Genomic DNA, 452,304 nt, shown 5'->3' with positions numbered 1-452,304 from the left:
TGGCCCATTCCGGCCGACTGGCTGCTGGCCCGCTGGTGGAGCGCCGCGAGTTCGCCCTCCAGCGTGCGTCCCAGCCACGCCTTCAACGCTTCACGCTCTGCGTGGATCGCGCCGGGGTCGGCGACCAGCAGCTGCTCGGAAAGGTAGGTCTGGCTCGGCAGCATCATCAGCTCGCCGCGCATCGCATCGTCGAGTTCGGGATCGGTCAGGATGGCGCTCAGGGCGCCCCCGATCGCCTGCCGCGCCTCGATGCGAGCGGCATCGGTAAGGCCGCCGCCAATCGCGCTCACCAGGTGGCCGACGATCAGTTCCTGCATCGCTTCATACCGGGCGAAGGCATCGTCGTCATGTCGGGCGAGAAAGACCAGGTCGTCAGGCTCGACCGTTCGCTCGATCGCCACCGGCGCGGAAAAGCCGCGGTTGATCGACAGCACCGGCTTCTCGGCAAAGCCTGCGAAGCGCACAACTGATTCAACCTCGCTCAGAACGACCAGCTGTTCGCCACTGTGGCGGCCGGTGGCGCGGTCGAACAGCGCCAGCCGCAAAGGGATCGGCACGGGCAGCTTAGTCCGCTGGTCCGGCGTGGGGGGCACCATCTGGCGCAGCGTCAGAGTGGCGGTCTCGCCATCATGTTCCAGCACCGCTTCGACTTTCGGCGTTCCGGCTTGCGCATACCACAAGCGGAACTGCGTCAGGTCGAGACCTGCTCCGTCCTCGATGGCGCGGATGAAATCCTCGCACGTCGCCGCCTCGCCATCGTGGCGCTCGAAATACAGGTCGGTACCCTGCCGAAACCGCTCGGGGCCCGCCATGGTGCGCATCATGCGGATGACTTCGGCACCCTTGTTGTAGATCGTGGGGGTGTAGAAGTTGCCGATCTCTCGGAAGCTGTCGGGGCGGATGGGATGCGCTAGCGGCCCCGAATCTTCCGGGAACTGCACGCTGCGCAACAGGCGCACATCCTCGATCCGCTTAACCGCCGCCCCGCGCATGCCCTCGCTGAACAGCTGGTCGCGCAGCACGGTGAAGCCTTCTTTCAGGCTGAGCTGGAACCAGTCGCGGCAGGTGACCCGGTTGCCCGACCAGTTGTGGAAGTATTCGTGCGCGATGACGCCCTCGACCCCGTCATAGTCGCCGTCGGTGGCGGTTTCGGGATCAGCCAGCACGTACTTGGTGTTGAAGACGTTGAGGCCCTTGTTCTCCATCGCCCCCATGTTGAAATCGCCCACCGCGACGATGTTGAACTGATCGAGATCGTATTCGCGGCCGAACACCTCCTCGTCCCAGCGCATGGACCTGATCAGCGACTCCATCGCGTGTTCGGTGCGGTCGAGGTCTTCGGCCCGGACCCAGATCGCGAGGTCGACGGTACGCCCGCTCATGGTGGTGAAGGTATCGCGCCGGGCGACCAGATCGCCGGCGACCAGCGCGAACAGGTACGATGGCTTGGGCCAGGGATCGTGCCATTCGGCCCAATGTCCGCTGCTGTCCTCTCCCTGCGCCACCAGGTTGCCGTTCGACAGCAGCACCGGAAACGCCTGGCGCTCGCCGCTCATCCGCACGGTATAGGTGCTGAGGACATCGGGCCGGTCGGGGAAGAAGGCAATCCGGCGGAACCCCTCCGCCTCGCACTGGGTGCACAGCATCCCGTTCGACGCGTAAAGACCCATGAGCTGCGAATTGGCCGCGGGATCGATCTCCGTCACCAGGCGGATCTCGTGCGCTTCGCCGGCAAGCGGGAGGATCAGGTCATTGCCATCCATCCGCCAGCTGTTTGACGCCTGCCCATCGACCGCTACCTCGAGCGGGGTCAGTCCGTCGCCATTGAGGCGGATCTCGCCTGCCTGCTCGCCGGCCGGATTGCGCGCGACCGACAGCGTGGCGGTGACGCGGGTGCTCTCCACGCCCAGCGCGAAATCGAGGCGGGTCTGCGGCACCAGCCAGTCGAACGGCTTGTAATCCTCTCGCCGGATCAGCGGGGGATCGACCGGCTCTGGCGGCGCATCGGCCATTTGGTAATTGCCGTCGGGGGTCGAAGGGGTGCGGGCGATATCCATGGCTTTCGCACTAAGCGCTTTCGTGCGCGCGTCCAGCCGCTAGAAGCCGCGCCATGCGGCTGTTCGTGTTTGGGCTGGGATACACCGCGCGGGCGATCGCCGCGCAACTTGAGGGCTGGTCGGTCGAGGCGACGGGCGCGCATGGCACCGTGGCTTTTGATGACGATGACGCGGTGCGCGGGCGGCTGTCGCGGGCCATGCACGTGCTGTCCTCGGTCCCGCCCGATGCCGCAGGCGACCCGGTACTTGCCCGTTATGGCGATGCGCTGGCGGGCCGCTGGCTCGGCTACCTTTCGTCCACCGGGGTCTATGGCGATACCGGCGGGGCGTGGGTGGACGAAAGCGCACCTGTCGGCAGTGGCCGCCGCACCGCGCGCAGCGACGCGGACGCGGCATGGCTCGCCCTCGGCGCGCGGGTCCTGCGGCTCCCCGGTATCTACGGCCCCGGCCGCAGCCCGCTCGACCGCGTGCGCGAAGGCCACGCGCACCGTATCGACCTGCCCGGCCACGTGTTCAGCCGGGTGCATGTTGAGGATATCGCCCGCGGCTGCGCGCTAGCGTTCGACGCTCCGCCGGGCGCGTACAACCTGGCTGACGATCTGCCGGCGAGCGGCGCTGCGGTCACCGCGGAAGCATGCCGGCTGCTGGGCGTCGAACCGCCGCCCTTGCAGACGCTGGACCAGGCGGCCCTGTCACCCGCCGCGCGCGGGTTTTATGCCGAGAGCCGCCGGGTCGCCAACGGCAAGGCCAAGCGGGTGCTCGGCTGGCGGCTGCGCTTTCCAGCGTATCGCGAAGGGCTGGCGAGCCTGCGCTAGACCTGCCGGGCGCGCAGGGCGACGATCATGCCCAGGGTGCCAAGCGTCGCCCCTGCGACCGCCAGCAGCGACCATTCGTAGCCTTCGATGAAGGTCGAGATGACCATCGCGACCACGATCACCAGCACGCCGTTGTAAGCCGCCCGGCCCGGTCCGATCTCGCGCACGATCCGCCAGTACAACGGAAAGGTGACCACCGATCCGGCGAACGCCAGCCACGCGGTGCCCGCCCAGAATGCAGACGCGGTGGGCACCACCGGCGGTCCCGCAACCGCCCAGGCGATCGCGGCATCGATCAGCGTTCCATACAGCATGGCGAAGGTGAGCAGCGCCATCATCGGCTGGGCGCGCCCGGTCGCGGTCGCCTGGCTGACGTTGGCGATCGACGCTGACAAGATGCCGCCAAGCGCCAGCGCCACGCCGAGAGCAACGTTTCCGCCCAGTCGCGCGACCTGCGCTTCGTGGATCAGCAACAGGGCGATTCCGGCGATGGCGATGGCGCTACCGGCCAGGAACCGCGGCGTCACCTGCTGCCCAAGCCACCAGCGGGCGAGCAGCGCGTTGGGGACCATCAGCATGCCGAACATCACCGCGACCACGCCGGACGTCAGGTGTTCTTCGGCACGGTAGACGAAGTTGAAGTTGCCGCAGAACTGCGTCGCGCCCAGCAGCAGGGCCAGCGCGTGACCTGACCGGCTCATCACCAGCGACTGCCGCATCGCCAGCACGACCACGAACATCGCCGGCGTCGCCAGCGCGAAGCGGTACACCACCGACCAGCTGGGCGGCACGTCGGCGATTTGCCCGGTGATGACGTACCAGGTGGATCCCCAGATCAGCGCCACCAGCACGAACGGCAGCGCGATGCGCGGCCGCAGCAGCGCGTGCGGCGGGGCGTGGCCCGGCGCTTCGCTCACAGCGCGGCGATAGCCTTGGCCAGTGCCATCGCATCGTCTGCACGGGTGTTCCAGGCGGTAACGAAGCGGGCTGCGTCCGCACCCCAGTCATAGAACCCGAAACCTTGTGTCCGGAGCGCCTCGCGCTCAGTCGGGGAGAGGCGCACGAACAGCTCGTTGGCCTCGACCGCGTGCAGCAGCCGGTCGCCGCAGGCTCCGGCGATCTCGGCAGCGGCGGCATTGGCGGCCCGGCCGTTTGCCAGCCACAGATCGTCGTCCAGCATCGCGTGGAGCTGCGCGGCGAGAAAACGGCCTTTCGATTGCAGGTGCCCCGCTCGCTTGCGGCGGTAACGCGCCAGCGCGGCGAGCGCCCCATCGAAGAACACGATCGCCTCGGCATTCATGCCGCCGTTTTTCACGCAGCCGAAACTCAGCGCATCGCATGGTCCAGCGGCTGCCGCGGGCGGGCAGCCAAGGAACGCGGCGGCGTTCGCGAACCGCGCGCCGTCGACGTGGAAGCCCAGCGAGCGCTCCCTGGCGAGCGCACCCAGCGCCGCGAGCTCGGCCGGGCGATACGCACGTCCGTACTCGCTCGTCTGGGTGACGCTGAGCGCGTGGGGCTGGACCTGGTGCACGTCGTCGCGGATCGGATCGATCACGGCGCGCACGCCTTCGGGCGTGAGCTTGGCGCCCTCCCCCTCGGCCAGCAGCAGCTTGGCGCCGTGGAGATAGAACCCCGGCGCGCCGGCTTCATCCACCTCGATATGCGCCTCCCGGTGGCACACCACCCCGCCGTGCGGCGGACACAGCGTGGCCAGCGCCAGGCAGTTGGCGGCAGTGCCGGTGGCGACCCACAGGACATGCGCCTCCCGCCCGAACAGCGCCGAAAACCGCTCGTCGAGCGACTGCGACAGCGCGTCGTTGTCATAGGGCGCGCGCGCCTCGTCGGCGGCGCGCAGCGCGTCCCACACACGGGGGTGAACCGCCGCGGCGTTGTCGGACAGGAACTGGGCGGCCCCGGAGGCAGTGTCGGTCATCGCGGAACGGCCCTAGCGGCGCCCGCGTTGAGCGCAAGAAGGAGACACCTCACATGGCCATCGACGGCATCAAGATCACCAGCCAGGGAAACGCGGCCCGCGGCGAATACCGCGCCGAAGTGCCCGGTAGCGAGGCGGTCGGCCGCCTTACCTGGATCGCGCGTGGAGAAGCCCGCATCGCTGACCACACCCTGGTGCCGCCCGAAATCGGCGGCCAAGGCGTCGCCGCGGCCTTGGTCAATGCGCTGGTCGCTGATGCCCAGCGCGAGAATTTCACCATCGTGCCGCAGTGCAGTTATGTCGAGGCGCAGTTCAAGCGCCATCCCGAATGGTCGGATCTGCTGGCCGCCACCCCAAGCTGACCGGACCGTGCAGGAAGTGCGAAAGGGCTAGTTGCCCCCGGCCGGCTGTCCGGTCTGGATGCCAAGGTTCTGCAGCAGTTCAATCAGAGACGCGGTCGGGTCCGTTTCCGCCGGAAGTGGCTGGGCCGGCGCTTCGGGAGCGCCGAGATAGACTGCGGCCAGTTCCTGATTGCTTTCCAGGTCCGCGTCGGGTTCGCCGGTGGTCGCCAGCCGCAAGCGCATCGCGCTCGAACTGCGGGCCAGCCGATCGTCCGAATCGCGCAGTTCGCCCAGCAGGCGCTGTTCCGGGCTGAGTATGGCGGGACCCGGCGCGCTGTGGCCACCGAAGCTGATCGTGCCGCTTTCCTGCGGGTTTTCGCCGAAGATTGCGTTGACGATCTGCGAGGAGAGGGCCGACAACAGGCGCGACTGCAACTGACGGGCGAAAATATCCGCCTGCGAGCTGTTGGTCGTCGCCGCCGGGTCTTTGTAGTCGTTCTGCGCGTTGGCTATGCCAAGCAGGTGCGCCGAATTGAATGGATTGCCGCCGAAGCTGGGGTCGATCGGTTGGTAAGTGATGTCTTGCGCGACCGCCGGCGTCACCATCAGCGCCGCCGATATGGCGGAGACCTGCGCTGCTCGCGCCCAAAACTGACCCATTTGAAGCATCCCCCTTAAGAGCGGGGGTTAATTGCCCCGCCCCGTAAACCCTGCGCTTTAAGCGGCTGGGTTAACTGCACGTTATGTCCGGGCTAACCGATTCGCATCCCCAATCGAGGGGAGATTAGCGAAAGATTCGGCTGATCCGCCGGCTGCGTCCCGCGATGAAACAACCCCGTCAGCAATTCTCAACATGCACAGAAACCCCTGACGAGTTGCGTCAGCTGAACCGCTGACTCCACTCCCGCCTTGGAGTGGATCTGCTTCAGATGGCTGCGCACGGTGCTGAGCGATATAGCCATTTGCTGGGCGATCTCGCGCGGACTGTATAGCCGGGCAAAGTGATCGAGCACGCGGGTTTCCGTGGCTGTCAGCCGGAGCGCGCGGGCCAGTCCGCTGTCCTGGACGCCGCGATGCGGGATGGACAGGTTCATCAGCAGGCACACGAGATCGGTATCGTCCGGCAAGCTCCAGCCGATCACCATGGCCCAGTGGCGGGTGTTGCGGCCGCGCAGAAGCACGCTGTCGCACGAACCGCTGGCGGCCTCCACGAAGTCTGCCAGCGCGGCATTTGCCGATGGGTCGTCAACCGCAAGCGCCCCGTTCTCGATATGGAGGGGGGACGGCGGGACGAGCAGGCGGGTCGCATTGTCACTGCACCAAACCAGCCCGCAGTCACGGTCGAGCACGAGACGCGGCCTCGCGTCCAGAGCGCCGAGCATCTTTTCGAACTGCAATTCGAAGTCGCGCCCAACCGCGGGCGCGATTTTGCGCCCTAGCGCCCCCTGCACCGGAATACTTGCCTCCTGCCCCCAAAGACCCGGCAGCCTGGCCGCGAGTTCTTACCCACCCCGGTTAACGAGCTAATTTTTCGGTGAATAGGACAAAAGCGACAACGAGCCGGCAACCTGATCCGATCTGGATCAGATGCGCCGTACCTGGCCGGTGTCGCGCCACTGCTGATGAGGGGTGAAGTTAAGCGATGGTGCTGCTGGAGAGGATTGAACTCTCGGCCTCACCCTTACCAAGGGTGTGCTCTACCACTGAGCTACAGCAGCTTGAACCATCGGATCGCCCCACGCGGCAATGCCGGGCCGGGAGCGGGCGCGCCTTACAACGCGCCCGCCCCTTGTCAATCATTTCCGCCGCGGGCAAGCATTCGCGCGATGCCCGAGCACAAGCCTTCTCGCGAGGAACGATTGGCTGCCAAGCTGCGCGAAAACCTGCGCCTGCGCAAAGCCCAGGCCCGCGCGCTGGACCCCTGCCCAACCGATCCGGCCCACCGCGCACTTCCCAACGGCGAGGACGGCGGCTAGAGGACGCGGCCTTGGGGGGCAGGCGCTCCGTTCACTCGCGGGAGCGCGCACTTTGCCCACGCTGATCCTGGTCCGCCACGGCCAAAGCCAATGGAATCTGGAAAACCGTTTCACCGGCTGGTGGGACGTGGACCTGACCGAACAGGGCGTTGCCGAAGCGACCGCGGCCGGCGCGTTGCTGGCCGACAAGCGGCTGCTGCCGACGGTCGCCTTCACCTCGCTGCAGACCCGCGCGATCAAGACGCTGCATCTGGCGCTGGAGGCGTGCGGCCGGCTGTGGATTCCCGAAACCAAGGACTGGCGCCTTAACGAGCGGCATTATGGCGGCCTTACCGGGCTGGACAAGCAGGAGACCCGCGACCGCCACGGCGCGGAACAGGTCCACATCTGGCGCCGCAGCTTCGACATCCCGCCGCCCGCCATGGCCGAGGGAAGCGCATTCGATCTGGCGGCCGACCCGCGCTATGCCGATGTCGAGGTGCCGCGCGCCGAAAGCCTCAAGCTGACGATCGACCGCGTGCTGCCGTACTGGGAACGGGCGATCCTGCCGCAGCTGGCGCGTGACGAAACGGTGATCGTGTCGGCCCACGGCAACAGCCTGCGCGCGCTGGTGAAACATCTGTCGGGCATATCCGATGCGGACATCACCGACCTGGAGATTCCCACCGGCCAGCCGATCGTCTACCACTTCGATGATCAGCTCACGCCAGGCGAACGGCGTTACCTCAAGGACCTGTAATGGCCGCCAGCGTGCCGCAAGTCGCGATCGTGATGGGAAGCCAGTCCGACTGGCAGACGATGCGCTGCGCCGCCGACGTGCTCGACGAACTCGGCGTCGGATACACCGCCAGCATCGTGTCCGCGCACCGCACGCCCGACCGTCTCCACCGGTTCGGCAAGACTGCGCACGAGGCCGGTTTCAAGGTCATCGTCGCCGGTGCGGGCGGCGCGGCGCATTTGCCGGGAATGCTGGCCGCTCTCACGCATCTGCCGGTGCTCGGTGTGCCGGTGCAGTCGAAAGCGCTGAACGGACTGGATAGCCTGCTGTCGATCGTCCAGATGCCCGCCGGCGTGCCGACCGGCACTTTGGCGATCGGCGAACCCGGCGCGACCAACGCCGGTCTGCTGGCGGCGGCGATCCTTGCCCTGGGAGATGAAGGCCTGTCGCAGCGGCTGCAGGACTGGCGGGCTGCGCGGACCGCGGCGGTTGGCGAGGCGCCCGAAGACTGATGCTGCACGCAGGCGGCACCATCGGCATCCTGGGCGGGGGCCAGCTTGGGCGCATGCTCGCCCTCGCCGCAGCGCAACTCGGCTACCGGACGCACATCTACACGCCCGAACGAGACAGCGTCGCCGCCGAAGTGGCGAGTGAGGCGACCATCGCGCCATTCACCGATCCGTTGGCGCTGGGCCGCTTTGCACAAAGTTGTGACGCGGTGACGTTCGAGTTCGAGAACGTGCCCGCCACCCCGCTGGGGTTCCTGGCGGAGCGTCTTGCACCGGGCCTCCGCGCGCTCGAGACGGCGCAGGACCGGGTGAAGGAAAAGCGTTTCGCCGAAAGCCTCGGCGGCCGGACCGCACCGTTCGCCGCGGTGGAAACGCCTGACGATCTGGCCCGCGCAGTAGACCGCATCGGCGCCCCGGGAATCCTCAAGACCGCGCGCGAAGGTTATGACGGCAAGGGCCAGTGGAGGCTCGAATCCGCTCGCGACGCCGATTCGATCCGTCTGCCGCACACGACCTGCGTGTACGAAGGTCTGGTGCAGTTCACCGCCGAGTTCTCGGTCATCCTGGTGCGCGGCCATGATGGCGAAGTGCGGTTCTGGGATTCAACCGAGAACCGTCACGTCGATGGCATCCTTGCCGAATCGATCTGGCCGCCGTCGGACGCGATTGCCGGCCAGGTCGCGGACGCGCGCGGACTGACCCGCCGGATCGCCGACGCGCTGCAATACGTCGGGGTGTTGACGGCGGAATTCTTCGCGACTGCTGCCGGTCCGGTGTTCAACGAGATGGCGCCGCGGGTGCACAATTCCGGCCACTGGACGATCGAAGGTGCGACGACGAGCCAGTTCGAAAACCACATCCGCGCGGTCGCCGGACTGCCCTTGGGAGACACCGCCACCACCGCGGCGCGACTGGCGATGACCAACCTGATCGGAGCGGACGCGCTGTCGGCCCACCAGCAGTTGTCCGACCCGGCCGCGCACCTCCACCTCTACGGCAAGCGCGAGGCGCGGCCAGGGCGCAAGATGGGGCACGTAACGCGCGTGTGGCACGCCACTTGAACGGCGGTGCTTCGGGCAGCATCGTGGCGGCGATCCTCGCCCGCGCCGACAATGGCATCATTGGCCGCGATGGCGCCCTGCCCTGGCGTATCCCGGCCGACCTCAAGCGGTTCAAGGCGCTGACGCTGGGGACGCCGATGATCATGGGGCGCAAGACGTTCGACAGCCTTGGCCGTCCGCTTCCCGGCCGCAGGCATATCGTGCTCACCCGCAATGGAGAGTGGGCTGCCGAGGGTGCCGAAGTGGCCCGTTCGGCAGACGAAGCCCTCGCGCTGGCGGGCGGCGGGGCGTCGGTGATCGGCGGGGCGGAGGTATACCGGCTGATGCTGCCGTTCACCGCGCGCATCGAACTCACCGAGGTGCACGGCGATTTCGCCGGCGATACCGAGATGCCTTACCCGGGCGAAGACTTCGGCGAAGTGGCGCGGGTCGACCATCCGGCGTCAGGCGACGTGCCGGCATTCTCGTTTGTGACCCTGGAGCGCACGCGATGAAAAAGGCGGCCTGGGGGCTGATCGTCCTGTTGCTGGTGGCGCTGGTCGGGTTCTTCGCGCTCGGTCCGGGCGTGGTCGAGCGGTCGATGAACCGGATCGACGGCCAGCCGCTGATCCCGGTGTCCGCGCAGGCCAAGGCGCTGCACCAGACGCTCACCATCGTCGATCTGCATTCCGACACCCTCATGTGGAAGCGCAGCCTGCTGTCGGCGGGCAAAGGCGGTCACGAGGATCTGGGCCGGCTGGAACAAGGCAACGTGGCGCTGCAGGTGTTTTCCAGCGTCACCAAGACTCCCAAGGGTCAGAATTACGATTCCAATTCAGCTGAGACCGACAACATCACGCTGCTGACCGTGGCGCAGCTGCAACCGGTGCGGACCTGGACGTCGCTGCTCGAACGATCGTTGTGGCACGCCGAAAAGCTGCACCGCGTCGCAGACAAGGCGGGGGGGCGGCTGGTCGCGGTCGAAAGGTCATCTGACATTGGCGGACTGCTGGGGCGGCGCGAGATCAAGGGCCGCGGGGTCGGCGCGATGCTCAGCATCGAAGGCCTGCAGAACCTTGAAGGCGATCTCGGCAACCTCGACCGGCTGCACGCTGCGGGCTTCCGCATGGCGGGGCTGACGCATTTCTTCGACAATGACCTCGCAGGATCCATGCACGGAGAGCGCAAGGGCGGCCTGACCCCCAAGGGACGCGAGGCGGTGCGGCGGATGGAACGGCTCGGCATGATTGTGGACGTCGCGCACTGCAGCCATGCCTGCGTGGCCGATATCCTCGCCATGGCCAAGCGGCCGGTGGTCTCCAGCCACGGCGGGGTGCAGGCAACCTGCAAGGTCAACCGCAACCTGACCGACGATGAAATCCGCGGGGTCGCGCGCACCGGCGGCGTCATCGGCATCGGATACTGGGACGCGGCGATCTGCGGCACGAGCCCACGCGACGCCGCACGGGCGATGAAGCACGTGCGCGACCTAGTGGGCATCGACCACGTGGCGCTGGGCAGCGACTACGACGGCGCCACCACCGTCCGGTTCGACACCAGCCAGCTGACGCAGGTTACCCAGGCGCTGCTGGACGAAGGTTTCTCCGAAAGCGAGATCCGCCAGACGATGGGCGAGAACGCCTTGCGGGTGATTCGCCAAGGCATCGTCGCTCGATGACCTGGCTCGACCACCGCACGCCGGTGCCCGATCCCTTGCGCGGTGCAATCGTTGCGCTGGGCAATTTCGACGGCTTCCACCTCGGCCACCAGGCGGTGGTGGGGGAGGCGATTCGCTGGGCCCGCGCGGAGGGTCGGCCAAGCATCGTCGCCACGTTCGATCCGCACCCGGTGCGCCATTTCCAGCCCGATGCCGCGCCCTTTCGCCTGACCACGCTCGAACAGCGGCAGGAACTGTTCCTCGCCGCCGGTGCCAGCGCGATGCTGGTGTTCCACTTCGACGGCGAGCTCGCGGCCACCACGGCGGAGGATTTCGTGAAGGTGCTGCTGCGCGAGCAAATCGGCGCGGCGGGCGTGGTGACCGGGGAGGACTTCACCTTCGGCAAGGCGCGCGGCGGCAACCGCACGGTGCTGGAGGCGCTGGGCCGCGAGTGCGGGATCGCGGCGCGGGCGGTGGCACCGGTGCTGGAGGGCGGCGCGCCCGTATCGTCCAGCCGCATCCGTCAGGCGCTGCAGAACGGGGATTGCGAAACCGCCGCCCGCCTCCTCACGCGCCCGTTCGCCATCCGCGGCACGGTCCAGCACGGCGACAAGGTGGGTCGCACGATCGGCTACCCGACGGCTAACCTCGCCTTGGGCAATTACCTGCGTCCGCGCTACGGCATCTATGCCGTGACCGGGCGGGTCCTCTCGTCGGGCGAGGAATTGAAGGGCGCCGCCAACGTGGGCGTGCGCCCGACCTTCGATCCGCCGAAAGAGCTGCTGGAGCCGTATTTCTTCGACTTCGCGGGCGATCTCTACGGAAAGGAGATCGAAGTGGCGTTTCACCACTTCCTGCGGCCGGAGGCGAAGTTCGCCGGGCTGGAGGAACTGCAGGCGCAGATGGCGGAGGATTGTGCCCGCGCACGGGAGCTTCTAAGCGCCGCCGCGTAATGAGCGACGCCGAACCCACTCCTCCGCGCGATTATCGCGCCACCGTGTTCCTGCCGAAGACCGACTTCCCGATGAAGGCCGGCCTGCCGCAGAAGGAGCCGGGCATCGCGGCGAAGTGGGAGGCGGAGGGGCTCTATCGCCAGTTGCGCGATGCGCGAGCCGGGCGCGAGAAGTTCATGTACCATGACGGCCCGCCCTACGCGAACGGCGACATGCACATCGGCCACGCGCTGAACCACACGATCAAGGACATGGTCTGCCGCACGCAGAACCTGCTGGGCCGTGACGCGCCTTACGTGCCCGGGTGGGACTGCCACGGCCTGCCGATCGAGTGGAAGGTCGAGGAACAGTACCGCAAGGCCAAGCGCGACAAGGACAGCGTGCCCTTGCTCGAATTCCGCGCCGAGTGCCGCGCCTATGCCCAGCACTGGGTCGACGTGCAGCGCGAGCAGCTGAAACGCCTCGGCGTGATGGCCGACTGGGACAACCCCTACCTGACCATGCAGCCGGAGAGCGAGGCGACCATCGTCGCCGAACTGCTGAAGTTCGCCACCAGCGGGCAACTGTATCGCGGGGCCAAGCCGGTGATGTGGTCCCCGGTCGAAAAGACCGCGCTGGCCGAGGCCGAGGTCGAGTACGAGGACGTCGTCTCGACCCAGATCGACGTGGCGTTCGAGATCGTCGAGAGCCCGATCCCCGAACTGGTCGGCGCGCACGCGGTGATCTGGACCACCACGCCGTGGACCATCCCGGTCAACCAGGCGATCGCCTATGGCCCGGAGATTGAGTACTGCATTCTCGAGGGTGACGAGGGGAAGAAGTTCCTAGTCGCCAATGCACTGGTTGAAGAGTTCGGCGTGCGGATGGCCAATGCGTTTGGCGACACCTCTGTTTTCTCCACCGGTTGGGAAGGCAAAGGCTCCGACCTCACCGGTACCGTCGCCCGCCACCCGATGCACCACCTCGGCGGCTTCTTCGCCGAGCCGCGGCCGTTCCTGCCGGGCGATTTCGTCACCACCGACACCGGCACCGGCCTCGTCCACATGGCGCCCGACCACGGCGAGGACGATTTCGAGTTGTGCAAGGCCTATGGCCTGACCCCGAAGTTCGCGGTCGAGGGCGACGGCAAGTACCGCGAAGACTGGGGCTGGCTCGGCGGACAGGGCTCGGTCATCAACCCCAAGTTCAACGCGCCCGACGGGCCGATCTGCTCGGACCTGCGCGAAGCCGGCGCGCTGCTGGCGGCGAGCGCGGACTACAAGCACTCCTACCCGCACTCGTGGCGCTCGAAAGCCAAGGTGATCTTCCGCTGCACGCCGCAGTGGTTCGTGCCGATGGACCAGCCGCTCGGCAGCGGACAGACGCTGCGCGAAACCGCGCTGGGCGAGATCCAACGCGTCAAGTTCATCCCGGAAAAGGGCCGCAACCGGATCGGCTCGATGGTCGAGGGGCGGCCCGACTGGGTGCTCAGCCGCCAGCGCGCCTGGGGCGTGCCGATGACGCTGTTCGTCAACCGCGCGACCGGCGAATACCTGGTGGACGAGGCGGTCAACGCGCGGATCGTCGCGGCGGTGCGCGAACACGGCATCGACGCCTGGACGCCGGAGACGGCGCACTCCTTCCTGGGCGACGACTACGTGTCCGACGAGTGGGAAGCGGTCAGCGACATCCTCGACGTGTGGTTCGATTCCGGCACCAGCCACGCTTATGTGCTCGACAGCGGGCGCTGGCCCGACCTGTCGTGGCCGGCGGACATCTATGTCGAGGGATCCGACCAGCATCGCGGCTGGTTCCAGTCATCGCTGCTGGAATCCTGCGCCACCCGCGGCCGCGCGCCTTACGACCAGATCCTCACCCACGGCTTCACGATGGACGCCAAGGGCATGAAGATGTCGAAGTCGCTCGGCAACACGGTCGATCCGATCAAGGTGATGGAGACCTACGGCGCGGACATCATCCGGCTGTGGGCGCTGAGCGTCGATTTCACCGAGGACCACCGCATCGGCGATGAGATCCTGAAAGGGGTGGCCGACCAGTACCGCAAACTGCGCAACACCTTCCGCTACCTGCTCGGCGCGCTCGATGGGTTCGAGTGGGAGAGCGAGCACGTCGGTTACGACGAGATGCCGCCGCTCGAACGCTACGTGCTTGCGCGGCTGGCACAGCTCGATGCGACGATCCGCGGCGCGATCGCTGCCTACGACTTCAACGAATATGTCCGGGCGTTGATCGAGTTCTGCAACGAGGACCTGTCGGCGTTCTATTTCGATGTCCGCAAGGACCGCCTGTATTGCGACGACGCCAATTCGCTCGAACGGCGGGCGACCCGCACCGTGCTCGACATCCTGTTCCAGGCGCTGGTCCGCTATGCCGCGCCGGTGCTGGTGTTCACCGCCGAAGAGGTGTGGGGCACCCGCTTCCCGGACCGCGGTAGCGTCCACCTGCTTGAAGCGCACCCGCTGCCGCCTGAATTCGCTGACGAGGCGCTGGTCGCGCAGTACGCCGCGCTGCTCGAACTGCGCGAACACGTGACCGAAGCGATCGAACCCCTGCGGCGCGAGAAGATCATCCGCTCGGGCCTCGAGGCCGAAGTGACCGTGCCCGCGAGCGCGGTGCCGACAGGCTTCAGCGATGCCGACCTTGCCGAACTGTTCATCACCGCGACAGTGCGCCGGAGCGATGACGAAACGGTGACCGTCACCCGCACCGCCGACGAGAAGTGCGGCCGCTGCTGGCGGCTGCTGCCGGAAGTGCCGGTGGACGGCGCGCTGTGCGCTCGCTGCGGAGACGTGGTGGGCGAGGAGGAGCTGGCGTGAACCCGGTCACCCGCAACCGCCTGATCGGCCTTGCCATCGCGGTCGTGCTGTTCGCTGTCGATCAGGCGAGCAAGGCTTATGTCCTCAACACCCTGCAGCTCCAACTGGGCGAAACGCACTATCTGGTGCCGTTCTTCCAGTTCACCATAACGCACAATTACGGCGTGTCGCTGGGCATGTTCACCGCGCAGTCGGACTCGCAGCGGTGGATGCTGGTCGCGGTGACGGGGGTGATCGCGGCCGTCGTCACCGTGTGGCTGCTGCGCGAGCGCAAGCTGGGCGACATCCTGGGGCTGGCGCTCATCCTCGGCGGGGCGCTCGGCAACATCAAGGACCGCTACGAGCTGGGCTATGTGGTCGATTTCCTCGACCTGCACTTTGGCGAATGGCGCCCGTTCCTGATCTTCAACGTGGCCGACGCCGCGATCACCATCGGCGTCGTCATCATCCTTGCCCGATCGCTGCTTATCCGCGAAAAGGCGCCCGACAATCCGGCCGATACGGTCGTGGAGAGCTGACAACCATGCGCAAGACCCTTCCCTTCGTGCTTCTCGCGACCGTCGCGCTGGCGGGCTGCGGCTCGACCGGCCTGCTCAACCGCGAGCGGCCCGATGAATTCGCCGTGCAGCGCCAGGCGCCGCTGGTGGTGCCGCCCGATTTCAGCCTCACCCCGCCCGCTCCCGGCGCGCCGCGCCCGGCCGAAGGCACCGCGTCCAGCCAGGCGCTCGACGCGCTGTTTGGCGGTCCGGCTCCGCGCAGCCAGGTCGAAACCAGCGCGCTCGATCGTGCCGGCACGGCCGAGCCGGGCATCCGCACCTCGGTCGGCGATCCGCAGACCAACACCGTCGCCAAGGGCGGCGTCACGCGCGACATCATCGCCGCGCCCGAAGGCGATGGAGCCGGGGCGTCGGCGGTCATTCCCGGCTGATTTGGTTGCGACCCCGCCTCGGCGGGGTCGTCCTCCGCGGAAGCGCGGTCACAAACAAACGGCGAGCAACTTGTCGATTTTGCGCCCGTCCATGTCGATCACTTCGATGCGCCAGCCCTGATCGACGAAGCTTTCACCCTCTTCGGGTAGCTTCTTTAGGCTCCACAGCACATAGCCGGCGGCTGTCGCGAACTCGCGGTCTTCCGGCAAGTCGATGCACAGCCGGTCAGCCAGCTGGTCGGCCGGCAGCGCGCCTGAGATCAGCAGGCTGCCGTCTTCCCGCTCGGTGATCGTGGGCGCCTCGCCCAGGTCCTGATCGCTGGCGAAGTTGCCGACGATGGCGGTCAGCAGATCGACCGGCGTGACGATCCCTTCAAGGTGGCCGTATTCGTCGTGCACCATCGCCATCGCGACTTCGGCCTGCTGCAGGCTGCGCAGCGCGTCCATCGCGTCGAGCTGGTCGGGCACCACGTCAGGTTTCTTCATGAGCGCGCTCAAATCGACCGGCTGACCGGCGAGCAGCACGCGGAGCACCTCGCGCGCCTTGACCACCCCGACGACGCGGTCGGGCGAGCCATCGGCCACCGGCAGCACCGAGTGCGGGCTGGCGTCGATCCGCGCGCGCAGATCCACCTCGGGCGCGTTGAGATCGAGCCAGTCGAGTTCGGTGCGCGGAGTCATCAGTTCGCGCACGGGCCGCTCGGCCAGGCGAACCACCCCGGCCAGAATCTGGCTCTGGCCCTTTTCGATCACGCCGGAATGAGTCGCCTCGGTGAAGATCATGTGCAGTTCTTCCGACGTGACCGTGCCCTGCCCTGCCGCGCGCACGCCGAGCAGGCGGATCAGCAGCGAAGACGAGGTGTCGAGCAGCCAGACCACCGGCATCGCCACCCGCGACAGCAACGCCATCGGCTGCGCGGCGATCAGCGCGATGGGCACGGCGGCGCGCAGCGCGATCTGCTTGGGCACCAGTTCGCCCACGACGACGCTGAAATACGTGGTGATCGCGATCACCAGCGCAAAGCCAGCTTCGGGTGCATATTCCGCCGGAATGCCGAGCGCGGCCAGACGCTCACCCACTGGACCGCCCAGGCTGGATCCCGAATAGGCGCCGGCGACGATTCCGACCATGGTGATCCCGATCTGCACGGTCGAGAGGAATTTTCCGGGATCCCCGGCCAGGGCCTGGGCCACTTTGGCCCCCTTGCTGCCGCGGTCGGCGATCGCCTTGAGGCGCGAGGGCTTGGCCGAAACGATGGCCAGCTCGCTCATGGCGAACACCCCGTTGAGCAGGAGCAAGCCGGCGATGATCAGGACGTCGGTCCAGGGAAACGGTGTCACGCGACCCGCGCTAGCACAAAACCGCCCCGCTGCCAGCGGGAACCGCCGTGCGCGCGCGTTCGTTGAGGGGCTGGAGGCGCGGGTAGGGCGCGCCCGCCTCGGCGTGCGGCAAATGCTTCACGCGGCGGACGAACGATAGAAAAAGGGGATTACCCAATGAAGACTTCGCGCAAGTTCACCGCGGCCATCGCCGCGGTTTCGCTGGTGGGCGTTTCGGCCTGCGTCACCGATCCCAACACCGGCGAGCAGAAGATCTCCCGCGCGGCGATCGGCGGCGTGCTCGGCGCGGGCGGCGGCGCGTTGCTGGGCGGCCTGATCGGCGGCCGGACCGCACGTATCGCCGGGGCAGTCGCGGGCGGTGCGCTGGGCGGCTACGCCGGCTACCGGATGGACAACCAGATCCGCGAACTGAAGGATCAGACCGCCGGTTCGGGAATCGATGTGAACGAAGTCGATGGCGGCCAGGCGATCCTCGTCAATCTGCCTGAGGGCGTGACCTTCACCACCGGCAGCTATCAGATCAACTCGGGCTTCCAGACCCTGCTCGATCGGGTCGCTGCGAGCCTGCAACAGTACCCCAACAGCCTGGTGGACGTGTACGGCTACACCGATACCGTCGGGTCGGCGACCTCGAACCAGCGCCTGTCCGAACAGCGCGCGCAGGCGGTTGCGAACTACCTGATCAGCCGCGGGGTCAGCTCGTCGCGCATCCGCTGGCTGGGCTTTGGCGAAACCAACCTCAAGGTGCAGACCGGGGACAACGTCAACGAGCCGGCCAATCGCCGGGTCGAGGTGAAGATCATCCCGATCAGCCAGGCCGAGGCGAACGCCGCCAACTGACGCACGATACCGCGCGGTCGCACGCGGAAAGGGCCGGCTCCGTCAGGGGCCGGCCCTTTTTATGTATGTTTGCGTTCCGTCCGCCGGCCCCAGCCGCTCGGCAATCAGGTTTGCGCGCGGGTCAGCTCGCTTACCCGGCGAGCGAGCTCGCCAAGCTCGAACGGCTTGGTCAGCAGGTGCATCCCGCCGTCCAGCGGAGCGTCGCCGAACACCGTGTTCTCCGCGTATCCGGTGATGAACAGCACGTTGAGATCGGGCCTGCGCGTGCGCGCCGCGTCGGCCAGCTGCCGGCCATTAAGGCCGTTCGGCAGCCCCACGTCGGTAATCAGCAGGTCGATGCCAGAGGCATCGCCGATCATGCCGAGTGCCTGGACGCCGTCGCTGGCCTGGATTGTCCGGTAGCCCAGCTCCTCCAGCGATTCGGCAACCAGCGTGCGGATCAGCACCTCGTCATCCACGATCATCACCGTCTCCCCGCGGTTCGGCTGATCGCGCCGCTCCTGCCGGGAAGGCGCGGTCGCGATCGCTTCGCGATGCTCCGAACGCGGGAAGTAGAGATGGACCGCGGTCCCCTCGCCCACTTGCGATTCGATCCGCACATGACCACCCGACTGGCGCACGAAGCCATAGACCATCGACAGGCCCAGGCCGGTACCCTCACCCAGCGGCTTGGTGGTGTAGAACGGGTCGAACGCGCGCTCGATGATGTCCGCCGCCATGCCGGTGCCGGTGTCGCTCACCGTGATGCGGACATAATCGCCGGGTTCAGGCGCGTCGGCGGCGCTACCCGTCTGATCGACGGTGCGGTTTTCCGTTTCGATAACGATTTCGCCGCCATCAGGCATCGCATCGCGCGCGTTAATGCACAGGTTGAGCAGCGCGTTCTCGAACTGGTTCTGGTCGATCAATGTGGGCCACAGCGTCATCTGATGCTGCACCGTAACGGAGATCGACGGACCGACCGACCGTTGCAGAAAGTCCGCCAGGTTGGCGACCACGGACTTGAGATCAGTCGGCTTGGGATCGAGGGTCTGCCGGCGGGAGAACGCCAGCAACCTGTGCGTCAGGCCGGCCGCGCGCGCGATGCCGCCTTCCGCCATTTCGAGATACTTGGGAATCTCTGCGAACCGTTCCTGCTTCGCGCGCCGCCCGATCAGGTCCAGCGCGCCGGACACCCCCATCAGCAAGTTGTTGAAATCGTGCGCCAGCCCCCCGGTCAGCTGCCCCACGGCCTCCATCTTCTGGGATTGGCGCAATTGCTCCTGCGCGGCCTCGCTTTCGCGCGTGCGCTCGTCGACTTGCTGCTCGAGATTCTCCGCCAGACTGGCGAGGGCTTGTTCGGCCACGCGCCGTTCCACCGCGGCGTGCGTTCGGTCCGCCACATCGCGGACGAACGCCAGTTCGGCCGGGGTCCACTCGCGGACATGCTCGTGATTGAGAAATAGCAGCGCCACGAAATTGTTGTGGTCGATCAGCGGCATGTTGATGAATGATCGGGCGTGGATCGCTTCCAGTTCACTCGCGGTGTCCGCGGTCCGGGGATCGAGCCGGGCATCCGCGACGACGACGGTCTCTCCCCTCTTAAGCTCCTCGATGTACGATCCGTAATCGCGGAACTGCAGCACGCCTGCGATGGACCGGGTGCCCGGCTGGTTCCAGTCCCGCTCGATCGTGATGGTCTCGGCGGCCGGATCGATGATGCCGTATCCCGCGCGGCTGACCCCTAGCGTCGTGCTCAGGATTTCTGCGGCGAGGAAAGTCATTTCGGTCGGTTCGAGCTTGTTGCGCAAGCCGTCACCCAGGGCGAGCAACGCGGCCCGGCGGTGCTCAGTGGCACGGGCGGACGTAACATCCTGGCTGACCCCCACAATGCGTACCGCGACGTCCGCGGCGTCGCGTTCGATCCGGCCATTGATCTTGACCCGGTGAAGCGAGCGATCCGGCCAGATGCAGCGGTACTCGATATCCAGGTCACGCCCCGATTCGACGCTGCCGGCCACCGCCTGTTCCCAGCGCGGCAGATCATCGGGATGGATGGCATCACGCAGGTCTTCGAGGGTCAGCGGTTCATCGGGCGCACGACCATAATGTGCCTTCCCCTCAGGAGAGGTGGTGAGATCGCCGGTCGCGAGGTGGAACGACCACGAACCCAGCCGGCCGGCGCTGAGCGCCAGGCTCATCCGCTCCTGCCCCTCGCGGATTTCCTCGAGCCGGCGGCGCGCTTCGTACTGGCGGAGCCGTGCCCGCCGGGCCGAACGCGCGAGGCTGACCAGCGAGGTTGGGTGAAACGGCCGCTCCAGAAAGGTGACGTTGCCCAGCATCTCGAGCAGTCGTGACGCCGCCGGGTTCCGCTCGATCCCGCCGCCGCGCGCGGTCAGGACGATGAACGGGAAATCGGACCATTCGGCCTGTTCAGCGAGAAATTCCGCCACCGCCCGCAGATCGGAGCCCCGCAACGCGTCTTCCGTGACGATCGCGAACCCAGCGCCCTCGCGCAAGGCGGCGACGAACCCGGGCACGTCGGCGACCGCGGCGGCATCGAGCCCCGCCTCCGCCAGCACCGCCGTCGCGACCGCGGCATCGCGGCCTAAAGGGGCGAGGACGATCGCCCGTTCGGACAGGGTACGGTTCAATGGATGCTCACGCCGTGGACGTATCCAGCAGTCCGACCGGGTCACCCACCAGGTCGGGCACCCCGCGCAGGACGCCCTGGAAACCAACCAGCGGCTCACCCAGCGTGATTCCGCTGGGGCCGATCATATATTCGCGAATGGTGTCCTCGTGCGGACCGGTACGCTTCTTGACCACCGAAATGGCTCGGCGAACCCGGCCCAACGCCTCGAAATAGCGCAACAGGATCACCGTGTCGGCCAGATAGGTCACGTCGACTGGTGATTTCATGTCGCCCACCAGCCCATGCTGCGCGACGGTCAGGAAAGTCGTGGCGCCCTGCCGGTTCAGATACTGCAGCAGTTCGTGCATATGCAGGATCAGGGCCTGTTCTTCCGGCATCGCGGCCTGGAAGCCGTTGAGACTGTCGATGACGACCGTGCGCGCGCCGTACTTTTCGACGCACCGCCTGACCCGCTCGGAGAACTCGCCGGGGGTCAGCTCGGCTGCATCGATCTGTTCGATGATCAGGCGTCCGGCGTCGACCTTTGCCTGAAGGTCGATGCCCATCCCCTTGGCGCGTTCGAACAGCAATCCGAGTTCCTCGTCGAACACGAACATCGCCGCATTCTCACCCCGCTCGACGGCTGCCTGGATGAAAGTCAGCGTAAGCAGCGACTTGCCGGTACCGGCAGGGCCCAGGATCAGGTTGCTCGCGCCGCGCGGCAGCCCCCCGCCCAGCAAGTCGTTCAACGCGGTATTCAGCACCGGGACGGTTTCCCGCTTGAAGGAAGCGCGATGCTCCGCCGAAATCAGGCGTGGGAACACTCGGGTGCCGCCGGTGTCGATCACGAAATCGTGGTAGCCGCCGCGATAGCGTCGCCCGCGATACTTGAGCACCCGCAGGCGCCGGCGCTCGGCGCCATAGGTTGGCGACAGTTCCTCCAGCCGGATCACCGCGTGGGCGACGCTGTGGACCGTCTTGTCGAGCGCCTCTGCCGTAAGATCGTCCAGCATCATCACGGTAGCGGAATTCTTCGCGAAGTAGTGCTTGAGCGCGAGAATCTGCCGCCGGTACCGCAACGAGCTTTGCGCCAGCAGCCGAATCTCCGACAGGCTGTCGAGCACCACCCGCGATGGCTTCACCCGTTCGAACGCTTCGAAGATGCGCCGGGTCGTCTCGCCCAGCTCCAGGTCGGATGAATAGAGCAGGCTCTGCTCCTGCTGGTCGTTCAGCAGACTTTCCGGCGGCGCGAGTTCGAAGATCTCGAACTTCGGATCGAACGCCCAGCCGTGGGAGGCAGCGCCGGCGCGCAGTTCCTCCTCGGTCTCGGACAAAGTGATGTAAAGGCCGGTCTCGCCGTTCCGGGCCCCTTCCATGAGGAACTGGCTCGCCAGGGTGGTCTTGCCCGTACCGGGGCTTCCCTCCACCAGATACAGCCGCCCCCTGAACAGGCCGCCTGCCAATATCTCGTCGAGACCGGGCACGCCGGTCGCACAATTATCCATCAACGCAAACTTTCGCAGTTGCCGTCGTTTTTTTGAACGGTGGCTCTACTCCGTCAAGTCGCGCGCGAAGCTGTGGTTCCGGTCAGCCGGCGATCGCCGCCGCCCGATCCGCCAGTCGCCCGACCGCAGCAGAGTGGATGGCCGGGGCACTGATCAACAAGCCGAAGGCGCGCGGATCGCGCTTGTTGTAATTCAGCGCGCGCCCCAAGGCGTCAGTCACGGCGGCCCCGGCTTCGCGGGCGATCAGGGCCGCGGCGCCGATGTCCCACTCGTAACCCCAGCGCAGCGTTGCCAGAAGGTCGGCGTCTCCGCTGGCCACCATCGCGGCGCGCAGGGCGATCGAGTTGGGCTTGTCGACCATCACCAGGTCACGATCTTCCCTAGGCAGCGAATCGGCCGGCACGCGGGCGCCGGCGAACTCCGTCCGCTGCGACACCGCCAGCGGCTCCCCGTTGCGCCATGCTCCCTGGCCCGACACCCCGCTCCAGAACTCATCGCGTGCCGGTGCCGACAGGAAACCCATCAGCGGCCGGCCTTCGCTGATCAGCGCGACCGAGACCGCCCAGCCCGGGCGCCCGCGGATGAAGTCGCGCGTGCCGTCCACCGGATCGACCAGCCAGATCAGCCCCTTTGCAAGCCGTGCGGGATCGTCGGCGGTCTCCTCACTCAGCCAGCCGGCCGCCGGCAGCAAGCGCCCCAGTTCGCGCTTCAGGAAAGCATCCACCTCGATATCGGCCGCGCATACCGGATTGCCCGGGCTCTTCTCCCACGCATCCAGCGCGTGACCCGCGCCGGGCCACTGGCCAAAGGCAATCCGCCCGGCCTCCCGGACGATCGCTTCCAGACGTTGTGCATCGATCATCAACCGGCCTTGCAGCGGCACCGCGCCCTTTTCAAGCGCACCGATCCATGCTTAGGCCCCGGCCTACTTGCCCATCACACAGGAAGCTGCGCCAGCGATGAACATCCACGAATACCAGGCGAAGGAACTGCTCGCACAGCATGGCATCGCGGTGCCCGCGGGTCATGCGGCATTGAGCGTCGAGGAAGCGGTCGCGGCGGCGAAGCAGCTTCCCGGGCCGCTCTACGTCGTCAAGGCGCAGATTCACGCCGGCGGCCGCGGCAAGGGCAAGTTCACCGAACTAGGCCCCGATGCCAAGGGCGGCGTCCGGCTGGCGAAGTCGATCGAAGAGGTTGAGGCGAACGCCCGCGAGATGCTCGGCAACACGCTGGTGACGATCCAGACCGGCGACGCCGGCAAGGAAGTGCAGCGCCTCTACATCACCGACGGCGTCGATATCGAAAGCGAATTCTACCTCTCGCTGCTGGTCGACCGGGCGACGGGCCGGGTGGCGTTCGTGGTTTCGACCGAAGGCGGAATGGACATCGAGGCGGTCGCGCACGACACGCCCGAGCGGATCACGACCTTCTCCATCGATCCCGCCGAAGGGTTCCAGCCGCACCATGGCCGCGCCGTGGCGTTCGCGCTGAAGCTGAAGGGCGATCTGAACAAGCAGGCCCAGAAGCTCAGCCGGCAGCTGTACGATGCCTTCATGGCCACCGACTGCTCGATGCTCGAGATCAACCCGCTGGTAGTGACCGAAGACCAGCGGCTGCTGGTGCTCGACGCCAAGATGAGCTTCGATACCAACGCACTCTACCGCCACCCCGAAATCGAGGCGCTGCGCGACAAGACCGAAGAAGACCCGGCCGAAGTCGAAGCGAGCGAATACGACCTCGCGTACATCAAGCTGGACGGCAACATCGGCTGCATGGTGAACGGTGCCGGTCTGGCGATGGCGACGATGGACATCATCAAGCTGAACGGTGCGTTCCCGGCCAACTTCCTCGACGTCGGTGGCGGCGCTTCGAAGGAAAAGGTCACCGCGGCGTTCAAGATCATACTGAAGGACCCGGCCGTGAAGGGGATCCTGGTCAACATCTTCGGCGGGATCATGAAATGCGACATCATCGCTGACGGGATCGTCGCCGCAGCCAAGGATGTGAACCTGTCGGTCCCGCTGGTCGTTCGGCTGGAGGGCACCAACGTGGAGCAGGGCAAGGCCATCCTCGACAATTCGGGCCTGGCGATCGTCAGCGCCGATGATCTCGGCGATGCGGCCCGCAAGATCGTCGCCGAGGTCAAGCAGGCCGCCTGATCGCGGCAGGGCGTCGGTTGACGCTTACGTAAAGGTTATCTAGATGCGCCACGCAAAGCTTAGGAGCGCGATGACATGAAGATCCTCGTCCCCGTGAAGCGGGTAATCGACTACAACGTGAAGCCGCGGGTCAAGGCCGACGGTAGCGGGGTCGATCTTGCGAACGTCAAGATGAGCATGAACCCGTTCGACGAGATCGCGGTCGAAGAAGCGCTGCGCCTGAAGGAAAAGGGCGCCGCTACCGAGGTCGTGGTGGTTAGCATCGGTCCGGCAAAGGCCACTGAAACGCTGCGCACCGGCCTTGCCATGGGCGCTGACCGGGCGATCCTGGTTCAGTCCGACGACGAGGTCGAGCCGCTGGCGGTCGCCAAGATCCTGAAAGCCATCGCCGACGCCGAACAGCCCGGCCTGGTGATCCTGGGCAAGCAGGCGATCGACGACGATTCGAACCAGACCGGCCAGATGCTCGCCGCGCTGATGGGTCGGCCCCAGGGCACTTTCGCGAACGAGGTCACCGTCGAAGGCGATCACGTCACCGTGAAGCGCGAGATCGACGGTGGACTGGAGACGGTCAAGCTGGCGATGCCTGCGATCGTCACCACCGACCTGCGCCTCAACGAGCCGCGCTACGCCTCGCTGCCCAACATCATGAAGGCCAAGTCCAAGCCGCTCGAGACCAAGAGCCCGGCCGACTACGGCGTCGACACCGCGCCGCGGATCAAGACCGTCAAGGTCGCGGAGCCGCCGGTCCGCCAGGCCGGTATCAAGGTCGCCGACGTCGACGAGCTGGTCGCCAAGATGAAGGCGCTGGGCATCGCGTAAGAATTCCCGCTGGGAAAGGTTGAAGACATGAAGACTCTCGTTCTGGTCGAACACGACAACACCTCGGTAAAAGACGCGACGCTGGCGGTGGTCACCGCGGCCTCGAAGCTCGGCGAAGTGCATTTGCTCGTCGCCGGCAGCGGCTGTGGAGCCGCGGCCGAGGCTGCCGCCAGGATCGCTGGCGTGGGCAAGGTTCACGTGGCCGACGATGCGGCTTACGAAAACCAGCTGGCGGAAAACGTCGCGCCGCTGGTGGTCGACCTGATGGGCCACCACGACGCGTTCCTGGCCGCGGCCACCACCAACGGCAAGAACATCGCCCCGCGCGTGGCCGCGCTGCTCGACGTGATGCAGCTGAGCGAGATCACCGGGATCGAGGGTGAGCGCACGTTTGTTCGCCCGATCTATGCCGGCAACGCCATCGCCACGGTGGAAACGAGCGATGCCAAGCTGGTCATCACCGTGCGCGGGACCGCGTTCGACAAGGCGGCCAGCGAGGGCGGCAATGGCATCATCGAGGCTGTCAGCGGAACGGGTGACGCCGGCCTGTCGAGCTTCGTCGGCAGCGAGCTTGCCAAGAGCGAACGTCCCGAGCTGACCAGCGCCAAGGTCATCGTGTCCGGCGGCCGCGCGCTGAAGGACGGCGAAACGTTCAAGGAACTGATCTTCCCGCTGGCCGACAAGCTGAACGCCGGCGTCGGCGCAAGCCGCGCAGCGGTGGACGCGGGCTATGTGCCCAACGATTTCCAGGTCGGTCAGACCGGCAAGATCGTCGCGCCCGAAGTGTACATCGCGGTCGGCATTTCCGGCGCGATCCAGCACCTTGCCGGGATGAAGGATTCCAAGACCATCATCGCCATCAACAAGGACGAGGACGCGCCGATCTTCCAGGTCGCCGACATCGGTCTGGTGGGCGACCTGTTCAAGCTGGTGCCGGAGCTGACCCAGAAGCTCTGACGTGAGCATCCCGGCGGGCGAGCAGCGTCTGGAGGCTAGCCGCCGAGGCGGGGCGTTCGCCGGGGTCGGCAAGAAGGGACATGGCCGCGCGGCGACAATCGCCGCGATCGCGCGCGATGCCCGCCTGACCCGCGGCTATCTGCTGCAGATCGTCCTATCGACGGCAATCGCCCATCTTGGCTTGCTGATGGATTCGGCCCCGGTGGTGATCGGTGCCATGCTGATCTCGCCGCTGCTGGCGCCGATCATGGGCTTCGGGTTCGCGTTGGCGACCTTCGACGGACGGCTGCTGCGGCGTTCGCTGCAGACGCTTGGCATCGGCACCGGCGCGGCGATCCTCGTCGCGCTGCTGCTGACCGTGCTGTCGCCGATCACCGATGCGACCCCCGCCCTGCTCGCGCGCGTGCGGCCCAGCCTGCTCGACCTGATGGTCGCGATCTTCGGCGGGGTCGCGGGGGCCTATGCGCTGCTGCGCAAGTTCTCCGCCACCCTCGTGGGCGTCGCCATCGCCACCGCCCTGATCCCTCCTCTGGCGACCGTGGGCTGGGGTCTGGCGTTGGGGCGATATGAATATGCCGGCGGCGCGCTTCTGCTCTACATCACCAACACCGCCGCGATCGCGTTCATGGCGACGGTCGTGGCGCGCTTCAACGGCTTCGGCACCGGGCTGTCTCCGCGCCAGACCTGGATCCAGAGCGGAGGCATCCTGGCCGCCCTCGCGATCCTGGCGATCCCGCTCGCCTTCAGCCTGTCCGCCATCGTGCGCGAGGCGCGCACCACCACGGTGTTGCGGGATTCGCTTGAGAAGATGATCGGCCCCGCGGCAACGATCGATCGCTTCGATGTCGATTACCAATCTCGCAGGCCAGGAGTGACTGCGGTGGTGATCGCGCCCGCTTTTGCCCCTGGCCTCGAAAAGTCGTTTGGCAAGCTCGCCCGCGACGAGCTGGGGAACAGCACCCGCGTGTCGGTCATCCAGCTGCGCAACGGTACCGCTGAAGCGGAAAGCCAGCGCCTTGCACAGGCAGCAGCCGCGCGCGAAAATGCTCTGACCGCCCGTGAGGCGCAGCGGGTGCGCGCCGCACTGGCGGTGTCCTTTGCCATCGACCCGGCGGAGGTGCTGATTGACGCCGAGCGCCGGGATGCCGCCGTACGGCTCACACCCGGCGATGAGGACGAGGAACGGGACAGCGGCGCCGCCGACCCAGCTGCGGCGGTGCGCGCTGCCTATCCCGACTGGTCGATCGAGGTAGTGCGGCCGATACCCGCGCCTCAACCGAGCGCCGCCCCCGCACCTGCACGCGAGACTACCCCCCAGGCGCCCGCTGGAACAATTGCACGTCCTCAGCAGTAGCCGGCAGCTGCGCCAGTCGCGTAGGCACGAAACCCAGCTTCCCGGCCAAACGGATCGACGGGACGTTGGCGGGCGCAATCATGGCGACGACCTCTCGCGGACCCTGCGTGTGATCGAACCATTCGAGGATGGCCGCCATGGCTTCGTGCGCGATGCCTTGGCCAAAGTAGGCCTCGCCCACGATCCAGCCGGCCTCGGGCCGGTCGTCGAAGTCCTCGCCCAACCCCCGCCACGAATAGAACACGCCGCAATTGCCGATGAGGGGCTGCTGGTCCCGCAGGCGCACGGCGAACGAGCCGTAGCCATGCAAGGGCCAGGAACCGGCGTTGCGCAGGAACCGGGTGACATGGTCCGCGCGCTCGGCTGGCCGACCGAAATGGCGCCACGCCAGGCGCCTGCATCAGGGCGAACAGCTCCGGCTCATCGGATGCTTGCGGTTGCCATAGCTCCAGCCGGTCGGTGACCAGTACGGGGCGATCCGTCACAGCAGCACGTCGGCGGCGTGGATCGCCACTCCCGCCAGTCCGCCCACGATGGTCCCGTTCAGACGAATGAACTGGAGGTCGCGGCCCACCGCCCCTTCGATCCGGTCGGTCACCGTGCGTGCATCCCACCGGCGGACTGTCTCCGACACCAGACGCACGATCTGCCCGCCATAACGTGTGGCAACGCCGACGGCGGTGCGGCGCGCGAAGCGGTTGAGCTGCAGCTGCATGCGCGGATCGTCCCGCAGCACCTTGCCGAGCTCCGCCAGGCTCTGGGTCAGTTGCCCGCCAAGCCCGCCGCCGGGTTCGCGCGCGGTCTTGATCAGGCTGGTGCGGATCCGCTCCCACACTCCGATCCACCAGGTCGATACCGCCGGGTTGTCGAGCAGCTCGTTCTTCATCCGCTCGATCTTCTCGCGGGTCTCGGCGTCGTGGAGAAGGTCGTGCGCGAGCTTGGCGAGCCCTTCGTCAAGCTTTCCGCGCAGCGGATGCGCCGGATCGATCAGGACTTCGGCAAGCAGCTTGTACAGCCCGTCGAGCACGGCGTTCGCCAGCCGCTCGTCGAGGCCGGTCCAGCGGACCAGGCCGTTGGCCTTGTCGTGGATCATCGCGCGGATGAGCCCTTCGTTGGCTTCGATCGTCAGCCCGGCCCAGCGGATGGCCGAATCCATCAGCGGCAGGTGGCGCTTGTCGGCAATGGCCGCGGTCAGCATCTGGCCCAGCAGCGGCGCGACCTCGACCTTCGCAGCCAGCGCCTTAAGCCCGCCGCGCACCTGCGTACCCAGCCGTTCGGGATCGAGCGATTCGAGAAACTCGGCCAGCAGTTCACCCGCCCCCGCGCGCAGGCGGGCGCCGGTTTCGCCCTGCGATGGCGCCGCCAGGTATTCGCCAGCGGCGCGCGCGAGGTTCATGTCCTGCATCCGCCGCGCCACCACTGCGGGGGTCAGGAAGTTGTCCTGCAGGAACGACGCCATCGTATCGGCGATGCGGTCCTTGTTTTCCGGGATGATCGCCGTGTGCGGGATCGGCAGGCCAAGCGGGCGGCGAAACAGCGCCGTCACCGCGAACCAGTCGGCAAGGCCGCCGATCATCGCCGCTTCCGCAAAGGCGCGCACGAAGCCCCAGGCGGGGTGCACCTCAACCCACTGGCCCGAAATGACGAACAGCGCCGCCATCGCTACCAGCAGGCCGGTGGCGGTGCGGCGCATGATCCGCGCGCGATCGGGTGTGGTCGGGATGCCCCCCATCCTCCGCCAACGCAGGGGAGCCGGGGGAGTTTCGCCGGTCACTCGGCGGGCAGGCCTTCCACGCCGGCCCGGGGCGGGGTGATCTGGTTCTCGTCCCCCGGCTTGTACGTCAGGAACCGGGTCCGCAGCCACGGGCCAACCCGCTTCTCAAACCCGTCAGCCAGGCTGAAGCCGGCTGGGATCAGGACGAGAGTGAGCAACGTCGACAGGATCAGGCCGCCGATCACCACCACGCCCATCGGGGCGCGCCACGCGCCGTCGCCCGATAGCGACAGCGCGGTGGGCACCATGCCGGCGGTCATCGCGACGGTGGTCATCACGATCGGCTGCGCGCGCTTGTGTCCGGCGTCGATGATCGCCGCGCGCTTGGGCACCCCGTGGGCCATCTCCTCGATCGCGAAGTCGATCAGCAGGATGGAGTTCTTGGCGACGATCCCCAGCAGCATCAGCAGCCCGATGTACACCGGCATCGAGATCGGCTCGCCATACAGGGCCAGCGCCAGCACCCCGCCGAGCGGCGCCAGCAGCAGCGAGGTCATGTTGACGAGCGGCGATACGAAGCGCTTGTACAGCAGCACCAGCACCGCGAAGACCAGGAAGATGCCGCTGACCACCGCGATGGCGAAATTGGTCAGCATCTCCATCATGAACTTGTCCTCGCCGACCGGCGCGTTGGACACGCCCTGCGGCAGGTTCTGCATGATCGGCAGCTTCTGGATCGCCTGGCTGACCGGCCCCTTCACCACGCCTTCGCCCAGATCGGCGCCGACGAACACGCGGCGCGACTGGTTGAACCGCTGGATCTGCGTCGGCCCAGCGCCAAAGCGGATCTCCGCCACCCGGCTAAGCGGCACGTAGCCGCCCGATGTGGTCGGGACGGGCAGGTTCTCGATCGTCGAGAGGTCCTGCCGCGAAGCGCGCGGCAGCTTCACCCGGATCGGCACCTGGCGATCCGACAGCGAGAACTTGGCTGCGTTCTGGTCGATTTCGCCCAAGGTGGCGATGCGGATCGTCTGGCTGAGCGCCGCCGTGGTGACCCCCAGCTGGGCCGCGAGGTCCAGCCGCGGGACCACGACCAGCTCAGGCCGCTGCAAATCGGCCGCGATGCGCGGCGCCAGCACGCCCGGCACCGTGCGCATCTGCTCGACCAGGGTCTGCGCGGTGCTTTCCAGGAGTTCGGTGTTGGAACCCGACAGCATGATCGACACGTCGCGGCCCGAGCCACCACCACCGCCGCCGTTGTTGGGCGACTGGAAGCTCACTCGCGCGTCGGCGATCGTCTGCAACTTGGGTGCTAGGCGCCGTTCGAAGTCCGTGCTGGTCGCCTCGCGTTCGGTGGCATCGACCAGCGCGGCGAACAGCGTGGCGTTACCCTCGCGGACGCTCTCCATGACCCGCTCGACCTCAGGTTGCGCTTCGAGGATGGCGGTGACCTTGTCCGCGACGACCAGCGTCTGTTCCAGCGTAGTCCCCGGGACCATCTCGATCGTGACCCGGCTGGTGTCCTGGTTTTCGTTTGGCTGGAACTGCTGCGGCAGGGTCGCGAGCATGCCGAAGGTGACCACCAGCGCGTAAACCCCCAACAGGAAGGCGAAGAACCGGTGATCGCGCATGCGGGCGCCGAAGCGATCGACCAGGACTCGGTACCAGTCGCCGAACCTGCCGAACCATCCGATGCCGATCTGCAGCAACCGGCCGGTCAGATATGCCGCCCCAAAGGCGACGAAAGGTGCGATCAGGATTGCCAGGATCGTCGGGATGACGGGTGACAGCAGCTGTACCGTGAAGAACCCGGCGACCGCGCCCGCGAGCAGGACGATCAGGATCGGCAGGATCGCGGCCGTGCCGTACCACCACTTGCCGGGAACCCGCTGGATGCGCGAACGCAGTTCCTGGCTCCGCCGGCCGTCGAGAGTCCAGCGCAGGACCTTCATGTACCAGTCCATCGCCCGGCCTTCGCCGTGCTCGGCCGCGCCGTGCGCCTTCAGGAAATAAGCCGCGACCATCGGGGTAATCAGGCGCGCGACGGCCAGGCTCATCAGCACCGCGACCACGACCGTGAGGCCGAATGCCTTGAAGAACTGCCCCGAGACGCCCGGCATCAGCCCGACAGGGAGGAACACAGCGACGATCGAGAAGGTGGTGGCGACCACCGCCAGCCCGATCTCGTCGGCGGCGTCGATCGATGCCTGATAGGCGCTTTTGCCCATGCGCATGTGGCGCACGATGTTCTCGATCTCCACGATCGCGTCGTCGACCAGCACCCCTGCGACCAGGCTGAGAGCCAGCAGGGAGAGGAAGTTGAGCGTGAAGCCCATCAGGTCCATGAACCAGAACGTGGGAATTGCCGACAGCGGAATGGCAATCGCGCTGATCAGCGTGGCCCGCCAGTCGCGCAGGAACAGGAACACCACCACGATCGCCAGCACCGCGCCTTCGACCAGAGCCTCCATCGAGCTGGCGTACTGCCCCTTGGTGTAGTTCACTTCCGTATAGAGGCGCGTGAAGTGAATCTGCGGGTTCGCCTTCTCGATCGCCTCCAGCTTCTTCATCGATTCGTCGTAGACGGTCACATCGGACGCGCCCCGCGACCGCTCGAAGCCGAAGGTGACGACTTCGCGCCCCTTCAGTTTGGCGGTCCGCGTCTTTTCAGAGAAGCCATCGGTCACGGTCGCGACGTCGGACAGCTTGACCGTGCGCCCGTTGCCGAGGTTGATCCGCGTGTTCGACAGATCGAATGCTGTCTTGGCGTTGCCGAGGACGCGGACCGACTGGCGCGAGCCGCCGATCTCGGCCTGACCGCCCGCCGCGTCGGTATTGGTGGCGCGCAGTGCATTGTTGAGATCGCGCGCGGTGACCCCGAGCGACTGCATGCGCGCAGGGTCGAGCACGACGCTGATCTCGCGATCCACGCCGCCCGCCCGGCTGACCGTCGCGACGCCTTCGACCGCCAGCAGTTCCTTTGCCACGGTATCGTCGATGAACCAGCTCAGCTGCTCGATGGTCATGTCGTCGGCACTGACCGCGAAGTACGCGATCGAGCCGCCGCCGCCGGCTTCCACCTTGAACACGCGCGGCTCGAGGATTCCTTCGGGAAGGTCGCTGCGGATCTGGTCGATCGCGTTCTTGACCTCGTTGACCGCCTCGTCGACGTCCTCGCCGATCTCGAACTGGACCAGGGTCTGCGAATTGCCTTCCGACGCGGTGGAGGAGATTTCCTCCACCCCGCTGATCGAGCGCGCGGCGGCTTCCACCTTCTGGGTGATCTGGGTCTCGATCTCGCTCGGCGCGGCGCCAGGCTGCGAGATGGTGACGATGACGCCCGGAAACTCGACATCCGGCATCTGGTTCACGTCCATGCGGATGAACGACACGATGCCGGCGATGCACAGCCCGATGAACAGCACGATCGGGATGACCGGATTGCGAATCGACCAGGCTGAGATGTTGCGCATGCTTGTTGGGTATCCCGCTGCTCAGCTGGCGCGCTGCGGCTTGACCTTGTCGCCATCGGCCAGGAACCCGCCCGCGCGCAGGACCACCCGCTCGTTGCCACTCAGGCCTTCGGTGATGGCCACGCCGTCCGCCGTGACGATGCCGGTCCTGACCGCACGCCGGCGGACCTGGTTCTTGTTGTCGACGACATAGACGAAGCGCCCCTTGTCATCCGACTGAATCGCCGATTCAGGCAGGAGCGGGGCGACGACCGTGCCGCTGTTGAGCACGGCCGAGGCGAAGCCGCCAGGCCGCAATCCCGGCGCATAGGCCAGCGCGATACGCGCCTCGCCCTGGCGGCTCTGCTCGCTGATGGTCGGGCTGATCTGCCAGATCTGCCCGGTGAAGCTATTGTCGCTCGAGACCGGGGTCACGACGGCGGATTGGCCGACAGCCACCCGCGCCAGGTCTTCTTCGCTCAACAGCGCGGCCAGTTCCATTTCCCCGCCCTGCGCGATGGTGAACAGCGGCGTGCCGCCTGCGCCGACAGTCTGCCCCGGTTCCACGGCGCGCGTCAGGATGAGGCCCGAAGCGGGTGCATAGATGTTGAGCCGCGCGGTGCGCGCCTGCAGTTCGCCCAGGGTCGCCCGGGCGACGGACACGCGCGCACGGGCCGCATCGCGGGTCGCCGTCAACCGATCGACATCCGCGCGCGAGATGAACCCGCGGTCGACCAGCTTGAGCGCGCGGTCGAGATTGGCCTGGGCCAGATTGAGATCGGCCTGCGCCACGCCGATCTGGGCGCGCGCACCCTCGATCTGCTGGACCTGCACCGAGCGGTCGATCGACACGAGCACCTGGCCCTGGCGCACCCACTGACCTTCGTCGACCGGGACGGAGACCACGCGGCCCCCTTCGCCCACGGAGCCGACCGGCAGCTCGCGCCGGGCAGACAGCGTTCCTGTCGCCTGGATCGTGCCCGCGATGGTCGCCCGTCCGGGTGTCACCACGCTGACCAGCGGAACCTGGCCTGCGTCGGCCACGGCGAAAGGATCCTCCTCCTCGCCGCCGCTGAGCAGGAAGAACGCCGCGACCAGCGCAATCGCCAGGACGATCGCGATGACCGCGTACTTGCGGCGGCCCGGAGCCGCATCCTCGCCCGGCACTGCCGAGAGATCGGCGTCGCCTTCGAGCGGGTAGCGCTCCCCATCCTGCGCTTCGAGGGTCGTCTCGTAGTTCATCCCACCATGCCTAAAGGGCTCACGTGTGTATTGCGCGCATTCGGTCTCTGCGCGCGAGTTGGAGCCCGTCGCCCATAGACTGCGCGCATGATGAGGGCAATCGCAGGCTCGACCGGGGTGCCAATGCACCCGACGAAAGGTGTGGCTCAGCCGGTCATCGCGGTAGCGAGCAAAAACGCCGGGGCGGCCGGCACGAGCGCGAACACCACGCTGCCGTAGCCGAGCGCGCGCTTTGCGGGGCGCCGGACCCGCCGCACGCGGCGAAGCCATTCGCGCACCTGCCAGCCGAGCGGGATGGCGGCCAGTGCTCCCGCTACCGCGCCGGCGCGCGAATCGAAGATGCTGATGACGAACGCCGCGGACAGCAGAACCGCATACTGCAGCCACCACCCGCGCAGCCAGCTTGACGCGCGGCCGGCCATTTTGGTCGCCGCCCAGATCGCGATCGCTGGCGGAAGAACCATCTGGACGACCGTCGGGATCGGTTGCTGCCAGATCGGGAGGGCGGAATCCGGACCATTGGCGAGGCACTGCGGAGCCATTTGCGACACGATCGCCAACGCCCCGCCAACGACCAGCGTAAATCCAGTGCTCACGATCAAGCGCGGCTGCGGGCCCAGCGCGGAACAGACGGTCACGACCGCCGCCCCCCATGCAAACATGGCCAGATGCATCAGCGAGATGGCGTTGCAGGCGGCGATGACATCGGGCGCCCCCCCGCCGAGCAGGAGGAGGACCGCAGTGGAAGCCGCCAGGGCCTGCAGGGAGCTGACCAGCCATTGGCGTTCGGCCCGGTTGCCCAGCCAGCGCCCCGCCAGAACTCCCAGCACCGCGACGGCCAGCGGCAGCCCCTCGATCGAAAACGACAGTCCGAGCGCAAGCGCACTGCCGACCAGCCAACCGCCGACTCGCGCCGAGCGGGCCATCAGTCCGTTCATGGCGAGCAGGACACAGGCGATCTGACCGCCATAATGGTCGATCTGCATAGGCCGGAAATGCTCGATCACGGGAACGCAGAATGCAAACGCCAGGCACGCGAGCAGGGCGACTTCATCGCCCATGATGCGCCCGGCGATCCGCCCGATCAGCATCAGGCACGCAAACAGCAGGATCAACGGCGCCAGGATGAGCGCCGCCGAAGTGGCGACGGAGGAGCCGAGCAGCGGACGCAGCGCAGCGATCAAGCGCACGCTTTCACCAGCAGCGGGGGTGTCATGCGCCAGGATGCCGGGCAGGTTGGTGACCAGCAACAGGGCAGCGATCATCGTCCAGGCGAGGGTCACGCGCGCAGTCAGCTCGGCGGAAAACATCGGCCGGCGCCGCTCGACGAACAGGCTCATGCCGCGCTCCGCAAGTACCAGCGCGCGGCTGGGTTCGCGGTGATGATGGTCACTTTGCTCGGTTGCACCGAAATCCCCCCGGTTCGATTGGCCGAGGATGAAGTTTAATGGTTACCGGGCGGTAAACGCAGTCCCGTCCCGCGCCGCCTTGGGTTTAGCGGCGCAGCGCGGCCGCGCAGGCTGGCTGGGCGAGCAGGGCCGGTGCCTGCACTCCCGCCGCAAAAGCGGCCAGTTGGCTGAGGGTGAAGGTATCGTCGAACACCAGGCCGTATTCGCGCTTGCTGCGCCAGCGAACCCGCGCCCGGACTTCGGGCAGCAGCCCAGAACACAGGCGCAGCGGCTGGTCGAGCGCCAGCAGGGTGTCGCACTCGATGCGGGCGCCCTGCTGAGACAGGTTGATCACATCGGCCCGGACCCGCCCCCCGAGAAACGCCAGTTCGACCTCCAACCCGATGTTGAGGCGCAGCCGCCGCTTGGGATAGCGCCCAGCCTCGGCGATCAGCGTGGCGACATCGACCGCGCTGGCGAAGCGGTACCCGGCCTCCAGACCCCGGCTCCAGACCGGCTCGATGGCGTAGCGCTCGCCGGTTTGCAGTTCTAGCCAGTGGGGGCCATTTTCGGGCAACGCGTGAAAGCCGCGGAGCGACACGCCGCTTTGCGAAACATCGCGGATCACGCAGATGAATTCGCCGGCGGGCGTGACCACCTTGGCCGCGCGGATGAGCAGCGTGAAGCGCGGCGCCGTGCGTTCTTCACACACCGGCTCGCACGCCGTGGGTGCCCCCTCCTGCGGCACGCTGATACGCCCCTGCTCCATTGCTCATCCCCCTGGCGCGGCACCCCTGCCGCGGCGGTCCCGGCGTGACCGGAACCGTGCCGCGTCATTGCTCTGGCACGGGTAAAGAGCAGGTTAGCGGAAGCCTGCGCACTCACCCTCAACAGGGAGGCAAACGTTCTGGGGTGGTGCGGGCGGTGGGACTCGAACCCACACGAGCAAGGCTCAGGGGATTTTAAGTCCCCGGCGTCTACCATTCCGCCACGCCCGCGCAGCGTGTGCGCTAGCGCGGCACGGGCGCAGGAGCAATTCGCGGCGGCGAAGTTGTCAGTCGTCGTTGACGACGCGGCGCATTTCCTTGCCCGGCTTGAAGTACGGAACCTTCTTCGCGGGCACTTCCACCGCTTCTCCGGTGCGCGGATTGCGGCCCTTGCGGGCGCCGCGCTCACGGGTGGAGAAGGCGCCGAACCCGCGCAATTCCACCCGGCCGCCTTCGGCCAGGCGCTTGGCGATTTCGTCAAAGAAGGTGTCGACCACCTGTTCGACCTCTTCCGCTCGCAGATCGGGATTTTCCCGACCCAGCGCCTGCAGCAGCTCCGACCTGATCATGTGCGCATCTCCCGAGCCAGTCACCGAGCGCGACGAGCTCGAACCAATTCCCGCAATCTGGCAGAGGCACGCCGGCTGCGCAACGGACAGTTTGCAGCCGGTCAGGCGTCCGCCAGCAACTGCGCCGCGTCCAGACCGAGCCGGCGCATCCGCGCCATCAGTTCGGGCCACTCCTCGTCAAGAAAGCGCGACCGCTCCGCGCTCCGCAGCCTGTCCGCCGCGCCTGCCGCGACATACATTCCAACGCCCCGCTGCACCTCGATCAGCCCATCCGCCTGGAACTGCTGGTACGCCTTGGCGACCGTGAGGGGATTGGCCCCCTGTTCAGCGGCCAAAGCGCGTACCGACGGCAGCATTTCACCTTCGCGATAGCGTCCGTCCATGATCGCGGCCGCGACCAGGTCACGCAGCCTCAGGTACACCGGTCGGCTCTGCTGAGTCATGAGACATCCTCGATTTCCAGGTGCGTCAGTGACATAATACAGCACAGCGCGTCAAGTTCCCCGCCTAGCGGCGAGAGCGGTTGCGGGTGAAACAATTGCTTCACATGAGCGAGCAAGCCGCTAGGCTAGGTCATCTTTTTCGGGCGGTCAGCGGCGACAGATCGCGCTCCGCCAGGGTACATGAGGGCAAGCTATAGATGGCTACACAGCAGCTTCCGCACGGCGATAGCGCCGGCACGTTTCTGGGGCATCCGAAGGGCCTGTTCATGCTCTTCTTCGCCGAGATGTGGGAACGGTTCTCCTACTACGGCATGCGCGCGCTGCTGATCTTCTACCTGACCAAGCACTGGCTCTATTCCGACAGCGAAGCCGGCGTCATCTACGGCGCCTACACCGCGTTGGTCTACATTACCCCGGTGGTGGGCGGCTATCTGGCCGACCGGTACCTAGGGCAACGCAAGGCGGTGCAGTTCGGTGCGGTCCTGCTGACGCTGGGCCACTTCTTCATGGCCTTCGAAGGCGAGGCTGGCGCGGGTCACACCGACAATCCGGTCATCAGCGTGTTCTGGCTTGCGCTGGCGCTGATCATCGTGGGCTCGGGCTTCCTCAAGGCGAACATCTCGGTGATCGTCGGCCAGCTGTATCCGCGCACCGACGTGCGGCGCGACGGTGCCTACACGATCTTCTACATGGGCATTAACCTAGGCGCGGCGCTCGGCTCGCTGCTGTGCGGCTACATCGGTGAAACCTATGGCTGGTCGTACGGCTTCGGCCTGGCCGGGATCGGCATGCTCGCCGGCCTGATCGTGTTCGTGCTCGGCCGCGGCCTGCTGCTGGGCCGGGGCGAGCCTCCCAAGGCGCTGGCCAAGAGCCGCGAATGGTCGATGTACGGTGTCGGTCTGGCGCTGGTCGCACTGGCCTGGGTGCTCGTGCAGAACCAGTCGGTCGTGGGCTGGCTGCTGGGCATCTTCGGCGGCTTGCTGGTGCTGTACGTATTGTTCACGGCCGTCACCAAGCTTGAACCCCATGATCGCGACCGGATCTTCGCGGCCATGTTCCTGATCCTGGCGTCGATCATCTTCTGGGCGCTGTTCGAACAGGCGGGATCGAGCCTCAACCTGTTCACCGACCGTCACGTTGATCGCGGCGGGGTGCCGGCATCGGTATTCCAGTCGATCAACGCGATCTACATCATCCTCCTCGCGCCCGTCTTCGCGACGGTATGGACCGTGCTTGGCCGCAAGGGGTTGGAGCCGTCCACTCCGTTCAAGTTCGGCCTCGGCGTGATCCAGGTCGGGCTCGGCTTCCTGGTGCTCGTGTGGGGCGCCAGCTCGGTGGGCATCGACGTGCCGACGCCGGTGATCTTCATCTTCCTGATCTACCTGCTCCACACCACCGGAGAGCTGTGCCTTAGCCCGGTCGGCCTGTCGGCGATGAACCGGCTGGCGCCCGCGCACATGGCGTCGTTGATCATGGGCACCTGGTTCTTCGCCTCGGCCACCGGCAACTTTGCCGCCGGCCTGATCGCGTCGGCCACTGGCGCCGAAGGCGTGGGCGAGGAAGCGGGCAAGACCGTGGTGCTCGATGTTTACTCGACCGTCGGGTGGGTCGCGGTCGGCGTTGGCGTCGGCGTGCTGCTGATCAGCCCGCTCATCAAGCGGTTGATGCATCTCGACACGCTGCGCGACGACAATGTCGGCGATGACCTTGAAGGACAGAGCCAGGCCGGGGTCGAGCCGCAAGAAGCCGGGATCCATCCGGCGACCCGCAACACCTGATCAGACGATATCCCGGCGCGGCCGCTCCACTGCGGCCGCGCCGGACTTCAACGGGGGAAGTATGACACTCTGGCGAACGACGTGCGCGGCCCTGGGCGCGCTGGCGCTGACCGCTTGCGCGACCACGGGCGGTGGCAACGATAACTCCAGCGCGTCAACGGCGATCGACGAGAATCCCTATCCGTCGACCTATCGCGCGTATCCTGGCGCGCCCACCGCACTGGTCGGCGCCACGGTGTTCGACGGCGCGGGCGGTCGGATCGACGGCGGCACGGTGCTGTTCGCCGATGGCAAGGTTGTTGGTGTGGGCGGGGCCGACCTAGCCATCCCGGCCGGCTACACCCGGATCGACGGCACCGGCAAATTCGTCACGCCCGGCATCATCGACATCCACTCGCATCTCGGTGCGTATCCGTCGCCCGGGATCGCGGCTTTGTCCGATGGCAACGAGGCGACCAACCCGACCACGCCGGACGTTTGGGTCGAACATTCGGTGTGGCCGCAGGACCCCGGGTTCAGCCGCGCGCTGGCCAACGGCGGCGTCACCTCGCTGATGATTTTGCCCGGTTCGGCGAACCTGGTCGGCGGCCGCTCGGTCACGCTCAAGAACGTCCCGTCGCGCACGATGCAGGGCATGAAGTTCCCCGACGCGCCCTATGGCATGAAGATGGCGTGCGGCGAGAACCCCAAGCGGGTCTATGGCAGCAAGGGGCGTCAGCCATCTACCCGGATGGGCAACATCGCGGTCGACCGGCAGACCTGGATCGATGCCCGCAAGTGGATGGATGATGGGCGCAAGACGCGCGACCTCGCCAAGGAAACGCTTGCGGGCGTGCTCGACGGCAAGATCCTGGTCCAGAACCACTGTTACCGCGCCGACGAGATGGCCGTCGTGCTCGACATGGCAAAGGAAGCCGGGTACAAGGTCACCGCGTTCCACCACGCGGTCGAAAGCTACAAGGTCGCCGATCTGCTGCGCGAGAATGGCGTCTGCTCGGCGGTGTGGGCCGACTGGTTCGGTTTCAAGATGGAAAGCTACGACGGCATTCCCGAGAACGCCGCGCTGATCCATAATGCGGGTGCCTGCGCCATCATCCACTCGGATGACGAAAACGGCATCCAGCGGCTCAATCAGGAAGCCGCCAAGGCGCAGACCGCGGGCCGGCGGGCGGGCATCACGATCCCCGATGAAACCGTGATCCGCTGGCTGACCCTCAACCCCGCGACCGCCATGGGCATCGCGGAGAAGACCGGCAGCCTTGCGAGCGGCAAGATGGCCGACGTGGTGCTTTGGAACGGCAACCCGTTGTCCGTCTATTCGCGCCCCGAGAAGGTGTGGATCGACGGCGCCCTGATGTTCGACGCTTTCGATCCGAAGCGCCGTCCGGTGAGCGATTTCGAGCTTGGCCAGCCCGGTGAAGGAGACGTGAAATGATCGCCCGTCTCGCGCTTGGGGCGGCGCTGCTCGCCCTCGCGGTTCCTGCCGCTGCGCAGGACTTCGCCATCACCAACGCCACCGTCGCGACCGGCGACGGATCGGCGCCAGTGCAGGGCGCAACAGTCGTCGTGCGCGGGGGTAAGGTTGTCGCTGCGGGCCAAGGAGTGGCGATACCGGCCGGGGTCGAGACGATCGACGGAACCGGGAAGTGGGTCACCCCCGGGCTGTTCGCCGCCATGACCGCGCTCGGCCTCTCGGACGCGGACGGCATCGGCGAATCGAACGACGTCGGTGCGCGCAATTCGCCATTCAGCGCCGCGCTCGACGTGATGCCCGCGCTCAACCCGGCATCCCAGCACGTCGCCGTCGCGCGCAATAACGGGATCACGCGGGCCAGCGTTTCGCCCGCTCCGGCCAGTTCCATCTTCGGCGGGCAAGGCGCGGTGGTCGACTTGGGTGCGGACCCCGCCATGATCGTGCGTCCTCGCGCTTTTCAGGTGGTTGCGCTGGGCGAATACGGTGCGCAACTGGCCGGCGGCAGCCGGGTAAGCGCCCACGCGGTGCTTCGGAACGCGCTGCGCGAGGCGCGGCAATACGGCAGCGATAGCCGGATCACCGGCGGCGGGGGTCCGCGCCAGGTATCCACCGGCGATGACATTCCCATCGACAGCCGCCTGATCGACAACAATGCCGAGCGGGATGACGTGCTGCTGACGCGGTTCGACGCGGCGGCGCTGGTGCCGGTGGTGAGCGGGCAGCAGCCGCTCTACGTCGGCGTCGAGCGCGCATCCGACATCCGCGCGGTGCTGGCGCTGCGCAGCGAATTCCCCAACCTCAAGCTGGTGCTGGTCGGCGTCAGCGAAGGGTGGCGCGTGGCGAGCGACATCGCCGCTGCCGGGGTGCCGGTGATCGCCGATCCGGTGGATGACCTGCCCTCCCGGTTCGAGCAGCTGGCCGCGACGCAAAGCAACATCGGCCGCATGGCTGCCGCCGGGGTGAAGGTGGCGCTGGGCGGGCTGTCGGGCTCGACCGGCGATCAGCCGCGCAATCTCAAGCAATACGCCGGCAACCTGGTGGCCCTGACCAGGCTTCCCGGGGCAAGCGGCCTCACCTGGGCACAGGCGTTTGCCGCAATCACATCGGTCCCGGCGGAAATCTCGGGTCAGGGAGGCCGCGCGGGCGTGCTCGCCCCGGGCGCGGTTGGCGATGTGGTGATCTGGGACGGCGATCCGCTGGAACTGTCGAGCACTGCCGAACGAGTGTTCATCGATGGCGTGGAACAACCGCGCGACGATCACCAGACCCGGCTGAAGGACCGCTACCGTGATCTGGACGACCGGGACCAGCCGAAAGCCTACGACTGGTGAGGCTGCGGTTCGCAGGCGAAAGCGGCGCCACGCTGGCGCTCGGCGCGGCCCTGATCGCAGGTGCGGCAGCGATCGCGCAGCCGGTCACTGCGCCGACTGATCGCAGCCAGGATATCGGCTGGATGAATGCCCAGCAGACGGCGCTGGCCACGCGCGCGGCGCAGCCGGGCTGGCAGGCGCTGGATGGCGGGGTGTTGTGGCGGCGAGTGGCGGGGGACGGGGCTGGCGTGCATCCCCGGCCGACCGACGTCGTCACGGTCCACTACACCGGCACCTTCGTCGACGGCAGCACCTTCGATTCGTCCGAAGGTGGGGATCCGGCTACGTTTCCGCTCAACAAGCTGATTCCGGCGTGGACTCTGGCGATCCCGCAGATGGGGGTGGGCGATACCATCGAGATCGCGGCACCAGCCACCAGCGCCTATGGCGTGAAGGGCAAAGGGCCGATCCCGGGAGGCGCCACCTTGCTGTTTACCGTTCGGCTGCTCGATGTCGGTGAGGGCGATTAGCAAGCTCATTGCAATCAACGTCTGACGTGCTACCCATGTTGACACCGTTCACATGGGGAGATCGACGGTGGACCCTGCGCTGCTGATACTGACTGCCGCAAGCATTGCGTTCGTCGGCACACACTTCGCCTTGTCGCACCCGCTGCGGCCTCCGCTGGTTGCGCGGCTGGGAGAGCGGGGGTTCCTGCCGCTGTATTCCCTGGTCGCGTTCGCCGCCCTTGGCTGGATGATCGTCGCTTTTCGCGACGCCCCGCCCGCGGACCTGCCGGGCTCCGGGGAGATCGGCTGGATCGCGGCGACGCTGCTGACGATCCCTGCTCTGCTGCTGTTCTTCGGCTCATTGCGCGGCAACCCGGCCCTCCCCAACCCCACCAGGACAAGACCAGTCATCCGCGCACCTGCGGGGGTGTTCGCCGTCACGCGCCATCCGATGATGTGGGGTTTCGCGCTATGGGCGCTCTCGCACATCGTCCTGTGGTGGAGCTGGCGGACGGTGATCGTGGGCGTGACGATCCTGTTCCTGGCACTGGTCGGCGCCCACCTGCAGGACCGCAAGAAGGCCGCGCTGCTGGGCGACGCGTGGACCGCGTGGGAAGCGCAGACGAGCTACTGGCCGCGCTGGGGCCGCATCTTCGAAGCTAGCGCGATGCTCTGGCTGGTCGCGGTTGCACTGTGGCTGGCGATAACATGGGCACACCTGCCGACCGCCGGCATCCCTGCAGGCGCGTGGCGCTGGCTTGGCTAGAGCGGGGATCGAGGCGTGAGCGAACCGTTCGGCACGATCTCAGCCATCTTACGGCGCCATGCGACCGGCCTCATCGCAGAGGTCGATACCGCCGATCACCTGCAACTCACTCGTCCGGCGGCAGCCGACCGGAAGCCGGCGTTCGTGGCTTCGGTGAAAATTGCCAAGCGCTACGTCGCGTTGCACCTGATGCCGCTCTACTGTCACCCCGAACTGGTGGAGGCGATGCCGCAAGCGCTGCGCCCGCACATGCACGGCAAGTCCTGCCTTAACTTCAAGCCTGGGAAACCGGTGCCGGAAAGCGACCTGGACACCCTGATCGCCGCCGCGATGGCCGCTGAACTGGACTAGGCCCGCGCCTCTTCCACCCCCGCGCTGTTGTGGCGTAGCGCTTTCAGCACCGTCTCCACGATATGCGGCGCGTTGAGGCCCGCCGCGTCGTACTGTTTCACCGGATCGTCGTGGTCCTGGAATACGTCGGGCAGGCGCATGGTGCGGATCTTGAGGCCCCCGCTTACACCATCGGAGTCGAGCAGCCCGGCGTCGCTCGCATGGGTGAGCACGTGCGCGCCCAGACCGCCGATCGCCGCTTCCTCCACGGTCACCACCACTTCGTGAGTCCGCATCAGCCGATCGATCAACCCGGTGTCGAGCGGCTTGGCGAAGCGCAGGTCCGCGACCGTGGTCGACAGCCCCTTGGCTTCAAGTGCGTCGGCCGCCTTCAGTGCCTCCGCCAGACGGGTGCCGAGCGACAGCAGCGCGACCTTAGTTCCTTCGCGGACCACCCGTCCCTTGCCGATCTCCAGCAACTGCGGCGTATCGGGCAGGGCTACCCCGGTGCCGTTACCGCGCGGATAGCGGAAGGCGATCGGGCCCGCGTCGTACTGCGCGGCGGTGTAGGTCATGTGGACCAGCTCGGCCTCGTCGGCGGCGGCCATCACCACCATGTTGGGCAATGTCGCGAGATAGGTGACGTCAAACGATCCGGCGTGCGTCGCCCCATCGGCGCCGACCAGGCCCGCCCGGTCGATCGCGAACCGCACCGGCAGGTTCTGGATGGCCACGTCGTGCACCACCTGGTCGAACGCGCGCTGGAGAAAGGTCGAGTAGATCGCGCAGAACGGACGCATGCCCTGCGCCGCGAGCCCGGCGGCAAACGTCACCCCATGCTGTTCGGCAATGCCGACATCGAAGCTGCGGTCGGGGTGCGCCTTGGCGAAACGATCGATTCCGGTGCCGCTCGGCATGGCCGCGGTGATGGCGACGATCCGGTCGTCGTCGTGGGCCAGCTTCGCCAGCGTGTCGCCGAACACGTTCTGATAGGCGGGCGGACCGCCGGCGCTTTTCTTCTGTTCGCCGGTGATGACATCGAACTTCTGGACGCCATGGTACTTGTCGGCGGAGTTCTCCGCCGGAGCATACCCTTTGCCCTTCTTGGTGACGACATGGACCAGGATCGGCCCCTGCTCGCTGTCGCGCACGTTTTCGAGCACCGGGATGAGGTGCTCCAGATTGTGCCCGTCGATCGGCCCCACGTAATAGAACCCCAATTCCTCGAACAGGGTGCCTCCGGTCACCATTCCGCGGGTGAACTCCTCAGCCTTTTCCAAGCCGTGGTTCAGCCGCCGGCTGAGCTTGGCGGACAGCCGCTTGGCGAGGCTGCGCAGGCCGAGGTACTCGCTGGAGGACACCATTCGCGCAAGATAGGCCGACAGCCCGCCCACCGGCGGCGCGATCGACATATCGTTGTCGTTGAGGATCACCACCAGCCGGTTGCCCGCGGCCTCGGCGTTGTTCATCGCCTCGTACGCCATGCCGGCGCTCATCGCGCCGTCGCCGATCACCGCGATGCCGCGGCCGGGTTCGCCTTTCAGCTTGCTGGCGATGGCAAACCCGAGCGCAGCCGAGATCGAAGTGCTCGAATGGGCAGCGCCGAAGGGGTCGTATTCGCTCTCGCTGCGCTTGGTGAAGCCGCTAAGGCCGCCGCCCTGGCGCAGCGTGCGAATGCGGTCGCGCCGGCCAGTCAGGATCTTGTGCGGGTACGCCTGGTGACCGACGTCCCACACCAGCTTGTCGGTGGGCGTATCGAATACATAGTGAACCGCCACCGTCAGTTCGACCACGCCGAGGCCGGAGCCGAGGTGCCCCCCGGTGGAGCCCACCGCGCTGATCATCTCGGTGCGCAGCTCGTCGGCCAGCTGGCGCAAGTCTTCCGGCTTGAGCCGGCGGAGGTCGGCGGGGGTGTCGACAGTGTCGAGCAGGGGCGTCACGGGGCGCGATGTCATGGCAGGCGTCCTACACTCACGCGGCGGGGCTGTCGATGAAGGCGCGGTGAGAGATGCATGAGGATTGCGTGACGGACGTCAACGGCAGTCGGCACACAATCCGCGGATCTCGATCACCGGGCGCTCGGGCTTGAAGTTGGCCCGCTCCGCCAGGCCGCGGACCGAACCGGTCAGCGCGTCATCATCGATGTGCGTGGCTTCGCCGCATTCGTCGCACACCAGAAAGATGCAGTCGTGCAGGCAACCCGGGTGGTTGTTTGCGAGGTACGCGTTGCTGCTTTCCACCCTCAGCGCGAGGTTGTTGGCCACAAACACGTCGAGGATTCGGTAGATCGAGTTAGGGGCGATCCGCTTGCCGCGCCGGGCGGATACCTCGTCTGCGATATCGTATGCGCTGGCTGGCGTGGCGTGGGTGGCAAGCGCATCGAACACCTCGGCGCGCAGTTCTGTCCACTGCTCGCCGGCGGCGATCAGCGCGTCGCGCGCGGCGGGGGCGAGGCTGACGCCCGAGTGTTCACGGTGATCATGAGCGGACATGGCAACCATGTAGTGCGCCCCGGCGCGGCGCGCCAGCCCGGGGTCAGTTCCGCACGAAGCCGGTCTGCCACACCCCGGGGTACATCGCTTTCAGCGCAGCGACTTTGGGCGCATCCCACCGCACGATGTAGCCGTGCCGGGGATTTTTCAGCGCGAAATCCTGATGATATGCCTCGGCCGGGTAGAACGCCCCGCTCTCGATCGTCGTGACGATCGGCGCCTTCCACAGCTTGGCCCCGGAAAGCTGTGTAACATAGGCCTTGGCGACCCTGGTCTGCTCGGCGCTCTGCGGGAAGAGCGCTGTGCGGTACTGGCTGCCGGTGTCGGGCCCCTGCCGGTTCTTCAGCGTCGGATCGGCGATCACCGAGAAGTAAATCCGCAGCAGCTGGTCATAGCGAATGACGGCGGGATCGTAGGTCACCCTGACCGCCTCGGCATGATCGGTGACGCCGCTGGACACGGCATCGTAGTTCGCGACTCCCTTGGTGCCGCCGGCATAGCCGCTGACCGCGCTCTTCACGCCCTTCACATGGCTGAACACCGCCTCGACGCCCCAGAAGCAGCCCCCGGCGAACACTGCCGTCTTGAGACCTTTTTCGGCCGCCTCGCGCTGCGCCATCGGCGCGGACACGGCGGTTTCGCCGGCATGGGCCGCGCTCTGGCAGCCTGAGAGCACCAGGCCGGCCGCAACGATCAGGACCGCGCCGCGTCTCACTGAGCGGTGGCCTCCAGCGTCGCCGCCTGAGCCTGCGAGATCAGACCGTTGTCGCCCTGCGGCATCTGGAACACCGCGATGGCGGCACCGATGACGAAACCGATGCCGAGGTTGCGATAGAGGTCGGACTTGAACAGACGCATGCGAAATTTCCTTTGGCTCGCCGATATGGCTAGCGAGCGCGCAATTGCGAGATGCTTAATGGCAAGGTTGCGCGGGGTTCAGGAAGCTGAGCCTTACCCGGAGCCCGATCAGCAGGGCACAGTAACGTCGCGTAAGCTGAGCGACCGCGCGGCGGACGGGTCAGTGGCGGAAGTGACGCATCCCGGTAAAGACCATCGCGAGGCCCGCTTCGTCCGCGGCGCGGATCACCTCGTCGTCGCGGATCGAGCCGCCCGGCTGGATCACCGCGGTGGCGCCGGCTTCCGCTGCCGCCAGCAAACCATCGGCAAACGGGAAGAACGCGTCCGATGCGACCGCGCTGCCGACGGTGCGCGGGTGTTCCCAGCCGAATTTACCGGCGGCTTCGGCTGCCTTCATCGCCGCGATGCGTGACGAATCGCGCCGGTTCATCTGGCCTGCGCCGATGCCCGCGGTGACGCCGTCCTTGGCATAGACGATCGCGTTCGATTTCACGTGGCGTGCGACGGTCCACGCGAACAGGCAATCCTTCAGTTCCTGTGGAGTCGGCGCGCGCCGGGTGACCACTTTGAGATCCGCTTCGGTGACCGCACCGTTGTCGCGGTCCTGCACCAGGATGCCCCCGGCGATCACCGCCAGCGTCTGACCCGGGCGCCGCGGATCGGGGAGATCGTCGGTCAGCAACAGGCGCAGGTTCTTCTTGCGGGCGAAGGCAGCGCGGGCGGCGTCATCGGCACCGGGCGCGACCACCACTTCGGTGAAAATCTGGCAGATCGCCTCGGCGGTGGGGCCATCAAGGGGCACATTGGTGGCGACGATCCCGCCGAACGCGGACACGTCGTCGCAGGCCAGCGCACCCTGCCATGCCTCCAGCAACGTCCCCGCCTGGGCGACCCCGCACGGGTTGGCATGCTTGACGATCACCACCACGGGGTCCTGCCCCCGGAACTCGGCGACGAGCTCCAGCGCGGCGTTGGCGTCGTTGTAGTTGTTGTACGACAGCTCCTTGCCCTGCACCTGTTCGGCCTGCGGCAACCCGCGCGTATGCGGTCCGGCGGGCAGGTACAGCGCTGCCTGCTGGTGCGGGTTTTCGCCATAGCGCAGCGAGCCCGCGAGCACCCGCGTCATGCTGACGGAAGGCGGAAACCGCTCTCCTTGGTCGGCAAAAGCGAACCACTGGCTGATCATGCTGTCATACGCGGCGGTGGCGGCGAATGCCTTGGCCGCCATGCGCTGGCGAAAGGCAAGCGTCGTCGCGCCGTCGTTGGCACCCAACTCGGCCAGCAATTCGTCGTAATCGGCCGGATCGGTGATGATCGTGACATAGCGATGGTTCTTGGCGGCCGACCGCACCATCGACGGCCCACCGATGTCGATGTTCTCGATAATCTCGTCGCGCGGGGCGCCGCGCATCACCGTCGCTTCGAACGGATAGAGATTGACGACCACCAGATCGATCGCGCCAATCTCGTGAGCCTCCATCGCGGCGGCGTGCTCCGGGTTGTCGCGCACCGCCAGCAGCCCTCCGTGGACCATCGGGTGCAGCGTCTTGACCCGCCCGTCCATCATCTCGGGAAAATCGGTCAGGTCCGATACGTCGCGCACCATCAGTCCCGCATCGCGCAGCGCCCGGGCGGTGCCGCCGGTGGAGACCAGCTCGATCCCCGCGTCACCCAAAGTCGAACCCAGGGCGGCGAGCCCGTCCTTGTCGGACACAGACAGCAGCGCCCGCTTGATCGATACGTTGGTCACGGAAAAAAGCTTATCCCATTCTCTTGAACAGCCACGAGACTGTGGCCCCGCCGCGCGGTACCAGCCCCTGTATCACCAGTTGCTCGATCGGCTGTGGCCGACCCTGGCCGTCCACCCACATACTTTCTTCGACCGACAAGGTCACGCCTTCGCCCAGTTCCCCGCAGCGAAACTGCCAGTAACTTCCATCCGGCAGGGCCAGACCGGCACCACGGCCGTTTTCCGCCAGGCCAAGCTCGATCCCCGGTCCGATGTGAAATCGGATCGTGAGCGCGATCTTGCCGCGCTTGCCCTTCTTGCCGGCTGGAACCAGCAGATCGTCCCCGCGCAGTTCGCGCCCGTCATCGCGCAAGGTAAGGATGCGGCGATGGATAATCCCGTGCCGCGCGACATAGCCATCGTGGCTTGCCTCCAGCCGGGTCGCCCCGCCGTTTTCCAGCGCGAGCATGCGGCGATCGATCTCCACCTCGCCCACCCCGGCGCCGAGCTTGCCGTGGAGGAGCACGGCGGTCGAGTTGGTGTCGCCCAGCGACAGCGTCGAATGGGCCGCGGTGCCGCGTAGGCCCTGCTCGATGCGGGCGGGCACCTGTCCCCCGGCGAACGCCGCGCCGCCGCAGTTGACCACGATCCGCTGCGGCCCGTGGCTGAGTTCGAACGCCAGGGTGGAGGCGCAACCGCTGCGCGCGTGCCGGGCCAGCGGCGGCGGGGCGGCATCGAACTGCAGCACCGCCTTGCCGCCGGTGGCGCGTTGATAACCCCACTGCCGTGCATCCTTCAGCGGGCGCGTGCGCACCCCGCTGGCCGAGATCAGCGCAGCGATCCGCTCGGCCGTTACCGCGCCGGCCCCTTGCCATGAACCCAGCCCGCCATCGCCGTGAGTCAGGCCCAGCAGCGGTGGCACCAGCATCGCCAGCATCGCTTCGATCGCAGAGGGAGGCTCGCGCCGCACGGCGCGGTAGCACGCGCGCAGTTCGATCAGGAGTGCGATCGCTTCGGCCTGGGCGAGCGGGCTGCGCGACAGTACCCCGCCATCGTCGCCCACCAGTTCACCCAGCGCACGCACCAGGCCCGCTTCGCCAAACAGCCGCCGCGGCTTGCCGTCGGGCAGCAGCAGTCCGGCCGCGACGATTGCGCTCCATCCGGCGACCTGGGCCAACCCGTCGGGCGCCTTGCCGGCGTGACGGTCCAGCCAGCGGGCGGTGTCCTCCATCGCGGCCAGGGTCCGGCTGCGCAGCCGGGCGTTGTCACCCGACAGGATCAGCGGCGCGTGGACCAGCCAGCCGAGCAAGCGCCGTCCGGCGTTCTCGACGGTCCAGGCGGCGCCCTTCCCGCCCGTCTTCGGAGTGGCCCCGAGCCATGCCGTCAGCACCCGCTCGGCAGTCGCGGTGCACTGCTCGCGCGGAGCCGAAGCGCACAAGTCACGCAGCCACATGAAGCCGTGCACCGTTCGCTCGAACGGCGGGGTCAGCCGGGCGGAGGGGGTGAAATCGATCTGCGTGATCGGCGCCTTGACCCCGTAAACCAGGAAGTGCCCCGCTCTCAGCGCCATGCCCACTGCACGGTCGCCCGAGATCGGACTGTCCACGGTGGCCAGAAGGCGCGGCCGGGCCGGCTTGCCGAACGGTCGCGCCAGCGTCGAACCGGAAACGCCCATGCGATAGGCCAGGCGGATCAGCGCCTCCCCCGGCCCCACCGAGGGCGGAGCGAAATCAGCCAGCGCCAGCGCGCGGCCGGGTTCGATGACTTCGCTTGGCGGCTCGACGACTTGCGGTTCGTCGCGCTGGTTCAAGGGGATCGCAGGCCCACCACTCAGGCCGGCATCGCTCAGGCTGGCGGCCTGTCTGGCGGCGCGTTTCCCGGTAACCGCCGCGCCGTCCATCACTCGCCCTTCAGCGCGGCAATGTTGGCGGCGTAGCTCGCTGGCCCGCCCTTGAAGCTGGCGGAGCCCGCAACCAGGACGTTCGCACCGGCTTCGACGCACTGCCGCGCGGTCACCGCGTCGACCCCGCCATCGACTTCGAGGTCGATTGCCCGGCCCGATCTGTCGATCATCTTGCGCACCGCCTCGATCTTCTTGAGCTGACTGGCGATGAAGCTCTGCCCGCCGAAGCCGGGGTTGACGCTCATCACCAGCACGAGGTCGATCTCGTCGATCAGATAGTCGAGCATCTTGGCCGGAGTTGCGGGGTTGAGGCTGATGCCAGCCTTCTTCCCCAGCGCCTTGATCGCCTGCACGGTGCGGTGGACGTGAGGCCCCGCCTCCGGATGCACGGTGATGATATCGGCGCCAGCGTCAGCGAACGGCTGCAGCCAGAGGTCCACCGGACTGACCATCAGGTGCACGTCGAACGGCAGGTCAGAGTGGGGACGCAGCGCCTTGACCACCGCCGGGCCGATGGTGAGGTTCGGCACGAAATGCCCGTCCATCACGTCGACGTGAATCCAGTCGGCGCCGGCCTCGTCGATGGCGCGCACTTCTTCACCGAGCCGGGCGAAATCGGCAGACAGGATCGACGGGCTGATCAGCGGGCGGGCCATGGCGGTCGCCTTTGGGCTCCTTGAGATACCTTTCAAGTGCTTAACCATCGGTTCCGGAGCCGCACAAGCGATTCAACCTGCCTTTTCCACATGGCCCCGGCCCGAATGCGGCGACTGTCCCGATTAAGGGCAAATTCAGCCCGCCCCCGGTAGTGGCCGCGGCGATCCCGGGCTGCCACCATGCGCACCGCCGGCTTGAGCCGTGTCGACCCGCCCGCCATATGGATATGCACATGACTTCGACGACCTCCCGCCTTTCCATCAGCACGGTCGCGCTCGGCGCGCTGGCGATGAGCCTCGCGGTGCCGGCGCAGGCGCAGTACCGGCAGACGATCGGCAACAACCTGAACCAGTGCCGCAGCGGGGATGGGCCCGCCGTGCTGGTGACGGTTGACGGGATCAAGGAGTCGCGGGGGAAGATCCGCGTGCAAAGCTACCGCGCGACGGCGGCGGACTGGCTGAAGAAAGGCCGCTGGATCAACCGCATCGAAGCGTCCGCCCGGGCCGGCACGATGACCTTTTGCGTCCCCGTTCCGGCGGCGGGCAGCTATGGCATCGCCGTCCGCCACGATCTCAACGGCAATGGTGACACCGATCTGTCGAGCGATGGCGGCGGCATGTCGAACAATCCGTCGATCAACATCTTCAACCTGGGCAAGCCGAGCCACACCAAGACGGCGTTCGCGGTCGGCAGCGGAGTGAAATCGATCCGCATCGGCATGCGCTACATGTAACTCAGCGCCGGCTGCGCCACACGCGCCACAGCACGGCGGGGGCGGCGAGCACCGGATGCTTTTCGCGCCACGGGGTGATCGCGATCGGCACGCCGGTGTGCCGCTCGATCTTCCAAGCGGCATAGCGGGCCGCGCCGTCGAAGGTGGTGCTCGCCTTGACCAGCCGCAGGAGGTTGAACGGTTTGCCGAGCCGGGCACGAGTGCGCCACCATCGTTCGATGCGGGCGCGCTCCCGGACGCCCAGCCGCGGGCGCAGATCCGATCCATCCCGGTCGAATGCGATCCCCGCCGCTTCCCACGCGATCGGCAGCAGACCGGCGAAGTGGCCGGCGTTCACTGACAGGATGTCGTTTTCGCGTCCCGGCTTCTCGACCCGGAATTCGGCCCGGTAGGTCGCGCGAAACAGCGCCCGCCAGTACGCCTCGGCGGTTCCCTGCACAGGCCCGAGGGCCGCCGCGAGCCGCGCCGCGGTCACCGCCGCACCCGCCACCGCCGCGACCACCTCGGCCCGCGCCGCCTCGTCCGCCGCCCACGCAAGTCCCGCCGGCTGGACGAAGCGCGCCCAGATCGTGGTATCGCGCGATTGCCCCCCGGCGGCGCGGGCGAAGGTTTCCAAGGACAGAGTCGCGATCTTGGCTCGCAAGGTCACCCCATCCGCCGGCGACTCCCGGTACGACACCCGCGGCCAGATCTTCTCGACCTGCCGGCCAGGCAGCAGGACATAGAAATCGAGCACTCCGTCGAGCGATCCGGTGCGCAGGTTAGAGCCGTAGAACAGCACCGCCCGCGCACCCGCCTCGTGGCCGAGCGCCGCCGCGATCGCCCGCACTTCAGGCGCGATCGGCGCGTCCAGCGCCGCCACGACCCGTTGTTCCAGCGCCGGGGTCACGGCACCACGAAGCGCAGCGGCGGTCCCGGCGTGAGTTCGTACGATCCTTCGGGAAATGCCTCTCCATCAAGGATGAACCGGCCACCGAGGTCGAGCAGGATGCGGTCGGTCTCGCAGCGGTGCAGCCCCAGCCTGGCGAGCAGCGGCCGGTCCCATCCGGCAGCAATCATCGGGATCAGCGCCATCAGCCGCCGGCGCGGGTGGTCGATCACGCCAAGTTTCAGGCCGGTGCGCGCGCCAAACGGCTTCATGCCGAACGAGAACCCCTCGATGGTGGACGCCAGCAGCAGCGCGCGCCGCTGCGGATCGCCCTTGGCGGCATGCGGCAACTCGCGCCCGTCCTGCCCCAGACGCACGCGCATCGGCGCCCCCCGGCGCCACACGTTGCGGTCGGACCCGAACAGTGTCTGCAACAGACCCCAGCCCGCGGTCGCGCCGATCGCCAGGCTGTCGAACGCGCCCAGCCGGTGGGCATCCTGCCCGGCGTTGATAGCGACGGTGAACAGTCCCGCGCCGAACACGAAGCCGACCAGTTCACCTCCATCGCCAAGGTCGCGGACCACCAGCGGGCGCCGCACCACCTGGCGCCCGTCGGCGATCGCGGCGATCACCCCTTCCAGCGTCCAGTTCTTCGGCGCGCCGAGATCGACGTTGAGCGCGTTGGTCTTGCCGGTCGGCAGCACCGCGAGCAGCGGCCAGTCGGCGCCGAACAGCGGCATCCCGGCGGTCAGCACGTCGCGCACCGTCCCGTCGCCGCCGCTGATGACGATGCAGTCCACCCCGCGCTCGGCGAAGTCGGCCAGCACGCCGCGCAGTTCGCCCCGCATCGCGGGCGAGGCGACGACCACGCCCGGCAGCGCCTCGGCCGCGGCGCGGCTGGTGCGGTTGCGATGGCTGCGGGGATTGAAGATGACCCCGACCTTCGGCGACGCAGGTGGTGCGGACGGGGAAAGCGGCATGAGCGGCGCGTCTTTAGACCGGGCAGGCGCAGCGCTGATACACTTTTCTTGCGTGCGCGGGGCCGAAGCGGAGTAGCCTGCCGCCATGCTGCACCCTGACCTGCTCGATTCGGCGCGCGCGATCTCCGACCGGATCGTGTCCCTGCGCCGCGCCATCCACGCCGAACCCGAACTGGGCCTCAACACCCCCAAGACACTGGCCAAAGTGCGCGCGGCGCTGGCTCACCTGCCGCTCGAGTGGCGCGAAGGCGGCAGCACGACGGGCGCGGTGGCGACGCTCAAGGGCGGCAAACCGGGTGTCGAAGGACATGGCCGGGTCCTGTTGCGCGGCGACATGGACGCGCTGCCGATGGACGAACACACCGGGCTGGAATTCGCCTCCACCACCCCCGGCCGGATGCATTCGTGCGGCCACGATACCCATACCGCGATGCTGGCGGGCGCCGCCGAGCTGCTGTGCGCGCGTCGCGAGGAAATCGCCGGTGAGGTCCAGTTCATGTTCCAGCCGGGCGAGGAAGGGTTTCACGGCGCCCGGCACATGCTTGACGACGGGCTGATCGCCCCCATGCCGCAAGCGGCGTTCGCGCTGCACATCATGCCCAACGCGCGCCACGGCGCGTTCGCCGGCCGCGCGGGCGCGCTGATGGCGAGTGCCGACCAGATCGAGATCGTGGTCGAGGGCCGTGGCGGGCACGCCTCGATGCCGCACGACACGCTCGATCCGGTCCCCGCCGCCTGCGCGGTCGTCACCGCGCTGCAGGCGATGGTCACCCGCCGCTTCAACGCCGCCGACGCGGTGGTGGTGACGGTGACGATGATCGAGGCCGGCACCGCGCACAACGTGATCCCCGACCGGGTGACCTTGCGCGGCACGCTCCGCACGCTCACCCCTCGCAACCGCGAACGCGCGCACGAGCTGGTGGCCGAAACCGCCCGGGGCATTGCCGCCGGATATGGCCTGTCCGCCAGCGTCACGGTCACCCCGGGCTTCCCGGTCACCATGTGCGACGAGCGGGCGGTTGCGCTGGGCCGCGGCGTGACCGGCGAATTGTTCGGGGAGGGGGACTGGATTACCCTGCCGGCGCCGATCATGGGCGCGGAGGATTTCTCCTATGTCCTGGAGCAGGTACCGGGCGCGATGTTCTTCCTGGGAGTGGCGCGCGAAGGCGACGACTGGCGCAGCGCCTGTTCGATCCACAGCCCGCGCATGTACGTCGACGAGACGGCCCTGCCGCGCGGTTCGGCGCTGCTCGCGGGGTGCGCCTTGCGCTTCCTGGAGCGGGGGTTCGACTAAGCCGCTTGCGATAACGGGTTTCCCGACGCAACCTGTCTTCCGGATTGACCGCCAAAGGCGGCCCGAGAGGAGAGGTTGATGGATTTTCCCGACAAGTCGCGGACCCTGGGCGATGCGCTGGCGCAGTGGGCGGCAGAGACCCCCGATGGGGTCGCCCTGCGCCACAACGACGTGACGGTGGACTGGCGCACTTACGATCGCCACGCCACGCAGGTCGCCAATGGCCTCGCCGCGATGGGCCTCAAGCCCGGCGCGCGCATCGCCTATCTCGGCAAGAATTCGTTTCGCGCGTGCGAGCTGGTGCTGGGCGCGGCGCGCGCCGGCATGGTGCTGGTGCCGATCATCTGGCGCCTCGCGCCGGCCGAGATCGAATTCATCCTGCGCGATGCTGAGGCCGGCGCGTTGTTCGTCGAGCCGTTGTTCGAAAATCAGGCGTTCGACGGCGAGCGGGTGATGATGGACGAGCGGTTCGATGCCTGGCGCGATGCGCAGTCCGCCGCCCCGGTGCAGACGCCGGTCGATCGCGGGGACGTGTTCCTGCAGCTCTACACCTCCGGCACCACCGGGATGCCCAAGGGGGTGATGCTCACTCACCGCAACGCCACCGTGCTGCGGCCGATCATGCAGGAGCAGGGGATCGGCTGGTTCAGCTCGCAGCCCGGCGACACGCTGATCCACGCGATGCCGTTCGGCCATATCGCCGGGGTCGGCTCCGTCACCGGGGCGGTGAACGGCGGACAGGAACTGATCATCCATACCGAATTCGATCCCGCGCTGATCCTGCACGACATCCAGCGCTACAAGGCCAAGTGGGCTTTCCTGGTGCCCGCCGCGCTGGCCATGATGCTCGACCATCCCGACGCCCAGGGTGCCGATTTCTCGAACCTGGAAGGCATGGCCTACGGCGCCAGCCCGATCCCGCTCGACCTGCTGCAGCGCGGGGTGGACAAGCTCGGCTGCGACTTTGCGCAGATGTACGGCATGACCGAAACGTACGGCACTGTCGTCAGCCTGCCGCCCGAGGATCACCGGCCCGGGCGCGAGGGCGTGATGCGCTCGGCCGGCAAGGCGCTGCCGGCGTGCGAGATCCGCATTCTCGATGCCGAGGGCAACATCCTGCCACCGGGCGAGATCGGCGAAGTGGCGATCTGGAGCCCGACCACGATGAAGGGGTACTGGAATCGGCCGGAAGAAACCGCGCGGGTGCTCTCGCCCGACGGCTGGTTGCGCACCGGCGATGCGGGCATCCTCGACGAGGACGGCTACCTATTCATCCAGGACCGCATCAAGGACATGATCATCACCGGCGGCGAGAACGTCTATCCCGCCGAGGTGGAAAGCGCGATCTACGGCCACCCGGATATCGCCGACGTCGCGGTGATCGGCGTGCCCGACGACAAGTGGGGCGAGGCGGTGAAAGCAGTGGTCGTTCGCCGCCCGGGCGTGCAGCTCGAGGCTGACGGAGTGATCGGCTACGCGCGGGAGAAGATCGCCGGGTTCAAGTGCCCCAAGACGGTCGACTTCATCGATGCCCTGCCCCGCAACCCATCGGGCAAAATCCTGCGCCGCGAATTACGCGCACCGTACTGGGAAGGCCGCGAGCGGCAGGTGAACTGAGCGCGGGAGGGCTCGCGCACTTGGGGCCAAGCTGAATCTTGGCCCAGGCTTGCGTGGCCTCCGCCGCTGTTCGCTCCACGATTAGTCACGAAGGCATCGCGCGCAGGCCGGTCACCCCAAGGCTGATAGGATTCGACTCTGCCCGCGTTCCGGGACACGATCCAAGCTTAACCGGAAGTAAACGTGAGGTTTATGCACTAGTTAGCGGGGGAAAAAGTCGTGTTAGAACAATCTGTGATTGTAGCGCATGAAAATGCGCTGTCACGGGTCGGAATAAAAACGATAATAGAAAATTCTTGCGACAAGGTTTCCGTTTCGACCGTCGGTTCATTCGAAGCCTTGTTGATGCCATCCACCAGCGGACCGATTCGCTGTTGATTGTGGACGTTGATCTTCCCGGGATGAGCGGGATGACGGGCCTTGGCACAGTGCTGCGCGAACACCATCCGCCCAGAACGTGCCTGGCCGTGCCCGCGGTCTCTCGTGACCTCGTCTCGAGATGCATCGCCGTAGGGGCGTTGGCCTGCATCGATCACGACCATATCGCCGACGAGGTATGCGACGTGATCGCCGCGCTTGCCGATGGGCGGCCCTATTTCTCGCGGCTTTGCGGCGATCCGGCCGTCACCCCCTGCAAGACCACCGCCGCGTTGACGCAGCAACAGCTGAACGTGTTGCACGTCCTGGCGCAAGGGAAGTCGAACAAGCAGATCGGCCGCGAGCTGGGCATTTGCGAAGGGACGGTCAAGGTCCACCTGAACGCCGCGTACCGCGCGCTCGGCGTGGTCAACCGGGTATCGGCCGTCACGAAGCTGCAAGACCTCAGCCGAACGAAGGATGCCGGCGCCTCCGCGGCCGCAGTCCGCTACCACCACTAGACATTTCTTCGACGGATTGCCCTGCGCGAAAGCGCGGGGGCTGTCCGTTCGTCCTGCGCGCTTTCTATAACCAACGCTATAGAACGAAAGGCTAACGGGTTAGTCAATTAGGCAAAAGGTTAGCCCTTGGGACTAATCCGTCAGGAGAATAGACCAGAACATCCCCCGTCAATCATTGTTCCTACTCTATCCACGAGTCGGGAAACACCCGGCGACATTGAAGAATAACCCATGCGCGGCCAGCGGCTGCTGTTCGAAGCCCGGCGCGCGTCGATGTCCAACGAACGCGACCTTCTGGGTCAGCGCACCCGCCAGCAATCCGAACAGATCGGCGGGTATCGCGAGCAGATCCATTACAATCGCGAACAGAGCCGGCTCATCAACGAAGAGCTGTCGGGTCTGCGCGAACTGGCGGATCGGGGCTTCGTCTCCAAGTCGCAGATCCGGGCGACCGAACGCGCCGCAGCCGAACTGAACGGCAGCTTCGGCGCCCTTCAGGCCGAGGTCGCGCGAACGTCCGAAGGGATCGGCGAGACACGCCTGCGCACGGTGTCGCTGGACCGCGAAATGATGGAACAGGTGGCCGACGACCTGCGCGCCGTGCAGGTCCGCCTGAGCGAGATCACCCCGCGCCTCCATGCCGCCCGCGAGCAGATCGAACGCTCCAAGATCCGCGCGCCGGCAGGCGGACGGGTCGTGGGGCTCAAGGTGTTCACCGTCGGGGGCGTCATCTCACCGGGGGAAACGCTGATGGAGATCGTGCCGCAGGACCGCCGGCTGCTGATCGAGGCCAAGGCTTCGCCAAGCGACGCCGACGATCTGGCGGTCGGCATGGCCACCCAGATCCGCTTCCCCGCCCTCCAGGAACGCAACATTCCCATCCTCGAAGGGCGGCTGGCGAACGTGTCGGCGGACAGTTTCGAGGACGAACGCAGCGGCGCCCGGTTTTTCCGGATGGAGGTGCCGCGCGAACAGCTGGCGGTGATCAGCGAGTTCCGCGCGCGCGGAGGACTGAAGCCCGGCCTGCCGGCCGAGGTGCTCATTCCTCTACGCAAGCGCAGTGCCCTGTCCTACCTCACCGAACCGTTGACGCAGACGCTGTGGCGAGCCGGGCGCGAACATTGACGGTTGGAAAGCAATGCTCCGGCTGGTTTGAGCCCGCCTGACACGGCGGGGGCTTGCACCGCGCAACGCGCAAGCACGAGCGGCCTGAACCTTGATCGGCGAGAATTGCGAAAGTTGGTGCACCCGACAGGATTCGAACCTGTGACCTCTGCCTTCGGAGGGCAGCGCTCTATCCAGCTGAGCTACGGGTGCTGACCGGACAAGCCCGGAAGGCGCGCGCTTAGCAAAGCGGGTTCGGGGTGGCCAGAGACTTTGCACCGTCTTTGCACGCCGCGCATTAGCGATTTGGCAAGCGAAGCCAGGTTAACGACCGCGTCACGATGAACGCCATCCCCACCGACTTCGCGACAGCGATTCGCCACGACGGCTCCGCCGCGCGCGGACCGAGCGCGATGAGCATCCAGTGGGCCGCGTTGCAGGATGCGGCCGCCGCGGTGGCGTCGATGGCCGGACTGGCGGCGGAAAAACCCAGCGCTCAGGTCCGCAACTTCCCGGCGCTGATCAAGGACGCCGGCGGCTGGCGGCTGGAACTTGCCGCCACCGGCGTGGCCGACATCGCCGCGATGATGACGCCCGGAGTCAAGGCGCTGCTCGCGGTTGCGGCGCGGGGGCAGGATCCCACGCCCGCCGCGCTCAGCCTGTGGCGCGAATACCATCAGGCGCGCGGCGCCCTTTTGGAACTGGTACCCGAGCAGGGTCACATGGGGCCGCTGCGCAAAGCGTGAGAGGCCAAGGTCGCGCTAGAGCTTGACCAGGTTCGCGTTTCGTTCCAATCCGCATGGATGCCCGATTTACCTGCGCTGTCGCTCGCCGCTGAAAACCCGTGTGCCCAATCGGTGGCCCGCGGGATCTGCCGGTTGTTTGCGCGCAACGACATCTGGTGCCTGTCCGAAATGCCGCTGCGCAACGGGCGGCGGGCGGATCTGATGGGCGTCGATCCGAAGGGCCGGATCGTGATTGTCGAGATCAAGGTCAGCCGCGCCGACCTGATGGGCGACGGCAAGTGGCCCGACTATCTCGATTTCTGCGACCGGTTCTACTGGGGCATCCCGCCGGCGATCGACAGCGCGCTGCTTGATGCGCTGGATTTCAGGCCGGATTGCTGCGGGGTGATCGTCGCCGACGGCTACGACGCGGAGATCATCCGCCCCGCCCCCAGCCACCCCCTGGCGCCCGCCCGGCGCAAGGTGGAGGTGGAGCGTCTCGCCCGCGCGTCGTTGCGGCGCCAGATCGTGGCGGGCGATCCGCATTGCGCGCCATGGGGCCAGGGGTTGTAGCGCGCACCGATAAGCGCGCATAAGCACCACCGTGCTGCTCGCCATCATCCTGTCCGCGCTGGCGATGACCGCGATCGTCGCGGCGCGCTACTTCGCGTCCAGCGGGCTGTTCGCGTTGGCCACGCGGCGCGTGCGACCCGGCCATTACGACGGTCTCGACGCGCAGATCAGGCGCGAAGTGCTGTGGTCGCTGGCATCCGCGGCGATCTATGGCATCCCCGCCGGGATCGTCGCGTGGGGCTGGCAGGAGCGCGGCTGGACCCGGATTTACACCGGCTGGACCGATTGGCCGCTGTGGTATCTGCCGCTGGCTCCGCTGCTCTACCTCGTGCTGCACGACACGTGGTTTTACTGGACTCACCGCTGGATGCACCGGCCGCGCGCCTTTCGCATCGCGCACGCGGTTCATCACGCCAGCCGCCCGCCGACCGCCTGGGCGGCGATGAGCTTTCACCCGATCGAGGCGCTGACCGGCGCGATCGTGATCCCGGCGTTAGTGTTCCTGATCCCGATTCACGTGGCGATGCTGGGGCTCGTCCTCACCGTCATGACGGTGATGGGAGTGACGAATCATATGGGGTGGGAGATGTTTCCCCGCTGGTTGGTTCATTCCCCCGCAGGTAATTGGCTGATAACGGCGAGCCACCATCAACGGCATCACGATCGCTACACATGCAACTATGGCCTCTACTTCCGGTTCTGGGACAAGCTGTGCGGCACCGACCGCGGCCTCGCCACGCCCTGATCCTGGCGATCTCGGCCAGCATGCTGGGGGGTGCGGCAAGTCCGGGCGGCAGCGTCAGCCTGACGGTGACCGGCCTGCGCTCCGCCAAGGGGCAGGTGCTGGTATGTCTCACGCGCGAAGAAGACCGGTTCCCTAACTGCAAGGGCAGCACCACCGCGCGCACCGCCAAGCTGCCGGCGAACCACGCGATGGTCAGCTTCGGCCAGTTGCCGCAAGGCAAATACGCGATTTCGGTGCTGCACGATGAGAACGGCAACGGCAAAGCCGATCGCACGCTGGGCCTGATCCCGCGCGAAGGGTTCGGCTTCTCGCGCGACGCCCCAGTGAAGATGGGTCCGCCGAAGTTCGGCCAGGCGGCCTTTCCGGTCGGTTCGCGCGATGTCAGCGAAACGATCCGGATGCGCTATCTGATGTGACTGCCGCCGCCGCTGACGAAAGTCGCGGCGCAACTTAACGGTATGTTTACCACGCCGCGCCACAACGCTCCCCATCGCTATTCAGAGGGGCAGCGGCGAGCAGATGGACACCTTGCGCGGACATTTCGGTCTGGCCGATTACGACGAAGCGCTCGACCTGGCGCCGGCCGATGACGATTTCAGCAGCGAACCACCGCCCAGCCCCGTCGGGCAGGACGAGCGCCGGATGCAGGTGCGCGCCTACAATCACTGGGCCAGCCTGCTGTCGGACAAGAACCTGCCGTCGATCGAGGATCTGGAGCCGGCCGATCTGCCCGACTTCGGCCCCTATTCGGTGCTGCTCGATTTCACCAACGGGATCGAGAATCCTGCGGTACGCTATCTGGGCACCGCGCTGGCGGCCGAATGTGATACCCCTGCCGGGATCACGCAACTGGCCGACGTGCCCGCCCGCTCGCTGCTGAGCCGGATTACTGACCACTACATGCAGATCCTCGCCAACCAGGCGCCGATCGGGTTCGAGGCGGAATTCGTCAACCAGCGCGGCAGCACCATCCTCTACCGCGGGATCCTGCTGCCGTATTCAAGCGACGACGACATGATCGATTTCATCTTTGGCGTGATCAACTGGAAAGAAATGGCTGACCAACTGACCAGTGACGAGCTGCTGCTCGAAATCGACCAGGCGCTGGAGACCAGCGACGAGCCGGCGCCCGACCGCCGCAGTCCCGACCCGGTGACCGACTGGGCCGATGGACCCGGCACATTCGAGAGCGCACCGGCGCCGCATCCTTCGCGCCGTGCACCGGCGTCCGCCGACCCCTTCCCGCTGCCCGCGTTCGGCGCGAACGATTACGATGACGAGGACGAAGGCGACGATGATTCGGCCGACCTCTACGAAGCGATCGAGGCCGTCGATGACGAGCCGGCCGGGCTGACCCGCTTTGCGTCGTTGCTGTCCCTCGGCGGGTCCAAGCTGGGCCGGGAGCCGCTCGATCTTGGCGAAGCCGATGAATTCGGCGCCGATGACGAGGACGAGGCCGACGAATACGACTATGCCGACCAGGATGCCGCGCTGGCTGCGTGGCAGAACCCGACCCCTGTCGAACTGCTTCCCGAGCCGGCCCTGGAGCCAGCCCCCGAGCCAGTCGAAGAGCCGGTCGCCGAACTGGCGCACCCGGTGTCGCTGGTGCCCGCACCCGTGCAGTCGACGGCGCTCGTCCCGGCGGAACCCGCCGGCGAAGAAGGCCTGTTCGATTGCCTCGCCGAAGCACGCGAACTGGCGTTGGCGGCCCGCAGTTGCGAGGATCGCAGCCGCAGCGCGCTGTATGCCGCGGTCGGCCGCGCCTATGATTTCAGCCTCGCCGCCGCGAGCGAACCCGATGCATTTGCCGAACTGGTCGCCGACAGTGGCCTGACGGTCCAGGAACGCGCGCCGATGACGCCGGTGGTCAAGCTGGTGTTCGGCGCCGATTACGACAAGACGCGCCTGACCGAATATGCCGCCGTCCTCAGCCATGCGCACCGCATGGGCGTGGAGCGTGGCACCCTCGCCCGCTTGCTGGGCGAGGCCGAGGGCGGGCTCAAGGGCGTGGTGCAGGCCGAACGCGACTATCGCCGCGCCGACAACGGCGACGTGGCGGTCCGTGAAACCCCGCGTGAGGCGCTGGCGCGCAAGCTGCGGGCGATCGCCCCGCTGGGGTTCGAGGATATTGCGGCCGAAGGCGAGGAATTCGCACTGGTGATGATCCGCCGGGTCGACGGCAACGTGGTGGTGCTGGGCGAAGTCGCCGACCTGCCGTTGGTGGAAAAGGTCGGCAAGAAGCTCGTCGCCTGAACTGAACGCTCACTAGGTCCGGGGCTGTCCTTTGCGCCCTGGTGCCGCTAGCGCAGGCAGCGATGCCGTTGTTCGACCGTGCTTCCATCCGTTTGCAGCCGTACTTCGGCTATCGCAGCGAAACACGCCTGACGATCGCCGCTCGCGCCTTGCGGGCGGGAACGCCGCGCGGGGACGTGTTCGCGCCCCGCGGCCGGCTCCAGGCGATGCGCACAATGCTCGCGCAGTTCGCCTCGCGCGAGGTGCCGGGCCTTGCGGTCCGACTGGAACTCAAGCGGCCCGATGGCGCCACGATTGAGCGTGAGGGCGTCACCGACCAGGAAGGCTACGTCCGGTTCGATGTGCCGCTCGACCCCGCCTGGCCGCTGGCGCGTGACCCCGCGTGGGAAGTCGTCTGCTTTCACTGGCTGACCGCGGCGGGGCCCCAGTGCGCCGAAGGTTTCGTGCTGGCCCCGGGAAGCACCACGCAGCTCGCCGTAATCTCCGACATCGACGACACGATCGTGGAGACCGGGATCACCGGCGGGCCGCGCGCGATGCTGCGCAACTGGCGCCGCGTCCTGGCCGAACTGCCGGACGAGCGGATCGCGGTGCCAAGCGCCGATGTATTCTTCGGCGCGCTCGGCGGCGGCGCGGTGTTGGCGAAGCCGGAGGTGGTCGGGGCGCGGTATGCGGCGACGCACCGGCCGTTCTTCTATGTGTCCTCCAGCCCGTGGAACCTGTTCTCTTATCTCGTCGCGTTCCAGCAGAGCCGCAATCTGCCGCTCGGGCCGCTGCTGCTGCGCGACTGGGGGCTCAACCGTGCGACCCTGGGGTCGGAAAGCCACGGAGCCCACAAGCGCGCCGCGCTGGATGCCCTGCTGGGGTTCTATCCCCACATGCGCTTCGCACTGATCGGCGACGATACGCAAGGCGACTTGCCCGCATACGCAGACACGGTGCTGGGCCACCCCGGCCGGATCGCCGCGGTGTTCATCCGGACCGGGGCCGGTCCGCTGTCGCCGCAGGAGATCGCCGGCCGCTCGACGATCGAGGCTGCCGGAGTGCCGCTGTGGCTGGGTGACGATTACGCCACGGGCGACGCATTCCTGCGCGCGAACGGGATTTCCACCGGCGGCGAGACCGCGCAGATCGTCCACACCATCCAGGACAAGGGAACTGCGAAGTGACGCGCAGCAGGGGAAGGCGCTGGCTCATGGTGACGCTGATCGTGCTCGCGGTGCTGGGCCTGGGCGCTTTTGGCCTGTGGCGTTGGGCGGTCGCGCAAGGTTCGGCCGGAACGCTCGAATGGATCGACGCGCGTTTTGCCCGCGACGTGCCGGCGCGGCTGGCGGCGCAGGGCCGTTATGGCCCGGCCGACCAGCAGAACGCGGAACTGTGGACCCCGGCGGGCAAGGCGCCGGCCGGCGGGTGGCCGCTCGTGGTGTTCATCTATGGCGGCGGGTGGCACTCGGGCGATACGCCCGAATACCGCTTTGTCGCCCGCACGCTGGCCGAGCGCGGCTATGCCACCGCGCTGGTGGGTTACCGACTGGTGCCCGAAGGCCGCTTTCCCGCGATGCTGAAGGACAGCGCCGCCGGGGTGCGGTGGGCGCGCGATCACGCCGCGGCGGCGCAGGTCAGCGCCGACAAGCTGGTGCTCGCGGGCCATTCGGCGGGGGCCTACAACGTGCTGATGCTGACGCTGGACCCGCAGTGGCTGGCGGAGGCGGGGGTGCCCGAACGCGCCATCGCCGGGACGGTGAGCCTGGCGGGACCGGCCGATTTCTATCCTTTCACCAGCGATTCGGCCCGCAACGCGATGGCCGGCGTGACCGATCCGCGCACGACCCAGCCCATCAACTTCGCCCGCGCCGATGCGCCCCCGATCCTGTTGCTGCACGGTACCGACGACACCGTCGTGCGCGTGCGCAACTCCCGGCGCCTCGCGAGCGCCCTCAAGTCCGCGGGCGGTCGGGTGCAGGAGGTGGAGTTCGAGGGCATGGGCCACGCCGGCATCATCATGGCGCTGTCGAAGCCGTTCGCGCAGGGCGGCAAGGTGCTGGACCCGTTGCTCGCCTTCGCTGCGCAGGCGCGCGGGGCTTCAGTTCCGGTTCAGCGCGAAAATCGCTAGCGTTCGCGCCATGCGCATCCTGCCCCGCCTTTTCGCGATCGTCGCGGCGCTGTCGCTGCTGACTCAGCCGGCGAGCGCCCAGTCGGTCCTGCGCGATGCGGAGACCGAAGCCCTGCTGAACGACATGGCCGCGCCGCTGGTGGCCGCCGCCGGTCTCTCACCCGGCAATGTCGAGATCGTCATGATCAACGATCGATCGGTCAACGCCTTCGTCGCGGGCGGGCAGGCGGTCTACATCCATTCCGGCCTGATCGAGAAAGCCGACACCGCGGCCGAGGTTCAGGGCGTCATCGCGCACGAACTGGGGCACATCACCGGCGGGCATGTGATCACCTCGTCGCAAGGTTATGCCAAGGCCAGCCGGATCTCGATCCTGTCGATGCTGCTGGGCGTCGCGGCCGCGGTCGCCGGCGCGGGGGATGCCGCGATGGGGGTGATGATGGCCGGCCAGCAGGCGGCGATGGGCAAATTCCTGGCGTTCAGCCGCGTGCAGGAAAGCGCCGCCGACGCCGCCGGCGCGCAGTATCTGTCCAAGGCGGGCATGTCGGGCCGGGGCAGCCTGGCGTTCTTCAAGAAGCTTCAGAGCATGGAGTTCCGCTATGGCGTGAGCCAGAGCGACGATGCGGGCTATGGCTCGACGCACCCGATGTCGGGGGATCGGATCGCCCGCCTGACCCGCGATTACGAGGCGGATCCCGCCTGGGCCAAGCCCGACGACGCGCAGCTTCAGGCGCGATTCGAACGGGTCAAGGCCAAGCTCGCGGGCTATATCCAGGAACCGGCGCAGACCCTGCGGCAGTATCCCGAAACCGACACCACCGCTCCGGCGCGTTATGCTCGGGCCTATGCGTTTCACAAACAGGCGTTGATGGACAAGGCGCTTAGCGAGACCGATGCGCTGCTGAAAATCGATCCGGACGATCCGTATTTCCTGGAACTGGAAGGTCAGGTGCTGCTGGAATCCGGGCGCCCGGCGGATGCGATCGAACCGCTGCGCGAGGCGACGGCGCTGACCAGCAACCAGCCGCTGATCGCTTCACTGTTCGGCCACGCGCTGATCGCGACCGAGGACAAAAGCCACTACGCGGAAGCCGAGCAGGTGCTGCGGGCGGCGGTGGCGCGCGATCGGCTGAACCCGTTCGCGTGGTATCAGCTGGGGGTGATCTATGCCGCGAACGGCGACATGCCACGCGCGCGCCTCGCCAGTGCCGAGCAACAGGTGATGAGCGGGCAGTATACCGAAGCGCTACGCAGCGCGCAGGCGGCCGAAGCCGGCCTTGAGACCGGCACCCCTGACTGGCTGCGCGCGCAGGATATCGCGATGCAGGCGCGGGGCGAGCTTGAACGCGGCAAGAAGCGCAAGTAGCCGCTCCTGATGAAACGGACCATCATGACCGCGCTGGCGGCACTGATATGCGGCTTCGCGGGCGCCTGGCTGTTTTCGGTCAGCGGCCTGCAGGACCGCGCGACCGAGCGCTGGCTGCTGGCCAATCCCGAAGTGCTGCCCAAGATGGCGGAGCGACTGCAGCAGAACGAAGGGCGGAAGCGCGTGGCGTCTGTCTCGGCGGATGTCGCCAAGCCGTTCCCCGGCGCTGTGCTGGGCAATCCGCAAGGCTCGGTTACGCTGGTCGAATTCACCGATTATGGCTGCACATTCTGTCGCCAGTCGGTCGCCGATGTGCAGGCGCTGATCGCCGACAACCCGAACCTGCGGGTGGTGGTGCGCGAATGGCCCATCTTCGAAGGCAGCGATGGAGCTGCCCGGATGGCGCTCGCCGCCGCGAACCAGGGCAAGTATGCCGCCTTTCACGACCTGATGTTCGCGCAAGGCCCGCCCAGCCCGGCTTCGGTCGAGCGCGCGGCCACGGGTGCCGGGCTCGACATGGCGGCTGCCCGCGCATTCGCTGCATCTCCCGCGGTGGAGCTTGAACTCAGGACCAACTACGAACTGGCGCGCAAGCTTGGGTTCGAGGGGACGCCGAGTTGGGTGATCGGCGACCAGGCGTTCTCCGGCGCTGTCGGGCGCGACAAGCTGGCCGAGGCGATCGCGGCGGCGGCCGACGGCGGGGCGTGACGCGCGCCCCGGCTCGCCTGCTGGCAGTGGCCGCGGCGCTGGCGCTGATGCCTGGCGCGGTCAAGGCCGGGGTGGCGGAAGACCGGGCCGCGCTCGCCAGCTTGCAGGCGGATGACCTGCGGCTCCAATCGATCGGCTGGCGCCTGGCCACCGGCAACGCGGCGTTCTGCGATGCCGTCCCCGCGATCGGGATGTTGCTGCAAGACATGACTAACTATGCCCGGCCCGCGCGGATGCGCGCGGCAGCGGGCATCGCGGGCGATATCGCTGTCGAGGCAGCGGTGCCGGGCTCTCCGGCCGCGCTGGCCGGCCTTGCCGCGAATCACGAGATCGTCGCGCTGGACGGTCAGCCGATGGCGAACCTGCCGGCAGCGCCCGCCAACGATTGGCGGCGCCTTGCCGGCCTGCATGATGTGATCGACGCTGCACTGAAGCGCGACGGCGCGGTGCGCATCGCCTGGCGCGGACCTGATGGAGCGATTCGCGAAGCGACCATCGCCGGCGTACCTGCGTGCCCCACGCGGTTCGAACTGCTCGATGGCGGCGGGCGGGCGCTGGCCGATGGCAAGCGGGTGGTGTTCGGCCGCAAGTTCGCGGGCTTTGGCCTCGCCGAAGACGAGATCGCCGCCGCGACCGCGCACGAATTCGCGCACAACCTCCTCGCTCACCGCGCGTGGCTGACGGGCCGCCGCAGCGCCAGGAACATCCGCGTCACCGAGCGCGAGGCCGACCGGCTGATGCCCTGGCTGCTGGCAAACGCGGGCTACGAACCCGCGGCCGCGGTGCGATTCTTCCGCAAATGGGGCCCGGGCAACGACGGCTGGATCTTCCGCGCGCCGACGCATGACGGGTGGGACGAGCGCGCCGCGTCGGTTGCCGGAGAATTGGCCCAGATCGCCGGACTGGCCGCCGCCGGAGCGCCCGCCGACTGGCGCACGCATTTCCGGCGGGATACGACCGCGCGCTAAGCTGCCTTGGCTTCGGCCACCTTGGCGTAAAGCGAGTTGATCGGCCGCGCCATCACCCGGCGCACCATCGGCTCGAAGAATTCCAGGCGCTCGCACTCGTAGGCCGGATCGAACGCCGCCTGATCGTATTTCTCGCAGAATTCCGCGCAGGCGTCGAAGAACGGATTGTCGCGGAACTGCTCGCGCGAATGCTGGTCCATGCCGAGGTAGTGGAAGTAGTAGTAGCCCTGGAAATGCCCGTGGTTCTGGCAGATCCAGTGCACTTCTTCGGACACGAACGGCTTGATGATCGAGGCGGCGACTTCGGGATGATTGAAGGTGCCTAGCGTGTCGCCGATGTCGTGCAGCAGCGCCATCACCACGTATGCCTCATCGCGCCCGTCGCGGTGCGCGCGGGTGGCGGTCTGCAGCGAGTGTTCGAGCCGGCAGATCGGAAAGCCGCCGAAATCGCCTTCCAGCAGCTTCAGGTGGGCGAGCACGCGATCGGGCAGCCCTTGCGCAAACGCCATGTATTCGCCGCCGATGAGGGCCCAGTCTTCCTGGGTCCCTTCCTTCATTTCGCGGAACTTGGCGCGCTCGGCGGCGCCGTGGAGGGTGTCTGCGGTCACGTCCATCGGGTCTCTCCTTGCGTGCCGTATAACGCATCCCGCGGGTCGTTGCCAAAACTTGTCTGACGGCCAGACGAGATTAGGTTAAGGCCAACGCGAATGGTCAAGCTGCCTTTCCGCCCGGCGCCGTTCTTCGACAACAAGAACGCAGCCTTCTGGAACCTGCAGTTCGCGGGCTGGGGCGGTGTGTTCGCGCTGCGCGCGGTGTCCGCGTTCGCTAACGAGGCGCCGTGGGACCTGCTGCTGATCATCCTGGTGCAGGTGGTCACCGGGTTCGCGATCAGCCTGGTCCTGTCGGTGATCTATCGCCACCTGATGCAGCGTACAGCGCTGGTCACTTGGGGGATGACGGCAGTCACCCTGGCGGTAGCGGTCGGGTTCTACGCCGCGGTCGACGCCTGGCTGCAGGGAATCTATTTTTCGGGCAGCCGCGAGACAACCTTCGCCCAGCGGATCGTCGGCCTGGCGTTCCTCGACGGCACGCTGATCGGCGCCTGGTCGGCGCTGTATTATGCCATCAACTTCTTCCTGACCGTGGAGGAACAGGCTGACCGACTGGAGCGGCTGGAAGCCCAGGCGACGAGCGCGCAGCTCGCCATGCTGCGCTACCAGCTGAACCCGCACTTCCTGTTCAATACGCTGAATTCGATTTCCACGCTGGTGCTGCTCAAACAGACCGAGCCGGCGAACGCGATGCTCACCCGCCTGAGCGCGTTCCTGCGCCATACGCTGGTCAGCGAGCCGGGCAGCAAGGTAACCATCGCGCAGGAAGTGGAGACCCTGAACCTCTATCTCGGCATCGAGCGGATGCGATTCGAAGAACGCCTGCGCACCGATTTCCAGATCGAGCCGGAGGCGGCGAACGCCTGCCTGCCGTCGATGCTGCTGCAACCGCTGGTGGAGAACGCGATCAAGTACGCGGTCAGCCCGCAGGAAGAAGGCGCCTCGATCTCGCTCACCGCGCAACTCGTCGGACGGCGGCTGCGGGTCGCCGTGTCCGACAGCGGGCCGGGATTGCGCGAAGGCGGCGGCGGAGCCAGCGTGGCCTCGCTCGCCGGAGTGGGCCGGACCGTGTCGACCGGCGTCGGCCTGGCCAACATCCGCGACCGCCTGCAACAAGCCTATGGCGAGGATCACCGCTTCGAAATCCGCAATCCGCCGGAAGGCGGTTTCACCGTCATCATCGAAATTCCCTACGAACCCGCTCACCGCCGCGAATCCCAGGCGGTCGAACGGCCGTCTGCCGCCCCCGCCGCGCTCGCCCCTGAGCCGCCGGCGCTTTCGATTGGAAACACTGCCGCATGACCATCCGCACCCTGCTCGTCGATGACGAGAAGCTGGCCATCCAGGGCCTGCAGCTGCGCCTCGACAAGTTCGACGATGTCGAGGTGATCGGCACCTGCGCCAACGGGCGCGAGGCGATCCGCTCGATCAAGACCGAGAAACCCGACCTCGTTTTCCTCGATATCCAGATGCCCGGCTTCGACGGGTTCAGCGTGGTGAAGGGCGTGATGGAGATCGAGCCGCCGCTGTTCGTGTTCGTGACCGCGTTCGAGGAACACGCGATCCGCGCTTTCGAGGCGAACGCGGTCAATTACCTGATGAAGCCGGTGGACGAGGACAAGCTGGCCGATACGATCGAGCGGGTGCGCCAGCGGCTGGCCGAAAAGCGCAGCGCGGAAGAAGCCGAAAAGCTCAAGAACGTGCTGAGCGAAGTGGCGCCCGACGCGGCGGAGGAATTCGCCGCCGGCGACGAGGCCCCGGCTGACAGCGCCGACCGCTACGAAAAGCTGATCAACATCAAGGACCGCGGGCAGATCTTCCGGGTGGAGATCGATTCCATCGAACATATCGAGGCTGCCGGCGACTACATGTGCATCTACACCGGCGACAACAGCTTGATCCTGCGCGAAACGATGAAGGACCTGGAGCGCCGGCTCGATCCGCGCACCTTCCAGCGCGTCCACCGCTCCACCATCGTGAACCTCAACCTCGTCCGCCAGGTGAAGCCGCACACCAATGGCGAATGCTTCCTGGTGCTCGACAGCGGCGCGGAAGTGAAAGTAAGCCGGTCCTACCGCGACGTGGTGGCGCGCTTTGTCCACTGATGCCTGGTCGCTTCCCGGCTTCGACCTCGACCGTTTCGTCCGCGAGACGCTGGCGGAGGATCTGGGCCTAGGGCTGCCGGGCGGCGGGCGCGATGTCACCAGCGAAAGCGTGATCCCGGCCGATGCGCGCTTTGCCGGCGTCATGGACAGCCGCGATCCGATCGTCGTCGCCGGGTTGCCGTTGGCCGAGGCGTTCTTCCGCGCGCTCGACCCCCGAATGATCGTCGAACGGCTGGTAGAAGACGGGCAGGACGTCTCCCCCGGCACCGACCTGCTGCGGCTGGAAGGAAACGCCCGGGCGATGCTGACCGCCGAACGCAGCGCGCTCAATATCGTGCAGCACCTGTCCGGGGTCGCCACGCTGACCCGCGCCTACGTGCGCGCGATGGACAATCCCCACTGCACCCTGCTCGATACGCGCAAGACCATTCCGGGCCTGCGTCACCTTGAAAAGTACGCGGTGCGGATGGGCGGCGGCGCCAACCACCGCATGGGCCTGTGGGATGCGGCGATGATCAAGGACAACCATGTACTGGTCGCCGGCAGCGTGGGTGATGCGGTGCGCCGCGCGGTCGCCGCCGGGGTGCGCGAGATCATCTGCGAGGTCGACCGGGTCGAGCAGATCGAGCCGGCGCTGGCAGCCGGGGCCACTCGCCTGCTGCTCGACAACATGGCGCCGGCCACCTTGCGCGAAGCCGTGCGCATCGTCGCTGGCCGCGTGCCCACCGAAGCGAGCGGCGGGATCAACCTCGACACCATCAAGGCAAAAGCGGCGACCGGCGTGGATTTCGTTTCCGTCGGGCGGCTGACCCAGAGCGCGCCCGCGGCGGACATCGGGCTCGATTTCACCGCGTTGTGAGGTGGCGCCAGGGCCCACGGCCGGGGGCGATCCGGGCGTTCGCGGTCATATACCTCGGCGCGGCCCTGCTGATCTTTGCCCACGGGCTTATGGCCCTTGAGGAAACCCGAGTGGCATTGGCGACGCGTCTGCCAGGCTTTGCCGTCTCGTCCGACACAGCGATCGTTGTGCTGTCCGCGCAACTCTCGATCGCTGCGATCACCCTGTTCCTGGTGTGGTTTGTCGCGGCTCGGTTTGCCCGTTGGCTGCTCCTGGCCATGGCTCTGGTGAACGCGTGGGGCATCCTGTCCGCGGTTTCGCGCTTGCCCGGCGCGGACGTCGACTTTGCCGCCACCATGCTCGCCCGGCTCGCGGCACTGGTCGCGGTCGGGTGCCTGTTTCTCCCCGGCGCGCGGCGCTGGTTCGACCATTCGAGGGGGCGCTATGCGGCATCTGGCGGTTAGCGCGGTCCTCTGTGTGGCGGTGAGCCCGTTTCCGGCGGCCGCGCAGGCGTATCAGTGTCGTGTTCCCGCCAGGTTAGCGGTTCCGGACGTGCGGCCCGATGGCCCTGCGCGCCGGATGCCGGTGACCGGTTATGTCCTGGCGCTGAGCTGGGCGCCCGAGTTCTGCAAGGGGCGCGAACGGCGGGCGGCCGACGCGGTCCAGTGCTCCGGCGCCAACGGCCGCTTCGGCTTGGTGGTGCACGGGCTGTGGCCGCAGGGGCGCAGCAGCTGGCCGCAGTGGTGTCCCACGTCGCGCAAGCCGACCCCCACGGACATCCGCGCCAATCTGTGCATCAGCCCATCGGCGCGGCTGCAGGGGCGGCAATGGGCCAAACACGGTGCGTGCATGGTCCGCACCCCGGCCGCCTATGCCAAAGTCACCCGGATACTCTATCAGGGGCTGCGGCTGCCCGATTTCGATCAGTTGTCCAAGGACCCCGAACTGAACGTTGGCCTGATCCGCCGCCGTTTCGCCGCCGCCAACCCGGGCTGGCGCGCTGATGCCGTGGGGGTGAAGCTCAACCAGCGCGGCTGGCTGGAAGAATTGCGGCTGTGTTACGACAGGCGCTTCATGCCGGCGCCCTGCGGCGGCCGCCTGGGCCCGCCAGACCGCGCGCCGGTCAGGATCTGGCGCGGGCTTTAGCGGCGGGCGCGGAAGAATTCGCGCAACAGGCCCGCCGCCTCGCCCTCGCCGATCCCGCAGACCACCTCCGGCCGGTGCAGGCACTGGGGATGATCGAACACTCGCGCCCCATGAGCGACCGCGCCGCCCTTGGGATCGGGCGCGGCGTAGGTCACCCGCCCCAGCCGCGCATGGACGATCGCGCCGGCGCACATCGCACACGGCTCCAGCGTGACGAACAGCTCGCAGGCCGTCAGCCGTTCGTCGCCGAGCGTCCGCGCGGCAGCGCGGATCGCCACGATCTCTGCATGCGCGGTCGGGTCATGGTCGCCGCGCGGCGCGTTGCGTCCTTCGCCGATCACCCGCCCGTCCTTGACCACGACCGCACCGATCGGCACTTCACCGGCGTCCGCCGCTTCCCGCGCAAGGGCGAGCGCGCGCTTCATCGGGTCAGGCAAGGGCCACCGGTTCATTGCGCCTGCCTAGGGATACGCTTGACGATTCGCGAGGGCTTAGCTAAGCGCGCGCCTTTCCCGGCACCGCCGAACCCATTCTTGCGAAGAGATTTGTCATGTCGCGTATTTGCGAACTCACCGGCAAAGGCCGTCAGGTCGGCCACAATGTGAGCCACGCCAACAACAAGACCAAGAAGACCTTTCTGCCGAACCTGCAGAACGTGACGCTGATGAGCGAGAAGCTCGACCGCAGCTTCAAGTTCCGCGTGTCGACGCACGGTCTGCGTTCGGTGGAGCACAACGGCGGGCTCGATGCCTGGCTGCTCAAGACCAGCGACGAGAAGCTGTCGACCACCGCGTTGAAGGTGAAGCGCGAACTGAAAAAGGCCGCGCAAGCCGCCGCCTGATCCTTCGAGGATTTCGAAAATGCGCGCTGGAGCTTCGGCTTCGGCGCGCTTTTTCGTGCGCGTCAGCGAGGCGGCAGGAACAGCAGCGGATCAAGCCGCGCGTCGCGCCACTTGATCGACCAGTGGAGGTGCGGCCCCGTCGCGCGACCGGTGGCGCCGACAGTGCCGAGCAGCTGGCCCTGCTTGACGGATTGTCCTTCACTCACCGCCAGGCTCTGCGAATGCAGGAACGCGCTGTTGAGGCCCATGCCGTGGTCGATGATCAGCAGGTTGCCCTCCAGCGAGAAGGGCGATTGCGCTGCCAGCACCACCACCCCGTCCGCCGGCGCGACATAAGCCGCGCCCGCACCGGGGGCGATGTCTAGCCCGGAATGATACGCCGCCGGCTCGCCGCGATAAATCCGCTGCGAGCCGAACCGGCCGGAGATGCGGCCCTGAACCGGCCAGATGAAGCTCTGCCGCCAGCCGTCGCTGGGGCTGTTGCGCTCCCTTGCCGCCCCGATCCGGGCCAGTTCCGGGCGGCGCCTCGCCAGAAAAGCCTCGGTCGCCCCGCCGGGCGCGCGGGCCACGTTGACCCGTTCGATCTGCCATTCGCGCGGCGCGATCGAGAGCGGGCTGGTCACCACCCGGCCATCGGCCAGCCGCGCCGACAGGACCGCGCTCGATCCTGCATCGCGGTCGAACGCGGCGAAGAAGCGACCTTGCGCATCGACTGCCAGCGGTTCGCCATTCAGCGCTGCGCTGCGCGTCCCACCGGGCGCTTGCCCGCGAATCCAGCCGCCCTGGGTCAGCTGACCGTCGAACACGAAGGTGGCCGGACCGCTGATCACCGGCGCGGCAGCTGGCGCGGACGTGCGGACGGGCTGGACGGCGGGGGTAGACGCGGGCGCGGCGTTTCTGGGCGCGGTATCGCTAGCGGTGCAAGCTGTCAGCGTCAGCGCCGCCGCGAGAGAGGGGGCGGCGCGGATCACTTCAGCAGACGGCGGGTGGCCACTTCCGGGTTGGCGTAGGCTTCCTGCCGCTCGACGCTCCAGTACCGCAGTCCTTCGAGCGGGATCGCCTCGCCGGTGACCGCGCAGACCACGTGACTGCCGGGGCGCATCACCCTGAATCCGTTGGGTCCGTAGATCAGTTGCGCGGCCTGTTCGCCCGATTTCATCAGCATGCCTGGCGTCCTATCACTTAGCCTTCACCCGAACAAATCGTCTTGCGCGCTGGATGCCACTGACCGTTTCGCCGGCGCGACGGGGCGCGGCTTGCGCTGCATGCCGCTCAGCGGAGCGACCTCGAGCGTGCCGTCCGCGAACTCCACGGCGAGGGCGGGCGAGCGTGCGGCTTCGTCCTTTGACCGCAGCAGCTTGCCGTCCGCATCCCGCACCAGCGCAAAGCCCCGCGTAAGCGGCGCGCGGGGATCGAAGGATGCCAGCAGCCTGCCCGAAGCGACGACCTGTGCTTGCTCGCGGTCCATCCTGGTGGTGAGCAAGGCGGGCGACAGACGCGCGTGTGCCAGTCGCGTTTGCGCATCGCGCGCCGCGCGATCGAGCACGGAGCGGTTTAGCGGCAGGCGCGCCAGCCGCTCGCGACCATGTGCCGCCCGGTCGCGCAATCCGCGCCGGAGCCGATCCGCGAGATCGTCGAGCTTCTGCGCTTGAGGTGCGAGCAGCACCTGTGGCTGCGGCAGGCGCTTGGCGCGCGCTTCCAGCCGCTCGCGCCCCAAATCGACCGGGCGCAGCGCACAGCGCTGCTTGCGGTGGGCGAAATCGGCCAGCGTGGCGCTCAGTTCGCGCAATACCGGCACCGCGATCTCGGCCGCGGCGGTCGGCGTGGGGGCGCGGCGGTCGGCGGCGTGATCGGCCAGCGTGGTATCGGTCTCGTGCCCCACCGCGCTGATGGTCGGTATGGAGCATTCCGCGATGGCCCGCACGACCGCTTCTTCGTTGAAACTCCACAAGTCCTCGATCGAACCGCCCCCACGCGCGACGATCACCAGGTCGGGCCGCAGTGCGTGACCTTCCGGCAGGGCGGAAAACCCGCGCACCGCGGTGGCCACCTGTTCGGCCGCACCCTGCCCCTGGACGAGCACCGGCCATACCAGCACCCGGCTGGGGAAGCGGTCGGCAAGGCGGTGGAGAATGTCGCGGATCACCGCTCCGGTGGGGGACGTGACCACGCCGATGGTGGCGGGCAAAAACGGCAGCGGCCGCTTGCGCTCGGGCGCGAACAACCCCTCCGCCGCCAGCCGCAAACGCAATTTCTCCAGCAGCGCGAGCAGCGCGCCCTCGCCGGCCAGTTCCAGCTTCTCGATCACCACCTGATACTTGGAGCGGCCCGGGTACGTCGTCAGCTTGCCACTGGCGACCACCTCCAACCCGTCCTCTGGCCGGAACGCCAGCGCGGCAGCGGGACCGCGCCACATCACGCCGTCGATCACCGCGCTCTCGTCCTTTAGGCAGCAATATAGGTGGCCCGAGGCGGCGCGCTTCACCCCCGACAGCTCGCCGCGCAGGCGGACGAAACCGAAGCGGTCCTCCACCGTGCGCTTGAGCATGCCGGCGAGTTCGCTGACCGACAACGGCTCGGCGTTGTCCCCGGCCCGGCCCTTCGCTACCAGCCCACCACTTTCTTCAAGGAAATCGGGAGCGGGCATGAACATCCTTCTGCTGGGCGGCGGCGGACGCGAACATGCGCTGGCCTGGAAGCTGGCCCAATCACGCCTGCTCGCCGGCCCTGAAGATAGGCTCTACGCCGCGCCGGGCAACCCGGGGATCGCCGAGCACGCAGAGCTGGTCGAACTGCTGCTCACGGATCACGCGAGCGTGGTGGGCTTCTGCGACGACAAGCGCATCGGGCTGGTGGTGATCGGCCCCGAAGCGCCGCTGGTCGATGGCTTGGCCGATACGTTGCGCGCTGCGGGCGTGGCGGTGTTCGGTCCGTCTGCGCAAGCGGCACGGCTGGAGGGGAGCAAGAGCTTCACCAAGGAACTGTGCCGACGGGCAGGCATTCCCACCGCCGGGTACGTGCACGCCCGCTCGCTCGACGAAGCTCGCGCCGCGCTGGACGGCTTCGCGCCGCCGTTCGTGCTCAAGGCCGATGGTCTGGCCGCGGGCAAGGGCGTGGTGATCGCCGAAAGCCGCGCCGACGCCGAGGACGCGCTTGCCGACATGTTCGGCGGACAGTTCGGCACCGCGGGCGCGGAAGTGGTGATCGAGGAGTTCATGACCGGCGAGGAAGTAAGCTTCTTTGCGCTGACCGACGGCGCATCGGTGCTCTCGTTCGGCAGCGCGCAGGACCATAAGCGCGTGGGCGATGGCGATACCGGCCCCAACACCGGCGGCATGGGGGCTTACAGCCCGACGCGTGTGCTCACCCCGTTGCTGGAGGGCGAGGTGCTGGAGCGGATCATCCTGCCGACGGTCCGCGCGATGGCCGACATCGGGTCGCCCTATTCGGGCGTGCTGTTCGCCGGGCTGATGCTGACGAGCGAGGGGCCCAAGCTCATCGAGTACAACTGCCGGTTCGGCGATCCCGAATGCCAGGTGCTGATGATGCGGCTGGAGGATGATCTGGGCGAACTGCTGCTCGCCTGCGCCGAGAACCGGCTGGCGGCTGCGCCCTCGGTGAACATGGCGCCGGACGTGGCCCTGACGGTGGTCATGGCAGCCAACGGTTACCCCGGCGCGCCCACCAGGGGCGGCGCGATCAAGCTGGGCGACGCCGAGGCGGAGGGTGCCAAGGTTTTCCACGCCGGCACCGCGCTGCAGGACGGCGCGCTTGTCGCCAGCGGCGGCCGGGTCCTCAACGTCACCGCCACTGGGTCCACTGTGGTGGAGGCGCAAGCCCGTGCCTATTCCGCGATCGGCGCGGTCGACGCACCCAATCTGTTCTGCCGCCGCGACATCGGCTGGCGCGAAGTGGAACGCGAGAAGACCGACTGATCCGGAGCAAAGCGGCTCTGCCAGGATTGGGTCACGTAATCCGGACGCACAGCAGGATCGGATCAAGCGTTGCACACCATCACCCACGGCGAAGGACGGTCGCTCCTGCTGGTCCACGGGCTTGGCAGCAACCACACGACCTGGCGGAAGATCGTGCCGTCGCTCGCCGCCGAGCGAAAGGTGATCGCAATCGACCTTCCAGGACACGGGCAGACCCCCGTCACGCCCGGCAGCGACACGTTCGCCGGCTTGGCTAACAGTCTGGCGGAGTACCTGGTGAGCCAGGGCTTTCAGTCGGTGGATATGGTCGGCAGTTCGCTGGGTGGCCGGCTGGTGCTGGAAATGGCGCGGCGCGGTCATGCGGGAGCGGTGGTGGCGCTCGATCCCGGCGGCTTCTGGATGGGGTGGGAGCGACATTACCTGCAGACCACGCTGCTCGCCTCCGTGTACTTGCTGCGGGGTCTGGGCGGGACGCGGAAGCCGATGGCGCATAGCCCTGTCACCCGCTCGATGCTGCTGGCCCAACTGTCCGCGCACCCTTGGGAGCTCGACGGTGAAATGGTCGCTGACGAGCTCGACAGCTACGCCAGCACTCGCACGTTCACGCAGCTCGTCAACGATCTCGCCGCAGCGCCGATGCAAGAAGGTCCGGCGTCGTCCAGCAGCGGCGCGATCACGATCGGCTGGGGCCGCCACGATCGCCTGTGCTGGCCCGGTCAGGCCGAGCGGGCGCTGACGGCTTTCCCTTCAGCGCGGCTTCACTGGTTCGAGCATAGCGGACACTTCCCGCTATGGGACGAACCGGAGGAAACTGTCCGAGTGATCCTGGAGACCACCACCGCGTGACGCCCTAGCCCAGCTGCTCCGTCATCAGCGCCTTGAGATTAGCCTCGGGCCGGGCGCCGTAGTGGCTGATGATCTCCGCCGCGCAGATCGCGCCGCGCTGCAGGCAGCGTTCCAGCGGCTCACCGTTCACATGGCCGTAGAGGAAGCCGGAAGCGAACAGGTCGCCCGCGCCGGTGGTGTCGACGATCGTGGTGGCGACTGATGGCACCTGCGCCCGTTCGCCACCCTTGAGCGCGACCGCACCTTCGGCGCCGCAGGTCACGACCAGCGTCGGCACCTTGTCCTGCAGCGCGGCCAGTCCGGCTTCCAACTCGCTCTCGCCGGTCAGCGCGGCGAGTTCGGTGTGGTTGGCGAACAGTACGTCGATCAGCCCATCGGCGATCAGGCTGCGGAAATCGTCACCGTGGCGGTCGATCACGAACACCTCGCTCAAGGTGAAGGCAACCTCGCGTCCGGCCGAACGCGCGGCGTCGATCGCCCGGCGCATCGCCGCGCGGGGTTCTTCGGGATCCCATAGGTACCCTTCGAGATACAGCACCTTCGCCGCCGCGATGGCCGCCTCGTCGAGCGCGGCCGCGGGCAGGAACTGGCTCGCGCCCAGGAACGTGTTCATGGTCCGCTGGGCATCGGGCGTGACGAAGATCAGGCACTGTGCGGTGGGGGGCTCGGCCTCGCGCGCAGGAGTGTCGAACGCGATTCCGCCCGCGCGGATGTCGTGTGCGAACACCCGGCCAAACTGATCGTCGGCGACTTGCCCGATGAACGCGCATTGCGCGCCGAGCGCCGCCAGCCCGGCCAGGGTGTTGGCCGCGCTGCCGCCCGATATCTCGCGCGCCGGGCCCATCGCCTCGTACAGCCGCCGCGCGCCATCAGCGTCGACCAACGTCATCCCGCCCTTGTTGAGCGACAGCCGCTCGATCGTCGCATCGTCGCTCGGCGCCATGATGTCGACGATGGCGTTGCCGATGGCGATCACGTCGTAACGGGTTTCAGACACTTCAATTCCTTCGCGTTCTCGGTCGCCGCGCGACTAGCGGGTGGCGGCCCTCGCGCCAAGCGCTATGGGCGGGGACGGCAAGGGTCTGAGGCTGCAGCACTTGCTCTCAAGCAGCGAAGCGGTAGGGCAGGCAGCGATGATCGGCGTCCCTTCAGCCTTCGCCCGCGCGCTGGGGCAGATCGGCGACCGCCGGGTGCTCGCGGTGCTGGCGAAAAGCATGGCGATAACGCTGGCGATCTTCGCCGCGTTCGCCGTGGCCGCGTGGCGCGGCGCCGTCACCCTGATCGAGAATTACGCGGCGGGTTATGGTGAGATCGGCGGGCTGATCGGCATTGTCCTGGCGATCATCGGCGGCTGGCTGCTGTTCCGCGTCGTGGCCTTGGCGGTCTTGCAGTTCTTCGCCGATGAAGTGGTCCTGGCGGTCGAAGCCCGATACTACCCCGATGCGGCGAGGACCGCGCGCCAGCTGTCGTTTGCCCAAGACGCCCGCAACGCGGCATCGGGTTTGATCCGCGCGATCCTGATCAACCTGATGGCCCTGCCGGTCGCGCTGCTGCTGCTGGTGACGGGTGTCGGCACCGCCCTGCTGTTCTGGGCGGTCAACGCCTGGCTCCTCGGGCGCGAACTGATGGACATGGTATGGCTGCGCCATCAGCCGAGTGCCGCCACCGCCCCGCCGCTCGGCGCCTTGACACGCCTGGCGCTCGGCGGGATCGTCGCGGGCATGCTGCTTATCCCGTTCGCCAATCTGCTCGCGCCCGTCATCGGTGCCGCCGCCGCCACGCATCTCGTACATGGGCGGAGGATGCGCGGATGAAAGCCTGGCCGCTACTGGCGATCGCGGCGCTCGGCGCGTGTGCCCCCACCACTGGGGCGAGAGTGTCCACCGCTCCCGCCGCCGCGCCGGCGCGAGCCGCAGCGGTGCCCGCAACGCGGCCGGCGGCGCCGGCCACAGGCGGCTTCCGCCCGGCACGGGTGATGAACCTGCCTGGCCTGGAAGGGGTGATCGGCGCCGACAGCGCGGGGCTTCAGCGCCAGTTCGGCGTCCCGCGGCTCGATGTCTGGGAAGGCGACGCGCGCAAGCTGCAATTCGGCAGCGAAGCCTGCGTGCTCGACGTCTATCTCTACCCGCCCGCCCCCGGAGCCGCACCTAAGGCAACGTACGTCGATGCGCGCCGCTCTAGCGACGGGCTCGATGTCGACCGGGCGGCGTGCGTCAAAGCGTTGAAGCGCTAGTCGCCGAACTCGAGCGGGGCGCTGCGCTATGATTCCGGTCCGGCATAGGGTCGGGACGCGGCCCCGGCAGATTACACCATGAAGCTTTCGCCGCACCCGCACGCGCCCTTGGCGTTGGGGTTGGCGAACTGGAAGCCGGCGGTGAAATCGTCCTCCACCCAGTCCATCGTGCTGCCGATCAGATACAGCACGCTGGCTCCGTCAATGTAGAACGTGCCGCCGGGGGTAACGATCTTCTCGTCGAACTTGGCTTCTTCGGTAACATAGTCGACCGAGTAGGCGAGGCCCGAGCATCCCCGGCGCGGGGTCGACAGCTTCACCCCGATCGCGTCGACTGGCGCCTTGCTCATCAGCTCAGCGATCCGGGCCTCGGCGGCGGGGGTCAGCAGGACCGCGGCGGGTCGTTCGCGCAACGTCGTGGTCATCACAGCATCCCCAGTTCAAGCCGCGCCTCGTCGGTCATTTTGTCCGGGCCCCACGGCGGGTCCCACACCAGCAGCACTTCGGCATCGCGCACTCCGGGCACCGCACCGACGCGCAGCTCGACTTCGCCCGGCATGGTTTCGGCAACCGGACAGTGCGGGGTGGTGAGCGTCATCGTCACCTTGGCCTCGCCGTCGGCGGTCACATCGACGCCGTAGATCAGGCCCAGGTCATAGATGTTCACCGGGATTTCCGGGTCGTAGATTTCCTTCAGGGCCTCGACGACGTTCTCGTACAGGTCGCCGCCAGGCTCTCCGGCATGCGCCACCTGTGGTTTCTGCGCGAGGAAGCCTTCGAGATAATCCCGCTTGCGCTCGAAGGTGTCGCGCGGGGTTTCGGCGTCTTCGACCGAGGCGCGCGGCGGGGCGGGGACGGCATCCACTTCCTCGATTTCGAACTTGGGCTGGTCGGTCATGCGAAGATCCTGAGTCATGCGAAAATGCGCCGGGCCCGCTCGATCCCTCGAACCAGGGCAGCGACATCGGCCTGGTCACTGTAAAGCCCGAAGCTTGCCCGGGCCGTGGCGGGCACGCCGAGCGTATCCATCAACGGCTGCGCGCAGTGGTGCCCGGCGCGGATAGCGACGTTTTCCTCATCCAATATTGTGCCGAGATCGTGCGGATGCACCCCTTGAAGCGCGAAACTGACGATGCCGGCGCTGTCTTCGGGCCCGAACAGGGTGACGTCGCTCATGGGCGCGAGCGCACCGCGCAAGGCCGCCACCAGGTCCGCTTCGTGCCGTACAATCGATGCAACCTCGATCGAATCGACATAATCGCACGCCGCGGCGAATCCGATCGCCTCGACGATCGCCGGTGTTCCGGCTTCGAACCGCTGCGGCGGGAGGGCATAGGTGGTGCGTTCGAACGTGACCCGGTCGATCATCGACCCGCCGCCCTGCCACGGCGGCAGCGCATCGAGCAGTTCGGCCCGACCCCACAGTGCGCCGATCCCGGTCGGGCCATAAAGCTTGTGCGCCGAGAACGCGTAGAAGTCGCAGTCGAGCGCGGCGACATCGACCGGCATCCGCGGCACCGCCTGGCACCCGTCGAGCAGCAGCTTCGCGCCGACCGAGTGCGCGAGGTCGGCCGCGCGCCGCGCATCGAGAACGCTACCAAGCACGTTGGAGACATGCGCCAGCGCGACCATCGTGTGATCGGGGGTCAGCATGGCTTCTGCCGCGTCGAGATCGATCCGGCCATCGGCGGTCAGCGGGCAGACGTCGACCTGCCAACCGGCGAGCTGCCAGGGCACGATGTTGGAGTGATGCTCCAACTGGCTGAGCAGCACCCGGCGCTTGTCGGGGTAGCTGTAGGCGACAAGGTTGATCGCCTCGGTCGCGCCGCGGGTGAACACCAGTTCGTCGTCCCGCCCACCGATGAACGCGGCCACCCGGCGCCGGGCCGCTTCGTAGCCCAGCGTCATCTGCGCCGAGCGGGAGTACACGCCGCGGTGAACCGTAGCGTAGTCGGCCCCCAGCGCGCGGCTCATCGCGTCGATCACCACTTGCGGCTTCTGCGCGGTGGCGGCGGTATCGAGGTAGTGCCACGGCTGGCCGTCCGCGCCGAGGAGGCCGGGAAACTCCGACTTGCGGCTGATGGTGCTCATCACGTTCATCGCGCGTCTCCTCCCGAAGCCGCGAGCGCGCCCAATGCCGCATCGAGCAGCGCGTCGGATTCGGCCCGCGCCACGAAGGCGTCGGCGACGAACGCCTGCACCAGCAGCTTGCGCGCCAGTTCGGGCGGCAGCCCGCGCGCAGCCATGTAATAGGCCGCTGCCTGGTCGAGCTGTCCGATCGCGGCGCCGTGGGCGCACTTCACGTCGTCGGCGAAGATCTCCAGCTCGGGCTTGGCATTGGCGCTCGCGCCGCGGGTGAGCAGCAGCGCCTTGAAGCTTTGCGCGGCATCGGTCTTCTGCGCATCGCGGGCGACCATCAGCCGGCCGAGGAAGTTGCCGGTGGCGGCGTCCCAGTGCACGGCGCGCACCACCTGGTTGCTGGTCGCGTTGGGATGCGCGTGGTTCACGCGGGTGACGATCTCGCGCACCACGTTGCCGCCGCCGATGGTCACTCCGCCCAGCTCGAAATGCGCGCCTTCGGCCAGCGTCACCTCGACTTCCAGCCGGGTGTAGGCAGACGCCGACAGCACCGCGAACAGCTCGGCCCGCGCGCCCGCGCCGACGTGCAGGCGGACGCGGTGGATGCCGGGATGCGCATCATCCAGGATCAGGTCCTTGCCCCGCACCTCGCCCGGCGCCAGCGTGGTGTCGTGCCAGGCGTCGAGCACGGCCGGTTCCAGCGCCGCGAGCTCGCCCGCATCGGCATAGCGCCAGTCCTCGTCGCGGGTGGTGGGACGCACGGCGAGCGTCATCCCCGCCCCCGCTTCACCGCCAGTTCGGCGATACCGTGACCGCGGTGTTCGCGCATGCACGGCTGCAGGGTAGCGAGTTTCTCGCCCATCCGACGCTGCTTGTCGGCTTCGGTGCCCGCGCCATCGGCGATCGCCTTGAGCGCCGGCAATTCGGTCTTCACGCAGGCGATCGTCGAGGCGCAGCCGAGCGCGTCGATTTCCTCGTCGCCGCTCGACCGGGTGGTCCGGCACGCGAGCTTGCTGCCGACCACGCCCCAGGTGCCCTGCCAATGTTCCAGCTTCCCGGCGATGATCGGCACTTGCGCCGCGACCTTGGGGTCGATCTCCCGCGGAGTTGGCGCCGGCGCAGCCGCTGCGGTAGCCTGCGCCGCGATCAGCAGGAGGGGTGCGAGCCAGCTCATGCCGCCACCGCCCCGGCCACGCTTTCGTAGCCTTGGCTTTCGAGCTGGTGCGCCAGTTCCGGTCCGCCCGAGGCGACGATCCGCCCCCGGGCGAGCACGTGGACCCGGTCCGGCTTCACGTAATCGAGCAGCCGCTGGTAGTGGGTGATCAGCAGCACGCCCTTGCCGGGCGCGCGCATGATGGCATTGATCCCGTCGCCGACGATCCGCAGCGCATCGATGTCGAGCCCGCTGTCGGTTTCGTCGAGCACAGCGAACGCGGGATCGAGGATGCCCATCTGGACCATCTCGGCGCGCTTCTTCTCGCCGCCCGAAAAGCCGACGTTCACCGGCCGCTTCAGCATGTCCATGTCCATCCGCAGCAGGCCGGCCTTTTCTTTCGCCAGCTTCAGGAACTCGCCGCCGGTCAGCGGCTCTTCCCCGCGCGCGGCGCGCTGGGCATTGAGCGCCTCGCGCAGGAACTGGACATTGCTGACGCCCGGGATCTCGACCGGGTACTGGAAACCCAGGAACAGGCCCGCGGCGGCGCGTTCGTGCGGTTCAAGGGCAAGCAGGTCCTGGCCCTGGAACGTCACCGATCCGCTGGTCACCTCATAGCCGGGCCGCCCGCCGAGCGTATAGGCGAGCGTGGACTTGCCCGCGCCGTTGGGCCCCATGATCGCGTGCACCTCGCCCGCGCCCACTTCGAGGCTGAGCCCCCGCAGGATCGGCTTGTCGGCGACGGTGGCGTGGAGATTGTCGATCTTGAGCATGTCAGGGTGTCAGTCCGGTGAAGTTGGCGACCGCCTGCGCGATCTCGGTGTTCAAGTCGCGGATCGCGCGGGTCTTGGCCGCTTGCGCGTCATTGCCTGAAAGACCGCGCGTGGCAGCGGCGATGCGCAGCGCCTGCACGCGGCCGATCTGGGCGCCGCAGTACGCCCGGGTCTGGATCACTGCGGCTTCAAGCTGGGTCTGCCCGGTGCCCGACGCGCCCGCCAGCAGGCACCCGCGCAGGCGCGATTCGGCAAGCTTGTCGCCCAGCGCGTCCTGCGCCGTTACGGGCGCCGAAAGGGCGAGGGCGAGCGCCGCGACAGCGAACAACCGGATCATCGCGGCTTCCGGTCGTCGCGAGGTCCGCGCGAAGGTGCCCGGGCAGGGCGCGACCAGTCCTGATCGGGATTGGCGGCGGCGTGCTCGCGCGCACGGGTCCGCTTGTCATTCATGCGCATCTTCATGCCGGCGGTGATCCGCGCGAGCACGGCGTCCATGTCTTCGAGGATGTCGCTCGCCTTGATCCGCATCACGCGGATGCCGACCGCGTTGAGGCTCTTGTCGCGGCGCTGGGCGATGGCGGGGTCCACCCCCTCCTCGTCGATCGACACCGCCATGCCGAGCATCGGGCAGCCGAAATCGACGATCGCGCTGCCGATCACCGCGTGGCGGGTGAACTTGTATTTGCCGAGGTCGGCCTTGGCGAACCGTTCGGCCAGCGCCTTGTGCGCCGGGGTCGAGTGCCGCCGCATGTCGCGCGCGCGGTCGTGCAGCGCATCGAGCCGCTTGTCGGAAATCTCCCACCCGCGGCCCTTCTTCTTGATGACGGGCGCGGCGTCGGCGGATTCTTCCGGCGAGCGAAGCTGGAGGGTCTTGCGGTCGGTCATCCCACGCTCCCCTCAAGCGAGATCGCCAGCAGCTTCTGCGCCTCGACCGCGAACTCCATCGGCAGTTGCTTCATCACGTCCTTGGCAAAGCCGTTGACGATCAGCGCCACCGCTTCTTCCGTGCCGAGGCCGCGCTGCTGCGCGTAGAACAGCTGGTCGTCGCTGATCTTGCTGGTGGTCGCCTCGTGCTCGATCTGCGCGGTGGGGTTCTTGACCTCGATGTAGGGCACGGTGTGCGCGCCGCTGAGGCTGCCGAGCAGGAGCGAATCGCACTGGGTGAAGTTGCGCGCGTTCTCCGCATTCGGGCCCATGCGGACGAGACCGCGATAGGTGTTATTGCTCTTGCCCGCCGAAATGCCCTTGGAGATGATCGTCGAGCGGGTGTTCGCCCCGTTGTGGATCATCTTGGTCCCGGTGTCGGCCTGCTGGAAGTTGTTGGTCACCGCGACCGAGTAGAACTCGCCCACGCTGCCCTCGCCGTTGAGCACGCAGCTCGGATACTTCCAGGTCACCGCGCTGCCGGTCTCGACCTGGGTCCAGCTGATCTTGCTGCGCGCGCCCTGGCACAGCCCGCGCTTGGTGACGAAGTTGTAGATCCCGCCCACGCCCTCGGCGTTGCCGGGGTACCAGTTCTGCACGGTCGAATACTTGATCTCGGCATCGTCCATCGCGACCAGCTCGACCACCGCGGCGTGGAGCTGGTTCTCGTCGCGCATCGGCGCGGTACAGCCTTCGAGATAGCTGACGTAGCTGCCCTTTTCGGCGATGATCAGCGTGCGTTCGAACTGGCCGGTGTTCTCCGCATTGATGCGGAAATAGGTCGACAGCTCCATCGGGCAGCGCACGCCTTCGGGGATGTAGACGAACGTCCCGTCGGAAAAGACCGCGCTGTTCAGGGTGGCGAAGTAGTTGTCGCGCTGCGGCACCACCTTGCCGAGCCACTTCCTGACCTGATCGGGATATTCGCGGATCGCCTCGCTGATCGAGCGGAAGATGACGCCCGCGCGCTCCAGTTCGGCGCGGAAGCTGGTCGCCACGCTGACGCTATCGAACACCGCGTCGACCGCCACCTTGCGCACCCCGGCGAGCACTTCCTGCTCGCCGATCGGGATGCCGAGCTTGTCGTAGACCGCCTTGATCTCGGGATCGAGCTCATCGAGCGATTCCAGCTCCGGCTTCTTCTTCGGCGCGGCGTAGTAATACGCGTCCTGGTAGTCGATCGGCGGGTAGCCGAGCTTTGCCCAGTCGGGCTCCGCCATCGTCTGCCACAACCGGAACGCCTTCAGCCGCCAGTCGAGCATCCATTCGGGCTCGTCCTTCTTGGCGGAGATATAGCGGACGGTGTCTTCGCTCAGTCCCTTGGGCGCGAATTCGGTCTCGATGTCGGCCGACCAGCCGTGCTCGTAGTCCGCCGCGCGGGCGGCTGCGTCGTGCGCGGCCTGATCCTGGAGAAGCACGTTGTCGCTCATGCCGCCGGCTCCCGGCTCAGTTGGACGAGGCTGACGCTGGCGAGCGCGCCGCGCAGCGCCTGGTTGACCACCGGCCAATGGGGCCGCACCGCGCAGGTCTGGTCGATCGCGCACTCGCCGCCGTCGCTGCAGGCGCTCAATGCGATCGGCCCCTCGACCGCCTCGACGATGTCGGCCAGCGTGATCGCCGCCGCCGGGCGCGCGAGCTGCAGGCCGCCGCCCGCTCCGCGCACCGAGCGCAGCAGGCCCGCCGCGCTCAGCCGGCTGACCAGCTTGGCGACGGTCGGCGCGGGCAGCCCGGTCTCGGCGGCGAGTTCGGCCGCGCTGGTGCGCCCGCCGCCGCAATGGCGCGCCGCGGCGCCCATCGTAACGACGGCGTAATCGGCAAGATTGGACAGGCGCATGAAGCGGCGAGAACCTCTAATCGGACGGGATTGCTCCGATTACCTAGGCCTGCCGGCCAAGTCTTTCAACACACGTCGCTTTCTTGCGAGTCGTTCGCAGTGAATCATCGGAACGGGGTGCGGAAGGTGGCGTTGGCCAAGTACATTCAGGAGACTCACGATGGCCGATCTCGACCGCGACGCAAATCCGCTGATGATGCTGCTGGCAGGCGGTGCCGGGCTGATGCTGGGCCTGCTCGCTAACCCCGCGCGCAAGCTGGCGGTGCAGGCGCCGACCATGCTCAAGGGCGAATGGGACGAAGCGCTCGCCGCCGAGCACAAGGCGACGCTGGCGGTGTTCGACCTGCTGGAGAAAACGTCCAGTGACGACACCGCGCGCCGCTCGTTCCACCTGATGCAGATCAAGCACATGATCGGCAAACACGCGTTCCAGGAAGAGAACGTGGTGTATGCCGCGATGCGCCAGCGCGGCCTGCTGGAGCAGGCGCAGCACCTCAACGAGGATCACGGCGTCGTGAAGCAACTGCTGTTCGACCTGACGATGATGCCCAAGGACGACGCCCGCTGGCTGGAGACCGCCCGCACGCTGCGCGGCAACCTCGAAACGCACATGGCCGAAGAGGAGAACGACACTTTCCCCAAGCTGCGCGCCGCCCTTAGCGAGCAGGAGAACGCGGAGCTTGCCAAGGCGATGAACAAGGAGGGCCTCAAGCTCGCCTGACGCGTCAGGCGCCGCACGAAAAAGCGGCCCCGACTGGTGCCGGAGCCGCCTTGAAGTCAAGGAACTCGTCGCTCGCAAGCTTCGAGCCCTTCGGGTCGCGCCCGCTGCCTAGCCGATTCCCCATCGGCGGGATTGTATAAAAGCGACAGCCGCCGCGCCCGCTGGTCCGGACGATTGCCGGGCGCTCGACAGCCCATGCCGCCCGCGCCATAGCCTCCGGCGTGTTCTATCGCCTCGCCGCCCCCGCGCTGTTCGCGCTCGAGCCCGAAACCGCCCACCGGCTGACGATCGCGGCGCTGCGGCTGGCCCCGGACCGCGCGCCGCCGGCTGACGGCCCGCTGGGGTCGGAGATCGCGGGCGTACGGTTCCCCAACCCGGTCGGCCTGGCGGCGGGTTTCGACAAGAACGCCGAGGTGCCCGACGCGATGCTGGGGCTGGGCTTCGGCTTTGTCGAGGTGGGTTCGGTCACTCCCTTCCCGCAGCCCGGCAACCCCCGCCCCCGCCTGTTCCGGCTGACGCAGGATCGCGGGGTCATCAACCGGATGGGATTCAACAACGCCGGGGCGCAGGCGGCGGTGGCGCGGCTCGCCCGGCGGCGCCGGGTGGGGGTGGTCGGCGTCAACGTGGGCGCGAACAAGGATACGCCCGACCGCATCGCCGATTACGTGGCCGGCATCCGCACGTTCGCGCCGCTGGCCGATTACCTGACCATCAACATCAGCTCCCCCAACACGCCGGGTCTGCGCGACCTGCAGGCGGAAGGGGAACTGGCCGCGCTCCTCTCCGCCATTGCGGGCGAGCGGCGCGCGGGCGATCCGCCGGTGTTCCTGAAGGTCGCGCCCGATCTGACAGGCGGCGATCACGAACGGATCGTCCGCGCCGCGCTGGACCACGGCATCGCCGCGCTGATCGTCGCCAATACCACGGTGTCCCGGCCCACCCTGTCGTCGCGTGACGCCGGCGAGACCGGCGGGCTGTCGGGCGCTCCGCTGCACGACCTGGCGCTGGCGCAGATGCGCCGCTTCCGCGCCATCGCGGGCGCCGAGCTGCCGCTGATCGGCGTCGGCGGAATCGCCAGCGCGGAGCAGGCCTGGCAGCGCATTCGCGCCGGGGGCAGCCTGGTGCAGCTTTACAGCGCGCTGGTGTACGAAGGTCCCGGCCTCGCCCGCCGCATGACCCGGGGTCTGGAACACCTGATGCGCCGCGACGGATTCGCTTCGATTGCGGAGGCGGTCGGGACGGAGTAGCGCTGCCAGCCATGCTGCGCCGCTTTATCCCGATGCTCGCCGCGCTGCCGCTGCTCGCGGCCTGCGCCACCCTTCCCGCCCCCCAGGCTGCCGCTCCGTTGGCGCCCGACGTCGGCCTGGTATCCGCCGCCGATCCGCGCGCGGTCGAAGCCGGCATGGTGATGCTGCGCCAGGGCGGCAGCGCAACCGACGCGGCGATCGCCACGATGCTGGCGCTGACGGTGGTCGAGCCGCAAAGCTCGGGCATCGGCGGCGGCGGATTCTATGTGCACGGCAACGCGGCGGGCGAGGTGGAGACCATTGACGGCCGCGAGAAAGCCCCCGCGGGCGCGACCGGTGACTGGTTCCTTGGCCCCGATGGCAAGCCGCTGCCGTTCGGCCAGGCGCAGGCGAGCGGGCTGTCCGTGGGCGTTCCCGGCAATCTTCGCCTGGCCGAACTGGCGCACCGGGAACACGGTCGGCTTGGCTGGGCGAAGCTGTTCGCGCCGGCGATCGCGTTGTCGCGCGACGGTTTCCAGATCACCGAACGATTCCGCGAAGCACTTGCCTCCGGCCGCGCCACCGGTGCCCGCGATGCCGATGGCCGGGCGCTGTTCTATGGCGCCGACGGACAGCCGCTGGCGGTTGGTACCACCGTGCGCAACCCGGCGCTCGCCGCCACGCTGGAGCGGCTGGCGAAAGCGGGCGCGGACAGCTTCTACCAGGGGCCGGCAGCCGCCGCGCTCGCCGCCGAGGTGGCCGCCGATACCCCGCGCCCGCGCCCGCTGAATGCCGGCGACCTCGCCGCGTACGAGGCGAAGGAGCGCCCGCCGGTGTGCGGCACCTATCGTACGTATCGCATCTGCGGGATGGGCCCGCCTTCGTCCGGCGCGACCACGGTCTATGCGATTCTCAAGCAGCTCGAGCGGTTTGATCTGGCCGCGCTTGGCCCCGACAGCCCGACCTTCTGGCACCTGTTCGCCGAATCGCAGCGGCTCGCCTACGCCGACCGCGAGAAGTTCAGCGCCGACAGCGACTTCATCCCCGTGCCCGTGACCGGCATGACCGATCCGGCATACCTGGCCGCGCGCGGCGCGCTGATTGCGCCCGATCGCACGATGCCGACGCCCCCCGCAGGTCCGGTGCCCGGCGCGCTGGCCCTGGCCGATGGCGACGAGCCCGAAGAGAACGGCACCTCGCACTTCGTCGCCCTGGACCGGTGGGGGAACGCGGTCAGCTATACCTCCACGATCGAAAGCGGGTTCGGCTCGGGGCTGGTGTTCGGCGGCTTCTACCTCAACAACGAGCTGACCGATTTCAGCATGACTCCGGCGAAGAACGGCGTGATGGTCGCTAACCGGGTGGAAGGCGGCAAACGGCCACGCAGCTCGATGAGCCCGACGCTGGTGTACGATGCGCAGGGGCGCCTGCTGATCGCGGTTGGCGCGGCGGGGGGCGCGACGATCCCGGTGCAGACCGCCAAGAACCTGATCGCGATGCTCGATTTTGGCATGGAGCCGCAACCGGCGCTGGCGCTGCCGGTGCTGTTCAGCCCCGGCGACACGGTTTATCTGGAACAGGGCACCGCACTCGCCGGCATGGCCGATCAGCTCCATGCGCTGGGGCACACCGTCGCGGTGCGCCCGCCCGGTTTCAAGGCCAACGCCGCCAAGCGGGTGGGCGGCCGCTGGATCGGCGCGGCCGATCCGCGCAGCGAGGGTTCGTGGACAGCGGAGTGAGGCGGCTTGTCGGTCGTGCAGGCCCGGCTTAAGCCGGCAGTTTATCCGGCGGCAGACCGGGATTGGGAGCGAATGCCTTGCTGCTGAGCGATATCGATTCGGCCAACAATCTCGTGGAGCTGTTCCTGAAGCGCGCGGACGCGCGTGCGGGGCAGCCGTTCCTGGGCGCCAAGATCGGCGGCGAATGGCGCACGCAGACCTGGGGAGAGGTCGCGGACAAGGTGTGCCTGCTGGCGGAAAGCCTGCGCCGACTGGGCCTGAACGATGGCGACCGCGTGGCGCTGGTGTCGGAGAACCGCCCGGAATGGTGCATCGCCGACCTTGCCATCATGTCCGCCGGCTGCGTCACGGTGCCGGCCTATGTCACCAACACCGAGCGCGATCACCAGCACATCCTGGATAATTCGGGCGCGCGGGCTGTGATCGTCTCGACGCAGAAGCTGTCGGTGCCGCTGATCCCCGCGATGATGCGCAGCGGCATGGCGGAAATCCTCGTCCCGATCGATGGCGTGGTCCAGTATCAGGGCGGGCAGATCGCGTGCCATCCGTGGAGTTCGCTGCTCGAAGGCGACCCGGCCGAGGCCCGCCGCGCGGTGCAGGCGCGCATCGCCTCCATCGGACGCGGCGACACCGCCTGCATCATCTACACCAGCGGCACCGGCGGCGCCCCGCGCGGCGTGCTGCAGCACCACGGCGCGATCCTGTGCAACGTCGCCGGCGCGGGCGAAGTGCTGGAGGTCGATTTCGGCCTCAGCGAGGAGGAACGGTTCCTCTCGTTCCTGCCCCTGAGCCATGCGTACGAGCATACCGGGGGGCAGTACCTTCCGATCGCCGCCGGGGCGCAGATCTATTATGCCGAAGGGCTGGAGAAGCTCGCCAGCAATATCGAGGAGACCAGCCCGACGCTGATGGTGGTCGTCCCGCGACTGTTCGAGGTGCTGCGCGCGCGCATCATGAAAGTGGTCGAGAAGCAGGGCAAGGTGCCAAGCTACCTGATGACCCGCGCGCTGGAGATCGCCGCCCAGCCCAAGCCGCGCTTGCGCGATCGCCCGATCGAACTCGTCATCGACAAGCTGCTGCGCCCCAAGATCCGTGCGCGCTTTGGCGGGCGGATGAAGGCGATGGTTTCGGGCGGCGCCCCGCTCAACCCGGAAGTCGGCACCTTTTTCACCGCGATGGGCCTCACCCTGTTGCAGGGATATGGCCAGACCGAAGCGGGCCCGGTGATCAGCTGCAACCGGCCCCGGGCCGGCATCAAGATGGACACGGTCGGCCCGCCGCTGCGCGGGGTGGAAGTGCGGATCGCCGACGATGGCGAGATCCTGGTGCGCGGGGAACTCGTGATGCACGGGTACTGGCGCAACAAGGCGGAGACCGACAAGGCGCTGCAGCCCGATGCGCAGGACCCCGCGGGCGGCGTCTGGCTGCACACGGGGGACATCGGCCATCTCGATGTAGGCGGACGGATCGTGATCACCGACCGCAAGAAGGACATGATCGTCAACGATAAGGGCGACAACGTCGCGCCGCAGAAAGTCGAGGGCATGCTGACGCTGCAGCCGGAGATCGCGCAGGCGATGGTCAGCGGCGACAAGCGCCCATACCTCGTCGGCCTGATCGTACCCGACGCTGAATGGACGATGGAGTGGGCCAAGGCCAACGGCGAGAAGTTCGACTTCAAGGCGCTGCAGGACCTCCCCGCGTTTCGCAGCGCGGTGCGCGCCGCGGTCGATCGCACCAACAAGGAGCTGTCGGTGATCGAAAAGGTCCGCCAGTTCGCCTTCGCCGACGAGCCGTTCACCACCGATAACGAGGAAATGACCCCCAGCCTAAAGATCCGCCGCCACAAGATCCGCGAACGCTACGGCGCGCGGCTGGATGGGTTGTACAAGGGTTAGGTCGCAGGGTTCGCGCAGAGCTTGTTGATCTCGCCGAGCTGACTTCCCAGGACTGTCTTCAAGCGATCGAGTTCGCCGAGCTTCGCAAGCATCTGCGTTGGCAGGATCTGGATGTGCTTGGTTACGCGCTTGCCGTTCTCATGCGCGATCCAATGGAGTGACACGGACTTTGCTGCGGGCTTGAACCGTCCGTGGCAGAGCGCGTTCCGTTCACTCCAGAGTGTGAGGACCGTCTTCAGCGAGTCGCGAGCAGGTTTCGCTTTTGCCGCCAGTCTGGGGTGGTTCAGTGCTTTGAGCAGTGTTTTGCACCGGTGACTCGGCAAAGTCGCTTCAGCTTCGGTCTCGTTGATGGTTGCTGCGGCTACGCAACAAGCCAGTGTGCGATCGATGAGGAACTCGATCTGCGCGAAGCGGTCGATCATCGCGCCGCGCCAAAGCGTGGCAGTGATGATGATCGGATCATCGCGCTTGATGCCGAACACGGTCTGCGGAATGGGTGCACTCACCTAACAAGCTTGACACCGAAAGGTTAAACGACTGTCTCAAGCCGCCTCGCGCTCGATGTATTCCGGGTAGAAGCTCGGCGCGCGGTTGCTCCAGGCGGGGGCGGTCGCGGCGGCTTCACTCAGCGACTGCAGCAGCATCTTGCGCCGCTCGGGGCGGATCTGCGGCAGCGCGCTCGCGGCGCAGAACGCGCTGGGCAGCCACGGCCGCGCCTCGGCGCCCAGCAGGCGCTCATACAGGAACCGGAACGCGGAAAAGCAGTCGATCCGCTCCTGCCCAAGGTCAAACGCGGCCACACGGGTCAGCTTGCCGATGAAGCTTTCCACCGCCTCGAATGCCGTTTCGCACGGCACCCGGGTGCGCAGCAGCTTCAGATCCTGATACACGACGTACTGGCTGCGGATGGCGGCGCATTCGTCGGCGCTCCGCGCCCATAGCTTGAAGGCGTCCTGGCGCCCCAGCCCGATGTCGAGACTGCGGCGAATGTAACGCTGTTCGCTCGCGGTGAAGCTGGCGAATTCGCGCATTTCCGAAATGGTCAGCGAAGCGGCATTCGTGACAGCCATGGCTGCAATCCCCCTGTAACGATCGAAGGATCGCCCAAGGTGGTTAATTTCGCGTTAGCCATGCCGCGGCAATTGTCCGTTGCGCTGCCACGCGCCGCCTATACGCTGAGCCGATGAGCGTTGCCGCGAGCCAGAGCGAACACCTGTGCGTTGCTTGCGGCATCTGCTGCTCGGGCACGCTGTTCAACCGGGCAGTGGTATATGAGGGCGAGCACGAGCGCCTGTGGCCCTGGGGTTTTCGGTGGCGGAGGTCGACGGTGACCGGGTCTTTCCCCTGCGGTGCGTCCAGCTTAGCGGCACGTTGTGCACCGTCTATCCCGACCGGCCGCTCGCCTGCCGCACTTACCGCTGCGCCACGTTGCGCGCGTTCGAGGCGCTGGACATCGATCGCCCCGAAGCGGATCGCCGGGTGGTTACAACGAAGGCGGCGATCGCCGATCTGCACGTCACGCTGGGCGACGGATCGATTGCCGAGCTGAAGCAGCAGCTGACCGCCGGCACACCGGTCGCGCCCGAACTCAAGCTGCAACTGGGCATCGTCGAGCTGCTGCTGGGCCGCTATTTCAAATTGCCCGACGATCACCCGGATTCGGGCGTGACCGACTTGGCCAGGGCGTAGCCTGCGAACGCGGGTCAGATCAGTCCGGCGAGCGGGCTGGACGGATCGGCATACTTCCGGGTCGCCATCCGGCCGGCAAGATAGGCCTCGCGCCCGCCCTCGACCGCCAGCTTCATCGCCCGCGCCATGCGCAAGGGGTCCTTCGCCTCGGCGATCGCGGTGTTCATCAGCACCCCGGTGCAGCCCAGTTCCATCGCCACGGCAGCGTCGCTGGCGGTGCCGACGCCCGCATCCACGAGCACCGGCACGCTGGCACCTTCGACGATCAGCCGGATCGTGACCCGGTTCTGGATGCCCAGCCCCGATCCGATCGGCGCGCCCAGCGGCATGACCGCCACGGCGCCCGCATCCTCCAGCTGTTTCGCCGCGATGGGATCGTCGGTGCAATAGACCATCGGCAGGAAGCCCTCGCGGCTGAGCACTTCGGTCGCTTTCAGCGTTTCGCGCATGTCGGGGTAGAGCGTGCGCGCCTCGCCCAGCACCTCCAGCTTGACCAGGTCCCAGCCGCCCGCCTCGCGCGCCAGGCGGAGCGTGCGGATCGCCTCGTCGGCGGTGAAGCATCCCGCGGTGTTGGGCAGGTAGGTGATCTTTTTCGGATCGATGAAGTCCGTCAGCATCGGCGCGTTCGGATCGCTGACGTTGACCCGGCGCACCGCCACCGTGACGATTTCCGCCCCGCTCGCTTCCAGCGCGGCCGCGTTCTGGGCGAAGTCCTTGTACTTCCCGGTGCCGACGATCAGCCGGGAGGTGAAACGGCGGCCGGCGACTTCCCAGCCGTCCGACCCCGTTCCCGCGTGATGGTCGCCCCCGCCGACAAAGTGGACGATCTCCAGCACGTCGCCATCGGCCAGGGCCAGTTCGGCAAGCCGCGAGCGCGGGGCGATCTCGCCATTGCGCTCGACGGCGACCTTTTCAGGCGCCAGGCCCAGTTCGCAGACGAGATCGGCGATGGTGGCGGCGGCGGTGCGGCGGCTTTCGCCGTTAACGGTCAGTGTCAGCGGTGCAGGCATGCTCACCAGATAGCGAGCAGCGGCACGCGCGCAAGTTGAGGATGTGCCCCAGCGACACCAGGCCGACGCCGATGATCGTCAGCAGCGCCTCTTCCGCGCCATGCGGCACCGCCAGCGCGCCGCCCATGAACGAGAGGCCGGTCATCGCAGTCACGAACGGCACCGCCCGCCGGTGACGCAGCGCGCCGATCCCAATCGCGACCGCGGCGATGATCATCGCCAGCGCCAGCCCGATTTCGTGGATCAGCGGATTACCCAGTAACTCTCCGCCGATTCCGAGCGTGGACACCAGCACCACCGTCGCCAGGCAGTGCACGGCGCACAGCGCGGATAGGGTAATCCCGGCGCGGTCGATGGAGGTCCGAATCGAGGAGATGAAAGCGTTGGCCATGGTCTGCGCCGGCTATCTATGTAACGCTGTATCGTTACGCAAGCGCCGCGCGGTCATGGGCCTTGCGATTCGCGTCCGTCCGCCGCACATGCGCGGTCAATGGACGCTACCGCTCCCGCTCCCGCCTTCTCTCTCCCATCCGCTCACCACGCGCCGCGGGCGATCGCGCGCTGGCTGCTGTTTGTGGCGGCGCTGGTCACCGCGATGGTCGTGGTCGGCGGGATCACCCGCCTTACCGAATCGGGCCTGTCGATCACCGAATGGAAGCCGGTCACCGGCACGCTGCCGCCGCTGAGCGAAGCGCAGTGGCAGGCCGAGTTCGCCGCGTATCAACAGATCGGCGAGTATCGCCAGGTCACTGGTCCGGCCGGGATGACGCTGGCGGACTACAAGTTCATCTACTTCTGGGAATGGTTCCACCGCCTGCTCGGCCGGGTAATCGGGCTCGCGTTCGCGCTGCCGCTGGCGTGGTTCTGGCTGCGGCGGCAGATCCCGGCGGGCTACAAGCCGCGGCTGCTCGCGCTGCTGGCGCTCGGCGGGCTGCAGGGGGCGTTCGGCTGGTTCATGGTGCGGTCCGGCATCAACGAAACCGCGACCGACGTCAGCCATTTCTGGCTGTCGATCCACCTGTTGACGGCGCTCTTCACGCTGGCCGGCCTGGTATGGACCGCGCTCGACCTGCTGGCGCATGAGCGCAACCCGACTGCAAGGCGGGCGCGCCTGACGGGACTTGGCTGGCTGGTCACCGTGGTGCTGTTCATCCAGCTGCTGCTGGGCGCCTGGGTGGCGGGGCTCGACGCCGGGCTCGCGTCGGACACCTGGCCGCTGATGCAAGGCCGCGTCGTGCCCGAATACGATGGCAGCCGCGGCCTGGGCTGGGCGGCGACGCACGACCCCTTCCTGATCCATTTCCTGCACCGGTGGTGGGCCTGGGCGGCGGTTGCCGTGCTGATCGTGCTGGCGCGCAAGGTGCGCCCGATCGAGCGGCGCGCGTCGATCGCGATCCACTCCACGTTCGGCACGCAGATCATCCTCGGCATCGCCACCGTCCTTACGGGCGTGGCGCTGTGGCTCGCCGTGCTGCACCAGTTCGTCGGGGCGCTGGTGGTGATCGCGACCGCGTGGGGAGCGCACATCATCGGACGGCGAGACTGACCGGCAAACCGACGCGGTATCATTTTACCACCTCGGAAACCCGCGCTTTTGCTTGACTTCCGCAGGCCCGATCGTCAGAGGGCGCGTCTTCGCACGGGTATTCCGTGCGCGCCAATTGCATTATTCAAGGACCAGCCATGAAGGCTCTCAGCAAGGTCACCCGGTCGGTCAAGCCGGCCGAGGTCGACAAGAAATGGCACGTGATCGATGCCGACGGCCTCGTCGTCGGCCGACTCGCCTCGATCGTCGCCAACATCCTGCGCGGCAAGCACAAGCCGATCTACACCCCCCACGTCGATTGCGGCGATCACGTGATCGTGATCAACGCCGACAAGGTGCGGTTCACCGGCAACAAGCTGACCGACAAGAAGTACTACAAGCACACCGGCTACATCGGCGGCATCAAGGAAACGACCCCGGCCAAGGTGCTGGAAGGCCGCTTTCCCGAGCGCGTGCTGGAAAAGGCGGTTGAGCGCATGGTCCCCCGCGGGCCGCTCGGTCGCCAGCAGATGAAGGCGCTGCACCTCTATGCCGGCACCGAACATCCGCACGCCGGCAACCAGCCCGAGACGCTCGACGTCGCTTCGATGAACCGCAAGAACAAGGTCACCGCGTAATGGCCCCGGAAGACACTGGCGCAGATACTGGCGCGACGAACACCGTGTCGGATCTGGCCGACCTCAAGAACCTGGCGAACACCGGCGAAGCCGCGGCGGCTAGCGACACGCAGGACGAAGCGCCTGCCGTCTTCACGCCTGTCGTCAGCAATGCTCCGCTGCGTGAGCAGGAACTCGACAAGCAGGGCCGTGCGTACGCTACCGGCCGCCGCAAGGATGCGGTTGCCCGCGTCTGGCTCAAGCCCGGCAGCGGCAAGATCGTGGTCAATGGCCGTGATCAGGAAGTGTACTTCGCCCGGCCGACGCTGCGCCTCGTGATCAACCAGGTGTTCGGCCTGACCGAGCGCACCGGCCAGTACGATGTCATCGCCACCGTCAAGGGCGGCGGACTGTCTGGCCAGGCCGGCGCGGTCAAGCACGGCATCGCCCAGGCGTTGTCGAAGTACGAGCCGACCCTGCGCGCCACGGTCAAGGCCGCCGGCTTCCTGACGCGCGATCCGCGCGTGGTCGAGCGCAAGAAGTACGGCCGCGCCAAGGCGCGCCGCAGCTTCCAGTTCTCGAAGCGCTAGAACCCACACCAGCTTTCCGCGACGGCGGATTGGAAGGGCGGCTCCGCAAGGGGTCGCCCTTTTCCTTTGCGGCGCAGGTTTTTAGTGGACCGGCGGGTCGGTCCGCGGAACCGCGCCCACGGGAGCGACCGGCTCGTCCGCCTCGCGCGGCGGCATCGCATCTTCCGGCACCGCATCGATCTTCATTGCCTCGGTCGGCACGTCCTGCAGGTTGCGCGCCTCCACGCACAGGCGGCCGTCAGGCTCGAAGCGCAATTCGTTGAAGCTTTGCGGGGTCGAACGAATACGCTGCGACAGCGTGCCGGCGCCGATCATCCGCACCGGCCCGTTCACGGTGTCCTGCTGCATATCGAACGGGTCGTGGACATGACCCGACAGGACCGCGGTGATGTTGCGCTTGGCCAGTTCGGCCAGCGCGCGGGTTCCGCCGTGAGTCAGCGCGGTCCCGCGCGTGCCCACCTCGACCAGCGGGTGGTGGACCGTAACCAGCACCTTCTTGCCCGCCGGCAGCGCGTCGATCGCGGCGAGGCACTTCGCCAGCGCGGCGTCACTGACCCAGCCTTTCGACCAGTCGAGGCGGGGCTGCGCGCGCATCGTCGTCTTCAGCGAAACGATGGCGATGTCGGGCAACTGCAACTCCCGCTCGACCACCGACTCCATGCCGCGGAACTTCTTGTATGGATTGAAGAACCGCTGGATCAGATTGAAATACGGCAGGTCGTGATTGCCGACCTCCACCGTCACCGGCGTCGGCAACGCCGTGATCCAGTTCTGCGCGGCAGCGAATTCGTGGCTGCGTGCGCGCATCGTCAAGTCGCCGGTGATGAGCACCGCGGCAGGCTTGCGGGTGGCCACCTCGTGCGCGACCCAGTCCAGCGCGCGGTTATGCTCGAGCCCGAAATGAATGTCGGACAGGTGGAACAGGAGGGTGCTATCGCTCATCCGCCGGCCCCAGCAGATCGCAATCGAGCGTGTCGAGCGAAAAGATCAGTTGGCTGCCGCCTTCGCTGCGTTCGCCGTCCACCATCAGCGGCACCGGTGCCCCGTCCAGCGATCGGCATGAGACCCGCGGCGCCAGGCCCAGCGCGTCATGCGGGCCTTCGCGGAAGTCGCGCTTGAGGATGGCAATGCCCTGCTGGAGGTAGTCGCCCAGCCCTTCGGCCGCGTATCCTTCGATCTCGATACCCTGCGCCGTGGGGCAGAGCCGCAGCCCGGCGTAGCCATCCTCTCGCCCCGACGGGGGTTCGGCCAGCGCCACCATCGGGCCAACCGTGCTGGTCGCCGCCGCGTCCCATCCCTTCGCAATGACTTCCGTAAGATTGGCCTCGCGCATTTCCTCTCGGACGTCGGCCCATTTCGCGCCCGGACCGGCAAGCAATTCGGACAGCGCCAGCACGCCTTCGCCGCGGATGCAGGTCCGCCGACGCGTCGTCAGTCCGCCGCTGCCCAGGAGATCGACGATCTCCAGCGGGTCGCGCTCGCCAAAGATCTCACGGGCAAGCAGGTTGAAGGTACCGCCCGGCAACGGCAGCACCGCGCCGCCGAACCCCTCCAGCTTGCCGATGGTCCGGCTGAGGGTTCCGTCACCGCCATGAATGACGATCAGCGAGAGACCGGCGGCGTTCGCCGCGGTCGCGTCAGGCGTATCATCCTTGCAATCGATGACCCGCGCGGGCGGGCGTCCTGCCGCTGCCAGCCCTTCGACAAGGGCCTCCAAACGCGCTTCGTCATGACTGCCGCTGGCGCCATTGTAGATCAGCCAGGTATCGCCCGTCCCTATCATGGTGAGGTAAGCCCGCGGACGCCAGGACGTTCCCCGACGTCCGCTACACCCGACCGGTCAGGATCAGCCACGCACCGATCGCATTGAGCCCGGTATAGGCCGCATAGGCCCAGCCCAGCCACAGCCAGCCTTGCGCCGCCAGTAGTAGCGCGGCCAGCAACAGCAGGAACTCGGTGATCAGCGTCACCTTGCCGCCCAGTAGATGCACGTACCACGCCGAGTGACCGAGCAGACGGTGCCCGCTGTCCAGCACCGCGCGATGTAACGCGAAGTTGCCGACCCCCAGCAGGAAGATGATCACAAGCGTCATCGCATCATGTCATGTGGGCGCCGTTGGTCGGTTCGCAAGCGCACTTGATCCGGCGAAATGCGACAGTCATCCGCCGCCGCTGCCCCAATCGGAGCGCCGATGGCGGTCGTCGACCTGTTGGTGATCGTGCGACCGGACCCCCCTATTTCGATGATCAGGCGGTTGCCCGAGTCCCCATTGGGGCAACCGCCGCCACAGAAAGGGAGATTGAAAATGCGCAAGAATCTGATCGGCCTGGCGGCCGCATCGCTCGCCATCGCTACCCCGGCCATGGCCAAGGATTTCGTGGTTCAGCACGACGACCTCAACCTGGCGACGGCCAAGGGCCAGAAAATGCTGGATCGGCGGATCGATGCCGCGGCGCGCGATTATTGCGGCATGAACCAGGTCCAGGTCGGCACGCGCATCCGCTCGGCTGGCAAGACCGTATGCTACAATGATGCGCGCAATGCGGCCCGCGAACAGATGGCTTCGCTGGTGGCACAGCAGACCCGGCAGACCCAGCTGGGCGGCTGACGCCAACCTACCGACCGACAGCAACGATGCGGCGCGGTCTCCCGGCGAGGCCGCGCTGCCTGTATCAGCGGCCGGTCATCGCCTTCACCTTGGCCAGATACGTGCGGCCGATGCGCAAGACCTCGCCGTCGCCCAGTTCGATCGACCACACGCCCAGTCCATCGTGGCGCAGGCCGCGGATGCAGTCGCGCCGCAGGATGGTGGAGCGATGGATGCGGATGAAACGCGACGGGTCGAGCCGGGATTCGAGCCCGGCGATGGTCTGCAGCAACAGATAACTGCGCGCGCCCTCCCCCTCGCCGACGTGGAGCCGCACGTAGTCGCGCTCCGCGTCGATCCGGCCCACTTGCGCGACTTCGATCCGGAGCAGCTCGGACCGGTGCGGCACCCACAACTCCTGCAGCCAGCCGCCATCGGACGCGCCGACATCGGCTTCCTTGCGGGTCAGCGCCCGCCCGATCGCGCGCCGCAGCCGATCGGGCGCGACCGGCTTCAGGACGTAATCCACCGCATCGAGATCGAAGGCCTCGACGGCGAAATGCTCGTGCGCGGTCACGAAGATCACCGCCGGGCGCCGGCTCAGCTTGGTGAGCTTGCGCGCCACGGCGAGGCCATCCACTTCGGGCATCGTCAGGTCGAGCAGGACCAGCTCGGGCGACAGCGCCTCGATCAGGCGCAGCGCGGCGGCACCATCGCTGGCGGTACCGACCACCTGCAATTCGGGCAGGCGCGCGCAGATGACCTGCATCCGTTCGACCGCGAGCGGTTCGTCATCGACGATGAGAGTGCGCAGCGGAGCGCTGGTGCCTTCAGTCATGGCGCACCAGCGGCAGGCGCAGTTCGGTGCGATACCCCCCTTCGATCTCGCCTGAAACGATCATCGCATCTCCCCCGAAGCGGGCGGCAAGGCGGTCGCGCACATTGGCAAGACCGATGCCGAACCCGTGTTTTCCGCTACCCTGTGCGCCAGGCCCGTCATCGCTCACCGTGATGACCAGCCGCCCGAATTCCTCCCGCGCGGCGATCGTGATCGTCACCGGGCGACTGACCGGCGCCACCGCATATTTCACCGAGTTTTCCACCAGCGGCTGAAGGATCATGCCGGGAATCCGCGCACTGGCGAGCTCGTCGGGCAAATCGATCGCGGTTCGCAGCCGGTCGGGAAAGCGCAGCGCCTCCACCGCCAGGTAATCACGCTGCAGCGCGATCTCGTCGGCCAGTTCCGCGTCGCCGGTGGGATCGTCGGCCAGGCTCTGGCGATAGAAGCTAGACAGCCCCTGGATCATCTCTTCGGCCCGATCGCTCTTCCCCGTCATCACGAGCGAGGACAGCGAATTGAGCGCGTTGAACAGGAAGTGCGGATTGACCTGGTACCGCAGGCTCCGCAGCTCGGCCGCGCGGGCGGCGTTGCGGAAGCGGGTCTCGCGCCGTTCGGCGGCACGGGTGCGTTGGCCGGCCAGCAGGGTGAAATAGAGCGCGGCCCAAGCCAGGATCAGGAAATACCGGCTCAGCGCGAGGTCGATCAGGGCCACCACCCGCGATCCCGGCTGGTTCACCCCCGGCAGCAGCAGCCGCGCGCGCGGCGCTTCGCTTCCCAGTGGATCGGTGCCCGCGGCGGACTCAATTCCGCTGGCCGGCGCCGGACCCTCGATCACCAGGTTGCCCGCCTGGTCGCGCCGCAGGGCGTAACCCTGCCGCTCGACGATCTTGGCGCTCACCCGTTCCTGCACGTCGGCGAACACCCGCTCGTTGGTCAGCGCGATGAGCCCCGCCGCCGGCATCGCCAGCACCAGCGCCGCGGCGATCTGGAGCCACAACCGCCGGCGATCGAACAGGCGCAGCACCAGCCACATGACCAGCGTGATCGCGATGCCGGCCAGGCAGACCAGCGCGCGGCGCCACAGGAGTTCGCCCTGCAGTTCCAGCCCGATCGCCGAGCGGATCGAGGTCAGCACGAAATAGCACAGCCACAGGCCGGCGATCGAGGCAACGACGGCGGGCAGGGGAACCCGGACAGGCTCGTCGAACGCAGTTTCGCTCATTGTCCCGGCAATAGCCGCAGGCGGATGCCGCTCGCCAGCGCGGGTGTCGGAGCGATTCGGCACTTCGTCGAGCGATCAGGCGGCAGGGTTCAGCGCGCCCGCGGCGATGCGCGCGCGCCATTCGGCCGGGGCCAGCGTATGGACATTGGCGCCGGAGGCATCGACCGCGACCGTCACCGGCATGTCCTCGACCCGGAATTCGTAGATCGCCTCCATGCCGAGGTCCTCAAACGCGACCACTTTCGCCTCGCGGATCGCGCGGGCGACCAGATAGGCCGCCCCGCCGACCGCCATCAGGTACGCCACCTTGTGCCGGGCGATCTCCTGCACCGCGCCCTGCCCGCGTTCGGCCTTGCCGATCATCGCCAGCAGGCCGAGGTCGAGCATGGTATCGGTGAACTTGTCCATCCGGGTGGCGGTGGTCGGTCCGGCCGGCCCGACCACTTCGCCCAGCACCGGATCGACCGGACCGACGTAGTAGATCGCGCGGCCCTTGAAGTTGACCGGCAGCTCTTCACCCTTGGCGAGCATGTCGGCGATCCGCTTGTGCGCCGCATCGCGCCCGGTCAGCATTGTCCCGTTAAGCAACAGGCGGTCGCCGGCCTGCCAGCTCTGCACTTCTTCCGGCGTGAGGTGATCGAGGTCCACGCGCTTTGCCGCCGCGTCGGGCTGCCACTGCACTTGCGGCCAGTCGGACAGCCTGGGGGTTTCCAGGAAGCTCGGGCCCGAACCGTCGAGCGTGAAATGCGCGTGGCGGGTGGCCGCGCAGTTCGGGATCATCGCCACCGGCTTGCCCGCGGCGTGGCACGGCCAGTCGAGGATCTTCACATCGAGGATGGTGGCAAGCCCGCCCAGACCCTGCGCCCCGATGCCGAGCGCGTTGACCTTGTCGAAGATCTCGATCCGCAGCGCTTCGAGGTCGGTCTGGGCGCCGCGGGCCTTCAGCTGGGCCATGTCGATCGGCTCCATCAAGCTCTGCTTGGCGAGCTTCACGCAGTGTTCCGCCGTGCCGCCGATGCCGATCCCGAGCATGCCCGGCGGGCACCACCCGGCACCCATCTGCGGCAGCATCTCGAGCACCCAGTCGACGATCGAATCGCTGGGGTTCATCATCTTGAACTTCGACTTGTTCTCGCTGCCCCCGCCCTTGGCGGCAACGTCGATCGAAACGGTGCGTCCCGGGACCATCTCGACCGACAGCACGCAGGGCGTGTTGTCGCGCGTGTTGCGGCGGGTGAATGCCGGATCGGCGAGCACCGACGCGCGCAGCTTGTTCTCCGGGTGGTTGTAGGCGCGGCGGACGCCTTCATCGACCACGTCCTGCAAGCTGCGGGCGGATTCGAGCCGGCAGTCCTGCCCCCAGCGGACGAATACGTTCACGATGCCGGTGTCCTGGCAGATCGGCCGATGGCCTTCGGCGCACATCCGGCTGTTGGTCAGGATCTGCGCGATGGCGTCCTTCGCCGCCGGGCCCTGCTCAGCCTCATAAGCATCGCCCAGCGCGCGGATATAGTCCATCGGGTGGTAGTAGCTGATGAACTGCAGCGCATCCGCGACGCTGTCGATCAGGTCCGCCTCGCGGATCACCACCGCGTCCGCCCATGTGAAGTCGCTCATCGATACTTATCCCTTGCCCGTAGATATGTCACAGCGCGATAGCGTTCGCCCGGTCAAGCCCTCAAAGCGCTTGGACGACTTTCACCATGCGCGTAAAAGCAGGCTCTCACCCAGCTGTGTCATTCGATTAGTACAGGTATCGTGATAATGGCTTCAGCCGCCCCTTCGATTTCCAGTTCAGATGCCACCCGCCGGGCGATGATCGACAGTCAGCTGCGTGCCAGCGGCGTGACCGAACCGTCGGTGCTGGCCCGCTTCGCCGCCGTGCCGCGCGAACAGTACGTGCCGGCCAGCGCGCGTGCGGCCGCCTATACCGATCGCGCGGTGCCGCTGGATGGCGACGGGATGCTGCCGGCTCCGGTCGTGCATGGGCTGATGCTGTCGGAGGCCGGACCGCGAATGACCGACCGCGCGCTGATCGTGGACGGTGGCAGCGGATACCTGCCGGCCTTGCTGGAAGGCCTCGTCGGATCGATCGCCGTCATCACACCCGCAGAAGCGCTGCAAGGCGGCGAGGCGGGCGATTTCACGCTGCTGCTGATCGATGGCGCGGTCGAACGCCTGCCCGACACGCTGGTCGAGCGGCTGGCGGACGACGCCCGCGTCGCGACGGGGATCGTCGACGACGGCGTCACCCGGCTGGCGATCGGCCGCAAGATCACAGGGTCGGTCGCGCTGCTGCCGGTAGCCGAGATCGGGATCCCGCGCCTCGCCGTGTTCGACGCGCCCAAGGCGTGGAGCTTCTGACCGTGAATCGGGCGAAGGTAGTGCGCGCGCTCCTGAGCGGAGCGGCAGCGGGCGCGGTGTGCTTCGCGCCGCAAGCGATGGCCGATACGCTGCGTGACGCGCTCAATGGCGCGTATCGCACCAATCCCAACCTGCAGGCAGCGCGTGCCCAGCAGCGCGCGATCGACGAGACCGTGCCGCTTGAGAAGGCAGCGGGCCGGCCGAGCGCCACCGCCGGGGTGAGCTACGTCGAGTTCGTCAAGGCCAGCAATTCGAGCCAGAACGGGCCCGATCGTTCGCTGGGCGTCAATCTCGACCTGGGCGTGCCGATCTACAGCGGGGGCGCGGTCAAGAACGCGGTGCGCGCGGCGGAACGGCGCGTCGAGGCCGGCCAGGCCGATCTTCGCGCCACCGAATCGGCGATCTTCTCGCAAACCGTTGCTGCTTACATGGACGTGATCAGGGGCGAGGCACTGGTCGGCCTCAACGCCAACCAGGTCGAAGTGCTGCGGGTCAACACCCAGGCGACCAGCGACCGGTTCGAGATCGGTGACCTGACCCGCACCGACGTGGCCCAGTCGCAATCCCGCCTGGCATTGGCGCAGGGCGACTTGCGCAGCGCGCAGGCGAACCTGATCGCCGCGCGCGAGGATTACATCCGCCTGACCGGCCTCGCGCCGGACGAACTGCAACCGCCGCCGCCGTTGCCGGGTCTGCCCGCGAGCGTCGAGGATGCGGTCGCGACCGCGCTCGACAACAACCCCGACATCATCGCCGCGCAGGAACGAGCCCAGGCATCGGGTTTCGACATCGACGTCGCGGGTGCCTCGCGCCTGCCGCGGGTGTCGGTGTTCACCGGCAGCGATTACAGCAACACGCTCGGCTCGCTCGACATCCCCGGCTCTCCAGTGTCGGTCTCGCAATCGGGCCTGGGGGTCCAGGCGGGCGTGCAGGTCAGCGTGCCGCTGTTCCAGGGCGGGCGACCGGCCGCGCTGCAGCGGCAGGCGCAGGCGCGCTCGGCGGCGGCGCTTGAAACAATCATCGCCGTCGAGCGGGATGTGATCGCGCAGGTTCGCTCCGCTTATTCGAGCTGGCAGGCGGCCACCCAGATCATCATCAGCACCCAAAGCGCGGTCGATGCCGCGGCCCTGAGCCTCGAGGGCGTGCGGGCCGAGAACACCGTCGGCAACCGGACCATCCTCGATATCCTGAATGCCGAGCAGGAACTGGTGATCGCCCGCTCGCAGTTGGTCACCGCGCGCCGCAACGCCTATGTGGCCGGGTTCACCCTGCTGGCCGCGATGGGCCGCGCCGAAGCACGCGATCTGGGCCTCGGCGACGATGGCCCGCTGTACGATCCGCAGGTGAATTACGAGCGGGTGCGCGACAAGTGGTGGGATTGGGACCGCGAGCCCGACCCGGTCGTCCAGTCGACCCGCACCGTTGACATCCCGGCCGCCGACGCTGAAACTCCTGTTAACGATGATTCGGGCGTCGCCAGCGGCGCTTACTGAGACGGGGGTCCAGCAACTATGCGCCAGGATGGCGAAGCGTCGGTCGAGGAAATCCTCGAATCGATCAAGAAAGTGATCGCGCGCGACAACCGCACCAGCGCTTTCGATACGCGTCGTCGGCGCGAGAACGAGGGCGTGGCGGAAGCCGCGCCGGAACCGGCTGACGAGGAAGAAGCAGAAGAGGTCCTCGATCTGGCCGCGGCCGAGTTCGTCGAACAGGCGCCGGAAGACGACCTTGAGGACCACGAACCCGTTCACGCAGACGAGCCCGAAGCTCCGCTGGTGACCGAAGCCGCGCGGGTGTCGATGCGCGAGAACCTCGCCGCGCTGGCCCTGTTGGCCGAGCCCGGCGTCCCGCCGCAGATCGTGCGATCGGGGGAGACTTCGCTGGAAGGGCTGACGCGCGATTTGCTGCGTCCGATGCTCAGCCAGTGGCTCGACCAGAACCTGCCCAGCATGGTCGAACGGATGGTCAAGGACGAGATCGCGCGGATCGCCGGCAAGCGCGGCTAAAGCGCTTTCCACGCTTTGGCGGGCGCGCTAGTCCCGCTTCCATGAACATCAGCGCGACCAAAATCAGTCTCACTCGAACCAGCCCGTCACGCTTGGGCGGGCGCCTGGTGGCTCTTGTCGCACTGTGCGCGGTTCCGGCCGTTCCGGCCATGGCCCAGTCCCGTGCTGCCGCCGCAGACACGCGGGCGCCGATGACCGCGCAGGACCTCGTCACCCTCCCACGGCTTGGCGCAGCGGTAGTGAGCGGTGACGGCACGCTGGCCGTGTACGCGGTGACTAAAACCGATCCGGCCAGCTATCAACGCACCACCGCATTTTACGCTCGCAGCCTGCGCGACACCCGCGCGCCCGCAATCCGCTTGGATCTTGGCGGCAGCGCCAGCAGCGCTGCGTTCGCGGATGACGGGTGGCTCTACTTCCTGTCCGATCGCGGCGAGGGGGGGACCGATCAGGTCTGGCGGGCGCGGGTTTCGGCAACGGGAACGGTCAGCGACATCGCGCAGGTCACCGCGCTAAAAGCCGCGGTCGGCGGGTTCGCCGTCGCGCCCGACGCGACGAAGATTGCCGTCTGGGGCGACATCGGCCGCGAATGCGCCAGCTTCGGATGCGATCCTGATGGGTCGACGCATCTGCCCGGCCCCGGCACTGGCCGGCTGTACGACGCGGAGGTCGGCTTCGTACGCCACTGGGACCAGTGGGAGACGCCGGGCGTCTATGGCCGCGCGTTCGCGTTCCCGCTGACCGGCGGCAAGGCGAGCGGCAACGGGGTTCCGCTCGACGGGCCGCCGGGCAAGAGCGCGTTGGTCGGCGACACCCCGACCAAACCGTTCGGCGGCAACGAGGAGATCGCCTGGGCGGCCGACGGGCACGGGCTGTTCTTCGCCGCGCGCAAGTCCGACGCCGCCGAACCCCGCTCCACCAACGTGGACTTGTGGTTCAACGACCTGTCCGGCCGCGCGCCGATCAATCTGACCGAAAGCAACGAGGCGACCGACACGCTGCCAGCGCCCTCGCCCGACGGCAAGTACCTCGCCTACGCTGCGATGGCCCGACCGGGGTATGAAGCCGACAAGCTGACGGTCATGTTGCGCGATCTCGCCACCGGCCAGGTGCGTGCGCTCACGACAGACTGGGACCGCTCGGTCGGCTCGCTGACGTGGACCCCGGATTCGAAGTTCATCGTCGCCACCGCCCAGGACGTGCTGGACACCCCGGCATTCCGCATTGATCCGGTGACCGGCAAGGTCGACAGGCTCGATCTGATGGCAGGGACCGAGGCGCACATCGGCGATGTCGTGCCGCTTGCTGATGGCGATCTGGTGTTCACCCGCGCCTCGATCGGCGCTCCGAACGAGCTCTATTTGGCGCGCAAGTGGGGCCAGGCGATGCCGCTCACCGACGTGGCGACCTCGACGCTGGGCAAGCGGGCGCCGATAGTCACCCGCCGCTTCAGCTTCACCGGCGCGAATGGCGATACCGTGTGGGGCCAGATCACGAAGCTCGACGGCCGGAAGGGGCCCATGCCGGCGATCCTCTATGTCCATGGCGGACCCCAGGGCAGCTTCAACGATGCCTGGTCGACCCGGTGGAATCCGCGCGTGGTGGCGAGCCAGGGTTACGCGGTGGTGTCGATCGATTTCCACGGTTCGACCGGCTACGGCCAGGCCTTTACCGACAGCATCACCAACGACTGGGGCGGCAAGCCGCTCGAGGATCTTCAAAAGGGGTTCGCAGCGGCTGGCGCGCTCGATGCCCAGATCGATACCGACAACGCCTGCGCCATGGGCGCCAGTTATGGCGGGTACATGATGAACTGGATCGCGGGCCGCTGGCCGGACAAGTTCAAGTGCCTGGTCCAGCACGACGGCGTGTTCGATGCGCGCGCCATGGCGTACGAGACCGAAGAGCTGTGGTTCGACACCTGGGAGCATGGCGGCAAGACCTATTTCGAGGATCCCGCCGCCTACGAGAAGTGGAACCCGGTGAACCACGTCGATCAGTGGAAGACGCCGATGCTGGTGATCACCGGCGAGAAGGACTTCCGTATCCCGTACACCCAGGGGCTGGCCTCGTTCACCGCGCTGCAGATGAAGAACATCCCGGCGCAGCTGCTGGTCTTTCCAGATGAGAACCACTGGGTGCTCAAGCCCAAGAACTCGCTCCAGTGGCACAACACGGTGTTCGGCTGGCTCGACCGGTGGCTCAAACCGGCAAGCAAGTGACCGACTCGCTCGACCTGACGAAGGCGCGCGTCGCGCTCGCCAAGATCGGGGGCGAACGGGTCCAGCGCCAGATCTTTCTGTGCGCGCTGTCTGACAAGCAGGCGTGTTGCTCGCGCGAGCAGGGCGCGCGGTCGTGGAATTACCTCAAGCGGCGGCTGAAGGAGCTGGGACTCGTCTGCCAGACGGTGCAGCGGACCAAGGCCGGTTGTCTGCAGGTGTGCGATGCAGGACCGATCGCGGTCGTGTGGCCCGATCAGGTGTGGTATCATTCGTGCGACGAAGCGGCACTCGAGAAGATCATCCAGCAGCACCTGATCGGCGGCGAGCCGGTGGAGGAACTGCGCCTGCGCGCGGCGCCTGTCGGCTGATCAATCCCGCCGGTCGTGCGGATCCGAAATCGATTCATCGTGGCCGGTGCCGTTCGACATGAACACCAGCCCCATCAGCGCGCTCATCAGCAGCATCGACAGACCCACGCCCAGCGCAGTGGCGATGTAGAAGTGGATCGAAACCTCCGGCACCGTGGCCCACAGGTACAATAGCACCCCGACGACGGTGACCGCGGTGAAACCGCCCATCAGCCACATCATCCGCTTCCACCTCGCCCAGGCGAACGCGGCCTTGTCGGGATCGTCGAGCGGAGAGGGCCGGGACATGGCGGGGTAGATGGGCGCCCCGCCCCCGCCTGGCAATGGCCGCGCTGGCCATCCTTGCGAAATCGTGGCATCCTGATCGTCCCGTTGGAGAGAAGGGAGAGTCCCCATGGACGTCGCCCACTTGCTATCGCGCCGTCAAAGCGCAGCATCTGGCGCAGGGCCTGGCGCCGAGATCGTCACCTGCGATGTCGCCATGACCATGCGCGATGCGCTGTCGATCCTCGCCACCCGCCGCATCGGCGCCCTGCCGGTCATGCAACACGGACAGGTGGTCGGCGTGTTTTCCGAACGCGACGTCATCTACTGCCTGGAGCGCGAGGGCGAGGCGAGCCTGGACAAGCCGGTCGGCGAAGTGATGACCGCGCCGGCGATCACCATCGAACCCGCGACCCGCATCGATGACGCGCTGGAAATGATGACCCGGCGGCGCGTCCGGCATTTGCCGGTCGTCCAGAACGGCGGAATGTGCGGCTTCGTGTCGATCGGCGATCTGGTGAAGGCGCAGATCGATGAAATCGCCGGCGAGGCGGAGGCGATGCGGGTTTACATCCAGACCGCTTGAGCGGCGGCCGGATCGATCCCATATACCGCTCATGTCCGAACCGCTGATCCTGACCACCAACGCCGCCCGGCGCGTCGCGGCGATCGCCGACAAGCAGGGCAAGCCCGCGATCCTGAGGCTGGCGGTCGAGGGCGGCGGATGCTCGGGCTTCCAGTACAAGTTCGATCTGGCCGAAGCGGCCGAGAGCGACGATTCGGTCAGCGAAACCGATGGGGTGAAGCTGCTGGTGGATCCCGTCAGCCTGGACCTGATTGCGGGCAGCACCGTGGACTTCGTCGAATCGCTTGGCGGAGCCGCGTTCAAGGTCGAGAATCCGCAAGCGGCCGCGGGTTGCGGTTGCGGATCGAGCTTCGGCATCTAAAGCTTCGCGGATGCGGATTGCGTCCTTCAACATCAACGGCATCAAGGCGCGCCTGCCGCGTCTCCTCGAATGGCTGGAGGAACGCCGCCCGGCGGTCGCCTGCCTGCAGGAGATCAAGAGCCAGGACGAAGGCTTCCCGTACGAAGAGTTCGAGAAGATCGGTTACCACGCCATCTGGCACGGTCAGAAGGGCTTCAACGGGGTCGCGATCTTGGCCGACGGGCTGAAGCCTACGGAAGTCCAGCGCACCCTGCCCGGCGACCCGCTCGACGAGCACGCCCGCTACATCGAGGCAGACGTCAGCGGCGTGCGCATCGCCTGCCTGTACCTGCCCAACGGCAACCCGGTCCCCGGACCCAAGTTCGATTACAAGCTGGCGTGGATGGAACGCCTCGACGCCCGCATGCGGGAGCTATGGGCGCTGGAATTGCCGGTGGTCGTGCTGGGCGATTACAACGTCATCCCGGAGGACAAGGACGTGTGGTCCCCGACCGCCATGGCCCGCGATGCGTTGATGCAGCCGGAATCGCGCGATGCCTATGCCCGGCTTCTTGCCCAGGGCTGGACTGACGCGCTCGGCACCCTCAACCCGCGCGGGGGCGTGTGGACGTTCTGGGACTATCAGGCGGGAGCCTGGCAGCGCGACCACGGCTTCCGGATCGACCACCTGCTCCTCAGCCCCGAGGCCGCCGACCGAATGACCGCCGCCGGCGTGGACAAGGAGTACCGCGGGCGGGAAAAGGCCAGCGACCACGTGCCGGTGTGGGTGGAGCTGGCCGACCCGGCCTGAACGACCGGTAGCTGGTTCACCGATAGAAGATGTGACTGTCGATCGTCGCCCGGGCGATCTTGGTGCGGCTCCAGCTCGGCTTCACATAGCGGGCGTGGAAATAAAGCGAGTCGCCCGCCTGGCTATCCCACAATCCTTCGTGAGCGATGCGGGCAATGGCGCTGGCCCGTTTCCAGGCGGCCGAACCACGGTCGATCCGCGGCATGGTGCCGCCGCGAATGAACGAGAACTGCGCCCGCTGGTAGACGACGCCGCAGTAATCTGACGGGAAGACACCCGATTCGCTGCGGTTGATGATCACCTGGCCGACGGCCAACTGACCCGCGAGGGGCTCGCCGCGCGATTCGAAATAGATGGCTCCGGCAAGACATTCCATCTCGCGAGAGAGCGTGCCGGATGCGGGCATGGCCGAAACGAGTTCGGTCAACGAACCGGCGCTGGCCTCGAACGGTCGTTCGCTGGCAGTTTGCGTGGTCGGCTGAACCACTTCCTGCGAAACGAACGCTACCGGAGTATCGGGCGTGGTCGCTTCGGGCACCGTTTCGTCAGTCAGGGCGATCGTCTGAGCGACCTGGGTCTTGCTGATTTCAGCATTGGCGCCGGAACCCTCGGCGGCGAAGAACGTAAGAAAAGCAGTCGCGGCAAGCGCCGCGAGAGTTGCGCGATGAAATTGCATTGATCCGTCGGTTTAGGCGGTGGACGGGCACTGTCGCAGGCGAGGTTCGCGCTGGCGGACATATCCACCATGCGAAACCGAGTATTCTAACGCCTGCCGGCCGTCCCCCGTCTACGCGCTGACTGTCCGACCCCGTGTCGTTCAAGCCGCCTGCGTCCGTGAAGGTGTCGCCCAGATAATTGCTGCACCTGCGAAGTCAAATTTTCACGGCAAAGCTGCGGCGAACCGTGAGATATCCGGGACGTCCACCTCAATTAACCAAATATCCGGGTCACGTTCTAGCTTTTTCCGAATTGCCTCGGAAAAAAGATCCTCGTTTTCAGTAGTTTGCACGAGAGATGTAACGAAAGGACGGTTCCCGTCGAGCTGGGGCATGCGTTCAATAAGCCTGGCTTCCTTACCGCGACACATGATTACCAAAGCGATGGTTCCGGCGTCTCGATCGCCCTTTGCCAACACCGTCGCGAACCCGCCCTGCGATTCGGCCAGCCGGCGGATCGCGCTCACTTCCAGATGCGAAGGCAGACGCGAATCCACCGATCAGCGGCGGTCGGCGTAGCCGGGCAGCCCCGACAGCGCGATGCGAGAGCGCATGAACGTTCCGGTACCTCGGCCGATCTCGTCCCCATCGGCGTCCACCAGCCGCGATTCGGCCACCAGCACCCGCTTGCGGCCGCTCACCCACCTTCCTTCCGCGATGACCTCGCCCTCTCGGACCGGCTTGGTGAAGTGCAGATTGAAGGAGGTGGTCAGCAGGAACCGGTCGGTGACCAGTGTATTCGCGGCATAGAACGCAGCGTCGTCCAGCATCTTGAAATACACCGTTCCGTGCGCTGCGCCCGCGGCGTGAAACACGGCGCGTTCGACCTGAAAAATCAGCCGCGCCCGCCCTTCGCCCGGTATCTCGAGCCGCGAGGGGAACAGCGTGTTGACCGGAGCCGCCTCATACAGTCTTTCCAGCGCGCGATAATGGGATGCCGCCCCGGCGGGCTCGTCAGGCGGCGTCACGGTCAGCCGCATTCGTGAGCAGCGCATAGAGCGTCTCGGTGTCGGTTGCGCTGGTGAGGGCCCTGTGCATCACTTCGTCCCGGACCATGCGCGACAACGCCGCCAGCGCATGCAAGTGCGTCGCGCCCGCGTTCACGGGTGACAGCAAACCGATCACGAGATCCACCGGCAACCGGTCCGCGGCCGCGAAATCGACCGGGGCCGACAGCTTAAGCAGGGCTGCCACCGGGCGCGTCAGGCCGTCGATACGCGCGTGGGGCAGGGCCACGCCGCGCCCGAAACCGGTGCTGCCCAGGGCCTCGCGTTCATTGAGCGCGTCCAACACCTTTTGACGGTCCAACAGGTAAACCGACGCGAACCGCTCTGCTATCGCTGCCAGGATTGCTGGCTTGTCGCTTCGATCATCGACCCAGACGGCTTCCGGCAGCAGCTTGAAGAGCACGTTCATCGTCATTTTGGTTTCGCAAGCTGGCGCGCGTTGCAGGAAAGATGGCGACGCCCCCGGCCGACCTCAGCCAGGATGGCGCCTCAGGTGGCGGGTTCAGCGCGCGGTTCGACCCAACCGACCGAGCCATCGCGGCGGCGATAGACCATATTGTGCCGACCGGTGCCAGCGTTCTTGAACAGCATCGCGTTGGTGTCGCGCAGATCCAGCATCATCACCGCGTCAGCGACGCTCGCTTCAGGGATGTCGGCAGTGGTTTCGGCAATGATCATCGGCGTGTCGGCGATGTCGACCTCGTCAGCCTCGGCATCGGGCGCCGCGATGATGGTATAAGCGGCCTCTTCCTGCTCGGCGGTGAAGGCCGTCTGCTGATGACGGTCCTGCAACCGGCGCTTGTAGCGGCGGAGCTGTTTCTCGATCTTCTCGGCCGCTTGGTCGAACGCCTGGTGCGCGTCGTGCGCCGCGCCGTGCGACTTCAGTATCAGCCCGTGCATCACATGGGTGACGATATCGCAGCTGAACGCACCTGCAGGCGCCTTGCCGAAGGTGACCTGACTGGAAATCGCGCGGCTGAAATACTTCTCGACGGCAGTGGAGAGGCGCTCCTCCACATGCTCCTGCAGGGCAGCGCCGGTTTCAATCTGGTGGCCCGAGACGCGAATATCCATCGACGGTCTAACTCCTGTTAAATGTGCAGCCTTCAGGACAGAAACGTTACGCGGCCCAGATCGCTCCCTCGATCCGACCGATGAATGCGGCATGCCGTGCCAATTCGTCAGCCGAGGGGTGATGCGGACGCGGGGCGCGGAATGGCCGTTCGCGCACGACGATACCCGGCATCTCGATCACCGAGGCGCCGGCGCGGTCGCCGGCCAGCTCCAGCCCGATCTGGCGGCCCCCGGTCAGCTCCACATAAACCTGCGCCAACAACTCCGCATCGAGCAGGGCGCCGTGCTTGACCCGGTGACTGCGATCGATGCCGTAGCGGGTGCACAGGGCATCGAGCGACAGCTTGGCGCCCGGGTGCCGGCGCTTGGCGAGCGCAACGGTGTCGATCATCCGCGACAGGCAGACGATCTCCAGCCCGCACAGCTCAAGCTCGTGGTTGAGGAAGGCGAAGTCGAACCCCGCGTTGTGCGCGACAAGCGGTGCGTCCGCGATGAATTCGAGCAGGTCGTGACAGCGGTCAGGGAAACGCGGCTTGTCCGCCAGGAACGCCGCTGACAGCCCGTGCACTGCTTCCGCCCCCGCGGGCATGTCGCGGTCGGGATTGAAATAGGCGTGAAAGTGCGCCCCGGTCGGCACGCGGTTCACCAGTTCGATACAGCCGATCTCGACCATTCGGTCGCCCGTCCGGGGATCGAGGCCGGTGGTTTCAGTATCGAACACGATTTCGCGCATGAGACCGTTTCTATCGGCCGCTCAGGTCGGCCTGACAAGAGGGGAGCGTTCGGTCAGCCGGGCGATCAGCCGAACGATCTCGGCCTCCGTCTGGTAAATCGAGGTGCCGGTGTCGATGACATAATCGGCCCGGGCGCGCTTGTCGGCGTCCGGCACCTGGAGCGACAGGATGTGCGCGAACTTCTCCGGCGTCATGCCGGGACGGGCGAGCACGCGCTGGCGCTGGATTTCCGCCGGAGCAGATACCACCGCCACCGCGTCCACGCTCTCCCAGCCGCCTTTTTCGAACAGCAGCGGAATATCGAACACCACCAGCGGCTGGCCCGCGTGCTCGATCATGAACGCGTGACGCTCGGCCGCCACGGCGGGGTGGACGATGGCCTCTAGCCGAGCGAGCGCGTCGCGGTCGGCAAAGACCTGCGCGCCCAGTTGTTCGCGCAGCACGCCCTCCGGTCCGGTCGAGCCGGGAAATGCCTGCTCGATCGCCGGCACCAGCGCGCCGCCCGCGCCCTGCAGCCGCCGCACCGTGGCATCGGCATCGAACACCGGCACGCCGGCCGCTTCGAACATCGCGGCGACGGTCGATTTGCCCATCCCAATTGAGCCGGTCAGGCCAACGATGAACGGGCGGCTCATGGCACCAGCAGCGCGCGCAATTCGGCGTCATGCTCGCGCGGAGGGGGGCAGCCGAAAAAGCGCTCGAATGCCAGCGACGCCTGACCGATCAGCATGGCCAGTCCGTCAATTGTGCGATGTCCCGCCGCGCGCGCGCCGGACAGGAAGGGCGTGGCCACCGGATCGGTCACGATATCATACGCGATCGCCCCGGGCGGTGCATGGCTCCAGTCGAACACCAGCGGCGGCTGGCCGCGCATCCCGAGCGGGCTCGCGTTCACGACAAGGTCGAGGCAGCCCTCACGGTCGTCGAAGGCGAATTCGGTCGGGTCGGCGAAATGGGCGAGATCGACCGCGTGATGCTCACCGCCCGGATCCAGTTCATCCAGGATGCCGCGCGCCTTGTGCGGATCGCGCCCGGCAAGCACGATGATGAACTTTTCCGCCGTCAGCGCCGCCACGATCGCCCGCGCCGCCCCGCCGGTGCCGAGCACCCGCGCCATCCGAAAATAGTGCGTCGATCCGAGGTGTTGCCGGAGCGGCTCCAGGAACCCGCCCGCATCGGTGTTGCTGCCTACCAGCGCGTCGCCCTCACGCACGACGGTGTTCACCGCGCCGATGCGGGCGGCCAGCGGATCGAGCCGGTCCACCAGCGGGACGACGGCCTGCTTATGCGGCATCGTGACGTTACACCCGCACCACGCAGGGTCCCCGCGCGCCACGGCCAGATAGGACGCGAGCGCGTCTGCGGGGACGTGATGCGGTCGATAACTTGCGGCAAGGCCCAGCTTGCCGAGCCAGAAACCGTGGATCGCCGGCGACTTGGATTGGGCGATCGGATCGCCGATCACTTCGGCATACGCGGTCATGCGGGCAGCTCCCCCGACTCGCGCAAGGCATCGAGAACCAACAGCAAGGGCATGCCAAGGACCGTGAAATGATCGCCGTCGATAGCGCTGAACAACTGCACGCCGCGCGCTTCGATACGGAAGACGCCCACGCACGCGGCGACGGCGGGCCACTCGGCATCGAGGTATGATTCGATGAACGAACCGGACAGCGGCCTAACCGTCAGGCGGGCGACCTCGGCGCCGCGCCAGACGACCGCCCCCGTCCGCGTCAGCGCGGCTGCGCTATGGAGTTCGATCGTCCGTCCGGAAAACCATTCCAAATGGCGCGCGGCATCTTCGCGGCTGGCGGGTTTGTCGAACCTGCGCCCGCCGCACACCACCAGCGAATCGCTTCCCAGCACGAGATCGCCGGGCCGGTCCCGCGACACCGCCAGCGCCTTGGCCTCGGCGAGCGCCAGCGCAATCTCCTGTGGCGCGGCGCCGGCGAGGCCGGCTTCGACTGCGCGTTCGTCGATCGCGGCGGCGGCGACTTCGAACGCCAGTCCGGCTGCCGCCAGCATCTCCCGCCGCGAGGCGCTCTGGGACGCAAGAACCAGGGTCACGGCAGGCCCGGCCGGCCCATCCCCGGCACGTCGCGCGCGTCGCGTTCGGTCAGCAGGCGGATCACCGCAGCGGCGGTTTCCTCGATCGAGCGGCGGGTGACGTCGATCACCGGCCAGCCGTTGTCGGCGAACAGCCGGCGGGCGAACTTGACCTCGGCGGCGACCCGTTCCGCATCGACGTAGTCGCTCTCGCGCCCTTCGGCGATCGTCAGCAGGCGATTGCGGCGGATCTGGATCAGCCGGTCCGGCGCGGTCGTCAGTCCGACGATCAGGGGGTGGCGCAGGGTGAACAAGGCCGACGGCGGCGGGCTCTCCACCACCAGCGGGATGTTGGCGACCTTGTAACCGCGGTTCGCCAGGTAGATGCTGGTGGGCGTCTTGGAACTGCGTGACACGCCGGCGAGCAGGATGTCGGCCTCTTCCCATTCCTCCCAGGCGATCCCGTCGTCGTGCGCGATAGTGTATTGAATCGCATCGACCCGCGCGAAATACGCCGCGTCCATCGAGTGCTGTCGGCCCGGACGACCGTGCGCCTCCTGCCCCAGGTGGCTCTCCAGCGCTTCGGTGACCGCATCGAGCACCGGCACTGCGGGCAGGCCAATCGTGCGGCAATGTTCTTCCAGCCGGGTGCGCGTTTCGGGGTTCACTAGGGTGAACAGCACCAGCCCCGGATGCGCGGCGATATCGGGCACGATCCGGTCGATGTGCTGCCGGCTGCGGACCATCGGCCAAAAGTGGCGCTGGACATCGGCTTCGTCGAACTGCGCGAGTGCCGCCTTCGCGATCATCTCCAGCGTTTCGCCGGTGGAATCCGACAGCAGATGGAGGTGGATGCGCGGCATGGCGGGACGTCGTCGCTCCGGTCGGCGGCCTGTGGAGAAGGTGCGGCATAAACCACGGGAGGAAACCGCGGACAAGCGATCTGCGCGATTCCATGCCCACTGCCAGCCGGGAACCGGGCCGCTTGTGGACATGGCGACAAGCTTCTCGACAGGCTGGTGATAGCGGGGACAACGAACCGTTGACGCGGGAATCCCATGATTCGATGGCGCTGGAAACCTGTTCAGAGCGGGAGAAATCGGGCAGGGCGCCGCAATCCCCGCTTTCCACAGGGCCAACAGACTCCTTCATCTTTCTATAGAATCTTATTGAATTGGATTAGAGACGCATGCCGGGCTCGTTACTCGACACTCTGAATGGCCATCGGGGCGGGCGGGTGCCGCTGTGGCTGATGCGCCAGGCAGGCCGCTATCTGCCCGAATATCGCGCCTTGCGAGCGGAGAAGGGCGGCTTCCTCGCGCTGGTGTACGACAGCGAGGCGGCGGCCGAAGTGACTCTGCAGCCGATCCGCCGGTTCGGCTTCGACGGCGCGATCCTGTTTTCCGACATTCTGATCGTGCCGTACGCCATGGGGCAGGACCTGACGTTCGGCGCAGGGGAGGGACCACGACTGTCCCCGCCGCTGGTTGATAGCGCGCTGGAGGCCCTCCAGAGCGTGCCTGAGCGCCTTCAGCCGATCTACCGGACGGTGGAACGGGTGCGCGCCGCCCTGGGCCCTGAGACCACTCTGCTGGGCTTTGCGGGAAGTCCGTGGACCGTCGCCACCTACATGGTCGCGGGCGAAGGGTCGAAGGACCATCACGCGGCGCGGGCGATGGCTTACCGCGACCCGGCCGGCTTCGCCGCGATCATCGCCGCCATCGAGGCGGTGACGGTCGAATATCTGGTCGGCCAGATCGAAGCAGGAGCCGAGGCGGTCCAGCTGTTCGATTCCTGGGCCGGAAGTCTCGCGCCAGAGCAGTTCGAGCGCTGGGTGATCGCGCCCAACGCCCGCATCACCGCGGCGGTCCATGTACACTGCCCCGGGGTGCCGGTGATCGGCTTTCCCAAGGGAGCCGGGGCCAAGCTCGCCGCTTACGCACGCGAGACCGGCGTCGATGCCGTGGGGGTCGACGAGACGATCGATCCCGCATGGGCCGCGCGCGAACTGCCCGCGGGCATGCCGGTGCAGGGCAACCTCGATCCGCTGCTGCTGCTGGCCGGCGGGGCGGCGCTGGAGGAGCGCACTCACGCCATCTTGCGCGCGTTCGCCGATCGCCCGCATGTGTTCAATCTCGGCCACGGCATCGGCCAGCACACCCCGATCGAACATGTCGAGCGCTTGCGCGACACGGTGCGTCAGTGGCAGGGGTGACAGATGCCTCGGCAATTTCCTAGAAGCCTCCCATGCAAAGCGCGCTCGCGGTGACGTATCTCTGGCTGAAAGCCGGCCACGTGATCTTTGTCATCTTCTGGATGGCCGGCCTGTTCATGCTCCCGCGCTATCTGGTCTATCACCAGGAGGCTGAACCCGGCTCGGCCGAGGCGGCGGTGTGGGCCGATCGTGAGCGCAAGCTGCTCAAGATCATCCTGTTGCCATCGATCGTCGTGGTGTGGGTGCTCGGCATCCTGCTGGCCACCACGCAGAACCTGTGGGGCGAGGGCTGGCTGCACGCGAAGCTGCTGTTCGTGCTGCTGTTGTCCGGGTATCACGGCTATATGGCCGGCTATTCCAGGAAACTGGCGCAGGGGCATCGCCCGCTCACCGGCAAGCAGCTGCGACTGCTCAACGAGGTGCCCGGAGTGGCCGCGGCACTGATCGTCATCCTGGTGATCGTCCGCCCGTTCTGAGCCTGCCGACCTGAAAAGCAGGACGAGCTGAAGTGGCGCTCGATTGACGGCGTGCGGCGCGGCGCTTATTTCACCCGCATCACCCGGCGCTTTCCGGCCTGGCGCGCAACGCCTAGGCCCGGTCTGCTTTCCCCAAGCCCATACGACCGGCCGGCCGCTTCCAAGTATCGGATACTACAGTTATGCATCTCAAAGAATTGAAGAAAAAAGCCCCGGCCGAGCTCGTCGAGATGGCCGAGGATCTTGGCGTCGAAGGCGCCAGCACCATGCGCCGGCAAGACCTCATGTTCTGCATCCTACGCGAGCTGGCGGAAGACGAGGAATACGTCGAGCCGATCATGGGCGTCGGCACCATCGAGGTGCTGCAGGACGGATTCGGCTTCCTGCGTAGTCCTGAAGCGAACTATCTGGCCGGCCCGGACGACATCTACGTATCGCCCAACCAGGTCCGCCGCTGGGGCCTGCGCACCGGCGACACCGTCGAAGGCGAAATCCGCGCGCCCAAGGACGGCGAGCGCTATTTCGCGCTGACCAGCCTCAAGAGCGTGAATTTCGAGGATCCCGACCAGGTCCGCCACCGGACCAACTTCGACAACCTGACGCCGCTGTATCCGGAATCGAAGCTGATCCTCGATGCCGTGGACCCGACGGTGAAGGATAAATCGGCGCGGGTGATCGATATCATCAGCCCCCAGGGCAAGGGCCAGCGCGCCCTGATCGTCGCGCCGCCGCGCACGGGCAAGACCGTGCTGCTGCAGAACATCGCCAAGGCGATCACCGACAATCACCCGGAAGTATTCCTCATCGTCCTCTTGGTTGACGAGCGGCCCGAGGAAGTCACCGACATGCAGCGTTCGGTGAAGGGTGAGGTCATCTCATCGACCTTCGACGAACCCGCCACCCGCCACGTGCAAGTCGCCGAAATGGTGATCGAAAAGGCCAAGCGTTTGGTCGAGCACAAGAAGGACGTGGTGATCCTGCTCGATTCGATCACCCGCCTCGGCCGCGCCTACAACACCGTCGTGCCCAGTTCGGGCAAGGTGCTGACCGGCGGTGTCGATGCGAACGCCCTGCAGCGGCCCAAGCGGTTCTTCGGCGCGGCGCGCAACATCGAGGAGGGCGGGTCGCTGTCCATCATCGCCACCGCGCTGATCGACACCGGCAGCCGAATGGACGAGGTCATCTTCGAAGAGTTCAAGGGCACCGGCAACTCGGAAATCGTCCTCGACCGCAAGGTTGCCGACAAGCGCATCTTCCCGGCGCTCGACGTGGGCAAGAGCGGCACTCGCAAGGAAGAGCTGCTGGTCGAGAAGGACAAGCTGTCGAAGATGTGGGTCCTGCGCCGCATCCTCATGCAGATGGGCACCATCGACGCGATGGAGTTCCTGCTCGACAAGATGAAGGATTCCAAAACCAACGAAGACTTCTTCGCGACGATGAACCAGTAAGCGGAATACTGCGAGCGGGCGGGGCCGGGCGGCGTCCGGCACCGTTTCGCTGAACGTCCGCAGCTTGCTCGATACAGGGTCCAATCAGGCGAGGGTCGCATGCGCCGCATAGTTTATATCAGCACCGCGACGGGGCTGCCCGCTGCGGAAGTCGATCGCATTGTCGCTGCCGCCGAGCAGGGCAATTTCGAACGGCAGATCACCGGCTTTTTGATCTACAACGGCCGCAACTTCCTGCAGCTGATCGAAGGCGAGCAGGCCGTGCTGATGAGCCTGATGGCGAAGTTGGCGCGGGACCCGCGACATTCGGGAATTCTCCGGCTGATCGATGAGCCGATCACTGAGCGCAGCTGCGCGGGCTGGTCGATGCACCGCATGCGGCTTGGTTCCGATCTGGCCGGCCGTCGCGCCGCCATCGCGGCCGAGTTGCCCGGAATGATGTCGCCCGGTTCGCGCCAGCTGGTGGAGAACTTCGCCGCATTGAATTAGCTATCGGGCTGTGGCCAGCCGCGGGGGGCCGGACAGGCGCAGATAATCTTCGGTTAGCTTCCGGCGGTCGCCGCCAGCTGGGCACCCATCATTTCCCACACCTTGTTGATCGCCTTCAGCGGGCGGACCATCACCTTGAAGTCGGCGATCAGTCCCGCATCGTCGAAGGTAATCAGGTCGATGCCGTTGATCTGGATGCCATCGAGCTCGGTCACGAATTCGAGCAGCGCCTGATTGCCGTCGCTGAATTCGCGCACGTACCGGAACGCCTCGGTATTGAGCACCACCCCCGCGGCGGCGAGATACCCGACCACTTTGGCGCGGCCCGTTTGCGGGGTGTGCACCACCGGGGAGTGAAACACCGCATCTTCGCGGATGATTTCGGCGAGCGCGGCGGGATCGCTGCCGCCGTCGAGGACGCGGTGCCAATTCTTCAGACCCATTTCCGCGCTCATCGCATCTTCCCCTCAGTTTGCCCGCGCGAAACTGTTCGCCTGGGCCATCCGCCAGTAGCGGGCATACTGCGTGGCGTCCGGATCGTCGAGCAATGCTCCTTCCTCGAGGAACCCATAAATCTCGTCGACCGGCGCGGCGCGGGCGCTGTCGAGCCGCTCGTTGATATGGCACGAGGTGATCTGCCACGGATTGTCGAGCCCCATGGCGACCACCATCTCGCGCAAGCCGTGCAGCGTTTGCCGTTGGAACCGGGCGACCCGCTCGGCCTTTTCCGGCACCACCAGTCCGTATTGCCGCGTGGCATCCTGCGTGGTGATCCCGGTAGGGCAGGTGTCCTCATGACAGCGCATCGATTGCACGCAGCCCAGCGCGAACATGAAGGCGCGGGCCGCGTTGCACCAGTCCGCACCAAGGCCGAAATTCATCGCCATACCGGCGCCTGAGTGGACCTTGCCCGCGGCGGCGAGCTTGATCTCGTGCTTCAGATCGGCCCCTACCAGGGCGTTCCGCATCAGGACCAATCCTTCGCGCAACGGGCTGCCCACGCGATTGGAGAATTCGACCGGAGAGGCGCCGGTGCCGCCCTCCGCCCCATCGACGACGATGTAATCCACCCGGATGCCCGTCTCGAGCATCGCCTTCACCAGCGCGAACACCTCGTGGGGCTGCCCGACGCACAGCTTGAGGCCGACCGGCTTGCCGCCCGACAGTTCGCGCAGCTGTGCCGCCCATTCGAGCAGTTCGACCGGCGTCGAGAAGGTCGAATGCGCGGCCGGGGAGACGCAATCCTTGCCCTGCGGCACCCCGCGCGCCGCGGCGATCTCCGCGCTCACCTTGGATCCCGGCAGAACCCCGCCGTGCCCGGGCTTGGCACCCTGGCTCAGCTTGATCTCGACCATCTTCACCTGATCGATCTGCGCGGTATCGGCAAACTTGGCGGGATCGAACTTGCCCCACCCGTCGCGGCAGCCGAAATAGCCGCTGCCGATTTCCCACACCAGGTGACCGCCGTGCTCACGGTGGTAGCGCGACAAGCCGCCTTCGCCGGTGTCATGATAGAAACCGCCGGCTGCGGCCCCCTTGTTGAGCGCCAGAATGGCCTTGGCTGACAGCGAGCCGAAACTCATGGCCGAGATATTGAGCAATGCGGCGGAATAGGGCCTGGTGCATTGCGAGCTACCGACGTCGACTCGCCATTCCAGAGGGGCTTGTTCGTTCGGGACCATCGAGTGCGCGAGCCACTCGTATTCATCGGAATATACGTCGAGTTCGGTGCCGAACGGATGCGAGTCGAGCTCACCCTTGGCCCGCGCATAGACCAGCGAGCGTTCATCGTGGTTGAACGGGCGCCCCTCCAGGTCGCCTTCGACGACATAGGCCTGCGCGAAGGGCCGCAAATCCTCCATGATCCATCTGAACCGCGCCAGCAGCGGGTAGTTGCGCCGCAGGGTATGTTCGCGCTGGAGGAAGTCCCATGCCGCGACCGCCAGGAGCGGCAGGCTGACGAACAGGCCCCACCGCCACCACAGGGCGAACGCGACACTGAGCACCAGCACCCCCAGCGGCAGGCCATAGCGGGTCGCCGTGTGGGCCGACCAGCGCCACCGGGCGCGGTTGATCATGCGGCCAGATGCTCCGCGAAGAACGCCTCAGTGCGGCGGTCGGCGAGCTGGGCGCCCTGTTCGTCGCGGCGCTGGCCTATCTCTGCGGCAAACCCGTGATCTAGGCCGGGGTAGTCGTGCAGAGTCACCCGGGGATGGCCATCCAATGCCTGATGGATCGCCGTTTGCGCGTCAGCCGTGACGAAGTGATCCGCGCCTGCAATGTGCAGCATCAGGGGGTTGGCGATCGCCTGCGCCTCGCCCAGATGCTGGTCGATCGACACGCCGTAATAGCCGACAGATGCATCGATGTCGGTGCGGGCGGCGGCGGTGTAGGCGACGAATCCACCGAGGCAGAAACCGACCAGGCCCACCTTCGAGCAGTTACCCTCTCGCTTGAGATGGTGGATCAGCGCCTCGATATCCCGCATACAGGAGTCGAGGTCGAACTGGCCCATATTTTTCAGTGCCTTGTCGAACTGGTCTGGCACATCGGGATCAAGCTCTTCCCCTTCTGCAAAGCGCCAGAAGATGTCGGGCGCGACTGCCAGATAACCCAGCTTTGCCCATGCATCGCACTTCGCGCGGATTCCGGGATTGATCCCGAAGATTTCGGGAATGACGATGATCGCAGCGGTTGCCCCGGCAGCGGGTTCGGCGCGGTAGACTGGAAAGGTCTGGTCGCCCTCAAGAGTCCCGATCCGTCGCAATTCGCCCATTTTTCATCTCCCTTGCAGCCCAGGTGCGCTTAACCTGCGGCGGTGGACTTTGCCAAACCTGTGTGACAGGTGTTCGTCCCCAGAACGCAGGAGCCGGCGATGAAGGTCCACATCGAGATCGATTGCACCCCGGAAGAGGCGCGCAGCTTCATGGGCTTGCCCGATGTCGGCAAGGCGAACGAAGTGTACGTCGACCTTATGGCCAAGGCGATGAAGGGCGTCGGCAGCATCGACAAGCTGCAGGAGGTCGCGGGACAGATGGCACCGATGGGGCAGATCGGCATGAAGCTGTTCCAGAACTTCATCGAAGGCGCCGCGGCGGCGGGCAAGGGATCCGGCACCACGCCGAAAGGCAATCCGGACGCGTAACCGCCGGGCGAACCAGCGCACAAGAGGTTCAACCTCGTCCCATGGAGACCATTTTCGCCCTGTCGAGCGGCGCGCCGCCGGCCGGCATCGCGGTCGTGCGGGTGAGCGGCCCCGAAGCGGGCGTAGTCCTTACCGCGTTGGCCGGGCGGCTGCCGCAGCCGCGCCGGGCCATGGCGGCCGTGTTGCGCGATCAGGCAGCGGAGGAACTCGACCGGGCTCTGGTACTATGGCTACCGGGGCCGGGGACCGCGACCGGCGAGGATGTAGCCGAACTGCACCTCCATGGCGGGCGGGCGGTGGTGGCATCGGTTGAGGTAGCGCTGCAATCGTTTCCCCGGGTCCGCAAGGCGGAGGCGGGGGAGTTCACCCGGCGGGCCTTCATCAACGGGCGGATCGACCTTGCGCAGGCGGAGGGACTGGCGGACCTGCTCGCCGCCGAAACCGAGTTGCAGCGACGCGCGGCGCTGGCCTTGGCCGGAGGTGCCCTCTCACGCCAGGTCGACCGTTGGCGTGATCGGCTCCTGGGCTTGTCGGCACAGGTCGAGGCTGTGCTGGATTTCGGAGACGAGGAAGACGTTTCGGAGCTCCCCCCTTCATTCCAGGAGAGCGTCTCCGCCTTTGCCGCGGAGTTGCAGGAATGGTTGGCGCGCCCGCTGGTCGAGCCCCTCCGCGAAGGCTTCAGGGTTGTCCTGGCGGGTCCGCCAAACGCCGGGAAATCCACCCTTTTCAACGCCTTGATTGAAGACGAGGCGGCGATCACCGCCCCGACGCCGGGGACCACCCGCGATTTGCTTGAGCGGCCCGTGGCGATCGACGGCGTACCATTCACATTCGTCGACACCGCCGGATTGCGGGAAGCATCGTCGGACCCGATCGAGCTACAGGGCATCGATCGGGCCAGAAACGCGCTGCTGCGGGCTGACGTGATCTTGTGGCTGGGGCCGGAAGGGGATGGGCCGCCCGACGCGTGGGAGATCGACGCCAAGGCCGATTTGGGCGTTCACAAGTCCAGTGCTCGTGCTGGGGTATCGGCGGTGACAGGTGACGGGATGCGCGAGCTTAAATGCGCGTTGGTTAGTCACGCGCGGGAGCTGCTCCCCGCCGGTGGTGCGATCGCGCTCACGCGCCGGCAGCATGCTCTGTTAGAAGACGCTCTCTCCGCCCTGACGATCAACGATTCCGATCCGCTAATCATCGCGGAACGGCTCAGACTGGCGCGGACGGCGTTCGACCGGATCACCGGGCGCGCCTCCACCGAGCATATGCTCGATGCGCTGTTCGGACGCTTTTGCATCGGCAAGTGATGTTCCACGTGGAACAGCCGCTTTGACCCTGTGCGTTCGTTGCCATATTGGCAGCGCATGAAAGATTTCGACGTTCTGGTGGTGGGCGGCGGTCACGCCGGGGTGGAAGCTGCAGCGGCTGCGGCCCGGATGGGTGCACGGGTCGGTCTGGTGACCTTTGATCTCGACACCATCGGCGCGATGAGCTGCAACCCGGCGATTGGCGGACTGGGCAAGGGGCACCTCGTGCGGGAGGTGGATGCGCTCGACGGCATCATCGCACGGGCGGCTGATGCGGCGGCGATTCACTATCGGATGCTCAACCGTTCCAAAGGGAGCGCCGTCTGGGGTCCACGGGTCCAGGCGGACCGGCAATTGTTCAAGGCTGCGGTCCAGGCCGCGTTGCGCGAACAGAGTGCGATCACGCAGATCGCTGGTGAAGCGCAGGCGCTTGAGATCAGTAATGGTCGCGTGACTGGGCTCATGCTGGCCGACGGCACCACACTATCTGCGCAGGCGGTGATCCTGTGCACTGGCACATTCCTTGGCGGAACGCTGTTTCGCGGCGAGGAGCGACTTGCAGGTGGCCGCATTGGGGAGCAATCCGCCAGGCGCTTGGCGGAGCAATTGCGGGATGCGGCTTTGCCGATGGCGCGGCTGAAGACCGGAACACCGCCGCGACTGGACGGGCGGACGATAGATTGGGCTCGGCTGGAGGTGCAGCCTTCGGACGCCGACGAGTGGACCATGTCGCCATTGACGGTGGGCCGCCGCAATCCGCAGCTGGCCTGCGCCATTACCCGAACCAATAACGCAACCCACGACGTGATCCGGTCGAACCTTGCCCGGTCACCTCTGTTTAGCGGCGCCATCGGTGCGCAGGGGCCGCGCTATTGCCCGTCTATCGAGGACAAGGTCCATCGGTTTGGCGACCGCGACGGGCATCAGGTGTTCCTTGAACCCGAGGGTCTTCGCACCGCGATGGTCTATCCCAACGGCATCAGCACCTCGCTGCCCGCCGATGTTCAGCTTGCAATGTTGCAGACGATGCCGGGTTTGGAATCGGTCGAGATGGCGGTTTCGGGCTACGCTGTGGAATACGACCACGTCGATCCGCGCAGTCTCGATAGCGGTCTGCAGATGCGCGCGCTTCGCGGGTTGTATTGTGCGGGGCAGATCAACGGGACCACCGGTTACGAGGAAGCCGCGGCGCAAGGTCTGGTCGCAGGCGCTCACGCGGCCGCAGCTGTCCTGGGGCGGGAGGCGCCAGCGCTGGACCGGGCCAACTCCTACATTGCCGTGATGGTCGACGATCTGACCCTGCAGGGCGTGAGCGAACCATACCGGATGCTTACAGCCCGCGCGGAGTATCGCCTGCGCCTGCGCGCGAGCAACGCGAGTACGCGGCTAACGCCGGTCGGGATCGCCGCGGGCCTTGTTGGCGAACAACGACAGGAGTGGTTTGACCGGCGGGACGCCCAGCGCATCGTTTGGGATACCGCGCTCGATCGGCGGCTAACGTCGCGAGAGGTGGCAGGCGCTCGCCCCGACGCGCCGCCCCGTACGCTGCGTGAATGGCTCACCTACGATGGGGTTGCGCAGGATTCTCTGGTCACGCATTTGCCAGAGGGATTTATAAGCGACGACGTGGGTCTCGAATTGACTGAGGACGCAGCTTACGCGCCGTATCTGGCACGTCAGGAAGCGGAGCTGCGCGATCTCCGCGCAAGTGAAACATTGGCTATCCCGGACGGCTTTCGGTTTCGCGATGTTCCGGGCCTATCCAACGAGATGATTGAACGGCTACACGCGGCGCAACCTGGCACATTGGCTGCCGCCGGCCGTGTGCCTGGAATCACACCTGCTGCCTTGGCAGCACTGTTGGTTCACACACGCCGCGCACAGGCTCTAGCGTGATTTCTGGCGAGGACGCCGCGCGGGCGTTCGTGGCGGATCGCTGCGACGCCCAGGCAATGGCCCGCCTTGACCGATTGAGCGATATGCTTCGTCTGGAGAACAGCCAACAGAACCTGGTGGCCCAGAATACGCTGTCGATAGCCTGGAGCCGCCACTTCGCCGACAGCGCCCAGCTGTTGGACCATGTTTCACGCGAAACCCCCCGCTGGCTGGATCTGGGCACCGGGGCAGGATTTCCCGGGCTCGTCATCGCGGCGATGCGCCCACATTGGCCGGTGACCCTCGTCGAGTCGCGCGCATTACGTGTCTCGTGGTTATGTCATGTCTCGACCCTACTGCATCTCACAGATTGTCGGGTTATCGGGCGGCGATTGGAGGACGTTCCGACGGAACCATTCGACGTAATATCTGCCAGAGCTTTCGCACCGCTCGCGAAGCTCCTTAAGCTGGCGCGTCGCTTTTCCACAGACCACACCCGTTGGTTATTGCCGAAAGGAAGGTCAGCAGCGCAAGAAGTAGCTAGTCTGCCGCGCGACCTCCAAACGGCGTTCCACGTGGAACAATCAGCGACTGATCCAGATTCGGGGATAGTAGTCGGTCAATTCAATTCAGGACAAAGCTCGTGATCGTTATCGCCATTGCCAATCAGAAAGGAGGAGTCGGCAAGACCACTACGGCGATCAATATCGCCACGGCGATGGCTGCAACTGGTTGGAAAACCTTGCTAATTGACCTCGATCCGCAGGGCAATGCATCGACCGGCATGGGCATCGGTACGGAAGACCGGGTCAGCTCGACTTATGAGCTGCTGGTTGATGGAGCGGACTTGTCGGATTGCATCCAGGGCACGTCCATTCCTGGCCTCGACATCGTACCGGCGACGGTCGATCTGTCGGGTGCGGAAATTGAGCTGGTCTCAGTAGAGAACCGCACGTCGCGTCTATCTCGCGCGTTGAGCGGGCACACCGCCCACGACATCGCCTTTATCGACTGCCCGCCGTCGCTCGGTCTATTGACCCTCAACGCACTGGGCGCGGCCGATACGCTGCTGGTGCCGCTGCAATGCGAATTCTTCGCGCTCGAAGGTCTATCGCAGTTGTTGCAGACCGTGGAGCGGGTTCAGCAGCGCTTCAACGCCAACCTCGGCATCATCGGGGTGGTGTTGACCATGTTCGACCGCCGCAACCGCCTGACGGACCAGGTGGCCGATGACGTCCGGTCATGCCTGGGGCCGCTGGTGTTCGAATCGGTCATCCCGCGGAACGTGCGCCTGTCGGAGGCGCCGAGCCACGGCCTGCCGGCACTGGTCTATGATCACAACTGCACCGGCAGCCGCGCGTACATCGCCCTGGCGCGCGAACTGATCGGGCGCCTGCCCGCCGAAAGGAAGGCCGCGTGAACAACCCCGCCGATCCGATTCGATTCTCGATCCCCGAGCGGCCGAAGAACGATACTCGCAAGAAACTTGGGCGCGGTCTTGGTGCGTTGATGGGTGAAACCCGGCGCGAAGAACCGCTGGTGGTGCGAAATCCCGACGATCCTTCAATCGATCAAACGGGAGCGCCCCAGGGTCAGGGAATGGCGAGTATCCCGGTCGGCGCGATCGAACCTCTTCCGGGTCAACCGCGCCAGCATTTCGATGAGGCGGCGCTGGAGGAACTCGCGCGGTCGATTGCCCAGCGCGGGGTGATCCAGCCCGTCATCGTGACGCCGCTGGGGCAGGGCCGGTATCGGCTGGTCGCGGGTGAGCGGCGCTGGCGCGCGGCGCAAAAGGCGCGGCTGCACGAAATACCCGCGCTGGTGCGCGAACTCGACAACCGCGAAGTCATGGCGCTGGCGTTGGTCGAGAACCTGCAGCGAGAGGATCTGAATCCCGTCGAAGAGGGGCGGGCCTACCAGCGCCTGGCCGACGACGAGGGGATGACGCAGGCGGACATAGCCAAGCTGGTCGAAAAGTCGCGCAGTCATGTGGCGAACCTCCAGCGGCTGCTGCAGCTGCCTGAAAAGGTGCTCGATGCTGTCGAGGGCGGCACCCTGTCCATGGGTCACGCGCGCGCCCTGATCGGGTTCGACGATGCCGAAGGACTGGCCCAGCGCGCGGTGAGCGAGGGGTTGACCGTGCGCGATGTCGAGCGGATCGTTCGCCGCGCGGGTGAGGGCGACACCACCCGCCGGGTTGCCCGGGTGGCGCGCGATCCGGTGAAGGACGCCGACATCGCCGCGGTCCAGCGCCACTTGGAAGAGTTCCTCGGCCTTAACGTCCAGATCAAGACGGGCACCGATCCGCGGTCGGGCGAAGTGACCATCAAGTATCGCACGCTCGATCAACTTGATCTTATTTGTCAGAGACTTACCGGCGGAGACATCTAGCGCCGACGGGTGTCGTCGGTGGCGGTTATTGTTTCCGGGCCGTTTACCTTCCCCTAATGCAAATCCGCTAGTCCCCGTTCCTGGATCGTTAGGGGACGAGTGTGCAGGGGCGGCTTCGCCATGCCATTGCAGGAGCAGGTGCCGCGGCCGTTCTGGCCAGCGGCACCCCCGCGCTCGCCGGGACCACCACCAACACTCTGCCCGTTCGCGTCCAGGTGACGGTGGGATGCACGCTGCAGACCCGTCCGCTGATGTTCGATGCCACGACGATCTCGAACCAGAACATCGATTCGACGACGACCATCACGGTCCGCTGCACGCCGAACACCGATTTCACCGTCGAAATCGACAAGGGTCTGTATGCCAACGGCATCAACCGGCGCATGTTCAGCACCGAGGCTAACGGCTACGTTACCTACGACGTGTACCGCGACAGCCCCCGCAACAATGTATGGGGCACTGGGCAGACCAAGAACGTGACGGCCAACTCCGGGTCGGGCCTGCCGCTTGAGATCACGCTGTTCGGCCGAATCACCAAGCCGGGGACGATCAAGGCGGGCGACTATAAAGACACCCTGCTGGTGACCCTCAACTTCTGAGGCGAACACGCGCTCGCGCACCGATTGGTTAACTGTTTACTCCGAATTAACCATCGCGCCCTAGGTATTCTCCCATATGGGGTAAATAAACCGCTGAACACAGTTAGCGAATTGGTAGGCAATTCTACGTATTAGCCGCCTCGGCTTTGAATGCCGATCGTTAGGGGAATACACATGCGTAAGATTGCTTTCGGGATCGCCGCCGTCGCGGCCGTGGTTTCGGCACCGGCCCTGGCTGGTACTGCTACCGGCACTGTCCAGGTTTCGCTCAATGTCAGCTCTTCGTGCAGCGTCACGGCTCAGCCGCTCGACTTCGGCACGACCAATTCGTTCGCGACCGCGATCGATTCCAGCTCCGCCACCACCGTGAAGTGCACGCCGCTGGCGCCGTATTCGGTGTTCGTGAGCTATGGCGCGAACGCCAACGGCACCCAGCGCCAGCTCGCGTCGACCACCGACGCGACCAAGGTCGTCAAGTATGACGTCTATTCCGACGCCAGCCGCAGCACTGCCTGGACCCCGACCGTGGGCACCACCGGCGTGGGCGACGGCAACGAAAAGGCGACCACGCTGTATGGCCGCGTGCCGGTCCAGACCGCGGTTGCCGCTGGCGACTACAAGGACACCGTGACCGTCACGGTCAGCTACTGAGCAAACTTCGAACGAGAGACATCGCATGATCCGCTGCACTACATCCTTGCGCGCCCTGGCCGCACTGACGGTCGGCGGATCGTTTCTCTTCGGTATTGCACTGACGAGCCCCGCGCCGGCCGCCGATCCCGGCGAGTACGGCGCGGGCCTCGCCATCAGCCCGCTGCGAATCGAAATCGACGATGCCGCACGCGGCGCCACGGTCATGCTGACGAACACCTCGTCACGCCCGTTGCCGGTACAGTCGCGCCTGTTCGCCTGGTCCCAGACCGGCGGCGAGGATGTGTACGAACCCAGCAGCGAACTGACCATTTCTCCGTCCATTGCCTCCATCCCGCCGGGTGAAACGCAAATCGTGCGCGTGTTGCGCAGCGGTGCCGCGTCGCCGGGCGAGAAACGTTACCGGTTGGTCGTCGACCAGCTGCCCGATCCTTCGGCCGCCCGCGCGGGCGCTGCCGAGGCACGCATCCGCTTCACTGTCCCGATGTTCCTTGATCGGACCAAGAGCACCCCTGCCGAGTTGACCTGGCAGATTGGTGCGAATGGCATCGAACTGGCGAACACCGGCGGGGCGACTGCGCGAATCATGCAGCTGGACGTCAAGACAGCGAGCGGCACCGCGGTGCCGGTCGAGCGCAATTCACTGCGTTACGTCCTTGGCGGATCGAGCATTGCCTGGCCGGTGGAGAATGCCTGCTCGCTCGGACCGGTGACCGTCACCGTCTCGATCGACGGCCGGACGGTCGATGCCCAGCCTCGCTCGACGTGCGGTTAACCCCACATATGCGTTAGTCGCGGCGCTCGCCGCGTTCGGCGGTTCTCCGCTGGCGGCGCAAAGCGATCCGTTCGAACTTCCCGCCGGGGTGACCGCGCAGAGCGTGCGCCCGGACGATGGCCCCCGCCTGTCCGAAATTGCGGTCGATGGCCGGACCCGGGGGCGCATGGTCACGGTCGCGGGCAGCGGCCGCGAACTGACCATCGATGCCGATGAAGCGCGCGCGGCCGGCTTGCCGGTGCCCGAGGGCGCGAGCGGCCCGATCAAGTTGTCAGCGCTTCGCCTTTATGAATGGAACTTCGACAGCTTGCGCCAGCGCCTGGCGGTCAAGCTGTTCCGCGAAGGCGAAGGCGCCAACCTCAAGGACTTCGCGGCCACCGCGCAAGGGGCCAGCGAAAGCCGGCCGCTGCTGGCGCTGCGGGTCGATTACGATCTGACCGCCACGATCGCGCAGCGCCGTTCAAGCGCGGGCGGGCTCGTGTCCGCGACGCTGGTCTATGGCAACTTCGCGCTGAACAGCAGCGCGCGCGCGACCTCGGATCCACAGGTCGGCTCGCCCGCGCTGCTGCGGCTCGACACCGCCGCCCGGCTGGCCGTTCCGGAGCGGGGCATGGCCGCCACGCTCGGCGATTTCGTCAGCGCGGGAAGCCAGGGCCAGCGCGCGGTGCGGATGGCCGGGGTTCAACTGGCATCCGACTTTGACCTGCGGCCCGATCTGGTAACGGTCCCCTTGCCCGGCTTTGCCGGCAGCGTGGCGGTGCCCACCACCATCGATGTCCTGACCAACGACCAGCGGTACCAGCTCGGCGAAATCGAGCCGGGCGAATTCACTGTGCGCAACGTGCCGAGCCAGCCCGGTCGGGGTGAAGCGTCGGTCATCCTGCTTGATGCGCTGGGCCGGGAAGTGGTGCAGACCGCCCGCTTCTATGTCTCCAGCGCGCTGCTGGCGCCGGGTACTACCGGCTATGCGGTGAATGCCGGATTCGTCCGACGACGATACGGTTTTGCGAGCACCGATTACGGACAGTTCGCAGCCACCGCCTATCTCAGGCGGGGGCTTTCGCCGTTTCTGACGGTGGAAGCGAGCGGCGAGTGGACGCATGGCGTCAGTAACGGCGGCGTCCGGGGCGACTATGTCCTCGCAAAAGTCGCGCTGGCGACGATCGAAGCGCGGATCAGCCGCGATTCCGGCGCAGGCACCGGCACGCTGGTCCACGCAGCGCTGGAATCGATCGGGCGGAAGTTGGGCGGATCCATCCGCGCGACTTTGCCGAGCGCCAATTACCGCGATGTCGCCACCAGGTTGGGCGACGATCCACCGCCGCGCGAATACGCCGCGCAGTTCTTTTACCGGTTCACCCCCGATACCGATGTCCAGCTGTCGTATGCGCGGCAGGAATACCGCAGCTTGCGCCCTGAACGGGTGCAGGACCGGATCAGCGAGGTGCTCAACGCCAACTTCCGCACCCGGTTGTCGTCTCGCGCGACTTTTTTTGCAGGCGGCGGCATTCGGCGGGGGAACAGCGGCACGGCGCTGTCCGCCGCGCTGGGCCTTTCGCTCAGCCTTGGCGGGCGGACCAACGCCGGCGCGTATGCCAGCTACGATGACGGACGCCTCGCCGGCGGCGCGACTTACGCGCGCGACGCACAGCAGGATGGTGAGATCGGCTATCGCGGGGCGGTCAACCTGACCGAGACCAGCCAGCGCCTGTCTGCCGGGGCCACCTGGCGCAACCGACGGATCCTGCTCGATGGGCAGATTGAGGAAGTGGACGGAGTGTTCGCCGGCCGCGCGAACGCGCGCGGTACTTTGCTGGTCGCGGGCGGCACGGTATTCGCGCGCAATCAGACCGGTGGCAGCTACGCGCTTGTTCGCACCGGGAAGGTGGGCGGCATCCCGATCACCCGCGAGAACGTGGAGGTTGGCGTGACCAGCGACAACGGACTGCTGCTGGTGCAGGACATTCCCGCGCAGGCCACGATCAAGATCGACGTGAAGGCGGACAAGCTGCCCGCCGACGCGTTGGTGCGGGAAACCACGCACTTCATCCGCGTCCCGCGCCGGGCCGTGTCGCTGGTGGAGATCGAGACGCTGCGCTTCCGTCCGGTGCTGCGCAAGCTGGTGAATGCGGCGGGCGTGCCGCTGGAGGCCGGGTTGCCGGTGCGGGCGTTGCCTTCGGGTGAAACGACGATCGTGGGCTTCGACGGGATGGCCGAGATCAACGCAGGCGCGGATGACGCGCGGCTGACGGTGGGGCACCCGGGCCGCACCTGCGCGGTCGAACTCACCGGAGTGCCGCTCGAAGATCGTAGCGATGCGCCGCTTACCTGCCGCGCGTTCGTGATCGCGGCGAGCGATGCGGAATCCGTAGAGCCCGCCAGCCGGACGAAGTCGCGCCAGCGGCGGCGCGGCGCGGCGGTGGCGCTCAGTTCCCCTTGATCAGCTTGACCCGCTTGTCGCCGGCGGGCGCGGCGTGGTGCCGGCGGGGCGGGATCGAGCGGGTGCGGACCGGCTCGTCGATCCACTCCTCGGTCACAATCTCGCGGACGACCCGGCGCTGCGGCACTGCCACCAGCACCGGCACCAGCGCATAGCCCGCAGGCCCGTAACCGTATCCCGGATGGGCGTAGCCGGCATAACCCGGGTAGCCGCCCGGATACGCCTGGCTCATGTAGCGGTCGAGATACCAGGCGCATTCGTCGTCCGCCCGGCGATCGCTGGCCGCGCCGATCGCGGAGCCGACCGCCAGTCCAGCCAGCGCGCCCACTCCGCCGCCGAGCAGCGTTCCGGCAAGGCGCTCCGCGCCCCAGGCCCGGTTGCCGATGACCCCGCCGGTGATAGCGCCCAGCAGACCACCGATCACGCCGCCCCGCTCCTGCCGTGAAACCCCGCGGATGCGGTCGCGGCAGTCATCCAGCCAGCGGTCGCGATCGAAGCCGACCGGCGCTGCATGTGCATAACCGGGCAGCGGATAGGGTTGCGGCGCGTAACCGGGCGCAACCGGATAGGCCACTCCGGGTGTATGGTAGGCCGATGGCGCATAAGCGGTCGGAGCGTAGGGGGGCGGCACGGGCACGGGGGCCGCGGCGATGATCGGCGGCGGGACCGCTGCGGGGGCCGCCGGGATCGGAGGCACGGTGCCCGGCGGCAGGGGCGGGACGGGGATCTCGGTCGCTTCGGTCTCCACTGCCAGCGGGGGGAGTGCGGGCAGGTCCTGCACCACTGGATCGCTGTGGAACACGACCTCGCCCTGCGGCGCAGGCTTGGCGTATTCGTACGGCCCGTCGGGTTGAGCCAGCGCGGGACCTGCGGCCACCAGCGCGCCGGCGGCGGCGGATAGGGCGAGCAAGCGGCGGGTGGCTGGCATGCGCATCGAGTATTCCCCTGCTCGCGCACCGGACTCGGCGCGCGTTGCCGGAAAATTAGCATCGCCGGACGCCTCCGCCCAACCCGGCGCGGCGTGTGTCCCGAAACGGGCCGATTAGATGCGCGTAGCCAGCATTGCCGCGAGCGCCTCCACGCCGGCGGCGTCCTCGCTGTCGAAACGGGCGAGGAGCGGGCTGTCGAGGTCGATCACCGCGATGACCGCCCCGTCACGCGCCACCGGGACGACGAGTTCGGACCGGCTCGCCGCATCGCAGGCGATATGGCCGGGAAACGCGTGGACGTCAGGCACTAGCTGGGTCGTGCCGCTCGCCGCGGCGGCGCCGCACACTCCCTGGCCCAGAGGGATGCGGATGCACGCCGGACGGCCGGCGAAGGGGCCCAGCACCAGTTCACCATCGACGACGCGGTAGAACCCCGCCCAGTTGAGGTCGGGCAGGTACTCCCACATCAGCGCAGCGACGTTCGCCATGTTGGCGATGCCATCGCGCTCGCCTTCGGTCAGCGCGGCGGCGGCGGCGATCAACTGGCGGTATAGTTCGGCCTTGGGCAAGGCGGCGTCGGGGCGGAAATCGTACATCGCGCGCGCTGTAACGCCGCGCGCCGTTGCCGCAAGCCGCGGCGCACCCTATCGTGGCGCGCATGACCACTCGCCGGAAAATCCTCATCGGTGCGCTCGTCGTGATCCTGGCGATCATCGGCCTGGCCGCATACCTCTTCACCCCCGACCGCGCCCAGGTGCCGCTGGCCGCTTTGACCGGTGCCAAGCCGGAGTTGACCGAGCCGCGCGCCGAAAGCTTCCCCACCGTCGGCATTGCGGAGCCGGTTGGCTGGCGAGCCAACGAGGTTCCGGTGGCGGCGCAAGGGCTGGCGGTGACGCGCTTTGCCGACGGGCTCGACCATCCGCGCACGATGCTGGTGCTGCCCAATGGCGATGTGCTGGTGGCGCTCACGAACCGCCCGCCCAGCGAAGGGTCGGGCGGCCTACAGGGTATGGTCGAGAAGTTCTTGTTCCGCAAAGCCGGCGCGGGAGAACCGAGTGCCGACCAGATCGCGCTGCTGCGCGACACCGATGGCGACGGGAAGGCCGAGCAGCGCGCGATCCTGAGCAACGCGGCGCTCGCCTCGCCCTCCGGCATGGCGTGGGCCGATGGCACGCTGTACGTCGCCAATCACAACGCGGTGCTGGCGTTTCCGTATGACCTGGGCGCGACCACCCTCGATGCCAAGCCGGTCAAGCTGATGGACCTGCCAGCGGCGGGCAATCACTGGATGCGTAATCTGGTGATCTCGCCGGACGGCACGGACCTCTACATCGCCGTCGGGTCGGCCTCGAACATCGCGGAAAAGGGCATCGAGCGCGAGGAAGGCCGCGCCGCAATCTGGAACTACAATCTGGAAACGAAGCGCCAGCGGGTCTTCGCAAGGGGCCTGCGCAATCCCAACGGGCTTGATTTCAGTCCATGGAGCGGAGAGCTGTGGACCACGGTCAACGAACGCGACATGCTCGGATCGGACCTCGTGCCGGATTATCTCACCAACGTGCCGATCGGCGCCGACTACGGCTGGCCGTGGGTCTGGTGGCGGCACAACTTCGATGAACGGGTCACCGCGTTCCAGCCCGCCGGCTTCAACCCCGATTACGTCCGTATTCCCGAATACGCGCTCGGCCCGCACGTTGCGGCGCTGGGCCTCGCGTTCACCGGCAGCGGCAGCACGCTGGGCGATCGGTTCGATTCGGGTGCGGTAATCGCGCGCCACGGCTCGTGGAACCGGTCGCCCAAGTCTGGCTACGACGTGATCTACGTGCCGTTCGATGCGCGCGGCAATCCCGTCGGAAAGCCCGTGCCGGTGCTCACCGGGTTCCTGTCCAAGGACGGCAAGACGACGCGCGGACGGCCGACCTGGGTCGCCTTTGCGCAGGATGGCGCGCTGCTGGTGACTGACGACACCGCCGGGATCGTCTGGCGAGTGACCGCCCCCGGGGCCGCGCCCGCCCCGGCGATCGAGCGGGTCAGCGGGGAGCGTCTGCCGCCCCAACGCGAGCTGCGCGGTCAGGAGGCGAGCTTCGGCGCGGACTTCGCCCGCGAGACGCCGGAATAACGGCTAGGTCGGCCGTCCCGCCCGGCCGGCAAGCTCGGTGACGAACTGCCACGCGGTGCGGCCCGACCGCGCTCCGCGGCGCTTGGCCCATTCGAGCGCGTCGGCCTCGTCCCAGGCGAGCGCAAGCGGCGCGGCGTGGGCAGCGATCATCGCGAGATATTCGTCCTGGCTGGCGTTGTGGAACCCGATCGCCAGGCCGAACCGGTCTGCCAGCGCCTGCAGGTCGTCGAGCGCGTCGCGCGGATTGAGCGGATCGTCCTGCTCGCCAGCGTGGCGCGGCACGATCGCGCGGCGGTTGCTAGTGACTGCCAGGCGGACGTTGGCCGGCCTCGCCTCCACCCCGCCCTCCAGCCAGCTGCGCAGATGGCGCGGGCCGCCGGTATCGACTTCCGCGAAGCCGAGATCGTCAAGGTAAACCAGGAAGTTGCGCCGCTCCGATGCGAGCTGCAAAAACAGGGCCGGCAGGCTGGCCAAGGCATCAGCGGCGACCTGCACCAGCGCAAGCGATCCGCCGTTCTGCTGTCCGGCCACCGCGGCGGCGCGAACCAGGGCGCTCTTGCCCATGCCGCGCGCGCCCCACAGCAGCATGTCATGCGCCGCGTGACCCCGCGCCAACCGGGCGACATTGGCCGTCACCAGATCCTTTTGCCGATCGATGCCAATCAGCTGTGCCAGCGCGGGCGCCTCGATCCGGTCCACCCCGCGCGCCGTGCGTCCGTCCCACACGTACGCCGGGTGCGCGTGCCAGTCGGGCGGCGTGAGCGGAGCCGGTGCTAGCCGCTCCAGCGCGGCGGCGATCCGCTCCAGCGGATCGGTCACGCGATCAGCGCCTCGGTCGGCAGCGCATAGAGCACCTCCGCCCCGCCGCGCGCAGACGAGGCGAGACCGAGCGCTTCGGGCACGATCTGCTCAAGGAAATAGCGCGCGGTCACCGGCTTGCTCGTGCTGAGCGACGGCGCGGCGCCGCCTGCCACGGCGCGCGCCTGCCGCCCCAACTGCCACCCGGCGACCGCGACGGCGCTCATCGTGGTGAACGCCACGCTGCCCGCGAGCCGGTCGTCGATCGAGGCGGTCTCGCGCATCCACCGGGCGAGGTCGCGGCATTCAGCGGCGAGGCGTGCCAGCCGCGGATGTTCGTCGGTGGCGATCTCGGCGAACAACGCATCGAGCACTTCGCCGTTCTCCAGCCCCAGCTTGCGGGTGACGAGATCGGCGGCCTGGATGCCGTTGGTGCCTTCATAGATCGGCGCGATGCGCGCGTCGCGGTAATGCTGTGCGGCGCCGGTTTCCTCGACGAAGCCCATTCCGCCGTGGACCTGGACCCCCAGGCTGGCGACCTCCACCCCCACATCGGTGCCCCATGCCTTGAGCATCGGCACCAGGCATTCGGCCCGCGCGGCGGCGGCAGCGTTACCCAACGTTCCGCGATCGACCTGCCCGGCGGTGTAATAGAGTAGTGCGCGTACGCCTTCGGTCAGTGCTTTCATCCGCAGTAGCATCCGGCGCACGTCGGGATGTTCGATGATCGCCACCGCGTTGCGATCGGCCGCGCCCGCCCGCACGGACTGCACCCGGTCGCGGGCATAGGCGGCCGCCGCCTGCAAGGCGCGCTCACCGATCTGCACGCCCTGGTTGCCGACATTGATCCGCGCGTTGTTCATCATGGTGAACATCGCCATCAGTCCGCGGTGGGGCTGGCCGACCAGTTCGCCGATGCAGTCGCCGCTGTCGCCATAGCTCATCACGCAGGTGGGCGAGGCGTGGATGCCCAGCTTATGTTCCAGGCTCACCGCGCGCAGGTCGTTGCGCGGGCCCAGCGATCCGTCCGGGTTCACCAAGTACTTGGGCACCACGAACAGCGAGATGCCGCGGCTCCCCTCGGGTGCATCGGGCAGGCGGGCGAGCACCAGGTGAATGACGTTCTCCGCCAGCTCGTGGTCGCCCCAGGTGATGAAGATCTTGGTCCCGGCGATGCGGTACTTGCCGGCGTGCTCGCCGTCCTTGATCGGGGTGGCGACCGTGCGCAGGGCGCCGAGGTCGCTGCCCGCCTGCGGTTCGGTCAGGTTCATCGTCCCCGACCATTCGCCGCTGATCATCTTGGGTAGGAAGAGCGCTTTCTGCGCGTCCGACCCATGCTGTTCGAGCGCGTCGATCGCCCCGGTGGTGAGCATCGGCAGCAGGTTGAACGCGAAGTTCGCGCTGCCAAGATTTTCGAGCACGTTGCAGCCCAGCGCGAACGGCAGCCCCTGCCCGCCGTGTTCGGCGGGGGCGGCGATCGCATTCCAGCCCTGCTCGACGTAGTGGTGGTAGGCATCCGCGAAGCCGTCGGGCAAGCGGACCACGCCGTTCTCCAGCAGTGCGCCTTCCAGATCGCCCACCCGGTTGAGCGGCGCCCATTCACCGGCGGCAAACGCGCCGATGCCTTCGACGATCGCCTCCACCATGTCGGGTTCGGCGGCCGCGAATCGGTCCGACCGGGCGAGCTCCTCGATCCCGGCGCACACCTTGAGCGCGAGCAGCTGGTCGGCGGTGGCGGGGCGATACACGGGGCGGTTCTCCTTGGGCGAATAGTCGACTGCGCTTATAGCGCGGGGCGATGGGCGACAAGCACACCGAGCGGCTGCACGCGGACGACACGGGAATCGCGCGGGCGGCTGAGCTGCTTGCAGCGGGCGGACTCGTCGCGCTGCCGACCGAGACGGTCTATGGCCTGGCTGCGCGCGCCGACAGTACGGAAGCGGTGGCGGCGATCTATCGCGCCAAGGAGCGGCCCGATTTCAATCCCTTGATCGTGCATGTGCCGGATCTGGCGGCGGCCGAGGCGCTGGCGGAGTTCGATCCCCGTGCGCGGATGCTGGCCGAGCGGTTCTGGCCCGGCCCGCTCACGCTCGTGCTGCCGTTGCGGGCCGAACCTGCGGTCACCGCGGCGGTCACCGCCGGCCTTCCCACGATCGCGTTGCGGTGTCCGGCGCATCCGATCATGCAAGCGGTGCTCCAGCGCAGTAGGGTGCCGGTTGCCGCGCCATCCGCCAATCGTAGCGGGACGGTCAGCCCCACTACTGCAGATCACGTGCGGGCGACGTTGGACAGGCGGATCGATGCGGTGCTCGATGGCGGACCATGCGGGCGGGGGCTGGAATCAACCATCGTGGCGGTGCGGGCGGTGGGGTGGCAGCTGCTGCGCGCGGGTCCGGTCGCCGAACGCGAACTGATCGCGCTGCTGGGCGCGCCGCTCGAGGTGACCACCGCGCGGGTGGAGGCGCCGGGGCAGCTCGCGCAGCATTATTCTCCCGGCAAGCCGGTGCGGTTGAACGCGACCGCCGCCGATCCCGGCGAATTCCTGATCGGGTTCGGGACGGTGACGGGGGACTGCAGCCTGTCGGCCACCGGCGATCCGGCCGAAGCGGCGGCGCGGCTCTACGCCTGCCTTCACCTCGCGGCTGCGTCGGGTGAGCCGCGCGTGGCGGTCGCACCGGTGCCGGAAAGCGGCATCGGCGCGGCGATCAACGATCGGTTGCGGCGCGCCGCGGCCTAGCGGCGGCGCGGATCTTCGGGTTCGGCGGGCACCGACGGCATCAGCAGCTGGATTTCCGCATAAGTGACTTGCGCATTACTGCAAGCCGCGCGCTTGCCGTCGTGACACTCCTTGAGCTGCCTTTCGTAAGTGCGCTGCAGTTTGCCGAGGCGCTCCTCACGCTGGCGGATTTCGCGCCCGCGCTTCTGATCGGCCTCCGCCTGGCTGGTGGTGGCGAGATCGACGGCCTTCGATGCCACGCGCACCGGGGCGGTGGCGACATTGAAGGCGGTCTTGGCAAGACAACCGGACAGCGCGAGCGGCGCAACCGCCAGCAGGGCAAGACGAGGACCGCGCATCGAAAATTCCCTTTCGTTGCGCGGTCCTTTAGCGGTCGCGGCGTTGCAGCGCGATGAATTAAGCGGCGGGCGCATCCGGCTGGCTGGCGCCGCCTGCCTCAGTCGCCTGAGCGGCCGGGGAAGGCGCGGCGTCCGCGGCGCCCTCAGCCTGGCAGTGCAGCTTGCCCGATCCCATCGACTGGATGGTGCACTTGGCCCGGCCCGTCACCGTCACGTTGCCCGATCCCATGACTGTGGCATCAACCGTCCCGTCGGAAGCGAAGCTGGCATCGCCCGAGCCGGCAATGGTCACCTCGGCCTTGTCGACCTTGAGCCCGGCCATCCGGGCAGTGCCGGATCCCGCGACGGTCAAGTCAAGCGACCGGGCGCGGCCCGCGGCATCAAGGGTGCCCGATCCGGCGATGGTCACCTCCAGCTTGTCGGCGTCCACCCCGGTAACCCGCGCGGTACCGCTGCCCGCGACCACCAGTTCGGTCGCGCCGGTGACACTGTCGGCCTCCACCGTGCCCGAACCCGCGAGGGTCAGCTTGGACAACTGCGGAAGGGTGACCCGCACGATTGCCTTGCCCGGCCCTTCCCAGCCGTTCTCGCGCATGATCCCGAGCGCTTCGTCGTCGAGGGTGAACCGCATGGCGCCGGACACCTCGGCGTCGCCCTCTACATCGATGGACAGTTTGTCGCCCTTGGTGACGATCACCGTGTCAGGGCCAGCGAGCACCAGTTCGGTCGGCGCGTTGCCGGTCAGGTCCAGTTCCGACAGCGGAACGCCCTCGTTCCCGTTGACCGAGATCTTGCCGTTGCAACCAGCCAGGCCGGCGACGAGAGCCAGCGCCAGAACCGGAGCGGCGGTCTTCAGTATCTTGTGCAGCATGACCAATTGATCCTTGCGATATGATCCAGTCCGTGTTGCCGATGTAATACAGCAAGCAAATCGGCGCAATCGGTAGCGGGCTTGGGCCGGGGTCCGCGGCGGGCGTCCGTCGATCCTGCAAGGATGTTGGTCGATCAGCCTCCGCAGCGCAGTTTCCCCGAGCCGATCCGGCTCTGGCGGCAGGCGGCGCGGCCGGCCACCGCGACATCGCCGCTGCCGCTGATCTGCGCCGCGACCGTTCCATCCGAATGAACCGCCACTCCGCCTGAGCCGGCGACGGTCGAGCTCACGCGGTCGGCGTGGAGGGCTCTGCCATGGACGCGCCCGCTGCCGGCGACGGTCAGGTTGGCGCGCTCGGCGCGGCCCGCGATTCGCAGATTGCCCGAGCCGGCGACGGTGCCGGTCAGCGCCTTTGTCGTGACCGCGCCGACCGTCAGGTCGCCCGCGCCCGCTACTGTCGCTGAAACCGCGGCCCCGCTCAGGCGGTCGACGTTCAGGGTCCCTGACCCGGCGAGCGTGGCAGCGCGGATCGCTGGTGCGGTGACGTGAATGGTCGCAGCCGGAAGCTTGCTATCATCGCCCGAACGGCGGCCCACCAGCAGGCTGTCCTGCCTGACGACGAACCGTAGCCGGTCAAGCGTGCGCGGATCACCCTCGGCACGCACCTGCCACTGGGTACCCGTGGAAAAGCGGACGTGATCGGGACCAAGCGCGCTCAGCCCGGCGAATTCCCCGGTTTCGACCCATTCGCGTGCGAGCGGGCGTCCGTCGTCCAGCGGATTGTTCTGACGATCGGCGGCAGCAGGACCGGCGACGTTGAGTGCAGCGACGCTGAGCGCGGCGACGGAAACTGCGACGAACGGGCGCATGACAATCTCCTTGGTAAGTCACGCGATCCTATCGTGCGACGTTCGCGCGGTCCAAGAAGTTCGTCGACAAATGTAATCGGTTCGGAGATAGGCGCAAAAAAGGCCGCTGCCCGGCGGGGAGCGGCCTTTTTGCGGAGCGGCTGAGTGGTCAGGCCTCTTCGGCGGTCTCGTAGTACTTGGGCGCGTGTTCGCGCAGCACGTCGAGGATTTTGTTGAGCGCGGCGGGCTCGTCGGTCTTCTCCATCGCGGCAAGCTCGCGCGCGAGCCGGCTGGAGGCGGCTTCGAAAATCTGGCGTTCCGAATAGCTCTGTTCGGGCTGGTCTTCGGGGCGGAACAGGTCGCGGGTCACCTCGGCGATCGAGACCAGGTCGCCCGAATTGATCTTGGCTTCGTATTCCTGCGCCCGGCGGCTCCACATCGTGCGCTTGACCTTGGGCTTGCCCTTCAGGGTTTCCATCGCTTCCTTCAGGGTCTTGTCGCTCGACAGCTTGCGCATGCCGATCGATTCGATCTTGTTCATCGGCACGCGAAGGGTCATCCGTTCCTTCTCGAAGCGCAGCACATAGAGGTCGAGCTTCATGCCGGCGATTTCCTCGCTCTGCAGCTCGACCACCCGGCCCACGCCGTGCTTGGGATAGACTACATAGTCGCCGACGTCGAAAGCGGTGGGGGCCTGACTAGCCATCAAGTATCCTTTCGTGCGGGCAGGCCGGCGGCGAAACGTCCAAGGCACTCCATCGACCGCGCACTCACGCGGTCGTCCGAAGCCCTGTCATTTCGAGAGTGCGGCGTGCCTTCCTGACTGTAAGCATCACCGCCGGGAATCCAGCCCCGGCGTGCTTGACGGATTATATAGCACGGCCGCACGAAAATTTCCACCCCGGGCAGCATCCGGGGCGCGGTGCCGGGCGGAACCGGTCAAACCGGGGCGATCAATCGCCCTCGCCGGGTTCCGGAGAGAAGAACTTCTCGTACTTGCCCTCTTCGCCCTTATGCTCGTCGGCGTCCGCCGGCGGGTCCTTCTTCTGGGTGATGTTGGGCCATTCGGCGGACAGCTTGGTGTTGAGCTCCAGCCACTGCTCGAGGTTGTCCTCGGTATCGGGCAGGATCGCTTCGGCCGGACATTCGGGCTCGCACACGCCGCAGTCGATGCATTCGCTGGGGTTGATGACGAGCATGTTCTCGCCTTCATAGAAGCAGTCGACCGGGCAGACCTCGACGCAGTCGGTGTACTTGCACTTGATGCATGCGTCGGTGACGACGTAGGTCATTGCGGCGGGCCCCTTCCAGGCGTTGTCGGTTCTGCGGGTGCTATGGCGGGAATCGCGTTCGGGTCAAGCGCGCGGTAGCAGGCTTGCGCTTCGGCGGGCGGACCGCGCCGTGCCGGCAAGGCGAGCAGTTCGATCACCCGCACCCCGCCGGGCAGCGGCAGCGTCAGCGTATCGCCTTGCACCACATCCTGGCTGGCGCGCAGGACGCGCGCGCCGTTGCGCCTGACATGGCCTTGCAGAACGAGCGCCTGGGCAAGGCCGCGGGTCTTGGTGAAGCGCAACTGCCACAGCAGCTTGTCGATCCTCATTCGCGGCCCGCGCTCAAGGCCGCACGAGATCCGCCAGCGCGGCAAACGCATTGCCCTGACGCGCGGCGGCGGCGGGGGAGGGCGCGGGAGGAGCGGGCCGCGCCGGACGCCAGGTCCATCTATCGGGCGCCGGCGGGCCGAACGCACCCTGCGCCAGGGCACGCGAACGCTGCACCTTGAACCCTGCGGCGCCGAGCAAGCGCGCCCAGCTGTGCGGCTTGAGCCCGGTCGAGGTGGCGAGCGCCGGATCGAGCGTGAAGTGGCGCGCGCGCCCCGCCTTCACCCGCGCATCGTGAGCGGCGCGCACCAGCTTTTCGGCGACATCGACCCGCACCGCTTGGTCCCCTGCCGGGCGGTAACCGGCAGGCAGCTGCCGGCTTGCGGCCAACACCGGCGGCATCTCGCCCGCCACAGGTCGGCGGTCGATCCCGGTCGCGTGAAGCGCCCGCCGTGCCGCGGGCTTGAGCAGGGCAGGCGCGAACACGTCGAGCGCGCCGAATGTGACGCCAAGGCGGCGCAGCAACGGGCGCGCTTCGCGCGGCAGATGCTCGGTCCCGGCCCGATCGCGCGGGATCGCACCGTGACCGCCCACCAGCGCCAGCAGCAGTGCGCGCGCTTCGCTGCCGACACCAGGGTCGCGGGTCGCCGCCTCCAGCCCGGTCAGCGGGGCGAGAGGCGACAGTCGCGCGGCCAACCAGCGCTCGACAGCCGTCAGCAGCGCCTGCCGGTCTGTGTCGGGCACGATGGCGAGATCGCGCGACGGCACGATCCGTGGCCGGGTGGCGGAAGGGCCAGAACCGAGGTGCGCCAGCGGCTTTCCCTGCCAGCGGATTTCGCCCTGGGCCAATTCCAGCGCAGACGGATCGGCCGCGAGACTCCGCGCGCGCTCCCCCAGCAATCGCGGCAGCGCTTTCTCGGCGGCGGCCAGCAGCATCCGCCGGTCAGCGTGGTTCGCCTGGTGATCGACCACGAACCGAAACGCCTCCAGATGGCCGATCGGCTCGTCCTCCACCGTCACGACGTCACCTTCGCCGAGGGCGACGGGCAACAGGGCGGCGTCGGTGCCGATGCTTTTCATCAGGATCGTGGTCCTCCGGTTGACGAACCGCTCGGTCAGCCGCGCGTGGAGCGCATCGGACAGCCGGGCCTCGACCGCGCGGGCGCGGGCCGCCATCTCGTCGCGCGCCAGCACCCAATCGGGGCGCTGTGCGATATAAGCCCAGCTGCGGATGGCGGCGATCCGCCCCTGCAAGGTGTCGATATCGCCCTGTGGCCGGTCGAGTTCGGCGATCCGCGCCGCGACATAGTCCGCGCCCAGATGGCCCTGCCGCAGGTCCTGCCACAGCCGCGCGACGAAGCGCGCATGGGTGTCCGGCCCGCTCTGGCGAAAGTCGGGCAGGCTGGCCGCCTCCCACAGGCGGCGCACCATCCCGTGCCCGCGCACGTCCGCGATCGCCCGATCTTCCGCCAGCCGCTTGAGCACGGCAAGATCGACCGCTTCGGGCGCCCGCGCCAATCCGGGTTCGGGCGGCGGCGATTCGAGATCAGCGATCAGGGTGGCGACGGTGTCGAACCGCGGCTCCGCCTCGCGCCAGTAGAGCGAGGTCAGCGGGGCGAAGCGGTGCTCCTCGATCGCATAGACTTCCTCGTCAGTGAACTCGGGCCCGCCTTCGCGCGTGCCGGAGCCCGACAGCGTGCCGAAGCTGCCGTCCTGCTGGTGCCGCCCGGCGCGCCCGGCGATCTGCGCCATTTCCGCCGGGGTCAGCCGCCGCTGGCGCACCCCGTCGAACTTGCTGAGGCCGGCAAAGGCCACGTGCGTGACATCGAGGTTGAGGCCCATGCCGATCGCGTCGGTGGCGACGATGTAATCGACCTCGCCCGACTGGAACAGCGCGACCTGCCGGTTGCGGGTTTCGGGGCTGAGGCCGCCCATCACCACCGCCGCGCCGCCGCGAAAGCGGCGCAGCATCTCGGCCATCGCGTAAACCTGCTCGGTCGAGAACGCGACGATCGCGCTGCGCGGCGGCAGGCGCGACAGCTTGCGCGCGCCGGCATAGGTCAGCGTGGAAAACCGTGGGCGCGTGACGATCTCGGCCTTGGGGATCAGCGCCTTGATCATCGGTTCGAGCGTGGAGGAGCCGAGCAGCATCGTCTCCTCGCGGCCCCGCGCGTTGAGCAATCGGTCGGTGAACACGTGGCCCCGCTCGCGGTCGGCCGACAGCTGCGCTTCGTCCAGCGCCACGAACGCGTGCCCGCCGCCCAGCCGCGGCATCGCTTCCGCCGTGCAGCAAAAATAACGCGCGTCCCTGGGCTCGATCCGCTCTTCGCCGGTGATCAGCGCGACCGATTTCTCGCCCTTGATCCGAACCACCCGGTCGTACACCTCGCGCGCCAGCAGGCGCAGCGGAAAGCCGATCGCGCCCGATGAATGGCCGCACATCCGCTCGATGGCGAGGTGGGTCTTGCCGGTGTTGGTGGGCCCGAGGACCGCCTTGATCGTCACGCCCGGCAATGTGGCACCGCAGTCCGCCTGCCGCAACCGCGCTTGGCGACCCGCCGAACCGACCGGATTAGGCGGCTGTTAACTTCGTTCGGGCAGGAAACCGGCCGGGACGCGGCGAGCGCTGGCTTCGCTGCGATGATGGAGGGCGCGGGTGTTTCAATCGCGCGAGATCGATGCGCCGGGGCACGGCCCCGCCGACGGTTCGCCGGGCTGGCGCGCCGCTGCGCTGACTCACGCGCAGATCGAGCCCGCCCCCATTCCCGATCTTCTCAAGCGCGTGCATCTGCTGGGCCAGCGATGGGATGCGTGGCGCTGGCAGGCCGAAGAGCGCCTCGCCCGCGTCGATCTCGCGCCCGACCTGGCGGAAGCGATCGGCAGCCGCCGGTGGTTCCGCGGCCTTGGCACGTTCATCGGCCTCAGCGCGGTCAGTCTCGCGTTCTGGCCCGGCTTCGCGCCATTGGAAGCCGCGCCCGCCACCCGGGTCGACGATGCGGTGCGCGATGAATTCCGCAGCCAGATGATCATGCCGCTGGCGCTGGGCGCCGATAGTGGGCGTCACATGGGCGCGACCCGTGCGGTGGTACCGCTGCGCGCGGCGCCCGAGCGACCAACCGTGGAATTCGTCGCCACCCTGGTGCGCGGGGACAGCTTCGGCCGGATGCTGCAGCGTGCGGGGATCGGGGCGGGCGATGCTGCCCGGGTCGAGAGCTTGATCTCGCAGACCGTTCGCTTGGGCGATATTGCTCCGGGCACGCAGGTCGACGTGACCCTGGGACGCCGACCGGGCGAGGGCCAGCCGCGTCCGCTGGATGCGCTGTCCTTCCGCGCGCGGTTCGACCTGGCGCTCTCGATCGAACGGAGCGGCGGCGGGCTGGCGCTGGAGCGCAAGCCGATCCGGGTGGACGCCACTCCGCTGCGCATCCGCGGGGTTGCGGGTACGAGCCTCTACCGGTCGATGCGGGCCGCCGGCGCTCCGGCGAGCGCGGTGCAGCAGTACTTGCGCGAACTCGGCAGTCAGGTGGACCTCGACAACGGGGTCCTGCCGACCGACACCTTCGACCTGATCGTGTCCTACCGCCGCGCCGCGACAGGCGAGCGGCAGGCGGGCCATCTGCTCTATGCCGGGATCGAACGCGCCGGGAAGCCGCGCACCCAGTTGATGCGATGGGGCCCCGGCGGCCAGTTCTACGAGGCATCGGGCGTGGGTGAGCAGACCAGCGGACTGCTGCAGCCGGTGCCGGGGCGGATCACCTCCAATTTCGGCATGCGGCGGCACCCGATCCTGGGCTACCTGCGCCGCCATGCGGGGATGGATTTCAAGGGCGGCTATGGCCAGCCGATCGTCGCGGTCACCGATGGCTACGTGCTGTCGGCGGGGCGCGCGGGCGGGTGCGGCAACGCGGTGAAGCTGCAGCACGCCGCCGGACTTGCCACCCGCTATTGCCACATGAGCCGTATGGCGGTTTCGGGCGGGCAGCAGGTCCGGCGCGGGCAAGTCATCGGCTATGTCGGCAGCACCGGCCTGTCGACCGGGCCGCACCTGCATTACGAAATGTACCGCAACGGGCAGGCCATCAATCCGGCGAGCGTCGCCTACGTCACCCGCGCGCTGCTTTCGGGAGAAAGCCTTGCCCGCTTCCGCGCGGTGCTGGCGCAGCTCAAGACCGTCCCGACCGGCGCAGCGCTGGCGGACATCGGCGCGGGGCGGCAGGAAACCGCTTCCGCCGAACCGGCGCGCGAGATCGACCGGCTGGAGCCGAAGTAGCGCCGATTGCGCGAAGTGGCCGATTGCGGCAACAGCATCGGCCATGACTGGCGCTTATCCCAATCTCCGCCTCCGCCGCACCCGGGCCAGCGGGTGGAGTCGCGCGCTCCACCGCGAGACCGTGCTCACGCCGGCGGACCTGATCTGGCCACTGTTCGTCACCGGTGGATCGGGCGTCGAGGAGCCGATCGGCTCGCTGCCCGGCGTATCGCGCTGGTCGGTCGATGGCATCGCGGCACGCGCCCGCGAAGCGGCTGCTCTCGGCATTCCGTGCGTGGCGCTGTTTCCCAACACGCAGGGCCACCTGCGTAGCGACGACGGTGCGGAAGCGTTCAACCCCGACAACCTGATGTGCCGGGCGATCAAGGCGATCAAGGATGCGTGCGGCGGCGACATCGGGGTGCTGACCGACGTCGCACTCGATCCATATACCAGCCACGGCCAGGACGGGCTGCTCGACGCGAGCGGCTATGTCGTCAACGATGACACCGTGGCGGTGCTGGTCGATCAGGCGATCAACCAGGCCGAAGCCGGCGCCGACGTGATCGCCCCGTCCGACATGATGGACGGCCGGGTGCGCGCGATCCGCATGGCGCTGGAGATGAGCGGGCACCACAACGTCCAGATCATGGCCTACGCCGCCAAGTACGCGAGCGCGTTCTACGGCCCGTTCCGCGATGCGGTCGGTTCGGGCGGCCTGCTCAAGGGCGACAAGAAAAGCTACCAGATGGATCCCGCCAATGCCGAGGAAGCCTTGCGCGAAGTGGCGCTGGACCTGGCCGAGGGTGCCGACAGCGTGATGGTCAAGCCGGGCTTGCCCTACCTCGACATCGTGCGGCGCGTGAAGGAGCGGTTCGCGGTGCCCGTGTTCGCCTATCAGGTGAGCGGGGAATACGCGATGATCGAGGCGGCCGCGGCGGCGGGTGCAGGGGACCGCGACGCGCTGGTGCTGGAAACGCTGATGGCGTTCAAGCGCGCCGGGTGTTCAGGCGTGCTGACATACCATGCCGCCCATGCGGCGCGGCTGCTCGGCGCATGATCGAGACCGACCGCCTGATCCTCCGCGAGTGGCGCGAGGCGGACTGGCCGCGCTTCTGGGCCGGGACCAATACGCCTGCGGTGATGCGCTGGCTCGGCGGGGTGCTCGACGAAGATGGCATGGCCGCCACCCGCGCGCGGGTGGAGAACTGCCAGGCCGCCAACGGGTTCTGCTTCTGGGTGGTGGAGCGGAAATCCCATGACGACGTACTCGGATTCTGCGGTCTGAAGCGCGCCGATGCGCCGGGCTCGTCGGTGACCGGGGCGGTGGAAATCGGCTGGCGGCTGCGCGAGGACGCGTGGGGTCAGGGTTACGCGCGCGAAGCCGCCTCCGCCGCGCTCGGCGCGGCGTTCACCCGCTTTGGCGCGGACGAGGTGGTCGCGCTCACCGTTCCAGGCAACGCGGCGAGTTGGGGCCTGATGAAGCGGCTGGGGATGCAGCGGCGCGCGGAACTCGACTACGTCGATCCGCGCTTCGGCGAAGAGCTCAACCCCTCGATCGTCTATTCGCTTCGCCGCGACCAATGGGAGACTGCCACGTGATCGACCGCCCCGGTGTCCGCCTCATCTCGATCCACGGCAAGAGCCCCCGGATCGACGACAGCGCCTTCATCGCCCCCGGCGTGACGATCATCGGGGACGTGACGATCGGGCCCGATTCCAGCGTGTGGTACAACTGCGTCCTGCGCGCGGATGTCAGCCGCATCGTGATCGGCGCGCGGACCAACATCCAGGACGGCAGCATCCTGCACTGCGATCCCGAGCGGCCGGGCGATCCCGAGGGCAGTCCGCTGATCATTGGCGACGATGTGCTGGTGGGGCACCTGGTGATGCTGCACGGCTGCCGGGTCGAGGATCGCGGATTCGTCGGCCTGGGCGCGATCGCGATGAACAAGGCGGTGATCGCATCCGACGCGATGCTCGCGGCGGGAGCGATGCTGACCGAAGGTAAGGTGATGGCCCCGCGCGAGCTGTGGGGCGGGCGCCCCGCGCGCAAGATGCGCGACCTCGATGACATGGCTATCGCCGGCATGCGCATGGGCGTCGCGCACTATGTCGAGAACGGCCGCGCCCACGCCGCGGCGATTCTGGCGGATGTTGCGTAGCGCGACTTAGCTGGCGCTGGCGGGGGGCTGGCGCAGGTACCTGAACATGTAGCCGACGTAGTCCGCCTTACCCAGCGGCACCCCGGCGGTGCGCAGGATCGCATAGGCGGTCATCAGGTGAAAATAGAACTGCGGCAGCGCCCAATCGCGCACGTAGCCGGCGGTATCGAGATCGAATGTCATGCCGTTGGCGAGGCTCAGCTCGACCGCCGCATCGTCCCCGCCGAAAGGGGTCTTGCGCCAGCCCTGAATCAGCGCGCGGGTCGCGGCGATCCGCTCCCGCGCGGCGGTCAGAGTCTCGTCGTCGATGTCGCTGGAAGAATAGGCCACGCCCGCGGCGCCGGCCATCGTCTCGCCAGGCAGATTGCAGCAGAACCGGACCTGGCGCGACAACGGAAACATGTCGTCGGTCAGCCGGCGCTCCAACAGCGCATCGCCCCCGTGGTCGGCCGCTTTGCCCAGCCACCCGTCGAGCGAGCCGAGCATGTTGTCGTACGTGGTGAGAAGCGTTTCGGCGGTGTGCATCGCGGTCGCGTAGTCGCGGGTCAGTCCTTGATCAACGCCTTCAGCGCATCCAGCCGGTCGGCTTCGTGCGGCGGCTTGTCCCACCGCACCCGGTGGACCCGCGGGAAGCGCATCGCGAGGCCTGACTTGTGGCGCTTGCTCTCGTGCACCGAATCGAACGCCAGTTCGAACACCAGGCTGCGGTCGGTCTCGCGGACGGGGCCGAAGCGGTTCACCGTGTGAGTGCGCACGTGGCGGTCGATTTTCTTCAGCTCCTCGTCGGTGAAGCCGGAATAGGCCTTCCCCACCGGCAGCAGCTCGGCGCCCGCATCGGGGTCGCCGTCCCAGCAGCCGAAGGTATAGTCCGAATAGAAGCTCGATCGCTTCCCGCTGCCGCGCTGGGCGTACATCAGCACCGCGTCGATCAGCAGCGGGTCGCGCTTCCACTTGTACCACAAACCCACCTTGCGCCCGGCGATGTAGGGCGAATCGCGGCGCTTGAGCATCAGCCCTTCGATCGCCTCGTCGCGCGTGCCGGCGCGGATCTGGCCGAGCTGTTTGAAGTCGGTGGCCTCGATCACCTGGCTGAGATCGAAGTGCGAGACCGGCAGGCGCGGCATCAGCGCCTCGAGCGCCTCGCGCCGTTCGGCCCACGGACGCTCGCGCAAGTCCTGTCCTTCCAGGATCAGCACGTCGTACAGCCGCACGAACGCCGGGTATTCGCTGAGCATTTTCTTGGCGACGACCTTGCGCCCCAGCCGCTGCTGCAGCGCGTTGAAGCTGGCCGCGCCGCCTTCCTCGCCGCCCTGGTGGCTCCCGCGCACCAGCAGTTCGCCGTCGAGCACCGCGTCTATCGGCAGGATGTCGAGCAGTTCGGGGAAGGTGCCCGAAATGTCGTCCCCGCCGCGCGAATAGAGCCGCGTTTCGCCCCCCATCCGGACGAGTTGGACCCGGATGCCGTCCCACTTCCACTCCGCGGCATAGTCGGCCAGATCGACCACGGTTTCCTCGAGCGGGTGCGCCAGCATGAATGGCCGAAAGGTCGGCATGTTCGCGGTGTCGGGCGCGGCATGGCCGTGTGCGCCCCAGTTGAACAACGGCTCGGACGGCGGGGTGAGGCCGTGCCAGTGCTCCTCGACCTCCTCCACCGTCACATCGAAGGCCTGAGCGAAGGCGACCTTGGCGAGCCGGCTGGAGATGCCGATCCGCATCGCCCCCGTCGCAAGCTTGAGCAGTGCATAGCGGCCCGAAGGATCGAGCCGGTCGAGCAGCGCGGGCAATTCGCTCAGCACCGACTTGCGGGTCATGGCCGTCAGCAGCTCTACCGCCTCGGTGACGGTCGGCGGGGAAGAGGGTACCTCGGGCGCGGGCCACAGCAGGCTGGCGGTCTCCGCGGTATCGCCGACAAAGTCGCGGCTCAGAGTCCACAGCACCGGATCGACCCGCTCCATCAGCAGGTTGCGGATCGTGCTAGACTTGACCGCGGGAAAATCGAGCCCGTCAGTCAGCGCGGCCAGCGCCCAGCCGCGGTCGGGGTCGGGCGCGGCGCGCAGGTACTCGGCGATCAGCCGCAGTTTCTCGTTGCGGCTGCGGGTATAGACCAGCGCATCGATCAGGGCGGCGAGTTCTTCCATCTAGGCAGCCGCGCCCCGGCGCGGTAATGTCGGCGCAAATCCCGGCGACCGTCGCGCGGGGCCGATTTCAGAGGATTTCCTGATATGCGCATGCTTCTCGCCGCCGCCGCCCTGATGCTTGCTCCCGCCGCCGCGCACGCGGACGACGCGGCGCCGACTGCCGAGACGGCTACCGCGCGGCTTAATCTCGACACCCCGGTCGAGACGATCGTGGCCGATCCGGCGGGCAAGGCGGCGCTCGATGCCAATCTGCCGGGGCTGACCACGCACCAGCATTACGAGCATCTCAAGGGCATGAGCCTGCGGATGATCGCGTCGATGGCGCCCGACCAGCTCACGGCGGAGATGCTGGCGAAAGCCGAAGCGAGCCTCGCCGCGATCAAGTGATCCCGCCGGGATCGACGCGGGGGCTGCGGCCTCAGTCATCCTCGTCCTCATAGCCGACCAGTGCCAGCGCCCGCGCGCGGCGCTGGTGGAGCTGGTGCCAGCGCAGCAGCGCTTCCTCGCGCCCATGGGTGATCCAGGTCTCCTGCGGGTTCACCTCCTGCACGGTGCGGGTAAGCTCGCCCCAGTCAGCGTGGTCGGAGATCACCAGCGGCAGCTCCACGTTCCGTTGCCGCGCGCGCTGGCGCACCCGCATCCAGCCCGATGCCATCGAGGTGATCGGATCGGGTAGCCGCCGGCTCCACCGGTCGTTGAGCGCGCCCGGTGGGCACATGACCACGTGGCCGCGCATCTCATCCTTGGTCGCCTCGCTGACCAGCTTGAGCTCGCCCAGATCGACGCCGAATTCTTCGTAGAGGCGGCACATGTTGACCAGCGCGCCGTGGAGATAGATCGGCGCGTGATGCCCGGCGGCGCGCAGTTCGGCGATCACCCGCTGCGCCTTGCCCAACGCGTACGCGCCGACCAGCACGCAGCGGTCGGGATGCGCCGCCAGGCGGCCCAGCAGCTTGGCCATCTCCTCGCCGATCGGCGGGTGGCAGAACAGCGGCAGGCCGAAGGTCGCCTCGGTGATGAAGATATCGCACGGGGTAACTTCGAACGGCGGGCAGGTGGGGTCCGGCCGCCGCTTGTAATCGCCGGTCACCACCACCCGCTCGCCGGCATGTTCGAGCAGGATCTGCGCGCTGCCGAGGACGTGTCCGGCCGGCACGTAGGTCGCGTCGACTCCGCCGGGCAGGCGGATGGTTTCGCCATAAGCGACCGGGGTGGCGCCATCGCGCGTGGCATAGCGCAGGTCCATGATCGCCAGTGTCTCAGGGGTCGCGACGGTCTGCCCATGCCCGCCGCGCGCATGATCGGCGTGGCCGTGCGTGACCAGCGCGCGATCGACCGCGCGCGAGGGGTCGATCCACGCATCCGCCGGCACGACATGAATGCCCCACGGTTCGGGCCTGATCCAGGAAAACGGCGGGGGCACGCCCGATTCAAGCGCGGGCGCGCCAACCCGTTCCCGCGCTTCGTATCGGGCGGTCTATTCCGTCGTGGGCCGCAGCCGCTCCATCAGCATTTTGAGGCCCGGCTTCTGTCCTTGCGCGAGCAGGCTGGCGCGGAACAGGCGGCCGAGGAAGATCACCTCCAGCGCGATGAACGCGGTCAGCACCACGCCTGCGCCGATCAGCTCGGCGGTGGGAATGCCCATGCCCAGCCGCGCGAGCACCGCGAACGGGGTCCAGATCGGCACCCATGTCAGGACCTGCACCATCGGCCCTGAATTGCCGGCGATGATCGCCTGCATCAGGAACGTGACCGGCAGCAGGATCGCGAGCAGCACCGGCATCAGGAAACCTTGCGCTTCGCTCATCGTGTCGGCCATCGCGCCGATCGCGACGAACACGATCGAGATCGCGATGTAGCCGGCGATGAAGAAGAAGATCAGCGTGGCGATCGCGCCGGGAGACGTAACCGGGGCGAGCGCGGGGCGGATCAGGTCGGCGATGGCGCCATGGGTGGCGAACGCCACCACCGCGCCGGTGCCCAGCCACACGGCGAGCATCGACAGCCCGATCGCCAGCGCGCCCAGCAGCTTGCCGTACATCAGCTCTTCCGGCGTGATGCACGCGAGGATCGATTCGAGCAGCTTCTTCGACCGTTCCTCGATCGAACCCTGCAGCATCCAGCTGCCCGACAGCATCAGCCCCATCATCAGGATATAGGCGAGCGCCAGCGGCACGATCGAGCGTACCAGCATCGCCTCCTTGCCCCCGCCCCCGGGCGGCGGCGTCGTGACGGCGATCGCCGGCGCTGCGGCCTGCACCGCCGCGGCGGCTTGCGCAGACATCCCGCCATCGGTCAGCAACCGCTGACGCAGATCGGCGGTGAGGGTGTCCTGCAGCGAGGTGACGAAATCGGTATCGGGCCGCTCGTTGGCCCATAACCGGACGGTCGGGTCCGCGGGGTACTGCGATCCCACCAGCACGACCAGGTCGGCGTGGTCGGTAGTGCTGTCGTCAGCCTCCAGCGCGCGGTCCACCGCGGCCTGGAGCTGCGGCCCCTGCGCCGCCGCCAGCGAGGCAGGCGGAGCGACGAAGGCATAACGCGGCGGATCGGCCTCGAATGCCGGAGTGTCCTCGGCCTTTACCCGATCGATGCTGGCGATCGCGGCATCCACGCCGCCGGCAGCGCGGAACGCGGCGACGTCGACGGGCGTGTACCACCGGTCGTGCGCCGCCCACGGCGCCTGCGGGTCGGCCTTCTCAAGCCCGTGGCGGCGAACGTAACGCGACAGCGCGGCGAGCACCTCGCGATCATGCTCGACCGCGAACCGCTGCTCCAGCGCGGTGCGCGCGGTGCCGCCGGCGCGGTCGATCATCATCACCTTCATCGGATCGCGGTCTTCCAGCCGCTCGCCCAGGATCGGCCCCAGCGCCAGCGCCGCGGGGATCAGCAGCAGGGTGAGCCAGAAGCTCTTGAGCTGGACGACTTGGTGGAACTCGCGCCCGGCGACGAGCAGGATGTTGCGGATCATTGCGCGCGCTCCCCGGCGGTTTCATCGGTCCCGCCGACCAGATGGACGAACACGTCGTGCAAGGTCGCGCGGCGTTCCTCGAACCGCCGCAGCGGCAGGCCGCTGGCGGTGCAGCGCTGCAGCACGTCGGCGGCGTCGACCCCGGGATCGAGGTGCAGCGAGTATTCGTTCCAGCCGTTGCCGAGATCGGCGCCCGCGCGCGCCTCGGCCACCCCTTCGATCCCGCTAATGCCGCCCGGCGCCACCGCGTCGATCCGGGCCGGCAAGGTGCCGCGCGCGTCGTCGATCGTGCCTTCGAATCGCTTGCGCCCCTTGCGCAGCAGCAGGATGCGGTCGCACAATCGCTCGGCGTGCTGCATCACGTGGGTGGAAAAAATCACCGCCGCGCCGCCCTTGGCCGCGTTGACGATCTCGTCCTCCAGCAGCTGCTGGTTGACCGGGTCGAGGCCCGAGAACGGCTCGTCCAGGATCAGCAATTGCGGGCGGTTGACGATCGCGGTGGCGAGCTGGACCTTCTGCGCCATGCCTTTCGACATTTCGGAGATTTTCGCTTTCGCCCGGTCGCCCAGGTCGAACCGCTGGAGCAGCTCGAGACCATGCGCCTTAGCCTCGGCCGCCGGCATCTGCTTCATGCGCCCGAAATAGGTGATCGCGTCGATCGCGCTCATGTTGCCATAGAGCCCGCGCTCTTCGGGCAGGAAGCCGATGGCGGCGGTGTTGCGCCGGTCGGGCGCGCCGCCCAGTACCTCGATCCGTCCGCTGGTCGGGCGGATGATGTCGAGCACCATGCGCAAGGTGGTGGTCTTGCCGGCGCCATTACCGCCTAGGAAGCCGTAGATCTCCCCCGGTTCGACCGCGAAGCTGAGGTCATCGACCGCCAGCACGTCGGCGAAACGCTTGGTCAGCGCCTCGACCTTCAGAACACTCGTCATCGTCCGACCCCCCACCTATCAGGTGCAGGGGGTAAAGGATCAAGCGCGACATGCCAATCGCGCCCGACCGCCGGCCGACCTCAGCCGACCGGCGTCATGCGGGATCAGTTGTTCTCGCCGGCCTCTTCGCTATCGCTGGTCTCGTCAGCGGGCTTGTCCTTGGCAGCAGGCTTGCCCTTGCCGGGTTTCGCCTTTGCGGGCTTGGCCTTGGGCGGGGCGGGCGTGAGTTCAAACGCCGGCTGGTTGTCCTTCAGGCTTACGTGCACTTCGCCGCCATCCGACAGCTTGCCGAACAGCAGTTCCTCGGCGAGCGGCTGCTTGATCTTCTCCTGGATCAGGCGCGCCATGGGGCGAGCACCGTACAGCTTGTCGTACCCCTTGTCGGCCAGCCATGCGCGCGCATCGCTGTCGAACTGGATGTGGACGTTCTGGTCGGCCAGCTGCAGCTCCAGTTGGAGGATGAACTTGTCGACCACCCGCGCCACCGTCTCGCGGCCGAGATAGGTGAACGGCACGATCGCATCGAGGCGGTTGCGGAATTCGGGTGAGAACATCTTCTTCACCGCGTCTTCCTGCGCGTCTTCCTTGCTGACATCGCCGAACCCGATGCCCTGACGCGCCATGTCGGACGCGCCGGCATTGGTGGTCATGATCAGCACCACGTTGCGGAAATCGACCGTCTTGCCGTGATGGTCGGTCAGGCGGCCGTTATCCATCACCTGCAACAGGATGTTGAACAGGTCGGGGTGCGCCTTCTCGATTTCGTCCAGCAGCAGGATGCTGTGCGGCTGCTGGTCGACCGCATCGGTCAGCAGGCCGCCCTGATCGTAGCCGACATAGCCCGGAGGCGCGCCGATCAGGCGGCTGACGCTGTGGCGCTCCATGTATTCCGACATGTCGAACCGCTGCAGCGGGATGCCCATGATGCTGGCGAGCTGGCGCGCGACCTCGGTCTTGCCGACGCCGGTGGGGCCGGAGAACAGGAACGAGCCGATCGGCTTGTCCGGGTCGCGTAGGCCGGCGCGGGACAGCTTCATCGCGGTCGACAGCTTCTTCACCGCGGCGTCCTGGCCGTAGACGACCTGCTTCAGGTCGCGCTCCAGATGCTCCAGCGCCTTCTTGTCATCACTCGACACGCTCTTGGGCGGGATGCGCGCCATCGTGGCGATGACCTGCTCGATCTCGCGCGCGGTGATCTTCTTCTTCCGCTTCGACGGCGGCACCAGCATCTGCATCGCGCCCACCTCGTCGATCACGTCGATCGCCTTGTCGGGCAGCTTGCGGTCGTTGATGTACCGCGCCGACAGCTCGACCGCGGTCTTGATCGCGTCGGGGGTGTAGACGACCTTGTGGTGCTCCTCGAACGCGCTGCGCAGGCCTTTCAGGATCTTGACCGTGTCTTCCACCGTCGGCTCGTTCACGTCGATCTTCTGGAACCGGCGCAACAGCGCGCGATCCTTTTCGAAGTGGTTGCGGAACTCCTTGTAGGTCGTCGAACCGATGCAGCGGATCGTCCCGCCGCTCAATGCCGGCTTCAGCAGGTTCGACGCATCCATCGCTCCGCCGCTGGTGGCGCCGGCGCCGATCACCGTGTGAATCTCGTCGATGAACAGCACCGCGTGCGGCATCTTTTCCAGTTCATTGACGACCTGCTTCAGCCGCTCCTCGAAGTCGCCGCGATAGCGGGTGCCAGCGAGCAGCGCCCCCATGTCGAGGCTGTAGATCACCGCTTCGGCCAGCACTTCGGGCACCTGGCCCTCGACGATCTTGCGCGCCAACCCTTCGGCGATGGCGGTCTTGCCGACGCCGGGATCGCCCACATAGAGCGGGTTGTTCTTCGACCGGCGGCAGAGGATCTGCACCGTGCGGTCGACCTCCGGCCCGCGACCGATCAGCGGATCGACCTTCCCGTTCTTGGCCTTTTCATTGAGATTGACGGTGAACTGGTCGAGCGCGGAGCCTTCCTTGCCCTTCGCCTCGGCCTTGTCCGCCGCCGGGCTTTCGCCCGCGCCCGACCCCTGCGGCGGCTTTCCGTCAGCCTGCTTGCCCCCCTTCCCGATGCCGTGGCTGATGAAGCTCACCGCGTCGAGCCGGCTCATGTCCTGCTGCTGGAGGAAATAGACCGCGTAGCTGTCGCGTTCGGAAAACAGCGCGACCAGCACGTTGGCGCCGGTGACGGTATCCTTGCCCGACGACTGGACGTGAAGGATCGCGCGCTGAATGACCCGCTGGAACCCGGCGGTGGGCTGGGGATCGCCATCGTCGGCGGTTTCCAGCTTCTGATATTCCTCGTCGAGATAGCGGCGCACCACGTCGCTCAGTTCGGCGACATCGACCCCGCACGCGGCCATCACCTGCGCGGCGTCCTCGTCGTCGATCAGCGCGAGCAACAGGTGCTCAAGCGTCGCGTATTCGTGATGCCGCTCCGCCGCGCCGGCGAGAGCGGCGTGGAGGGTCTTTTCGAGGTTCTGGGCGAAACTGGGCATTCGGGTTCTTTCGCTTGGGACTCGCTAGCCAGGCTGGGCGAGGAAGTATGAGCGGTGATGGTTAACGGCGCTTTTACGCCTTGGGCGGTGGTTCGCGCCGCGCGGTGCGCCGGGGAAGCGCCTGTCCGCGATATAGGAACGGCCCCGCGCGGTTTCGAGGCCCGGCTGGATCACGTTTTCGGCGATCCGAACAAGGCGTCGGCGGCGCTGCGGTGAGCGGCCGCCCTGTCCCGGTGAGCGCGGATCCGCGCGATTTCCGCCTCCAGCAGCTCGATCCGCTCGGCCAGCTCGTCAAGCGAGTAAGGCGCCAGGTCCTCCTTCGCGAGGAGGCTCGCCGCATCGCCTTTCGGCCGGGGACGGTCGTCTGCGTCCATCACCCGCGCAGCATCGCGCCGCGGCGCGCTTGCTGTCAATGGGCGGCAAGGCTAGGCGCACAGCCGCTGCAAGGTGATGTCGCTTTCACGCAACAGCTTTCGCGCAACAGGGGGGCAAGCATGGCCGCAGGGATGCCGCAGACGATGACCGCGATGGGCTTCGACGCGCCCGGCGGGCCGGACGTGTTCCGTGCCGAGGAGCTCCCAGTGCCGCAGCCGGGGCCCGACCAGGTGCTGATCCGGGTCGCCTTTGCCGGGGTCAACCGGCCCGATGTGATCCAGCGGCAAGGCTTCTACCCCCCACCGCCCGGCGCCTCGCCCATACCGGGGCTGGAGATCGCCGGGGAGATCGCCGCCATCGGGCCGAACGTGGGCCGCGAATGGCTGGGCCAGAAAGTGTGCGCGCTGGTCTCGGGCGGGGGTTATGCCGAATACTGCGTGGCGAATTTCGCCCACTGCCTGCCCGTGCCCGAGAAGGTGTCGCTGGCCGAGGCCGCCGCGCTGCCGGAAACGCTGTTCACCGTGTGGCACAACGTGTTCGAACGCGGCTATGCCTGCGAGGGCGAGACTTTGCTGGTCCACGGCGGCACCAGCGGGATCGGCACTATGGCGATCCAGCTCGCCAAGGCGTTCGGGCTGACGGTGATCACCACCGCCGGATCGAGCGGGAAGTGCGATGCGGCGCTGGCGCTCGGCGCCGACCGCGCGATCAATTACCGCGAGGAGGATTTCGTCGCCGAGGTGAAGACCTTCACCGGCGGCAAGGGGGTCAACGTGGTGCTCGACATGGTGTCGGGCGACTACGTGCCGCGCAACCTCGCCTGCTTGGCGGAGGACGGCCGGCACGTCACGATCGCGGTGCTCGGCGGCTTGCAGGCGACAATCAACATGGCGCAGGTGATGAGCAAGCGCCTGACGCTGACGGGCTCCACCCTGCGCGCCCGGCCCGATGCGTTCAAGGCGCTGCTGGCTGACGAGATCGCCCGCACCGCCTGGCCGCTGGTGGCGGACGGCACCATCCGCCCGGTGATGGACCAGACCTTCCCGCTGACCGAAGCTGCCGCGGCGCATGCGCGGATGGAGGGGGGCGATCACATCGGCAAGATCGTGCTGGAGGTGGCGGGCGGCTGACGCGCAACTACCATCTTGTCGCACAACTGTCCGATCGGGGCGTTATCGCGGCGGGCGAGATGATCAGGAGACGTGCGATGCTGCAGGATTGGGCAAAAGGACCGGTCGGCAATACCCCCGCGACCATCGTCGGCGGCGCGAAGCGGGAAACGCTGGCGGAGGTGATGGTGCGCGCCTTGCGGCCCGCCCGCGCGGAGCGGCCGGGCAGGGAGATGACGCGCGCCGCCTAAAGCTTGCGGAGAGCAGCGGCATCGCCTAGATCGGTCCCCACATGGCCGCCCCGCGAGGGGCGGCCCTTTTATTTCAGGACCCGCACATGGCCGACCAACCCACTCCGCTGATGCCCCATGCCACCGCCACCTGGCTGGTCGACAACACCGCGCTCTCGTTCGAACAGATCGCCCAGTTCTGCGGGCTGCACATCCTCGAAGTGCAGGCGATGGCCGACGATCTCGCCGGTTCGAAGTACACCGGCCGCGACCCGGTCCATGCGGGCGAGCTGACCAACGAAGAGATCGAAAAGGGGCAGGCCGACACCGACTACCGGCTCAAGATGCACAAGGCGCCGATCGCCGTCAGCCGCACCAAGGGACCGCGGTACACCCCGGTGTCCAAGCGGCAGGACAAGCCCGACGGCATCGCCTGGATCATCAAGAATCACCCTGAGGTGTCGGACGCGCAGATCTCCAAGCTGATCGGCACCACCCGCAACACGATCACCGCGATTCGCGAGCGGTCGCACTGGAACATCTCGAACATCCAGCCCAAGGATCCGGTGACGCTGGGCCTGTGCTCGCAGCGCGAACTCGACGCGACGGTCGCCAAGGCGGCCAAAAAGGCCGGGCTTGAGGAGGATGCGACCACCCGCGACGCGCGCTTCGGCAGCGACCGCGATGCGCTGATCGAGGAACTGCGCGCCGAGCGCGACACCAACACCAAGCTGGCTGCCGAAGCCGCGCAGGAAGCCGAAGCCGCCGCCTGGCTCGAAGCCAAGCGCGCCACGGAGGCGGGCGCCGAGTAACCGGCGGGCTCCCCGGGGCCCCGCTTGCCAATCGGGCGCGCTTGCCCCATCCACGCTGACATGGATGTCAGCAACGGCGCGCCCGACCATTCCCCGGCCGACCATCCTGCGCCCGGGCAGTATCGTCACCCGTGCGCGTGGGACACGCCGCTCGCGGAACTGACCGTCCCGCAGTTGCTGCAACGCAGCGCGGCGGCGGCACCGGATGCGCCGGCGATCGACTTCGTGGGCCGGGTCTATTCCTATGCGCAGGTCCTGGACGAGGCGCGGCGCTTCGCCGCCGGCCTTACCGCGCGCGGGATCGGCAAGGGCGACCGCGTGGGGCTGTTCCTGCCCAACGTGCCGATCTACCTGTCGGCATATTATGGCGCGATGCTGGCGGGCGCGGTGGTGGTCAATTTCTCGCCGCTCTACAGCGCAGACGAGCTGGCGCATCAGGTGGCCGATTCCGGCACGCGGCTGCTGGTGACGGTCGATGTCGCAAGCCTGCTGCCCACCGCGCTCAAGGTGCTGGACGGGTCTGCGCTGGAAACGCTGGTGGTCGGCTCGCTCGGCGCGATGCTGCCGTGGCCCAAGCGGATCGCGCTCAAGCTGCTCGGCCGCAAGAGCCTGGCGACCGTTCCAGACCGTGCCGACGTGCTGCTTTGGGCAGCGATGCTCCGCCCGGCGGCGGGCAATCTGCCCCCTGTCGCGCCGACCGACCTTGCCTTGTTGCAATATACCGGCGGCACCACCGGGCGGCCCAAGGGCGCGATGCTGACGCACGCCAACCTCGCCGCCAACGCGCAGCAGGTGATCGCGATCGATCCGTTCGAGGAGCGCGACACCATCCTGGGCGTGCTGCCGTTGTTCCATGTGTTCGCCAACACCTGCGTGCTCAATCGCACGATCCTGAAAGGCGGATGCATCGCGATGCTGCCGCGCTTCGTCCCCGGGCAGGCGCTCAAGACACTCAGCCGCACCAGTGCCAATGCGTTTCCGGGGGTGCCGACGATGTATCAGGCGATGCTGGACGATCCGGCGATTGGGAGAACCGACTTCTCTTCCCTCCGGGTGTGCATTTCGGGCGGGGCGCCCCTGCCGGCGCCGGTGCACGAGAAATGGGAGGCGGCGACCGGATCCCGGCTGGTCGAAGGCTATGGCCTGACCGAAAGCTCGGGCGTGGTGTCGACCAACCCGTACGAAGGCGAGCGCCGGGCCGGCACCATCGGCCAAGTGCTGCCGCACACCCGCGTGCGGCTGCTCGACAAGGAAGACCCCACCCGCAGCGCCCCCGCCGGCGAGCCGGGTGAACTCGTCGTCGCCGGGCCGCAGATCATGCAAGGGTACTGGAACCGGCCGGAGGCCGCTGCCGACGCCTTCGCGGAGATCGACGGTGTCCGCTGGCTGCGCACCGGCGATGTCGCGGTGATCGACGCGGACGGCTTCATCACCATTGTCGACCGGATCAAGGACATGATCGCGGTCGGCGGGTTCAAGGTCTTCCCCAGCCAGGTCGAGGCGGTTTTGCTGCAGCATCCGGCCGTCAAGGAAGCGCTCGTGCTCGGCCTGCCCGATGCGTACCTGGGCGAGATGCCGCGCGCTTACGTGACGTTGGCCGATGATGCGGTTGCTGAGCCGGAGGAGCTGGCCACTTGGCTCAATGCCCGCGTCGGCAAGCACGAGCGGGTGAGCAGCGTGGTGATCCGCGACGAACTGCCCAAGACGATGATCGGCAAGCTCGACCGCAAGGCGCTCAGGGCCGAAGTGTCGGCCTAGCTCGCCAGCGTCAGCGTCGGCGCGCTGCCATCGTCGGCCTTTGCGGCCCTGGCGGGCACCCGGTGAGCGAATCGGCCTTCCACTTCGGCGCCCTGCTCGATGGTCAGCGCGTCGTAATGCACGTCGCCGTTGATCCGGGCCGATCGCAGCACGACCAGTTCGCGCGCGGTGATCGAACCGCTGACGGTGCCGGCCAGCCGCGCCGTCTCGGCGGTGATGCCGCCCTCGATGTGGCTGCCTTCACCTTGCACCAGCGAAGCGCACTGGATGTCGCCTTCGATCCGGCCATCGACGTGGAGATCCACGCTGGCGGTCACGTCGCCCTTGATCACCACATCGCTGCCGATGATCGAGAAAGTCGATCCGCTGGCCGGTCTAGCCACGGGCTGGCTCGTCGGACTGTACTCGTCGGGCTTCTTTGAGAACATGGGGCGCTGCCTCCAGGAAGGGGCGCGGGTTCACCGCGCGGTCGTTGACACGCACTTCGAAATGCAGGTGGGGACCGGTCGAGCGGCCGGTCGATCCGATCGCGCCGATCACGTCGCCGGGCGAAACGTCCTGCCCCACGCGCGAGCGGAAGGCGGACATGTGGGCATAACGCGTGACCATGCCGTTACCGTGGGCGATCTCGACCACGTTACCATAGCCCTGTTTCTGGCCGACGAAGCTGACCCGGCCCTTGGCCGCGGCATAGATCGGCGCGCCCAGCGGGCCGCGGAAATCGAGGCCGGAGTGCATCGCCGCCTCGCCCGTGAACGGATCGCGCCGCATGCCATAGCTGGAGGTGAGCATCTCGACATTGGCGGGCCGGTACTGCGGGATTCCCGCCAGGCTGCGGTCGAGCGCTTCCATGCGGGCCAGGCTGGCGCCCAGTCGCTGGAACCGCGGATCGATCGACCCGTCGCTGCTGGTCGACAGCCGCTGCAGCGGACCACCCATCGCGGAGCGTCCGGCGGCGCGAACCATGGCATTGGGGTCAAGCCCCAGCTGCCGGATCGCGCGCGAGGTGCGTTCCGCGCGGCGGTCGGCGTAACGCGTCAGGCGCTCCACGAAGGCGAGCTGGCGCGCTTCGATCCGGGCGAGGGCACCCGCTTCGGGAATGAGCGCGCTCACCTTGGCGACGGTCTTGTCCGCCTCACCGGCGGAATCGGTCACCGTTACGCCGCCACGCGCGTCGGCGGGCAGCGAATCGACCATCTCCTCGATGAAGGCCTGGCGTTTTTCCAGATCGCTCGCGACGGCGCCGATATCCTGGCGGTACGCGCCGACGCGCTCCTCCGCCTGGGCGACGGTGGCCTCGCGCTCCAGCAGCGACAGCCGTTCGGCGGCGGCCTGGTATTGCAGCCAGCCCATCACGGCCAGCGACAGGCCCCAGGCGAGCAGCGCGGCCAATACAATGCTGGCGGCGATCATCTGCCCGCGGGCAGTGATCTTGATAAAGCGAACCTGTCCCTGCGACCGCATGATGAACTCGCGGTCGGGAAACGAGGCGCGCAGGCGGGTCAAAGCGCCGCCGGCGACAAAATTCATGTGAGGTACGACCCCTATGTCCCGTTCTTATCCCGACGGGGCCGCTAGCCAAGGATGCATCCAGCGTCGAATCGAGACTGCCGGAGTCGGGGCGGAACGGGTCAGTCGTGCGACCAACGGACTCATCGGGCGAAATATATCTATCCATGAGCGGGAACCGAACCCGCTATCCATTGTTGCGCCGCCCCTTTTTGCCAACGAGCAATAGCCAATTTGCCGCCTGACAGCACGCCGCCCGCCTGCTAGCTGCGCGCCATGGCTGACGCCGCTCCTTCGCTGTCGTGCGATGCCCTGTTGGCAGCGCTGGCGCACGGCGGACGCGCGGCGCAATCGGCGCTTGCCGGACTCGACGACAGTGCGCGCGCCGCTGCGCTTAAGTCGGCGGCGGCCGCGCTGCGGCAGGATGAGACAGCGATCCTTGCTGCCAATGCCGAGGATTGCGCCGCCGGCGCGGCTGCCGGGCTGACCGCAGCCTTGCTGGACCGGCTGCGGCTCGATCCAGAGCGGCTCACGGCGATCGCGGACGCGGTCGAGACGATCGCCGCGCTGCCGTCACCGTTGGGGGAGGTGATCTCGCGCGACACCCGGCCCAATGGGCTGGCGCTGGAACGGGTCCGGGTTCCCATCGGGCTGATCGGGATCATCTACGAGAGCCGCCCCAACGTGACCGTGGACGCCGCCGCGCTGTGCGTGCGTGCGGGCAACGCGGTGCTGCTGCGCGGCGGCAGCGAGGCGGCGCGCTCCAACCGCGCCCTGCACACAGCGTTCGTGCGCGGGCTGGCGAGCGCCGGGGTGCCGGCTGAGGCGGTGCAGCTGGTCCCGATACAGGACCGCGCGGCGGTGGGCGCGATGCTGGCAGCCGCCGGCCTGATCGACATGATCGTGCCGCGCGGCGGCAAGAGCCTGGTGGCGCGGGTCCAAGCCGATGCGCGGGTGCCGGTGCTCGCGCATCTCGACGGGCTGTGCCACACCTACGTCCACGCCGCCGCCGATCCGGCCAAAGCGCGCAGCATCGCGCTTGACGCCAAGCTGCGCCGCACCGGCATCTGCGGGGCGATGGAGACCCTGCTGGTCGATGCCGCTTACCCCGATACGCCCGCACTGCTCGGCGCGCTGATCGACGCGGGCTGCGCGCTGCGCGGAGATGCCCGGGCCCAGACCATCGACCCGCGCATCGCGCCGGCCGCGCCGGAAGACTGGGACACCGAATACCTCGACGCGGTGCTGTCGGTGGCGGTGGTCGACGGCCCCGATGACGCCATGGCGCACATCGCAGCGCACGGATCGCATCATACCGACGCCATTGTCACCGAAGACGCGGCCGTGGCGGAACATTTCCTGACCCAGGTCGATTCGGCGATCGTGATGCACAACGCCTCGTCGCAGTTCGCCGACGGGGGCGAATTCGGCTTGGGCGCGGAGATCGGCATCGCCACCGGGCGGCTCCACGCCCGCGGCCCGGTCGCGCTGGAAGGGCTGACGACCTACAAATGGCTGGTCCGCGGCGATGGACAGATACGCGGCTGACCGGCCGAGCAAACAGGAGAGCACGGATGCGCTACAACCGACTTGGATCCACCGGCCTGATCGTGTCGGAACTGTGCCTCGGCGCGATGACCTTCGGCACCGACCCGGGCATGTTCGCCGCGATCGCCGGGCTCGATCAGGATGCCTCCACCGCGCTGGTCAAGCAGTCGCTCGATGCCGGGATCAACTTCATCGACACCGCCAACGTCTATACCCGCGGCCAGTCGGAACGGTTCGTCGGCGGGGCGCTCAAGGATCTGGGCGTCAAGCGGTCCGACGTGGTGATCGCGACCAAGGCGATGGGTTCGATGGGCGAAGGACCCAACGACGCGGGCACCAGCCGCTATCACCTGCTGCACCAGATCGACGCCAGCCTCGAGCGGCTGGGGACCGATCACGTCGACCTGTACCAGTTTCACGGGTGGGATTCGCAAACCCCGATGGAGGAGGCGCTGCGGGCGCTGGGTGACATCGTGCGCACCGGCCGTGCGCGCTATATCGGCGTGTCGAACTGGGCCGCGTGGCAGATCATGAAGGCGCTGGGGATCAGCGAGCGGCTGGGGCTGGAACGGTTCGCCTCGCTGCAGGCGTATTACACCATCGCAGGGCGCGACCTCGAACGGGAGATCGTGCCGATGCTGCAGTCCGAAGGCGTCGGCCTGATGGTCTGGTCGCCGCTCGCCGGCGGGCTGCTGTCGGGCAAGTATACCCGGGGCGATGAGGGCAAGAGCGAAGGGGAAGGCCGGCGGGCGGTGTTCGACTTCCCGGTGGTCGATACCGACCGCGCATGGGACGTGATCGACGCCTTGCGCGCGATGGCGGACGCCAAGGGCAAGACGGTGGCGCAGCTCGCGCTCGGCTGGCTGCTGTATCAGCCGGCGGTCTCGACGGTGATCGTCGGCGCCAAGCGGGCCGACCAGCTGGCCGACAACATCGGCGCGTGCGACGTCGAGTTCACCGCCGACGAACTGAAGCAGCTCGACAAGCTCAGCCGCCTGCCGCGCGAGTACCCCGGCTGGATGCTCGCCCGCCAAGGCAGCTACCGCGACGAGAAGGTGTCGCCGCGCCGCCAGCCCACCTGAGGATGCGCCAGGGCAGGGCCGCCACCGGCCTCCTCGGGGGCAGTTTCAACCCCGCGCACCGGGCGCACCGGCGGATCAGCCTCGCCGCCATCGACGCGCTGGCGCTGGACGAGGTGTGGTGGCTGGTGTCGCCCGGAAATCCGCTCAAGCCCGCCGCCGGGATGGCCCCCCTCAAGGCGCGGGTCGCCTCGGCGCGGGCGGCGGCGCGGCGCGCGCCGATCCGGGTGACCGCGATCGAGCGCCAGCTCGGCACGCGCTTTACGATCGACACCTTGCGCGCGCTGACCCGCCGCTATCCGCGCCGGCGGTTCGTGTGGATCATGGGGGCGGACAACCTCGCGCAGTTCCACCGGTGGAAACACTGGCGCGAAATCGCGCGCACCGTGCCGATCGTGGTGTTCGCGCGTCCGGGCTACGGCGCGGCTGCGTTCGAGGGGCCGGCGATGGCGTGGCTGCGGCGTTACCGGGTGCCGGCTCACCGGCTGGCCGCAGCGCCGGCGCCGGCGCTCGCGTGGATCGCATTCGATCCCGACACGATTTCGGCCAGCGCGATCCGCCAGGCCGACCCGGCGTGGGCGGACCGCTATGCGTCGGCCCGGCCGCGCGACGGCGTCACCGGCCGGCTTATCGGTTGAGCAGCGGCCGCCACCAGGGTTCGTTGGCGAGATACCAGGCAAGCGTCTGCGCCAGCCCTTCATGTCCGAGATCGAAGCCCGCCTCGCCGGGCGGCCTTGCGCAACCGCGCTGACGCTGCCCGACAGCGCGATTGCAGCGCGCGCCGGCACAGGCTATGCTCCCTGCGCCGCGACGAGCCTCGCCGCGGCCCGGCAGGTCGCCGGTTTTCGACCTGGGCGAATGGAGCGCACCGGCCCTGACATATCGGCAACTCGAACCCGCTGTCAGGGCTTTGCAAGCCGCCTTGCGCGATCGCTGCGCACGTATCATTTCGGCCGCCAGGGAAACTTCCGCGCGATGATGCGCGTTGGTTCCTTCATGCACTTCGCCCTTCATCACGGGAGCACGATCACCGCCTATGCATCAGGCGCAACCGCTGTCGGCAGCTGCCGGCGCAAGTCCGGGCCGCATGGCTCAAGCTGACACCTCCTCATCGGTCGGGGCAGGCGACCGCCTGCTCGAACTCGTGCTGGGCCAGCTCGACGACGATCAGGCGCAGGATCTCGTGGCGATCCCGCTTGCCGGCAAGTCGAGCATCGCCGATCACATGATCATCGCCTCGGGCCGGTCGACCCGGCAGGTCGCGGCGATGGCGCAGAAGCTGGCTGAAAAGATCAAGCAGGGCGGCTTCGGCAACGCCCGGGTCGAAGGTCTGCCAGCCGCCGACTGGGTATTGATCGACGCGGGTGACGTGATCGTTCACCTGTTCCGTCCCGAAGTGCGCAGCTTCTACAATCTGGAGCGCATGTGGGGCTTCGGCGACGAGAAGACCGGCGCCGCCTGATCCCGCAGCGAGCGGCTTGCTCCCGGGCAGTCGCAGGCCGTAACCAGCAACTTCCATGCTGTTGCACATCATCGCTCGGGGAAAGATCGGCCGCTCGCCCGAAGCGGAGCTGGTCGCGCGGTACGAAAAGCGCATCGCGTGGCCGTTCAAGCATAGCGAACTGCCCGAAACCGGCGGCAAGTCGCCCGACCCGCTGACCCCCACCCGCACCGTGCTGCTCGACGAGCGCGGCAAGCACCTGACATCGGATGAATTCGCCGCCGTCCTGGGCCGCTGGCGCGACGAAGGGGTCCGCGAAGCCCGGTTCGTGCTGGGCGCGGCGGACGGGCACTCGCACCAGGAACGCCAGCAGGCCGACCTGCTGCTGGCATTCGGGGCGATGACCTGGCCGCACCTGCTCGCCCGCGCGATGTTGGCCGAACAGCTGTACCGCGCGACCACCATCTTCGCCGGCCATCCCTATCATCGCAGCGGCGACACGCGCTAAGAGCGGGGCCGTGACACCGCGCCGCGCCTTGCCTGTCCTGCTCGCCGTCGCCGCGCTGGCGGGCGGGGCTTATTCGGTCGGAGCGCAGCAGGGTGCGTATTACGGGAGTGTCGCGGACACCCGCGCCGCGCTGGTGCGGGCGCAGGCCCAGGCGCGCGCGGCCGCGGGGCGGGCGAGCCGGCTGGAAGTGGAGGCAGCGGGCGTGCGCGCCTCCGCCGACAAGACCGCGCGCGAGGCCGCCGCGCTCGCCGCGCGGATCCAGGAAGCCGAAGCCGGCATTGCCGCCGCCGATGCGCGCATGGCATTGGCCCGGAATGAACGCGCCGCGCTCGACCAGCGGCTGGCCGAGCGGCGCGAACCGCTGATCCGGCTGACCGCGGGCTTGCAGAAGCTCGCCCGCCGGCCGCTGGCGGTCGCGGTGCTGCGGCCCGGGTCCTTGCGCGAAACGGTGTACCTGCGGGCGATGCTGGAAAGCACCCTGCCCGAAGTGCGCCGCCGCACCGCCGCCCTGCGCGCCGAACTGGCCCGCGGCCAACGGATCGAACGGGAGGCGCAATCTGCGCTGGCCGCGATGCAGGCGTCGGGCCGCACCCTGGCCCAACGGCGACAGGCGCTGGCGACCCTCGAATCCCGTCAGCGACTCGCGCTGCGCGCCGCCAGCGGGGCCGCCGCGCGCGAGGCCGAGAGCGCGCTGGCTCTGGCCGAGGAAGCGCGCGACCTTGACGGACTGGTCGGCACCCTGGGCAAGGCCGGCGATTTACGGCGCCAGCTCGCGGCATTGCCGGGGCCGCTGCTGCGCCCGCCGCGCCCCGGCGCGAGCACGGTGATCGAGCCTGCACCCATTTCCAGCCCGGCCGCGCGTCCGGCGTCGTCCTTCCAGCTGCCGGTGGCCGGACGCACGGTGGCAGGGTTCGGCGAATCCGGTGCCAGCGGCGCCGGGGTGAACGGGTTGTCGCTGGCTCCCGCGCCAGGCGCGCAAGTGGTCGCGCCAGGGGCCGGCCGTGTCGCCTTTGCCGGGCCGTTTCGCGGGTTCGACCGGATCGTGATCATTGAGCATCCCGGCGGGTTCACCAGCCTGGTGACCGGCCTTGCCCGGAGCGATGTCGCGGTGGGGGAGGACGTGCTCGCCGGCGCCCCGGTGGGTGTGGCCGCGCCGGTGCGACCGGTGATCGGGTTCGAACTGCGCCGCGGCAGCCAGCCGGTCAATCCGCTGGAATTCGTCCGCTGAACCGTCAACGCATGTCGTCGGGCGGCGCGCCCTCATCTGGTATTCACCCGGCCTAGGCGATAGAACGCTTATCCGATCACACGTTCAGGAAACACCCGCGCCATGAAGGTTGCCGCTCTCGTTCGCTCCGCCGCTCTGGTCAGCGCCGTCGCGCTGCTGCCGGCGACCACCGCTGGCCTCGCCCAGGTCGATGGCCGTACCGGGCCGGAGTTTGCCAAGCTGTTCGCGGTCTACCAGCGGGTCAAGGCGAGCTATGTCGAGCCGGTCGATGACGACAAGCTGATCCGCGGCGCGATCGACGGCATGCTGGCCAGCCTCGATCCGCATTCCGCCTATCTCGACGGCGGCGATCTCCAGCGGCTGGAGACGATGATCGACGGCAACTATTCGGGCCTCGGCCTGTCGGTCGTGCTCGATGACGGCGCGGTGAAGGTCGTCTCGCCGTTCAAGGGGAGCCCGGCGGACAAGATGGGCATCAAGACCGGCGATTATATCACCCACCTCGACGGCACGCTGGTGGTCGGCGGCGAACTGGACGATGCGGTGGCCAAGATGCGCGGGCCGGCGGGCACCTCGATCCGGCTGACGATCTTCCGCCCGGGCAGCGACGATCCGTTCGATGTCACGGTCACCCGCGGCACGATCGACCTGGAACCGGTGACCAGCAAGCTGGAAGCCGGCAACATCGGCTACATCTCGGTCAACGAATTCAGCCGCGATGTCGGTTCGGATGTGTTTGCCCAATGGCAGAAGCTGAAGCGCGACGCGGGCGGAAGCTTGGCTGGCCTAGTGCTCGACCTGCGGCAGAACCCGGGCGGCTCGCTCGATGAAGCGGTCGCCTTGTCCGACCTGTTCCTCGACAAGGGGCAGATCGTTTCCCAGCGCGGCCGCGCGCGGGGCGAATCGCTGGTCTATGATGCCGAGAGCGTGTTCAAGGGGGACATGGCCGCCGGGGTTCCGGTGGTGGTGCTGATCGATGCCGGTTCCGCCTCCGCCAGCGAGATCGTCGCCGGCGCGCTGCAGGATCATGGCCGGGCGGTGGTGATGGGCGAACGCAGCTTCGGCAAGGGCAGCGTGCAGACGCTGCTGCCGCTGGGGCAGACCGCCGCGCTGAAACTGACCACCGCGCGTTATTTCACGCCCAAGGGCCACTCGGTGCAGGAGGGCGGGATCGATCCCGACATCGCGGTGCCGCAGCTCAGCGATCCCGACCGCGCCAAGCGCGAGAAGTTCCGCCTGCGCGAATCTGACCTGCGCGGCCACCTGGTCAACGAAGCCGCCTTGAAGGACAAGGATCTGGAAAAGGACCGCAAGGACGATCCGCGCTTCCAGGCCACCGCCGAAGAGCTGAAGGCCAAGGGAATCGAGGACTTCCAGCTCAGCTACGCGCTCGACACGCTGCGCCGCACGTCGCCCGCGGCCCTCGCCCGGAACGCCGCAACCCAGACCGGCGCTAAGAAGCGCTGATGGTGCTGACACCGCGGGAAAAGCTCGCTCAACGGCTGGCGCTGGGCGTGCCCGCGCTGCTGCTGGGCGGCGCGTACGTGTCCGAATACGGCTTCGGCCTGCATCCGTGCGAAATGTGCTGGTGGCAGCGTTATCCGCACTTCGCCGCCATCGCGCTCGCCCTGCTGTCGACCGTCGCTGCCCCCCGGCGGGTGTGGATCGCGCTTGCGGCGGTGGCGCTTCTGGTGACGGGCGCGATCGGCGCGTTTCACGCCGGCGTCGAATACGGCTGGTGGGAAGGGCTGACGACCTGCAGCACGCCGAGCCTGGGTGGCGGCGATCCGCTGGAAGCGATCATGAACGCGCCGCTGGTCCGCTGCGATGAAGTGCAATGGGGCCTCGCCGGAATTTCGCTGGCCGGGTGGAATTTCCTGATCTCAAGCGTTGCCGGGATAGCGATCCTGCTGTTGCTGCGCCGGAAGGACTCATGACCGAAAGCTCCACCGACCGGATGATCCGGGTCGACCAGGCCGGCGAATACGGCGCCACCCGCATCTATGCCGGGCAGCTGGCGGTGATGGGCAACCGCGCGCCTCACGCGGGCGAGATCGCCGCGATGGCGCGGGCCGAAGCGGTCCACAAGGCGCGCTTCGACGCGATGATGATCGAGCGCGGGGTGCGGCCGACGGCGCTCCAGCCGTTCTGGTCGATCGCCGGGTTCGCGGTCGGCGCCGCGACCGCGCTGATCGGCCCCAAGGCGGCGATGGCCTGCACCGCGGCGGTCGAGGAGGAAATCGACAAGCACTATTCCGACCAGCTCGACGAACTGGAACGCGCCGGCGACGATTCGGAACTCACCGCCATGGTCGCCGAGTTCCGCGACGACGAGCGGGAGCATCACGCCGCCGCGATCGCGGCCGGGGCGGAAAGCGCGCCGGGGTATCCGTTGCTGTCCGGCGCGATCCGGCTGGGGTGCCGGGTCGCGATCCGGCTGGCGGAACGGATTTGAGGAACCGCGCCGCGGCTCCGGTCGCTTCAGTACCTGTTCAGTGCAGGTTGAACCATTTGTGCGCCAAGCAAACCAGGACAAGCACCATGATCCGCAAGCTCGCTCTTCCCCTCCTCGCCTTTGCGGCGCTGTCCGCCCCGGCCGCCGCGCAAGACACCGCAGGCGACAAGGTCCGCATGGTGATCGTATACGGTGACGATGAAGTGTCCCCGCCGCAGGGTGACGAGATCGTGGTCATCGCCCGCCTGCCTGAAGCCGACCGCTACCGCATCCCCGAAACGCTGCGCTTCTCCGATGATCCGGCTAACATGGCCTGGGCACGGCGGGTGGAACGGCTCGACATGGTCGGTGCGTTCGGCACCATGTCATGCTCGCCCGTTGGACTGGGCGGCTTCACCGGCTGCACCCAGCAGCTGATCAACGCCGCCGCCGCCGACCGCCGCGATGGCAGCGAAGCGCGCTTTTCCGAACTCATCGCCGCCGCTCGGGCCGAGCGCCTGTCGACCATCGATGCCGATGCCGCGGCGGAACAGGCGCGGGTCGAAAGCTTGGAAAAACAGTACATGGAGCGGCTGGAACGCGAGCGCGAGGGCGCGCTTCCGGGCGAGGATGCGCTGCCAGCGCAACCGCCGCGATAGCGTGGGCTCAAGGTATCTTGCCCAGAATGAGCTTCATCGATCTAGCGCTGCATTCCGCGCTAGGCTCGCGTCCCTGGTCTGCAGCATGTTGCTGTCGACCGGCGAGGCAGTCGTTCTGACGGCTTAGGGCTAAAGCGCGATTAGACCGCGTAATAATCCCGATACCAAGCGACGAACCTGCGAATCCCTTCGCGCACATCGGTCTGCGGCCGATATCCAGTCAGGTTCTCCAGCAGCGTAGCGTCGGCCCATGTTGCGGGTACGTCGCCCTGTTGCAGGTCCATGTAGTTGCGGATTGCAGGCTTCCCGCATTCAGCCTCGATGGCATCAACGAAGTCTTCCAGCCGCACCTTGTTATTGTTGCCGATGTTCACCACTCGGAATGGTGCAGCCGGGCTGAGACTGTCCCAAGCCGGAATCGCTTCTGCGGACTCGGGTCTCACTGGAACCGCATCAATCAGACCGCGGATTCCACGCACAAGATCGGTCACATAGGTAAAATCGCGGAACATCTTGCCGTGATTGTAGATGTCGATGGGCGTGCCCTCGAGGATCCCTTTGGTGAATTTGAAGAGCGCCATGTCGGGGCGGCCCCACGCGCCGTATACAGTGAAGAAGCGGAACATGGTGACCGGCAGGTTCCACAGGTGGGCGTAGCTGTGCCCCATGCTCTCCGTCGCCTTCTTGGTCGCGGCATAAAGCGTCAACTGAGTGTCCGCCTTTTGCCGCTCGTCGAACGGCATGTCTTCATTGGCGCCGTAGACGCTGCTGGTCGATGCCATCAGCAGGTGATCGACGCCCAGTTCGCGCGCGCATTCCATCAGGTTGAACGTGCCGATGATGTTGGCATCAATATAAGCGCGAGGGTTCTCGATCGAGTAGCGCACGCCAGCTTGTGCTGCGAGGTGCACAATTACATCCGGCTTTTCCGACATGACCAGGGCGTTGAGCTGCTTGAAATTCTCCAGCAATCCGACGTTTGCGGTAAAGTGCTGGTTCTGCAGCAACATCTGATGACGTCGTTCTTTCAAACGAACATCGTAGTAATCGGTCATTGCGTCGAATCCAACGACCCGAAACCCTTCGTCGAGCAGAAGCTGCGACAAATGGAAGCCGATGAAGCCGGCGCTCCCTGTGACAAGTACGGTTCGCATGGTCACAGCGTCCAGTCTGCCCGGTCCAGCACACCTTTGAGATCCGCAAGCGTTCCGCCAGACGCTACTCTGCTCCGCAGAGCGTCGCCGCCCCGGGCGAGGTATTCCTCATGCGGCACGGCCAGTAGTACGAGATCATATGTTCTTGCCGGCATTTCAGGAAGGAGACGGAAGCCGTACTCACGGGCAACCTCATCAGCATTGGCAAGCGGATCATGCACGCTAACTTCGTGCCCCAGCCAGACGAGCCGAGCGACCAAGTCAGCAACCTTGCTGTTGCGGATGTCGGGAACATTCTCCTTGAACGTGACCCCAAGGACCAAGGCGGTGCCGGCTTTCGCACCACGCCGGTCGTGCAGCGCGTCGGCAACGTGCCGAGCCATATCATCATTTACGCTCCTCCCGGCGAGGATGACGCGGGGAAGGTGGCCCAGGCTGCGCGCGTGATATGCGAGGTAAAACGGGTCGACCCCGATACAGTGACCGCCGACCAGGCCCGGGGTGAAAGGAACAAAGTTCCACTTGGTGCGGGCGGCTTCAAGCACATCCCAGATCGAAATGCCGCTGCGCGCGAAGACCTGCGCGATCTCATTCATGAAGGCTATATTGATGTCGCGCTGGGCGTTCTCGATCACCTTTGCGGCCTCGGCCGTTTTGATCGACCTCGCTCGGAATATACCTCCCAAGGTGATCGAACCATAAAGTTTTGCAATGCGTTCGAGAACTTCGGGCGTCTGCCCGGCAACCACCTTCTGAATGCGATCAACGGTATGCTCTCGATCGCCTGGGTTGATGCGTTCGGGACTGTAACCCAAGAAAAAGTCGACGCCGCAAACCGCCCCCGACGCTTGTTCCAGTATCGGGCCGCAGATGTCTTCGGTCACACCTGGATAAACAGTGCTTTCGAACACCACGACAGGCTTGAGCCCCGCCTCGATCGCCCTTGGCAGCATCTCACCTACCGTTCTGCTGGCGGCTGCCAATATCGATAAATCAGGTTGATCCGCCTCACCGACAGGAGTGGGCACGGTAACCACGTAGAATTCGGAAGGCGGGCACTGCGCTGGGTCGACATGAAAGTTTATGGTGGTTGCTGCGAGGCGCTCAGCATCGACTTCAGCGGTGCGATCAAAGCCGACCTTCAGCTCTGAAATGCGGCGAGCATCGACATCGAGACCGGTGACCGGCCCTGTGCGAGCAAGCGCTACTGCAAGGGGAAGTCCAACGTATCCAAGGCCGACCACAGTCGACAGGACGCTCGAAGAATTCATCGTGGGAGGGGTCTGGAAATCGATCATGCAAGTGGCGAAATAAAGGCGAAGAATGTAGATGATCTAAACGCTGTCGCATAGAATGCCCCGGTTCGCCAACGTGCGTTGGCGGGCGTCGTCGCAGACTGTGCCGGAACCTGGTGCGCAAAGCGGCTTCCAAACCGGCGCCTCTACCCCGATTTTGCCGCGATATTCAGTCGCCGACTAGCCCCGCGAGTTAAACTCTGTCCAACCCTCACGACTACTTAACTTTCGAACGGTATCGCCACGTTAGAACAATTGCGAAAGCCACGTTTCGACGGATCAACACGTCGCGGAATCAATCGTTGGTGCAGGCACATTGTACAGGCTTAGATCGAAAGTGCTCGTAGGCAAGCGACTGCCGTTCTGGCAACAGCGGCATCGTCGCCGTCCTGCTGTGCTAGCAGAACGGCCGCTTCTTCTGTCCGTGAATCGCTGGAGTCAAGTGTTGCTTGGGCGCGCCTCTCGTAGATCGACTGGGCCCGTCCCAAAGCGTCGCGCTGCTCTCGTGTGAGGGCGCCAAGTTCGAGGAGGCGCTTCGCTAAAGCCCGGATGCTTTGGCTGCATATCAGGGGCTGATCCTTCGCGTCCGCCGAAGACCCACTGTTTACGACCGACAACGATCGAGCTGCTTCTTTCTCCGACGCGCTGATTACGCGAGCGGGCTGAACGGCTTCGATCGGAGATGACCTGTGCTGGTCGTCTGAGCATGCCGTCGCCGCGAGGAGCAGCACCAGAAGGAGCGTATTGCGGGGAGAAGTTTGCTTCACAGTGGTTCCTAGCAGTTCTGCGGCTTGGTTCAAGTCGCCGAGCTCAACCATGCCACACTGGGGCGGCAAGGACTTTGTCAAACAGATTGAGTAGCTGCGGAGCCGCTGCATCGAGCGAGTAATATTCTTCCACGCGCCGACGCCCGTTTGCCCCCAGTCTGGTCATCAGCTCACGGCTTGTGCCAAGTTCGTGAATGGCCCTCTCCCAATCAGCCTCTCCATGAACCAGGCGGCCGACATCGGGGGTGACGATCTCAGAGTTCACGCCAACGGAGCTGGCGATTACCGGTCGGGCAGCAGCCATATACTGGATCAGCTTGTAGCCGCACTTGCCTCGCTCCCAAGGTGTGTCGGCCAGGGGCATCACCCCGATGTCGAAAGATGCCACCAGCTCTCCTTCGGTGTCTTCGGTCCATTCGTGCTGCTCTTGAGGCACCGCCAGGCCGCTCAGCCTGCTGGCGCCTACGGTCACAAGAGTGAGGGGCAGCGATTCGCTGAGGCGGGTAAGCGCGCGAATGACGGGTGCAAGGTATCGCTCATTGGTCCGTGTGCCGATCCAGCCGACCCGGATACGCCCTCGATCGATCGGCGGTCGTGCCGGGTACCGCCTGGTGTCCACCACAGTGGGGATAATTGCGACGGAAGGCGCGCCGTGGCTTTGCGCATAATCTGCCAGGTAAGAGTTCCCGGCCGTCACCATGGCGCAACCAGACAATAGAGGATCGAGCTTGCTCTCCAGCAGTGAGCGAACGAAACCTTTTTTCCTGAGGTCGTAGTTGTGGAAGATCGCATCATCGAAATCGACTACGTACGGGACCGCTCGTGATCTCAGCATCCGTTCGAACATACCAGGGAGGAACGGAAACAGTTCCTTCTCCACCCAGACGAGATCGGCGCGCAAGGTGGCAAGCTGCGCCAGCCGTCGTACGTAGCTGAAAGCTATGTCGAACTTGTCCTTCTTCTTTCCCCCATAGAAGCGCTCCAGGTAGCGTTCAGACAGCAACGGGTAGAAGCTCACACGGCAGCCAGCCTGCTCCAGCGGGCGCTGAAATTGATGAAAGCGCAGCCGGCTGCTCGGCCCCACGGCTTCATACCGCGTGAAGCAGACAACGTGACGGCCATGTAGGTTCGGGAAGGCGTTCTGCAACTTCATGTCTATCGGATGGTTGGTACTGCCGAGGGCTTTAACGATCGCTGGAACGTAAACGCAATGGCACCAATACTCGCGTCCCGCCGCAGGCTTCTGACGAGTGTCGGGGGAGTTACGGCTGCCGGAGTGCTGCTGCCGATCGTGGAGCGCTCAAGCGAACCAGAGCGCGTCGTCCTGCCCGAGTTCCGTCGCCGCGGTGACCGGGACGATACAGCTGCGCTAATGCGAGCGGCCGAAACAGGCCGCCCGATCCATGCACCCGCCGGCCGCTACCTTGTGTCGATGACGGCTGCCGAAAACCTGCCGCCAACTTTTCGTCTGAAGGGCGACGGCGCGAAGGCAACTGTCTTTGCTCGCTCCTATAGCCGCCCCTCGCCTTTTATCCTTCATGCGGACAGCGGCTCTCCAAATCCTCGCGACAACTTCATGGATTACCGCATTCAGGGCCTGAGCTTCGAAGATGACGTCGCGCAGCGCGGCTTCAGCGAGTTTGATTACTTGGTCATGCTGAACGGCGTCACCGGTGCGCTGATCGAAGGCGTGGAGTTTCGCGGATTTCGGGGTGACGGGCTCTACATCGGATCGTCCACCGTACGCAGCCAGGAGCGGCACAATGCCGAAATCACCGTCCGTGCGTGTCATTTCGACGGGATGAACGCCAACACGCGCAACGCGATCTCCGTGCTCGATTGCGACGGCCTAGTAGTCGAGGGCTGCACTTTCTGGAACGTAGGGCGGACTGGCGGGCCCCTGCCGCCGGACCCGATGAACCCTTTCACTGGAGTTCAGTCGCCAGGCGCGATCGACATCGAGCCGGAGCCAACAGGTTTCTCCCGTGTCCAGAACGTGTCGATCCGCAATAACCTGTTCATCGGCGGGGGCGGGTATGCGGTCACGCTGAACATGTTCGAAAACACCGGGAAGGCTTTCCAGCGGCGCTTCTCGATCAGCAACAACCGGGTCTTAGACCGCTACGGCGGTTTTAGCGCACGCGGCTTCGCGAGCGGATCGGATGCTTCCATTCCTTACGATATTGCCATCTTGGACAACGTCGCGGAGCGGTGCCGCAAGCCATTTCTGGTCGACGGAATGCACGGGCTGCGCGTTACGAACAATCGCTTCATCGACTGTGCGGAAGAAGGTGAGCTCGGCTACCATCGTCGCAACTTTGAGGTGAAGCTTGCCTCGAACGAATTCCTGCGCGTGGGCTACGAGCGAGGTTTTGCGCTTTGGATCCGCAGCAGTGACGGTCTCGTTTTGCGAGAGAACACATTCCTCGACTGCGGGCTGCGGGACGGCTCGCGCGGGATCCCGATCGCGTTTGTGTCTGGCGTCAGCACGAACGTAAGTCTGCTGGAGAATATCGTGGAGAACAGGAGCGGCCGAACCACCGAGGCGACGACTGTGTTCGCCGAAGCGTCAGTGGATCGGCGGACTCTGACGGTGAGCGGCAATAGCGTTCGCGGTCCGGTGGATCGTGGCCCTACGGCCCTGTTCTGATCAGCCCTGACGCGCTGAAAGCCAGTCCCGGGTGAGCTGCAGCCCGCGCAGCCACGAAGTGGTGGGTTCCCACGCGAGCGCGCTGGCCGCTAGTTGTGGGTCCAGAACGCTGATCGGGACATCGGCGGCGCGGCCTGGCACCTGACGTACATCGAGCGGCCGCCCGGCGACTTCGGACACATCGGAGAGGACGGCGAGCAATTGGCGTCCGATGCCCGAGCCGATGTTGAAGAGCCGCTCGTCCCCTTCATGGAGCGCCGCACGCACGAGAGCGTCGGCAACATCTTCCACGTAGATGAAGTCGCGGACCAGCGAACCATCACCCCATAGCTCGATCGGGGCACCCTCGATCGCGGATTGCATGGCACGCGCTACCAGACCTTGTCCGCGCAGCGGGTCCTGCCACGGTCCGAACGGGTTCGCGAGCCGCAGCACATAGCTGTCGAGCCCCCGGTAGCGCCGGTACACGGCGAGGAACTTCTCGAGAGCGAGCTTGCCGACGCCGTAGGCGGAGATCGGATTGGTCTGCGCCGTCTCCTCCGTTGGAACGGGAGCGCCTGGGCCATATACGGTTCCCCCCGAGGAGGCGAAGACGAGCCGCTCAATCCGCGCTTCTGCGCAGGCTTCAAACAAGGCCAAGGAGGGCTGGAGGTTGCCGGTGAGTTCCTTCTCCGGCGTGAGGTTGTGAGCGGCCGGCGCACTTCCTCCAAGCAGGTGAAAGACGTGAGTCACACCTTGGACCGCCTCGGCGATCGCGTCACGCTCGTGGAATTCGCCCTCGATCCACTGGTCCGCCGCGGGCGCGTCCGAATACCGCGGCCGTCTGCCAAATGCCCGCACGACGGCGCCGCTCTGCCTTAGAGCGACAGTGAGATTGATGCCGATGAAGCCGCCTGCACCGAGAACAAGGCAGGTCTTACCTGCAAGAGGCCTGGTCACTCGCGCGTTCTTCGCAAGGCGTCGATGCGGCTATAGAACGTGTGCAGGAAAGCGTCGCGCGAGAAATGCTGTTCGAACCGGGCGCGAGCAGCACATCCCATCGTGTCGGCGGTCGGCCGCACCTCCAGCGCTCGCCGCAGAAGCCGGGCGATTGCCGCCACATCGGTCTCTGGCTCTATGATGGCGTCCCGGCCATCCTCTAGCCATTCGCTCGTGCCAACGGATCGGGTCAACAGCAGCAGCCGGCCGGCCGATAAGGCGTCAATCGAAACGAGTGGAAGTGTGTCGTCGCGCGATGGCACGAGCACCGCATCAACCTCGCTCATGACTCGTCTGTACGATTGCGTATCGAGCTCCCCACCGAAGGAAGCTTCGGCCAGATCGTCCACCTGCGCCAGTACGCCATCAGCGAAGTCGCGGTCAAGCACGCGCCCGAATAGCCTCATTCGAATGGCACCCCGTTCGTGGCAGTCCAGCGCCGCTATGCCGGCGAGCGCTAAATCCTGCCCCTTTCGCGGCTCGATAGAGCCGAAGACGCCCACGCGAAGGCAGTCGCCGATTGCTCCTAGCGGTTCGGCGGGAAGCGGATCGACCCCATAGGGAAAGATGCGCACATCGGGACGGGCAGTGCGCGCTATGGCCGCGCTGAGCTCGCTGCCCGCCCAAACCTCAGCTGCCGCGCCGAGCGGCAAGCGAACACTATCCCGAGCGATCTCCCGCTGCAGCAGCGAGACCTCGTGCAAATACCAGATTAGCGGCACGTGCTTGGACCAGATCTGTGCCAGCGGCGCGCAGGCGACGGTGTTCGTGATAGCGAGTTGCGCCGTATCCGCCAGATTGCGCAAGTAGGCGCTCCCCAACCGGGGGCGGACGTCTATCAGAACAACAGCTCCGGCGGCTTCGAACTCCGCGCGCATGGGGCCGCCGCCCATCGCCACCACAACGACATAGTAGTCGCGACTTAAGAGCGCCCGCGCCATTTCCAGCACGATACGCGGGGCCCCGCTCAAGCTGAGGTCATGCGAGCCGAGAAGCGCAAGTGGGCGGCTTTTGAAGTTCTCATTGGCGCGGAACAGATCTAAGGATCGCAGAATGTCGTAGCCATAGCGTGAAATACGTTTGGGCAGACGCTCCAAGGCGCCTTCGCAGCGGCGACGAAGTGACACCTCTTCGAGCTCCTATAGGCGCGGACACTGCTGCAGCCGCGTGCGTGGCGCTTAGCGCAGGCTGCAGAGCACTATCAAGGGAAACGGGACGCTTGTTGTCGCTGTTGGCGTCAGATAAGGTCCATCTGCCAGCCGGCGACGGCGCTTATCTGGATGAAAATGTCGGTTCGGAAGGCATTCGCCTGGTCATTCGCTGGACAAGGTCTAACACTGTTTGCGATGCTCGTGGCGCTGGTGTGGTTGTCCCGCATCCTGACCCCCTATGAGATGGGCGCGTACGCAACGGGTCAAGCGGTCAACGGCATTCTTGCAGCGCTGAGCGCGCTTGGCCTCGGAAGCTACATCATCCGCGAACGCACTGTCGATCGCGAGGTTCTCGGCGGCGCACTCTTCATCACTCTCACATTGTCGTTGCTGCTCACGGTCGTCACGTTTGTCGGTGCGGAAGCAATCGCGGTAGCAGTAGGCGACGCGAAGATCATCCCTGTCGTACGGCTGATCGCGTTTGTGCCGCTCATTAACGCGTTCGAACTGGTCCCGCTGGCCCTTCTGCAGAGAGAGATGCGGTTCGGTGCGGTCTCGCTGCTGCTGGCGGTTCGCGCCGTCGTCGGAACGGCCGTGGCCATCAGCGCCGCCTTGTTGGGCGCACGGTACATGTGTGTGGCTTATGGGGCGGTAGCGGCTTCCCTCATCAGCGTGATCGGGTCCCATTTGGCCGCCCCGGGCCACCTGCGGCTCGTGCCCAGCTTGGCACGTTGGCGCACCATGCTTCTTTTCGGCGTGAAAATTCTTGGCGTTGGAGGCCTGTCGATCCTTGCTATGCGCGCTTCTGAGCTCGTGCTCGGCTCGATGCTGGGACTGGCGGCCCTCGGGATCTATTCGCGAGCGAGCACGGTCTACAACACGCTGTACAGCAGTGTTTTCGGCGGCATCGGCAGGGTGCTCATGGCTCGGCTGGCCGTCGACCAGCGCGCTCAGGTCAGCCTTCGCACGAGCTACATCGGTGGGCTGCATCTCAGCCTCGCTGTCATGTGGCCGGTGCTCCTGGGCATCGCGGTCCTCGCCGGGCCGGCAGTACAGGTTGTCTTCGGGCCCGAGTGGGTGGGAGCATCCGGTCCGCTGGCGATCCTCATGATCGCTCAGGCGATCGCGATGATTTTCGGAATGAGCTACGAGCTCTTCATCCTACGTGACGAGCTCGGCCGCCAGGTCCGCTTCGAATCGATCAGATCGCTGGCGGGGCTGGCCTTCTTTACGTTTGGTTGCTTCTTCGGGATCGAGGCGGCGGCTTACGGGCGCCTTGCTGAGGTCCTGTTTGCGACCTTCATGTACGTGCCCCAGATCCTGCGGATGACCGACGTCAGGGCGCGAGAGTTCGCCCGGGCTCTCTTTACTAACGCGATCATTGCGGCAGCCAGCATAGCGCCTGGAGCCATTCTCCTCCTAGTCGTCGGCACTTCCGCGCTTCCGCCGCTTCTGCTAATTGGAGCGTCTATTCTCGGTGGCGCGATATTCTGGCTGGTTGCGGTGCATCTCGTGCGCCATCCACTGGAAAGCGAGCTGCTAAATGCTTTGTACAAGGGTCGTGTGGCGCTGGGTCAGTTCCGCCGAAGCGGCAACTCGACATAAGACGAGGGCGTCAGGTGGGTATTGAAGTTCAGTCGGTGCGACTCCTAGCCCAAGCGGCGGAGCTGGGCGTAAGTTTTTCGAAGACGCTGACCATCGGACGCCAGCGGATGATGGTCAGCGAAAGCGAAGCCGTCGCCGCACTCAAGAGTTTCGGGCACCGGACGTCCGACTTCGATCCGGCGCAGATCGCAGGGAAGATCGATCCCTTCTCGTCGAAGTTGTTCGAGCTCCTCGGGGCTCAAAGCGTGGATGCTCTCGACTACTCGGATTACGAAGGCGCAACGGTCATCCACGACCTCAACAGTCCGTTGCCGCGAGAGAAGGGGGCTAGGTATACTGCGGTGTTCGACGGGGGGACGCTGGAACACGTCTTCAATCTGCCGACCGCGTTAGCGAGCCTGATGCACCTGCCCGAGGTCGGCGGCCACCTGATCGTGGCCGTGCCGGCGAATAACGAGATGGGTCACGGGTTTTATCAGTTCAGCCCGGAGTTGTTCTTCCGCACCCTCAGCGAAGAGAACGGGTACAAGGTGGAAGGAATGTTCCTCGCCCCTTTCTTCTGTCTGGAACCTTGGCTCATGGTCCGTGACCCAGCCAGAGCAGGCCAGCGGGTCGGCTACGCCGGTTGGGCCATGCCGACTTATGTGCTGGTGATTGCCCGACGAATTGCGGAGGTGGCTCCTTTTCAGCGTGCGCCGCAACAGACCGATTACGTTCTGGATTGGGGCGCAGCCGAAGCGGCAAACAATACGCGGCGCGAAGCCGTCCGTCCGTCCTTTATTCGCCGAGTGATCCAGGACATCGCCCCGCAATCGGTCCTCCGAAAGGCGCGCCATCTCAGGGCACGTTGGGCCCGACCCGATCCTCGTTCGATGGTCTCCTTTGCTCCCTCACGAGGAGGCGCAGCGGAAATCCGCTCGTTCTATGCCGAGCCAGAGACTCGCTGAGGCAGAATACCCGTACCGGTGATCGCTTACCAATCTGCCGCAGTCACGCATCTCGAGGTCTAATCCGCCGATGGGGTTCAGTACTTGAGCGGGGAAGCCAACGGTTCCTCGTCGAGCGAACTACCGGTCCGGGGCACCTGTTCTGCTCCGCTCGGTGCCACTGTTCGCTGCCCGAGCGCCACCAGCGGCAGGAAGAACATCCACTGGAAGATATATGATTCCAGGTAGGGATTAGTGAAAGTCGCGATTGTCGCGGTGACAAGGCCGCCGGACAGGTAGATGTCGTAGCGCGTCAGCTCGCGCGCCTGGAAGCGCTGGGCCACGGCGAATATGCCGACTAAGAAAGGCAGCGCGTAGATTAGAGTTCCCAGGATGCCGACGCGAAGTACGGAAGCGAGCGGCAGAAGCTCGTAGCGCCAGGGGAATTCGTCGCTCCGAAGATAGGCCACCCCCACTCCGTGTCCATGACCCAGCCCGTACGACTCTTCGATGCCGGCCCACAACGCGTCAGCTTGCTCCACGCGCTCCGAACCACCGCCGCTCGTCAGCTTCTCCCAGAATAGCTCTGCGATGAAGCGGAGGTCGAGTTGGGTGAAGACAGTGTTGAGGATCACTACTCCCACCGTGATAGCACCGAGCACGCCTATCGCCGGAAGCAGCGGGATCCCACCGGTTTTGCCTTCGACGTAGCGAGGATGCAGGCCCGGGCGCAGCAGTGTGCCAAGCACGAAGCCGATCGGTATCGCGATCAGAAACGCCGCCCTTCCCGAGGTCGCTGCCGCCGCGATCAGCGCCGCGGGAGTGGCAAATCGTGCCAGTCGCCAGCGCAGCACGGCGGGCTCGGCGAAGAAGGCTCCCGCTAGGAAGATCATTGAGCCGTACACCAGCATCGTTGCACCGGCGAAACCACCGCTCACGTTGATGTTTGCGTCTTCCGTCAGGAACCGCACCGACTCGCGGCCAAAGGCGAAGTAGGCGTAGAAAAAGAGGACAATGCTCGCGATCGCAGCCCAAGTCAGGACCAGGAGCCAATTGACGGTCCTCTTCACTCCAAGCCGCTGTATCAACGAAGTGCTGATGACGATCCAGATCAGGGGCGAGGCAACGTAGACAAGCGCGCTCTGGATGATTGCGTCGTTAGGCGCGCCGTTGGTGAACCCGATGAAGAGGTAGAGGACGCTGATGACGGTGCCCAGGCAGTATAGTATAAGTAGAATGGACACCCAGCGCGTAAATTGAAGTCCGAGCGCCGCAAGAAGGGCGGTGACTACGAGAAGGGCTGCAGTGGGAACTTGGAACGAGTGCGGCACCACCACGCAAACGACCAGGGACAGCACGAGAAGGAAGCGAGTTACGAGAGCGAGGAACCCCCGCTCGGGTCCCGGACGAAGCAATGATCCAGTCATGCTCCGGAAGCCTCGCGTCTGCTGATCCGAGCCAGCGAAGGAAGGTGTGTATAGAGCATCGCGAACCCCTGCCATGTCGCTAATAATTCGGCGACGGAGCCACGCGCCAGTGCGAGCGCAGTCCGGGTGAGCGGTTCGACAAGGAGGGCCGCGCTCCATACTGCAGCGGCAGACCCGCGGGAAAGATGTTTCCTCGCATAGGTAAGCCGACCCGATATGGCCAGACAAAGCCGACGTGCCTTGATGCGCTCAGATGTCCCCCCTCCTGCATGAAATGCGCTCACATCGGCTAGAAAGCGCCTTCGCAAGCCTAAGTCGGCGATACGCCGCGACAGGTCGAGGTCTTCGAAATAGACAAAGTAGTCTTCATCGAAGCCGCCGACCTGCTCGAACACCCGTCTGCGAACGCAGTAGAATGCGCCAATTACGTGATCGACATCCTGCGAGGAAAGATGATCGAACTCCCGCATGATGACCGGGGGAAACAAACCTGGAGCTAGGCGAGCTAAGCCGGTAGCCTCGCCTACGAGGCTGCGCCAGCCGGGAAACCGGGCGCAGTGTCTTTGCGTGTTTCCTTCGCGATCAATCAACCGGATTCCCCCCACAGCCACATCCGCGTTCTCCGGCCGATCCATTTCTTCCAGCACACCAGAGATTGTTTTATCGAACACTTCAGCATCAGGATTTAGAAAGAGAATGTATGGCGCGCGGCCCCGACCCGCAGCGACATTGCAGGCTCGACCAAATCCAAGGTTGGCGCCCGCATAGACCACTTGCAGCGGCAACTCCGGCACGTTCAGCTCGGCTGACGCATCGGTCGAATTGTTGTCGACGACGATGATCTGATCGATGCGCGACATATCCGAAGCCGCGATTGAGCGCAGGCATGCCGCAAGAAGAGGGCCGGAGTTCCAGTTTACGATAGCAATATCAACCCTGGGCGCAGTCATAGCACCCCCTCCGGTGAAAGACCTTGCAGGGAAAGGAGCCTCTCCAGGCGGCGCCTTTCTTGGAAGCGCTGATTACGCCCGAACAGCGATCTTTTGAGGAAGGGAAATCCCTCCTCTATTAGGTCCGCCGCGTTGCACAGCGAGGGGTCTGCGACCTTCTGTTCCGCCCGTCTGACGAGCCCAGCTTTCATCGCCGCCGCGCCGAGCAGCGGCGTCTCGGCTTCATGCGCCCCTGGCGCGAACCAGAGCGCTCCAACCGAACATCCGCTGCGCGAGGCGGTACGGGCGAGGCGGGTTTCCTGCCGGCAAACGACGTCCTTCCAACTATCTAGCGCCCTCCTGGACGATAAGACAGGCTCCAGCGCCTCCACCAGTTCGAGGTCTACGCCGCGAAACAGAAGGGCGTAGCTCTGCAGGTGATTCTCCATCGCGGAGCTGCCGAGAAAGCCGGTGAGCCGCCACGGCGCTGCCTCGATCAAGCTGTCGATATCGCCGAACGGACCGAGGACGGAATCATTTTGAAGATAGAGGTCTGCGCCGGGTGAATGCCGTGCCACCTCCTGCAGCATAAAGGCGTAAGCGGAGAAATCGAACCCGGACAGGCCCTTCCAGTACAGTGCATCCGCCCCATCAACGACATCCGGCAGGTCGGAGGGGGATGCGCTAGCGAGCACGACGGCATTCCGGCCGCGAAGGTTCCTGAGCCGGGCCAGCGAGTCCTGCTGCCCGGCTCTCAGCCGACCGTCGGGCGCGTAAAGAAACAGCATGTTCCAGCGTGGGGCCGGTTCAATCGGCCGAATGGCCTGCCAGGCAGGAGGCGGCTTCCATCCCCTAGCCTGCGAACGAAGCCGCATGAGGCGGACGAGCGCCGAAGGCTTGCTTGGCTGATACGTCCAATCCCGAACGAGGGTGGGGGGAAGCGTCATCAGCGCGATCCGTAACCGGTGAGCATCGTGCGGATGGTACGCGCGATGATCAGGGCGTCGATCCACGGAGAGAAGTTCTTGATGTAGTAAAAGTCATAGTGCAGCTTATTGCGCACCTCATCGACGCCGGCAGCGTGACCCTGGCAGACCTGAGCCCAACCAGTGATCCCTGGCCGCACGATGTGACGGTACCGGTAGAATGGTATTTCGCTCTCGTACCACTGCGAAAGGACTATCGCTTCCGGCCGCGGGCCGATCCAGCTCATCTCTCCGCGTAGGATGTTCACGATCTGCGGCAACTCATCAAGGCGCGTCTTCCGGAGAAACCGTCCCAGCAGCGTCACGCGGCTGTCGTTCGGCTGGGTCATGGCGGAAATCCGGCTATCGCCGCCGGAGCCATCCACACGCATCGTCCGGAACTTGTACACGGTGAAAGGCTCGCCGCGAAAGCCGGTGCGCGTCTGCCGGAAGATCACAGGACCAGGCGAGGACAGGCGCACCGCGATCGCCGTCAACAGAAGGACTGGAAGCAGGAGGATGATGGCGACCACCGCAGTCAGCCAATCGGCTATATATTTAACCCGCTGATACGCGGAGAGCGGGATCAGCGATCCAAAGCTGTTTTCCGACAGGTGCTCAAGTTCGACGCGCCCCGTGAGGGACTCCATCAGGTGCTTGAGGTGGAATACAGGTATCCCGGCCAGAGCCATGCTGGCGAGTGCCCGGTCCCACTCTTCCGGAAGGTCGACCCGCAGGTCGGTGGCCACGGCGTCGAGCCCCATCCAATCCTCCGACCGAGGGTCCGACAGCGAACTCCAGACGACCGTCGGAAGGTTCGGCGCGCGGAAGGTGCCCGTCAGATCGACGATGCCCACCAGCAGTTTCTGCACTCGCTGACGGCGGAAATGGACGTAGAACAGCCAAGCGATGCTGATCGCAAAGGCGAGCAGGAGCGTTAGGCGATTGTACTCAAAACGGCCGAAAACGAAGACCAGCAGAAGAAACGAAAACGCGATTCCCAGGGACGGCAGGATGTAGGCGCTCGTTTCGACTCCCGGGTATGTGGTGACGTTTCTCAGAAGCCAGATGCCCGCGGTGATAGCGACGGTGCACCCAACGAATGTGAACCACAAGGTATCGAGCGCCTCGCGGTCAATTGTCTCATACCGGTAGATGTAAGGAACGACAGCTGCAAAGAGGATGCAGCCGCCGAGCTGCACCGGCCAGCCCGCCCAAAAGCCTCGGCTGCGTTTCCTCAGCACCGGCTCGCACCCTCGCCAGAGAGCTGGATCTTGCGAGCATGCGCGGGCAGGAGTGCAACCTCCAGCATATTGCACAAGCGGCTCGCCTGCCCCGAAACGAAGAGCGCACGGGTTCCTGCACGGGTTCCTCCTGCAGTCGAGAGGAGCCCTATCGGCAGTGCGAAATGAGAGGGTAAGTTCAAGTTCAAGTTCAAGTTCAAGTTCATCGCTCTTGAGGCGCCGATTATCCCTGCCTCTTGTCCGAAGCCGGCATTCTTGGTCGGCTAGCGAAGCTTCCTGATAGAGGTGACGAGGAGGCCAGCACTTGGATCCAAGTCCGCTTCCGGCAGTGCAATTTCCAGACGCTGGAGTACGCAGCCCGCCGGAACGCTGAATTCCAGCCGGACTTGCCCTTCAGCGGTCCTCGCAGAACGGCCAAGCAGGCTTCCGTCGCTCGCACAATGCGCCGACAGAGCAGGCTCCGCCGCGCCTTCGTCGCTCAAAGCCGAATAGGCCAATCCAAACCGATGCTGTCCCACCGGTAGCGCGACGAGCTGGCTTGCAGCAGGCTTGGCAGTGCCAGAGGAAGCTTCGATCAGAAGCCCGTCCGGCGAAAGCACAGCGGCCTCGGCGCCTTCGCCCGTTTGCCAATCGAAGATGGTCGCCCCTTGGGAAATTGGGCGGAAGGTCGGATTGCGGACAGGCGCCGCTGCCCGCTCCGGCCGGTAGGCGGCGAACAGGGATAGCGCCTCGCGATATCGTGCATCGTCGACCAGCCGCTGGAGAGCGGTCCGCAGAGCCGGGTCCGCAACGGGCGCGCCGGAGGCGGCCATGGCGCTAAGGAGACCATGAACCGCATCGAGGTCGCGGCCACTCTGCGCCAGCTGTTGCACGAACTGCTCGGCCCATGAAGGACGCTGAGCGAGAACCTCGGCCAGCCGGCGAGATACGATGGGGTTTCCGACCGCCGTGACGAGCACGGGGAAGAGAAGCGACGGTGCGCTACGCGCTGTGCGCATGGCGGTGTCATAGTGGGTGAGGGTACGTTCGACGTCGCCTTGCTCCGCCGAGTATTCGATCCACCAAAGCTGTGCGGCAAGATTGCGGCGCGAGAGCCTTTGCGCATAACGCATCGCCTCAACGGCGTCCGTCTCCGAACCATCGAGCTGACGAAGCACAGCAACGTTCGCTGCTGCGCGGCTGTTCGTTGGATCAATCTGTAATGCTTTGGCAGCCTGGCGCCCGGCCAACTGGAGGTTGGCGGAAGGGGCGCCTGAAACCGCGGCATGCGCGGCGGCGGACAGTGCATCCGATTGGTTCGGGTTCAGGCGAAGCGCCAGCTGCGGCTGCGTATCGGCTAATGCGAGGGCGAGGCTTTCCTTCCCTGCCACGAATGCGGCGGCGAGGGCGCCGCACACGAGTGCAGACTTGAGCACAAGGAAACGCCTCATGTCCTAGGCGCTTGTCGCTGGTGTTGGGTCACCGTACTCGTAACCATAAGTGTAGCCGTAGCCCTTACTCGACTTCTTGGGATCAAACTTCGTGACCACAATGCCCAGTAAGTGCGTCGAGGAAGCGGACAGCCGCTGCAGCGCGGCGCGCACTTGACCGACCCGAATGCCGTGAGCCTCGACAGCGTAAACAACCCCGTCCACGTGACCAGCAATTAGCGGTACGTCAGCGAGGCCCATCACTGGCGGAGCGTCGATTACTATGTGATCGAAGTCCTTCGATAGCTCCTGAAGCAACGATGAGATTCTGCTTCCAGTCAGCAGTTGCGCGGCGTTCGGTGGGATCGGACCCGCCGTCATCGCGCTGAAGCCAAAGCCTTCCACCGGGAACACGAGCTCAGACGCTGGTGCATTCGCTGAAAGGTAAGTGCTCAGCCCACGTTCGTGGCCCGTGCCGATCAGATGGTGGACAGAGGGTGAGCGCATGTCCCCGTCGATCAGCACCACGCGCTTGCCCGCACGAGAAAGCAAGACTGCCAAGGCCAGCGAGGTCGTTGATTTGCCCTCGCCGGGGCGCGTGCTGGTGACGGCGAGCGATCGGGGCACGCCGCGCTCGGTGGAGAACTGCAAGCTCGTCTGAACGGCCAAGTAGGCATCAACCAAAGCCGACTTGGGATCTTGCAGTGCCTCGCGGGGCTCCTCGTCGGCTGTCCTTGGGACACTGCCCAAAAGGGGCAGCCCGAAGAGACGCTCGGCGTCGCTGGGGTCAGCCATAGTTTCGTCGCTCTGATCAAGCAGGAATGCGGCCACGGCGCCAACAGCAACACCTGCAAACAAGGCGAGGATAAGATTCAGAAGAAGGCGGGGGCTCGATGGACGCAGCGGCAGATCAGCCCGATCGACGACCGCAATGTTGTTCGTTCCGACACCTCCGGCGATGCCGATCTCTTTGTACCTTTGAAGCAAGGCATCGTAGAGCTGACGGTTCGTATCCACTTCTCGGCCCAGGACCCGGTATTGTATGCTCCGGCGTCGCTGATCGAGAAAGCTTGCTTCAAGCTGAGCAACCCTGGTTTGCAGAGCCTGCTCGCGTTCCGCAGCCGCGCGGTAAGCTACCTGAACCGCTCCGCCGATGCGGCCCTCTTCGCGACTGATACTCCGATCCAGCTCGCTGATTTGCCGCTGAAGCGCCCGAGCAGGAGGATACGCCGGCTCAAATTGCGTCAGCAGCTTTTGATAGTCAGCTGAAAGCTCCGCTCGCTTGGCTCGCAACTGATTGAGCGCGTTATTTTCAAGGGACTCGCTAGATTCTCCGGCGCGTCCCTGGACAGACGTAAGTCGCGCCTGCGCTGCCACTCGTGCCGCAGTTGCCTGAGCAAGTTCCCCGTTCAAGGCGACTAAATCGAAGGCAACCGTCGACTGCTCCGAGCCGTCCTTGCCCGCACCGGGGAGCGTGATAATTCGCTGATCCTGAGCATAGTTCTGCAACGCGATCTCGGATTCATCGAGCCGTGTCCGTAGTCCGGCGAGTCGCTCTTCGAGAAAGTTGCGGGCGTAGGAGCTCGCGTCGTAACGGCGTTCCAAATTGGACTGAATGAAGTTCTCGGCCCAGGCATTCGCCACCTTCTGCGAAAGGGCTGCGTCTGGGCTAGTGAAGCTGATGTCGACCAGTCTCGATTGCCTCTGCGGCAAGATACGGACGTTATCCAGCAGCACTTCTCCCGCAGCGCGCAGCCGGCGCGTACGATCCGCGACCGGCCTGCGCTGAGTAGCTGCTTCGGAGAACAAGGCGCCGTTCTCATCGGCGTTGAACATGTCAAAGAATGCTGGATTGTCCGCAAGTTTCAGCTCTGCCGCAACTTTTTCCGCCAATGATTGCGCGCGCAAGAGACCGTACTGGGTCTGGTAAAACTCCTGATCAGCGTCCGTCGCGTCTTGCTCAACCCCCTGCATGTTAACGATTTGAGCGCTTTCGCGCTTGATCTCGATCTGGCTCGTGGCGGTGTATTTCGGCGTCATGAGCAGGGTTATGATGACGCCCAGTGCCAAGAAACCCCCTACGATGGCGAGGAAAACCTTGCGCCACCGCCAAAAGAGATTGCCATAATACCGAAGGAGGGGCGTTGATTCTTCCGCGCTCGCGCCGATGGATCCGGGGAGCACGCTCCCAGTATCAAATCCAGGCTGAAGACCGAGAATAGCTTTGTTCATCGAAGACGAGATCCGTTAATTCTGAAGCGCAATAATGAGCGGCGCCGTCAGCAGGGGCGCAACCGATACAAGGTCTTTGAACAGTCGTCGCTGAGGCGAGTCACCGACCACTACCACGTCGTTGGCGTAGATCGGAGGGTCCATGTAGACGCCCCGGCGGATCGCTCCGAGGTTGTAGAGGCCCGCCATCCGAGCTCCGTCCACCGTCCGCAGAACCACCACATCCTTGGTGTTGCCGAACTCTGACACTCCTTCGGCGGACGCGATGGCCCGCATGAGGGTCATCTGATTAGTAACAGGATACAGGCCGGGGCTCTCCACTTCGCCATCGACTGTCACGACCTGGCTTGCGCTGTTACGCACATTGACCGTCACCTGAGGGTTCTTAACGTACTGGCGAAGCCGGTCAGCGACGAAGCTGGACACTTCGGGAGCCGTTTTGCCGCGAACGTCGACCGTTCCCACGAGGGGCATAGCGATACGACCACTGGAATCCACTTGGGTCTCGGTACTTAGCGCTTCGACCCCGTAGACCGTGATAGCGATCGTATCGAGCGGACCGATAAGGCTTTCGCGATCCGACGCCACCAAATCGCCGCGGGACGGAGGCGGCAGCGCCTCCGTCTGAACCACGCGAAGGCCGTTTACCGGAACAACGTCGGGGGTGGAGACGCAACCGGACAGGATCAGCGCGCCGCCGAGCGCGAGAATTGAAAAACGCATTGCTTGAGTTGCCCTTCGTCTCGCCCGGCCATAGCTGCGACCAACAGGCCCGTAAAGCGTCAGCTCTCCCGGGGACCACCGGACCTGCCGACGCGCGGCAGAACCATCCAGGCGCAGGCAAGCACAAGCGTAACCATCATTAACGGGGTCCGAACGGGGTAGTCCACGATGCTCGCCAAGGCGATGAGCAGGACCATCAGCGTGCCCGTCAGATTGACCGGGGTTTCCGCCTTAGAGGGTTTCCGCCGCAGAATGCCGACGGCCGTCACGGCATACCAGACCGCAAACCCGATGAGGATGGCGAGCCCAGCTACGCCGGCTTCGATCGCCAACTGGAGGTAATCGTTGTGAGCTTCATTCAAGTACTGGAGCGAAAGCAGGTCGAACGGCTCGGCCGCCCGGAAGGCGGGTTCGAACCCGCCGAAGCCGGTCCCGAAGGGAAAGTAGTCTCGAAGCAAGCCGATCATCGTCGGGAAGGCTCGGGCCCGCAGATCGTCCGCAGGGTTGAGCCCGAACAGGCGTACTACCGACTGCGCTTGTGGGGAGCTGACCGCCACGAACGCCACGATCGCCACACCTGCAGCACCTGCACCGAGAAGCGCGGCACGCATGCGCGCCGTCAGCAGTTTGAACCCCGCGAGCAGGGCGCCGAAGTGGATGGCAATCGTTCCGGCGACTGCAATCAGCCCCAGCACGAGGCCGGCTCGCGAGCCGGTGGTGAGCAGCGCTGCCGCGAGCAGCACGGCGGCGAAGCTGGCAAGCCAAAGCCGCAGAGTCCCACTTTCTCGGGCAGAGCCAAGAAAGGCCCACGCGGCCAGCACGGGAAAGCCCATGGCCAACAGTAGTGCCTGATGATTACGGTTCGCAAAAAAGCCGATCCCCGCATTTGCGCTATTGACCGCGTACCACCTCAACGGACCTGCATTCCCGCCGTTCATTTGTGCCACGCCCAGCACCGCGCTCAGCACTATGATCAGAGCGAACGGGCCGATCAGCCGAATTCGCTCTCCCGGAGTAAGAAAAAGTAGCGCAAGGAGGACGCTTGAAGGCGGAATCAGCGCGTACAACGCGTTATGTGCCAGCGGGGGCACCAGCGCCCATGGCCGCCACGGTTGCTCCACGGCTCCGATCGCTGCCGCTGGCTCAATCAGGTCCCGGCCCGGCATTGCAGTCCAGATGGACGGTGGCAGCGGCACCAGCATGGCTCCCGCCAACATCGCTAGAAGTCCCACAAACAGCAGAGGCACGCGAAGCGAGCGGTTTTCAGCCGGGCTCCGCACAAGCACGACTAAGGCGAGCGCGAGCGGAAGAAGGATTCGCACAACTGCCTGCGCCAACGAGTCCTCTCGAGACGCTCCACCTGACAGTGCCGCGATGATCAACATCGCGACGACCAGCCAATAGCCTAGCGATCTGCGATCGGGGCGGATTAGGAGGGGTACGCGTCCCAACATAACTGCGATCTAGCAACGGGAGCGAGGAAGGTCGAGGCTCGCCGGAATGAAAGGTTATTGCGAGGTTAGCCGGAGCAGCTTGCGCCTCTCGTGCCGGAAATTAAATGGGGGGGCTTGCGGATCCGTCATCCCCTGGTCAGTGCGTCGCACTCCCGGTTGAGCGGGATCTTGGATGAACGGGGCACTTCGCTTTGCCGCTGAGCTCTCTCTGGCTGAGGAGGAAGTGTGCTTTAGTTGCCCTCATCAACTGAGAGTGCTGCCAAACTGTCATCAGGATCAGGGGCGCGAACGGCCCGAAAGACCCGTCGCGCGCTAAAAAACGAAAGGTTACATCCGGACGACAGTGCGCTTGGGGCGCATCTAAGGCGGCCATGCGCAATCCTCGTGAGGAATCAGTGCTCTACCCGATCAAGATTGCTTGACTCAGCGCTTGCGAACACCTTTGGCATCCGATAGGAGACGCGCAGGTTCGAATGTTAGGGAGAGGTGCACGCTCGGCGTTTAGACAGATTGCACTCGATGAACGTGGCCGAATGGCTTCATTCGCGGTCTGAGGCGTCGCCCATCGCGCGCTCAATAGCTTAACGGGACTAGCGGCTCGCAACTCGGTTTTGAATACGGATCAGTCTTAGGAGTTTAATATGCCTATTTTTGTTGGAACTGGCTCGCCTGACACTATCGTCGGCAGCGCTGAAGCTGACACCATCAATGGTGAAGGCGGAAATGATATTCTCTTCGGTTTGGCTGGTGATGATTCGCTAAACGGTGGTGCGGGCGACGATTCGCTCATCGGCGGAGCTGGGAACGATACGACCAATGGCGGGGCGGGTAATGACACCCACTATGTCAACAATAATGGCGATGTCATTGTTGAGGCTGCCGGCGGCGGAACTGATACGGTCCTTGCTTCGGCAAGCTATGCGCTTACCTTGGGCGCTGCGGTAGAAGTGCTTGGTTACCGCGCGACGCCGACCGATACGACGGCTGCGCCGAGCGGAGCTTCCAATACAACCGCCGTAGTCGACGTAAATCTCACGGGTAATGAGTTTGCGCAGACGATTAACGGGACTGCCGGCGCTAATGTTTTGGTCGGCGGTCGCAACGCCGATCCGACCACCGGAGACACTCTCATTGGCTACAATGGAGATGATACCTTCGTTGTGACTAACGCGAATGACCTAATTTACGGCGGCGCCTTTAATGTCGCCAGCGCTACTGACGGCATCGACACCGTGTTTGTTTCGGTTGCGGATTTGGAGGCTCAAGGGCAGGCAGTCGCGACTTATACCTTGGCAGCGAATAGCTCAATCGAGGTGCTTTCCGCGCAGAACCAGTCGGGCACTGAGAACCTGCGCCTTACCGGTTCGGCTGCCGGCGGCGAGACTGTTATCGGCAACTTTGGCGCTAATACTCTGAGCGGAGGTGGCGGCGGTGACACGCTCATTGGTCTCGACGGTAATGACACCTACCTTCTGACCAATCCTGGCGACGTAATCCTTCAGGAAACCGCTGGAAATGACACTGTCAATTTCCAAGCGGGTGCTGGCGCGTCGTTCAGTTTCCTTACCGCCGGCAGTGGCGCAATGGCGAATCTTGCGGTTGAGACGATCAATCTCGGTGGCGCTACCGTAAACGTCACCGGCTCAAATGTTGCGCAGGTGATCAACGGTACTGCTGCGAGTGAGACTCTCAACGGTGCTGGCGGTGTGGACACCCTCGTTGGCGGTGGTGGCAGTGACACTTATGTTGTCGACGTTGATGGTGAAGTAATCACTGAGGCGCAGGCAGCAGACACCGATGTCCTGATCTTCAATGGCACGACTGGAGGCTTCAACCTTGCTGAAGGCGTTGATGTAGAAATCATGGCGGTGGGGGATTCCACTACCGGCGCGCGTCTCGGCTCCTCTGGTGATATCAACGGCGCTGCTGCTGGTACGCCGGGTGTGTATCTCGTCGGTAATAGCTTGGCGCAGACCATTTTCGGTGGTGGTGGTAATGACATCCTCAACGGTGATCGCGGCGCGACAGGTGCGGCAGACGTCCTTGTTGGCGGCGCTGGGAACGATATCTATCGTGTCTATGGGCAGGATGACCAAGTCCATGAGTTCGCCTTTGACAGCACGGGTGCTTTGCTAGGCGGTGTTCCGTCGAACGCTGGTGGTAACGACATTGTATATACCAGCGCTGATTACAGCCTCGCGACCAACGTGGCGAATATCGGTGGAACAGTTGGTGGTGCCGGGGATTATGTTGAAACCCTGTCGGCGGCCGATCAATCGTCCACGACTGGTTTGAACCTAACCGGTAGCGGAATCGCCAATAAGATCATCGGTGCGCAGGGTAACGATACCCTCGACGGCGGTGGCGGCGGTGTCGACACTCTCCAGGGTCTCGGTGGGAACGACACTTATACCATTCGGAACACTGGGGACGTAATTCTCGAGGCGGTCGGCGGCGGTACTGATACCGTGAACTTGGGTGCTGTCGGTGTTACGATGACCAGCTACACTCTCAACGCGGGTGCGGAGGTTGAGGTGATCAACCTCGGCGGGACCGTTACCAGCGCTACTGGCAACTCGTTTGCTCAGGTCATCAATGGTGCCCGAAACTCTGATGGCACTGCTCTCGCTGTTAACGAGACGATCTCAGGCGGCGGCGGTGCCGACACCCTCAGGGGAGGCGGGGGCAACGACCTTTACCTTGTCGGAAATCCCGAAGTCGTACTGCAAGATACCCTGGGCGATAACGGCGTATACTACACGTCGAACACCGGCGGGATTAACGTCGGAAATGCTGTGACGGTGAGCACGATCCGGGCGCAGAACGCCGATGGCACTCTGACCACTGGCGATGTTTACCTAGTTGGTAACAATCAGGCGCAGGAAATCTTTGGCAACACTGGGAACAATATCCTCAATGGTGCTGGTGGTTTGACGTCAGATGGTCGAGGTGACACCCTCTCTGGTGGCGCGGGTGATGACATTTATCGGGTCTTCAGCAGCAACTTCTCGGGATCGAAGACTGCTTCTGGGCAGGGTGACCAAATCATCGAGACGGTAAACGCTGGTACTGATACCGTTTATACTAGCGCGAACTACGTTTTGCAGGCCAATGTCGAGAACTTGATCGCGGCTGACCAGAACTTCCAGACAAACCTGACGTTGGTCGGTAATACACTGAACAATTCGATATCAGGTTCCGCTGGTAACAACGTCCTCGTGGGTTCGACTGGCCGCGACTTCCTGACCGGGCTCGGTGGTGCTGACACGTTCCATTTTGCGGAAATGGGTGTGGACGACGCCGATACGATCCAGGATTTCTTTGCCGGTCAGGGCGACAAAATCTCGTTGGACGTCGGAGTGTTCACTGGCTTCGGGGCGTCGATTGACGGAAGCGAGTTCCAGCTCGGAACCGTGGCGACTGGCAATCAGGCCACCATCCTTTACGATCAGGCGACTGGTCGTCTGTTCTATGATGCTGATGGGGCTGGCACTGGGAGCGACGCGGTACTCTTCGCCCAGCTCACGCCGGGCACGGGTCTCGCGGCCGATGACTTCCTCCTCACGCCGGCGAACACCATTCCGACCCCACAGCCGTAAGGCAGCGGTTAGGGATCAGAGTACGGAAGGGCCCCCTGTCGGGGGCCCTTCTTTTTTTCCTCAACGCACACAGGGCCCCGAAGATGGACAATCCTTCGGTGCTTGGTTAATCGGTCGTGCAGGGCTTACCGTTCAAAGCGGCGGCACATACGGATCGACTGCACGGTCCATGGACCTTCGAGAACAATCTACTATGCAAACTCGGCCGAGGACACTGATCGCTATCAGTTTGCGAGCATGCCTAACGCTCGCGCTTGGTGTCGAGGCTGTTGTGGTTGCACAGTCCCCAACTAAGGCAGAGGCTCTTCGTGGAGATCTGATGGTTGATGCCCGATATCGGCTGTCCTCTCGTGTAGACCTTCAGGCTAATCAAACAACGTCGCCCCCTCCTCAATCAGAGTCGCTGTCACAGAGCGTCGACTGCCCTTCAGAGCAGCGCCCGTCGGTCAGTCCGCCACCTCCTGTAACTCCCACAACGATGGCTAATGGCGCGGTTCTGCCGGATCGAAGTCCCCGACCTATGACTTTGGATAAAGCGAACGACCCAATCTTTCAGGCGACATCTCGCATCGCTGAGCCCGTGGGATTTCGGGCGCTTGTGCAGCGCGCAGTTGAGCTTCATCCTCAAGTGAAAGAGAACGAGGGGTATTCAGAAGAGGCGCGCTATCTCTTGCGGCAGCAGGAAGCTGGTCTGTTGCCTTCGGCCGAAATTAATCTCTCCTATTTCCGGGTCATCGACCGGAACTTCGAGAGCGACTCGCTCGACAATATCTTGGAGAGGACCCGCGCCACCGAACGAGCGGACGAGGTCATCAGTGTCAATCAACTCGTTACCGACTTCGGAGCTACGGCGAACAGGATCAAGGCTGCTGCCAACCGTCTGCGCGCAGCAGCCCTTGGCGTAGACAATGCCGCCGAGCAGGTCGCACTTAATACCGTTGCCGCCTGGTACGATGTATATGCCCTACGAACAGTTCTCGCGGTCACCCGTGCATATCGCGCGGACCAAGAGCAAAGCCGGAGTGCCATTGCTCAACGAATTGAACAAGGTGCCTCCGCTGAAGTTGACGGCGCACTGGTTGAGAACGCCATTGCTCAGCTCGACATTCGCAATGCGCGATTTTCGCAACAGCTCGCCGAAGCTGAGGCCCGGTTCACGGAACTCACCGGTGCGCCGCCTCCTGAGGGTCTCATGCGTGCTCCCGAGCTCGGGCGCATTCCGGCGACAGTCGAGGGCGCACGGGCAGAGGCCGAAAATGTCACTGCCAGTGTGGCTGCGCGGTTCCAGGCTCGCGCGGCTGAGCTGGATGCCAAGGCTAGCAGGCGTGACCTCCTACCCTCGATCGGAGCATCGGTGAACGCGGCACGCTATGGCGTCCTGGAATCGCCGCGCGAATATGATGTCGTCGGCCGAGTGACCTTGCGTCAACGCCTATTCGGCGGGCTGCCGCAACGGGCCGCGGCGGCGGGAGCCCGGGCAGATGCAATTGCCGCGCGCGCGCGGCGGGTGGCTGAGGAAAACGCACGTGATGCAGCGATCGCCTTTGCTAAGCTCAAGGCCCTGGACGCGCAGCTGGTTTCGCTTGAGGCGGCCTATATGGCGACGCGGGCGACACGTGACGCAACCCTGTTGCGGTTTGCCAATTCTCGCGGAACCCTGTTTGATGCAATAAATGCCAGCGATACCTTCTATGCAGCTGCTGCCGCTTATATCGAGGCTTTGACCAACCGCGACACGGCCCGCTATGAGCTTCTGGCGCGAACAGGAAACCTGCTCCCCGCACTCGAGATTTCCTCTTACGAGATTCCCCGCTAAGATGTCGGACGATCACCTCTTTGGAGCGGGGCGCAAACCTTTTGCCCCCTGGCTCGTGCAGCCGATGCTCAAAAATCGGGCTGCGTATACCAAGGTCGCCGTGGCGGCAGTGCTGATCAACATCTTCGGTATCGTGTCGTCAATTTTCACGATGACCGTCTACGACCGGGTCCTTCCGAATAACGCGATCGCCTCCCTGGTTGGGCTGTCGATCGGCATGGCGATCGTGATCGTCTTCGACCTGCTGCTGAGGACTTTGCGCGCCTATTTCGTGGACGTTGCGGGCGTCAACGTCGACCGGTCGATCGGCGAGAAAGCTTTTGAGCGACTTATCGCGATGCGCATGGCGTCGCGCAGAGGATCCACCGGTGCGCTCGCCGGCACCATGCGAGAGCTCGAGACATTAAGAGACTTCTTTGCGTCAGCATCGCTTGTCGCTCTCGTCGACGTGCCTTTCATCTTTTTAACGCTGGCGATTATCGCGCTGATCGGTGGCTGGATGGTTTTGATACCCCTGGCTGCGCTTCCAATCGTCATTCTGGCAGGGTTCTTAACATTCCCCGCCATGGACCGCCTGGCGACCGAGGCAATGAATCAGGGACTAACCAAACAAGGCGTCTTGGTTGAGACCATCGGGGGACTGGAAACGATCAAGGCCATCGGCGCTAGCAACCTTCTGAAAAAGCGATGGCTTGCTGCAATCGATAGTTTTTCTGTGATGGCAATCCGCCAGCGCTTGATCGCGACGATCAGCGTGAACCTCGCCAACGCTGCGACCACAATAGCCTATACTGGCTCAATCGTGCTCGGCGTATTTCTAATCGAAAGCCGTGACCTTACGGTCGGCGGCCTGATAGCATGTTCGCTGCTAGGGTCCCGCGCCATTGCTCCCCTGACTCAGATCGCTCAGCTACTTTCGCGACTTGCCGCGACACGGAGCGCTTATCGCACGCTGAGGCCCTTCATGGAGCAGGACAGCGAGCTCGACCGCACGGGCATGCTCCGACCGACGGCCCTGACGGGGCTGATCGAGTTCCGGAATGTGTCGTTCCGCTATCCGGGCGCTAAGGAAGATGCTCTTAATGGCATCAACCTCATCATACGTCCTGGCGAGAAGGTGGGCATTCTGGGACGGATTGGGTCCGGTAAGTCCACCCTCGCTCGGCTTGCGCTCGGCTTGTATGATCCGACCGACGGTATCGTCTTGCTTGATGGAACTGACATCCGCCAAATCGAGCCAGCTGTACTTAGGGCGCACGTCGGCGCCGTCTTGCAGGATAACGTGCTCATCTCCGGTTCCATTCGGGATAACATTCTGCTCGACCGCCCCAACCTCGATGACGAAGAAATGTTGCGAGTTGCGCGACTTACTGGAACGCATGACTTCATCGGCCGCATTGCTAACGGTTACGATCTGCAGATGGCAGATCGCGGTGAGAGTCTGTCGGGAGGGCAGCGTCAAAGCATCGCGCTTGCGCGAGCATTGGCCGGCTCGCCCGATATCCTGATTATGGATGAACCGACGAGCGGCATGGATCAGATGAGCGAACAGTTTCTGATGCAGCGCTTGGCTGGCGAATTTGGCCCACGCACCGTTGCGATCATTACCCATCGGGTATCTCTGCTGCGGTTGGTCGAGAGAGTGATCATCGTAGCCGATGGAAAGATTCAGCTCGATGGGCCGCGTGATCAAGTGCTGCGCCAAATCTCGCAACCTGCGGCGGCTGCCTGACATGAGCCTAGACCACAATACGAGCGAAGCTGCCCAGGATCGGGATTTTCCCAGCCAGCCCGTCGGTGACCAAAGCGGGTATATAAAACCCGCAAGCATGTCCAATTTGATGCTGTACGGTACGCTTGCGTTTATAGCACTTTTGATTGGTTGGGCCACTCTCACCCAGCTTGATCGAACGGTCTATGCGACCGGTAGGGTCGTGCCCACTGCCCAACTTCAGCTGATTTCTAACCTGGAGGGCGGTGTCGTCAGTGCGATTTTGACCCGTGCGGGCGAAACTGTCCGAGAGGGCGAGCCGCTAATTCAGCTTGATCCTACGGCTTCTGAGAGTGACTTCGCCGTCGGCGTGACTTCAATCGCGTCTCTCAGTGCTCGGATCGAACGCTTGCGGGCCGAGATCACTGGGCAGAGGCCAAACTTCTCATCGGCTCGTTCGCCGGCTGAGGCTCAACAGATAGAAATTGAACAAGCGCTCTACCGATCTCGTCAAGCTAATCTCTCAAGTATGCAGTCGGCGGCGAACTCTCGCATTACGCAGGCAGAACGCGGGGTAGCGGAGGCTCGGGCAAACTATGACGCTGCAGTGGCTGGACGAGATGGTGCTCGGCAGCAGGTCGCAATTCTTCGGCCTCTGGTGGCCAGCGGCGTCGAGCCTCGGCTGACGCTCATTCAAGCTGAGCGTCAGGCAGACATGGCCGCGAGCCAGGCGGTTGCCGCGCAGGCTTCAATCGCCCGGGCTTCCTCAGCGGTTGCTGAAGCTCATGCGGCGGCAGCGCAAATTCGACAAGATTGGCAGGCACAAGCAGCCGCTGAGCTCGCCGCTTCGCAAGCAGAGGCCGCGGGGCGGAAAGAGGCTCAACCGGCGCTTGCAAATCGCCTGGAGCGCACGATTGTGCGTGCCCCAATGACAGGCAGGGTTAATCGGGTGCTCGTCAACACTGTCGGTGGCACAGCTCGGCCGGGTGAACCCTTAGTTGAAATTGTGCCCTCGCGTTCTGGCTTGACGGTTGAAGCGAGAGTTTTGCCGCGGGACATCGCTTTCGTCCGGATTGGCCAGCGTTCGCTGATCAAGATAACTTCTTACAACTATTCGATCTACGGGGGGCTCGAGGGCAAAGTGATAAATATTTCGCCTGACTCAATTGTAGACGAGCAGTCCGGTGAGACCTATTATACGGTAAAGATTGGCACCCCCGAGAACTTTCTGCTCTCGCCAAGTGGCCAGCGGCTGCCGATTGGGCCTGGTATGTTAGCTGACGTGAATTTGATCGGGGATAAGCGGTCGGTCCTGAGCTATCTACTCACTCCCTTCACTCGGCTCTCGGAAAATGCGTTCCGGGAGTGACACATGAACGTCCTGCTAGTGCATCAGAATTTTCCAGGGCAATTCAAGCACCTTGCACCTGCCCTGGCAAGTCGAGGAAACAGAGTAGAGGCGCTCACCTTCAACCAAGCCGCCCCCCTGCCTGGTGTTCAAATCCATAGAGTAGTGCCGAAGCTTTCGACTGAAACTAAAAGTCCTTGGGCGCAGGATTTCGAAACCAAACTCATTCGAGGAGAAGCCGCCTTCAATGCGGCGATTGCCCTGCGAAAAAGTGGATTTCATCCCGACGCGATTGTGGGTCACATGGGTTGGGGAGACACCTTATTTCTCAAGGATGTCTGGCCCGCCGCGCGTCTCGGCGTATACTGCGAATTTTTCTATCGTGCCGAAGGTGGTGACACCGCCTTCGATCATGAATTTCAAGGTAACGATCGAGAACTTCCCTCCCGGATCCGGGTTAAACTGAAAACCCTTCCGCAACGCCTGCATTTTGCAATGGCTAATGCCGGAATCTCGCCGACGAGTTTCCAGGCAGATACTTATCCAGACGAGTTTCGGAAGAAAATCACGGTAATACATGACGGCGTCGACACCGATGACATCAAACCGCGTGCGGGGGCGTCCATCACGCTCGGTAGCGGCAGACGCTTTACTGCAGAAGATGAGATTGTGACCTTCGTAGCGCGCAACCTCGAGCCGTACCGCGGTTATCACATCTTCATGCGCTCGTTACCCGAGCTTCTTCGTCAAAGACCCAAGATGCATGTGTTTCTCGTTGGAGGGAACGGTGTTGGCTATGGGTCGGCGCCACCAAGGTCCAATTGGCGAGACCTTATTCTCGCGGAGGTCCGTGGAGCACTCGACCTATCGCGCGTCCATTTTGTCGGCACTCTAGACCATGATACGATGCTCGAACTCTTGTCGATTTCACGTGCTCACGTGTACTTGACCTACCCGTTCGTACTAAGCTGGAGCTTGATAGAGGCAATGGCTCTCGGCGCTCCGATCGTGGCCAGTTCCACTGCGCCTGTACGCGAGGTGATTGAGCATAATGAAGAGGGCCTCCTAGTGGACTTCTTCGACCGGCGGGGTCTGACCGAGCAAATTTGTCGCTTGCTCGACTCTGAAGATCTGCGCTCTCGTCTGGGCAAGGCCGCCCGCGCAAAAGTTGTCCGACAGTTCGATCTAAAGCGCGTGTGTCTGCCGCAGCAGATCGCTTGGACCGAGGCCTTGGTGGCCCAAGAGCCAATGCGTCCCCTTTTCGAGTGACTTCGCTTTTGAGATCTCCAAGACACAGCAGCGAGATCTGAACGGGCAGTTGCCGCAATGCCTTGGCGGATGACCAAAGCACCTCAGTAGGCGCAGTTTCGAGCACTGTGGAGAATACAAGACCACCGCGCTGCGAAAAGTGTCGAGACTGCTTTAGTGAAAGCCCATCCTGGATAGAATCCGCGCGTTGATTTGCCGCACGTCATAACGGCTCTCAGCCAACGCTCTACTTGCAACCCCCATGCTGGCGATCTGCGATGGATTGTTTAGGAATCGCCGCATTGCGCTTGCTAAAGCACTGGGATCGCGCACCGGCACAAGATAACCGTTTACGCCCTCCACAACAGTATCTTTGGCGCCTGGTGCCGCCGTTGTAATGACCGGGCGCCCCATGGCCATGGCCTCTTGTGTGCTGCGTGGTGAACCTTCGCGCCATGAAGGCAGAACAAAGACACTCGCGCGCTTGAGCTCTTCAGAAACGTCGTCGACATGGCCGCGCCACGTCAGAATGCCTTCCCTCTCCCACTGCTCGAGTTGGTCTCGCGCGACTGCGCCTGGATTGCTGTCGAGACCTCCCGCAAGTACGAAACGTGCCGTGGGCCAATCTTGCTTAATTTCTTTCGCCGCTCCGATAAACTCGTAGATTCCTTTTTCGCGAAGGGCGCGGGCAACCATTAGAAATGTAACTGGATCGCTCACTGGTGGCGCGAAGCGAAATTGGTCGAGATCGACACCAATTCCGTCTAGACGTACAGCAGTGTCTGAGCGGACTAACCTTTTATCAATAAAAAGTTGTTGATCTTCATCATTCAGAAAATAGACTGTGTGAGCGAATTTAATTGACCGGCTCAGAAGAAATGAAACGATACGTTGTAGTGTTTGACGTTTCCATGAAGCACCGTCGGCATCAGTAAACGCGTAACCAAGACCCTCTATCATTGCCTGGCGACAAGGCACTCTCACAATATTGGCCGCTAGCGTCCCATAGATAGCCGGCTTGATGAAGCATGCGAGGACAGTATCAACCCTCAACCCTCTCAAAATCCCGATTAATCGGATGAAGTTTATTGTTTCGCGAACAGGATTGAGCCCCGTTCGATGGAGGCCGTAGTCTACAGGAGTCCCGCCGATGGCTCTCAATCTCTCCCGCTCGTAGTGATCAAAGTCGGGAGCAAGACCGTAGACGGTCGCGCCTGTACTCACTAAGTCAGCGATGAGAGGTCCGCGAAAGTTGTTAAGGGCGAACGCGGCATTCATGATCACGGCCACGCGCCTAGGCGAGCGCGAAGTAGGAACCGCCGCAACGCCCAACTTTTTCTTCAAGAATCTTTCGGCGTTTGGCAATCCTCAAAGCCCGTCGGCAGCCCTGAGAATAGCCTGGCCATAAGGAGTCTTCGCAAACTTCTGCCCTTCCACTTTGGCTTGGTCTCGCGTTATGAAGCCCATCTGCAGGGCAATTTCTTCCAGGCACGCGATCTGGATGCCCTGCCGATGTTGCAATGTGCGAACAAATTCACTCGCTTCTAAAAGCGAGTCATGGGTCCCCGTGTCGAGCCAAGCGTAACCGCGGCCCATCTGCTCGACGTAGAGGTTGCCTGCTTCCAAGTACAGTCGGTTTAAATCCGTAATCTCCAATTCGCCGCGCGCCGACGGTTTAAGCGACCGGGCGTATTCGACGACCTTGTTGTCGTAAAAGTAGAGGCCGGTGACCGCGTGATTAGACTTCGGAACTTCCGGCTTTTCCTCCAGCGACAGCGCCCTTCCGTCCGCACCAAGCTCGACGACCCCGTACCGCTGCGGATCCTCTACATGGTAGGAGAACACCGTCGCTCCGCGCTCGCGCGAGACGGCGCTAGCAAGCAGATCACTCAAATTAGCACCGAAGAAGATGTTGTCACCCAAAACGAGCGCAACTCCGTCGTCCCCAATAAAATCAGCCCCGATGGTGAAGGCTTGGGCAAGCCCTTCCGGTCGAGGCTGCTCGGCGTACGACACGCGAAGACCAAACCCGCACCCGTCGCCGAACAGGCGCCGGTAGTTATCGAGGTACTCGGGAGAGGAGATAATCAGGATGTCGCGAATACCGGCGAGCATCAGTACTGACACTGGATAATAGATCATGGGCTTGTCGTAGACTGGAAGCAGCTGCTTGTTCACCGCGAGAGTCGCTGGATGCAGACGCGTTCCCGAGCCACCCGCCAGGACAATACCCTTCATGTTTTAACTCCGATCAATTCGTCTAAAATGTCGTTCAAAGCAATCTGCCAAGATCGCGGCACCATGCCGTAGTCGCGCTCGATCCGCTGCGTACTGAGGACCGAGTTCGCCGGGCGCCGAGCGGCCGTCGGGTAGTCTGTCGTGGAGATCGGCTCGACCGTCGCTGACGGCCCGCCGCGGCTCGCCGACTGGCGGAAGATCTCCGCGGCGAAGCCCGCCCAGCTGGTGCTCCCGGCGTTGCAGAAGTGAAATGTGCCGTCCGGCGCGTCGGGCTGGGTCGCCATGCGGGCGGCCACCGCCAGCACCGCCTCGGCGAGATCGGCGGCGGACGTCGGGCTGCCGATCTGGTCGTCGACCACCCGGACGCTGTCGTGCTCGGTCGCCAGGCGCAGCATCGTCTTCACGAAATTTTTGCCATGCGGCGACACCACCCATGCGGTGCGGACGATCGCATGGCGTACGCCGCCGGTGCGAACCGCAAGCTCGCCGCCCAGCTTGGAGGCGCCGTAGACACCGAGCGGACGGGTCGGGTCGTCGACCTGCCAGGCATCCCGGCCTTCCCCGCAGAAGACATAGTCGGTCGACACCTGGACCAGCGGAATACCGCGCGCGGCGCAACTGCGTGCCAAAGCGGCCGGCGCAAGCGCGTTGACCGCCCATGCGGTGATCATATCCTCCTCGGCTGCATCGACCGCGGTGTAGGCGCCGGCGTTGATGATCGCCGCCCAATCCTGCGAAGCGACCGCCTCTCCGATGGCGTCGGTGTCCGCCAGATCGAGCGCGTCACGGCCGAGCGCCACGACCTCGAAACCATCAGGCGCCACGCAGCGCTGAAGCTCTCGACCCAGCTGCCCGCCCGCACCGGTCACCAGGATCGGCCGGCCCAATGTCAGGCCGCCAGGCCGCGCCGGCGATCAGCCTGCCGCTCGGCCACAATCGGCCTCCACCAGCCCTCGTTGGCGAGGTACCATTCTACCGTCTTGCGGATTCCGCTCTCAAAGGATTCCTCTGGCGTCCAGCCAAGCTCGCCCTCGATTCGGCTGGCATCGATGGCGTAGCGCTTGTCGTGTCCCGGACGGTCGGCGACGAAGGTGATCTGATCGCGATAGGGCTTCCCGTCCGGGCGCGGGGTCAGCTCGTCGAGAATGCCACAGATGGTATTCACCACGTCGATGTTCTGCTTCTCGTTGTTGCCGCCCACATTGTAGGTGCGGCCGACCTCGCCCCGCTCGAAAACAGTCTGCAGCGCACGCACGTGATCGTCTACAAACAACCAGTCGCGGATCTGATCACCTTTCCCATAAACCGGCAGGTTCTCGCCCGCGAGCGCTTTAACGATCATCAGCGGGACCATCTTTTCGGGGAATTGATAAGGGCCATAATTGTTCGAGCAGTTGGTGATCAGGATGGGTAAACCATAAGTATGCCCCCACGCCGAGACGAGGTGGTCGGAGCCTGCCTTGGACGCCGAGTAGGGTGAGCGGGGATCATATGGTGTTTGTTCAGTGAAGAGGCCATCCTCTCCAAGTGAGCCAAACACTTCGTCGGTCGAGATATGGTGGAAGCGGAACGATTGGCGAGCCTCATCCTCCAGCGTCAGCCAGTACGACCGCGCTTCTGCCAGCATCACGTAGGTTCCGACGACATTAGTCTGAATAAACGCGCCCGGGCCGTCGATAGAGCGATCGACGTGGCTTTCTGCTGCCAGATGCGTGATGACATCCGGCCGAAACTCGCCAAGCGCCGCGCGAACTTCCTCCGCATCACAGATGTCCGCCTTAAGAAAGCGATATCGCTCGCTCGCGGATGCGTCACCCAGAGCAGTAAGGGTACCGGCGTAGGTCAGTTTGTCGAGATTCAGAATCTCGTGCTCAGTGGTTCCAATCAGATGCCTGATTAGGGCAGAGCCGATAAACCCGGCGCCGCCGGTTACTAGAATCCGCACTTTATAAAGTTCCTATCAGAGGTTGGACAGCGGTCGGCCATCATAGGGAAACGGGCTCTTGAACTCGGCCAAGAGCGGCTGCCGCTGGTCCTTGTCGGAGAGATGAACCTCCGCCTCTGGTTTTAGGGGCCACTCGATGCCGATCGCGGGATCGTTCCAGAAGATACCGCCGTCCGCTTGGGGAGCGTAGGTGTCGGAGCACTTGTAGACGACCTCGCAATCAGGCTCTAGCGTCATGAACGCGTGTGCGAAGCCAACCGGGATAAAAAGTTGGTGGCCGTTTTCTTGGGTTAGCTCGGCGCCGACCCAACCTCCGTAGGTGGGAGATCCGGCGCGAACATCCACAGCAACGTCGAATATACGTCCCTTGACGCATCGGACTAGCTTATCTTGAGCGTGGGGCGGAGCCTGGAAGTGCAAGCCCCGAACTGTGAATGGCAACTTCGACAGCGAATGATTGTCCTGCACGAAGCCGCATTCGATGCCCAGCACGGCGAAGCGGTCGCGATTATAAGTCTCAGCAAACCAGCCTCGGCCGTCCTGGTGCCGCTCGACGGTTAGCAATTGGACCGGTGAGTTAAACATAGCGCAGGCGTCCCTAGTGCCTTTGATTGTTGGCGGCAACGGGTAGGGCGCTAGAGGGCGGTTGTCGATCTTAGCTCCTTTCTGCCGATCACGTCGCCACGTTCCGCGTCACCAGGGAATAACAAGACTACAGTTGCTGAAGCACCTGAACTCCCGCTTCGGCGGGTTGTTGGTACAATCGCACTGCACCGCGCTCTTGATTAATATAGCGCAGGCGAGCCTAGCGATACGCTGGTCAGGAACGGGCAGGCAAACGTTCTTAACGGTGGGGGAGGGAGGGGCCGACACGCTGATCGGGCTGGCCGGCAACGACGCTTATCGTGTCTTCGGGAATGGGCGAAGTCGTGACTGAAGCCACGCAGGGCGGCAACGACACCATCTACATCAGCGGCCACTTCTATCTGACCGCCGGCAGTCGCTTGGATGAAGCATCGCCGCATAGCAGAACGGCTTGGCAGTGGGTGGGAAGCAGTCACTCCGTGATCATGCAAAAAGCCCCGCCGGTGAGGGCGGGGCCTTTCTGTAACGTCTACCGGTCAGCTGCCCTTACGGCGTCACCACCATGTCGGCCGGCGTGATGATCGTGCCGGGGGCGACCTGCGCAAACAGCACTGCTTCACCTGATCCGGAGCCATCGGCATCGTAGAACAGCTTGCCGGTGGCCTGATCGTAGACGATCCGCTGATCAGCGGTGGTCGCCTGGGTGCCGACGGTGAACGCCGTAGCGCTCAGTTCGCCAGTCGCCAGGTTGCCGAAGATCGAGGACGAGAGGGAGATCTGGTCCACGCCAGCTTCGAAGTCCTGGATCGTGTCGACGTTGTTCGCGCCAAGGGCCGTGGTGAACGCGAACGTGTCCGCGCCGCCCAGACCGATCAGCGTATCGGCACCGCCGCCGCCGTTGAGGACGTTGGCGCCCATGTTGCCGATCACCAGCTGGCTGAACTCGTTGCCGGTGAGATCGATCGCTGCCGTCTCAGCCACAGTCTGGGTCGAGAGAGCCTCGACCTCTACACCAGCGCCAAGAGTGTAGGACACCCGGGCATAGGCCACGTCATAGCCTTCGCCGGCGTTCTCGATGATCTGCGCTGCTGCATCACCGACCACGTAGGTGTCATTGCCCTGCAGGCCTATCAGCGTATCGACCCCGCCATTGCCGTTCAGCACGTTGTCGCCGAAGTTGCCGATGATCAGCTGGTCGTGGAAGTTGCCGATCAGGTTGATGTTGGTCGTGTCGGAGTGGGTCTGGGTCGACAGGCTCTCCACGAACGACCCGCCGTTGAGCGTGTAGCTCGATGCGGTGAACACCGTGTCGTAGCCGGCATTGGGGCCTTCGATGATCACGTCATCGATCGAGTTGACCAGGTACTGGTCATCCCCGTTGCCGCCAGCCAGGGTCTCGCCGCCGGCACTGGTGGCGTAGAGCACGTCGTTGCCAGGGCCAAAGGCATTGGTGACCGACGAACCATCATCGTTGACGATGGTGACCGTGCTGCTCGACAGCAGGTTGGTCCGCCCGGCGTTCGAGTAGAGGTTCACCGTGAAGGTCTCGTTAGGCTCGATCACCTGGTCGCCCACGATGGCAATGCTGACGAACGCCGTCGACTGACCAGCAGCAAAGTTCACGGTGGTGGTGCCGCCGTCATAGTCAGAACCAGCCGTAGCGGTGCCGGCAACTGCCTGCGTGTACAAGGTCGTTGCAAACTGGCTGTTCGCCGGATCGCGCGACACCTGAACCTGCACAACGCTGACCGGCGTGTTGCCTTCAACCACGCTCGCACCGGAGATGGTGAAGGTCGCATCGTCGTTGAGGATTGTGCCGGTTGCCGTGCCGGTGCCGATGGTGGCCCCATTGGTGGCGCCAGACAGGTTGACTTGGAAGCTTTCGTTGACCTCGTTGATTGTGTCGCCGTTCACCGTGACTGAGAAGGTCGCCGTGTTCTGGCCTGCGGCGAAGTTTATGGTCTGCGAGTTGGCTACGTAATCTGAGCCGGCGGTTGCAGAGACATTCGCAGTGCTTGCATCTACCGAGAACGCCGCATTGCCGCCCGTGCGGGTCAGCGTGAACACCATCTGCGAGGTACCGTTGTCGCCTTCGACTAGCTGGGTGTTGGCTATAGAGACAGATCCAGGGAAGAACCCATCCGATACTTCGTTGGAATTTAAGAGGAAGTTTCCCTGTGTATCGACGTATCCGTCTACAGCAATATAGTATTCAACGCCTGCCTCAGCTATAAAGCTTAATGCAGAGTCCAAACCGTCTCCGGAGTCATCGTCGGACGTGATGAGAGTATAAGAACCATCGCTTTCTTTCCTATACACATACAAATACGTATCATAGTCTGACCCGTTGGTATTCAGCGCGACCGTTTTGGTACTGGCTGAGCTGTACTTATACCAGACGTCTGAATTTGTCGCACCGATGGTGCTGCCGTTTTGTACGTTCTGCAACAGTGCTGCGTTCTCGATCTCGTCGTTTGGATAAGCCATAAATCCTCCTCATCTAGACTGCCAACTAAGCGGCTGCTCCGCGCGACTCGTTGTGTTATCTGTTGATGCCTAACTGCCTTAACGGCGCACGACTGACAATAAGGGGCAGACATTGCCACTGCACCGGTGCCACCTTGGTACATAGGATCCAGATGCCGCTCCTAGGCTCTTTCGGAGCAAATATACTGACTGCTGAGGACCCCTGGAGCAGGGCATTCTTTACCCCCGCAAGCCTGCTAGTTCTCTTCGCTATGCAACTAGACGCCTGAGGTGATCCCCGTCGTGGTGACGACGTATGTGCGGTATCCGCATAGCTTCGGGAACACTGACGATTTAGGCTTTGCCAATACTTTGTGCGGCTGGTTGCCTTGGGCGCTTGTGAAGTCACGCTAAGTGAGATGCGCGGAGAATGCTTGATGTCCGCTTTTGGGTCGTTCGCGGCTGTTCCGCTTGCAGGAGGCATCGCCGCATAGCAGAACGGCTTGGCAGTGGGTGGGAAGCAGTCACTCCGTGATCATGCAAAAAGCCCCGCCGGTGAGGGCGGGGCCTTTCTGTAACGTCTACCGGTCAGCTGCCCTTACGGCGTCACCACCATGTCGGCCGGCGTGATGATCGTGCCGGGGGCGACCTGCGCAAACAGCACTGCTTCACCTGATCCGGAGCCATCGGCATCGTAGAACAGCTTGCCGGTGGCCTGATCGTAGACGATCCGCTGATCAGCGGTGGTCGCCTGGGTGCCGACGGTGAACGCCGTAGCGCTCAGTTCGCCAGTCGCCAGGTTGCCGAAGATCGAGGACGAGAGGGAGATCTGGTCCACGCCAGCTTCGAAGTCCTGGATCGTGTCGACGTTGTTCGCGCCAAGGGCCGTGGTGAACGCGAACGTGTCCGCGCCGCCCAGACCGATCAGCGTATCGGCACCGCCGCCGCCGTTGAGGACGTTGGCGCCCATGTTGCCGATCACCAGCTGGCTGAACTCGTTGCCGGTGAGATCGATCGCTGCCGTCTCAGCCACAGTCTGGGTCGAGAGAGCCTCGACCTCTACACCAGCGCCAAGAGTGTAGGACACCCGGGCATAGGCCACGTCATAGCCTTCGCCGGCGTTCTCGATGATCTGCGCTGCTGCATCACCGACCACGTAGGTGTCATTGCCCTGCAGGCCTATCAGCGTATCGACCCCGCCATTGCCGTTCAGCACGTTGTCGCCGAAGTTGCCGATGATCAGCTGGTCGTGGAAGTTGCCGATCAGGTTGATGTTGGTCGTGTCGGAGTGGGTCTGGGTCGACAGGCTCTCCACGAACGACCCGCCGTTGAGCGTGTAGCTCGATGCGGTGAACACCGTGTCGTAGCCGGCATTGGGGCCTTCGATGATCACGTCATCGATCGAGTTGACCAGGTACTGGTCATCCCCGTTGCCGCCAGCCAGGGTCTCGCCGCCGGCACTGGTGGCGTAGAGCACGTCGTTGCCAGGGCCAAAGGCATTGGTGACCGACGAACCATCATCGTTGACGATGGTGACCGTGCTGCTCGACAGCAGGTTGGTCCGCCCGGCGTTCGAGTAGAGGTTCACCGTGAAGGTCTCGTTAGGCTCGATCACCTGGTCGCCCACGATGGCAATGCTGACGAACGCCGTCGACTGACCAGCAGCAAAGTTCACGGTGGTGGTGCCGCCGTCATAGTCAGAACCAGCCGTAGCGGTGCCGGCAACTGCCTGCGTGTACAAGGTCGTTGCAAACTGGCTGTTCGCCGGATCGCGCGACACCTGAACCTGCACAACGCTGACCGGCGTGTTGCCTTCAACCACGCTCGCACCGGAGATGGTGAAGGTCGCATCGTCGTTGAGGATTGTGCCGGTTGCCGTGCCGGTGCCGATGCCGCCGCCCTGGACGATCGTGGTGCCGGCGGTGGCATTCGACAGGTTGACCTGGAAGTTCTCGTTGCTCTCGTTGATCGTGTCGCCGTTGATGGTGACCGAGAAAGTCTTGGTGGTCTCGCCCGCGGCGAAGTTGATGGTCTGCGTGTTCGCCACGTAATCGGTGCCAGCCGTAGCGCCGCCCGGCAGGTCCTGCGTTGAAGCGGTGACAGAGAGCGGCGCCGAGCCGTCGGTGCGGGTGAGGGTGAACACCATCTGCGAGGTGCCGTTGTCGCCTTCAACCAGCTGACTGTTCGAGATCGACAAGTTGCCGAACGCGTCGTCGTTCTGAATGGTACCGGTTCCTCCGGTGAACATCAGGCCTGCGTTTGAACTGTTCGAGCCGCTGACAACGACGGTCTCGTTAGCTTCGACATTAAAGTCGCCGTTTACGGTGACAACGAAGTTTGCCAGCGCACCGGTCTGCCCGCCAGTCAGCACATAATCCTGGGTCGCAGCAACATAGTCTGAGCCAGCCGTGGCGGTTCCGGTGTTGTCGGTCGACAGGGTGAAGCTGATATTGCCAGTGCCGCCGGAGCGGGTCACCGAGTACACCAGCTGAGTGGTTCCATCGTTACCCTCGACAACGGTCGGGTTGCCGATCGTGATCAGGCCAGCCTGATCATCGTTGACGATCGTGCCCACGCCGGTCCCGTCGCTAATCGTTGCGTTGACCGGGTTCGACAGGTTGATCGTGAAAGTTTCATCGGCTTCGATAGCGTAATCGGCGTTTACCTGGATCGTGATGATCTTTGACGTCTCACCGTCTGCGAAGTTGACAGTGCCCGAGAACGCCTGGTTCGCAGCAACGTCGCTAGTGTCGGCGGTTCCTGCAACGCCTTGGTAGTTCACGCTCGCCGTGCCGGCTGAGCTTCCCGAACGAGTTACAGTGAAAGTGAAGGCGGTGGTGCCGCCGGTGCTGCCTTCGGCTTGGCTTACGTCGTCGATGCTCAGTGTAGCGACAGGAGCGGTGTCTGAGAACTTAATCGAAATAGCCAAATCGCCCCCAACGGAATCCAATGTGAGGCTGCCCGACGGATTTGCGGATTGAGAATAACCAAAAAATCCGTCAGTGTAGGCGTCATTTTGACTCCACTTGAACGTTAAAGCATCGTCACCATCACCATCGGCTTGCTGCCGAAAAAGAAGAACGTAACTCGAACCCGAAGTTACCTCCACATTAATACCGCTGAGGGTGATATCCTGGAACGGCCCACCACCGTAATTTAGGCTTTCACCAGGTGTATAGGTGACGATCTGAGTGGCCGAGGTGTAAACAATGGTACCGATGCTACCGTCAGCGTTGACCTGGGCAATCTGCACAATAAAACTGGCGTTATTAGGTGACTGATCTAAGTCGACTGAGAATGTTACATCCGAGATGTTCGAGCCGCCCGCCTTAAACGTTTGGAAAAACAATGGCACGCTTACTTCGCCAAGGTAACCGAAATATCCTTGGCCGCTGGGCGCGATGTTAATATCAGGCATTTTTGATAACCTTATAGAGGCTTTAACGAGCGAAATTCGGGATGCGACCCGGGGATAGTCGCGGTCTTAAGCGCACGAGCTCAGGAAGTTATCCGCTAACGCGAATCCACTGCGATGAGAGCAAGCTCCTGCTTACGCAGCTATCAGCAAATGGCCCTACGTCAATTTACTTAGTTACTGGTCATGCTCGCGAAGTGATCAGCGGCCCCTCGCAATGGGTTGCATCGAAATCCCTCCGGCCGCATTTACCGCATTTCATGTTTTCGGCGAGGTAGCTGAGCCGCGTGTCTGCTCCTCAATGCGTCGGTCGCTCCAGCAGCTTGGCGAGATCAGTTCGCCGGGTGTGGCCGCCGGCGCATGTCAGGCGTAGCTAATAGTTGTTGTTCACGATGTCGGAAGGTTGTTGATTCCCCGCGAGTAGAACGAAAGAGGAGCATCGTTAGCCACCGCTCCAAGCAAAACCCAGATTGGCAGACACTAACCGACCTCGAAGGCAATCATCTCAAATCGAACAGGTGAGATTGAGCGCACACCGTGCATCCGGCCATCCCAGCTGCCGAACCCTACTCCGATCAAGCCTGGTGAACTGAGCGCGGCATAGAACTCTCGCGGCAAATCCTTCGCACCTGCGCCTGTCACAGAATGCCATTGATCAGGGGTCAACGAAACCGCCACGGAATGTACACCAGGTGTGAGAGGCAAGGGCGTTGTGCTGTACCAGCGATAGGTTGAATATCGTCCGCGCGCAGACCAGTTGTCTCCGGCTCTCTGAATAAAAATCGAGAGAATGGGCGTGGCCGCAGGCGCTTCGCTCGCCCTGAGGCCGTCTCCGGAGACGCGGTATCGAAGCTTTATCACGCCGCTGATGGGTCCTCGTGGAGCCGTCACGCCGTCCAGCTCGGCACCGGGTGTGATCGTAGTCTGCCATAGGCCTCGGGTTGAGCTGCGCTCGATACTCACGCCGTGAGAGTAGTTACGCCCCCGTACGTCGGGTCCAACCGACCAGCTCGAGCCGGTCTGGGCGATGCTCGGGGTCGAACCTGCGGCGGCAAGCACTATCGAGAGGGCAATGGCAGCTGGGCGCATGGAGGTCTCCTAAGCATCGAGTTTTGAACAGGCGCTGTTGAACCAAACCTGATGAGCCTGTTCACCCTCGTTCAGGCTAGGTGGCCGCAACTCAAATCGGCTCGGTCCAGCGAATGATCCTCCAGGGTCGGACAGTCTGCGCCATCTCGATCGTCGGACGAACTGGCAACCACGTAACTGCCCCGCGAGAGTAACAGATAGAGCAGGGTCGGAAGCGCCATAGTGAGCGCGATGTCTACTGTGCACTCCCGCCACCAAACGACACCCCAACGATCCAGGTTCTGAATGGCGTCGTTCGCTTCGTTTGCCATCTCCAGAGCGAGTACGATCAACCAAGGTCGGAGGGTCGCGATCGAGGTTCGCAAAGCTGCGGCTGCGCAAAGTTGAAGAACCACGCCAACCAGCACATGCAGAGTGTCGTCATTGAACGGCAAGCTGGCCTCCAAGCCACCTTTTATGGATGCAAGACTCGAGCCCAGAGTGGCGACAAGCGAGAGCGCGGTTTCCATGCGCGCGGCCATTGCGCCTGCGAGATGAACGCACCCATACCGAAGGTCGCCACTAAGAGCGCATATATCGCCAATGGTTGATAGTATAGCCTTCCCTAAGCGGCAAGATTGGGGTCGTTAGCGGCTGGTCCGCTTGCAGGAAGCAGCGCCGTTTAGCAGAACGGCTGACATTTCGGCGCGAAACAGTCGCTCCGTGATCATGCAAAAAGCCCCGCCGGTGAGGGCGAGGCCTTCTTTAACGTCTACCGATCAGCTGGCCTACGGCGTCACCACCATGTCGGCAGGCGTGATCACGGTACCGGGGGTGACCTGCGCAGACAGCACGGCTTCACCAGCGCCTGAGCCATCGGCATCGTAGTTGGCGGACGTGTTCAATCGATCGATCTAATATGCGTGCATCCAAGGTGCAGCGAATGGACATTTTCATGCCCGCGCATTGCATAGGTGAAGGATGACCGGATCGGAGTTGCTCTCTTTCGATGGTTTCGAGCGGCGCCGCAGTCCCCCGCAGCAGCTTACCGGGCCTCGACATGCACCCAGCTCTTCGATCAGCTCAGCGCGATGTCGGGCGCGTCTTCCTGCTTCATGCCGACCACGTGGTACCCTGCATCGACATGGTGCACTTCGCCGGTGACCCCACTGGCGAGGTCCGACAGCAGGTACAGCCCCGCGCCGCCGACATCGTCGATGGTCACGTTGCGGCGCAGCGGGGCGTTGAGCTCGTTCCACTTGAGGATATATCGGAAATCGCCGATCCCGCTTGCAGCCAGGGTCTTGATCGGCCCGGCGGACAGCGCGTTGATGCGGATGCCATCGGGGCCGAGGTCGTTAGCTAGGTACTTCACGCTCGCCTCCAGCGCCGCCTTGGCCACGCCCATGACGTTATAGTGCGGCACCACCTTTTCCGCGCCGTAATAGCTCAGCGTCAGCATGCTTGCGCCCGGCTGCATCATCCGCGCGGCGCGCTGGGCCACCGCCACCAGGCTGTAGGCGCTGATGTTCATCGTCATCAGGAAGTTGTCGAGGCTGGTGTCGAGGTACTTGCCGCGCAGTTCATTCTTGTCGGAAAAACCGATCGCGTGAACCACGAAGTCGAGCGTTTCCCAGCGGTCCTTCAGGGTGTCGAACGCCCGGTCCAGCGCGGCCATGTCGGACACGTCGCAATCGAAGCAGAAGTTGCTGCCCAGTTGCTCGGCCAGGGGGATCACCCGCTTGCCCAGCGCTTCGCCCTGGTAGGAAAACGCCAGGCTGGCGCCATGCTGGGCCAGCTTTTGCGCGATGCCCCAGGCCAGTGACTTGTCGTTGGCCAGGCCCATGATCAGGCCTCGCTTGCCCGCCATCAGATCGCTCATCCGATACCCTCTTCCTGCATGCGCTTCAGTTCGCGCGCGGCTGCCGCTGCGTGCCGGGCGCGGTTGTCGGCTTGGCCGATGCGGTTTTCGGCCTCCTCGGGCGTCTCGGCGAGCGCCGCGTTGAGCTCGGCCCCCACGACCATCCCTAAGCCCACGAGATAGAAAAAGAAAAGCGCGATCATGATGCCGGCGAGGCTGCCGTAAGTCGCGTCATAGCTGAAGAAGCTGCGGATCGCCGGCGGCAGCGCCACCGTGACCGCCACCCACCACCCCGCCGTGGCCAATGCGCCCGGCCATTTGGGATAACGCCGGCTGCGGTAGGCCTTGGGGGTCAGTGTATAGAACAGCAGGTACAGCGAACCGAACAGGCCCAGCGCAGGCACGATGCGCGACAGCCGCAGCGCACCGATGACATCGTTCAGCCGCGGCAGATAGGCGTCGATCACTTCCTGCGCGGTCCCGATGAGCACCTGCGCGAGCAGGCTGATCATCAACAGCACCACCGCGCCGAAGATGACACCGGCGGAGAACAGCCGATACTTCCAGAACGCGTGCACCGCCTTGGTGCCATAGGCGCGGCGAAGGATGTCGCGGATGGTCTCGATCAGGCTGGACACCGTCCACAACCCGAACAGCGCGCCCAGCCACAGGAACCAGCCGTTGCGGTCCTGCACCACGCTGCGTGCGACCGGTTCGATCACGTTGCCGACCAGCGGAGGCAGGGCATAGAGGATCGCGTCGATCGAGGCCGCCCGATCGGCTTCCTCGCCCACGAGGGAAAAGATCGCCGCGCCGAGGATGAAGAACGGAAAGATCGCCAGGATCGCCATGTAGGCGAGATTCCCGGCATGGATGAACCCGTCGTTGTAGGCGCCGATGAGCACCCGTTTGCCGATCTCGAACGCGCGCGTGCCGGGGCCGACCTCGCTGAGCACCCGCGCCCTGAGGTGGGGCCGGTGACGCAGGGCATCCTGCCGCCGCTCTTCCGGTGACAGCGTATGGACGACGCGTTCTTCGGGTTCGGGCAGGACCTCTTCGCTCATGCGATCTTCTTGGCTGGCTTGCCGAGTGTCGCCGGGAAGGGCTTACACGCCAAGCTTGGCCCGCGGATTGCGGGTGTCGTGCCAACCTTCAAGCCGGCGGCCCAGTTCCGCGACGTCATCCGGAAGATCGATCTCCAGCGTGACGAGCTGGTCACCGCGAGAGCCGTCCTTGCGCGAAAAGCCCTTGCCGCCGAGGCGCATGGTGGTGCCGCCGCTGGTCCCCGGTTTGATCGTCAGCATCACCGGGCCGTCCACGGTGGGCACCTTGATCCGGGCGCCGGTGACCGCTTCGTTAAGCGTGAGCGGCAGATCGAGCCGCACGTTATCGCCCTCGCGGCGGAAGTAGGGGTGACTTTCCACCGAGATCGTCACCAGCCCGTCGCCGGTGCCGCCCGGTCCCTGCTGGCCTTTGCCCTTCAGCCGCATCTGGGTGCCGTCCTCGACCCCGGCTGGCAGCTTGAGGTCGATCGTCTTGCCATCGGCCAGCGTGATCCGCTGATCGGCACGGCGCGCGGCGTCGACGAACGGTACGCGCAGGCGATAGGCGATGTCGCCGCCCTTGGGCGGGGGCGCCGCGCGGCGCTGTTGGCCGCCGAATCCGCCGGGTCCCGCCCCGCCGAAGCCGCCACCTTGCCCGAACGGGCTGCTGCGGGCGCCGCCGCCGAACAGGCCTTCGAACAGGTCGCCGAGATCGACCCCGTCCGCCCCGCCGCCCATGCCTTGCAGATCTTCGGGCCGGAACCCACCAGGCCGGCCGCCCCCAAATCCGCCGCCGCCAAATCCACCGCCCCCGAATCCACCGTGACCGGCAAACGGATTGGCCGGATTGCCGTCGGCATCGATTTCGCCTCGGTCGAACCGGGCGCGCCTGTCCTTGTCGGACAGCAGATCGTACGCGCGGGTTACGTCCGAGAAGCGTTCCGCCGCCTTGGGATTGTCGGCGTTGCGATCGGGGTGCAGCTCCTTGGCGAGCTTGCGATAGGCGCTCTTAATTTCCTTCTCGGTCGCGCCGCGTGCAACACCGAGAGTCGTATAAGGATCGGATTTGCTAGCCATGTGGCGTGTTAGCTAGGTGAGGCACTGCGCCGGCGCAAGCAGCGCGCGCTTTCCTACATGCGCGGCCTTGGGTAGGGCACGGGCATGATCCTTCGCGCAACCGACCGACAGGCTTTTCGGGGGTCCAGTTCAACGGCCACGGGACAGCCCGGAATATCTTCGCCAGAACAGTGTGACACGTGTGACACTTTCGCTGGAGCCCGCGATGAACGCTGACCAATCCGCGCTGCTCGACAGTGACCCGCTCGGCCTGTTCGCCGCTTGGTTCGCCGAGGCGCGGGAGAGCGAACCCAATGACGCTAACGCCATGGCGCTTGCCACGGCCACGCCCGCCGGCGTGCCGTCCGTCCGCATGGTGTTGCTAAAGGATTACGGCGACGAAGGGTTCACCTTCTACACCAACGCGCAGAGCCGCAAGGGCGCGGAGATCCTCGCCAATCCGCGCGCCGCGCTGCTGTTCCACTGGAAGAGCCTGCGCCGCCAGATCCGCATCGAAGGTCCGCTGCGCGAAGTTCCCGCGAGCATGGCGGACGATTACTTCCACTCCCGCGCGTTCGTCAGCCAGGTCGGCTCGGCCGCGAGCGACCAGTCACGCCCGCTGGACAGCCGCGCGACCTACGTCGCGCGGGTCGAGGCGCTGGAGAAAGTGTACAAGGCTGATGGTGAGGTGCCGCGCCCGCCGCACTGGTCCGGCTTCACGCTGGATCCGGAAGCGATCGAGTTCTGGCTCGACCGGCCCGGCCGCCTGCACGACCGCCGCCGCTTCACCCGCACCGAGGGCGGCGGCTGGGCCAGCACGCTGCTGTACCCGTGACGGCTTCGACCGCATCGGCTGACCGCGGCGCCCTCACCCGCAGCGCCGCCTATGCCTCGATCGCGGTGGCCGCACTGCTGGCGGTGCTGAAGACCTGGGCGGTGTGGAAATCGGATTCCACCGCGATGCTCGGCAGCCTCGCCGACACCGGGCTCGATCTGGTTGCCAGCATCGCCACCCTGATCGGCGTGTGGATCGCGGCTCAGCCGGCCGACCGTGACCATCGCTTCGGGCACGGCAAGGCAGAGGCACTGGCGGCGCTATTCCAGGTGGTGCTGATCGCCCTCTCGGCCGCCGGCATCGCCATGCGCGCGGTGGGGGCGCTGGTCGGCGGCGAGCGAGTCGCCTCGGCTGACGAAGGCATCGTGGTATCGGTCATTGCCATGGTCGCGACACTCGGCCTGCTGGCGTGGCAGCGGCACGTGATCCGCCGGACCGGCAGCCTCGCGATCAAGACCGACAATGTGCACTACCAGTCGGACCTCCTGCTCAACCTGGCGGTGATCGCCGCGCTGGCGCTTGATCGATTCGTCGGGATCGCCGGGGCAGATCCGGCATTCGGCCTTGCCATCGCCGCCTGGCTCGGCTGGGGGGCGTGGCGCGCCTCGTCCGAAGCGGTCAACCACCTGATGGACAAGGAGTGGCCCGACGATAAGCGCGAGGCGTTCGTCGCCGCGCTCGCCGGGCATCCTGAACTGCGCGGAGTGCACGACCTGCGCACCCGCACATCGGGCATGCACGACTTCGTCCAGTTCCATGCCGCGGTCGATCCGCGCATGACGATCGCCCAGGCGCACCGGGTGATGGACGAGCTCGAAGCCCGGATCGAAGCCGAGTTTCCCGGTGTCGAGGTGCTGATCCACCCCGACCCTGACGGGCTGGTCGACGAGGAAGGCGCCGCCGCGGAGGAACTGCTTCCCGCCGAACCGCAAGGAGACCCGCAATGAAGCTGCCGTACTGGCACGTCGACGCTTTCGCCGCGCGCCCGTTCGCCGGCAACCAGGCCGCGGTCATGCCGCTCGACGAGTGGCTGCCCGATGAAACGCTGCAGGCGATCGGGGAGGAGAACAACTTTGCGGAGACCGCCTTCGTGGTGCGCGATGCGACCGGTGAATGCGACTGGGAACTGCGCTGGTTCACCCCGACCACCGAGATCCGCCTGTGCGGGCACGCGACGCTGGCCAGCGGGCACGTGCTGCTGGAGCGAGACGGCGGTGAGCGGGTAACCTTCCGAACCCGCCGCGCGGGCAATCTCGAGGTGCGGCGCACGGGCGAAGGATACGAACTCGCGCTGCCCGCCATTCCGACCGAGCGGGGCGAATTCGCCGAAGCGGTGGCGCTGCTCGGCGCTGCGCCTGAGGAGGTGTGGCTCAGTCCCGATCGCTACGGCATCTACCTGTTCGCGCACGAGGACGAGGTGCGGGCGCTGACGCCGGACCTGCGCGGGCTGGGCGCGCTCGGCGATCATCAGTACATCTGCACCGCGCCGGGCCGCGACTTCGATGTCGTCAGCCGGGTATTCGTGCCGGGCGGCGGCGTGGACGAGGATTCGGTCACCGGATCGGCGCACGCGGCGCTGACTCCGTTCTGGTCCGCGCGGCTGGGGCGAGACCGCTTCACCGCGCATCAGGCTTCGCGGCGCGGCGGCGATCTCGCCTGCCGGTTCGCCAGGGAACGCGGCGGTGACCGCGCGTGGCTCGGCGGCCGGTGCGTCACGGTGGTGGAGGGGAGCTTCTACTTGCCCGGGTAAAGCTCGACGATGTCAGCCAGCTCCTGGACCTCGCGCGGGATCTCCTCGCTGTTCGAGTGGCCGAGGCGGGCCACCACCAGTTTGCGGTCCGGCGCCACGATCACGAACTGGCCCATGTGGCCGATCATCGCGAACGCGGACTTCGGCCCACGTTCACCGAACAGCGGATCATCGCCCTCGGGCGCGCCCTGATTGAGCCAGGTCTGCGCGCCATAATTGCCCCGGCGGGGGCTCGGCGCGGTCATGAACTCGACCCAGCGGCGCGGGACCACCTGGGTGCCCTTGTAGGAACCCTTGTTGCGCAGGAAATCGCCGAACCGGGCCCAGTCGCGCGCCGTGCCGTGGACCAGGCTGCCACCGATCAACGTGCCCGAGCGGTCGAATTCCGGCACCATCGAGTCCATGCCGAGCGGCTTGAACAGGCGGCTGTGGAGATAGTCGGCCACCGCCCGCCGGCGCAGTTCCGGATCGGTGCTGCGGGTCAGCACCCGCGCCGCGATGTCCGCCAGGATCACGGTCGTGTTGCTCGAATATTCGAACTTCGCGCCCGGTTCGCTCTCCAGTGGCTGGCTCTCGGCATAGTCCGCCATGTCGTCGCGCCCATCGAGGAACAGCATCCGCACCTCCCCCGATTCATACGGCGGATCGCACGATTCGCAGTGGCGGAGACCGCTGCGCATTTGCAGCAACTGGCGCAGCGTGATTTCGCCGCGGGGATCCCCCGGCCGTTGCCAGCGCGGCACCGGGGGCGATTGGTCGAGGTACAGGCGGCCGTCGGCGATCAACATGCCGATCATCGTGGCGGTCACGGTCTTGGCCATTGACCAGCTGACGAAGCGGGTGTCCGGACCGTATCCCTGAGCATAGCGTTCCGCCGCGATTCTCCCGCCGTGCATCACCACCACCGCGCGGGTTTCGCCAACGCCGTCCTTGGTGAACGCATCGTCGAGCGCCCGCGCCAGATCCTCGGTCGGCGCGCCGGGATCGTCGGACACGGCGGCAAGCGCCTCCTTGCTCAGCGGCTCCGGTTCGCCCGGATTCGAAGAGCAGCCGGCAAGCACTGGCAGCAGCAGGATCGGGGCGATAAGGCGGGGGGAGCAAAGCTTCGGCACGGCGTCGGCGCATCGCATGGAGGATTCCCGCTTGGCAACGGGTAAGGCACGCAACGGGGCACGCACCGGGGCAGGTAAGGGCGCGCGCACGACGAACCGGCCGCTATGGGTCGCTGCCGTCGTCGTGGCGCTGCTGGCGCTGTGGGCCGCATTCGGCTCGGTTGCCCGCGGCTATGCGCACGCCGGCACCGCGTACGGGGCACGGGTTGCTTGTTCGTGTCGCTATGTCGCGGGGCGGAGCCTGGAGGATTGCGCGAAAGACAAGCTCGGCGGCATGGAGCTGGTCACCCTGTCGGATAACAACGCGGCGAAAAGCGTGACCGCGCGCATGTTGATCCTCGCCAGCGACACCGCGACCTACCGCAAAGGCTATGGCTGTGTGCTGGAGCCCTGGGACGATTGATCAGGCGGCAGGCTCGGTACTGTCGATCCAGCCGCCGCCGACCACCCGCTCACCGGCAGAGATCACCGCCGCCTGCCCGGGTGCAACGCCGAATTCCGGCGCGGCGAAGCGGATGGTAACGGTCGCCCCGTCCCCCAGCGGCCCGTCCAGCGTGATCGGCACCGGCTTTGCCAGGCTGCGCACCTTGGCGGTCAGTGGCTGCGCCGGCAGCGGCCCGATGCGATTGGTCTCGACCACCCGCGCCGCGCTGACGCCAAGCATGGCCCGCGGGCCCACGCGTACTTCGGCCGCGTCGGCATCGATCCCGATGACATAGAGCGGCTCCGGCTGCCCGCCGATCTCCAGCCCGCGCCGCTGGCCGACGGTGAAGTGGATCACGCCTTTGTGAGCGCCCAGGTGCTCGCCGGTCTGCGCGTGGACGATTGCCCCCGGACGCGCGCCTTCGGGCCGCAGCTTCTCCACGATGCGGGCGTAGTTGCCGTCCGGCACGAAGCAGATGTCCTGGCTGTCGGGCTTGGCGGCGTTGCGCAAGGATGAGGCTTCGGCGATCCGGCGCACCTCGGTCTTCTCAAGCCCGCCTAGTGGGAAGCGCAGGAAAGCGAGCTGTTCGTCCGTAGTGCCGTACAGGAAATACGACTGATCGCGCGCCGGATCGATCGCGCGGTGAAGCTCGTCCCCGATCCGCCGCACATAGTGGCCGGTGGCAAGGCAGTCCGCCCCCAACTCTCGCGCCATGCGCAGCAGGTCGGTAAACTTGGGCCCCATGTTGCAGCGGATGCAGGGCACTGGCGTGCGGCCGGACAGATAATCGTCGGCGAAGCGCTCGACCACTTCCTCGCGGAAGGCGCTCTCGTGGTCGAACACGTAATGCGCGATGCCCAGGCGATCGGCGACATCACGTGCATCGCGGATGTCATCGCCGGCGCAACAGGCGCCCTTGCGCCCCGTGGCCGCGCCGTAATCGTACAGCTGCAAGGTGATGCCGATCGTCTCCGCGCCGCTGGCCGCCGCAAGCGCGGCGACCACCGAACTGTCCACGCCGCCCGACATCGCCACGACGATCCGGCACTCGGACGCCGGGCGCGGCAGGTCGAACAGCGCGGAGGCTTGTGGAGCGGTGAGCGCAGGAGTGAGGGTGGAATGAAGGTTCATGGGCGACCGGGCGCATACACGCGTCCTGTGCTCGATGCCAGAAAGGGCAGCGGGCGAAGTCCTAACGCAGGGTAAATTCCGGCTTTACCGGTTCTTGACCGGTCGCCGGCTAAGCGGTGTGCATGTTTGAACGGATCATCATCGGCGAAACCGCTGACAGCGGCGGCCTGCGCCCGCTCGACTGGAGCGAACTGGTCGCCCGCCTTTCAGCCGAGCGCGATGTAAGGGGCCTATTCGCCCGGCACGGCGCGCTGGGGGGCAGTTTCGCGGCACATGCCGGGGGGATCACGCGCGAGGCGTCACCGCGCGCGTCAGGCGAACGCGGTGTTAACCTTGGCTATTTAGGCAGTGGCAAACGGGCAGACGCCACAACAGCCGCCGCCGCTTCTACCGCGGATCATGGCGACCGGGATAAGTGATGATCGAGAACCAGAAAATTCGTCCCGCCCAGGTGATCGGCCCGCTCGGCGAGCCGCTGGGAATCGCGGACCTGCCGCCGCCCAACACGAAGCGGTGGGTTGTTCGCCGCAAGGCAGAGGTCGTTGCTGCGGTAAGCGGCGGCCTGCTGTCGATCGACGAGGTGCTCGAGCGGTATAATCTCACCCTCGAAGAATTCGCGTCCTGGCAGCGGGCGGTTGACCGTTCGGGCATGCAAGGCCTGCGCGTAACGCGTATCCAGCATTATCGCGATCTGTACGAACGCCAACTGAAGTATTGATGCAATCTACCCGTTAAATTTGAACGCTGGTTCAAGACCCTCGTCCACCATTCATCGCATTCCGGGAACGCTCTGTGCGGCGCGCCGTTTGAACCGGCGTACGTAGCGCAATTAGAGCGCGAAACAGGAGGAATGTTATGGAAGGCGATGGCGTTGGAATTCTGACCATGATCATTGTCGGCGGTGTCGCCGGCTGGCTGGCAAGCATGGTCATGAGCCGCGATGGTTCGATGGGTATCCTGCTCAACATCGTTGTCGGCATTGTCGGCGGCTTCCTGGGTGGTCTGCTGCTCGGCGGCCTGATCCCGGGTGACGGCTGGATCCACTACCTTATCACCGCCTTCATCGGTGCAGTGATCCTGCTGCTGATTGCGAACCTGATCCAGCGCAAGCGCGTCAGGTAAGCCCCAAACTTACGTGATTTGAAGGGCGGCGAGCTTCGGCTTGCCGCCCTTTTTCATGCCCCAAGCCTTTCGGAAGGTCATCGCGCCGCCGTTCATGCAGTAGCGCTTGCCTGTAGGCTTCGGTCCATCGTTGAACACGTGCCCCAGGTGCCCGCCGCAGTCGGCGCAGAGCACTTCCGTCCGCGGAATGCCGATCTTGTAGTCGGTGTCGGTGACGATCGCTCCGCCAAGCGGTTGCCAGAAACTAGGCCAGCCGGTCCCGCTCTCGAACTTGGTCGCGGAAGAATAGAGTGCGTTGCCGCATCCTGCACAGTGAAACGTGCCCTTGCGGTGCTCCTTGTTGAGCGGCGATGCACCCGGCCGTTCGGTGCCAGCCTTACGCAGTATCTCGTACTGCACCTTCGTCAGTTTGGCCCTCCACTGGGCATCGCTCAGCCCTTTCGGCCAAGTGCGCGCTTGGGCGGGGGAGCCGCCGCAAGCAGCGAGCACGGGAACGGCCGCGGTAGCGCCAAGCCAGGCGAGAAACGAGCGTCGGGTGTTGATCATGCCGTGTCCTAACGCGCGCGCGACAACCTGTGCTGAACGGTTCAGAATTCGGTGATCTCGACTTCGAGCTTGCGGAACCCGTGCACGAAATTGGCTCGCACCCGCTCCACGTCACCCGCGACATGCACCCGCATCCGGCGCGCGTGCATCTCTTCCAGCAGCACCCTTAGCTGTAGTTCGGCCAGGCGGGCCCCCACGCAGCGGTGGATCCCGTAGCCAAACGACAAGTGGCGGCGCGCGTTCTCGCGGGTGATATCGAGCGTGTCAGGGTTGTCGAACACCGTCTCGTCGCGGTTGGCCGAGATGTACCACAACACCAGCCGCTCGCCGGCCTTGACCGTCTGGCCAAACAACTCGCTGTCCTCGGTCGCCACGCGGCGCATGTGCGCCAGCGGGGTCTGGTAACGGAGCACTTCTTGCACCGCCCCGGGGATCAAGGATGGGTCGTTCTCGAACAGCTTGCGCTGGTCGGGGAACTTGTCGAACGCGTGGATGATCCCGCTCATGGTGTTGCGGGTGGTGTCGTTGCCCCCCACGATCAGCAGCACCAGGTTACCCATGAATTCTTCCGGGCTCATCTGGTTCATCGCCGGCGAGTGGATCATCATCGAGATAAGATCGCCGCTGGGCTCCTTGCTGGCTCGGTCCTGCCACAGCTGCATGAAATACGCGCCCATCTCGCGCAGAATGCCCTGGCGCTGCAGATCCAGCTCGCGCACCAGCGCGATCTCGGTATCGCCGGCCCAGTCGGACCAGAAGGTCAGCAGCCGGCGATCTTCCCACGGAAAGTCGAACAGCAGCGCCAGCATGCCCGTGGTAAGCTCGATCGATACCGTATCGACCCAATCGAACACCTTGCCGCGCGGCAGCGTGTCGAGCAGTTCACCGGTGCGGCGGCGGATGTCGCCTTCCATATCGGCCATGTTCGATGGCGTGAACTTGGGCGCGACCGTGCGCCGCTGGCCGGTATGCTTGGGCCGGTCCATCGCGATGAACATCGGCAGTTCGAACCGCTCGCGGCCCAGCTCGGCGAGCTTTTCGTCGCTCATCGCCTCGAGGATGGTGATACCCCCGGCAGACGAGTACAGTTCGGGTAGGGCTTCGATATGCTGGATCGCCCGATGCGAAACGACGTTCCAGTGTGATCCGAACGGGCTGCTTTCGACCTTGTGCAGGTCACCCGCGGCGCGCATCTCCTTGAAGATCGGCTGCCACCGGTCCTCAACGTAAATATCCGACCGGCTCACGTCCCATTTCTCGGTATGGACGGGCAGAACCTGCGGGTTCTCGCGCAGCGCCTGGTCCAGCGCATCGACGGCGCGGGGCTCCCGCGTCCACTGGAACGGCGCCTGTTGCGGCTGGGTGGCCATCGCGAACTCTCCTGCTGAGGCGATTCTAAGCCGCCTTTGATCGCCGCCCATCCTGCGCTTGCTTACCGCAGTGTCAATAGTGCGTTGCGATTTGCGACCGAAGTCGCGGGCGGTTCATCGCGCGGCAGCAGCCTTGCGCCATCGGCGGCCCTTCGGTGCCTGCGGGCCGGATTTCATAACCCGGCGCCGGAAGAGCTGCGCGCCGAAGCGGACGAACAGCATGACCCACAGCGCCTGCCATGCGAGTGCCGCGGCATGTGGCCACAGGTCCGGCTCCTGCGCCGCGCGGCTGACCATCGCGTACGGGCTGCTCAAGGGGAAAACGATAGCGGCCAGTTCCACCGGCGAACCTAGGTCGCTGGTGGAATACGTCGCGAGGAAAAACACCCCAAGTTGAAGCATGGTCGCCGGCATCGACAGCGTCTGCACATCGCGCACCGTCGGTGCCATCGCGCCGATTGTCAGGAACACCGACCCGATCAGCAGATATGCCATGGCGAAGTAAATCAGGAACAGCGCCACGAACACGGGCCAGCCCACAGCCGGGGCCACCAGCGAGCCGATCGAACCGCCGCTGAATGCGGCGGCGATCGCTCCGAGTGTTCCCCACACCGTGAGCCCGACCAGGCTGACCACGAGCATTGCAAACAGCTTGCCGAGGAAGACCGCATCCATCGGGACCGCTGCGGCAAGGATCTCGATGATCTTGTTCGCCTTCTCCTCGACCAGGTTGGACATCACCATGCCGGCCAGCAGCATCGTCAGGAGGAACAGCAGAGTAAGCGCACCCGTCGCAGTCCCGACCCGGCCGCTTTTCTGGCTGGCGCCGCTGGTAACGGTCGGCTGCAACACGACCTGAGGGTACGCTGCGTCAGATCCCGACACGCTTGCGGCGACCAGCGCGACCTGACCGCGCCAGCTCGCGATCCGCTCCGCGGTACCGGTCAGTTCCGGTGCGGCGGGAGTGCCCGTTAAGACAGCGCCGAAATTGCTCGCGCCCGCGTTCAGGAGTGTGGCCGGATTGCTGGCCGGATCGACTCGCTGGATGCGGGGGAGGTCGATCACGTGGGCGAGACGCTCCCGCGCAGCTATTATCGCGGTCGAGTCGGCCGGCGACATGGCGACAGCAAGCACCGGCGGCTCACGGTTCTCCGCCGTGCGCTGGCCCAGCGATGCCGCGCCAAGGCTGACCAACCCGAAGAATATGGGGCCGAGCAGGAAGAACAGGAACGCCTTAGAAAACAGGATCGCGCGGACATCCCGCCGAGCGATCACAAACGCGGCTTGCGCCAGGTTCAGACGAGAGTGCCCGCTCTGCATGCTCACCGCACCTGCTCCACTTGGTTTCCCTCACCCAGCGCGCGCGCGGCGGCCTCGCCCGCGATGTGCACGAAGGCGTCGTGCAGGCCCGCGCGCTCGATCGACAGTGACAGGATGCCCGCGTTACCCTCGATCAGGGCGCGCAGCAGCGGTTCGATGCCGCTGTCCGGCAACGAGAACAGCCAGTATCGCCCCTCATGCCGCGCATCTGCCGGCAGCGCGCGACGCCACGAGCCGTCGGGTGCTGCCGTCTCGAGCCGCACTTGCGCCGGAATACGATCGCGCGCGGTATCCACGCTCCCGGCATAAGGCACCTTGCCCCCGGCGATAATGGCCACGCCTTCGCACAACCGTTCCGCGTGCGCGATGACGTGGGTGGAGAAGATCACCGTGGTCCCTTCGGCGGCCATGCGGCGGATCATCACCTCCAGCTTGCCCTGGTTGAGCGCATCGAGACCGCTGAAGGGTTCGTCCAGGACCACCAGCCGGGGGCGGTGGACCAGCGTTCCGAGGAGTTGGACCGTCTGGGCCATCCCCTTGGACAGCTGGCGAATGGTGCGCTCGGCAGCGTGACCGAGGCCGTGTTCCTCGAGCAGTTCGCGCCCGCGCCGCCGTCCTTCGGCAAGCGGCACGCCGCGCAGTGCCCCAAGGAACGCGATCGCTTCGACCGCCTTCATCGATGGGTACAGCCCGCGTTCTTCGGGCAGGTAGCCGATCAGCTTGGCGATATCGTGCGGCCGCTCGTGCCCGAAGACCCGTCGCACGCCCGCATCGGGATCGATGATTCCCAGCAACATGCGCAAGGTCGTGGTCTTGCCCGCTCCGTTCGGCCCGAGCACGCCGTAGATCGCCCCTTCCGGCACGGCCAGGTCCACCCCGTCGACAGCGGTCGTGCCCTCGAAGTGCTTGACCAGGCCGATGGCTTCGATCGCAAGCGGACGACCGGCATTGCCGGCGACCGGGGGAAAGCTTAGCGGAGCGTTCATCATGGCGGCGTTAACTCTGCCGCGTGAACGGGAGCAACCCCAAGCGTGGTTAACAGGCCGGCTACCGACGACTTGCGCGTTGCGCTCGTCGAACAGGCGCGTGCCGAGGGCTTTGCCGCGATCGGCATCGCGTCTGCCGCTCCCGATCGTCCCCGTGCGGAGCGACTTGACCTCTGGCTGGGCGACGATCGCCATGGGACGATGGACTGGATGGCCACCCGCGTGGCGGAGCGTGCCTCTCCGCAAACGTTATGGCCGGAAGCGAACAGTGTCATCGCGCTAGGCATGAGCTACGCACCGGCCACCGATCCGCTGGCACTGGCGGGAGAGTCGGACAAGGGGCGGATTTCGGTCTACGCCCAAGGCCGCGATTATCACGACACGGTGAAGAAGGCACTGAAGCGGCTCGCACGCTGGCTGGTGGCGCAGGCGCCGGGTGAGCAAGTGAAAGTGTTCGTCGACACTGCGCCGGTGATGGAAAAGCCTCTGGGCCAGGCCGCCGGGCTGGGTTGGCAGGGTAAACACACCAACCTGGTCAGCCGCGCTCACGGGTCGTGGCTATTCCTGGGCGCGATCTACACCACGATCGACTTTGCGCCTGACGCCGCGCATCAACCGCGCTGTGGATCGTGCTCCGCATGCCTCGACGCCTGTCCGACGGCGGCCTTTCCCGCACCGTTTCAGCTCGATGCGCGGCGCTGTATCTCGTACCTTACGATCGAGAACGCCGGGCAGATCCCTCACGAATTCCGCAAGGCTATCGGCAACCGCATCTACGGCTGCGACGATTGCCTGGCGGTCTGTCCATGGAACCGGTTCGCGCAGTCGGCCGCGGCCAACGCCGCTTTCCTGCCGCGCGCCGAACTCGCCGCGCCGCGTTTGGCCGAGCTACTGGCGCTGGACGACGCGGCATTCCGGCGGCTGTTTTCCGGCAGCCCGATCAAGCGCATCGGCCGCAACCGGTTCGTGCGCAACTGCCTGATAGCCGCCGGCAACTCAGCCGATCTCACGCTGGTCGAGCCGGTTTCCCGACTGGCGCGCGATGCCGATCCGGTCGTTGCCGAAGCCGCCCAGTGGGCGCTGCGAGAGCTTACAGCAGTTCCTTGAGCGGCACTGCAGGGTCGGCAAGGCTCGCGCGATCGGGCGTCGCCCGTGCTTCGATCAGCTTGCGCCCCTGGACGTAATCCTTGGTCGAATTGACGCAGTCGATCGCGATCATCCGACCCTCCTTCAAGTAGATCACGGAGAACTTCGCTTCTGCGGGCGTTCCCCGAACGACGGCGTCATCAAACCCTAACGACAGGCCCGCGGTCTGCAGCTTGAGGTCGTACTGGTTGGACCAGAACCAGGGGAAAGCGCGGTACGGCTCTTGAATGCCGGTGATGTGCTTGGCCACCGTCGTCGCCATGTCGTTGGCATTCTGCACGGATTCGATGCGAACGACCGTGCCATCGGCCCAATGGCTCGCATGCGCCGCGCAATCCCCGATGGCATAGATATGGTCCAGCGAGGTGCGGCAATATTCGTCCACGTCGATCCCGTTGGCTCCCGCGGCGCCCGCTGCGATCAGCGGGCCGGCGGCAGGAACGATACCAATGCCCACGACCACCAGGTCGCAAGCGATGACGTCCCCGCTATCAAGGACCACGCGCCGCACCCAGCAGTTTTCCCCTTCGAGCCGGTCGACTTTGGCATCGAGCAGAACGTTGACCCCGCGGGCGCGGTGATACTGTTCGAAGAATGCGCTCAAAGGTTCGCCCGCGACGCGGGCGAGCACGCGCGGCAGGGCTTCGACGAGGGTGACTTCGCAGCCGAGCTTGGTCAGGACCGCGGCCGCCTCCAGGCCGATATAACCGCCGCCGACCACCGCGACACGCCTCGCCCCGCCGTCGAGTTCCGCCATCAGCCGGTCGACATCCGCCTTGTCGCGGACGGAGTGAATCCCCGACAGGTCCGCGCCCGCGCATGACAGGCGCCGCGGATCGCCGCCCGCGGCCCAGATCAGCTTGCCATAATTCACCACGCCGCCGCCAGCCAGTTTCAGCGTGCCTGCGCCTGGATCGACCCCGGTCACCACCGTACGGGTGCGGACGGTCACGTCGCGTTCCTGCCAGAAAGTCGCCGGACGGATGGTGATCCGTTCGAACGGCTTGTCGCGGGCAAGGTACTCCTTCGACAGCGGGGGCCGTTCGTACGGCAGTTCCGGATCGCGGCCGATCATCATGATCGACCCCTCAAACCCCTGCTGACGCAGCGCGATCGCGGCCTGCGCGCCGCCGTGGCCGGTCCCAACGATGACGACATCCGCCTGATCCATCGGCAGCGGCATGGTCAGCAAGCCGGCAGGCGTCAAGCGCCGCTAGCGGGCGAGCAGGTTTCGCGCCTGACTGGCGATCTGCGCGAGCATCGCCGGGGCCACCGGGTTGTGGCCCTGCGCGCGGCCGATCATGCTGCGGAATTGGCGGATGGCCGGATCGTGCATCTCCGACCAGTTGGCCACCGCGCCCGCCGGATCGTCCTTGCTCCCCTTGCGGCGCGACAGTCGGCGCAGGAATTGCAGGCGCATCTGCTGGAAATCGCGGGACAGCCCCGCGACCAGCAGGCGCTCCCACACGTCCGACGGGTTCATCATCGCTGCGGTGCTTTGCGCCCAGTCCAGTCCCAGCCGCTCGCCCACGTCAGTGAACGCCGCCGTAAGCTTGCGCGCGTCGATCTCGGCTTCCTTCGACAATGCCGCCAGGCCGACCGCCCCGTCGAGGTCGTAGAGGTGAGCCACCTGGGCCGCGAGCGTCTCCGGCGCACCGAGAGCCACAAATTCGCCGATGAGCCGGCCCGATTGTTCGCGCGAAGCCGCCGGCAGCAGCTCGCCCGTCGCACGGGCCAGGACCTGGACCCGCTTGTCGAGCGCCGCGATCATCTGGCCCGGCTGAACCGTGCTTGCGCCCGCCCGGATCAGGTCGGCCATCTGGCTGCGCAGGGCGCCTGCGGCATGCCGGAAGAGGAAGATGCGGGCCTCTTCGGGCATCGGCGCGGCTTCGATCTCGGCCCACAGCGGGCGCGCCTTGAACAACCGCTCCGCCACCACGAACGACGCGCTGATCTCCGCCAGGCCAACGCCTTCTTCTTCGGCGAGTTCGAACGGGTGCACCACGCCGAGCCGGTTGACGATCAGGTTGGCAAGCTGCGTCGCGATGATCGCCCTGCGTAGCTGGTGCCCTTCGATCTCGCGGCGATAGGTATTGCGCATCGTCGACGGGAAATAGCTGAGCAGAAGGTCGGACAGAACCGGATCGTCAGGCAGCGAGGAGCTTTCGATCGCGTCCTGCAGGACCAGCTTGGTCGAGGACAACAGCACGGCCAGCTCGGGACGGGTGAGGCCCTGCCCGTCATCGGCCCGGCGTGCGAGCACGTCGGCTGTCGACAGCCCTTCGGTCCGCCGATCGAGCGCGCCGCGCGTTTCGAGCGCCGCCATCAGGTGCAGCTGTGCGGCGACCGCCGGCGCGCCCCCCGCCTTGGCGATCGACAGCGCGAGCGCCTGCAGCCGGTTGTTCTCCAGCACCAGGTCCGCGACCTCGTCGGTCATCGATTCCAGCAGCTTGATGCGCTTGGGTTCGGTCAGCCTGCCGGCGCGCTTCGCCGCGGCGAGCGCGATCTTGATGTTCACCTCGTTGTCCGAACACGTCACGCCGGCCGAATTGTCGATGAAGTCGGTGTTGATCCGTCCGCCGCCAAGGGCGAACTCGATCCGCGCGGCCTGGGTAACGCCGAGGTTCGCGCCCTCGCCGATGACCTGCGCGCGCAATTCGCTGGCATCGACCCGCAGGGAATCGTTGGCAGGGTCGCCAACCTGCGCGTTCGCTTCGGCCGATGCCTTGATGTAGGTGCCGATTCCGCCGAACCAGATCAGGCCGACCGGGCTTTTCAGGATCGCGGCGATCAGCGCTTCGGGCTCCAATTCGGTGTCGGCTATGTCGAGCGCGGCGCGCACTTCTTCGGAGAGCAGGATCAGCTTCAGGGTCCGCGCGAACACGCCGCCGCCCTTGCTGATGAGCCCGGCATCGTAATCTTCCCAACTTGACCGGCGCAGGTTGAACATCCGTTCGCGTTCAGCCCAGCTGCGCGCCGGATCGGGATCGGGATCCAGGAAGATGTGCCGGTGATCGAACGCGGCGATCAGCTTGATCGACTTCGACAGCAACATGCCATTACCGAACACGTCGCCCGACATGTCGCCGCAACCCACCACCCGGACCGGTTCTGTCTGTACGTCGACACCCATCTCCAGAAAGTGTCGCTGGACGGAGACCCAAGCGCCCTTCGCGGTGATGCCCATCGCCTTGTGGTCGTAACCTTTCGAACCGCCGCTCGCGAACGCATCGTCGAGCCAGAAATCGCGGCTCTCGGCAATCGCGTTGGCCACGTCGGAGAACGTGGCGGTACCCTTGTCGGCGGCAACCACGAAATAAGGGTCTTCGCCGTCGTGAATCACCACGCTTTCCGGATGCACGACCTTCCCATCGATGATGTTATCGGTGACCGACAGCAGCGTGCGGATGAAAACCTGGTAGCTGGCGCGACCTTCGGCGGCCCACGCCTCCCGGTCATGGCCGGGATCCGGGAGATGCTTGGGGTAGAACCCGCCCTTCGCGCCGGTCGGCACGATGACCGCGTTCTTGACCCGCTGCGCTTTCATCAGTCCCAGCACTTCGGTGCGGAAGTCGTCGCGCCGGTCGGACCAGCGCAGCCCACCGCGTGCTACCGGACCGGCGCGCAGGTGGATTCCTTCCACGCGCCGCGAATATACGAAGATTTCGCGCCACGGCACCGGCTTGGGAAGGCTTGGAACCAGCGACGAATCAAGCTTTAGCGCAAGGGCTTCCCGTGCTGACGGGGCAAAGGCATTAGTCCGCAGCACGGCATCGATGGCCGCGTGGTACAGCCGCAGGAGCCGATCGTCGTTGATCGCCGCGACTTGCCCGAGTCCGAGACGGATGGCCGCGCCGTGCTCTGCTTCCGCGGATGCCCGGTCGTCGGCGAACGCCGGGTCGTGACGCGCGGCGAACAGCGCGACCAGGGATCGGGTGACCTGCGGCGCGCGGCGCAGCGCATCGACCACCGTGGCGACGGTGAAGCCGAAGTTCGCCTGGCGCAGATAGCGATAGAGCGCGCGGAGCCAGTCCGCCTCACGCGACGACAGCGCGGTGCCGACGACCAGGCGGTTGAACGGATCGTTCTCCGCCGTTCCATTGAGCACCGCGGCAATCGCTTGCTCGATCTGGTCCCGCCGATCGAGCAGCGCGGTCAGATCGTCGCCCGGCTCGAGCGCCAGAATGAAGTCGTGAATGGTCCCGAGTGAGCCGCCATCGCTGGCCAGCGGAGTGGGGTGCTCCTCCAACACGCGGAAACCGAAGTTCTCCAGCGCCGGGACCGCATCGGAAAGGGCCAGCATCCCTTCGTGCTGATACACCTTGAGGCGCAGCCGGTCCGCATCATCGCGGTCAAGCTGGTACAGGCGAACGTCGCGCAGACGCGGCGGTTCGCCTGAATCGGCCTCCGCGGTTCCCAGCCCGCGAAGGCGGCGGATATCGCGAGCCGCCTCGGCCGGGCCGTAGGCGGTGCGATACGATGTCGGGAAGCTTTCCGCATAGCGAGCGGCGAGCGCCGCCGCGCGGGTCGGGTCCTCGTCAAGCGCGAGCTCGCTTTCGACCGATTCGCCCCAGCCGCGCAACAGGGTCTGGATCGCACGCTCGATTGCCGCTTCATCGGGGGCGTGCTGGTGCTCGCGGTAGTCGAGCACATAGCGCAGCAGGGCAAGATTCCCGCCTTCCACCTGCAGGCTCCAGTCAAGCGCGCCGGCGCCGGCGCCTTCTTCCAGAAGCTGTTCGATTCGCAGGCGCACCTGGGTCGACACCATGTCACGCGGCAGCCAGACGAACGCGAACAGGTGGCGGCTGAGCGGTGCCTCCACCAGCACGAGCCGGGGCCGTGGCCGATCGACGAGGCTCATCATCGTGGTCGCAACGCGTTCGATGTCGTCGTCACCGAAGCCGATCAGCAGATCGTGCGGCAGCGCGGTCAGCGCGTGAACCAGTGCCTTGCCGGTGTGTCCGCCGGGATCGAACCCAAACTTGTCGTTGAGGTAGGCCAGTTGGGTGCGCAACCGCGGAACCTGCGCCGGCGGGGTCGCCAGGGACGCACTGGTCCACACCCCGGCGTGAATCGATAGCGCGGTGACTTTTCCGCTCTCTCGTTGGGGCACGATGAACAGGTCGAGCGGCACGCGCCGATGAACCTTCGACTGCCGGTTGGCCTTGATGATCAGCGGTTCGCGCAGGTTGGGACCCCCTTGGTCGAACCAGGCGAAGGCGCGTTGGAACGAGGCGTCGGCCAGGATGGTGCGCGCGCTCTTGCGGCACACCCCGAGCATGTTGGCCTGGCTGCCGTCGCGGTGATGAGTCAGGTGGCCAAGCTGGGTGAGCATGCCGCTTTCCAGCCAGCGGAGCAGCTCGGCACCTTCCGGATCGGAGATGGTCTCGGCGTCGGTCAGCAGCGCCGCGCGCATCTTGGGCCAATCCGCAACCGCCGCGCGAACATCTCCCAAAGTGGCAAGCAACTCACGCTCCAGCGCACGGCGTTCCTTGGCATCGACCCGGGGCGTCTCGATGTAGATCATCGATTCGCGCGTCGCGTTCTCGGGTGATGCTGCCGGCAGATCCTTGAGCGCACCTTCGGCGTCGCGCGCGACTGTCACCACCGGATGGACCAGCCGATCGATCGACAACCCATGCGAGGCGACCGCCGCCGCCACCGAATCGACCAGGAACGGCATGTCGTCGTTGATGAGCGCGATCCGCATGAAACGCCGGCCCTCGGCCGCCGAACCGATCGCGACGATCGGCTGACCGACCTCGCGGGTGGCGGCCGAAGTAATCAGGAAACGAGCCGCCTCGTCGAGCGGTTCCGTGCCGAAGGCCACGTCGCCCGGCAGCAGCGAATCGGACATACTGGCCGCAAGTGCCGCGACCAAACGCTCAGGGTCCTTGGGCACGCGCGCGGCATCGCTGGTCGGGGTTTTGCTGGTCGATCGAGCGGCTTTGGCGGCCATCCTGCGTGCTCCATCGGCCCGAGGGGAGGCGGCGGGCCGCATTATTATGTTGCTGCACTGTGCAGCAAAATGGCGCGATAGGCGTTTGCCTGCCGGGCCGCAACCCGCCCCACGCCGCTGCTACTACGCGCCGACGCCCGCTATTATCCGGCGAGCGCTTCCATCGTCAGGACAAGTGAGTGTTCGCGCGCGGCAGGATCGAACGTCGCGCCCGAGACGACGATTTCGTCCGCTGCCGTCCGCTCGACAAAGCGCCCGATCGCCGCGCGCACGGTGGCTGGCGATCCGACAGCGCTCGCTTGGCCGATATGGGCGAGCAGGCTCTGTGCCGGAGCCGACAGGGTATCCCGGTAGCCCGGGACCGGCGGCGGCAGTTTTCCAGGCTCGCCGGTGCGGAGCCGGACGAAACTTTGCTGCTGCGAAGTAGCGATCAGCTCAGCCTCGGCATCCGTTTCGGCGGTGAACACGGTCATGGCGGCCATGGCGTGCGGCTGATCGAGCCAGGGCGAAGGGCGGAACCGCTCCCGATAAAGCTTCAGCGCCGCGTCCAGGTGATCGGGAGCGAAGTGCGACGCGAACGCGTAGGGCAGGCCGAGCTGGGCTGCGAGGTCGGCGCCGAACAGGCTTGAACCAAGCATCCACAGTTCAATGTTGGCCCCATGGCCGGGCGTGGCCTTGAGCGGCAGCTTAGGCTCGCCGGTCAGCAGCGCGCGCAGTTCGACCACGTCCTGCGGGAAGAACTCGGCGGCTTGGTGCAGATTCTTGCGCAAAGCGCGCTGCAACTCCGGTCCCGCGCCCGGTGCCCGTCCCAGACCAAGATCGATCCGGCCCGGAAACATCGCGTCCAGCGTACCGAACTGCTCCGCGATCGTGAACGGGTTATGGTTGGGCAGCATGATCCCGCCCGAACCGATCCGTATGCGTGAGGTTGCGTGTCCCACGTGAGCGAGGACCACCGCCGTCGCGCCCCCGGCGATCCCGTCCATCGCGTGGTGCTCGGCAACCCAGAAGCGCTTGTAGCCGGACCGCTCGGCCACCTGGGCCAGCCGCGCCGTCGCGGCGAACGCCTCGGCAAGCGTGCCGCCTTCGCGCACCGGCACGAGATCGAGGACCGATAGCGGGATCATTCGCCTGCCAACTGCACCAGGTATCGTTGGGCGGCGACGCCTTGTTCGCTCTCCGGAGAGGCAGCGACCACCGACTCGAACGACTTGCGCGCCGCCTCGTCCCGGCCATCAAGCGCGGCGATCACCCCCGCTTCCAGCCCGACAGCAGGATCCCGCGGATCGAGCGCCGCGGCTTGTTCGATAAATGTTTGCGCGCCGGTCATATCGCCCAAGCGGCGCGACAGCGTCGCAGACAGCAGCCACGCCTGCGCATCCTGCGGAACGGCAGCACGGGCTTCACTCAACGCAGCAGCAGCGTCCGTTTCCCGGCCCAGAGACACCAGCGCGCTTGCCCGGTCGAGCTGGAGTGCGCCCGACAGCTCGGCGTCGCCAGCCGCATCAACCTGCCCCACGTCCAGCGCGGCGAGCGCCGCGTCCGGCTCGCCTTGGGCGAGTAGCGCGCTTCCGGCGAGCGCGCTCATCCGTGCGCGGAAGCGTGGTTCATCGGCATCGCCGCGTGCGGCGAGGAAGGCGGCCGCGGCGGCGGCCCAGTCTCCGCTGTTGGCCGTCGCGATGCCCAGGCAATGGCTCCCTGCGGCGCGCTGCGCTCCGGTCGTGCGCGAGATCCATTCGTCGGCAAGCGTTCGCGCCCGCGCCGGATCGCTGGCAGCGAGCTTAAGGCACGTATCGAGCGCGGTCGTCGCCCGGGGGCGCGGCGAAGCGACCTCCTCGCGGGCGGGCCGGTCGCGCAGTTCGGGCGGCAGGTCGCTGAATGTCGGCATCGTCGGCGCAATGCCGACCTGCATCAGCAGAAAGGGTAGCAGAGCATTGAGCATGGTCAGCCTTCAGATGGTGGCGAGAGTCCCCAGCAGCAAGGCGATATCCTGCTCGCGGCTCAAGTTGTGATCGCCGTCCTTGACCAGCGTCAGGTGAACCTCGCTCGAACGCAGGGACTGCGCCAATCGGACGGAGATGTCCCATGGCACCACCTGATCACGCATGCCGTGGACCAACCGCACCGGGCAGGAGAGGGTGATCTCTCCCTCCAGCCGCCGGTTGTCCTGACCATCGGCCCAGAAGCCGGCATAGAACGGAGTGGGGCCATACGGACTGGCGTCGTAGATGGTCTCGCCCGCAGACAGGCGCCGCTTGTCTTCGTCCGTGCGACCCCATTCGGTGAAGTCGGGCGCTGCGGCGATGCCCATGAGGCCCTGCACCCGGTCCTCCAGGATTTCCGCCACCAGCAGCATCAGCCACCCGCCCATCGACGATCCGATCAGCACCACCGGCTGCTCCACCAGCGCATCGATCAGCGCCACCACCTCGTCGCGCCAGCGGCTGAGCGAACCATCAGCGAAGTCCCCCTCCGATTGGCCGCATCCGGAATAGTCCAGCAGCAGACAGGCGCGGCCCTGTTCGGCCGCCCACTGGTAGAAGGCGCCTGCCTTGATCCCCGCCATGTCCGATCGGTAGCCGGGCAGGAACACCAATGCTGGCCCGGACCCCGGACGGAAACGGTAGGCGATCTGGCGGCCGGCGACGGGGTGAAAGCGAACGGTATCCATGCCCCAGGTCTAGGCCACGGGAGGGGGGCATGGTCAATCCGCCAGGCGCGATCGCCGCGTGACACGGCGACGTCATGCAGGCAGCATAGCTGGCGCTACTCCATGGGACGCAACCGCATGTCACGCCAGCCACCAGCCCTGTTGCACACCATCGCACTCGATCGCCGGGCGCTGCTCTTGGGAGGCGCTCTCGGCCTTGGCCTGGCCGCCGCGCCGGTGGCGGCCCAAGCCGCCCGAGGGTTCACCCACGGCGTCGCCAGCGGGGAACCATCGGCCAGGTCGGTCCTGTTATGGACCCGCTTCGCCGCCGCCGCTCCCGCTCGTCTCAGGTTCGAGGTATCGGAGACCGCCGACTTTGCGCGGGCGGTATCCGGCGGCAGCGTTACCGCCGATCCGCAACGCGACTGGTGTGCCAAGGCGATCGCTCAAGGGCTCAAGCCGGCGAGATGGTATCACTACCGCTTTATCGCGCCTGACGGCTCGATCTCCGCGGTTGGCCGCACGCGCACCCTGCCCGAAGGCGCAACCGATCGCTTTCGGATGGCGGTATTCAGCTGCTCCAACCTCGGCTTTGGGTATTTCAATGCGTATGCACACGCCAACGAGGACGACGCGTTTGATCTTGCGGTCCACCTCGGCGACTACTTCTACGAATACGACCGTGAAACATATCCGACGGAAAAGCAGCGGGTCGATGGCCGGATCGCGGACCCGCTGAGCGAGGCGATCCACCTTGCCGACTACCGCCTGCGTTACGCCAGCTATCGCCGCGACCCCGACCTGGCTCGCCTGCATCAGCTATACCCGATGATCGCAGTGTTCGACGATCACGAGATCGCCAACGATGCCTGGCGCGGCGGCGCGGAAAATCACACCGAAGCGACAGAAGGCACGTGGTCCGCCCGCCGGAAGGCGGCCATGCAGGCGCGCCAGGAGTGGCTGCCGATCAGCGACGACCCGTGGGCGCGGTACGATGTCGGCGATCTGGCGACGCTGTTCCGGTTGGAAACCCGCCTCTCCGCGCGCGACAAGCAGTTCAACCTGAGCGATGTCGTCAAGGGAGTGGCGCCGGAACAGGCCGCAACCACTCTGCGCAGCTTCCACGACGGCGCGTACATGGATCCGCAGCGGACCCTGATGGGACCGGCGCAGGAACGCTGGCTCGATGCCGGATTGAAGTCCTCCGTCCAATCGGGGCGCAAATGGCAGGTTCTGGTGCAGCAGGTGGTGATGGGCACGGTGCTGCTGCCACCGACCGTATCGCTCAAGCTCGAACCGGAAATCGAGAAGCTGGCGCGCTCGCGCATGGCCGGGCTCCTGGCGGCGAGCGACGCCGGGCTGCCGTTCAACATGGATTCGTGGGACGGCTACCCCGCCGCCCGCAATCGCCTGCTCAACTCGGCGCGAGAAGCAGAAGCGAACCTGGTGGTGCTGTCGGGCGACAGTCACAACGCCTGGGCAAGCGATCTTGGCGGAGTCGGGGTGGAGTTCGCCGGCACCTCGGTCACCTCGCCCGGGGTCGAGACCTACCTGCCGTTCGTCAAGCCGGCGGATCTCGCCCGCGCGCTGGTGCAGACCAGCGGTTCCCTCAAATGGTGCGACACCTCCCGCCGCGGCTACATGGCGGTCGAACTGACGCACGCGAACGCGACATGCGAATGGCGGTTTACCGACTCTGTGAAGCAGCGGTCGAGCACGCTGGCGGGAACGCACCGGCTGTCCGCCGACTTTGGCGCCCGGCGCCTGACCGAAGGGTTGAGCGGATAGTCTTTGCGGCGTATGTCAATCGGCGTGACGCATCAGCGAATCCTGACACTGACTACCACCACCCCGGCAATCCGGGGGCGGTCGGTCGCGGGCTGATCCCGCGCCGCCGCCGCCCGGCTTCGGGCGGCAGGCGTCATCCTCCCGAAGCAGTCCTCCTTTCTGACGCCTTCCGGCGCGGCCCCCTTTCTGCCATGGGCGCGCCAAACGACGGACGGAACGTATGAGCGAGCTTCTCAAGATCAGCCTCCCCGATGGATCGGTGCGCGAAATGCCGCAGGGCAGCACTCCGGCCGACGTCGCCGCGGCCATCGGGCCCGGCCTGGCCAAGGCGGCCATCGCCGCGCGGGTCGATCACGGGTCCGGGGCGGAGCTGCGCGACCTCAACCGTCCTTTCGAAGGCGATGCGCAGGTGGCGCTGGTGACCAGCCGCGACGAAGCCGACGCGCTGGAACTGGCGCGGCATGACTTCGCCCACGTTCTCGCTGAAGCGATCCAGGCGTTGTGGCCCGGCACGCAGATCACGTTCGGGCCCGCGACCGACGACGGGTTCTATTACGACGTGATGGCGCCGGCCAGCCGCGCGCCGTTTTCCATCGACGACCTTCCCGCGATCGAAGACAAGATGCGCCAGATCATCCGCGCGGACAAACCGCTCCACCGCGAGGTCTGGTCACGCGCGGACCTGATCAAGCGCTGGCAGGACCACGGCGAGAGCTTCAAGGCCGAATGGGCGGCCGAGCTTCCCGAGCATGAGGAACTGACCGTCTATTGGTCGGGCGGTCCCGGGGAAGAGGACGCGTGGCTGGACATGTGCCGCGGCCCGCATCTGCCGTCCACGGGCAAGCTCGATCCGCAAGCGTTCAAGCTGACGCGCGTGGCGGGGGCGTACTGGCGCGGCGATCAGAAGAATGCGCAGCTTACGCGCATCTACGGCACCGGCTGGCTCAACAAGAAACAGCTCGACGCGCACCTCCACCGGCTGGAGGAAGCGGCCAAGCGCGACCACCGTAAGCTGGGCCGCGAAATGGACTTGTTCCACCTGCAGGAGGAGGCGCACGGCAGCGTGTTCTGGCATCCGCAGGGCTACAAGATCTGGCGCGAGCTTGAGGCGTACATGCGTCGCCGGCTCGACGCGGCTGGCTATGTCGAGGTGAAGACGCCGCAGGTGATGGACGCGCGCCAGTGGGAGAAGTCCGGCCACTGGGGCAAATACCGCGAGAACATGTTCGTCATACCCGACGAGGTGCCCAATACCGAGGACGAAGGCCCGCTGGTATCGGACGATGCCGAGTGGATGGCGCTCAAGCCCATGAACTGCCCGGCGCACGTGCTGATCTTCAAGCAGGGGATCACCAGCTACCGCGACCTGCCGCTTAAGATGGCGGAATTCGGTTGCTGCCACCGCAACGAGCCTCATGGCGCGCTCCACGGCATCATGCGCGTGCGCCAGTTCACCCAGGACGATGCGCACATCTTCGTGCGCGAGGATCAGCTGGTCCAGGAAGTGCGCGATTTCTGCGACCTGCTCGACAGTGTCTATCACCACCTCGGTTTCGATCAGTACGCGATCAAGCTGGCGCTGAGGCCGGAGAAGCGCTTCGGTTCGGACGAGATGTGGGACACTGCCGAAGAGGAGCTACGCCAGGCGGTGATCGCTTCGGGCCGGGCGACGGAGGAGTTTGGCTGGGAAGAACTGCCGGGCGAGGGCGCCTTCTATGCGCCGAAGCTGGAATTCCACCTGACCGACGCGATTGGCCGGACGTGGCAGGTCGGCACGATCCAGTCCGACCGGGTGCTGCCCGAGCGGCTCGACGCCAGCTACATCGGCGAAGACGGCGAACGACACCGGCCGGTGATGCTGCATCGCGCGATCCTGGGCACGTTCGAGCGCTTCATCGGCATCCTGATCGAACATTTTGCCGGCAAGCTGCCCGTGTGGCTGGCGCCGACCCAGGCGGTGGTCACCACCATCGTGTCGGATGCGGATGAGTACGGGGAACAGGTGCTGGCCAAGCTCCGGGCCGCGGGCGTGCGGGTGGAGGCGGATCTCCGCAACGAGAAGATCAATTACAAGGTGCGCGAGCACAGCCTCAAGAAGGTCCCTCACCTGCTGGTCGTCGGCAAGCGGGAGGCGGATGAAGGCACGGTCGCGCTGCGTACGCTCGGGGCCGAACACCAGAAGGTCATGCCGCTCGACGACGCAATCGCGCTACTGACAGCGGAGGCTACCCCGCCCGACTTGCGGTGACGTTGCGCCTCGGCGGCAGCGATCTGATCGCGCGCTTATGAAATCCGGCGATTGATCGAGACTGATGCGGATGCGCCAGACGGGCGCGTCCGACCTAGAACGGCAGCGCGCGTCCGGCGAGGATCATCGCGAGCGGACAGCTGGTCACCAGCGCGAACCGGGCGATTTCGCTCAGTGGCGATTCGGTGGTCAGGATACGGGCGACAGCCTTGGCCATGTGCGCGTCATGCGCGCCAAGAAGCTAAGGCGAAGTTAAAGCCGGCATCTGCTGACTGGCGCAGTGAAAGCCGCCGCCGCCCGCGAGTACCGCATCGGCGGGCAGGCCGATGGTCGCGCGATCGGGAAAGAGGTCCGCGATCGCAGCGACCCCCTCGTCATCGTGCACCGAGCCGAACGTGGGGACGACGACCAGATTGGTCGTGATCGCGAAGTTGGCGTAGCTCGCCGGCTCGATGAAATCGCCGCGCGTGATCAGGCCGGGCGACGGGATGTCGGCCACCTGGACGCCGAACGCCTCGGCGCGGTCCCTCGCGTCGGCATAGACTCTCGCGTTTGGATCGTCCGCCCCCGTCCCCCGCGGGAGCGCCAGCCGGTTCGGCGCCACGAACCGGGCAAGGTTGTCGACATGGCCATCGGTGTGATCGTTCAACAACCCGTCGCCAAGCCACAGGACCCTGTCCAGGCCGAGATCGGCCGCCAATCGCTGTTCGATGTCGCCGCGCGACAGCTGCGGATTGCGGTTCGAGTTGAGCAGGCATTGTTCGGTGGTCGCGACGAGGCCGGTGCCGTCGCCGTCGATCGCACCGCCTTCAAGGATCCAGTCGGTCTCCACGACCGGCAGGCCGGCATCGCGGGCGAGTTCGGCGCCGATCGTCTGGTCGCCTTCCATCAGGTACTTGCCGCCCCAGCCGTTGAAGCGGCAGCGCAGCGCGTTTCCGTCGCCGCGGACGAGGGGTCCGGTGTCGCGCACCCACACATCGCCGTAGGCGCGCCGCTCAAGCTTCACCGCCCCCATAACCAGGCTTGCCGCACGCGCTTCGTTCGCCGCGTGCCGCACCAGCAGGCGAACCTCCTGCCCGCTTTCGGCAACCGCGTTCGCGAACGCCGCCATCTGCTCCTGCGCGCGCGACAGGTAGCCTGGCCATTCCTCCGCATCGTGCGGGAAGCCGATCCACAGCCAGGCCTGCGGCGCCCACTCCGGCGGCATCAACGCGGACATCGAGCGAGTATCAGCAGCCGGCAGCGCTGCTGGCGCAGCTCTTGTCGCGGATGGCGCGGAACTCGTCCGTGGTGTGCCAGTTCGGCCACGTGCTGCTCTCGGCGAGCGAACGGCCAAGCTGGTAGAACAGCGCGAGGTCGGTGGTCATGCCGGACCAGTCCCACGCATCCGACCACTCGTCGCTCGGCGCGTGATACCGGTTCTGGACATAATCATCCGCCGCCGCTTGCCCGGCTGCGGTACCGCCGGCGATCAGATCGAGCCCCCGATCGACGTAGAACATCGGCACGCCGCGCTTGGCGAGGCTGAAGTGGTCGGAGCGGTAATAGTAGCCTTTCTCAGGCTCCGCTTCGGGCGAACCGCGCAGACCTTGCTGAGCCAGCGTCTGGTTGAACAACGTGGTCAGGTCGGACTTGTCGCCTCCGGTCATCATGTAATCGCGCGCGCTCCCACCCGGGGCGAGCGCATCGATGTTCACTCCGCCGACGGTCTGCGCCAACGGGTAGATCGGGTTTTGGGCATAGTATTCGGATCCGAGCAGCCCGGATTCCTCAAGCGTCAGCGCGATGAACACCTGGCTCCGCGCGGTCGGTCCGGCGCGGTGGTTGGCGTCCGCCAGCGCCGTGATCGCGCCGATGCCGGTCGCGTTGTCGACCGCGCCGTTGCAGATGTCGTCGCCGGTTGCGTCGGGAGTGCACCGGCCCAGGTGATCCCAGTGTCCGGAATAGAGCATATATTCGTCCGGGCGGGTCGTGCCGGGCAGAATGCCAACCACATTGTGCGAGGTCGATTTGCGAACCGCGTTGTCGAACCCGAAGCTGGCGGTCAGGCCAAGCGGGACAGCCTTGAACCCCTTGCGTTGGGCAGCGGCGGTCAGGGCGCCAAGGTCCTTGCCCTCCGCACCGACGATCGCTTCGGCGGCGGCTTTCTGCACCCAGCCATTGGCCATCGTCTGGTCCATCCCGTCGTTGGCGGTTTGGACGTAGTATTGCGCGCCGGTCCAGCTGGAGTTGACGACGTTCCAACCATACGCGGCCGGGAACGTGTCGTGGACTATGATCGCCGCGGCGGCGCCCTGGCGAGCAGCTTCCTCGAACTTGTAGGTCCAGCGGCCGTAGTAGGTCATCCGCCGACCCTTGAAGAGGCCATCCTGACCGTCCATCGCATAGTCGGGATCGTTGACCAGGATGACCGCGGTCTTCCCCTTCATGTCCACGCCGGCATAGTCGTTCCAGCCGAGTTCCGGCGCGTTGATGCCATAGCCGACGAAGACCAGCGGGCTGTTCTCGACCCTGGTCTGCGGCGTCACCCGGTAACTGGTCGCGACGTACTGGTCGCCGAACGAGAAGCGCAACGGCGTGGCGCCGCCGCTGACCGTCATCGGACTGTGGTTGCTGCCGGTGATTTCCACCGTCGGCACTTCCTGTAGCCACTTGCCCTGGTTGCCCGGCTTGAGCCCGGCGCGCTCGAACTGCGCGACGATGTAGTCGAGCACTCTGGGTTCGGTCGCCGTGCTTGGCGCCCTGCCCTCAAGGTCGTCCTGCGACAGCCGCTTCGTCACCTGCTGCATCAGCGGGATCGAAGGTGCGACCGCGAGTTGCGCGCTGCCGGCGGGAGCGGCCCCGGCAACCGGTTCCATGGTAGCGGCGCAGCCGGACAGCGCAAGCGAGGCTGCGGCGACCGCGGCTAGGGAACGATAGGGCAAAAGGCAGCCTCCCGATGTGACGTTTATCGGGCAGGTCCTGCCATGCAGCGGCAGGCGGCACAACCCGACTGGCGCTTGCACCGGGCGCCGGGTTCGGCTTGGAACGGCGTCATGACGGGAAACTGGCACCATGCGCTCGGCCGCACCCGGTCTCACTCGCCCTTCCTTGCCCAGGCGGCGGCGCGGCTACCCGCGCTCACCGAACTGCTGGCTGAGGGAGCGGGGGAGGACGCGCTCGACTGGGCGGCGGCCGCCGGGGATGGGATCGCCGACCCTGGACGCGCGCTGCGCCGGGAGCGCTTGGCGTATGCCTTGGCGCTGGCCATCGGCGATCTGGCGGGCGCGTTCCCGCTGGCGCGCGTCATGGGGGAGCTGTCGGCGCTGGCCGACCGGTCGCTGGACCGGGCCATCGCCGCGGCGATCCGCAAGCGTGTGCCCGACGCGAATCCCGACGGCATGATTGCGCTCGCCCTTGGCAAGCATGGCGCGCGAGAGCTGAACTACAGCTCCGATATCGACCCGATCCTGCTGTACGATCCGGCTACGCTGCCGCGGCGGGAGCGCGACGAACCGGCCGAGGCTGCCCAGCGCTATGCGCGCGAGATCGTCCGCCTGTTGAGCGAAGTCACCGCCGACGGCTTCGTGTTCCGAGTCGACCTGCGCCTGCGGCCGGCGTCGGAAGTCAGCCCGCTGGCAATTCCGGTCGCCGGTGCGCTCACTCATTATGAAAGCTCGGCGCTGACCTGGGAACGGGCGGCGTTCATTCGTGCGCGTGCCGCCGCCGGCGATCTGGGGGCCGGCGAAGACTTCCTGGCGGCCATTCGCCCGTTTGTCTGGCGGCGAAGTCTCGACTTCGGGGCGATCGGGGAAATCCGCCGGCTGACGGCGCGCATCCGCGCCAGCTATTCCGGACCGCAGGAGCCGGGGCCGGGCTTCAACCTGAAGCTGGGGCGCGGCGGAATCCGCGAGGTCGAATTCTTCGCGCAGACTCATCAGCTGATCCACGGGGGCCGCGATCCATCGTTGCGGGTGAGGGGCACCCGCGCCGCTCTGGATGCGCTGGCGGCGGCGGGCATCGTCGCGGACGCGGATGCCCACGCGCTGGGCGAGGCCTATGATCGGCTGCGAATGCTCGAGCACCGGCTGCAGATGGTTACCGACCAGCAGACGCACGTCCTGCCCAGTGGAGCCGCGCTGGACAACGTGGCGCAGCTCGACGGCCTGGCCGACGGCGCGGCGCTGGTGGCGGAACTGCGGGAAATCACCGAAATCGTCGGGCGGCGCTATGACGCACTGATCGCGGATGATGAGCAGACCGCCGCGTCGGTGCCGGTCAGCGGGGATAGCTTCGCGCGCAAGTTGGCCGAGCTGGGCTTCGGTGAGCCGGAACAGGTGGCCGAGCGCATCGCCGCATGGAGCGACGGCCATATCCGCGCGCTGCGTTCGCAGGCCGCCCGGCAAGCGTTCGACACCCTGTTGCCCGCGTTGCTGGAACGGCTTGCGGCTGCGCCCGAGCCGGACCAGGCGCTCAATCGGTGGGAGCGGGTGCTGAGCGCGGCACCCAGTGCCATCAACCTGTTCAACCTGTTGATCCAGCGTCCCGCGCTGCTCGACCAGCTGGTGCGCATCCTGGTGCTCGCGCCGACGCTGGCCGACCGGCTCGGGCGCCGGCCCGAACTGCTCGATTCGCTGATCGACCGCCGGGCGCTCGATCTGCCGGGCAGCGTGGCGGAGATCGCCGCGCAGATGGGTGCGGCCGATCGCGAGGATTACGAGTACCGGCTCGATCGCATTCGCCGCGTGACGGGGGAATTGCGGTTCGCTCTAGGCCTGCAGACGATCGCCGCGGTGCACGATCCTCTCGAGATCGGCGCCGCCCTGTCCCGCACCGCCGAAGCCGCGCTGGCAACGGCGCAGTCAGCGGCCGTCGCGGAGTTCGAACGGGCGCACGGGCGGGTGCCGGGGGGCGAACTGGTCGTGCTCGGGCTCGGACGACTGGGGGGAGGGACGCTGACTCACGCATCCGATCTCGATGTCATCTATCTGTTCAGCGGCGACTTCGGCGGGGAGTCTGACGGACCACGCCCCCTCGGCGCGACGCATTACTTCAACCGCCTGGCCCAGCGCGTCACCGCCGCGCTCAGCGTTCCGACCGCCGAAGGTGCGCTATACGAGGTCGACACCCGCCTGCGGCCGCAGGGCGCCCAGGGGCCGCTGGCGGTCAGCTTCGACAGCTTCGCGCGCTACCAGGCCGAAGAGGCGTGGACCTGGGAGCACATGGCCCTGGCACGCGCGAGGCCGCTGACCGGCTCGGCGGAAGCGCGGGCGCAATTGCAGTCGATCATCGACCAGGTGCTCGTCCGCCCTCGCGACCCTGACGTCCTGAAATTCGACGTGTTGAAGATGCGCAGCGAAATGGCGGTGCACAAACCGGCGCGCGGAGTGCTCGACGCCAAACTGCTGCGCGGCGGACTGGTCGACCTGGAATTCCTCGTCCATTACCTGCAACTGCGCGAGCGGATCGGGTTCGATCCGGACCTGGGGCAGGCGGTCGATGCGCTGGTGGCGGCCGATCTGCTCCGGCCCGCCGTGCGCGAGGCACTCGCGCTGATGACCCGGATGCTGGTCGCAGCCCGCCTGCTCGCGCCCGATGTCGACGAGCCGCCCCCCGCCGCAGCTGCCGCGCTGGCCGAGGCATGCGGCCATCCCGATCTGCCGTCGCTTCTGCTGGCGTTCGCCGACGCGCGGCAAGAAGTTGCGGGCGCCTGGGCCGATTCATTCGGACAACCGCTGGAGACTGCCTGATGACCAAGCCTGCCGTGGGCGATCTGATGCCTGACATCGCCATGGAAACCCCCGACGGGGGCATCGTCCGCCCATCGGATTTCGCGGGCAAGCCGGCGGTGGTCTGGTTCTATCCCAAGGACAACACCCCCGGCTGCACGATCGAGGCGAAGGATTTCACCGCGCTGGCGCGCGACTTTGCCGAAGCCGGGGTGGCACTGCTCGGGGTGTCCAAGGACCCGCCCGCAAAGCACCGGGCGTTCATGGCCAAACAGGAGCTCGCGGTGCCGCTGGCGACCGATGCGCAGGATGGCGGTGGCCTGTCCGATGCGCTGGGCATCTGGACCGAGAAGCAGCTCTACGGGAAGAAATTCATCGGCATGGTGCGCACGACATACCTGCTGGATGCGCAAGGACGAATCGCCCGGGTGTGGGACAAAGTGAAGGTCAAGGGACACGCGGCCGAAGTGCTGGAAGCGGCCAAGGCTCTGTGACCCGGTTGCCGCCCGTCGGTGACGCGATCCGCGCCGCTCTGCTCACTCCTGATCCTGCAGCCAAGGTGATGGCCGCGCGGAAAGTGGCCCGGGACTGGCGCCTCGGCCGGCTTGGCCTGACCTTCGATCAGCCGATGCCCGATCGGCCCGCACGGCCTGTCGCCCCGGAACTGCTGCCGCCGAACCGGATGCCGAAACGCGGCAAAGCCGGATCCGAGCGGGGTCGCCTAGCCTTGTGGCATGCGCTCGCGCACATCGAATTCGTAGCCATCGACCTCGCGCTCGACATGGCGGGGCGGTTCGGGGCGGAGATGGGCCAAGATTTCGTGTCCGATTTCCTCGGCGTTGCGGCCGACGAGGCGATGCACTTCGCGCTGCTCGAACGGCATCTTGCCACGATGAACAGCTCGTACGGCGCCATGCCGGCGCACGATGGTTTGTGGCAGGCCGCCGAGCAGACCGCGCACAGTGTGGCGGCGCGGCTGGCGGTGGTACCGATGGTGCTGGAAGCGCGAGGCCTCGACGTGACCCCGTCCACGATCGAACGGGTGACAAACCACGGCGACATGGCGGGTGCTCGAATCCTCACGCGCATCCTTGACGACGAAATCCGTCACGTGGCCATCGGCTCCAAGCACTTTGACGAATGTGCCCGAATCCAGGACATGACGCCTGAAAACTACTGGATTTCGCTGGTTCGCAGGCACTTTCGCGGAGGCCTGAAACCTCCGTTCAACGACTCGGCGCGTCTTGCAGCCGGTTTATCGCTCAGTGCCTGTGCCGTGCTTGCTTGTTAAACAATTGCCCGGTTAACCCACAATCATCGAGACGGCGGGGGGTTCCGATCAGTCTCAGAAAAATTGCCCACGAGCCGATTTTTTCCGGTTCGCAGATGGGTTCGCAGCGGCGCCGGGGGGTGTCGCGAAGCAAAAGGACGGGTATTTTGGTCGCAAGCCTTCTCCAGCGCCGTGTCGTTGCCGCACTTGCCGCATTCGGCGCACTGTTCTCGATGGGCGCGACGCCTGCTTTCGCAAATTCCAGTGCCGCCTCGGCGGATATCGCCGCTTCGGTGCGCGATGTCCGCGCTTCGGGCGTGTCGGGTTCCGACGAGCAGTTCAAGCAGTTGTTCTCCAGCTGGCAGGCACTCGATAACGGCGGTCCCACCACCAGCACCGTATCGACCCCGATCGCCCCGACCATGGGCGTGTCGATCCCGTCGCGCGCTCCTCTTGCTGCCGCGGCGACCACCAGCAGCTATGGCATGCGCACGCATCCGGTGCTGGGCGGAATGCACGCTCATAAGGGCATCGACCTTGCCGCCCCGACCGGCACCCCGGTCTATGCGACCGCCGACGGGAAGATCGGGCGCGCCGACTGGTTCTCCAGCTACGGCCTGTACGTCGCGATCGACCACGGCAGCAATCTTCAGACCCGCTATGCGCACATGAGCCGCTTGGCGGTCGCCGCCGGCCAGCATGTCCGCAAGGGCGACATCATCGGCTACGTCGGCAGCACTGGCCGCTCGACCGGGCCGCACCTGCACTATGAAGTCCGGGTAGCTGGCCAGGCGGTCAATCCGATCCCCTACATGGCAGAGACCCGCCCCAGCGGCGCCGCGGTCCTCGCTGCCAAGTAATTCTGGAAGGTTCGCGGCCTGCCTCGACAGGCCAAGAGACACTCGGGAGAGGAGTGCTCGGATAAGGGCGATCGGCACGAGCCGGTCGCCCTTTTCGCTTGCCCGGTTGCGCTATGAAACTAATCTCCCGGGTGGGAGAACACGATGCATCCGACAACTCATGCCGCCAACCGTCCTGACCACCCCGCGATCATCATGGCGGGCAGCGGCAGGACGATCACCTACCGTGAAATGGAAGACGCCGCCAACCGCGTGGCGCAGCTGTTTCGCAGCCGGGGGGTGGGGCCCGGCGACACCGTGGGACTGTGGCTGGAGAACCGGCCGGAATACCTGGAGATCGCCTGGGGCAACCAGCGCGCGGGCACGGTTCTGGTACCGATCTCGACGCACCTGACGGCGGACGAGGTTGCCTACATTCTGCAGGACAGCGGCGCCAAGATGCTGATCAGTTCAGCCTATTTCTCGCCCAGGCTTGCCGAATTGCGCGACCTTGCGCCGCAGGTCGAGCAACTGGTGTTCGATACCGACGCCGATGCTGCCGCGCTGCTCGCGGCAATGCCGGCAGAGCCGATCGCGGATCAGCAGCTTGGCCTGGCGATGCTCTACAGCTCCGGCACTACGGGCCGGCCAAAGGGGATCAAGCCAGTCAGCCCGCCCGATCCTGATCACCTCGCCGTTTCCCCGTTGCTGATGCTCGCCGCGCATGCGTTCGGGTGGCCGACTGACGGGAGCGTCGTCTACCTCAGCCCAGGGCCACTCTACCATGCGGCGCCGTTCCGCTGGACGATGACCGCGCACAGCTTGGGTGGCACGGTAGTAGTGATGGAGAAATTCGATGCCGAGCCGGCGCTGGCCGCGATTGAGGCATACAAAGTGACCGACAGCCAATGGGTGCCGACCCACTTCGTGCGCATGCTCAAGCTGCCCGAGGAAATTCGCACCCGTTACGACTTGTCGACGCACAAGCGGGCAATCCACGCGGCGGCGCCGTGTCCGGTCGACGTCAAGACCAAGATGATCGACTGGTGGGGTCCGATCCTGCTCGAATACTACGCCGGATCGGAAGGCAACGGGATGACCTTCGCGACATCGCAGCAGTGGCTCGAACACCCCGGCTCGGTGGGCAAGCCGATCCGGGGCATTCCGCACATCTGCGATGCCGACGGCAATGAACTGCCGGTGGGTGAGGAGGGCGTCGTGTTCTTCGAGAACGAGGACCAGTTCGTCTACCACAACGATCCCGATAAGACCGCCGAAGCCACGCACGCGAACGGCTGGACCACGCTGGGCGACATCGGCAAGCTGGACGAGGATGGCTTCCTCTACCTGACCGACCGGCGGTCCAACATGATCATCTCGGGCGGGGTCAACATCTACCCGCAGGAGATCGAGAACCTTCTGATCACGCATCCCAAGGTGACCGATGCGGCGGTGATCGGCGCGCCGTGCCCGGACATGGGCGAGCGGGTAGTGGCCGTTGTCCAGCCGGCGGACCCGGACGCGGCGGGGGAGGGTCTGCGCGCGGAGTTGCTCGACTACCTCGGCACCAAGCTTGCGCGGCTCAAGTTACCGCGGGAGATCGACTTCCGCGCCAAATTGCCGCGGGAGGCGAACGGTAAGCTCTACAAGCGCAAGCTCAAGGACGAGTACCGAGAGCGCGCAAGCGAGGGGGTCTGACGATGGCCACCATGGCTGATCCCGCCGCCGCAACCCCGATCGCTCCGCCCGAGATCGCGCGCGAGGTGATCGATCCCAAGGCATACGCAGGCTGGGACCACCTGCTCGACACCTTCGACTGGCTGCGCGAACAGATGCCGGTTGCGCGGATCGTGCCGGAACCTGCCGAGCTCCACCCGCCCTTCTGGCTCGTCACCCGGTACGATGACGTGATGCGCATCTCGAAGGACAACGCGACCTTCCTCAACAACCCGCGCACGGTGGTGTTCAGCACCACCGACGGGATCGAGTTCGCCAAGGCGTTCTCCGGCGGTAGCGAGCACATGGTGGCGAGCCTCGTCACGTTCGATGCGCCGACCCACATGAAGTACCGCAAGCTCACCCAAGAATGGTTCATGCCCAAGAACCTGCGCGGGATCGAGGATGAGGTGCGCGGAATCGCCCGCGCCGCGGTCGATCGCTTGCTTGCCGCAGGTCCGCAGGTCGATTTCTGCAAGGAGGTCGCCGCGCCCTATCCGCTGCACGTCGTCATGCAGATCCTGGGCGTGCCGGAGGAAGATGAGCAGCGGATGCTGATGCTGACCCAGCAGATGTTCGGCGGGCAGGACGAGGATCTCAACCAGTCGGGCATGAAAGACCTGCCGCCCGAGGTGATCACCCAGATCATCGCCGGCGCGGTCAAGGACTTCGAGGCCTACTTCGCCAAGCTGACGGCGGAGAAGCGCGCTCATCCAACGGGCGATGTCGCCAGCACCATCGCCAACGCCCAAGTCGATGGCGAGCCGCTGAATGACCGCGACATGATGGGCTATTACATCATCGTCGCGGCGGCGGGGCACGACACCACCAGCGCCTCCACCGCCGGGGCGATGCTGGCGCTGGCGCAGGACCCGGAGCAGTGGGCGCGGGTCAAGGCGGACCGTTCGCTGCTGGGCGGGATCGTCGAGGAGGCGATCCGCTGGACCAGCCCGGTGCAGCACTTCATGCGCACCGCGGCCGAGGATACCGAGGTGGGTGGGCAACGCATCGCCAAGGGTGACTGGCTGATGATCAACTACGTTGCGGCCAACCATGACCCCGCCCAGTTCCCCGATCCGCGCAAGTTCGACGCCGCCCGCAGCCCCAATCGCCACCTCGCGTTCGGCGCGGGCGCGCACCAGTGCCTGGGCCTGCATCTCGCCCGGCTGGAGATGCGCATCCTGTTCGAGGAACTGCTCGACCGGGTGGACGCGGTAGAGCTGGCGGGCGAGGCCCGGCGGTCGAGCTCCACCTTCGTGGGCGGCCTCAAGACCCTGCCCCTGCGGGTGACGCCGGCGTAAGCTGCGCACAGCTTCGCGCACAAGTGGTTCAACCTGCCTGATCGGCAGGGGAGCGCGGCCCGCTGCGGCGGCTGCGATCCTCAACAGGTCAGGTCGAGCGCCCCAACTCCCGCTCCGCCATCGCGCGCACTTCGGCACCCAGGTCTTCGCGCTCAAGCGCCAGGGCGAGCGTCGCTTCCACGAAGCCAGCCTTGCTGCCGCAGTCGAAGCGGCGGCCGGCGAAGGTGACGGCGTGGAAGGGTTGCGTGCCGATCATCCGGGCCATCGCGTCGGTGAGCTGGATCTCGCCGCCGGCGCCTTTTTCCTGGTCCTCCAGCGTGCGCATGACCTCGGACTGGAGGATGTAGCGGCCCGAGATGATCTTGTTGGAAGGCGCGTCGGCCGCGGCCGGCTTCTCGACCAAACCGGTGACTTCGGTCAGCGAGGCCGACACCTCCGCCCCCGGCGCGATCACGCCATAGCTGGAGACGTCTTCGCGCGGGACTTCGAGCACGCTGACCAGGTTGCCGCCGACCTGATCGTACGCCTCCACCATCTGCGCCAGGCAGCCGGGGCGACCGTGCATCAGTTCGTCGGGCAGCAGGATCGCGAACGGTTCGTCGCCGATGATGTCGCGGGCGCACCAGATCGCATGGCCGAGGCCCAGCGGCTCCTGCTGGCGGACGTAAGCGCAGTTGCCCGGCATCAGCCGGGTGGGGCCGAGCACCGACAGGTCCTTGCCCCGCTGGGTCATGGTGACCTCAAGCTCGTACGCGATGTCGAAGTGATCCTCGATCGCGCTCTTGCCGCGGCCGGTGACGAAGATCATCTGTTCGATCCCCGCTTCCCGCGCCTCGTCCACCGCGTACTGGATCAGCGGGCGATCGACGATCGGCAGCATCTCCTTAGGGATGGCCTTGGTCGCGGGCAGGAACCGGGTGCCGAGCCCGGCGACCGGAAAAACGGCTTTTCTGATGGGTTTGCGCGACGTCATGGCTTCGGGGCTTAGCACCGCGCCAAGCCGGCGCAACCGGCGGCGCTTGCGACGCGGACGATTCCCGCTAGTGCGCGTAAATGGACAAAATCATCGTCGAGGGCGGCAAGCGCCTGTCCGGCTCCATCCCGATTTCGGGCGCCAAGAACGCGGCGCTGACGCTCATCCCGTGCGCGCTGCTGACCGACGAGCCGGTGACGCTGCGCAACCTGCCCCGGCTGGCCGACATCGACGGGTTCCAGCACCTGATGAACCAGTTCGGCGTCACCACCGCGATCCAGGGCAGCCGGCCGGAAGATTTCGGGCGGGTGATGACGCTTGAGGCGACCCGCATCACCGGCACCGTCGCGCCGTACGATCTGGTGCGCAAGATGCGCGCCTCGATCCTGGTGCTCGGCCCGATGCTGGCGCGGATGGGCCAGGCCAAGGTATCGCTGCCCGGCGGCTGCGCGATCGGCAACCGCCCCATCGATCTGCACCTTAAGGCGCTGGCCGCATTCGGCGCGGTGATCGAGATCGCCCAAGGGTATGTCGCGGCGCACGCACCCGATGGCGGATTGCCGGGCGGGGACTATGACTTCCCGGTCGTGTCGGTCGGCGCGACGGAGAACGCGCTGATGGCAGCGGTGCTCGCCAATGGGACCTGCCGCCTGTTCAACGCCGCGCGCGAACCCGAGATCGTCGACCTGTGCAACCTGCTGGTCGCGATGGGCGCGGAAATCGAAGGGATCGGCACCTCCGACCTTACGATCCACGGGGCCAAGCGTCTGCACGGTGCGACCTACCGGGTGATGGCGGACCGGATCGAGGCGGGATCCTATGCCTGCGCGGCTGCGATCACCGGGGGCGACGTGTTGCTCGAAGGGGCGAACGCGCACGAGATGTCGGCGACGATCCACGCGCTGCGTAACATCGGGGTGCAGGTGGAGGCCGAGAAGAAGGGCATCCGTGTCACCGCGGACGGCCCGCTCAACGCGGTGAACCTGTCGACCGCGCCCTATCCCGGGCTCGCCACCGACATGCAGGCCCAGTTGATGGCACTGCTGACCGTGGCGAACGGCACCAGCGTGCTGCACGAGACGATCTTCGAAAACCGCTACATGCACGTGCCAGAGCTCAATCGCATGGGTGCCAACATCGAGACCTCGGGACGGACCGCGATCGTTCACGGCGTTCCCAAGCTGACCGGAGCCGAGGTGATGGCCACGGACCTGCGCGCATCGATGAGCCTGGTGATCGCCGGACTGGCCGCCGAAGGCCGCACCGAAGTGCGCCGGCTGTACCACCTCGATCGCGGTTATGAGCGCCTGGAAGAGAAGCTCGCGCTGGTTGGCGCCCAGGTGGAACGGGTGGGCGACGAATAACGTTCGCTTTGCCGGGATACGGACGGCCTTCCCCTGCGTTGAGCAGGCAAAGGAGTTCTCACATCATGGCACTGCTCAAACTCGCCGCGCTCGGTACGCTCGGCTACGTCGGTTACAAGTATTACGAAAAGAACTTCGCTGCGCGCGAAGGTGCGCCGGCCTTTGCTGGCGGCCAGCCTGACAAGGGACATCAGGCCGTGCGCGATGCCGGCCCGGATGCGATGCGCGACGACAACGACCGCGACTGGAGCAAGACCGACCAGGCGAGCGACGAAAGCTTCCCCGCCAGCGATCCCCCGGCGACCTATTAAAGGAGCAACGGGACTGGATCGCCTCTGACGGGGCGTGAGACGGGCGGACCCTTCGCGGGTGCCGCCCGTTTTCCTATCCCTCGCCCTCTGTCCGGCCGTGCGCCACCAGCCACAGCCGGATCGCGCCCGCCAGGCCGCACGGCGTGGGGGAGGCGATCCGTTCCTCGTCGATCCGGCCGACCAGTCCGTTCACGGGCATGCCCTCTCGCGCCGCCGCCTCCCGCAGCATGTCCCAGAACAGCGGCTCCAGACTGATCGAGGTGCGATGGCCGGCGATCTCGACCGAGCGCTTGACCGGCGGGTGATAGAACTGGGGCATGGCCGCCATCCTATCGCCCGCGGTCCCGCGGGGGCAAGCAGGGGAAGCGCGCGCGCGGAACGCCGTGCTGCGGGCATCGTTTCGACGGCGGGAGAAACAGCAAGGCTTTCAACGCTATGACCAGGGACGACATCACACACGGTATGCAGGTTCTCGGATCGGACGGCGCGCTGATCGGCACCGTCGACGGGATCGAGAGCGACAGCATCAAGCTGCAACGCAGCGGTTCCGCGGACGGCAACCATCATTTCGTAGCGCTCGATCAGGTGGAACGGGTAGACCAACACGTCCATCTCAACGTCACCGGGACAGCGGCACGCGCGGGCTGGGTGCCCGCGGCCGGCGCTGCCGCCGCAGGCGCGGCCACCGGGGGCGCTGCCCATCACCCTGATGCGCATCGCGACGACGACCGCAAGGGCATGGGCTGGTTGCCGTGGGTCATCGGCGGGTTGATCCTGCTGGGTCTGATCCTGGCGCTGCGCGGTTGCGGCGATGATGACGAGGCCCGGGCGAAGCTGGACCAATCGGCGGCCACCACCGCCGGGACCACGACTGCCGGCGCTGGCCCGGTTGACGAGGACGGTGCGATCCTGACCCGCGATGTCGAGGCCTATCTGGCCGGCAACGAGGCGACGCCGCGCACGTTTGGCTTCAACAACGTGTTTTTCGACACCGGCAGCGCGGCGATCCGGCCTGAAGACCAGCGGGAACTCGCCTCGTTCGCGGCGGTACTGGCCAGGCAGCCGACGATGAAGGCCGAGATCGTCGGTCTCGCCGACGCGCAAGGCAACGCCGCGGCCAATGCCCAGCTCGCCGCTGACCGCGCCAACGCGGTGATGGCCGCGCTGGTCGAAAACGGCGTGCCCGCCGCTGCGCTGACTGCGCGCAGTGCGGGCGAGGGCAACACGGCCGGGGCGGATCAGGGGTCGCGTCGCGTCGATCTGACGATCACCGCGCGATAAGCGAAGCGGGGTAGAGAACAGCGGCGCGCCGGCGATCGGCGCGCCGCCTGCCTCGTCAAGGTATGCCAAGGTTACTTCCGGGACGGGGGCTCGTCGTTTTCAGACGCCACGTGGTCGGCGACCCACGCCCCCCGCTCACCCAGCGGCCGTTCCGGCCCGTCAGTGGTATCGCGCGCGGTTTGATGCTCCAGCTCGCTGTTAAGCTCCGCGCCGAAGATCAGGGCATAGGAAGACAGGTACAGCCACGTCAGCAGCACGATCACCGCGCTCAATGACCCGTAGGTCGCGCCATAGTTGCCGAAGTGGCTCGCATAGTACCCGAACCCGAAGGTCAGCAGCACCCACACCGCGCCGAACAACACCGAACCGGGCGTGAGCCAGCGCCACTGTGGCTTGTCGCGCGACGGACCATAGCGATACAGCAGCGCCGCCCCGGTCGCCCCGACGAGCCCGAGCAGGCCATAGGTCAACACCACCGACAGCGCCTCGATCACCGGATTGTTGGATGGCAGCGCGCCGTCCAGGAAGCTCATCGCGCCGATCCCCGCGATCGCCGCCGCCGCGCCGACAACTGCTGCGGCGGTCATCGCGAGCGCGAGCAGGTTGAGTTTGACGAAGCCGCGGCGCTCTTCCTCTTCGTATGCGATGTTGAGCGCGTTGATCGCGCTGCCCGCGGCGTTGCGCGCGCCAAACAGGGCGATGGCCAGCGCGAGCAGGAGGCCTAGGCCTTTCTTGCCCGACGACGTCTGCACCACGTTCACCAGCTGCTCGGCAATCAACTGTCCCGCGTCCCCGGGCAGGACCTGGACGATCTGGCCAATGTGCGCGTTGACCGTCTGCAGATCGGCGATCAGCCCATAGGACAGGGCCGTCGCACCGAGCAACGGCACGATGGCAAGGAACACGTAATACGATACGCCCGCGGCGATCAGCCCCACGCTGTCGGCCGACGATTCCTTCCAGGTCCGCACGAGCACGGTCTTCCAGGCGCCTGCGGGCATCCTCGTCGGAGACGTCGCCTGGCGCCCTTCGTCAGTCGTGTGGTCGGCAGCAGTCACGGCGTCGCTCATGCGAGGGAAGCGGGGCAGGGCGCGTTGAATGACGCTGTCGGCAAGAGCATCTCCTTTGGCATGGGTGTCCCAAGGAAAGGCTTCGGCAGGCGGCGCGTTCCCATCGGCGGCGGAATGCGGCCGCTGGGGTTCAGTACATGTGCTGGCCGCCGTTGATGCTCAGCGTGGAGCCGGTGACGAAACCGCCGTCGTCGCTGGTCAGGAACACCACGCCGCGGGCGATCTCGGTCGCTTGGCCCAGCCGCCCGACGGGGATCTTGGCGACGATTTTTTCCAGCACGGGCGCGGGCACGGCGGCGACCATGTCGGTGTCGATGTAACCCGGCGCGATGGCGTTGACGGTGACGCCCTTCTTGGCGCCTTCCTGCGCCAGCGCCTTGGTGAAGCCGTGGATGCCGCTTTTCGCCGCGGCATAGTTCACCTGCCCGTACTGGCCCGCCTGGCCGTTGATCGAACCGATGTTGACGATCCGGCCCCAGCCGCGTTCGACCATGCCGGGGAAACATGCCTTGGCCATGTTGAAGCACCCGCCCAGATTGATGCGCATGACATCGTGCCAGTCGTCATAGCTCATCCGCGCTAGCGTGCCGTCGCGAGTGATGCCGGCGTTGTTGACCACGATGTCGACCGGGCCGACATCCTCCGTCACGCGAATGCAGCCGTCGATGCAGGCGTGGTGATCGCCCACGTCCCACCTGTACACGGCAATCCCATGCTCGTCGGAAAAGGCCCGCGCCGCGTCGTCGTTGCCGCCGTAGTTGGCGACCACGGTGCGCCCTTCCGCCTTCAACGCGAGGCTGATCGCCTTGCCGATACCTCGGGTGCCACCGGTGACGATTGCCACGCGTGCCATGCAGGATCCTCTCGATGTGTTTCTGTTATGCCATCAGCCTAAGCGAAGCCGGCCATGACGCAACAAAAACCCCCGCTCATGCAGGGTGCGGTTGGATACCGTGCGACAGGGTTCAGAAGCGGAACTTGGTTCCGACGTAGACGGCCTGATCGTCTCGCACCGCATCGGTCAGCGGGGCGACCCGGTCGCGCTCCTGGCTCAGGCGGACACCGGCCGTGAGGTTGAGATTGCGCGACACGCGGTATCCTGCGCCCAGATCGACCACCTGCTCGCCCGCGCCTTCCAGCGTTCGGGGGCTGCGGCCCGTGCGGCTGTCGCTCTCCAGCGCGATGTGCGGCTGCAGTCGGCCCGGCGCCTCGGCCACGCCGCCGCGCGGGCGGAAGCTGGCAAGGTCCGGCATGGCGATCTGGTTGAGCCCGAGATCGGCGGTCGAGGTCTTCGCCGGCTTGGCGAACGTCTGGTAACCGCGCGACATGCCGAGGTTGTAGCGGGTCGGCGCCAAGGTCGACAGCGGCGACGGACCCGCGCCCACCTCTCCCTTCACCGCCGCGGCCGCGGTGCGGACGGATACCGCGCGCGCTTTATCGGGGTCGAGGCGAATCGCGACCGTGACCGTCTGGTCGGCGGCAGAGCCCGCAGGCGTCAGGCGGAACTGCTGGGAGCGCGCGGCAATCCGTGCGGCGACCTGGCGTGCGATCACCGAATCGCCATTGGGCGGAATGAACGGCGCGGCAGCGATCGTGTCGTCACGCGGCGCGGTGATCGCGGTGACCGCGAGGCCGGCGGTCGGGAAAGCGCCCAGCACGACAGCGGCAACCGTCAGCGCGGGGCCGATCCGGTCCCGTCTATCGAGCTTGCCTGCCTTGTCCTTCGCGCCTGACACCGCTGCGCCCCTTAGTAAAACTACGTCGACCAAACCCTGCGTTCGTGCGCGGACATGAGCCCCGCGTTGTGAACGTCCGCTGAGCCATCCGGTTTCGCCGGATACCGACTCGCTGCAGTCAAACGTACGATCACGCCAGAGACTATGCCCCCGCCCCCGTCTTGGCCAGCCTTTCCGCCGTTCGGGTGTCACGGCTGGTGAAGCCGTTGCAACCATCGCACCACCGGCAGCGGCGACAAGATTAAGCGGCGGTTCACGGGCGCAAGCCACTGAGCACGGCAGGACCCGCCCCGCGTGCCACTGGCGCCGCTTGCCGATGCCCGGCGGTCGGACTAGAGGGCACAGCATCACTGCCTAAGGACGTTTGCCGAGCATGACCGCCACTTCGCGACCGATTCGCACTGCCCGCTTCGCCATCGCGGCCGCCGCCCTCGGCGCGCTCGCTGCATGCACTGGCGCGAACGAGCGGCCCAAGGCGGATCTCGCCGCCAGCCAAGTGACCACGATCGGCGTCAATGCCTATCTGTGGCGCGCGGCGCTGGAAACCGTCAGCTTCGCGCCGCTGCTGCAGTCCGACAGCAATGGCGGGGTCATCGTGACCGATTGGTACACCAATCCGCGCGATCCCAACGAGCGGGTCAAGATGACCGTTTCGATCCTCGACCGCGATCTGCGCGCCGATGCGGTGCGGGTCGCCGCCAGCCGCGAAGTCGCGCAAGGCGGCCTGTGGGTCGCGGCTCCGGTGCAGGCGGCCACCGTCCAGCGCCTCGAAGACATTATCCTGACCAAGGCCCGCGAACTGCGCCGCCAGGCGATCGCCGGCTAAATCTTTCCGGAGTAGTCCCGATGACAGATCAGCGCTTCGATCCGTCCGTGGCGGACGGGCGCTGGCAGCGCGCCTGGGAGCAAGCCGGGACGTTTCGCGCCGACAGCGCCAGCAACAAGCCCAAGAGCTATGTCCTGGAGATGTTCCCCTATCCGTCGGGGCGCATCCACATCGGCCACGTGCGCAATTACACGATGGGCGACGTGCTGGCGCGCTACAAGAAGATGCGCGGGCACGAGGTGCTGCACCCGATGGGGTGGGACGCGTTCGGCATGCCAGCGGAAAACGCGGCGATGGAGCAGGGGGTCCACCCCGGCGGCTGGACCCGCGCCAATATCGCCAACATGAAGGCGCAGCTCCAGCGGATCGGTTTCGCGCTGGACTGGACCCGCGAGTTCGCCACCTGCGATCCCGAATACTACGGGCACGAGCAGGCGCTGTTCATCGACCTATACAAGGCCGGGCTGGTCTACCGGAAGGAGAGCGAGGTCAATTGGGACCCGGTCGACATGACCGTGCTCGCCAACGAACAGGTGATCGACGGCAAGGGCTGGCGTTCGGGCGCTCAGGTGGAGCGGCGCAAGCTCAACCAGTGGTTCCTGCAGATCACCCGGTTTGCCGACGAGCTGCTCGACGGGCTCGGCAGCCTCGACAAATGGCCCGACAAGGTCCGGCTGATGCAGGAGAACTGGATCGGCAAGAGCCATGGGTTGCAGTTCGCCTTCGACCTGTCGAACGGCGAAAAGCTGGAGGTCTATTCCACCCGGCCCGATACGATCTTCGGCGCCAGCTTCGTCGCGGTCGCGCCCGACCACCCGATCGCGCAAGGCGTGGCCTTGACCAACTGCGACGCGGGAAAGTTCATCGAGTTGTGCAAGCGCGGCGGGACCACCGCGGCCGAGCTGGAGACGGCCGAGAAGTTGGGCTTCGACACCGGCATTGGCGCGGTGCATCCGTTCACCGGCGAGCACCTGCCGGTGTTCATCGCGAACTTCGTGCTGATGGACTACGGCACCGGGGCGGTGATGGGCGTGCCCGGCCACGACCAGCGCGACTTCGAATTCGCCACCAAGTACGCGCTGCCGATCCCGCGGGTGGTTGCGCCTTCGGCCGCGGAGGCGGACTTGACCTTCAGCGGCGCTGCCGAGGGCGGCGACGGGGTGATCGTCAACTCGCAGTTCCTTGACGGGATGAGCGTGGGCGACGCCATCGCGGAGGTGATCGCGCGCGCCGAGCAGGGCGGCTGGGGCCGGGGCAAGACCGTCTGGCGGCTGCGCGACTGGGGCGTTTCGCGCCAGCGGTACTGGGGCACGCCGATCCCGTTCGTCCACTGCGCCACGTGCGGCGTCGTGCCAGTGAGCAAGGACCAGCTGCCGGTCGTCCTGCCCGAGGACGTGGATTTCACCACGCCCGGCAACCCGCTGGAACGGCACCCGACGTGGAAGCACACGACCTGCGCCGAATGCGGCGGCGCGGCGGTGCGCGAGACCGATACCCTCGATACGTTCGTCGATTCCAGCTGGTACTTCCTGCGCTTCGCCAGCCAGCCGGCGGACAAGCCGTTCGACCGGGACGAGGTCGCCGCGTGGTTGCCGGTCGAGCAGTATATCGGCGGGATCGAGCACGCGATCCTGCACCTGCTCTACGCCCGGTTCTGGACCCGCGCGCTGGCGCACTTGAAACTGATCGACTTCGCCGAACCGTTCGCCTCGCTGTTCACCCAAGGCATGGTAACGCACGAGACCTATTCGCGCCGGGTTGCCGGCGATGCGGGCGAGCGCGAGGTGTTCTACAGCCCCGGCGATGTGCAGCGCACCGCTGCGGGCGCCACGCTGGCGGACGGCACCCCGGTGACGGTGGGCCGGGTCATCAAGATGTCCAAGTCGAAGAAGAACACGGTCGACCCGGACGAGATCGTCGCGCGCTATGGCGCGGACGCGGTGCGCTGGTTCATGCTGTCCGACAGCCCGCCGGAACGCGACCTGCCGTGGTCGGAAGCCGGCATCGAAGGGTGCTGGCGTATGGTCCAGCGGCTATGGCGCCTGTTCGGCGATCATGCGCCTGACGCTGAGGGCGAAGACAAGGTGCTCGCCCGCAAGCTGCACCAGACGTACGCCGCGATCGCCGGCGATATCGAGGCGCTGAGCTTCAACAAGGCGGTGGCGCGGATTTACGAACTCGCCAGCGCGGTGGACAAGGCCCCGCCGTCGGCCACCCGGAGCGAAGCGATCCGCGGACTGGTGCTCCTGGTCGCCCCGATGATGCCGCACCTCGCCGAAGAAGCCTGGGCAAGGCTGGGCGAGAGCGGATTGGTCGCCGATGCCGACTGGCCGGCGGTGAACCCTGCGCTGCTGGTGGAGGACGAGGTGACCGTCGCCGTGCAGGTGAAGGGCAAGCTGCGCGACACGCTGACGGTCGCCAAAGGGCTGCCCAACGCCGAACTGGAGGCGCTTGCGCTGGCGTCGGAGAAGGTCCAGCGTTCGCTCGATGGGGCTCAAGTGCGCAAGGTGATCGTGGTGCCCGACAGGCTGGTGAACATCGTCGCATGACGCGCGTCGCAATCCTCGCCGCCGCGCTCCTGGGGCTGTCCGCGTGCGGCTTGCAGCCAATGTACGCCGGCGGCGGCAGCGGCGCGGTCGCCCGGGGGCTCGGCGCGGTCGAGGTGCCGGCGATCGAGGGGCAGGCGGGCTGGCTGGTGCGCAACGCGCTGGTTGACCGGCTTGACGCGGCAGGCGGCGGCGCGGCCCGCTACCGGCTCGATGTCCGGCTCGATGATCGCTTGGAAGGGCTGGGCGTGCTGTCGGACGACACGGTCGGGCGCGAACGGCGCACCCTGCGCGCGCGCTATCAGCTGGTCGAACTCGCGTCCGGTGAGATCCTGCTTGATGCGACCGCCGGGTCAGATGCGGGGATCGACGTCGTGTCGAGCGAGTACGCCACCATCGCCGCCGAGCAGACCGCGCTCGAAAACCTCTCGCGCGAGGTCGCCTCGCAGATCGTCACCCGGCTGGCGCTGACGCTGCGCAGCCGCAGCTAGGCCGCGCGGCCGTGAAGGCGACGCAAAAGGATTTCCTCGCCGTCGCCCCGCGCGCGGTGCGTGCCGCCAAGGTGTTCTTCTTCTGCGGTCCTGACGAGGCCGGCGCGGCCGCGGCGGCCCAGCGGATCGCCGACCTGCTGGAAGAACCGGGCGAACGGGTCGAGCTGTCGGGCGCGGACCTGCGCAAGGATCCGGTGCTGCTGGCGGACGAGGCACGCTCGACGTCCCTGTTCGCGGGCGCGCGGCACATCGTGGCGCGGGTCAGCGGCGACGAGGCGCACGATGCGCTCGCCAACCACGTCGCGGCGATCGATGCTGGCGAAGGCGAACCCTGCCCGGTGCTGGTGGTGGCGACATCCGCGACCGACAAGGCGCGCACCGCCAAGCTGCTGGAAAAGCGCGGCGACGCGCTGGTGGCCATGTTCTGGCCGCCGGACCTTGCCAGCGTGCGCGATGCGGTGCGGACGATGGGGGACGAGCTCGGCCTCAAGCTTTCGGGGGAGATGGCGGAGCGCATCGCCCGCGCGGCGGCGCTCGATGTGCGGCTCGCGCAGTCGGAAGTGACCAAGCTGGCGATCTACCTCGATGCCGTGCCGTCCGCGCCTGTGGCGGCGGACGCGGAGGCACTCGACGCGATCGGCGCGCGAACCGAGGACGACGGGTTCATGCCGCTGGTCAACGCGGTGCTGGCCGGGCGCACTGCGCGCCTGTCGAGTGAACTTCACCGGATGCGCGAGCTGTCGCTCAATCCGGTCGGCCTGCTGCTCGCGTTCGAGCGGCGGGTGGCGCAGCTTGCCCAGCTCAACGCCCGCCTGGGCCCGCGCGAAGAGGCCGCGGCGTTCGTGAGCAACGAGGCACGCGCGCGGCGGGTATTCTGGAAGGACGAGCGGGACCTTGCCGACCAGCTTGGCCGCTGGAAAGGGCCGCGCATGGCCCGGCTCGTCGCGCGTCTGGTGGAGCTGCACCGGGACCTGCTGGCCAATAGCGCCGCGGGCGAAACCCTGCTGGCGCAAGCGCTGGCGCGGATCGCGCGCGAAGCCAACCGCTGACCGTAAAATACCGGCGACGGGCGGGCTTTGCTGACCCTCTTCCGCACTGCAGCGCAATGCCGTAACGATGCGTCTGGCTCGAGCGAGGGACTTCGCGAATTGGACGTGCCTATTTCAAGCCGATCGCCGCCCATCTTAGCGCCTGGCACACGGCCGCTCGCGCGTTCGCTGGAACGGAGTCGCTTGCGGCTATCTGCTATGAGTGCTGGTGCACCGCCAGGCGTTCTAGCCAGCCAAGCCAGCCAAGCCAGCCGGCAAGCGCGCTAGTTGCTCTGCGGTACGCTGAAGCTGCCGCTGACCCGCCCGCTGCCGCTGTTCGTCACCGCGCCCGTGACCGACGACGAACCGTTCGCGCTGCCATCCACGCTGGACACGCCGCTCTTGAGGTCGATCACCAGGCGCCCGCCGTTAAGAGTATCGCTGCCCCGGTTGAGGCGCACGTTACCGGCCAGCGTGATGACCCGGCGATTGAAATCGTACACCGCGACCTGCCCCGATGCGCGCTCGTCGCCGCGGGTGACGGTGACGCCGCCGGTCGCCAGGATTCGCTGGATCTTCAGGCTGCCGGCATCGGTGTAGTTCACCTGTGTGCGCGCCGCCTTCAGCCGCAGCCCGGCCTGGGTGATGTCCACGTTGCCCGACAGCACCACGCGGTTCTGCCGGTCCTGCAGCTCGATCCGGTCGGCCGCGTAGTTCACCGGTGCGTTGGAGTTGTGCCCGGCGATCGCCTGCGCGCCTGCCTGAATGCCCGCCAGCGCGCATAACGTAAGGGTGAATGCGCCCATGCCCCAGCGGGCGGCGGTCTTTGCGTGAGTGTTCATTACGGCATCCTCAGCTTGCCCGGGACCATGTTCAGCCGTGCGTTACCATCGAGCGTCACGGTGCGCGCGTCGAGATCGGCGCGAAGGCTGTTGGCCGAAAACGTGCCTGCCGGGATCGCTCCCGATACCCCGCCGCTGCCGACCAGCGCCTTTTCCGGCAGATCGATCCGCACGCCGCGGGCGGTCATCCGGTATCCATCCGCAGCGGTCACTTCGACCCCGGCCGGCGCGGTGACGATCTCCTCGCTGATATCGTACTGGCCGGCGGAAGCGGTGACGCTGGCCGGCCCGTCGCGCAACAGGATGCGCGCGACGATGTCCTGCAGCCTGACGATCCCTTCGACGCTCGATTTCTGGACCGCCTCTCCCGCGGTGAGCGAGAACGGACGCCCCTGGGTGTCCGACCCGCGATACATCGCATTGTCGACCCGCAGGCGTTCGCCGATGATCGCGACTTTCGTCCGGTCGAGCAGGAAGCTGATCTCACCGCGCGGCGACAGCGGGGTCACGATCATCAGCGCCGCGATGACCCCGATGCCCATCGGCAGGATCTTGGCCAGCAACGACACCAGCCGATCATGCGATCCCCCGGGCGCGGCGAAGCGGCGGCGGGTGCCGCGGAGCGCCTTGGCCTGCTGGGTTTCGATGCGTTGCGGGGTGGCCATCGGGCAGCTCTAGCGCGCGTACATCAATCGTGGCTGAATATGTCGCGGTCGGGCCACCCGGCCAGGTCGAGCAGGGCGCGGGTCGGCAGGAAATCGAAGCACGCCTGCGCGATGTCCATCCGCCCTTCGCGTTCCAGCCGCACGCTCAAGACCTCGCGCAAGCGGTGCAGGAAGCGGACGTCGGACGCGGCATATTCGCGCTGCGCTTCGTTGAGGTCCGGCCCGCCCCAGTCCGACAGCTGCTGCGCCTTCGACAGGTCGGCGGCGAGCAGTTCGGACACCAGGTTCTTCAAGCCGTGACGATCGGTGTAGGTGCGCACCAGCTTGCTGGCGATCTTGGTGCAGAACACCGGCGCGGCCATGAACCCCAGATAATGATAGATCGCCGCCAGATCGAACCTGCCATAGTGATACAGCTTCAACCGGTTCGGATCGCCGAGCAGCGCCTTGAGGTTGGGCGCATCGTAGCGGCTGCCGGGATTGAAACGCACCAGGTGCTCGTCGCCATGCCCATCGCTCAATTGCACCACGCACAGCCGGTCGCGGTGCGTGATCAGGCCCATCGTCTCGGTATCGACGGCGATCGGGCCATCGGCGAACGGGAGCCCGGCGGGCAGGTCTTCTTCGTGGAAATGAACGGTCATGCGCCGCTGGCCTTAGGCTCATCGGGGATAGAGGGAAAGGGGCGCTGGCGGGGCGGGGCGCGGCGGCCTAGCGAGCGGCGCATGGGTGGTGAAACGATCCCCGACAGCTGGCGCGGCGTGCTGGAGCCGGCCATGACCGCGCCCGCAGCGCGCCAGCTGGCCGCGTTGCTGCGCGCCGAGGAGGCCGCGGGCAAGACCATCTACCCCCCGCGCGGTAGCCGGCTGCGGGCGCTGGAACTCACTCCGCTCGAATCGGTCCGCGTGGTCATCCTGGGGCAGGACCCGTATCACGGGCCCGGCCAGGCGACGGGGCTGTCGTTCGCGGTGCCCCCCGGCGCGGCGCTGCCGCCGAGCTTGGTCAACATCTACAAGGAACTGGAGAGCGATCTGGGCATCGTGCGGCCCGCGAATGGCGACCTGTCGGGCTGGGCGCGGCAGGGCGTGCTGCTGCTCAACGCCAGCCTGACGGTGGAGGACGGCCAGGCAGGCAGTCACGCGGGCCGGGGGTGGGACGCGCTGACCGATGCCTGCGTGGCGGCGGTGGCGGCGCGGGCCGAGCCGTCGGTGTTCATCCTGTGGGGCGCCCATGCCCAGGCCAAGGCCGCGCGCATCGCGGCGCTGCAGGGCGATACCCGGCACCTGGTGATCCGCAGTCCGCACCCTAGCCCGCTGTCCGCCTATCGCGGTTTCTTCGGATCGAGGCCGTTCAGCCAGACCAACGCGTTTCTTGCCGCGCACGGCCGCGGGACCATCGACTGGCGCGTCGCACCCCCGGACGCGACCGACCCCGCCTAGCTGGTGCAACCGTCCGGGGCCGGGGCGCCGGGAGACGACCAACGCCCGCTTGCAGGAATTCGCTTTGTCACCGGCGGAATGGAAGATAGCCGGGTTCCGGTCCTGCTTCGGAGTTGCTGCCCCAATGAACCGCCTCGCTGCCGCCTCGCTCGCCTTGCTGATCGCCGGTTGCACCGCCGCCGTTGCCGCGCCGGATAGCGCGCAAGCGCCCGCAACCGCTGCTGGCGCACAACGCGCCGCGTTCGACATGGGGCCGGCGTACCTGCCCGGACCGCTGCCGGCCGGCGATACGCTGGTCGGGGCGCCGCCCGCGGCCGGGAGCCAGGCGCTCCAACGTGACGAGGCGCTGAGCGCGGCCGGGCTGGCGCTGCAGGGTTCGGCGCGATTCAGGCTCGCCGCAGCCGATGCCGATCTGGGTCCGGGGGCGGTGCCGGGTGCATTCTCGTGCGCGGCAGGCGTGGCGATCTCCGACCGTGCGACCCCGGCGATCATGCACCTGCTGCGCCGGGCCACCGCCGACTTCGGCACCTCCACCAGCGGGGTGAAGGCGCTCTACAACCGCCCGCGCCCCTTCACCGTCAACAACCGGCCGACCTGCGTGGCGAACGACGAGGGGGCACTGCGCAACAACGGGTCGTACCCGTCCGGCCACAGCGCGATCGGCTATGGCGCGGGCCTGCTCCTCGCCTCGGTGTTCCCCGACAGGGCGGCGGCGCTCACGCGCCGCGGGATAGAGTTCGGGGAGAGCCGCCGGGTGTGCAACGTCCACTGGGACAGCGATGTCGCTGCCGGCCGTGACTTTGCAGCGGCAACATTTGCCCGGCTGCAGTCGGACCCGGCGTTCCGAGAGGACCTGGTCAAGGCACAGGCCGAAGCGCGGAACCTGATCAGCGCGGCCGCGCCTGGCGCACAGGCCTGCGCGGCCGAAGCCGCGGCGCTGACCGGCGGGCGGAATGAGGCGCCGGGCTCGTGATGAAGCCGATCCATGTTCTCGCTCTCGCGCTCATGGGCGCGCCGGCCGTGTCCCAGGATCGCGAACCCTCGCGGGAGCAGGATCAGATCGTGGTCGTCGGCGAACAGAACCAGCCGAAGAAGCAGCGCGAGGAAATCCAGGAGTTTGTCCGCGCGCTTTCCACCGAGGAGTGGGATAGCCCGATGACCCGCTTCGAAAAGGTCTGTCCGGGGGTCCGCGGTCTTTCCCCGGCTCAGAACACCGCGATCGTCGCGCGGATTCGCGCGGTCGCGGCCGCTGCCGGCATCGAGGTGGGGGACAAGGCCTGCCAGCCTAACCTCCGCATGGTCGTCGTCCCCGACAAGGACGAGATGCTTCAACTGCTCAAGAGCAAGCATCCGGTGCTGTTCCGGGACTACGACGGCCGGCCGGTGGAGATCGTCAAGGAAGACGGCCCCGCCACCGCCTGGCACGTCAGGGAAAGGCTCGATCGCCGGGGCAACACGCTGGAGCCCAGCGAAAGTGGTGTCACCTATGTCGACTTTGACGGCGCGTCACCGCGCGTGCTCGCCTTGTACCGCCCGGTGGCGATGGGCTCGATGATCCTGATCGAACAGAAGGGGCTGATCGGCCTCACCACCACGCAGATTGCCGACTATGCCGCGATGCGCGCCTTCACCACCATCTACCCTCACCGCCTGTCGCGCAGCAACGCGCCGACCATTCTGCGGGTCATGGATAGCCGGATCGGCGACGTCACCCCGCTCTCGCTGACGCAGTGGGACTTCGCCTTTCTGAAAAGCGCGTATTCCGTCCCGCCCTACAGCTATTCCAGCTCCCAGCGCAGTCGCATCCGCCGCGCCATCGACAAGGAGTTGAACGCGGACGGCAGCCGCAAGTAGCAGCCTGCGGCAGGGGCGCCGCGGCGGCAGATGACTGTCCCGCCGCTACTTACCGCGGCAGTTCGGTGAACCCCATCAGCGCCTCGTCCACCGCGCGGGCGGCCTGGCGGCCTTCGCGGATCGCCCACACGATCAGGCTCTGGCCCCGTCGCATGTCGCCGCAGGCGAACACCCCCGCCTCGCTGGTGGCGTAGCTGTCGGTATCGGCCGCGACGTTGCCGCGGCTGTCCCGCTCGGCTCCGACCTGTTCGAGCAGCCCGCCGCCACGCGGGCCGGTGAAGCCCATCGCCAGCAGGATCAGGTCAGCGGGAATGACGAATTCGCTGCCGGCGATTTCTTCCATCTGTCCGCCGCGCCATTCCACGCGCACGCATTCGAGGCCGGTGACCTCGCCGCCTTCGCCAATCACCCGCTTGGTCAAGACCGCGAAGTCGCGTTCCGCCCCTTCCTCGTGGCTGGTCGAGGTGCGCAGTTTAAGCGGCCAGTGCGGCCAGGTGAGCGCCTTGTCTTCCTTCTCCGGCGGACGGGGCATGATCTCGAGCTGGACAACGCTCGCCGCACCTTGGCGGTTGGACGTGCCGACGCAATCCGATCCGGTGTCGCCGCCGCCGATCACCACCACCCGCTTGCCTGTGGCGACGAGGCTGCCGCGCGGCGCGGCGCGCACTTCGTCGTCGCCGGCGTTGCGCTTGTTCTGCTGGGTCAGGAACTCCATCGCCAGCCGCACGCCGGATAGCTCCGCGCCGGGAATGGCGAGCTGGCGCGGTTCTTCCGCGCCGCCGGCCAGCACCACCGCGTCGAAATTCTCCTTCAGCGAAGCGAACGAGATGTCGACGCCGACCTCGGTCGAGGTGCGGAAGGTGACCCCTTCCGCCTCCATCTGCACCGCGCGCCGGTTGACGAGATGCTTCTCCATCTTGAAGTCGGGGATGCCGTAGCGGAGCAGCCCGCCGACCCGGTCGCTCTTTTCGAACACCGTCACCGAATGCCCGGCGCGGGCCAGCTGCTGCGCGCAGGCGAGCCCCGCCGGACCGCTACCGACGATGGCCACCCGCTTGCCGGTCTTGGCCGCCGGCGGTTCGGGCACGATCCATCCTTCACGCCAGCCACGGTCGGCGATGGCGCATTCGATGCTCTTGATAGTCACCGGCGCGTCGATAATGTTCAGCGTGCATGCGGCCTCGCATGGGGCGGGGCACACGCGGCCGGTGAATTCGGGGAAGTTGTTGGTGGAATGAAGGTTATCGAGCGCGTCCTTCCAGTCGCCCTCGTACACCAGGTGGTTCCAGTCGGGGATCAGGTTGTTCACCGGACAGCCCGAATGGCAGAACGGGATCCCGCAATCCATGCACCGCGCCGCCTGCAGCTTCAGCGCCGGCTCCGGGTGCGGGACGATGAACTCCTTGTAGTGGCGCACGCGTTCCCTGGGATCCGCATAGCCGCGGTCCTGGCGGTCGTGTTCGAGGAAGCCGGTGATCTTGCCCATTACTCCGCCGCCTCCATCGCCGCGTCTTCGCGTTCGGCCTCGAGCTGGCGCAGCGCGCGCGCGTAGTCCGTCGGCATGACTTTCACGAACCGGGGCAGGGCGGCTTCCCAGTCATCCAGGATCGCCGCCGCCCTGGCGCTGCCGGTGTGGAGCTGGTGCCGCTCCAGCAACACGCGCAGCCGCTCCGCATCGTGACGCAGCATGTCGCCCAGTCCCGCATCGTCGACGCTGCGCGCGCGTTGCAGCGGGCGGCCGGTGCCGTCGTCCTCGTCACGCTGGGCCGAAATCGGCGACAGCTCGACCTGCGCGATGTTGCACCCTTGCGCGAAGGTGCCGGCCTCGTCGTAGACATAGGCTACACCGCCGCTCATGCCGGCCGCGAAGTTGCGCCCGGTTGGCCCCAGCACCACGACCGCGCCGCCGGTCATGTATTCGCAGCCATGATCGCCGCAGCCTTCCGCCACCGCCACCGCGCCCGAATTGCGCACCGCGAAGCGTTCGCCGGCGACTCCGTTGAAGTACGCCTCGCCCGCGATCGCGCCGTAGAGCACGGTGTTGCCGACGATGATGTTCTGCCCCGGATCGCGCCCGGTGCCGTCCGGCTGGCGCACCACGATGCGGCCACCCGACAAACCCTTGCCGACATAATCGTTGGCGTCGCCGGTCAGCCGCAAGGTGATTCCGTGCGCGAGCCACGCGCCGAAGCTTTGCCCGGCGGTGCCGGTGAATTCGATCCGGATGGTTTCCGGCGGCAGGCCCGCGTGGCCGTAGACCCTCGCGACCTCGCCCGACAGCATCGCCCCGGTCGCCCGGTTGGCGTTGCGGATCGGGAGCTCCAGCCGGACCGCCTCCCGATTTTGAAGCGCTGGCGCGCACAGGTCGATCAGTTGCCTGTCGAGCACGTTGCCAATGCCATGGTCCTGCTCGCACGACTGGTACAGCGTGGCGCCCTGCGCCGGCGTGACCTGGTGCAGCAGGCGCGACAGATCGATGCCTTGCGCCTTCCAGTGGCGGGCGGCGCGGGTCATGTCGATCAGGTCGACCCGGCCGACCATTTCCTGGATTGTCCGGAAGCCCAGTTCCGCCATGAGCTCGCGCAGTTCTTCGGCGACGAAGAAGAAGTAGTTGATCACGTGCTCTGGCGTGCCGGTAAAGCGCTTGCGCAGCACCGGGTCCTGCGTGGCGACCCCGACTGGGCAGGTGTTGAGGTGGCACTTCCTCATCATGATGCAGCCCGCCGCGATGAGCGGCGCGGTGGCGAAGCCGAATTCGTCCGCCCCCAGCAGCGCGCCGATCGCGACGTCACGCCCGGTGCGCAAGCCCCCGTCGACCTGCACCGCGATCCGGGGACGCAGGTCATTCAGGATCAGCGTCTGCTGGGTTTCGGCAAGGCCGATCTCCCACGGGCTGCCGGCATGCGTCAGCGAGGTGAGCGGCGAGGCGCCGGTCCCGCCGTCGTAGCCTGAAATGGTGACATGGTCCGCCTTGCACTTGGCGACGCCCGCCGCGACGGTGCCGACGCCGACCTCGCTCACCAACTTGACCGAAATGCGCGCCGCCTGGTTCACGTTTTTCAGGTCGTGGATCAGCTGCGCGAGATCCTCGATCGAGTAGATGTCGTGGTGCGGCGGGGGCGAGATCAGGCCGACGCCAGGGGTGGCGTGACGCACCGCGCCGATCACCTTGTCGACCTTGTGCCCCGGCAGCTGGCCGCCCTCGCCGGGCTTGGCGCCCTGCGCCATCTTGATCTGGATATCGTCCGAATTGACCAGGTATTCGGCGGTCACGCCGAACCGGCCGGACGCGACCTGCTTGATCTTCGAACGCATCGTGTCGCCATTGGCGAGCGGGCGGAAGCGGTCGGCCTCCTCGCCGCCTTCGCCGGTGTTGGAGCGGCCGCCGATGCGGTTCATCGCCACCGCCAGTGTGGTGTGCGCTTCCCTGGAGATCGAGCCGAAGCTCATCGCCCCGGTGGCGAAGCGCTTGACGATCTCGGTCGCCGGCTCGACCTGGTCCAGCGAAATCGGGGGCCCGACCGGCTTCAGCTCCATCAGCCCGCGGATCGTCAGCAGTCGTTCCGACTGTTCGTTGATCGCGCGCGCGAATTCGCGATAGCGGTCCTGGCTGTTGCCGCGCACCGCGTGCTGCAGGTCAGCAACAGTGGACGGGGTCCACGCGTGCTCCTCGCCCCGCAGGCGGAACTGGTAGATCCCGCCGACGTCCAGCATGTGCTCGTGGATCGGGCTCTTGCCATAGGCGAGGCCGTGGCGGCGCACCGCTTCCTCGGCCACTTCGGTTAGGCCGACGCCTTCGATGGTGGTCGCGGTGCCGGTGAAGTACTTGTCGACGAAGGCGCTGCTGAGTCCAACCGCGTCGAAGATCTGCGCCCCGCAATAAGATTGGTAAGTCGAGATGCCCATCTTGGACATGACCTTGAGGATGCCCTTGCCGATCGCCTTGACGTAGTTCTTGGCGACCTCGGCGGGCTGCAGGTGCGGCAGGCGGGTGGCGCGGATGTCTTCCAGCGTCTCGAGCGCGACGTAAGGGTTGATCGCCTCGGCGCCATAACCCGCCAGCACGCAGAAGTGGTGCACCTCGCGCGCTTCGCCGGTTTCGACCACCAGCCCGGTCTGCATCCGCAAACCCTGGCGGACAAGGTGATGATGCACCGCCGCCGTCGCGAGCAGGGCCGGGATGGGGATGCGGTCTTCGCTCTGCGCGCGGTCGCTCAGCACCAGGATGTTGTGATCCTGCAGTACCGCTTCGGTGGCGGCCCAGCACATTTCCTTGAGCGCGAGTTCCAGCCCTTCCGGCCCGGTCGCGGCATCCCAGCAGATGTCAATCGTCTCGCACCGGAACGCGCCATCGAGCGCGGCCTCGACCGATCGGATCTTAGCGAGGTCGATGTTGGTCAGGATCGGCTGGCCCACCTCCAGCCGCTTGTGCGTGCCGGCGTCTCTGCCAAGCAGGTTGGGGCGCGGGCCGACCATGCTGGTCAGGCTCATCACCAGTTCTTCGCGGATCGGGTCGATCGGCGGGTTGGTGACCTGCGCGAAGTTCTGCTTGAAGTAATCGAACAGCAGGCGCGGGCGCGCGCTCAGCACCGCGATCGGGGTGTCGGTGCCCATCGATCCGATCGGATCGTCCCCGGCTTGCGCCATCGGCTCGAGGAACTTGGCGATGTCTTCCTGCGTGTAGCCGAACGCCTGCTGGCGCTCCAGCAGGTCGGTCGCGGGTTCGGGCACCGCGGACAGCTCCGGCTCGATATGGTCGAGGTCTTCCAGCTTGTACTGCGCGGCGTCGAGCCACTTGGCGTAGGGCTGCGCGGCGGCGAGTTCGGCCTTGAGCTCGGCATCCTCGATAATGCGGCCCTGGTCCAGGTCGACCAGCAGCATCTTGCCCGGCTGCAGCCGCCATTTGCGGACGATGTCCTCTTCAGCGAACGGCAAGACGCCGCTCTCGCTGGCAAGGCAGATGAGGTCGTCCTTGGTCACGCAATAACGCGACGGGCGCAGGCCATTGCGGTCGAGCGTGGCGCCGATCTGGCGACCGTCGGTGAAGCACACCGCCGCCGGCCCGTCCCAAGGTTCCATCAGCGCGGCGTGATATTCGTAGAATGCGCGGCGGCCGGCATCCATCTGCGGATCCTTGGCCCACGCCTCCGGGATCAGCATCATCATCGCGTGGGCGAGCGGATAGCCGCCCAGCAGCAGCAGTTCGAGCGCGTTGTCGAGGCTGGCGGTGTCCGATTGGCCATGCGGGATGATCGGCCACATCTTGTCGAGATCGGCGCCGATCAGCGGCGATTCCATCGTCCGCCGGCGGGCGTTCATCCAGTTCACGTTGCCGCGCACGGTGTTGATCTCGCCGTTGTGCGCCACGAAGCGGAACGGGTGGGCGAGGCGCCAGCTGGGGAAGGTGTTGGTCGAGAAGCGCTGGTGCACGAGGCCGAGCGCCGAAACGCAATCGGGGTCGCGCAGGTCGTTGTAGAAGCTGCCGACCTGCGTCGCCAGCAGCAGCCCCTTGTAGACGATCGTGCGGCTGGAGAAGCTGGGGATGTAAAGCTCGGTCAGCCCCGGGATGCCGAGCTTTTCCTCCTGCTTGCGCAACGGGTTCTGCGCCTGCTTGCGGATGACGATCAGCTTGCGCTCGAACGCGTCCTGGTCGGCGCAGCTCGGACCGCGCGCGATCACGCACTGGCGCATCACCGGCATCCGCTCGATCACCGTCTTGCCGAGCCCGTCGAGCGTGGTCGGCACGTCGCGCCAGCCGACCAGCAGCTGGCCTTCCTTGGCAATGAACTTTTCCAGTTGTTCGGTGACGTGCGCCCGCGCGGCTTCACCCTGCGGCATCATGCACTGCGCGATCGCGTATTCGCCGGGGGGCGGCAGGTGGAGGCCGTTGTCGCCGGCCCACTTGCGGAACAACGGATCGGGAATTTGAATCAGGATGCCCGCCCCGTCGCCCAGCAGCGGGTCCGCGCCGACCGCGCCGCGGTGGTCGAGATTGGCAAGGATTTCGAGCGCGGAACAGACGATCGCGTGGCTCTTGACGCCCTTGATGTGCGCCAGCAGCCCGACGCCGCACGCATCGTGCTCGTTGCGCGGATCGTACAACCCCTGGCGCGGCGGCAAATGCATCGCTCGTTCGCAATCCCGTGTGCGGCCGACGCGTCTGTTCGAACGCTTCGGCAACGAAGCGCGATTCACCCTGCTACCGGACGCAGCAAAACTATCGCGAAACCCGGCATTGAAGAAACGGATGCTGTTTCGCAACCGCCCGGTGGATTGAGCCGGCTAAAGCGAGGCTTTCGCCAACGGGTGCAGCGTCAGGCGGCGCCGCTCAGTCGCTGAAGCTTTTCCAGCGCCTCGCGCAGGGCGCGCTCGGTCTCGCCGGGGTCGCGCGTGGCGGGACCGCCCGGCTGTCCGAACGACACCCGGCCGACCGCCGCCTGGGCGCGCTGCAGCGGCGCATCGAACGGGCGGCCCGCAGCTGTCAGGGGCGCCGGCGTCAGTTCGTGCACGGTCTGCCCCGGGAACATCACCACCGGTTCTATGCCGTCGTCGTCCGCCGCCGCTTCGTCTTCGATCCGGACCGGCTCTCGCGGGAGGCCGAACGGGCTCTTCATCGCCAGCAGCGAGGTGTAGCCGGCGTCGGCGGCGTCCTCGATTTCGTCCATTTCGTCGCTTTCGTCGTGCGCTTCGGCAATCGCCGCGAAGGCATCGCCGCGTCCGCGTGACAGGGCTGCGGTAAGGTCGAGATCGGGAAGGTCGTCCTCCTCGTCCTGCTCGTCGAAGCCGAATGGCTGCAGCGCCGCCGGAATCGCAAACGGCTGGTGCGGCAGGTTGGCGGTATCGCGGTCAGAGACCGGGACAGTGTCCGCCTCTCCTTGCGCCGGCAGTAGCACAGGCGCCGGTGCGTCCGCGGCGACGACAGCCTTGTGACGCTCCAGTGCCTGGGCGAATCGTTCGACCAGTTCGACCACGCCGAGTTCGGCGAGGGGGCGGTCCCCGACCGGGACGGCATGGGCCGGAACGGCGTTAACCGAAGCGGCGGTAGGCGCGGGCTCGGCCCGACGCTCTTCGGTCCGTTCCCGGCTAAGGAATGCGGGGCGCTCGTCGTCCGGTTCTGCCGCCGTTTCCGGCGCCAGCGGTTGGAACAGATGTCCGGCCGCCGGGGGAGGAGCGCTCAACGTCGCCGTCCCGAATGGTCCCGTTTTTGCCACCTCAGGGCCCTCCGATTCGGGCTCGGCCGGCGGCTCGTCGAAGGCGATCAGGTCAAGCGGTTCGGGTGATGCGTGGGGATCCTGTCCCGGCAAGGGCGCGAACGACAGGAAATCGCTGCGCGCGCTTTCCTCTGCGACCGCCAGCGAGCGGCGGCGCGGACGGGGCGCGTCGCGCGGCGTCTCGAGTTCCTCGTCCAGGCCGCCTTCGCCCAGTTCCTCGTGGGCCGAGATCGGGCGCTTGGCGGACATTTCGCCCGGTTCCGGTTCGGCGCGCAGCGCCGCGGCGCGGCGGGTGGCCGTGTGCGGGGCATGAGCGGCGGCGATGCGGCGCGCGACGAACAGGCCCGCAAGCGCGCCCGCGATCGCTGCGCTTAGCGCAACGACGATCGGCGCGGTCGCGCCCAGTGGCGGCTGCGCGCTGGCATAGACGCCCGCCAGGCCGCTGGAGACGGCAAACCGTTCGAACAGGTCGATCGGCAGGACCATGCTGCCGATGCCGAACAGGGCAGCAAACCACAGTCCGACGATGACCGGGAAGGCCGGGTGCGCGCTGACCGGCGGCTGGGTGGCCGGCTTGCGCTTGGGCGTGTCGCTCACAGTAAAACCCCGTTTCGGTGAGAGCCGGATGCCCGCAGCGTTCAGGCGGCGGCGGACAGCTCCCGGTTAGGGGCCCGGCCTAACAGGTGGTGGTAAACGTCCTGATAACGACGAATGTTGCTCGCCCAGTCGTGGCGGGACGCGACATGCGCCTGCGCCCGCTCGCGCATCGCGGCCCATTCGGCGCGGGCATCGACCAGATCGGCGAGCGATTCGCCGCACGCCATCGGATCATTGGGAGCGAACAGCATCCCCGTCACGCCGTCAGCGATCAGTTCGCGGTGCCCGCCGACATCGCTCGCGGCGACGACGCGGCCCTGCGCCATCGCTTCCAGCGGCTTCAGCGGGGTGACCAGCTCGGTCAGCCGGCTCGCCTTGCGCGGATAGGCCAGCACGTCGATAAGCGAATAGTATCGCTCCACCTCGTCATGCGGCACGCGGCCGGTGAAATGGATGCCGGGGGTTCCCGCGGCTTGCCGGCGGAGGTCCGCTTCCATTGGACCGCCGCCGACCAGCATCAGCGCCGCTTGCGGGTGACGCGCGCGCAGAAACGGCATGGCGGCGATGAGATCGTCCAGCCCCTCGTAATCGTAGAAGCTGCCGATGAAGCCGATCACCGGACCACCGGAGTCCGCGGCGCTGAGGCCGAGCTGGTCCGCCAGCGCATCGTCGCGCGGAGGCGGATTGCCGAACAGGGCGAAATCGACGCCGTTGGGTGATAGGCCGATCTTGCCGGCGCGGTGTCCACGGGCGACCAGATCGTCGCGCAGGCCGTGGCAGATGGTGAACACCGCGTCCGCCTCGCTCACCGCGCGGTCCTCCAGCGCGCGGGTCAGGCGGTACTTCACCGAACCTTCGCGCCCCGTGCCGTTGCCGACCGCGGCGTCCTCCCAGAAGGCGCGGATTTCGTACACCACCGGAATGCCGAGCGCGCGGCCGGCGCGGATCGCGGCATGGCCGCACAGCGCAGGCGAGTGGGCGTGCAGCACATCGGGACGCCATTCCGCGGCGAGTTTCTCGATTTCCGCCGCGAGCCGGGCGATCTCACGCCATTCGCGGATACCCGGCGCGCCTGAGACAGCGCCAGGGGTGCGATGGAACAGCAACCCGTCGGCGACTTCCGCCACCGGGCCCCCGCCACAGTTCTCAGGCGAATCGTGCCGCACGCCGGTGATCCCCCGCACCTCCAGCCCGCTGGCCGCCTGCGCGGTCATGATCGCGCGGGTGCGGAAGGTATAGCCGCTGTGGAGCGGCAGCGAATGGTCGAGGACATGCAACACGCGGGTCATGGCCCTGGGTTTCGCACGATACACTTAACGGCGCGTCAACCGCGTGGTGCTAGCGCGGGCCAGCGATGATCGACCTGTTCTCCCTCGCGCTCGCCCATGGGCTGCTGCTGCTGATGGCGCTGCGGCTGATGAGCCGCGACGATCTCGACCGTGACCCGCCGGGCGGACAGCCATGACCGACCTAGCCCTGCTGGGCTTCATCGCTGCGTTCCTGGCGCTTGGCCTGCGCCGGCCGTTCCTGTGGGTGCTGACCTATATCTACATCGACACGCTGGCGCCGCAGGACATCGGCTGGCGGTTCGTGTCCGCGCTGCCGGTGTCGCTCATCGCATTCTGCGCCGCGTTCGGCGGCTGGCTGCTGGTCGATTCCAAGCGCGGCGCGCGGTTCTCGTTCCGGCAGGGGCTGATGCTGGTGCTGCTGGTGTGGTGCGCGATCACCACCGCCAACGCCGATTTCCCGGTGGAGGCGGCGCACAAGTGGGAATGGGTGTGGAAGGCGCTGGTGTTCGCGATCTTCGTGCCGCTGACCCTGACCACCCGCCTGCGGTTCGAGGCGGTGGTGCTGACTATGGTGCTGACCGCCGGCGCGATCGTGATCAACGGCGGGATCAAGACGGCGACGGGCGGCGGCGGCTACGGGCAGCTGTACCTGTTCGTGCAGAACAACACCGGGATGTACGAAAGCTCCACCCTCGCGACGGTGGCGATCGCGCTCATCCCGCTGATTCTGTGGGCGATGAAGCACGGCACGGTGTTCCCGCGCGACTGGCGGGTGAAGCTGTTCGGCTACGCGCTGATCTTTTCCTGCGTGCTGATCCCGGTGGGGACCGAGGCGCGCACGGGTCTGCTGTGCCTTGGCGTTCTGGGCGTGCTGATGCTGCGCGATGTGAAACGGCGCTTCCTTTACGTGGGCGGGGCGGTGCTGCTGGGACTGATGGCGCTGCCATTCCTGCCGCAAAGCTACTTCGAACGCATGTCCACGCTGGAGACGCATGAGGAGGACACTTCTGCCTCCACCCGCGTGGCGGTGTGGCAGTGGACCATCGATTACGCCAACAGCCATCCGATGGGCGGGGGCTTCGATGCCTATCGCGGCAATTCGTTCACCTATAAGCTGCCGCAGCGCACCGGCGACGGCAATTCCAGCGCGGTCGAGTATATCGATCACACCGATAACGCGCGCGCATATCATTCGGCGCTGTTCGAGATGCTGGGCGAACAGGGCTGGCCGGGGCTGGGCCTGTGGCTGTGGATCCACTTGCTGGGCCTGTGGCAGATGGAGCGTATCCGCCGGCGCTGGCGCAAGCGCGATGGCGCGGCCGAGCAATGGCAGGCGCCGCTGGCGGGAGCGCTGCAGTTCGCGCAAGTCATCTACCTAGTGGGATCGCTGTTCCAGGGGATCGCGTACCAGCCGTTCATTCTGACCCTGCTTGGCGTGCAGTGCGCGCTGTGGAGCTGGTGCCGGCTGGCCGATTCGCCGGGCCACAGGCGATCGCGCCGGGCGACCGCTTCGCGTGCCGTAACGGCAGAGGCCGCGCCGTTGCACTAGGCGTTTCCTTGCGCCATGAAGCCGCTCCATACCGCGGTTTCAAACTCAAGGGAGAGGCGCATGACCCCGCAGGAAGTACAGGCCCAGGTCGGCCAGAACGTCGGCACCAGCGAATGGGTCCAGATGAGCCAGGAGCGGATCAACCTGTTCGCCGAGGCGACGGGCGATCACCAGTTCATCCACCTCGACGAGGAAAAGGCCAAGCTGACCCCATTCGGCGGCACCATCGCGCACGGGTTCCTGACGCTGTCGATGATCCCCTACCTCAGCGCCCATTCCGACCTGCCGAAGGTCGACGGCGTGAAAATGGGCGTGAACTATGGCGGCAACAAAACCCGCTTCATCAGCCCCGTCCGCAGCGGCAAGCGCATCCGCGGTCACTGGAAGCTGATCGAGCTCGAAGAAAAGCGCCCCGGCCAGTGGCAGCAGACTCACGAGATCACCATCGAGATCGAAGGCGAGGACAAGCCCGCCCTGATCACCGAATGGATCATGCAGTTCTTCGTCTGATCGCTCTTCCCCAGGGCAGGACCAACTATGCAAACGACAGGATTTGACCATGCGTGACGCCGTTATCGTCTCCACCGCCCGCACCCCGATCGGGCGTGCCTACAAGGGCGCGTTCAACAACACCCTGGGGCCGACGCTCGGCGCCTTGTCGCTGAAGCCCGCGATCGAGCGAGCCGGGATCGACCCGGGCGAGATCGACGACGTGCTGTGGGGCGCCGCGCTCCAGCAAGGCACGCAAGGCGGCAACCTTGCCCGCCAGGTCGCGCTGCGCGCCGGGTGCCCGGTGACCGTGTCGGGCATGACGATGGATCGCCAGTGCTCCAGCGGCCTGATGAGCATCGCGACTGCCGCCAAGCAGGTGATCGTCGACCGGATGGACATCGTCGCCGCCGGCGGACAGGATTCGATCAGCCTGGTCCAGACCAAGGACATGCGGGTGCAGCCCGATCCGTCGCTGATGGCGATGCACAAGTCGATCTACATGCCGATGCTGCAGACCGCCGAAACGGTCGCCGCGCGCTATGGCATCGGCCGCGACCGGCAGGACGCCTATGGCCTGCAGAGCCAGCAGCGCACCGCCGCCGCGCAGGCCGCCGGCATCTTCGATGACGAGATCGTCGAAGTGACCACCACCATGAAGGTGCAGGACAAGGCGACCGGCGAAGTCTCCGACCGCGAGATCACCTTGAAGAAGGACGAAGGTAACCGTCCCGAGACCACGCTGGAGGGACTGCAGGGCCTCAAGACCGTCATCGAAGGCGGCACCATCACCGCCGGTAACGCCAGCCAGCTGTCGGACGGTTCGGCCGCCGTCATCGTGATGGAAGCCGGGGTCGCCGCGGCGCGCGGCCTCACCCCGATGGCCCGCTATGTCGGCATGGCGGTCGCGGGCACCGAGCCGGACGAGATGGGCATCGGCCCCGTGTTCGCGATCCCCAAGCTGCTCGGCCGTTTCGGCCTGTCGGTCGACGACATCGGCGTGTGGGAGCTGAACGAGGCATTCGCGGTGCAGGTGCTGTACTGCCAGGACGTGCTCGGCATCCCGGACGACAAGCTCAACGTCAACGGCGGCTCGATCTCGATCGGGCACCCCTATGGCATGACCGGCGCGCGCTGCGTCGGCCACGCGATCCGCGAAGGCAAGCGCCGGGGCGAGAAGTACGTCGTCGTCACCATGTGCGTCGGCGGCGGCATGGGTGCCGCCGGCCTGTTCGAAGTGCTCTGATGGTGGGCCTACCGCTTCGCTACTTGAGGCCGGTTTAACGTGCGGCTGCGCGCCCCGCGGATCACTCCGCTCGATCCCGCTACGCTGACGCCGGAACAGGCTGCGGCGCTGGCACCGGTGACCCGCGAGGGCGCGCGCCCGCTCAATATCTTTCTGACCTTCGCCCGGGCGCCCGAGGCGCTGACGCGGTTCTTGCAATGGGGGAACTACATCCTCAGCCGCCGGAACGCGCTCGATCCCCGGCGGCGCGAGATCGCGATCCTGCGCACCGGGTGGAACTGCCGGTCGGGTTACGAATTCGCCCAGCACGAGCGGATCGGGCTCGCCTCGGGCATGAGCGAAGCCGACGTGGCGGGCACCATGGAGGGTCCGCACGCGGCGTGCTGGGACGATCTCGACAGCGCGATCGTGACCGCCTGCGACGAACTGGTGCAGGATCACTTCATCTCCGGCGCGACCTGGGCCGCGCTGGAGCCGCTGGGGGACAAGGGCCGCATGGACCTGGTGTTTACCGTGGGCCAGTACACCCAGGTGTCGATGATGCTGAACAGCTTCGGCGTGCAGCTGGAAGACGAAAGCGAACTCAACCCCGAACTCGACGAGCGGTGAGGAAGCGGGCGTGACCGGACGGCTGGCGGGCAAGACCGCGGTGGTCGTCGGCGCAGGCCAGCAGCCTGGCGAGACGATGGGTAACGGCCGGGCGATCGCGCTGACCCTGGCGCGCGAAGGCGCCGAATTGCTGTGCGTCGATCGCGACCATGCGCGGGCCGAAGCGACGGTCGCTGAAATAACCGACGCCGGCGGGACCGCTTTCGCTTTTGCCGCCGATATCGTCACCGAAGCGGACGCGATCGTATCGGCCGCGCTCGAACGCTGGGGCCGGATCGACATCTGCGTCGACAACGTCGGGATCGGCCATCGCGCTGACGGGCCGGCCCACGCGCATGACGACGATGCGTTCGAAACGGTGTTCGCGGTCAATTTCACCGGCGCGCGCAAGCTGGTAAAAGCGGTCCTCGGCCCGATGCGCGAGGCGGGCAGCGGGTCGATCGTGCTGGTAAGCTCGCTCGCCTCGGTCGCCGGGGCCAACATGGTGGCCTATGAGATCTCCAAGGCCGCGCTCAACCGGCTGGCCATCGCCACCGCGCTCGGCTCGGCCAAGCGCGGGGTGCGCTGCAACGCGGTTCTGCCCGGCCTGATCGATACGCCGATGGGAGTCGGCGGAACGGCGGCGCGCGACGGACGCGATCTGGCCGCCCAGCGCGCCGCGCGCGATGCGATGGTTCCGCTCAAGGGTGGAATGGGCAGCGCGTGGGATGTCGCCAACGCGGTCCTGTTCCTCGCCAGCGACGAGGCCCGCTTCGTCACCGGCGTGCTGCTGCCGGTCGACGGCGGGCAGGGCGCGCGCATCGGCTGATTGCGCGCCACCTCCGGCAGGCGCATGGTGCGCCGGGAGGAGAGCGTATGGGCATCGTCGAAGTTCTGGGCCTTGCCGGCAGCGTCAGCCTGCTGGCCGGTTGGCGGCTATACCTGGCGGTGTTCGCGACCGGGCTCGCGATGCGGCTCGGCGCGCTGCCGTTGCCCGATCATCTCCAGGCGCTCGATGCGCTCGCCAACCCGTGGGTGATGGGCGTCGCGGCGGTCGCGGCGCTGGTCGAATTCTTCGCTGACAAAGTCATGTGGCTCGATAGCGCGTGGGACGCGGTGCACACGGTGGTGCGGCCGGTCGGCGGCGCGATGCTGGCGCTCGCCATCGTCGATCCGGGCGATCCGGCGATGCAGGCGATCGCGTTCCTGCTCGGCGGCGGGGCGGCGTTCGCCGCGCACGGCGGCAAGGCCGGGGCGCGGGCGGTGGTCAACGCCAGCCCCGAACCATTCAGCAACATGGTCGTCTCGACGGCCGAGGACGTGGCGAGCGCGGGCCTGCTGTGGCTCGCCTATGCGCACCCGTATGTGGCGGGCGGCATCGCGCTGGTGCTCCTGGCCCTCACCGCCTGGCTGCTGCTGATCGCGCGGCGGATGCTGCGGCGGCTGCTGGGCCGCCGCAGGTCCGAACCGCTGCCACCGGGCGGCTAGGCCGCCGCGGCCATCCCCGGCTTAAGGACGATCTTGGTGTAGGTGTCCTGCTCGTCGTGGAACTTCTGATAGCCTTCCGGCCCCGCTTCCAGCGGCATCCGGTGGCTGATCAGGAAGGTGGTGTCGATCTTGTCCTCGACGATCGCGGCGTACAGCGGCTCGGTGTATTTCTGGACGTGAGTCTGGCCGGTCTTCACCGTCAGGCCCTTTTCCATCATCGCGCCGATCGGGAACTTGTCGAGGAACCCGCCATAGACGCCGGGGATCGACACGTTGCCGCCCTTGCGGGTGGCCATGATGATCTGGCGGATCACATGGCCGCGATCGGTGCCGAGGAAAGTCGACACCTTGATCTGATCGAGGACATTGTCGAGGTACAGCCCGTGCGCCTCCAGCCCCACGCAGTCGATCGACGCGTCAGGGCCCACCCCGCCGGTCATGTCCTGCAGCGCTTCGTACACCTTGGAATGTTCGAAATTGATCGTCTCCGCGCCGAACTTGGCGGCAAGCTCCAGCCGGGCGGGGAAGTGATCGATCGCGATCACGCGCTTGGCGCCCATCAGGAAGGCCGACTGGACCGCGAATAGCCCGACCGGGCCGCAGCCCCACACCGCGACCGTATCGCCCGGCTCGATGTCGCAGTTTTCCGCCGCCATCCAGCCGGTTGGCAGAATGTCGGTCATGAACAGCACCTTGTCATCGTCGATGCTGTCGTCGGGGATCACGAACGGGCCGACATCGCTATAGGGGACGCGGACGTATTCCGCCTGGCCGCCCGAATAGCCGCCGGTCATGTGGCTGTAGCCGAAGATGCCCGCCATCGGCTGGCCCAGCTGCTCGCGCCCGATGTCCTGCTTGTCGGCCGGGTTGCTGTTGTCGCAGCAGGAGAACTGCTGTTTCTTGCAATGGAAGCACTGCCCGCACGAGATCGGGAACGGCACGATCACGCGCTGCCCTTTCTTGAGCGTGCTCTTGGCGCCGATCTCCACCACTTCGCCCATGAACTCGTGCCCCAGGATGTCGCCCGGCATCATCTGCGGAACGTAGCCATCATAGAGGTGCAGGTCGGAGCCGCAGATCGCGGTCGAGGTGATGCGGATGATCGCATCGCGCGGGTTGAGGATTTCGGGATCGTCGACGGTATCGCAGCGGACGTCATGCTTGCCGTGCCAGGTGATCGCTTTCATGCCTGGTTCTCCTGGTAGACGGGGGTGGTGGGCTGGCGGGTGATGGTCTGGTTTTCGTCACGCTCCTCGCGCTCGCGCTGGTTGCGCGCCGAGGTGGTGATCTCGCCCGTTTCCATTAGTTGCTTGAAGCGGTGCAGGTCGCGCCGCGACTGGATGCGCGGTTCGCGCTGGAACAGCTTGGCGACTAACTGGCCGACCACGCCGGCGGGCGGGTCGTAGGCGATGGTCGCGCGCACCACGGTGCCGCGTTCGCCCGCATCCTCGAACCGCACGCGGCCTGAATTGTCGATGTCGCCGCCGTCTTCCGACTGCCAGGTCAGCTCGCGGTCGGTCAGATCGTTGGTGATCGCCGCGACCCAGCTCACTTCCTTGCCGCCCGGTGCCTTGACCGTCCAGCGATAGCGCTTGTCGTCGACCTTCTCGATCCAGACGACGTTCTCCATCACCCCGGCCAGGTTTTCCTGCTGGCGCCAGAATTGATAAAGCTCGCTGGGCGGGCGGTTGATGGTAACCGCCTCCTCCACCAGCGCGTGGTCGGACTTCAGGTCCTTGGAATAGGCGATCGGCGCGTCGTCAGCCGGAACGGATGGGTCGGGCAAGGGAGCGGTCCTCGGGTTGCGAAAGGTACGCCCGGCCAATCCCCCGTCGCGGGGTTAAGTTCCTGCTTTGACTTGGGTTAGGCGACCGCTTTCAGGCCGACCCGCCCGTGCGCTGCGACGAACGCTTCGACCACCGGCGCGATCTTGTCGCGCCAGCGGCTGCCATTGAAGATGCCGTAGTGGCCGGCACCTTCAGCGAGGAAGTAACGCTTCTTCTCGGCGGCCAGCCCGGTTGCGAGATCCAGCGCCGCCCTGGTTTGGCCGAGGCCGGAAATATCGTCGCGCTCACCCTCCACCGCCAGCAGGGCGGTGTCGCGGATTGCGCCCAGGTCGACCGGCTCCCCGCGGTGCATGAACGTGCCGTTGGGCAAGGAATGCTTCTGGAACACTTCCTCGACCGTCTGGAGGTAGAACTCGGCGGTCATGTCGCACACGCTGCGGTATTCGTCGTAGAACGCCTTCGTCGGATCGGCACTGGCGTCGTCACCGGCGGTGAGATGCTTGAACATCTCGTAATGGCTCATCAGATGATTGCCGAGGTTCATGCTCATGAACCCGGCAAGCTGCAGGAACCCCGGATAAACCTGCCGGCCGTGCCCGCGGTACTGCCCCGGAACGGTCGCGATCACCGACTGCCGGAACCACTCGATCGGGCGCTCCATCGCCAGGTCGTTGACCGTGGTGGGGGAGCAGCGAGTGTCGATCGGCCCGCCCATCATCGTCAAAGTAGCCGGACGCGCCGGGTGGCGGCCGGCGTTCATCACCGCGGTCGCGGCCAGCGCGGGAACCGATGGCTGGCACACCGCGATAACGTGCGTATTCGGACCGATAAAGGCGAGGAAGTCGATCAGGTAATCGATGTAATCGTCGAGGTCGAACCGGCCCGCTGCCGCCGGCACGTCGCGCGCATCGGCCCAGTCGGTGATGAACACCTCGGCATTCTCGACCATCCGTTCGACCGTGCCGCGCAGCAGCGTGGCGTAGTGGCCGCTCATCGGTGCGACGATCAACACCGTGGGCGCATCGGCAGGGAGGCCGTCGCGCGTGAACCGGCGCAAGTCCCCGAATGGCTTGTTGTAGACGATCGCCTCGGTCACCGGGTGCGCGGTTCCGCCGATCGTGACATGGTCGATCTCGAACGCCGGCTTGCCGCGCGACTGGGTGGCGTGCGCGAACACTTCCAGCGCGCTGGCGGCGCTGGGCGCCATGCCGAGGTACGCCGCGGGATAGCTGGGATTGCTCATCAATTCGGCGCCGATCGAGGCCCAGGCGCTTGCTCCGTTGAGCCAGGCGCGCTGCATTTCATAAGCGTGGTAGAGCAATCATATTCCCCTGCTAGGCCCCGCTTTCGAGTGCCGGGTAGGGCATCGTGACGCGGTTTGGGTTCTTGTGCAACGCACAAACCGGGGCCGGGGTCCGTCGTGCGGTGGATTTCGCTTGCCACCGGGTTTAAGGGCGCGGCGATGGACGACAGCGAGCAAGCTTCGGGCGAGGCACCGCAGGCCGGGGACGGGCAGGGGCGGCGCGGCATGCTGCGCCGCAAGCCCCGCGACCCGCAGGCCGCGCGCAGCGTCCGCCCGCTGCTGATGATCTGGCGCCAGGCGCTGCAGTATCCTGGCCGGGTGGTGCTTGCGCTGATCGCGCTGACGATCACCGCCGGTGCCACGCTGGCGATCCCGTCGGGGTTCAAGCTGATCATCGACCGCGGCTTTTCCGCTGGCGGCGATCCCGCCGACATCGCCCGCTGGTTCCGCTACCTGTTCGTGATCGTCGGTGTGCTGGCATTCGGCACCGCGATGCGGTTCTATTTCGTCAGCTGGCTCGGGGAGCGGGTGGTCGCCGATATCCGCGGCAAGGTGCAGGACAACCTGCTGCGCCTGGCGCCCGGCTTTTACGAAGAGAACAGCCCGAAGGAAATTTCCAGCCGGATGACCAGCGACACCACGCTGATCGAACAGGTCGTCGGCACCACCGTCTCGGTCGCGTTGCGCAACCTGCTGATGGGCATCGGCGGCACGGCGTACCTGTTCTACCTGGTTCCGCAGCTGACGATGTGGATGGTGCTGGTGATCCCCGCCGTGGTCATCCCGATCGCGGTGTTCGGGCGGCGCCTGCGCAACGTGTCGCGCACCAGCCAGGACCGGGTGGCCGATATCGGCGCGATGACCTCCGAAGTGCTCGGCGCGATGAAGATCGTCCAGGCGTTCAACCAGGAGGGGCGGGAGCGCGACCGGTTCCACGCCGCGGTAGAAAGCAGCTTCAACACCGCGCGGCGGCGGATCATGATCCGCGCGGCGATGACCGCGCTCATCATCCTGATCGTGTTCGGCGCGATCGTGCTGCTGATGTGGCGCGGCGCGGTCGGGGTGGCGAGCGGGGCGATTTCGGGCGGGACCATCGCCGCGGTGGTGATCACCGCCGGTCTGGTCGCGGGCGCGCTCGGCGCGCTGACCGAGGTCTACGGCGACCTGCTGCGCGGCGCGGGCGCGGCGAGCCGGCTGGCGGAGCTGCTGGAAGAACAGCCGACCATCGCGCCGCCCGCCCGGCCCGAGGCCTTGCCCCAGCCGCCGCGCGGTTCGCTGTCGTTCCGCAACGTCAGTTTCCGTTATCCCACGCGGCTCGACAGCCCGGCGCTCAAGGATTTCACGCTGGAAGTGCAGCCGGGGGAGACGGTCGCGATCGTCGGCCCGTCGGGCGCGGGCAAGAGCACGATCTTCCAGCTGGTCGAACGGTTCTACGATCCGCAGGCCGGCACCATCCGGCTGGACGGGGTGCCGCTGACCAGCGCCGACCCGGCCGAGATCCGCAAGCGGATCGCCTTCGTGCCGCAGGAAGGCGTCCTGTTCAGCGCCAACGCGCGCGACAACCTGCGCTATGGCAACTGGGAGGCGAGCGACGACGACATCTGGGAAGCCGCCCGCGCCGCCAATGCCGAGGCGTTCCTGCGCGCCCTGCCGCAAGGGCTCGACACCTTCCTGGGGGAGAACGGCACCCAGCTGTCCGGTGGCCAGCGCCAGCGCGTCGCCATCGCGCGGGCGATCCTGCGGGCCGCACCCATCCTGCTGCTGGACGAGGCCACCAGCGCGCTCGACGCCGAGAGCGAGCGGCTGGTGCAGGACGCGCTCGACCGGCTGATGCAGGATCGCACCACGCTGGTGATCGCGCACCGCCTCGCCACCGTGCGCGCGGCGGACCGGATCGTGGTGATGGACGATGGCCGCATCGTCGAACAGGGCAGCCACGGGGTGCTGGCCGAAAGCGGCGGGCTGTATGCGCGCCTCGCCCGGCTGCAGTTCGGCGGGGCGGAGGCGGCGTAGACCGCCCCTTCCGTTCCGAACGAATCGACCAACCACATACGCCCGTCTGCCAGCGCGCTTGCGCGCAGCCGCTGCTCCGCGCCACAGGTGCGCCAGCCATCTGATCAAGATGCTTTGGTTTGGGGATGCCTTCATGAATCGTTTGCTTGTCAAGCTGGCCGCGGCCGCTTCGCTCGGTGCCATCGCTATCGCCGCTCCGGCCGCTGCCGAGGATGCGCCCGCCGCCGCCGCCGCGCCGGTCGCAGCGCAGGAATACCGTTCGGGCACCTACGGCGGATGGGGCTTCAACCCCGCCGACCTCGACAAGACCGTCAAGCCGGGGGACGACTTCTTCCGCTACGTCAACGGCAAGTGGGACGCGGCCGAGGTGATCCCGCCGCAGTACCCCTACAGCGGCGTGGCGCTGGGGCTGCGGCTACAGGCCGAACGCGACGTCAAGGCGATCGTCGACGAGATGGCGGCGGGGTCCTATCCCGCAGGCTCGCTCGAGCAGCGGGTGAGCGATCTTTACAAGGCCTATCTCGATACCGCCGCGATCAACGCCGCGGGCCTCGCGCCCGCCAAGCCGTTCCTTGACCGGATCGCCGGGGTCCAGACGCGCGCGGACCTCGCCCATGCGTTCGCCGCCACCGGCATTCCCGCGCCGCTTGGGATGTACGTGTCGATCGACACCGCCAGCCCGAACAACAATGCGCTCTACACCGGCGTCGGCGGCATCGGCCTGCCCGACCGCGATTATTACCTGGTCGACAGCGAAGCGAACCAGGCGATCCGCGCCAAGTACAAGGAATACCTCGCGTTCCTGCTGGGCAAGGCGGGCTATGCCGATCCGGCGGCAACCGCGGAACGGGTCTATGGCCTGGAAAAACAGTTCGCCGCGCTGGGCTGGGACCGCGCGCTGTCGCGCAACCCCGAACTCACCACCAACCGCGTCACGATCGACGAATTGAAGGGGATGTCGGGCGAATTTCCGGTCGAACTGATGCTGCAGGACCGCCAGGTCGCGAACCTGCCTGCGCTGTATGTGGCGCAGCTGCCGCCGACGGCCGAGGAGATCGCGAAGCTGGGCCTGACGCCCGAACAGCTCGGCAAGCTGGGCGGCGGGATGCCGGCGATGCTGTCGCTGCTGAACACCGCGCCGTTGGAAGACATCAAGGCGTGGATGGCGGCGCGCTTCCTGTCCGGCGCGTCGCAGGTTCTCCCCAGCGACATCGACGACGCCAACTTCGAATTCTACGGCAAGACCCTGCAGGGCAAGACCCAGCAGCGCGAACGCTGGCAGCGCGGGCTCGACTTCGTGCAGGGCGCGATGGGCGAGGGGCTGGGCAAGATCTACGTCGAGCGGCACTTCCCCGCCTCCAGCAAGGCGGAGATGGAGAAGCTGGTCGGCAACCTGCGCCTGGCGCTGGCGTCCAACCTCAAGGAGCTTGAGTGGATGACCCCCGCCACCCGCGTCGCGGCCCAGCGCAAGCTCGACGCGTTCGGGGTGAAGATCGGTTACCCGGAGAAGTTCGAAACCTATGAGGGACTCAACGTGGTGCCCGGGCAGGCGCTCGCCAGCGCGATCGCGGTGAGTGACTGGAGCTGGCAGGAACAGCTCGAGGATCTGGCCGAACCGGTCGACAAGACCAAGTGGCTGATGACCCCGCAGACGGTGAACGCATACTACATGCCGCCGGCGAACGAGATCGTGTTCCCGGCCGCCTATCTCCAGCCGCCGTACTTCAACCCCAAGGCGGACGCGGCGGTGAATTATGGCGCGGTGGGCGCGACCATCGGCCACGAGATCGGCCACGGGTTCGACGATTCGGGCGCCAAGTACGGGCCGACCGGCGCGCTCGAAAACTGGTGGACCGACGAGGACCGCAAGACCTTCGAAGCGCTCGGCAACAAGCTCGTCGCGCAGTACGACAAGCAGTGCCCATTCGATGACGGCACGACGTGCCACAACGGCCGGCTGACGCTGGGCGAGAACATCGGCGATCTCGGCGGCCTGTCGATGGCCTACAACGCCTATAAGCTGTCGCTGAACGGCAAGCCCGCGCCGGTGATCGATGGGCTGACCGGCGACCAGCGGTTCTTCCTCTCCTATGCCCAGGCATGGCGCTGGAAATACCGCGAGGCGTTCGCCAAGCAGCTGCTCAAGACCGACAGCCACAGCCTGGCCGAAGCGCGGGTCAACGCGGTCCTGCGCAACTTCGACCCGTGGTATGCGGCGTTTGGCGTCAAGCCGGGCGATGCGCTGTACCTCGCCCCGGCGGACCGCGTGCGCATCTGGTGATCCGCCCGAAGGGGGCGCGGGCTTCCGGCCAATCGCGCCCCCCCACCTATTCACGGCGCGGTCAGGGCCAAGGACATATAAACGCTGCACTTCATGACCACGGGCGGCTAGTGTCGCCCGCTGCGCATGCCGGTCGCACCGCATGCGCGCTTCATTTCCAGGGGCGGGCCGCACGCGCCCTTCGCCCAACAACCGGGGATCGCATGACCTTAAAGACTATCGCCACGCTGGGCATCAGCGCCTTGGCCTTGACCGTTGCCGCTCCCGCGCTGGCGCAGACCGCGCCCAAGCCCGCGCCGGCCGCCGCGACGCCTGCCGCACAGGCGGTGCCGCTGCCGACGATGTCCTTCGGCGAATGGGGCTACGATCCCGCCGATCTCGACACCTCGATCGATCCGGGCGACGACTTCTTCGCTTATGCCAACAACAAGTGGCTGCAGGCGAACCCGCTGCCGCCTGAATTCAGCCGTTTCGGCGCGTTCAACCTGCTGCGCGAGAAATCGACCAGCGACGTGAAGGCGCTGGTCGACGAACTGGTCGCCAAGGATGCCGCCACGCTGACCGCCGACGAACGGCGCATCGTCGAAAGCTACAACGCTTACCTCGATACCGCGGCGATCGATGCCGCCGGCATGGCGCCCGCGCAGCCCTACCTCGAGAAGATCCGTTCGGCCGATACGCTCGCCAAGATGGCCACGCTGTGGGGCGAAGTCGGCTACCCCTCGCCGATCGGCGGCGGGGTGTCGGTCGATGCCAAGGAGCCGACGCGGTATTCGGTCTATGTCGGGTCGGGCGGGCTGGGCCTGCCGGACCGCGATTACTACCTCGACGAGACCGAGAAGGGTAAGGCGATCCAGGCCAAGTACCGCGATTACCTCGCGTTCCTGCTGGGCAAGGGCGGGTACGCAGACGCCGCCGGCATGGCCGCGCAGGTCTATCAGTTCGAAGACAGCATCGCCCGCAAGGTCAGCTGGGATCGCGCGACCCGCCGCAACCGCGACCTCACCTACAACGCGCTGACTCCGGCTCAGCTCGCCGCGCTCGACCCGGCGTTCCCGGTGGCGGCGCTGATGGAAGCGTCGGGCTTCGGCGAGACCGACCGGTTCGTCGTCGGCGACCTGCCGCCGACCCCGGAACGCGCTGCCGAGCTGAAGCTGGACGCCGCGACCCTCGCCAAGATCGGCGGCGGCACCCCGGCGATGATGAAGCTGGTCGCCAGCACCCCGATCGAGGTGCTGCAGGCGTGGATGGTCAAGAGCTTCCTCAGCTCCAACGCCGCCGTGCTGCCGAGCGACATCGACGCCGCGCAGTTCGCCTTCTACGGCAACACGCTGAACGGCACGCCCGAGCAGCGCCCGCGGTGGAAGCGGTCGATCGACGAGACCGAAGGGCTGCTGGGCGAACTGGTCGGCGCGTCGTACGTGACGCGCTACTTCCCGCCCGCCAACAAGGCCGCGATGGTCGACCTGGTCGAGAACCTGCGCAAGTCGCTGGGTGTCAGCATCCAGGAGAACGACTGGATGAGCGCGGCGACCAAGAAGGAGGCGATGGCAAAGCTCGCCGCGTTCGACCCCAAGATCGGGTATCGCGACGAACTGGAGACCTACCCGGGTCTGGCGATCACCGCCGGCCAGCCGCTCGCCAACCGCATGGCGGCGGGCAAGTGGCAGTACCAGGACATGCTGTCCAAGCTGGGCGGTCCGATCGACCGCACCGAGTGGGGCATGCTGCCGCAGACGGTGAACGCCTACTATAACTCGACCAAGAACGAGATCGTGTTCCCCGCCGGCATCCTGCAACAGCCGTTCTTCGGGCTAACGGCCGATCCGGCGGTCAATTATGGCGGCATCGGCGCGGTCATTGGTCACGAGATGGGCCACGGGTTCGACGACCAGGGATCGAAGTCCGATGGCACCGGCATGCTGCGCAACTGGTGGACCGACGGCGACCGCGCCGCGTTCGACAAGCTCGGCAACGCGCTGGTGGAACAGTACAACGCGTTCTGCCCGCTGGGCGAAACCCAGCCGTGCGTGAACGGCCGGCTGACGCTGGGCGAGAACATCGGCGACCTTGGCGGCCTGTCGATCGCCTACCGCGCGTACAAGATGTCGCTGAACGGCAAGGAAGCGCCGGTGATCGACGGTCTGACCGGCGACCAGCGGTTCTTCCTCGGCTGGGCGCAGGTGTGGCGTTCGCAGCAGCGCGACGAGGCGGCGCTGCAGCGGCTGCGCACCGACCCGCACAGCCCGGAGGAATTCCGGGTGAACGGTGTCGTCCGCAACTTCGACGAATGGTACAAGGCGTTCAACGTCACCGCCGATGACGAGCTGTACCTCGCGCCGGAGCAGCGCATCCGCATCTGGTAAGCAGCTCTCGCATCTGTCTGAAACAAGCCGGGCGGCGCAAGCGATTGACTTGCGCCGCCCGTGCTTCATGAGCGCGACCCGATGGACCTGATCCTTACTGCTATCCTGCTGGGCGTCCTTGAGGGGCTGGCCGAGTTCCTGCCGGTGTCGTCCACCGGGCACCTGATCCTGGCGCAGGCGCTGTTCGGCTACGACCCGAAGGAATGGGCCCAGTTCAACGTCGTGATCCAGCTAGGCGCGATCGCCGCAGTGATCGTCACCTATCGTAAACTGTTCTGGTTCACCGCGGTGGGGCTGCTGCGCGGCAAGGGGGAATCGGTCCGCTTCGTGCGCAACGTGGCGCTGGGCTTCATGCCTGCCGCGGTCATCGGCTTGATGGCCAAGGATGCGATCGACGCGATGCTGGGCAGCCCGATGGTGGTCGCGGTGGCGCTGGTGATCGGCGGAGTGGCGATGCTGGTGCTCGAACGCCGGGTCGCCCCGCGCGAGGATAACGGGGTCGCGGAACTGCCGATGCGCACCGCGTTGCTGATCGGACTGGCGCAATGCCTGGCCATGATCCCGGGAACCAGCCGGTCCGGCGCGACCATCCTGGGCGGGCTGGCGCTGGGCGTGGGCCGACGCACGGCGGCCGAATTCTCGTTCTTCCTGGCGGTGCCCACGATGCTGGGCGCGGCCACGGTGAAAATCCTCGATGATCCCTCGGTATTCGCCGGCGGGACCACGATCGGCCTGGCGGAGATCGCCGCCGGATTCGTGTCATCGTTCGTCGTGGCGATGATCATCATCCGCGCGTTTGTCGCCTATGTCTCCAAGCGCGGGTTCGCGCCGTTCGCCTGGTATCGCATCGTGGTCGGCCTCGCGGCTGTGGCATGGTTGACACTACGCTAACTTAAGTTGGCTTTTATGCCGCCGGGGCGGAACCCGCGTTGGTTTCGGAGCTTTCGTCCGCAAACTGACTTTAGAGATTGAAATGGGTTTCCTGGTTCTTATCGCGGTAGGCGGGATCCTTGGATGGCTCGCCGCCATCCTCAGCCGCAGCGACGATCGCCGCGGCATGATCTTCAACGTCGCCGTCGGAGTGATCGGCGCGGTCGCGGCTGGTGCACTGGGCAGCAGCGCGCCGCTGGCGGCGGGCCTGTCGGCGACGGCGCTGTTGCTGGGCATCGTGGCCGCAAGCGCGCTGCTGTGTGCGGTCAACGTCGCCCGCTCCTCGCGCGTCAATTAACCCACGATACATTTTCGCTTACCACCGGGCGGCGGGCTTGATATGCAGGCCGCCCATCCAAGAAGGGGATTACTGAAATGAAGAAGATCATTGCTCTCTCGTCGGCGCTCGCGCTGGGCCTCACCGTCGCTGCCTGCGACGGCCCGAAGGAAAACGCGATGGAAGACGCTGGTGAGCAGAACGCCGAAGTCGTGAACGAGCAGGCTGAAGCCATGGAAGACGCCGGCACCATGACCGACGAGCAGGCTGACGCCGTGACCGACCAGGCCGAAGACAAGGCCGATGCCATGGAAGAAGTTGGCGAAGCTGCCGACGAAGGCACCGTCCCGGCTGCGACCGCGACGACCAACTAAGGTCCGCATCGTACCAGATCGACCGGCTCGGGAGCGATCCCGGGCCGGTTTTTCTTTGCCTGCGCACCGCGCGGGGGCGGCATCGCTGCTAGACCGGAATAGCCCCGCTGCCGCGCCCGCCGCGCAGCAGGTATTCCTGCGTGCCGACGTGCACCGCATGGTCGAGATCGATCACCGCGCTGTTGGCGTAGGTGAAACCGGGGTGGAGGCTGCGATAGAGCCGGTCGAAATCGCGCTCCACCGTCTGGCGGTACAGGTCCTCGAAGCTCTCGATCACGAAATAGGTCGGCTGCAGGTCGCTGATCACGTAATCGGTGCGCATCACGCGGTCGACGTTGAGCATGATCCGGTTGGGGCTCTGCGCTTCGGTCGCATAGACGATCTCGGTCGGGCCTGAGAGGATGCCCGCGCCGTATGCCTTGATGCCGCCCGCCTCCTCAATCAGCCCGAACTCGACCGTGTACCAGTAGAGCGCGCCCAGCGCCTTCAAGCGGTTGTAGCGCATCGCCTTCCACCCGGCGCGGCCGTATTCATGCATGTAATCGGCATAGACCGGGTCGGTCAGCATCGGCACGTGCCCGAACACGTCGTGAAACACATCGGGTTCTTCGATGTAGTCGAACGTCTCGCGGGTGCGGATGAAGTTGCCGGCCGGAAAGCGGCGATTGGCCAGGTGCCAGAAGAATACGTGGTCTGGGATGAGCATCGGCACCGGCACCACCGACCAGCCGGTCAGGGCCGACAGGTCTTCCGACAGCTTGCCGAATTCGGGCACCCCGCCGCGGTTGAGGTTGAGCTTCTGCAAGCCCGCCATGAACGCGCCTGCCGCGCGGCCGGGCAGGACCTCCATCTGGCGCGCGAACAGGTCGTTCCAGATCGCGTCGTCGTCGCTCGAATAATCGGCTTGGCGTGGCTCGAGCCAGTCGTCGCCGACATGCGCCGGCCTTTGCAGCGGCGCGGTGAACACGTCCCCCGGCATGTCGGGCAAGGCGCTGAAATCGCGGTCGGCGGGCGGGAGCGTGGTCATGGTTGCAACTGAAACCGTATCACTCGCGGCACCGGCGGGCAAACGGTCAAACTGCGCCCTCTGCCTGCACGACCTGGCGGCCGTCGCCGGCGAACGCGCCTAGGGTGAGGGTGCTGTCTTCCTGGCGCAGGACCAGGTGCAGCGGTTCCCCGACAATCGCCGGGCTGACCGCGCGGAAGGCGAAGCGCTTTAGCGGTCCCACCTGTTCTTCCGACAGCTGGAGCAGCAGGCTGGCCATCAGCGGCCCATGCACCACCAGCCCGCTGTAACGCTCGACATCGCGGGCATACGGCAGGTCGTAATGGATGCGGTGGCTGTTGAAGGTGAGGGCGGAGAAGCGGAACAGCAGCGGTTCGGTCGGGGTCAGCACCCGGTGCGCGTGCCAGGCGGCGGGATCGAAGCGCGCGTCGCCCGCCGCCGCGGGCTGCAGCGGCGCATCGGGCGCGGCGGCTTCGCGGTACACCAGGGTCTGCACCTCGCGCACCGCAAGCACACCGTCCGGGAACGTGTCGTGTTCGACCGAAGCGAACACCATCGCGCCGCTCTTGCCGGATTTGGGCGTGATCGAGGCGACGCGTGACACCCGCTCCACCGCCGCGCCGATGGAGATGGGCGCATGGAAGGCGATCTCACTCGCCGCCCACATCCGCCGGGGCAGGGGGACAGGCGGCAAGAAGCTGACGGCGCTGTCGTCGCGCCGGGGGTGGCCGTCCTCGCCCAATGCGCCCGTCGGCGCGTCGGGGGTGCAGAGGCAGAAGTGAATGCCCTGCGGCATCGCCCCGGCGCCCTGCGCAGGCAGGTCGAAGGTCGCCAACCACCGGCCGGCGAGCGCCTCGTCCAGCCGGTCGATGCGCCGCTCCTCGCGGCCGACCCACGCCGACCAGTCGCCGGCAGTCTCTGGCATCAGGCCGCGCGCTCGAAAATCGCGGCGATGCCCTGCCCGCCGCCGATGCACATCGTTTCAAGGCCATAGCGCGCGCCGCGCCGGTGCATCTCGTGCGCCATGTCGGCGAGAATCGGCCCGCCGGTCGCTCCGATCGGATGGCCCAGGCTGATGCCCGAACCGTTGACATTGAGCAGCTCGCGCCGGCTGTCGTCCGCCGACCAGCCCCAGCCCTTCAGCACGGCGAGCACTTGCGGCGCGAACGCTTCGTTGAGTTCGATCAAGTCGATGTCGTTCCAGCCCATGCCGGTGCGCGCAAACAACCGCTCGACCGCGGGGACCGGGCCAATGCCCATCCGGCTCGGGTCGCACCCAGCCGCCGCATAGCCGGTGAACCACAGCAGCGGTTCGAGGCCGAGCTCTTCCAGCTTGTCCTCCGCCACCACCAGGCACGCGGCGGCGGCATCGTTCTGCTGACTGGCGTTGCCGGCGGTGACGACACCGTTCTCCAGCGCCCGCAATTTGCCGAGGCTCTCCATGCTGGCGTCGGCGCGGAAGCCTTCGTCGCGGTCGAACAGTACCGGATCGCCCTTGCGCTGCGGCACCGGCACCGGGACGAGCTGCGCGTCGAACTTGCCCTCGTCCCACGCGGCGGCCGCGTTCTGGTGGCTGCGAACCGCGAAGGCGTCGGCCTCCTCGCGAGTGATACCATAGTCCTTGGCGAGGTTCTCGGCGGTCTCGATCATCCCGCTGATGACGCCGAACCGCTCGACCGGCTGGCTGAGCAGGCGCCCGCGGGTGAGGCGGTCCCACAGCTCGACGTTGCCCGCCTTGACCCCGCCCCTCAGCGCGGTGGTGTAGTGTTCAACGTTGGACATGCTCTCGCACCCGCCGGCGACGACCACGTCGGCATGGCCGCTCTCGACCATCATCGCCGCGTTGACCACCGCCTGCACGCCCGATCCGCACCGCCGGTCGAGCTGGTAGCCCGGCACCTCGAGCGGGAGGCCGGCGGCCAGCCAGCTCCAGTGGCCGATCGCGGGCGCTTCGGCGTTGCCATAGCCCTGGCTGAACACCACGTCGTCGACTCGTTCGGGGTCGATCCCGCTGCGCTCCACCAGCGCCTTCAGGATCACCGCACCCAGCGCGCCCGCGTCGAGCGGGGCCAGCGTGCCGAGGAACTTGCCCACCGGGGTGCGCAGGGGGCTGACGATGGCGGCGCGGCGTTTTGTCATGATGTCTTCCTCAATCCGTCCCGGTCACTTGGCGCGACCACGCCGCGGTCGATAAGCGCGTGAATCCCGCCCGACGACAAACCGAGTCTTGTGGCGAGCACTTCCTCGCTATGCTGGCCAAGATAGGGCGCAGGCGCCGGGTCGGCGGGCGCCGCTCCGCCCAGATGCGCGAAGCTGCGCGGCGCGGGGTAGGCGAACCCGCTGGGGTTGGCGGGCGAGGGGCCGAACAGCGGGTTGTCTGTCACCAGCACCGGATCGTTCGCCGCCTCGAACATCGTGCGGTAACGTTCGAACGTCGCGCCGGCCCGGGTCAGCCGCTCGGCCAGCTCGGCATAGTCCAGCTTGCCCGCGGCTTCCTGCACGATGGCGAACAGCGCTTCGCGGTGGACGAAGCGGTTGTGGTCCGACTTCGCAAACTCCACCCCGGCCTGAGCCTCCAGCGCGGCGATCGGCTCCGCGATCTCCAGCGCGGCCACCATCGCGTTCCACTGGTTGGGGGTGAGCACCGCGACCATGAACCGCTGGCCGTCGCGGCTGGCGAAATCGCGCCCCAGCGCGCCCCAGATCGCATTGCCCAGCCGGGGGCGGTCGCCGCCGCGATAGAGCATTTCCGCCAGCGCGCCCGAATTGGCGACGGTGCCGATTGCCACGTCGCCCAGCGGCACCCGAACCTCGTTGCCCTCGCCCGTCGCGGCGCGGTGATGCAGCGCGGCCATCAGCGCGAACGCGCAGTACGCGCCGGTGATGAAGTCCCACGCGGGCAGCACTTGGTTGACCGGCGGCGCGGTGTCCTGGTCCCATTCGGCGGGGCCGGTCATCAGCGGATAGCCGCTCGCGGCGTTGACGGTGAAATCCATCGCCTGGCGCCCGTCATGCCAGCCCATGATGCGGACCGAGATCATGTCCGGCCGCCCCGCGCTGACCGCCGCGTGGCTGAGGAAGGACTTCTCGGGCAGGTTGGTGATGAGCTGGCCGGTCTTGCGCGCCAATTCTACGCACAGCTCACGCCCTTCGGCGGACTTCAGATCAAGCGCGACCGACTTCTTCGCCCGGTTGAGGTTCTCCCATGCCAGACTGCGCCCTTCCGCCGTCTGCATGTAACGGTCGTAGTCGAGCCCGCCGCCGATCTGGTCGACGCGGATCACCTCCGCCCCCATCTGCGCGCAGTACAAGCCGGCGGTAGGCGAGGCGACGAAGCTGGAGACCTCGACGATCGAGAGGTCGGAGAGGAGCTGGTACATCAGCCGTGCGCGGCGAAATCGCGCAGCATGTGCTTGGCGATCTGCAGCTGGAGAATCTGCGTAGTGCCTTCATAGATGCGGTAGATCCGCGCATCGCGGAAGAACCGCTCGGCGTCGTATTCGGCCAGATAGCCGGCCCCGCCATAGATCTGCACCACCCGGTCGACCACCCGGCCGCACATTTCCGAAGCGAAGACCTTGAACGCCGCCGCTTTGCGCAGGATGTTCTCGCCCGCGTCGGCGCGCGCGGTGACATCCGCCATCATGCACTCGGCGGCGTAGATCTCGGTCTCGCTTTCGGCGAGCATCTGCTGGATCAGCTGGAAGTTGGCGATCGGTTCGCCGAACGCTTTCCGCTCCGTGGCATAGCGCAGCGCGCTGTCGAGCGCGCGGCGGGCATAGCCGGTCGCCGCCGCGCCGACCGAGATGCGCCCGTTGTCGAGGCTGCGCATCGCGAACACGAAACCCTTGCCGGTCTCCCCGCCCAGCAGCGCCTCGCCCGGGACGTGGACGTCTTCCAGGATCACGTCGGCGATGTGGCTACCCGACTGGCCCATCTTGTGATCGGGGCTGCCGACGGTGACGCCGGGCGTGTCCATCGGCACGATGAAGGCGGAAACATGCGCGTTCTTGGGCAGCGCATCCTTTTCGGTGCGCGCCATGATCAGGCCGACTGCGGCGTGCGGGGCGTTGGTGATGTAGCGCTTCGTCCCGTTGAGGATCCACCCGTTCCCGCTGGGGTCGGGGCGGGCGGTGGTGGCCATCGCCGCGCTGTCGGAGCCACTGCCCGGTTCGGTCAGCCCGAAACAGGCGATCTCGCCCGCGGCGATGCGCGGCCACCATTCGGCCTTTTGCGCGTCCGTGCCGCCGTTCTTGATCGCGCTGTTGAACATGCCGACGTTGATCGAGAAGATCGACCGGTAAGCGGGCGCGGCATAGGCCATCGTCTTGACCACCCGCGCGTATTGCGAGGTGGATAGGCCCGCGCCGCCGTATTTCTCCGGCACGGTCAGCCCGAACAATCCCATGTCGCGCATTTCCTGCACGATTTCGTCGGGGATGCGGTCCGCCTCGATCACTTCGCGTTCGGCGGGGAGCAGCCGTTCGCGCACGTAGCGTTCAAGCTGGTCGATGAACTGTTCGAACAGTTCGGGGTCCATACCGTTCATAGTGCCGCTCATCGTGTTGGCGCCTCGCTGATTGGAGTGGCCGGCGGGGCCGGGCTGGAACTGGTGGCGGGGCCGGGGAGGGCTTCGGGCGGCAGGCGCCGCTGTTCGAGCATCTCGGCCGCTTCATCGAGCGCCCTGGCTTCGCCCACCGTCACGCCGCCCGGGCCGGGGTCACTGTCTGACGGACCGCAGGCGGCCAACAGGGGTAGGATAAGGAGGGACATGATCGCGGGAGCGGACAGGCGCATGGCGCATGCCATACCGCGATCGCGCAAAAGGAAAAGCGGGCGAATCGCTGCTGCGATTCGCCCGCTCATCGGGTCACGTGGTTTGCGCCAGGCTGGCGCAAGCCGCACGTTACTGCGGCGCGGTCTCGGTTGCCGCGTCGGCAGCGGCCGCGGCGGCCTGGGCGCGGGCGGCCACATCGGCGGCATTGGCGCCAGCTTCCTCGGCAGTTGCCGGGGTGGTTGCCTCGGCGGATGCGGCCGGGGTGGCAGCGGCATCGACGGTCGCGTTGGCGCTCGGGTCCACGGCGGGCTCGGCAGTCACGCCGGTCATCGCCGCATCGGCGGGCATCTCCACGGTGTCGGGCTGGGCTTCGGTCGAGGCGTCGTCGGCTCCGCCGCACGCGGCCAGCGCGAAGGTGAGCGGGGCAAGGACGAGGGCGAACTTCTTCATGATGCGGATCTCCACAGGTTGGGGTTGCCGCGTCTGTAGCCGTGCCACAATCGCGCCGCAATCTTCGCTGTCCACACTCCTGCATTTTCCTCCGCCGGCAGGCTGTGCCAAGGCGCCCCGCATGGCCACGGTCGCGCCCGCCTCCCTCGATCTTCCCGCTGCCCGCGCGCGGTTGCGCGAGCTGTTCGGGTTCGACGATTTTCGCGGGGTGCAGCCCCAGGTGATCGATCGCGTGCTCGGCGGGCGTTCGACGCTTGCGGTCATGCCGACCGGCGCGGGCAAGTCGCTGACTTACCAGCTGCCCGCCACCATGCTGCCGGGCACGTGCGTGGTGGTCAGCCCGCTGATCGCGCTGATGCACGACCAGCTGCGGTCGGCGCGGGCAAATGGCATCGCCGCCGCCACCCTCACCAGCGCCGATGCTGACTGGCGTGAAACGCTGGACGCGTTCCGCGCGGGCACCCTCGACCTGCTGTATGTCGCGCCCGAGCGGGCGAGCCAGCCGGGGTTTCGCGACCTGCTGTCGTCCTCGCAGGTGGCGCTGTTCGCGATCGACGAGGCGCACTGCGTGTCGGAATGGGGGCATGACTTCCGCCCCGACTACCGCCTGCTGCGCCCTCTGATGGACGCCTTCCCGGGCGTGCCGCGCCTGGCGCTGACCGCGACCGCCGATGCGCACACCCGCGGCGACATCCTCCGCCAGCTGGGCATCCCGGAAGGAGGGATGATCGTCGCCGGGTTCGATCGGCCGAACATCCGTTATCGCATCACGCACCGGGACAATCCGGTGCGCCAGGTGGCCGACCTGATGCGCAGCGAACCCGGGCCGGGGATCGTCTACGCCCCGACGCGGGCGAAGGTGGAGAAGCTCGCCCAGCAGATCGCCGCCGCCAGCGGGCGCGAGGTGCGCCCCTACCATGCCGGGCTTGAGCCGGACGTGCGCGCCGCCAACCAGGCGGCGTTCGTTGCCTCCGAGGATATGGTGATCGTCGCCACGATCGCCTTTGGCATGGGGATCGACAAGCCCGACGTGCGCTTCGTCGCCCATGCCGGCGTGCCGAAGTCGATCGAGGCATTCTATCAGGAAACCGGCCGCGCCGGGCGCGACGGCGATCCGGCGCAGACGCTGATGCTGTGGGGCGCTGGCGACTTCGCGCAGGCCCGCCAGCGGCTCTCCGAAGTGCCCGAGAATCGCCGCGCTTCGGAACGCACCCGGCTCGATGCCCTCGCCGGGCTGGTCGAGACCGCCGGTTGCCGCCGCGCGGTGCTGCTGCGCCATTTCGGCGAGGACCCTCCGGCCCAGTGCGGCAACTGCGACAACTGCCTGGAAGCGCCCGGCGTGACCGACGTCACCCAAGTGGCGCAGAAGGTGCTGAGCGCGGCTTACCGGACGGGACAAAGCTTTGGTTTCGGGCATTTGCAGAAAGTGCTCACCGGGGTGGCCGACGACCGGATCATGCAACGCGGTCACGACCGGCTCAGCGTGTTCGGCATCGTGGGGGAGGACGAGGCGCGCCTGCTCCAGCCGGTCGCCCGCGCGCTCCAGGCCCGCGGGACGCTGGTCGCGACCGATCACGGCGGGCTGCAACTCGGCGGCGACGCCAAGGCGATTCTGAAAGGCGATCAGAGCGTCGAGATCGTCGTCCCACCACCCTCCGCCCGCAAGGCCCGCCGCCGCGGCAGCGAATCGAACCCGGTCGGCGATCCTCTGTTCGAGCGTCTGCGCGAAGTGCGCCGCGATCTTGCCCGCACCGCCGGGTTGCCACCCTATGTGATCTTCCACGATGCCACCTTGCGCGAGATGGCGTCCCTGAAGCCGCTGACCTTGTCGCAGCTCGCCGAAATCGGCGGGGTCGGGGCGCGCAAGCTGGAGGCTTACGGCCAGGAGTTCGTCGACGCGATCCGCGCGCACGATCACTGACGGGCAAAGGGGCAGGTTGCACCTGTTGTGCGCCGACTTGGCCCGCCGTTCGCGCTGGGTATTAGGCCGGTATTAACCCTTTTTCCGTACGCGGTGTCACATGGACAGCTTCGCCCGCGCCTTGCCCGCCCGCCCGTCAGTCCTGGCGTTGTGCGCCATCGGTGTGCTGGCATTGACCGCGATCCCCGTTGCCGCCGTGCTGGCGCAGACCGGCGGAGAGGCCTTCACCGTCGCTGAAACGGGGCGCAGCTATGCGCGCTTGCAGGATGCGGTGAACGCCATCGGCACCGGGCAGGGCACGATCGCCATCGCACCCGGCACGTACCGTCAATGCGCGGTGCAGGAAGGCGGCACGGTGACCTATGCCGCCAGCCAGCCGGGGACCGCGATCTTCGATGGCACGGCCTGCGAAGGCAAGGCGGCGCTGGTCCTGCGCGGTCAGGCGGCGCGCATTTCAGGGCTCACCTTCCGCGGGATCTCCGTGCCCGACCACAACGGCGCCGGCATCCGGCTGGAACAGGGCGACCTGACGGTGGCGCAGTCGTGGTTCGCCGACAGCGAGCAGGGCATCCTGACCGCCAACGATCCCGGCGGAACGATCGTGATCGACAAGAGCACCTTCTCAGGCCTGGGCAACTGCGACGATTCGTCCGGGTGCGCGCATTCGGTCTATGTCGGCGACTACGGCCTGCTGCGGGTCACGCGCAGCCGGTTCGAGCGCGGGACCGGCGGGCATTATCTCAAGTCCCGCTCGGGACAGGTGCAGGTGGCGGCCAACAGCTTCGACGATTCGGCGGGCCGGGCGACCAATTACATGATCGACCTGCCCGCAGGCTCACGCGGCCAGATCACCAACAACTGGTTCGTCCAGGGACGCGACAAAGAGAACTATTCCGCCTTCATCGCCGTCGCCGCCGAAGACCAGACGCACCCCGCCGATGGGCTGACCATCGCCGGCAACGACGCGCGGTTCGCACCGGATGTGCGCCGGTCGAGCACTTTCGTGGCCGACTGGTCGGGCGATAAACTGGCCCTTGGCCCCAACGCACTGGGCGTCGGTCTCAAACCGTTCGAGAAACGCTGACGGAACCCGCGGTGCGCCTCGCCGGTTTCATGGGCCGAGGAGTATGCGATGGCAGGCGGTTGGACGCGCGATGGCGCGGTGCAGGACCAGATCGACGACACGGTCAAGGATGCGGTGGAGGCTGCCCGGTCCCGCATGGCGCGCGGGCCGAGCGCGGAGTTCTGCGACGATTGCGGAGAGCCGATCCCGCAGCGCCGCCGCGAAGCCCTGTCCGGCGTGCGCACTTGCGTGGCGTGCCAAGCGGAGCGGGACAGCGAAATGCGCCACTCTGCAATCAACCGCCGGGGCAGCAAGGACAGCCAGTTGCGCTGACCGCGCGCGCGGCATAACCGGCTGGCCTCAGGCAACGGAGTTCGCCCCATCTCCTTCTTCGTCCGCGCGCAGCATCTGGCGCCCCAGCATGGCCTGTCGCGCCTGGCCGGACGGCTGGCCGACAGCACCGTTCCCTGGCTCAAGAACGCGCTGATCCGCCGGTTCATCGCCGCGTACGATGTCGACATGAGCGAAGCGGCCGAGCCCGCCGAGGCCTATCCCAGCTTCAATGCCTTTTTCACCCGGCCCCTGAAACCTGGCGCGCGCCCGCTCGCCGATGCCAATGACCAAGTTCTGTGCCCCGCCGATGGCGCCATCAGCGAGATCGGGGCGATCGCCAACGGGCGGATGGTGCAGGCCAAGGGGCGCGACTACACCGTGGCCGCGTTGCTGGCCGGCAATGCCGAGGCCGCCGACCGTTTCGAAGGCGGGCGGTTTGTGACCATCTACCTCTCGCCCAAGGATTATCACCGCGTCCACATGCCGGCGGACGGCACCTTGCGCAGCGCCCGCTACGTTCCCGGTGACCTGTTCTCGGTCAACGCAGTGACTGCCGGCGGGGTCGACGGGCTGTTCGCGCGCAACGAACGGCTCGCCTGTCTGTTCGATACCCCGCTGGGCACCATGGCGAGCGTCATGGTCGGGGCGATGATCGTGGCCGGGGTGGAAACCGTCTGGAGCGGTCGGGTCGCTCCCCACGGCAGATCACTCATCGAGGAGGCGATTCCTCAAAACTTGCGGCTATCGGCCGGGGACGAGATGGGCCGGTTCTATCTTGGTTCGACCGTGATCCTCTTGTTCGAACCCGGGCGGGTGGAGTGGCTCCCGGACCTGAAGCCGGGCAACACCGTCCGCATGGGGCAGGCGCTCGCCCGCAGGCTTTCGCCCGCAGGCTTTGATTTCTCACCCTAACAGATGACCCGAACGATCGCGCTTCGTTGCAAGGTAACGGGCATTGTGCGGATTGTCGGGCAGCTGGTGCGGCACCCGCTCGGTCACCGAAACGCCGGCGGCCTCCAGCGCAGCGACCTTGGCCGGATTGTTCGTCATCAGCCGGATCGAGCGCGCGCCGAGCAGGTCGAGCATCCGGGCCGCGACGGGAAAGTCGCGCGCGTCATCCGGCAGGCCGAGCCGCTGATTCGCGTCCACCGTATCGAACCCCTGGTCCTGCAGGCGATAGGCGCGCAGCTTGTTGATGAGGCCGATGCCGCGCCCTTCCTGGCGCAAATACAGCACCACCCCCCAGCCGCCGCTCCGCGCCTCGCCGGCGGCGGCGTGCAGCGCGGCGTCGAGCTGCGGGCCGCAATCGCACTTGAGGCTCCCCAGGACATCGCCGGTCAGGCATTCGGAATGCAGGCGCACCAGCGGCGCGCGGTCTGACCGGGCCTGGCCGAACACCAGCGCCACGTGCTCGCGCAGATCATCGGCACTGCGGAACGCGACGATCTCACACTCCTCGCTGGCACTCACGGGAAGACGCGCGCGGGCAGCGACGGTCAGCCGGGCCGGATCGGCAAGGGCGCCCAGATCGTCAGGGGCGAACGGCTGCGCTTCCCCGGCATGGCGCGGGTCGACCAGGAAAGCTGGAAGGATGCCCGCGATACGCGCAAGTTCCAGGGCGGCACTTGCGCCACGTATCCAGTCGAGCGGCTCCGCCTTGAACGGCCCTTTCAGCGGAGTGGCGAGGTCGAGCGCGGGATCAGCCAACGCGCGCGCGGCGCTCAGGTCGAACGGTTCGGCGCCGCGCACCAGCACCGGCGCATGGGGTTCGGCCGCCTCGCGCTGGTTGACCAGTTTGAGGGTCTCGGCGCGCGCGGCGGAGATCAGCATCTGCACCGCTGCGGCGTCTGCGGCGACCGCGGTCTCCGCCGGCAGCAGCACCGGACCACCGGCCAGCGCGATCGGCCAGCCGTGGCGCAGCGCGTCCACCGCCTGTGCCGCCCGGCGTGACGCGCTCGGCTGGCTCAGAGGTCGAACTCCGTGACCAGCGGCACGTGATCGCTGGGCGCGTCCCAATGGCGGGTCTCCTCGACCAGGCGGTGGCTGCGCGCCTGACGCGCCAGGTCGGGGCTGGCCCACATGTGATCGAGCCGCCGTCCCTGGTCGCGCTGCCGCCACCATGAGCGGTAGGACCACCAGGAGTAGTTGCGCTCGGGCGCCGGAATGAACTGGCGTCCGATATCGACCCACCCATGGGCGTCGCCGAAGCGGGTCAGGGCTTCCACCTCGATCGGCGTGTGGCTGACCACTTTGATCAACGCCTTGTGATCGTAAACGTCGCAGTCGAGCGGGGCGACGTTGAAATCGCCCACGATCAGCGTCGGTCGATCAAGACCATCCGCCCAGCAGGTCATCCGCTCGAGGAAATCGAGCTTCTGGCCAAACTTCGCGTTCGCATCCCGGTCCGGCACATCGCCCCCGGCCGGAATATAGACGTTCTCGATGATCAGGCCCTTGCCCGCGCCGGTCAGTTCGACCCCTACGTGACGCGCCTCGCCATTGTCCTGCCAGTCATGGCGGCCCAGTTCCCGGAGCGGCAGCCTGCTGACTGTGGCGACGCCGTGGTATCCTTTTTGCCCGTGTACCGCCTGGTGGACATAACCGAGGTCGGCGAGCGCTTGCGCAGGAAACTGGTGCTCCTGGCATTTGATCTCCTGCAGGCACAGTACGTCCACGGTCTGCTCGCTCAGCATGCGAACGACCTGATCGATGCGCAGGCGGACCGAATTGATGTTCCAGGTGGCAACGGAGATCATGCGATGCGGGATAGGGAGCGTGCCCGCTCGCTGCAACCACGGTGCAGGCAAAGAAAAACCCCCGCGCCGGGGGCATTGGCGCGAGGGTTCCTCTTGAGCGTTCGTCACGCTGTGCAGTCGGGTCGCTTACGAGGCTGGGGCAACAGGGGGGAAACCCGCCTCCAACCGTTCTGCAAGCACTGGTCTAGTCGATACCGGCTTTCCGCTCGATGAACGCCGCCTCGCGACTCGTCGCAGAGCGCCCACGCAGAAAAGCCGAGCCGTTGCCTAGCGACGACCAGTCGAGCGGCGCGGATCCTTGAAGGTGAATGCGCTGTCAGCAACCGCCACTCCGTAACGCTGGTTGGTCAGGCGTACGGTGGTCCGACCGTTCTGCGCATCGAGCGCGACCCAGTTGGTGAGCTGCCAGCCGCCGGGCGCGTTGGCGTTGCGAGTGAAGATCAGGGTGATCACGCCATATTCGGGATGCTTGCTGTCGCGCACCTCGACCGAAAGGACGTTGTCGCTGCCCGACGGAACCAGCTTGCCGTACTTCTTCACGTCACGATTGGGGTCGAGCAATGCGCCAAGCGGCGAATTGCCGATCGGCCAGCGCTGCACCTGGTTGACCTCGTAATCGATCAGGTAGAGCGACTTGCCGTTCGCGACCACCAGCATCTTGGCGCTCTTCTGGTAATCGAAGCGGATCTTGCCCGGGCGCTTCAGCGTCAGCACACCGGACAGGGACTGGCCCTTGCGGTCGGTCTGCGTGAAATTCGCCGTCATCGTCGAGATGCCGCGCAGCGCGGCGACGGCCTGGTCGAGTTGGCCCGCCTGGGCCGCCACGGGGGCGGCCGGCATCGCCAGCATCGCGGCAGGGACAGACAGGGACAGCGCGCCGACAATCGCAGCGCGCAGGGTGATCTTGGGAAATCTGTTCAAGGTAATCATGCTCCGGTCGTTAGGCACGGAGCGTTGAACTGCCCGTGAACCTGCGCGGTTCCGGGCGTTCAGGATCACTTGATCTTGGCTTCCTTGAACTCGACGTGCTTGCGCGCGACGGGATCGTACTTACGGAAGGTGAACTTTTCCGAATGGTTGCGCGGATTCTTCTTGGTCACGTAGAAGAAGCCGGTGTCGGCGGTCGACACCAGCCGGATCTTGACGGTTGCGGACTTCGCCATCGCGGTTTCCTGATTCGCTTGCTCGGGCGCTGGGCCCAGAAATACCAAAGGCGGCACACGTGCGCCGCCCGTCGGGCGCGGCCATTGGTGCAAGCGGCGTGCAAAGTCAATCCTTACCAGTCGATCTTGCCGCGGTTCGCCTTGACCGTCCCGCGCGATTTCTTCTCCTTGATGCGTGCTTCCTTGCCCACCCGGTTGAGCCGGCTCTTGGCTCGCGGGCGCGGTGCATCGTGAGCTTCGCGCAACAGTTCGGCCAGGCGCTCGCGCGCATCGGCGCGGTTGGCTTCCTGGGTGCGAAAACGGCGCGCCGTCAGGACGATCTCCCCCGCCGCCGTCATGCGGCTGCCGGCCAGGGTCTTCAACCGCGTGAACACTGTTGGCGTCAGGCGCAATGCGAACACGTCGAGCCGCAGCTGCACCGCTGTCGCCACCTTATTGACGTTTTGCCCGCCCGGCCCGCTCGCGGCGATGAAGCTTTCGCTGACCAGCTCCAGTGTCCGCGCCACCACGGCGTCAACTTCAGCCATCGCTGAACCCGAGTTGCGCGAAGTCGGGCGGCAGCGGCGAGCGCGCCTCGATCGGCGTCTTGGCGGCACGCGGGACGATCAGGCCGGCGGCGTGAAGCATCGTGCGCGGACCACTGCGCCGGTCGCCGTACACCGGATCGCCGGCGAGCGGTACGCCCAGACCCGCGAGGGCATGGATGCGGATCTGGTGCGTGCGGCCCGTTTCCGGCCGGAATTCGACCAGCGTTCGGCCCCCTGCCACCGCCAGGCGCCGCCAATGGGTGACCGCCGGCTTGCCCTTCTTCGCCGCGATCATCCGCCAGCCCTTCTCCGCCGAGCTGATTTTGGACAGCGACAGCGCGACCGTGCCTTCATCCTCAGTCACTTCGCCGGCCAGAATGCCGAGATAGCGCTTCTCGACGCTGCGTTCCTCGAACGCACGCGAGAAGCGCACCAGTGCCTTTGGATTGCGCGCCAGGAGAAGGCAGCCCGAGGTGTCGGTATCGAGCCGGTGGACCGCCGCCGGATCGCGCTGGAAGCCGAGACGCAAATCTTCCAGGTGGTCGGCAAGCGACTGCCCGCCAGCGCGCGGCCGATCGACCGGCAGGCCCGCGGGCTTGTCGATCACCAGGGCTTCGCCGTCTTCGAACAGAAGCGGAATCATAGCAGTCTGGCCTCCATCAGGCCGCGCAGCGCGTTGCCAAGCAGGAACCCGCCTTCGAGATCGCTCAAAGTGAGGTCAGCCTCCCGTGCGCGGCCCCCGTCGATCAGCGAGCGGCGCAAGACACCGGGCAGCAGGCCTGAGGCGAGCGACGGCGTGAGCAGGACCCCGTCGCGCTCGACGAACACGCTGGTGAAACTGCCCTCGGTCACCAGCCCGTCGTCGCGCACCAGCAGCGCCTCTGCCGCCTCGGCCTCGTGCGCTGCGTCGCGCGCGGCGTCGTAGAAATCGCGGTCGGTGGTCTTGTGCCGCAAGCGCCAGTCGCCGGGTTCCACCGGCAGCGGCAAGGCGATGCACGCCAGCGGCTCCGCCAGGTCTGCAGGTAGGGGTGCCGCCTCAAGCGCCAGTTCGCCACCGCGCGACGCCAGCAGCCGCAACCGGGCGGGACCGTCGAGATCAAAGCACAGCGCCTGGATCCGGTTGCGAGCAGCGTGCCGGTCGAAGGCGAAACCGAGCTCGGCCGCGCTCGCCTTGATCCGTTCAAGGTGCAGTTCGAGGAGCCGCACGCCTTCGTCCGGATGAAAGCGCATCGTTTCGATCAGGTCGCACCCAGGGGCGGCCCGGCGGGCGAAGTCGGCCTTGAGCAGGCTCTCGCGCCATTCCGGCAAGGCTTCGCTGTCGGCGACGATGGCCGATCCCACGCCGAGAACCGCCGTGCCCTGACCGTTCTCGATCTCGGTCAGCCGCAGGGTTCGAATCGCCACGTTGAACGCCGCATCCCCGCGCGCGTCGATGCGCCCCATCGCCCCGCAATAGGGGCCGCGGGCGTCCCGCTCGACTTGGCCGATGAGTTCCATCGCGCGAACCTTGGGCGCGCCGGTGATCGATCCGCAGGGAAACAGCGCGCGCACCAGATCCATCGCGCCCTGCCCCTCCGCTAGCCGCGCGCGGACGGTGGTGACCATCTGATGGACCGTTGGATAGCTTTCGACCGCGAACGGCGCGTCGACGTGCACACTGCCCGGCTCGGCCACCCGCGACAGATCGTTGCGCATCAGATCGACGATCATCAGGTTTTCGGCCTTGTCCTTGGCCGAGGTGGCGAGTTCCGCCGCCAGCGCCTGGTCGGCTTGCGGATCGGGCGAGCGCGGCCGCGTACCCTTCATCGGCTTCGCCTTGGCCTCGCCAGCTTGCAGGCTGACAAACAGTTCGGGCGTAAGGCTCAGCAGCCAATGCTGGCCGTCGAACACCACACCGCCGTATCCAGCCCGGGCCTGGCTCCGCAGTGCGGCGTAGATCGCCAGCGGATCGCCGCGAAAACTGCCCGCGAGCGGAAAGGTGAGGTTCGCCTGATAGATGTCACCCGCGCGGATCGCCTCCTGCAACACGGCAAATGCTGCCCCATAGCCGCCGGCCGACAGCTGCGGCACAAGGGGGCCAAGCGAAGGGGTGCCGTGCGCGCGCTCGACCAGCCACACCGGTACCTCTCCGGGCGCTATGCTCTGGGAATCGTCGAACAGCCCCAGCCACACGAGCGGCCCGGCGGCCCCGGTGCGCGGGGGTGCGAGCGGGGCAAGCTTCGGCTCCAGCGCCAGACCGGCTTCGTAGGCAATGGTCCCGGCCAGCGTTCCGCCCTGCCGCCGCGCCTGGTCGGCGGCTTCCAGTACTGCCGCAACGTCTTCCGGTCGATGCGCGACGAACACCGCGCGCGGGTTCTCGAACAGTTGCGCGTCGGCCGCGCCGCCGGTCCGTGCGTCATCGAGCAAAACGAAAGGAGCGTGCCCCGCCATGCCATATGCCTTAGCGCGTCGTGCCCGGCTGTCGAGGGAGCTTGACCGCGCCGGGGCGCGCTGCGCAGACAGCGCATGCAGGCATAGCGGGAGTGCAACCGGAGTATGGGCCAGATTTTCCTCGGGCTTGCCGACAACGGTGAACGGCAGGTGCTGGAGCTGTCGCGCGCCAATCGGCACGGGCTGATCGCCGGCGCCACCGGCACTGGCAAGACGGTGACGCTACAGGGATTGGCGGAAAGCTTCTCGGCCGAGGGCGTCCCGGTGTTCCTGGCGGATGTGAAGGGCGATCTGGCGGGCATCGCCCTGCCCGGGTCGCCGAGCTTCAAGAACGCCGCCGTGCTGGAGGGCCGCGCGCGCGACCTGGGCATGAGCGATTATGCCTATGCCGATAATCCGGTGGTGTTCTGGGATCTCTTCGGCCGGCAGGGCCATCCGATCCGCACGACGATCTCGGAAATGGGGCCGCTGCTGCTCGGCCGGCTGCTCGGCCTCAACGACACCCAGCAGGGCGTGCTCGACATCGTCTTTCGGTACGCCGACGAGCAGGGCCTGCTGCTGCTCGACCTGCCCGACCTGCAGGCGATGCTGGCACACACCAGCGAAAATGCCAGCGAGTTGTCCGCGCGATACGGCAACATCACCAAGCCGAGCGTCGGCACGATCCAGCGCCAGGTTCTGAGCCTCGATAGCCAGGGCGGAGCAGAGTTTTTCGGCGAACCGGCGCTGGAGATCGTCGACTTCATCCGCACTGACGACCGCGGTCGGGGGGTCATCAATGTGCTCGCCGCTGACCAACTGATGCAGAGCCCCAAGCTCTACGCCACGTTCCTGCTGTGGCTGCTGGCCGAACTGTTCGAGACACTGCCCGAGGTGGGCGACCTCGAAAAGCCGCGGCTGGTGTTCTTCTTTGACGAGGCGCACCTGCTGTTCGACGAGGCGCCCGCAGCGTTGCAGGACAAGGTCGAACAGGTGGTGCGCCTGGTCCGGTCAAAGGGTGTCGGCGTCTATTTCGTCACTCAGAACCCGGTCGATATTCCAGAGAAAGTTGCCGGGCAGCTGGGCAACCGGGTGCAACATGCCCTGCGCGCCTATACCCCGCGCGACCAGAAGGCGATCCGCGCGGCCGCTGAGACCTTTCGCATCAATCCGGCGCTCGATGTGGCGCAGGCGATCACCGAACTGAAAACGGGCGAGGCGCTAGTTTCCACGCTGCTGGAGGACGGCGCGCCGTCCGTCGTGCAGCGCACGCTGATCAAGCCGCCACACAGCCGGCTGGGGTCCCTGGAGCCGAAAGAGCGGGCGATCATCCAAGCGGTCAGTCCCTTTGCAGGCAAGTACGACGAGCGGGTGGACCGCGAAAGCGCGGCCGAAGTGCTCGCGCAGAAAGCGCAGGATGCCGCCGAAACCGCGCACGAGGTCGATCGGGTCGGCCGCGAAAAAGTCGGCCAGCGCGAACGGCTTCACACAGGCATCTGGGGCAAGGCGGCCAAGCGCGCGGCGGGCGCGGCGATGGGATCGGGCGCGTCGATCGCTGCCGGCGCGATCCTCGGGAAAAAATCGCGCGCCAGCCCCATGAAAACCGCGGCCAGCTCGGCCGCTGGGTCGATCGCGACCGACCTTGCCGGGCCGTACGTCGGACGGTTCGTGCGCAATCTCATCGGCGGGCTGATGCGCTGACGGGACCGATCCCGGCATCGCGGCGTTCCATCCGACACGTGCAGCTGACATTCGCCAGTTACAATATCCACAAGGGCGTGGGGAAGGACGGGCGGCGTGATGCCGACCGCATCCTGGCTGTGCTGCGCGAACTCGATGCCGACGTGATCGCCCTGCAGGAATGCGATCGCCGCTTCGGCGCGCGCACCAGCGTGATCGAACGCACCGCGCTTGACGACACCCCGTGGCAGGTGCTGCCGGTGGCGCAGCGCCCGCAAAGCCTTGGCTGGCACGGCAACGCCTTGCTGGTGCGGCGCAAGTTCCAGGCGCTGGAAGCCCACGCGGTCGAACTGCCGAAGCTCGAGCCGCGCGGTGCCGTGCGCGGCGATTTCATGGTCGAAGGCGTGCGCCTCCGGGCGGTGGGCGTGCACCTCGACCTGTCGGGCCTGCGCCGACGCGACCAGATTCGCGCCGTGCTGAAGCACGTGGATGGCTGCGCGGAGGCGTGCCCGACAGTGTTGATGGGCGACTTCAATCAGTGGGGTGCGGGCACTGGCGCCATGCGGGAGTTGGCGCATGGCTGGCACTCGCTGGTGCCCGGCCGCAGCTTTCCCGCGCATAACCCGGTCGCGCAGCTCGACCGGATCGTCGCCTGCACCCGGTGGCGCGTGATCGCGCAAGGCGTGCATCACAGCGCTTTGGCGGCGAAGGCATCGGATCACTTGCCGGTGTGGGCCACGCTTGAGCTGCCGACGAATTAAGCGCCTGCCCGTTTTCTAGGCATTTCCCATCCTGCGGATAGGGCCTCGTCGTCGCGTCGCGATCTGGCACGGCTTTTGCTGAGCTAGCGATGTCGGACTTTCGCGTCCGGCGGCAGCAGGGAGGCAAGGCGTGAAATACATCATCGCCGTGATCAAGCCGTTCAAGCTCGACGAGGTGCGCGAGGCGCTCTCCGCGATCGGAATTGCGGGAATGACCGTGTCGGAGGTCAAGGGCTTCGGCCGGCAAAAGGGGCAGACCGAGATTTACCGGGGCGCCGAATATTCGACCAACATGCTGCCCAAGGTGAAGATCGAGGTCGCGACAAGTGATGCGCTCGCGCCCCAGGTGGTCGAGACCATCGAGCAGGTCGCCCGCACAGAGGCGATCGGCGACGGCAAGATCTTCGTGCTCGACTTGGCCTCCGCCACCCGCATCCGCACCGGCGAAACCGGCGACACCGCGCTGTGACCCGCGCCTCACCCGATCTTTCGACCTGGACCATGAGGGGAACCCAGATGATCCGTAGATTTCTGACCGGCGCGCTCGTGACGGGCGGTTCGCTGGTCGCCGCTACCGCCGCCTTCGCGCAAGACGCGGCGCCCGCCGCTGCGGAAGCGGCCGCCGCAGTGCCCAATCCGGGCAACAATGCTTGGATGATGATTTCCACCGTGCTGGTGCTGATGATGATCCTGCCGGGCCTCGCGCTGTTTTACGGCGGCCTGACGCGGTCGAAGAACATGCTTTCGACGATGACCCAGATCGGCGCGGCAGCCTGTCTGGCGATGCTGATCTGGGTGATGTGGGGCTATGGCATGGCCTTTGGGCCGGAAGGCAACGCGTTCATCTCGTGGGGCAAGTTCTTCCTCGCCGGTGTCACCTCGGACAGCACCGCCGCGACGTTTTCGGACGAGGTGATCAGCGAGTACGTCTTCATCAGTTTCCAGATGACCTTTGCCGCGATCACCGCTGCGCTGGTGCTGGGCGCGACCGTCGAGCGGATCAAGTTTTCGGCGGTGATGGTCTTCACCGCGATCTGGCTCACCATCGTCTATTTCCCGATCGCGCACATGGTGTGGGCGGGCGGCGGCCTGTTCTTCGAGATGGGCGCGCTCGATTTCGCTGGCGGCACCGTGGTGCACATCAACGCCGGCGTCTCGGCGCTGGTGGCCGCGATGATGCTGGGGAAGCGCAAGGGCTATCCGGCCGAGCCTATGCCGCCGCACTCGCTGACCCTTACGATGGTCGGCACCGGGCTGCTGTGGGTGGGCTGGTTCGGCTTCAATGCCGGCTCGGAACTGGAAGCGGACGGCACCGCCGGCCTGGCGATGATCAACACCTTCGTCGCCACCGCTTCGGCCGCGCTGTTCTGGATGCTGACCGAGCGGGCAGTGCTCCACAAGGGATCGACCCTGGGCTTCTGCTCGGGCGTCATCGCCGGGCTGGTCGCAGTCACGCCTGCCGCCGGCAATGTCGGGGTGTTCGGAGCGATCGTGCTCGGCGCAGTCGCCTCGGTGATCTGCTTCTTCGCGGTGTCCAAGCTCAAGCCGATGTTCGGCTATGACGACGCGCTGGACGCATTCGGCATCCATGGGGTGGGCGGGATCATCGGCGCGATCGGCACCGGCATCCTCCACGATCCGCTGTTCGGCGGACCGGGCGACGGTTCGGTCGGCATCGGCGCGCAGACGCTGGTGCAGGTGCAGGCGGTCGGCATGACCATCGTCTGGGCGGCGATTGGTACCGTGATCGCGCTGACCATCGCCAAGCTGGTCACCGGCCTCAGGGTATCGCCCGAAGTCGAATATGACGGCCTCGACATCGGCGAGCATGGAGAGCGCGCCTACAACTAATCCACCAGTTTGGCGAAGCCGGGGCTTCCTCTCCTTTACTCCGGCTTCGCCATCCGATGTTCCTCCTGCGAACACCGCCTTCACACGGGCCGGAGCTTATCCTCCGGCCCATTTTTTGTCCGCGATGCCAGGGGGCGTCGGGCTGGCTTCAGGCTGCGAGCGCGGTCTTCACGAAGTCGGCACAGCGTTCGCCGATCATGATGCTGGGCGCATTGGTGTTGCCCGATACCAGCTGCGGCATGATCGAAGCGTCCGCAATCCACAGCCCGTCGATCCCGCGCGCTTTCAGCGTCGGGTCGACCACCGCCTCGTCGTCGGCGCCCATGCGGCAGGTGCCGACTGGGTGATAGACGGTATCGGCGCGATTGCGGATCAGCGTGTCGAGCGCGGCATCATCGTTCAGGTCGATTGGGTAGCGATCGCGCGGCTTGAATGCCTGCATCGCCGGCGCCTCCACGATGCGGTGCGACAGCCGCACGCCTGCCCGCAGCACCTCCATGTCGCGTTCGCTGTCCAGGAAATTCGGATCGATGGCCGGCGCCGCGCGCGGATCGCCGCTGCCAAGGCGCACGGTCCCGCGGCTTTCCGGACGCAGCACACAGGCATGCAGCGAAAAGCCGTGTCCCTTGACCTTGGTGCGGCCGTGATCTTCCAGCATCGCCGGGACGAAGTGCCACTGCACGTCGGGCGCGGGCGCGTCGGGCATGACCTTCCAGAACCCGCCGGCTTCCGCGAACGGCGTGGTCAGGATCCCGGTGCGCTTGCGCCGATGCTCGAACACCGCCTTGGCCATGCGGATGGTGCCTTCGAGGCTGTCGCCGAAGAACCCGCGGTCGTGGCTTTCCCAGCTCGACACGTAGTCGATGTGATCCTGCAGGTTGCCGCCCACCGCGGGGCGGTCTGCCTGTACCTCGATGCCGTGTTCGGCCAGGTGAGCAGCCGGGCCGATGCCGGAAAGCATCAGGATCTGCGGACTGTTGAACGCGCCGGCAGAGAGCACGACTCCGCCCCGTGCGTGGATCGTGCGCTCCTTGTCTCCGACCAGATAGGTCGCGCCGGTCACCCGGCCGTCGGCGATTTCGAGCCGCTTGACCGTCACCCCGATGCGCACATCCAGATTGCGGTTCTTGCGCAGCGGCTCGACATAGGCGCGGGCGGCCGACCAGCGTTCGCCGTCCTTTTGCGTCACCTGGTAAAGGCCGAACCCTTCCTGCTTCGACCCGTTGAAATCGTCATTGCGCGGCAGCTGCAGTTGCGTGGCAGCCTCGACGAAGGCCACGCTGCCCGCATTGACATGGTGCTGGTCGCTCACGCTAAGCGGTCCGTCCCCGCCGTGGAAAGCATCGGCCCCGCGTTCGTTTTTTTCGGCACGCCGGAAATACGGCAGGACGTCATCGTATGCCCAGCCGGTGCATCCCTGCGCGGCCCAGTTGTCATAGTCCCACGCGTTGCCGCGAACATAGAGCATCGCGTTGATCGCGCTCGACCCGCCGAGCCCGCGCCCGCGCGGCTGGTAGCCCGTCCGCCCGTTGAGCCCCTTTTGCGGCACGGTATCGTAGCGGTAGTTCGATCCTTGCGGGATGAACGGCATGAACCCCGGCGTCTTCACGCGCACCGAATTGTTGCGACCGCCAGCCTCCAGCAAGCACACGGTCTTGCCGCTTTCGGCCAGCCGTCCGGCAACCGCGCTGCCGCCGCTGCCCCCGCCGATCACGATGACGTCAAATTCCTGCATTCACCCTCTCCCTCAAGCGCCAGGGTTAAGCAGCCTCGTGGTGTTCCGCAATCGGGTTTTCGGGCGCAACCGATCGGCGGCGGGATTCCCACCGAGCGCGGATCATGCCGCTGGTCTCGCGGCTCCCATCGTGGCTCCAGCCTGGTTCACGGATCAGATAGGAGAGCTTGTGCCGCCATGGCGCGCGGCGAACATCGCGGACGATGCCAATCCATTCGTGAAACACGGCGTTCAGCAGATTGAAGCTGCCGAGCTGCCGGACGATGCCGTACCGGATGCGCTCGTCATCGGTTTCGGGCTCGAAAGTGCCGAACAGCTTGTCCCAGACGATGAACACGCCGGCATAGTTGCGGTCGAGATAACGCGGGTTGGTCGCATGGTGCACCCGGTGGTGCGACGGCGTGTTCATCACCGCCTCGAACCAGCGAGGCATCCGGCCGATCGCCTCGGTATGGATCCAGAACTGGTAGATCAGGTTGAACCCCCCGACGATCGCGATCATCCCGGGGTGAAAGCCCAGCAGCACCAGCGGCAGCTTGAAGGCGAAGCCAAGCGTCAGGAACCCGGTCCAGGTCTGCCGGAGCGCGGTCGACAGGTTGTAGTGCTGGCTGGAATGATGGTTCACATGGCTCGCCCAGAACCACCGCACGCGGTGACCCGCGCGGTGGATCCAGTAATAGGCCAGGTCATCGAGCACGAAGCACACCGGCCATGCCCACCACTGCCAGCCGATGTCGAACAGGCGGAACTGCCAGGCCCACAGGAACAGCGCCAGAAACGCGCCGCCGGTCAGCAATCCTGCCACCGTGCTGCCCAGTCCGAACGCCAGGCTGGTCAGGGTATCGCGCGGTTCGTACGCCTCTCGCCGCAGCCGCCGCGCCCAGATCATCTCGATCACGACCAGCAGGACAAAGCCCGGCACTGCATATTCGGTGGGTGAGAAGTCGGGCATGAGAACGCCCTTATAGCCGCCTCAGGCTCGCAGCCCAAGCCGGAGCCTGATCTCCGAGATCCAGTATCACGCGATCAAAGCGCCGTTCGCCGGTACCGACTTCAAGCAGATGGCGGTCAAGCCGGACGTGGAGGTGGTTGTCGAGCAACCGCGAAGCAAAGTGTGCTCCGTGTCGCCGCAGCAGCATGACGCGCCCTTGCGCGTTGCGGGCGAGCCCGCCCACTCCCGCCCGGTCCAGCGCGATCTCGACGGGATCGAAACCGCACAGCGCCTCCTCGGCGAGTTCGCGCAAGTGCGCCTCGTCGCGGATGCGGGTGTCACCGCCGAGGCCCAGTCGGTGCGCCAGCCAGGCGAGTGCGAGGATCGCCAGCAGCGAGCCGCCGAACTGCAGCAGTTGGCCGCTCATCGCCGGGCGGCAAGAGCGTCCATTGCGGGGCGCACCGGGGAGACGTCATAGCCGGCTTCGGCGGCTGCCGCGGCCAGCGTTCCGGGATCGTCGCCAAGGCTCGCGCGTGCCAGAGCCCACAGCAAGGTGGAGCGGGTGCCTGAACGGCAGTAGCCCAGTACGGTGCCGTCTGCCCGCTCGAGGGCTTCGGCCAGTTGCGCGACCTGCGGATGGCTGAAGCCAGCGTGAGTGATCGGGATTTCCAGGTAATCGATGCCGGCTGTCAGCGCGGCAGCCTTGATCTCGGCACCAGGCGTCTGGTCGTCACCTTCGCCTTCGGGGCGGTTGTTGACGATCAGCTTCACGCCCTGTTCCTTGGCCGCGGCCACATCGGCGACGGTGATCTGGGGGCTGGCGAGCATCTTGTCGGACAGGCGGCGGAACTGGCTCATGCCCGTGCCTTCCGCTCACGCCGGCGCCGCTGAAATATATTGAGCATCTCGACACCGACCGAGAAGCCCATGGCAGCGTAGATGTACCCCTTGGGAACGTGGAAGCCGAACCCGTCGGCGATCAGCACCAGACCGATCATCACCAGGAACGCGAGCGCCAGCATGACCAGGGTCGGATTGTGTTCGATGAACCGGGCGAGCGGGTCGGCGGCGACCATCATGATGGCGACGGTGATCACCACCGCGGTCACCATGATCGGCACTTCGTCCGTCATGCCCACGGCGGTCAGGATCGAATCGACCGAGAACACGAGGTCGATGGCGATGATCTGGATGATTACGGCACCGAACGTCGCCTTGGCGGCCGTGGCGATCCCCGGCGTCTTGTCGAGGAGGTCGCCCGAGTTGTCTTCCGGCTCCATCGAGTGGTGGATTTCCTTGGTCGCCTTCCACAGCAGGAACAGTCCGCCCGCCAGGAGGATCAGGTCGCGCCCGGAGAACGCGGTTTCGAAGGTCGCCTCGCCGTATTCGTTCGCGGCGCCGACCAGGCCCAGATCGAACAGTGGCTGGGTGAGCGTCACCAGCCAGCCGATCAGCATCAGCAACCCGATGCGCATGATCAGCGCCAGCGCCAGGCCGATCCGGCGCGCCTTGGACTGCAGATGCTCCGGCAACTTGTTCGACAGGATCGCGATGAAGATGAGGTTGTCGATCCCGAGCACGACTTCGAGCGCGATCAGGGTCAGCAGGGCCAGCCAAGCGGCCGGGTCGGAGAGTAGTGCCATCAGGTCCATGGATTGGGTTCATGGCGGCAGGCCGGGCTCTGCGCAAGCGTCGCGGTTTGGCCGAATTGACACAATTATGCGGCATCGGGGCGGCGCGCGGTTAAAATGTTCGCGTGAGAGAGACTCTTGCGCTATGCAGACCGCTTGATCGACGGGGAGGTCGGCCGCCTTGGTAGCCGCCCGATCCGGCCCGGCGCGCTCCGTCCGCGCCTGCCGGGTATAGGCGAAACGGGCGGCGAGGCAGGCGAAGGTACGTTTCAAGACATGGGTTATGATAAAGGGCGGCGCCGCGGCAAGGACAAGCGCGACGGGTTTGGCGAAGACAGCTTCGATCCGTTCGGCGGCGGTGGCGGCGGTGATTTCGGCGGCGGAGACCGGGGCGGTTTCGGCGGCGGTGATCGGGGCGGCTTCGGCGGCGGTGGCAGCAGCTATGGCGGCGGAGACCGCGGCGGCTTCGGCGGCGGCCAGCGCAGCGGCGGCTTCGGCGGCGGTGGCGGCGGTGGTCGCAGCTTCGGCGGCGGCGGCGGCGGCGGTGGCGGTGGTGGCGGCTTTGGCGGCGGCAACCGGATGCCTCCGCAGGTCGTCGGCACCGGTAAGGGCACCGTAAAGTTCTTCAACAGCCAGAAAGGCTTCGGCTTCGTGGCCCAGGAAGGCGGCGGCGAGGATGTGTTCGTGCACATCAGCGCAGTCGAGCGGGCCGGGCTTGCCGGTCTTGGCGAGGGCCAGGAATTGGCGTTCAACCTGGTCGATCGCGGCGGCAAGATCTCCGCGCAGGACCTCCAGATCGTCGGCGATGTCGTTCCGGTGACGGACCGTGGTCCGCCGCGCGAAGACCGCGGTGACCGTGGCGGCGACCGGGGCGGCGATCGCGGCGGTTTCGGTGGCGGCGCGGGCGCAGGTGCCCCGCGGCGCGAGTTGACCGGCGAAAAGGCGACCGGCACGGTCAAGTTCTTCAATTCGATGAAGGGCTTCGGCTTCCTGGTGCGCGACGACGGCCAGCCGGACGCCTTCGTGCACATCAGCGCGGTCGAACGTTCGGGCCTCTCGGGCCTCAACGAAGGCGAGAAGTACGAATTCGATCTCGAGGTCGATCGACGAGGCAAGCACTCGGCGGTCAACCTGGTGCCCGTACAGGGCTGATCGTCGGCGGACCCCTGGTCGTTTGACCAGGATCGCGCCCACCTCTAACGGTGCAAATGGCGGCCCCCACCACAGCGGCGGGGCCGCCATTTGTCGTTTCGCTTGCTCAATCGAAGGAACGCCCACGCGATGTCGATCACCCCGCTGATGCCCGTTTACCCCCGGAGCGGTGTGCGCCCCGTGCGCGGCGAGCACTGCCACCTGATCGACGAGGACGGCACCCGCTATCTCGACTTCGCCAGCGGCATCGCGGTCAACCTGCTAGGCCACAGCCACGAAGGTCTGATCGGCGCGATCCAGCGCCAGGCGGCAACGCTGATGCACGTGTCGAACCTCTATGGCAGCCCGCAGGGCGAGGCGCTGGCGCAGCGGCTGGTCGACCTTACCTTTGCCGACACGGTGTTCTTCACCAACTCAGGCGCCGAGGCGGTCGAGTGCGCGATCAAGACCGCGCGCGCGTATCACCAGCACGTCGGCAACGATGACAAGTACGAACTCATCACCTTCAAGAACGCGTTCCATGGCCGCACGATGGCGACGATCAGCGCGTCCAATCAGGACAAGATGCACAAGGGCTTCCTGCCGCTGCTCGCCGGGTTCAAATACGCCGAGTTCGACGACCTGGAGAGCGCCAAGGCTTTGATGGGCCCGCACACCGCCGGGTTCCTGGTCGAACCGATCCAGGGCGAGGGCGGCATCCGCCCAGCGTCCAACGCGTTTCTGCAGGGCTTGCGCAAGCTGGCGGACGACAACGATCTGATGCTGGTCCTCGACGAGGTGCAGTGCGGCGTGGCCCGTGCAGGCACGCTCTACGCCTACGAGCAGTATGGCATCGAACCCGATATCCTTGCCACCGCGAAGGGCATAGGCGGCGGTTTCCCGCTGGGCGCGTGCCTGGCGACCGAGAAGGCCGCGCGCGGAATGGTCATCGGCAGCCACGGGTCCACCTATGGCGGCAATCCGCTGGCCATGGCGGCAGGCAACGCGGTGCTGGATGTCGTGGGTGACGAGGCTTTCCTCGCCGAGGTACGGGAGAAAGGGGAGCGGCTGCGCGGCCGGCTCGAACAATTCATCGGCAACTATCCCGAACTGTTCGACTGCGTGCGAGGCAGGGGGCTGATGCTCGGCCTGCGGATGAAGGTCGAAAGCCGCCCGTTCTACATGCACCTGCGCGATCGCCACCAATTGCTGACCGTGGCGGCCGGCGACAACACGCTGCGCATTCTCCCGCCGCTGGTGGCAGGGGAAGAGGAGTTCGACGAATTCTTCGAGAAGCTCTCTGCTGGCGCGGCGAGCTATCAGCCGCCGCAAGCCGCCGCCTGATGACCGTGCGGCACTTGCTCGACCTAAGCGATGCCGGGGCGGATGCGATCGGAACGATGCTGGCCGATGCGCACGCGCGCAAGGCTGCCCGGGCAGGGTGGGCGAAGGGCAGGGCTGACGCCGATGCCCCGCTCGCCGGTCACGTGCTGGCGATGATCTTCGAGAAGAACTCCACCCGCACGCGCGTCAGTTTTGACATGGCGATGCGCCAGCTGGGCGGCAGCGCGCTGATCCTCGATTCCGGCACGACCCAACTCGGCCGCGGCGAGTCGCTGGCGGACACTGCGCGGGTGTTGAGCCGGATGGTCGATGCGATCATGATCCGCACCGATGACCATGCCAAGATCGAGGAGCTGGCCCGCCACGCCTCCGTGCCGGTGATCAACGGGCTCACCGACCGGTCGCACCCATGCCAGATCATGGCCGATCTTCTCACCATCGAGGAGCAGGGCAAGCCACTCGGCGGTCTGGAGCTCGCCTGGCTGGGCGACGGCAACAACGTGCTGCACTCGATACTGGAGGCGGCGGGACTGGTCGGGTTCAACGTCAGGGTGGGTACGCCGGAAGGCTACGACCCGGACAATGCGTTCATCGAACAGGCCCGCGCGGCAGGCGCGGTGATCACCCTCACGCGCGATCCCGCCGAGGCCGCGCGCGGGGCTGACGTCGTGGTGACCGACACTTGGGTGTCGATGGGGCAGGCTTCAGCGGCGGACAAGCTTGCCGCGATGACGCCGTATCAGGTCAACTCCGCGCTGATGGCCAGCGCCAAGGCCGATGCGAGATTCCTCCACTGCCTGCCCGCGCATGTCGGCGAGGAAGTGTCGGCCGACGTGTTCGAAGGACCCGCTTCGGTGGTGTTCGACGAGGCCGAGAACCGCATCCACGCGCAGAAGTCCGTCCTGCTATGGTGTGCGGGCAAGCTGTAGGGCTACGGATTGCGCCGCGGCTGACCGCCCCCATATGGCGGCGATGACTGAAGCCCCGGAAACGTTCGCCGATCAGCTGCTCGGCTTCTCGATCCCGTCGCGCCACGCGCGCGGACGGGCGGTTCGTCTCGATGGCGCGCTGCAGGAAATCCTGTCCGCGCACGCCTATCCACCCGCGATCACGCACTTGCTGGCCGAAGCGCTGGTGATCACCACGCTTGTCGGAGGCCTGCTCAAGGACGGTGGCGAGGACGGCGACGGCGGCCAGCTGACGATGCAGGCCCAGACCGACGGCGGCGTTGTGCGATTGCTCGTCTGCGACTGGCAGGGTGGAAGCCTGCGCGGCTATGTCGATTTCGATGCCGAACGCCTGGACGCACTGGGCGCCAACCCGTCGCTCACCGCCCTGTTCGGGAAGGGCTATCTCGCGGTTACCTTCGATTTGCCTAAGGCCGGCGGTCGGTATCAGGGGATCGTTCCGCTTGAAGGAGCGACGCTGGGCGAAGCGGTCGAAAGCTACTTCAGTCAGTCCGAACAACTGCCGACGCTGATTCGCACCGCGGTGCGTGCGGGGACTGCGGGCACGGTCGCTGGCGGCCTGCTGGTGCAGCATCTGGCAGAGGGCGAGGAAGGGCGCGAGCGGCTGCACGTCCGGCTGGACCATCCTGAGTGGGAACACGTCGCCGTACTCGCCGGCAGCACCCGGCACGACGAACTGATCGACCGCAATCTGTCGCTCGAGGCGCTTGTCTGGCGGTTGTTCCATGAAGAGCAACAGGTGCGCGTCGAGGTGGGCGCACGCGTGTCCCGCGGATGCCGCTGTTCGACTGAACACTATCGCGCCGTCCTTTCGCGCTTTCCCGAGGACGAGCAGCTAGCTATGCGAGACGAGAACGGGGTCATCGTGGTGGACTGCGCGTTCTGCTCGCGCGCGTTTCCGATCGATCTCGCGCCTGCGCAGGGCCAACGGTTCGTCGATGCGGCGGAACGTCTTAACGCAGATGCGGTTCTGTGATAGAACTGCGCGAGTCGGCAAACTCTCGGGCGCATGATGGAGTTTTTTCGATGCGACTGAAGACCGTGACCGGTCTGCGATCCGCCGCGATCGCCGCGGGGATCGTCTATGCCAGCGGCTTGATCACGCCCGCGATTGCACAAGCGCCTTCCCTGGCGATGTTGAGCGCGCTTAACGATGGGCAGTGGGAAGTTCGTTTCCGGGACGGCGCGCCGGCGCGCCGCGTATGCGTGCGCACCGGGCTTGAACTGATCCAGCTTCAGCACGGGCAAAGCGGGTGCAGCCGGTTCGTAGTGGAAGACGGCGCGAAAGTGGTGACGGTGCAATACACCTGCCGCGGGAATGGCTACGGGCGCACCAGCGTGCGGCAGGAAACAACCAGCCTGGTGCAGATCGACAGTCAGGGCATCGCCGATGGGCTGCCGTTCCAGTTTTCTGCCGAGGCGCGCAGGGTCGGCGCCTGCCGTTGAGCGGTTGCAGAGCCGTGCGGCTGCGACTAGCGGCCCGGAATGAACCTGCACAACAAGAACGCGGTGGTCCTGCTGTCGGGCGGGCTCGATTCGATGGTGGCAGCCGGCCTTGCGCGTGAGCAAGGCTTTGCCATCCACGCTCTGACGATCGACTACGGGCAGCGCCACCGGCGCGAACTGTCGTCAGCAGAGGCGATCGCTACCGCGCTCGGCGTGGACGCCCATGTGGTCCTGCCGCTCGATCTGCGCCGGTTCGGCGGTTCGGCGCTGACTGCCGATATTGCCGTGCCCAAGCAGGGCGTGGGTGACGACATTCCGATAACCTATGTGCCTGCCCGCAACCTAGTGTTCCTGGCGCTGACCATCGCCTTCGCCGAAGCGAGCGGCGCGCACGATGTGTTCATCGGCGTCAACGCGATCGATTACTCGGGATACCCGGACTGTCGCCCCGAATTCATCGCGAGCTTCGCCGAGACCGCTCGACTGGGCACCAAGGAGGGCGTCGAAGGGCGTCCGTTCACCATCCACGCTCCGCTCCAGCACATGAGCAAGGCCGATATCGCGCGTGAGGCCGATCGGCTTGGCCTCGATTGGGGGCTGTCGTGGTCGTGTTATGACCCCACTCCCTCCGGAGACGCCTGCGGCTCATGCGACAGCTGCAGGCTGCGGCGAAAGGGCTTCGCGGACGCGAGTTTGATGGATAGGGTCGATTATGCCGGCGAATAACCGGCCGTGTGGGGGAGAGACATCTTGAGCGAGCCGAACGCAACCGCCGCTGTTGGGGCCGACGACAGCACGGTCCCGGCCTACAGCTGGTACGCGCTCGGCGTGCTGGTGCTGATCTACGTGCTCAATTTCGTCGACCGTCAGATCCTCTCGATCCTGGCCAACGACATCAAGGTCGACCTCAAGGTCGACGACGCGTTTCTGGGCTTCCTCTACGGCACGGCGTTCGCGATCTTTTACGCGCTGTTCGGTATCCCGCTCGGCAAGCTGGCCGACAGCTGGCACCGCGTCCGGTTGATGAGCATCGGCCTCGCCCTCTGGTCGCTGATGACCGCCGTATCGGGGTTTGCGAAAAACGCGGGAGTTCTGACCGGGGCCCGGATCGGGGTCGGCATCGGTGAAGCGACCGCCGGCCCATCGGCCTATTCGCTGATCTCCGACTGGTTTCCCGCTCGCCTGCGCGCCACCGCGCTCGCGATCTACTCTTCGGGCCTGTACATCGGGGGCGGGGTGTCACTGCTCATCGGCGGCCTGATCGTCGAAGGCTGGAACGATGCCTTTCCCGTGGGCAGCCGACCCTTTGGCCTCGCCGGCTGGCAAGCCGCGTTCATTGCCGTTGGTCTTCCCGGCTTGCTGCTGGCCGCGTGGGTGCTGACGCTGCGAGAGCCCGCGCGCGGCGCGATCGACGGCATCCCCACTCCGCCACACCCCGCGCCGTTTCGCGAGTTCTTCGATGAACTGGTGCAGATCATCCCGCCATTCACCTTGATCGGGGCGTTGCGGCGCGGGCCGGCCGCGCTGGCCCTCAACTTGCTCGCCGCTGCGGGTTTTGCGGTGGCGGCGGTGCTGCTGACGCGGTGGGTCTACGCCGGACCGGGCAAGATCATTCCCGCCGTTTCCGACCAGTGGCTGTTCCTAGGGGTCGGTTATTACGCAGTGTTCAGCTGGGCGAGCGGGCAGCGTGCGCGCGATTTGCCGACCTATCGTCTCACCTGGGGGTCGCCTGCATTCCTCGCTACGATCCTCGGCTACGGTACCGTATCGTTCGTGTCGTACGCGGCGTCGTTCTTCGCCGCGCCGTATGGGGAGGTCGCTTTCTCGATTCCGAAGACCCAGCTGGGCTGGCTGGTTGGCGCACCCGCGGCGGTTGCCGGGCTGCTCGGGGTCGTTCTAGGCGGGCGCATCGCCGATTGGCTCTTTGTGCGCAATCCGGCAGGGCGTCTGTACGTGGTCGTGTTCGGCCTGCTGTCGCCGGTCCCGGCGATCTGGATCACGTTCACGACGACCAGCGAGACCGTATTTTACGTCACCGCCGCGTTGTCTCAGTTCTTCGCCGCGAGCGCATTGGGCGCAGCGGCGGCGACCAGCCAGTCGCTGGTCCTCCCACGCATGCGGGGAGTGGCAACGGCCACGTTCTTCCTGGCGACTACGCTTGTCGGGCTGGCCTTGGGACCGTTCCTTGCAGGGTGGGTTTCGGCGTCGAACGGCGGGAACATCTCGCTTGGTGTGCGCTCGACCTTATGGGCAGTGCCGGTTGGCCTGGCATGCCTGATCGTCGCAATCCGCCTCGTTCCCGCCGCAGCTTCCGGCATGCTGGCGCGTGCCGGGGCGGCGGGGGAGAATACGATCAGCCCGGCGTGACGACGCCGCAGGCGATGCGGCCGCCTGAGTTGCCCGACGGGTCTGTGCGATAGTCGTCGGGATCGGCGTGGATCACGACGGCGGTCCCGTCACTGTCGAATAGCCATGCGCGCACCTGATCGGGGGTGCCCGCAAGATCGGCGGTAAGCGTCCCGCTGCCGCCCGCCTGCACGACGATGTTGGGCAAGTCGCCAACATGCTGCCCGCCAGGCGCGAGCGAGCCATGCGCGCGGTTCAGGGGATTTAGATGGCCGCCCGCTGACGTGAAGTCGGGCCGTCGACACGCGCCGGTGGTGTGCAAGTGGATGCCATGGGTTCCGGGGGAGATTCCGGTCGCTCCTGCCAGCAGTGACACCTGGCTCCCGGTGGCTACCACGCGCACGGTTCCGGCAGGGCGGCCATCGGCGGTGGTCAAGGACGCGCGCGCGAGTTCCTCCTGCGGGAGGTCAGCTATTGTGCTGCATCCTGCGAGAGCGAGCATACCGGCTCTCGCGACTAGAACCTTGAGCGAGACCATTCGTCCATTCTCCTGCGCTTGTGCTTAGGGAACCAACGAAAAAGGGGCCGGATTGCTCCGGCCCCCCAATCTTTTCGGCTGATGCCGAAGCTTACATGCCCGAACCCGGACCGTAGGTGACTTCCACCCGACGGTTCTGAAGCTCGCGCACGCCGTCCGCGGTGGGAACGCGCGGCTGCGACTCGCCGAACGCTTCGGTAGCGATCCGCGTGTCGGGAACGCCACGACCCGAGAGATACGACCGGACAGTCGCGGCACGACGCTGCGAAAGGCCAACGTTGTACTGGGCCGAACCCGAACGGTCCGCGTGACCGGCAAGCATGACCGAAGCCGAACCGCAGTTGGCGTAAGCCGAAGCAGCGTTGTTCAGGATGGTCGCGGCTTCCGGAGTGATGTCCGAACGGTCCCACTCGAAGAACACGATGTACGGGCCCTTGTTGCAGACCGGCGTAACCACGGCCGGCGGCGGCGGCGGAGGAGGCGTCACGGGCGCCGGGCGAGCCGGGCACGTTGCATCCATCGGCAGCTGCGTGCCATCCCAGCAGGTCTGCATCGGGGCAGGAGCGCCGCCGAAGTTGAACCCGATGGTGCCGAGCAGCGAGTGCGAACGCCACTTGCCGCTTACGTCACGGCCAGCGCTGTCGACCATGTCGAGTTCAGCGGTGTTGAAGAAGCGATACTTCAGACCAACGTCGATGGTTTCGGTCAGCGGAGCGCGAACGCCAGCGAGAAGCTGCCAGGCGAAGCCGCTGTCGGAATCGTCGAGGAAGCCGGCGCCGCTGCGCTGGCCCGAGACACCGTCGAACTTGGTGCGAGCAACGCCGACACCGCCGCCGACGAAGCCCTGAAGGCCATCGTCCGGACCGAAATCGGCCAAGGCATTGACCATGAAGCTCAGCGCGCTCGAATCACCGTCCGAACCGATGGAGGTGTTGGTGAACGTGCGGCCCGGTCCGGCTGCGATCGGAGTGCTGCCGACGGTCAGAGTCGAAATGTCGGCCGCACGGTAGCTGCCTTCCGCCTCAAGCCGCACGAAGCCGAAATCGTAACCGACGATGCCGCCGAAGTCGTAACCCTTGTGGTGGTCGACGCGAACGGCGTTCGGCGCAGCACCGATGTCGAGATCGATGTCTTCGACGATCATGGGACCGCCGTCGAGTTCGACGTACCACGCACCGTCACGCGCGAGTGAAGGCGACGCAATGGCAGTAGATGCCAGAGCCAAGCCAATGACGAGTTTCCGCATTATGTAATTCCCCTTTTTAGCGAATTTTGAGCCATCGAGCGGCCCGATTTCTAACTTTTCCCCACCGATGAGGCAAGCGGGCATTGAGGCCAAACTGTTGCAGTTGCGCATCGGTTTAGTCTCAACCATCTAATAATCAGGTGTTCTAGCCCTCCTGGTTCCGCCCGAACGCCCCTTTTTGATATCTGTTCCCGTCAGTTCGACGGAAGGATTGCGGACCGTTGCAACAAGGCAACAATCGCCCCGATCGCCAGGCGCGCCTCGACATCGACAGTCGCTCCGCCCGAAGGCAGATCCGGGATGGGCTCGCGACGCTAGGCGTCTCGGAACAGCAACAGCTGCCCGGTGGATCGGTCGAAGGCGCGCATGCCATCGCGCGGCGCTGCAAACACCCATGCGCCGCCGGCAAAACAGGCGATGCTTCCCGCGCGTCCTGCAAACGCCCCCTGTGGCGCCGCGCCGACGAGCCAGCAATCCCCCTCCTCCACGGGGTCCGACGGCGGGGCTGCGGCTTCCCCCAAGGCGGCGAGGATGCCGCTTTCGCCTTCCACCATCACGCTGCGCACTTCGCCCAGCGACGCCCCGACCAGCGCGATCCGCGCGGCGGGATCGTGGCGGGCCAGGTTGCGGACCCATTCGGCGCCCGCGCGGGTCTTGCCGAACCCGCGCCCGGCGCAGATCAGCCACACCCGCCACGGCCCCTGCGGCGGCAGTTGTTCGTCGCGCGCCCAGATCTCCCAGTGCCAGCTGCCCAGGGCGGCCAGCTCGTGCGGCTTCAGTTCCTTGTCGAGCACCAGCCGGTCCTGCAGGCCGGCATCGTCCGCCCGCCGGAACCAGGTGCCGCGGCTGCCGCGGGCGTTACGCTCCATCGCCGGCCTGCACGTCTTCAGGCTGGGGAACGACAATCCCGGCGCGCTTGGCGGCGAGTTCGATTGCGTGTTCCTGCCGCGCGCGCATCTTGTCGATCTTGGCGTTGATCGAGGCCATCGTGGTGACCTCGTCCGACAGCGAACGGCGCGCCTTTTCGCGCAGGACGGTGTCGCGGTGAGCGGAAATGCACTTGAACGCGGTGCCGATGTCGAACCTGCGCTTGCTCCCGTCGGGCAGCTCGTCCTCAAGGCGGCCGGTGCGCAGCCGCTCGAGCAGTTCCATCTCCAGCGTGTCGTACCCTTCGGCGAGCGCGGCGTACCACCGCTGGGCGAACTCCGGATCGGCCCGGCGCTTCTGGTACACCATCGTCTGGCTGACGTTGGCGGCATCGGCCGACGCCCTGATGTTCGACGTTTCCGCCAGATGGTTGAGGAAAATGTCCGGCCAGTTCTTGGGCGCATTGTAGAGCCGTCTGCCGGTGCTGTCGGTTGCCATGTGCGTAAATTCCCGTCCCGCGCGGCAGCCCAACGCTAAACGGGCGGTCCCCTTGGAAGGGCCGCCCGTTCGAATCACACTATCGCGATGTTCCTTGTCACTAACCAAAGAGCGTGACGATGTCAACAATAAAGTGCCAGATAGGTTCTAACGTCGACGCGATTGTGCCATCTCGCCGCATCGCCTAGAGGCGCGCGACACTCGGGCAAGAGAGACCCCCATGCTGCGCAGCCTGTATAACTGGACGATGGAAAAGGCCGCGCATCGCCACGCGGTATGGTGGCTGGCGATGTTCGCGTTCGTGGAGGCGAGCTTCTTTCCGATCCCGCCGCACCCGCTGCTGGGGCTGATGTGCCTCGCCGAGCCCAAAAAGGCGCTGCGCTTTGCCGGGGTGGCGACGATCGCCTCGGTGCTGGGCGGCCTGCTCGGTTATGCGATCGGCTGGGGACTTTACGACACGCTGGGCACGCAGATCCTCGACTGGCTGGGCCTCACGGAAAGCTTCCCGGTCGCGGTCTGCTACCTCAACGAATACGGGTTCTGGCTGTTCGTCGCCAAGGGCGCCACGCCGATCCCGTTCAAGCTGCTGACGATCACCGCCGGGTTCATGGGCATGCACCTGGCGCTTTTCCTGGCCGCCAGCCTGGTCAGCCGCGCGATCAGCTTCATGATCGTGGGGGTGCTGTTCCGGTTCTTCGGTGCGCCGATCAAGCGCTTCATCGACAAGTACCTGGGCGCGGTGACCGCCGCGTTCGTGGCGCTGGTCATCGCCGGGTTCCTGGCGGTGACGATGCTGGGGGGCGAGGGCGAGGCGAAGGCCGACAAGTGTTCGGGGGCAGTCACGGTCCCGAACCGCTAGAGCGCCCCGGCCGTGACGAACGCGCCCACTGCGATGACCACCGCGGCGAAGCCTCGATCAAGGAGGTTCTTGCGGGCTGCCAGGCGCTTGCCCGCGATACGCCCGGCGATGGTGCCCGCGATCCCCCCGGCGACCAGCCAGGCGACCAGTATCCAGTCGACATAACCCGACAGGGCATACGATGTGGCGGTCGTCGCGTCGAGCGCGGTGACGACCACCAACGAGGTGCCGACCGCGATCCCGATGGGCATCGCGGTCGCCGCGATCAGGCCCGGGACGATGAGGAACCCGCCGCCGATGCCGAAAAAGCCCGCCAGCAATCCCACCGCCAGGCCGTAACCTGCCAGCCGGGGCATGAGGTGGCGGGCGCTGGCAGCTGACAGCCGCACGTCGGGGTTCGCGCCGCCCTTGCGGCCGCGCAGCATCAACCCGCCGACCACGATCATCAGCGCGCCGAACGTCGCCAGCAGCGCATCGCCGTCGATCGCCTTGCCGAGTTCCGCGCCGAGCGCCGCGCCGATCATGCCCGCACCCGCGAACACGACCGCGCAGGGCCACTTGACGTTGGCCGCGCGTGCGTGACCGGCAAGCCCCGCCGCGGCATTCAGGGCGACCGCGACCGCGGCGGTGCCGATCGCCGCATGAGGGCTGTCCACCCCGACCACGTGGATCAGCAACGGCACCGCGAGGATCGATCCGCCGCCGCCGACCAGCGCCAGGACCAGCCCGATCAGCGCGCCGCTGAGCAGCGCGAGCCCGATGGTCGCCGGGTCCATCGGATCAGGCTTTGACCGGAGAGCGCCGGTTCCACGGCATCATGGCGAGCAGGTTTGCCATGCCGCACCAGCCGGTCAGTCCCGCGAAGGTCAGCCCCGCGCCGACGAAGGCCTACAGGGCCAACCATGCCGGGGCGATGATGAGGCCGAGGATCACGCCGGCCAGCACCAGCAAGCCCGCGGTGATCTGCACCTGGCGCATGATCTCCAGCGGCGCGCCCGCGGTCTCCTCGACCGGAAGCCCGGCCTTGCGCCAGCCATCGAGACCGCCTTCCACTATAAACGCCTCGCCCGGTGCAGCGGCCGCCAGCCGGTCGCTATTGGCCGTCGTGCGCATGCCCGACCGGCAATGGAACACCACCGGTCCATCGTGAGTGACGGTCGTGAGCTGGTCGAGCGGGCGGTTCTCGGCGCCCGGCAGGCGAACCCGGGCGAATTCGTCGGCGCTGCGGATGTCGATCAGCCGGGCGCCGCGTGCCACCGCATCGCGCGCCTGGGCCGGGGTCAAAGTCTGGCAGGTCATGGCATCAATCCTTGTCTGAGCAGTACAGGCGGTACAGCGTCGCCATCAGGTCCTCGCAGCGCGGATCGGCTATGCGGTACCACGCCGCCTGCGCCTCGCGCCGGAACGCCACCAGTCCCTCGTCGCGAAGGCGGGCCAGGTGCTGCGACAGCGCCGACTGCGACAGGCCGACCTCTCCGGCCAGCGCGCCGACAGTCATCTCACCGTGTTCGGCAAGCTTGCACATGATCATCAGCCGCCGCCGGTTTCCCAGCGCGCGCAACAGATCGGCAACTCCGGCCGCGTGACGTTCGAAGCTGACGAGATCGAGAGGGGGATGAACGAGCTTTTCCATTAGGACTTACTAAATAAGCAAATGCTTATATATGTCAAGGGCAATGGAGGCCTGCATGACCAAACCCCGGATCGCCGCATTTTTCGATGAACCCACCAACACGGTAAGCTATCTCGTGTCCGACCCCGCGACGGGGCGGGCCGCGGTGATCGATCCCGTGCTCGATTTCGACCTGGCGAGCGGAGAGGCCGACGTGCGTTCGGCCGACGCGATCCTCGCCGCCGCCAGCGAAGGCGGGCTGGCGATCGACTGGGTGCTGGAAACCCACGCCCATGCCGATCACCTGTCGGCCGCACCGCATATCAAGGCCCGCACGGGCGCCGCGATCGGGATCGGCGAACACATCAAGGACGTGAAGAAGATCTTCCGGCCGATGTTCCAGGCGGATGACCTCAAGACCGATGGATCGGATTTCGACCGCTTGTTCCGCGACGGCGAACGGTTCGCGATCGGCGGCGTGGAGGTGGAGGTGCTGCACGTGCCCGGCCACACGCCTGCCGATGTCGCATACCGGATGGGCGATGCGGTGTTCGTCGGCGATACCCTGTTCATGCCAGACTACGGCACCGCGCGAGCAGATTTCCCCGGCGGGGATGCGCGCCAGCTATACCGCTCGATCCGCCGGCTGCTCGACCTGCCGGGCGACACCCGCCTGTTCCTGTGTCACGACTACAAGGCGCCCGGACGCGACCAATACGCCTGGGAGACCACCGTCGCCGATCAGCGCGCCCGTTCGGTGCATGTTGGCGAGGCGGTGAGCGAGGACGAATTCGTCGCCATGCGCGAGGCGCGCGATGCGACGCTCAGCGTGCCGCGCCTCCTGCTTCCGTCGGTGCAGGTCAATATCCGCGCGGGACGCCTGCCGCCTGCCGAAGACAACGGGGTGAGTTACCTGCGCATCCCGGTCAAACCCGTCAGCCGGGCAATCGCGGACTCGCTGGCGACGGGTGAGGCACCAGCGGCCGGCTAGCGCCCCCTTGTCCCTGGCGATCCGGGCTCAGATGATCCCGACCGAATTGCCCGCGCGTTCGAACATGCCAAGGATCGTCTCGACCTCCTCGGCGGTGTGTTCGGCACACAGCGAACAGCGCAGCAGCGTCATGTTGGCGGGTGTGGCCGGCGGGCGCGCGAGATTGACGTAGAGGCCCTCCTTCAACAGCGCCTCCCACATCATCGCGCCGCGTTCCAGATCGGGCATGATCACCGCGACGATCGCGCTCTGCGGCTCTGTGGTGCCGAGCTGGAAGCCGAGCGCGGTCAGCCCGCCGTGGAGGCGCTTGGAGTTCTCCCACAGGTGCGCGCGCTTGTTGCCGCCGTGCATCAGCTTGCGGATCGATGTGGCGGCGGTCGCCACCACGCTGGGCGGCAGCGAGGCGGTGAACACGTAGGGCCGGCACACCAGCCGCATGATCTCGAACTTGGGGTGATTGGACACGCAGAACCCGCCGACCGTGCCGACACTCTTGGAAAAAGTGCCGATGACGAAATCGACGTCGTCCAGCACGCCTTGCGCTTCGGCCACGCCTCGGCCGTGCTCGCCGATGAAGCCCATCGAATGCGCCTCGTCCACCAGCACCATCGCGCCGTGCTTCCTGGCCACCGCGACCATCTCCTGCAGCGGAGCGATGTCGCCTAGCATCGAATAGACGCCTTCCAGGATCACCAGCTTGCCCGCGCCGGCGGGGATGCGGCCCAGCCGCTTGTCCATCGCCTCGATGTCGTTGTGCTTGAACGGCACCACTTCGGCATCGCCCAGCTTGCACCCGTCCCAGATCGATGCGTGGCTGTCGATGTCGAGGACGATGTAATCGCCCTTGCCCGCGATCGTGCTGATGATGCCCAGGTTCGCCTGGTACCCGGTGGAAAAGACCATCGCGTGGTCCATCCCGTAGAATTCCTTGAGCGCGTCCTCGCACTCCCGGTGGCCGCGATAGGTCCCGTTGAGCACACGGCTACCCGTGGTGCCCGAACCGAATTCGTCGAGCGCCTGCTTGCCCGCGGCGATCACGTCGGCATCGAAGGTCATGCCCATGTAGTTGTAGGTGCCGAGCAGGATCGTATCGCGCCCGTTGCAAATCGCGCGGGTGGGGGAGAGCACCTGCTCCATCACCAGGTTGAACGGATCCTCCTGCCCCGTCGCCAGCAGCCCTTCGCGCATCGCGATCAGGGGGTCGAACTTGGAGAACAGGTCGCGCGCGCCCCCGTCCAGCCCGCCGCCCTGAAGCACGCCCGGCTGGTCGGGTTGCGAGACGCCCTCGCTCATCGGTCCTGCATCTCGGCGACGGCATCGACCAGGTTGCCCCAGCTCTCGATCTCGGCCTGCTGGTTCATCGAGATGATGATGTCGAATTCGTCCTCGATCGCGGCGACGAAATCCATCACCGTCAGGCTGTCGAATTCCAGGTCGCCGGCAAAGGTCGTGTCCTCGTCGATCTCGACGTTCTTCTTGTTGAACGGTTCGACAATGGCGCGGATGCGGGCGTCGACTTCGGCTCGGTCCATGGGTGGGGTCATATCCTGTATAACGGCGCGCAGCGCGTGCCACTGCACTGCGGCGGGAAAAAGGCTCCCCGCTACTGCGATATGGGCCACGCTTGTCAAGCTTCGCGGCCCCTGGCGCTCGATGGCGCGCCGCCGGCCAGCCTGGCGGACGAGAACCCGGGCCTTACAAAAAAAACGGGGCCCCGCAGGGCCCCGCTTCATATCAGTAGGGTCGAAAGCGCTCAGGCGCTGACCGAATCGTCGTCGCCGCCGATGCCGACGATGCCGATGATCACGGCGACCAGTGCAAGGACGACGAACAGTGCGGTCCGGCCTTCGCTGGCGCCTTCGGCCTCGACGGCAGAGTCGGACGACTGGGCCATCACTGGCGCAGCCGAGAGTGAAAGCGCTGCAGCCGCGGCCGCAACTTTAACAAGACGCATTTTTGAATTCTCCGGTTTTTCGAGGGGCCGCGCATAGTCGATTTCCCTCGCAAAGCCAACTCATTAGCGATGCAAATGAGCCACACCTCCCGGCTGACAAGTACCGACGTCCCCGCGCGCCATTTCCGACGTGATGACCAGCGCGCGCCGATCTTGGCGCTTTATCCTTCGACCAGCCCCCGCACCGCCGCCATGAACGGCCCGATCGACACCGGTTTCGACAGATATCCGCTGGCGCCCGCGTCACGGATGCGGTCCTCGTCACCCTTGCCGGCGTAGGCGGTTACCGCCAGCACCGGCGTGGTGTGCAGCCCGGCATCCCGCCGCATCGCGGTGATCAGGTCGACGCCCGAGACATTCGGCAGCTGGATGTCCATGATGACGAGATCGGGCGCGAACGCGCGCGCGGCGTTCAGCACCAGCTCGCCGTCGGCCACCGGCTCGACCTCGAACCCGCTCGCCCGCAGCACGTCGCAGAACAGCTTCCGGTTGAGGTCGTTGTCCTCGACAACCAGAATTCTCTTTGCCACTGCGGGCGCTCTCCCCATCTACCGGTGCGCGTTGCACGTGCCGCGCTTAGGTCGCATCGAGGATACTGACAATCACCGCCGAAGCTTCGCATCACGCAGGAGACGCCGACACCCTGGCCCTCTCGGCGCTCGCCTGGGTGCTCGCCGACCAGGACCGCGCCGACCGCCTGCTGGCGCTGACCGGCCTCACGCCCGAGGTGCTGCGCGAGCGGCTGACCGATCGCGCGGTGCTGGCCGCGGTGCTCGAATACCTCGCCGGGCACGAACCCGACCTGGTGCTGGCCGCCGACGCGCTCAACGTCACGCCCGACCGGCTGGTGCGCGCGAGCCAGGAACTGTCGGGCCATGGACTGTCCAATGATGGATTCGCCCGATGAGCCGCCCGCTGGTGATCTCCGACTGCGACGAAGTGCTCCTCTACATGGTGACGCACTTCAAGGACTGGCTGGAGGAAGGGCAGGGCGTCACCTTCGACATGATCGGCAACGATTTCGCCGGCGCGATGCGCTGGCAGAAAACCGGTGAGGTGGTCGAGCCGACCGAGGTGTGGGGTTTCCTGCGCGGGTTCTTCGACACCGAGATGCACCGCCAGAAAGCGATCCCCGGCGCGGTCGAGGGGATCAACGCGCTCAGCCAGCAGGCTGACGTGGTGATCCTGACCAACCTGACCGACCGCCACCGCGAGATGCGGGCGGAGCAGCTCGCCAACGTCGGGATCAACGCGCGAGTGTTCACCAACCAGGGGCCGAAGGGCCCGGCGCTGAAAGCCATCATGGACGAATACGCGCCCAGCCGCGCGGTGTTCATCGACGACCTGGCGCAGCACCACAAATCCGCCGCCGACACCGTGCCGCACCTGCGCCGCCTGCACCTGTGCGGGGAGCCGACGCTGGCGGGGCGCATCGCGTGCGCGCACCAGGCCGGCGACGCCCACGCCCGGATCGACGCGTGGGACGAGGCCCTGCCCTGGCTGCTGGGCGAACTGACCGATCAAGCAACCGAGGAAGCGGAACCCGCATGAGCATTGTAGACCGTCTGGCCGAACTGAAGATCACCCTGCCGCAGGCCGCCGCGCCGGTGGCGGCCTATGTCCCCGTCGTGATCTCCGGCAACGTGGCGTACGTTTCGGGCCAGCTCCCGTTCGTGAATGGCGAACTGGTCAAGGGCCGGCTGGGCGAAAGCGTGCCGTTGGATGACGGGGTCGCGGCGGCGCGCGCGTGCGGGCTGATGATCCTGGCGCAGCTCAAGGCGGCGCTCGGCTCGCTTGACCGGGTGGAACAGGTGATCAAGCTGGGCGCGTTCATCAGCTCCACGGCCGATTTCCAGGATCAGCCGCGCATCGCCAACGGCGCCAGCGAGCTGATGGCGGACGTGTTCGGTGACGCCGGCAAACACGCGCGCAGCGCGGTCGGGGTGCCGGTGCTGCCGCTGGGTGCCGCGGTCGAGGTCGATGCGATTGTCGCTATCCGCGATTGACGCCGTGCTGGCGCCCGCGCCCGATCCGGCGCGGGTCCGCTGGCTGGGCGCACACGAATACGCGCACCGCGGGGTCCACGCCGCGCTGGCGGTGGAGAATTCCCCCTCCGCGTTCGCCGAGGCGATCTTCCGCGGCCTGGGCATCGAATGCGACGTCCAGGTCAGCCGGGATGGCGAGGCGCTGGTGTACCACGACTGGGAGCTGGACCGGCTGACCGGCGAAAGCGGGCCGGTCGCCGCGCGCGACGCGGCCGAGCTGGAAACCATCGCGCTGCGGGGGAGCCCCGACAGCATCCCCACGCTCGCCCGGCTGCTCGCGCAAGTCGCCGGACAGGTGCCGCTGCTGGTCGAGATCAAGTCGAAGCGCGGCCGCGATCCGGTGCCGCTGTGCCGGGCGGTGCGGCGCGCGCTCGAGGGGTATCGCGGTCCCGTAGCGGTGATGAGCTTCGATCCGCGAGTGCCAAAATGGTTCAAGGATCATGCTCCGCTCACCGTGCGGGGGCTGGTGGTGACGGAGGAGGACAACCGCGGGGTGCGGGGGCGCCTCGGCCGGCACCTGGCCCTATGGCACTGCCGACCCGATTTCCTCGCCTACGATGTGCGCGATCTGCCCAGCCGCTTTGCCGCCGCCCAGCGCGCCCGCGGCCTGCCGCTGCTCGCCTGGACGGTCCGCTCGCCCGAATTGCGGACGCGGGCCGCGCTTCATGCCGATGCGCCGATCGCCGAAGGCGCGGGGCTGGAATGAGCGAATTGATCGCGCGGATGGCGGGCTCGGTCGGTGAATTGCCGGCCGCCCAGTGGGACGCGCTGACGGATGGCGGCAATCCGTTCATGTCCCACGCCTTCCTCTCCGCGCTTGAGGATTCGGGCAGCGTGGGCGAGGGGACCGGCTGGCTCCCCGCCCCGCTGGTGATCGAGGACGGGGTCCAATTGGTCGCGGCGCTGCCGGCCTATCTCAAGGGGCACAGCCAGGGCGAATACGTGTTCGACCATTCGTGGGCCGATGCGTGGGAGCGCGCCGGCGGGCGCTATTATCCCAAGCTGCAGATCGCCGCGCCCTTCACGCCGGCCACCGGCCCCCGCGTGCTGACGCGCGATCCCGCGCTTGCCGGGCCGCTGCTCGGCTTCGCTGCGAAGTTCATCGAGGGGAACCATCTCTCGTCCGGGCACGCTACCTTCATCGAACCGGCGCAGACCGCGCTGTTCGAACAGGCCGGCTGGCTGCTGCGGCGCGATACACAGTTTCACTGGCACAATCGGGGCTATGCCAGCTTCGACGATTTCCTCGGAGCGCTTGCCAGCCGCAAGCGCAAGTCGATCCGCAAGGAACGCGAAGCGGCGCAGGACGGGGTGACGATCCGCCGCCTGACCGGCAGCGACCTGCGCGCCGAACACTGGGATGCGTTCTGGCTGTTCTATCAGGACACCGGCGCCCGCAAGTGGGGGCAGCCGTACCTGACGCGCGTGGCCTTCGACCTCATCGGCGAACGGATGGCGGACCGGATCCTGCTGGTGCTGGCGTTCGATGGCGACCAGCCGATTGCGGGTGCGCTCAACTTCATCGGTTCAGAGGCGCTTTATGGCCGTTACTGGGGGGCTACCCAGGACCGGCGCTTCCTCCATTTCGAGCTGTGCTATTACCAGGCGATCGACGCCGCGATCGAACTCGGCCTCGCTCGAGTGGAGGCCGGCGCGCAAGGCCAGCACAAGATCGCCCGCGGGTATGAGCCTGAGGAAACCACCTCGGCGCACTGGATCGCCGATCCGGGGTTCCGGTCGGCTGTCGCCGATTTCCTCGAACGGGAACGGCAGGGCGTCGCGGTCGATGCCGAATGGCTCGCCGGGACAACGCCGTTCCGCAAGGGTCCCGTGCCCAACCGTTAGGCAGCCCGGCGCTGGCCCGCGCTGAGCCACTGGCGGGCGCGGCGTTGCGCTTCGGCGATTTCGCGGGCGGTCATTTCGTCGGACACGTCGGCCCGGCACCAGGCGGCTTCCTCGTGACCGCGCGATGCGGCGAGGTTGAACCACTTGTGCGCCTCGATCAGGTCGCAGGTGACGCCGTGGCTGCCGGTCGAGAACGCAACGCCGAGGTCGTAGTACGCCGACGTGTCGCCCTGTGCCGCGGCAGCCAGGCAGTGTGCCACCAGAGCGTCCACCGGCGGCGCGGCGATGCTGGCGGCACCTTCGATCTTGATCAGTTCCATGATTTCGTCCCCCAAACCGGCAGGCTCCCCAGCCGCCGTGTCCGCAATTTCATCCGCGCATGGTCAACAAATCGTTAACGGCGCGGCGGGAAAAGCGACCGGTGATGCCCGGGACGTTATGCGCGGCTTAAGCTTGCCGCCATTAGGGGCATCCATCCGAAAGCGTGCTTGTGCGCGTTCGGACGCATCCCTATAGGCGCGCCAACGCCACGGGGGTGGCTCCTAGCGACCGGCACGTCCGGTGCCTTGCGGAGCGGGACGGCGAACGGAGAGGACATCGATGGCCACTGCGGCAAACGACATCGACGTACTGGAAAAAGCGCGTCGCGCGCTCGCGCCCGACTATGCGCCGTCAGACGACGAACCGTACATGGGGCCGGCGCAGCAGGATTACTTCCGGCTGCTGCTGCTCGAATGGAAACGCTCGATCCTGTCCGCGTCGACTGCGACGCTGCAGTCGCTACAGGATGGCCCTCTGCGCGAGGCCGACCTTAACGACCGGGCCTCCAGCGAAACCGACTGGGGCATCGAGTTGCGCACCCGCGATCGCCAGCGGAAATTGATCGCCAAGATCGACGCCGCGCTGCGCCGGATCGATGAGGGCGAATACGGATACTGCGAGGTCACAGGCGATCCCATCGGTCTCAAGCGACTGATCGCACGTCCGGTCGCGACCATGACGGTCGAAGCACAGGAAGCGCACGAGCGGCGCGAAAAAATCTCGCGCGACGACTGACTTGACCCAGTCGATACGGGCTGCCGCTTAAACTTTCCTTAGCCGGTCGCGGTTAACCCACCGGCAGGACAATGCCGCGGTCGCGGCGGCGCGGCCAATACTTGCGAAGGAAACAGCCCTCCCGATGTCCGGCGTCGACACCCGTCATATCAACCGGGACAGCTTGTTCCTGATGGCCGACGTGCGGGTTGACGGGGACCATGCGAGTCACCGGGTCAAGGTCCGCAACCTGTCCGCTGGCGGCATGATGGCCGAAGGCGAGTTGGCGGTGGTGCGCGGCGCCCGCGTGACGATCGAACTGCGCAACCTGCCGGTGATCGAAGGCAGCATCGCGTGGGTGCAGGACAACCGGTTCGGCATCGCTTTCGCGCACGAGATCGATCCCAAGGCTCCGCGGACCGCGGTGAACGCCAGCGGCGACCTCAGTACGCCGCGCTACGTGCGGCCCGCTTCCATCTTCCCCAACGGGATCCCGATCACCGACCCGGGCCCCTTGCGTAAAATCTGATCCGCTGGCCAACGGCGCTGACGCAGCCGCCCGGACCTGCTACCCCCCCCGCCGATGCGTGTTCGGGTGCGATTGGCGATACTTGCGGGGCTTGGGCTGCTCGGCGCTTGCGGGGCGTCCGACGACGGTGAGACGCTGCAGATCGCGTTCATCGGCGAGCCCGGCGATCTGCGCGACACGGGCTTGCGCCTGTCTCCGCCCGCGCAGCAACTCCGCGCCGCCACGGCCGAAGGGCTGGTTTCCCTCGACGCCCCCGGCGAAGTGATCCCCGCGCTCGCGGAGCGCTGGATCGTGACCGAGGACGGGCTCAGTTACATCTTCCGGTTGCGCAATTCCGATTGGCGCGACGGTACCCCGATCCTTGCCGAGGATGTGCGCGACTCGCTGAACCGGACGATCCGTGCCCTGCGCGGAACCTCGCTCGGGCTCGATCTCGCGCCCGTATCCGAAGTGCGCGCTATGACCGGGCGGGTGATCGAGATCCGGCTGTCCAGTCCGGTGCCTGACTTCCTCCAGCTTCTGGCGCAGCCTGAGCTGGGCGTGCTGCACAAGGGAGCGGGCGCCGGCCCGATGACGCTGGAGCGCAAGGGGGCATTCGCGCAACTGGAATTGCTGCCGCCCGAGGCGCGGGGCCTGCCGATGCGGGAAAACTGGCGTCGCGGTACGCGCGAACTGACCGTGCGCGCGCTGCCCGCCGAAGATGCGGTCGCGGCATTTCGCGACGGCACGGTCGAGCTGGTGCTCGGCGGCCGCCTGGCAACCCTGCCGCTGGCCGATGTCGGGCCACTGTCTCGCGGGACGGTGCGGCTGGATGCGGCGCAGGGCGTCATGGGGCTACAGGTCGTGCGGCCCGCGGGGCTGCTCGCTGACCCCGCCCGCCGCGAGGCGCTGTCGATGGCGCTCGATCGTGAAACCCTGCTGGCGCCGTTCAACGTGGCGGGCTGGCTGTCCAGCACTAGGATTGCGCCGGCGGCGACGGCGGGCAACGCCCCCGAGCGGTGGGCGGGACTGACTCTTGAGCAGCGCCAGGCGATCGCCCGCCAGCGGATCGCCGCCGTCCGCGGATCGGACCCCGCGACCGTTCGCGTCGCCCTGCCGCCGGGACCGGGATCGCGGCTCTTGTTTGGCCAGATCGCCGAGGATTGGGCCGCGATCGGGGTAACGGCGATGCTGGCGCAGGAAGGACAAGCGGCTGACGTCGAGTTCGTCGACACGGTCGCGCGCATGGGCGGGCGCGCCTGGTATCTCAACCAGTTCGCCTGCCGAGTGCGGCGCGCGCTCTGCTCTGCCGAGGCAGACCAGTTGGTCGCCGCCGCCGCGGCAGAGCCCGACCCCGTTGCGCGCGGGACCATGCTGGCCGAGGCGGAGGAGCGGCTGACCGCCCTCAACGCTTTCATCCCGCTGGGCGCGCCGGTGCGCTGGTCGCTGGTGCGCGGTGACATCGACGGGTTCGTGGACAACCGCTGGGGCCTGCATCCCTTGTCGCCGCTCGCCTTCGGGGCCACATGATCCAGGCAAAGGAACCGCCGATGGACCAACCGAACCGCACGAAAGCTCGCCCGATGGGCATCGACCTGCCGATCGGCAGCGATCCCGCATCGGTGCGCCGGCGGATCGAGGCGATGGAGCAGTTGCTGGAGAGCAGCTTCGCTCTCCCGGGGGTCGACCGCCGCATCGGGCTCGATTCGCTCGTCGGACTGGTGCCGGTGGTGGGCGATTTTGTGACCGCCGCCATGGGCATGTGGATCGTGTGGGAGGCGAAGAACCTGGGGCTGCCCAAGTGGAAGCTGATGCAGATGACCGGCAACGTCGCGTTCGATACGGCAGTGGGTTCGATCCCGGTGCTGGGGGACGCGTTCGACTTCCTGTTCCGGTCCAACAGTCGCAACCTCAAGATGGTCCGCCGCCATCTGGACAAGCATTACCCGGCGCTGCGCACGATCGACGGGTAGTTCCGCGGCGCGTCGCTTTCGCGTAGGCGGCGTCGATGGCCAGCGAAGTCACGTATTCGAGCTACCTCGACCTCGACCGCATCCTGTCGGCGCAGCATCCCAGCTCGGGCGCGCATGACGAGCTGCTGTTCATCATCGTCCACCAGGCCAGCGAGCTGTGGCTCAAACTGTGCCTGCATGAACTGAACGCCGCCCGGGCGGAGATTGCCGCCGATGACCTGCGGCCGGCGTTCAAGATGCTGTCGCGCGTGGCGCGGGCGCAGAACCAGCTGATCTCGTCGTGGGATGTGCTGAGCACGATGACCCCGGCCGATTACTCCCAGATACGCCCCCACCTCGCAAGCTCCAGCGGGTTCCAGAGCGCGCAGTACCGGCTGATGGAGTTCCTCCTCGGCGGGCGAAACCCCGACATGGTGACGATGCACGAGGCGACGCCGGGCGTTGCGGCAGCCTTGCGAGCCGAACTCGCCCGTCCGAGCCTGTATGACGAGGCCGTCCGCCTGCTCGCCAGGCGCAGCTTCGCTATCCCCGAGCCCGTGCTTGTGCGTGAGCATCAGCGCGGCTGGACGCCGTCGCCCGAAGTCGAGGCGGCCTGGGCGGCGATTTACCGCGATCCGGAACAGTACTGGGATCTCTATGAACTGGCTGAAAAGCTGGTCGACCTGGAATACCACTTTCAGCGCTGGCGCTTCGGGCACCTGAAGACGGTCGAACGGATTATCGGCTTCAAGCGTGGCACCGGCGGGACGGCGGGGGTGGCCTATCTCGGAGGCGTGCTCAAGCAGGTGTTTTTTCCTGAACTGCTGAGCGTGAGAACCGCGATCTGACCGGGCGGCCGCGTGGCAGGGCCGGGCGGAGCGCTGCTCAGCGCTTGGGTTTGCCTTCCTGTTTTTCGTCCTCTCGCGCGTGCATGTCGGCCCACAGCTTGCCGGTGCCGGCCTCCAACGAACGGTTCACGAACTGGGATGCGACCAGCCATCCCTTGATCGGGCGCAAGGGGAGCAAGCATCCCAGACTCATCAGGGGGATCGCGATAGCCACCAGGAGCGGAACGGGAACCTCGTGCGCGACCTGCAGCCAGACGATGAAGAACAGCAGCGGGAACGCGACGAAGGTCAGCGAGAAGAACGCGGGTCCATCGTCGGGTGACGCGAAGCGGTAGTCCAAGCCGCAAACTTCGCACCGGTCGCTGATCTTGAGCCATGACTTGAACATGTGGCCGGTGCCGCAGCGCGGGCACAGACCCTTCCAGCCCGACTTGAAAACCCAGGCCCAGTCGACCTTGTCATGTTCATCCAAAATGCGGCTCCGTCATCCTGTCCGCTGCACATGGGCACGGTGTGCTGCGGCTGCCAGTGGACAAATCGTCCATGGCGGCGGCTGATCGGGGGTGAATGAACCGGGGCCGGGCGACAGGCTGGGCAAATACTTGGACCAGCCCGTGCTGCACGTCGCTCAGGCTTCCAGCTCGATGTCCCAGTAAAGCCAGTCGCGCCAGGTTTCGTGCAGGTATCCGGGCGGAAACGCCTTGCCATGCTGGTGGAGTTGCCAGCTGGTCGGGCGGATTGGCGGAACGCGGGGGTGCATCTGCGCCTGGGCGGGGGTGCGGCCGCCCTTGCGCATGTTGCACGGGGCGCAGGCGGTGATGATGTTCTCCCACGTGGTGCGCCCGCCCAGCCGGCGCGGGACTACATGGTCAAAGGTCAGGTCGCGCTCGCTGCCGCAGTATTGGCACGCGAACCGGTCCCGCAGGAACAGATTGAAGCGGGTGAAGGCGGGAAACTCGCTCGGCCGCACGTACTGCCGGAGCGCGATCACACTCGGGATCTGCATGTCCAGGTTGGGCGAATGGACGCAGCGTTCATAGGCGGCGACGATGTCCACCCGTTCCAGGAACACTGCCTTGATCGCGGTCTGCCACGGCCACAGGCTGAGCGGATAGTACGACAGCGGGGTGTAGTCCGCGTTGAGCACCAGCGCCGGACAGCTATCCAGAGCGCGCGCAGGGTCTTCCTCGACGCTGCGGAAGCGGGCTGCTCGCTCGATCAGTTGGGCATTGAACACGTGGGTGCTGCGCCTCCGATTGATCCATCGGAGCATTTGCCCGCGAATGCGTCAACCCGGTGAAGGTTCGCCCATCCACAAGCACGTCCGCCGGTCGTTGGGCATCGCGCGCCGCTGCGCTAACGACGTCCTACGATGGAGGTCACCCGGTTTGCGCCCAGTCCCAATGGCCCGCTGCACCTGGGTCACGCCTATTCGGCAATCGTCGCGCACGACCTCGCGCGGGCGCGCGGCGGGCGGTTCCTGCTGCGGATCGAGGATATCGACGGCGCCCGCAGCCGGCCCGAACTGGCCGCTGAATTCCGCGCCGACCTCGCCTGGCTGGGGCTGGAGTGGGAGGATGTGCCGGCGCAGTCGGCGCGGCTGCCACGCTATGAAGCGGCGGCGGAGCGCTTGCGGGAAATGGGTTTGTTGTATCCCTGCACCTGCACACGAGCCGAGGTTGCGGCTGCGGCCCGCGAATCCGGGCCGGAGGGGCCGGTCTATCCCGGCGCCTGCCGCGCAAGCTCGGCCGATCCGACCGGCGCCGCCTGGCGGCTCGACGTGGCGCGGGCAATGGCGCGGACCGGGCCGCTGGAGTGGGTGGACGAACTTGCCGGCCCGCAGCAGGCGCGGCTTGAATTGCTTGGAGACGTGGTGCTGATGCGCAAGGATGCACCGGCGAGCTATCACCTGGCCGCGACGGTTGATGATGCGGCCGATGGCGTGACCCTCGTCACCCGGGGGCGGGACCTGTTCGCGGCGACCCATGTCCACCGTTTGCTGCAAGCACTGCTCGGTCTACCGGTGCCGCGGTGGCATCATCACGGCTTGCTGGTGGAGCCCGATGGCCGCAAGCTCGCCAAGCGGCGCGGCTCACCGGGACTTGATCAGCTACGGCGTGCCGGCAGAGATGGCATGGTCCTCGCAAATAGCCTGCGCAATCACCGTTTCCCCGCTGGCATTTCGATCGATCGCGCCTAGATTGGACCCATGAACACGCTCCTCATCATCATCCTCGTCGTCCTCATGGGTCTGGTGGTGGTTTCGCTGGTGCGGGGGATCGTGGCGTTCCTGCAATCGCACAAGGCGGACATCGACGCAGGCGGGCAGCGGCAGCAAGACATGCAGCTGTTGCAGAACAAGATGATGTTCAACCGGATCAAGTATCAGGCGCTGGCCATCGTCGTGGTGGCGATCATCATCTCGATCGCTCGCTGACCACCCAACTCCGCCGCACATGGTCAAGCTCAACAAGATCTACACCCGCACCGGTGACGATGGGTCGACCGGCCTCGTCGATGGCTCGCGCACGGCCAAGCACTCCGCGCGGATCGAGGCGATCGGCGCCGTGGACGAGGCAAATTCCGCGATCGGTCTTGCCGCGGCTGCCGCGGCTGCCGTGGCGGCAGGGGAGCGCGGGGAATTGTCCCGGATTCAGAACGACCTGTTCGATCTCGGCGCGGACCTCGCAACGGCGGGCGACGATTTCACTCCGTCCGATATGGTACTGCGGATCGTGCCCGGCCAATCAGAATGGCTCGAGACCCGCATCGACGCCGCGACTGAGCGGCTGGCTCCGCTGACCAGTTTCGTCCTGCCTGGCGGTAGCGAGGCGGCGGCGCGGACGCACGTCGCGCGGGCGGCCGTGCGCCGGGCCGAGCGGGCGATGACCGCGCTGGCCGATCATGAGCCGGTGAACCCCGCTGCGCTTGCGTACATCAACCGGCTGTCCGATTATCTCTTCCAGTTGGCGCGGCTGTTCAACGATGATGGGCGCGCCGACATCACCTGGATTCCGGGCGCAAACCGCTAGCCAAGCATTCGGGCCGCCGCTAACCCCCCGCCTTTGCTGCAAGTGCGAAGGAGTTTCAGGCGGTGCAAACGATCGGTATTATCGGCGCGGGGCAGATGGGTTCCGGCATCGCCCAGACGATCGCGCAGCACGGCATGAAGGTGCTGCTATCCGACATTGACCGGCCCGCCGCAGAGCGCGGTAAAGGGGCGATCGACACGGCCCTGACCCGGCTGGTAGGACGCGGAAAACTTCAGGCGAACGAGGCCGAAGCGATCTTGGCTCGGATCGAGCCCGTTGCCGATCTCGCTCCCATGGCGGCGGCGAGCTTTGTGATCGAAGCGGCCACCGAGAACGAAAGCGTCAAGCAGGCCATCTTCGAACGCGCCGGCAAGATTCTGGGCGCCGATGCGATCATGGCGAGCAACACCAGTTCCATCCCGATCACCCGCATGGCCAACTGGACGCCCGACCCGGCTCGCTTCATCGGCCTGCATTTCTTCAACCCGGTGCCGGTGATGGGCCTGATCGAGGTCATCCCCGGCCTCGCGACCTCCTCCGATACGATCGCCAGGACCCGCGCCCTGGCAGAGGAGCTGGGCAAGGAAGTGGTCGAAGTGCAGGACGAGCCCGGCTTCGTGGTCAATCGGATCCTGGTGCCGATGCTCAACGAGGCGGTCTTTGTCCTGGGGCAGGGCACCGCGAGCATCGAGGACATCGACAAAGGCTGCCGGATCGGCCTCAACCACCCGATGGGGCCACTCGAACTGGCGGATTTCATCGGCCTCGACACCTGCCTCGACATCGTGCGGGTGCTGTACACCACCACCGGCGACAGCAAGTATCGGCCCGCGCCGTTGCTGATGAAATACGTCGAGGCGGGGTGGCTCGGGCGCAAGACGGGCAAGGGGTTCTACGACTATTCGGGTGAAGCGCCGGTACCGACGCGCTGAGCGGGAACGGCGGGGCTTCATCGACGGTTGAACGGCCAAAGGAGTATCACCCAGATGGCCACCGATCCCAACCTCGCCCCCGAAACCCACAATTCCGAACAGGATGACGAACAGGAACAGGCTCAGACCGTTGCCGACCAGGCGAACGCGCTGCGCAAGGGCGATCCCACGTCCAGCATCAAGGTAGGCGGCGGCGACGTCCAGGATCTGGTCGACCACATGCGCGATATGGAAAGCTCGGGCCGAATCGACATGGGCGCCTATGAAGGCGAAGAAAACATGGACGATAACGAGGACAAGTACGGCGAAGACAAGAAGCCGGACCCGGACCTTCCGTCAGACGGCACGTACTAAAAACTTTAATCCCTACGGTTCAGCCGCAGGGACTTCGTTGGAAACGATCACCACCTCGTCAGACGGTTCCTCGGCACTCATGTCGTCGGGGATGAAATCGTCCGCCGGGGTGGGGTCCTCCCCCACGGCGGGGTCGATCAGCTCCTCGTCGGAAGCAAGCTCCATCGCGTCCGGCTCGTCCATAATCTCGGCAGCTGGCTCCTGTGTGGCAGAGGAAAACTGCTCCGCTTGAGCGCGCGTTTCGGCCAGTTGGCCGGCCGCTTCTTGGATGGCGCCGCTTTCGCGGTCGGTGCCTACGAGCTTGGTCACGCCCGCCAGGGTCAGGCAGACGAACAGCAAAGCGAACCAACGGTTGCGAAACATGTACCCGCGCATGAACAGCCGGTTACGCGCAACAGGTTAAGCTTCGCTTGCGCCGGCTTCCCGTTTGAGATCGTACAGCAATTCAAACGCTTCGCGCGGCGTCAGCGCATCGAGGTCGAGCGCCTGGAGTCGATCGCGCAGCGCGTCGCATTGCTCTTCCGCGGCCTCCGCAGCCGCGGCGAACAAGGGCAGGTCTCCCAGCCCGGCGGCGAGGCCGCCAGTTTGCGCGCGACCTTTCTCCAGCTTGTCGAGCACCGCCTTGGCCCGTGACACTACCGCCGGCGGCACCCCGGCAAGGCGCGCGACCGCCAGGCCATAACTGCGATCGGCTGGACCCGTCGCCAGCTCATGCAACAACACCAGGTCGCCCTTCCACTCGCGCGCGCGGACGTGATGCAGCGAGAGCGCATCGCAACTGTCGGCGAGGCGCGAAAGCTCGTGATAGTGCGTAGCAAACAGGCAGCGGCTGCGATTGCTCTCGTGCACCGCTTCGGCAACCGCCCAGGCGAGGGCAAGCCCATCGTACGTCGAGGTGCCGCGACCGACTTCGTCGAGGATCACGAATGACCGCTCGGTCGCTAGCGCAAGGATGGCGGCGGTTTCGACCATTTCGACCATGAAGGTCGATCGTCCGCGCGCGAGGTTGTCGCTCGCCCCCACCCGGCTGAACAGGCGGTCGGTCAGCCCCACGGTCGCACTCGTGGCCGGGACGAAGCTGCCGGCCTGCGCGAGCAGCACGATCAGCGCGTTCTGGCGCAGGAAGGTGGATTTGCCGCCCATGTTGGGCCCGCCGATCAACCAAAGCCGGTCGGACTGCGACATCAGGCAATCGTTCGCGACGAACCGTTCCCCGCGCGCTGCCAGTGCGGCCTCGACAACCGGGTGGCGCCCGCCCTCGACGCGGAGCACCGGCTCATCATCCAGCTGCGGGCGGGCCCAGCCGCCTTCGGCGGCCCGTTCGGCATGGCTCGCCGCCACGTCGATCCGCGCCACCGCAGCGGCGGTGCCGGCGATCGTTTCGCGCGCGGCGGTGACCTCTGCCACCAGTTCCTCGAAGTGCGCGTCTTCCGCGGCCAGCGCATGTCCGCCCGCCTCGGCGATGCGGCTCGCTTCCTCATGAAGGCTCAATGAGTTGAACCGCACCGCGCCCGCCATTGTCTGGCGATGGGTGAACCCGCTCTCGGACGCCATCAACGCATCGGCGGCGCGCGCGGGCACCTCGATGAAATAGCCCAGGACCCCGTTATGCCGAATCTTGAGCGCGGCGATGCCCGTCTCCGCGCGGTACTTGCCTTCCAGCGCGGCGATCGCCCGGCGAGCATTGCCGGACGTGCGGCGCAGATCATCGAGCGCAGCGTCGTAGCCTTCGGCGATATAGCCGCCTTGGCCACGCTCGGTAGGTGGCGCGGGGACCAGCGCGCGGTCGAGCAGATCCGTCAGCGCGCCGTGCCCGCCAAGCTTGGGAAGCAGCGCCTCCAGTAGAAATGGACGGTCGGCTTGGCGCGCGAGGTGATCGCGGATCCTGCGCGCTTCGTTCAGCCCGTCGCGCACCTGGCCCAGATCGCGAGGGCTGCCCCGGCCGGCGACGACCCGCCCGAGTGCGCGGCCGATGTCGGGCAAGGCCCGCAGGGCAGCACGCAGGTCGGCGCGCAGCAACGGGTCGGCCTGCAGCCATGCGGCGAACGCCAACCGTTCCTCGATCGCATTCCGCGCGGTGAGCGGTGCCGAAAGATCATCTGCGAGCTGACGGGCGCCGGCTCCGGTGACGCATCGGTCGACCGCTGCCAATAGCGAGCCCGCGCGGCCGCCTTGGGTGCTCTCGGTTATCTCCAGGCTCGCCCGGGTTGCCGCGTCCATCGCCAGCGTCGTGCCGCTCTCGCGCGCCACTGGCGGCAACAGCAGCGGCAACTTTCCGCGGCCGGCATGTTCCAAGTAAGCGATCAATCCGCCCGCCGCGGCCAGCATCGCTCGGGAAAACTGGCCGAACCCATCCAGCGTCCCGACGCCGTGCACGCGGCACAGCGAGGCGGCCCCCCGGTCGCTTGAAAAGCCCTCCCGCGAACACGCGATGACCCCTTCGGGCGCCCCGTCCCATCCTTCGGGCGCGACCGTTTCGCTGGGAGAGAGCCGCGCGAGCGACGCGCCCAGATCACTCGCCGCGCACTCTTCCAGCGCCATCATGCCGGTGGAGATATCGACGTGCGCGATGCCGCAGGTGCCGCGCAATTCGCACACCGCCGCCAGCAGGTTCGCGCGGCGCGGCTCCAGCAGCGCCTCTTCCGTGAGCGTCCCCGCGGTCACGAAGCGAACGATCTCGCGGTTGACCAGCGCCTTCGATCCGCGCGCCTTGCGGGCTTCTTCCGGGCTCTCGGTCTGCTCGGCGATGGCGACCCGGCAACCCGCCTTGATCAGCCGCGCCAGATAGCCTTCCGCCGCGTGCACCGGCACCCCGCACATCGGGACCGGCGCGCCGTCATGTTCGCCGCGGCTCGTCAGCGCGATGTCGAGCACGCCCGCGGCGGTCCGGGCATCGTCGAAGAACAACTCGAAGAAATCGCCCATGCGGTAGAACAGCAGGCAGCCCTCCGCCTGCGCCTTCAGCGCCTGGTACTGCGCCATCATCGGAGTTGAACCGCCCGCCACCGGGCGGCGTTAGCCCGAGGCAGCGCGATTCGAAACGGGGCTATCCCCGGTTGCCCCCTGTTGCGGGTGCCCGAGTTCCGTTACGGCGCGGACGAGCGACAATGAAAGGTGCCACCTTGGCCGACGAGAAGCCCACCGCCTTCACCGCGCGCGAGGCGCTGTTCTACCACGAGACGATCCGCCCGGGAAAGATCGAGATCGTCGCATCGAAGCCGATGGCGACCCAGCGCGACCTCAGTCTGGCATACTCCCCTGGCGTGGCAGCACCCGTACAGGCGATCGCCGACGATCCGGCGAATGCAGCCAGGTACACCGCGCGATCGAACCTGGTCGCAGTAATCTCCAACGGCACCGCCATCCTGGGCATGGGCAACCTGGGCGCGCTGGCGTCGAAGCCGGTGATGGAAGGCAAGGCGGTGCTGTTCAAGCGCTTCGCCGATGTCGACTCCATCGACATCGAACTCGACACCGAAGACCCCGAAAAGTTTATCGAGGCGGTCGCGCTGATGGAGCCGACCTTCGGCGGCATCAACCTGGAGGACATCGCCGCGCCCGAATGCTTCATCATCGAGCAGGCCTTGCGCGAACGGATGAACATTCCGGTCATGCACGACGACCAGCACGGCACCGCGATCATTGCCGCCGCCGGCCTGATCAACGCCTGCTACCTGACCGGGCGCGATCTTAAGGACGTACGCATGGTGGTGAACGGCGCGGGCGCCTCCGCGCTTGCTTGCACCGCGCTCATCAAGGCGTTGGGAGTCCCGAGTGATCAGGTGATCGTGTGCGACCGTTCGGGCCCGATCTATCCGGGTCGCGACGGCGTCGATCAATGGAAGAGCGCGCACGCCACGGCGACCGAAGCTCGCAGCCTGGCCGAAGCGCTGGTCGGGGCAGACGTGTTTCTCGGCCTGTCGGCCGCAGGCGCGCTCAAGCCCCAGTGGGTCGAGAAGATGGCCGACCGGCCGATCATCTTCGCCATGGCCAACCCGGATCCCGAGATTCTGCCCGAGGATGCCAAAGCCGTGCGTCCGGACGCGATCATCGCGACCGGGCGGTCGGACTACCCCAATCAGGTCAACAATGTCCTCGGCTTCCCGTTCATCTTCCGCGGCGCGCTCGATGTGCAGGCGACCGCGATCAATGAAGAGATGAAGATCGCCGCCGCCGAAGCGATCGCCAGCCTGGCGCGCGAGCGGGTGCCGGACGAGGTTGCCGCCGCGTACGGGGTGAACCACAAGTTCGGTACCGACTACATCATCCCGGCCCCGTTCGATCCGCGATTGATGGAGGTGGTTTCATCCGCAGTGGCACAAGCGGCGATGGATACCGGCGTTGCCCGGGCCCCGATCACTGACATGGCGGTCTATCGCCAGAGCCTGAAGGCGAGGCTCAACCCGACGACCTCGGTTCTCACGCGGGTGTACGAGAACGCCAAGGCTAATCCCAAACGGGTGGTCTTCGCCGAGGCCGAGGAGGATGTCGTGCTGCGCGCCGCGATCCAGTTCCGCGATTTCGGCTACGGCACCCCGATCCTGGTCGGCCGGACGAAGGCGGTGGTCGACAAGCTGCATATGCTGGGTGCCAGTGATCCCGGCGGTTTCGAGATCCAGAATTCGGCCGACAGTCACCTCGTGCCGCCAATGGTGGATTACCTCTACGAGCGGCTTCAGCGCCGGGGCCGCACGGAGCGCGATGTGCGGCGTCTCGTGAACCAGGAACGCAATGTGTTCGCCGCGCTGTTGGTTGCGCTGGGTCATGGCGATGCGGTGATCACCGGGCTGACCCGCACCTTCGCCCAGAGCATGCGCGAGATCGGCATGGTCCTGAATGCCAAGGAAGGCGCGGTGCCCTTCGGCGTGCATCTGATGATCGGCAAGAGCTACACCGTGTTCCTCGCCGACACGACGATCAACGAACGCCCCAGCGCCCCGCAACTGGCGCACATCGCCCGCGAAACCGCCGCCGTCGCACGGCGACTGGGCCATGAACCCAGGGTCGCTTTCCTCAGCTATTCCACGTTCGGAAATCCACCGGGGCAGTGGCTGGACAATATCCGCGACGCGGTGGCGATCCTCGATGCGGAGCAGCCGGGCTTCGAATACGAAGGCGAGATGGCACCCGACGCCGCGCTCAATCCAAAGGTCATGGCGCTTTATCCGTTCAGCCGCCTATCGGCGCCGGCCAACGTGCTGATCATGCCCGGTCTGCAATCGGCAAACCTGTCGGCCAAGCTGCTGCGGGAACTCGCCGGAGCAACGACGATCGGACCCATGATGGTGGGCATGGAAAAGCCGGTGCAGATCGCGCCGATGACCGCAATCGCGCCCGACATCCTGACGCTGGCGGTGTTGGCGGCGGCGGGCGTGGTCGGGTGATTTATTCGCCGCCTTGAGGCGATCCCTTAACCCTCGTGCGGGAGGGAGGGGGAATGGCCAAGCTCAACCGACCCAAGCTCGCGACCCACTATTCCGGCCCCCGCGCCGGGCCGCGCGATTGCGTCAGCCTGGAGGGGCGCTGCCGCGTGGGCGAGGGTGAGGCGACCCGGATCGCGGTGCTGGATCTCGATAGCGGTGGCTGCCGGGCCAAGGGCATCACTGCCGCCGTGACCAAAGTCGATCCACTGCGGCTCTGGCTGGGCGAAATCGGACCGATCGCGGGCCGGCTGCGTTGGGCCAAGCGCGGCAGCGTTGGCATCGCGTTCGACGAACCACTGGACGAGATGACGCTCGCCCGGATCGTGGAAACGGCCGCGCCAACTCCAGTGGCCGAGGTCATCCCGCTACGGCGGCGCTTGCCGACAGCAGGCTGAAACAGCAACGGCCGCCCCCCGACGGGAGCGGCCGTGCCGAAGCTTGCAATTAGCGATTATTCGCCGTTTGAGCCGAAGTCAGACTGGCTGCGCTGCGACCGATCGCCTGACGAAGAACGCTCACTGTCGGAGCCGGCATCCCATTCTTCTTGCGAAGCCTGGTCGGCCCGCTGGCTCTCTTCGCCAAAATCGCTACCGGCCTGGTTCGAACCGCTTTCGCCGGGCTGCTGACCAGACTGCTGGTTCTGCTGCCCCTGCTGGGGAGGCTGCTGGCCGCCGTATCCGGCACCGCCGGACTGCTGCTCCTGCTGGTCGGACCGCTGGCTGCCGGACTGCTGGTTTTGCTGTCCGCTCTGCTGCCCGCGACCGTCGCTGCCGCCGGATTGCTGGCCCTGCTGGCCTGATTGCTGGTTTTGCTGACTGTTGTCGTCCCGCTCGTTGTTCATGGCTCTCTCCTGCTCTTATTTTGATGTGTCCGCGTGTGCCGGACATACCAATCGAACGGGCGATGGAGCGGGAAGGTCCGCTGCTTGCGCCAAAAGGTTAACGCTCTGCGCCGGAGCGTTTACGACCTGGCAAAACGAAGGCGGCGCCTCTATCGCTGGAGACGCCGCCTGCAAATAATCTGTTCAGCTCGATCAGGTGATGGCGTGCTTGAGCTGGCTCATCTCGTCATGACCGGCTTTGACCGACTGCCACGCTTCCTCGACCGCGGAACGGGCCTCAACCGGCAAGTCGGCGTTGCGCAGCGCGGTCTCGAACTTCTCTTTCAGATAGTCCTCGCCGCGCTCCACTTCCTTGACGATCGCCTCGTCATCGCGGCCAACAACCGCTTCCTTGAGATTGATCCACCCGCGGTGGATCGCGGCGGTGGTGCTGCCGTCATCTTCCGGGTTTCCGCCGAGGCGAGCGGTCGCCGCCTGCAGCTTGGTCACGGCCTGCTGGCGTTCCTGAGCCCGCGCGTTGAACATCTGGGTATAGCGCTCGTTGGTCGTGTCGGCGGCTGCCTTCTGGTAGCCGTCGACCGAATCGATGAGCGTCGCGGTCAGCGTCTTCAGCACCGTAGTGTCACCGGCATCGTGGCCGTTGTCGTAAAAGTTGCCGCTGCCGCTCTGGCCGGTGCGCGTATAGCTGTCGTTTTCCATCGTCGTGCGATCCTTCTGAACAATTGTTTGGGGGCTTGGTTGATGAAGCGCGCGTCAAGCCGCGTTGTTCCGGCTGGCGTGTCACCGCGCGGCGAGCCGGTGTGGAGGCGCGCCGCGCGGTGCGAAGGGTACGTCCCCCGGCCTTAGGCTCGTGAGCCAGCCTGTTCGTTCTCCACGCTCGTCCCATCGCCGCGACCCGTGCCGAGTTCGGCGTCATTGTTGCTGGCGCCGGGCGCGCGTTGTTCGCGCGACTGGTTCTGCTGCTGCTGCTGCTGCTGTCCGCTAGCGCGGTCCTGGTCCGCGAAGTCGCCATTGGTCCCGGCGCCCTCATTGCCCGCTTCCGCAGCAACTGGGACCGATGCGGCGGTGGTGGTGCCGCCCTGCTGGTCCTGAAGCGAGCCCGACTGGCCATCGCCCTGTTCGAACTGTCCGCCGCCCTGGCTGCCGCCCATGCCCACTTGCGCGAACTGGTTGGGGCCGTTGCCGGGAGTCTTTTCGCCTTGATATGGCATGATGTGCGTCCTCTCGTGTCTTGCCCGCGGTTGCGGGCGCATGAGGACAAGGCTTCAGGGCTGAAGGCGGTTCCAATCTTGCGCTGTGGTGCAGGACGGCGGCTCGCCGGCTACCTAAGCGGTCAGTCGAAGATGTCTTCGAGCCAGCTTTTGCGCTTCTTGTAAGGCTTACCGTACGGCTGCTGGCCATAAGGCTGTGCGTAATGCTGACCAGTGTGCTGGGTGTGATGCTGGTCATGCGCGGAATACCCCGGCGCGCCGCGCTGCGGCTGCTGAGGCGGTGGGGGGGCGGCATCGGCGGCGCTGCGCTCGATGATCTTGTCGAGTTCCCCCCGGTCCAACCACACGCCGCGGCACTGCGGGCAATAATCGATCTCCACTCCTTGCCGATCGCTCATCGAAAGCGGCACCCGGCAAACCGGGCAGGACATGGCGGCGACTTCGGCTTCGGTGCGCATAGCGTTCCTCTCGCGTTGTTATCACCTACGAGATGGGGGGGTAGCCCGGCGGGATCAAGCAATCCGCCCTGCCGCTGGAAGCGGGGCGACGGCTAAGGCAGGGGCTTCAACCAGTCAGGAACCAGGTCGCGCCGCCGCCGATAGCCGACACCTGCAACACTACGATGGCGAACAGATGGTCGGAGAAGGGCTGCTTGCGGGTCTTGTGGCGGAACACATGGCGTCCGGCGTAGGCACCCGGCGTGCCGCCCCAAAACGCCAGGGACAGCAAGGTGCGCTCGGGAATGCGCCGGAGGCCAGCTTCGGCTCGCCGCTTGTCGACCCCGAAGGACGAAAAGGCGGCCAGATTGATCGCTCCCAGCGCAAGGGCGCCGAGCGGCACGAGATGAGGCCCAATCGGCGCGTCCATGAGCGCGTCATGGTGTGATGATCTTGCAAAATGGTTGAGCGCCCCCGACCAACGCGCGTGACCAAGGCAAGGCGCGGGTGTGCCGCCGATTGCAGGGAGTGCGCCGGGGTGCCAGAACTGGGCCCCATGATCCGCTACCTCGCTTCGCTGTGCGCCGCCACGTTGCTCACCGGGTGCGTCACCACGCCCGCGCCATCCGGTCCCCAGACTGCGTTTTGGAGTGCGCTCGCCAGCCATTGCGGCAAGGCGTATGCCGGTCGTCTGGTAAGCAATGAAGCGCCCGACGCGGCGATGCGCGGGATGGACCTGGCGATGCACGTGCGCCGCTGTGAGGACCACCGGATCGAAGTTCCGTTCCACGTTCGCCAGGCTGACGGCAGCTGGGATCGGTCGCGCACCTGGATCTTCACTCGCGCCGGGAACGGGAGCGGGAGCGATAGCGGCCTGCGCCTCAAGCACGATCACCGGCACCAGGATGGCAGTAGTGACGTGCTAACGATGTACGGCGGCGACACTGCCACCCCGGGTACCGCCCGTGCGCAGGATTTCCCCGTCGACGACGAAAGCATCGCCCTGTTTCGCCGCGAAGACCGCGCGGTATCGGTGACCAATGTGTGGCGGGTGGAGGTGGACCCCGCGGGAACCCCCAACGCTCGCTTCGCCTACCAGCTCGGCCGCGCGGCACCCAACGCGCGGCATTTCCGGGTCGAATTCGACCTCACCCGCCCGATCGCCCCGCCGCCCGCGCCGTGGGGTTGGTGAGGTAGAATAAAGACTGGTTCGCCGGTTCGGTCTCGAAGTTGATTTATCGCTGAACCCGCTTCCGCCATCGAGACCGAGGTCTGAAATCAGCGTGTGCTGCTGCATAATCCCGGCGATGAGGTACCGTCAAAAGTCGTAGATCAGGGCGACGCGTGTCAGGTGTTACTCCGCCGCCACGGCCCCATCGTTATCCCCGAACAACCCCGGCTCGCTCGCCAGCTCGGCGACGTCGTTCGCCCCGTCGGCCGCCTTCGCCTTGCGGCGCGAGTCGAAGCTCGTCCACACGTCGCCCCAGTTGCCGCGGGTGGCGGCCTTGGAATACTCGGTCGCGCGGGTTTCGAAGAAGTTGGCGTGCTCCACCCCGTTCAGCAGCGGGGCGAGCCAGGGCAGGGGGTGATCCTCAACCATGTAGATCGGCTGGAAGCCGAGCTGCCCCAGCCGCCAATCGGCGATGTAGCGGATGTAGCGCTTGATCTCCTTGGCGCTCATGCCCGGAACCGGACCCGCCTCAAACGCCAGGTCGATGAAGGCGTCTTCCAGCCGCACCGTCTTCTGGCACATGTCCATGATGTCTTCCTTGACCGCCTTGGTCAGGCACTGGCGTTCCTGGGTGAAGGCGTGGAACAGGCGGGTGATGCCTTCGCAGTGCAGGCTTTCGTCGCGCACGCTCCAGCTGACGATCTGGCCCATGCCCTTCATCTTGTTGAAGCGCGGGAAGTTCATCAGCATGGCGAAGCTGGCGAACAGCTGCAGCCCTTCGGTAAAGCCGCCGAACATCGCCAGCGTGCGGGCGATATCCTCGTCCGTGTCGACCCCGAACTGCGCCAGGTAGTCGTGCTTGTCGCGCATTTCCTGGTATTCCAGGAACATGCCGTATTCGCTTTCGGGCATGCCGATGGTGTCGAGCAGGTGGCTGTACGCCGCGATGTGGACCGTCTCCATGTTGGAGAACGCGGTCAACATCATCTTGACCTCGGTCGGCTTGAACACCCGGCCGTACTTGTCGTGGTAGCAATCCTGCACCTCGATATCGGCCTGGGTGAAGAAGCGGAATATCTGGGTGAGCAGGTTGCGCTCGTGCTCCGACAGCTTCTGCGCCCAGTCGCGGCAATCCTCGCCCAGCGGCACTTCTTCCGGCAGCCAGTGGACCTGCTGCTGGCGCTTCCAGAAGTCGTACGCCCACGGATATTCGAAGGGCTTGTAGGTCTTGCGGGCTTTGAGCAACGACATGTTGTGGCTCCGGGGTCTTCTGCGGTGATCAGGCGTGAGCGGTTAACATAGTCATTTTGGCCGCCGATTCGACAGGTAATCTGAAGATTGATGCGGGGATAACCATCCACTGGAACGCACCAGTGAGGGCGACGTTAGGCGGTTAACGGTCGGCGTGGTTTCGAGCCCACCTGACCGCATGAGGGAAACGCGGCTCGCCTGCTTTCCCCTTTCGCGGGTTGAGTACCGCACCCCTCGCGCTCCCCCGGCCATCCGGGGGAGCGCATTGCGTTTGGCCCCGGCTCTCTCAGGCAGAGCATTATGCGTCATTCCGCCATCGCGGGAGCCGAGCGGCGCGGCGCGCGTTGGGCAAGCGAAGGAGAACGAAGTCATGTCCGAACTCGAACCCGACGACTCGCGCGACGTCACCAACACCCAGAACCGCGCTCCCGGTGAACCACCACGCACTGGCCCGCGCGAAGACCAGGCCCGCGCTGCTGCCGGCCAGCAGACCAGCGAGCAGCGCCAGGACCAGGCAGGCGGCGAACGCGCGATCGAAGGCGACGCCGAAGGGCACCCGGACCGGATGGGCGCGTTTGCCGGCCAGGCAGCCGCAGACCAGTCTGCGGCGCGCGAGCCTGCCGAAAGCGATCGCTGGGCGGACAAAGCCGCCGACAACGCCTCGACCACCGACCAGTAAGGAACATGCTATGACCGACCACAGCAACATTCGCGAACACATGGAAGTCATCGGCGCCGATGGCGTCCACGTCGGCACCGTCGACCGAGTTGAAGGTGATCACATCAAGCTGACGAAGCGCGATTCAGCGGCCGAGATCGAAGGTGCGCAAGGTGGCACGCACAGCGGCCATCACCATACGATCCCGCTGGGCCTCGTCGCCGAGGTCGAAGGCGATAAGGTGCGCCTGAGCGCGACCGCCGCCAACGCCGCGAACTTCGTCGAGGAAGCCGGCGAGTAACACGCACGGGCCGGCGCTCCTGCGGGGTGCCGGCTCCCCCGCAGGCGTTCAGTTGACCGACCCGGCCCGCCCGTTACGGGGCCGCCGGCGATAAGTCGCTTCCATTGAAGCGACGCCGCAGTCCCACTACCGTTATTGGCAGGCGAGACACTCGTCGTAGTCGGTGGTCGGCAGTTCGTACTTCGGCGCCTCAGCAGTGTTGTCCGCTTCCACCCCGCCGGCGAATCCGGCGCGTTGGACCGACTTCGACCGCAGGTAATACAGGCTCTTGATGCCGCGCTCCCACGCCTGGAAATGGAGCATCGCCAGGTCCCATTTGTCGACGTCGGCCGGGATGAACAGGTTCAAGCTCTGCGCTTGGTCGATGAACGGCGTCCGGTCGGCCGCGAATTCCAGCAGCCAGCGCTGATCGATTTCGAAGCTGGTCTTGTAGACCGCCTTCTCCTCAGGCGTCAGGAAGTCGAGATGCTGGACCGATCCGGCTTTCTCCAGGATCGAGTTCCACACGTTGGTGGAGTTCTTGCTCTTCTTGTCGAGCAGCTTTTCAAGGTACGGATTCTTCACCACGAAGCTGCCCGACAGCGTCTTGTGGGTATAGATGTTGGCCGGGATCGGCTCGATGCAGGCGCTGGTGCCGCCGCAGATGATCGAAATAGATGCGGTCGGCGCGATCGCCATCTTGCAGCTGAACCGCTCCATCGCGCCGGCGTCGGCCGCATCGGGGCAAGGGCCGCGCTCTTCGGCCAGCACCATGCTCGCTTCCTCGGCCTTGGCGGCGATGTGCTTGAACATTTTCAGGTTCCACACCTTCGCCATCGGGCTTTCGAAGCCGATGTTCTTCATCTGCAGGAACGAGTGGAAGCCCATCACGCCCATGCCGACACTACGTTCGCGCATCGCGGAGTACTTGGCCCGCGCCATCTCCTCCGGCGCGCGGTCGATGTAGTCCTGCAGCACGTTGTCGAGGAAGCGCATGACATCCTCGATGAACACCTTGTCGCCTTCCCACTGCTCCCAGGTTTCAAGGTTGAGCGATGACAGGCAGCATACTGCGGTCCGGTCGTTGCCGAGGTGATCGACGCCGGTCGGCAGGGTGATTTCCGAACACAGGTTCGACGTCGAAACCTTCAGCCCCAGTTCGCGGTGGTGGCGCGGCATCGCGCGGTTCACCGTGTCCGAGAACACGATGTACGGCTCCCCGGTGGCGAGGCGGGTCTCGACCAGCTTCTGGAACAGCGAGCGCGCATCGACGGTCGCGCGCACTTCCCCGGTCTTGGGGCTGGTCAGGTTCCATTCGTCACCGGCCCGCACCGCTTCCATGAACGCATCGCTGACCAGCACCCCATGATGCAGGTTCAGAGCCTTGCGATTGAAGTCGCCGGACGGCTTGCGGATCTCGAGGAACTCCTCGATCTCCGGGTGCGAGACGTCGAGATAGCAGGCCGCCGAACCGCGCCGCAACGAACCTTGGCTGATCGCCAGCGTCAGCGAGTCCATCACGCGGACGAAAGGAATGATGCCGCTAGTCTTGCCATTGAGGCCGACCGGCTCGCCGATCCCGCGCACGTTGCCCCAGTAGGTGCCGATCCCGCCGCCCTTGCTGGCGAGCCAGACGTTCTCGTTCCAGGTGTTCACGATGCCGTCGAGGCTGTCGCTCACCGAATTGAGGTAGCAACTGATCGGCAACCCGCGATTGGTGCCGCCGTTCGACAGCACCGGGGTGGCCGGCATGAACCACAGCTTCGAAATGTAATCGTACAGGCGCTGCGCGTGATCCTGATCGTCGGCATAGGCATCGGCCACGCGCGCGAACAGATCCTGATAGGTTTCGCCCGGCAGCAGGTAGCGATCGTCCAGCGTTTCCTTGCCGAAATCGGTCAGCAGCGCATCCCGGCTGGCGTCGGTCGCGATGGTGAACCGGCGATCGGCGATCTTCTTGCTGTCGTTGTCGTCCGCTTTGGCCGCAGCCTGCAGCGCACCGACCATCGCAGAGGCCGCAGCATCGGCGGCTATCCCGGCCACCAGTGCGTCGCTGCCCTTGTCGTGCTTGTCCATCGTCATCGCCGCCTTGCTGGTGGGAGCCGCGTCGGCGCCGGCGGCCGCGTCGACCGAATCGGCAGTCGTTTCATCGAGCCCCATGGCTGCCTCATTCCCAGTCCTGAAATCCATCGCCTGCCCCGCTCGCCGTATGTTGGAAACTTCAGGCACCGGCCCGATGTTCCGTTTGTGTTCGATTCGACGAACGAAGCGTCCGCCTACCATTTCCGGGGGTTCGAAGGGCGAGAAACTTTTCCCCAACTTGTCCCCGGGCAGTCCCGCCGAGAGGCTGCAAGACGCGTTGTTCGGTGCAGACGCTATGTGGGGAGCGCCGCCGCCAGAAACTAGGTCTTGTGGGTACCCCTTCGACCCCAACCACTAGATAGTGAATCAACGGGGTCGCGGGTGCAAGAGGGTGAAGGCCCGGTTTACTCTCTTCGGACCTCAGTAGCCCCGGTGTGTCATACGACCGTAACGCCGCGACGCGCGGGACTCCGTAGGGTGGCGCGGAGCGCAAGAGCCAAACCGCATCCTCAGAAAAAATTTTTGTCCCCAGCCAGCTTAGAGCGGCAGCGACCGAGGTGACCTCCGCACAGTCTGCCACTCTGAAAGTGTCCTGCTTCCCTGCCTTCGCCAAGTCAGTTGCCTAGGCCGCTAAAACGCGCGCTTTATCATCAGCTTATCAAAATTCCGGCGTGGAGTTGCGGGGAACGGAACCGGGATCGGTCCATTTCGCCGGAGCAGCACTCATCAGGGGCCTACCAAATGGCGCGAGACGATCACCGACAAACAGGCGCAGATCACGCGAATGGCGCCCCGAAGGCCACGGCCCCCGCCGACATCTCCCTCGTCGGGTCCATCGACGAAGTGATGGCGGAGAAGCTACGCGACATGCTCAATCAGACGGAAGACGGCGACGAGCCGCTCATCATCGACATGACCACGCTGGGGGGAGACCCCGAGATGGCACGGCGCATGATCGCCGAGGTCGACGCGGCGCGGAAACGCTTGAACGGCCGCCGGTTGGTGTTCGTCGGCAAAACCGTGGTCTATTCGGCCGGCTGTACCTTCATGGCGGCGTTCCCGCCGGAAGATCGTTACCTGACATCCGACACGACGTTGCTGATCCACTGCCGCCAACTTCAGCAGACGATCGAACTCGACGGACCGATCCGGATGCTCCTGCCCAAGCTCGAAGCGATGATCCATCAGCTCGACACGGGCATCGAGCTGGAAAGGGACAACTTCCAGCGGCTGATTGACCACACCGATGTGAAGATGGACGAACTGCTCGAGAAGGCGCTCTACAACTGGTATGTCGGCGCCGAGGAAGCCGCCGCGCGCAAGCTGGTGGCGGGTATCGTCTAGCCGCTAGCCTTCAGCCGAGTTTGACAGGCACGCGCGCGGCTCATCAGCCGCTTCGCGGGCCAACGCATTCTGACGGTCGCCCGGGGCAATACGCGCGGTGACGCACGGCACCGGGAGCAGGCGGACGGCCAGCAGGTACGCGGTTTCCGGCGCCGGATAGGGACGTTCGGCGACCTGGTAGCGGACGATCAACGCGTCAGGCCGGAATTCTCCAGCCGGCGGCGCGCGCCACTCGGCTGCGGAGCCGAACGAGCTGAAGCCGCCGCCGCCGATCGCCGCAGTGTCCAGCCGCGTTGCCTGACCGCCGGGCGCCACCACTTCGAGCGACTGCCGCGCATCGGAGTCGCTGATGCGCAAACGCCAGCCCGCCGGTCCTTCGCATACCGTTTCGGTGAAGGGCATCTCCTCGCGGCTCGCTCGCGTGACCGGACAATCCTTGAGCGACGTGTACCGGATGACGCGCGATGGTGCATCGTCCGCGGCGGTTGTGACCGATGACGAGACTTGCGGGGAGGCTCCCAGGCCCCGCCCCGCCGGTTCGGCGGCCTCCGGCGAGCACCCGGCGAGCATGGCGGCGACCACGACGGGCGATAGCCCAATTCGAAGGCTCACACCTGCGCCTTAACATGCCCGGCGATGGCGTCGGCGATCTCGTCGACCAGCTCGAGCGGCAGGTCATGGCCCATCCCAGGAATCGTCTTGAGCCGGGAGTCCGCGATATGCGCCGCGGTGTCCTCGCCGCCGGCCAGCGGGACCAGTGGGTCGGCCTCGCCGTGGATCACCAGCGTGGGGGCCTTCACGCTTCGCAAGCGCTCGCGGCGGTCGCCATCGGCGACGATCGCGGCGAACTGGCGGGGCATCCCGGCAGGATAGAAGCTGCGCTTGATCAGTGCGCGCGAGCGTTCGCGCACCGCAGCGGGATCCGCGCGAAAACCAGGGCTGCCGATCGCCTGCGACACCTTCACGCCGTGCTCGACCAGCACGTCCTCATCCATCGATGCGGGACGCTTGGTGAGCGCGGACATCGCCTCCCGGGTAGCCGAGGGCAACTTGCGATGTCCGGTGGTCGACATGATCGAGGTGAGGGTGAGCACGCGTTCAGGATGCGAGAAGGCGATGTGCTGCGCGATCATCCCGCCCATGCTGGCGCCGACGATGTGGGCTTTGGCGACGCCCAGGGCATCGAGCAGCCCGACGCCGTCCCGGGCCATGTCGGCCAGGGTGTACGGCACGCGGGGCGTGAAGCCGAGGCGGCTCAGCAGCATCAGTCTAACCATGCCGGGGGCCTTGGCCCCGTCCATCTTCTGGCTCAGCCCGATGTCGCGATTGTCGTAGCGGATCACGCGAAAGCCGCGCTCCACCAGCGCGTCCACCAGTTCCTGCGGCCACAGGGTCATCTGTGCGCCGAGACCCATCACCAGCAGGATCGGCGGCGCGGTGGGGTCGCCGTGATCGTCGTATTCGATGGTGAGCCCGTTAGCCTGGACTTGCGCCATTCGTCGTTCCCCTCAAGGTATCAGGACGGTATCGCGCGCCTCCGGCAGGGTCGCCGGATAATCGAGCGTGTAGTGCAATCCGCGGCTCTCGTGGCGCTTCAGCGCGCTGCGCACGATCAGGTCGGCGCATTGGTGGAGGTTCCTCAGTTCGATCAGGTCGGTGGTGACGCGAAAACTGCCATAGTAATCCTCGATCTCCCGGCCTAGCAGGTCGATCCGGTTCTGCGCCCGCTCCAGCCGCTTGGTGGTGCGCACGATGCCGACATAATTCCACATCATCCGGCGGATTTCGGTCCAGTTCTGCTTGATGACCACTTCCTCATCGGAATCGGTCACCCGGCTTTCGTCCCATTCGCGGATCGCTGGCGGGTGATCGAGGGTATCCCACCGCGCCAGGATATCGCTCGCCGCTGCCTCGCCGAACACGAAGCATTCGAGCAGCGAATTGGACGCGAGGCGGTTGGCGCCGTGCAGCCCGCTTTCGGTGCACTCGCCCGCGGCCCATAGCCCCGGCAGGTCGGTGCGCGCGGCAAGATCGATCAGCACCCCGCCGCAGGTATAGTGCTGTGCCGGCACCACCGGGATCGGCTCGCGCGTCATGTCGATGCCCAGCGTCAGCAGCTTTTCGTAGATGTTCGGGAAGTGGTGCTTCACGAACTCCGGGCTCTGATGGCTGATGTCGAGGTGGACACAGTCGAGCCCGTCGCGCTTGATCTCGCTGTCGTTGGCGCGGGCGACGATGTCACGCGGCGCCAGCTCCGCACGATCGTCGTAATCGGGCATGTAGCGGTGCCCGGTCCGGGGATTGAGCAGCACCCCGCCTTCGCCGCGGACAGCCTCGGTGATGAGGAAGTTCTTGACCTCGAGATTATAGAGGCAGGTCGGGTGGAACTGCATCATCTCCATGTTGGAGACGCGGGCGCCCGCCCGCCACGCCATCGCGATCCCGTCGCCGGTTGCGCCCCTTGGCGCGGTGCTGAACTGGTACACCCGCCCCGCGCCGCCGGTCGCCAGAATTGTGGCGCGGGCGACGTGCGCCTCCACCCGCCCGCTCGCCTCGTCGAGCGCGTAGACCCCCCACACCCGGCCCGATCCGGAGAACTGTTCTGCGTTGCGCCCGGTGATGAGGTCGATGCACGCACGGCCCGGCAGCAGGGTGATGTTGGGATTGGCCTCCGCCGCCCTGAGCAGCGCTTCCTGCACCGCCCAGCCGGTGGCGTCGTTCACGTGCACGATCCGCCGCTGCGAATGCCCGCCCTCGCGGGTCAGGTGCAGTGCGCCGGCTTCCTGGTTGAACGGCACGCCGAGCTCGACCAGCCGGTCGATCGACTGCGGCGCGTGCTCGATGACGAATTCGACCGTTTCGCGCCGGTTGAGCCCTGCGCCGGCGATCATGGTGTCGCGGATATGCTCTTCAAACGTATCGCCTGCGTCCAGCACCGCGGCGATCCCGCCTTGTGCCCACGCGGTGCTGCCGCCGGTCAGCGACCCCTTGGCGAGCACCAGCACGCGGCGGCTTTCGGCCAGCGCAAGCGCGGCGGTCAGCCCGGCGGCGCCTGAGCCGATGACGATGACGTCGTGCGAAGCGGTCATGGCTGCGTCATGCCCGCGCGGGGGAGGGGCCGCAAGTGCACGGGGCTTCATCCGATGGCGGCGCAAAATGAACGGTTCGGCGCTAGCCCGTATCGCGGCGCGCGGGTGAGGCTAATCCGGATCGGGCAGGGGATGAGGGACGGGAAGGGTTAGCGAGAATGAAGCTGGCGCATATTTCGTGCGCGTTCGGTCGGCATAGCGTCGATCAGAGCGCGATTCGCCGCGTGCATGGCGGTCATGTGGGCAAATGCAGGTCCTGCGCCACGCCGCTGGAAGAAAGTTCGCCGTTCCGGTGGACCAAGCTGCACATCCGCGACGCGGGGCTGGGCGGACGGTTTCTGGGTTAAGGCGCGCTCTGGTCTGGTGCAGAAGTCAGGCTGACGAACACATCTTCGAGGTCAGCTTCGCGGGTGGTCACGTCTTCGATTACGAAGCCCTGGGTCTGCACCAGGCCGAGCACCTGCCCGGCGGTGATGGTGTCCTTGTCATAGGTGATCTCGACCGTCCGGTCGCCCTTCTTCTCGGACTTCTTGAAGGCCGGGTGGACAGGCGGCGCGGCCATGTCGCGATCGACCGTGATCTCGACCACTTTTTCCGCCATCATGCCGACCAGTTCGCGGGTCGGCTTGTCGGTGATCAGTTCACCATGGTTGATGATCGCGATCCGGTCGCACAACTGCTCGGCTTCCTCGAGATAGTGGGTGGTCAGCACCACCGTCACGCCTTCGCGGTTCAGGCGGGTGACCAGTTCCCACAGCTGCCGGCGCAGTTCCACGTCGACGCCGGCGGTCGGTTCGTCCAGCACCAGGATCGGCGGCGCGTGGACCATCGCCTTGGCCACCAGCAGGCGGCGCTTCATTCCGCCTGACAGCGTGCGGGCATAGGCATCGCGCTTGTCCGCCAGACGCACCGCATCCAGCAGCGCTTCGGACTGCCGCTGCGCGCGCGGCACGCCATAGAACCCCGCCTGGTTCTCCAGCACCTCGAACGGAGTGAAGAACGGATCGAACACAATCTCCTGCGGGACGATCCCGATGGAGCGCTTGGCGTTGCGCGGGTGCCGGTCGATGTCGAAACCCCAGATGTCTGCGGTGCCCGACGTCTTCATGACCAATCCGGCGAGGATGTTGATCAGCGTCGATTTGCCCGCCCCGTTGGGGCCGAGAAGGCCGAAAATCTGCCCTTCGGGCACATCGAAGCTGACGCCCTTCAGCGCGAGTTTGCCTTCGTCGCCGTTAACGCCGGCATAGCGCTTGACGAGGTCGCGGATGCGGATCGCAGGTTCGGTGGCCATGACGCGCGGCACTAGGCCCGTTGCCCGCCCCTCGCAATGGCGGTATCGGCGCGTCCCGAAGAGGACTTGGCATGAGCATTCCCCCGCCCGAACTGACCCTGGTCGATGACCGCCGTGTGGCCTGCGACGGGGCCGATGCGATCCGCGGCGGGCCCGGCTTTACGCCCACTGCCCTGGGGCATCCGCGCGTGTGGCTGGAAATCGACGAGCATGGCTATGTCGATTGCGGGTATTGCGACCGCCGTTTCGTCCTGCGCGGCGGTCCGGCGGATGGCGCGGATCAGGCGACCCTCAACGACATCTCGGAGGGCGCTGCCCCCTAGCGCCAACCGTTCGACGCGCCCATATCGGGGCCATGACACCCGATCCGCACGCGCTGCTCTACGCCGATGGCAAGCTCACCCCTGATGAGGCGAAGGCGCTGGCCGCCGAGACCTTGCGAATCTGCGACGACGGGGAACTGTACCTTCAGTTCGCCGCGACCGAAGCGTTTGTGTTCGATGACGGCAGGTTGAAGACCGCCAACTATTCGCGCGATGCCGGGTTCGGCCTGCGCGGCGTGTCGGGCGAGATGACCGGCTTTGCCCATGCCAACGAGATTTCCGCCGCCGCGATCCGGCGCGCGGGCGAGACGCTGCGGCTGCTCGATCCGGCGAACGCTGCGCGTCCCGCGCCGCCGGCGCGCAGCAACCGGCATCTCTATACCGACGCCAGCCCGCTCGACGCGGTGCCGTTCGCCGACAAGGTGGCGCTGCTGGAGAAGATCGACGCCGCTGCCCGCGCGCGGGATCCGCGCGTGGTGCAGGCGACCGCCAACCTCGCTGCGTCGTGGAGCGTGATCGAGATCGTTCGGCCCGACGGCTTCGTCGCGCGCGACATCCGCCCGCTGGTGCGGCTCAACGTGTCAGTCGTGGCCGAGGCCAACGGCCGGCGTGAAACCGGCAGCTTCGGCATGGGCGGGCGCTATCTCTACGATGCGTTGTTCGACGAGGCGAACTGGTCCCGTGCGATCGACGAAGCGGTGGCGCAGGCGCTGACCAACTTGGAAAGCGTGCCGGCGCCCGCCGGCGAGATGACCGTGCTGCTCGGCCCCGGCTGGCCCGGCGTCCTGCTGCACGAGGCGGTCGGCCACGGGCTAGAGGGCGACTTCAACCGCAAGGGCACCAGCGCCTTTTCCGGACGCATCGGCACGCGCGTGGCCGCTCCGGGCGTGACGATCGTCGACGACGGCAGCATCGTGGACCGGCGCGGCTCGCTTTCGATCGATGACGAAGGCACCCCTACACAGGAAACCGTGCTGATCGAGGATGGCATCCTGAAAGGCTACATGCAGGACCGCCTCAACGCCCGCCTGATGGGCGTGGCCGCAACTGGCAACGGGCGGCGCGAAAGCTATGCCCACGCGCCGATGCCGCGCATGACCAACACCTTCATGCGCGGGGGCAACGACGATCCGGCCGAGCTTCTGAGCCGGGTCAAAAACGGCATTTTCGCCAAGAGCTTCGGCGGGGGGCAGGTGGACATCGTCAGCGGCAAGTTCACCTTCAGCTGCACCGAAGCGTACAAGATCGAAAACGGCAAGCTGGGCGCTCCGATCAAGGGCGCGACCCTGATTGGGGATGGCCCAAGCGTGCTCACCAAAGTGCGCGGCATCGGCAACGACATGGCGCTGGACGAAGGCGTCGGGATGTGCGGCAAGGGCGGCCAGAGCCTTCCCGCCGGTGTCGGCCAGCCGACCCTGCTGGTCGAAGGGCTGACCGTTGGCGGCACGGCTTGAGCAAGTCAGCCCCGGTTCAGTCGACACGTGCTATTGGCCGCGTCATACCAAGGAGGTTGTTCGGATGAAGAAGATCGCACTCGCGCTCGCGGCGGCTGCCACCATGGCGCTGGCCGCCGGGCCTTCGACCGCTGGTGAGCGCCTCTCCCGCGATGCCAAGTTGGCCAAGCTGCTCGAAGGTAGGGTCGCCGGTGAGCCGCGCAGCTGCATCAACACTCGGGTCAACCAGAATTCCGAAGTGATCGACGGAACCGCCGTGGTCTATGGCCGCGGTCGGACGATCTGGGTCAATGTGCCGGAGAACGCGCAGGATCTCGACGACAACGATGCGCTGCTGATCCGGCAATTTGGTCCGCAACTGTGCCGGCAGGATATCGTGACGACCTTCAACCCGTTCGGCGGGTTCTACACCGGTAACGTGTTCTTGGGCGATTTCGTCCCCTACACCCGCGTCGACTGACATCACTGGACATCTGCCAGACGGCCGCCCAGTTCTGCTGGGCGGCCGTTTTCGTTCATGCGGCGGATAAATCAGCGGGAGACAGGGATCATGGTGAGCGCGCAGGAGCCGGTCGGCTCCCCTTTCGGATATCGGTCGACCGCGATGGAGGTGGCCCAAGGGATCGACCTTGCCGGCCGCCACGTGGTGGTCACCGGCGGATACTCGGGGATCGGGACCGAAACCGTGCGGGCGCTGGCTGCTGCCGGGGCCGAGGTGATCGTCGGCGCGCGCCGCAGCGGGCAGGCCGAGGACGTGCTGCGAGAGATGGACAGCGATATCACCATCCTCCCGCTTGATCTCGCCGATCCCGGATCGATCGACGCATTCGCCGCGAGCGTCGCCGAACGGTGGCCGCGGGTCGACATCCTGATCAACAATGCCGCGGTCATGGCAAGTCCGCTGACCCGCGATACGCGCGGCTACGAAGGCCAGTTCGCCACCAATCACCTGGGCCATTTCCAGCTCACTGCGCAATTGTGGCCGCTGCTCAAGGCGGCGGACCGCGCGCGGGTGGTGGCGCTGTCATCGATCGGGCACCGGCTGAACGGCCTCGACCTCGACGATCCGAATTTCGAGCGGCGCGATTACGACAAGTGGCTGGCGTACGGGCAAGCCAAGAGCGCCAACGCCCTGTTCGCGTTGCAGCTCGACAAGCTGGGTGAGCCGTTCGGCGTGCGCGCCTTCGCGGTCCATCCCGGGGGGATCATGACCCCGCTGCAGCGTCACCTGTCGATCGAGGAGCAGGTAGCGATGGGCTGGATCGATGCCGAGGGTAACGTCAACGAGCGCTTCAAGACCGAAGAGCAGGGCGCATCGACCACCGTCTGGGCCGCGACCTCCCCGCTGCTGGAGGGCAAAGGCGGGCTCTACCTCGAAAACTGCGAGGTGGCGGCACCGGCGAGCAAGGACAATCTAGGCGGCGGCGTGTACCCGCACGTACGCGACGAGGCGCTGGCCGAGCAGCTGTGGGCGAAGTCAGAAGAGCTGACCGGAGTGCGTTTCAGCCCGTGAAAACCGCCGCGCGCGGGGCGCGGTTTATTCCCACTCAATCGTGCCGGGGGGCTTGCTGGTGTAATCGTACACCACCCGGTTGACGCCCTTCACCTCGTTGACGATCCGCGTCGCCACGCGGCTGAGGAACGCGGCATCGAACGGATAGATGTCGGCGGTCATCCCGTCGGTGCTGGTCACCGCGCGCAGGGCCAGCACGTGATCGTATGTGCGATAATCGCCCATGACCCCGACCGTGCGCACCGGCAGCAGCACCGCGAACGCCTGCCAGATCGCATCGTACAGACCGGCGGCGCGGATTTCCTCGAGGTAGACGGCATCGGCCTTGCGCAGGATGTCGCACCGCTCTTTCGTGACCTCTCCGGGGATGCGGATGGCGAGGCCGGGGCCCGGGAACGGGTGACGGCCGACGAACACCTCGGGCAGGCCGAGCTCCCGCCCCAGTTCGCGCACCTCGTCCTTGAACAGTTCGCGCAAGGGCTCGACCAGCGCCATGTTCATCCGTTCCGGCAGGCCGCCGACGTTGTGATGGCTTTTGATGGTGACCGAAGGGCCGCCGGTGAAGCTCACGCTCTCGATGACATCGGGATAGAGCGTGCCTTGGGCAAGGAAATCGGCCCCGCCGATCGCCTTGGCCTCGGCCTCGAACAGGTCGATGAACGCCTTGCCGATGAACTTGCGCTTCTTCTCCGGGTCGGTTTCGCCGGCGAGGCCGGAAAGGAACATCTCCTCGGCATTCACGTGGACCAACGGGATGTTGTAATGGTCGCGGAACAGGGTGACCACCTGCTCCGCCTCGTTCAGCCGCATCAGTCCATGATCGACGAACACGCAGGTGAGCTGTTCACCGATCGCCTCGTGGATCAGCACCGCCGCGACTGCGCTGTCGACCCCGCCCGACAGACCGCAGATGACCTTGCCGCTGCCGACCTGGGCACGAATTTCTGCGATCTTGGTCTTGCGGAACTCGGCCATCGTCCAGTCCCCGGCCAGGCCGCAGACGTGGCGCACGAAATTGGCGATCAGCTTGCCGCCGTCGGGCGTGTGGACCACTTCGGGATGGAACTGGGTGCCGTAGTACTTGCGGAGTTCATCGGCGATCACGGCGAAGGGCGCACCGTCGCTGGTGGCAACGATCTCGAACCCTTCGGCAAAGCGCGTGACCTTGTCGCCGTGGCTCATCCACACCTGATGGCGCTCGCCTTCGCTCCAGAGGCCGTCGAACAGGGCGCAGGGCCTGGTAACGGTGAGGAACGCGCGGCCGAACTCCCCGCCTTCACCTGTCTCGTGCCCGGGCCGTACCTCGCCGCCAAGCTGGTGCGTCATGACCTGCTGGCCATAGCAGATGCCCAGGATCGGCAGGCCGCTGTCGAAGACGATCTGCGGCGCGCGCGGACTGCCTTCTTCGGGCACCCCGGCGGGAGAGCCGGACAGGATGATCCCCTTGGGTTGGAGCCGGTGGAAAGCCTCCTCAGCTGTCGTGAACGGAGCGATTTCCGAATAGACTCCCGCTTCGCGAACCCGCCGGGCGATAAGCTGGGTCACCTGACTGCCGAAATCGACGATCAGGATGGAATCGGGCAGGGCGGAATCGGGACGGGGGTCTGATTTCATGGAGAGCCGATATTCGGTTCGCGGGGGCACTGTCCAGCGCGCCGGGTCCCAGAACGCGCTGATCTTGGAACTTCGGCGAGGTTGCGCAAGACGCAACACCTCACGCAGTTTACTCATTTGTGAAAAGCCGAACGTAACATTATTTCCGGCCGCGAACCGGGTCCGCCAGTCCTCTCCCCCTAGCGGCGCACCCGGCCAGCGTCCCACGATTCCTCTCCCGGATCCTGGAGGCGCGCTTCGCCCCCGCCCACCCAGTGGCGGCCCGCGATTAGATACGGAGCGGCGGCCTCTCTCTCCCCGTCGCCGCCGCTCCGTTTTCTTCTGCTTCGATTATACAGCCGCAGTGCGCATTCACGCAAAGCCTGGGCGGCGTGGCGCGTGCGTTGCGCCCGGGTCACGAGCCAGTTGCGCGGAACGCAACAGTTGCCGCGTTCTTCTCATTTGTGGAAAGCGCTGCGAAATATTATTTCGCCGGCAGCGCAGGGCATCGGCAGCGGTTTGAGCTGCGGTGCGCCGGCGATCAAACACTCAACAGGGACATGCAACCATGCGCTTTGCATCGCACATTCTGGCGTTCTTCGCCGCGGCGACCATCAGCGGTCTGACGCTTACCGCCACGATCGTCTGAACGCCCATCTTCGTTTGAAGACAAAGGCCCGGGGTATCCTCGGGCCTTTTGCGTTGGCGGTCAGTCGATCGTCAGTTCCGCCGCCGCGCGCGTCCGTAGTTCGGTTTTCAGCAACTTGCCGATGTGGCTGCGGGGCATCTCGTCGATCGGTAGCAGGGCCGCGAGCCGCTGGGTCTTGCCCAGCTTGCCGTTGGTTTCGGCCATGATCGACTGCACTGCTTCCGCCGGCGTGCCCGGCACCAGTCGCACAAAGCCCACCGGCGTTTCACCCCAGCGGCGGCTCTCCATCCCCACCACCGCGGCCTCCTGCACGCGCGGATCGGTCTCGAGCGCCGCCTCCAGATCGCTGGGGAAGATATTGAACCCGCCCGAGATGATCATGTCCTTGGCGCGCCCGACCAGTTCGACGAAGCCATCCTGATCGATGCGGCCGATGTCGCCCATCCGCTGCCAGGTCTCGCCGGTGTCCGGATCGGTCCAGTAGCCTTCCCGCGTCTTGCCGGGCTGGTTCTTGTAGCCCGACATCATCGTTCCCGATCGCCCGACGAGGTTGCCCGGCGTGCCCGGCAACACGGGCCGATCTTCGTCGTCCAGCACCTTCAACTCGCTTCCCGGAGCGGGGCGGCCCACGGTATGGAGCTTGTCGGGAAATTCGTGCGCCTGCAGCAGGCAGACGACGCCGCCTTCGGTCATCGAATAGATTTCGATTAGGCTGCCCGGCATCCGCCGCAGCACCTCGCGCTTCAATTCGGCCGAGAACGGGGCAGAGGTGCAGTATTTCGCGACCAGGCTGGACAAGTCGAAGGTGTCGAAGCTCGGCTCGTCCATCAGCCGCTGGTACTGGACCGGCACCAGCATGGTGACGTTGGTCCGGTCCGCCTGCGCGTGGGCGAGCCAGCGCTTCGTGTCGAACTTGCCCATGATCCGCACCGTGCCGCCCGCCAGCAGCGGGGGCAGGAACGCGATCATCGTGGTGTTCGAATAGAGGGGGGTCGACGCAAGGCTGATGACCTGTTGCCCGCCGGAGCGGAACGCCTGTGCGGTGCCGGTGAATTGCCGCCAACGCATCTGGTGCGAATGGACGATCCCCTTGGGGATGCCGGTGGTGCCGCTGGAATAGATGATGTTGAACGGGTCGCTTTCAGTCGGCGCGAACGGCTCCGCCCGCGTTCCGGCAGGTGCCATCCAGGCATCCAGCTCCTCGTCCAGCACGATATGCTCGAGATCCGGCATGAAAACGGCGCCCAGCTCGGTCAGCTTGGCGCGGTCGATGAACAGGTGCCGTGCGCCGCTGTCCGCCGCCATGCCCTTGAGCTGATCCGCGCTGGCGCTGGTGGTGAGCGGCGCCGCCACGCCGCCCGCGCGCACCGCGCCCAGGAACGCCAGCGCGTAGGGAATCGTCGAGGTGCCGAGGATCGCCACCGACTGGCCGCGTTCCAGCCCACTCGCCTGGAGCTTGGTGGCAATCCGTTCGATTTTCTCGTTAAGCGCGTGCCAGGTCAGCTCTCCCTGCTCGTCGCGCAGGGCGATCTGGTCCGGTTGGACCGCCGCCCAATCGGCGATGACCTGCGGGAACGAGCCGAACGGTTCGCTCAGTCGGGCGGCGATGTCATTCTCGGTCACTTGCTTGCCAGCGCCTTCACCAGGTCGAACAGATAATCGCGCGCGGTGTAGACCGCCTTCACCTCGACCCGTTCGTTGAGGCCGTGCGTGCCATTGCCGTCAGGATCGGTCCAGATGCTGGGCACGCCATAGGTCGGGATGCCCGCTCCGCCGGTGTAGACCCCGTCGGTCGCGCCGGTCGACATCGTGGGAATCACCGGGACGCCGGGGAAGTGCTTGGCGGCGAGCTGCTCCATCGGCCCGATCAGCGCGGGGTCGAGCGGTGGGCTCTTGGCGAGCGGCTTGTCATCTCGGCCGTACGCGATGGCAATGCCGGGATTGCCGATCACCGCTGCCAGTTTGTCCTTGATCTCAGCCGGAGTGTGGCCGGGGAAGATACGGCAGTTGACGTTCGCTTCGACCCGCTGGGGCAGGGCGTTAAGCGCGTGTCCGCCGTCGATCATGGTGGCCACGCACGTAGTCCGCAGCATCGAATGAAGCGACTTGTCCCGGTTGACGATTCCCATGGCGGACGCGTCGTTAAGGTCCTTGGTCAGCGCGACCATCGCCTTGCCGATGTCATCCTGGCGCAGCGCGCCTGCCTTGGCAAAGAACACCCGGGTAGTGTCATTGAACTCTGCCGGAAACTCGTGCGCTGAAATCTTGTCGAGCGCCCGCGCCATATCGTAGATCGCATTGTCCGGGGGCGGAGCCGAGCTGTGGCCGCCCGGGTTGGTCGCGGTCAGCTTGTAATCCTGGTACACCTTCTCACCGACCTGGATGGTCTGCACCAATACCTTGCCCTTGCCGTCGGTCCGCCCACCGCCAGCTTCGTTGAGGGCGAAGGCGGCATCGATCAGTTCGCGCCTTTCAGTTGCAAGGTACTGCGCCCCGTTGAACGCGGTGTCGGTCTCCTCGCCGCAGGTCAGCGCGAGCTTGATCGTGCGGGCCGGCCTGGTGCCCGCCTCCTTCATCCGGATCAGCGTGTCGGCCCATACCGCGGACTGAAACTTGTCGTCGATGATGCCGCGGGCGTAATAGTAGCCGTTCTCTTTCACCAGTTTGAACGGGTCGCGTTCCCAGTCGGCGCGCTTGGCCGCCACCACGTCGATGTGGGCGAGCAGCAGCATCGGCTTCAGGGTCGCCGACGTGCCGGGCAGGATCGCCACCAGCCCGCCGTCCTGCGGGTGCTCGGGCACGGAAAACGAGATTAGCTGATCGTCGGTGAAGCCGGCGGCTTTCAGGCGGGTGGCGATCTGTGCGGCAGCCTGGGTGCAGCTGCCTTCGCCGACCACGGTGTTGGTCTCCACCAGTTCCTTGTAAAGCTCGAAGAACTTCTGCTGATCCGGGCGCAGCGGACCCATCGTGCCGGTGGCGACTTGTGCCGCTGCCGGACTTGCCAGCAGCGATACCGCCACCGCCGTCAGAACTGCCTGTTTCATCACCCGTCTCCCCTGCCGATTCGGCCGTGTTTTAGGCAGGAAACGCCTGTGGATGGAAGGGGCCGTCGCGGGTTCCTAAAGCGGCCCCTGATGCCTATATAATCGGCATGGACGACAGCACCCAGAACAACGCCTCCGGCAATACCGGAACCAACGCCTATGGCGCTGACAGCATCAAGGTCCTCAAGGGCCTCGACGCGGTGCGCAAGCGGCCGGGCATGTACATCGGCGACACCGACGACGGATCGGGCCTGCACCACATGGTGTTCGAGGTCAGCGACAACGCGATCGACGAAGCGCTGGCCGGGCATTGCGACCTGGTGCTGATCGAACTCAACCCCGATGGCTCGGTTTCGGTCGAGGACAACGGTCGCGGCATTCCGGTCGACATGCACAAGGAAGAGGGCGTTTCGGCGGCCGAGGTCATCATGACCCAGCTCCACGCCGGCGGTAAGTTCGAGAACACGTCGGACGACAACGCCTACAAGGTGTCGGGCGGTCTCCACGGCGTGGGCGTGTCGGTGGTTAACGCGCTGTCCGAATGGCTCGAGCTGACCATCTGGCGCGACGGCAAGGAGCACTGGATGCGTTTCGAACACGGCAACGCCGTGGGGCCGCTGGTGGTGAAGGGCGAGGGGCGCGACCGCAACGGCACCCGCGTCACCTTCATGCATTCCAACGACACGTTCAAGAACGTGACCGAATACGATTTCGACAAGCTGGAGCATCGCTATCGCGAGCTCGCGTTCCTCAATTCAGGCGTCCGGATCAAGCTGCGCGACCTGCGGCACGAGGAGCCGGTCGAGCACGATCTGTACTACGAAGGCGGCATCGCGGCGTTCGTGAAGTACCTCGATCGCAACAAGGCGCCGCTGGTGCCCGAACCGATCTCGGTCAGCGCGAACAAGGACGGCATCGGCATCGACGTCGCGCTGGAATGGAACGATTCGTACTACGAAAACGTGCTGTGCTTCACCAACAACATCCCCCAGCGTGACGGCGGCACGCACCTGGCCGCGTTCCGCGCCGCGCTGACACGTACGGTCAACGCCTACGCCGAACGCACCGGACTGCTGAAAAAGGAAAAGGTGAGCCTGACCGGCGAGGACATGCGCGAGGGGCTGACGGCGATCGTCTCGGTCAAGCTGCCCGATCCCAAGTTCGGCTCGCAGACGAAGGACAAGCTGGTCAGTTCCGAAGTGCGCCAGCCTCTGGAAGCGCTGATGAGCGAGAAGATGTCGGAGTGGCTGGAGGAAAACCCGGCCGATGCGAAATCGATCATCCAGAAGATCGTCGACGCTGCCGCCGCGCGCGAGGCGGCCCGCCGCGCGCGCGAGATGAGCCGCAAGGGCGCGATGTCGGTCGCGTCGCTGCCCGGCAAGCTGAGCGACTGCCGCGAGCGCGATCCCGCCAAGTGCGAACTGTTCCTGGTCGAGGGCGACAGCGCCGGCGGATCGGCCAAGTCAGGGCGCGACAGCAAGTACCAGGCGATCCTGCCGCTACGGGGCAAGATTCTCAACGTGGAGCGCGCGCGGTTTGATCGGATCATCAGCTCAAGGGAAGTCGGCACGCTGATCCAGGCGATGGGGACCGGCCTGCGCGACGAGTTCAATCTCGAAAAGCTGCGGTATCACAAGATCGTCATCATGACCGACGCCGACGTCGACGGGGCGCACATCCGCACGCTGCTGCTGACGTTCTTCCACCGCCAGATGCCCGAAATCGTCAAGGCCGGGCACCTGTTCATCGCCCAGCCGCCGCTGTTCAAGGTCAGCAAGGGCCGCAGCGAGGTGTATTTGAAGGATCAGGCGGCGCTCGACCGCTACCTGGTGGATGGCGGGATGCAGGGGCGGGTGCTCGAAACCGCGGAAGGCGCGCGCACTGGCGAGGACCTGCGCAGCCTGGTTGAATATGCGCTGCGCATCCGCAGCTTGCTGGGCTTCGTGCCGCGCAAGTACGATCCGGCGGTGATCGAGCAGATGGCGCTGGCTGGCGCGTTCGATCCGGAACTCGATCCGGCAGGCCGGATGGCGGCGCTGGAACGGGCCGCTGCCCGGCTGGGAGCGGGCGATCCCGAAGCGCAGTGGAGCGTGCTTCGGCGCGAAGACGGTTCGATCCTGTTCGCGCGCGCCTGGCGCGGCGTCACCGATGCGCACGAGATTGAAGCTAAGTTCATCGACAGCGCCGAGGCGCGCAAGCTGCACCGCCTCGCCGCCGAACACGCCGATGCCTTTGCAAACCCCAGCCGGTTCGCCCGCGCCTCGTCCGAACCGGAGCCGGAACCGGAGCTGGAAACCGACGCCGAAGTCGGCGCACAAGAGGTTCAACCTGACACCGGCGCCGCCCCGGTGGTTACCGACGGGGCCATCACGCGCCCGTCGCAGCTGCTCGACGCGGTGCTCGCTGCTGGCCGCAAGGGTCTGTCGATCAGCCGCTACAAGGGGCTGGGAGAAATGAACGCCGAGCAATTGTGGGAAACCACTCTCGATCCCGAAAACCGCGCGTTGCTGCAGGTGAAGGTCGAGGATGCTGACGTGACCGACGAGATTTTCACCCGCCTGATGGGCGACGTCGTCGAACCCCGCCGCGAGTTCATCCAGGACAACGCCCTGAACGTGGCCAATCTCGACGTGTGATCAGGTTGGGACCGGCTCCCGCTCGCGCCCGGCCGGTTCGCTTTCGCTGACAAGTTCGCCGAACAGCGCTTCGTAGTGGATCATCGCCTGGCGCAGGTCCTCGGTGGTGGCCTGGCCAGTGACGGCGCGGTCGGCGATGTCGTGGCCCGCTCGGTAGTGACGCGCGACTTCGCCGTGATCAACCGTCAGGCTTTCGTAGCGCGCATCGAAGTCGTCCACCGGGTACCCGCGGGCGCCCATGACCTGGCCGATCACCCGGTCCGCATCGCCGATGGCGGCGGCGGGATCGTCGACGAAGCGTGACTTGGCGGCGTGCCATTCAGCGGTGAAAAGGGTGCGATCGGCATCTGCGATGGGGCGCAGTTCCAGCTTGTGGACGCGTTCCTCGCGCGCGATGAGTGCAGCTTCCGCCTTGCTGCGCGCGCCGTGCTGGTGCAGCGTCCGGTCGTATTCGTCCTTGCCGAAGCGATCGCGCAGTGCCGATGTGCGACGCGAGCGGTACAGCCACCACAGAACGAACGCGGCGACGAGCACCAGTGCCAGCATGGCAACCAGAGCAAGTGGGTCGAGCGACATAGGCGGCTCCTCGGTTCAGCCCTCCCGACCCGGAATCATCTAACTGCCCGGCGCTCGCGGGGTTCCGCTCCGGTCGGCCGCAAACTCGTGAAAAACAAACCGATTTGCCCGGAACGAAATGGCGGCGGGCGATTGCGTCTTGAAGGGGTCACCTTGAGTGTGCAGTCCCGGCGCATGATCCGTCAGTTTCTCGCCATTCCGCTCGCCCTTGGCCTCGCCGCCTGTGCGACCGTTCCGCGCCCCGTGTCCGAGCGGGCGCCGGAACCCGTCACCGTCCGCATCATCGGTCTGAACGACTTCCACGGCGCGCTGGAGCCGGTTCAGCGGCCGATCACCCTGGAAGACGGGCAGGGCGGCCGGCAGGAGGTTTACGCAGGCGGGGCTGCATGGCTCGCCGGTGCGGTGGCCCGGCTCCGCGCGCAGAACCCGTTCAACATGGCGATCGGCGCGGGCGACCTGATCAGCGCCAGCCCGCTCGCGTCCTCGCTGTTCCTCGACGAGCCGACCGTGGGCGTGATGAACCGCGTCCGCCTCAATTTCACCAGCGTCGGCAATCACGAATTCGATCGCGGGTGGCGCGAACTCAAGCGCCTGCGCGAAGGCGGCTGCGAGAAGTTCACCCTGCGCCAGCCGTGCGCGGTGGAGCCGGACTATAAAGGCACCGACTATCCCATTTTGGCTGCCAACGTGCGGATGCCCGACGGCTCCACGCTGTTCCCCGGCCACGGCATCAAGCGCTTCGGCTCCGGCGCGGATGCGGTCGCGGTCGGGGTGATCGGACTGACCCTGAAAGGCACCGCGCAGATCGTCGCGCCGGCGGGCATCGAAGGGCTGACTTTCGAGGACGAGGCGCAATCGATCAACGCGCTGGTGCCCCGTGTGCTGGCCGACGGGGCGGACGCGGTGGTGGTGGCGATCCACCAGGGGCTGGTGCCGGAAACGGGCGACAGCTTCACCGGTTGCGGCGCGATGGCCGGCGACTTGCGCGCCATCCTGGAGCAGCTCGATCCCCGGATCGACCTCGTCATCTCGGGCCATACCCACAAGGCGTATGTGTGCGATTTCGCGCAAGTCGATCCGGCTCGCCGGTTCACCGTCACCAGCGCCGGTTCGGCGGGCACGCTGCTGACCGACATCGCGGTGACCATCGACCCGCGCCGCGACGATGTAACCGCGATCAGCGCCCGCAACGTGCCGGTGCAAAGCGCGGGAGAGGGCCGTCCGGTCAATCCGGGCTTCGAAGCGTTCGAACCGGATGCCGAGGTCGCGGCGTATGTCGCCCGGTATGTCGCCGCCGCGGCACAAGTCGCTGACCGCCCGGTGGGGCGCATATCTGGTCCGGCGCGGCGCGGCGGCGCGGGAAGCAGCCTGGGCAACCTGGTCGCCGATGCGCAATTGGCGGCGACGCGGGGGGCGGGCGCGCAGGTGGCGTTCATGAATCCCGGTGGCATCCGCAGCGATCTGACCGCTCGTGAGGGCGGGGTGGTGACTTTCGGCGATATCTACGCGGTCCAGCCGTTCGGCAACACGCTGGTGACGATGAGCTATACCGGCGCGCAGTTGCTCCAGATTCTCGAACAGCAGTTCGCCAATCCCAACGAGCCCAAGATCCTGGCGGTCAGCGACGGGTTCACGATGACGCTCGATCCGGCGAAGCCGGCAGGGCAACGGGTGGTCCAGGCGGCGCTGAACGGGCAGCCGATCGATCCGGCGGCCACCTACCGGATCACGCTCAACAACTTCATCGCGGCGGGCGGGGACGGGTTTGCGGCCTTCAGGCAAGGCACCGATCCGGTGGTCGGCCCGCTCGATCTCGATGCGATCGAGCAGTACCTGCGCGCCGGCGACGTGATCCAGGTACCCCCGCCCGGGCGAGTGACGGTGGTCGGCGAGTAACGGGGGTCGGCGGCAGACCGCCGCGCCAGAGCTCAGGCGGCGCGCAGCCCGCTTACGCCGCGCGCGCCGCCATCGGCTGCGGATAGTCCCGCGAACAGCGTGTCGACGATCTGGCCCAGCTTCTCCTCGCTCAGCCGCTCATCCATGAAGATCAGCACTTCGGCCAGGGTGTAGGGCAGCACCATCTGGTTGATCAGGCTCAACGCGCGGTCGATCGCCAGCCCGTCGAACGCGCCTTCGACCTGCGCCTGGGCGATCAGTTCGCACAGGTAATGGTCGGCCAGGTCGACATAGCCGCGGATACGCTCGAACTGCGCGGCGCCCAGCTCGCAATAGGCCTTGAACGCGGCTGGATTGGCCCGGTAGCGTTCGCGGTTGAGGCGAAAGCGGCGGGCGAAGAATTCGTACATCTTGCGGTTGGGCGGCAGGTCACTGGCGAGCACGTCTTCCATGATCGCGGTGTGATCGACGAACCAGCGCTCGACGATGGCATCGAACAGCGCGCTTTCATCCGCGAAGATCGCCTCCACCCGCGCGCGGGGCATCCCGGCAAGGGTCGCCAGCGACCCGATGCTGATCGCATCGCCGCGCTCCTCGATCATCCGCTCGGCCACGCGGATGAGCCGTGCCTCGTCGTCGGCGTGATCGGCCCTGATGTTCATGTGAAACGCTCCCGCCTTCTGCGGTGCATCTAGGCGCGGACCCTTGCGAGGTGAAGAGGCGAGCTTAACAAATGGTCGAAGGTTACATCCGGAACACGCCGAACGCTGGCCTCTCCGCGACAGGTGCTTCCAGCGTGGCGGCGAAGGCTAGGCCGAGGACGTGGCGGGTCTGCGCCGGATCGATCACCCCGTCATCCCACAGGCGCGCGGTGGCGTAGTAGGGATTGCCTTCGTCCTCGTATTTCTGGCGGATCGGCGCCTTGAACGCTTCGGCCTGGTCGGGCGTCCAGGTATCGGCGTCACGGTGGACGGTGGCGAGCACCGAAGCCGCCTGCTCGCCGCCCATCACCGAAATGCGCGCGTTGGGCCAGGTAAACAGGAAGCGCGGGGAATAGGCGCGGCCCGCCATGCCGTAATTGCCCGCGCCGAAGCTGCCGCCGATCACCACGGTGATCTTGGGCACGGTGGCGGTGGCGACCGCGGTCACCAGCTTGGCGCCATGCTTGGCGATGCCTTCCGCCTCGTACTTGCCGCCGACCATGAAGCCGGAGATGTTCTGCAGGAACAGCAACGGGATGCGGCGCTGGCAGGCGAGTTCGATGAAGTGCGCGCCTTTGACCGCGCTTTCCGAAAACAGCACCCCGTTGTTGGCGAGGATCGCGACCGGCATCCCCCAGATGTGGGCAAAGCCGCAGACCAGGGTGCTGCCGTACAGCGCCTTGAATTCGTGGAACTCCGACCCGTCGACCAGCCGCGCGATCACCTCGTGCACGTCGTAGGGAGCGCGGACATCGTCGGGGATCAGGGCATAGAGGTCTTCGGCGTCGAACTTCGGCGGGCGCGGATCCTTCAGCGCGATATCCCGCGCGGCGCCGGTGTTGGCACCCAGATGGCTGACGATGTCGCGCACGATGGTGAGCGCGTGCTCGTCGCTTTCGGCCAGGTGATCAACCACGCCTGATTTGCGCGCATGAAGGTCTCCGCCCCCCAGGTCCTCGGCGCTGATCTCCTCGCCCGTGGCGGCCTTCACCAGCGGCGGGCCGGCGAGGAAGATGGTGCCCTGTTCACGCACGATCACCGATTCATCGGACATGGCGGGCACATAGGCACCGCCGGCAGTGCAGCTGCCCATCACGCAGGCGATCTGCGGGATGCCGGCCGCGCTCATCTGCGCCTGGTTGAAGAATATCCGCCCGAAGTGGTCGCGATCGGGGAACACCTCGGCCTGGTAGGGCAGGTTCGCGCCGCCGCTGTCCACCAGGTACACGCACGGCAGCCGGTTCTCGAACGCGATCTCCTGCGCGCGGAGGTGCTTCTTGACCGTCATCGGGTAATAGCTGCCACCCTTCACCGTCGGATCGTTGGCGACAATCATCACCTGCCGCCCCGACACGCGGCCGATCCCGGCGATCATCGAGGCGCCGTTCACGTCGCCTTCGTACATGCCGTTGGCGGCGAGCTGTCCGATCTCGAGAAACGGCGAACCCGGATCGAGCAGCCGCTCGACGCGCTCGCGGGGGAGCAGCTTGCCGCGCGACGTGTGCCGCTCGCGGTGCTTCTCCGGCCCGCCAAGCGCGGCCTCGGCAACCTTAGCGCGCAGCTCGTCCGCGAGGCTCTCGTTATGCGCAAAACGCGCCTTCGCCTCGGCACTCTCGCGGTCGAGCTTGGTGGTCAGGGCGGGCGCGGTCACCCGGCGGCGCCGATCAGTTCGCGGCCGATCAGCATGCGGCGGATCTCGTTTGTGCCGGCGCCGATGTCGAGCAGCTTGGCGTCGCGCAGGTAGCGTTCGACCGGCCAGTCCTTGGTATAGCCCGCGCCGCCCAGCGCCTGCACCGCCTCGCCCGCCACGCGGAAGGCGTTCTCGGATGCGAGCAGGATCGCGCCCGCCGCATCGAAGCGGGTGGTCTGGCCGGCGTCGCAGCTCTTGGCGACCGCATAGGTATACGCGCGCGCCGATTGCAGCGCGACGTACATGTCGGCCACCTTGGCCTGCATCAGCTGGAACGCGCCGATCGGCTTTCCGAACTGTTTGCGTTCGCGCAGGTACGGGATGACCGTGTCGAGGCACGCCTGCATGATGCCGAGCTGCAACCCGGCGAGCACCACCCGCTCGTAATCCAGCCCGCTCATCAGTACGCCGACCCCACCGTGGAGCGGGCCCATGATGTTTTCTTCCGGCACTTCGCAGTCGTCGAACACCAGTTCGGCGGTGGGCGAGCCGCGCATGCCCATCTTGTCGATCTTCTGCCCGATGGAGAAGCCGGGCATGTCCTTTTCGATCAGGAACGCGGTGATGCCCTTCGATCCTTCGCCGGTCTTGGCATAGACCACCAGCGTATCGGCATAAGTCGCATTGGTGATCCAGAACTTGGTGCCGTTGAGGACGTATCCGCCCTGTACCGCCTCCGCCTTCAGCTTCATCGAGACGACGTCCGACCCGGCGCTCGCCTCACTCATCGCCAGGCTGCCGACGTGTTCGCCGCTGATCAGCTTGGGCAGGTACTTCGCCTTCTGCTCCGGATTGCCCCAGCGGCGGATCTGGTTGACGCACAGATTCGAATGCGCGCCGTAGCTGAGGCCCACGCTGGCAGACGCGCGGCTGATCTCCTCCACCGCGATGACATGTTCGAGGTAGCCGAGGCCGAGGCCGCCCCATTCCTCCTCCACCGTGATCCCGTGCAGGCCGAGCGCGCCCATCGTGGGCCACAGTTCGCGCGGAAACCAGTCCTCCCGGTCAGCCTTTGCGGCCAGCGGCGCGACCTGTTCATCGGCAAAGCGCGCGGTTGCCTCGCGGATCATCTCGGCGCTGTCGCCAAGCTGGAAATCGAAGTCGGGGGTCGCGCGCAAATGAGGTCTCCGGGAGCTGGTGCCGCGCGCATAGACGAGCCGCGGGCTCCGGCGCAAATTGTTCAAAAGGCGCGACTTGTGCGTTCATCAGGTTCGCGGCGCAAAGTCTTTGAGGTGCGGGCGTTTTTAGGCTAGAACCTGCTCTGGATCGCCGCTCAGACATGACCTTGGACGCAACCGCCACTCGCGCCTCGGGCGCCAACCCGGTCGTCGCGCCATGCGGCGAGGACGAGCGCGCCTTCGTGCTGGCTGCCTATGGCCTCGATGCGCTGCAAGACGACGCGGAGTTGTCGGCAATCGCCCATTTCGCCGCCCAGCTGTGCAACGCGCCCACCGGCGTGGTCACTATGGTCGAGAGCGAGCGGCAACGCTTCATCGCCCGGGCCGGCATCGACGAACGCGAAACGCCGCGCGCGGTCAGCTTCTGCGCCCACGCGATGCTGGGCAGCGAGCCGATGGTGGTGGCCGATGCGCGCAGCGATCCGCGGTTTGCCGATAACGGGCTGGTCAAGGGGCCTCCCCACATCCGGTTCTATGCCGGAGCGCCGCTGGTTTCGGGCGAGGGCGTTCCGCTCGGCGCACTCGCTGTCATCGATAGCGAGCCGCGGCCCGGCGGCTTGACCGAACTGCAGCGGCAGGGGCTGGAAACCATGGCCCAGGCCGTGATGTGCCGCCTTTCCGCCTTGCGGGCCGAGCGCGAATCGCAGGCACGCGCGTTCGAAAGCGCGCGGGCGATGCGCGAGATCGCCGATCTGGTGCCCGGAGTGGTCTGGTCGGCCGACAGCGCTGGCAAGTTCGATTATTTCAACGTGCGCTGGGAGGTGACCACTGGTGCGCCTCCGCCGACCGACCTCTCGGATTGGCGCCACACGGTGCACGCCGACGATACGGAGCGGACGCTGGCGGCGTGGCAGACCAGCTTTGGCGGCGGCAAGCCGTTCGAAAGCGAATACCGGCTGAAGCAGGCGGATGGCAGCTGGCGCTGGACACTGGCGCGCGCCCTGCCGGTGCACGACCGCCAGGGCGAGGTGATCCGCTGGTACGGCACGCTGACCGATGTCGATGACGGCCACCGCCAGTCGGAAAATCGCGATCTGCTGGCGCGCGAGCTGTCGCACCGGATCAAGAACATCTTCGCGGTCATCGCCGGGCTGGTGTCGCTGCGCGCGCGCCAGGCGCCCGAAGCGGCCGAATTCGCGCAGGGCCTGGTCGGCACGATCCACGCGCTGGGCCGGGCGCACGATTACGTCCGCCCGATGGAAGGCGTGAAGGGCGACAACCTGCGCGGGCTGCTGACCGAGCTGATGGCGCCATACGATGACGGCAACGGGCGGGTGGCGATCGTTGGCGACGACTGCTCGATCGGCCCGCGCGCGGCCACGCCGCTGGCGCTGGCGTTCCATGAACTGGCGACCAATTCGGCCAAGTACGGCGCGCTGTCGGTCGAAGGCGGATCGGTGCGGATCGAGATCGACTGCCCCGATGGCGGCACCGTGGCGCATATCCACTGGCGCGAGAAAGACGGCCCCTCGGCCACTGATCCCGGTGACGAGGGGTTCGGTTCACGCCTGATGAAAAGCGCGATCGAGGGGCAGCTCAGCGGGAAGCTGGAGCGACGGTTCGAAACAGGCGGGCTCGAGGTCGATCTGTCGGTGCCGTTCGCGTCGATGCACCGCTAGACCGCGCAGGTCAGCCTCCGCGGCGCCACACTTGGGTCTGGCAGAACGGGCCGATGCAGCCTTTCACCTCCAGCCGGTTGGCATCGAGCCGGCGCAGAACCGATCGGTACGATTTGCCCGCCTTGGGATCGTAGATCGTGCCCCGCCAGACCGCGCCGTCCTCGCTGAAGCCGGTCAGGATCGGCAGCCCGAGCAGTTTGCGGCTGCGCAGCGCGGCGTTCGGATTGTTGACATCGCGCTGGTCCAGGCCCTGCGGCGGCGGGGTCAGGAACCGGTCCAGCCGCCCGCAGAGGGACTTGCCGCACGGGGCGATCCGGACGACCCCGTCCTTCGCGGCCGTGACCCAGGTGCCCGCGATCGGTTCGGCGGCCGCGAGGGGCGTGGCCGTCAGCAACGCCGCGGCCAGGATGGCAAGGCGCATGCCGGTGTCTTTCAAGCCAGCGTCTTTCAAGCCAGTGTCCTTCATGTCTCGTCAAAGCCCGCGCCGCGCGGCCAGCCCGGTGCGGCAAGGCCCATGACCTTGAACAGAGTGCCCATCTGATCGCCGGCGATCAAGCGATCCCGGGACGCGAGCACTTCGCCGCGCAAGTGCGGGGCGCGCACACAGAGCGCCTCGGCGCGGGTTTCGATGCCGAGCGCGCGCAGCCAGTGCCCTTGCGTGACGGTGCCCATCCACTGGGCCCCCCGCGAGGCAGCCACCCGGGCGAGGGTCGCGAAATCGACGTGTGCGGTGAGATCCGCTGCGCCCGGCATCGCGAGGGGGTCGACCTTGCGGTGCCGCGCGACCGCCTGCAGGGTCGATCCACCACGCATGTCGGCGTGGCCGTAATCGATCAGGAGCGCACACCCGCCCTGCGCAGCGAGACGCCCGGCGATTTCATAGACGATCGCGGCCGACGCGGGCGATGTCTCGATGATCGCGCCCTGACGCGCACCGCTCCATTCTGCGGGCACCGCAGCGTCCATCGGCACGCTGCCGGCGACGTAGACCAGCTTGTCGCCATCCAGCCCGACCGACCGTTCACGCCAGCCCTCGGCCGCGCGAACCAGCTGCCGCACCGGGAGGGCGTCGAGAAATTCGTTGCCGACCACCAGCACCGGGCCGGTCATCGGCACAGTGGTCAGATCGTCGTGGAAATGGGCGTGCGGCACTGCCTCCAGCTGCACTTTCTTGAGCGCGGGCGAGCCTTCGACGAAGTGGACGGCGGGCACCAGACCATAGCGCTTCATGGTGCGCAGCGCGTCCTTCGCCAGCGTGCCGCGCCCGGGGCCGAGTTCGACGTAATGGACCGGTTCTTCCCGGCCGGCGCGGATCCACAGGTCGGCGAGCCACAGCCCGATCAGCTCGCCGAACATCTGGCTGATCTCGGGCGCGGTGACGAAATCGCCGTCGGTGCCGAGCGGGTCCTTGGCGGCATAATAGCGCGCGTTGGATTCAGCCATGTAGTGCGCCAGGCTGATCGGTCCGTGCGTGCGGATCAGCCGGCGGAACACCTCGGCCAGCGGCATGGAATCATCGGCCATGCAGTGGGTTCAGGCGGCGGCGGGCCGGGTCGCCTGCGTCCCCAGCGGCGGCCGCATCAGCGCGCGCGCGGCGATCACCACGCCCAGCACGATCAGCGGGACGGTCAGCCACTGGCCCATCGACAGCCCCGTCTGCCGTGCGAGCTCGGCCAGCTGGGCATCGGGTTCGCGGTAGAATTCAACCGTGAAGCGGCCCAGCGCGATGCCCGCGGTGAACACGCCCACCAGCAGCCCCGGGCGCCAGCGGGCGCGGGTTTTCCAGAACAGCAGCAGCATGATGACGATCAGCACTGCCCCTTCCAGCGCCGCTTCGTACAGCTGGCTGGGGTGGCGCGGCAGGCCGAGGGGGTCGGTCGGGAAAATCATCGCCCACGGCACGTCGGTCGGGCGGCCCCACAGCTCCCCATTGATGAAATTGGCCAGCCGCCCGAACATCATCCCGAACGCCACGTTGACCGAGATGTAGTCCGCCGTGCGCAGGAAGCTGATCTGCCCGCGCCAGCAGACCCACGCGATCGCCGCCAGCACGCCGAGCACGCCGCCGTGGAAGCTCATCCCCCCGTCCCACAGCCGCAGCAGGTCCCAGCTGGGCGTCTGCCCCGGGGTAAAGTTGGTGAACATCGACGGGATGCCGGTATCGCCGCCCGTATAGAACGCGGCATAGCCCAGCCGTCCGCCGATGATGATGCCAAGGGTGCAATAGAAGAACAGGTCGTCGGCATGGCGCTGCGCCATCGGGCTGCCCGGCGCCTTGATCATCCGGCCAAGGTGCCAGTAGCCCAGCATGATGCCGGCGAGATAGGCGAGGCTGTAGAACCGAAGCTCGAAGAAGCCGAGGCTGATGCCCTTCCTCAGGCCAAGATCCTCGAACCGGATAGCCTGCGAGGCGTCGGCCAGTAGTGACAGCAGCACGTTTGATCCTTAACCCTGGCCGCTTCCCCACGCGGGGCTTCGGCCGTCCGCGCGGGTCTTTGGCATAGCGCGGCGCGCGGTGAAAGCCCGGCGCCAAAACAGCGGAAGAGGAACACCATGCTGACCGAGCTCGATCGAGACATCCAGCGGATCAACACCCAGCTCACCGGAGCAGGGCAGATGTTCGAGACGAAGCAGGTCGAACGGCGCGGGGTGGAGATGCCCGCGTTCGTCAACGCGCCGCCCAGCATCGCGCATTACTTCGCGCACTTCGTGCAGCAGCATAAGGATACGGTGTTCATCGTCGACGGCGACCAGCGGCTGACGTTCGGCGAGATGTATGCCGCCGCGGCCAGCGTCGCGCACGGGCTCGCCACCCGGCACGGGATGAAGCGCGGCGACCGCGTGGGGATCGCGGCGCGCAATTCGGCGAACTGGATCGCCGCCTACATGGGCGTGCTGATGGGCGGCGGGTGCGCCTCGCTGCTCAACGGCTGGTGGACCGGAGAGGAACTCGCGTTCGGGATCGACCTGTGCGAATGCTCGATCGTGCTTGCCGACCGGCAGCGTGCGGAGCGGCTCGCGGGGGTCGCCCACGGCGCGAAGGTGGTGGTGTTCGACCACGACGGGCCGCCGGCGGTGGGGCTGGAGCCGATCTGGGCCGAAGGCGACACCGCCATGCGGATGCTCGGCGAACTGGGGCCGGACGACCTGGCGACGATCCTCTACACCTCAGGCTCGACCGGCTCGCCCAAGGGCGCGTATTCCGACCATCTCGGCAAGGTCAGCGCGGTGATGAACTACATCGCCCAGACCGCCACCATCGTGCAGCTGTTCACCGAAAAGGGCGAGATGCCGAGCGTACAGCCGAGCGCGCTGGTCAACGTGCCGCTGTTCCACGTGACGGGCGAAGTGCCAGTGTTCCTGCAAAGCTTCGCGATGGGGCGCAAGCTGGTGCTGATGCCCAAGTGGAACGCGACCGAGGCGCTGCGCTTGCTGGAGAAAGAACAGATCACCTACTTCGTCGGCGTCCCGCTGATGAGCTTCGAACTCGCCACTCACCCGGACCGCGACAAGTACGACCTGTCTGCCTGCAAGACCTTTGCCGGCGGCGGCGCCCCGCGCCCGCCGGAACACGTGACCAAGATCAAGGAGGCGTTTTCCGAAGGGTTCCCGGTGCTCGGCTATGGCCTCACCGAAACCAACGGGGTCGGCTGCGGCAACATGAACGAGAACTATCTCGCCAAGCCGGGTTCCACCGGCACCGCGTCGAAGCCGCTGGTGGACCTCGCGATCCTCGACGACGCCGGGCAGCCGGTGCCGCAGGGGCAGGTGGGCGAAGTGTGCATGCGGTCGGCGTGCAATTTCCTTGGCTATTGGCGCAACGAGGAAGCGACGGAAGCCGCGTACACGTCGGACGCATATTTCCGCACCGGGGACCTCGGCTACGTCGACGAGGACGAATACCTGTTCATCGTCGACCGCAAGAAGGACATCATCATCCGCGGCGGCGAGAACATCGCCTGTATCGAGGTGGAGCAGGAAATCTACGCTCACCCCAACATCGCCGAATGTTCGGTGTTCGGCCTGCCGGACGAGCGCTTTGGCGAGGTTCCGGCGGCGGTGTACCGATCGAAGGACGGGCGCGATGTCGATCCGGAGGACCTGACCGAGTTCCTTGCCGAGCGGCTGGCGAAGTTCAAGATTCCGCAGCACCTGTGGCAGGTGAACGAAGCCCTGCCCCGGCTCGGCACCGAAAAGATCGACAAGCGCGCGCTGCGCACCCGGTACACGGAGGAGATGGAGGCCGCTTGAGCCAGCTGCGCATCCCCAACCAGCGTGCGGTGGTGAACCGCCGCGCGCTGTCAGGCGCAATCGCCGAGCTGGCGAGCGGGGGCAAGGATGCGCGTCCGCGGATCGTCGCCGTGCTGAAAGCGGCGCTGGAGGCCGGCCGCGCCGAACTCGACCGCCGCCTGACCGAAAAGCCGTCGGCAGGGCACGAGATCACCGGTGGTCACGCGTTCCTGATCGACCAGCTGGTGCGCACGATCCACGATCACGTGATCGCGGACGTCTATCCCGCCAGCAACCGCTCCACCGGGGAGCGGCTGACCCTGATCGCGGTCGGCGGCTATGGCCGGTCGGAAATGGCGCCGCATTCGGACGTCGACATCGCTTTCCTGCATCCCACCCGCAACGCGCCGTGGTGCGAGCAGGTGATCGAGGCGATGCTCTATTACCTGTGGGATCTGGGGCTGAAGGTCGGCCATTCGAGCCGGTCGGTCGACGAGATGATCCGCCTGGCCCGGGCTGATCTCACCATTCGCACCGCGCTGCTCGAAGGCCGCTACGTCTGGGGCGATCAGGACCTGTACGACGAGGCGATGCGCCGCTTCGCCGACGAGGTGGTGAAGGGCACCGAGAAGCAGTTCGTCGCCGAGAAGCTGGAAGAACGCAACGCGCGGCACAAGCGCATGGGCGACAGCCGCTATGTCGTCGAACCCAACGTCAAGGACGGCAAGGGGGGCCTGCGCGATCTGCAGACGCTGTACTGGATCGGCAAGTACATCCACAAGGTGCGGGTCGCGGCCGAACTGGTCGACGTCGAGCTGTTCACGCGCGACGAGTACCGCAATTTCCGCCGGGCCGAGGCATTCATGCTGGCGGTGCGCTGCCACCTGCACACCATCACCGGGCGGGCCGAGGACCGGCTGACCTTCGACCTGCAGCGCGCGGTCGCGGCGCGGATGAATTTCGCCGACCGGCCCGGCAAGAGCGCGGTCGAGCGGTTCATGCAGTTCTATTTCCTGCAGGCGAAGCGGGTCGGCAGCCTGACCGGCGTGTTCCTGGCGCACATCGACGAGCAGTTCGCCAAAAACCGTGCGCGTAAGGGGTTCCTTGCTAGCTTCACCCCGCGGGCGCGCCTGCTCAAGGGATTCCGCGTGTTCGGCGGCAAGATCGCCGCGCCGTCCGACGACTGGTTCCGCAAGGACCCGGTCCGGCTGATCGAGCTGTTCCAGCTGGCCGAGGCCAACAGCCTTGATATCCATCCCGAAACCATGCGCCAGGCGGCGCGCGATGCCGGGTTGATCAAGCCCGAGGTGCGCGACGATCCGCGCGCCAACGCGCTGTTCCTCGATGTGCTCGCCGGCCGCCACGATCCCGAAGGCGTGCTGCGGTGGATGAACGAGGCGGAGGTGTTCGGCCGGTTCGTGCCCGATTTCGCGCGGGTGAACGCGCAGATGCAGTTCGACATGTACCACCACTACACGGTCGACGAGCACACCATCCGCGCGATCGGCCTGCTCTCCCGGATCGAAAAGGGGGAACTGCAGGCGGATCATCCGCGCTCGACCCGGCTGATCCACGAAGTCGCCAGCCGGCGCGTCGCGTACGTCGCGGTGCTGCTGCACGATATCGCCAAGGGGCGCGGCGGGGACCATTCGGTGCTCGGCGGCGAAGTGGCCGAGGCGCTGTGTCCCCGCTTTGGCCTCGACGCGGGCGAGACGGATCTTGTCGCCTGGCTGGTGCGCCAGCATCTCCTGATGAGCCGCACCGCCTTCAAGCGCGACCTGACCGATCCCAAGACCATCGAGGATTTCGTGTCCGAAGTGCAGAGCGTCGAGCGGCTGCGGCACCTGATGATCCTTACCGCGGTGGACATCCGCGCGGTGGGGCCGGGCACCTGGAACAGCTGGAAGGGGCAGCTGCTCGGCGAACTCTACGACGCGGCCGAAGAGCGCCTGCGGCTGGGCCACATGAAGCATGGGCGCAAGGACCGGGTGGCGGCGAAGAAGGATCGCGTCGAGGCCTTGCTGGGCGACAAGGCCGGGCTGCTGCGGCTTTATGCCGACCGGTTCGACGACAGCTACTGGATCGCCGAGCCGGAAGACATCGCCGCGCTGAACCTGATCCAGTACGGGGTCAGTCACGAGGATCAGGGCCACCTGTCGATCCAGTGCGAAGTCTATCCCACCCGGGGCGCCACGCTGGTGACGGTGATCGCGGCCGATCACCCGGGCCTGTTCTACCGCATCGCGGGCGGCATCCACCTGGCGGGCGCGAACATCATCGACGCGCGCATCCATACCACCCGCAGCGGCTGGGCGGTCGACAACTTCCTGGTGCAGGACCCGCAAGGACGCCCGTTCAGCGAGCCCGCGCAGATTGTGCGGATCGAGCAGGCGATCGCCGATGCGCTGGCCAACCGCACCGCGCTGGTGCCCCAGCTTGCCAAGCGTCCGCTGCCGCATAGCCGCGCGCGGGCATTCGATGTGCGCCCGGTGGTCCGGTTCGACAACCAGGCTTCGGGCCGGTTCACGGTGGTCGAAGTCAATGCCCGCGACCGCGCGGCGCTGCTCAACCGGCTCGCCCGCGCCCTGTTCGAAAGCCGCCTGCTGGTGCTCAGCGCGCACATCACCAACTACGGCGAGCGCGCGGCGGATACGTTTTACGTCACCGACCTGACCGGGGGGAAGATCACCGCTCCCGCCCGCCTGAAAGCGATCGAGGCGGCGCTGCTGGACGCGGCCAGCGACGAACGGCAGGCGGAGCTGGAGAGCGCCTGAGGCAAGCCGGGCGGGATACAGGCTAGCGAAAGGGCGCGTTTGCTAAGCAGCGCCATGTTCGCAGCCACTCATTCGCTTCAACCGGATCGCCGGAAGTTCCTCGCTGGCGCGGGCATCGCCGCAGCCGGTCTTGCCATTCCGCTGGCGTCGAGCGCCTCGCGCTGGGCCGCGCCCAAGCCGCTGCCGCCGGTGGCTGCTACGCCCGTTCCCGCCGCACCCGACCTTGCCATGCCGCGCCTGTTCCCGCGCGCGCTGGCGGCGCTGGATGCGCACGGCGGCCGGATCTCGCACCGCGACCGCGTCGGAGTGGTGGACTTCGCGCAAGCGTCGCGCGAGCCGCGGTTCCATCTGGTCGACCTCGCTAACGGGGACGTGACCAGTCATCTGGTCGCGCACGGCAGCGGGTCCGATCCGGATCGCAGCGGCTGGCTGCACCGGTTTTCCAACCAGCCAGATTCGAACGCCTCGTCGCGCGGCGCTTTCCTCACCAGCGCGGAGTACGTCGGCAAGCACGGCCGGTCGCGTCGGTTGATCGGGCTCGATCGCGACAACAACATGGCCGAGCCGCGCGCGATCGTGATCCATGCCGCCGACTACGTCAGCGAGGCCATGGCCGCGGCGCAGGGGCTGATCGGCCGCAGCCAAGGCTGCTTCGCGTTCACGGCCGATGCCTTGGGCGATGTCATGGACCGGCTCGGGCCAGGCCGCCTGATCTTCGCCTGGAAGTAGCGCCTAGTCGCGCGTCCCGAACAGCGCGGTGCCGACGCGCACGTGCGTGGCGCCGAGCATGATCGCGGTCTCGTAATCGCCGCTCATCCCCATGGAGCGCCCGTCCAACCCGTGGTCGCGCGCCAGCTTGTCGAGCAAGGCGAAGAACGGTGCCGGCTCGATATCGGCAGGCGGCACGCACATCAGGCCGATCACGGGCACGTCCGCCTCGCGCGCCTGACCGAGCAGGGCGGGCAGGTCCTGCACCGGGCAGCCGCCCTTCTGCGGCTCGTTCCCCACATCGACCTGGACGAAGCACGGCACCTGTCGCCCAACCTTGTCGTAGGCCTTGGCGAGCGCGGTCAGCAGGCTCGGCCGGTCGAGCGAGTGGATGCAGTCGAACAGGTGCGCGGCGTCCTCGGCCTTGTTCGACTGAAGCTGACCGACGAGGTGCAGCTGAGCATCGGGCCAGCGTTCACGCAGGGCGGGCCACTTCGCGGCTGCTTCCTGCACCCGGTTCTCACCGAACACCCGCTGGCCCGCCTCCAGCAGCGGCGCGATCGCTTCGGCGGGGTGAGTCTTGCTCACCGCGACCAGCGTGACTTCGGCAGGCTCCCGCCGCGCCAGCGTGGCGGCGTGGGCGATACGGTCGTGGATTTCGCTGAGGCGCAACGCTGCATTCATGGTCCGATGCGCTATAACGGCGGCATGGGCATGCGCCAGTCTCTCTCCGATCTGTGGCTCCTGTCGGATCCGCGCAACGACGAGTTGCTGCCCCGCGCGCTGCGCGCCTTGCCGCGCGGTTCCGCGTTCATCTTCCGCCACTATCACCTCGATCCCCGAAGCCGCCGAGCCCGGTGGGACGAGCTGATGCCGCTGGTGCGCGAAGGCGGGTTGCTCGCGCTCCTGTCCGGCAGCGACGATCAGGCGCGCGAGTGGGGCGCGGTCGGCAGCTACGGTCCGCCCGAAGCGGTCGGCGAAGCGCCCGAACTGCTCCGCGTGGCGACCGTGCACGACGCGAACGAGATCGCGCACGCCAACGCTTCCGGCGCCGATGCGGTGATGCTGTCGCCGGTGTTCGCCACCCGCACGCATCCCAACATCACCCCGCTTGGCCCCGAACGGTTCCATGCGCTCGCGGCGCTGGCGGAAATGCCGGTGATCGCGCTGGGCGGCATGACCTTCGAACGTGCCCGCGAGCTGGGGTGGGGCCGCTGGGCGGCGATCGACGGACTTGCGCTCAAACAGGATTCCTGACGCCGCGCACCGCTGACGTCATGGATTCTTGACGCCCGAGTCCCCGACCTGCGATAACCGCCCCAGACGGGTTAGGGGGAAAGCGGCAATGGCGACACGGGCAATCGGGCCAGGAACGGGCAGGACGCCCGTGGCCGATTGGCGCGCGGCGTTTCGCCGCAGCTTGCGCCGGGCCGCGCAGATGACCGGCGCCGCCGCGCTGTTCGGCGCGATGCTGTTCCTCGGCCTCGCGCTCGCCAGCTACACCCAGACCGACCCCAGCGGCTCCACCGCCGCCGCTGGCGATGACGTGCGCAACTGGATGGGCGCGAGCGGGGCGTGGGTTGCCGAACGCGTGTACTTCCTGTTCGGCGCGACCGGGGTCCTGCTGCTGCCGCTGCTCTACGTATTCGCGCGCAAGCTGTGGCACGATATCGAGGACGAGGACGAGGATCTGCGCACCCGCTGGTGGCGGCCGACCCTGCTGCTGCTCGGATCGATGGCGCTGATCGGCACGGTGCTGGCGCTGGCGTTCGACCGGCCCGGCGGCTCGCTGCCCGCGTCGCTCGGCGGGATCACCGGACTGCTCGGCGCCGCGGGGATCGAGGCGGTCGCGAGCCGGCTGGGCGAAGGCATCTCCGGCTGGGTGATCTTGGCACTAGCGCTGGTCGCGCTCGCGGGAGGAGTGATCGGCGTAACCCGCGTATTCGCGCTCGACTGGGTGCAGCTTCTCACCCTGCCGCGTTTCCTGAAGCGCGCGCCGGCGCTGCCCGAGCGGCTGGCGGAGGTGGACCTGCCGTTCATGCCCAAGCCGCGCGCCAAGCGTGAGGCTGCCGCACCCGACGAAGCGCCGCAGTTCACTGAACGCCGCGCCCCTGAGATCGCGGAGCCGAGCCTCGCCCCGCGCCCGGCGAAGCCCGCCGGCAAGACTGCGCAGAAGGACCTGTTCGCCAGCTATCAGCTGCCCAGCATCGACCTGCTCACCGACCCTCCGTCGCAGGCCGCGCCCAAGCTCGACAAGCTGGCGCTGGAGCGCAACGCGCGGCTGCTGGAAACCGTGCTCGACGATTTTAACGTCAAGGGCGAGATTACCGCGGTTCGCACCGGCCCGGTGGTGACGATGTACGAACTGGAACCGGCGCCGGGCATCAAGGCCAGCCGCGTGATCGGTCTCGCCGAAGACATCGCCCGCAACATGAGCGCGATCAGCGCGCGCGTGTCCTCCATCCCCGGCAAGACGGTGATGGGCATCGAGTTGCCCAATGCCGACCGCCAGACGATCGCCTACAAGGAGCTCGCCGGGTGCGAGGCGTTCGTCGATGCCAAGGGCACGCTGCCGATCATCCTGGGCAAGGACATCGCCGGCGAACCGATCGTGGCCGATCTGGCCGCGATGCCGCACCTGCTGGTCGCCGGCACCACCGGGTCGGGCAAGTCGGTCGGGCTCAACTGCATCCTCCTCAGCCTGCTTTACCGCTTCACGCCCGACGATTGCCGGCTGATCCTGATCGACCCCAAGGTGCTGGAGCTGAAAAGCTACGACGACATTCCGCACCTGCTGTCGCCGGTGGTAACCGAGCCGTCGAAGGCGGTCCGCGCGCTGAAATGGGCGGTCGAGGAGATGGAGCGGCGGTATCGCTGGATGAGCAGCATCGGCGCGCGCAACATCGCCGGCTTCAACGAACGGGTCCGCACCGCCAACGCGAAGGGCAAGCCGCTCGGCCGCCGGGTCCAGACCGGGTTCGATCCCGACACCGGCGAAGAGCTGTTCGAGGAAGAGCAGCTCGAATACACGGCGCTGCCGCAGATCGTGCTGATCGTCGACGAACTGGCCGACCTGATGGTGACCGTCGGCAAGGAAGTCGAAGTGCTGATTCAGCGGCTCAGCCAGAAAAGCCGCGCCGCCGGCATCCACCTGATCATGGCCACCCAGCGCCCGTCGGTCGATGTCATCACCGGCGTGATCAAGGCCAATCTGCCGACCCGCATCAGCTTCAACGTCACCAGCCGGATCGACAGCCGCACGATCCTGGGTGAGCAGGGCGCCGAACAGCTGCTGGGCAAGGGCGACATGCTCTACAAGCCGGGATCGGGCGCGCTTCAGCGTGTCCACGGCCCGTTCGTGTCCGACGACGAGGTGGAGCGCGTGGCTGAACACTGGCGCGGCCAGGGCAAGCCCGATTACGTCGACGCGGTGACGGAGGAGCCTGAAGAAGGCATGGGCTTCGGGTTCGATGACGAGCTGACCGCCTCCGACAATCCCGAAGAGCGCAAGTACCGCCAGGCCTGCCAGATTGTGTTTGAACATCAAAAGGCGTCGGGTTCGTGGCTCCAGCGCCAGATGGGCGTCGGCTACAACACCGCCGCCAAGTGGATCGAGAAGATGGAGGAGGATGGCTTCGTCGGCCCTGCCAACCATGTCGGCCGGCGCGACATCTACCGCGACAAGGATGGCAATCCGCTGTGACCTGACGTTACGTCGGCCGGGGGGGCTGCCGAGAATTGTAACGCAACAGCAACAGTTCGCGCAAAAATCACACACTTGCGCAATTTAGTACGCGTTCCCGCGGCATGAATGTAATTTCCCGTCAAACCAGGGAGGTCATCTATGTCACGTCAATCCTCACGTCTGCTCGCATCGGCCTCGGCGCTGATCGTCGCATCGGTCGCGCTGCCGGTGGCGGCGCAGGATGTGCCCAACGAAACGGCGGCTTCGGCGGCGGGCGAGGCAACCCCGCAAGAACAGATCATCGTCACGGGCACCCGCCGGACGGATCGCACCGTGGCCGACAGCCCGGTGCCGATCGACGTCATCGGCGGCGATCAGCTGACCGACAACGGCTACACCGACACCAACCGCATCCTCAACCAGCTGGTGCCCAGCTTCAACTTCCCCCAGCCCGCCATCACCGACGGCACCGACGCGGTACGCCCGGCGACGCTGCGCGGCCTGGCGCCGGACCAGACGCTGGTGCTGGTCAACGGCAAGCGGCGGCACACCTCGGCGCTGCTCAATCTCAACGGCTCGGTCGGACGCGGTTCGGCGGCGGTCGATCTCAACACCATCCCGCCGATCGCGATCGAGCGGATCGAGGTGCTGCGCGACGGTGCCTCGTCGCAGTACGGGTCCGATGCGATCGCCGGCGTGATCAACGTCCAGCTGCGCAAGCGGGAAGGCAACCGGGCGCAAGTCACCTATGGCAAGTACATCACCACGATGGACGATGTGCTGCAGCAGGGCGGACCGGTGCTGGGTGCGAACGGCCAGCCGGTGCTCGACACCACGGCCGGCGCGGGCGGCGTCTACCAGCTGACCGACACCGGCCGCGAACGGAAGCGGCGCGATGGCGGCACGCTGACGCTGGCCACCGCGCTCGGCCTGCCGGTCGGGCCCGGCGGCTATCTCAACGTCGCGCTCCAGTACCAGGACAAGAACCCGACCAACCGCTCGGGCGCCGATCCGCGCCAGCAGTACCCCAGCCTGGCCGGCGGACTCGCCGATCCGCGCGAGCAGACCATCGACCGCTATACGCACCGGTACGGTGACCCGCAGACGACCGACTTCACGGCGTTCATCAACGCGGGCTACGAACTGTCACCGGCGGCCGAATTCTACACCTTTGCCAGCTACAACCGGCGCGATTCCGAAAGCGCCGGCTTCTATCGCCGCGCCAACGATGCGCGGAACCGCAATTTCTCGGCCTCCACCACCGCGTTCGTGCCGTATTACGCCGATGGCTTCCTCCCGCTGATCACCGGCGACATCGAGGATATCGCCGCCGCCGCCGGCATCCGGGGGACATTCGGTGACGAATGGAACTACGATGCCAGCGTGGTCTACGGCACCAACCGCTTCCAGTTCGGGGTCGAGAACAGCTTCAACGTCAGCTTCGGCGAAGCGAGCCAGCGCAAGTTCGATGCCGGATCGCTCCGCTTCGGCCAGACGACGGCGAACCTCGATCTGCAACGCACGTTCGATTTTGGCATCGGCAGCGGCGTGTCGGTCGCGTTCGGCGCCGAATACCGTGACGAGAACTTCCGCATCGTGGCCGGCGATTTCCAGAGCTACGCCGGCGGTCCGTTCGCCCCGGCTCCGCTGTTCGCTCCGGCCGGCGCGCAGGTGTTCCCAGGCTTCCGCCCTGCCAACGAGGTGGACGCCAGCCGCAATTCGAAGGCCGCGTATCTTGAGTTGGAGACCGACCTGTCGGACGCGCTGACCATCCAGCTGGCCGGACGGTACGAGGATTTCTCCGACTTCGGTGACACCATCAACGGCAAGGCCGCCGCCCGGTTCGAACCGATCGACGGCATCGCTCTGCGTGGGTCGATCTCGACCGGCTTCCGCGCTCCTTCGCTGCAGCAGCAGTTCTACGCCACCACCTCGACTAATAACGTCAACGGCGTGCTCGTCGACATTCTGACAGTGCCGGTGAACAACCCCGTCGCGGTAGTGCTGGGTTCGCAGCCGCTCCAGCCGGAAAAGTCGCTCAACTGGTCGGGAGGCGCGACGTTCTCGCTGATCCCCGGGCTCAACATCACGGCCGATTACTACAACATCGACATCGATGACCGGATCGTGGTGACCGAAATCCTGCAAGGCGCGGCGGTGGTTTCGCTGCTGCAGCAGAACGGCTTCAACAACGTCAGCTCGGCGCGGTTCTTCGTCAACGGCATCGACACCCGCACCCGCGGTTACGAGATCGTCGGCACCTACCGCGTGCCCGACATGGGCCTCGGCAACCTGTCGCTGACCGCGGGCTTCAGCCACAACAAGACGAAGATCACCGACGCGGCCGTCCTGCCCACCTTGCCGGGGCTGACCCTGTTCGGCCGGCAGGAATCGCTGCGGCTCACGCGCGGCCAGCCACGCACCAAGCTCAACGTCGGGTTCGACTGGGATTCGGGCATCTTCGGCTTCACCGCGCGGGCCAACCGCTTTGGCGAGGTGCTGATCCCCGGCGTGGATGCGGCGCGCGACCAGGTCCTGTCCAAGCAGTGGGTGACCGACGCCGAACTGCGCGCCAAGGTCATGGACCGGCTGGAACTGGCGGTGGGCGCGAACAACCTGTTCGACAGCTACCCCGACCGGGTCCGCTTCGGTCTCGACGGCGGGCAGAACTACGGCCTCAACGGGTACTTCATCCCGTTCAGCCAGTTCTCGCCATCGGGCTTCAACGGCCGCTTCGTGTACGGGCGCGTCAGCCTCGATTTCTAGGCCGCAGGCCAAGTAGCAAAAAAGCCCCGCCGGTCCGTGCCGGCGGGGCTTTTTTTGTGAGGCGCGGGCGACGCTTACTTCAGCCCGTCGGCCGTCATCACCGTGCCCTGAGTGGCGTTCTGCCGCGCGGTGGCCTGCACATCGTCGGGCGCGGCGACGAAGCCGACCTTGGCGAGCGGGCCATCCTTGCCCCAGCTCATGGTCCACTGGGTGATGAATTCGGACAGGCCGGGGATCACGCCCACGTGCTGCTTCTTGTAATAGACATATAGCGGCCGCGCGCCGGGGTACTTGAAGGTCGAGATGTTGTCGTACGTCGCCTCGACCCCGTTCATCGGCTGATCCTGCAGCTTTTCACCGTTCTCCTCGAGATACGAGAAACCGAACACGCCGACCGCGTTGGGATTGCCTTCGATCTTCTGGACGATGAGGTTGTCCTGCTCGCCCTGGTCGACATAGGCGCCGTCCGACCGGACTTCGGTGCAGACCTGTTCGAACTTGTCCTTGTCGCTGTCCTTCAGCGCCTTCATCGCGGGGTCGCTTTCGCAGCCCTTGGTGAGGATCAGTTCCTTCAGCGCGTCGCGGGTGCCGGAGGTGGAGGGCGGGCCGTAGACCAGGATCGGCTTGGCGGGCAGCGACGGGTCGACATCGGCCCAGGTCTTGGCGGTCTGTTCCTTGCCGTACGGCCGGGCGGCGAGCGCCTTGTAGACGATCTCGGGCGTCAGCGGCAGCACGATGCCGCCCTTGGCGGATGCGAACGCGATCCCGTCAAGCCCGACCTGCACCTCGACCACGTCGGTCACGCCGTTCTTCTGGCAGTCGGCGAACTCGCTCGCCTTCATCCGCCGGCTGGCGTTGACCATGTCGGGGGTCGCCTGGCCAAGGCCGGCGCAGAACAGCTTGATACCCCCGCCGGTACCGGTCGATTCGATCAGCGGGCTCTTCATCCCCTGGTTGGCGGCCACGTAATCTTCGGCGACCTTCTTGGCGAAGGGATAGACGGTGGACGAGCCGACCGCGCGGATCGTGTCACGCGCGCCGCCCGCGCCGCCGGAGCTGCCGCAAGCGGCGAGGGTGAGCGCCGATACGGCGGCGAAGGCGAAAGTCTTGAGGTGCATGTGTTGGGCCCCTTGGCAATGGATCGACCGCCCCTGTGGGGGCGGCGTGTGACAGGCGGATGACAGCCGCGTGATGATCAGAAGTCGATTTGCGCGCGCATCCCCAGCGCGTCCACCGCGTAATTGCGCTTCCCGCCCGCGGCCGGCAGCGCGGCGCGCGAATAGACCAGGTGGCCATAGCTGGCCATGAACCGGGTATAATCGGTCGGTGTCCACACCAGGCCCAGCTCGTACCCGTCCTGCTTGCCGCCGATCACGCCCGCGTCGACCAGATCGAGATAGTCATAGCGCAGGTTGACCTGCACCGCCCCTAAACCGCCCTTGTCCACCGGGCGCTTGGGCTTCACCCGATCGAACACGCCGCCCTTGTAGCCGCGGCTGTCGCCCCGGGTCAGGAACACGCCGGCTTCCACGTAGCCGCCGAAAAAGGTCGGGTCGGTCAGCGCGCCGGGCCGGTTGACCCGTTGCCAGTGCGCCTCGCTCGCGATGTGGACCGGGCCTTTGAGGTATGCCGCTTCCAGCCCGTAGCCCAGCTCGCGGGTGGCCGCGAGATTGCCGGTGTCGATGAAGCGGATGTCGGTGCTGTGGATCAGCGGCCCCACGCGATAGCGCACGCTGGATGCCGCATCGTTGAGTTCGCGGTAGTGGACCGATCCGCCAAGGTGGAGCTGCGCCCCGCCCAGTTTCGGCATGAATACCGCCCGGCCATCGACCGAAAGCGCGTTGTTTTCGTCGTCTTCGAGATCGGCCACGTTGTCGGTGAACACGCCGCCCTGCAGCAGCACGTCGCCGGCGCTGTAGGAAGCGCTGAGGCCCAGCCGGCGTTCGAAGCCGAACGCGGTGTTGACCGCCGCCCGCTCCGTGAAGCTGGTGAACAGGTCGCTGGTCATTTCCTCCAGACCCCAGAACGGCTTCTGATGGCCGAGGGTGAGGCCAACCTGTTCGGACGCCTGATACGTCAGGTAAAGATCGGTCACCTCGACCGAGCTTGCGGCCACATCGATTTCCGCCCGATAGCCGAAGCCGCCCGGCATTTTGCCCTCGACGCCGAGGTACGCGCGGCGCAGTTCGCTGCTGAAGCCGGTGCTGGCATCGGTGACGCCCGCCGGGCTGCTGACGGTGCCCGCGTCAAGCTGGATCCGGCCGCGCGGTTTGAAGCTCCACCCGCTGGCGGTGCTGACCTCCGGCGCGCCTTTCCACGCGACGTCGGTCGCGGCCGCCGGTTGGGACGGTGCAGTCGCAGCGGCGGTGGCGTCAGCAGGGGCCGGCGGCGCGGCCTTGGCGGAGGCGAGTTCAGCCTCCAGCGAATCGATGCGGTCCGCCATCGCCGCCATCTGGGCGCGCATCGCGGCAAGCTCGCGTGCCACCGCCGCATCCTGAGCCGCGGCGGGAGTGATCCACCCACAGGCGATGGCGAGCGCTGCGGCTGACAGCGAGAGGCGTGCGATCGTCACGTGAGCGGGCTCCCTGATGAAGCTTTTGTGAAACTTTCCCGACCGCATTACGGCGTAAGTGTGACAAGTGCATGACGCATGTGCGGGATTGGCGGCGCCGGCGCCTCTTGCCGCCCGATGGTTGCAACTGTAACGAGCGCGCGCACAAAAGGAGAGCACGGCGATGCGCATCGGCTGCCCCAAGGAAATCAAGAATCACGAATACCGCGTCGGCCTGACCCCCGAAAGCGTCCGCGAACTGACGGCCCACGGGCACGAGGTGTGGGTGGAAACCGGCGCCGGGCTCGGCATCGGGGCGGATGACGGCCAGTACCGCCAGGCGGGCGCCCTGATCCAGGACGGGCCCGATCCGATCTTCGCCCAGTGCGAGATGGTGGTAAAGGTCAAGGAACCGCAGGCGGTCGAACGCGCCAAGCTGCGCGCGGACCAGGTGCTCTACACCTACCTGCACCTGGCCCCCGATCCGGAGCAGACCGCCGATCTGGTGAAATCGGGCGTGACCGGCATCGCGTATGAAACGGTGACCGGGCCGGGCAACACCTTGCCGCTGCTCAAGCCGATGAGCCAGGTCGCTGGCCGGATGAGCATCCAGGCGGGCGCGACGGCACTGGAAAAGGCGCACGGCGGGCGCGGTGTGCTGCTGGGCGGCGTGCCGGGCGTGCTGCCGGGCAAGGTGATGGTGATCGGCGGCGGCGTGGTCGGGTTCAACGCCGCGCAGATGGCGGTCGGCCTGGGCGCCGACACCACCATCCTCGACCGCGATCCCGAGGTGCTCGAACGGCTCGGCACCCATTTCGAAAGCCGCGCCAAGACGCGCTTCTCCAACCAGGCGAACATCGAACAGATGCTGTGCGAGGCGGACCTCGTCATCGGCGCGGTGCTGATCCCCGGAGCGGCCGCGCCCAAGCTGGTCACCCGCGACATGCTGAAGTGCATGAAGCCGGGCGCGGTGCTGGTCGATGTCGCGATCGACCAGGGCGGCTGTTTCGAAACTAGCCATGCCACGACTCACGCCGACCCGACGTACGTGGTCGATGGCATCGTGCATTACTGCGTCGCCAACATGCCGGGCGCCGTGGCGCGAACCAGCACGTACGCGCTCAACAACGTGACCCTGCCGCACGCGCTGAAGATCGCCGAACTCGGCTGGCGTGAGGCGCTGCGGCGCAACCCGCACCTTGGCGCGGGACTCAACGTCCACGCCGGCAAAGTGACGTATCAAGCGGTGGCCGAGGAACTGGGGTACGAATACGCCTCGGTCGGGGACGTGCTCGCGGGCGCCTGATCGGTCAGGCCGGCTTCCATCCGATCTCGGCGAATTTGGCCGAGCGGGGGACGTCGGCCATTGCCTGCGTGATGGTCATCGTCTCGCCCGGGGCGAGCGACGACTTGGGCGGGGCGATCTCCCAGCTGTAGACAATCCGTTCGCGCGCATCGCGCAGCACCACCAGGATCGACGGCACGGTGCGGGTTTCACGCCCGACGTTCTTCACCGTGCCGCTGGCGCCGAAGTATTCGGTCCCGTTCGGTAGCGTGCGCCGCTCCTGCTTCTGGCGGGGGAAATCGAGCACCAGGTCGGGCTGGCCCAGCGCGAAGGTCGGCCGGCTGACGGGCACCCAGTCGGGCAGGCCCCAGTAATTGACGGCCGCCACCGTGCCCAGCGCCAGCACCGCGAACAGCGCGGCGGCGGCGGTCCACACCTTCGCCAGATTGCGGCGCGGACGGAACGGCGGGGCATAATCGAACTGCGAGATTTCCTCGCCGTAATCCTGCGCGGCGGGCTCGGGTGCCGGCGTGGTTTCGACCACCGTGGGCGCGGGCGCCTCGGCAGGATCGTCGTAGATCGGCGGCTCTGGCTCCTGTTCTGGCTGAGACCCGGTTTCCGGCGCGGAGACGATGCCGGACCGGGCTGCTGTCGGCGGCACCGCCGAGGCGCACGGCGCCGGAGCAGCGGCTGGGGGTTCCGGCGACGCTGCGGGGGGAGGCGCGCCCTCCAGCTCGGGGCCATCCTGAAACCAGCTGTGACGGCATTTGGCGCATCGCACCGTCCGCCCTTCCGCGCCGATGGCGCTGTCCGGCACAACGTAGCGCGTCGTGCAGGCGGGGCAGGAGATGATCATGGTAAAGAATCTGACGCAAGCGGGGCGCGTGCACAAGATGCGCCGCCGTGCATCACCCTGCCATACGGCTTTTTTCCACATGGAAGCCGGTCTATAGCGCTTTCGCCGATGATTACCGCGCGATATTCCCCTTTTGTACTTGGTGCCACGCGGTGAATGCCGATGGGGGCGAGGTGGTCACGTTCGACAACGTGGGGCTGCGATACGGCACCGACCGCGAAATCCTGAGCGATGTGTCGTTCACCCTGCACCCCGGCGGCTTCTATTTCCTCACCGGGGCGAGCGGCGCGGGCAAGACCTCGATGCTCAAGCTGCTGTACCTGGCGCAGCGTCCCTCGCGCGGGGCGATCCGCATGTTCGGGACCGATGTCATCACCGTCCCGCGCGAGCGGCTGCCCGCGTTCCGGCGCCGGTTCGGCGTGGTGTTCCAGGACTTCCGGCTGATCCCCCACCTGTCGGCGTTCGACAACGTGGCGCTGCCGCTGCGCGTGTCGGGCGTGCGCGAGGCGGAGCTTCGCAAGCCGGTCAGCGACATGCTCGACTGGGTCGGGCTGACGCACCGGGCCGACGCGCGGCCCGCAACCCTGTCGGGCGGCGAGCAGCAGCGCGTCGCCATCGCGCGCGCGGTGATCGGCCGGCCCGACATGCTGGTGGCGGACGAGCCGACCGGTAACGTCGATCCCGAAATGGCGCTGAAACTGCTGCGCCTGTTCGAAGCGCTCAATCGGCTCGGCACCACCGTGGTGGTCGCCACCCACGACGTGCACCTGCTGCGCAAGGTGCCGGATTCGCTGATCATGCGCCTCGACAAGGGACGGCTGTCCGATCCCACCGGGGCCCTGCGCTACCCGCCCCGGCGCGAACCGCGCGTTCAGGCGCTGGCGTGAAGCGGCCGCCGGTGCTTGCCCGCGCGGTGGCGCGCAGCCTCGTGCCGTTCGGCGGCGAACGCGCCGCCGCGCTGGTGCCGCACGCGCGCCTCGCCGGGCCGATGCCGTGGGTGATCGCGATCATGGTCGCGCTGACAGTGATCGCGGGCGCCGGCGGGTTGGCACTGAGCAACCTGGCCGACAGCGCGCGGACCGAGTTATCCGGTGCCGCGACGGTGCAGATCGTCGAGCCGCTCGCCGCCGAGCGTGACCGCCAGACCCGCGCCGCCGCGCGCGCGCTGGCCGGCTCCCGCGATGTCGCCGCCGTGCGGGTGGTGCCGCAAACCGAGCTCGACGCCCTGCTCGATCCCTGGTTGGGCGGCGCGGGGGACGAGGCGGTGCCGGTCCCGGCGCTGATCGACGTGGAACTGCGCGGACCCGCCACCGCGCAGCGCCTGGGCGCGCTGCGCCGGTCGCTGGCGGCGGTCGCCCCCGCCGCGCGGGTCGACGCGCAATCGGCTTGGCTGGGCCCGGTGTTCACCGCCATCTCCTCGCTCCAGTGGCTGGCGATCGCGCTGGTCGTGCTGCTGGCGCTGACCAGCGCGGCGGCGGTGTGGCTGGCGGCGCGCAGCGCGCTCGGCGGCAATCGCGGGACTATCGAAATCGTCCACCTGCTGGGCGGCACCGACGCGCAGATCGCCCGCATCTTTCAACGGTCGGTCGCCTTCGACGCCGCCGCGGGCGGGGCGGTCGGGCTGGGACTGGGGCTGGTCGCGGTGGTGGTTCTCGGCCGGCAGTTCGCGGCGCTGGGGTCCGGCATGGTGGCGGGCGGCGGGCTCGGCACGATCGACTGGCTGCTGATCGCGGCCATCCCGGTGATCGGCGTGATGATCGCCATGCTCACCGCGCGGCTGACGGTGCTGGGTGCATTGAGGAGAATGTTGTGATCCGCCGCACGCTGGCCTTTGTCCTGCTACTGTACGCATTCGGCTTCCTGTGGTTCGCCGCCGCGTTGCCGCAGCCTGCCGACGCCGGACGCACCGACGCGATCGTGGTGCCGACAGGCGGGCCGGGTCGGATCGACCGCGGGCTGGAACTGCTGGCAGCGCGCCAGGCGAACGCGATACTGGTCACCGGGGTCGACCGCGAGGTGCGCCCTGCCGAGTTCGCCGCCGAGTACAAGGTTCGCGCCCAGACCATGGAATGCTGCGTCACCCTGGGCTTCGCCGCCGTCGACACGCGCGGCAATGCGGCGGAAACCGCTGCGTGGATGGACCACCACGACTACCGCTCCCTGCGGCTCGTCACCACCGACTGGCACATGCGCCGGGCGGCGGGTGAGCTGGAATCGGCGCTGCCCGCCAACATCAGCGTGATCCGCGACGCCGTGCCCTCGCGCCCGCGGCTCGGCATCCTGTTCCTGGAATACAACAAGCTGCTGGCGAGCACCGCGGCGCGCCTCTGGCCGCAAGGGACCTGACGATGGCCGTGCTGCGCAGCCTCCTGTTCTACCTGTTCTTCTACGTCGGCTCGATCGGCTACACCTCGGGCTCGCTGCTGATGCTGCTGTTCAGCCAGAAGGCGTTCCGCAAGGTGGTGCGGGGCTGGTCGCAGTATCACCGCTTCTGCGCCCGCGTGTTCCTCGGCATCCGCATCCGGGTCGAGGGCAGGCCGCCGGAAGGGGCCGCGTTCTACGCCATCAAGCATGAGAGCTTTTTCGAAGCGATCGACCAGCCCGCACTGCTCGTGAACCCCTCGGTCTTCGCCAAGGAAGAACTGTTCTCGATCCCCCTGTGGGGACCATCGGCCCGCGCGTTCGGACTGGTGCCGGTGGCGCGCGACCAGGGTCCCAAGGCGCTGCGGGCGATGATCTCGGCCGCCAAGGCGCTGGTGGCCGAAGGGCGTCCGCTGGTGCTGTTTCCTGAAGGCACCCGCGTGCCGCACGGGACCGAGCCGCCGCTGCAATCGGGCTTTGCCGGCTTGTACAAGCTGCTCGGCCTGCCGGTGGTGCCGGTGGCGGTGGACAGCGGGCCGTTGTATCACCGCAAGTGGAAGCGCAGCGGCGTGATCACCTACCGGTTCGGCGAAGCGATACCCGCCAGCCTGCCGCGGGAGGAGGCCGAAGCGCGGGTCCACGCGGCGATCAATGCGCTGAACCGCGAAGGTCAGTGATCGCTGCGGCCGAAGTCGGGCCGCGCATCGTCCTGCCCCTGCTCGACAATCGAGCGGCGGATGTCCCGGGTACGAGTGAACAGGTCGAACAACGCCTCGCCGTCACCCCGCCGGATCGCACGCTGCAGCGCGGTGAGATCCTCGGTGAAGCGGCCGAGCATCTCCAGCACCGCCTCGCGGTTGGAGAGGAACACGTCGCGCCACATCGTCGGATCGCTCGCCGCGATGCGGGTGAAATCGCGGAAGCCACCGGCGGAATACTTGATCACCTCGCCCCGGGTCACGTCCTCGAGGTCCGATGCGGTGCCGACGATAGTGTAGGCGATCAGGTGCGGGATGTGGCTGGTGACCGCGAGCACGAGGTCGTGGTGCGCGGCGTCCATGATCTCGATATCCGCGCCCAGCGCCTCCCAGAACGCCGACAATTTCGCGACCGCCGCGGGGTCGGTGTCGGCGGCAGGCGTGAGGATGCACCAGCGATGGCGGAACAGGTGCGCAAAGCCCGCATCGGGCCCGCTGCGCTCGGTGCCCGCGACCGGGTGGGCGGGGATCACGCAGACGCCAGGCAGCGCGCGGCGCAGCGCCTCAGCGACCGCCGCTTTCGATGAGCCGACATCGCTGACTATCGCATCGGGCATCAGAGCGCCGGTAAGATCGGCGGCGGCCTGCTCCATCGCGCCGACCGGCACGCAGAAGATCACCAGCTCGGCGCCAGCGACCGCGTCGGAGGCGGTGTCGCACACCCGCGCCACCAGGCCGCGTTCGGCGGCGCGGCGGCGCACGTCCGGATCGGCGTCAAACCCGGTGGTGTCGCAGCCGGGCAAGTTCTCCTGCACCGCCAGCCCGACCGAGCCGCCGAGCAGCCCGAGGCCGATCACCGCAACGCGCGAGAAGCTCATCCCGCGCGCTCGGCGGCTTGGGCGATCGCGGCGACCACCGCGTCCATCTGGTCGGGAAGGCCGATCGTGATGCGCAGCGCATTCGGCAAGCCCTGGCCCGGCAGGTGCCGCACCGCGAAGCCCGCCTCTGCGATTGCCTGCAGCGCGGTTTCGGCGCGCAAGTTTCCGCCAAACGTCACCAGCACGAAGTTGCCCTGGCTCGGCACCGCGCGAACGCCATGGTTGCCCAGCGCTTCGATCGCCGCAACGAACCGCGCCCGCTCGGCGGCGTTGACGGTGCGCGAGCGGCTGACCCACTCGTCATCCGCCAGCGCGGCCAGTGCGGCCGCCTGCCCCTGGTTCGTGACATTGAACGGCCCGCGGATGCGGTTGAGTTCGCCCACCAACTCGGCCGCGCCGGTCGCCCAGCCGATCCGCTCACCCGCAAGGCCGTAGATCTTGGAAAAGGTGCGCGTCACCAGCACGTTTTCGTGCGCGGCCGCGAGCGCGAGCCCGCCGTCGTCGTCCTGCGGCGCAAGGTATTCGGCATACGCCTGATCCAGCACGAACAGCACGTCAGCGGGCAGCCCGGCGTGGAGCCGCGCCACTTCGGCGCGCGGCAGGAACGTGCCGGTGGGATTGTTCGGATTGGCCAGCAGCACCACCCGGGTTCGGGGTGTGACCGCGGCAAGCAGTGCGTCGACGTCGCAGCCATAGTCGGCATCGGCGGATTCGACCGGCAAGGCCCCGCAGCGGCGGGCGGCGATCTCGTACACCGCGAAGCTGTAGCGCGGGAACAGCACCTCGTCCCCCGGACCCGCGAACGCCTGCACCGCCAGGTTGAGCAATTCGTCGGAGCCGGTCCCGCAGACGATCCGCGCCGGATCGATCCCGTGCCTAGCGCCCAGCGCCTGCCGGAGCGCGGTGGAATCGGGATCGGGATAGCGGCTGGGGGACGGCGCGCGGGCCATCGCCTCCAGTGCGGCGGGCGGCGTCCCGAGGGGATTCTCGTTGGCCGACAGCTTGACCAGCGGCTGCCCGCCCGCGCCGCTTGCCTTGCCGGGGACATAGGCGTGGATCGCGGAAATCCAGGGCTTGGCGGTGGGCCGGCTGTTCATGCCGGCGCGTCTAGGACAGGCGGGGAAAGGCTGCATCAAAGAAAATGCGGCCCTTCGACAAGCTGGAGGCAAGCGGTTAGAGGCAACGACCCTCCCTCCAACCGGTGATCCCGCTGCGATGGCCCCGACGACCGCTTCCCAAGGCTTCACGTTGCCCCAGCCGTTGCCCCTTGACGGCGGGCAGGCGCTGGACGGCGTCACCGTCGCTTACCAGACCTATGGCGAACTGGCGCCGGACCGCGGCAACGCGATCCTCCTGTGCCACGCGCTGACCGGCGACCAGTATGTCGCCAGCGCGCATCCGACCACCGGCAAGCCGGGCTGGTGGGAACGAATGGTGGGCCCGGGCAAGCCGATCGACACCAATCGTTTCCATGTGGTCTGCGCCAACGTGATCGGCGGCTGCATGGGCTCGACCGGCCCCGCCAGCCTGACACTCGACGGCCGGCAGTGGGCCAAGCGCTTTCCGGTGATCACCATCCGCGACATGGTCCGCGCGCAGATCGCCCTCCTTGATGGCCTCGGCATCGAGCGGCTCCACGCGGTCGTCGGCGGGTCGATGGGCGGGATGCAGGCGCTGAGCCTCGCCGCCAATTTTCCCGACCGCGCCGAACGGGTGCTGGCGATCGCCACGACCGCCCGCCATTCGGCACAGAACATCGCTTTCCACGAGGTCGGCCGCCAGGCGGTGATGGCCGATCCCGACTGGCAAGACGGGGATTACTACGGCACCGGCCGGGCCCCCGACAAAGGGCTGTCGGTCGCGCGGATGGCGGCGCACATCACCTACCTGTCGGAAGCCGGACTGACCGAGAAATTCGGCCGCAACCTGCAGGACCGTGAAGCGAAGACGTTCGGATTTGACGCCGATTTCCAGATCGAAAGCTACCTGCGCTATCAGGGAACCGGGTTCACCCAGCGGTTCGACGCCAACAGCTATCTCTACATCACCCGCGCGATGGACTATTTCGACATCGCCGAAGAACACGGCGGGATGCTCGCCAGCGCGTTTGCCGGGACGCCGGCGCGGTTCTGCCTGGTCAGCTTCGATTCCGACTGGCTCTACCCCACCGCCGAAAGCCGCCACGTGGTCCACGCGCTGAATGCAGCGGGCGCCGCGGTCAGCTTCGTCGAGCTCAACGCGCCCTTTGGTCACGACAGCTTCCTGCTCGACGTGCCGGCGCTCGACCGGGTGGTGGCGGGGTTCCTGGGATGAGCGCGCTGCGGCCCGACCTGGCGGTGATCGCCAGCCATGTGCAGCCGGGCACGCGCGTGCTCGACGTGGGGTGCGGCGACGGGGCGCTGATGGCGGCGTTGCAGGACCGGGGCTGCGACGCGCGGGGGATGGAGGTCGATCCCGCGCTGGTCGAACGCTGCGTGGCGCGCGGGCTGAGCGTCATCCAGGGAGACGCCGACCGCGATCTGGCCGACTATCCGGACAAGGCGTTCGACTACGCGGTGCTAAGCCAGACCTTGCAGACCGCCGCGCGGCCCGACCGGATGCTCGACGAACTGCTCAGGGTCGGGCGGCAGGCGTACGTCAGCTTTCCCAACTTCGCCCACTGGCGCACGCGCGCGGCGCTGGCTTTCCAGGGGCGGATGCCGGTGACGCGCCATTTACCGGTCAGCTGGTACGAGACGCAGAACATCCACCACGTGACCGTGGCCGACTTCCGCGAGCTGATCGCCGCCAAGGGCGTCCGCTGCGAGCGCGCGTGGTACTTCGCCGGCGACCGGGCCATTGGCGCCGCCGCTGCCAACCTGCGCGCAGAGTACGCCCTGTTTGAACTGAGCCGATGACCGAAGACGAACCCAATCCGTTCGACCGCCTGCTGTTCGAAGACGCGCCGCCCCCGCCGCCGCATCTCGCCGCGCTCGGCGAAAGCTTCGTCGCGCGCGCCAAGCCGCGCTTCCGCAACTTCCGGGTCGATCTGGAGGCGATCGAGGTCGCCGCCTCCAAGGCCGGCCGGGCGGGGGAAATCTCCCCCGACGACGGCGCGCAGCTGTTCCTCGATCGCGGTGACAGCCTCTCGCTGCCGCTGGTCCGCCGCTACATCGAAGCGTGCGAGACCGAGCTGGTGGCGCGGTGGTTGATGGCGCTGCCGAGCTTCCATTTCACGGGCTGGGCGACCGTGCGCAATCTCACCGCACTCGATGGCATGGTCGCGGCGGGCGAGCCGGCGCTGGCGGTCCGCGTGGTGCGCAAGCATCTGGAAAAGACCTTTGCCCGCGCACGCGATTGCTGGCGGCTCGTCGCCCGCAAGCGCCCTGCCGGGCTGGCGGACGAGGCGGCGGAGCGGTTCGACCGCGCGATCGCCAAGGCCCGTTGGGAACTGCCCGGCCAGATCGAAGGCGCGCGGATCGAGATTGCCGAACTGGCTGCCTATGTGCGCGATCACGGCTCGCTGGAGGACAACCGCGCGATCGATACGATGCTGGCCGATCTGGAAAAGGTGCGCGCGCGCTTCACCCAGGCGTAGGTTCGGCTATGGCACCCGCCATGACCGTCACCCGTTTCGCGCCGTCGCCCACCGGGCACCTCCATGTCGGCAATATCCGCACCGCGCTGCACAACTGGCTGCTGGCGCACAAGTCCGGCGGCAGGTTCCTGTTGCGGATCGACGACACCGACGCGGAGCGCAGCCGCGAGGAGTATGTCGAGGCGATCCGGGCCGACCTCGCGTGGCTGGGGCTGACGATCGACGGCGAAGAGCGCCAGTCGGCTCGCGCGCCGATCTACCAGGACGCTTTCGAGCGGCTGCGCGCCGCGGGCCGCGTTTATCGCTGCTACGAAACCGCGCAGGAGCTGGAGCTGAAGCGCAAGATCCAGCTCGGGCGCGGGCTGCCGCCGATCTACGACCGCGCGGGGTTGGCGCTGGACGACGCTGATCACGCGCGATTTGCCGATCAGGGCGTGGCGCCGCACTGGCGCTTCAAGCTGGACCACGGCGCGCCGATCGAGTGGCTCGACGGCATCCGCGGCCCCCAGCATTTCGAACCCGCTCAGCTGTCCGACCCGGTGGTCCGGCGGGCCGACGGATCGTGGCTGTACATGCTGCCGAGCGCGATCGACGATATCGAGATGGGCGTGACCGACGTGCTGCGGGGCGAGGATCACGTCAGCAACACCGCCGCGCAGACCCAGATGTTCACCGCTCTTGGCGCCGAGCCGCCGCGCTTCGCGCACGAGGCGCTGCTGGTCGGGCGCGAGGGCAAGCTGTCGAAGCGGCTGGGCTCGCTGTCGGTGGGCGCCCTGCGCGACAGCGGGATCGAGCCGCAGGCGGTGACCGCGCTGCTGGCGCGGCTCGGCACGTCGCTGCCGGTGGAGCCCATCGCCGACATTGCGGTGCTGGCGGATAGCTTCGACTTGTCGACATTCGGCCGCGCGCCCGCGCGGTTTGACGAGGCCGAACTCGAGCGGCTCAACCACGCGATCGTGCACCAGCTAAGCTTTGCCCAGGTGGCCGACCGCCTGCCTGCCGGGATGAGCGAGGCGGCGTGGCTGGCGGTGCGCCCGAACCTTGAGACCGTCGCAGACGCATCCGATTGGTGGCAGGTCATCGCCGGACCCGTCGCAGCGCCCGCGCTGGAAGCCGACGATCGCGGCTTCCTCGCCGAGGCCGCCGCGCACCTGACCTGGAGCGACGACCCGTGGGGCGCGCTCACCGGCGCGCTCAAGCAGGCGACCGGCCGCAAGGGCAAGGCGCTGTTCATGCCGCTGCGCCAGGCGCTCACCGGGCGCGACCACGGACCCGACATGCACGCGCTGCTGCCGCTGATCGGCGAGAAGGAAGCGCGCCAGCGGCTGGAGCGCGCGGCTGCCGGCTAGACCACGGACCGGCGGGCGTGCTTCGACAGCTCGTCGCCCGACAGCGTCACCACGTGCAGCAGGTTGGTGCTGCCCGGGGTGCCGAACGGGACGCCGGCCAGCGCGATCAGCTTGCTGCCCGCCTGGCCGATGCCGCTGCGCAGCGCCATCCGCTTGCCCTTGGCGATCATCTCTTCGAAACTGCCGATGTCCTTGGTCGAGACCGCCTGCGCTCCCCACAGCAGCGCCATGCGCCGGGCGGTCCGGACCGACGGCGTGAGCACCAGCATCGGCACGCTAGGCCGTTCGCGCGCCACCCGCCGCGCGGTGCTGCCCGAACCGGTGAACACCACGATCGCGGCGATTGACACGGTGTCGGCGATCGTCATGCAGGCATGGCTCAAGGCGTCGGCAGTGGTCCGGTCGGGGGGCGTATCGAGGAACCGCACCCGCGACAGGTACGCATCGTCCCGCTCCACCTGGGTGGCGATCCGGTCCATGATCCCGACCGCTTCTTCCGGCCATTCGCCCGCCGCCGTCTCGGCCGACAGCATCACCGCGTCCGCCCCGTCATAGACCGCGTTGGCAACGTCGGACACTTCGGCCCGCGTCGGGGTGGGGCTCTCGATCATCGATTCGAGCATCTGCGTCGCGACGATCACCGGCTTGCCAGCGGTGCGGGCGGCGTTGACGATCCGCTTCTGCAGCGGGGGGACTTCCTCGGGATCGAGCTCCACGCCCAGATCCCCGCGCGCGACCATGATCCCGTCGCTGAGCTCGATGATCTCGTCCAGCCGGCGCACGGCAGAGGGTTTCTCGATCTTGGCGCACAGCGAACCGTAGCCGCCCATCAGCCGCCGCGCCTCTGCCAGGTCCTCCGGCCGCTGGACGAACGACAGGCCGATCCAGTCGCAGCCGTGCGACACGGCGAAGGCAAGATCGCGCCGGTCCTTTTCAGTGAGCGCGGGAATCGGGATTTCCGCGTCGGGCACGTTGACGCCCTTGCGGTCGGAAATCACCCCGCCGACCTCCGCCGAACACAGCACGCTGTCGGGTTCCGCCTTGATCACCTTGAGCCGGATCTTGCCATCGTTGATCAGCAGGCGCTGACCCTTTTGCAGGACCGCGAACAGCTCCGGGTGCGGCAGCTCGACCCGGGTTTCGTCGCCCGGTTCGGGATTGCGGTCGAGGGTGAAGTGGCCCGAGTGGCGGATCACCGCCTGTCCGCCCTTGAACTTGCCGACCCTAAGCTTGGGCCCCTGTAGGTCGGCGAGGATCGCGATCGGGCGGCCAGTCGCCTTCTCCAGGTCGCGGATCGCCTTGATCGTCGCCGCGTGATCGGCATGTTCGCCGTGGCTCATGTTGACGCGAAAGGCATCGGCGCCCGCGCGCAGCAGCTTGTGGAGCATTTCGGGCGCACTGCTCGCCGGGCCGACGGTGGCGAGAATCTTGACCTTGCGGTTGCGCGGCTGGAGTTTCTGCATAGGCGTGCGCCTAGGGCAGGCGGCCCGACCAGTTCAAGCGCCAAGACAGGATCGCGATGACCCAGCCCGACCCGCTCGATCAGCTTGACGATGCCCACGCCGCGGCGGCGTTTCGCCGGCTGGTGCGCCACCTGCGCCACCGGACCGATGCGCAGAACATCGACCTGATGGGCCTTGCCGGCTTCTGCCGTAACTGCCTGGCGGACTGGATCGGCGAGGCTGGGTTCCCCGGCGACAAGGCGGCCGCCCGCGCGTTGATCCACGGGATGCCCGCCGATGAGTGGAAAGCGCGCCACCAGTCACCCGCCACGCCCGAACAGCTCGCGCGGATGGAGGCGAGCCTCAAGCTGAACGGGGACGGATAGAGAACTTTTCCACCGCACCTTCAAACCCCCGGGCGGGCTGGCTATCGAGCCGGCAACCGATTCTCACATTCTACCGGAGCCTAAGTGAAATGGCCGATGCCACCGACGACCGCCTGCGCCTGCTGATCGAGCGTATCGAACGCCTCGAGGAAGAGAAGAAAGGCATCGCCGACGACATCCGCGACGTTTACGCCGAGGCCAAGGCGGTCGGCTATGACGCCAAGATCATGCGCCAGGTCGTGCGACTCAGGAAGATGAAGCCCGACGACCGGGCGGAGATGGAATCGATCCTGGAGGTGTACAAGAACGCGCTCGGCCTGGGCTGAGGCCTGCGCGCGACGAAGCGGCGGAACGCGGGCGGGGGAGCGGCGGTTGGGATGGGTGAAAGGACACTCATCCCGATGACGCAAGATACCCAGGACCTCGAAACCGTCGACGCCGCCCACGTCGAGGAAACCAGCGAAGAACCCCGGATGCCGGGGCATGAAAGCCAGATGGACGACAAGCCGGACTGGCAGCCGCGTTACCCCGGCTCCGGGCGGCTGGAGGGCAAGGTGGCGATCGTCACCGGCGGCGACAGCGGCATCGGCCGCGCGACCGCGATCCTGTTTGCGCGCGAAGGCGCCAAGGTCGCGATCGCCTATCTGGAAGAGGACGACGACGCGCAGTTCGTCGCCGACCGGATCGCGGAGGAAGGCAGCGAGGCGCTGCTCCACCGCGGCGATCTGGGTGACCCGGCGGTGGGGCAGGCGCTGGTCGACAAGGTGATCGAGAAGTGGGGCCGGCTCGATGTGCTGGTCAACAACGCGGGCGAACAGCATCCCGACAAGGACATCCGCGACATCACCGTCGAACAGCTCCAGCGCACGTTCCAGACCAACATCTTTTCGATGTTCTACCTTGTCCAGGCGGCGCGGCCGCACCTCAAGGAAGGGGCATCCATCATCAACTGCACCAGCATCACGATGTACGCGGGCGAGAAGGAACTGCTCGATTATTCCAGCACCAAGGGCGCGATCACCGCGTTCACGCGGTCGCTGTCGGCCAACCTGATCGAGGACGGCATTCGGGTCAACGGAGTGGCGCCGGGGCCGATCTGGACCCCGCTCAATCCATTCGGCGGTTCCTCGCCGGAAAAGATGAAGACCTTCGGCGAGGACACGCCGATGGGCCGGCCCGGCCAGCCCAACGAAGTTGCCCCTGCGTTCCTGTTCCTGGCGTGCGAGGATTCCAGCTACATGTCGGGGCAGGTGCTGCACCCCAACGGCGGGACGATTGTAAACGGGTAGGCGTCAACGGATAACGATCACTCCAGTCCCAGCAGCATCAGGGATGCGAACAGGGCGTTGTGCAGCGCGTGCAGGCTGATGTTGGTCAGCAGGCCGTGCTGCACGCGCACGAACCCCAGGATCAGGCCCAGCAGCAACTGGGGCAGGACCAGCGGCAGCATGGCGGCCATCGATGCCGCGCCCGCGCCCGCGAAATTGGACAGGTGGATCGCGGCAAACGCGAGCGTGCTGGCATAAAAGAACCAGGCGAAGTGCCGCTGGAACCAATGCAGAGCGTCCCGCTTGCGCAGGGCGAACACCGTGAGCGCGGCAAGCAGCAGCACCCCGCCGCCGGCGGCGATCGACCAGACGGCGACGCCACCGCTGCCGGCCGCTCCCGCCGCGGCGCCGCCCGCCACCAGCGCCGCGCCAATCACGCACAGCAGGCTGCCGATGATGTGGCCGGGCCGACCCGATAACCAGCCACGGAACAGTATTTCTTCCCCCACCGGGGCACCCACCAGCATGAACGCGAGCAGCGCGGGGGTCAGCTCCAGCCCGCCGAGCATGTGTTCGGGCAACTTGAAACCCAGCGCCGTCGCCGCGCCGATCGCGGCCAGCACCAGCGCCATCAGCAGCAGGTCAAGCACGAGCAGGGGCACCAGCGCGCGCAGCGATCCGGCCACCGACAGTTCGGCCCGATCGGGCAGCCGCGGGCGGCGCAGGAAAGCGGCGAACGCGCGCCATTGCGCCGGCACCCAGCCGCGGCCCGAACGCTGGCTGGTCGCTGGCGGCAGGGCGCCTCTTGTGGGTTGCCCGCTCATGCGGCTAATGCGCCCCCGTTCCATCTCACACTGGTCAAGAACGGACTTATGGCAGGCCATTCCAAGTTCAAAAACATCATGCACCGCAAGGGCGCGCAGGACAAGAAGCGCTCCGCGATGTTCTCGAAACTCAGCCGCGAAATCACGGTGGCCGCCAAGATGGGGGCGCCCGATCCGGACATGAACCCCCGGCTGCGGCTGGCGGTGAACAATGCCAAGTCGCTGTCGATGCCCAAGGACAACATCCAGCGCGCGATCGACAAGGCGAGCGCGAACGAAGGCGATGACTACGAGGAAATCCGCTACGAAGGATACGGCCCCGGCGGCGTCGCCCTGATCGTCGAGGCGCTGACCGACAACCGCAACCGGACCGCGACCAACGTGCGCACCGCGTTCGCCAAGAACGGCGGCAATCTCGGCGCCACCGGCGCGGTGAGCCACGGGTTCGAGCGCAAGGGCATGATCGAGTATCCGGAAAGCGCGGGCGATGAGGAAAAGGTCCTCGAAGCCGCGATCGAGGCGGGCGCGGACGATGTGGAGAGCGGCGAAGACGGTCACACAATCTGGACCGACATGGAAGCGTTGCACGAAGTGGCCGGCAATCTGGAAAAGGTGCTCGGCGAACCGGAATCGGTCAAGCTGGCGTGGAAGCCGAACCTGACGGTCGACGTCGCGGAAGGCGACGCGCCGACGCTGTTCAAGCTGGTCGACGCGCTGGAGGACGATGACGACGTGCAGACCGTGTGGGGCAACTACACCGTCAGTGACGAGATCGCCGAGACGCTCGGCTAGATGTGGGCGCTGGTCGCCAGGGCGCTGCTCGCCGGGGCGATGATCGCCGCCATCTCTGAAATCGGCCGGCGGCTGCCCGCGACTGCGGCGATCGTCGCCTCGCTGCCGCTGGTGTCGGTACTGGGCATGATCTTCCTGTGGCATCAACGGCCCGACGCGGAGAACATGGCGATCCATTCCGCGGCGACCTTCTGGTACGTGCTGCCCAGCTTGCCGATGTTCCTGATCATTCCGGTGCTGTTGCGGGCGGGCGCGGGCTTCTGGGGTTCGCTTCTGGCGGGCTGCCTGCTCACGGTGGTGCTCTATCTCGCCATGATGCATTTCGGCCCGCGGCTCGGGCTGCGGCTCTGATCATCCTCGGCCTCGATCCCTCGCTCAGTTGCACGGGCTGGGGCGTGGTGCGGTCGGAGGGTTCGCGGCTGACGCATGTCGCCAACGGGCAGGTGCCGACCGATGCCAAGGCGCCGATGGCCGAGCGGCTGCACCACCTCCATGATGCGGTCGCCGCGCTGATCTCGGTCCACGCCCCCGACCGCGTCGGGATCGAGGAGGTGTTCGTGAACAAGAACCCGCAATCGACGCTCAAGCTCGCGCAGGCGAGGGGCGCGGTCCTCGCCGCCTGCGGGCGGGCGGGCGTGCCGGTGCGCGAGCACGCAGCGCGGCTGGTCAAGAAAGCGGTGGTCGGCACCGGCGCTGCGGAAAAGGCGCAAGTGCAGGCGATGCTCAAGGTGCTGCTGCCTGGCGTCGCAGTCGCCGGGGCCGATGCCGCCGATGCGCTGGCAGTGGCGATTGCCGATGCGCATTTGGGGGGATGATTTTCCTACTCGGCGCTGCTTTGCTAAGCCCGTTTCCATGAGCTTCCCCGCTGCCCTTCCTGCCATTCGAATAAGAGGCACGGGCGAGCTCGGGATTTCTGGTCCAGAACAGTGTGACACGTGTGACACTTCTCCCACTGGCGGAGGGGGCAGCGGCTGATGTTCCTGGTCGTCTTCCGCAACCGCAAGCGCGCCGACCTGGATGCGGCCGCCTACTCCGCAGACGCCGACGAGATGGCCCGCATGGCCGCCGCCCAGCCCGGCTACCGCAGCTTCAAGTCGTACACCGCCGACGACGGCGAGGTGGTCGCGATCAGCGAGTGGGACGACGAGGCTTCGGCGCGAAGCTGGGGCCGCCTTGCCGAGCACCGCACAGTGCAGCACAAGGGCCGGACGAGTTACTACGCCAGTTACACGCTGTTCGCCTGCGCCGACCCGCGCATCCACCACTTTACCGGACCAGGATCATGACCATCGACTTCTACGGCATTCCCAACTGCGACACGGTGAAAAAGGCGCGGAGCTGGCTCGACGCCAAAGGCACGGCGTATACCTTCCACGACTACAAGAAGGAGGGCGCCCATCAGGACCGCCTGCGGGCGTGGGTCCAGGCGGTGGGCTGGGAAAAGCTGCTCAATCGCGGCGGCACCACCTTTCGCCAACTGGAGCCGGCGCAGAAGGAGCACCTCGATGCCGAAAAGGCGATTCGCCTGATGGCCGCGCATCCGTCGATGATTCGCCGTCCGGTGATCGAATGCGGAGACGGCCTGCTGGTCGGCTTCGACGAGGCGGAATGGTCCGCGAAGCTCGGCTGAGGTTCGTCGCGGCAACGATACGGTAAGCCCCATGCGCATCTTCCTTGCATTCGCCGCCCTGGCGCTCGCCATGCCGGCGCAGGCGCAGCTGATCATCGCGCATCGCGGCGCGAGCGGCGAGCGGCCGGAGCACACGTTGGCGGCGTACGAGCGCGCGATCGATGCAGGGGCGGACTTCATCGAGCCGGATCTGGTGGTGACCAAGGACCTCGTGCTGGTCGCCCGGCACGAGAACGAACTGTCGGACACCACCGATGTCGGCTCGCGCGATGAATTCACCGATCGGCGCCGGAGCAAGGAGATCGACGGTCGGCTGGTCAACGGCTGGTTTGCCGAGGACTTTACCCTGGCCGAGCTGCGGACGCTGCGCGCCCGCGAACGGCTGCCCGACCTGCGCCGCGCGAATGCCCGGTACGATGGCCTCTATCAGGTGCCGACGCTGGCGGAGATCGTCGCGCTGGTCCGCGCCAAGGAGGCCGAGCGGGGGCACCGCATCGGGCTCTATCCCGAACTCAAGCATCCCACATTTCTGCTTACCCAGGGAATCGACAGCGTCGATCTGTTGGTCACGGCTCTCCGCAAGGAAGGGCTGGATACGGCCGATGCGCCGGTCTTCATCCAGAGCTTCGAGGTGGCCCCGCTGAAGCGGCTCGACAAGCTCACCGACGCGCGGCTGGTGCAGCTGGTGTCGGCGGAAGGCGGGCCAGCGGACGAGGCGGCGGCTACCTATGCCGACATGCTCACGGCGACAGGCCTCGGAGAGATCGCCAAGTACGCCGATGCGATCGGCGCGGAGATGCGGCTGATCGCGGGCGCCGATGGCAAGCCGACCGGTCTGGTCGAACAGGCGCACGGCGCCGGCCTGAAAGTCCACGCCTGGACGTTGCGCAAGGAAAACGCTTTTCTCCCCGCATCGCTCAGGACGGGCAGCGATCCCGCCGTAGCCGGCGATTACGCGGCCGCCTGGGGCGTGCTCGCCGCCGCCGGGGTCGACGGGGTGTTCACCGATGATCCGGCTTTGGCGGCGCCGCTCAGGCGGTCCGCACGGCCGTGACGATGTAGTTCAGTGACAGGTCGGGCGAGAGGTGCAGGCCTTTCCCCGGCGAGAAGGCGATGCCCCGCGGCTCGCCCATCGTCAGCCCGGCGTCCGCTAGCAGCGCGCGCAGTTCGTCAGGCGTGATGAAATCGTCCCACCGGTGCGTGCCGCGCGGGATCATGCCAGCCGCCTCGGCCGCGTCGACCAGCAGCAGCTGCGAACGCCGGGTGCGGTTGGGGGTGGAGAGGACCATCAGGCCATCCGGCGCGAGCCGCGCGCCCAGATCGGTGACGAACGCCGACTTGTCGGCGACATGCTCGATCACTTCCATCGCGGTGACGAGATCGAAGGCGCCGTCGACCAACCCCACCTCCCCCGCCAGATAACGGATGGGGAGGCCGACACCCTCGGCATGCGCCTGCGCGACCGCCGCGTTCTCGGGCGCGGCGTCGATCCCGGTCACCGCCGCGCCCAACCGGGCAAGCGGTTCGCACAGCAATCCCGCCCCGCACCCGACATCGAGCGCGGTCCGGCCAGCGAGCGGACGCACGGCGTCCTGCGGGACCTGCCAGTGCCGGTCGATCGCGTCGCGGATGAAGCCCAGCCGCACCGGGTTCAAGCGGTGGAGCATGGCGGACGAACCCCTGGGATCCCACCAGTCGGCCGCCAGCCGCCCGAAATGTGCGGCCTCTTCGGCGCGGATCGTCAGCCCCGCCTGCTTTGGTCGGAGCAAAGAATTGATATCGGCAGGCTCGGTTGCATCGGTCATGCCCACTGCGTAACAGCGCGGCCGAGGCACTTCCAGCAGAGGCGAACACAGCTTGGCGCGGATCGTGATGAAATTCGGCGGCACGTCGATGGCCGGGACCGAGCGCATCCGCCGCGTGGCCAACATCGTGCGCAAGCAGGCGGCGGGCGGCAACGAGGTCGCAGTGGTGGTCTCCGCAATGGCGGGCGAAACCGACCGGCTCGTAAATTTCTGCCGCGAGGCCAACCCGCTTTACGACCCAGCTGAGTATGACGTGGTGGTCGCGAGCGGAGAACAGGTTACCAGCGGCCTCCTCGCCCTGACCCTGCAGGCGCTGGGCTGCCGGGCGCGCTCGTGGCTGGGCTGGCAGGTGCCGATCCGCACGATCGAGGCGCACGCCAAGGCACGGATCGAGGATATCGACAGTGATGCATTGCTCGCCAGCATGGCCGCGGGCGAGATCGCGGTCATCCCCGGGTTTCAGGGCGTCGGCCACGATGGTCGGGTAACCACGCTCGGGCGCGGCGGTTCCGATACTTCCGCGGTCGCGGTGGCGGCGGCGATCGGGGCGGACCGGTGCGACATCTACACCGATGTCGACGGGGTCTATACCACCGATCCCCGCATCGTCGCCAAGGCGCGCAAGCTGAAAGCGGTGACGTACGAGGAAATGCTCGAACTCGCGAGCGTGGGGGCCAAGGTGCTGCAGACCCGCTCCGTCGGCCTCGCGATGAAGGAGGGCGTGCGGGTGCAGGTCCTCTCGAGCTTCATCGGCGACGACGCGGTGCCCGCCGACGAGATTCCCGGCACGATGATCGTCTCGGAAAGCGAGATGGACGAAATATTGGAGAGAGGCGAAATGGAACGCCAGCACGTCACCGGCATCGCGCATGACAAGAACGAAGCCAAGATCATCCTCACCCGCGTGCCCGACAAGCCCGGCGCGGTGGCGCATATCTTCGAACCGCTCGCCGCAGCGAGCATCAACGTCGACATGATCATCCAGAACGTAGGCCGCGACAAGGGCGAGACCGACGTGACCTTCACCGTCCCGATGACCGACCTTGCGCGGGCGCAGGCGCTGCTGGAGGACCGGCGCGACGAGATCGGATTCAACCGGATCATCACCGACAGCAAGATCGCCAAGATCAGCGTCGTCGGCGTCGGCATGAAGAGCCACGCGGGCGTTGCCGCGACGATGTTCAAGAGCCTGGCCGAGCGGGCGATCAACATCCAGGCGATCTCCACCAGCGAAATCAAGGTCAGCGTCATGATCGACGAGGACGAGACCGAACTCGCCGTGCGCGTCCTCCACACCGCCTATGGCCTCGACGAGAGCGACGACGCAGCCTGAGGAACCGGCAATGAGCCATACGGCCACGATCCTGCTGCTCGGTTCCGGCGAGCTGGGACGCGAGTTCGTGATCTCCGCCAAGCGCCTTGGTGCGCGCGTGATCGCCTGCGATGCCTACGACAACGCCCCGGCGATGCAGCTCGCCGATGCGCGCGAGGTGTTCTCGATGCTCGACGGCGCGGCCCTGCGCGCCGTGGCCGAGAGACATCGGCCCGACTTCATCGTGCCCGAGATCGAGGCGATCCGCACCGAAGTTCTCGCCGAGCTGGAGCGGGAAGGGCTGACCATCGTGCCGTCAGCCCGCGCGGCGCAGCTGACCATGAACCGGGACGCGATCCGCGATCTGGCGGCGGAGGAGCTGGGCCTCGCCACCTCGCGTTATCGCTATGCCGAAAGCCTAGAACAAGTGCGCGAGGCGGCGGCCTTCACCGGCTTTCCGTGCGTGATCAAGCCGGTCATGTCGTCGAGCGGCAAGGGCCAGTCGACGGTCCGCTCGGCTGATGAGCTTCAGCCCGCCTGGGACACGGCCGTGGCCGGCATGCGCGGCGACCGTGCGCGGGTGATCGTCGAGGCGTTCATCGCGTTCGATTACGAGATCACCCTGCTCACGGTGCGCCACCGCGGCGGGGTCAGCTTCTGCCCGCCCATCGGCCACCGGCAGGAGCGCGGCGATTACATGGAGAGCTGGCAGCCAATCCCGATGTCGGACGCTGCGCTCGCGGAAGCGCAGGATATGGCCCGCAAGGTGGTCGACAATCTCGGTGGCCACGGCTTGTTTGGCGTCGAGTTCTTCGTCTCCGGCGAGCAGGTCATCTTTTCGGAGCTCAGCCCGCGTCCGCACGACACGGGCATGGTCACGCTGGCGAGCCAGAACCTGTCCGAATTCGACCTCCACGCCCGCGCGATCCTTGGCTTGCCGATCCCGCAGGCGATCCGCGCGCGTCCTGCCGCCTCGGCGGTGATTCTGGCTGACCGCGTCAGCGAGACCCTGTCTTACAGCGGGCTGGCGGAAGCCTTGGCGGAGGACGGCACCGACCTGCGGATATTCGCCAAGCCAACCAGCCGCCCGCATCGGCGCATGGGCGTGGCGCTCGCGACGGCGAACGGCATCGACGAGGCGCGGCGCAAAGCGCGCGATGCCGCTGCCAAGGTCGCGATCCACTACGGCCCGTGATGGTTGCCGCACGGTCTTCGCGCGCCTAAGCGCCTCGCCATGAACAGCTATTCCAGAACGCACGCACTGATGGCGCGCGGCCGCGCGTTCCTTGGCAGCGAGCATGCCATCCTGTGCGGCGCGATGAGCTGGGTGTCTGAGCGCAATCTTGTCTCCGCGATCAGCAATGCCGGCGGGTTTGGCGTGATCGCCTGCGGGGCGATGACGCCCGAACTGCTCGACGCGGAGATCGCCGCGACGAAAACGCTGACCGATAAGCCGTTCGGGGTGAACCTCATCACCATGCACCCGCAACTGACCGACCTGATCGCGGTGTGCGGCAGGCATGGGGTCGGGCACGTGGTGCTGGCCGGCGGGATCCCGCCCAAGGGCAGCGTGGAGGCGATCAAGGCTTTCGATGCCAAGGTGATCGTATTTGCGCCGACGCTGGCGCTCGCCAAGAAGCTGCTGCGATCAGGCGGTGACGCGCTGGTGATCGAGGGGATGGAGGCTGGCGGCCACATCGGCCCGGTCTCCACCAGCGTGCTGGCGCAGGAATTCCTGCCTGAACTGTCCGAGGATCACCTGGTGTTCGTCGCCGGCGGGATCGGGCGGGGCGAGGCGATCGCCGGATACCTGGAGATGGGCGCGGTTGGGGTCCAGCTCGGCACGCGCTTCGCCTGTGCCACTGAAAGCATTGCGCACCCGGATTTCAAGAAGGCTTTCTTCCGCGCCAGCGCGCGTGAGGCGGTCGCCAGCGTGCAGGTCGATCCGCGCCTGCCGGTCATCCCGGTCCGCGCGCTCAAGAACAAGGGCACCGAACTGTTCACCGCCAAACAGCGCGAAGTGGCGCAGGCGCTGGATGGCGAAAGCCTGGAGATGGCCGAGGCGCAGCTGCAGATCGAGCATTACTGGGCTGGTGCCCTGCGCCGCGCGGTGATCGACGGGGATATCGAGAACGGCAGCCTGATGGCGGGCCAGTCGGTCGGCATGGTCAAGGCGGAAGAGCCCGTGGCCGGCATCATGGCCCAGCTGATGAGCCAGTGCGAGGCCGCGCTCGCCCGCCGCTGAGCTCAGGCCATCGGCCTGGGCTCCCACAATTCGATCTTGCGCCCATCGGGGTCCATGATGTGCGCGAACCGGCCGTTCGGTTCATCCAGGATTTGCATCACCGGTTGCACCCCTTCTCGCGCGCATCGCTCCAGCATCGCCGCCAGGTCATCGACCATCAGGTTGATCATGAAGCGTTCTGCAGACGGCGCGAAATACTCTGTCTCTGCCTTGAACGGGCTGAACACGGTGCCGGAGCCCGGATGCGCCGCCGCGGTTTGTGGAAGGAATACCACGCCGCCCCAATCTTCGAAGGGGATGCCCAGCACGCGGCCATACCACTCGCGCGTCGCCGCGGGGTCGTTCGCCTTGAAGAAGATGCCGCCCACCCCGATCACCTGAGCCATCACCCGATCCCTCCTGAAAGTGCGGCCATCCTACTCGCTTGCGGCACAGCCGCTAGAGCGCATCGACCAGCATCCATATACCGACGCCCACGAACAGGGCGGCAGCCGCGATGCGCACGGCATTCAGCGACACGCGCCTGATCAGCGCATTGCCGAGCAGCACGGCCGGCACGTTGGCGATCATCATGCCGATCGTGGTTCCAGCCGCGACTGCCAGCACGTCGTGATATTGGGCGCCCAGGGCAACCGTGGCGAGCTGGGTCTTGTCCCCCATTTCGACCAGGAAAAAGGCGACCAGCGTGGTGAAGAACGCACCGCGCGCGGAGACCGCCGGCGCATCGCCCTCTTCGAACTTGTCAGGCACAAGGGTCCACAGGCCCATCGCGACGAAGCTGAGCGCCACGATGATGCGGAACGTCTGCCCCGCAAAGAAGTCCGCCGCCAGGCTGCCGGCCCAGGCGGCGAGAGCATGGTTGAGAAGGGTCGCCACGAAGATGCCGGCGATGATCGGCAAAGGGCGGCGGAAGCGGGTGGCGAGCACGATCGCTAGCAGCATGGTCTTGTCGCCGATCTCGGCGAGCGCGACCAGAGCAGTGGAGGTGAGCAGGGGTTCCAGCACTGTCGTGTTCCGGTGCCGGGCGGGTGAGACAAGCAACGGCACCGCGGCCCACCCGCCCGGCTTGGCGGGGGCGCAATGCCATTGGTCTTGCCTGGATCGCGCAAGGGCGGCCGTGGCCGCCGTCGCAATCCCCCTGCCGCCATGACCTCTCGGTCAAGTATGTTGACGGCGGGGCGGACACCGCGGGCGATGTCCTTCGGGCTACTCCCCAGATGACGGGGGCGCGATTAGAGCAACCCCCGCCTCCCGTCGAGTCTTGCTTGCATCAGGCGAACGCGTCTTTCTTGACGGTGATCACCTGCGCGTAGGTGAACTCCTTCAATCCCTCAACGCCGTACTCGGCGCCAAAGCCTGACTGCTTGTGCCCGCCAAACGGTGCGAACGGCGACAGGTGCAGGTATTCGTTGACCCAGACGGTGCCGGTTTCCAGCTGTTCGGCGACCTCGACACCCTTGGCCGGATCGGCGGTCCACACCGCGCCGGCGAGGCCGTATTCCGAGTTGTTGGCCCGCTCGATCGCTTCCTCGGTCGTTGCAAACTTCATCAGCGGCATGACCGGGCCGAACTGTTCCTCGGCCACGATCCGTGCATCCTCCGGCGGATTGTCGAGGATGGTGATTGGCACGTAGTAGCCGGTGCCCGACGGGTCGACATCGCCGCCGGTCAGGAACTTGTAGCCGTTGTCCTTGGCATCCTGGATCAGCTCACACACGCGGTCGAACTGCTTCTTGTTCTGGATCGGGCCGACGCCGGTGCCCTGCTGCGCCCCGTCGCCGACGGTTACGTTCTTCGCGTAATCCGCGATGGCCTGCGACAGTTCGTCGTAGATATCCTCGTGGATGTAGATGCGCTTCGCCGCGACGCAGATCTGGCCCGCGTTGGAAAAGCTCGACCAGAACAGCTGTTCGGCGACCTTGGACACATCGGCATCGGGCAGCACGATCGAGGCGTCATTGCCGCCCAGTTCCAGCGTGATGCGCTTCAGATCCTTGGACGCGCCTTCCATGATCTTCTTCCCCGTTGCGGTGGAGCCGGTGAAGGTGATCTTGTCGATGTCCGGGTGCTCGGTGATCAGCGGGCCAAGAGTGTCTTCGCCGGTGATGATGTTGACCGTCCCGGCGGGCACCACGTCCTTGATCAATTCGGCGATGCGCAGCGTGGTCAGCGGCGTGAACGGACTGGGCTTGAGCACGATGGTGCAGCCCGACAGCAGGGCCGGCGCGATCTTCTGGATCGCCATCATCACGGGAAAGTTCCACGGCACGATCCCGCCGACCACGCCCACCGGCACGCGGCGGGTGCGGCTAAGGCGCTGCTCGTCGTCCTGGTTGATGACTTCATCGAGGTTGAGCGTCGATTGCGCGGCGGCCATGCCGGCGGCACCGAACACCTCCATCTGCGCCTGCGCGTGCGGCTTGCCCTGCTCGGTCGTAAGCAGGCGGAACAGTTCGTCGGCGTTGTCCTTGATCGCGGCGGAGATGCCCTGGATCACCTTGCGGCGCTCGTCGATCGGGGTGGCCTTCCACGTCTTGAATGCCCGGCGGGCAGCGGCCACCGCACGGTCAAGTTCCTCCTTGCCGCACGAGGGTACGAGCGCGATCACCTGCTCGTTGGCGGGATTCAGCACCTCCATCGTCGCGTCGGTGGTGATGAGTTCGCCGTCGATCAGGCAGGGATAAGTCTCGGGCATCGGTCTCTCCGCTAGTCAGTGGAATCGGTTTCGCGCGGCAACCTACCATGCCGATGCACAGCGCCAAGCGCTTATTGGCTGCGGCCATACCGCCTAAAGCCGGTATCGACTTTCCCCGCGATGTCTTGTTGTGGACCCATCGCCGGGCGCTGCTAAGCTGGGCGAAACAGACAGGAGAGACCGGCGATGTGCGACGAAACCGATCTGGAACAGTTTGCCAAGCGGGGCATGACCCGGCGCGGGTTCGCGGCCACCGGCGCGCTGGCCGGGCTGGCCGCCTGCACCTCGCTGGAAAGCGGCGCCGGCGCGAGCGGCCTGACCGAAAGCATGGTCACCATCCCCACCGCCGACGGGATCATGGACGCGTTCTTTGTACACCCCGCCAAGGCAGCGCCTGCGGTCATCCTGTGGCCCGACATCGCCGGCGTGCGCGAAGCGAAAAAGGTCATGGCGCGCCGGCTTGCGAGCGAAGGCTACGCGGTGATCGTGCCGAACCCCTATTTCCGCGACGTGACCGCGATGCAATTCGCCGATTTCGCCGATTTCGTGGCGAAAAAGGGGTTTGAGAAAGTGGCGCCGTGGCGCGCCAAGGTGTCATTCGAAACGATCACCCGCGACGCGCGCGCGCTCACGGCCTGGCTCGACGGGCAAAAGGCCGTGGACCGGACGCGGGGAATCGGCAACCAGGGCTACTGCATGACCGGCAGCTACACGATCTACAGCGCGGCAGCGGCGCCCCAGCGGATCAAAGCGGCGGCGAGTTTCCACGGCGGCGGTCTGGTGTCGGACAAACCGACCAGTCCGCATCGCATATTGCAGTCCGGTGCCGGCTACCTGATCGCGATCGCGCGCGACGATGATGCCAAGCAGCCGTCCGCGAAAACCGAACTGCGCCAGGCGTTGACCGCCTCCGGCGCGGCGGGAGAGGTCGAGGTGTATCCTGCCGACCACGGTTGGTGTGTGCTCGATAGCCCGGCCTACGATACGGTCCAGGCCGATCGCGCCTGGGGCCAGCTGCTGGCGCTATACGCGCGCCAGCTTTAGGCAAACTCCTCGGTATCGACCGAAGCCTGCGCCGCGGGTGAGTAACGCGGGCCGCTGACGCTATCGTGGTTGATCAGCGCGCCCGCCTGCTCCAGCAGGCCCGCGGGCACGTCGAGCGACAGGGTGGCGAAGTTCTCCTCCAGGTGGGCGCTGCTGGTGGTGCCGGGGATCACGTGCACGTGAGGCCCCTGCGCCAGCAGCCAGGCGAGCGCGAGTTGCGCGGGAGCGATGCCCGCTTCCGCTGCCAGCGCATCGAACTGGTCGATCAGCGCCCGGTTCTTGGGCCAGTTGTCGGGGTCGAAGCGAGGCATCGTCCGCCGCAGGTCCTTGTCCCCAAGCGTGCCGGGATCGCGCAATTCGCCGCCCAGCGCGCCGCGTGCCACCGGCGAAAACGCCACGAACGCGATGCCGAGTTCACGCGTGGTCTCTAGCACTGCGATCTCGGGGTTGCGGGTCCACAGCGAGTATTCGGTCTGCACGGCGGCCATCGGGTGCACGGCATGGGCTTCGCGGATGTGATCGGCGCCCCATTCCGAGACGCCATAAGCGCCGATCTTGCCCGCTGCGATGGCTCCCGCCAGCGCCCCGACCATGTCCGCCACCGGCACCTTGCGGTCCAGCCGGTGCATGTAGAACAGGTCGATATGGTCAGTCTTCAGCCGCGCCAGGCTCTCATCGAGCGAGGCGAGCATCGCTTCGGGGCGGCAGTCGATCCCGCGCCCCGCACCCTGCACGACGATGCCGGTCTTGCTGGCGAGCAGGAAGTCGCCGCGCCGGTGCATGATCGCTTCGCCCAGCAGCGTCTCGTTGCGGCCAAGGCCGTAGATGTTTGACGTGTCGAAGTGATCGTAGCCCAGGTCGAGCGCACGCTCCAGCAGGCGGATCTTGTCGGCGTGCGGCGGCGGATCTCCATAAGCCCACGACAGGTTCATGCAGCCGAGGCCCACGGGGTGGACCATGCGACCGGCGAGTGCGCGCTTCTTCATGCGCACGCTCTATCGTGCAGCGTTGGGAGGGGGAAGGACTAGAAGTTGCCGCGCACCGACAGGCTGAAGATCGGTCCGATCAGGCGGTCGCGATCCTCGATGAAGGAGATCGGGGTCACCCCGCGAAGGCCCGTGTAGACTTCGCGGTAGCGGCGGGACCGGGCGTTGAGAATGTTATCGACCGCGGCTCTCACGGTCAGCCCGGCCACGTCCTTGTTCTCCACAAACACGCCCGCGAATACCGGCCCCTCCCAGGTGCGATCGACCGAATTGCTGCGATAGCGCGGTTCGAAGTGGGTGTAATTGGCATCGGCGCCGAACGCCCAGTCGGTCTGCGGCATGTCGTAGCGCAAGGCCACGTTGAGCTGACGGGTGGCGAAATTGCTCCACTGGCGATTCTCACCAGTGAACGGATCGCGCAGCCCGGATTCCTGGATCACACCCGTCACGTCGAGCTTCAGCCCCTTGAGCCCCATGGGATCGAACTTGATGGTGCTGGTGGAAATGAACGCTGCCGCCCAGCTCTTGGCGATGTTACCGACCGCTTCGCCGCCGCCAGCGACGGGGATGATGTCCACGTAATCCTCAACATCGCGGTAGATCAGGCGGAACTGCTGGGAACCCCAGGGGCCCTGCTTTTTGTTGAACTCGGCTTCGTAGCTCCAGTCCTGCTGCGGCAGCAGGTCGATGTTGCCTTCGTTGGCATTCCCGTCGTTGAGGAATGCGCGGGCCAGGAAGTTGTAGAAGTTCAGCTGCAGCACGCGGCGGCGGATCTTGAGCGAAGCGTCGAAGTCCTCGCTCGGTTTCCAGGCGAGGGAAAGCGTGCCCTTGGGCCGGAAAAACGAGCGGGTCAGGCCGTTCGCCCCGGTCTGCGCGATGGTCGAAGTCTCCGCGCCGCCGATCAGCTGGAACGACAGCGTATCGGTCAGCTTGCGGCCGAAACTCAGCAGCGCCTCGTAGCGGTCTTCCTTCACCCCGCCGGTCCCCTCAGGGAACGGGATTTCGGTGAACTCGCCCGAAGGGGCGAGCACGAACAGGCCCGAAACGTTATCCAGCGTGTTGAACGCCGCTTCACCCGAAAGCTGCCAGTCGCCGCCGAACATCTTCCAGCTGTATTCGCCCCGCGCGACGGTCTCAGCGAGGTTGCCGGTCTGCGTGAAGCGATCGCCCACGGCAGCGCTGCCGTCGTCGAATTCGGTCAGGGTCTGCTGCAGATAAGGCTCGTGACTATAACTCCGCAGGCCGATCAGCTTGAGCTTGCCGGGGCCAAGGCCGAACTCGTAATCTCCGCCCAGCTCGTAATTCCAGGTGTCGTTGCGCTCGATCAGGGTACGAACCCGGTCCGGCAGCCCCGTCGGCTGGCGCAAACCCCGTTCGTCGTAGCGCGAATAGGTGCGCTGGTAGTGCGCGTTTGCGTGCGCCACGCTGCCGCCCGCGCCGTTCCAGGTCACTTTGCCCGAAATCTTGGGTGCATCATAATTGCTCGTCCACGTATCGGACCGCAGTTCGGTAAGTACATTGTCCCGATCGAGGATCCGCGTGGGCCCGCCCGCCGCGCTGCGCCCCGCATCGCTGTTGTCGATGCCGGCTTCGTACTCGAGCGCCCCGCTGCGCCCGCTGACCGACACGCTACCACGGGTAAACAGCGGATCGGCATAATGCGCGCGCACCTGGCCGGTCCAGGCAAACTGCCCCGACAGAGCGTTCGACTGATACACGATGTTGGCGACCTGGCCCGACAAGCCGGGGATATCGAGGGTGGCGCCATCGACGATCTCGATCCGCTCCACGTTGGTGGCGGGAATGCGGGTAAGCAGGTTGAACAGCGATTCCGATTTGGTCGAGGACCGCTTGCCGTTGAACAGCACGTTGCCGGTCGCCTGGCCCAACCCGCGCAATTGCTCGCTCTCGCGAATATTGAAGCCGGGAATCTGCTGGATCATGTCGGCCGCGGTCTTGGGCGCGTAGCGGGCGAAATCAGCCGGCGTGTAGACTTGCCGGCCCGCGGGCGCCTCGGTGGGCGAGGCGACCTCGGTCGACTGGGGCGGGGCGGCGTCACCGGTCTCCACGTCCTGCGCCGCAGCCGGCGACACGAAGGCTGCGCTGCACAGCAACGTGGCAGCCACGGTCAACTTCATAGATCTGTCTCCATCGTGCGTCGCCGCACTTCTTCCCTGCGATTCAGCTACTTCTCTTGGTGATGGCGCGCGCTACACGCTCGACGAGCGGCAGGTTTCGTTCGACGACGGATGTAGTCGATCGACGAGCAACAGGAAGCGTGGGGGCAGCTTGCGGAGGATGTGACGCGCGACGGCCGCAGTCCGGTTTTGCTTGCGGGCAGGCCCTCGGACGCTACGATATCTTTCGCTCAAGGAGGAAATTTTGGCCCTTACTCTTATCCTGATTGTCGCCGTGCTGGTGATCTTCCTGCTCAGTTCGGTGCGAGTGGTGCGGCAGGGGTATGTCTATACGATCGAGCGCTTCGGGCGCTTTACCAAGTCGGCCAATCCCGGACTGCACATCATCACCCCCTTCGTCGACCGCGTCGGGCAGAAGGTGAACATGATGGAGCAGGTCCTCGATATTCCGGGCCAGGAAATCATCACCGCCGACAACGCGATGGTGGGGGTCGATGCGGTCGTGTTCTTCCAGGTGCTCGATGCCGGCAAGGCGGCGTACGAGGTGCACAACCTGTACGGTGCCATCATGGCGATTACGACCACCAACCTGCGCACCGTGATGGGTTCGATGGATCTCGACGAAACGCTGTCCAAGCGTGACGAGATCAACGCGCGCCTGCTGGGCGTGGTTGATCATGCAACCTCGCCCTGGGGCATCAAAATCACCCGCGTGGAGATCAAGGACATCCGCCCGCCGCTCGACATTTCCGAAGCGATGGCCCGGCAGATGAAGGCCGAGCGCCTCAAGCGCGCCGAAATCCTCGAAGCGGAAGGCGAACGCGCCAGCCGCATCCTGCGTGCGGAGGGTGAGAAGCAGTCGGCGATCCTGTCGGCCGAGGGCAAGAAGGAAGCCGCCTTCCGCGACGCCGAAGCGCGCGAGCGTTCGGCCGAGGCGGAGGCGCAGGCTACCCGCGCGGTCTCCGATGCGATCGCCCAAAGCGGCAACCAGGCGATCAACTACTTTATCGCTCAGGAGTATACCAAGGCGGTCGGCAAGTTCGCCACCAGTCCCAACGCCAAGACCATCCTGTTCCCGGTCGAGGCCACCCAGCTGATCGGTTCGCTCGGCGGTATCGGTGAACTGGTACGAGAAGCGATCAAGCCGGCCGAAGGCGCACAACCCCCCGCTTCGCCGCCAAGCAACGGCGTCCCGCTTCCGCGCCCGCGCACAGCCGTGCCCCGTACTGGGGACGATAACCGCTGATGGACTGGCTGACCGATATCGATGCTGCCTGGGCGTGGATCGCCTTCGGCCTCGTCCTCGCGGGTCTCGAGATGATCGTGCCCGGCGTGTACCTGATCTGGCTCGCGCTCGCCGCGCTCGCCACCGGCGCGCTGACGATGGTGTTCGATTTCGGCGTGCCGCTGCAGATTGTCGAGTTCGTTTCCCTGTCGCTGATCGCGGTTTTCACCGCCCGGCGGATTTTCGGCGAGCAGCCGATCGAGAGCAGCGATCCCTTGATGAACGACCGGCTGGGGCGGCTCGTGGGCCAGACCGGCACCGTCGCACAGGCGATCGAGCATGGCGAAGGCCGCGTGACGCAAGGGGACAGTCAGTGGCCCGCGCGCGGCCCTGAGATGGCTGCCGGGACGCGCGTCCGGATCGTGGGATCCGATGGCGGCACACTGATCGTCGAACCGCTCACGCTGCTCGCTGATGAAGGAACGTCCCCGCCCAGCACGAGTGCGGGTTAATGGACGGTGGCTTAGCCGGCGACCTGGGTTAGCCGACAAGTTTCTCGTTAAAACGCCCGTGCCTGCGATAGCGGGTCATCCAGCGATCCAGAAACAGCCCGAGCGGCCGCGGGACGATACCAAAGGCGTCGATTCCGGGCAGCGCCCCTGACGGGCGATTGCCAGCCTGCAGCAGCGTCCACTGGTCGGTGTTCATTGGCGTCCCCGGAAGCATGGCGAATAGCGCTGAGACGCCGTCCGGGAGCGGGATGAAGGTGCGATCGCGCCTCTGGCTGGCGGCGATCCGGCGGTTCAGGTCGAGCATGGTGATGCTCTCGGGGCCGGCGATCTCGTAGATCTTGCCGCCATAGGTTTGCGGCGCGCCCAGCGCCACCGCCACCGCCTCGGCCGCGTCATCCACGAACAGCGGCTGCAGCGGCGCATGAGGGGCGAAGACCGGCAGCACTGGCAGCGCACCGATCAGCCGCGCGAACATCTGGACGAAGTTGTCGTCTTCGCCGAACAGCACGCTCGGCCGCAGAACCGTCGCTTGAGGAAAGGCATCCAGGACGAACGCCTCACTTCCCGCTTTCGCGCGGGCGTATCCGGCCGGAGAGCTCGCGTCGGCCCCGATGGCGCTGACGTGAACCATCGCCTCGCAACCAGCCGCCGCTGCCGCCTGCGCGATGTTGCGGGCGCCGCCGCAGATCGTGCCCATCACATCGCCCGAGAACGTGCCGACCAGATTCACCACCGCATCCGCGCCAGCAATCGCCTGCGCAACGCTGTCAGGACGGGTCGCATCGCAGCGCGCAGCCTGAATCTGGCCGAGCTGCGCCAAAGGTTTGAGGTGATGGGCGGTTTCCGGGTGGCGGCTCGCCACGCGAATCCGGGCGCCACGCCCCAGCAGGGCACCGGCCAGGTGGTTGCCGACAAAGCCGCTCCCGCCGACGATCGTGACCAGTTTGCCATACAGGGGATCGCGTCGTGACATGCTTTCATCGCCTTGGGAGTAATTCGCTCGCGCCCTGCCGCAATCGCTTCCCTGCCGCAACCGGCTTGCAACGCAAAGCACGAGTTGACAACCGCGCCCGCCCCCCGCTATCGGCCCCCGCCTACCCGGCGGCCGGACGCAGTTGACCAGCCGCCACGTGTGCCCAGATGGCGGAATTGGTAGACGCACCGTCTTCAGGTGGCGGCGCTCGCAAGGGCGTGGAGGTTCGAGTCCTCTTCTGGGCACCATTTGTTCTTTCGCTGGCGTTCGCCAGCGGTCGACAAACCCACTGTTTTCGTGTAGAAATTTCTCCAGTTTGATCGCTTGCGTTCGCTGACGTTCATTTTCGATCTGGGGGCCTCGGGGGCCTTTCTTTGCCCGAGGCCCCACCTGAAAATGACGCTTTTGGCGCCGATCTCGATGGAGAGGCCCCTATGGCTCTGACCGATCTGCAGCTGAAGCAGGCGACCCCGCGCGACAAGGACTGGAAGCTCGCCGACAGTGGCGGGCTGTATATCCTTATCCGGACCAACGGCTCGAAGCTGTGGCGGATGAAGTATCGCCAGGACGGGCGCGAGAAGAAACTTACCTTCGGACGCTACCCCGAGGTGGGCCTACGCGAAGCCCGGCTGAAGCGCGACCAGGCACGGGTCGAAATCGGCGGCGGCGGCGATCCGGCACGGCGCAAGCGCGAGGAGAAAGTCGCAGCGCTTATACGAGCTGGCGACACGTTTGAGTCAGTGGCGCACGAGTTTATTGCCAAGCGCGAGGCCGAAGGGCTGGCGATGGCAACCCTGGTGAAGATGAACTGGCTAGCCGCCGTGCTCAACAAATCGATCGGCCGGCGCCCCATTGCCGAAATCACCCCACATGAAATGCTCAGCGTGCTCAAGAAGCACGAAGGCCAAGGGAACTACGAAAAGGCCCGGCGGCTGCGGAGCTTTGGCTCCCGCGTATTCCGCTTCGGTGTGGCAACGCTACGCTGCGAACATGATCCCTGTGCACCGCTCCAGGGGGCGCTGATCGCCCCCAAGGCCAAGCACTACGCCGCCATCACCGACCCGGCGGAGCTCGGCGGCCTACTGCGGGCAATCGACAAGTACGAAGGCAACTACACCACTCGCTTCGCGCTCCAGATCGCGCCTCACGTGTTTGTGCGGCCGGGCGAGCTGCGGCACGCGGAATGGGACGAACTCGACATTGCAGCATCAGTATGGCGGATCCCGGCTGGCAAGATGAAATCGCGCCGCCCGCACGCGGTGCCGCTGTCGCGCCAAGTGCTCGCAATCATCGAGCAGATCCGAACGGTAAATGGTGGGTCGCGCTTCATCTTTCGATCGATGCACGCACGCGGTCGGCCGATGAGCGAGAACACAGTCAATGCAGCACTGCGGCGGATGGGATACTCAGGCGACGAGATGACCGCTCACGGTTTGCGCGCGACCGCTTCGACGTTGCTCAACGAGTCCGGCTTGTGGAGTCACGATGCGATCGAGCGCGCGCTCGCGCACCAGGACCACAATGCCATCCGCGGCATCTACCATCGCGGTCAGCACTGGGAGGAACGGGTGCGTATGGCGCAGTGGTGGAGCGACTACCTTGATCAACTGCGCGGCACGCACTGAGGACTCAGGCGTCTTCCTTGACCGCCGTGAGCCCCGCGGTGAAGGCTTCTTCGGCCGGTTCGATTTTGATGAAACGCCACGCGTGCCAGCCGCAAGCAGGCGGCCAGTGGGCTAGATCCTCCAGCTCGACGCCATAGTCCGGGCCGCTCGAGCTAACGCTTGCCACCCGGTAGGCGCGACCGGCCTTTACCCATGGCTCACCGATGCGGATGATTTTTTCCGGCAACGGTTTGTCGTCGATGCAGATGACAAGGTCGTTGGGTGCAAGCGGATGCATATGATCTTCTCCTCGCGGTGTCTGGGAGAAGGACTTCGATGCTAGTCGAGGTGCCCCGTTTTATTGCCACTCGGCCGCATCCCCATTCGGGAACCACCTTACCCGGGCGGGCAGGTTGGCCAAGGCCGAAGCCCTGCTCCAGATGCTTTGCCTTAGGTACTGCATCTGGTGACTGCGGTCAACATTGAACACACTGGAATCCCACGGGAATCGCCGAACAGTGAACACGAGTCGAAGCTTCGGTGCGATGACGAGTTCTTCGTTGAAAGGACATGCGATGCGCCAACTTGAACAGATCCTGGTTTCCGTGGACGACGCTTGCGCGCTTCTCGGGGGAATCGGTCGCACAAATCTCTACGCGAGACTGGCACGCGGGGAGCTCGAGAGTCGAAAGCTCGGAAAACGGCGACTCATCCTGGTCGCTTCCATTGAGAAGCTCATCGCAAATTGCGAGGACTAGCCCGTGTCTCACCGATATGGTGCCGGCCTCGAGCAGTGGCACCACTGGACCAACACGCTGCCGCTTGCGGAGCATGTCCTGCCCGTGGTGGTCGACCCGGCTGTGCCGATCTCGCCTGACAGCAACATGAAGGCACTGGGCAAGACGCCCAGCCAGATCAACTTCCGCGGCGAGGCGTCGGGGTTCGCGAAGTGGACCGACCACCGGTCGACCATGAAGCAGATCGGCAAGTGGGAGCTGGACGAGCGGCTGGGCATCTGCATGCAGAGCCGCGACGGCGGGCTACGCGCGTTCGACATCGACGTGCATGGCCCGAAGCGCAGCGCCAAGATCGTCGCCGCGATCGAGGGGCGTTTCCCGCACCTCAAGTTCTACCGCCGCAGCCGCGAGGGCACGGGCAAGGTGCTGCTGCCCTTCAGGCTCGAGGGGCTGCTCACGAAGCGCGTGCTGACCGTCAACGGCGGCATCATCGAGATACTCGGCGATGGCCAGCAGTGGATCGCCGACGGCGCCTACATCAAGGACGGCAAGGTCGACGGGCGCTACCTGTGGCCGGCTGGCAGGCCGCCGACGATTGACGACGTGCCGCTGCTCACGATGGCTGAGCTGGACGACCTGTGCGCCCTGCTCGAGATGCTCTTCGCAGAGGGCGAGGACGGCTGGTCGATCGCGCGCGAGCGCCGCCAAGGCACCGGTGAGTACACCGGGCCGCCGAGGGACGACGAGATCGGCGCGTGGCTGGTGCAGCACTGGGAGATCACGGGCGACAAAGGCGACGGCACGCTGTTCGTGCGCTGCCCGTGGGTCGATGGGCACAGCAGCGACAGCGGGCCGAGCGAGACGCAGTACGCGCCGCCCGACGAGCGGTTCGAGAAGGGCCACTTCAAGTGCCTGCACGCCAGCTGCCAGAACAGGACCGATGCCGACTTCCTCGAGGCAATGGGGTTCGCGCACGACATGAGCGACGCGCCTGACCTGCCGGCCGAGATCGAGACCGCGAAGGGCAAGGAGATTGAGCCTGCGAAGCCGCGATACATGCTCAGCAAGCAGCAGCTCAAGGAGAACCGGGCGTACAACCACCGGCTGTTCCTGCAGGACGTAGAGAGCAGCGGGATCGAGATCAGCTGGGACGACTACACGGCGCAGCTGGTGTGGCGCAGCAAGCGGTCCAACAGCCTCGCGTGGCTGCCGTTCAAGGACGAGCAGTACCAGATGATCGTCGAAAAGATGGATAGCCACGGTTTCGTCCCCCAGACCGCGGCCGCGATCCGCTCAGCGGTTAACGCACACGGGGTGAGGCACCGGGTCGACACCCTGATCGACTGGGTGGGCGAGCTGCCCGCGTGGGATGGTTTGCCGCGGATCGAGCGGTTCTGGCACACCTATGCCAAGGCCGCTGATAATGCGTTTACACGCGCTGTCGGGCTATACTCGTGGACCGCGCAGGCGGGCCGTGCGCTAGCCCCGGGTTGCCAAGCGGACATGGCTCTCATCCTCGTGGGCGGGCAGGGCGTGCGCAAGACGAGCTTGGTGAGGTCGATCGCGCCGGGCGTGAAGCACTTCGCCGAGATCGACCTCACCGACCGTGACGACGACACCACGCGCAAGATGCGGGGCAAGGCGGTGGCTGAGCTGGGCGAGCTGCGCGGTCTCAGGGGCCGCGATCAGGACAGCACCAAGGCGTTCGTCACCCGGCGCGAAGAGGAGTGGGTGCCGAAGTACAAGGAGTTCCCCGACACCTTCCAGCGCCGGTTCATCTTCTACGGCACCACGAACGAGGACACGTTCCTCGCCGACGCCACGGGTGAGCGACGCTGGTTGCCGTTCGAGGTGGGCGCTGCGCTCGACGTCGAGGGCGTGGAGCGGGACAGGGACCAGCTCTGGGCCGAGGCGGTGGCGTTGTGGCGCAAGAACGGGATCATGTGGCAGGAGGCCGAGCGGCTGGCGATCGGCGAGCACAGCAAGTTCAAGGACATGGACCCGTGGTTGCCTACAATCGCGCGCTGGCTGCTGAATGGTGACGAGCTGGCGATCGCCCCGGTCGACCGGCCGTACACATGGGGCACTGAGGACGTGCTGGTGGGCGCGCTGGGGTTCAAGACCAGCCAGCTCGACCAGCGGCTCAAGACCCGTGCCGGCAAGGCGCTCAAGGTGTTGTACTGCACGCACAAGAAGGTGCGCGCTCTGGGCGGTAGTCAGGGGTACATCGCCTACCGCGATAAGATCGAAGCCTTTCTCGGGGAGGGCGAAGATGACCTGTTTGGCTGAATGTTCCACCCTGTTCCAACCTCGTTCCACCCTCTGGGAGCGTAGGGTGGAACGTGCTAAGTGGCTGAAAATAAAGGCGTGTTCCATTGTTCCACCCTTAAAGATATTTATACTAAGTACACCTGCGCACGCATTGAAAAAGGTTAGGAAACAGGGTGGAACAGGGTGGAACAGAGTGGAACATGTGTTATATTTCAACAACTTACGCTGTCGCGCGACCTTTTCGGTGAAGAGATCAATGTTTACAGCGCTAACATTGAGGGGCGAATTGCGATGAGCGACGTCTATCAGCCCAGCACGCCTCGCGAAGCGTTCGAGGTCGCCACCTGCTATGGCAAGGTTAGGCAGGCGTCGCCGCAGGTTGCGCAACGCGAGTCCGCGTGATGCGGAGCGGCGAGCGATAGATAGTCAGTGCAATCTTCAAGCAGCGATTAGGAGCGCCTCAGTGGACTCAACTTTTCGAGGTAGATTGCTCTAGCCGAGACTCGATCGCAATTGCCCAGCCTCTCGCCAGAGAATGCAAGGACCGTTCAGGGCCCTAAAGGCACAAGATGCTTAGGCCGACACTCGCCGAAGCTTAGGCAGCGCAGATGAACCGACACGAGCAGGGAAGATTCATATATCTCGCTGTTGGGTAGATTGGAGGGGCCCAATGAGGGCCTCGACAAGGAGGATGTTTGCCTCTTTCGGATCGTATATCAGTCTCGCTGCAGGACCGCTAATCATCAAGCGGCGTATCGCCGGCTAGGAAGGCTCAGGCAGGACTAAAGCTTCGACCTTTGACCTGCCGCATGAAGACGACTGGTCTCAACTGCGCGATTTTTTGAACTCAAAGGCTCAGTCGCCAGTACGCACCTAGTGTGTGCACGTTTCAAGAACACATTGACGAGGTTCAGTCGTGCACAAACAGTTGAGTGCATTAGTGTGGGCATATGGGCGTTATCGAGCATTTTCAGGTGTCAAAATCACCCGGAATGCGCACGAAATGCGTATATCCCGATATCATTCAGAGGCGCATATGGTTCCCCGAAAGGACCTAGTGCTATGACCCACATCGACCCAACGATACTCCGAGCGCAGCGCAAGAAGCTCAGAATGAGCATGGCCGATCTCGCTCAGAGGTCAGGCGTGAACAAGACGACCATAGCCCGGATCGAGCGTGGCGAGATGACTAGCAATCGCCGTTACACCGTTGCCCGCCTGTGCGCCCACCTAAAGCTTAACGCGGACCAGCTCGCTGGCCTCGTCCCACTTGAGGTGGCGCCGAGCGTTACGCCTGAGCAAGCCAAAGGCCAGCTTAACGCAAGGGTTTCCAATGGAACCCGAAACGCCCTGGCCCTCGTCGCCAAGCGGTACCAGGTGAGCGCCGGCCACATCATCGAGTTCGCGCCGCTGCTGTTTCATATGATGGCCTCGGAAAGCCTCTGTCACCGGCGCCGGAACCTCGCTCAGCTGCGCCAGGCTCGCGATGCCGTCTCAGCTCTCGAGAGCAGCTTTGGGCACCTTTCTGGCCGCCTGGTGGATGACTACACGGCTGACGAGATCGATCGCCTTGAGGAGCGATCAATCAACGGGAAGGACATCGTCGGACGTACCCTCGTGGATGGCGATCATGCCGAGGATCCGCTGGCATGGGATTATATCCACGAAGATCAGAACCCGTTCGTCGCCTTCCTGCGTAACCGCCTCGGTAGCGCGCAGCCGTTCACCGATTCCTCGGACACCTTGGACGGCTGGTCAGGATGGCGGAGCCCAAGCTATTCGATCTGCCGCGAAGAGGCGTTGACCTACTTCGATGGCGACGAGGACGCGGCCGACGCCCTGTTGAACGGCGTGTTCGCGATAACCGAACTGCCAAAGGACCTGCGAGAAGCCGAGGATCCCGCAGCACGAACCGCCTGGGCGAGATCGAAAGCGGAAGCCGCGGGCATTGCCGCTCAGGAAGCCATGGCGAGGCTGGAGGAACGCCTCGCCTCTCTCAAGATTCAACTTTAGGACGATTACCATGACTGCGACCACAGTGGACCGGCTGCGTCTCTCCGATCATCGTCTGACCCGGCATGCCGGAAAGCGGGCCAAAGAGCGCGCGATACCGCCCTCGGTAATCGACGCACTGCTCGATTTTGGCGATCGCACTTCCGCAGGCGGAGGCGCTGAGACGTGTTTCTTCACCAAGCGCTCTTGGCGGCGATTTGCCGCTTATCTAGGGCACGAAGCCCGTCACTTCGAACGGTACCGGGCCACTTATGCAATCGTGGCTTCATCTGGCGAAGTGGTCACGACTTGCTGGAGGCACTAGACCTCCCCAGGACTGATGGTCGCAATTCGAGGTCAGAGCAGATGCTCTGTTCTCGTCCCCCACTCTCCTGTTAGCGCACCGTCGTGCCGGTGGCCGAAAGCGGCTGCAGTACTTCTTGGGCACTCACACTGCCTGGTTAACCCACTGAAGTACAAGCTCTTGATGCATGGATCACAAATTCCAGGCCCCGTCGTAGGCCCCATTAGCAGTATCACCCGCAAGCAAACCAAATCTCACCTGGGTCCTCGTTTGATTTGATCACCCAGCGCCATGCCGTCTCCTCGCGTCATATGGACGTCCTCGTGCTGAGAGCGACGCGCGGAACTCGGCATGGGTAGGCCGCGGGCGGTTTTGGTCGCGCGGGTTTGCCCGTCAGAGCCCCTCTTCTGAAAGATGGTGCATTTGCTTAACGGCAGCCTTCAGTCGGTCCGCTCCTATCCCGGGGAGTAGGCGCTCAAACTCCTCCGCAAGAGCAGCGTAATACCATAGGGTTCCCGCCTTCTCGCCGGTGAACCGGTCGAATACCACGTTCCCAAGGTTATCAAGATCGTCGCAGATTGCCCTCGCGTTGTGCGTTTTGTCAGCGAGTGATACCAGAAGAGAACGCTGCGGTTTCTCCGACAAAGACGCAATGTATGCCTCCTTCCGGGGACGCCAATTCTCCCGACCTGACCGGTCAGCGTTCGGCTCTCCATCCGTGCAATGTGCGACAATGGTCGCCACGTCCTCGCCAAACCTCAGCCGAATATCGGCTAGCCGGTCGGACCCACCCTGATCTTCGACGGCATCGTGAAGTAGGGCGGCGATCGCCTGCTCCTGGTCTGCTCCAAGCTCGAGTGCGATCGAGCAAACCCCCAGAAGGTGAGCCACATAGGGAGTGCGTGAGCCCTTTCTACGCTGCGCCCGGTGCGCGTCACTGGCGTAGACCAGAGCCTCATCAAATTGCTGTCCGAGTGATTCTTTGTTGTTCGAGCTGTTCATTGTTTTCTGAGAATGTCCGTTAGACTTCACGAGCAGAAATGGAAGTTGAGTTTATAAATAGCCGGCCCTCTTCGTAGCGCAGCGTGATCTCGTGACCCGTCAGCTTCGGGACCAAGCGTCTAAGTGATGGACCATGTGCTGCAATGGGCGAGGGCCACATGCCGGTCGCCGGAACGTCCGATGCAAGGAAAGAGCTTCGGAAGGATAATCCACCGGGGGCGGCCAAAATGAACACCTCGGGCTCCAGAAAAGCGCCCTTCAATTGCAAACCTGCCCTTGTTCGTACAAATCCAACAGCTTGGGCGAGTTCGAGCTTGTCGGCTACTGCGCGCCATGAGATCGCTTGTATGTCACCCGGGTCATCCATGAGTTGCCATACTCAAGGTTACTCGTTGTTTGCGCGTGATCGAATTGAGTTCTGAAACCAGCGGTGGCACGTCGCTCTGCCACGCCAAGCGTTCTTCAACGTTGGTACGATTTGTCGCGATCCATGAGAGAGCCTGCGCAACATCGTAGAGTGATGTCGAGGGCGTTGCAGAACCTGGCACGGCGCAGGTTTCCCGCAATTCCCTTTCGGAGGGCAAGCCACTCTGGAAGGGGTGGGCGAACTCGGCATCATATCCGGTACGGCAGATGTGGAGACAGCGCGCGGCCGCCTTCTTCCCCCATTTTGCTGCCAGCGGCCCGTCAGCCCAAGTGGGCAGTGCGGCCGGCGCAAACGTGGCTTCTGACCATTGGTTCAGACGCTTGCGGTCGACATTTGCGAGCTTCAGCCCATCAGTGACGGCATGTTCGAGCTGTCTTAGGTCCAGCCGTTCGTCGTGTACGTCCGCGATCTTCGCGAGGGTGTTCCCAATCACCAATCCGTTTGCGCAGACAAAGCGGAACCAGCCGACGAGGAGGGTGAGGCGGCTCGACCCTTCAACTGAGTTGAAAATCTCAATACGCAGGCTGAGGGGGTGCCCATCAGCTGGAGTGATCTGGAAGTCATCACCGAGGAAAAGGCTAAGATGCATCCACTCACCCAGGGCAGATAGCTCCAGCTCACACCAGAGGCGTTCATAAAACAGGTCGAGTCGCCTGAGAATATCGGCGCAGCGGTCCCCCAGCTCCTGATGCTGGACCAGATAGTATCCCGGAGAAACTACACCCACCGGAATGGGGTGCTCCCAAGGATCGATGGGTGTTCTGATGACCGCGCGAAGGCTGGGGTTCGGCGGACCTCCACCGGCTGAGAAAGGATGCACCTCAAAGCTAGGGATTTGATCGCGGAGTTCAGACCAATTCCCGCTAGCTCGTAGGACCTCGCGCCCGCGCCAGCGCGCTCGACTCGGCTGCAGACCTGATGTGACGGCGTCTATGCGGGATCCCTTTCCAATTGCGGCATCATCGATGCACAATTTCGATACTGGTAACGATCAGCGTGGCAGCGGCCACAACGAGCCAACCCCAACGCGAAACCCTGGTCGCTCGCACGCTCCCGGTTGTCGCGAGGATGACCATATTGCTGACAAGGATAGCAATCAGGAGGCCGCACATTGTGCCGAGCCCTGCGAGCCACCCGAACACACTACCAGACCAGATTGCAATGCTGATGAGCGCAAACCAGTGGAGGTAGTGGTCTTGCTTCATTTGTTCGACGCGGCGATCGAAGTTTTGTTCCACTGTTTCCTCAGTCGACCAAGCGGCAGTGCGGCCCGATGGCAGTGCGACCGACAGCTCCTGTAGAGCATACTCCGTGGTTATATGCTCTTCAATGGGGTTCCGTCTGCGTCGATGGCGCTCCGGACGGTCCTTGCGGACAACCTCAGACGGCTTCGGGTGGAGCGTAGTCTCTCACAAGAGGATTTGGCGGACGCCGCCCAAATTGACCGAACCTACATCAGCGCGCTCGAGCGCTGCAGATATTCAGCGTCGCTGGATGTACTCGAGCGCCTCTCGGCCGCCTTGGGCGTTGAAGCCCACCGATTACTTTAGCCCGCCAAATGAAGCATTATGGCTTTAAGAGCTCCCGACACTCTTGAAGCGGAATGACGCTCCGGTGGGGCGTGAGGTGGGGCCCTTTCGTACAAAATCCCGCTCCAGCCGACTTTGCTACCAGTCCCACAACAGGAACCGCTACCGCTGACCGGCGGACGCAGCCCAGGAAAGTGCCGCATTCCCCGCGCTACCTCAGTGATTTCGCGGGTAGGGAGGGCTAAGGAAGCACGAAGGACGCACCGGATGATACTCGCAAGGTCGGTAAGATTGCCAGATCTGAGTCCTGAAGCCCGCCGGAGTGACAATGCGATGACTAGGCAAGCCAACCGGCTGGGCTCAAAGCTTGCTGCCTGGGTACTTTCGCTCGGAATCGAGGGCGTGATGCCGAATCTTGCGTGCGACATCACTTCATCAGCCAAGCGTGCGTTACCGGCTCAACCCAGCGATCACACGGGCACACACAGGGCATGCAACCAAGGACGTGCTTCGAGATCATGAGCACTTCGGAGAGTTCGTGGACGTTCTGTCTGCCGAAACCGAGCTCATTCCGCGGTTCGTGCTCCGAATAAGTCTGCTCAGTAACCTCTTTTAATCGTCGTCGATGTATGATGGGGCAATGCCGGGTTACAATCACCATTCCCATTGTGTATGTGGCTGGTGCCAGAATAGACGAGCCTCGAGTGGTGTACGTGAGAGAAGGCAGGCGCGGCCGAAGGTCTCCTTCGATAGTGTGACGATACCCAATGCCCGATGCCAAGTCTGCCATGAGAGAGTCTTCTTTTACTGGAACGACACCGGGAGTAGGGTCTTCTTCGACGAGCTAGGTCCGCCATGGCCGAAGCACAGTTGCACTACGACGCAGCCCCCCCCCGTCACGAACGGGGCCCCAGTCGCTCCGCCCAGGGTCGAGGTCGCGCATTGGCGAGGCGCCGGTTGGGTCCCGGCGACCTATCAGAGAAGCAAGCGTGAGGATCACTGGAATGTCCTCTATCTCAGTCTACTGGAAACCGGCGAACTCCTGAGGGTGCTCACTGACACATACCGCCCGCCGCGAGGGGAAAGCCTCATATACCTTCAGCCCTGGGATCCTCAGTATTGCACCACGCTCGAGTTCTTGGATGCCTACATGTCTCCCCAGAGGATCCGGGGGTGGAAGTATGACAAGTGGTTCATGAAGAGTCTGGCGAAGGCACTTAACCCCGCTCATCGTCCTAGGCCCGGCGAGCGGAGCAAACACTAGTAGACGAGAAATAAACGGAAATCGCCAAGATCATAATCGCTCAAGGCAGATCGAGCTTCGTGCTGTGAGTATGGGAAAAGGGGCTGAAGGGGTTGGGTACATCATTCGCTAACATGAGCCACGAAGAGGTCGCTGCCCTTCGTCAGACTGATGCTGCCGTTGCAGTCCTTCACGAACTCCAGCGAAGCGGGAAGCGTCTCTCTTTCCCGTGGTTAAGGGGTAAAATAGGACGAGATAGGGATCTGTGGCATCAGCTTGGCCGCGGCACATCGATCCTGGGTTCAACGGAGCAATTGGATCAGTACCTGTATTCCTATGGGCCGATGATCGCGTGCCAGTGGGCGGCACTGGGAAAGGGTATCAGTCTGACAAGTGCCCCTGTGCGGCTCGTAGACTACGGGTGTGGGCAAGGGCTAGCAGGCCTCCTCCTGTATGATCAGTTCGGTGACGCCTTTGCGACTATGCTCAGGAAAGTCGTTTTAGTTGAACCCTCGCCCGTTGCACTTGTACGCGCAGAAGCCATCTATCAGAATGTCGCCCCTGATTCCGAGATGTTTTGCGTCAACAAGGGTTTTGATGAGGTCACGTTTGGGGATTTGGAGGTTGAGGAAGGCTTAGCCACTATCCATGTCTTTTCAAACGTGCTGGACATCAAAGGTTTCGACCAGTTCCGCTTGTTGGGCGAGATTATGACTGACGGGGTCCATACAATCCTTGCTGTAAGCCATGACAGGGATTTCGACGGCGGGACGGAACGGATCCGCAGCTTGAAGGCAGCACTCGAAGATCCAAGTCACGCAGACGCACTCACCGTTTCTCACTCTGAGATGGCAGAGTTCCGCTGTGGGCCCGGGGACAAGTATCCGGTCGTTTCGTGGCACGTGGAGGTTGAAGTCCGCAGCAATGGGTGACCTTTTTGAACCTGCGTTGATCGACCCGCCGTTCTCCTTTCCCAAAGGGAAGGGGTACTTGATCGCACCGAACTCCGAGTCAAACGGCTACGATCTCACAGTGCCAAACGGCAGTATATTTTATGCTGGTAACTACTTTGAGCCTCGAATTAGCGACCGCATGGTCGAGTATCTTCAGGAGACGGATGGACGAGACTGGCGCTCTATAGACTGGCGCCAGATCCCTCCGGAGCTAATAGAAGAAATTAGATTCACTAACATCAAGTGGAAGCAGGACTGGATAAACTTCTTCGGCAAGCGCAAGCCTCTGCCCCGGCTGACCTCTTGGTATGGTGATCCTGGGAAATCTTACACCTACTCGGGGATCCGCTCAGAGCCTAACGAGTGGAACAAAGGTCTCCTCTACGTGAAGGAGGCGATAGAGAAGTGCGCCAAGGTCCGGTTTAACAGCGTTTTGCTGAACTGGTACAGGGACGGGCAGGATTCTTTGAGCTGGCACTCTGATGACGAAAAAGAGCTTGGGCAGCAACCAGTCATCGCGTCCGCTAACTTTGGTGCGGAGAGAGATTTTATCATTCGGAGGAAAGACGACAATTCACAAAAAATCACTTTTCCGATGCGCCATGGAACTCTGTTAGTCATGAGGGGCGAACTACAAAAGTTCTGGGAGCACTCAGTACCGAAGCGTAAGAATGTGCGAGGATCTCGGTTCAATCTCACGTTCCGGCGAATCGACCCGGCTGACTGAATTGTGAGGGTCAGCCTCCGCACAGCCTGGACTTGGTCCAACCCTGGTTTTGATCGCTTCGGCTGACGCACCACGAGCAGTCGTACTTCACTGCGAGCACCGACATCATTGTCACGCCGTAAGCGACGAGGCACCGGTGGAGATCCCCGCACGCGTCGAGCGGATCAGCCCGGTACTCGCTGACCATCAAGGACACGAACTGGCGTCGACGCTTGCGTGTGCACTGCCCGATACCTTTCCAGCGACAATGCGGGAGGGCCTTGGAAGTGGGGGTTGCAGCGGGTGGTGCAACGCCTTTCAAAGGGTGATGCCGCGGTGCTTGCGCTGGCGCTGCATTCGGCGAAAAGCGGTTGCAGATGAGTGGCTTTGCCGCCGATCGCCGCTAATGTGAGGTTAGCGGATCGGGGCTGACGCGCGAAACGAAGTGCATGGTCAGCTCTTGCGTGCCAAGCAGCACATGAAGCTACTCAGGGGGCCGAGTTGAATCAGACTACCAATTTCGAGGCATTTCTCGCATCATGGCGTGAGGACATCATTGCCGGACAGCCATCTACAGTCGAGCTCGGCCGGCGCTTTGCTCATAAAATCGTGACGCAGTGGCTTGATGCGCCAGATACAGGGATGGAGCTAGTCTACTGT

General features: G+C 66.3%; 444 protein-coding genes, 4 tRNA genes, 1 pseudogene and 2 riboswitches (2 of these 451 only partly in view). Of the genes and pseudogenes, 231 read left to right on the top strand and 218 right to left on the bottom strand.

Annotated elements, in window-relative coordinates:
- On the bottom strand, positions 1-2,057 hold the 5' portion of the coding sequence (gene pepN, locus C0V74_RS09220) for an aminopeptidase N (RefSeq protein WP_143251529.1). The gene continues 595 nt to the left of window position 1, outside the view; 2,057 of the gene's 2,652 nt are visible here — the first part of the coding sequence; the start codon lies at positions 2,055-2,057; the stop codon falls past the left edge of the window.
- Between the two features lie 53 nt (positions 2,058-2,110).
- Here pepN and C0V74_RS09215 point away from each other — a divergent pair, with 53 nt between their 5' ends.
- On the top strand, positions 2,111-2,872 hold the full coding sequence (locus tag C0V74_RS09215; RefSeq protein ID WP_143251528.1) for an SDR family NAD(P)-dependent oxidoreductase: 762 nt from the start codon (positions 2,111-2,113) through the stop codon (positions 2,870-2,872).
- Here the strand turns inward: C0V74_RS09215 and C0V74_RS09210 are convergent.
- Positions 2,869-3,789 (bottom strand): DMT family transporter, encoded by a 921-nt coding sequence (locus C0V74_RS09210; RefSeq protein WP_246844823.1) that lies wholly within the window; start codon positions 3,787-3,789, stop codon positions 2,869-2,871. The two genes, C0V74_RS09215 and C0V74_RS09210, sit on opposite strands and share 4 nt — an antisense overlap.
- The gene (locus tag C0V74_RS09205; RefSeq protein WP_143251527.1) at positions 3,786-4,805 is read right to left on the bottom strand and encodes a beta-eliminating lyase-related protein; all 1,020 of its coding nucleotides are present in this window, start codon (positions 4,803-4,805) and stop codon (positions 3,786-3,788) included. The genes C0V74_RS09210 and C0V74_RS09205 overlap by 4 nt, the downstream gene beginning before the upstream one ends.
- A 53-nt stretch (positions 4,806-4,858) precedes the next feature.
- On the opposite strand from C0V74_RS09205, the gene C0V74_RS09200 reads away from it, so the two are divergent.
- A complete protein-coding gene (locus C0V74_RS09200) occupies positions 4,859-5,167 on the top strand; it encodes a GNAT family N-acetyltransferase (RefSeq protein WP_143251526.1) in 309 nt (102 codons plus the stop codon).
- A gap of 27 nt (positions 5,168-5,194) precedes the next feature.
- Here C0V74_RS09200 and C0V74_RS13185 read toward each other — a convergent pair whose 3' ends face one another.
- The 3 genes from C0V74_RS13185 to C0V74_RS09185 all read right to left on the bottom strand — a co-directional run bounded on the left by C0V74_RS13185 (position 5,195) and on the right by C0V74_RS09185 (position 6,864).
- Positions 5,195-5,806, bottom strand: coding sequence for a curli assembly protein CsgF (locus tag C0V74_RS13185; RefSeq protein WP_246844822.1), 612 nt, complete (start codon positions 5,804-5,806; stop codon positions 5,195-5,197).
- Positions 5,807-5,994: 188 nt separating this feature from the next.
- A complete protein-coding gene (locus C0V74_RS09190) occupies positions 5,995-6,597 on the bottom strand; it encodes a helix-turn-helix transcriptional regulator (protein ID WP_143251525.1) in 603 nt (200 codons plus the stop codon).
- A 192-nt stretch (positions 6,598-6,789) separates the two neighbouring features.
- A tRNA-Thr gene (locus C0V74_RS09185) sits at positions 6,790-6,864 on the bottom strand.
- 108 nt (positions 6,865-6,972) lie between these two features.
- Here C0V74_RS09185 and C0V74_RS12910 point away from each other — a divergent pair.
- From C0V74_RS12910 to C0V74_RS09140, 10 genes are read left to right on the top strand one after another with little or no spacing between them, the layout of a single operon-like run.
- Positions 6,973-7,122: a hypothetical protein gene (locus C0V74_RS12910; protein ID WP_168194194.1), complete on the top strand. Its 150-nt coding sequence runs from the start codon at positions 6,973-6,975 to the stop codon at positions 7,120-7,122.
- A 52-nt stretch (positions 7,123-7,174) separates the two neighbouring features.
- Positions 7,175-7,861: a 2,3-diphosphoglycerate-dependent phosphoglycerate mutase gene (gpmA, locus tag C0V74_RS09180; RefSeq protein ID WP_143251524.1), complete on the top strand. Its 687-nt coding sequence runs from the start codon at positions 7,175-7,177 to the stop codon at positions 7,859-7,861.
- Positions 7,861-8,352, top strand: coding sequence for a 5-(carboxyamino)imidazole ribonucleotide mutase (gene purE / locus C0V74_RS09175; RefSeq protein ID WP_143251523.1), 492 nt, complete (start codon positions 7,861-7,863; stop codon positions 8,350-8,352). The genes gpmA and purE overlap by 1 nt, the downstream gene beginning before the upstream one ends.
- Entirely contained in the window at positions 8,352-9,410 is a 1,059-nt protein-coding gene (locus C0V74_RS09170) for a 5-(carboxyamino)imidazole ribonucleotide synthase (RefSeq protein WP_143251522.1), read from the top strand. The genes purE and C0V74_RS09170 overlap by 1 nt, the downstream gene beginning before the upstream one ends.
- Positions 9,407-9,904, top strand: coding sequence for a dihydrofolate reductase (locus C0V74_RS09165; RefSeq protein WP_246844821.1), 498 nt, complete (start codon positions 9,407-9,409; stop codon positions 9,902-9,904). The genes C0V74_RS09170 and C0V74_RS09165 overlap by 4 nt, the downstream gene beginning before the upstream one ends.
- Positions 9,901-11,067, top strand: a complete 1,167-nt coding sequence (locus C0V74_RS09160; RefSeq protein ID WP_143251521.1) for a dipeptidase — start codon at positions 9,901-9,903, stop codon at positions 11,065-11,067. Before C0V74_RS09165 ends, C0V74_RS09160 begins: the two co-directional genes overlap by 4 nt.
- The gene (locus C0V74_RS09155) at positions 11,064-11,999 is read left to right on the top strand and encodes a bifunctional riboflavin kinase/FAD synthetase (protein ID WP_143251520.1); all 936 of its coding nucleotides are present in this window, start codon (positions 11,064-11,066) and stop codon (positions 11,997-11,999) included. Before C0V74_RS09160 ends, C0V74_RS09155 begins: the two co-directional genes overlap by 4 nt.
- A complete protein-coding gene (ileS, locus tag C0V74_RS09150; protein ID WP_143251519.1) occupies positions 11,999-14,815 on the top strand; it encodes an isoleucine--tRNA ligase in 2,817 nt (938 codons plus the stop codon). The genes C0V74_RS09155 and ileS overlap by 1 nt, the downstream gene beginning before the upstream one ends.
- Positions 14,812-15,333 carry a signal peptidase II gene (lspA, locus tag C0V74_RS09145; RefSeq protein WP_143251518.1) on the top strand — a complete coding sequence of 174 codons (522 nt, stop codon included), beginning with the start codon at positions 14,812-14,814 and terminating at the stop codon, positions 15,331-15,333. The genes ileS and lspA overlap by 4 nt, the downstream gene beginning before the upstream one ends.
- A gap of 5 nt (positions 15,334-15,338) precedes the next feature.
- Positions 15,339-15,743: a DUF3035 domain-containing protein gene (locus C0V74_RS09140; RefSeq protein WP_131620993.1), complete on the top strand. Its 405-nt coding sequence runs from the start codon at positions 15,339-15,341 to the stop codon at positions 15,741-15,743.
- Between the two features lie 48 nt (positions 15,744-15,791).
- Here C0V74_RS09140 and C0V74_RS09135 read toward each other — a convergent pair whose 3' ends face one another.
- Positions 15,792-17,084 carry a hemolysin family protein gene (locus tag C0V74_RS09135; RefSeq protein WP_143251517.1) on the bottom strand — a complete coding sequence of 431 codons (1,293 nt, stop codon included), beginning with the start codon at positions 17,082-17,084 and terminating at the stop codon, positions 15,792-15,794.
- A 156-nt stretch (positions 17,085-17,240) separates the two neighbouring features.
- Between C0V74_RS09135 and C0V74_RS09130 the strand changes: the two genes are divergently transcribed.
- On the top strand, positions 17,241-17,924 hold the full coding sequence (locus C0V74_RS09130) for an OmpA family protein (protein WP_131620989.1): 684 nt from the start codon (positions 17,241-17,243) through the stop codon (positions 17,922-17,924).
- Positions 17,925-18,028: 104 nt separating this feature from the next.
- On the opposite strand, the gene C0V74_RS09125 is transcribed toward C0V74_RS09130, so the two are convergent.
- The 3 genes from C0V74_RS09125 to C0V74_RS09115 all read right to left on the bottom strand — a co-directional run bounded on the left by C0V74_RS09125 (position 18,029) and on the right by C0V74_RS09115 (position 22,905).
- Entirely contained in the window at positions 18,029-20,557 is a 2,529-nt protein-coding gene (locus C0V74_RS09125; protein ID WP_143251516.1) for an ATP-binding protein, read from the bottom strand.
- Positions 20,558-20,564: 7 nt separating this feature from the next.
- Positions 20,565-22,043 (bottom strand): ATPase domain-containing protein, encoded by a 1,479-nt coding sequence (locus tag C0V74_RS09120; protein WP_143251515.1) that lies wholly within the window; start codon positions 22,041-22,043, stop codon positions 20,565-20,567.
- 82 nt (positions 22,044-22,125) lie between these two features.
- Positions 22,126-22,905: a 3'(2'),5'-bisphosphate nucleotidase CysQ gene (locus tag C0V74_RS09115; RefSeq protein WP_143251514.1), complete on the bottom strand. Its 780-nt coding sequence runs from the start codon at positions 22,903-22,905 to the stop codon at positions 22,126-22,128.
- Positions 22,906-23,002: 97 nt separating this feature from the next.
- Here C0V74_RS09115 and sucC point away from each other — a divergent pair, with 97 nt between their 5' ends.
- The 4 genes from sucC (at position 23,003) to C0V74_RS09095 (ending at position 27,335) form a co-directional block, all read left to right on the top strand.
- Positions 23,003-24,202, top strand: coding sequence for an ADP-forming succinate--CoA ligase subunit beta (gene sucC / locus C0V74_RS09110; protein ID WP_143251513.1), 1,200 nt, complete (start codon positions 23,003-23,005; stop codon positions 24,200-24,202).
- A gap of 75 nt (positions 24,203-24,277) precedes the next feature.
- A complete protein-coding gene (locus tag C0V74_RS09105) occupies positions 24,278-25,024 on the top strand; it encodes an electron transfer flavoprotein subunit beta/FixA family protein (protein ID WP_131620981.1) in 747 nt (248 codons plus the stop codon).
- Positions 25,025-25,051: 27 nt separating this feature from the next.
- Positions 25,052-25,981, top strand: coding sequence for an FAD-binding protein (locus C0V74_RS09100; RefSeq protein WP_143251512.1), 930 nt, complete (start codon positions 25,052-25,054; stop codon positions 25,979-25,981).
- 1 nt (position 25,982) lies between these two features.
- Positions 25,983-27,335: a DUF389 domain-containing protein gene (locus tag C0V74_RS09095; protein WP_143251511.1), complete on the top strand. Its 1,353-nt coding sequence runs from the start codon at positions 25,983-25,985 to the stop codon at positions 27,333-27,335.
- Here C0V74_RS09095 and C0V74_RS09090 read toward each other — a convergent pair.
- From C0V74_RS09090 to C0V74_RS09050, 9 genes are all read right to left on the bottom strand, one after another.
- Positions 27,289-27,669 (bottom strand): GNAT family N-acetyltransferase, encoded by a 381-nt coding sequence (locus C0V74_RS09090; protein ID WP_349236030.1) that lies wholly within the window; start codon positions 27,667-27,669, stop codon positions 27,289-27,291. The two genes, C0V74_RS09095 and C0V74_RS09090, sit on opposite strands and share 47 nt — an antisense overlap.
- A 147-nt stretch (positions 27,670-27,816) precedes the next feature.
- On the bottom strand, positions 27,817-29,067 hold the full coding sequence (locus C0V74_RS09085) for a DUF445 domain-containing protein (RefSeq protein ID WP_246844819.1): 1,251 nt from the start codon (positions 29,065-29,067) through the stop codon (positions 27,817-27,819).
- A gap of 38 nt (positions 29,068-29,105) precedes the next feature.
- On the bottom strand, positions 29,106-32,522 hold the full coding sequence (locus C0V74_RS09080) for an efflux RND transporter permease subunit (RefSeq protein WP_143251510.1): 3,417 nt from the start codon (positions 32,520-32,522) through the stop codon (positions 29,106-29,108).
- A 21-nt stretch (positions 32,523-32,543) separates the two neighbouring features.
- Positions 32,544-33,743, bottom strand: a complete 1,200-nt coding sequence (locus C0V74_RS09075) for an efflux RND transporter periplasmic adaptor subunit (RefSeq protein ID WP_143251509.1) — start codon at positions 33,741-33,743, stop codon at positions 32,544-32,546.
- A gap of 146 nt (positions 33,744-33,889) precedes the next feature.
- Positions 33,890-35,083, bottom strand: coding sequence for a hypothetical protein (locus C0V74_RS09070; protein ID WP_143251508.1), 1,194 nt, complete (start codon positions 35,081-35,083; stop codon positions 33,890-33,892).
- Positions 35,084-35,237: 154 nt separating this feature from the next.
- Positions 35,238-35,900 carry a PilZ domain-containing protein gene (locus C0V74_RS09065; protein ID WP_143251507.1) on the bottom strand — a complete coding sequence of 221 codons (663 nt, stop codon included), beginning with the start codon at positions 35,898-35,900 and terminating at the stop codon, positions 35,238-35,240.
- A 144-nt stretch (positions 35,901-36,044) separates the two neighbouring features.
- Positions 36,045-36,129 (bottom strand) — tRNA-Leu (locus C0V74_RS09060).
- A 56-nt stretch (positions 36,130-36,185) separates the two neighbouring features.
- Positions 36,186-36,467: an integration host factor subunit beta gene (locus C0V74_RS09055; RefSeq protein ID WP_131620967.1), complete on the bottom strand. Its 282-nt coding sequence runs from the start codon at positions 36,465-36,467 to the stop codon at positions 36,186-36,188.
- Between the two features lie 101 nt (positions 36,468-36,568).
- Positions 36,569-36,910, bottom strand: coding sequence for a GntR family transcriptional regulator (locus tag C0V74_RS09050; RefSeq protein WP_143251506.1), 342 nt, complete (start codon positions 36,908-36,910; stop codon positions 36,569-36,571).
- 197 nt (positions 36,911-37,107) lie between these two features.
- Between C0V74_RS09050 and C0V74_RS09045 the strand changes: the two genes are divergently transcribed.
- The 6 genes from C0V74_RS09045 (at position 37,108) to C0V74_RS09020 (ending at position 43,098) form a co-directional block, all read left to right on the top strand.
- Positions 37,108-38,688, top strand: a complete 1,581-nt coding sequence (locus C0V74_RS09045) for a peptide MFS transporter (protein WP_131620963.1) — start codon at positions 37,108-37,110, stop codon at positions 38,686-38,688.
- Between the two features lie 61 nt (positions 38,689-38,749).
- A complete protein-coding gene (locus C0V74_RS09040; protein ID WP_143251505.1) occupies positions 38,750-40,123 on the top strand; it encodes an amidohydrolase in 1,374 nt (457 codons plus the stop codon).
- Entirely contained in the window at positions 40,120-41,493 is a 1,374-nt protein-coding gene (locus C0V74_RS09035) for an amidohydrolase family protein (RefSeq protein ID WP_131620959.1), read from the top strand. The genes C0V74_RS09040 and C0V74_RS09035 overlap by 4 nt, the downstream gene beginning before the upstream one ends.
- Positions 41,490-42,002 (top strand): FKBP-type peptidyl-prolyl cis-trans isomerase, encoded by a 513-nt coding sequence (locus tag C0V74_RS09030; RefSeq protein ID WP_246844818.1) that lies wholly within the window; start codon positions 41,490-41,492, stop codon positions 42,000-42,002. Before C0V74_RS09035 ends, C0V74_RS09030 begins: the two co-directional genes overlap by 4 nt.
- 67 nt (positions 42,003-42,069) lie before the next feature.
- Entirely contained in the window at positions 42,070-42,747 is a 678-nt protein-coding gene (locus C0V74_RS09025; RefSeq protein ID WP_246844817.1) for an NnrU family protein, read from the top strand.
- 15 nt (positions 42,748-42,762) lie between these two features.
- Complete coding sequence (locus C0V74_RS09020) at positions 42,763-43,098, top strand: hypothetical protein (RefSeq protein ID WP_131620956.1); 336 nt, start codon at positions 42,763-42,765, stop codon at positions 43,096-43,098.
- Here the strand turns inward: C0V74_RS09020 and dxs are convergent.
- The 7 genes from dxs to rpe form a co-directional block, all read right to left on the bottom strand.
- Positions 43,095-45,032 carry a 1-deoxy-D-xylulose-5-phosphate synthase gene (gene dxs, locus C0V74_RS09015; RefSeq protein ID WP_143251503.1) on the bottom strand — a complete coding sequence of 646 codons (1,938 nt, stop codon included), beginning with the start codon at positions 45,030-45,032 and terminating at the stop codon, positions 43,095-43,097. The genes C0V74_RS09020 and dxs overlap by 4 nt on opposite strands.
- A gap of 78 nt (positions 45,033-45,110) precedes the next feature.
- Positions 45,111-45,578, bottom strand: coding sequence for a transcriptional repressor (locus C0V74_RS09010; protein WP_131620954.1), 468 nt, complete (start codon positions 45,576-45,578; stop codon positions 45,111-45,113).
- 34 nt (positions 45,579-45,612) lie between these two features.
- A complete protein-coding gene (gene msrA, locus C0V74_RS09005; protein WP_246844816.1) occupies positions 45,613-46,284 on the bottom strand; it encodes a peptide-methionine (S)-S-oxide reductase MsrA in 672 nt (223 codons plus the stop codon).
- On the bottom strand, positions 46,281-46,427 hold the full coding sequence (locus tag C0V74_RS12905; RefSeq protein WP_168194193.1) for a hypothetical protein: 147 nt from the start codon (positions 46,425-46,427) through the stop codon (positions 46,281-46,283). The genes msrA and C0V74_RS12905 overlap by 4 nt, the downstream gene beginning before the upstream one ends.
- A 160-nt stretch (positions 46,428-46,587) precedes the next feature.
- Positions 46,588-48,177 carry a bifunctional phosphoribosylaminoimidazolecarboxamide formyltransferase/IMP cyclohydrolase gene (gene purH / locus C0V74_RS09000; protein ID WP_143251502.1) on the bottom strand — a complete coding sequence of 530 codons (1,590 nt, stop codon included), beginning with the start codon at positions 48,175-48,177 and terminating at the stop codon, positions 46,588-46,590.
- 10 nt (positions 48,178-48,187) lie between these two features.
- Entirely contained in the window at positions 48,188-50,056 is a 1,869-nt protein-coding gene (locus C0V74_RS08995) for a heparinase II/III family protein (RefSeq protein ID WP_143251501.1), read from the bottom strand.
- A complete protein-coding gene (gene rpe / locus C0V74_RS08990; RefSeq protein WP_131620948.1) occupies positions 50,056-50,715 on the bottom strand; it encodes a ribulose-phosphate 3-epimerase in 660 nt (219 codons plus the stop codon). Before rpe ends, C0V74_RS08995 begins: the two co-directional genes overlap by 1 nt.
- Positions 50,716-50,948: 233 nt before the next feature.
- Between rpe and C0V74_RS08985 the strand changes: the two genes are divergently transcribed.
- Positions 50,949-51,449: a DUF2141 domain-containing protein gene (locus C0V74_RS08985; protein WP_143251500.1), complete on the top strand. Its 501-nt coding sequence runs from the start codon at positions 50,949-50,951 to the stop codon at positions 51,447-51,449.
- A gap of 1 nt (position 51,450) precedes the next feature.
- Here C0V74_RS08985 and C0V74_RS08980 read toward each other — a convergent pair whose 3' ends face one another.
- Both C0V74_RS08980 and C0V74_RS08975 read right to left on the bottom strand, forming a co-directional pair.
- Positions 51,451-52,338, bottom strand: coding sequence for a hypothetical protein (locus tag C0V74_RS08980; RefSeq protein WP_143251499.1), 888 nt, complete (start codon positions 52,336-52,338; stop codon positions 51,451-51,453).
- Positions 52,335-53,297, bottom strand: coding sequence for a diacylglycerol kinase family protein (locus tag C0V74_RS08975; protein ID WP_168194192.1), 963 nt, complete (start codon positions 53,295-53,297; stop codon positions 52,335-52,337). The genes C0V74_RS08980 and C0V74_RS08975 overlap by 4 nt, the downstream gene beginning before the upstream one ends.
- 85 nt (positions 53,298-53,382) lie before the next feature.
- Here C0V74_RS08975 and C0V74_RS08970 point away from each other — a divergent pair, with 85 nt between their 5' ends.
- From C0V74_RS08970 to C0V74_RS08955, 4 genes are all read left to right on the top strand, one after another.
- Complete coding sequence (locus C0V74_RS08970) at positions 53,383-54,591, top strand: M20 family metallopeptidase (RefSeq protein ID WP_143251497.1); 1,209 nt, start codon at positions 53,383-53,385, stop codon at positions 54,589-54,591.
- Positions 54,592-54,669: 78 nt separating this feature from the next.
- On the top strand, positions 54,670-56,208 hold the full coding sequence (locus tag C0V74_RS08965) for a long-chain-fatty-acid--CoA ligase (protein ID WP_143251496.1): 1,539 nt from the start codon (positions 54,670-54,672) through the stop codon (positions 56,206-56,208).
- Between the two features lie 296 nt (positions 56,209-56,504).
- On the top strand, positions 56,505-57,086 hold the full coding sequence (locus C0V74_RS08960; protein WP_143251495.1) for a response regulator transcription factor: 582 nt from the start codon (positions 56,505-56,507) through the stop codon (positions 57,084-57,086).
- A gap of 231 nt (positions 57,087-57,317) precedes the next feature.
- Positions 57,318-58,211: an HlyD family type I secretion periplasmic adaptor subunit gene (locus C0V74_RS08955; RefSeq protein ID WP_143251494.1), complete on the top strand. Its 894-nt coding sequence runs from the start codon at positions 57,318-57,320 to the stop codon at positions 58,209-58,211.
- Positions 58,212-58,326: 115 nt separating this feature from the next.
- Here C0V74_RS08955 and C0V74_RS08950 read toward each other — a convergent pair.
- Positions 58,327-58,403 (bottom strand) — tRNA-Arg (locus tag C0V74_RS08950).
- Positions 58,404-58,531: 128 nt separating this feature from the next.
- Between C0V74_RS08950 and C0V74_RS08945 the strand changes: the two genes are divergently transcribed.
- From C0V74_RS08945 to C0V74_RS08900, 10 genes are all read left to right on the top strand, one after another.
- Complete coding sequence (locus tag C0V74_RS08945) at positions 58,532-58,936, top strand: hypothetical protein (protein ID WP_246844815.1); 405 nt, start codon at positions 58,532-58,534, stop codon at positions 58,934-58,936.
- Between the two features lie 57 nt (positions 58,937-58,993).
- The gene (locus tag C0V74_RS08940) at positions 58,994-59,488 is read left to right on the top strand and encodes an MmcB family DNA repair protein (protein WP_131620932.1); all 495 of its coding nucleotides are present in this window, start codon (positions 58,994-58,996) and stop codon (positions 59,486-59,488) included.
- A gap of 31 nt (positions 59,489-59,519) precedes the next feature.
- Positions 59,520-60,233 (top strand): sterol desaturase family protein, encoded by a 714-nt coding sequence (locus tag C0V74_RS08935; protein ID WP_131620930.1) that lies wholly within the window; start codon positions 59,520-59,522, stop codon positions 60,231-60,233.
- A gap of 20 nt (positions 60,234-60,253) precedes the next feature.
- A complete protein-coding gene (locus C0V74_RS08930) occupies positions 60,254-60,649 on the top strand; it encodes a DUF2141 domain-containing protein (RefSeq protein WP_131620928.1) in 396 nt (131 codons plus the stop codon).
- A gap of 103 nt (positions 60,650-60,752) precedes the next feature.
- Entirely contained in the window at positions 60,753-62,486 is a 1,734-nt protein-coding gene (locus tag C0V74_RS08925) for a hypothetical protein (RefSeq protein ID WP_143251493.1), read from the top strand.
- A gap of 62 nt (positions 62,487-62,548) precedes the next feature.
- A complete protein-coding gene (locus tag C0V74_RS08920; RefSeq protein ID WP_143251492.1) occupies positions 62,549-63,655 on the top strand; it encodes a phosphatase domain-containing protein in 1,107 nt (368 codons plus the stop codon).
- A gap of 26 nt (positions 63,656-63,681) precedes the next feature.
- On the top strand, positions 63,682-64,599 hold the full coding sequence (locus C0V74_RS08915) for an alpha/beta hydrolase (RefSeq protein ID WP_143251491.1): 918 nt from the start codon (positions 63,682-63,684) through the stop codon (positions 64,597-64,599).
- A gap of 10 nt (positions 64,600-64,609) precedes the next feature.
- On the top strand, positions 64,610-65,965 hold the full coding sequence (locus tag C0V74_RS08910; protein WP_143251490.1) for a M48 family metalloprotease: 1,356 nt from the start codon (positions 64,610-64,612) through the stop codon (positions 65,963-65,965).
- Between the two features lie 9 nt (positions 65,966-65,974).
- Positions 65,975-66,673, top strand: coding sequence for a DsbA family protein (locus tag C0V74_RS08905; protein ID WP_143251489.1), 699 nt, complete (start codon positions 65,975-65,977; stop codon positions 66,671-66,673).
- The gene (locus C0V74_RS08900) at positions 66,670-67,641 is read left to right on the top strand and encodes a PDZ domain-containing protein (RefSeq protein ID WP_143251488.1); all 972 of its coding nucleotides are present in this window, start codon (positions 66,670-66,672) and stop codon (positions 67,639-67,641) included. Before C0V74_RS08905 ends, C0V74_RS08900 begins: the two co-directional genes overlap by 4 nt.
- Here the strand turns inward: C0V74_RS08900 and C0V74_RS08895 are convergent.
- Positions 67,638-68,255 (bottom strand): HD domain-containing protein, encoded by a 618-nt coding sequence (locus C0V74_RS08895; RefSeq protein WP_143251487.1) that lies wholly within the window; start codon positions 68,253-68,255, stop codon positions 67,638-67,640. The genes C0V74_RS08900 and C0V74_RS08895 overlap by 4 nt on opposite strands.
- A gap of 93 nt (positions 68,256-68,348) precedes the next feature.
- Between C0V74_RS08895 and C0V74_RS08890 the strand changes: the two genes are divergently transcribed.
- The 5 genes from C0V74_RS08890 to C0V74_RS08870 all read left to right on the top strand — a co-directional run bounded on the left by C0V74_RS08890 (position 68,349) and on the right by C0V74_RS08870 (position 72,341).
- Positions 68,349-69,554, top strand: a complete 1,206-nt coding sequence (locus C0V74_RS08890) for a histidine kinase (protein WP_143251486.1) — start codon at positions 68,349-68,351, stop codon at positions 69,552-69,554.
- The gene (locus C0V74_RS08885) at positions 69,551-70,357 is read left to right on the top strand and encodes a LytTR family transcriptional regulator DNA-binding domain-containing protein (RefSeq protein WP_131620910.1); all 807 of its coding nucleotides are present in this window, start codon (positions 69,551-69,553) and stop codon (positions 70,355-70,357) included. Before C0V74_RS08890 ends, C0V74_RS08885 begins: the two co-directional genes overlap by 4 nt.
- Positions 70,347-71,216 carry a carboxylating nicotinate-nucleotide diphosphorylase gene (gene nadC, locus C0V74_RS08880; protein WP_143251485.1) on the top strand — a complete coding sequence of 290 codons (870 nt, stop codon included), beginning with the start codon at positions 70,347-70,349 and terminating at the stop codon, positions 71,214-71,216. The genes C0V74_RS08885 and nadC overlap by 11 nt, the downstream gene beginning before the upstream one ends.
- A 110-nt stretch (positions 71,217-71,326) precedes the next feature.
- Positions 71,327-71,659 carry a hypothetical protein gene (locus C0V74_RS08875; protein ID WP_143251484.1) on the top strand — a complete coding sequence of 111 codons (333 nt, stop codon included), beginning with the start codon at positions 71,327-71,329 and terminating at the stop codon, positions 71,657-71,659.
- 115 nt (positions 71,660-71,774) lie between these two features.
- On the top strand, positions 71,775-72,341 hold the full coding sequence (locus C0V74_RS08870) for a ribonuclease T (RefSeq protein ID WP_349236007.1): 567 nt from the start codon (positions 71,775-71,777) through the stop codon (positions 72,339-72,341).
- Here the strand turns inward: C0V74_RS08870 and tadA are convergent.
- Entirely contained in the window at positions 72,338-72,793 is a 456-nt protein-coding gene (tadA, locus tag C0V74_RS08865) for a tRNA adenosine(34) deaminase TadA (protein WP_143251482.1), read from the bottom strand. The genes C0V74_RS08870 and tadA overlap by 4 nt on opposite strands.
- Before the next feature lie 98 nt (positions 72,794-72,891).
- Here tadA and rpmB point away from each other — a divergent pair, with 98 nt between their 5' ends.
- Positions 72,892-73,182, top strand: a complete 291-nt coding sequence (gene rpmB, locus C0V74_RS08860) for a 50S ribosomal protein L28 (protein WP_131620901.1) — start codon at positions 72,892-72,894, stop codon at positions 73,180-73,182.
- Between the two features lie 62 nt (positions 73,183-73,244).
- Here rpmB and C0V74_RS08855 read toward each other — a convergent pair whose 3' ends face one another.
- From C0V74_RS08855 to xseA, 3 genes are read right to left on the bottom strand one after another with little or no spacing between them, the layout of a single operon-like run.
- Positions 73,245-74,153, bottom strand: a complete 909-nt coding sequence (locus C0V74_RS08855) for a M23 family metallopeptidase (RefSeq protein WP_143251481.1) — start codon at positions 74,151-74,153, stop codon at positions 73,245-73,247.
- Complete coding sequence (locus C0V74_RS08850; protein ID WP_131620897.1) at positions 74,150-74,347, bottom strand: DUF2093 domain-containing protein; 198 nt, start codon at positions 74,345-74,347, stop codon at positions 74,150-74,152. The genes C0V74_RS08855 and C0V74_RS08850 overlap by 4 nt, the downstream gene beginning before the upstream one ends.
- A 24-nt stretch (positions 74,348-74,371) precedes the next feature.
- On the bottom strand, positions 74,372-75,829 hold the full coding sequence (gene xseA, locus C0V74_RS08845; RefSeq protein WP_143251480.1) for an exodeoxyribonuclease VII large subunit: 1,458 nt from the start codon (positions 75,827-75,829) through the stop codon (positions 74,372-74,374).
- On the opposite strand from xseA, the gene purD reads away from it, so the two are divergent.
- Both purD and C0V74_RS08835 read left to right on the top strand, forming a co-directional pair.
- Positions 75,828-77,117 carry a phosphoribosylamine--glycine ligase gene (purD, locus tag C0V74_RS08840; protein WP_143251479.1) on the top strand — a complete coding sequence of 430 codons (1,290 nt, stop codon included), beginning with the start codon at positions 75,828-75,830 and terminating at the stop codon, positions 77,115-77,117. The genes xseA and purD overlap by 2 nt on opposite strands.
- 69 nt (positions 77,118-77,186) lie before the next feature.
- Positions 77,187-77,963, top strand: coding sequence for an alpha/beta fold hydrolase (locus C0V74_RS08835; RefSeq protein ID WP_143251478.1), 777 nt, complete (start codon positions 77,187-77,189; stop codon positions 77,961-77,963).
- Positions 77,964-77,967: 4 nt separating this feature from the next.
- Here the strand turns inward: C0V74_RS08835 and C0V74_RS08830 are convergent, their stop codons facing one another.
- Positions 77,968-78,960, bottom strand: a complete 993-nt coding sequence (locus tag C0V74_RS08830) for an adenosine kinase (RefSeq protein WP_210413401.1) — start codon at positions 78,958-78,960, stop codon at positions 77,968-77,970.
- Positions 78,961-79,096: 136 nt separating this feature from the next.
- Here C0V74_RS08830 and C0V74_RS08825 point away from each other — a divergent pair, with 136 nt between their 5' ends.
- Both C0V74_RS08825 and C0V74_RS08820 read left to right on the top strand, forming a co-directional pair.
- Complete coding sequence (locus C0V74_RS08825; protein WP_143251477.1) at positions 79,097-79,777, top strand: EI24 domain-containing protein; 681 nt, start codon at positions 79,097-79,099, stop codon at positions 79,775-79,777.
- Positions 79,774-80,196 (top strand): hypothetical protein, encoded by a 423-nt coding sequence (locus tag C0V74_RS08820; protein ID WP_143251476.1) that lies wholly within the window; start codon positions 79,774-79,776, stop codon positions 80,194-80,196. The genes C0V74_RS08825 and C0V74_RS08820 overlap by 4 nt, the downstream gene beginning before the upstream one ends.
- Positions 80,197-80,267: 71 nt before the next feature.
- Here C0V74_RS08820 and C0V74_RS08815 read toward each other — a convergent pair whose 3' ends face one another.
- Genes C0V74_RS08815 through C0V74_RS08770 form a run of 10 tightly spaced genes read right to left on the bottom strand, consistent with a single transcriptional unit; the run spans position 80,268 to position 86,959 of the window.
- Positions 80,268-80,621, bottom strand: a complete 354-nt coding sequence (locus C0V74_RS08815; RefSeq protein ID WP_143251475.1) for an iron-sulfur cluster assembly accessory protein — start codon at positions 80,619-80,621, stop codon at positions 80,268-80,270.
- On the bottom strand, positions 80,621-81,094 hold the full coding sequence (locus C0V74_RS08810) for an SUF system Fe-S cluster assembly protein (protein WP_143251474.1): 474 nt from the start codon (positions 81,092-81,094) through the stop codon (positions 80,621-80,623). The genes C0V74_RS08815 and C0V74_RS08810 overlap by 1 nt, the downstream gene beginning before the upstream one ends.
- A 14-nt stretch (positions 81,095-81,108) precedes the next feature.
- The gene (locus C0V74_RS08805; RefSeq protein ID WP_143251473.1) at positions 81,109-82,296 is read right to left on the bottom strand and encodes a cysteine desulfurase; all 1,188 of its coding nucleotides are present in this window, start codon (positions 82,294-82,296) and stop codon (positions 81,109-81,111) included.
- Positions 82,293-83,048 carry a SufD family Fe-S cluster assembly protein gene (locus C0V74_RS08800; protein WP_143251472.1) on the bottom strand — a complete coding sequence of 252 codons (756 nt, stop codon included), beginning with the start codon at positions 83,046-83,048 and terminating at the stop codon, positions 82,293-82,295. Before C0V74_RS08800 ends, C0V74_RS08805 begins: the two co-directional genes overlap by 4 nt.
- A complete protein-coding gene (locus tag C0V74_RS08795; RefSeq protein ID WP_143251471.1) occupies positions 83,045-83,449 on the bottom strand; it encodes a hypothetical protein in 405 nt (134 codons plus the stop codon). The genes C0V74_RS08800 and C0V74_RS08795 overlap by 4 nt, the downstream gene beginning before the upstream one ends.
- Positions 83,446-84,201 carry a Fe-S cluster assembly ATPase SufC gene (gene sufC / locus C0V74_RS08790; RefSeq protein ID WP_143251470.1) on the bottom strand — a complete coding sequence of 252 codons (756 nt, stop codon included), beginning with the start codon at positions 84,199-84,201 and terminating at the stop codon, positions 83,446-83,448. Before sufC ends, C0V74_RS08795 begins: the two co-directional genes overlap by 4 nt.
- 1 nt (position 84,202) lies before the next feature.
- Complete coding sequence (locus C0V74_RS08785; RefSeq protein ID WP_143251469.1) at positions 84,203-84,538, bottom strand: hypothetical protein; 336 nt, start codon at positions 84,536-84,538, stop codon at positions 84,203-84,205.
- Complete coding sequence (locus C0V74_RS08780) at positions 84,535-85,086, bottom strand: DUF559 domain-containing protein (RefSeq protein ID WP_143251468.1); 552 nt, start codon at positions 85,084-85,086, stop codon at positions 84,535-84,537. The genes C0V74_RS08785 and C0V74_RS08780 overlap by 4 nt, the downstream gene beginning before the upstream one ends.
- Entirely contained in the window at positions 85,083-86,555 is a 1,473-nt protein-coding gene (gene sufB, locus C0V74_RS08775; protein ID WP_143251467.1) for a Fe-S cluster assembly protein SufB, read from the bottom strand. The genes C0V74_RS08780 and sufB overlap by 4 nt, the downstream gene beginning before the upstream one ends.
- Positions 86,552-86,959: an SUF system Fe-S cluster assembly regulator gene (locus C0V74_RS08770; protein ID WP_131620867.1), complete on the bottom strand. Its 408-nt coding sequence runs from the start codon at positions 86,957-86,959 to the stop codon at positions 86,552-86,554. The genes sufB and C0V74_RS08770 overlap by 4 nt, the downstream gene beginning before the upstream one ends.
- A 160-nt stretch (positions 86,960-87,119) precedes the next feature.
- Between C0V74_RS08770 and C0V74_RS08765 the strand changes: the two genes are divergently transcribed.
- From C0V74_RS08765 to C0V74_RS08750, 4 genes are all read left to right on the top strand, one after another.
- On the top strand, positions 87,120-87,680 hold the full coding sequence (locus C0V74_RS08765) for a hemerythrin domain-containing protein (protein WP_246844814.1): 561 nt from the start codon (positions 87,120-87,122) through the stop codon (positions 87,678-87,680).
- A 221-nt stretch (positions 87,681-87,901) separates the two neighbouring features.
- Positions 87,902-88,927 (top strand): quinone-dependent dihydroorotate dehydrogenase, encoded by a 1,026-nt coding sequence (locus C0V74_RS08760; RefSeq protein ID WP_143251466.1) that lies wholly within the window; start codon positions 87,902-87,904, stop codon positions 88,925-88,927.
- Positions 88,928-88,938: 11 nt separating this feature from the next.
- Positions 88,939-90,645, top strand: coding sequence for a gamma-glutamyltransferase (gene ggt, locus C0V74_RS08755; RefSeq protein WP_143251465.1), 1,707 nt, complete (start codon positions 88,939-88,941; stop codon positions 90,643-90,645).
- 77 nt (positions 90,646-90,722) lie between these two features.
- Positions 90,723-92,543, top strand: a complete 1,821-nt coding sequence (locus tag C0V74_RS08750; RefSeq protein ID WP_143251464.1) for a long-chain fatty acid--CoA ligase — start codon at positions 90,723-90,725, stop codon at positions 92,541-92,543.
- Here the strand turns inward: C0V74_RS08750 and C0V74_RS08745 are convergent.
- The gene (locus C0V74_RS08745; protein ID WP_143251463.1) at positions 92,540-93,025 is read right to left on the bottom strand and encodes a hypothetical protein; all 486 of its coding nucleotides are present in this window, start codon (positions 93,023-93,025) and stop codon (positions 92,540-92,542) included. The genes C0V74_RS08750 and C0V74_RS08745 overlap by 4 nt on opposite strands.
- Before the next feature lie 60 nt (positions 93,026-93,085).
- Positions 93,086-93,613: a hypothetical protein gene (locus C0V74_RS08740; RefSeq protein ID WP_143251462.1), complete on the bottom strand. Its 528-nt coding sequence runs from the start codon at positions 93,611-93,613 to the stop codon at positions 93,086-93,088.
- 223 nt (positions 93,614-93,836) lie between these two features.
- Here C0V74_RS08740 and C0V74_RS08735 point away from each other — a divergent pair, with 223 nt between their 5' ends.
- Positions 93,837-94,232 carry a YkgJ family cysteine cluster protein gene (locus C0V74_RS08735; RefSeq protein ID WP_143251461.1) on the top strand — a complete coding sequence of 132 codons (396 nt, stop codon included), beginning with the start codon at positions 93,837-93,839 and terminating at the stop codon, positions 94,230-94,232.
- A 14-nt stretch (positions 94,233-94,246) separates the two neighbouring features.
- On the opposite strand, the gene thiS is transcribed toward C0V74_RS08735, so the two are convergent.
- Entirely contained in the window at positions 94,247-95,242 is a 996-nt protein-coding gene (thiS, locus tag C0V74_RS08730) for a sulfur carrier protein ThiS (protein WP_143251460.1), read from the bottom strand.
- Entirely contained in the window at positions 95,214-95,633 is a 420-nt protein-coding gene (locus tag C0V74_RS08725; RefSeq protein WP_143251459.1) for a MerC domain-containing protein, read from the bottom strand. The genes thiS and C0V74_RS08725 overlap by 29 nt, the downstream gene beginning before the upstream one ends.
- A gap of 99 nt (positions 95,634-95,732) precedes the next feature.
- Between C0V74_RS08725 and C0V74_RS08720 the strand changes: the two genes are divergently transcribed.
- The 3 genes from C0V74_RS08720 (at position 95,733) to rpsI (ending at position 97,974) form a co-directional block, all read left to right on the top strand.
- Complete coding sequence (locus C0V74_RS08720) at positions 95,733-96,788, top strand: COX15/CtaA family protein (RefSeq protein ID WP_143251458.1); 1,056 nt, start codon at positions 95,733-95,735, stop codon at positions 96,786-96,788.
- A 137-nt stretch (positions 96,789-96,925) separates the two neighbouring features.
- Entirely contained in the window at positions 96,926-97,405 is a 480-nt protein-coding gene (gene rplM, locus C0V74_RS08715) for a 50S ribosomal protein L13 (RefSeq protein WP_131621572.1), read from the top strand.
- Entirely contained in the window at positions 97,405-97,974 is a 570-nt protein-coding gene (gene rpsI, locus C0V74_RS08710) for a 30S ribosomal protein S9 (RefSeq protein WP_143251457.1), read from the top strand. The genes rplM and rpsI overlap by 1 nt, the downstream gene beginning before the upstream one ends.
- Positions 97,975-98,055: 81 nt before the next feature.
- Here rpsI and C0V74_RS08705 read toward each other — a convergent pair whose 3' ends face one another.
- Genes C0V74_RS08705 through C0V74_RS08695 form a run of 3 tightly spaced genes read right to left on the bottom strand, consistent with a single transcriptional unit; the run spans position 98,056 to position 100,067 of the window.
- On the bottom strand, positions 98,056-98,916 hold the full coding sequence (locus tag C0V74_RS08705) for a metallophosphoesterase (RefSeq protein WP_143251456.1): 861 nt from the start codon (positions 98,914-98,916) through the stop codon (positions 98,056-98,058).
- Entirely contained in the window at positions 98,906-99,757 is an 852-nt protein-coding gene (locus C0V74_RS08700) for a diacylglycerol kinase family protein (RefSeq protein ID WP_143251455.1), read from the bottom strand. The genes C0V74_RS08705 and C0V74_RS08700 overlap by 11 nt, the downstream gene beginning before the upstream one ends.
- A gap of 43 nt (positions 99,758-99,800) precedes the next feature.
- Positions 99,801-100,067 carry a hypothetical protein gene (locus tag C0V74_RS08695; protein WP_131620842.1) on the bottom strand — a complete coding sequence of 89 codons (267 nt, stop codon included), beginning with the start codon at positions 100,065-100,067 and terminating at the stop codon, positions 99,801-99,803.
- Between the two features lie 213 nt (positions 100,068-100,280).
- On the opposite strand from C0V74_RS08695, the gene C0V74_RS08690 reads away from it, so the two are divergent.
- Positions 100,281-100,583: a UrcA family protein gene (locus C0V74_RS08690; RefSeq protein WP_165938358.1), complete on the top strand. Its 303-nt coding sequence runs from the start codon at positions 100,281-100,283 to the stop codon at positions 100,581-100,583.
- Between the two features lie 64 nt (positions 100,584-100,647).
- Here the strand turns inward: C0V74_RS08690 and C0V74_RS08685 are convergent, their stop codons facing one another.
- From C0V74_RS08685 to C0V74_RS08675, 3 genes are all read right to left on the bottom strand, one after another.
- Positions 100,648-101,400 carry a LytTR family DNA-binding domain-containing protein gene (locus tag C0V74_RS08685; protein ID WP_143251453.1) on the bottom strand — a complete coding sequence of 251 codons (753 nt, stop codon included), beginning with the start codon at positions 101,398-101,400 and terminating at the stop codon, positions 100,648-100,650.
- Complete coding sequence (locus C0V74_RS08680; protein ID WP_131620837.1) at positions 101,393-102,625, bottom strand: histidine kinase; 1,233 nt, start codon at positions 102,623-102,625, stop codon at positions 101,393-101,395. The genes C0V74_RS08685 and C0V74_RS08680 overlap by 8 nt, the downstream gene beginning before the upstream one ends.
- A 75-nt stretch (positions 102,626-102,700) precedes the next feature.
- The gene (locus C0V74_RS08675; protein WP_143251452.1) at positions 102,701-104,242 is read right to left on the bottom strand and encodes a fumarate hydratase; all 1,542 of its coding nucleotides are present in this window, start codon (positions 104,240-104,242) and stop codon (positions 102,701-102,703) included.
- A gap of 198 nt (positions 104,243-104,440) precedes the next feature.
- On the opposite strand from C0V74_RS08675, the gene C0V74_RS08670 reads away from it, so the two are divergent.
- The 5 genes from C0V74_RS08670 (at position 104,441) to C0V74_RS08650 (ending at position 109,585) form a co-directional block, all read left to right on the top strand.
- Positions 104,441-104,989: a protein-L-isoaspartate O-methyltransferase gene (locus tag C0V74_RS08670; protein WP_143251451.1), complete on the top strand. Its 549-nt coding sequence runs from the start codon at positions 104,441-104,443 to the stop codon at positions 104,987-104,989.
- A 77-nt stretch (positions 104,990-105,066) separates the two neighbouring features.
- A complete protein-coding gene (locus C0V74_RS08665) occupies positions 105,067-106,482 on the top strand; it encodes a TolC family outer membrane protein (protein WP_143252246.1) in 1,416 nt (471 codons plus the stop codon).
- Between the two features lie 18 nt (positions 106,483-106,500).
- Positions 106,501-106,995 carry a DUF2497 domain-containing protein gene (locus C0V74_RS08660; protein WP_131620831.1) on the top strand — a complete coding sequence of 165 codons (495 nt, stop codon included), beginning with the start codon at positions 106,501-106,503 and terminating at the stop codon, positions 106,993-106,995.
- 149 nt (positions 106,996-107,144) lie between these two features.
- Complete coding sequence (locus tag C0V74_RS08655; RefSeq protein WP_246844813.1) at positions 107,145-109,217, top strand: S9 family peptidase; 2,073 nt, start codon at positions 107,145-107,147, stop codon at positions 109,215-109,217.
- A complete protein-coding gene (locus tag C0V74_RS08650; protein ID WP_143251450.1) occupies positions 109,214-109,585 on the top strand; it encodes a (2Fe-2S) ferredoxin domain-containing protein in 372 nt (123 codons plus the stop codon). Before C0V74_RS08655 ends, C0V74_RS08650 begins: the two co-directional genes overlap by 4 nt.
- Here C0V74_RS08650 and C0V74_RS08645 read toward each other — a convergent pair whose 3' ends face one another.
- On the bottom strand, positions 109,586-109,873 hold the full coding sequence (locus C0V74_RS08645) for a hypothetical protein (RefSeq protein ID WP_143251449.1): 288 nt from the start codon (positions 109,871-109,873) through the stop codon (positions 109,586-109,588).
- A gap of 106 nt (positions 109,874-109,979) precedes the next feature.
- On the opposite strand from C0V74_RS08645, the gene C0V74_RS08640 reads away from it, so the two are divergent.
- The 3 genes from C0V74_RS08640 to xth are packed head-to-tail and all read left to right on the top strand — an operon-like array spanning position 109,980 to position 111,586.
- The gene (locus C0V74_RS08640; protein WP_143251448.1) at positions 109,980-110,435 is read left to right on the top strand and encodes a CBS domain-containing protein; all 456 of its coding nucleotides are present in this window, start codon (positions 109,980-109,982) and stop codon (positions 110,433-110,435) included.
- A 31-nt stretch (positions 110,436-110,466) separates the two neighbouring features.
- A complete protein-coding gene (gene erpA, locus C0V74_RS08635) occupies positions 110,467-110,796 on the top strand; it encodes an iron-sulfur cluster insertion protein ErpA (RefSeq protein ID WP_131620824.1) in 330 nt (109 codons plus the stop codon).
- A gap of 10 nt (positions 110,797-110,806) precedes the next feature.
- Positions 110,807-111,586, top strand: a complete 780-nt coding sequence (gene xth, locus C0V74_RS08630) for an exodeoxyribonuclease III (RefSeq protein WP_143251447.1) — start codon at positions 110,807-110,809, stop codon at positions 111,584-111,586.
- Between the two features lie 16 nt (positions 111,587-111,602).
- Here xth and C0V74_RS08625 read toward each other — a convergent pair whose 3' ends face one another.
- The 10 genes from C0V74_RS08625 to C0V74_RS08580 all read right to left on the bottom strand — a co-directional run bounded on the left by C0V74_RS08625 (position 111,603) and on the right by C0V74_RS08580 (position 118,026).
- A complete protein-coding gene (locus C0V74_RS08625) occupies positions 111,603-112,262 on the bottom strand; it encodes a cell wall hydrolase (protein ID WP_143251446.1) in 660 nt (219 codons plus the stop codon).
- Between the two features lie 204 nt (positions 112,263-112,466).
- Positions 112,467-112,799, bottom strand: coding sequence for a DUF1491 family protein (locus C0V74_RS08620; RefSeq protein WP_143251445.1), 333 nt, complete (start codon positions 112,797-112,799; stop codon positions 112,467-112,469).
- Positions 112,800-112,802: 3 nt separating this feature from the next.
- Positions 112,803-113,297: a PaaI family thioesterase gene (locus C0V74_RS08615; RefSeq protein WP_143251444.1), complete on the bottom strand. Its 495-nt coding sequence runs from the start codon at positions 113,295-113,297 to the stop codon at positions 112,803-112,805.
- Complete coding sequence (locus tag C0V74_RS08610) at positions 113,257-113,718, bottom strand: PTS sugar transporter subunit IIA (RefSeq protein WP_143251443.1); 462 nt, start codon at positions 113,716-113,718, stop codon at positions 113,257-113,259. Before C0V74_RS08610 ends, C0V74_RS08615 begins: the two co-directional genes overlap by 41 nt.
- Positions 113,719-113,798: 80 nt before the next feature.
- Positions 113,799-114,383, bottom strand: a complete 585-nt coding sequence (gene raiA / locus C0V74_RS08605) for a ribosome-associated translation inhibitor RaiA (RefSeq protein WP_131620814.1) — start codon at positions 114,381-114,383, stop codon at positions 113,799-113,801.
- Positions 114,384-114,429: 46 nt separating this feature from the next.
- Positions 114,430-115,116: a DNA polymerase III subunit epsilon gene (gene dnaQ, locus C0V74_RS08600; protein ID WP_131620812.1), complete on the bottom strand. Its 687-nt coding sequence runs from the start codon at positions 115,114-115,116 to the stop codon at positions 114,430-114,432.
- Between the two features lie 21 nt (positions 115,117-115,137).
- Positions 115,138-115,752 carry a dephospho-CoA kinase gene (gene coaE / locus C0V74_RS08595; RefSeq protein WP_143251442.1) on the bottom strand — a complete coding sequence of 205 codons (615 nt, stop codon included), beginning with the start codon at positions 115,750-115,752 and terminating at the stop codon, positions 115,138-115,140.
- On the bottom strand, positions 115,749-116,600 hold the full coding sequence (locus tag C0V74_RS08590) for a shikimate dehydrogenase (RefSeq protein ID WP_143251441.1): 852 nt from the start codon (positions 116,598-116,600) through the stop codon (positions 115,749-115,751). Before C0V74_RS08590 ends, coaE begins: the two co-directional genes overlap by 4 nt.
- On the bottom strand, positions 116,597-117,142 hold the full coding sequence (locus C0V74_RS08585) for a Maf family protein (protein ID WP_246844812.1): 546 nt from the start codon (positions 117,140-117,142) through the stop codon (positions 116,597-116,599). Before C0V74_RS08585 ends, C0V74_RS08590 begins: the two co-directional genes overlap by 4 nt.
- Before the next feature lie 38 nt (positions 117,143-117,180).
- Positions 117,181-118,026, bottom strand: coding sequence for a pyruvate, water dikinase regulatory protein (locus tag C0V74_RS08580; RefSeq protein ID WP_131620804.1), 846 nt, complete (start codon positions 118,024-118,026; stop codon positions 117,181-117,183).
- A gap of 326 nt (positions 118,027-118,352) precedes the next feature.
- Between C0V74_RS08580 and hemE the strand changes: the two genes are divergently transcribed.
- The 4 genes from hemE to C0V74_RS08560 all read left to right on the top strand — a co-directional run bounded on the left by hemE (position 118,353) and on the right by C0V74_RS08560 (position 121,791).
- On the top strand, positions 118,353-119,378 hold the full coding sequence (hemE, locus tag C0V74_RS08575) for a uroporphyrinogen decarboxylase (RefSeq protein ID WP_143251439.1): 1,026 nt from the start codon (positions 118,353-118,355) through the stop codon (positions 119,376-119,378).
- 32 nt (positions 119,379-119,410) lie between these two features.
- Positions 119,411-119,854, top strand: a complete 444-nt coding sequence (locus tag C0V74_RS08570; protein WP_143251438.1) for a CopD family protein — start codon at positions 119,411-119,413, stop codon at positions 119,852-119,854.
- Between the two features lie 182 nt (positions 119,855-120,036).
- The gene (rho, locus tag C0V74_RS08565; protein ID WP_131620798.1) at positions 120,037-121,302 is read left to right on the top strand and encodes a transcription termination factor Rho; all 1,266 of its coding nucleotides are present in this window, start codon (positions 120,037-120,039) and stop codon (positions 121,300-121,302) included.
- 99 nt (positions 121,303-121,401) lie between these two features.
- Entirely contained in the window at positions 121,402-121,791 is a 390-nt protein-coding gene (locus C0V74_RS08560) for a BLUF domain-containing protein (RefSeq protein WP_143251437.1), read from the top strand.
- 53 nt (positions 121,792-121,844) lie between these two features.
- On the opposite strand, the gene C0V74_RS08555 is transcribed toward C0V74_RS08560, so the two are convergent.
- From C0V74_RS08555 to C0V74_RS08545, 3 genes are read right to left on the bottom strand one after another with little or no spacing between them, the layout of a single operon-like run.
- The gene (locus tag C0V74_RS08555; RefSeq protein ID WP_143251436.1) at positions 121,845-122,246 is read right to left on the bottom strand and encodes a nuclear transport factor 2 family protein; all 402 of its coding nucleotides are present in this window, start codon (positions 122,244-122,246) and stop codon (positions 121,845-121,847) included.
- A 12-nt stretch (positions 122,247-122,258) separates the two neighbouring features.
- Positions 122,259-123,869 (bottom strand): FMN-binding glutamate synthase family protein, encoded by a 1,611-nt coding sequence (locus C0V74_RS08550; RefSeq protein WP_143251435.1) that lies wholly within the window; start codon positions 123,867-123,869, stop codon positions 122,259-122,261.
- Positions 123,866-124,567, bottom strand: a complete 702-nt coding sequence (locus tag C0V74_RS08545; RefSeq protein WP_143251434.1) for a dienelactone hydrolase family protein — start codon at positions 124,565-124,567, stop codon at positions 123,866-123,868. The genes C0V74_RS08550 and C0V74_RS08545 overlap by 4 nt, the downstream gene beginning before the upstream one ends.
- A gap of 99 nt (positions 124,568-124,666) precedes the next feature.
- Between C0V74_RS08545 and C0V74_RS08540 the strand changes: the two genes are divergently transcribed.
- From C0V74_RS08540 to C0V74_RS08495, 10 genes are all read left to right on the top strand, one after another.
- Positions 124,667-124,936, top strand: a complete 270-nt coding sequence (locus C0V74_RS08540) for a DUF6489 family protein (RefSeq protein ID WP_131620788.1) — start codon at positions 124,667-124,669, stop codon at positions 124,934-124,936.
- 41 nt (positions 124,937-124,977) lie between these two features.
- The gene (mnmE, locus tag C0V74_RS08535) at positions 124,978-126,240 is read left to right on the top strand and encodes a tRNA uridine-5-carboxymethylaminomethyl(34) synthesis GTPase MnmE (RefSeq protein WP_143251433.1); all 1,263 of its coding nucleotides are present in this window, start codon (positions 124,978-124,980) and stop codon (positions 126,238-126,240) included.
- Positions 126,241-126,297: 57 nt separating this feature from the next.
- Positions 126,298-128,136, top strand: coding sequence for a tRNA uridine-5-carboxymethylaminomethyl(34) synthesis enzyme MnmG (gene mnmG, locus C0V74_RS08530; RefSeq protein ID WP_143251432.1), 1,839 nt, complete (start codon positions 126,298-126,300; stop codon positions 128,134-128,136).
- A 56-nt stretch (positions 128,137-128,192) separates the two neighbouring features.
- Positions 128,193-128,762 (top strand): 16S rRNA (guanine(527)-N(7))-methyltransferase RsmG, encoded by a 570-nt coding sequence (rsmG, locus tag C0V74_RS08525; RefSeq protein ID WP_349236006.1) that lies wholly within the window; start codon positions 128,193-128,195, stop codon positions 128,760-128,762.
- The gene (locus tag C0V74_RS08520) at positions 128,759-129,535 is read left to right on the top strand and encodes a ParA family protein (RefSeq protein ID WP_131620780.1); all 777 of its coding nucleotides are present in this window, start codon (positions 128,759-128,761) and stop codon (positions 129,533-129,535) included. Before rsmG ends, C0V74_RS08520 begins: the two co-directional genes overlap by 4 nt.
- On the top strand, positions 129,532-130,506 hold the full coding sequence (locus C0V74_RS08515) for a ParB/RepB/Spo0J family partition protein (protein ID WP_246844811.1): 975 nt from the start codon (positions 129,532-129,534) through the stop codon (positions 130,504-130,506). The genes C0V74_RS08520 and C0V74_RS08515 overlap by 4 nt, the downstream gene beginning before the upstream one ends.
- Before the next feature lie 101 nt (positions 130,507-130,607).
- Positions 130,608-131,105 (top strand): spore coat U domain-containing protein, encoded by a 498-nt coding sequence (locus C0V74_RS08510; RefSeq protein WP_143251430.1) that lies wholly within the window; start codon positions 130,608-130,610, stop codon positions 131,103-131,105.
- A gap of 174 nt (positions 131,106-131,279) precedes the next feature.
- The gene (locus C0V74_RS08505) at positions 131,280-131,756 is read left to right on the top strand and encodes a spore coat U domain-containing protein (RefSeq protein ID WP_165938356.1); all 477 of its coding nucleotides are present in this window, start codon (positions 131,280-131,282) and stop codon (positions 131,754-131,756) included.
- Positions 131,757-131,781: 25 nt separating this feature from the next.
- Positions 131,782-132,531, top strand: coding sequence for a fimbria/pilus periplasmic chaperone (locus C0V74_RS08500; protein ID WP_143251429.1), 750 nt, complete (start codon positions 131,782-131,784; stop codon positions 132,529-132,531).
- Positions 132,503-134,971, top strand: a complete 2,469-nt coding sequence (locus tag C0V74_RS08495; RefSeq protein ID WP_143251428.1) for a fimbrial biogenesis outer membrane usher protein — start codon at positions 132,503-132,505, stop codon at positions 134,969-134,971. Before C0V74_RS08500 ends, C0V74_RS08495 begins: the two co-directional genes overlap by 29 nt.
- On the opposite strand, the gene C0V74_RS08490 is transcribed toward C0V74_RS08495, so the two are convergent.
- Entirely contained in the window at positions 134,958-135,905 is a 948-nt protein-coding gene (locus tag C0V74_RS08490) for a hypothetical protein (RefSeq protein ID WP_143251427.1), read from the bottom strand. The two genes, C0V74_RS08495 and C0V74_RS08490, sit on opposite strands and share 14 nt — an antisense overlap.
- A 108-nt stretch (positions 135,906-136,013) precedes the next feature.
- Positions 136,014-136,496 carry a GAF domain-containing protein gene (locus tag C0V74_RS08485; RefSeq protein ID WP_143251426.1) on the bottom strand — a complete coding sequence of 161 codons (483 nt, stop codon included), beginning with the start codon at positions 136,494-136,496 and terminating at the stop codon, positions 136,014-136,016.
- A gap of 62 nt (positions 136,497-136,558) precedes the next feature.
- Here C0V74_RS08485 and C0V74_RS08480 point away from each other — a divergent pair, with 62 nt between their 5' ends.
- Positions 136,559-138,019, top strand: coding sequence for a sorbosone dehydrogenase family protein (locus C0V74_RS08480; protein WP_143251425.1), 1,461 nt, complete (start codon positions 136,559-136,561; stop codon positions 138,017-138,019).
- Positions 138,020-138,022: 3 nt separating this feature from the next.
- Here C0V74_RS08480 and C0V74_RS08475 read toward each other — a convergent pair whose 3' ends face one another.
- Both C0V74_RS08475 and C0V74_RS08470 read right to left on the bottom strand, forming a co-directional pair.
- Entirely contained in the window at positions 138,023-138,838 is an 816-nt protein-coding gene (locus C0V74_RS08475) for a DUF815 domain-containing protein (RefSeq protein ID WP_143251424.1), read from the bottom strand.
- Positions 138,835-140,565, bottom strand: a complete 1,731-nt coding sequence (locus C0V74_RS08470; RefSeq protein WP_246844810.1) for an acyl-CoA dehydrogenase — start codon at positions 140,563-140,565, stop codon at positions 138,835-138,837. The genes C0V74_RS08475 and C0V74_RS08470 overlap by 4 nt, the downstream gene beginning before the upstream one ends.
- A 50-nt stretch (positions 140,566-140,615) precedes the next feature.
- Here C0V74_RS08470 and C0V74_RS08465 point away from each other — a divergent pair, with 50 nt between their 5' ends.
- The gene (locus C0V74_RS08465; RefSeq protein WP_143251423.1) at positions 140,616-141,554 is read left to right on the top strand and encodes an L-threonylcarbamoyladenylate synthase; all 939 of its coding nucleotides are present in this window, start codon (positions 140,616-140,618) and stop codon (positions 141,552-141,554) included.
- Here C0V74_RS08465 and C0V74_RS08460 read toward each other — a convergent pair.
- The 7 genes from C0V74_RS08460 to C0V74_RS08430 form a co-directional block, all read right to left on the bottom strand.
- A complete protein-coding gene (locus tag C0V74_RS08460) occupies positions 141,551-141,892 on the bottom strand; it encodes a hypothetical protein (RefSeq protein WP_143251422.1) in 342 nt (113 codons plus the stop codon). The genes C0V74_RS08465 and C0V74_RS08460 overlap by 4 nt on opposite strands.
- A 58-nt stretch (positions 141,893-141,950) precedes the next feature.
- The gene (locus tag C0V74_RS08455; protein WP_143251421.1) at positions 141,951-142,763 is read right to left on the bottom strand and encodes a head GIN domain-containing protein; all 813 of its coding nucleotides are present in this window, start codon (positions 142,761-142,763) and stop codon (positions 141,951-141,953) included.
- A 134-nt stretch (positions 142,764-142,897) separates the two neighbouring features.
- Positions 142,898-143,632: a head GIN domain-containing protein gene (locus C0V74_RS08450; protein WP_143251420.1), complete on the bottom strand. Its 735-nt coding sequence runs from the start codon at positions 143,630-143,632 to the stop codon at positions 142,898-142,900.
- Positions 143,633-143,780: 148 nt separating this feature from the next.
- Positions 143,781-144,317 (bottom strand): CarD family transcriptional regulator, encoded by a 537-nt coding sequence (locus C0V74_RS08445; protein WP_131620756.1) that lies wholly within the window; start codon positions 144,315-144,317, stop codon positions 143,781-143,783.
- Positions 144,318-144,564: 247 nt separating this feature from the next.
- Positions 144,565-144,903 carry a ferredoxin FdxA gene (fdxA, locus tag C0V74_RS08440; RefSeq protein WP_131620754.1) on the bottom strand — a complete coding sequence of 113 codons (339 nt, stop codon included), beginning with the start codon at positions 144,901-144,903 and terminating at the stop codon, positions 144,565-144,567.
- Positions 144,900-145,211, bottom strand: a complete 312-nt coding sequence (locus C0V74_RS08435; RefSeq protein ID WP_143251419.1) for an RNA-binding S4 domain-containing protein — start codon at positions 145,209-145,211, stop codon at positions 144,900-144,902. Before C0V74_RS08435 ends, fdxA begins: the two co-directional genes overlap by 4 nt.
- Positions 145,212-145,224: 13 nt before the next feature.
- Positions 145,225-147,723, bottom strand: a complete 2,499-nt coding sequence (locus C0V74_RS08430) for a helicase-related protein (RefSeq protein WP_246844809.1) — start codon at positions 147,721-147,723, stop codon at positions 145,225-145,227.
- A gap of 142 nt (positions 147,724-147,865) precedes the next feature.
- Here C0V74_RS08430 and C0V74_RS08425 point away from each other — a divergent pair, with 142 nt between their 5' ends.
- The 4 genes from C0V74_RS08425 to C0V74_RS08410 are packed head-to-tail and all read left to right on the top strand — an operon-like array spanning position 147,866 to position 151,623.
- Positions 147,866-149,479 carry a M23 family metallopeptidase gene (locus tag C0V74_RS08425; protein WP_246844808.1) on the top strand — a complete coding sequence of 538 codons (1,614 nt, stop codon included), beginning with the start codon at positions 147,866-147,868 and terminating at the stop codon, positions 149,477-149,479.
- Between the two features lie 43 nt (positions 149,480-149,522).
- Entirely contained in the window at positions 149,523-150,518 is a 996-nt protein-coding gene (gene hemB, locus C0V74_RS08420; protein WP_143251418.1) for a porphobilinogen synthase, read from the top strand.
- The gene (locus C0V74_RS08415; protein WP_143251417.1) at positions 150,515-151,060 is read left to right on the top strand and encodes a GNAT family N-acetyltransferase; all 546 of its coding nucleotides are present in this window, start codon (positions 150,515-150,517) and stop codon (positions 151,058-151,060) included. Before hemB ends, C0V74_RS08415 begins: the two co-directional genes overlap by 4 nt.
- Complete coding sequence (locus C0V74_RS08410) at positions 151,060-151,623, top strand: gamma carbonic anhydrase family protein (protein WP_246845003.1); 564 nt, start codon at positions 151,060-151,062, stop codon at positions 151,621-151,623. The genes C0V74_RS08415 and C0V74_RS08410 overlap by 1 nt, the downstream gene beginning before the upstream one ends.
- 6 nt (positions 151,624-151,629) lie before the next feature.
- On the opposite strand, the gene C0V74_RS08405 is transcribed toward C0V74_RS08410, so the two are convergent.
- A complete protein-coding gene (locus tag C0V74_RS08405; protein ID WP_143251415.1) occupies positions 151,630-152,148 on the bottom strand; it encodes a DUF1993 domain-containing protein in 519 nt (172 codons plus the stop codon).
- Between the two features lie 20 nt (positions 152,149-152,168).
- The gene (locus tag C0V74_RS08400) at positions 152,169-153,761 is read right to left on the bottom strand and encodes a cisplatin damage response ATP-dependent DNA ligase (RefSeq protein WP_143251414.1); all 1,593 of its coding nucleotides are present in this window, start codon (positions 153,759-153,761) and stop codon (positions 152,169-152,171) included.
- A gap of 84 nt (positions 153,762-153,845) precedes the next feature.
- Between C0V74_RS08400 and C0V74_RS08395 the strand changes: the two genes are divergently transcribed.
- Positions 153,846-154,148: a hypothetical protein gene (locus C0V74_RS08395; RefSeq protein ID WP_143251413.1), complete on the top strand. Its 303-nt coding sequence runs from the start codon at positions 153,846-153,848 to the stop codon at positions 154,146-154,148.
- 31 nt (positions 154,149-154,179) lie between these two features.
- On the opposite strand, the gene C0V74_RS08390 is transcribed toward C0V74_RS08395, so the two are convergent.
- The 5 genes from C0V74_RS08390 to C0V74_RS08370 form a co-directional block, all read right to left on the bottom strand.
- A complete protein-coding gene (locus tag C0V74_RS08390; RefSeq protein WP_143251412.1) occupies positions 154,180-155,184 on the bottom strand; it encodes a ligase-associated DNA damage response exonuclease in 1,005 nt (334 codons plus the stop codon).
- A gap of 54 nt (positions 155,185-155,238) precedes the next feature.
- The gene (locus C0V74_RS08385; RefSeq protein WP_143251411.1) at positions 155,239-156,732 is read right to left on the bottom strand and encodes an ABC transporter permease; all 1,494 of its coding nucleotides are present in this window, start codon (positions 156,730-156,732) and stop codon (positions 155,239-155,241) included.
- On the bottom strand, positions 156,729-157,664 hold the full coding sequence (locus C0V74_RS08380; RefSeq protein WP_143251410.1) for an ATP-binding cassette domain-containing protein: 936 nt from the start codon (positions 157,662-157,664) through the stop codon (positions 156,729-156,731). Before C0V74_RS08380 ends, C0V74_RS08385 begins: the two co-directional genes overlap by 4 nt.
- A gap of 104 nt (positions 157,665-157,768) precedes the next feature.
- On the bottom strand, positions 157,769-160,150 hold the full coding sequence (gene clpA, locus C0V74_RS08375) for an ATP-dependent Clp protease ATP-binding subunit ClpA (RefSeq protein ID WP_143251409.1): 2,382 nt from the start codon (positions 160,148-160,150) through the stop codon (positions 157,769-157,771).
- A gap of 170 nt (positions 160,151-160,320) precedes the next feature.
- Positions 160,321-160,524 (bottom strand): DUF1192 domain-containing protein, encoded by a 204-nt coding sequence (locus C0V74_RS08370; RefSeq protein WP_143251408.1) that lies wholly within the window; start codon positions 160,522-160,524, stop codon positions 160,321-160,323.
- 120 nt (positions 160,525-160,644) lie between these two features.
- Here C0V74_RS08370 and C0V74_RS08365 point away from each other — a divergent pair, with 120 nt between their 5' ends.
- The 4 genes from C0V74_RS08365 to C0V74_RS08355 all read left to right on the top strand — a co-directional run bounded on the left by C0V74_RS08365 (position 160,645) and on the right by C0V74_RS08355 (position 164,434).
- Positions 160,645-161,655 carry an NAD(P)H-quinone oxidoreductase gene (locus C0V74_RS08365; RefSeq protein WP_143251407.1) on the top strand — a complete coding sequence of 337 codons (1,011 nt, stop codon included), beginning with the start codon at positions 160,645-160,647 and terminating at the stop codon, positions 161,653-161,655.
- A 77-nt stretch (positions 161,656-161,732) separates the two neighbouring features.
- Entirely contained in the window at positions 161,733-161,885 is a 153-nt protein-coding gene (locus C0V74_RS12900; protein ID WP_165938355.1) for a hypothetical protein, read from the top strand.
- Between the two features lie 86 nt (positions 161,886-161,971).
- Complete coding sequence (locus tag C0V74_RS08360) at positions 161,972-162,676, top strand: DUF1013 domain-containing protein (RefSeq protein WP_131620728.1); 705 nt, start codon at positions 161,972-161,974, stop codon at positions 162,674-162,676.
- A gap of 60 nt (positions 162,677-162,736) precedes the next feature.
- The gene (locus C0V74_RS08355; RefSeq protein ID WP_143251405.1) at positions 162,737-164,434 is read left to right on the top strand and encodes a long-chain fatty acid--CoA ligase; all 1,698 of its coding nucleotides are present in this window, start codon (positions 162,737-162,739) and stop codon (positions 164,432-164,434) included.
- Here the strand turns inward: C0V74_RS08355 and C0V74_RS08350 are convergent.
- Positions 164,431-164,862: a polymer-forming cytoskeletal protein gene (locus C0V74_RS08350; RefSeq protein ID WP_143251403.1), complete on the bottom strand. Its 432-nt coding sequence runs from the start codon at positions 164,860-164,862 to the stop codon at positions 164,431-164,433. The genes C0V74_RS08355 and C0V74_RS08350 overlap by 4 nt on opposite strands.
- Positions 164,810-165,964: a M23 family metallopeptidase gene (locus C0V74_RS08345; RefSeq protein ID WP_143251401.1), complete on the bottom strand. Its 1,155-nt coding sequence runs from the start codon at positions 165,962-165,964 to the stop codon at positions 164,810-164,812. Before C0V74_RS08345 ends, C0V74_RS08350 begins: the two co-directional genes overlap by 53 nt.
- Positions 165,965-166,219: 255 nt before the next feature.
- Here C0V74_RS08345 and C0V74_RS08340 point away from each other — a divergent pair, with 255 nt between their 5' ends.
- The 3 genes from C0V74_RS08340 to C0V74_RS08330 are packed head-to-tail and all read left to right on the top strand — an operon-like array spanning position 166,220 to position 169,208.
- Positions 166,220-167,491, top strand: coding sequence for a glutamate-5-semialdehyde dehydrogenase (locus C0V74_RS08340; protein WP_143251399.1), 1,272 nt, complete (start codon positions 166,220-166,222; stop codon positions 167,489-167,491).
- 26 nt (positions 167,492-167,517) lie between these two features.
- On the top strand, positions 167,518-168,573 hold the full coding sequence (locus C0V74_RS08335) for an aldo/keto reductase (RefSeq protein WP_143251398.1): 1,056 nt from the start codon (positions 167,518-167,520) through the stop codon (positions 168,571-168,573).
- Between the two features lie 2 nt (positions 168,574-168,575).
- The gene (locus tag C0V74_RS08330; protein ID WP_143251396.1) at positions 168,576-169,208 is read left to right on the top strand and encodes a nicotinate-nucleotide adenylyltransferase; all 633 of its coding nucleotides are present in this window, start codon (positions 168,576-168,578) and stop codon (positions 169,206-169,208) included.
- On the opposite strand, the gene C0V74_RS08325 is transcribed toward C0V74_RS08330, so the two are convergent.
- A complete protein-coding gene (locus tag C0V74_RS08325) occupies positions 169,198-169,584 on the bottom strand; it encodes a hypothetical protein (protein WP_143251394.1) in 387 nt (128 codons plus the stop codon). The genes C0V74_RS08330 and C0V74_RS08325 overlap by 11 nt on opposite strands.
- A gap of 73 nt (positions 169,585-169,657) precedes the next feature.
- Between C0V74_RS08325 and rsfS the strand changes: the two genes are divergently transcribed.
- The 7 genes from rsfS to C0V74_RS08290 all read left to right on the top strand — a co-directional run bounded on the left by rsfS (position 169,658) and on the right by C0V74_RS08290 (position 174,840).
- On the top strand, positions 169,658-170,032 hold the full coding sequence (rsfS, locus tag C0V74_RS08320) for a ribosome silencing factor (protein ID WP_143251392.1): 375 nt from the start codon (positions 169,658-169,660) through the stop codon (positions 170,030-170,032).
- A gap of 55 nt (positions 170,033-170,087) precedes the next feature.
- The gene (locus C0V74_RS08315; RefSeq protein WP_143251390.1) at positions 170,088-170,519 is read left to right on the top strand and encodes a 23S rRNA (pseudouridine(1915)-N(3))-methyltransferase RlmH; all 432 of its coding nucleotides are present in this window, start codon (positions 170,088-170,090) and stop codon (positions 170,517-170,519) included.
- A gap of 10 nt (positions 170,520-170,529) precedes the next feature.
- Positions 170,530-171,747 (top strand): peptidoglycan DD-metalloendopeptidase family protein, encoded by a 1,218-nt coding sequence (locus tag C0V74_RS08310; protein WP_246844807.1) that lies wholly within the window; start codon positions 170,530-170,532, stop codon positions 171,745-171,747.
- A gap of 102 nt (positions 171,748-171,849) precedes the next feature.
- On the top strand, positions 171,850-173,214 hold the full coding sequence (locus C0V74_RS08305; protein WP_143251387.1) for a S41 family peptidase: 1,365 nt from the start codon (positions 171,850-171,852) through the stop codon (positions 173,212-173,214).
- Positions 173,214-173,684, top strand: a complete 471-nt coding sequence (locus C0V74_RS08300; RefSeq protein ID WP_143251385.1) for a disulfide bond formation protein B — start codon at positions 173,214-173,216, stop codon at positions 173,682-173,684. The genes C0V74_RS08305 and C0V74_RS08300 overlap by 1 nt, the downstream gene beginning before the upstream one ends.
- Positions 173,681-174,202, top strand: a complete 522-nt coding sequence (locus C0V74_RS08295) for a demethoxyubiquinone hydroxylase family protein (protein WP_143251383.1) — start codon at positions 173,681-173,683, stop codon at positions 174,200-174,202. Before C0V74_RS08300 ends, C0V74_RS08295 begins: the two co-directional genes overlap by 4 nt.
- An 86-nt stretch (positions 174,203-174,288) precedes the next feature.
- Positions 174,289-174,840 carry a hypothetical protein gene (locus tag C0V74_RS08290; RefSeq protein ID WP_143251382.1) on the top strand — a complete coding sequence of 184 codons (552 nt, stop codon included), beginning with the start codon at positions 174,289-174,291 and terminating at the stop codon, positions 174,838-174,840.
- Positions 174,841-174,980: 140 nt separating this feature from the next.
- Here C0V74_RS08290 and C0V74_RS08285 read toward each other — a convergent pair whose 3' ends face one another.
- The 3 genes from C0V74_RS08285 to C0V74_RS08275 all read right to left on the bottom strand — a co-directional run bounded on the left by C0V74_RS08285 (position 174,981) and on the right by C0V74_RS08275 (position 179,209).
- Positions 174,981-175,994 (bottom strand): NAD-dependent epimerase/dehydratase family protein, encoded by a 1,014-nt coding sequence (locus C0V74_RS08285; RefSeq protein WP_143252240.1) that lies wholly within the window; start codon positions 175,992-175,994, stop codon positions 174,981-174,983.
- Between the two features lie 2 nt (positions 175,995-175,996).
- Positions 175,997-177,292 carry a nucleotide sugar dehydrogenase gene (locus C0V74_RS08280; protein WP_246844806.1) on the bottom strand — a complete coding sequence of 432 codons (1,296 nt, stop codon included), beginning with the start codon at positions 177,290-177,292 and terminating at the stop codon, positions 175,997-175,999.
- 807 nt (positions 177,293-178,099) lie between these two features.
- Complete coding sequence (locus C0V74_RS08275) at positions 178,100-179,209, bottom strand: glycosyltransferase family 4 protein (RefSeq protein ID WP_143251380.1); 1,110 nt, start codon at positions 179,207-179,209, stop codon at positions 178,100-178,102.
- 123 nt (positions 179,210-179,332) lie between these two features.
- Between C0V74_RS08275 and C0V74_RS08270 the strand changes: the two genes are divergently transcribed.
- On the top strand, positions 179,333-180,706 hold the full coding sequence (locus C0V74_RS08270; protein WP_168194190.1) for a right-handed parallel beta-helix repeat-containing protein: 1,374 nt from the start codon (positions 179,333-179,335) through the stop codon (positions 180,704-180,706).
- Here the strand turns inward: C0V74_RS08270 and C0V74_RS08265 are convergent, their stop codons facing one another.
- Positions 180,707-181,645, bottom strand: a complete 939-nt coding sequence (locus tag C0V74_RS08265) for an NAD-dependent epimerase/dehydratase family protein (RefSeq protein WP_143251376.1) — start codon at positions 181,643-181,645, stop codon at positions 180,707-180,709.
- On the bottom strand, positions 181,642-182,781 hold the full coding sequence (locus C0V74_RS08260; protein WP_168194189.1) for a glycosyltransferase family 4 protein: 1,140 nt from the start codon (positions 182,779-182,781) through the stop codon (positions 181,642-181,644). Before C0V74_RS08260 ends, C0V74_RS08265 begins: the two co-directional genes overlap by 4 nt.
- Positions 182,782-182,964: 183 nt before the next feature.
- On the opposite strand from C0V74_RS08260, the gene C0V74_RS08255 reads away from it, so the two are divergent.
- Positions 182,965-184,440 (top strand): oligosaccharide flippase family protein, encoded by a 1,476-nt coding sequence (locus tag C0V74_RS08255; protein WP_143251372.1) that lies wholly within the window; start codon positions 182,965-182,967, stop codon positions 184,438-184,440.
- A gap of 14 nt (positions 184,441-184,454) precedes the next feature.
- Positions 184,455-185,387 (top strand): hypothetical protein, encoded by a 933-nt coding sequence (locus C0V74_RS08250; protein WP_143251370.1) that lies wholly within the window; start codon positions 184,455-184,457, stop codon positions 185,385-185,387.
- Between the two features lie 77 nt (positions 185,388-185,464).
- Here the strand turns inward: C0V74_RS08250 and C0V74_RS08245 are convergent, their stop codons facing one another.
- The 8 genes from C0V74_RS08245 to C0V74_RS08210 all read right to left on the bottom strand — a co-directional run bounded on the left by C0V74_RS08245 (position 185,465) and on the right by C0V74_RS08210 (position 195,542).
- The gene (locus C0V74_RS08245) at positions 185,465-186,724 is read right to left on the bottom strand and encodes a hypothetical protein (RefSeq protein WP_143251369.1); all 1,260 of its coding nucleotides are present in this window, start codon (positions 186,722-186,724) and stop codon (positions 185,465-185,467) included.
- Between the two features lie 65 nt (positions 186,725-186,789).
- A complete protein-coding gene (locus tag C0V74_RS08240) occupies positions 186,790-187,743 on the bottom strand; it encodes a glycosyltransferase family 2 protein (protein ID WP_143251367.1) in 954 nt (317 codons plus the stop codon).
- Positions 187,740-188,510: a hypothetical protein gene (locus tag C0V74_RS08235; RefSeq protein WP_143251366.1), complete on the bottom strand. Its 771-nt coding sequence runs from the start codon at positions 188,508-188,510 to the stop codon at positions 187,740-187,742. The genes C0V74_RS08240 and C0V74_RS08235 overlap by 4 nt, the downstream gene beginning before the upstream one ends.
- A gap of 158 nt (positions 188,511-188,668) precedes the next feature.
- Positions 188,669-189,931: a sugar transferase gene (locus C0V74_RS08230; RefSeq protein WP_143251364.1), complete on the bottom strand. Its 1,263-nt coding sequence runs from the start codon at positions 189,929-189,931 to the stop codon at positions 188,669-188,671.
- Positions 189,932-190,194: 263 nt separating this feature from the next.
- Complete coding sequence (locus tag C0V74_RS08225; RefSeq protein WP_143251362.1) at positions 190,195-191,361, bottom strand: hypothetical protein; 1,167 nt, start codon at positions 191,359-191,361, stop codon at positions 190,195-190,197.
- A 3-nt stretch (positions 191,362-191,364) separates the two neighbouring features.
- Entirely contained in the window at positions 191,365-193,572 is a 2,208-nt protein-coding gene (locus tag C0V74_RS08220; RefSeq protein WP_143251361.1) for a polysaccharide biosynthesis tyrosine autokinase, read from the bottom strand.
- A gap of 15 nt (positions 193,573-193,587) precedes the next feature.
- A complete protein-coding gene (locus C0V74_RS08215) occupies positions 193,588-194,295 on the bottom strand; it encodes a polysaccharide biosynthesis/export family protein (RefSeq protein WP_143251360.1) in 708 nt (235 codons plus the stop codon).
- Positions 194,296-194,354: 59 nt separating this feature from the next.
- Complete coding sequence (locus C0V74_RS08210) at positions 194,355-195,542, bottom strand: O-antigen ligase family protein (RefSeq protein ID WP_168194186.1); 1,188 nt, start codon at positions 195,540-195,542, stop codon at positions 194,355-194,357.
- A gap of 848 nt (positions 195,543-196,390) precedes the next feature.
- Between C0V74_RS08210 and C0V74_RS08205 the strand changes: the two genes are divergently transcribed.
- From C0V74_RS08205 to C0V74_RS08185, 5 genes are read left to right on the top strand one after another with little or no spacing between them, the layout of a single operon-like run.
- Positions 196,391-199,348, top strand: coding sequence for a calcium-binding protein (locus C0V74_RS08205; protein WP_143251357.1), 2,958 nt, complete (start codon positions 196,391-196,393; stop codon positions 199,346-199,348).
- Positions 199,230-201,164 carry a TolC family protein gene (locus tag C0V74_RS12895; RefSeq protein WP_349236005.1) on the top strand — a complete coding sequence of 645 codons (1,935 nt, stop codon included), beginning with the start codon at positions 199,230-199,232 and terminating at the stop codon, positions 201,162-201,164. The genes C0V74_RS08205 and C0V74_RS12895 overlap by 119 nt, the downstream gene beginning before the upstream one ends.
- A gap of 1 nt (position 201,165) precedes the next feature.
- Positions 201,166-202,896 carry a type I secretion system permease/ATPase gene (locus tag C0V74_RS08195; protein ID WP_143251353.1) on the top strand — a complete coding sequence of 577 codons (1,731 nt, stop codon included), beginning with the start codon at positions 201,166-201,168 and terminating at the stop codon, positions 202,894-202,896.
- Positions 202,841-204,244: an HlyD family type I secretion periplasmic adaptor subunit gene (locus C0V74_RS08190; RefSeq protein ID WP_246844805.1), complete on the top strand. Its 1,404-nt coding sequence runs from the start codon at positions 202,841-202,843 to the stop codon at positions 204,242-204,244. The genes C0V74_RS08195 and C0V74_RS08190 overlap by 56 nt, the downstream gene beginning before the upstream one ends.
- A 3-nt stretch (positions 204,245-204,247) precedes the next feature.
- Complete coding sequence (locus C0V74_RS08185; protein WP_143251351.1) at positions 204,248-205,492, top strand: glycosyltransferase; 1,245 nt, start codon at positions 204,248-204,250, stop codon at positions 205,490-205,492.
- Positions 205,493-205,645: 153 nt separating this feature from the next.
- Here C0V74_RS08185 and C0V74_RS08180 read toward each other — a convergent pair whose 3' ends face one another.
- The 11 genes from C0V74_RS08180 to C0V74_RS08130 all read right to left on the bottom strand — a co-directional run bounded on the left by C0V74_RS08180 (position 205,646) and on the right by C0V74_RS08130 (position 221,169).
- Positions 205,646-206,761 carry a glycosyltransferase family 4 protein gene (locus C0V74_RS08180; RefSeq protein WP_210413399.1) on the bottom strand — a complete coding sequence of 372 codons (1,116 nt, stop codon included), beginning with the start codon at positions 206,759-206,761 and terminating at the stop codon, positions 205,646-205,648.
- Positions 206,762-206,839: 78 nt separating this feature from the next.
- Positions 206,840-207,709, bottom strand: a complete 870-nt coding sequence (gene rfbA, locus C0V74_RS08175) for a glucose-1-phosphate thymidylyltransferase RfbA (RefSeq protein ID WP_143251350.1) — start codon at positions 207,707-207,709, stop codon at positions 206,840-206,842.
- Positions 207,706-208,596 (bottom strand): dTDP-4-dehydrorhamnose reductase, encoded by an 891-nt coding sequence (rfbD, locus tag C0V74_RS08170; RefSeq protein ID WP_143251348.1) that lies wholly within the window; start codon positions 208,594-208,596, stop codon positions 207,706-207,708. Before rfbD ends, rfbA begins: the two co-directional genes overlap by 4 nt.
- Before the next feature lie 2 nt (positions 208,597-208,598).
- Positions 208,599-209,654: a dTDP-glucose 4,6-dehydratase gene (rfbB, locus tag C0V74_RS08165; RefSeq protein ID WP_143251346.1), complete on the bottom strand. Its 1,056-nt coding sequence runs from the start codon at positions 209,652-209,654 to the stop codon at positions 208,599-208,601.
- A 15-nt stretch (positions 209,655-209,669) separates the two neighbouring features.
- Positions 209,670-210,239, bottom strand: a complete 570-nt coding sequence (gene rfbC / locus C0V74_RS08160; protein WP_143251344.1) for a dTDP-4-dehydrorhamnose 3,5-epimerase — start codon at positions 210,237-210,239, stop codon at positions 209,670-209,672.
- Between the two features lie 546 nt (positions 210,240-210,785).
- A complete protein-coding gene (locus C0V74_RS08155; RefSeq protein WP_143251342.1) occupies positions 210,786-212,726 on the bottom strand; it encodes a Calx-beta domain-containing protein in 1,941 nt (646 codons plus the stop codon).
- Between the two features lie 577 nt (positions 212,727-213,303).
- Positions 213,304-216,123 carry a Calx-beta domain-containing protein gene (locus tag C0V74_RS08150; protein WP_143251340.1) on the bottom strand — a complete coding sequence of 940 codons (2,820 nt, stop codon included), beginning with the start codon at positions 216,121-216,123 and terminating at the stop codon, positions 213,304-213,306.
- Positions 216,124-217,280: 1,157 nt separating this feature from the next.
- A complete protein-coding gene (locus tag C0V74_RS08145; RefSeq protein WP_143251339.1) occupies positions 217,281-217,718 on the bottom strand; it encodes a hypothetical protein in 438 nt (145 codons plus the stop codon).
- 548 nt (positions 217,719-218,266) lie between these two features.
- Positions 218,267-219,070, bottom strand: a complete 804-nt coding sequence (gene fabI, locus C0V74_RS08140) for an enoyl-ACP reductase FabI (RefSeq protein WP_143251338.1) — start codon at positions 219,068-219,070, stop codon at positions 218,267-218,269.
- Positions 219,067-220,113 (bottom strand): YihY/virulence factor BrkB family protein, encoded by a 1,047-nt coding sequence (locus C0V74_RS08135; protein ID WP_131622336.1) that lies wholly within the window; start codon positions 220,111-220,113, stop codon positions 219,067-219,069. The genes fabI and C0V74_RS08135 overlap by 4 nt, the downstream gene beginning before the upstream one ends.
- 42 nt (positions 220,114-220,155) lie before the next feature.
- Positions 220,156-221,169, bottom strand: a complete 1,014-nt coding sequence (locus C0V74_RS08130) for a DnaJ C-terminal domain-containing protein (RefSeq protein ID WP_143251337.1) — start codon at positions 221,167-221,169, stop codon at positions 220,156-220,158.
- Between the two features lie 205 nt (positions 221,170-221,374).
- Here C0V74_RS08130 and pdxH point away from each other — a divergent pair, with 205 nt between their 5' ends.
- The 3 genes from pdxH to C0V74_RS08115 are packed head-to-tail and all read left to right on the top strand — an operon-like array spanning position 221,375 to position 223,733.
- Positions 221,375-221,983, top strand: coding sequence for a pyridoxamine 5'-phosphate oxidase (gene pdxH / locus C0V74_RS08125; RefSeq protein WP_143251336.1), 609 nt, complete (start codon positions 221,375-221,377; stop codon positions 221,981-221,983).
- On the top strand, positions 221,980-222,930 hold the full coding sequence (locus tag C0V74_RS08120) for a cation diffusion facilitator family transporter (RefSeq protein ID WP_143251335.1): 951 nt from the start codon (positions 221,980-221,982) through the stop codon (positions 222,928-222,930). Before pdxH ends, C0V74_RS08120 begins: the two co-directional genes overlap by 4 nt.
- Entirely contained in the window at positions 222,927-223,733 is an 807-nt protein-coding gene (locus tag C0V74_RS08115; RefSeq protein WP_143251334.1) for a PhzF family phenazine biosynthesis protein, read from the top strand. Before C0V74_RS08120 ends, C0V74_RS08115 begins: the two co-directional genes overlap by 4 nt.
- Here C0V74_RS08115 and C0V74_RS08110 read toward each other — a convergent pair.
- Positions 223,718-224,845, bottom strand: a complete 1,128-nt coding sequence (locus tag C0V74_RS08110) for a serine hydrolase (RefSeq protein ID WP_246844804.1) — start codon at positions 224,843-224,845, stop codon at positions 223,718-223,720. The two genes, C0V74_RS08115 and C0V74_RS08110, sit on opposite strands and share 16 nt — an antisense overlap.
- Before the next feature lie 16 nt (positions 224,846-224,861).
- On the opposite strand from C0V74_RS08110, the gene C0V74_RS08105 reads away from it, so the two are divergent.
- Complete coding sequence (locus tag C0V74_RS08105; protein WP_246844803.1) at positions 224,862-225,248, top strand: hypothetical protein; 387 nt, start codon at positions 224,862-224,864, stop codon at positions 225,246-225,248.
- Here the strand turns inward: C0V74_RS08105 and mnmA are convergent, their stop codons facing one another.
- Positions 225,249-226,400 (bottom strand): tRNA 2-thiouridine(34) synthase MnmA, encoded by a 1,152-nt coding sequence (gene mnmA, locus C0V74_RS08100; RefSeq protein ID WP_143251332.1) that lies wholly within the window; start codon positions 226,398-226,400, stop codon positions 225,249-225,251.
- A gap of 122 nt (positions 226,401-226,522) precedes the next feature.
- Between mnmA and C0V74_RS08095 the strand changes: the two genes are divergently transcribed.
- The 3 genes from C0V74_RS08095 to C0V74_RS08085 all read left to right on the top strand — a co-directional run bounded on the left by C0V74_RS08095 (position 226,523) and on the right by C0V74_RS08085 (position 227,522).
- Positions 226,523-226,819, top strand: coding sequence for a hypothetical protein (locus tag C0V74_RS08095; RefSeq protein ID WP_143251331.1), 297 nt, complete (start codon positions 226,523-226,525; stop codon positions 226,817-226,819).
- Positions 226,819-227,118: a DUF1153 domain-containing protein gene (locus C0V74_RS08090; protein ID WP_131622320.1), complete on the top strand. Its 300-nt coding sequence runs from the start codon at positions 226,819-226,821 to the stop codon at positions 227,116-227,118. Before C0V74_RS08095 ends, C0V74_RS08090 begins: the two co-directional genes overlap by 1 nt.
- A 137-nt stretch (positions 227,119-227,255) precedes the next feature.
- Entirely contained in the window at positions 227,256-227,522 is a 267-nt protein-coding gene (locus C0V74_RS08085; protein WP_131622319.1) for a GlsB/YeaQ/YmgE family stress response membrane protein, read from the top strand.
- A 9-nt stretch (positions 227,523-227,531) separates the two neighbouring features.
- On the opposite strand, the gene msrB is transcribed toward C0V74_RS08085, so the two are convergent.
- The 4 genes from msrB to C0V74_RS08065 all read right to left on the bottom strand — a co-directional run bounded on the left by msrB (position 227,532) and on the right by C0V74_RS08065 (position 231,744).
- Positions 227,532-228,068, bottom strand: a complete 537-nt coding sequence (gene msrB / locus C0V74_RS08080) for a peptide-methionine (R)-S-oxide reductase MsrB (protein ID WP_143251330.1) — start codon at positions 228,066-228,068, stop codon at positions 227,532-227,534.
- Between the two features lie 41 nt (positions 228,069-228,109).
- Positions 228,110-229,438: a cytochrome P450 gene (locus C0V74_RS08075; protein ID WP_143251329.1), complete on the bottom strand. Its 1,329-nt coding sequence runs from the start codon at positions 229,436-229,438 to the stop codon at positions 228,110-228,112.
- Positions 229,439-229,552: 114 nt separating this feature from the next.
- Entirely contained in the window at positions 229,553-230,758 is a 1,206-nt protein-coding gene (locus tag C0V74_RS08070; RefSeq protein WP_143252235.1) for an ABC transporter permease, read from the bottom strand.
- Between the two features lie 2 nt (positions 230,759-230,760).
- Positions 230,761-231,744 (bottom strand): ATP-binding cassette domain-containing protein, encoded by a 984-nt coding sequence (locus C0V74_RS08065; RefSeq protein WP_131622385.1) that lies wholly within the window; start codon positions 231,742-231,744, stop codon positions 230,761-230,763.
- 45 nt (positions 231,745-231,789) lie between these two features.
- Here C0V74_RS08065 and queG point away from each other — a divergent pair, with 45 nt between their 5' ends.
- On the top strand, positions 231,790-232,851 hold the full coding sequence (queG, locus tag C0V74_RS08060) for a tRNA epoxyqueuosine(34) reductase QueG (protein ID WP_143251328.1): 1,062 nt from the start codon (positions 231,790-231,792) through the stop codon (positions 232,849-232,851).
- Here queG and C0V74_RS08055 read toward each other — a convergent pair.
- The 5 genes from C0V74_RS08055 to C0V74_RS08035 all read right to left on the bottom strand — a co-directional run bounded on the left by C0V74_RS08055 (position 232,835) and on the right by C0V74_RS08035 (position 241,520).
- Positions 232,835-234,061 carry an FAD-dependent oxidoreductase gene (locus C0V74_RS08055; protein WP_143252234.1) on the bottom strand — a complete coding sequence of 409 codons (1,227 nt, stop codon included), beginning with the start codon at positions 234,059-234,061 and terminating at the stop codon, positions 232,835-232,837. The genes queG and C0V74_RS08055 overlap by 17 nt on opposite strands.
- Positions 234,062-234,103: 42 nt before the next feature.
- Complete coding sequence (locus C0V74_RS08050) at positions 234,104-238,849, bottom strand: NAD-glutamate dehydrogenase domain-containing protein (RefSeq protein ID WP_143251327.1); 4,746 nt, start codon at positions 238,847-238,849, stop codon at positions 234,104-234,106.
- A 143-nt stretch (positions 238,850-238,992) separates the two neighbouring features.
- Complete coding sequence (locus C0V74_RS08045) at positions 238,993-239,976, bottom strand: LLM class flavin-dependent oxidoreductase (RefSeq protein WP_143251326.1); 984 nt, start codon at positions 239,974-239,976, stop codon at positions 238,993-238,995.
- Positions 239,973-240,791 (bottom strand): tetratricopeptide repeat protein, encoded by an 819-nt coding sequence (locus C0V74_RS08040; RefSeq protein WP_143251325.1) that lies wholly within the window; start codon positions 240,789-240,791, stop codon positions 239,973-239,975. Before C0V74_RS08040 ends, C0V74_RS08045 begins: the two co-directional genes overlap by 4 nt.
- Positions 240,792-240,800: 9 nt before the next feature.
- Positions 240,801-241,520 carry an alpha/beta hydrolase gene (locus C0V74_RS08035; protein ID WP_143251324.1) on the bottom strand — a complete coding sequence of 240 codons (720 nt, stop codon included), beginning with the start codon at positions 241,518-241,520 and terminating at the stop codon, positions 240,801-240,803.
- 102 nt (positions 241,521-241,622) lie between these two features.
- Between C0V74_RS08035 and C0V74_RS08030 the strand changes: the two genes are divergently transcribed.
- Positions 241,623-243,287 (top strand): alkaline phosphatase D family protein, encoded by a 1,665-nt coding sequence (locus tag C0V74_RS08030; protein ID WP_246844802.1) that lies wholly within the window; start codon positions 241,623-241,625, stop codon positions 243,285-243,287.
- Between the two features lie 220 nt (positions 243,288-243,507).
- The gene (thrS, locus tag C0V74_RS08025) at positions 243,508-245,535 is read left to right on the top strand and encodes a threonine--tRNA ligase (protein WP_143251323.1); all 2,028 of its coding nucleotides are present in this window, start codon (positions 243,508-243,510) and stop codon (positions 245,533-245,535) included.
- Between the two features lie 94 nt (positions 245,536-245,629).
- On the opposite strand, the gene C0V74_RS13275 is transcribed toward thrS, so the two are convergent.
- Genes C0V74_RS13275 through C0V74_RS08015 form a run of 3 tightly spaced genes read right to left on the bottom strand, consistent with a single transcriptional unit; the run spans position 245,630 to position 248,393 of the window.
- Positions 245,630-245,752, bottom strand: a complete 123-nt coding sequence (locus C0V74_RS13275; protein WP_282595916.1) for a hypothetical protein — start codon at positions 245,750-245,752, stop codon at positions 245,630-245,632.
- Between the two features lie 24 nt (positions 245,753-245,776).
- The gene (locus tag C0V74_RS08020; protein ID WP_143251322.1) at positions 245,777-246,754 is read right to left on the bottom strand and encodes an agmatine deiminase family protein; all 978 of its coding nucleotides are present in this window, start codon (positions 246,752-246,754) and stop codon (positions 245,777-245,779) included.
- A 10-nt stretch (positions 246,755-246,764) separates the two neighbouring features.
- Positions 246,765-248,393, bottom strand: coding sequence for a M28 family peptidase (locus C0V74_RS08015; RefSeq protein ID WP_143251321.1), 1,629 nt, complete (start codon positions 248,391-248,393; stop codon positions 246,765-246,767).
- Between the two features lie 177 nt (positions 248,394-248,570).
- Between C0V74_RS08015 and C0V74_RS08010 the strand changes: the two genes are divergently transcribed.
- From C0V74_RS08010 to C0V74_RS07985, 6 genes are all read left to right on the top strand, one after another.
- The gene (locus C0V74_RS08010) at positions 248,571-251,264 is read left to right on the top strand and encodes a bifunctional [glutamine synthetase] adenylyltransferase/[glutamine synthetase]-adenylyl-L-tyrosine phosphorylase (protein ID WP_143251320.1); all 2,694 of its coding nucleotides are present in this window, start codon (positions 248,571-248,573) and stop codon (positions 251,262-251,264) included.
- Positions 251,264-251,737 carry a peroxiredoxin gene (locus tag C0V74_RS08005; RefSeq protein ID WP_210413398.1) on the top strand — a complete coding sequence of 158 codons (474 nt, stop codon included), beginning with the start codon at positions 251,264-251,266 and terminating at the stop codon, positions 251,735-251,737. The genes C0V74_RS08010 and C0V74_RS08005 overlap by 1 nt, the downstream gene beginning before the upstream one ends.
- Positions 251,734-252,534: a ferritin-like domain-containing protein gene (locus tag C0V74_RS08000; protein WP_246844801.1), complete on the top strand. Its 801-nt coding sequence runs from the start codon at positions 251,734-251,736 to the stop codon at positions 252,532-252,534. Before C0V74_RS08005 ends, C0V74_RS08000 begins: the two co-directional genes overlap by 4 nt.
- 212 nt (positions 252,535-252,746) lie before the next feature.
- Entirely contained in the window at positions 252,747-253,373 is a 627-nt protein-coding gene (locus tag C0V74_RS07995) for a M23 family metallopeptidase (RefSeq protein WP_246845002.1), read from the top strand.
- Between the two features lie 144 nt (positions 253,374-253,517).
- Positions 253,518-255,050, top strand: coding sequence for an acyl-CoA synthetase (locus tag C0V74_RS07990; protein ID WP_143251318.1), 1,533 nt, complete (start codon positions 253,518-253,520; stop codon positions 255,048-255,050).
- 11 nt (positions 255,051-255,061) lie between these two features.
- On the top strand, positions 255,062-256,369 hold the full coding sequence (locus C0V74_RS07985; protein ID WP_143252230.1) for a cytochrome P450: 1,308 nt from the start codon (positions 255,062-255,064) through the stop codon (positions 256,367-256,369).
- Positions 256,370-256,457: 88 nt separating this feature from the next.
- On the opposite strand, the gene galU is transcribed toward C0V74_RS07985, so the two are convergent.
- Positions 256,458-257,342, bottom strand: coding sequence for a UTP--glucose-1-phosphate uridylyltransferase GalU (galU, locus tag C0V74_RS07980; protein ID WP_143251317.1), 885 nt, complete (start codon positions 257,340-257,342; stop codon positions 256,458-256,460).
- Positions 257,343-257,422: 80 nt separating this feature from the next.
- Between galU and murA the strand changes: the two genes are divergently transcribed.
- Together murA and C0V74_RS07970 are read left to right on the top strand one after the other, a co-directional pair.
- Positions 257,423-258,706: a UDP-N-acetylglucosamine 1-carboxyvinyltransferase gene (murA, locus tag C0V74_RS07975; RefSeq protein WP_143251316.1), complete on the top strand. Its 1,284-nt coding sequence runs from the start codon at positions 257,423-257,425 to the stop codon at positions 258,704-258,706.
- Positions 258,707-258,771: 65 nt separating this feature from the next.
- On the top strand, positions 258,772-259,017 hold the full coding sequence (locus C0V74_RS07970; protein WP_131623005.1) for a hypothetical protein: 246 nt from the start codon (positions 258,772-258,774) through the stop codon (positions 259,015-259,017).
- Between the two features lie 73 nt (positions 259,018-259,090).
- Here the strand turns inward: C0V74_RS07970 and C0V74_RS07965 are convergent, their stop codons facing one another.
- Positions 259,091-259,336 carry a ribbon-helix-helix domain-containing protein gene (locus C0V74_RS07965; RefSeq protein ID WP_143251315.1) on the bottom strand — a complete coding sequence of 82 codons (246 nt, stop codon included), beginning with the start codon at positions 259,334-259,336 and terminating at the stop codon, positions 259,091-259,093.
- A gap of 116 nt (positions 259,337-259,452) precedes the next feature.
- Between C0V74_RS07965 and C0V74_RS07960 the strand changes: the two genes are divergently transcribed.
- On the top strand, positions 259,453-260,298 hold the full coding sequence (locus tag C0V74_RS07960) for a DUF2171 domain-containing protein (RefSeq protein ID WP_143251314.1): 846 nt from the start codon (positions 259,453-259,455) through the stop codon (positions 260,296-260,298).
- 71 nt (positions 260,299-260,369) lie between these two features.
- On the opposite strand, the gene C0V74_RS07955 is transcribed toward C0V74_RS07960, so the two are convergent.
- From C0V74_RS07955 to C0V74_RS07945, 3 genes are all read right to left on the bottom strand, one after another.
- Positions 260,370-261,368 (bottom strand): YihY/virulence factor BrkB family protein, encoded by a 999-nt coding sequence (locus tag C0V74_RS07955; RefSeq protein ID WP_143251313.1) that lies wholly within the window; start codon positions 261,366-261,368, stop codon positions 260,370-260,372.
- A gap of 130 nt (positions 261,369-261,498) precedes the next feature.
- A complete protein-coding gene (gene phbB, locus C0V74_RS07950) occupies positions 261,499-262,221 on the bottom strand; it encodes an acetoacetyl-CoA reductase (protein WP_143251312.1) in 723 nt (240 codons plus the stop codon).
- Between the two features lie 112 nt (positions 262,222-262,333).
- Positions 262,334-263,104 carry a hypothetical protein gene (locus tag C0V74_RS07945; protein ID WP_131622995.1) on the bottom strand — a complete coding sequence of 257 codons (771 nt, stop codon included), beginning with the start codon at positions 263,102-263,104 and terminating at the stop codon, positions 262,334-262,336.
- Positions 263,105-263,477: 373 nt separating this feature from the next.
- On the opposite strand from C0V74_RS07945, the gene C0V74_RS07940 reads away from it, so the two are divergent.
- The 4 genes from C0V74_RS07940 to holA are packed head-to-tail and all read left to right on the top strand — an operon-like array spanning position 263,478 to position 268,016.
- Positions 263,478-263,930, top strand: coding sequence for a DUF3576 domain-containing protein (locus C0V74_RS07940; RefSeq protein ID WP_143251311.1), 453 nt, complete (start codon positions 263,478-263,480; stop codon positions 263,928-263,930).
- Between the two features lie 20 nt (positions 263,931-263,950).
- Entirely contained in the window at positions 263,951-266,479 is a 2,529-nt protein-coding gene (leuS, locus tag C0V74_RS07935) for a leucine--tRNA ligase (RefSeq protein ID WP_143251310.1), read from the top strand.
- A complete protein-coding gene (gene lptE / locus C0V74_RS07930; protein ID WP_143251309.1) occupies positions 266,476-266,967 on the top strand; it encodes an LPS assembly lipoprotein LptE in 492 nt (163 codons plus the stop codon). Before leuS ends, lptE begins: the two co-directional genes overlap by 4 nt.
- Before the next feature lie 11 nt (positions 266,968-266,978).
- A complete protein-coding gene (gene holA / locus C0V74_RS07925; protein ID WP_143251308.1) occupies positions 266,979-268,016 on the top strand; it encodes a DNA polymerase III subunit delta in 1,038 nt (345 codons plus the stop codon).
- A gap of 263 nt (positions 268,017-268,279) precedes the next feature.
- On the opposite strand, the gene C0V74_RS07920 is transcribed toward holA, so the two are convergent.
- Genes C0V74_RS07920 through C0V74_RS07910 form a run of 3 tightly spaced genes read right to left on the bottom strand, consistent with a single transcriptional unit; the run spans position 268,280 to position 270,146 of the window.
- Positions 268,280-268,837, bottom strand: a complete 558-nt coding sequence (locus C0V74_RS07920) for an LptA/OstA family protein (RefSeq protein WP_131622985.1) — start codon at positions 268,835-268,837, stop codon at positions 268,280-268,282.
- Positions 268,837-269,502, bottom strand: a complete 666-nt coding sequence (locus tag C0V74_RS07915; RefSeq protein ID WP_143251307.1) for an LPS export ABC transporter periplasmic protein LptC — start codon at positions 269,500-269,502, stop codon at positions 268,837-268,839. The genes C0V74_RS07920 and C0V74_RS07915 overlap by 1 nt, the downstream gene beginning before the upstream one ends.
- Positions 269,503-269,525: 23 nt before the next feature.
- Positions 269,526-270,146 carry a ribonuclease D gene (locus tag C0V74_RS07910; protein ID WP_131622982.1) on the bottom strand — a complete coding sequence of 207 codons (621 nt, stop codon included), beginning with the start codon at positions 270,144-270,146 and terminating at the stop codon, positions 269,526-269,528.
- 81 nt (positions 270,147-270,227) lie between these two features.
- Between C0V74_RS07910 and ung the strand changes: the two genes are divergently transcribed.
- From ung to C0V74_RS07895, 3 genes are all read left to right on the top strand, one after another.
- Positions 270,228-270,941, top strand: a complete 714-nt coding sequence (ung, locus tag C0V74_RS07905) for a uracil-DNA glycosylase (RefSeq protein ID WP_143251306.1) — start codon at positions 270,228-270,230, stop codon at positions 270,939-270,941.
- Between the two features lie 124 nt (positions 270,942-271,065).
- On the top strand, positions 271,066-271,914 hold the full coding sequence (locus C0V74_RS07900; protein WP_143251305.1) for a phosphatase PAP2 family protein: 849 nt from the start codon (positions 271,066-271,068) through the stop codon (positions 271,912-271,914).
- Positions 271,914-272,795 carry a hypothetical protein gene (locus C0V74_RS07895; protein ID WP_143251304.1) on the top strand — a complete coding sequence of 294 codons (882 nt, stop codon included), beginning with the start codon at positions 271,914-271,916 and terminating at the stop codon, positions 272,793-272,795. Before C0V74_RS07900 ends, C0V74_RS07895 begins: the two co-directional genes overlap by 1 nt.
- A gap of 49 nt (positions 272,796-272,844) precedes the next feature.
- On the opposite strand, the gene C0V74_RS07890 is transcribed toward C0V74_RS07895, so the two are convergent.
- From C0V74_RS07890 to C0V74_RS07875, 4 genes are all read right to left on the bottom strand, one after another.
- Positions 272,845-274,281: a glutamate synthase subunit beta gene (locus tag C0V74_RS07890; protein WP_143251303.1), complete on the bottom strand. Its 1,437-nt coding sequence runs from the start codon at positions 274,279-274,281 to the stop codon at positions 272,845-272,847.
- On the bottom strand, positions 274,281-278,921 hold the full coding sequence (gltB, locus tag C0V74_RS07885) for a glutamate synthase large subunit (RefSeq protein ID WP_143251302.1): 4,641 nt from the start codon (positions 278,919-278,921) through the stop codon (positions 274,281-274,283). The genes C0V74_RS07890 and gltB overlap by 1 nt, the downstream gene beginning before the upstream one ends.
- Positions 278,922-279,109: 188 nt before the next feature.
- Positions 279,110-280,603 carry a hypothetical protein gene (locus C0V74_RS07880; protein ID WP_143251301.1) on the bottom strand — a complete coding sequence of 498 codons (1,494 nt, stop codon included), beginning with the start codon at positions 280,601-280,603 and terminating at the stop codon, positions 279,110-279,112.
- A gap of 41 nt (positions 280,604-280,644) precedes the next feature.
- Positions 280,645-281,892, bottom strand: coding sequence for a TIGR04063 family PEP-CTERM/XrtA system glycosyltransferase (locus C0V74_RS07875; protein ID WP_143251300.1), 1,248 nt, complete (start codon positions 281,890-281,892; stop codon positions 280,645-280,647).
- A 172-nt stretch (positions 281,893-282,064) separates the two neighbouring features.
- Here C0V74_RS07875 and C0V74_RS07870 point away from each other — a divergent pair, with 172 nt between their 5' ends.
- From C0V74_RS07870 to C0V74_RS07845, 6 genes are read left to right on the top strand one after another with little or no spacing between them, the layout of a single operon-like run.
- On the top strand, positions 282,065-283,441 hold the full coding sequence (locus C0V74_RS07870) for a putative O-glycosylation ligase, exosortase A system-associated (RefSeq protein ID WP_131622966.1): 1,377 nt from the start codon (positions 282,065-282,067) through the stop codon (positions 283,439-283,441).
- Positions 283,442-283,501: 60 nt separating this feature from the next.
- Positions 283,502-283,951 (top strand): MaoC family dehydratase, encoded by a 450-nt coding sequence (locus C0V74_RS07865; RefSeq protein ID WP_143251299.1) that lies wholly within the window; start codon positions 283,502-283,504, stop codon positions 283,949-283,951.
- A 49-nt stretch (positions 283,952-284,000) separates the two neighbouring features.
- Positions 284,001-285,176, top strand: coding sequence for an acetyl-CoA C-acyltransferase (locus C0V74_RS07860; RefSeq protein WP_143251298.1), 1,176 nt, complete (start codon positions 284,001-284,003; stop codon positions 285,174-285,176).
- Between the two features lie 39 nt (positions 285,177-285,215).
- Positions 285,216-285,785, top strand: coding sequence for a carboxymuconolactone decarboxylase family protein (locus C0V74_RS07855; RefSeq protein WP_143251297.1), 570 nt, complete (start codon positions 285,216-285,218; stop codon positions 285,783-285,785).
- 10 nt (positions 285,786-285,795) lie between these two features.
- Entirely contained in the window at positions 285,796-286,593 is a 798-nt protein-coding gene (locus C0V74_RS07850) for an SDR family NAD(P)-dependent oxidoreductase (protein WP_143251296.1), read from the top strand.
- A gap of 47 nt (positions 286,594-286,640) precedes the next feature.
- The gene (locus tag C0V74_RS07845; protein ID WP_131622957.1) at positions 286,641-287,252 is read left to right on the top strand and encodes a DUF4126 domain-containing protein; all 612 of its coding nucleotides are present in this window, start codon (positions 286,641-286,643) and stop codon (positions 287,250-287,252) included.
- Here the strand turns inward: C0V74_RS07845 and C0V74_RS07840 are convergent.
- From C0V74_RS07840 to phaZ, 3 genes are all read right to left on the bottom strand, one after another.
- Entirely contained in the window at positions 287,249-288,439 is a 1,191-nt protein-coding gene (locus tag C0V74_RS07840; RefSeq protein ID WP_143251295.1) for a zinc-dependent alcohol dehydrogenase, read from the bottom strand. The genes C0V74_RS07845 and C0V74_RS07840 overlap by 4 nt on opposite strands.
- Positions 288,436-289,038: an SRPBCC family protein gene (locus tag C0V74_RS07835; RefSeq protein ID WP_143251294.1), complete on the bottom strand. Its 603-nt coding sequence runs from the start codon at positions 289,036-289,038 to the stop codon at positions 288,436-288,438. The genes C0V74_RS07840 and C0V74_RS07835 overlap by 4 nt, the downstream gene beginning before the upstream one ends.
- 77 nt (positions 289,039-289,115) lie before the next feature.
- Positions 289,116-290,360 (bottom strand): polyhydroxyalkanoate depolymerase, encoded by a 1,245-nt coding sequence (gene phaZ, locus C0V74_RS07830; RefSeq protein WP_143251293.1) that lies wholly within the window; start codon positions 290,358-290,360, stop codon positions 289,116-289,118.
- Positions 290,361-290,567: 207 nt separating this feature from the next.
- Between phaZ and C0V74_RS07825 the strand changes: the two genes are divergently transcribed.
- The 6 genes from C0V74_RS07825 to C0V74_RS07800 all read left to right on the top strand — a co-directional run bounded on the left by C0V74_RS07825 (position 290,568) and on the right by C0V74_RS07800 (position 298,583).
- Positions 290,568-292,355 carry an ABC transporter transmembrane domain-containing protein gene (locus tag C0V74_RS07825; RefSeq protein ID WP_210413475.1) on the top strand — a complete coding sequence of 596 codons (1,788 nt, stop codon included), beginning with the start codon at positions 290,568-290,570 and terminating at the stop codon, positions 292,353-292,355.
- A 133-nt stretch (positions 292,356-292,488) separates the two neighbouring features.
- On the top strand, positions 292,489-294,636 hold the full coding sequence (locus tag C0V74_RS07820) for a M13 family metallopeptidase (protein ID WP_143251291.1): 2,148 nt from the start codon (positions 292,489-292,491) through the stop codon (positions 294,634-294,636).
- A gap of 203 nt (positions 294,637-294,839) precedes the next feature.
- On the top strand, positions 294,840-297,002 hold the full coding sequence (locus tag C0V74_RS07815) for a M13 family metallopeptidase (RefSeq protein WP_143251290.1): 2,163 nt from the start codon (positions 294,840-294,842) through the stop codon (positions 297,000-297,002).
- Positions 297,003-297,083: 81 nt separating this feature from the next.
- On the top strand, positions 297,084-297,893 hold the full coding sequence (locus C0V74_RS07810) for an undecaprenyl-diphosphate phosphatase (RefSeq protein WP_143251289.1): 810 nt from the start codon (positions 297,084-297,086) through the stop codon (positions 297,891-297,893).
- 82 nt (positions 297,894-297,975) lie between these two features.
- Positions 297,976-298,230, top strand: a complete 255-nt coding sequence (locus C0V74_RS07805; RefSeq protein ID WP_143251288.1) for a GlsB/YeaQ/YmgE family stress response membrane protein — start codon at positions 297,976-297,978, stop codon at positions 298,228-298,230.
- Between the two features lie 77 nt (positions 298,231-298,307).
- Positions 298,308-298,583, top strand: a complete 276-nt coding sequence (locus C0V74_RS07800; protein WP_131622941.1) for a hypothetical protein — start codon at positions 298,308-298,310, stop codon at positions 298,581-298,583.
- Positions 298,584-298,671: 88 nt separating this feature from the next.
- Here the strand turns inward: C0V74_RS07800 and phhA are convergent, their stop codons facing one another.
- From phhA to C0V74_RS07765, 7 genes are all read right to left on the bottom strand, one after another.
- The gene (gene phhA / locus C0V74_RS07795; RefSeq protein WP_143252229.1) at positions 298,672-299,562 is read right to left on the bottom strand and encodes a phenylalanine 4-monooxygenase; all 891 of its coding nucleotides are present in this window, start codon (positions 299,560-299,562) and stop codon (positions 298,672-298,674) included.
- A gap of 94 nt (positions 299,563-299,656) precedes the next feature.
- Positions 299,657-300,514 carry a MaoC family dehydratase N-terminal domain-containing protein gene (locus C0V74_RS07790; RefSeq protein ID WP_143251287.1) on the bottom strand — a complete coding sequence of 286 codons (858 nt, stop codon included), beginning with the start codon at positions 300,512-300,514 and terminating at the stop codon, positions 299,657-299,659.
- A complete protein-coding gene (locus C0V74_RS07785; protein ID WP_143251286.1) occupies positions 300,514-301,728 on the bottom strand; it encodes an acetyl-CoA C-acetyltransferase in 1,215 nt (404 codons plus the stop codon). The genes C0V74_RS07790 and C0V74_RS07785 overlap by 1 nt, the downstream gene beginning before the upstream one ends.
- Positions 301,725-302,969 carry a CoA transferase gene (locus C0V74_RS07780; RefSeq protein ID WP_143251285.1) on the bottom strand — a complete coding sequence of 415 codons (1,245 nt, stop codon included), beginning with the start codon at positions 302,967-302,969 and terminating at the stop codon, positions 301,725-301,727. Before C0V74_RS07780 ends, C0V74_RS07785 begins: the two co-directional genes overlap by 4 nt.
- Positions 302,969-304,150, bottom strand: a complete 1,182-nt coding sequence (locus tag C0V74_RS07775) for an acyl-CoA dehydrogenase family protein (RefSeq protein ID WP_246844800.1) — start codon at positions 304,148-304,150, stop codon at positions 302,969-302,971. The genes C0V74_RS07780 and C0V74_RS07775 overlap by 1 nt, the downstream gene beginning before the upstream one ends.
- Positions 304,147-304,386, bottom strand: coding sequence for a hypothetical protein (locus tag C0V74_RS07770; RefSeq protein ID WP_143251284.1), 240 nt, complete (start codon positions 304,384-304,386; stop codon positions 304,147-304,149). Before C0V74_RS07770 ends, C0V74_RS07775 begins: the two co-directional genes overlap by 4 nt.
- Before the next feature lie 109 nt (positions 304,387-304,495).
- The gene (locus C0V74_RS07765) at positions 304,496-304,831 is read right to left on the bottom strand and encodes a hypothetical protein (protein WP_246844799.1); all 336 of its coding nucleotides are present in this window, start codon (positions 304,829-304,831) and stop codon (positions 304,496-304,498) included.
- A 106-nt stretch (positions 304,832-304,937) separates the two neighbouring features.
- Here C0V74_RS07765 and recQ point away from each other — a divergent pair, with 106 nt between their 5' ends.
- From recQ to asd, 4 genes are all read left to right on the top strand, one after another.
- Positions 304,938-306,737, top strand: a complete 1,800-nt coding sequence (gene recQ, locus C0V74_RS07760; protein ID WP_143251283.1) for a DNA helicase RecQ — start codon at positions 304,938-304,940, stop codon at positions 306,735-306,737.
- Positions 306,738-306,837: 100 nt separating this feature from the next.
- Entirely contained in the window at positions 306,838-307,821 is a 984-nt protein-coding gene (locus C0V74_RS07755; RefSeq protein WP_143251282.1) for a right-handed parallel beta-helix repeat-containing protein, read from the top strand.
- Between the two features lie 48 nt (positions 307,822-307,869).
- Positions 307,870-308,133, top strand: coding sequence for a DksA/TraR family C4-type zinc finger protein (locus tag C0V74_RS07750; RefSeq protein ID WP_143251281.1), 264 nt, complete (start codon positions 307,870-307,872; stop codon positions 308,131-308,133).
- A gap of 186 nt (positions 308,134-308,319) precedes the next feature.
- Positions 308,320-309,045 (top strand): archaetidylserine decarboxylase, encoded by a 726-nt coding sequence (gene asd / locus C0V74_RS07745; RefSeq protein ID WP_246844798.1) that lies wholly within the window; start codon positions 308,320-308,322, stop codon positions 309,043-309,045.
- Here the strand turns inward: asd and ribA are convergent.
- The 7 genes from ribA to pabB form a co-directional block, all read right to left on the bottom strand.
- Complete coding sequence (ribA, locus tag C0V74_RS07740) at positions 309,037-310,062, bottom strand: GTP cyclohydrolase II (RefSeq protein ID WP_246844797.1); 1,026 nt, start codon at positions 310,060-310,062, stop codon at positions 309,037-309,039. The two genes, asd and ribA, sit on opposite strands and share 9 nt — an antisense overlap.
- A gap of 35 nt (positions 310,063-310,097) precedes the next feature.
- On the bottom strand, positions 310,098-310,889 hold the full coding sequence (locus tag C0V74_RS13175) for an exodeoxyribonuclease III (RefSeq protein WP_143251279.1): 792 nt from the start codon (positions 310,887-310,889) through the stop codon (positions 310,098-310,100).
- A gap of 267 nt (positions 310,890-311,156) precedes the next feature.
- Positions 311,157-311,819 carry an outer membrane lipoprotein carrier protein LolA gene (locus C0V74_RS07730; RefSeq protein ID WP_143251278.1) on the bottom strand — a complete coding sequence of 221 codons (663 nt, stop codon included), beginning with the start codon at positions 311,817-311,819 and terminating at the stop codon, positions 311,157-311,159.
- Positions 311,820-311,884: 65 nt separating this feature from the next.
- Positions 311,885-312,052 (bottom strand): 50S ribosomal protein L33, encoded by a 168-nt coding sequence (gene rpmG, locus C0V74_RS07725; protein WP_131622917.1) that lies wholly within the window; start codon positions 312,050-312,052, stop codon positions 311,885-311,887.
- A 113-nt stretch (positions 312,053-312,165) separates the two neighbouring features.
- On the bottom strand, positions 312,166-312,579 hold the full coding sequence (arfB, locus tag C0V74_RS07720) for an alternative ribosome rescue aminoacyl-tRNA hydrolase ArfB (RefSeq protein WP_143251277.1): 414 nt from the start codon (positions 312,577-312,579) through the stop codon (positions 312,166-312,168).
- On the bottom strand, positions 312,572-313,222 hold the full coding sequence (locus tag C0V74_RS07715) for an RNA pseudouridine synthase (RefSeq protein WP_143251276.1): 651 nt from the start codon (positions 313,220-313,222) through the stop codon (positions 312,572-312,574). Before C0V74_RS07715 ends, arfB begins: the two co-directional genes overlap by 8 nt.
- The gene (gene pabB / locus C0V74_RS07710; RefSeq protein ID WP_143251275.1) at positions 313,219-315,009 is read right to left on the bottom strand and encodes an aminodeoxychorismate synthase component I; all 1,791 of its coding nucleotides are present in this window, start codon (positions 315,007-315,009) and stop codon (positions 313,219-313,221) included. The genes C0V74_RS07715 and pabB overlap by 4 nt, the downstream gene beginning before the upstream one ends.
- A gap of 105 nt (positions 315,010-315,114) precedes the next feature.
- Here pabB and C0V74_RS07705 point away from each other — a divergent pair, with 105 nt between their 5' ends.
- The 4 genes from C0V74_RS07705 (at position 315,115) to C0V74_RS07690 (ending at position 319,280) form a co-directional block, all read left to right on the top strand.
- Positions 315,115-316,689 (top strand): helicase HerA-like domain-containing protein, encoded by a 1,575-nt coding sequence (locus tag C0V74_RS07705; RefSeq protein ID WP_143251274.1) that lies wholly within the window; start codon positions 315,115-315,117, stop codon positions 316,687-316,689.
- Between the two features lie 38 nt (positions 316,690-316,727).
- Positions 316,728-317,429, top strand: coding sequence for an endonuclease/exonuclease/phosphatase family protein (locus C0V74_RS07700; protein WP_143251273.1), 702 nt, complete (start codon positions 316,728-316,730; stop codon positions 317,427-317,429).
- Between the two features lie 130 nt (positions 317,430-317,559).
- On the top strand, positions 317,560-317,898 hold the full coding sequence (locus tag C0V74_RS07695; protein WP_143251272.1) for a P-II family nitrogen regulator: 339 nt from the start codon (positions 317,560-317,562) through the stop codon (positions 317,896-317,898).
- 47 nt (positions 317,899-317,945) lie between these two features.
- Complete coding sequence (locus C0V74_RS07690) at positions 317,946-319,280, top strand: ammonium transporter (protein ID WP_143251271.1); 1,335 nt, start codon at positions 317,946-317,948, stop codon at positions 319,278-319,280.
- 148 nt (positions 319,281-319,428) lie between these two features.
- Here the strand turns inward: C0V74_RS07690 and C0V74_RS07685 are convergent, their stop codons facing one another.
- From C0V74_RS07685 to C0V74_RS07665, 5 genes are read right to left on the bottom strand one after another with little or no spacing between them, the layout of a single operon-like run.
- Entirely contained in the window at positions 319,429-321,015 is a 1,587-nt protein-coding gene (locus tag C0V74_RS07685) for a GMC family oxidoreductase N-terminal domain-containing protein (RefSeq protein ID WP_143251270.1), read from the bottom strand.
- Between the two features lie 25 nt (positions 321,016-321,040).
- Positions 321,041-321,967: a sterol desaturase family protein gene (locus C0V74_RS07680; protein WP_143251269.1), complete on the bottom strand. Its 927-nt coding sequence runs from the start codon at positions 321,965-321,967 to the stop codon at positions 321,041-321,043.
- A gap of 10 nt (positions 321,968-321,977) precedes the next feature.
- Entirely contained in the window at positions 321,978-322,373 is a 396-nt protein-coding gene (locus C0V74_RS07675; protein WP_143251268.1) for a hypothetical protein, read from the bottom strand.
- Positions 322,370-322,804 carry a TIGR01244 family sulfur transferase gene (locus C0V74_RS07670; RefSeq protein ID WP_143251267.1) on the bottom strand — a complete coding sequence of 145 codons (435 nt, stop codon included), beginning with the start codon at positions 322,802-322,804 and terminating at the stop codon, positions 322,370-322,372. Before C0V74_RS07670 ends, C0V74_RS07675 begins: the two co-directional genes overlap by 4 nt.
- Complete coding sequence (locus C0V74_RS07665) at positions 322,801-323,598, bottom strand: TerC family protein (RefSeq protein ID WP_143251266.1); 798 nt, start codon at positions 323,596-323,598, stop codon at positions 322,801-322,803. Before C0V74_RS07665 ends, C0V74_RS07670 begins: the two co-directional genes overlap by 4 nt.
- Positions 323,599-323,853: 255 nt before the next feature.
- On the opposite strand from C0V74_RS07665, the gene C0V74_RS13270 reads away from it, so the two are divergent.
- From C0V74_RS13270 to C0V74_RS07630, 7 genes are all read left to right on the top strand, one after another.
- The gene (locus C0V74_RS13270; protein WP_131623089.1) at positions 323,854-324,729 is read left to right on the top strand and encodes a cold-shock protein; all 876 of its coding nucleotides are present in this window, start codon (positions 323,854-323,856) and stop codon (positions 324,727-324,729) included.
- Positions 324,730-324,858: 129 nt separating this feature from the next.
- Positions 324,859-326,052, top strand: a complete 1,194-nt coding sequence (locus C0V74_RS07655; protein ID WP_143251265.1) for an aspartate aminotransferase family protein — start codon at positions 324,859-324,861, stop codon at positions 326,050-326,052.
- Positions 326,052-326,981 (top strand): ornithine carbamoyltransferase, encoded by a 930-nt coding sequence (argF, locus tag C0V74_RS07650; RefSeq protein ID WP_143251264.1) that lies wholly within the window; start codon positions 326,052-326,054, stop codon positions 326,979-326,981. Before C0V74_RS07655 ends, argF begins: the two co-directional genes overlap by 1 nt.
- 43 nt (positions 326,982-327,024) lie before the next feature.
- On the top strand, positions 327,025-327,996 hold the full coding sequence (locus C0V74_RS07645) for an Hsp33 family molecular chaperone HslO (RefSeq protein ID WP_143251263.1): 972 nt from the start codon (positions 327,025-327,027) through the stop codon (positions 327,994-327,996).
- Between the two features lie 50 nt (positions 327,997-328,046).
- Positions 328,047-328,466: a hypothetical protein gene (locus C0V74_RS07640; RefSeq protein WP_168194183.1), complete on the top strand. Its 420-nt coding sequence runs from the start codon at positions 328,047-328,049 to the stop codon at positions 328,464-328,466.
- Between the two features lie 39 nt (positions 328,467-328,505).
- A complete protein-coding gene (gene queC / locus C0V74_RS07635) occupies positions 328,506-329,192 on the top strand; it encodes a 7-cyano-7-deazaguanine synthase QueC (protein WP_143251262.1) in 687 nt (228 codons plus the stop codon).
- Positions 329,193-329,216: 24 nt separating this feature from the next.
- Complete coding sequence (locus tag C0V74_RS07630) at positions 329,217-330,833, top strand: MFS transporter (RefSeq protein ID WP_143251261.1); 1,617 nt, start codon at positions 329,217-329,219, stop codon at positions 330,831-330,833.
- Here the strand turns inward: C0V74_RS07630 and C0V74_RS07625 are convergent.
- The 5 genes and pseudogenes from C0V74_RS07625 to C0V74_RS07610 all read right to left on the bottom strand — a co-directional run bounded on the left by C0V74_RS07625 (position 330,820) and on the right by C0V74_RS07610 (position 333,961).
- Positions 330,820-331,248 carry a superoxide dismutase family protein gene (locus C0V74_RS07625; RefSeq protein WP_246844796.1) on the bottom strand — a complete coding sequence of 143 codons (429 nt, stop codon included), beginning with the start codon at positions 331,246-331,248 and terminating at the stop codon, positions 330,820-330,822. The genes C0V74_RS07630 and C0V74_RS07625 overlap by 14 nt on opposite strands.
- 193 nt (positions 331,249-331,441) lie before the next feature.
- Positions 331,442-332,596 carry an OmpA family protein gene (locus C0V74_RS07620; RefSeq protein WP_131622888.1) on the bottom strand — a complete coding sequence of 385 codons (1,155 nt, stop codon included), beginning with the start codon at positions 332,594-332,596 and terminating at the stop codon, positions 331,442-331,444.
- 314 nt (positions 332,597-332,910) lie between these two features.
- A complete protein-coding gene (locus tag C0V74_RS13160) occupies positions 332,911-333,147 on the bottom strand; it encodes a DUF2793 domain-containing protein (protein ID WP_282595944.1) in 237 nt (78 codons plus the stop codon).
- Positions 333,121-333,465: pseudogene (locus C0V74_RS13155) on the bottom strand (ATP-binding protein); the annotation flags it as partial. The gene C0V74_RS13160 and the pseudogene C0V74_RS13155, both read right to left, overlap by 27 nt.
- A complete protein-coding gene (locus C0V74_RS07610) occupies positions 333,455-333,961 on the bottom strand; it encodes a hypothetical protein (RefSeq protein WP_143251259.1) in 507 nt (168 codons plus the stop codon). The gene C0V74_RS07610 and the pseudogene C0V74_RS13155, both read right to left, overlap by 11 nt.
- A 220-nt stretch (positions 333,962-334,181) precedes the next feature.
- Here C0V74_RS07610 and C0V74_RS07605 point away from each other — a divergent pair, with 220 nt between their 5' ends.
- Positions 334,182-334,820 (top strand): YqaA family protein, encoded by a 639-nt coding sequence (locus C0V74_RS07605; RefSeq protein WP_131622884.1) that lies wholly within the window; start codon positions 334,182-334,184, stop codon positions 334,818-334,820.
- On the opposite strand, the gene C0V74_RS07600 is transcribed toward C0V74_RS07605, so the two are convergent.
- The 3 genes from C0V74_RS07600 to C0V74_RS07590 form a co-directional block, all read right to left on the bottom strand.
- The gene (locus C0V74_RS07600) at positions 334,817-335,596 is read right to left on the bottom strand and encodes a sulfite exporter TauE/SafE family protein (RefSeq protein WP_143251258.1); all 780 of its coding nucleotides are present in this window, start codon (positions 335,594-335,596) and stop codon (positions 334,817-334,819) included. The two genes, C0V74_RS07605 and C0V74_RS07600, sit on opposite strands and share 4 nt — an antisense overlap.
- A gap of 112 nt (positions 335,597-335,708) precedes the next feature.
- Complete coding sequence (locus C0V74_RS07595; protein WP_349236004.1) at positions 335,709-336,119, bottom strand: rhodanese-like domain-containing protein; 411 nt, start codon at positions 336,117-336,119, stop codon at positions 335,709-335,711.
- A gap of 4 nt (positions 336,120-336,123) precedes the next feature.
- Entirely contained in the window at positions 336,124-336,453 is a 330-nt protein-coding gene (locus tag C0V74_RS07590) for a metalloregulator ArsR/SmtB family transcription factor (RefSeq protein WP_143251257.1), read from the bottom strand.
- 55 nt (positions 336,454-336,508) lie between these two features.
- On the opposite strand from C0V74_RS07590, the gene C0V74_RS07585 reads away from it, so the two are divergent.
- Positions 336,509-337,423 (top strand): MBL fold metallo-hydrolase, encoded by a 915-nt coding sequence (locus C0V74_RS07585; protein ID WP_143251256.1) that lies wholly within the window; start codon positions 336,509-336,511, stop codon positions 337,421-337,423.
- A 27-nt stretch (positions 337,424-337,450) separates the two neighbouring features.
- Here the strand turns inward: C0V74_RS07585 and C0V74_RS07580 are convergent, their stop codons facing one another.
- The 4 genes from C0V74_RS07580 to C0V74_RS07570 all read right to left on the bottom strand — a co-directional run bounded on the left by C0V74_RS07580 (position 337,451) and on the right by C0V74_RS07570 (position 339,907).
- Positions 337,451-338,716, bottom strand: a complete 1,266-nt coding sequence (locus C0V74_RS07580) for an aminotransferase class I/II-fold pyridoxal phosphate-dependent enzyme (protein ID WP_143251255.1) — start codon at positions 338,714-338,716, stop codon at positions 337,451-337,453.
- The gene (locus C0V74_RS07575; protein ID WP_131623084.1) at positions 338,713-338,955 is read right to left on the bottom strand and encodes an acyl carrier protein; all 243 of its coding nucleotides are present in this window, start codon (positions 338,953-338,955) and stop codon (positions 338,713-338,715) included. The genes C0V74_RS07580 and C0V74_RS07575 overlap by 4 nt, the downstream gene beginning before the upstream one ends.
- 221 nt (positions 338,956-339,176) lie before the next feature.
- On the bottom strand, positions 339,177-339,317 hold the full coding sequence (locus tag C0V74_RS12885) for a hypothetical protein (protein ID WP_168194181.1): 141 nt from the start codon (positions 339,315-339,317) through the stop codon (positions 339,177-339,179).
- 221 nt (positions 339,318-339,538) lie between these two features.
- Complete coding sequence (locus C0V74_RS07570) at positions 339,539-339,907, bottom strand: response regulator (protein WP_143251254.1); 369 nt, start codon at positions 339,905-339,907, stop codon at positions 339,539-339,541.
- A 62-nt stretch (positions 339,908-339,969) separates the two neighbouring features.
- Between C0V74_RS07570 and C0V74_RS07565 the strand changes: the two genes are divergently transcribed.
- From C0V74_RS07565 to C0V74_RS07545, 5 genes are read left to right on the top strand one after another with little or no spacing between them, the layout of a single operon-like run.
- Entirely contained in the window at positions 339,970-340,284 is a 315-nt protein-coding gene (locus C0V74_RS07565) for a DUF3572 domain-containing protein (protein WP_306769225.1), read from the top strand.
- Complete coding sequence (locus C0V74_RS07560; protein WP_143251253.1) at positions 340,281-340,928, top strand: HAD family hydrolase; 648 nt, start codon at positions 340,281-340,283, stop codon at positions 340,926-340,928. Before C0V74_RS07565 ends, C0V74_RS07560 begins: the two co-directional genes overlap by 4 nt.
- On the top strand, positions 340,925-341,383 hold the full coding sequence (locus tag C0V74_RS07555) for a RidA family protein (RefSeq protein WP_143251252.1): 459 nt from the start codon (positions 340,925-340,927) through the stop codon (positions 341,381-341,383). Before C0V74_RS07560 ends, C0V74_RS07555 begins: the two co-directional genes overlap by 4 nt.
- Positions 341,358-342,128: a glycerophosphodiester phosphodiesterase family protein gene (locus C0V74_RS07550; protein WP_143251251.1), complete on the top strand. Its 771-nt coding sequence runs from the start codon at positions 341,358-341,360 to the stop codon at positions 342,126-342,128. The genes C0V74_RS07555 and C0V74_RS07550 overlap by 26 nt, the downstream gene beginning before the upstream one ends.
- A complete protein-coding gene (locus C0V74_RS07545; RefSeq protein ID WP_143251250.1) occupies positions 342,125-343,267 on the top strand; it encodes a GNAT family N-acetyltransferase in 1,143 nt (380 codons plus the stop codon). Before C0V74_RS07550 ends, C0V74_RS07545 begins: the two co-directional genes overlap by 4 nt.
- On the opposite strand, the gene C0V74_RS07540 is transcribed toward C0V74_RS07545, so the two are convergent.
- Positions 343,264-343,587, bottom strand: a complete 324-nt coding sequence (locus tag C0V74_RS07540; protein WP_131622860.1) for a sel1 repeat family protein — start codon at positions 343,585-343,587, stop codon at positions 343,264-343,266. The genes C0V74_RS07545 and C0V74_RS07540 overlap by 4 nt on opposite strands.
- Before the next feature lie 280 nt (positions 343,588-343,867).
- Between C0V74_RS07540 and dksA the strand changes: the two genes are divergently transcribed.
- The 5 genes from dksA (at position 343,868) to C0V74_RS07515 (ending at position 347,610) form a co-directional block, all read left to right on the top strand.
- Entirely contained in the window at positions 343,868-344,323 is a 456-nt protein-coding gene (dksA, locus tag C0V74_RS07535; protein ID WP_131622858.1) for an RNA polymerase-binding protein DksA, read from the top strand.
- 124 nt (positions 344,324-344,447) lie between these two features.
- Positions 344,448-344,831: a PilZ domain-containing protein gene (locus C0V74_RS07530; protein WP_131623082.1), complete on the top strand. Its 384-nt coding sequence runs from the start codon at positions 344,448-344,450 to the stop codon at positions 344,829-344,831.
- A 66-nt stretch (positions 344,832-344,897) separates the two neighbouring features.
- A complete protein-coding gene (locus C0V74_RS07525; RefSeq protein WP_349236029.1) occupies positions 344,898-346,340 on the top strand; it encodes an ABC transporter substrate-binding protein in 1,443 nt (480 codons plus the stop codon).
- Between the two features lie 20 nt (positions 346,341-346,360).
- On the top strand, positions 346,361-346,783 hold the full coding sequence (locus tag C0V74_RS07520; RefSeq protein ID WP_143251248.1) for a DUF4112 domain-containing protein: 423 nt from the start codon (positions 346,361-346,363) through the stop codon (positions 346,781-346,783).
- Positions 346,784-346,818: 35 nt separating this feature from the next.
- Positions 346,819-347,610, top strand: coding sequence for a tryptophan 2,3-dioxygenase family protein (locus C0V74_RS07515; protein WP_143251247.1), 792 nt, complete (start codon positions 346,819-346,821; stop codon positions 347,608-347,610).
- A gap of 37 nt (positions 347,611-347,647) precedes the next feature.
- Here the strand turns inward: C0V74_RS07515 and C0V74_RS07510 are convergent, their stop codons facing one another.
- Positions 347,648-348,082: a DUF983 domain-containing protein gene (locus C0V74_RS07510; RefSeq protein ID WP_246844794.1), complete on the bottom strand. Its 435-nt coding sequence runs from the start codon at positions 348,080-348,082 to the stop codon at positions 347,648-347,650.
- A gap of 156 nt (positions 348,083-348,238) precedes the next feature.
- Entirely contained in the window at positions 348,239-348,847 is a 609-nt protein-coding gene (locus C0V74_RS07505) for an HNH endonuclease (protein WP_207912329.1), read from the bottom strand.
- Positions 348,848-348,982: 135 nt separating this feature from the next.
- Here C0V74_RS07505 and gluQRS point away from each other — a divergent pair, with 135 nt between their 5' ends.
- The 5 genes from gluQRS to C0V74_RS07480 all read left to right on the top strand — a co-directional run bounded on the left by gluQRS (position 348,983) and on the right by C0V74_RS07480 (position 351,928).
- Entirely contained in the window at positions 348,983-349,810 is an 828-nt protein-coding gene (gene gluQRS / locus C0V74_RS07500) for a tRNA glutamyl-Q(34) synthetase GluQRS (RefSeq protein ID WP_143251245.1), read from the top strand.
- Positions 349,811-349,819: 9 nt separating this feature from the next.
- Positions 349,820-350,047, top strand: a complete 228-nt coding sequence (locus tag C0V74_RS07495) for an HIG1 domain-containing protein (protein WP_131622846.1) — start codon at positions 349,820-349,822, stop codon at positions 350,045-350,047.
- A gap of 19 nt (positions 350,048-350,066) precedes the next feature.
- Positions 350,067-350,642 (top strand): cob(I)yrinic acid a,c-diamide adenosyltransferase, encoded by a 576-nt coding sequence (locus C0V74_RS07490; RefSeq protein ID WP_143251244.1) that lies wholly within the window; start codon positions 350,067-350,069, stop codon positions 350,640-350,642.
- Between the two features lie 62 nt (positions 350,643-350,704).
- Positions 350,705-351,574: a 3-hydroxyacyl-CoA dehydrogenase NAD-binding domain-containing protein gene (locus tag C0V74_RS07485; protein ID WP_143251243.1), complete on the top strand. Its 870-nt coding sequence runs from the start codon at positions 350,705-350,707 to the stop codon at positions 351,572-351,574.
- A gap of 54 nt (positions 351,575-351,628) precedes the next feature.
- The gene (locus C0V74_RS07480; protein ID WP_131622840.1) at positions 351,629-351,928 is read left to right on the top strand and encodes a hypothetical protein; all 300 of its coding nucleotides are present in this window, start codon (positions 351,629-351,631) and stop codon (positions 351,926-351,928) included.
- A 12-nt stretch (positions 351,929-351,940) separates the two neighbouring features.
- Here the strand turns inward: C0V74_RS07480 and C0V74_RS07475 are convergent, their stop codons facing one another.
- Positions 351,941-352,291: a hypothetical protein gene (locus C0V74_RS07475; protein ID WP_143251242.1), complete on the bottom strand. Its 351-nt coding sequence runs from the start codon at positions 352,289-352,291 to the stop codon at positions 351,941-351,943.
- Positions 352,292-352,327: 36 nt separating this feature from the next.
- Positions 352,328-354,913, bottom strand: coding sequence for a DNA mismatch repair protein MutS (gene mutS / locus C0V74_RS07470; RefSeq protein ID WP_143252223.1), 2,586 nt, complete (start codon positions 354,911-354,913; stop codon positions 352,328-352,330).
- A gap of 137 nt (positions 354,914-355,050) precedes the next feature.
- Here mutS and C0V74_RS07465 point away from each other — a divergent pair, with 137 nt between their 5' ends.
- Both C0V74_RS07465 and C0V74_RS07460 read left to right on the top strand, forming a co-directional pair.
- Complete coding sequence (locus C0V74_RS07465; protein WP_143252222.1) at positions 355,051-357,312, top strand: NADP-dependent malic enzyme; 2,262 nt, start codon at positions 355,051-355,053, stop codon at positions 357,310-357,312.
- A 53-nt stretch (positions 357,313-357,365) separates the two neighbouring features.
- Positions 357,366-357,746 (top strand): hypothetical protein, encoded by a 381-nt coding sequence (locus tag C0V74_RS07460; protein WP_143251241.1) that lies wholly within the window; start codon positions 357,366-357,368, stop codon positions 357,744-357,746.
- 56 nt (positions 357,747-357,802) lie between these two features.
- On the opposite strand, the gene C0V74_RS13025 is transcribed toward C0V74_RS07460, so the two are convergent.
- The 5 genes from C0V74_RS13025 to C0V74_RS07435 all read right to left on the bottom strand — a co-directional run bounded on the left by C0V74_RS13025 (position 357,803) and on the right by C0V74_RS07435 (position 360,270).
- Positions 357,803-358,192 (bottom strand): hypothetical protein, encoded by a 390-nt coding sequence (locus tag C0V74_RS13025; protein WP_210413397.1) that lies wholly within the window; start codon positions 358,190-358,192, stop codon positions 357,803-357,805.
- A 192-nt stretch (positions 358,193-358,384) separates the two neighbouring features.
- Entirely contained in the window at positions 358,385-358,891 is a 507-nt protein-coding gene (locus C0V74_RS07450; protein WP_131622830.1) for a PA2169 family four-helix-bundle protein, read from the bottom strand.
- 143 nt (positions 358,892-359,034) lie between these two features.
- Entirely contained in the window at positions 359,035-359,403 is a 369-nt protein-coding gene (locus tag C0V74_RS07445; protein ID WP_143251240.1) for a hypothetical protein, read from the bottom strand.
- 122 nt (positions 359,404-359,525) lie between these two features.
- A complete protein-coding gene (locus C0V74_RS07440) occupies positions 359,526-359,861 on the bottom strand; it encodes a zf-TFIIB domain-containing protein (protein ID WP_207912321.1) in 336 nt (111 codons plus the stop codon).
- A 106-nt stretch (positions 359,862-359,967) separates the two neighbouring features.
- Complete coding sequence (locus C0V74_RS07435; protein WP_143251239.1) at positions 359,968-360,270, bottom strand: DUF1294 domain-containing protein; 303 nt, start codon at positions 360,268-360,270, stop codon at positions 359,968-359,970.
- A 126-nt stretch (positions 360,271-360,396) separates the two neighbouring features.
- Here C0V74_RS07435 and C0V74_RS07430 point away from each other — a divergent pair, with 126 nt between their 5' ends.
- Complete coding sequence (locus C0V74_RS07430; protein WP_246844793.1) at positions 360,397-361,032, top strand: hypothetical protein; 636 nt, start codon at positions 360,397-360,399, stop codon at positions 361,030-361,032.
- Positions 361,033-361,194: 162 nt separating this feature from the next.
- Here C0V74_RS07430 and C0V74_RS07425 read toward each other — a convergent pair whose 3' ends face one another.
- Complete coding sequence (locus C0V74_RS07425) at positions 361,195-362,262, bottom strand: ribonucleotide-diphosphate reductase subunit beta (RefSeq protein WP_143251238.1); 1,068 nt, start codon at positions 362,260-362,262, stop codon at positions 361,195-361,197.
- A gap of 370 nt (positions 362,263-362,632) precedes the next feature.
- Here C0V74_RS07425 and C0V74_RS07420 point away from each other — a divergent pair, with 370 nt between their 5' ends.
- Together C0V74_RS07420 and C0V74_RS07415 are read left to right on the top strand one after the other, a co-directional pair.
- On the top strand, positions 362,633-362,941 hold the full coding sequence (locus tag C0V74_RS07420) for a hypothetical protein (RefSeq protein WP_131622820.1): 309 nt from the start codon (positions 362,633-362,635) through the stop codon (positions 362,939-362,941).
- A 10-nt stretch (positions 362,942-362,951) separates the two neighbouring features.
- Positions 362,952-363,221 (top strand): DUF2171 domain-containing protein, encoded by a 270-nt coding sequence (locus C0V74_RS07415; protein ID WP_131622818.1) that lies wholly within the window; start codon positions 362,952-362,954, stop codon positions 363,219-363,221.
- A gap of 132 nt (positions 363,222-363,353) precedes the next feature.
- On the opposite strand, the gene C0V74_RS07410 is transcribed toward C0V74_RS07415, so the two are convergent.
- The gene (locus tag C0V74_RS07410) at positions 363,354-365,390 is read right to left on the bottom strand and encodes a ribonucleoside-diphosphate reductase subunit alpha (RefSeq protein ID WP_143251237.1); all 2,037 of its coding nucleotides are present in this window, start codon (positions 365,388-365,390) and stop codon (positions 363,354-363,356) included.
- Positions 365,391-366,023: 633 nt separating this feature from the next.
- Between C0V74_RS07410 and C0V74_RS07405 the strand changes: the two genes are divergently transcribed.
- Positions 366,024-366,626, top strand: a complete 603-nt coding sequence (locus C0V74_RS07405) for a peptidase S14 (protein WP_143251236.1) — start codon at positions 366,024-366,026, stop codon at positions 366,624-366,626.
- A 3-nt stretch (positions 366,627-366,629) separates the two neighbouring features.
- On the opposite strand, the gene C0V74_RS07400 is transcribed toward C0V74_RS07405, so the two are convergent.
- From C0V74_RS07400 to nadB, 3 genes are read right to left on the bottom strand one after another with little or no spacing between them, the layout of a single operon-like run.
- The gene (locus C0V74_RS07400; RefSeq protein ID WP_143251235.1) at positions 366,630-367,238 is read right to left on the bottom strand and encodes a hypothetical protein; all 609 of its coding nucleotides are present in this window, start codon (positions 367,236-367,238) and stop codon (positions 366,630-366,632) included.
- Complete coding sequence (locus C0V74_RS07395; protein ID WP_143251234.1) at positions 367,235-368,122, bottom strand: alpha/beta hydrolase; 888 nt, start codon at positions 368,120-368,122, stop codon at positions 367,235-367,237. Before C0V74_RS07395 ends, C0V74_RS07400 begins: the two co-directional genes overlap by 4 nt.
- Positions 368,123-368,134: 12 nt before the next feature.
- Positions 368,135-369,715, bottom strand: coding sequence for an L-aspartate oxidase (nadB, locus tag C0V74_RS07390; protein WP_143251233.1), 1,581 nt, complete (start codon positions 369,713-369,715; stop codon positions 368,135-368,137).
- Between the two features lie 158 nt (positions 369,716-369,873).
- On the opposite strand from nadB, the gene C0V74_RS07385 reads away from it, so the two are divergent.
- Positions 369,874-370,062, top strand: coding sequence for a hypothetical protein (locus C0V74_RS07385; protein ID WP_143251232.1), 189 nt, complete (start codon positions 369,874-369,876; stop codon positions 370,060-370,062).
- Here the strand turns inward: C0V74_RS07385 and C0V74_RS07380 are convergent.
- Positions 370,059-371,009: an ABC transporter ATP-binding protein gene (locus C0V74_RS07380; protein ID WP_131622804.1), complete on the bottom strand. Its 951-nt coding sequence runs from the start codon at positions 371,007-371,009 to the stop codon at positions 370,059-370,061. The two genes, C0V74_RS07385 and C0V74_RS07380, sit on opposite strands and share 4 nt — an antisense overlap.
- 71 nt (positions 371,010-371,080) lie before the next feature.
- Between C0V74_RS07380 and C0V74_RS07375 the strand changes: the two genes are divergently transcribed.
- The 4 genes from C0V74_RS07375 to C0V74_RS07360 all read left to right on the top strand — a co-directional run bounded on the left by C0V74_RS07375 (position 371,081) and on the right by C0V74_RS07360 (position 374,299).
- Positions 371,081-371,332, top strand: a complete 252-nt coding sequence (locus C0V74_RS07375; protein ID WP_143251231.1) for a zinc-finger domain-containing protein — start codon at positions 371,081-371,083, stop codon at positions 371,330-371,332.
- Positions 371,333-371,364: 32 nt separating this feature from the next.
- The gene (gene tldD / locus C0V74_RS07370; RefSeq protein WP_143251230.1) at positions 371,365-372,786 is read left to right on the top strand and encodes a metalloprotease TldD; all 1,422 of its coding nucleotides are present in this window, start codon (positions 371,365-371,367) and stop codon (positions 372,784-372,786) included.
- A gap of 64 nt (positions 372,787-372,850) precedes the next feature.
- Positions 372,851-373,246: a hypothetical protein gene (locus C0V74_RS07365; protein ID WP_131622797.1), complete on the top strand. Its 396-nt coding sequence runs from the start codon at positions 372,851-372,853 to the stop codon at positions 373,244-373,246.
- Positions 373,247-373,336: 90 nt separating this feature from the next.
- The gene (locus tag C0V74_RS07360) at positions 373,337-374,299 is read left to right on the top strand and encodes an oxidoreductase (RefSeq protein ID WP_143251229.1); all 963 of its coding nucleotides are present in this window, start codon (positions 373,337-373,339) and stop codon (positions 374,297-374,299) included.
- A 24-nt stretch (positions 374,300-374,323) separates the two neighbouring features.
- Here C0V74_RS07360 and guaA read toward each other — a convergent pair whose 3' ends face one another.
- From guaA to C0V74_RS07345, 3 genes are all read right to left on the bottom strand, one after another.
- Positions 374,324-375,913, bottom strand: coding sequence for a glutamine-hydrolyzing GMP synthase (guaA, locus tag C0V74_RS07355; RefSeq protein ID WP_143251228.1), 1,590 nt, complete (start codon positions 375,911-375,913; stop codon positions 374,324-374,326).
- 688 nt (positions 375,914-376,601) lie between these two features.
- Positions 376,602-378,164, bottom strand: coding sequence for a class I adenylate-forming enzyme family protein (locus C0V74_RS07350; RefSeq protein ID WP_246844792.1), 1,563 nt, complete (start codon positions 378,162-378,164; stop codon positions 376,602-376,604).
- Positions 378,161-379,585, bottom strand: a complete 1,425-nt coding sequence (locus C0V74_RS07345) for a M20/M25/M40 family metallo-hydrolase (RefSeq protein ID WP_143251227.1) — start codon at positions 379,583-379,585, stop codon at positions 378,161-378,163. The genes C0V74_RS07350 and C0V74_RS07345 overlap by 4 nt, the downstream gene beginning before the upstream one ends.
- A 107-nt stretch (positions 379,586-379,692) precedes the next feature.
- On the opposite strand from C0V74_RS07345, the gene gyrB reads away from it, so the two are divergent.
- Positions 379,693-382,221, top strand: a complete 2,529-nt coding sequence (gene gyrB, locus C0V74_RS07340; RefSeq protein WP_143251226.1) for a DNA topoisomerase (ATP-hydrolyzing) subunit B — start codon at positions 379,693-379,695, stop codon at positions 382,219-382,221.
- Here gyrB and C0V74_RS07335 read toward each other — a convergent pair whose 3' ends face one another.
- Complete coding sequence (locus tag C0V74_RS07335; RefSeq protein WP_143251225.1) at positions 382,222-382,797, bottom strand: hypothetical protein; 576 nt, start codon at positions 382,795-382,797, stop codon at positions 382,222-382,224.
- 174 nt (positions 382,798-382,971) lie between these two features.
- On the opposite strand from C0V74_RS07335, the gene C0V74_RS07330 reads away from it, so the two are divergent.
- On the top strand, positions 382,972-384,693 hold the full coding sequence (locus tag C0V74_RS07330; RefSeq protein WP_210413396.1) for a bifunctional metallophosphatase/5'-nucleotidase: 1,722 nt from the start codon (positions 382,972-382,974) through the stop codon (positions 384,691-384,693).
- A 32-nt stretch (positions 384,694-384,725) separates the two neighbouring features.
- Here the strand turns inward: C0V74_RS07330 and C0V74_RS07325 are convergent, their stop codons facing one another.
- From C0V74_RS07325 to C0V74_RS07315, 3 genes are all read right to left on the bottom strand, one after another.
- The gene (locus C0V74_RS07325) at positions 384,726-385,355 is read right to left on the bottom strand and encodes a TetR/AcrR family transcriptional regulator (protein ID WP_143251224.1); all 630 of its coding nucleotides are present in this window, start codon (positions 385,353-385,355) and stop codon (positions 384,726-384,728) included.
- 82 nt (positions 385,356-385,437) lie between these two features.
- Positions 385,438-387,045 carry a carboxyl transferase domain-containing protein gene (locus C0V74_RS07320; protein ID WP_143251223.1) on the bottom strand — a complete coding sequence of 536 codons (1,608 nt, stop codon included), beginning with the start codon at positions 387,043-387,045 and terminating at the stop codon, positions 385,438-385,440.
- The gene (locus tag C0V74_RS07315; protein WP_143251222.1) at positions 387,042-388,202 is read right to left on the bottom strand and encodes an isovaleryl-CoA dehydrogenase; all 1,161 of its coding nucleotides are present in this window, start codon (positions 388,200-388,202) and stop codon (positions 387,042-387,044) included. The genes C0V74_RS07320 and C0V74_RS07315 overlap by 4 nt, the downstream gene beginning before the upstream one ends.
- 161 nt (positions 388,203-388,363) lie before the next feature.
- On the opposite strand from C0V74_RS07315, the gene C0V74_RS07310 reads away from it, so the two are divergent.
- Entirely contained in the window at positions 388,364-389,881 is a 1,518-nt protein-coding gene (locus C0V74_RS07310) for a PAS domain-containing protein (protein ID WP_143251221.1), read from the top strand.
- 10 nt (positions 389,882-389,891) lie between these two features.
- Here C0V74_RS07310 and C0V74_RS07305 read toward each other — a convergent pair whose 3' ends face one another.
- The 3 genes from C0V74_RS07305 to lgt are packed head-to-tail and all read right to left on the bottom strand — an operon-like array spanning position 389,892 to position 392,314.
- Positions 389,892-390,302 carry a DUF2147 domain-containing protein gene (locus C0V74_RS07305; RefSeq protein ID WP_131623070.1) on the bottom strand — a complete coding sequence of 137 codons (411 nt, stop codon included), beginning with the start codon at positions 390,300-390,302 and terminating at the stop codon, positions 389,892-389,894.
- 41 nt (positions 390,303-390,343) lie between these two features.
- Entirely contained in the window at positions 390,344-391,405 is a 1,062-nt protein-coding gene (locus C0V74_RS07300; RefSeq protein ID WP_143251220.1) for an SAM-dependent methyltransferase, read from the bottom strand.
- Positions 391,406-391,414: 9 nt separating this feature from the next.
- Entirely contained in the window at positions 391,415-392,314 is a 900-nt protein-coding gene (gene lgt / locus C0V74_RS07295) for a prolipoprotein diacylglyceryl transferase (protein WP_143252218.1), read from the bottom strand.
- 120 nt (positions 392,315-392,434) lie between these two features.
- Here lgt and C0V74_RS07290 point away from each other — a divergent pair, with 120 nt between their 5' ends.
- The 3 genes from C0V74_RS07290 to C0V74_RS07280 are packed head-to-tail and all read left to right on the top strand — an operon-like array spanning position 392,435 to position 397,614.
- A complete protein-coding gene (locus C0V74_RS07290) occupies positions 392,435-394,132 on the top strand; it encodes a class I adenylate-forming enzyme family protein (RefSeq protein WP_143251219.1) in 1,698 nt (565 codons plus the stop codon).
- Entirely contained in the window at positions 394,129-396,885 is a 2,757-nt protein-coding gene (locus C0V74_RS07285) for a [protein-PII] uridylyltransferase (protein WP_143251218.1), read from the top strand. Before C0V74_RS07290 ends, C0V74_RS07285 begins: the two co-directional genes overlap by 4 nt.
- Positions 396,886-396,939: 54 nt before the next feature.
- Positions 396,940-397,614, top strand: a complete 675-nt coding sequence (locus C0V74_RS07280; RefSeq protein WP_143251217.1) for a murein L,D-transpeptidase catalytic domain family protein — start codon at positions 396,940-396,942, stop codon at positions 397,612-397,614.
- Positions 397,615-397,617: 3 nt separating this feature from the next.
- On the opposite strand, the gene C0V74_RS07275 is transcribed toward C0V74_RS07280, so the two are convergent.
- A complete protein-coding gene (locus C0V74_RS07275) occupies positions 397,618-398,277 on the bottom strand; it encodes a YggS family pyridoxal phosphate-dependent enzyme (RefSeq protein ID WP_143251216.1) in 660 nt (219 codons plus the stop codon).
- A 6-nt stretch (positions 398,278-398,283) separates the two neighbouring features.
- Between C0V74_RS07275 and C0V74_RS07270 the strand changes: the two genes are divergently transcribed.
- From C0V74_RS07270 to C0V74_RS07260, 3 genes are all read left to right on the top strand, one after another.
- Entirely contained in the window at positions 398,284-398,850 is a 567-nt protein-coding gene (locus C0V74_RS07270) for a thiamine phosphate synthase (protein WP_246844791.1), read from the top strand.
- Positions 398,851-398,938: 88 nt separating this feature from the next.
- Positions 398,939-401,296 (top strand): DNA translocase FtsK 4TM domain-containing protein, encoded by a 2,358-nt coding sequence (locus tag C0V74_RS07265; protein ID WP_143251215.1) that lies wholly within the window; start codon positions 398,939-398,941, stop codon positions 401,294-401,296.
- A gap of 141 nt (positions 401,297-401,437) precedes the next feature.
- Entirely contained in the window at positions 401,438-404,044 is a 2,607-nt protein-coding gene (locus C0V74_RS07260) for a TonB-dependent receptor (protein ID WP_143251214.1), read from the top strand.
- Between the two features lie 74 nt (positions 404,045-404,118).
- Here the strand turns inward: C0V74_RS07260 and C0V74_RS07255 are convergent, their stop codons facing one another.
- Together C0V74_RS07255 and C0V74_RS07250 are read right to left on the bottom strand one after the other, a co-directional pair.
- On the bottom strand, positions 404,119-405,162 hold the full coding sequence (locus C0V74_RS07255; RefSeq protein ID WP_143251213.1) for a substrate-binding domain-containing protein: 1,044 nt from the start codon (positions 405,160-405,162) through the stop codon (positions 404,119-404,121).
- Positions 405,163-405,239: 77 nt separating this feature from the next.
- A complete protein-coding gene (locus C0V74_RS07250; RefSeq protein ID WP_246844790.1) occupies positions 405,240-406,616 on the bottom strand; it encodes a porin in 1,377 nt (458 codons plus the stop codon).
- A 163-nt stretch (positions 406,617-406,779) separates the two neighbouring features.
- Here C0V74_RS07250 and ald point away from each other — a divergent pair, with 163 nt between their 5' ends.
- Positions 406,780-407,901 (top strand): alanine dehydrogenase, encoded by a 1,122-nt coding sequence (gene ald, locus C0V74_RS07245; RefSeq protein ID WP_143251212.1) that lies wholly within the window; start codon positions 406,780-406,782, stop codon positions 407,899-407,901.
- Positions 407,902-407,905: 4 nt separating this feature from the next.
- On the opposite strand, the gene C0V74_RS07240 is transcribed toward ald, so the two are convergent.
- The gene (locus C0V74_RS07240; protein WP_143251211.1) at positions 407,906-408,736 is read right to left on the bottom strand and encodes a zinc-ribbon domain-containing protein; all 831 of its coding nucleotides are present in this window, start codon (positions 408,734-408,736) and stop codon (positions 407,906-407,908) included.
- Positions 408,737-408,888: 152 nt separating this feature from the next.
- Here C0V74_RS07240 and ftsE point away from each other — a divergent pair, with 152 nt between their 5' ends.
- From ftsE to C0V74_RS07220, 4 genes are read left to right on the top strand one after another with little or no spacing between them, the layout of a single operon-like run.
- Complete coding sequence (gene ftsE, locus C0V74_RS07235; protein WP_131623062.1) at positions 408,889-409,623, top strand: cell division ATP-binding protein FtsE; 735 nt, start codon at positions 408,889-408,891, stop codon at positions 409,621-409,623.
- Entirely contained in the window at positions 409,620-410,549 is a 930-nt protein-coding gene (locus C0V74_RS07230) for a cell division protein (protein ID WP_143251210.1), read from the top strand. The genes ftsE and C0V74_RS07230 overlap by 4 nt, the downstream gene beginning before the upstream one ends.
- Complete coding sequence (locus C0V74_RS07225) at positions 410,546-411,082, top strand: YdcF family protein (protein WP_143251209.1); 537 nt, start codon at positions 410,546-410,548, stop codon at positions 411,080-411,082. Before C0V74_RS07230 ends, C0V74_RS07225 begins: the two co-directional genes overlap by 4 nt.
- A gap of 2 nt (positions 411,083-411,084) precedes the next feature.
- Entirely contained in the window at positions 411,085-411,774 is a 690-nt protein-coding gene (locus C0V74_RS07220; RefSeq protein WP_143251208.1) for a lysophospholipid acyltransferase family protein, read from the top strand.
- On the opposite strand, the gene C0V74_RS07215 is transcribed toward C0V74_RS07220, so the two are convergent.
- Both C0V74_RS07215 and hisC read right to left on the bottom strand, forming a co-directional pair.
- On the bottom strand, positions 411,768-412,673 hold the full coding sequence (locus C0V74_RS07215) for a prephenate/arogenate dehydrogenase family protein (RefSeq protein ID WP_143251207.1): 906 nt from the start codon (positions 412,671-412,673) through the stop codon (positions 411,768-411,770). The two genes, C0V74_RS07220 and C0V74_RS07215, sit on opposite strands and share 7 nt — an antisense overlap.
- The gene (hisC, locus tag C0V74_RS07210) at positions 412,670-413,806 is read right to left on the bottom strand and encodes a histidinol-phosphate transaminase (RefSeq protein WP_246844789.1); all 1,137 of its coding nucleotides are present in this window, start codon (positions 413,804-413,806) and stop codon (positions 412,670-412,672) included. The genes C0V74_RS07215 and hisC overlap by 4 nt, the downstream gene beginning before the upstream one ends.
- 82 nt (positions 413,807-413,888) lie before the next feature.
- On the opposite strand from hisC, the gene C0V74_RS07205 reads away from it, so the two are divergent.
- Genes C0V74_RS07205 through gltX form a run of 4 tightly spaced genes read left to right on the top strand, consistent with a single transcriptional unit; the run spans position 413,889 to position 417,599 of the window.
- Complete coding sequence (locus C0V74_RS07205; protein ID WP_143251206.1) at positions 413,889-414,986, top strand: homoserine O-acetyltransferase; 1,098 nt, start codon at positions 413,889-413,891, stop codon at positions 414,984-414,986.
- A complete protein-coding gene (metW, locus tag C0V74_RS07200) occupies positions 414,983-415,570 on the top strand; it encodes a methionine biosynthesis protein MetW (RefSeq protein WP_143251205.1) in 588 nt (195 codons plus the stop codon). The genes C0V74_RS07205 and metW overlap by 4 nt, the downstream gene beginning before the upstream one ends.
- Positions 415,567-416,250: a hypothetical protein gene (locus tag C0V74_RS07195; protein WP_143251204.1), complete on the top strand. Its 684-nt coding sequence runs from the start codon at positions 415,567-415,569 to the stop codon at positions 416,248-416,250. Before metW ends, C0V74_RS07195 begins: the two co-directional genes overlap by 4 nt.
- Before the next feature lie 20 nt (positions 416,251-416,270).
- The gene (gene gltX, locus C0V74_RS07190) at positions 416,271-417,599 is read left to right on the top strand and encodes a glutamate--tRNA ligase (protein ID WP_143251203.1); all 1,329 of its coding nucleotides are present in this window, start codon (positions 416,271-416,273) and stop codon (positions 417,597-417,599) included.
- Here gltX and pyk read toward each other — a convergent pair.
- Complete coding sequence (gene pyk / locus C0V74_RS07185; protein ID WP_143251202.1) at positions 417,596-419,062, bottom strand: pyruvate kinase; 1,467 nt, start codon at positions 419,060-419,062, stop codon at positions 417,596-417,598. The two genes, gltX and pyk, sit on opposite strands and share 4 nt — an antisense overlap.
- 56 nt (positions 419,063-419,118) lie before the next feature.
- On the opposite strand from pyk, the gene C0V74_RS07180 reads away from it, so the two are divergent.
- The 3 genes from C0V74_RS07180 to C0V74_RS07170 all read left to right on the top strand — a co-directional run bounded on the left by C0V74_RS07180 (position 419,119) and on the right by C0V74_RS07170 (position 420,716).
- Positions 419,119-419,427 (top strand): DUF1244 domain-containing protein, encoded by a 309-nt coding sequence (locus tag C0V74_RS07180; protein ID WP_131622734.1) that lies wholly within the window; start codon positions 419,119-419,121, stop codon positions 419,425-419,427.
- A gap of 89 nt (positions 419,428-419,516) precedes the next feature.
- The gene (locus C0V74_RS07175; protein ID WP_131622732.1) at positions 419,517-419,753 is read left to right on the top strand and encodes a DUF2312 domain-containing protein; all 237 of its coding nucleotides are present in this window, start codon (positions 419,517-419,519) and stop codon (positions 419,751-419,753) included.
- A gap of 147 nt (positions 419,754-419,900) precedes the next feature.
- Positions 419,901-420,716, top strand: a complete 816-nt coding sequence (locus C0V74_RS07170) for an SDR family oxidoreductase (RefSeq protein WP_143252214.1) — start codon at positions 419,901-419,903, stop codon at positions 420,714-420,716.
- A 17-nt stretch (positions 420,717-420,733) separates the two neighbouring features.
- Here the strand turns inward: C0V74_RS07170 and C0V74_RS07165 are convergent, their stop codons facing one another.
- Positions 420,734-421,519 carry a CPBP family glutamic-type intramembrane protease gene (locus C0V74_RS07165; protein ID WP_168194180.1) on the bottom strand — a complete coding sequence of 262 codons (786 nt, stop codon included), beginning with the start codon at positions 421,517-421,519 and terminating at the stop codon, positions 420,734-420,736.
- Between the two features lie 48 nt (positions 421,520-421,567).
- Between C0V74_RS07165 and C0V74_RS07160 the strand changes: the two genes are divergently transcribed.
- From C0V74_RS07160 to C0V74_RS07135, 6 genes are all read left to right on the top strand, one after another.
- Positions 421,568-422,311 (top strand): YebC/PmpR family DNA-binding transcriptional regulator, encoded by a 744-nt coding sequence (locus C0V74_RS07160; protein ID WP_143251200.1) that lies wholly within the window; start codon positions 421,568-421,570, stop codon positions 422,309-422,311.
- Entirely contained in the window at positions 422,312-422,662 is a 351-nt protein-coding gene (locus C0V74_RS07155) for a DUF3147 family protein (protein ID WP_143251199.1), read from the top strand. It abuts the gene before it with no gap.
- Positions 422,659-423,126, top strand: a complete 468-nt coding sequence (gene ruvC, locus C0V74_RS07150; RefSeq protein ID WP_143252213.1) for a crossover junction endodeoxyribonuclease RuvC — start codon at positions 422,659-422,661, stop codon at positions 423,124-423,126. Before C0V74_RS07155 ends, ruvC begins: the two co-directional genes overlap by 4 nt.
- 159 nt (positions 423,127-423,285) lie before the next feature.
- Complete coding sequence (locus tag C0V74_RS07145) at positions 423,286-423,597, top strand: antibiotic biosynthesis monooxygenase (protein WP_143251198.1); 312 nt, start codon at positions 423,286-423,288, stop codon at positions 423,595-423,597.
- Positions 423,594-423,941 (top strand): arsenate reductase, encoded by a 348-nt coding sequence (locus tag C0V74_RS07140; protein ID WP_143251197.1) that lies wholly within the window; start codon positions 423,594-423,596, stop codon positions 423,939-423,941. Before C0V74_RS07145 ends, C0V74_RS07140 begins: the two co-directional genes overlap by 4 nt.
- Positions 423,942-423,972: 31 nt before the next feature.
- Positions 423,973-424,995, top strand: coding sequence for a glycerophosphodiester phosphodiesterase family protein (locus C0V74_RS07135; protein ID WP_143251196.1), 1,023 nt, complete (start codon positions 423,973-423,975; stop codon positions 424,993-424,995).
- On the opposite strand, the gene ubiG is transcribed toward C0V74_RS07135, so the two are convergent.
- Positions 424,973-425,746 carry a bifunctional 2-polyprenyl-6-hydroxyphenol methylase/3-demethylubiquinol 3-O-methyltransferase UbiG gene (gene ubiG / locus C0V74_RS07130; RefSeq protein WP_143251195.1) on the bottom strand — a complete coding sequence of 258 codons (774 nt, stop codon included), beginning with the start codon at positions 425,744-425,746 and terminating at the stop codon, positions 424,973-424,975. The two genes, C0V74_RS07135 and ubiG, sit on opposite strands and share 23 nt — an antisense overlap.
- 67 nt (positions 425,747-425,813) lie before the next feature.
- On the opposite strand from ubiG, the gene C0V74_RS07125 reads away from it, so the two are divergent.
- From C0V74_RS07125 to C0V74_RS07115, 3 genes are read left to right on the top strand one after another with little or no spacing between them, the layout of a single operon-like run.
- The gene (locus tag C0V74_RS07125) at positions 425,814-427,079 is read left to right on the top strand and encodes an aspartate kinase (protein WP_210413471.1); all 1,266 of its coding nucleotides are present in this window, start codon (positions 425,814-425,816) and stop codon (positions 427,077-427,079) included.
- 10 nt (positions 427,080-427,089) lie between these two features.
- Complete coding sequence (purT, locus tag C0V74_RS07120; RefSeq protein ID WP_143251193.1) at positions 427,090-428,253, top strand: formate-dependent phosphoribosylglycinamide formyltransferase; 1,164 nt, start codon at positions 427,090-427,092, stop codon at positions 428,251-428,253.
- 39 nt (positions 428,254-428,292) lie between these two features.
- Positions 428,293-429,303 carry a nitronate monooxygenase gene (locus tag C0V74_RS07115; RefSeq protein WP_143251192.1) on the top strand — a complete coding sequence of 337 codons (1,011 nt, stop codon included), beginning with the start codon at positions 428,293-428,295 and terminating at the stop codon, positions 429,301-429,303.
- A 2-nt stretch (positions 429,304-429,305) separates the two neighbouring features.
- Here C0V74_RS07115 and C0V74_RS07110 read toward each other — a convergent pair whose 3' ends face one another.
- The 3 genes from C0V74_RS07110 to C0V74_RS07100 form a co-directional block, all read right to left on the bottom strand.
- Positions 429,306-429,689, bottom strand: a complete 384-nt coding sequence (locus C0V74_RS07110) for a VOC family protein (RefSeq protein ID WP_143251191.1) — start codon at positions 429,687-429,689, stop codon at positions 429,306-429,308.
- Positions 429,690-429,741: 52 nt separating this feature from the next.
- The gene (locus C0V74_RS07105) at positions 429,742-430,305 is read right to left on the bottom strand and encodes a TMEM165/GDT1 family protein (protein ID WP_143252212.1); all 564 of its coding nucleotides are present in this window, start codon (positions 430,303-430,305) and stop codon (positions 429,742-429,744) included.
- A gap of 96 nt (positions 430,306-430,401) precedes the next feature.
- Positions 430,402-430,531, bottom strand: a riboswitch (yybP-ykoY riboswitch).
- 42 nt (positions 430,532-430,573) lie between these two features.
- Positions 430,574-431,998, bottom strand: coding sequence for an aldehyde dehydrogenase family protein (locus C0V74_RS07100; RefSeq protein WP_143251190.1), 1,425 nt, complete (start codon positions 431,996-431,998; stop codon positions 430,574-430,576).
- 186 nt (positions 431,999-432,184) lie between these two features.
- Between C0V74_RS07100 and C0V74_RS07095 the strand changes: the two genes are divergently transcribed.
- On the top strand, positions 432,185-433,042 hold the full coding sequence (locus tag C0V74_RS07095; RefSeq protein WP_143251189.1) for a dienelactone hydrolase family protein: 858 nt from the start codon (positions 432,185-432,187) through the stop codon (positions 433,040-433,042).
- On the opposite strand, the gene C0V74_RS07090 is transcribed toward C0V74_RS07095, so the two are convergent.
- Both C0V74_RS07090 and C0V74_RS07085 read right to left on the bottom strand, forming a co-directional pair.
- Entirely contained in the window at positions 433,039-434,028 is a 990-nt protein-coding gene (locus tag C0V74_RS07090) for an aldo/keto reductase (RefSeq protein WP_143251188.1), read from the bottom strand. The two genes, C0V74_RS07095 and C0V74_RS07090, sit on opposite strands and share 4 nt — an antisense overlap.
- Before the next feature lie 38 nt (positions 434,029-434,066).
- A complete protein-coding gene (locus C0V74_RS07085) occupies positions 434,067-436,166 on the bottom strand; it encodes a TonB-dependent receptor plug domain-containing protein (protein WP_143251187.1) in 2,100 nt (699 codons plus the stop codon).
- Positions 436,167-436,410: 244 nt separating this feature from the next.
- On the opposite strand from C0V74_RS07085, the gene C0V74_RS07080 reads away from it, so the two are divergent.
- Together C0V74_RS07080 and C0V74_RS07075 are read left to right on the top strand one after the other, a co-directional pair.
- Positions 436,411-437,412: an SPFH domain-containing protein gene (locus C0V74_RS07080; protein ID WP_143251186.1), complete on the top strand. Its 1,002-nt coding sequence runs from the start codon at positions 436,411-436,413 to the stop codon at positions 437,410-437,412.
- Complete coding sequence (locus C0V74_RS07075) at positions 437,412-437,903, top strand: NfeD family protein (protein ID WP_143251185.1); 492 nt, start codon at positions 437,412-437,414, stop codon at positions 437,901-437,903. The genes C0V74_RS07080 and C0V74_RS07075 overlap by 1 nt, the downstream gene beginning before the upstream one ends.
- Before the next feature lie 28 nt (positions 437,904-437,931).
- On the opposite strand, the gene C0V74_RS07070 is transcribed toward C0V74_RS07075, so the two are convergent.
- Positions 437,932-438,876, bottom strand: coding sequence for an NAD(P)H-binding protein (locus C0V74_RS07070; RefSeq protein WP_143251184.1), 945 nt, complete (start codon positions 438,874-438,876; stop codon positions 437,932-437,934).
- A 161-nt stretch (positions 438,877-439,037) separates the two neighbouring features.
- Between C0V74_RS07070 and C0V74_RS07065 the strand changes: the two genes are divergently transcribed.
- Positions 439,038-439,124 (top strand) — tRNA-Leu (locus tag C0V74_RS07065).
- 186 nt (positions 439,125-439,310) lie between these two features.
- Positions 439,311-440,501: an integrase arm-type DNA-binding domain-containing protein gene (locus C0V74_RS07060; RefSeq protein WP_143251183.1), complete on the top strand. Its 1,191-nt coding sequence runs from the start codon at positions 439,311-439,313 to the stop codon at positions 440,499-440,501.
- Positions 440,502-440,505: 4 nt separating this feature from the next.
- Here the strand turns inward: C0V74_RS07060 and C0V74_RS07055 are convergent, their stop codons facing one another.
- Positions 440,506-440,778 carry a hypothetical protein gene (locus C0V74_RS07055; protein WP_143251182.1) on the bottom strand — a complete coding sequence of 91 codons (273 nt, stop codon included), beginning with the start codon at positions 440,776-440,778 and terminating at the stop codon, positions 440,506-440,508.
- A 49-nt stretch (positions 440,779-440,827) separates the two neighbouring features.
- A riboswitch (SAM-I-IV-variant riboswitch) is annotated at positions 440,828-440,929 on the bottom strand.
- 96 nt (positions 440,930-441,025) lie between these two features.
- Here C0V74_RS07055 and C0V74_RS07050 point away from each other — a divergent pair.
- The 3 genes from C0V74_RS07050 to C0V74_RS07040 all read left to right on the top strand — a co-directional run bounded on the left by C0V74_RS07050 (position 441,026) and on the right by C0V74_RS07040 (position 445,501).
- A complete protein-coding gene (locus tag C0V74_RS07050; RefSeq protein ID WP_349236028.1) occupies positions 441,026-441,238 on the top strand; it encodes a helix-turn-helix domain-containing protein in 213 nt (70 codons plus the stop codon).
- 3 nt (positions 441,239-441,241) lie between these two features.
- Positions 441,242-443,506: a VapE domain-containing protein gene (locus C0V74_RS07045; RefSeq protein WP_143251180.1), complete on the top strand. Its 2,265-nt coding sequence runs from the start codon at positions 441,242-441,244 to the stop codon at positions 443,504-443,506.
- A gap of 1,044 nt (positions 443,507-444,550) precedes the next feature.
- Positions 444,551-445,501: a helix-turn-helix transcriptional regulator gene (locus tag C0V74_RS07040; protein ID WP_143251179.1), complete on the top strand. Its 951-nt coding sequence runs from the start codon at positions 444,551-444,553 to the stop codon at positions 445,499-445,501.
- Between the two features lie 676 nt (positions 445,502-446,177).
- Here the strand turns inward: C0V74_RS07040 and C0V74_RS07035 are convergent.
- On the bottom strand, positions 446,178-446,786 hold the full coding sequence (locus C0V74_RS07035) for an HD domain-containing protein (RefSeq protein WP_143251178.1): 609 nt from the start codon (positions 446,784-446,786) through the stop codon (positions 446,178-446,180).
- Positions 446,787-447,145: 359 nt separating this feature from the next.
- Positions 447,146-447,940 carry a DUF932 domain-containing protein gene (locus tag C0V74_RS07030; protein WP_168194178.1) on the bottom strand — a complete coding sequence of 265 codons (795 nt, stop codon included), beginning with the start codon at positions 447,938-447,940 and terminating at the stop codon, positions 447,146-447,148.
- Between the two features lie 592 nt (positions 447,941-448,532).
- On the opposite strand from C0V74_RS07030, the gene C0V74_RS07025 reads away from it, so the two are divergent.
- The 4 genes from C0V74_RS07025 to C0V74_RS07010 form a co-directional block, all read left to right on the top strand.
- Complete coding sequence (locus C0V74_RS07025; protein ID WP_349236003.1) at positions 448,533-448,763, top strand: helix-turn-helix transcriptional regulator; 231 nt, start codon at positions 448,533-448,535, stop codon at positions 448,761-448,763.
- Between the two features lie 1,536 nt (positions 448,764-450,299).
- The gene (locus tag C0V74_RS07020) at positions 450,300-450,917 is read left to right on the top strand and encodes a hypothetical protein (RefSeq protein ID WP_210413393.1); all 618 of its coding nucleotides are present in this window, start codon (positions 450,300-450,302) and stop codon (positions 450,915-450,917) included.
- Entirely contained in the window at positions 450,910-451,665 is a 756-nt protein-coding gene (locus C0V74_RS07015; RefSeq protein WP_143251174.1) for an alpha-ketoglutarate-dependent dioxygenase AlkB, read from the top strand. The genes C0V74_RS07020 and C0V74_RS07015 overlap by 8 nt, the downstream gene beginning before the upstream one ends.
- A 480-nt stretch (positions 451,666-452,145) precedes the next feature.
- Positions 452,146-452,304, top strand: partial view of an AIPR family protein gene (locus C0V74_RS07010; protein WP_143251173.1) — the 5' end (the start) only. It continues 1,737 nt past the right edge of the window; the window shows 159 of its 1,896 coding nt (coding positions 1-159); the start codon lies at positions 452,146-452,148; its stop codon lies off the right edge, out of view.

The sequence above is a fragment of the Altererythrobacter sp. TH136 genome (assembly GCF_007065885.1).
Lineage (GTDB): Bacteria > Pseudomonadota > Alphaproteobacteria > Sphingomonadales > Sphingomonadaceae > Tsuneonella.
Note: the sequence above shows the minus strand (reverse complement) of the source record. Positions and strands in the feature narration are given on the sequence as shown.

Coding starts and splice junctions, on each gene's coding strand:
- C0V74_RS09215 (WP_143251528.1), top strand. CDS start 2,111: ATGCGGCTGTTCGTGTTTGGGCTGGGATACACCGCGCGGGCGATCGCC.
- C0V74_RS09205 (WP_143251527.1), bottom strand. CDS start 4,805: ATGACCGACACTGCCTCCGGGGCCGCCCAGTTCCTGTCCGACAACGCC.
- C0V74_RS09200 (WP_143251526.1), top strand. CDS start 4,859: ATGGCCATCGACGGCATCAAGATCACCAGCCAGGGAAACGCGGCCCGC.
- C0V74_RS13185 (WP_246844822.1), bottom strand. CDS start 5,806: ATGGGTCAGTTTTGGGCGCGAGCAGCGCAGGTCTCCGCCATATCGGCG.
- C0V74_RS12910 (WP_168194194.1), top strand. CDS start 6,973: ATGCCCGAGCACAAGCCTTCTCGCGAGGAACGATTGGCTGCCAAGCTG.
- purE (WP_143251523.1), top strand. CDS start 7,861: ATGGCCGCCAGCGTGCCGCAAGTCGCGATCGTGATGGGAAGCCAGTCC.
- C0V74_RS09170 (WP_143251522.1), top strand. CDS start 8,352: ATGCTGCACGCAGGCGGCACCATCGGCATCCTGGGCGGGGGCCAGCTT.
- C0V74_RS09160 (WP_143251521.1), top strand. CDS start 9,901: ATGAAAAAGGCGGCCTGGGGGCTGATCGTCCTGTTGCTGGTGGCGCTG.
- C0V74_RS09155 (WP_143251520.1), top strand. CDS start 11,064: ATGACCTGGCTCGACCACCGCACGCCGGTGCCCGATCCCTTGCGCGGT.
- ileS (WP_143251519.1), top strand. CDS start 11,999: ATGAGCGACGCCGAACCCACTCCTCCGCGCGATTATCGCGCCACCGTG.
- C0V74_RS09140 (WP_131620993.1), top strand. CDS start 15,339: ATGCGCAAGACCCTTCCCTTCGTGCTTCTCGCGACCGTCGCGCTGGCG.
- C0V74_RS09130 (WP_131620989.1), top strand. CDS start 17,241: ATGAAGACTTCGCGCAAGTTCACCGCGGCCATCGCCGCGGTTTCGCTG.
- C0V74_RS09120 (WP_143251515.1), bottom strand. CDS start 22,043: ATGGATAATTGTGCGACCGGCGTGCCCGGTCTCGACGAGATATTGGCA.
- C0V74_RS09115 (WP_143251514.1), bottom strand. CDS start 22,905: ATGATCGATGCACAACGTCTGGAAGCGATCGTCCGGGAGGCCGGGCGG.
- sucC (WP_143251513.1), top strand. CDS start 23,003: ATGAACATCCACGAATACCAGGCGAAGGAACTGCTCGCACAGCATGGC.
- C0V74_RS09105 (WP_131620981.1), top strand. CDS start 24,278: ATGAAGATCCTCGTCCCCGTGAAGCGGGTAATCGACTACAACGTGAAG.
- C0V74_RS09100 (WP_143251512.1), top strand. CDS start 25,052: ATGAAGACTCTCGTTCTGGTCGAACACGACAACACCTCGGTAAAAGAC.
- C0V74_RS09085 (WP_246844819.1), bottom strand. CDS start 29,067: ATGGGGGGCATCCCGACCACACCCGATCGCGCGCGGATCATGCGCCGC.
- C0V74_RS09080 (WP_143251510.1), bottom strand. CDS start 32,522: ATGCGCAACATCTCAGCCTGGTCGATTCGCAATCCGGTCATCCCGATC.
- C0V74_RS09075 (WP_143251509.1), bottom strand. CDS start 33,743: ATGAACTACGAGACGACCCTCGAAGCGCAGGATGGGGAGCGCTACCCG.
- C0V74_RS09070 (WP_143251508.1), bottom strand. CDS start 35,083: ATGAGCCTGTTCGTCGAGCGGCGCCGGCCGATGTTTTCCGCCGAGCTG.
- C0V74_RS09065 (WP_143251507.1), bottom strand. CDS start 35,900: ATGGAGCAGGGGCGTATCAGCGTGCCGCAGGAGGGGGCACCCACGGCG.
- C0V74_RS09055 (WP_131620967.1), bottom strand. CDS start 36,467: ATGATCAGGTCGGAGCTGCTGCAGGCGCTGGGTCGGGAAAATCCCGAT.
- C0V74_RS09050 (WP_143251506.1), bottom strand. CDS start 36,910: ATGACTCAGCAGAGCCGACCGGTGTACCTGAGGCTGCGTGACCTGGTC.
- C0V74_RS09045 (WP_131620963.1), top strand. CDS start 37,108: ATGGCTACACAGCAGCTTCCGCACGGCGATAGCGCCGGCACGTTTCTG.
- C0V74_RS09040 (WP_143251505.1), top strand. CDS start 38,750: ATGACACTCTGGCGAACGACGTGCGCGGCCCTGGGCGCGCTGGCGCTG.
- C0V74_RS09035 (WP_131620959.1), top strand. CDS start 40,120: ATGATCGCCCGTCTCGCGCTTGGGGCGGCGCTGCTCGCCCTCGCGGTT.
- dxs (WP_143251503.1), bottom strand. CDS start 45,032: ATGACATCGCGCCCCGTGACGCCCCTGCTCGACACTGTCGACACCCCC.
- C0V74_RS09010 (WP_131620954.1), bottom strand. CDS start 45,578: ATGGTTGCCATGTCCGCTCATGATCACCGTGAACACTCGGGCGTCAGC.
- C0V74_RS12905 (WP_168194193.1), bottom strand. CDS start 46,427: ATGCGTCTGTTCAAGTCCGACCTCTATCGCAACCTCGGCATCGGTTTC.
- C0V74_RS08995 (WP_143251501.1), bottom strand. CDS start 50,056: ATGGACGGCGCGGCGGTTACCGGGAAACGCGCCGCCAGACAGGCCGCC.
- rpe (WP_131620948.1), bottom strand. CDS start 50,715: ATGGCCCGCCCGCTGATCAGCCCGTCGATCCTGTCTGCCGATTTCGCC.
- C0V74_RS08985 (WP_143251500.1), top strand. CDS start 50,949: ATGACTTCGACGACCTCCCGCCTTTCCATCAGCACGGTCGCGCTCGGC.
- C0V74_RS08975 (WP_168194192.1), bottom strand. CDS start 53,297: ATGCCGCTTTCCCCGTCCGCACCACCTGCGTCGCCGAAGGTCGGGGTC.
- C0V74_RS08970 (WP_143251497.1), top strand. CDS start 53,383: ATGCTGCACCCTGACCTGCTCGATTCGGCGCGCGCGATCTCCGACCGG.
- C0V74_RS08965 (WP_143251496.1), top strand. CDS start 54,670: ATGGATTTTCCCGACAAGTCGCGGACCCTGGGCGATGCGCTGGCGCAG.
- C0V74_RS08955 (WP_143251494.1), top strand. CDS start 57,318: ATGCGCGGCCAGCGGCTGCTGTTCGAAGCCCGGCGCGCGTCGATGTCC.
- C0V74_RS08945 (WP_246844815.1), top strand. CDS start 58,532: ATGAACGCCATCCCCACCGACTTCGCGACAGCGATTCGCCACGACGGC.
- C0V74_RS08940 (WP_131620932.1), top strand. CDS start 58,994: ATGCCCGATTTACCTGCGCTGTCGCTCGCCGCTGAAAACCCGTGTGCC.
- C0V74_RS08930 (WP_131620928.1), top strand. CDS start 60,254: ATGCTGGGGGGTGCGGCAAGTCCGGGCGGCAGCGTCAGCCTGACGGTG.
- C0V74_RS08925 (WP_143251493.1), top strand. CDS start 60,753: ATGGACACCTTGCGCGGACATTTCGGTCTGGCCGATTACGACGAAGCG.
- C0V74_RS08920 (WP_143251492.1), top strand. CDS start 62,549: ATGCCGTTGTTCGACCGTGCTTCCATCCGTTTGCAGCCGTACTTCGGC.
- C0V74_RS08915 (WP_143251491.1), top strand. CDS start 63,682: ATGGTGACGCTGATCGTGCTCGCGGTGCTGGGCCTGGGCGCTTTTGGC.
- C0V74_RS08910 (WP_143251490.1), top strand. CDS start 64,610: ATGCGCATCCTGCCCCGCCTTTTCGCGATCGTCGCGGCGCTGTCGCTG.
- C0V74_RS08905 (WP_143251489.1), top strand. CDS start 65,975: ATGAAACGGACCATCATGACCGCGCTGGCGGCACTGATATGCGGCTTC.
- C0V74_RS08895 (WP_143251487.1), bottom strand. CDS start 68,255: ATGGACGTGACCGCAGACACCCTCCACGGCGCCGCCGAGCGCGCCAAG.
- C0V74_RS08890 (WP_143251486.1), top strand. CDS start 68,349: ATGGTCAAGCTGCCTTTCCGCCCGGCGCCGTTCTTCGACAACAAGAAC.
- C0V74_RS08885 (WP_131620910.1), top strand. CDS start 69,551: ATGACCATCCGCACCCTGCTCGTCGATGACGAGAAGCTGGCCATCCAG.
- C0V74_RS08870 (WP_349236007.1), top strand. CDS start 71,775: ATGCCGGTGACCGGTTATGTCCTGGCGCTGAGCTGGGCGCCCGAGTTC.
- tadA (WP_143251482.1), bottom strand. CDS start 72,793: ATGAACCGGTGGCCCTTGCCTGACCCGATGAAGCGCGCGCTCGCCCTT.
- rpmB (WP_131620901.1), top strand. CDS start 72,892: ATGTCGCGTATTTGCGAACTCACCGGCAAAGGCCGTCAGGTCGGCCAC.
- C0V74_RS08850 (WP_131620897.1), bottom strand. CDS start 74,347: ATGCTGATGAAATCGGGCGAACAGGCCGCGCAACTGATCTACGGACCC.
- purD (WP_143251479.1), top strand. CDS start 75,828: ATGAACATCCTTCTGCTGGGCGGCGGCGGACGCGAACATGCGCTGGCC.
- xseA (WP_143251480.1), bottom strand. CDS start 75,829: ATGCCCGCTCCCGATTTCCTTGAAGAAAGTGGTGGGCTGGTAGCGAAG.
- C0V74_RS08825 (WP_143251477.1), top strand. CDS start 79,097: ATGATCGGCGTCCCTTCAGCCTTCGCCCGCGCGCTGGGGCAGATCGGC.
- C0V74_RS08820 (WP_143251476.1), top strand. CDS start 79,774: ATGAAAGCCTGGCCGCTACTGGCGATCGCGGCGCTCGGCGCGTGTGCC.
- C0V74_RS08815 (WP_143251475.1), bottom strand. CDS start 80,621: ATGACCACGACGTTGCGCGAACGACCCGCCGCGGTCCTGCTGACCCCC.
- C0V74_RS08810 (WP_143251474.1), bottom strand. CDS start 81,094: ATGACCGACCAGCCCAAGTTCGAAATCGAGGAAGTGGATGCCGTCCCC.
- C0V74_RS08805 (WP_143251473.1), bottom strand. CDS start 82,296: ATGAACGTGATGAGCACCATCAGCCGCAAGTCGGAGTTTCCCGGCCTC.
- C0V74_RS08800 (WP_143251472.1), bottom strand. CDS start 83,048: ATGACGCTCGCCGTGCGTCCCACCACCCGCGACGAGGACTGGCGCTAT.
- C0V74_RS08795 (WP_143251471.1), bottom strand. CDS start 83,449: ATGAGCTGGCTCGCACCCCTCCTGCTGATCGCGGCGCAGGCTACCGCA.
- sufC (WP_143251470.1), bottom strand. CDS start 84,201: ATGCTCAAGATCGACAATCTCCACGCCACCGTCGCCGACAAGCCGATC.
- C0V74_RS08785 (WP_143251469.1), bottom strand. CDS start 84,538: ATGATCCGGTTGTTCGCTGTCGCGGCGCTCGCCCTCGCCCTTTCGGCG.
- C0V74_RS08780 (WP_143251468.1), bottom strand. CDS start 85,086: ATGACCGACCGCAAGACCCTCCAGCTTCGCTCGCCGGAAGAATCCGCC.
- sufB (WP_143251467.1), bottom strand. CDS start 86,555: ATGAGCGACAACGTGCTTCTCCAGGATCAGGCCGCGCACGACGCAGCC.
- C0V74_RS08770 (WP_131620867.1), bottom strand. CDS start 86,959: ATGCGCCTGTCCAATCTTGCCGATTACGCCGTCGTTACGATGGGCGCC.
- C0V74_RS08765 (WP_246844814.1), top strand. CDS start 87,120: ATGGCCGATCTCGACCGCGACGCAAATCCGCTGATGATGCTGCTGGCA.
- ggt (WP_143251465.1), top strand. CDS start 88,939: ATGCTGCGCCGCTTTATCCCGATGCTCGCCGCGCTGCCGCTGCTCGCG.
- C0V74_RS08740 (WP_143251462.1), bottom strand. CDS start 93,613: ATGGCTGTCACGAATGCCGCTTCGCTGACCATTTCGGAAATGCGCGAA.
- thiS (WP_143251460.1), bottom strand. CDS start 95,242: ATGCCTGCACCGCTGACACTGACCGTTAACGGCGAAAGCCGCCGCACC.
- C0V74_RS08725 (WP_143251459.1), bottom strand. CDS start 95,633: ATGGCCAACGCTTTCATCTCCTCGATTCGGACCTCCATCGACCGCGCC.
- C0V74_RS08720 (WP_143251458.1), top strand. CDS start 95,733: ATGGACGCTACCGCTCCCGCTCCCGCCTTCTCTCTCCCATCCGCTCAC.
- rplM (WP_131621572.1), top strand. CDS start 96,926: ATGAAGGCTCTCAGCAAGGTCACCCGGTCGGTCAAGCCGGCCGAGGTC.
- rpsI (WP_143251457.1), top strand. CDS start 97,405: ATGGCCCCGGAAGACACTGGCGCAGATACTGGCGCGACGAACACCGTG.
- C0V74_RS08705 (WP_143251456.1), bottom strand. CDS start 98,916: ATGAGCGATAGCACCCTCCTGTTCCACCTGTCCGACATTCATTTCGGG.
- C0V74_RS08700 (WP_143251455.1), bottom strand. CDS start 99,757: ATGATAGGGACGGGCGATACCTGGCTGATCTACAATGGCGCCAGCGGC.
- C0V74_RS08695 (WP_131620842.1), bottom strand. CDS start 100,067: ATGACGCTTGTGATCATCTTCCTGCTGGGGGTCGGCAACTTCGCGTTA.
- C0V74_RS08690 (WP_165938358.1), top strand. CDS start 100,281: ATGCGCAAGAATCTGATCGGCCTGGCGGCCGCATCGCTCGCCATCGCT.
- C0V74_RS08685 (WP_143251453.1), bottom strand. CDS start 101,400: ATGACTGAAGGCACCAGCGCTCCGCTGCGCACTCTCATCGTCGATGAC.
- C0V74_RS08680 (WP_131620837.1), bottom strand. CDS start 102,625: ATGAGCGAAACTGCGTTCGACGAGCCTGTCCGGGTTCCCCTGCCCGCC.
- C0V74_RS08675 (WP_143251452.1), bottom strand. CDS start 104,242: ATGAGCGACTTCACATGGGCGGACGCGGTGGTGATCCGCGAGGCGGAC.
- C0V74_RS08670 (WP_143251451.1), top strand. CDS start 104,441: ATGATCGACAGTCAGCTGCGTGCCAGCGGCGTGACCGAACCGTCGGTG.
- C0V74_RS08665 (WP_143252246.1), top strand. CDS start 105,067: ATGGCCGATACGCTGCGTGACGCGCTCAATGGCGCGTATCGCACCAAT.
- C0V74_RS08660 (WP_131620831.1), top strand. CDS start 106,501: ATGCGCCAGGATGGCGAAGCGTCGGTCGAGGAAATCCTCGAATCGATC.
- C0V74_RS08655 (WP_246844813.1), top strand. CDS start 107,145: ATGGCCCAGTCCCGTGCTGCCGCCGCAGACACGCGGGCGCCGATGACC.
- C0V74_RS08645 (WP_143251449.1), bottom strand. CDS start 109,873: ATGTCCCGGCCCTCTCCGCTCGACGATCCCGACAAGGCCGCGTTCGCC.
- C0V74_RS08640 (WP_143251448.1), top strand. CDS start 109,980: ATGGACGTCGCCCACTTGCTATCGCGCCGTCAAAGCGCAGCATCTGGC.
- erpA (WP_131620824.1), top strand. CDS start 110,467: ATGTCCGAACCGCTGATCCTGACCACCAACGCCGCCCGGCGCGTCGCG.
- xth (WP_143251447.1), top strand. CDS start 110,807: ATGCGGATTGCGTCCTTCAACATCAACGGCATCAAGGCGCGCCTGCCG.
- C0V74_RS08625 (WP_143251446.1), bottom strand. CDS start 112,262: ATGCAATTTCATCGCGCAACTCTCGCGGCGCTTGCCGCGACTGCTTTT.
- C0V74_RS08615 (WP_143251444.1), bottom strand. CDS start 113,297: ATGCGCTGCTCACGAATGCGGCTGACCGTGACGCCGCCTGACGAGCCC.
- C0V74_RS08610 (WP_143251443.1), bottom strand. CDS start 113,718: ATGAACGTGCTCTTCAAGCTGCTGCCGGAAGCCGTCTGGGTCGATGAT.
- raiA (WP_131620814.1), bottom strand. CDS start 114,383: ATGGATATTCGCGTCTCGGGCCACCAGATTGAAACCGGCGCTGCCCTG.
- dnaQ (WP_131620812.1), bottom strand. CDS start 115,116: ATGCGCGAAATCGTGTTCGATACTGAAACCACCGGCCTCGATCCCCGG.
- coaE (WP_143251442.1), bottom strand. CDS start 115,752: ATGAGCCGCCCGTTCATCGTTGGCCTGACCGGCTCAATTGGGATGGGC.
- C0V74_RS08590 (WP_143251441.1), bottom strand. CDS start 116,600: ATGACCGCGTATGCCGAAGTGATCGGCGATCCGATCGCCCAATCCAAG.
- C0V74_RS08585 (WP_246844812.1), bottom strand. CDS start 117,142: ATGCTGGCGGCAGCCGGACTGGCGTTCGAAGTCGCCGCCGCCGCGATC.
- C0V74_RS08580 (WP_131620804.1), bottom strand. CDS start 118,026: ATGCCGCGCATCCACCTCCATCTGCTGTCGGATTCCACCGGCGAAACG.
- hemE (WP_143251439.1), top strand. CDS start 118,353: ATGCCGGGCTCGTTACTCGACACTCTGAATGGCCATCGGGGCGGGCGG.
- C0V74_RS08570 (WP_143251438.1), top strand. CDS start 119,411: ATGCAAAGCGCGCTCGCGGTGACGTATCTCTGGCTGAAAGCCGGCCAC.
- rho (WP_131620798.1), top strand. CDS start 120,037: ATGCATCTCAAAGAATTGAAGAAAAAAGCCCCGGCCGAGCTCGTCGAG.
- C0V74_RS08560 (WP_143251437.1), top strand. CDS start 121,402: ATGCGCCGCATAGTTTATATCAGCACCGCGACGGGGCTGCCCGCTGCG.
- C0V74_RS08555 (WP_143251436.1), bottom strand. CDS start 122,246: ATGAGCGCGGAAATGGGTCTGAAGAATTGGCACCGCGTCCTCGACGGC.
- C0V74_RS08550 (WP_143251435.1), bottom strand. CDS start 123,869: ATGATCAACCGCGCCCGGTGGCGCTGGTCGGCCCACACGGCGACCCGC.
- C0V74_RS08545 (WP_143251434.1), bottom strand. CDS start 124,567: ATGGGCGAATTGCGACGGATCGGGACTCTTGAGGGCGACCAGACCTTT.
- C0V74_RS08540 (WP_131620788.1), top strand. CDS start 124,667: ATGAAGGTCCACATCGAGATCGATTGCACCCCGGAAGAGGCGCGCAGC.
- mnmE (WP_143251433.1), top strand. CDS start 124,978: ATGGAGACCATTTTCGCCCTGTCGAGCGGCGCGCCGCCGGCCGGCATC.
- mnmG (WP_143251432.1), top strand. CDS start 126,298: ATGAAAGATTTCGACGTTCTGGTGGTGGGCGGCGGTCACGCCGGGGTG.
- rsmG (WP_349236006.1), top strand. CDS start 128,193: ATGGCCCGCCTTGACCGATTGAGCGATATGCTTCGTCTGGAGAACAGC.
- C0V74_RS08505 (WP_165938356.1), top strand. CDS start 131,280: ATGCGTAAGATTGCTTTCGGGATCGCCGCCGTCGCGGCCGTGGTTTCG.
- C0V74_RS08500 (WP_143251429.1), top strand. CDS start 131,782: ATGATCCGCTGCACTACATCCTTGCGCGCCCTGGCCGCACTGACGGTC.
- C0V74_RS08495 (WP_143251428.1), top strand. CDS start 132,503: ATGCCCAGCCTCGCTCGACGTGCGGTTAACCCCACATATGCGTTAGTC.
- C0V74_RS08490 (WP_143251427.1), bottom strand. CDS start 135,905: ATGCGCATGCCAGCCACCCGCCGCTTGCTCGCCCTATCCGCCGCCGCC.
- C0V74_RS08485 (WP_143251426.1), bottom strand. CDS start 136,496: ATGTACGATTTCCGCCCCGACGCCGCCTTGCCCAAGGCCGAACTATAC.
- C0V74_RS08480 (WP_143251425.1), top strand. CDS start 136,559: ATGACCACTCGCCGGAAAATCCTCATCGGTGCGCTCGTCGTGATCCTG.
- C0V74_RS08465 (WP_143251423.1), top strand. CDS start 140,616: ATGGGCGACAAGCACACCGAGCGGCTGCACGCGGACGACACGGGAATC.
- C0V74_RS08460 (WP_143251422.1), bottom strand. CDS start 141,892: ATGCGCGGTCCTCGTCTTGCCCTGCTGGCGGTTGCGCCGCTCGCGCTG.
- C0V74_RS08455 (WP_143251421.1), bottom strand. CDS start 142,763: ATGCTGCACAAGATACTGAAGACCGCCGCTCCGGTTCTGGCGCTGGCT.
- C0V74_RS08450 (WP_143251420.1), bottom strand. CDS start 143,632: ATGCGCCCGTTCGTCGCAGTTTCCGTCGCCGCGCTCAGCGTCGCTGCA.
- C0V74_RS08445 (WP_131620756.1), bottom strand. CDS start 144,317: ATGGCTAGTCAGGCCCCCACCGCTTTCGACGTCGGCGACTATGTAGTC.
- fdxA (WP_131620754.1), bottom strand. CDS start 144,903: ATGACCTACGTCGTCACCGACGCATGCATCAAGTGCAAGTACACCGAC.
- C0V74_RS08435 (WP_143251419.1), bottom strand. CDS start 145,211: ATGAGGATCGACAAGCTGCTGTGGCAGTTGCGCTTCACCAAGACCCGC.
- hemB (WP_143251418.1), top strand. CDS start 149,523: ATGACTGGCGCTTATCCCAATCTCCGCCTCCGCCGCACCCGGGCCAGC.
- C0V74_RS08415 (WP_143251417.1), top strand. CDS start 150,515: ATGATCGAGACCGACCGCCTGATCCTCCGCGAGTGGCGCGAGGCGGAC.
- C0V74_RS08405 (WP_143251415.1), bottom strand. CDS start 152,148: ATGCACACCGCCGAAACGCTTCTCACCACGTACGACAACATGCTCGGC.
- C0V74_RS08400 (WP_143251414.1), bottom strand. CDS start 153,761: ATGGAAGAACTCGCCGCCCTGATCGATGCGCTGGTCTATACCCGCAGC.
- C0V74_RS08395 (WP_143251413.1), top strand. CDS start 153,846: ATGCGCATGCTTCTCGCCGCCGCCGCCCTGATGCTTGCTCCCGCCGCC.
- C0V74_RS08385 (WP_143251411.1), bottom strand. CDS start 156,732: ATGATCCGCAACATCCTGCTCGTCGCCGGGCGCGAGTTCCACCAAGTC.
- C0V74_RS08380 (WP_143251410.1), bottom strand. CDS start 157,664: ATGACGAGTGTTCTGAAGGTCGAGGCGCTGACCAAGCGTTTCGCCGAC.
- clpA (WP_143251409.1), bottom strand. CDS start 160,150: ATGCCCAGTTTCGCCCAGAACCTCGAAAAGACCCTCCACGCCGCTCTC.
- C0V74_RS08370 (WP_143251408.1), bottom strand. CDS start 160,524: ATGGACGCAGACGACCGTCCCCGGCCGAAAGGCGATGCGGCGAGCCTC.
- C0V74_RS08365 (WP_143251407.1), top strand. CDS start 160,645: ATGGCCGCAGGGATGCCGCAGACGATGACCGCGATGGGCTTCGACGCG.
- C0V74_RS12900 (WP_165938355.1), top strand. CDS start 161,733: ATGCTGCAGGATTGGGCAAAAGGACCGGTCGGCAATACCCCCGCGACC.
- C0V74_RS08360 (WP_131620728.1), top strand. CDS start 161,972: ATGGCCGACCAACCCACTCCGCTGATGCCCCATGCCACCGCCACCTGG.
- C0V74_RS08355 (WP_143251405.1), top strand. CDS start 162,737: ATGGATGTCAGCAACGGCGCGCCCGACCATTCCCCGGCCGACCATCCT.
- C0V74_RS08350 (WP_143251403.1), bottom strand. CDS start 164,862: ATGTTCTCAAAGAAGCCCGACGAGTACAGTCCGACGAGCCAGCCCGTG.
- C0V74_RS08345 (WP_143251401.1), bottom strand. CDS start 165,964: ATGAATTTTGTCGCCGGCGGCGCTTTGACCCGCCTGCGCGCCTCGTTT.
- C0V74_RS08340 (WP_143251399.1), top strand. CDS start 166,220: ATGGCTGACGCCGCTCCTTCGCTGTCGTGCGATGCCCTGTTGGCAGCG.
- C0V74_RS08335 (WP_143251398.1), top strand. CDS start 167,518: ATGCGCTACAACCGACTTGGATCCACCGGCCTGATCGTGTCGGAACTG.
- C0V74_RS08330 (WP_143251396.1), top strand. CDS start 168,576: ATGCGCCAGGGCAGGGCCGCCACCGGCCTCCTCGGGGGCAGTTTCAAC.
- C0V74_RS08325 (WP_143251394.1), bottom strand. CDS start 169,584: ATGAAGGGCGAAGTGCATGAAGGAACCAACGCGCATCATCGCGCGGAA.
- rsfS (WP_143251392.1), top strand. CDS start 169,658: ATGGCTCAAGCTGACACCTCCTCATCGGTCGGGGCAGGCGACCGCCTG.
- C0V74_RS08315 (WP_143251390.1), top strand. CDS start 170,088: ATGCTGTTGCACATCATCGCTCGGGGAAAGATCGGCCGCTCGCCCGAA.
- C0V74_RS08305 (WP_143251387.1), top strand. CDS start 171,850: ATGAAGGTTGCCGCTCTCGTTCGCTCCGCCGCTCTGGTCAGCGCCGTC.
- C0V74_RS08300 (WP_143251385.1), top strand. CDS start 173,214: ATGGTGCTGACACCGCGGGAAAAGCTCGCTCAACGGCTGGCGCTGGGC.
- C0V74_RS08295 (WP_143251383.1), top strand. CDS start 173,681: ATGACCGAAAGCTCCACCGACCGGATGATCCGGGTCGACCAGGCCGGC.
- C0V74_RS08290 (WP_143251382.1), top strand. CDS start 174,289: ATGATCCGCAAGCTCGCTCTTCCCCTCCTCGCCTTTGCGGCGCTGTCC.
- C0V74_RS08285 (WP_143252240.1), bottom strand. CDS start 175,994: ATGCGAACCGTACTTGTCACAGGGAGCGCCGGCTTCATCGGCTTCCAT.
- C0V74_RS08280 (WP_246844806.1), bottom strand. CDS start 177,292: ATGATCGATTTCCAGACCCCTCCCACGATGAATTCTTCGAGCGTCCTG.
- C0V74_RS08275 (WP_143251380.1), bottom strand. CDS start 179,209: ATGAAGTTGCAGAACGCCTTCCCGAACCTACATGGCCGTCACGTTGTC.
- C0V74_RS08255 (WP_143251372.1), top strand. CDS start 182,965: ATGAAAATGTCGGTTCGGAAGGCATTCGCCTGGTCATTCGCTGGACAA.
- C0V74_RS08240 (WP_143251367.1), bottom strand. CDS start 187,743: ATGACTGCGCCCAGGGTTGATATTGCTATCGTAAACTGGAACTCCGGC.
- C0V74_RS08235 (WP_143251366.1), bottom strand. CDS start 188,510: ATGCTGTTTCTTTACGCGCCCGACGGTCGGCTGAGAGCCGGGCAGCAG.
- C0V74_RS08225 (WP_143251362.1), bottom strand. CDS start 191,361: ATGAGGCGTTTCCTTGTGCTCAAGTCTGCACTCGTGTGCGGCGCCCTC.
- C0V74_RS08220 (WP_143251361.1), bottom strand. CDS start 193,572: ATGAACAAAGCTATTCTCGGTCTTCAGCCTGGATTTGATACTGGGAGC.
- C0V74_RS08215 (WP_143251360.1), bottom strand. CDS start 194,295: ATGCGTTTTTCAATTCTCGCGCTCGGCGGCGCGCTGATCCTGTCCGGT.
- C0V74_RS08205 (WP_143251357.1), top strand. CDS start 196,391: ATGCCTATTTTTGTTGGAACTGGCTCGCCTGACACTATCGTCGGCAGC.
- C0V74_RS12895 (WP_349236005.1), top strand. CDS start 199,230: ATGGGGCTGGCACTGGGAGCGACGCGGTACTCTTCGCCCAGCTCACGC.
- C0V74_RS08195 (WP_143251353.1), top strand. CDS start 201,166: ATGTCGGACGATCACCTCTTTGGAGCGGGGCGCAAACCTTTTGCCCCC.
- C0V74_RS08190 (WP_246844805.1), top strand. CDS start 202,841: ATGGGCCGCGTGATCAAGTGCTGCGCCAAATCTCGCAACCTGCGGCGG.
- C0V74_RS08185 (WP_143251351.1), top strand. CDS start 204,248: ATGAACGTCCTGCTAGTGCATCAGAATTTTCCAGGGCAATTCAAGCAC.
- rfbA (WP_143251350.1), bottom strand. CDS start 207,709: ATGAAGGGTATTGTCCTGGCGGGTGGCTCGGGAACGCGTCTGCATCCA.
- rfbC (WP_143251344.1), bottom strand. CDS start 210,239: ATGTTTAACTCACCGGTCCAATTGCTAACCGTCGAGCGGCACCAGGAC.
- C0V74_RS08155 (WP_143251342.1), bottom strand. CDS start 212,726: ATGGCTTATCCAAACGACGAGATCGAGAACGCAGCACTGTTGCAGAAC.
- C0V74_RS08150 (WP_143251340.1), bottom strand. CDS start 216,123: ATGCCTGATATTAACATCGCGCCCAGCGGCCAAGGATATTTCGGTTAC.
- C0V74_RS08145 (WP_143251339.1), bottom strand. CDS start 217,718: ATGGAAACCGCGCTCTCGCTTGTCGCCACTCTGGGCTCGAGTCTTGCA.
- fabI (WP_143251338.1), bottom strand. CDS start 219,070: ATGAGCGATCTGATGGCGGGCAAGCGAGGCCTGATCATGGGCCTGGCC.
- C0V74_RS08135 (WP_131622336.1), bottom strand. CDS start 220,113: ATGAGCGAAGAGGTCCTGCCCGAACCCGAAGAACGCGTCGTCCATACG.
- C0V74_RS08130 (WP_143251337.1), bottom strand. CDS start 221,169: ATGGCTAGCAAATCCGATCCTTATACGACTCTCGGTGTTGCACGCGGC.
- pdxH (WP_143251336.1), top strand. CDS start 221,375: ATGAACGCTGACCAATCCGCGCTGCTCGACAGTGACCCGCTCGGCCTG.
- C0V74_RS08115 (WP_143251334.1), top strand. CDS start 222,927: ATGAAGCTGCCGTACTGGCACGTCGACGCTTTCGCCGCGCGCCCGTTC.
- C0V74_RS08105 (WP_246844803.1), top strand. CDS start 224,862: ATGGAGGATTCCCGCTTGGCAACGGGTAAGGCACGCAACGGGGCACGC.
- mnmA (WP_143251332.1), bottom strand. CDS start 226,400: ATGAACCTTCATTCCACCCTCACTCCTGCGCTCACCGCTCCACAAGCC.
- C0V74_RS08095 (WP_143251331.1), top strand. CDS start 226,523: ATGTTTGAACGGATCATCATCGGCGAAACCGCTGACAGCGGCGGCCTG.
- C0V74_RS08090 (WP_131622320.1), top strand. CDS start 226,819: ATGATCGAGAACCAGAAAATTCGTCCCGCCCAGGTGATCGGCCCGCTC.
- C0V74_RS08085 (WP_131622319.1), top strand. CDS start 227,256: ATGGAAGGCGATGGCGTTGGAATTCTGACCATGATCATTGTCGGCGGT.
- msrB (WP_143251330.1), bottom strand. CDS start 228,068: ATGATCAACACCCGACGCTCGTTTCTCGCCTGGCTTGGCGCTACCGCG.
- C0V74_RS08075 (WP_143251329.1), bottom strand. CDS start 229,438: ATGGCCACCCAGCCGCAACAGGCGCCGTTCCAGTGGACGCGGGAGCCC.
- C0V74_RS08070 (WP_143252235.1), bottom strand. CDS start 230,758: ATGCAGAGCGGGCACTCTCGTCTGAACCTGGCGCAAGCCGCGTTTGTG.
- C0V74_RS08065 (WP_131622385.1), bottom strand. CDS start 231,744: ATGAACGCTCCGCTAAGCTTTCCCCCGGTCGCCGGCAATGCCGGTCGT.
- C0V74_RS08055 (WP_143252234.1), bottom strand. CDS start 234,061: ATGGATCAGGCGGATGTCGTCATCGTTGGGACCGGCCACGGCGGCGCG.
- C0V74_RS08050 (WP_143251327.1), bottom strand. CDS start 238,849: ATGGCCGCCAAAGCCGCTCGATCGACCAGCAAAACCCCGACCAGCGAT.
- C0V74_RS08045 (WP_143251326.1), bottom strand. CDS start 239,976: ATGATCCCGCTATCGGTCCTCGATCTCGTGCCGGTGCGCGAAGGCGGC.
- C0V74_RS08040 (WP_143251325.1), bottom strand. CDS start 240,791: ATGCTCAATGCTCTGCTACCCTTTCTGCTGATGCAGGTCGGCATTGCG.
- C0V74_RS08035 (WP_143251324.1), bottom strand. CDS start 241,520: ATGGATACCGTTCGCTTTCACCCCGTCGCCGGCCGCCAGATCGCCTAC.
- C0V74_RS08030 (WP_246844802.1), top strand. CDS start 241,623: ATGGGACGCAACCGCATGTCACGCCAGCCACCAGCCCTGTTGCACACC.
- thrS (WP_143251323.1), top strand. CDS start 243,508: ATGAGCGAGCTTCTCAAGATCAGCCTCCCCGATGGATCGGTGCGCGAA.
- C0V74_RS13275 (WP_282595916.1), bottom strand. CDS start 245,752: ATGGCCAAGGCTGTCGCCCGTATCCTGACCACCGAATCGCCACTGAGC.
- C0V74_RS08020 (WP_143251322.1), bottom strand. CDS start 246,754: ATGTCCGCGTTGATGCCGCCGGAGTGGGCGCCGCAGGCCTGGCTGTGG.
- C0V74_RS08015 (WP_143251321.1), bottom strand. CDS start 248,393: ATGGAACCGGTTGCCGGGGCCGCTCCCGCCGGCAGCGCGCAACTCGCG.
- C0V74_RS08010 (WP_143251320.1), top strand. CDS start 248,571: ATGACGGGAAACTGGCACCATGCGCTCGGCCGCACCCGGTCTCACTCG.
- C0V74_RS08005 (WP_210413398.1), top strand. CDS start 251,264: ATGACCAAGCCTGCCGTGGGCGATCTGATGCCTGACATCGCCATGGAA.
- C0V74_RS07995 (WP_246845002.1), top strand. CDS start 252,747: ATGGGCGCGACGCCTGCTTTCGCAAATTCCAGTGCCGCCTCGGCGGAT.
- C0V74_RS07990 (WP_143251318.1), top strand. CDS start 253,518: ATGCATCCGACAACTCATGCCGCCAACCGTCCTGACCACCCCGCGATC.
- C0V74_RS07985 (WP_143252230.1), top strand. CDS start 255,062: ATGGCTGATCCCGCCGCCGCAACCCCGATCGCTCCGCCCGAGATCGCG.
- galU (WP_143251317.1), bottom strand. CDS start 257,342: ATGACGTCGCGCAAACCCATCAGAAAAGCCGTTTTTCCGGTCGCCGGG.
- murA (WP_143251316.1), top strand. CDS start 257,423: ATGGACAAAATCATCGTCGAGGGCGGCAAGCGCCTGTCCGGCTCCATC.
- C0V74_RS07970 (WP_131623005.1), top strand. CDS start 258,772: ATGGCACTGCTCAAACTCGCCGCGCTCGGTACGCTCGGCTACGTCGGT.
- C0V74_RS07965 (WP_143251315.1), bottom strand. CDS start 259,336: ATGCCCCAGTTCTATCACCCGCCGGTCAAGCGCTCGGTCGAGATCGCC.
- C0V74_RS07960 (WP_143251314.1), top strand. CDS start 259,453: ATGACCAGGGACGACATCACACACGGTATGCAGGTTCTCGGATCGGAC.
- C0V74_RS07955 (WP_143251313.1), bottom strand. CDS start 261,368: ATGAGCGACGCCGTGACTGCTGCCGACCACACGACTGACGAAGGGCGC.
- phbB (WP_143251312.1), bottom strand. CDS start 262,221: ATGGCACGCGTGGCAATCGTCACCGGTGGCACCCGAGGTATCGGCAAG.
- C0V74_RS07940 (WP_143251311.1), top strand. CDS start 263,478: ATGACCGCCACTTCGCGACCGATTCGCACTGCCCGCTTCGCCATCGCG.
- leuS (WP_143251310.1), top strand. CDS start 263,951: ATGACAGATCAGCGCTTCGATCCGTCCGTGGCGGACGGGCGCTGGCAG.
- lptE (WP_143251309.1), top strand. CDS start 266,476: ATGACGCGCGTCGCAATCCTCGCCGCCGCGCTCCTGGGGCTGTCCGCG.
- C0V74_RS07920 (WP_131622985.1), bottom strand. CDS start 268,837: ATGAACACTCACGCAAAGACCGCCGCCCGCTGGGGCATGGGCGCATTC.
- C0V74_RS07915 (WP_143251307.1), bottom strand. CDS start 269,502: ATGGCCACCCCGCAACGCATCGAAACCCAGCAGGCCAAGGCGCTCCGC.
- C0V74_RS07910 (WP_131622982.1), bottom strand. CDS start 270,146: ATGACCGTTCATTTCCACGAAGAAGACCTGCCCGCCGGGCTCCCGTTC.
- ung (WP_143251306.1), top strand. CDS start 270,228: ATGGGTGGTGAAACGATCCCCGACAGCTGGCGCGGCGTGCTGGAGCCG.
- C0V74_RS07900 (WP_143251305.1), top strand. CDS start 271,066: ATGAACCGCCTCGCTGCCGCCTCGCTCGCCTTGCTGATCGCCGGTTGC.
- C0V74_RS07895 (WP_143251304.1), top strand. CDS start 271,914: ATGAAGCCGATCCATGTTCTCGCTCTCGCGCTCATGGGCGCGCCGGCC.
- C0V74_RS07890 (WP_143251303.1), bottom strand. CDS start 274,281: ATGGGCAAGATCACCGGCTTCCTCGAACACGACCGCCAGGACCGCGGC.
- gltB (WP_143251302.1), bottom strand. CDS start 278,921: ATGCATTTGCCGCCGCGCCAGGGGTTGTACGATCCGCGCAACGAGCAC.
- C0V74_RS07875 (WP_143251300.1), bottom strand. CDS start 281,892: ATGACCCGCGTGTTGCATGTCCTCGACCATTCGCTGCCGCTCCACAGC.
- C0V74_RS07870 (WP_131622966.1), top strand. CDS start 282,065: ATGACCGACCTAGCCCTGCTGGGCTTCATCGCTGCGTTCCTGGCGCTT.
- C0V74_RS07865 (WP_143251299.1), top strand. CDS start 283,502: ATGACCCCGCAGGAAGTACAGGCCCAGGTCGGCCAGAACGTCGGCACC.
- C0V74_RS07860 (WP_143251298.1), top strand. CDS start 284,001: ATGCGTGACGCCGTTATCGTCTCCACCGCCCGCACCCCGATCGGGCGT.
- C0V74_RS07845 (WP_131622957.1), top strand. CDS start 286,641: ATGGGCATCGTCGAAGTTCTGGGCCTTGCCGGCAGCGTCAGCCTGCTG.
- C0V74_RS07840 (WP_143251295.1), bottom strand. CDS start 288,439: ATGAAAGCGATCACCTGGCACGGCAAGCATGACGTCCGCTGCGATACC.
- C0V74_RS07825 (WP_210413475.1), top strand. CDS start 290,568: ATGCTGCGCCGCAAGCCCCGCGACCCGCAGGCCGCGCGCAGCGTCCGC.
- C0V74_RS07820 (WP_143251291.1), top strand. CDS start 292,489: ATGAATCGTTTGCTTGTCAAGCTGGCCGCGGCCGCTTCGCTCGGTGCC.
- C0V74_RS07815 (WP_143251290.1), top strand. CDS start 294,840: ATGACCTTAAAGACTATCGCCACGCTGGGCATCAGCGCCTTGGCCTTG.
- C0V74_RS07810 (WP_143251289.1), top strand. CDS start 297,084: ATGGACCTGATCCTTACTGCTATCCTGCTGGGCGTCCTTGAGGGGCTG.
- C0V74_RS07805 (WP_143251288.1), top strand. CDS start 297,976: ATGGGTTTCCTGGTTCTTATCGCGGTAGGCGGGATCCTTGGATGGCTC.
- C0V74_RS07800 (WP_131622941.1), top strand. CDS start 298,308: ATGAAGAAGATCATTGCTCTCTCGTCGGCGCTCGCGCTGGGCCTCACC.
- phhA (WP_143252229.1), bottom strand. CDS start 299,562: ATGCCGGGGGACGTGTTCACCGCGCCGCTGCAAAGGCCGGCGCATGTC.
- C0V74_RS07790 (WP_143251287.1), bottom strand. CDS start 300,514: ATGCCAGAGACTGCCGGCGACTGGTCGGCGTGGGTCGGCCGCGAGGAG.
- C0V74_RS07785 (WP_143251286.1), bottom strand. CDS start 301,728: ATGACAAAACGCCGCGCCGCCATCGTCAGCCCCCTGCGCACCCCGGTG.
- C0V74_RS07780 (WP_143251285.1), bottom strand. CDS start 302,969: ATGTACCAGCTCCTCTCCGACCTCTCGATCGTCGAGGTCTCCAGCTTC.
- C0V74_RS07775 (WP_246844800.1), bottom strand. CDS start 304,150: ATGAGCGGCACTATGAACGGTATGGACCCCGAACTGTTCGAACAGTTC.
- C0V74_RS07770 (WP_143251284.1), bottom strand. CDS start 304,386: ATGCGCCTGTCCGCTCCCGCGATCATGTCCCTCCTTATCCTACCCCTG.
- recQ (WP_143251283.1), top strand. CDS start 304,938: ATGGCCACGGTCGCGCCCGCCTCCCTCGATCTTCCCGCTGCCCGCGCG.
- C0V74_RS07755 (WP_143251282.1), top strand. CDS start 306,838: ATGGACAGCTTCGCCCGCGCCTTGCCCGCCCGCCCGTCAGTCCTGGCG.
- C0V74_RS07750 (WP_143251281.1), top strand. CDS start 307,870: ATGGCAGGCGGTTGGACGCGCGATGGCGCGGTGCAGGACCAGATCGAC.
- asd (WP_246844798.1), top strand. CDS start 308,320: ATGAGCGAAGCGGCCGAGCCCGCCGAGGCCTATCCCAGCTTCAATGCC.
- C0V74_RS13175 (WP_143251279.1), bottom strand. CDS start 310,889: ATGATCTCCGTTGCCACCTGGAACATCAATTCGGTCCGCCTGCGCATC.
- C0V74_RS07730 (WP_143251278.1), bottom strand. CDS start 311,819: ATGATTACCTTGAACAGATTTCCCAAGATCACCCTGCGCGCTGCGATT.
- rpmG (WP_131622917.1), bottom strand. CDS start 312,052: ATGGCGAAGTCCGCAACCGTCAAGATCCGGCTGGTGTCGACCGCCGAC.
- arfB (WP_143251277.1), bottom strand. CDS start 312,579: ATGGCTGAAGTTGACGCCGTGGTGGCGCGGACACTGGAGCTGGTCAGC.
- C0V74_RS07715 (WP_143251276.1), bottom strand. CDS start 313,222: ATGATTCCGCTTCTGTTCGAAGACGGCGAAGCCCTGGTGATCGACAAG.
- pabB (WP_143251275.1), bottom strand. CDS start 315,009: ATGGCGGGGCACGCTCCTTTCGTTTTGCTCGATGACGCACGGACCGGC.
- C0V74_RS07705 (WP_143251274.1), top strand. CDS start 315,115: ATGGGCCAGATTTTCCTCGGGCTTGCCGACAACGGTGAACGGCAGGTG.
- C0V74_RS07690 (WP_143251271.1), top strand. CDS start 317,946: ATGATCCGTAGATTTCTGACCGGCGCGCTCGTGACGGGCGGTTCGCTG.
- C0V74_RS07685 (WP_143251270.1), bottom strand. CDS start 321,015: ATGCAGGAATTTGACGTCATCGTGATCGGCGGGGGCAGCGGCGGCAGC.
- C0V74_RS07680 (WP_143251269.1), bottom strand. CDS start 321,967: ATGCCCGACTTCTCACCCACCGAATATGCAGTGCCGGGCTTTGTCCTG.
- C0V74_RS07675 (WP_143251268.1), bottom strand. CDS start 322,373: ATGAGCGGCCAACTGCTGCAGTTCGGCGGCTCGCTGCTGGCGATCCTC.
- C0V74_RS07670 (WP_143251267.1), bottom strand. CDS start 322,804: ATGAGCCAGTTCCGCCGCCTGTCCGACAAGATGCTCGCCAGCCCCCAG.
- C0V74_RS07665 (WP_143251266.1), bottom strand. CDS start 323,598: ATGGACCTGATGGCACTACTCTCCGACCCGGCCGCTTGGCTGGCCCTG.
- C0V74_RS13270 (WP_131623089.1), top strand. CDS start 323,854: ATGGGTTATGATAAAGGGCGGCGCCGCGGCAAGGACAAGCGCGACGGG.
- C0V74_RS07655 (WP_143251265.1), top strand. CDS start 324,859: ATGTCGATCACCCCGCTGATGCCCGTTTACCCCCGGAGCGGTGTGCGC.
- argF (WP_143251264.1), top strand. CDS start 326,052: ATGACCGTGCGGCACTTGCTCGACCTAAGCGATGCCGGGGCGGATGCG.
- C0V74_RS07645 (WP_143251263.1), top strand. CDS start 327,025: ATGACTGAAGCCCCGGAAACGTTCGCCGATCAGCTGCTCGGCTTCTCG.
- C0V74_RS07640 (WP_168194183.1), top strand. CDS start 328,047: ATGCGACTGAAGACCGTGACCGGTCTGCGATCCGCCGCGATCGCCGCG.
- queC (WP_143251262.1), top strand. CDS start 328,506: ATGAACCTGCACAACAAGAACGCGGTGGTCCTGCTGTCGGGCGGGCTC.
- C0V74_RS07620 (WP_131622888.1), bottom strand. CDS start 332,596: ATGCGGAAACTCGTCATTGGCTTGGCTCTGGCATCTACTGCCATTGCG.
- C0V74_RS07610 (WP_143251259.1), bottom strand. CDS start 333,961: ATGGCAACCGACAGCACCGGCAGACGGCTCTACAATGCGCCCAAGAAC.
- C0V74_RS07605 (WP_131622884.1), top strand. CDS start 334,182: ATGCTGCGCAGCCTGTATAACTGGACGATGGAAAAGGCCGCGCATCGC.
- C0V74_RS07600 (WP_143251258.1), bottom strand. CDS start 335,596: ATGGACCCGGCGACCATCGGGCTCGCGCTGCTCAGCGGCGCGCTGATC.
- C0V74_RS07595 (WP_349236004.1), bottom strand. CDS start 336,119: ATGACCTGCCAGACTTTGACCCCGGCCCAGGCGCGCGATGCGGTGGCA.
- C0V74_RS07590 (WP_143251257.1), bottom strand. CDS start 336,453: ATGGAAAAGCTCGTTCATCCCCCTCTCGATCTCGTCAGCTTCGAACGT.
- C0V74_RS07585 (WP_143251256.1), top strand. CDS start 336,509: ATGACCAAACCCCGGATCGCCGCATTTTTCGATGAACCCACCAACACG.
- C0V74_RS07580 (WP_143251255.1), bottom strand. CDS start 338,716: ATGAGCGAGGGCGTCTCGCAACCCGACCAGCCGGGCGTGCTTCAGGGC.
- C0V74_RS07575 (WP_131623084.1), bottom strand. CDS start 338,955: ATGGACCGAGCCGAAGTCGACGCCCGCATCCGCGCCATTGTCGAACCG.
- C0V74_RS12885 (WP_168194181.1), bottom strand. CDS start 339,317: ATGGCCCAGTCGTCCGACTCTGCCGTCGAGGCCGAAGGCGCCAGCGAA.
- C0V74_RS07560 (WP_143251253.1), top strand. CDS start 340,281: ATGAGCCGCCCGCTGGTGATCTCCGACTGCGACGAAGTGCTCCTCTAC.
- C0V74_RS07555 (WP_143251252.1), top strand. CDS start 340,925: ATGAGCATTGTAGACCGTCTGGCCGAACTGAAGATCACCCTGCCGCAG.
- C0V74_RS07550 (WP_143251251.1), top strand. CDS start 341,358: ATGCGATTGTCGCTATCCGCGATTGACGCCGTGCTGGCGCCCGCGCCC.
- C0V74_RS07545 (WP_143251250.1), top strand. CDS start 342,125: ATGAGCGAATTGATCGCGCGGATGGCGGGCTCGGTCGGTGAATTGCCG.
- C0V74_RS07540 (WP_131622860.1), bottom strand. CDS start 343,587: ATGGAACTGATCAAGATCGAAGGTGCCGCCAGCATCGCCGCGCCGCCG.
- dksA (WP_131622858.1), top strand. CDS start 343,868: ATGGCCACTGCGGCAAACGACATCGACGTACTGGAAAAAGCGCGTCGC.
- C0V74_RS07530 (WP_131623082.1), top strand. CDS start 344,448: ATGTCCGGCGTCGACACCCGTCATATCAACCGGGACAGCTTGTTCCTG.
- C0V74_RS07520 (WP_143251248.1), top strand. CDS start 346,361: ATGGACCAACCGAACCGCACGAAAGCTCGCCCGATGGGCATCGACCTG.
- C0V74_RS07515 (WP_143251247.1), top strand. CDS start 346,819: ATGGCCAGCGAAGTCACGTATTCGAGCTACCTCGACCTCGACCGCATC.
- gluQRS (WP_143251245.1), top strand. CDS start 348,983: ATGGAGGTCACCCGGTTTGCGCCCAGTCCCAATGGCCCGCTGCACCTG.
- C0V74_RS07495 (WP_131622846.1), top strand. CDS start 349,820: ATGAACACGCTCCTCATCATCATCCTCGTCGTCCTCATGGGTCTGGTG.
- C0V74_RS07490 (WP_143251244.1), top strand. CDS start 350,067: ATGGTCAAGCTCAACAAGATCTACACCCGCACCGGTGACGATGGGTCG.
- C0V74_RS07480 (WP_131622840.1), top strand. CDS start 351,629: ATGGCCACCGATCCCAACCTCGCCCCCGAAACCCACAATTCCGAACAG.
- C0V74_RS07475 (WP_143251242.1), bottom strand. CDS start 352,291: ATGTTTCGCAACCGTTGGTTCGCTTTGCTGTTCGTCTGCCTGACCCTG.
- mutS (WP_143252223.1), bottom strand. CDS start 354,913: ATGATGGCGCAGTACCAGGCGCTGAAGGCGCAGGCGGAGGGCTGCCTG.
- C0V74_RS07460 (WP_143251241.1), top strand. CDS start 357,366: ATGGCCAAGCTCAACCGACCCAAGCTCGCGACCCACTATTCCGGCCCC.
- C0V74_RS13025 (WP_210413397.1), bottom strand. CDS start 358,192: ATGAACAACGAGCGGGACGACAACAGTCAGCAAAACCAGCAATCAGGC.
- C0V74_RS07450 (WP_131622830.1), bottom strand. CDS start 358,891: ATGGAAAACGACAGCTATACGCGCACCGGCCAGAGCGGCAGCGGCAAC.
- C0V74_RS07445 (WP_143251240.1), bottom strand. CDS start 359,403: ATGCCATATCAAGGCGAAAAGACTCCCGGCAACGGCCCCAACCAGTTC.
- C0V74_RS07440 (WP_207912321.1), bottom strand. CDS start 359,861: ATGCGCACCGAAGCCGAAGTCGCCGCCATGTCCTGCCCGGTTTGCCGG.
- C0V74_RS07435 (WP_143251239.1), bottom strand. CDS start 360,270: ATGGACGCGCCGATTGGGCCTCATCTCGTGCCGCTCGGCGCCCTTGCG.
- C0V74_RS07430 (WP_246844793.1), top strand. CDS start 360,397: ATGATCCGCTACCTCGCTTCGCTGTGCGCCGCCACGTTGCTCACCGGG.
- C0V74_RS07425 (WP_143251238.1), bottom strand. CDS start 362,262: ATGTCGTTGCTCAAAGCCCGCAAGACCTACAAGCCCTTCGAATATCCG.
- C0V74_RS07420 (WP_131622820.1), top strand. CDS start 362,633: ATGTCCGAACTCGAACCCGACGACTCGCGCGACGTCACCAACACCCAG.
- C0V74_RS07415 (WP_131622818.1), top strand. CDS start 362,952: ATGACCGACCACAGCAACATTCGCGAACACATGGAAGTCATCGGCGCC.
- C0V74_RS07410 (WP_143251237.1), bottom strand. CDS start 365,390: ATGGATTTCAGGACTGGGAATGAGGCAGCCATGGGGCTCGATGAAACG.
- C0V74_RS07405 (WP_143251236.1), top strand. CDS start 366,024: ATGGCGCGAGACGATCACCGACAAACAGGCGCAGATCACGCGAATGGC.
- C0V74_RS07395 (WP_143251234.1), bottom strand. CDS start 368,122: ATGGCGCAAGTCCAGGCTAACGGGCTCACCATCGAATACGACGATCAC.
- nadB (WP_143251233.1), bottom strand. CDS start 369,715: ATGACCGCTTCGCACGACGTCATCGTCATCGGCTCAGGCGCCGCCGGG.
- C0V74_RS07385 (WP_143251232.1), top strand. CDS start 369,874: ATGAAGCTGGCGCATATTTCGTGCGCGTTCGGTCGGCATAGCGTCGAT.
- C0V74_RS07380 (WP_131622804.1), bottom strand. CDS start 371,009: ATGGCCACCGAACCTGCGATCCGCATCCGCGACCTCGTCAAGCGCTAT.
- C0V74_RS07375 (WP_143251231.1), top strand. CDS start 371,081: ATGAGCATTCCCCCGCCCGAACTGACCCTGGTCGATGACCGCCGTGTG.
- tldD (WP_143251230.1), top strand. CDS start 371,365: ATGACACCCGATCCGCACGCGCTGCTCTACGCCGATGGCAAGCTCACC.
- C0V74_RS07365 (WP_131622797.1), top strand. CDS start 372,851: ATGAAGAAGATCGCACTCGCGCTCGCGGCGGCTGCCACCATGGCGCTG.
- C0V74_RS07360 (WP_143251229.1), top strand. CDS start 373,337: ATGGTGAGCGCGCAGGAGCCGGTCGGCTCCCCTTTCGGATATCGGTCG.
- guaA (WP_143251228.1), bottom strand. CDS start 375,913: ATGAAATCAGACCCCCGTCCCGATTCCGCCCTGCCCGATTCCATCCTG.
- C0V74_RS07345 (WP_143251227.1), bottom strand. CDS start 379,585: ATGAAACAGGCAGTTCTGACGGCGGTGGCGGTATCGCTGCTGGCAAGT.
- gyrB (WP_143251226.1), top strand. CDS start 379,693: ATGGACGACAGCACCCAGAACAACGCCTCCGGCAATACCGGAACCAAC.
- C0V74_RS07335 (WP_143251225.1), bottom strand. CDS start 382,797: ATGTCGCTCGACCCACTTGCTCTGGTTGCCATGCTGGCACTGGTGCTC.
- C0V74_RS07330 (WP_210413396.1), top strand. CDS start 382,972: ATGATCCGTCAGTTTCTCGCCATTCCGCTCGCCCTTGGCCTCGCCGCC.
- C0V74_RS07325 (WP_143251224.1), bottom strand. CDS start 385,355: ATGAACATCAGGGCCGATCACGCCGACGACGAGGCACGGCTCATCCGC.
- C0V74_RS07310 (WP_143251221.1), top strand. CDS start 388,364: ATGACCTTGGACGCAACCGCCACTCGCGCCTCGGGCGCCAACCCGGTC.
- C0V74_RS07305 (WP_131623070.1), bottom strand. CDS start 390,302: ATGCGCCTTGCCATCCTGGCCGCGGCGTTGCTGACGGCCACGCCCCTC.
- C0V74_RS07300 (WP_143251220.1), bottom strand. CDS start 391,405: ATGGCCGATGATTCCATGCCGCTGGCCGAGGTGTTCCGCCGGCTGATC.
- C0V74_RS07290 (WP_143251219.1), top strand. CDS start 392,435: ATGCTGACCGAGCTCGATCGAGACATCCAGCGGATCAACACCCAGCTC.
- C0V74_RS07280 (WP_143251217.1), top strand. CDS start 396,940: ATGTTCGCAGCCACTCATTCGCTTCAACCGGATCGCCGGAAGTTCCTC.
- C0V74_RS07275 (WP_143251216.1), bottom strand. CDS start 398,277: ATGAATGCAGCGTTGCGCCTCAGCGAAATCCACGACCGTATCGCCCAC.
- C0V74_RS07270 (WP_246844791.1), top strand. CDS start 398,284: ATGCGCTATAACGGCGGCATGGGCATGCGCCAGTCTCTCTCCGATCTG.
- C0V74_RS07265 (WP_143251215.1), top strand. CDS start 398,939: ATGGCGACACGGGCAATCGGGCCAGGAACGGGCAGGACGCCCGTGGCC.
- C0V74_RS07260 (WP_143251214.1), top strand. CDS start 401,438: ATGTCACGTCAATCCTCACGTCTGCTCGCATCGGCCTCGGCGCTGATC.
- C0V74_RS07255 (WP_143251213.1), bottom strand. CDS start 405,162: ATGCACCTCAAGACTTTCGCCTTCGCCGCCGTATCGGCGCTCACCCTC.
- ald (WP_143251212.1), top strand. CDS start 406,780: ATGCGCATCGGCTGCCCCAAGGAAATCAAGAATCACGAATACCGCGTC.
- C0V74_RS07240 (WP_143251211.1), bottom strand. CDS start 408,736: ATGATCATCTCCTGCCCCGCCTGCACGACGCGCTACGTTGTGCCGGAC.
- C0V74_RS07220 (WP_143251208.1), top strand. CDS start 411,085: ATGGCCGTGCTGCGCAGCCTCCTGTTCTACCTGTTCTTCTACGTCGGC.
- C0V74_RS07215 (WP_143251207.1), bottom strand. CDS start 412,673: ATGAGCTTCTCGCGCGTTGCGGTGATCGGCCTCGGGCTGCTCGGCGGC.
- hisC (WP_246844789.1), bottom strand. CDS start 413,806: ATGCAGCCTTTCCCCGCCTGTCCTAGACGCGCCGGCATGAACAGCCGG.
- C0V74_RS07205 (WP_143251206.1), top strand. CDS start 413,889: ATGGCCCCGACGACCGCTTCCCAAGGCTTCACGTTGCCCCAGCCGTTG.
- metW (WP_143251205.1), top strand. CDS start 414,983: ATGAGCGCGCTGCGGCCCGACCTGGCGGTGATCGCCAGCCATGTGCAG.
- C0V74_RS07195 (WP_143251204.1), top strand. CDS start 415,567: ATGACCGAAGACGAACCCAATCCGTTCGACCGCCTGCTGTTCGAAGAC.
- gltX (WP_143251203.1), top strand. CDS start 416,271: ATGACCGTCACCCGTTTCGCGCCGTCGCCCACCGGGCACCTCCATGTC.
- pyk (WP_143251202.1), bottom strand. CDS start 419,062: ATGCAGAAACTCCAGCCGCGCAACCGCAAGGTCAAGATTCTCGCCACC.
- C0V74_RS07180 (WP_131622734.1), top strand. CDS start 419,119: ATGACCCAGCCCGACCCGCTCGATCAGCTTGACGATGCCCACGCCGCG.
- C0V74_RS07175 (WP_131622732.1), top strand. CDS start 419,517: ATGGCCGATGCCACCGACGACCGCCTGCGCCTGCTGATCGAGCGTATC.
- C0V74_RS07170 (WP_143252214.1), top strand. CDS start 419,901: ATGCCGGGGCATGAAAGCCAGATGGACGACAAGCCGGACTGGCAGCCG.
- C0V74_RS07165 (WP_168194180.1), bottom strand. CDS start 421,519: ATGAGCGGGCAACCCACAAGAGGCGCCCTGCCGCCAGCGACCAGCCAG.
- C0V74_RS07160 (WP_143251200.1), top strand. CDS start 421,568: ATGGCAGGCCATTCCAAGTTCAAAAACATCATGCACCGCAAGGGCGCG.
- C0V74_RS07155 (WP_143251199.1), top strand. CDS start 422,312: ATGTGGGCGCTGGTCGCCAGGGCGCTGCTCGCCGGGGCGATGATCGCC.
- C0V74_RS07145 (WP_143251198.1), top strand. CDS start 423,286: ATGTTCCTGGTCGTCTTCCGCAACCGCAAGCGCGCCGACCTGGATGCG.
- C0V74_RS07140 (WP_143251197.1), top strand. CDS start 423,594: ATGACCATCGACTTCTACGGCATTCCCAACTGCGACACGGTGAAAAAG.
- C0V74_RS07135 (WP_143251196.1), top strand. CDS start 423,973: ATGCGCATCTTCCTTGCATTCGCCGCCCTGGCGCTCGCCATGCCGGCG.
- ubiG (WP_143251195.1), bottom strand. CDS start 425,746: ATGACCGATGCAACCGAGCCTGCCGATATCAATTCTTTGCTCCGACCA.
- C0V74_RS07125 (WP_210413471.1), top strand. CDS start 425,814: ATGAAATTCGGCGGCACGTCGATGGCCGGGACCGAGCGCATCCGCCGC.
- purT (WP_143251193.1), top strand. CDS start 427,090: ATGAGCCATACGGCCACGATCCTGCTGCTCGGTTCCGGCGAGCTGGGA.
- C0V74_RS07115 (WP_143251192.1), top strand. CDS start 428,293: ATGAACAGCTATTCCAGAACGCACGCACTGATGGCGCGCGGCCGCGCG.
- C0V74_RS07110 (WP_143251191.1), bottom strand. CDS start 429,689: ATGGCTCAGGTGATCGGGGTGGGCGGCATCTTCTTCAAGGCGAACGAC.
- C0V74_RS07100 (WP_143251190.1), bottom strand. CDS start 431,998: ATGCCCGAGACTTATCCCTGCCTGATCGACGGCGAACTCATCACCACC.
- C0V74_RS07095 (WP_143251189.1), top strand. CDS start 432,185: ATGTGCGACGAAACCGATCTGGAACAGTTTGCCAAGCGGGGCATGACC.
- C0V74_RS07090 (WP_143251188.1), bottom strand. CDS start 434,028: ATGAAGAAGCGCGCACTCGCCGGTCGCATGGTCCACCCCGTGGGCCTC.
- C0V74_RS07085 (WP_143251187.1), bottom strand. CDS start 436,166: ATGAAGTTGACCGTGGCTGCCACGTTGCTGTGCAGCGCAGCCTTCGTG.
- C0V74_RS07075 (WP_143251185.1), top strand. CDS start 437,412: ATGGACTGGCTGACCGATATCGATGCTGCCTGGGCGTGGATCGCCTTC.
- C0V74_RS07070 (WP_143251184.1), bottom strand. CDS start 438,876: ATGTCACGACGCGATCCCCTGTATGGCAAACTGGTCACGATCGTCGGC.
- C0V74_RS07060 (WP_143251183.1), top strand. CDS start 439,311: ATGGCTCTGACCGATCTGCAGCTGAAGCAGGCGACCCCGCGCGACAAG.
- C0V74_RS07055 (WP_143251182.1), bottom strand. CDS start 440,778: ATGCATCCGCTTGCACCCAACGACCTTGTCATCTGCATCGACGACAAA.
- C0V74_RS07050 (WP_349236028.1), top strand. CDS start 441,026: ATGACGAGTTCTTCGTTGAAAGGACATGCGATGCGCCAACTTGAACAG.
- C0V74_RS07040 (WP_143251179.1), top strand. CDS start 444,551: ATGACCCACATCGACCCAACGATACTCCGAGCGCAGCGCAAGAAGCTC.
- C0V74_RS07035 (WP_143251178.1), bottom strand. CDS start 446,786: ATGAACAGCTCGAACAACAAAGAATCACTCGGACAGCAATTTGATGAG.
- C0V74_RS07025 (WP_349236003.1), top strand. CDS start 448,533: ATGCTCTTCAATGGGGTTCCGTCTGCGTCGATGGCGCTCCGGACGGTC.
- C0V74_RS07015 (WP_143251174.1), top strand. CDS start 450,910: ATGGGTGACCTTTTTGAACCTGCGTTGATCGACCCGCCGTTCTCCTTT.